This window comes from Micromonospora parva, from assembly GCF_040649675.1.
GTDB classification, from domain to species: Bacteria; Actinomycetota; Actinomycetes; order Mycobacteriales; family Micromonosporaceae; genus Micromonospora; species Micromonospora parva.
The window spans coordinates 83,916-543,871 of the sequence record NZ_JBEZFX010000002.1 but is presented as its reverse complement, the minus strand read 5'-3'; the positions used below and the strand labels follow the sequence as shown (position 1 = coordinate 543,871).

Below are 459,956 nucleotides of genomic sequence, written 5' to 3'. Positions count from 1 at the left end.
TCACCCCGTTGCTCTGGGCCCGGGCCGTGGACACCGACGCCGCACCCGGCGCCACCCTGTCGTTCAAGTTCGAGATCTGCGACCGCACCGACGCCGGCGCGGCCACCAACTGCACCAACTCCGGCTACCAGGCGAAGCAGTCCTGGGTGGTGCCTGCCGGCCGGATGGTCTGGGGCAAGAGCTACCTGTGGCGGTCGTACGTCAAGGACAGCGCCAGCGAGGTCACCTCCCCGTACTCGACGATGTTCAGCTCGGTGCCGCAACCGGACCTGCTGTCCCGGATCGCCACCTCACCCAACGCCGAGCAGGGTCGCGAGTTCGACGCGCAGACCGGAAACTTCGTCACCTCGGCGGTGGACGCCACCGTGGTGACGGTCGGGCCGGAGCTGAACCTGGTCCGCACCTACAACAGCCTCGACCCCCGCACGACAGGTGTCTTCGGCGCAGGGTGGTCCAGCCGGTACGACATGACGCTGGTCCCCGACAACGACGGCACCGGCAACGTGGTGGTCCGCTACCCGGACGGCCAGGAGGTGCGGTTCGGCAAGAACCCCGACGGCACGTACGCCCCGCCGCCGGGCCGGGTCGCGAAGCTCACCGTCGACAGCAGCAACTGGAAGCTGGTCGACCGCTCCGGCAGCATCTACCAGTTCTCCCTGCTCAACAAGCTCCAGAAGATCACCGACATCTCCGGACGTTCGGTGAATCTGATCCCCGACCCGATGACCGGCAAGCTCGCCAAGGCGCAGGTCGCCAACAGCCAGAGCAACACCGCCGGCCGGTCGCTGCGCTTCACCTGGAACGGCAACCGCATCGCCACGGTCAGCACCGACGCGGTCAACGGCGCGGCGCTGACCTGGAACTACACCTACACGGGTGACCTGCTGACCAAGGTCTGCGGCCCGGAATCCGCCTGCACCAACTACACCTACGCGCCCGGGTCGCACTACCGCACCGCCGTTCTCGACGCCAAACCCGACTCGTACTACCACCTCGGTGAGGCCGAGGGCACCGGCGCGGCCAGCGACGTGGCGATCAACCTGGGCAAGGACGCCGGCACGTACCGCAACAACGTCACGCTGGGCCAGCCCGGCGTGCTGGAGGGCACCACCGGCACCGCCGCCGGCTTCAACGGCACCTCCGCATACCTGGAGCTGCCCAAGGGCCTGATCAAGAAGAGCCGCGACGTCTCCGTCGAGCTGTGGTTCAAGATCGGCCTGACCCAGACCGGCGGGCCGCTCATCGGCTACCAGGACAAGGCCGTCGGCACCGCCGCCACCAGCGGCGTCCCGCTGCTCTACACCGGCAGCGACGGTCTCCTGCGCGGCCAGTTCGCCAACGGCACGATCGCGCCGTTCACCTCGACCAAGGTCGTCAACGACAACCAGTGGCACCACGTGGTGCTCTCCGCGATGGCCAACACCCAGACCATGTACCTCGACGGGGTCAAGGTTCCCACCCCGGCCGCGCAGACCGGGCAGCCGATCGAGCACTCGCTGTTGACCTTCAACCAGGTCGGCCTCGCCTCGGCGACGACGCCCGGTTCGTGGCCCGGCTGGGGCGGCACCGCCCAGCGTTACTTCGCCGGCACCATCGACGAGGTCGCCGTCTACTCCCACCCGATCGGACCGGACACCGCCAAGGCGCACTTCCAGTACGCCAAGCCGGCCGCCCAGCAGCTGACCCGGGTCACCCTGCCCAGTGGCCGGGTCGCCACCGAGGTCGAGTACGACACGGCCACCGACCGGGTCAAGGAGTACACCGACGACAACGGCGGTACCTGGAAGGTGGGCCAGCCCACTGTCTACGGCGGCGACACCGACCTGCGGCGCAGCGTCCAGGTCCTCGATCCGGCCAACCGCCCCTACCTGTACGAGTACGACGCGCTCGCCGGTCGTCTGCTGCGCTCCGGCACCCCGCTGGGACTGGAGACGCGGGAGGAGGACCGGCCCGGGCAGACCAGCCCGACGCCGAGCCCGCCGCCCACCGAGGTCTGCACCCAGCCCGACCCGAACGACCCCGCCTTCTGCACGGTGATCCCCGGCGACGCCGGTGGGCCGATCTTCGTGCGGCACCCGTTGGACGGCATGGCCATCCGCTCGTTCTCCTACAACGAGGACGGCCAGCAGAGCATGGTCACCAACGAGAACGGCGACACGGTCGAGATGACCTACGACAGCAGGGGCCGTCTCGCCACCCGCAAGAGCTGCCGTACGCCCACGCAGTGCTTCACGAACTACTACACCTACTCGACCACCATCACCGACCAGTTCGACCCTCGGATCGACCTGGTGGTGGCTCAGCGCGACGGCCGCTCCACCGGGCCGACCGACACCAACTTCCTGACCTCCTTCACGTACCACCCCAGCGGACAGCTGCTCACCCAGACCAACCCGGACGGCAGCCTGGTCACCCACGCCTACACCAGCGGCGGCGAGGTCGGCGTCAACGGCATCATCCCGCCCGGGATGCTGGCCAGGAGCATCACCAACGCCCAGACCAAGCCCACCGCCTACGCGTACTACGCCAACGGTGACCTGCACAAGGTGACCGAGCCCTCCGGGCTGGTGACCGAGTACACCTACGACGCGCTCGGCCGACGGATCACCGAGAAGGTCATCTCCGACACCTATCCCGCGGGCGTCACCACCACCTTCACCTACGACGGACACTCACGGGTCGCCACCGTCACCGGGCCGGTCACCACCGACACGGTCACCGGCAAACAGCACCAGAGCCGAACCGTCAACGAGTACGACGCCGACGGCAACCCCACCAAGGTCACCGTCTCCGACCTGCTCGGAGGTGACCCCGAGCGGGTCACCAGCACCGAGTACGACGACGAGGGCCGGCCGGTCCGGGTCGTCGACCCGGAGGGCAACGAGACCAGCTTCGGCTACGACCGGTTCGGCAACAAGACGACAATGACCGACGCCAACGGCAACCGCTACGACTGGGCGTACACCGCCCAGAACAAGGTGGCCGAGGTCCGGCTGCGGGACTGGCGCAGCGACCCGGCCGGTACCCCCGGCACCGGCACCGGCGACTACCTCGTCCTGCACTCCTACTCGTACGACTTCGCCGGGCGGTTGGCCAGCGACACCGACGCCATGGGCCGGCGACTGGAGTACAAGTACTACCGCGACGACCTGCTGGAGAAGATCACTCTCAAGGACTTCCGTAACCCGGACGGCTCCAAGCGGGACTACGTCGTGGAGGAGAACACCTACGACGGGGCCGGCAACGTGACCCGCAAGGTCGGCGCCAACGGCACCCAGATCACCGACCACACGCCGGACAGGGCCGGCAAGGTGGCGAAGACCGTCCAGGACCCCAGCGGGCTGCGCCGCACCGAATCCTTCACCTACGACTTCAACGGCAACGTCAAGCAGGTCGTCCGCACCGGTAACCCGTCGAACCTGAGCTGGTTGGTGCCGGCCACCTCCGAGGTCGTCGACTACACCTACGACGACTCCGGCAACGTGCTCACCGAGAAGGTCACCGCCGGCAGCGAGACCCGGGTGACCAGCTACACGTACGACAAGCGTGGTCTGCGCATTTCGGTGACCGACCCGCGCGGCAACGTCTCCGGCGCCGACAAGGCAAAGTTCACCAGCACCTTCCGCTACGACGAACTCGGCCGCCCGATCGGGCAGAGCGGCCCGACCGTCCTGGCCGAGAGCGACGGGAACCCGGCCGTCCCCACCAGCCCGACCAGCTCGGTCGGCTACAACACCTTCGGCGAGCAGGTCGCGGTCAAGGACCCGCTGGGACGGGTCTCCACCTCCGAGTACGACAAGCTCGGCCGGGTGGTGCGCAGCCTCGCCCCGACGTACCAGGCTCCCGGGGTCTCCCAGACGGTCACCCCGGAACACAAGCGCCGCTACGACGCCGTGGGCAACGTGCTGGAGGAGACCGACCCGGCAGGCACCACCAGCTACACCTACGACCAGCTCAACCGGCTGACCGTCCGGGACGAGCCGGCGAAGACCAACGACGACCGGGCGCTCACCCGTTACACCTACACCCGCACCGGTGAGGTCCTCTCGGTCACCGGCCCGACCGGCGCGCGGGTCGAGTCGACCTACGACGATCTCGACCGGCAGGTGACCCAGACCGTCGTGGAGCGGCGGCCGACCACCCGCAACCTGGTCAGCAAGCTCGCCTACGACGACGCGGGCAACCTGACCTCGTCGTCGTCCCCGACCGGGGCGACCACTGTCAACACCTTCAACGCAGCCGGTGAGATCACCCGCAGCACCGCCCCGACCGGCGAGGCCACGATCTTCGGGTACGACTTCGCCGGCCGCCAGGTCCGCGTCTCCGACGGCCTCGGTCGCACCACCCGGACCGGGTACGACCAGTTCGGCAACCAGACCAGCACCATGAACCTCAAGGCCGACGGCACGGTCCTGCGCACCCAGAGCTACGGCTACGACGAGGCCGGAAACATGACCTCGTCGAAGGACCCCTACAACACCGTCACCACCTACGAGTACGACGCCGCGGACCAGCTCGTCACGCAGGTCGAGCCGACCGACGCGGACCCGATCACCACCACCTTCGGGTACGACGCCGCCGGCAACCGGACCCGCTACACCGACGGCCGCAACAACTCCACCATCTACACCTACAACACGTTGGGCCTGCCGGAGTCGGCGATCGAGCCGTCCACGGCGAGTCACCCGAACGCCGCGGACCGGACCTGGACCGTCGCGTACGACGCCGACGGCAACGCCGTGCGGCTCAGCGCCCCGGGTGGGGTGAGCCGCACGCGGACCTACGACGCGTCCGGTCGACTGACAGTGGAGACCGGTTCCGGGGGTGACACCCCGACCGCGACCCGGACCCTGGACTACGACCAGGGCGGCCGGTTGACCAGCGTCAACGCCCCCGGTGGCAGCAACACGTACGACTGGAACGACAGGGGTGGGCTGCTGTCCACCGCCGGCACGTCCGGCACGGCGAGCTTCGACTACAACGACGACGGCCAGCTGACCACCCGCACCGATCTGACCGGCACCGCCACCTTCGGCTACCTCAAGGGTCGCCTCGACACCCTCACCGACGGGATCACCGGCCAGCAGCAGAAGCTGGACTACGACGCCGCCGGTGACGTCAAGACCGTCGACTACGGCGCCGGCCGCGTCCGCACCTTCGGGTACGACGACTACGGCCGGATCGAAAGCGACGTGCTGCGCAACGGGGGTGGTCAGACGGTGGCCTCGGTCACCTACGGTTTCGACCTGAACGGCCACCTCACCAGCAAGAACACCACCGGCACCGCCGGCGCCGGCAACAACACCTACGACTACGACAAGGCCGGCCGGCTGATCTCCTGGACCAGTCCGGCCGGGACCGTCACGTACGCCTGGGACGCCAGCGGCAACCGGATTCGGGCCGGGTCCAAGACCGCCACCTTCGACGAACGCAACCGGCTGCTCTCCGACGGCGACTACACCTACGCGTACACCCCGAGGGGCACCCTGCGGACCCGGACCAGTTCCGGTCTGGCCGAGCAGTACTCGTTCGACGCCTTCGACCGCCTCACCGCGGCGCAGGGCCAGACCTACAGCTACGACGGGCTGGACCGGCTGACGTCCCGTACCGGCAACTCCTTCATCTACGCCGGCCTGGGCGACGAGGTGGTTCACGACGGCGTCGAGTACTACGGTCGCGGGCCGAACGACGAGCTGCTCGCCACCGCCCAGGGCGCCGACAAGCGCCTGTCGCTGACCGACGCCCACGGTGACGTGGTGGCGGCGATCAACCCGGCCGACACCCAACTGTCAACGCTGAACGACTCCACCGCGTACGACCCGTTCGGCAAGAAGGTGACCAGTGTCGGCAGCACCGGCCGGTTGGGCTTCCAGGGGGACTGGACCGACCCCGACACCGGGCAGGTCGACATGGGCGCCCGCTGGTACCAGCCCGGCACCGGAACGTTCACCTCGCGGGACAGCGTCAACTACACCACCGGCGACTCGATCCTGGCCAACCGCTACACCTACGGGGCTGGCGCCCCGCTGGACTTCGACGACCCGGACGGGCACTGGCCGCGCTGGGTGAAGCGTGCCGCGAGCGCGGTAGCGAACGTCACCTCCAATGTGGTCAAGACGGCGTACAACGTCGGCGCCTCCATCTACAACGGCGCCAGGAGCCTCGTCTCTTACACCGTCAACCTGGCCGTGTCCGGCCTCAAGGCAGTCGGCCGGGTCATCTCCAGCACCGCGAAGTGGCTCGGCGAAAAGACGATGAACGCCGTCCGCTACGTCGGCAAGCAGATCCAGTCTGGAGCCAAGCAGCTCGCCCGCGCTGCCGACTGGGCAAAACAGCAGAAGCAACTCGTTGCGCAACGCATCTACCAAGCCAAGGTCGCGGTGACAGCCGCCGCGAAGTCGGCCATCAAGAACGCGGTCAAGTTCACCAAGTTGCCGGTGATCCAGGCCCTGACAAAGCCCATCATCGCGCTCGGCAAGGTGGTGTCCACCGGTTTCAAGGTGGCGGCGAGCGTCGTCGCGGTCACCACAATGGCCATCAAGGACCCGCAAAAATACAGCCAGAACCTCTGGCTGGAAGCCGCACAGAGGTTGACGCCGCTCGTCGAGGGCGCCGAGAAGATCTGGGACAAGGCGACCCAGTTCGTCGACGAGCACGCCGCCGAGATCGCCGGCTTCGCCGTCGGTGCCGTCGTCGGTCTGGGCTGCGGCGCGGCGATCGGCTGGACCGGTGTCGGGGCGGTGGCCTGCGGGGCACTCGCCGGGGCGGTCGGCTCGGCGGTCACCGGCTACATGGACGGTAAGCGCGGGTCAGATCTTGCCGGCGCCACCGCCATGGGCGGTCTCACCGGCGCTCTCGGTGGTGCGCTCGGCTCCATCGGTGGCCAGGCGCTGGGCGCGGGTATCCGTGGGCTGAGCGGTGGGCTCCGGTCGGCCGGCAGCAAGGCGCTCAACGCGGGCGTGGGCGAGGCCCGCAGCATTGGTCGAGGTCTGCTCGGTAAGTGCGCCAGCAACAGCTTCACCGGCGAAACGCGGGTGCTGATGGCGGACGGCAACTCCAAGCGCATCGACCAGGTGCGGGTCGGCGAGAAGGTGCTCGCCACCGATCCCACGACCGGACGTACCGAGGAGCGCGCGGTTACGGCACTCATTCTCGGAGCGGGTACCAAGGACCTCGTCGAGGTCACTGTCGACACAGACGGCAAGAAGGGTGACCGGACGGAGAAGCTAACCGCCACGGCCAGCCACCCGTTCTGGGTCGCTGTTCAGAACCGATGGGTCGAGGCGAAGGACCTTGCGAGCGGTTATGTCTTCGAGACAGCTGACCACCGGCCAGCGTCTGTGGTTGCCACTCGCAAGTGGACCGACCAGCGTCAGGTATACAACCTCACGGTCGATGTCATCCACACGTACTATGTGGTAGCTGCGGATGCTTCAATCCTTGTTCACAACTGCGGCGAAGACTTCATTGAGAGCGCAGCGGGTGATCGTCTCTATGGGCCATTCCATCGACTGTGGTCTCCTACGCAGGGGGACGAGGTGGCTGCTCAGATGGTGGATAGTGGTGAACTTTGGGGCAGGGTCGCGCGAATTTCGTTCCAGGATCGGCCGATGGTTCAGGCTTATCGGGGGGCCTTGCCGGACGGTAAGCGGGGGGTCGAGTTCTACACGCCGGTCCAGCCACTGTCTCCGCGTAACTCACCCCCCGGTGAGGCTCGGTGGCCCGTCGGGCTGCCGGGCGTGAGGCACGAAGATGTTTATGCGAAGATAAAGATTATCGTCACACGAAACACCCAAGGATAAGTGATGGAAGAAGATCGGTTCGGTACATCTGTCGAATTGGACGACGGGGTCGTGGTCGTTCGACTTGATCTAGAGACGGCCGAGTGGCTTTGGGACGCACTTTATGCGCTCGGTGAACACGTCGCTGCTGGTGCGAAGTTCGAGACAATGCCAGCTGATATGGCGGAGAGATTAGGCTCCCTGATGGGAAAACTGTCGAATATTGTGCATTCGAGAGGCGGTGATTCGTAACAGCTTGTTTCTGGCGTTCGAAGGCGTTGACTGAATGCTATTATCGACGGACCCGATTTCTTGTTGGAGCCGAGACCAATTCTGTTTAGGTAAACGTGACTTCTTTAGATCCGTTGCCGCTGATCACGGTTGAAGGCGTAGTCGAACACCGGCCGAATTGCGATCTGGGATTAGAGTATGGGTGGGGATGAGAGTTTTGGTCCAGCAAATCCGAGTATGGCTGCTTCCCAAGAAGATAGTTGCGGCGTTACTGAGTGCGACATTGTTCGTCGGACTGATCGCTGGTGCGCCAACGGGCGTCAGCGCCGACGCCGCCGGTAGGGGTGGTGACTTCGTACCGATCGACAGCGTGCCCCTTCTGGACACCCGGGACGGCACCGGCGGCACGACCGGTGTGCGGGGCGCCAAGTCGGTCACCACGTTCAACGCCGTCGGCATCGCCGGTATCCCGACCAGCGGGGTCGGCGCGTTGATGGTCGACGTGACGGCGATCTACCCGACCGCCAACACGTTCCTGACCATCTACCCGGACCTGACGGAACCGAAGGCGTCGGCCATGAACGCCTCGATCGGCGAGGTCATGACCAACTCGGCGGTGGTCAAGCCTGGTACGAACGGCAAGCTCGCGGTGCGCAACGCGGGCGGCAACGTCCACATCAGAGTGGATGTGGTGGGTTACTTCACGACCGCCACCGGCAGCGTCGGATCCGGCTTCGTGCCGGTGGACCACACCCGGGTGGTCGACACCCGAACCGGGCAGGGGATCACCGCCGGCACGATGCCCACCCGTGGGACGCGTACCGCCAACATCTACGGCGGTGGGCTGGTGCCCAGTTCCGCTACGGCGGTCATGCTGGACGTCGTGGTGATCGGTGCGACCGGCAACGGCTGGATGACCGTCGGGTCGAGCACGGCCGCGGAGACCGGCATCGACTACGCCAAGGGCGCCACCTCGATGGGGATGGTCGTCAAACTGAACCCCGGTGCCGGCTCCGTGACGCTGGAGAACCGCGGTTCGGCCGTGCATGTTGCCATCACCGTCCAGGGCTACTGGACCGGCAGCTCCACCACCGGCGCCGGCCTGCGCACGGTTCCGGCGGTCACCCTGTACGACAGCCGTTTCCCCAGCGGCGCCCAGCCGGTGCCCGCCAACGGCACCGTCGATGTCGCGGTCGCCGGCACCAACGGCCTGCCGACCCGTGGCATCGCCGCCGCCGTCCTCAATGTCCATGCGGTCGCCCCGACTGTCGACGGGTTCTTCACCGTCACGCCGCTGGGCAGCACCGCGAACACCGTCTCGACGACGAATTTCCCCGCCGCGCACGTCGCCCGGTCCAGCATCGTGGTGACCAAACTGGGCACCGAGGGGAAGGTACGGATCAAGAACGCCAGCAGTGGGACCGTGCACCTCGTGGTCGACCTGCAGGGCTGGTTCGCCGACCCGCTTCCGTTCCTGCCCACCGAGTCCTTCTCCCGCTCGACGGCTTTGCAGGGGCAGCCGAGCGACGGCAGCGCGCTCGGGGTCATCGTCTACGCGCACACCGACAACACCGGTCAGGTGCGGGTCGTGCACCAGCAGAACCCGGACGACTTCACCAGCGTCCAGCACATCCCCCAGTTCGGTGCGGAGGCGTTCACCGGGCAGCCCGCGTTGAACGTGCAGAGTGGCAACAAGCAGGTGCAGATCAGCGCCCTGCACACCACCGGCACCGTGTGGACCGGTGCCCAGACGGCGGCGAACGCGGCGACCTGGGCGACGACCGGGAACCTCGGCGGCACCATGGTCGGCCGGCCCGCCACTGTCACCCTCGCCGACGGCACCAGCGTGATCTTCGCGGTGGACGTCGACGGTCGCCTGTGGCACTACCGCCAGAGCGGGACGGGTGCGTCGTGGAAGAGCCTCGGCGACGTCGACCTCACCGGCGGCGTGACAGTGGTGAATGTCGACACCGGTGTCCGGCTGGTCTCCACCACCATGACCGGCACCATCAAGACCGCTGTCTACTCCACCGACGGCACCCTCAGCGCTTGGGTGGACCTGGGCGGGAACGTGACCGGGGTGCCGGCCGCCTTCCTCAACCAGGGCTACCGCACCGGCGTGGTGGCCCGTGCGGCCGACGGTTCGCTGATCACGAAGAAGCAGGAACTGGGCGGCGCCTGGCCGAGCACCTGGCAGACGGTGGGCACGTTCACCGCGGCCGGGTCCCCGGCCGCGATCCTCGACCCGGCCTTGGGCCGGATCGCTGTTGTCGCCCGCGGGCCCGACAACGAGATGTACCGGGTGTACGAGACCGAGCAGGGCTCCGGCACCTGGGGTGAGTGGCTGCGCCTGTACGAGAACCCGAGCGACCCGACCGCCGCCACCGCCGCCACCGATCCCAGCATCGCGCCGATCCAGAACTCCGGCGGAACTGGCTTCGTGGTGGTGTACCGCAACCGGAACAACACCACCATCGCGCTGGACCGGCGGTTCGCCGCCCCCGGTGGGATGGCGGCAGCGAAGGTGAGCCCGTCCCAGGTCAGCTTCGGCGCGCACCTCATCCCGACGCCGAAGGACTGATCCTCGGCACCACCAGGACCGGGGGCCTCCGTCAACCTGACGGAGGCCCCCGGGTCGCTGGTCACCGGCGCGTCGGCTGCCTTTCTAGACTGAGGCGATGAGCGTTGGCACCGACGGCCGGGGGATGGCCGAACTGGCCGCCCTGCTGGCCGACGGCACCCGCGCCGGGATGTGCCTGGCACTGCTCGACGGGCGGGCGTGGACCGCCGGTGAGCTGGCCCGGCGCGCCGGCGTCGCCCCGTCGACGGCCAGCGACCACCTCACCCGACTGGTCCGCGGTGGGCTGCTCGTCGAGGAACGACAGGGTCGGCACCGCTACCTGCGACTGGCCGGGCCGGCGGTGGCCCAGCTGATCGAGGACCTGGCCGGCCACGCCCCGGCCACCCCCACACCGACCGGGTCGCTGCGCGCGGCGACCGCCAGCGCCTCCCTGGCGTACGCCCGGACCTGTTACGACCACCTCGCCGGGCGGCTGGGCGTGTTGATGTACGACGCGCTGCTCAGCGCGGGCCGGCTCGACCGGTCCAGCGGGCTGGCGCTGACGCCCGACGGCTGGGCCTGGGTGAGCGGGTTGGGCGTACCCGTGGACGTGCTGCGCGCCGCCCGCCGCCCGGTGGTCCGCGACTGCCTGGACTGGACCGAACGCCGCCCGCACCTGGCCGGCGCGCTCGGCGCGGCGCTCTGCCGCCGCTTCACCGACCTGGGTTGGATCAGCCGGGGCGCAGGCCGCGCCGTCCGCCTCACGCCCACCGGCCGCCCTGGCCTGGCCGCGGCTCTGGCGGTCCCCGACCACACCCTCGACCCGCCGGTAGCCCCGCCGCCCAGGAGCGGCCGCGCCTGACGATTGTGCGCGCCTGACGGGGGCGGGATCGTTCGGTGCGGGGCGAAAGGTTCGCGCCCTACGGTCGGGCGGTGACAGACACCTGGCCCGTCATCGCGCCCGCCCCGGGAACCCCGGCGTGTGGGCCACCCTCGTTCGCACCGGAGCGCGGCTGGTGGGTGACCCGGCACGCCGACGTGCGGGCCGCACTCACCGACCCGGCGTTGCGGGTGCCGCCCGTCGACACCGGCCCGTTCGGCACCCTCGCCTGGCTGCGCGCCACGGTCAGCCGGTTCAGCGCGCCGCGACAGCACGCCGACCGTCGGGCCGTCGCGGTGGCGGCGCTGGTCCCGCTGGACCCGGACGAGCTGCGACACGATGCGGCCCGGCTGACCGTGGCCGTTCTCGACCGGGCCGGCGACCGGGTCGACGTGATCCGGGAACTGGCCCGGCCGGTGCCGCTGCGGGCGTTGGCCGCTCGCCTCGGTTTCGCGGATCCGGCAGCCGCCGGGACGGCGGTCGCGGTCGTCGCGGCCGCGTACCACCCGGGGGTGGACCCGGCGTCGACCGCGCGGGCCGACCGGGCGGTGGCGGCGCTGCTGGCGCTCGCGCCAGCGGGACCCCCGGTGGTACGGGCGAACCTGATCGGCCTGCTGGTCCAGGCGTGCGACGCCACCGCCGGCCTGATCGGCGCCGCCGCCCATCACCTGTTGCCCCCGGCCGCCCCGGAAACGCCCGCCACAGCACTGACCGCCGACCTGCTGGCCGAGGTGCTGCGCCTCGACCCGCCGGTGCGCGCCACCCGACGGGTCACCGTCGACGCGGTACGGCTGGGCGGGCAGGATCTGCCGGCGGGCACTCCGGTGCTGCTGCGTTTCGACGCGGCCAACCGCGACCCGCGGGCGTTCACCGACCCCGCGAGGTTCCAGCCCGGTCGTTCCGGTGCCGGACTGTTGACGTTCGGGACGGGGGAGCGGGGTTGCCCCGGCGACCGGCACGCCCTGGCGCTGGCCAGCGGGGTGCTCGACGTGCTGCGGGAACGCGGCCGGCGTAGTCCGACCCCGGTGCGTCACGAGCCGCACCCGACAGTGCGGGTGCCGACAGATCTGGAGGTGAGCGTCCGATGATCGACAGTCGTGCCGCGTTCCACGCCCTGCACCGCGCCGGCCGCCCACTGCTGCTGCCCAACGCGTGGGACCACGCCTCGGCGGCGGCGCTCGCCGCGCGAGGCCACCCGGCCATCGGCACCACCAGCCTCGGGGTCGCCGCGACCACCGGCCGTCCCGACGGCGCGGCGGCCACCGCGGGAGAGACCCTCGCCCTGGCCCGCCGCCTGGCCGGGTTGCCGGTGCTGCTCAGCGTGGACGTGGAGGGCGGGTTCAGTGACGACCCGACGGAGGTCGCCGCGTACGTGGCGGACCTGGCCGGGCTCGGCGTGGTCGGGATCAACCTGGAGGACGGCCGCCCGGACGGCACGCTTGCCGACCCCGAGTGCGTCGCCGACAAAATCGCGGCGGTGAAGGCGGCGGTGCCGGACCTGTTCGTCAACGCCCGCACCGACACGTGGTGGCTTGCGGTGGCCGACCCGCTGCCGCAGGCCCTCGCCCGAGCCCGCGCCTACCGGGCGGCCGGCGCGGACGGGATCTTCGTGCCGGGCACCGTCGACGACGCGACGCTGCGGGTCCTCACCGAGCGGGTCGACGCTCCCGTGAACGCGCTGTACCAGCCCGGCGGCCCGGGGCTGACCGAGCTGGGCAGGGCCGGGGTGGCCCGGGTCAGCACCGGCTCGCTGCTGTTCCGGGCAGCACTGGGCGCCGCGCTCGACGCCGCCGACGCCGTCCGCCTCGGCAGGCCCACCACCTCGTCGGGCCTGCCGTCGTACGCCGAGGTGCAAGCCCTGGTGCCGCCCGCCGCCGACTGACGGCGCCCGCCGCCGACTGACGGCGCCCGCCGCCGACTGACGGCGCCCGCCGCCGACTGACGGCGACTGACGGCGGCGGCCGGCGTCTGGCGGTGGCGGCCGGTGGCCGGTGGCAAGCGACGGCGGACGGCGGCGTCTAACGGCCCGCCGGTGTCCGCCGGCTGCGCCGGCCCGCGCGGGCAGTGGCCCGATCAACCGGCGCCGGTGGGGTGAGGCTGCGTTCCGGCGCCTTTGGAGCTGAATCGTTGACGACATCACAGGCCGGCTGCCGACCCAACCACCCTCTGCCCGCCCCTGCCCCGCGCCCCCGACCCTGCGTCCCCGCCCTGCGTCCCTGCCCTGCCCGCCGCCCACCCTGTTGATCAAGAGGTTTGCGTCACCGGAACGGCTTCGGATGACGCAAACCTCTTGATCACGTCACGGTGGCGGTCGGTGGGCGGGTGTGGGGGAGTGGGGCATGCCGGGGGCGAAGGGGGCGGTTGGGGGTCGGGGCGGTCGTGATTCGTTGGCGACATCAGCTCCAAAGGGGTCAGCAGCATGGGTTGCCCCCGGCGAGGGCGGGTGGGTGGTGTGTGGTCCGTTCGGGGGCGAATAGGAGGAATGTTCGGTCGGTTCCGGTGCTGATGATTACGGTGTGTTTCAGGGCGAACCACCCAGTGCCGTGACCGGAGAAAGGGACCCCGTCATGCGAGTGCCCAGCCGTAGTCCGGGACAGCAGCCCGGTTCGCCTCCGTCGCCCACCGCCCCGGCCCGCCGTCGACCCTCCGGCACGGCCCCCCGCCGCCTTCCCGCCGCCGCGCCCGACCTGGCCGCTTACCGGGCCGCCGTCGCCGAGCTGCTGGTCGAGGTCGGCGCCCTGGCGGACGCGGCGAGCACCCGGGCCCGGCAGGTGCTCATCGACGAGCGGCTGCGGGAGCCGGCGCTCGCCGCGGTCCTCGATGGCACCCCGCAGGGGCTGATCGGCGCGCGCGAGACCCTGCTGCTGGAGATGGCCCGCTATCAGCCGAACGACCGCACCTCGGCCGGTGACCTCAGCGCCCTGGTCCGGATCTACCTGCTCTCCCGCATCGACGTGCTGTGGTGGCAGGACGCGCCGACCTTCGTCACCGACGACCAGGTCAACGGCAGCGCCGAACTGGTCGACCTGGAGTGGCTGCGCCGCCGTGACCTGCTGCGCTTCCGCTACCAGGAACAGCCCGCCACGATGCTGGGCCGGGCTGCGCGCGGGCTGCGGCGCCGACTGCTACCCGACGCCACCCCGCACACCGCGGGGCTGCTGTTCCGCCGCGCCCGCCGCGAGGTGGTGGCGCTGCTCAACGACATCGCCCGGGAGTTCGCCGCCGTCGCGCCGCCGGCCACCCCGCCGCTCTGGGTGACCAGCCTGGTCCGCAGCGCCGAGCACCAGTACCGGTTGCGCCGCCTGGGCTACGCGGCGATGTTGCCCAGCGGGCACTGCCTCGGCTACTCGGTCGACGTCGAGCTCGCCTGGTTCGAGCGTTTCGGCGCGCGGGACACCCTGGCGCAGCTGCTGCTGAGCCGACAGGAGGCCGGTGAGCTGAACGTGATCGACGAGGGGCAGGCCTGGCACCTGTGTCTCGCGCCCACCGCCCGGCGTCGGCTACGCCGGGCGTACGAGGCCGAGATGGGGGTCTGAGCCGGTGTGCGGCATCGCGTTGAGCATTGGCCCCGAAGCCGACCCGGCGACCTTCCGGCGGATGCTCGCCGCCCTGGCCCCACGCGGTGAGGTCACCGAGACCCGGTCGGAGAACGGTCTGCTCGCCGGCACCCGTCGACTGCGGGTCGTCGACCGGGACCGGGCGGTGCAACCGTGGACCTCGACCGACGAACGATGGCTGCTCTGCTTCAACGGCGAGATCTTCAACTACCGGGAGTTACGGGCGCAGCTGACCCGCCTGGGGCAGGCCTTCCGCACCGAAAGCGACACCGAGGTGCTGCTCGCCGCGTTCCAGCAGTGGGGCGAGGCGGCGGTGACCCGGCTGCGCGGCGAGTACGCCTTCGCGGTCGTCGAACGGGCCACCGGTCGGGCGTACCTGGCCCGCGACCCGCTCGGCGTCAAGCCGCTGTACTGGTCCCGTCGGCCCGGCTGCCTGCACATCGCCTCCGAGGTCAAGGCGCTCGTCGGGCACGGCGCCCCGATCGCCGAGGTGCCGCCCGGGCACCACGGCTGGGCCGAGGCGGACGGGCACGTGCGCCTGAGCCCGTACGTCGACCTGCTCACCATCGGCGACGGCCTGCCGATCATCGACGACCCGGACGAGGCCGCGCTGCTGGTCCGCGCTGCGCTGAGCGACGCCATCCGGATGCGGGTGGAGACCGACCTGACCGTCGGGGTGGTGCTCTCCGGTGGCCTGGACAGCTCGTTGACCCTGCGGCAGGTGCGGGACATCCACCCGGACTGTGTCGCGGTGACCGTCGGCGTGGCGGACAGCCCCGACGTGGCGTACGCCCGGCGGCTCGCCGCCGACCTCGACGTGCCGCACGTGGTGGTCGAGCTGCGCCCGCGCGACATCCGGCTCGCCGACGTCCGCGAGGCCATCCGGATCTCCGAACTGACCGAGTACGGCGACATCATCAACGCGGTCGTCTCGGTGCCGATCTTCCGGCGGCTGCGCGACCTGGGCATCAAGGTGGTGTTGACCGGTGACGGCTCCGACGAGCTGTTCGGCGGGTACCCGATGTACCACCAGGTCGCCCCGGCGGCGGCCCGCAGGCTGTTCCTGCACCGCATCCGCAACCTGTGCCGCACCGAGTTGCAGCGGGTCGACCGGGCCGCCATGGGACACGGCGTGGAGGCACGGGTGCCGTTCCTCGACCTCAGCGTGGTGGAGCTGGCGATGCGGTTGCCGGTGGATCTGAAGCTGCGCCACGGCCAGGAGAAGTGGATCGTCCGGCGGGCGTTCGGCGACGTGCTGCCCGACTACATCCTCCGCCGTCCGAAGAACCCGATGTCGTACTCGTCCGGGTTGCACGAGCGGGTCCGGCTGTACAAGCCGCTCTTCGCCCGGCTGCACCGCTCGTTCGGCTACGACCTGCAGGAGCCGGTCCGGCGGGACTTCGACACCGTGCTGAGCCGCTGCGGCAACGACCTGGACCGGGCCATCGCCGACGGTCTCAGCCGACCCGACTACACGGTCCTGGAGCACGCCCGCGACCTGGTCGGCGCGGCCAAGTGGAACGCCGCGCCGATGGTCCGCCGGCTGGTCGGCCCGCGCCCGGCCCGCCCCTGACGGTCGCCCCGCACGCCACGCTTGACTCTGACACGGTGTCAGGGACGAGTGTGAGGGGGCCATGTTCACCATCGGAGACTTCGCCAGATTCGGCCGGGTGTCGGTGCGGATGCTGCGCCACTACGACAGCATCGGCCTGTTGCGCCCGGCCAGCGTCGACCCGCACAGCGGTTACCGCTTCTACCGGGCCGACCAGCTGCGTCGGCTCAACCGGGTGATCGCCCTCAAGGAGCTGGGCCTCACCCTGGAACAGGTGCGCGCGATCGTCGACGACGCCGTCGACGTGGCCGAGCTGCGGGGCATGCTGCGGCTGCGCCGGAGCCAGCTGGCGGAGCAGTTGGCCGCCGACACGGCCCGGTTGGCGGCCGTGGAGGCGAGGCTCCGAATGATCGAGTCGGAGGGTCGGATGACCACCCAGGACGTCGTACTCAAGGAGATCGCACCGGTCCGCGTCGCGGAGCTGACCGCCGTCGCGGCCAGTTACCAGGGCGAGGACATCGGACCGGTGATCCAACCGCTCTACCCCGAGCTGTTCCGGCGGTTGTCGGCGGCCGGCGTCAACCCGAGCGGGCCCGCCGTCGCCTGGTACGAGCCCGCCGACGCGGGCGGCGACGCCGTCGTCGTGCACGCCGGGGTGCTCGTCGACGCCGAGCCGGCCGCGGCTCCCGACGTCACGGTGCGCGACCTGCCGGCGCTGCACAGCGCGGCGACCATCATCCACCACGGTGCGATGGCCGACGTCGAGCCGAGCATGCAGGCGCTCGCCCGGTGGATCGAGGAGAACGGTTACCGCACCGACGGTTTCGCCCGGGAGGTCTACCTGGACTACTGCGCGGACACCCCGGAGAAGGGCGTCACCGAGCTTCAGCTCGCCGTGTACCGCGACTGAGCCGGCCGCCGCGCACCGGATCGCCCCGCCGACCGGGCGCTCAGCTCACCAGCAGCAGCGCGCCGACCGCGCCGAGCGTGCCGGTGACCGCGAGCAGCGTGCTGGTCAGCACGAACCGGGTCACCGGCACCGTGACCCGGGCCGCCCGGCACCGCTCGAACCACAGCAGGGTCGCCAGCGACGCCCAGGGTGCGGCCAGCGGGCCGACGTTGGTGCCGATCAGCAGGGCCAGCAGCCGGGTCGCGTCGCCGCCCGGCAGCACCGACTCGCCGGCCAGGTAGGCCGGCAGGTTGTTCAGCGCGTTGGCGAGCAGCGCTCCGGTGCCGCCGGCGCGCAGCGCGCCGAGCGCACCACCGTCGGCCCCGAGCAGGGTGCCCACCAGGTCGTCCAGCCCGTGCCGGCCGAGGGTCTGCACCACCAGGAACAGGCCGGTGACGAAGAGCAGGAGGCGCACCGGCACCAGCCCCGGACGCAGCGTGGCGGGGGAGCGGACGACGAACCCGACCAGCACCAGCGCCAGCGCGACGGTGGAGGCGAGACCGATCTCCACGCCGGCGAGGATCCCGCCGATGAAGAGCAGACAACCGGCGAGGGCGGTGCGGTGCAGCACCGGGTCCGCCGGCACGTGCGCGGCCGGCGGGACGAAGCGCCCCCCGGTCGGTTGGTCCCGCCGCCACCAGGTGAACCAGAGCAGCGCCATCGTGACCGCCACCGCCACCAGCTGAGGCAGCGCCATGCGGGTCGCGTACGTCAGGGGCGCCAGCCCGACCCGGTCGGCGGCCAGCAGGTTGGTCAGGTTGGACACCGGCAACAGCAGACTGGCGGTGTTCGCCAGCCAGACCGTGGTGACCGCGAGCGGGCCGGCGGGCACGCGCAGGGTGCGCGCCAGCGCGAGCAGGACCGGGGTGAGCAGCACGGCGGTGGTGTCGAGGTTGAGCACGAGGGTGGTCAGTGTCGCCAGGCCGCCGCAGAGCAGGAACAGCGCCGCCCACCTCCCCCGGGAGGCGATGGCCAGTCGGCTGGCCAGCACGTCGAACACACCGGCCACGGCGGTCAGCTCGGCGAGCACGATGACGGTGCCGAGGAAGAGCAGCAGCGGCAGGATCCGGTGCAGCGTGGCGGTGGTCTCCGCGCGGGGCAGCAGCCCGCTCAGCGCGCAGGTCGCGCCGACCACGGCGAGGACGACCGCCACCAGGTCCAGCGGGTGGGGTCGCCAGCGGGTGGTCGGCTCGGGTGTGGCGGGCGGTGCGAGGGCGGCAAGCTTCACGTCTGACCACGTTGACACGGTGGCGGGTCTGCCGCCCGCGCTGGAACTGTCAGGGTGACCAGGCCCACCAGCGCGTGACCGGCGACCGGAGCAGCGCGGTCGACCAGTCGCGGCGCTGCGGCGCGGGGAACCCGACAGACCGGCCCGGGACGGGAGACAACCGACGATCGGCCCCACCGCATCCGATAGGTAAGCGTGACCGGCGAATTCCGCCCGAACAGGGCCGGGCCCGGCCCCCGGAGATCGGGGGCCGGGCCCGGCTGCGGGCTCGGTGCCTACCAGCCCAGGTAGCTGGGCTGGGTCTGCACGTTGAGCTCCTGGTAGCGGGTCAGCTTGGCCGTCCAGGTGCGCCAGTCGTTCAGCTCCAGGACGTCCAGGCCCTTCACCATGTCGTTGGAGTAGATGTGGCCGTTGTAGTAGTACGCGGACCAGGTGCCACCGCCGACAGGCCGGTCTGCCGAGAGCGGGCCGCGCTCCCAGAAGGCGATCTCCTTCGGGTTGGCCGAGTCGGTGAAGTCCCAGACCGAGATGCCGCCCTGGTACCACGCCTGGACCATGATGTCCTTACCGAGCACCGGGATCAGCGAGCCGTTGTGCGCCACGCAGTTCTCGGTGTCGGCGTTCGCCCGGGGGATCTTGTAGTAGCTGCGGAAGGTCATCTTCCGGGCGTTGCCGCGGCCGCTGATGTCGTAGATGGCGTCCGCGCCCCGGTTCGGGCCGACAGCCTCGTTGCAGGTCGCCGCGCCGCCGCCACCCAGCTCGTCGGTGAAGATCACCTTGGTGCCGGCGTTGTTGAAGGTGGCCGAGTGCCAGAACGCGAAGTTGACCTCGTCCCGCACCCGGTTGATGACCCGGGGCGCTTCCCGGTTCTTGATGTCGAGCAGGATGCCGTCACCCATGCACGCGCCGGCGGCCAGGTCCTTGGCCGGGTAGACGGTGATGTCGTGGCAGCCGGTGGTCGCCGAGCCGGTCTCACTGCCCGGGAAACCGCCGTCCGGGAAGAGGTTCGGGGCCGCGATCACCGCGGCGTCCGTCGGCTTCTTCAGCGGCACCTTGATGATGGAGATGGAGTCGTGCGGGGGCTGGCAGTCCGGGAACTCGGCCCGCGGGCTGTACGACGAGACGTACAGGTAGACCGTCTTGTTGTTCTTGCCCGGCACCAGGGTGTGGGTGTGTGAGCCGCAGGCCGTTTCGACGGACTTGATGTAGCGCGGGTTGGCCTTGTCCTTGATGTCGAAGACCTTGATGCCCTCCCACGAGCCCTTCACGTCCGCCCCCTGCGCGGTGCTGTTGCAGGAGTCGTCGCTGCGGGACGAGTCGGTGGAGAGGAAGAGCAGGTCACCGTGGACGGAGATGTCGTTCTGCGACCCCGGGCAGAGCACCCGGGCCTTGACCGTCGGGGCGCTGGGCCGCGAGATGTCGTAGATGACGAAGCCGTTGTAGTTGCCGGCGAACGCGTACTTGCCCTGGAAGGCGATGTCGCTGTTGGTCGCGTCCAGTGGGGCGACCTTGGGCACGTTGGCGATCTGGCGCAGGTTGGGGCTGCTCACGATCTCGTCGACGCCGGGGATCGTGTTGGTGAGCGCGGGGGCTGGGGCCGCCTGCGGCACCGTCTGGGCGTTGCTCGCCGGGGCGACGAGAGCGCTGGCGACGAGGAGGCCGGTCGTGGCGAGCGCCACGATGCGCAGTTGTCGTAACCGTGGCTTGTGGAGTCTGATCATCGGCGGGGCCCTTCGCAAGGGGGAGACGATGGCTGACACGTTACCGCTCGACGAAGAACGTCGATGTGAGCTGGATCACATGAAAGTGGGTTCTTCAATGGATAGCATCGCGGTGACCTCGACTGCAGGGAGTGGCCCATGACCAACCGGCGCGCACGCACCCTGGCGATCGTCACACTCGCTGTCGCGTTGCCGCTGGTGGCGTTCATGATGATCCGCCTCGACGGCGACACCGGCACGCGGGCCGCGCAGCCGGTCTCCGCGCCCGCCCCCGCAACCGCGTCGCCGACGGTCAGCCCGGTCCCCACCGACCTGACCGTCATCGCGCCTGGCCGCCCGGGCGAGACGGCGGCCACCCGGCCGGCGCACGAGGTCCGCGACGTCGGCCCCGCCCCGCACAACTCGCTGGACGTCTGGTTCGTCCGGATGATGATCCCGCACCACGCGCAGGCCCTGGCGATGGCGGAGCTCGCCCCCGACCGGGCCGCCGACCCCGACGTGCGGGCCATCGCCGAGCGCATCCGGGCCAGCCAGGGCCCGGAGATGGGCATGATGCGCGGCTGGTTGCAGACCCGCGGCCTCCCCGCGGAGGTCCAGGGGCACGACCACGGCACCATGCGCGGCATGCAGTCACCCGAGGCGATGGCGCAGCTCGCCGCGACCCGTGGCCATGACTTCGACAAGCTCTTCGTCCAGATGATGACCGAGCACCACCAGGGCGCCATCGAGATGGCCACCAACCTGCTCACCGTCGGCTCCGACCTGACGCTCAACGAGTTCGCCAACGCCGTCGCCACCGAGCAGACCGTCGAGATCGACCGCATGCGCGAGATCCTCGGCTCCTGAGCCCGGGCGCGCGGGGCGCGAGGGGCCCGGGCGCGCGGGGGGCGAGGGCCGCCCGTCCCGGCACGTACGCTGGGTGACCGTGAGACGCACAGTGCTCGGCCGCCCGCTGCGCGGCGTCGCCTTCGACGTGGCCGTCGCCGCCCTGGTGGTGCTCGTCTCGCTGGCCGCGGCGGTGAACCAGCCGGGAGGTTGGGCGGCCACGGCGGTCGGCGTGGGCATGGCGGTGGCGCTGCTGTTCCGCCGCACCCACCCGGGCGTGGTGACGGTGGCCGTCGCGGCGCTCGCCCTCATCCAGGTGGTCGCCCGGTGGGGTCCGCTCATCTACGACGTGGCCGTCCTGATCGCGCTCTACAGCGTGGTGAAGTACGGGCGGCGGCTACGCGACGGCGTGCTGGCCGGCGCGGTCGCGGCCGTCGGGGTGCTGCTGGCCGCCGCACAGACCCCCAACGTCATCCAGTGGTGGGTGACCGCGCTGTGGTACGCGCTGGTCACCGGAGCGGTGTGGTTGGTAGCGCTGAACGTGCGGACCCGCCGGCTCTACGTGCTCAGCCTGGAGGAGCGGGCCGCGACCCTGGAACGCGAACGGGAGGCCGAGTCCCGGGCGGCGGTCGCCGAGGAGCGCACCCGGATCGCCCGTGAGCTGCACGACGTGGTCGCACACAGCATGGCCGTGATGATCGTCCAGGCGGACGGCGCCCGGTTCATGCTCGACAGCGACCCCGCCCAGGCGCGTACCGCGGTGAAGGTGGTGGCGGACACCGGCCGGCAGGCCCTCGAGGAGATGCGCCGGCTCGTCGGGGTCCTGCGCGACGCCGGCCCGACCGGCGGGGAGGCCGACGCGGCCGGGCTGGCGGTGGCGGCCGACCCGGAGCACCGGCGTCTCGCCCTGGCGGAGCTGCCCGACCTGCTGGCCCGGTTCGTCGACGCCGGCCTGCACGTCCGCAGCACCGCCACCGGTACGCCACCGACCCTGCCGCCGGGCCTGGAGCTGACCGTCTACCGGGTGGTGCAGGAGGCGCTGACCAACGCGCTCAAGCACGCCGGGGTCGGCGCCGGCGTCGAGGTCGTCCTGTCGTACACCGTCGAAGCCGTCGTGGTCCGGGTGGTCGACGACGGTCGCGGCCGTCCGCTGGTCAGCCCGGCGCCGCCCGGCGGTCACGGCCTGCTCGGCATGCGGGAGCGGGTGACGGTGTACGACGGCAGCCTCACCGCCGGCCCCCGACCGACCGGGGGCTGGCAGGTCGAGGTTCGGCTGCCGCTACCGTCGGAGCCGGCAACGGAGGTGATCGCGGCATGACGGTCCGGGTAGTGATCGTGGACGACCAGGCGCTGGTCCGCGCCGGGTTCCGGATGGTGCTGGACTCCCAGCCCGACCTTGAGGTCGTCGGGGAGGCGATCGACGGCGCGGACGCCCTGCGGGTGCTCGCCCGCACCGAGGCCGACGTCGTCGTGATGGACATCCGGATGCCCACCATGGACGGGGTGGAGGCGACCCGGCGACTCTGCGCCGAGCGGCCCGCGGACGGGCCCCGGGTGCTGGTGCTGACCACCTTCGACACCGAGGCGGACGCGTTCGCCGCCCTACAGGCCGGGGCGAGTGGATTCCTGCTCAAGAACGTTCCGCCGGAGGAGCTGCTGGCGGCCATCCGGGTGGTGGCCCAGGGCGACTCGGTGGTGGCTCCGTCGATCACCCGGCGTCTGCTGGACCGGTTCGCCGGGCAGCTCGGCGCCGCCCCGAGCGGCGACCCTCGGCTCGCCCAGCTCACCGAACGCGAACGGGAGGTGCTGCTGCTGGTCGCCCAGGGGCTGTCCAACGCGGAGATCGCCGCCCGGGTGCACGTCGCCGAGGCGACGGTGAAGACCCACGTCGGGCGGATCCTGGCCAAGCTCCAGCTGCGCGACCGGGTCCAGGCGGTGGTCCTGGCGTACGAGAGTGGGCTGGTCACGCCCGGCGGATGACACCGCGTACGACCTGGGTCGTGGCGGACGGCGGGCGCACCGCGACCCCTGGCGCAGGCAGGTCGAGCGCGCAGGTGGAGATCGATCCAGCGGTGCCGGCCATAGCGTCGGAGGGGTCCGATCCGCCACCCGCACCGGGAGCCCCGCATGATCCGCCTGACCCTGCGCTCGTTGCGTGCCGAGGCGCTGCGCATGCTGCTCTCGGCGCTCGCCGTCGTGCTCGGCGTCGCGTTCGTCGCCGGCACGATGATCTTCGTCGACGGGATGCGGACCGGCGCGTACGAGCGGGCCGGCACCTTCGACCGCCACACCGACCTGGGTGTCTACTCGACCGGCCGGAAGGTGTTGCCCCCGACCCTGGTCGATCGGGTGCGGGCGGTCGACGGGGTGGCCGCCGCAGCCGGTGAGCTGACCAACACCGCCGGGATCGTCGGCGCCGACGGTCGGCCGGTGCTCGGCTTCACCATGCTCGTCGCCGTCCCCACCGAGGACGCGCTGCGCTCGTACGACGTGGTGGCCGGCCGGTTGCCCGACCGGGCCGGTGAGGTGGTGCTCGACGCGCCCACGGCGACCGAGCAGGGCTTCGGGCTCGGCGCGACGGTCCGGATCGGTGCCACCGGCGGGGCGGCCCGCCCGTACACGCTGGTCGGCACCGTCGACGTGGCCGGCACCTCCCGCGACGTCGGCGGTCCGTTCGTCGGCCTGGTCGGGCCGGACGCGCTGGCCCTCACCGGCGAGCGGGGCTACGGCCGCGTCATGGTGGCGGCCCGCCCGGGCGCCGACGTCGCGGCGCTGACCGAGCGGGTACGCGCCGTGGTCGGCGCCGAAGCCACTGTGAAGAGTCGCCAGCAGATCCTCGACGAGGCGGTGCAGGAGGCGGTCCGCAACGTGGACCAGTTCCGCATGCTGCTGTTGATCTTCGTGGGGGTCGCGATCGTGGTGGCCGGCTTCGTGATCGCCAACACCTTTGCGATCGTTCTGGCACAGCGCACCCGGCGCACCGCGCTGCTGCGCCTGATCGGCGCCACCCGGGGGCAGGTCTTCCGGTCCACAGTGCTGGAGTCGGCAGTGCTGGGGTTGGTCGCCTCCGCGCTCGGAGTGCTGATCGGGGTGGCCCTCGCCGGTGCGATGCGGCTCCTGCTGTCCCGACTGGACGTACCGGTCACCGGCGGCCTGACCGTGACCGGTTCGACGGTGCTGACCGGCCTGCTGCTGGGCACCGGCCTCACCGTGTGCGCCGCCCTGCTCCCGGCCTGGCGGGGAACGCGGATCGCCCCGGTGGCCGCGCTCACCGACGCCGCGGTGCAGCCCAGCCGGGGTGCCGGTCGGCTCCGGCTGACCGCCGGCGCGGTGGTGCTCGCCGTCGGGGTCGCCGCGCTGGCCGGTGCCGCCAGCGCCGGGCAGCTGCTGCTGGTGGCGGCCGGCGGGGTGCTCAGCTTCTTCGGGATCGTGCTGTTCGGGCCGGTGCTCGTCCCGGCGCTGGCCCGGGTGTTCGGCTGGCCGGTACGACGGGTGCTCGGCACCGCCGGTGAGCTGGCGGTCGCCAACACGGTGCGCAATCCACGGCGGGTCGCCGCGACAGCCACGGCACTGGTGATCGGGATCGGACTGGTCTCGGCGTTCATGGTGGGCGCGCGCAGCACCAAGGACGGCATCGAACGCAGCGTCGACGCTCAGATCGGCACCGACTTCGTGGTCAGCGGAATCGGACAGGACCTGCCGGCCGCGCTCGTCGGTGAGCTCACCGCCCGCCCCGAGTTGGGGGTCGTGCACGAACAGCGCAGCGTCGTCGTCGACGACGTCGAGATCCGCGCGGCCCACCCGGCGCTGGTCTCTCGGACGCTGAGCGGGGTGCTGGCCGGCGACGCCGACCGTGTCGGTCCGGGGCAGGTGCTGGTGCACAGCGAGTTGGCGCGCTCCCGTGGTTGGCAGGTCGGTTCGCCGGTGACCGTCGCGGGCCGGTCGTTGCGGGTGGCCGCCGTGGTCACCGACGACACCCCCGGCGGTGCGGTGCCGGCGGGTCACGTCATCGACCTGTCCGACCAGGACTTCGCCGCGCTCTTCCCCGCCCAGCGGGGCTACCTGGCCGAGATCGACCCCGCCGCCGGGGTGAGCGCCGATCGGGCTCGTGCGGCGATCACGGCCGTGCTCGGCCGGTACCCGACGGTGAACCTGATGGACCAGGGCGCGTACAAGAAGATGCTCACCGGCACTGTGGACATGCTGCTCGCCTTCGTCACCGCGCTGCTCGGCCTGGCCGTGGTGATCGCCCTGGTCGGCGTCGCGAACACGCTGAGCCTGTCGGTGCTCGAACGGACCAGGGAGAACGCCGTGCTGCGGGCGGTCGGGCTCACCCGGGGGCGGATGCGGGCCGTGCTCGCCGTCGAGGCGGTGCTGATGGCGGTGGTCGGCGCGGTGCTCGGTGTCGGGCTCGGCACCGGAGTCAGCGCGTCCACGATGGCCCTGCTGGACCGCCTCGGCGGCGACTTCCACGTGGTGCTGCCGTTCGGTCAGCTCGGGCTGATCGTCGGCGTCGCGGTGCTGGCCGCCCTGCTCGCCTCGGTGCTGCCGGCCCGCCGGGCGCTGTCCCGCCCGGTCGTCGAGGCGCTCGCCGACCAGTGACCGGCCGGGTTGTCGGCAGTGGCACCGGACGGACATCGCCGGCCGGCCCCGCCCTCTTCCCCGGCGGCGGGACCGGCCAGCGGTGCCGGGTCTACAGGCGCTCGACCATCGGGCCGACGCACCGGTTGCGGGTGTCGAAGACGTAGCGGGCGTGCGTGACCACGAGGTCGTAGTCGAAGATGTCATGGTCGGTGACCACCACCACCGCGTCGGCGGCGCGCACCTCCCGCTCGGTGAGCCCGACCATGGTGACCCCGGCGGGGAGCTGGTGCGCCTCCGCGTACGGCTCGACGGCGTGCACCTCGGCGCCGAGGGCCTGCAACCGTCGCGCCACATCGACGGCGGGGGAGTCCCGCATGTCGCCGGTGTTCTTCTTGTAGGCCAGACCGAGCAGCAGCAGCCGGGCGCCTCTGGCGGCCCGACCGTCCCGGTTCAGCCCCGCCATGATCCGCTGCGCGACGTGCTCGGGCATCTCGTGGTTGACGTCGTTGGCCAGCTCGATGAACCGGAACTGCCGCCCGAGGCGGCGCTTGACCTGCCAGGACAGGTAGCACGGGTCGATCGGCAGGCAGTGCCCGCCGACGCCGGGGCCGGGCCGGAACGGCAGGAAACCGAACGGCTTGGTCGAGGCCGCGTCGATCGCCTCCCAGACGTCGATGTCGAGGTGGTGCGAGAGCATGGTCAGCTCGTTGATCAGCGCGATGTTGACCTGGCGGAAGGTGTTCTCGATCAGCTTGGTCAGCTCGGCGACGCGGGTGGAGTCCACCGGCACGGTGCGTTCCACGAGGCGCCGGTAGAACTCGTCCACCCGGGCCAGCGACGCCCGGTCCACACCGGAGACCACCTTCGGGGTGTTCTCCAGGCGCCAGGTCGGGTTGCCCGGGTCGATCCGCTCCGGGCTGTAGCCCAGGTGGAAGTCGCCGGGGCTGGTCAGCCCGCTGGCCGACTCCAGCAGCGGGCGCAGCAGCTCCTCGGTGGTGCCGGGGTACGTGGTCGATTCCAGGATCACCGTGCAGCCCGGGCGTACGTACGGGCCGATGCCGATGCCGGCCTGCTCGACGAAGCTCAGGTCGGGGGTGCCGTCGCGCAGCGGGGTCGGCACCGTGATGACGCAGATGTCGAACCCGTCGGCGTCGGTGTACTCGGTGCTGGGGTGGTAGCGACCGCTGCCCAACGCCCGGCCCAGCCGGTCGGCCGGGATGTCCTCGACGAACGACTCGCCGGAGGCGAGGCGCTTGACCCGGTCGGCGTCGACGTCCAGCCCGACCACGTCGAGCCCCGCCTCGACGGCCCGCATGGCCAGTGGCAGTCCCACATACCCCTGACCGATGACGACCAGCTTTTCAGCGCTCACCCAGGCTCCCGCAGCAGATGGTGTAAATGGCCTGCTGAGAGCCTAGAGGCGTCTTCGGTGACGTAAGTCCGTTTTGGGGATATGGGTGCCGGTGGGACTGTGGGGACGTCGACGGCGCGTGGCTCAACCGCCGGCCGGCACCTCCGGATCGGCCGGCGCGCTCGTGGTCGTGGGCGGCGTGGTCGGCGGCGTCGGATCGGTCGGTGGCAGGCTGGTCGGTGGTGCGCTGGTCGGTGGTGCGCTGGTGACGACCGCCGTCGGCGTCGGCGAAGTGGCGGTCTGGCTCGGCTCCAGGCTCGGCGTGGCCGAGACCGAAACCGACGGCGGGTTGTTGGGTGCCCGCGTGCGGTCGGGCCGGCCAGGGTCGACGCTGGTGATCTGTTCGTTGGCCGCGGGCAGGTCCACGGGACCGCTCGGCGCGACCGTCGGCGCGGTGGTCGGCAGATGGACCGCCGGATCCTCGCCCGCGTGGCGCTGCGCGGCCAGTGCCGCGCCGAGCCCGACCAGCGCGACGAGCATGGCCGCGGCCGCACCGACCAGCGGGCCCCGCCGGCGCGCCGCCCGTGACCCGTTCGCCACCGCCGCGCCCACCGGCACGTCGGTGCGGGTGCCCGGCCCGGCGTTGCGCAGCGCGACAGGGGTGGCCATCGCCGTCGGTGGCTCGCCGTCGGTGACCGCCGTCCGAGCGGCCTCGGCCATCGCCGCGCCGCTGGTGAACCGCTCCAGCGGATCCTTGGCCAGGGCCCGCGACACCAGGGCGCGGACCGCCTCCGGGATGTCGTGCGGCAGCTCCGGCGGCTCGTCGTCCAGGTGTCGGACGGCGACCTGCAGGGGGTTGTCGCCGGTGAACGGCGGACTGCCGGTGAGGCAGCAGTAGGTGACCGCGCCCAGGGCGTAGATGTCGGTGGCGCCGCTGACCGGCCGCCCGGCCGCCTGCTCGGGAGCCATGTAGAGGGCGGTGCCCGGCACCGCGTTGGTGCTGGTGATGCTGGTGATGTCGGTGGAGCGGGCCACGCCGAAGTCGACCAGGACGACGGTGCCGTCCTCCTGCACCAGCAGATTGCTGGGCTTGACGTCGCGGTGCACGATGCCGCCGCGATGGGCCGCGTTGAGCGCTGCCGCCGCCTGGGCCACGATCGACATCGTCTCGGCCACGTCGAGCCGCCCGGCCGCCTCGATCCGCTTGGACAGGGGCTCACCGGCGACGAACTCCATGACGAGGTAGTCCGCCCGGCCGCCGTCGGGCAGGTCGTCCGCGCCGCAGTCGAAGACCTGCACGATGCCGGGGTGCCGCAGCGCCGCCATGATCCGGGCCTCGGCGCGGAACCGGGCGATGAAGTCCGGGTCGGAGACCAGCGCGGGGAGCAGAACCTTGACCGCGACCTGTCGGCCGAGGATCAGGTCGGAGGCACGCCAAACGTCGCCCATGCCGCCCGTGGCGACACGTTCGTCCAAGCGGTAGCGACCGCTGAGCACGACCTCCGATGACAACACCGCCTTACCGTACCTAGCGCGGCTCGGGCCGGCGCGCCGTGGCAGGGCCGCCGTGCGGCTGGTTCGGGTTGGCTGATTCGCTGTGACCTGTGTGGACGCTCACCCTTGGTGACGCAGCGGATATGCGGTGTCACGAAAAGCGACAAATTCCGTCGTTCAAGCCCTCAGCGGTGGCAAGAAACCGCCTCCGAACGCGGTTCGTGTTCCCTGCTCACCGGCCGTTACCGCGACGCGCCGCCCGGCAGGGCTGAGAATTGTCACTCTTCCGTGACACGACGCCGACTTGTCGCGTCGTGAGCCCCCTCCTAGCGTTAGCCCCGGCTCGGGCCCTCCCGGCTACCTCGGCGGGCAGCGCGCCGATCGACCCCCCTGGCGTCGGCCCCAAACACGCCGCCCCGACAATCGTGGTCGCGGGCACAACGAGAGCGGCGGAGGGCGGTGCGGGCGTGGTGCTGAACGGGCGGACGACTCGTACCCCGTGCCGTGCCCCGGTGCCGTTGGTCGGGCGGGGCCGCCCCGGGCGATACGTGGGCCGCGGATGACCGACGATCTGTCGGAGGTGGTGAGCGCCGCGCAGGCCGGAGACGAAGAGGCGTTCCGCTTCCTCTACCGCAGCCTCCAGCCCGGGCTGCTGCGGTACCTGACCGCCATCGTCGGGGCCGACGCCGAGGACGTCGCCTCCGAGACGTGGCTGCAGGTCTCCCGTGACCTGCCCGGCTTCACCGGGGGTGAGTTCCGGGCCTGGACGGTCACCATCGCCCGTAACCGCGCCATGGATCATCTCCGCCGGATGCGCCGCCGCCCCTCGCTCCCGGTCCCGGTGCAGGCGCTCGTCGATCTGGCCAGCGACGCGGACACCGCCGAGCGAGCCAGCGAGACGATCGGTACCGAGACCGCGCTCGCGCTGATCGCCACCCTGCCGCCCCGGGAGGCCGAAGCGGTCCTGTTGCGGGCCGTGATCGGCCTGGACGCGGGATCCGCCGGCCGGGTGCTGGGCCGCCGCGCCGGTGCCGTACGCACCGCCGCTCACCGGGGTCTACGACGGCTGGCGGTGCTGTTGGAGCGGCAGAGCCCGACCGGGTCGCCGGTCGCGAGCGAGGGGACGCAGCCGCGTGCGGGCAGCGGCCCCGCCCGGCGGGCACCGCAGGCCGAACCGGCGGACGGCTGACGTGAGGGGACTCCCGATGAACCCGTTCCGGCGGGCCGACCACGCCGACGCCGAGCGGCTGCTCGACGCGGCCCGCGCCCGGCTGGACACCGCGCCGGCCCAGCGTCACGCCGCCACGCCCGCGGACGCGACCGCGCCGGAGGCGTACGCCACCGGCCCGAACGTGCCCCCGGCCGAGCCGGTGGCCGCGTTGCTCGCCGCTGCTGCCGGGCCGGTCCGTGCGGGCGAGCTGGCCGGGGAGGAGGCCGCGCTGGCCGCGTTCCGGGCCGCCCGGGCCAACCCGGCCTCAGTCGCGCCGCAGCCGACCCGTCGTCGTCGGATCCGGACCGGCGTGGTGGCCTGGATCGGCGCGGTGGCCGCCACCGCAACCGCGGGGGCCGCCTTCGCCGCGGTCACCCGGGACCGGGCACCGGACCCCGTCGCGCCGGCCCCGTCGGGCTCGTCACCGTCGCCGCAGCCGGGCACGTCCCGGTCGGACGAGTCCGGTCGGTCGGTGGCCCCGGGTGTCCCGTCGCCGGGCACGTCGTCGTCCGTCACCGCCACGCCATCGGCCAGTCCCGCCCTCACCAACCAGCTGCCCGGACTGTGCCGTGCGTGGCGGGCCAAGAAGCCCGACCAGCGGGAGAGGGCACTGCGCTCGCCGGCCTTCCACCCGTTGGTGACCGCCGCGGGCGGCCCCGCCGACGTCGAGGCGTACTGCCAGCGCCTGGTGCCGGAGACGAAGCCGTCCGAGTCGGCGAAGGTCACCCCGTCCGAGTCGGCGAAGAGCAAGCCGTCCCCGGCGGCGAAAGCCCCACCGTCACCACCGCGGCCAGGCCATCCCACCGACGGCTGAACGGTAGGCGGCCGAGACGGTTTGGTTCCGCCCTGCGCCGGAAATTCGTCTGTTAGACAGAGATTGGCGGCACGCACACCCACCGACGGTGTCGGTGGGTGGGTTTACGGTGGCGCGAAGTGCCGAAACCGGCACACGGAGAGGGGGTCCGACCCGTGGTGACGTCACCCGACCTGGACCGCAGCATCATCCTGCGCGATTCCGCAGCCGCGGTCCGACACCTCGTCCGGATCTGTTTCAAGACCGGGCCGCCCACCCACACCGGCGTCGAACTGGAATGGACCGTGCACGACGCCGCCGATCCCGCCCGCCCCGTCGACGCGACGCGGCTGCGGACGGCGTTGGGGCGGCACACCCCCACCGCGCTGGATGCCGGCAGCCCGGCCGAGCCGCTGCGAAACGGCGGCACCGTCACCCTGGAGCCGGGTGGCCAGTTGGAGATCTCCACCCCGCCCCGCCCCTCGGTCGCCGCGCTGATCAGCGCCACCGAGGCCGATATCGCCCAGGTCACCGACCTGCTGGCCGCCGCCGGGCTGATCCTGGGCCGCAGCGGCATCGATCCCCACCGACGGCCCCGCCCGGTGGTGGAAACCCCCCGCTACCGCGCGATGCGCGACACCTTCGACCGTCGTGGCCCGGCCGGCCGCACGATGATGTACAGCACCGCCGGCCTGCAGGTCTGCCTCGACGCCGGTGAGGCGGACCAGGTCGGTGACCGCTGGGCAGCGGCCCACGCGGTCGGGCCGCCACTGCTCGCGGCGTTCGCCTCCGCCGCCCGACACGCCGGGCGTCGCACCGGTTGGGCCTCCGCCCGGATGGCCGCCTGGCTGGCCATCGACCCGGCCCGGACCCGCCCGGTCTGGTCACCCGCCGGCGCCGCTGACGATCCGATCGACGCCTGGGTCAGCTATGTGCTCGCCGCACCGCTGCTGTGCCTGCGTCGGCGTGACGCCGACTGGGCCGCGCCGCCCGGCGTGACGTTCGCCGACTGGCTCGACGGCGCGTTGCCGCAGTCGCCCACCACCGATGACCTCGACTACCACGTCAGCACGCTCTTCCCGCCGGTGCGGCCGCGCGGCTACCTGGAGTTGCGCTACCTGGACGCCCAGCCCGACCGGGACTGGCGGCTGCCGTTGGCGGTGCTGACCGCCCTGTTCGACGACCCGGGCACCGTGCGCGAGGCGTCCGCGATCGCCATGCCGGTGGCGCACCGCTGGTCGGCGGCCGCCCGGCACGGTCTGGCCGACCCGGCGCTGGCCGCCGTCGCGGCGGCCCTGCTCGACCTGGCCCTGACCGCCCTACCCCGACTGGAGCTGCCGGCCAGCACCCACGACGAGATCCAACAAGGGGTACGCCGACGGCTGGCTGCCGCAGAGAGGAGAGACCAGTGAGCGCGAGGAGTGAGCCGGGGTTGCGAGCCTCGCAGTCGCGAACGGAGGGCGGCTCGGTGAGCGCGAGGAGTGAGCCGGGGTTGCGAGCCTCGCAGTCGCGAACGGAGGGCGGTGTTCACGGGGAGCGGTTGCGCGACCGCATCGCGGCGGAGTTGGCGCGGGCGCGTGCCCGTACCACCTTGTTGACCGAGGTGGTCGACGAGCGCGACCTGATGCACCAGCACTCACCGCTGATGTCACCGCTGGTCTGGGACCTGGCCCACGTGGGCAACCAGGAGGAGCTCTGGTTGGTCCGGGACGTCGGGGGCCGGGAGCCGGTCCGGTGTGACATCGACGAGTTGTACGACGCGTTCAAGCAGCCACGTCGGGACCGCCCCGCGTTGCCCCTGTTGCCGCCCGCGGAGGCGCGCGCCTATCTGGCCACCGTTCGGGACAAGGTGCACGACCTGCTCGACGCGGTGGCCTTCACCGAGCGGCCGCTGGTCGCCGACGGGTTCGCGTTCGGCATGATCGTGCAGCACGAGCAGCAGCACGACGAGACCATGCTCGCCACCCACCAGCTGCGTTCGGGGCCGGCGGTGCTGCACGCTCCGCCGCCGCCGGAGCCGTCGGCGCGGGTCGGCGGGGAGGTGCTGGTGCCGGCGGGTGAGTTCATCATGGGCACCGACACTGATCCGTGGGCGTTGGACAACGAGCGCCCGGCGCACCGGGTGGACCTCCCGGCGTACGCCATCGACGCCGCGCCGGTGACCAACGGCCAGTACGCGGCCTTCATCGCCGACGGCGGCTACACCGAGCGGCGTTGGTGGAGCCCGGCGGGTTGGGAGCATCGGGTTCGCGAGCAGCTCAGCGCGCCGATGCACTGGCGCCGCGACGGCGACGACTGGTCGTACCGGCGCTTTGGTCGGTGGGATCGGGTTCGCGCCGACGAGCCGGTGGTGCATGTGTGCTGGTACGAGGCGCAGGCGTACGCGGCGTGGGCCGGCAAGCGGTTGCCGACCGAGGCGGAGTGGGAGAAGGCCGCCCGGTGGGATCCGGCGACCGGGCGGTCCCGTCGTTACCCCTGGGGGGACGACGACCCGACCCAGGTGCACGCCAACCTCGACCAGCGTCATCTGTGGCCGGCGCCGGTGGGCGCGTACCCGGCGGGTGCGTCGCCGTTGGGTGTGCACCAACTCATCGGCGATGTCTGGGAGTGGACCTCGACGACGTTCGACGGGCACCCGGGGTTCGCCGCGTTTCCGTACCGCGAGTACTCGGAGGTCTTCTTCGGCGGCGACTACCGGGTGCTGCGCGGTGGCTCGTTCGGCACCGACCGCTCTGCCTGTCGGGGCACCTTCCGTAACTGGGACTATCCGATCCGCCGGCAGATCTTCAGCGGTTTCCGCTGCGCCCGGGACGTGCGACCGGACGAGTCGTACCGGTGAGTGGCCGCACGACCGGTGGCCCGGCGGCGGGCCGTGGGCGCTGATGTGCCGCCACCTGGCCTACCTGGGGCCGCCGGTGACCCTCGCCGAACTGTTGTTCGAGCCGCCGTACTCGTTGGTGCGGCAGTCCTGGGCGCCGCGCGACATGCGCGGCGGCGGCACGATCAATGCCGACGGGTTCGGTGTCGGCTGGTATCCGGGTGAGGGTGAGCCGGTGCGGTACCGGCGGGCGCAGCCGATCTGGAGCGACCCGACCATCGCGCAGTTGGCCGCGGTGACGCGCAGCGGCGCGGTGCTGGCGGCGGTGCGCTCGGCCACGGTGGGGATGGCGGTGCTCGACGGCGCGGCGGCGCCGTTCGCCGAGGGGCGCTGGCTGTTCAGCCACAACGGTGTGGTCCGCGGCTGGCCGGACGCCGTGGTGCCGCTCGCCACCGGTCTGCCGGTGCGTGACCTGCTCACCCTGGACGCGGCCACCGACTCGGCGCTGCTCTGGGCGTTGGTGCGGCATCGGTTGCGCGCCGGCGTCGACCCGGTGGAGGCGGTCGGGCGGACGGTGACCGACGTCGCCGCCGCCGCTGCCGGGTCGCGGCTCAACCTGCTGCTCACCGACGGGCACCGGGTGGTGGCCAGCGTGGCGGGGCACGCGTTGTCGGTCCGCGAGTCGCCGGGTTCGGTGCTGCTCGCCTCGGAGCCGCATGACGACGATCCCGGGTGGCGGCCGGTGCCGGAGGGGCACCTCGTCGTCGCCACCGCGGGCGAGGTGCGGGTACGTCCACTGCCGGCTGCGGTGCGCCGCGCCGGGCACACACGCAACGGTTGATCGAGCAGAGGAGCGAACCGATGACAGCCGAACCCCTGGAGATCTACCTCGAAGAGGGTGACCTGGAGCGGGGCCTGCGTGACGACGTTCGGGCCGGGCTGAGCGCCGGGAGGAAGTGGCTGCCGCCGAAGTGGTTCTACGACGCGCGGGGGAGCGAGCTGTTCGAGGAGATCACCCGACTTCCGGAGTACTACCCGACCCGGGCCGAGCGGGCGGTGCTGGCCGCGCACGCTGCCGACATCGCGGCGCTGACCGGGGCGAAGACGCTCATCGAGTTGGGTTCCGGTTCGTCGGAGAAGACCCGGCTGCTGTTGGACGCGTTCACCCGCCAGGGTGGGCTGGGCACGTTCGTTCCGCTGGACGTGTCGGTCAGTGCCCTGCGCGGGTCCACCGCCGAGATCGCCGCCGACTATCCCCGCCTGCGGGTCCGGGGCATCGTCGGGGACTTCACCCGGCAACTGGACCGGCTGCCCACCGGCGGTCGGCGGTTGGTGGTGTTCCTCGGCGGCACCATCGGCAACCTGTTGCCCGCCGAGCGGGCCGAGTTCCTCACGGCGATGCGCGCGGCGCTGGAGGTCGGCGACTGGCTGTTGCTCGGTACGGACCTGGTGAAGGACCCGTCGGTGATCGTGCCGGCGTACGACGACGCCGCCGGGGTCACCGCCGAGTTCAACCGCAACGTGCTGCACGTGATCAACCGCGAGTTGGGCGCCGACTTCGACCCGGGCGCGTTCGAGCACGTCGCGGTCTGGGATTCCGACAATGAGTGGATCGAGATGCGGTTGCGGGCGACCCGGCCGATGAACGTGCGGGTGCTGGGGCTGACCGTCGACTTCGCGGCGGGGGAGGAGCTGCGGACCGAGGTCTCGGCGAAGTTCCGCCGGGAGGGGATCGCCGCCGAGTTGACCGCGGCCGGCTTCGGCACGGCGGAGTTCTGGACCGACCCGGACGCGCTCTTCGGCGTCACGCTGGCGCGGGCGCGGTGAGCCTGTTCACCCGACCCGGTCGGGCCGGAGGGTGATCCGCTAGGCTGACCACGCGAAGGGGAGTAGCCCCCAATGTCGTGGTCGACATACTGGTGCGTTCCGCATCCGGCCACGCGGCCCCGGTTCTCCCGGGGCGGGCGAGACCTTCGACTCAGGCTGTTGCAGCCGGGTCGAGGGCGCCCCTGTACCTCCTCCCGGCGTGAACGGGAAGGACGTCATGGAGGGATTCTTCGCCGCGCTGGTCGTCAGCTTCGGCGTCATCTTCGTCGCCGAGCTGGGGGACAAGTCCCAGCTGATGGCGCTGACCTTCGCCACGCGGTTCAAACCGATCCCGGTGCTGATCGGCATCACGGTGGCGACAGCTGTGGTGCACCTGGCGTCGGTCGCCATCGGCGCGGGTCTCGGGGCGGTGCTGCCCACCGAGTGGATCTCCCTGGTGGCCGGCGTGGCGTTCCTCGGGTTCGGTGCGTGGACGCTACGCGGGGACAAGCTCACCGAGGAGGAGAAGCGCAAGGCCGAGAAGACCAACAAGACCGCGCTGGTGGCGGTGTCGGTGGCGTTCTTCCTCGCCGAGCTGGGCGACAAGACGATGCTGGCCACGATCACGCTCGCCACCAAGTACGGCTGGTTCGGTGTCTGGCTCGGCTCGACGATCGGCATGGTGGCCGCGGACGCGCTGGCCATCCTGGTCGGCCGGATGCTCGGTCGGCGGCTGCCGGAGAAGACCATCAAGTACGGCGCCGCGATCCTCTTCGCCATCTCCGGTCTCTGGCTGATCCTGGAGGCGGTGAACGAGCTGACCTGAGCGCCGACTAGCTGCCCCGTGGGCGGGTAACGGCCCGGGGTGGACCCGGCCGAGTTGTTGCGCCAGGGCGACCAGGTGCTGGTTGCGGTGGTGGAGGTGGCCGGCGCGCTGGTGATCTTCGTTGGCGCGGTGTGGGCGGCGGTGCGGTTCGTGGTCGAGGGGCTGCGACACCGCACCGCCGCCCGCTTCACGCCGATCCGACTCTCGCTGGGTCGGTTTCTGACCCTCGGCCTGGAGTTCCAGCTGGCGGCCGACGTGCTGCGCACGGCGGTGTCCCCGTCGTTCGCGCAGATCGGCCAACTGGCCGCGATCGCGACGATCCGAACGGCGTTGAACTACTTCCTGGGCCGGGAGATCCGCCAGGAGCAGCGTCAGGTGGCTGAGGGCGAGCAGCGGCGGTGACGGGCGTCCTGGTCACAGCGGTCACCGCGCTGGCGCTGGTCGCTGGCGTGGTCACCGCGCTCAGCGCCCGCGCGCTGCGCAGCGGCGTGCGCGTCCTGCTGGACCTGCTCACCGCGGCCGGCCTGCTGCGGCTCGCCGGTGATCCGGGTTGGAACGGGCTGGCCGGCGCGGTGGCGATCATCGCCCTGCGTCAGCTGCTCGGGGCGGCGCTGAGCAGGCCAGCACCGTGGTCCGGCCGACAATCCCCGGCCCGCTGCGCCGACGACGATCACCACCTACCGTTGGCGTCGACAGGTGAAATCGGTAAATCGGGAGGATGACCAGATGGGTCGGCACGACGAACCGAACGAGTACGGCTTCGCCGGCGGTGCCACCGCTCCGGAGCCGCAGCCCGGCGGGAAGCCCGACGAGCAGGACCGCGCCGAGGCGGTGGCGGTGCCGGGCGACGACCTCACCGGGCCGACCGCCGAAGCGTTGGCCGAGGAGACCGAGGACCTGCCCCCCGCCGACCGTCGCCACTGAGCGCCGGCCCCGGGCCGCCGGCGCGGCGACGAGCCCATGCTCGTCAGGCCGCGCCGTGCGCACCCCGGGGCGGGCGGTTCAGTGGGCGTCGGGGTGCTGGTAGACGTCGGGTACGCCATCCCCGTCGGCGTCCATCCGCTCGCGTTGCGCCACCCTCCGGTACGTCGCGTTGCGGCGGCTGAGCACCGTGGCGGCCAGCCCGGCGGAGATCACCGAGCCGAGCAGTACGGCGACCTTGACCCGATCGTCGGCGGTGCTGCCCGCCCCGAAGGCCAGGTCGCCGATGAGCAGCGAGACGGTGAACCCGACGCCGGCCAGCAGGGCGATCCCGAGCAGGTCGGTCCAGGTGATGTCCTCGTCGAGTTCGGCGCGGGTGAACCGCGCCAGCAGGTACGTCGACCCGAAGATGCCGATGCTCTTGCCGAACACCAGCCCGGCGACGATGGCGATCACGATCGGGTCGCGCAACAGGGCACCCAGGTCGGTGCCGCGCACTGTGACCCCGGCGGCGAACAGGGCGAAGATCGGCACCGCGAGGCCGGCCGACACCGGCCGCCAGCGATGCTCCAGGCGCGCGGCGAGGCCACCCTGGTCCGCTCCCGCGTCGGCGGTGGCCGGCTGGCCGCCGCCGCGCGGTCGGCGGGCGAGCACCGGGACGGTGAAGCCGAGCAGGACGCCGGCCACCGTGGCGTGCACGCCCGAGGCGTGCATCAGGGTCCAGGCGGCGACCGCGAGGGGGATCAGTGCCCACCACCAGGTACGCCCCCGCTGCACCAGCACCGCGAAGAGCGCGATCGGCGCCAACGCGGCGAGCAGCGCGAGAGGTTGGAAGTCGGCGGTGTAGAAGATCGCGATGATGGTGATCGCGAACAGGTCGTCGACCACCGCGAGGGTGAGCAGGAATGCGCGCAGGCCCTGCGGCAGATGTGAGCTGACCACGGCGAGCACGGCGAGCGCGAAAGCGATGTCGGTGGCGGTCGGAATGGCCCATCCGCGCAGGCCGTCGCCGCCCGCGCTCAGCACCACCGCCACGTAGATCAGCGCCGGCAGCAGCATTCCGCCGAGTGCGGCCGCCACCGGCAGCGCGGCCCGGCGCGGGTCGCGCAGTTCCCCGGCGACGAACTCCCGTTTGAGTTCCAGGCCCACCACGAAGAAGAAGATGGCCAGCAGGCCGTCCGCCGCCCAGGTGGCCACGTCCAGGTCGAGGTGCCAGGGGGCGCCCGGCCAGGGCACGGCATGGCTGAGCCGGGTGTACGAGTCGGACCACGGGGAGTTGGCCCAGATCAGCGCGAGCACGGCGCCGGCCAGCAGCAGCGCGCCACCGACGGTTTCGGTGCGGAGCACGTCGGCCAGGTGCCGGGCCTCCGGCCAGGACGACCGGGAGAACAGCCGGGTCTTCGGCGGGCGCGGCCCCGATGGCGGGGTGTGGGAGGTCATCTGCGGGCTCACCTAGGGGAGTCGGGACGGCAAAAATCCACTCGCCGACCAGGCTTCCCGGCACACCGTTGTCAACCCTATCCGGCGCCTCGGGCGGGGCGACGGCCGGGCCGATCGGCTGCCGTCCGATCGGCCGGCGACTTTTCCCGGTTGTCGCCGCTGCCGAATGGGTGTTTGTCGGGTTGGTCAAGCGGGCGCGCATCACGTCACCGGAAAATGCATAACTCCGGACATAAGCCGTATGAGCCGCTTTAATGGTTTCACGAGTTTAGAGACGACCTTGGGGGTTTTCGTGAAGTTCTTTGGCGTAACCGGACCGACACGGAGGCGCTCCTGATGGACCTGCTCCGCCAATTGCGCCATGTGCGTCGGCACTGGTGGGTCGCACTGGTCACAGTCATGGTGGCCCTCGGCGTCTCGGCGTTCGTGACCGTACGGGCCCAACCCCGGTACGTCGCCTCGGTGACCTTCTTCGTCACCACCCCCAACTCGGGCGTCACCGACGCCTACCAGGGCGGGCTCTTCCTGCAACAGCGCGTCAAGTCGTACGCCGACCTGCTCAGCAGCGACCGGCTGGCGCAGAGCGTGGTGGCCGAAACTCCGGTCGGCCTCACCGCCGACGAGGTGCAGCGCCGGGTGAGCACCTCCACCGAGACCGGCACCGTCCTGCTGCGGGCATCGGTCACCGACACCGACCAGACCCGCGCGTTGCGGGTGACGGAGAGCCTCGCCAGCAAGTTCGTCGAACTCGTCCAGAAGGTCGAGACGACGCCGGAGGGCAAGGCACCCATCAAGATCGAGGTGGTGAGTGGCCCGCGGGTCAGCGCCAACCCCGTCTCGCCGCAACCGGTGCGCAACCTCACCCTCGGTGGTCTGATCGGCCTGATCCTCGGCATCGGCCTGGCGATCCTGCGCGGCGTCGCCGACGTCCGACTGCGCGACGCCGCCGGACTGCAACGCGCCACCGGCAGCCCGCTGCTCGGTGAGATCCCGTTCGAGGCCAACGCCCGCAGCGCCCCGCTCATCGTGGGCGACGCCGCGACCTCGGCGCGGGCCGAGGCGGTCCGCAAGCTGCGCACCAACTTGCGTTTCGTGGACGTCCACGAGCCGGCCCGGGTCATCGCGGTGACCAGCGCCCTGCAGGGCGAGGGCAAGACCACGCTCTCCTGCAACCTGGCCATCGCGCTGGCCGAGGCGGGCTGGCGGGTGCTGCTGGTCGACGCGGATCTGCGCCGACCGAAGGTCGACGACTACCTGGGCCTCGACGCCGGCGTCGGCCTCACCGACGTGCTGGTGGGCGACGTGAAGGTGGGCGACGTCGTGCAGCGCTGGGGAGACAAGTCGCTGTTGGTGCTGCCCAGCGGGTCCGCCCCGCCGAATCCGAGCGAGCTGCTCGGCTCGAAGGCCATGTCGGACCTGCTGCTGGCGCTGCGCGAGTCGGCGGACATCGTGATCATCGACACCGCGCCGCTGCTCGCCGTGACCGACGGCGTGGTGGTGGCCGTGCAGGCCGATGGCGCGCTGTTGGTGACCCAGCAGGGCCGTACCTCACGCACCCAGGTCGCCGCGGCGGCCCGGTCACTGCACTCGGTTTCGGTCCGGCTGCTCGGCTGTGTGCTGAACATGGCCAAGGTGGCCAAGGCTGAGGCTTACCAGTACGAGGCCTACCGGGTGGTCGCCTCGGCGACCGGAGCCTCGGTGCCGGCCGACCGGGCCGCGTCCGGCCGGCACAGCGAGACCATCACCGGGGTCAACGGCGTCGCCGACCACACCCAGGAACTCACCCGGCTGCCCCGATGAGCGCGGCGAGGGGTCGCAGCGACCGTTCGATCTCCTCGGCGCAGAGTCGGAAGTCGGCGGCGGTGCCGCCGATCGGGTCCCGAAGGTCGTCCGCGTCCGGGGCGGCCGGTTGCAGCCGGCCCCGGGCCTGGGCGGCGGCGGCGATCGCCGCCCGCAGCGGGTCGTCGGCCGACCCGGCGGGCGGCTCGGCCGCGGCGGCCAGCCGTCCGAACTGGCGCAGCGTGAACGTCCGGTGCAGCGCTCCCGGCGCCAACGCGGTGCAGACCGAGCGTTGGCGCCGGGTCGCGGTCAGCACGAGCGTCGCGTCGACCAGGTACTCGGGGCGCAGCACCCGGGTCCGGAACGCCGCCGGGTCCGCGCCGCTCTCGGTCGCGACCTCCATGGCGTACGGGTGCATGGCCAACCCGTCGATCGCGTCGGTGCCGGCGCTGGCCACCTCGACGGGTCGGTCGGTCAGCAGCCGACGGGCCAGGTACTCGGCCATTGGCGACCGGCACAGGTTGGCGTGGCAGACGAACAACACGCGATCAGGCATCGGTGCCCCTCTCATCGGTGCGGACGCGGGCGCGCACACCGCGAGGGCGGTGCGTCGACGCCGGTGGCCGCGCAAGGAGGGGTTGTCGGCATCGTACGCGGGCCGCACGCCCACCGGCTGTGCTGCCGCGCCGGCCGACGTCGATCCGCCGCGGACGGGGGTGAACCGGTGAAGATCGGCATCCTGTCGTACCACTTTCCGCCCGAGCCGGCGTTCATCCCTGGGAGCCTCGCCGAGGAGTTGGCCGCGCGGGGGCACGAGGTACGGGTCCTGACCGGCTTTCCGGACTACCCCGGCGGGCACGTCTATCCGGGCTGGCGGCAGCGGTGGTACCACGAGACGCACAGCCAACGGCTCAGTGTCCGACGGGTGCCCCGCTACCCCGGGGGCGCCGCGTCGGTCGGGGGCCGGATGGCCAGCTACCTCTCCTTCGCCGGCAGCGCGGGCCTGGTCGCCCGCCGGTTCCTCGGCGATATCGACGCGCTCTACGTCTTCCAGCTGCCGGCGACGACGTTCGCCGCCGCCGGGGTGCTCCGGTTGCTGGGCCGGGTGCCGGCGGTGCTGCACGTGCAGGACGTCTGGGCTCGCGACGGCGTCGACGAGCGGGGCGAGGGGCGCTGGGCGGCGCGGCTGGGCGCCACGATGACCCGGCTCTACCGGACCGCGGCGCGCATCGCGGTCGCCGCGCCGTCGATGCGGGACCTGGTGGTCGCCGCCGGCGCCGACCCGGACCGGGTCCGGATGGTGCTGAACTGGACCGACGAGCGGATCTTCCATCCGGCGACGCCCGGCGCGGCGGCCCGCCAACTGGTCCGCCGCGACGGTCGGTGCGTGGTGATGCACGCCGGGACCATCGGGGCGCGGCAGGGGTTGGAAACGGCGGTCCGGGCGGCTGCGGCGCTGGACCGGACGATGGATCTGGTCCTGGTCGGTTCGGGTGCGCAGGAGCGGCGGGTGCGGGGGCTCGCCGCCGAGCTGGGCGCGGAGAACGTGCGCTTCCTGGAGCGGCGCTCGCCGGTCGACATGCCCGAGCTGTACGCCGCCGCCGACTACCAGCTGGTCATGTTGCGTGACCTTCCGGAGCTGCGCGGCACCGTGCCCGGCAAGCTCCAGGCCGCGCTCTCCTGTGCCGCGCCGGTGATCGCGTCGGCCGGTGGGGACACCGCCGAGCTGGTCGAGCGGGCGCGGGCCGGGTTGTCCTGCCCGCCGGAGGACTGGGCGGCGCTGGCCGACCGGTTCTGGTTGGCCGCCACCATTCCGCCGCCGACCCGTACCGAGATGGGTCGTCGAGGGCGGGCCGCGTACCTGCGGGAGATGGCGCTGCCCGCCGGCGTGGACCAGATCGAACGGCTGTTGCACGAGGCGGCCGGGCGGGTCGCGCCCAGCCAGCCGGTACGTGCGAAGAAGACTCATTAAAAGGGCAACAACCGTGATAAGGGTACGAAATTCCCTAAGGCGTGCTAAGAACGTCAGGGAATCGACCTTCTGTCCGGTTCCGTGAACAGGAGTGTGGTGTGACGGTGAGCGATCGACCGACCCGGCGACGGAGCCGGTCCCGGCGTCGTCGGCGTGCCCGACTGCGCCGGGCCCTTCTCGGCGTCCTGGTAGTCGGCTCGCTGCTGCTGGCGACCGGCGGATGGATCGGCTTCCGCGGTTGGCAGGCGCGCGCCCACCTGCTCAACGCCGCCGGGCTGGCCCGGGAGCTGAGCGCCCAGGTGGTCGGTGGGGACAGTGCCCGGGCGCTGCGGACCCTCGCCGCGCTCCAGGAGCAGGCCGGTGCGGCCCGCGCCGCGACCACCGACCCGAGCTGGCAACTCGGCCGCCGTACGCCGATCGCCGGCGACGACCTCGACGCCGTCCGCCGGATCGCCATCGCCATCGACGACCTGGCCCGGCAGGCGTTCCCGACCCTGCTCCGCACGGACCTGACCAGCCTGGTGCCGACCGGCGGCCGGCTGGACCTGGCCCGGCTCACCACCGTTTCCGCCGAGCTGACCCGGGTGAACGAGTCGGTGCAGCGGACCCGCCGGGATCTGGCCGCGGTGCCCGCCGACCGGCTGGTCAGCCAGATTCGGCAGGCGCTGACCGACCTGCGTGACGAGATCGGCCGGCTGGCCAGCCTCACCACGGCCGCCGACCAGGGAGCCCGTCTGTTGCCGCCGCTGCTCGGCGCGAACGGCCCTCGTCGCTACCTGCTCGTCTCGCAGAACCTCGCCGAACTCCGCGCGACCGGCGGCATGTTCGGCGCGTACGCGATGATCGAGGCCGAGAACGGCGCAGTGAAGATGGGCAAGCAGGGCAGCAGCGCCTCGCTCGGTCGGTTCGTCCCGGCGTTGAAGGTGCCCACCGAAACCCGCGCCCTCTGGACCGACCTGCCCGGCATCTACCCCGCCGACGTCAACCTGTCTCCGCACTTCCCGACCGCCGCCACGCTGTACCGCGAGATGTTCCGCCGCAAGACCGGCACCACAGTCGACGGCGTGCTCGCCGTCGACCCGGTGGTGCTGTCCTATCTGCTCAAGGCGACCGGCCCGGTACTCGTGCCCGGTGGTGTGCCGCTCGCCAGCGAGAAGGTCGTGCAGACGCTGCTCAACGACAGCTACCAGCGGCTGGACCTGAAACAGCAGGACGAGTTCTTCGCGGCGTCGGCGGCAGCGGTCTTCGACGCCTTCTTCAAGAAGAATGTCAACCCGAAGGTGTTGTTGTCCGCATTTGACCGTGCTATCACGGAACGCCGGATATTGTTCTGGAGTGCCCGACCTGAGGAGCAGCGGACATTCGGCGACAGCCGGATGGCCGGAACGCTCCCGGAGCAGGACACCGTGCCAACTGTCGGCGTGTTCCTCAACGACGGCAGCGGCGCGAAGCTCGGCTACTACCTGCGGCCGACGGCGAACCTGACGGTCGGCGAATGCCGGCCCGACGGCCGCCGCGAGCTCCGGCTGCGGGTGACCCTCCGCTCGACGGCGCCGAAGTCCGGACTCACCGAGTCGGTCCTCGGCCTCGGCCTGGCAGGCGATCCGTACACCGCACGCACGTTGGTGTCGATCTTCAGCCCGGCCGGTGGAGCGGTGCTCGAGGCCCGGCTCGACGGGGTCGAGACGGCACTTGGCAGCGGCACCGAACGCCGCCGCCAGGTGGCGACGGCCAGCGTGGACGTCGGCCCCGGTGCCGAACGGGCGCTGGAGGTCACCGTGCTGACCGCCAAGACCGGCGTCGGGCAGGCCGAGCTGTGGCTGACCCCCACCGCCAGCCCCTGGACCACCCAAGTTCATTCCGCACCAAGCTGTGACCAGTAGGAGGGAACCAATCATGCGGCTATCCCGCATCATCATGGCGCTCACGGTCGGCCTGGCCGTGGTGGCCGTGCCGACGGCAGCGGGGGCGGCACAGCCGCAGCCGACGCCCAGCGCGACCACTGACCCGCCCCAGCCGCCGCCGTACCCGCCGGCAGCCGCTTCGCTGACCGTCAACCGGCCGACGATCTTCCTCGGCGAGACGGTGTTGTTGACCGGCACCGGCTTCGGCCCGAACGAGACGGTCGACATCTCCGTGACGGTGACCCCGCTGGCCGCACCGGCCGGCGGTCAGGCTCCGGCTCGCCGGAGCGACGGCAGCACCGTGGCCATGACCCCGGTGGCGTACCAGGCGAGCGCGCCCCTGAACTTCACGGCGTTCACCAACGCCCAGGGTCGCTTCACCAAGAGCTACAAGCCGTCGGTGACCGGTCTGCTGACCTTCACCGCCACCGGTCGGGAGTCCGGCCGGACCGCCAGCACCGAGCTGCGGGTGTTGCACAAGAAGCAGCCGCTGCCCGTCACGGGTGACAGCCTCGGCACACCCATGAAGCTCGGCGGCGGCCTGGTCGGCGCCGGAGCGGTCATGCTCCTGCTGACCCTGGCCTGGCGTCGCCGCCAGCGCTTCGGTGGTGCGGCGCACTGATCAACCCCACCGGGCTGCGCCCGGATCGCACGGAAGCTGGCGCCCGTCGGAACACTCCGACGGGCGCCAGCCCGTCCAGAAAGACCCGCCACCTGGTACGGCTCCCGACCTCCGCGTTGTCCGGCGCGACTCCCGACCTCGGCCTCGTCTGGTGCGGGTCGTGCCCTCGGCCGGGTCTAGTGCGGGTCGTGCCCTCGGCCGGGTCTGGTGCGGGTCGTGATCTCGGCCTGGTCTGGTGCGGGTCGTGACTTCGGCCTGGTCTGGTGCGGGTCGTGAACTCTGCGCCGCCAGGTACGGCTCCCGGCGAGACGGGAGGCTGTCCGCCGGGGAGGCGCGGATGATGGCGTTCTGCCCCAAGGGGCGGCGTGTCCGCTTTGCACCAGGCCGACCGTGCCGCCCGGCTCGCCGGGCGGGTCGTTCCCGATGGTCACCGCCGCCGACGTTGATGCCGTCGTCCGATGCGTGATCGACTCGGGTTTCATGAAGTCGGGGTGTCCCGACGTCCCGGATGCCCCGGTTTCCGTGAACCCGAGTGGATCACGGGCGTGCGGGCCGGTTCGGCGCCGCGGGGGCCGTTGTCGTGTGGGTGGTGTGTCGGGTTGTGAGGTGTTTGTGGTGGTGGTCGGGGGCACCCGCGGGCGGGAATCGTGGCCGGGCCGGGGTCGTTACACACCCTGACGATCGCAGCAGCACCTCCCGCCGCCCGGTCTTCGCGGGCGCGGGATCCGAGGTCCGGCAGGGTGGAATGCCCGCCGCCACCCGGTCGTTATGGTCCCCACGATCGACCGCAGGCACCGCCGTGATGGGGGTGCCGACAGGTTGGGCCAGCCCGGAATGACCCCGGCCCCCCGGTCGTTATGGTCCCCACGATCGACCGCAGGCACCGCTGTGATGGGGGTGTCGGCAGGTTGGGCCACCGGGGAATGACCCCGGCCGCCCGGTCGTTGTGATCCCCACGATCGACCGCAGGCACCGCCTCCCCGTGGGTGACGGGATGGGCCACCCCGGAATGACCCCGGCCCCCCGGTCGTTACACCTGGACCCCGGCGCCACGAGCCCCGCGCCCGTGAAGTCGCCGACCGACGCCCCTAAAGGCGTCACCCCCCAAACTTTCCCCGTTTGTTTGTGCAACGCCGGACGAGGTGCTCACACCCCGCCGCCGTTCCCCCCTTTGGCGGTTCGGGTGTTCCTACCCCCGAAGGAGCTACCCCCATGAACACGATCTTCCGTAAGAGCATGCTGTCCGTTGCTGGTCTCGCGTTCGCCGGTGGTGTCTTCGCCGGCCCGATCGCCGCCCACGCCAACCCGGCCGTGGACACCAAGCCCACCGCCGTGGCGGTGCAGGCGGCGAAGCCGCAGGGCGAGCAGTCGCACATCACCCTCAACGACGAGCAGACGGCCAACGTCAAGGCGATCATCGCGGCCACGAAGAAGGCCGGCCTGCCCGAGCGCGGCGCGGTCATCTCCATCGCGACGAGCCTGCAGGAGTCCAAGCTGGAAAACCTCGGCCACCTCGGCGACGCCAACGATCACGACTCGCTGGGCCTGTTCCAGCAGCGCCCGTCCAGTGGTTGGGGTACCCCGGAGCAGATCACCGACCCCGAGTACTCCACGACCGCGTTCCTCAAGGGCCTCAAGCAGGTCGACGGGTGGCAGGACATGCCACTGACCGACGCCGCGCAGACGGTGCAGGTCTCGGCATACCCGGACGCCTACGCCCAGTGGGAGCAGCAGGCCACCGACCTCGTCGCCCAGCACTGGAACAGCTGACCACCAGCACACCCGCACCACCGAACAGCAACACCACCACCGCACCACCGCACCACCGCACGACTCTGACCGCTGGCCGGCACCCGCAACCCGGGGTGCCGGCCAGCGGCGTACCCCGGTCAGTTCTTGTGGTTGTGGTTGCGCCAGATGTCGATCAGCGCGGCGATCAGCGCGAGCACGATGATGCCGGTAGCCAGCATGAGGGACTGTTCGAAGGCGGTGGTCCAGTCGCCGCGGCTGTCGGCCAACGACGAGAAGAACAGTGAGCCGACGGCGGCGATGCCGGCCGCCGCGCCGATCCGCTGACCGGTCTGGAGCATGCCCGCGCCGCTGCCCGCCTGACCTACCGGCACTTCGGAGAGGGTGATCGTCTGGTTGGGGGCGATCACGAGTCCGCTGCCGATGCCGGCGACGAGCAGCGGGCCGGCGGTGACCCACGGTGCCGGGGCGTGCGGCGCGAGGTGCAGCGCGATGACCGTCGCGGCCAGCCCGACCACCACGGTGAGCAGGCCGATGGCGACCAGTGGTCGGCCGAAGCGGTTGACGATGCGGCCACCGAGTACGGCGGCGGCGGCCGAACCCAGGGCGAAGGGGGTGATGGCCAGGCCGGCGACGAGGGCGCTGTAGCCGAGACCCATCTGCAGGAACAGGGTGAAGATGAAGAAGATCGCGGTGAACCCGCCGAAGTAGACGAGCGCCAGGATCGAGCCCAGGGTGTAGGCCTGGAGGTTGAACAGTCGAAGGTCGAACAGGGGTTGGTTGCGGCGCGCGTACCGTCGCTCCCAGAGCCCGAAGGCGACCAGCACCGCCAGGCCGGCCGGGATGAGCGCCCACTTCCAGGGGGTGCGCCACTGCTGTTCCTGCACCAGTGGCAGCAGGACCAGCACCACGCCGATGCCGAGCAGCAGGACGCCGACGGGGTCGAGTCGACGCCAGCCGGGTTGACCGGTGGGCCGACCGGGCAGCAACCGCCAGCCGAGGATCACCGCGAGAACACCGACGGGCACGTTGACGAAGAAGACCCAGCGCCAGCCGTGCTCCTCGCCGCCGACGGCGATGAGCAACCCGCCGAGTAGCGGCCCGACGGCGGTGGAGATGCCGATGGTGGCGCCGAGCAGCCCGAACGGGCGGGCGCGTTCGGGCCCCCGGAACAGCTGCTGGATCAGCCCGATGACCTGCGGGTTGACGACGCCGGCCGCGGCGCCCTGCAGCAGTCGGGTGATGACCAGCCAGGTGGGGGAGGTGGCGAGGCCGGCGAGCGCGCTGGTGATGGTGAACAGCGCGATGCCGAAGACGAACGCGTTGCGCCGCCCGCGGGCGTCGCCGAAGCGGCCGGCGGGCACCAGCGCCAGGCCGAAGGTGAGCGCGTACCCGGAGAGAACCCACTGCAGGTCGCTCGGTGAGGCGTGCAACGCCCGGTCGATGGACGGCACCGCGACGTTGACGATGCTCACGTCGAGCAGGGTCATGAACGCGGCGACGAGTCCGACGCCGACGGCCTGCCAGCGTCGTCGGTTCTCGGCCGGGGTGACCGGCTGCGGCGGCTGCGCCGCGTTCATCGTGCCCCCCGTCGGCCCTTGGTCACGCATGGTTGACCGCTACCCGGGTCGGCGGGGGGCGAACCGTGCCGGCTGGTTCCGTGGGTCACGCCATCTGGCGGGCGCAGAACCGGGGGCCGAAGTCGAGGCCGGCCATCGGTGAGTCCTCGCGGTGCAGCAGGCCCTTCTCGGTGAGCAGGTGCAGGGGGCTGCTCACCTGTTCCTCGGTGAGTCCGGATTCCTCGGCGATCAGGTCCGGGTAGGGCACCTGCCCGCGTGCCTCAAGGGTGGTGACCGCCTGGTACACCCGTTGCTCGGCCTCCGACAGTGGCACCTGCTGCATGGTTCCTCCTTCGCTCGGCCGCCACTGCGGTGGCGGTTGCCGTGCGCCGGTTACCCCCTCGGTGACCGAAGATGCGCACCCGATCGGGCGGTCGCGACGGCGGGCGGGTCGGCCGGTCGCGCGTCGGTGGTGCCCTAGGCTGCTTCCGTGATCGTTTGGGACCTCGTCGTTGTCGGCGCTGGCCCCGCCGGGCTGTCCGCGGCGCACGCCGCCGCCCGTGCGGGCGTTTCCACACTTGTTGTCGAGCGGGCCGCGCACCCGCGGTACAAGACCTGCGGTGGTGGTCTGATCGGCACCTCGCTGGCGGCTGTCGAGGGTCGGATCGAGGTGCCCGCGCACGACCGGGTGGACCGGGTGACGTTCACCCGCGACGGCGGTCGGGAGTTCACTCGCCGCAACGACAGTCCGGTGGTGACGATGGTGCGCCGCGAGGAGTTCGACGACCGGCTGCGGGCCGCAGCGGTCGCCGCCGGGGCCGAGATGCGGGAGCGGGTCGCGGTCCGCGCTATCGAGCAGGACCCTGATGGGGTACGCCTGCGGCTGGCCGACGGTACGACGATCGCGGCTCGTGCCGTGATCGGGGCGGACGGCTCGTCGGGGGTGACCGGCCGGCATGTCGGGGTTCGGTACCGGCAGGTGGATCTGGGTCTGGAGGTGGAGCTTCCGGTGCCGCCCGTCGAGCAGGAGCGGTGGCGGGGTCGGCTGCTGCTGGACTGGGGTGCCATGCCGGGCTCGTACGCCTGGGTCTTTCCCAAGGGTGACCGGCTGACCGTCGGTGTGATCGCCGGTCGCGGCGCGGGGGAGGGGACCCGTGACTACCTGCGGCGGTTCGTCGACCGGTTGGGCCTGACCGGGTTGCCGGCGGAGCACGACTCCGGTCACCTGACCCGGTGCCGTGCGGAGGATTCACCGTTGCGCAACGGCCGGGTGCTGGTCGTGGGGGACGCGGCGGGGCTGTTGGAGCCGTGGAGCCGGGAGGGCATCAGCTTCGCGTTGCGGTCCGGTGCGTTGGCCGGGGCGGCGGTCGCGGGCGGTGATCTGGCGGGGTACGAGCGGGCGGTGGCCGAGCGTCTGCTGCCGGAGATGCGGGCGGGGTTCCGGCTGCTCGACGTGTTCACCCGTCGCCCGGATGTGTTCCACGCCCTGTTGGCGACCCCGCCGGGCTGGCGGATGTTCGTGCAGTTCTGCCAGGGGCGGGCGAGCTTCGACGAGATGCTGCGCCGCCGCCCCATCCGGGCAGCCCTCGCGGTGCTGGATCGGTTACCCGCCCCCCGCCGGGCACCCGCTATTCACCCAGGATCCTAGGATGCCCTACGCGACGTGCGCCCCGCCACTGGTGTCCAACGGGCTGGGCGTCGGACAATCGCAGGGGAGTCAGGAGGTGCCGATGACCGAGCAGCCGTTCACCGACGACGAGTACGCGTTCCTGCGCCACGTACGGTTCGGGCAGTTGCCGCTCGCCGCCCGCCCCGATCAGCGGGTCGAGCTGACCGAAACCGAGTCACGAAGCGATCGGCCCGACGTGTGGGACGACCCGGTCCACTGGGACCTGCGCCACGCCGGCTGACAACGCACGACGGGCCGCGGGTGTCGCCACCCACGGCCCGTCGATGCTGCGCTGAGGTCAGAAGACCGGCACGCCCTCGCGTACCAGCCGCCAGTTGGGCTGGAAGAAGTCGGCCGGGTCGATCGTCCCCTTGGCCTGCGCCCAGTCGATGAGCAGCTGGCGGATCTCCTGCTGCGCGTTGTAGACCTGGGTCTTCACGATGCCGGGGAAGTTGCCGCCGCCGCTGCGCCGGTAGTTGTTCACCGCCACCACGAACTGGGCGTTGTCGGCCACCGGCGTGTCGGTGCCGGCCAGCACCAGGCGGGTGATGCGCTGCCCGACCGGCTTGGAGATGTCGATGTCGTAGTCGACGCCGGAGAAGACGTCGTAGTTGTAGTCCGGCACGGCCGGGTCACTGATCTGCTCCGGGTCGACCGGCGCGCCCGGCGCCAGGGTGCGGAAGTACTTCGCCGAGTACTCCAGGTACGCGCGCACCTCGGCCCCGCTGAGCACCACCGCCTCGAGGGTGTTGTCGTACACGTACAGGCCGGCCACGTCGCGAATCTTGACGTCGCCGGCGGGGAAGACGGCCGTGCGGCTGAACGGCGCCGCGATCGACAGCACCGGCAGGTCCGCGTACGCGGTGCCGGCCAGCGCCGCGCCGACCACCTCGGTCTGCACGTGGTTGATGAAGTCCAGGATGGGCGTGTCCTTGTACCGCGACTCGGCCGCCGACAGCTCCACCGTCGACTGCGCGACCACCTGGTTGACGTACGCGATGGTCTTCTGGTGTTGGGCCCGCACGGCGGCGAGCACCTTCGGGTCCTCGACCACCGTGTTGGTGTTCAGCATGGTGGCGGCCTTCTTGGTGATCGTCCACCGACCACGCTCGCGGGCCAGGGTGAAGTCCATGCGGGTGAGCCGCTGGCCCCACTTCGACGGCTCGGAGAGCAGCACCTGCGCGCCGGTTTGCTCGTTGGTGACGAACCGCTCGACCACCTCGTTGTGCGCGTGGCCGAAGAGGATCGCGTCGATTCCCGGCACCTGCTGGGCGATCAGCGCCACCGGGTTCTCGTTCGGCAGCTCCGGGCCGTAGCTGGAGGTGCCGCTGTCACCGCCGTGCGCGGAGATCAGCACCAGGTCCGCGCCGCGGGCCCGCATGATCGGCACCCACTTCGCGGCGGTCGCGATCATGTCGTCGAAGCGCAGCTTGCCCTCGACGTTGCCCTTGTCCCAGATGGCCACGCCGGGGTTGGTCAGCCCCAGGATGCCGACGCGCAGGGTCGGCGCGGCGAAACCGAGGGAGACCTTCTTGATGACGTACGGCAGGAAGGCCGGCTTGCCGGTCTTCGCGTTGACGGCGTTCGCGGCGAGCGCGGGGAAGCCGAGCTGGCGGATCCACAGGTCCAGCAGCGGCAGACCGTAGTTGAACTCGTGGTTGCCCAGGGTCACCGCGTCGTAGTCGATGACGTTCATCGCCCGGGCCATCGGGTGCTTCTCCCCGGTGGCGGTGATCGGCTCCTGCTTGGCGTAGTACGTCGCGAGGGGCGTGCCCTGAATCGTGTCGCCGGCGTCGAGCACGAGCGTCGCCTTGCCGCGCCGCTCCCGACGGATCTGGTTGATCAGGGTCGCCAGCTTCGCAACACCGATGTCGTTCTGCTTGCTGTCGTCGTACTCGGCGTCGCGGTAGTAATCCCAGTTGTAGACGTTGCCGTGCGTGTCCGACGTGCCCAGGAGGGTGAGGTCCCAGGTGCGCGGCCGGGCCGGGCCGGCCGCCTGCGCGGGCGCGGCGGCGATCAGCGGGGTGGTCGCCGCCGCCGCCGCGGCGACGAGCACCTGGCGGCGCGACGGGCCGGATCCAGAGGTCATGACGTGCCTTTCCATGGGGGTGGACGCGCCTCGTGAGCGCCTTGCGCACCATAACCAGCAGCTGACACTCCCGCCACGCCAGCCCCGGCAGCTGCAACGGTTTCCGCAGGCCGACCCGGGGTAGGGCGGTCGGGGACGAGATTTCGCGGGAGAGCCCCCGCCTCCCACGCGACGCGAGGAGACATCGGTGAGCGAGGACCAGCACACCCAGCAGGACCCGACCAGCCAGTACGGCCAGCAGTCCGGCCAACCCGCACAGCAGCAGTCGGCGCCGGGCGCGACCGCGGAGATGACCCCCAAGCCGGACCACGGGGAGGAGTCGTACCGGGGCAGCGGCAAACTCGACGGCAAGCGGGCACTGATCACCGGCGGTGACTCCGGGATCGGCCGGGCGGTCGCGATCGCCTTCGCCCGGGAGGGCGCGGACGTCCTCATCTCCTACCTTGGCGAGGAGGAGGACGCCGACGCCCGGGAGACCGTCCGGCTGATCGAGGCCGCCGGGCGCCGAGGCATCGCGGTACGTGGCGACATCACCGACGAGGCGCACTGCCAGGAACTGGTCGACCGGGCGGTGCGGGACCTGGGTGGCCTCGACATCCTGGTCAACAACGCGGCGTACCAGATGTCGCAGGACAAGGGCATCCTCGGGATCAGCACCGAGCAGTTCGACCGGGTGTTCAAGACCAACCTGTACGCGATGTTCTGGCTCTGCAAGGCCGCCATCCCGCACCTGGCCGAAGGGGCGGCGATCATCAACACGTCGTCGATCCAGGCGTTCGACCCGTCGCCGCAGTTGCTGGACTACGCCACCACGAAGGCGGGGATCGCCAACTTCACCAAGGCCCTCGCCGCCGACCTGGCCGAGCAGGGCATCCGGGTCAACGCTGTCGCTCCCGGTCCGGTGTGGACGCCGCTGATCCCGGCCACCATGCCGAAGGAGAAGGTGGAACAGTTCGGCACCGACACCCCCGAGGGACGCCCCGGGCAGCCGGCCGAGCTGGCACCCGCGTACGTCTTCTTCGCCTCGCAGGAGTCGAGCTACGTCACCGGCGAGATCCTGGGCGTCACCGGCGGTCGACCGACCAAGTGATGACCCACCCGGGTGGGCGTCGTGCGGGCGCCCACCCGGCGCTGTGGTGTGCCGGGGCCACCGGCCGTGCTGGCTCAGTGCCCCGCACGCTCCCGCGAACCGGCTCATCGGGCGTGGTCGGGTGGTGCGCACCGGTGGTGCGGTGCGGTCGGGCGTGGGGTTAACGCGGCCAGCTGGCGAAGCGTTGTCGGATCTCGGCGACGTCGGCGGCGCCCAGGCCGTACCGGCCGAAGCGCTGGTCGGAGAGCCGGTCCAGGTAGCGGCCGGCGGCGCGGACGTCGTCCGGGTCCAGCGCGGGATCGACCTGACGGGCCAGCACCAACAGCTCGGTAACGTCATAGTGGTCGAGAGCCGCGGCCACGTCGATGAAGTCGCGAACCTCCCGCCGGTTGACCAACGCCGCGATCTTGTTCGCCACCAGGTCACGGACGTCCATCACCGGGCCGAGGTCCATCACCACCGGGCTCTGCTGGCGGTCCAACCGGGCCAGGCTGAGCCGGATCTGCCGTCCGTCGCGGCTCACCACGAAGTCCTTCATGTCCTGCTCGTACCCGTCGAACAGCTCGGCCAGCTCACTGTCCGGGTCGGCGTCAGTGACGAGGAACCCGGCCCGCTCCAGAGCCACGCGCACCCCGGCGGACGCCGCCGCCGCGGCACCCTCCACGTCCGCGAAGAGGTCGACGTCCTCCGTCGGTCGGGCGACCAGACCGTGCGCCGCCCACGCCACCCCACCACCCAGCACGAACCGGTACGGCCCGGCGGCGGACAGCGCCACCCGGGCCACCTCCCGGTAGAACTCGTGCAGATGCGGTTCGGTCACGCCGTACGCAGGCCGCGGTGCCGGCTCTCCCACGCCTGGCGTACGCCCCGAGGCAGGTTGAGCAGTCGCCACACCCGGCGCAACGTCCGCCCGTTGATCAGAGAACGCAGATCCTCGGCGCGGGTGGTCTCGCGAAGCACGTTCTCGTACATCCAGAGCAACTGGTCGGGGTCGCCGAGGTCGAAGGTGCGCTCGGCGTTCCACATCAGCCGCACCGGCAGTTCCACCACACCCCGAGTGGGACCGGCCAGCTCGGCGAGCGTCCGCGCCACCACAGCGGGACGACCCGGGCGGGCCAGAAACGCCACGCCGGTCGCGGTGGGGGAGACGGCCTGCATGGTGTCAGGGTAACGCCCACCCGGGCCGGTGTCGCTCAGGCTGATCCCATCGCGCTATCGCAGACGAACCCACCCGACCTTGTTAGCCGCGATGTTTGTCCGGTTATGCGCCAGTCGAGGTCGTCAGACGATGCGTGATCGACTCGGGTTTCATGAAGTCGGGGTGTCCTGGCGTCCCGGATGCTGCGGTTTCCGTGAACCCGAGTGGATCACGGGCGTGCGGGCGGTTCGGTGCCGTGGGGCCGTTGTCGTGTGGGTGGTGTGTCGGGTTGTGGGTGTTTGTGGGTGGTGGCCGGGGGCACGCGTAGGCGGGAATCGTGGCCGGGCCGGGGTCGTTACACACCCTGACGATCGCAGCAGGACCTCCCGCCGCCCGGTCTTCACGGGTGCGGGATCCGGGGTCCGGCAGGGTGGAATGCCCGCCGGCACCCGGTCGTTATGGTCCCCACGATCGACCGCAGGCACCGCTGTGATGGGGGTGTCGGCAGGTTGGGCCACCGGGGAATGACCCCGGCCCCCCGGTCGTTGTGATCCCCACGATCGACCGCAGGCATCGCCTCCCCGTGGGTGCCGACGGGTTGGGCCACCCCCGGAATGACCCCGGCCCCCCGGTCGTTACACCTGGACCCCGGCGCCACGAGCCCCCGCGCCCGTGAAGTCGCCGACCCCTGAGACTTTTCCCGTTTGTTTGTGCAGCGCCGGACGAGGTGCTCACACCCCGCCGCCGTTCCCCCCTTTGGCGGTTCGGGTGTTCCTACCCCCGAAGGAGCTACCCCCATGAACACGATCTTCCGTAAGAGCATGCTGTCCGTTGCTGGTCTCGCGTTCGCCGGTGGTGTGTTCGCCGGCCCGATCGCCGCCCACGCCAACCCGGCCGTGGACGCCAAGCCCACCGCCGCAGCGGTGGCCGTGCAGGCGGCGAAGCCGCAGGGCGACCAGTCGCACATCACCCTCAACGACGAGCAGAGCGCCAACGTCAAGGCGATCATCGCCGCGACGAAGAAGGCCGGCCTGCCCGAGCGCGCCGCGGTCATCTCCATCGCGACGAGCCTGCAGGAGTCCAAGCTGGAAAACCTGGGCCACCTCGGCGACAAGAACGACCACGACTCGCTGGGCCTGTTCCAGCAGCGCCCGAGCTCGGGTTGGGGTACGCCGGAGCAGATCACCGACCCCGAGTACTCCACGACCGCGTTCCTCAAGGGCCTCAAGCAGGTCGACGGGTGGCAGGACATGCCCCTGACCCAGGCCGCGCAGACCGTGCAGGTCTCGGCCTACCCGGACGCCTACGCCCAGTGGGAGCAGCAGGCCACCGACCTCGTCGCCCAGCACTGGAACAGCTGACCACCAGCACACCCGCACCACCGCACGGTAGAACCGTGAGAACACCGACCGCTGGCCGGCACCCGCAACCCGGGGTGCCGGCCAGCGGCGTATCTGTCACGTGATGGTGCGCGCCGGCGTCGTCGCGTCATTCGTTGGCGAGATCTTGGACAGTTTCCGTTCTCACGTAACGGAAACTGTCCAAGATCTCGCGATTCCGGGTCCTGGTTGAGCGTCGCGGTGGGGCGTCGCGGTGAGGTGGCTCCGTCGTGGGGTGGGTCGGGCACCGCGCTGGCCGACCCGTCGCGGGCGGGGCAGTGTCGTGCCGCGACGTGCGGCGACGCCACGGCGGCCCGTGCGGGAACGACGGTGGTTCGTGCGGCAACCGACCGCGGTCCGTGCGGCAACCGACGGCGGACCGCGCGCCAACCCGGGACGACCCGCGCGGGAACGACGACCACCCGCGCGGCAACCATGACCGCCCGCGAGGCAACCCGCGGCGGTCCGCGCGGCAACCGACGGTGGTTCGTGCAGGCAACCGACGGTGGTCTGCGCGCCAACCCACGGCGGTCCGGGCGCCAACCCCACGGCGCCCGCCCGGAAACGACGGCGGCCCACCCGGGAAGCCGGCGCGTCCGTGCGCCAACCCCGGCGGCGCGGAGACCGATGGGCGGCCTGCGCGGGGAACAAGGTGGGGGTGCGGCTGGTTGAGGACAGTGTCGGTGTGACTCAGTGTCCCCGGGCCTCACCTAATATCGCCTTCGCGGAATACCGTTCGGCTGGAGCCGCGTCGTGCCACTCGCCGAGAGGCGACCTGCACACCGACACCCAGCGCCGCCCCCGGCCCAACGGCCGGGGGCGGCGCTGTCGGTATCCCCGGTTCGCGAACCTGTCTCGGTTGACCTATGTTCAGAGGGTCGCTCGCGTGGGAGGGGGTGTCGGGGTTGGGCCTGCGGACCTTTATCGAGGGTTGGCCGGTGTACCGGCAGCTTACCGGCACGGACCCGCTGGGTCGGGGCGCGGCGGCGAAGTCCGACGGGTCCCGCGCGCTCACCGCCCGCACCGACACCGCCGATTCGGTCGCCCGTTCCGTCTGCCCGTACTGCGCCGTCGGGTGTGGTCAGCGGGTGTTCGTCAAGGACGGGCAGGTCAGTCAGATCGAGGGTGATCCGGACAGTCCGATCTCGCGGGGTCGGCTCTGCCCGAAGGGTTCGGCCAGTAAGAGCCTGGTGACCAGCCCGCTGCGGCAGACCACGGTGCGCTACCGCCGCCCGTACTCGACGCAGTGGGAGGATCTGGACCTCGACACGGCGCTCGACATGATCGCCGATCGGATCCTCGCCGCCCGGGAGCAGACCTGGGAGGACGTCGACACGCAGGGCCGGCCGCTCAACCGGACACTGGGCATCTCCAGCCTGGGCGGGGCGACGCTCGACAACGAGGAGAACTACCTGATCAAGAAGTTGTTCACCGCGATGGGGGCGCTTCAGATCGAGAATCAGGCCCGTATTTGACACTCCGCCACCGTCCCCGGTCTGGGGGCCAGCTTCGGTCGTGGCGGTGCGACGGATTTTCAGCAGGACATCGCCAACGCTGACGTGATCGTCATTCAGGGTTCGAACATGGCTGAGGCGCACCCGGTGGGTTTCCAGTGGGTGATGGAGGCCAAGCGCCGTGGGGCGAAGGTCTTCCACGTCGACCCACGGTTCACCCGGACGAGCGCGGTAGCGGACGCGTACCTGCCGATCCGGGCGGGCACGGACATCGCGTTGCTCGGTGGGGTGGTGCGTTACATCCTGGACAACGAGTTGGACTTCCGGGAGTACGTGCTGGCGTACACCAACGCGGCGACGATCGTCAGCGAGGAGTTCAGCGATACCGAGGACGGCGACGGTTTCTTCTCCGGTTTCGACCCGGAGACCGGCACGTACGTGCAGGACAGTTGGCAGTACGAGGGCCACGAGGACTCGTCGGGCAGTGGGCACACCGCCCAGGAGCGGGACAGCGCCGCAGGGTTGACGCACGAGTCGCACGGCGCGCAGGTGGGTGGGCAGACGCGGCGCGACGAGACGTTGCAGCATCCGCGCTGCGTTTACCAGATCCTGAAGCGACACTTCTCCCGCTACACGCCGGAGATGGTGGAGCGGGTCTGCGGTATTTCCCAGGCGCAGTTCCTGGAGTTGGCGCGGGCGTGGACGCAGAACTCCGGGCGGGACCGCACCGGCATGCTCATCTACTCGGTGGGCTGGACGCAGCACAGCGTGGGCGTGCAGTACATCCGCACCGGCGCGATCATCCAGCTCCTGCTGGGCAACATGGGTCGCCCGGGCGGCGGGGTGATGGCGCTTCGTGGGCACGCGAGCATCCAGGGCTCCACCGACATCCCGACACTGTTCAACCTGCTGCCCGGTTACCTGCCGATGCCGCACCACGCCGAGCACCCGAGCTTCGACGAGTGGGTGGACAGCATCCGCCACCCGGGGCAGAAGGGGTTCTGGGGTAACGCGCGGTCGTTCGCCGCGAGCCTGCTCAAGGCGTACTGGGGGGACGCGGCGACGCCGGAGAACGACTTCTGTTACGGCTATCTGCCGCGGATGACCGGTGATCACGGCACCTACCAGCAGGTGCTGAACATGATCGACGGGAAGATCAAGGGGTACTTCCTGCTCGGGCAGAACCCGGCCGTCGGGTCGGCGCACGGTCGGGCGCAGCGCCTCGGCATGGCCAACCTCGACTGGCTGGTGGTCCGGGACCTGTTCATGATCGAGAGCGCGACGTTCTGGCAGAACGGCCCCGAGGTCGCCACCGGGGAGATCGTGCCGCAGGAGTGCCGCACCGAGGTGTTCTTCCTGCCCGCGGCGTCGCATGTGGAGAAGGAGGGCACGTTCACCCAGACGCAGCGGTTGTTGCAGTGGCGGGAGAAGGCCGTCGAGCCGCCGGGCGACGCCCGCTCCGAGCTGTGGTTCTTCTATCACCTGGGCCGCAAACTGCGCGAGAAGCTGGCCGGGTCGCCGTTGCCGCGCGACCGGGCGCTGCTCGACCTGACCTGGGACTATCCCACGCACGGTCCGCACGCGGAGCCGAGCGCCGAGGCGGTGCTGCGCGAGATCAACGGGTACCACGTGGCGACCGGCGCGCCGTTGTCCAGCTTCGCGGAGGCCCGCGCCGACGGTTCCACAGCCGTCGGCTGCTGGATCTACACCGGGGTGTACGCCGACGGCGTCAACCAGGCCGCCCGCCGCAAGTCCCGGCACGAGCAGGACTGGGTGGCCGCCGAGTGGGGTTGGGCCTGGCCGGCGAACCGGCGCATCCTCTACAACCGGGCCTCGGCCGACCCGGACGGCAACCCGTGGAGTGAGCGCAAACGCTACGTGTGGTGGGACGCGGACAAGGGCGAGTGGACCGGTTACGACGTGCCGGACTTCGAGAAGACCAAACCACCGTCGTACCGGCCGCCTCCCGGTGCGTCGGGGACGGAGGGCATCGCCGGCGACGATCCGTTCGTCATGCAGGGCGACGGCAAGGGCTGGCTGTACGCGCCCAGCGGCGTCCTGGACGGCCCGCTGCCGACGCACTACGAGCCGGTGGAGTCGCCGGTGCGTAACCCGCTCTACGGTCAGCAGGCGAACCCGACCCGCAAGATGTACGCGCATCCGGTGAACTCGGTGAACCCGAGCCCGCCGCAGGAGCACAGTCAGGTGTTCCCGTACGTGTTCACTGTCAGCCGGCTCACCGAGCACCACACCGCCGGTGCGATGAGCCGGACCGTGTCACCGTTGGCCGAGTTGCAACCGGAGATGTTCGTCGAGGTGTCCCCGGAACTGGCCGGCGAGGTCGGGTTGGCGCATCTGGGCTGGGCGCACCTGGTCAGTGGTCGCGCGGTGATCGAGGCGAAGGTGCTGGTGACCGACCGGCTGACTCCGCTGCGGGTGGACGGTCGGGTCATCCACCAGGTGTGGTTGCCGTACCACTTCGGTTTTGAGGGTTTGGTGACCGGCGACTCGGCCAACGACCTGTTCGGGATCAGCCTGGATCCGAACGTGCTGATTCAGGAGAGCAAGGTGGGCACCTGCGACGTGCGGCCGGGCCGGCGTCCCACCGGGCCGGCGTTGCTCGACCTGGTGGCCGACTACCAGCGGCGTGCCGGGATCAACCCGGGCCAGCACGCCCCGGCCGTGACCACTGACGATGAGGGGAAGGAGCACGGTGCTTCCTGACCCGAACAGCCTGTACGGGCCGCTGGACCCGGCACCGGACGCGGGCTACGAGGACGCGCCGCCGCGGATGGGGTTCTTCACCGATACCAGCGTCTGTATCGGTTGCAAGGCGTGTGAGGTGGCCTGCAAGGAGTGGAACGGTGTGCCGGAGAGTGGCCTGGATCTGCTGGGTATGTCGTACGACAACACCGGCGCTCTGACCGCGAACTCGTGGCGCCACGTCGCGTTCATCGAGCAACCCCGGCCGGCCGGGCATCGCGCGCCGCCGTTCGTGGGAACGCCGACCGAGGGTTCGGCCAGCGCGGCGTCGGCGGTCGTGGCGGCCCGCACCGGTGGGCGCACCGGCACTGACCCGGGCGTGCCGACCGGTGCGCCGTCGGCGGCCGCCGGGATGGCCGCGGGCGGGCCGGTGGACGTGCTGGGTGCCCCGATGGGCGCCGGCCCGGCCGATCCGATCGCCGGGAGCGGGGGTGGCGCCGGTCCGCAGTTCCTCGGGATGCCGGGTGCGCAGCCGCCGGGGCGGGGCACGGGCGCGGAGGGTCGGACGGATTTCCGGTGGTTGATGATGTCGGATGTCTGTAAGCACTGCACGCATGCGGCCTGTCTGGATGTGTGTCCGACGGGTTCGTTGTTCCGGACGGAGTTCGGGACGGTGGTGGTGCAGGAGGACATCTGCAACGGCTGCGGTTACTGCATCTCCGCCTGCCCGTACGGGGTGATTGACCAGCGTAAGGACGACGGTCGGGCGTGGAAGTGCACGTTGTGCTACGACCGGTTGGGTGTGGGAATGACGCCGGCGTGTGCGCAGGCGTGTCCGACCGAGTCGATCCAGTACGGGCCCCTCGACGAGTTGCGCGAACGCGCCGCCGCCCGGGTGGCGACGCTGCACGAGCGGGGGGTGCCCGAGGCGCGACTGTACGGGCACGACCCGAACGACGGCGTGGGTGGTGACGGGGCGTTCTTCCTGCTGCTGGACGAGCCTGAGGTGTACGGGCTGCCACCGGACCCGGTGGTGACCACCCGCGACCTACCGGCCATGTGGAAACGCGCCGGCCTCGCCGCGCTCGCCATGGCGGCGGCGACCGTCGCCGCGTTCGTCGGAGGTTCTTCATGACGCCACCGGGCCCGGTCGGCGACCGGTTCCGCCGCTTCCGGGAGCGGCTCGCCGACGAGCACAGCAACCAACCCTCGGTGAGCGCCCCCGGGGGCGACCTGACGGTCCGGCGAGACGCCAACCGTCGGCGCGGCGGGCGGCGCGGTGGCGGCGAGGAACTGCGGGTGCCGGAGGCCGAGTTCACCTCCTACTACGGTCGGCCCGTCCTGAAGCCGCCGGTCTGGAAGTGGGACATCGCCGCGTACCTGTTCACCGGCGGGTTGGCCGCCGGCTCATCGTTGCTCGCCGCGGGCGGGCAGCTCACCAGGCGGCCCGCGTTGCGGCGCGCCGGCCGGGTCACCGCGTTGGCCGCCGTCAGCGCCAGCGCCGTCTTCCTGGTCAGGGATCTGGGCCGGCCGGCGCGGTTCCACCACATGCTGCGGGTGGCCAAGCCGACCTCGCCGATGTCGATGGGCACCTGGATCCTCACCGCGTACGGGCCGGCGGCGGGCGTCGCCGCGATCGCCGAGGCGGCCGGTGTGCTGCCCCGGCACGGTCTGCTCGGGCTGGCCGGTCGGGTGCTGCCGCCGGTCGGGCACGCCGCCGGGCTGCTCGCCGCCGGCACCGCGCCCGCGCTGGCCACGTACACCGGGGTGTTGCTGGCCGACACGGCGGTGCCGTCGTGGCATGAGGCGTACCCCGAGCTGCCGGTGATCTTCGCGGGCAGCGCGTTGGCCAGCGGCGCCGGCGTGGGTCTGCTCGCCGCGCCGCCGGCCCAGGCCGGGCCGGCCCGCCGGATGGCGGTGGCCGGCGCGGCCCTGGAGCTGTACGGCGCGCACCGGGTGGAGACCCGTCTCGGCCTGCTCAGCGAGCCCTACCGGTTGGGCCGGCCGGGTCGGTTGCTACGCGCCGGCCGGCTGCTGACCGCCGGTGGGGTGGCCGGCGCGCTGCTGGGCCAGCGCAGCCGGGTGGTCGGTGCGCTCTCCGGGACCGCGCTGCTGGCCGCGTCGGTGCTGACCCGGTTCGGGATCTTCTACGGCGGCGTCGCCTCGGCCCGTGACCCCCGGTACACGGTGGTTCCGCAACGCGAACGGGTCGAAGCGCGGCGAAGCGGCATGGATCTTCCATCTGATCGGGCGGCCCCGCCCGCGGTGTGATCGAATGTCCGGTGGAGGCGTTCAGGCGGCTGGTGCCCCTCCCGGTCTTCAAAACCGGAGTGGTCCGGGACCCGGGCCAGGCGGGTTCGATTCCCGTCCGTCTCCGCCACACCGCTTGCAGGAGATGACGTGATGGGCGACGGCCCGGTGGACCCGCGACGCCGGGTGCCCCGTACGGACACGCTGCTGGCCGACCCGGTGCTGGCCGCCGCCACGGTGACCCTCGGCCGGGAGCAGGTCAAGGCGATCGTCTCCCGCGCGCAGGACCGCGCCCGTCGCGGCGAGCTCCACCCCGACGAGGTACGCGACGCCGCGGTCGTCGCGTTGCCCACTCCCGGCCCCCGGGTGGTGCTCAACGCCACCGGCGTCGTGCTGCACACCAACCTGGGCCGGGCCCCGTTGTCGCCCGCCGCCGTCGCCGCGGTGGTGGCCGCCGCCGGGCACACCGACGTCGAGTTGGACCTGGCCACCGGCCGGAGGGCCCGTCGCGGCCGGGGCGCGCTCGACGCGCTGGCCGCCGCCGTGCCCGACGCCGGCGCCGTGCACGTGGTCAACAACGGCGCCGCCGCGCTGGTGCTGGCCGCCACCGCGTTGGCCGCCGGCCGGGAGATCGTCGTCAGCCGGGGTGAGCTGGTCGAGATCGGCGACGGTTTCCGCCTGCCTGACCTGCTGGAGAGCACCGGTGCGCGGCTGCGCGAGGTGGGCACCACCAACCGCACCACGGTCGCCGACTACGCCGCCGCCCTCGGCCCGCAGACCGGCTTCGTGCTCAAGGTGCACCCGTCGAACTTCCGGGTCACCGGCTTCACCTCCGCCGTCGGGGTGCGGCAACTGGCCACACTCGGGGTGCCGGTGGTCGCCGACATCGGCTCCGGGCTGCTCGGCGCGGACCCGCTGCTGCCCGACGAACCGGACGCGGCCAGCACCCTGCGCGCGGGCGCCGCACTGGTCACCGCCAGCGGCGACAAGCTGCTCGGTGGGCCGCAGGCGGGGCTGCTGCTGGGTGACGCCGAGCTGATCGACCGGCTGCGTCGCCACCCGCTGGCCCGGGCGCTGCGGGTGGACAAGCTCACCCTGGCCGCGCTGACCGCCACCCTGCACCAACCGGGCACCCCGACCCGGGCGGCGCTGCACGCCGACCCGGGTGTGCTGCGCGAACGGGTGGAGCGGCTGCGCGACCGCCTCGGCGCGGACGGCCGCAAGGCGGAGGTGGTGCCGGCCGTCGCGGTGGTCGGCGGGGGCGGCGCCCCCGGGGTGGAGCTGGACTCGTGGGCGTTGAGCCTGCCCGAGCGGTACGCGGCGCCGCTGCGCACCGGAGAGCCGCCGGTCCTCGGCCGGGTGGTACGCGGCCGGCTCCTGCTCGACCTGCGCTGTGTGCCCGCCGACGCCGACGAGGCCGTCCGCCAGGCCGTGCTGCGCGTACCCGGGAACGACTGACAGTGTTCGTCGTCGCGACCGCCGGGCACGTCGACCACGGCAAATCGACCCTCGTGCGGGCGTTGACCGGGATGGAACCCGACCGGTGGGCGGAGGAACGCCGCCGGGGGATGACCATCGACCTGGGTTTCGCCTGGACGACACTGCCGTCCGGCGGCACCGTCGCGTTCGTCGACGTACCCGGGCACGAACGGTTCGTGCCGAACATGCTCGCCGGGGTCGGCCCGGTCCCGGCGGCGCTGATCGTGGTGGCCGCCGACGAGGGGTGGATGCCGCAGTCCGCCGAGCACCTGGCCGCCCTCGACGCGCTCGGTGTCGCGTACGGCCTGCTGGCGGTGACCCGCGCGGACCTGGCCGACCCGGGGCCGGCGATGGCCCGCGCGCGCGCCGAGATCGCCGCGACCAGCCTCGGCGCGGTGCCGGCGGTGGCGGTCAGTGGCCTGACCGGTGCGGGCCTGCCGGAGTTGCGGGCCGCCCTGGACCGGCTCGCCGCCGACCTGCCGGCGCCGGTGCTGGACGATCCGGTCCGGCTCTGGGTGGACCGCAGCTTCACCGTGCGGGGCAGCGGCACCGTCGTCACCGGCACCCTCGGCGCCGGTCGACTGCGGGTGGGCGACGAACTGGAGCTGGCCGGCGCCGACGAACCGGTCCGGGTCCGTGGCCTGCACTCGCTGGGCGAGCCCCGACCGGAGACGGCGGCGGTCGCCCGGGTCGCGGTCAACCTGCGCGGTACGCCCCGCGACCGGCTCGGTCGGGGCGACGCGCTGCTCACCCCGGGCCGGTTTCACCACACCGACCTGGTCGACGTCCGGCTCGCCGGCGACCCGGCCGCCGACCTGCCGGCCACCCTCACCCTGCATGTCGGGTCGGCGGCGGTGCCGGTACGGGTGCGCCCGCTCGGCCCGGACACCGTCCGGCTGCGGCTGGCCCGACCGTTGCCGTTGCTGGTGGGCGACCGGGCGCTGCTGCGGGACCCGGGTCGCCACCACGTCAGCGGCGGGGTGTGGGTGTTGGACGTGGCACCCCCACCGTTGGCTCGACGCGGCGCGGCGGCCGCCCGCGCCCAGGTCCTCGCCGAGCTGGACGGTCGACCCGACCTGGCGGGGGAGCTGCGCCGCCGCCGGCTGGTCCGGGCCGGCGCGTTGGTCCGGATGGGCGTGCCGGTGCCCACCGTGTCGGATCGGGACCGGCCGGAGTTCGCCCAGCCGGTGGCCGGTGACTGGTTGGCCGACCCCGCGTACTGGCGGGTGCTCGCCGAGCGGCTGACCGAGGAGGTCGCCCGCCACGCGCGCGAGCACCCGTTGGAGCCCGGGATGCCGGTGGACGCGTTGCGGCAGCGTCTCGCCCTGCCCGACCGGGCGCTGGTCGAGGCGCTGGTCCGGCCGCCGCTGCGGATCCACTCCGGCCGGGTCGGGGCGTCGAGCACCGACGCGCTGCCCGAACCGGTGGCCCGGGCCGTGCAGCGGGTCCGCGCCGAGTACGGCGACCGGCCGTTCCGCGCCCCCGAAGCCGATCGCCTCGTCGACCTCGGTCTGGGTCCCCGGGAGATCGGTGCCGCGGTGCGCGCCGGTGCCCTACTGCGGTTGGCCGACAACGTGGTGTTGCTGCCCGACGTGCTCGACGACGCGGTGCGGGTGCTGGCCGGGCTGCCGCAGCCGTTCACCCTCTCCGCGGCGCGGCAGGCGTTGGACACCACCCGCCGGGTGGCGGTGCCCCTGCTGGAGTTGCTGGACCGGCGGGGCGCGACCCGCCGGCTGCCCGACGACGCCCGGATCGTCGTCACCTGAGCGCCGCGCCGACCACCGTCAGTCGAGGTCGGACATGTCCAGCACGAAGCGGTAGCGGACGTCGTTTCGCCGCAGGCGGTCGAGTGCCGTGCCCACCTGCGCCGACGGGAGGATCTCGATGTCGGCGGCGACGCCGTTGTCGGCGCAGAACTGGAGCATCTCAGCCGTCGAGCGGCGGCCTCCGCTCCCGGCGGAGCTGAGCCTCTTGCGGCCGATGAGCAGGTCGGTGGTCTCGACGGTCACCGGTCCCAGGTATCCGAGCAGGCTGAGGGTGCCGTCCATCGCCACCAGCCGCAGGTACGGCGCGAGGTCGTGCGGTGCGGAGATGGTGTCGATGACGAGGTCGAAGGTGTCGCGGGCGGCAGCCATCTGCTGGGGATCGGTGGAGTCGACGAGGTCGTGTGCGCCGAGCCGACGGGCGTCGTCCCGCTTGTCCAGGGTGCGGCTGATCACGGTCGTGGTGGCGCCGAGTGCCACGGCCATCTTGACCGCGAGGTGGCCCAGGCCGCCGAGCCCGGCCACGGCGACGCGGGTGCCTGGGCCGACGTTGTGGGAGCGCAGGGGTTCCCACACGGTGACGCCGGCGCACAGCAGCGGGGCGGCTGCGGCCAGGTGGAGGCCGGCGGGGAGTGGGTAGGCGAAGGTGTCCCGCACGACGTATTCGCGGGAGAAGCCACCCAGCGTCGTCGACCCGTCCTGCCGGTCCGTGCCGCCGTAGGTCAGGGTCGGGAAGGAGTGGCAGAAGTTCTCCTGTCCGGCCGCGCACATCGCGCAGGCGCCGCAGGAGTCGACGATGTTGCCCACCGCGACGCTCTGGCCGATCGAGAAGCGGGTCACCTCGGGGCCGGTGTCAATCACCACGCCGGTGAATTCGTGCCCCGGCACCAGTGCGGCGTCGGCGTGCTGGTCGTGGTCGCGCAGGGCGTGCAGGTCGCTGTGGCAGACCCCGCAGTAGTCGACGCGCACCGCGATGTCGTCCGGACGTAGGTCACGGCGCTCGATCGGGCTACGCCACAGTTCCGTCGGGCCGGTTGCTCGCCATCCGGTGGTCCTTCGCATGATCGACTCTTTTCTAAACAGACTGTTCGGTCTGTTGGAGCTTAGGTCGGGCCGCGAGCCGAAGCAAACCAACTGTTCTGTTTTGCTACTGTGGGGCCATGCCGGAGCAGCCCCTGACCTCGCGAGGTGCCGCGACCTACCAGCGCATCCTGGACGCCGCCACCGAGGAGTTCGCCCAACACGGCATCGCCGGGGCCCGCGTCGACCGCATCGTGACGGCGGCCCGCACCAACAAGGCGCAGCTCTACGCCTACTTCGGGGACAAGGAACGACTCTTCGACGCGATCTTCCTCAGCTCGCTGGAACGCATCACCAACGTCGTGCCCATCGACGCCGACGATCTCGCGGACTGGGCCGTCCGCCTCTACGACGAATACCTGCGCCGCCCCGACCTCATCCGGCTCGCGACCTGGACGCGGCTGGAACGCCGGCCCGCAGGACACCTCGTCGAGACCCACCAGCACTACGACGATCGCAAGCTCACGGCGATCGCCGAGGCCCAGGCCGCCGGCCGGATCCGCGGTGGTGACCCGTTCGACATCATGGCCCTGGTCATCGCGATGTCGATGGCCTGGTCGCCGGTGAGCAACGTCTACGCCGCCAGCGGCCAGGAACCCGACGACGTGCACTCCCGCCGTCGTGCTCTGCTTCGCGACTGCGTCCGGCGAGCCATCGTGCCGACGGACCAGGATCACCCCGACCGCTGAGCGCCGCGACCGATCCGGTGCTGACCCGGTTGCGCCGAGATGCGACGGTGGGCTGATGGTCGAGGTGTCCCCGTCCCGGTCGTGCGGTCGTCGGTGGCGCGTCGTCTCGGTGGCGCTGCGTTGGGCGCTGCCGGTGCTGTGGGTGCTGTGGGCCGCTCTGGCGTGGTGGGTCGAGCCCCGCGAGTCGACCGAAGCCCAACTCGACCGGGATCTCGCGGCTGGCCGGGTGGTGACCTATCAGCGGGCGAACGGCTGGGACGACGACGACCCCTACTGGGGCAGCCGACCTGATCTGCGGCCCGCCGAGCAGGGTTGGATGATCACGTGGACGGTGCCCAGCGGTCAGACCCGGTACGCCTCGGTCCAACCGCCCGACCTCCAGCCGTACTCGGCGGGGCCGGACCGGCCAGCGCGGACCGGGCTGGATGCGCGGCTCGCCGCCGTCGCCGATCCGTGGCACGCCGTCGGGGACGTGGCGTCCCGGATTGCGACCACGGCGGGTCTGCTCGCCGGTGTGCTGACTCTGCTGTGGCTGGGCCGGCTGATCGTCGGCGCGCCGCCGCTGGCCGGCACGAGGTGGTTCTGGTTCTGGGTGGGGCTCCTGCCGTTCGGGGTGGGTGTGCTGGCGTGGACCTACCGGGAGGTGTGGAGACCACCGTCGGCGCCGGTGCCCGGCCGGGGCTCGGGGTGGCGTGGCTTCGGCTGGTTGATCCTCGCCGGAGTCGGGATCAGCCTGCTGGTGTCCGTCGCCCGGATCGTGTTCGGAACGACGGTGGTGCCGGGCTGAGCCGGCGGTGCTGGCCAACCGACCCCGAGGTCGGCGGTGGTCACCTACGGTGACGCCATGGACCCTTCGGCGGTCTGGCGGGACCGGCAGCACCGGTGGCGGATCGAGGCGTACCGCGCTCCGGACCTGCGCTTCGCCATCTACGCCACCAGCGGCCCCACCGAGTCGGTGCCGCTGTGGCTGTTCGGGATGTCGGCGCTGGCCCGGTGGCTGATGACCCACGCCATCTCGCTGGACGACCTGGAGGTCGACTGAGCCGGGCGCGGTCGCAAACCGGGCCCGCGCCGCGGCCCGCTGCGGTTGAGTGACCTCAGGCGGCGGACGGGGGTACGCGATGGGCGGTCAGCTCGGGCAGTTGGCGTTGGTGGCCGTGCTGGTGCTCGTCAACGCCGCGCTCTCCGGCAGTGAGATGGCGTTGGTGACCCTGCGCGAGGGGCAGTTGCGGCGGCTGGGTCGGCGCAGCCGGGCCGGGGACCGGTTGGTGCGGTTGTCCCACGACCCCAACCGCTACCTGGCCACGATTCAGCTCGGGATCACCCTGGCCGGGTTCCTCGCGTCGGCGGCGGCCGCGGTGTCGTTGGCCGGTCCGCTGGTCGGCCCGTTGGGTTTCCTCGGAGGGGCGGCCCGTCCCGCCGCGGTGCTGCTGGTGACCGTGGCGTTGACGTTCGTCACGCTGGTGCTGGGCGAGTTGGCGCCGAAGCGGCTGGCCATGCAGCGGGCCGAGCGGTGGGCGTTGCTGAGTGCCGGTCCGTTGGACCTGCTCGCCCGGGTGTCCCGGCCGGCGGTGTGGTTGCTCAGCCGGGCCACCGACGCGGTCGTGCGACTCGCCGGTGGCGATCCGAGGGCCAATCGGGAGGAGATGACCGAGGAGGAGCTGCGGGAGATGCTGGCCAGCCAGCGCGGCCTGTCGGCCCAGCAGCGGGAGATCCTGACCGGCGCGTTCGACATCGCCGGCCGGACGCTGCGCGAGATCCTGGTGGCACGGCGGGAGGTCACCACGCTGCCGGCGAGCCTGGCCGCCGACGAGGGGGTCCGACGGCTGGCCGCCGCCGGGCGGTCCCGCGCACCCGTCACCGGTCCCGGCGGCCTCGACGAGGTGCTCGGGGTGGTGCACATCCGTGACCTGGTGCGGGCCGGCACCGCGCCGGTGGGCGAGCGGGTCCGCGCGCCACTGCTGCTGCCGGTGACCCTGCCGGTCGCCGACGCGATGCGTCAGCTGCGGCAGGAACATCAGCAACTGGCCCTGGTCGTCGACGAGCACGGGGGCATCGACGGCATGGTCACCATGGAGGACCTGCTGGCCGAGGTGGTCGGCGAGTTGTACGACGAGACCGACCGTGACGTGCGGGGGGTGGTCCGGGAACCGGACGGGTCTCTGCTGGTGCCCGGTGACTTTCCGCTGCACGACCTGCCGGATCTGGGGGTGCGGCTGAGCTTCCCGTTGTCCCGGGACTACACGACCGTCGCCGGTCTGGTGCTGGCCCGGCTGCGGCACCTGCCGGACTCCCCGGGTGAGACGGTGCGGCTGCCCGGGCTGACCCTGCAGGTGGTGGAGGTCGCCGACCGGGCGGTACGCCGGGTGCGGCTCTGCGGGTTCGTCACCGAGCGCTGAGCATCACTCAGAAGAATGACATAACGTCTAAAAAGGTACGCAGGTAAGGGTGGTCCCCATACGGTGCCAGACGTGAAGGACCGAGGTTTGCGGACGTTCGTCACGGTGCTGGCCGGTCTCGCGGTGATCTACTTCGGCAGCGCCGGGCGCAGTCCGGAGGAGGGCCGGGGCATCTCCGGCGGGGTGGTGGTCCTGGCGTTGCTCGCCGCGTTGCTGGTGTGGCACCTGACCCGCCCGGGGGACAAGACGGTCAAGTGAGCGCCTCACCGGGCGGCGACGCGGGTGACCTCACCGGCGGACTCCTCACCCAGCGCCACCCGCACCAACGCTGAGGCGAGCCTCCCGAAGTCCGGTTCGGCGACGAGACCGGCGAGCCGGTCCGGGGACCCCGGCAGACCCAGCCGCTTCGCCCCGGCCAGGGCCCGACGGTCGGCGTACGGGCGCACGTCCGACCAGACCGACTGTGCCTCGCGCAGGTAGATGTCCGCCCCGGTGGGGCCGATGCCGGGGAACTCGGTGAGTCGCCGACGCAGCCCGGCGGGATCACCCTGGGCTTCCCGGTGCAGCCGTCGCAGGTCACCGTGCCAGCGGTCCAGGCACAGCCGGGCGCCGGTGCCGAGCATGGTGGCGGTCCGCTCGTCGTAGCGGCGGTAGTGGCCCCGCCCCAGCGCGTCGACGCGCTCCTGCCAACTGGCCGCCTCCATCGCCTGTGGGGTGCGGTAACCGGCGGCGAACAGCTCCCGGACGGCGTCCACCGCCACACACGCCCGGATCCGGGTGCTCAGCAGCGTGGTCAGCACCAACAGCTGGTAGAGCGGGCCGGGCCGGTCGGCGAGCCGGATGCCGGCCTCCTCGGCGTACGTGCGGCCACGCCGGTCGAGCAGGACCCGCACCACCCGTCGGTCATCGCCCATCTTGGCGGGTTACCCAGTTGCGGACGGGCTAGCCGTCGCACCGGTGCCCGCAGCCGGAATGCCACCGGGGCGGGCGGGTATGCCGGCGGTGGAGGCGGTCGATGCCGCCTGCCGTACCCGGAAGGGAGACACCCGTGGTCAATCCCCAGCAGGAAGAGCTCCGGCGCAATGCCAAGGGAGCCACCAGCCAGGACAGCAAGGGGCCCAAGCCGACCGGGCACCCGCTCAACCGTGGTTCGTCGCGCGGGGACGCCGGTCGACCGGTGCCCAAGGGGCAGGTGTCGCCGTACGGCCCGGCCGGTGAGCCGGTGGCCGAGGACGACAGCGACACCCGCTGACCCGGTCAGCGACCGCGACCTGGCGGCCGCCGCAACCTGTTCCAGGTGGCGGCGGCCGCCAGCCCGTACGCGAGGTGCGGAATGATGTCGGAGATCCAGTCGGAGCGCCGCCAGGTGCGCGGGTCGCTGATCCCGAGCACCGTGATCGACCCGTCGGTCATGGTCATGACGCCGGCGCCGAGCAGCCCGGTGGCCACCGGCAACGGCTGACGCCGACCACCGGCGTAGAACGCGAACCCGACGCCTGCGGCGACCCCCAGGGCGTAACCGATGAGCGGCCCGAGGCCCGAGCGGCGGTTGGCCGCCCGGGCCCCGTTGCCCAGGTCCACGTGCGCGATCCCGGCCAGCCGGTCGACGGTCTCCTGCGGGACGTCGCTCTCGGGCCGTCCCCGCAGTGCCATGTCGAGGTAGCTGACCACGTTCAGCGCGGTGCTGCCGACGGCGCCCGCGATGGCGCCGTCGGCCACGTCGACCCTGCTCACTTCGGGTCGCCCGGTTCGCGCTCGCTCTTCGGGCCGTACGCGCGGTCACCGCGTACCACGCCGCGTTGGCCGCGATCCTCCTGCAGGATCCGGTTGGCGACCTGGTTGGCCTTGCCGTCGGGCACTCGGCGTCCGGAGTCGTCGATCGCGTTGCGCAACCGTGCCCGCTGCTTGTCGTACGCGTTACTACCCGGCCGTGGTCCTGGCATCTGTGCCTCCTTCGTCGGTCTGGGCACCTGGTGCTGCCCACCGTCCGCTGGGCGTACCGCGGCCGTCTACCCGCCTGGCGGCGGACGAACCCCGGCGGGCTAGTGGGGGGCGCGGACCACCATGACCGGGCACTGCGCGTGGTGGAGCATCGACTGGCTCACCGACCCCAGCAGCAACCCGGTCACCTCGCCGCGCCCGCGCCCGCCGACCACCGCCAGTTGGGCGGAGCGGGACGCCTCGGCGAGCACGGTGCCGGGTCGACCACGTGTCGCCTGGCACGTCAACCGCAGACCCCGATGGTCCTCGGTGAGGCCGGTCAGCCACCCGGCGAGCATCCGCTCCTGCTCGCGGTGCAGCTTCGCCTCGTCGTACACCAGGGGTTGCATGTCGCCCGGTCCGCTGCTGCCGGGGTGCCGGTAGGCGTGCACCGCCACCAGCGGCACGCCGAGCGACACGGCCGTGTCGGCGGCCACGTCCGCCGCCCGCCGGGAGGCGTCCGAACCGTCGACAGCTACCAGCACCGGCTGGTCGGGTCGTTGCGTGCCGCGGGCGACCAGCACCGGGCAGTCGGCGTACGCGGCGACCTGCACCGCGACCGAGCCGAGCACCAGCGCGGAGAACCCACCGAGCCCGCGGTCGCCGAGCACGATGAGCGCGGCGGTGGGGGACTCGCCCACCAGCACCGCGGCGGCCTCCCCATCGATGATCTCGCCGGAGATCGACAGGCCGGGCACGGTGGCCTCGGCCTCGTTCACCGCGGCCTCGACGAGTTCCTCGGCCCGGTGGCGCAGTCCACCGCCGGGTGGCGCGTCCGGGGCGGGGGAGACCGGTACGTGCAGCAGCGGCCAGATGAAGCCGTGCACGACCCGCAGTGGTCGGTGCTGCCGTGCCGCCTCGGTGGCGGCGAGGCGGACGGCACGCAGCGCCGACTCCGAGCCGTCGACGCCGACCACCACCGCCGCATTGTTCGCCGAGTTCACCGCCCACCTCCGCCCGCGGCCAGTATCGCGGGCCCGGACGCCTTCGCGCCGCGATACCGCTGAGCGCTCCCCGGTCGGTACGCTGACGAGGACCGGCCGGGGAGGGAGCGTCGCCGATGGGTGAACCAGACCAGCCGAGCACCGCTCGCATGATCGACTTCTGGCTCGGCGGGCAGCATCACTTCCCGGTGGACGTGGCCGCCGCTCACGCGTTCGAGCGGGCGTACGGGCCGTGCGCGCCGGTGTTCCGGGAGCTGCGGGCGTTCCTGGGCCGGGCGGTGCGGGCGATGGCCGGCCAGGGCGTGGACGGTTTCCTGGTGTTCGGCGCCGGGGTGCCGACGATGGGTAACGTGCACGAGGTCGCCACCGACGCGACGGTGCTCTACACCGACGTCGATCCGGTCACCATCCGGTTGGGACAGAGCATCCTCGCCGGCAGCGACCGGGCCGGCTACGGCTTCGGCGACGCGACGGACATCGGCACCATCGATCCGGCGCAGCTGCACCGCTTCGTGCCGGGGTGGGGTCGGCGGCCGGTCGGGGTGGTCTTCCTCGGCCTGGCGGCGTTCCTCGACGACGCCACGCTGACCCGCACCCTCGACGAGTTGTACGCTGCCGCGGCGCCGGGCAGCCTGCTGGCGGTGGACTTCGACACCGAGGAGCTCGCGGGCCACCCGGAGGCGCTGGCCATGATGGGCCCGCAGTTTCGGATGCGCCCGCCGGCGGCGTTCGCGCCCCTGCTCGGTCGGTGGGCGCCGACGGCGGACGGGATCGTCCCGGTCGCCCAGTGGCGGGCGGCGGGCCCGCCGGCCCGGGTGCCCGACGCGTTCCACGGTGTGCTCGCGACCCGCGCGACTGACTGACCGCGCCGATCCGCCGTCCGAGGGCGTCCGTATGATGCTTGCCCTATAGCAAGCTTCTGGGGAGGACGACGATGGTAGACGCGCCGGACGTGGTGTCGCGCGCGTTGCGCGAGGCCCCGCCCGACCAGTTGGCCGAGGCGGCGGACCGGGCGATCCGGTCGGCGATGGGCGCGCTGCGCACCGACGTCTTCGTCGCCGACTACCGGATCAGCGGCCTCTGGCCGGTGCTGGACCCGGACCTGCCGGCGGCCGGGTTCCTGGAATGCCACACCGTCGCGCAGCGCTGTTTCAGCAGCCAGCAGCCGGTCCGCGACGGCGAGGGCCCGTGCCGGCTCTACCTGCCGTTGACGGTGTGGGGGGAGCGGCTGGGCGTGCTGCTGATCGAGCTGCCGGCCGTGCCGAATCCGGCGGTGACCGGTCAGGCCACGGACATCGCCGACGCCCTGGCGGTGGCGATGCGCGCGGCGGACCGGGAGACCGACCGTTACCGGCGGGCCCGTCGGCGGGAGCGACTGACGATGGCCGCCGAGATGCAGTGGGATCTGCTGCCCGGTCGCGGTGTCGCGCACCACGCGTTCGATCTGGCCGGTCAGCTCGAACCGGCGTACACGGTGGGCGGTGACCACTTCGACTGGTCGCTGGACGGCGACCGTCTCACCGTGACGGTGCTCAACGGTGAGGGCACCGGGCTCGCCGCGTCCCTGTTGACCGCCGTCACGGTCAACGCGATGCGCAACGCGCGGCGCTCCGGTGGCGGCCTGGTGGAACAGGCCGAGCTGGCCTCGGACACGGTCTTCTACCAGCACCGGGGTGCGCGGTACGTGGCCACCCTGCTGCTCGAGGTGGACACTCGCTGCGGCCGGGTGCGGGCGGTCGACGCGGGTTCGCCCCATCTGCTGCGGATGCGCGGGTCCACGGTCGAGCCGATGAAGCTGGATCAGCAGCTGCCGCTGGGCATGTTCGCCGAGACGCGCTACGAGCTTCAGGAGGTGCAACTCGCGCCGGGCGACCGTCTCTTCGTGGTCAGCGACGGGGTGTGGGCCGCCGAACCGCCGGGGCAGGAGCCGTACGGGCAGCGGATGATGGCGCGTTCGTTGCGCGCCACTCGGCTGCAGCCGCCGGCCGAGGCGGTTGGTACGGTGATGCGCGAACTGCACGCCTATCACGCGGATTCCGACCTGCGCGACGACGCCGTCGTGGTCTGTCTGGACTGGCATGGTCCACGCGAACAGGGCACGGGGTGAGAGTCGCGGCCGCGTTGTCGGGCGGGCACCAGCGCGACGACGGCAGGGGACATCAGGTGGAGCGACCTGCGGATCTCGCCGCGGCGATCGACGCGGCTGCCGGAACGCTGATCGCTGTGCTGGACTCGGCTGCGGCGCGGCATCAGGTGCCGCCCACCCAGCTGCGGGTGCTCACGCTGATCTGCGGTCGACCGGAGACCAACGTCAACGGGTTGGCGGAGTTGCTGGACGTGGTGCCGTCATCGGCGAGCCGCCTGTGCGACCGGCTGGAAGCGACCGGCCTGTTGCGCCGGGTGGCCGATCCGCGCGACCGGCGGGAGGTGCGGTTGGTGCCGACCGCCGCCGCGCTGACCCTGCTGCGGGAGTTGGCCGAGCGGCGCCAGCGTGCGGTGCAGGCGGTGTTGGACCGGATGCCGACGCGGATGCAGCACGAGCTGTTGTTGGCGCTGGTCGGGTTCGCGCGGGCGGCGAACTCGGTGCCCGAGCAGCAGAGCGACTCCGCGGTGCAGACGGCCTGAGCGTCGCCCCGTTCTTCACTAGTATCCTAGGACGCTTTAGGCGTGGTGATCCACGCCATAGTGCGGCACAGCCGCACCGACAGCCCGGCGGCGGCACCCGGCCGGCGAGAGGAGGCCCGATATAGTGGCAGCGCATCTACCCGGCCCGCGATCTCGATGACCGCGGGCCGCAGCAGAGGAACGGGCCCCACGCGGGGCCATCGGGGAGAGCCGGCGGTGGTCGGCCCGACAGCACGGACGACCCTCAGCCGCGCCCGGCGTCGGCGGGGGCCCGCGTGCCGTGGAGGAGGATCGGTGTCGCGTCGGCCGGCTCGGGCAGAGCACCCGCGGGACACCGGTGACGAGGCTCCCGGCAACCAGGTGCTCACAGTGCCCAACCTGATCAGCTTCGGGCGGCTGCTGGGCGTGCCGCTGTTCCTCTACCTCTTCCTGGTGGCGCGGGCCGACGTGGCCGCGGTCGTCGTCCTGGCCATCGGCGGCACCACCGACTGGGTCGACGGCTGGATCGCCCGCCGGCTGCGTCAGGTGAGCCGCCTGGGCGAACTGCTCGACCCACTCGCCGACCGCCTCTACATCCTCGCCACCCTGGTCGCGTTCACCGCGCGGGAGGTGGTGCCGTGGCAGTTCACCGCGGCGCTGCTGGCCCGTGAGGTGCTCCTGCTCGGTTCGCTGGCGGTGCTGCGTCGCCACGGGTACGGGCCGCCGCCGGTGCACTACGTCGGCAAGACCGCCACGTTCCTGCTGCTCGCGGCGTTCCCGGTGCTGCTGTTGGCCACCGCGGCGACCGACGTGGCGACCGCGGCGAGCGCCATCGGTTGGGCGCTGGCCTGGTGGGGTCTGGTGCTCTACTGGGTGGCCGGCGGGATGTACGTCGTGCAGGCGGCCCGGCTGGTGCGCGCGGTGCGCGGCCCGGGAGCGGCGGCGTGAGCGCGCCGCGGCTGGGCAAACCCGGCCAGGACCGGGTGTACGCGCCGGATTTCCTCACCGAACTGTTTCGCAACCCGTTGGACCCGGGGTACGCGGACGCGGCCGCCGCCCGTCGGAGCTCGGCGCAGTCCGCTGCGGCGCGAGGATGGCGGGCCTGGCCGGCGCGGTCGGTGAGCCTGGTCGTGGTGGTGATGCTCGGTTTCCTGTTCGCGGTCGCGTACCGGCAGACGATGGCGGACGAGCCGGGGCGGAGCCAGGCCCGTTCGGGTCTGGTGACGCAGATCAAGGAACGGGAGAGCCAGACCGACCGGTTGTCCACGCGGGCGGATCAGCTGCGCGAGGAGGTCAGTCGGCAGCGGGACGCGGCGTTGAGCGGGTCGGCCGCCGCCCGGTTGCGCAACCTGGAGGCGAGCACCGGGCTGGGTCGGGTGCGCGGTGATGGTGTGGTGGTGCGGTTGGCGGACGCGCCGGACAAGGCGGACGCGGTGACCGGTGCGGGTGCCGGGCCGCCGCGGGTGCTCTACAGCGACCTGCAGGGGGTGGCGAACGCGTTGTGGAGTGCCGGCGCGGAGGCGATCGCCATCAACGGGCAGCGGTTGACGTCGACGTCGACGATCCGGTCGGCGGGTGAGGCCATGCTGGTGGATTTCCGGCCGGTGACCGGGCCGTACGAGGTGTCGGCGATCGGGCCGGATTCGATGCGGCGCAAGTTCGAGGACAGTCGGAACGCGGCGCTGATGCGGAAGGTGGCGCAGGGGACCGGGTTGTCGTTCGGTGTTCGGGAGTCGGATGACCTCACCCTGCCGGCGGCTCCGGAGCCGCAGCTACGCTACGCCAAGCCGTCGGTCAGTCCGAGCCCTTCCGCGTCGGGTGTCCGGTCCGGCAGTCCCGGGTCGTCCGGTCCGGCGACGACTGTTAGCCCCTCCGGAGGTGGCCGATGATCGCGGTGCTGGCGTTGCTCGCCGGTGTGGTGCTGGGCGTGTGGCTTGATCCCACGGTGCCGGCGGCGTTGCAGCCGTACCTGCCGATCGCGGTGGTGGCCGCGTTGGACGCGGTGTTCGGTGGGGTGCGGGCCCGGTTGGACCGCATCTTCGACGACAAGCAGTTCGTGGTGTCGTTCATTTCGAACGTGCTGGTCGCTGGTCTGATCGTGTATCTGGGTGACCAGCTGGGTGTGGGCGGGCAGTTGTCCACCGGTGTGGTGGTTGTGCTGGGTGTGCGTATCTTCGGCAACGTGGCGGCGATCCGCCGGCACCTGTTCCGGGCGTAGGTTGGGTTGCGATGAGTGACGAGCAGACCGACACGGGGACCGGGTGGCCGCAGCCGGCGGGCCCGGCGCGCCCGGGTGGGCCGGCGGGTGAGCCTGATCCGCGGCCTGACGCGCCGGATCCGGACGAGCTGAGCCCGTTGGCGCCGCAGGGGCCCGCGCGGCCGTCGGACGATGAGCCGGTGGCGGAGCCGGGTGTGGAGCCGGTCGACGACGGTGCGACGGTGGACCTGAACGCGGTGTCGCGGTCGGGGGAGCCGGTCGTGGGTTCCGACGCGTCGGTGGAGCCGGCGGAGCCGGTGGTGGCTGGTCGGTCCCGGTGGAGTACGGCCGGTGTGATGATCGCCGCGTTGCTGGCGTTGTTGGGGTTCACGTTGGTGGTGCAGTTGAAGACGACCTCGACGGACCCGACGTTGGGGGCCACGCGGCAGGAGGACCTGGTTCGGATCCTGTCGGATCTGGATGCGCGGGAGAACCGCCTGCAGCAGGACATCCGTGCCCTGGAGGACAGTCAGCGTCAGTTGCGCTCGGGTGAGCAGGGTCGTCAGGCGGCGTTGGACGAGGCGACCCGGCGGGCGGACGAGTTGGGCATCCTGGCGGGGACGTTGCCGGCGGTGGGCCCGGGGTTGACGGTGCAGTTCGACTCCGGGGTGAAGCCGATCTCGGCGAACCGGGTGTTGGACGCGGTCCAGGAGCTGCGGGGTGCGGGTGCCGAGGCGATGCAGATTTCCGGTGGGGATCGGGCGACGGTTCGGATCATCGCGTCGACGTACTTCCTCGATGGGGACAACGGGTCGTTGATGGTGGAGGGGCGTCGGTTGACGGGGCCGTACACGATCACGGTGATCGGTGATCCGGCGACGATGCGTACGGCGTTGAACATTCCTGGTGGGGTGGTGGCGTCGGTTCGGGGTGACGGCGGTAACGTGACGTTTGGGGAGCGTGAGGTTGCCGAGGTTTCGGCGCTGCACGTGCCGATCAAGTTGGAACACGCCCGTCCGGTCTCCTGACCGGCGCGGCCGCCCCGGACCCGGGTGGTCCGGGGCACCGATGGATGAAGGACGCGTCTGGTGATTCCCGAGGATCTGCGATACACCGCCGAGCATGAGTGGGTGGCGGGTGACGGCACGGCTTCGGTCCGGGTCGGCATCACCCACTTCGCGCAGGACGCGCTCGGTGACATCGTGTACGTGCAGTTGCCCGAGGCGGGTGCGGTGGTCGCGGCCGGTGACTCGTTGGGTGAGATCGAGTCGACCAAGAGTGTGTCGGAGATCTACGCGCCGGTGGCCGGTACGGTGGCGGCGCGCAACGACGCGTTGGCTGACACTCCTGAGCTGATCAACACTGATCCGTACGGTGAGGGTTGGTTGGTGGAGATCACGCCGGATGATCCGACGGCGACGGATGGGTTGCTGACGGCGGCCGCGTATCAGAAGATCACCGAAGGCTGAGTGTGCGTGATCCGGTGCGTGCGATGTCTGCGCGCGTCCGGTTGCCCTGCATTTCGGCGCTGGCTAGGCTCGCCCAGTCGACCGAGAACCCAATAGTTGAGCGTTGTGGAATTGCCTTCCCGGGCACGGGGAGCCAGCCGCCGGGTGTGCATGTGCCCGGCGGCCAGACCCGCCATTACCCGACGCCGACCGAACAGATCCGTGAGGTGGTCCCATGACGCGGCCAGACGACGAGTTCCCCCCACTCGACGTCACTTCGACGCTCAATCTCGGTTCGCTCGACGAAGTGCTGGAGGGGCCGGACACCGATGTGGTGCCGAGCCGGATGTCCGGTTCGTTGCCGCCGGGTATGGCGCTGCTGGTGGTTCGTCGAGGCCCGAATGCGGGTGCCCGGTTCCTGTTGGACCACGATGTGACGACCAGTGGCCGGCACCCGGACAGTGACATCTTCCTGGATGACGTGACGGTGTCGCGTCGGCATGCGGAGTTCCACCGTGACGGTGGGACGTTCACGGTGCGCGACGTGGGCAGCCTGAATGGCACGTACGTCAATCGTGAGCGGGTTGAGGCGGCCACGTTGAGCAACGGTGACGAGGTCCAGATCGGTAAGTTCCGGGTGGTGTTCATCGCCGGTCCGCGCCCGGAGGAGGAGGCCGGCCGGGGGTGAACGAGCCTGCGGCCTCCACGTCACCCGGGGCGGCTCGGTCTCAGCCGCTGATGAGCATCGGTGAGGTGCTTGGGCAGTTGCGGGTGGATTTTCCGGATACCACGATTTCGAAGCTGCGGTTTCTTGAGGCTGAGGGTTTGGTCGAGCCGCAGCGGACGGCGGCGGGTTACCGGAAGTACAGCTGGGACGATGTGGCGCGGTTGCGGTTCGTGTTGACCGCGCAGCGGGACAGGTACCTGCCGTTGCGGGTGATCCGGGAGCAGTTGGCCCAGTGGGATTCGTCCGGTGAGCAGCCGGAGCGGTCGCGGCCGGCGTTGGTGGCGGTTGGTCCCGATGGTGCGGTGCCGGGTCGTGAGGTGTCGGAGCCGGCCGAGTCGTCGCAGGTGCGGCTCGGCCGGTCGGATCTGGTGGCGCGCAGTGGGATCGACGAGTCGACGCTGGCGGACTTGGAGCGGCTCGGTGTGCTGGTGTCGGATCCACCGGGTTGGTATGACGCGGATGCCCTGATCATCGCTTCGGCGGTGGCGGGGTTGGCGTCGTACGGGTTGGAGCCGCGGCATCTGCGGGGTTATCGGACGGCGGCGGACCGGGAGGTCGGTTTGTTCGCGCAGTTGGTGGCGCCGTTGGCGCGGCAGAGTGATCCGGCGGCGCGGGCGCGGGCGGCGGAGACGGCGCGGGAGTTGGTGGCGTTGTCGGAGCAGTTGCACGCGGCGTTGGTGCGGGTGGGTCTGCGGTCGACGTTGGGTCGGTGAGGGTGCCCGGCGGGTGGCGGCTGAGCGGAAAGATCTCTTCGGGGAAGCGTGCCGTAGGCTTGCCGGGGTAACCCCTTTTCGGCGCGGGCGTGGTGCTGTAGCGCATGGGACGGCCGTGTTGCGGTCCGTGTACCGTGCAGGGAAGGGCGCGGTGCGTAGGTTGACGACGACACGGAGGCGGCGGTGCGCGAGCTGAGCGTGGTCGGAGTTCGGGTGGAGCTGCCCAGCAACCAACCGATCGTCCTGCTCAGGGAGGTCGAGGGGGACCGCTATCTGCCGATCTGGATCGGCGCGGTCGAGGCGACGGCTATCGCTTATGAGCAGCAGGGGGTCAAGCCGGCCCGGCCGTTGACCCATGATCTTCTGCGGGATGTGTTGGCGGCGTTGAAGGCGCCCTTGCAGGCGGTGGAGATCACCGAGCTGAAGGAGAACGTCTTCTACGCGGATCTGTTGATCGGCGATGGGGTGCGGGTGTCGGCGCGGCCGAGCGATTCGATCGCGTTGGCGTTGCGTGTCGGTGCGCCGATTCGTTGTGCGGAGCAGGTCCTCAGCGAGGCGGGGATCGTTATCCCTGATGAGCAGGAGGACGAGGTGGAGAAGTTCCGCGAGTTCCTGGAGCAGGTGCGTCCGGAGGATTTCGCGGGCTGAGGTGTGCCCGGGCTCGGTTGGTGATCTTTCTCGGTGGCTGCGCGGCGTGTCGCGTCGGTTCCTCCGTGGTAACCCCTGACGGTGGCGATAGGGTTTCCATGTCGAGGGGTGCGCGTCCCGGAAACGATGCGTCGCCACACTGACGGGGAGGTTGTCCGGATGCACGAGCCGCGGGATTCCGATCCGGGTGCAGAGTTCGACGAGCCGGGTGCCTCGTCGCCAGGTGTGGCGGCTGAGGGTGACGGTTCGGTTGGCTACCGGGGTGTGACGGCGTGTCACGCGGTGGGCATCAGTTACCGGCAGTTGGACTACTGGGCGCGGACGACGCTCGTGGTGCCGAGCGTTCGGGATGCTTCGGGCTCGGGGACGCAGCGGTTGTACTCGTTCCGGGACCTGGTGGTGTTGAAGGTCGTGAAGCGGTTGTTGGATGCGGGGGTGTCCCTGCAGAACATCCGTAAGGCGATCGAGGCGTTGCGGTCGCGTGGTGTGGAGGATCTGGCGGGGATCACGCTGATCTCTGATGGGACGACGGTGTACGAGTGCCGGTCTCCGGAGGAGGTGGTTGACCTGTTGCAGGGTGGCCAGGGGGTCTTCGGCATCGCGATCGGTGGGGCTTTCAAGGAGATCCAGGGGTCGTTGTCGCATCTGCCGGCGGAGCCGGCGACGAGCGGCCCGGTGGAGCCGGCGGCGGTGTCCGGGGCGGATCCGGTGGGTGACGAGCTGGCGGCGCGGCGGGCGCGGCGGCGGGCCGGCTGACTCGTTCGGCTTCCAATTTTTTCCGGTTGGGTTTTCTCGCGACCGTCGGTGACGGTGGCCGGGGGTGATCGACCACGCCGGTCCCTTGTGGATACGTTTGGTGTGGCGTTGGTGGCCGATTGTGGAGATACCGATCGGTAGTGATGACGCAACGTGTCGGTCGTATTGTCGGGAATCCGATAAGGGGGCGCTGACCGGAGGCGTTTGACACGCTATGGTCCCTCACGGTTCTGCACCCTTCATCCCCGGAAGGAACGACCGTGACGGTTACGGAAGAGACGGCTCCCGCTTCGCACTACGACCGCATTGGCGGTGCCAGTTCGGTCAAGGCGGCGGTTGAGCTGTTCTACGACAAGGTGCTCGCGGACCCGGAGTTGGCGGGTTACTTCACTGATGTGGAGATGGCGGGTCAGCGGCGGCACCTGGCGTTGATGTTGACCGTGGTGCTGGGTGGCCCGAACGAGTACACGGGTCGTGGGTTGGCTGAGGCGCACCAGCCGTTGAACATCACTGTGGAGCACTACGCGAAGGTGGGCGAGCACCTGACGGCGACGCTGACCGAGTTGGGGGTGCCGGCGGACATCCTCGCTGACGTGCAGACAGTGCTGGGGCAGGTGCAGGGCCAGGTGGTGGCTGCCGGAAACAGGTCGGGCGTCTGAGCGTGGACGCGGCTCGCCTCAAGCAGAGCTGGTCGGTGGTCGCCGGTCACGGCGACCAGGTGCCGCTCTATTTCTATTCGACGTTGTTCCTCGCTCATCCTGAGACGCGGCAGATGTTCCCCACGAACATGGCCGGTCAGCGGGATCGCCTGGTGACCGCGTTGGGCCACATCGTGTCCAACGTGGACCAGGTGGATCGGCTGGTGGGTTTCCTGCAGGATCTCGGCGCGGATCACCGCAAGTTCGCGGTGCGCGCGGAGCACTATCCGGCGGTCGGTGAGGCGCTGGTGGCGACGTTGCAGCATTTCCTCGCCGAGCAGTGGACCGAGGAGTTGGCAGCGGACTGGACGGCCGCGTACGGGTTGGTCGCCCAGGTGATGATGGAGGCCGCGCAGGCCGCTGAGGCGGTCAATCCGCCGTGGTGGGTGGCGGAGATCGTGGCGCATGAGCGGCGGGCGTTCGACGTGGCGGTGTTGACGGTGCGCCCGCAGTACCTGTTGCCGTTCACCCCGGGGCAGTCGATCGGGGTGTCGCACCCGTCGGTGCGGTCGTGGCGGTACTACTCGCCGGCGAACGCCCCGCGGGCGGACGGCACCCTGGAGTTGCATGTGCGGGCCGCGCCGGGGGGCGCGGTGTCGTCGCGGCTGGTGTACGGGTCGGCGGTGGGGGATCGGATCCACCTGGCGGCGCCGGTGGGGGACCGGCTGGGGTTGTGGTCGGCGGGCTCCAGTGACCTGTTGCTGCTGGTGGCGGGTACGGGCTGGGCGCCGGTGAAGGCGTTGGTGGAGCAGGTCGCCGCGGAGGGTTCCCGCCGCCGAGTTGATCTGTACGTGGGGGCCCGGTCGCGTAGCGAGTTCTACGACAGCGACGCGATCGACAAGTTGGCGTCGTCGTATCCGTGGTTGACGGTGACGTACGTGGTGGGTACCGACGTGCACCGGCCGGGGGAGTTCGTGCAGGCGGTGGATCGGGCGCTGGCCGACGGTGACTGGCGTTCCCGGCACGTGTTCGTGTGTGGGTCGGACGAGATGGTGTCGCACGCGGTGCAAACGTTGGCGCAGGCGGGTTACCACGCGGGTCAGGTGCACCACGAGGGCCTGGGTGCGCAGTGGTACGGCCCGGCGTGGCGGACGGCTGCGGGTGACACTTCGGAAGGTGGGCACAGGTGAGCGCGAGGAGTGAGCTTGCGAGCCCCGCAGTCGCGAACGAAAGGGCGGGTGCGGTGAGCGCGAGGAGTGAGCTTGCGAGCCCCGCAGTCGTGAACGGAGGTCTGCACAGGTGAGCGCGACGCCGATCAGCCGGTATGACGGGGTGCAGGTTTCCGGTGGTGTGCAGGTGCGGATGACCGCCGATCGGGTTCGGCGGTGGGAGTTCGGTGCCGCGTCGTTCGCCCGGCGGGGTTATGACAATGCTGACGTGGACCGGTTCCGGGTGCAGGTCGCTGACGAGTTGGATCTGTTGGCGACGCAGATCGCGACGTTGCGGGCGGAGAACGAGCGGCTGAACGACCGGGTGGAGTTGCACCGGCACGGGGTGATTCCGAGTACGGGGGCGGCGGCGAAGGTTCCGGCGGCGCGGGAGGTGAATCTGCTGTCGGCGGCGCAGCGGGAGGCGGAGCAGATCATCGCGCAGGCGCATGACTATGCGCGTCGGGTCGCCGAGTACGCCCGGGTGCAGTACGAGAGTTACCTGCAGGCGGCGGAGGCGGAGGCGAAGCAGGAGGCGGAGCGGGCGGTGGCGGAGTACCGCAGCGCGGCCGGGCCGAGCTTCGACGACACGGTGGCGACCCGGGAGGCGTTGCGGATTTTCGGCGAGATGATGGTGTCGCACATGCAGGCGGCGGCGCGGCATCTTGATGACGGCAGTGAGCAGTTGGCGCGCACGATGGATCGGATCGCGGCGGAGACGCCGGGGGCGCCGTTCGTGGGTGGTGTGGTGGGGCAGTCGGCGTTGCCGCGGCACCAGCAGCGCTGATCGTGGAGCGTGCTCGGCGCGTTGGCGGCGGTGGCATAGTCGGAGGGGTCAGGCGGGGCTGATCGGTGGCCGCGCCCGTGAGAGAGGCTCCTTCGTGTCTGTATCACCGTCTCCGACCGGCGGGTCGGTGGACCCGCTGGCCGCGTTGGAGGCTTCGGCGTGGGCTCTGGCGGCCGCGGTCGGCACCATGAGTGACGCCCTGTCGGCCCCGCTCGCCGAGGTCGTGGCGGCGTCGCCGCACCGCAGCGCGGTGCTGGAGGCCGCTGGTCTGCTGGCCTGGGATGGTGGGGTGCCGGTTGCGCACCCGTCGTTGGTGCCCGCCGATGGGCCGACGGGGAGCAGCGCGGTGCAGGCCCGGTTGAGTTCGCTGCGGCAGGCCGTCGCCGCGGCGGCGCAGGAGCCTTCCGGGCCGCGCGGGGCGGGTTGGGCGGAGTTGGACGACGAGGTGTTGCTGCACCAGGGTCGGGCGTCGGGGGCGACCGGCCGGGCGTTGGCGACCCGGGTGGTGCCCGAGTTGCCGGGGTTGGCGGAGCGCTTGGGCTCGGCGGACGGCCGGGTGCTGGACGTGGGCACCGGGGTGGCGGGGTTGGCGGTCGCGCTGGCTCGCGCGTTGCCTCGGGCGTCGGTGGTGGGTATCGACGTGCTGCAGCGGGCGTTGGACCTGGCCCGGGGTGAGTTGGCCGAGGCAGGCGAGGTCGCGGATCGGATCAGTCTGCGCCGTCAGGACGTGGCGGAGGTGACGGAGCCGGGCGGGTACGACCTGGTGTGGTTGCCGGCGCCGTTCCTGCCCGAGCAGACGTTGACGGTGGCGTTGCCCCGGCTGGTGCAGGCGTTGCGGCCTGGTGGTTGGCTGGTGGCGGGCACCAACCCGCCGGCGGGGGATCCGTTGCGGGCGGCCGTCGACCGGTGGAACGCGGTCCGCAACGGTGGTAACGCGTTCGACGCGGACCGGATGGCGCAGGTGCTGGCGGCGACGGGCTTGGCCGATGTTCGCCGTTTCCCGACCGTCCCCGGCGGGCCGGTGCTGGTCGCCGCGCACCGCCCGGGCGGCTGACGCCGACCGGCTGCGGGGCTGGCGGTCAGCTGAGCGGTTGTTCGGGGTGCGAGGCGGCCGCGCCGGGCACCGGTCTTCCGCGTGCCCCCGCCGCGAGGGCGAAACCCGCTGTCGGTTGCCGGGGCGGGGTGGTACAAAGCCGCGGTGGAAGAGACTCTGAAGTTCGCCGATCTGTTGCGGTTGATGGACGAACGGTCGACTGCTTTCCGGGCGGCGGTCGCCGCGGCGCCCAGCCTCGACGTGCGGGTGCCGACGTGTCCTGAGTGGACGGTGTTCGACCTGGTGCGACACCTGGGCGAGGGACGCCGCCGGTGGGCCGCCATCGTGGCCGCGGGGCCCGCCGACGCCCCACCGGACATCGCCGCGCCGGCGCCGCCCCGCGTGCGCGAGGCCCTGCTGGCCTGGTTCGCCGCGTCGACGGCGCAGTTGCTGTCGGCGTTGCGGGAGGCCGGCCCGGATCGTGGTTGCTGGACGTGGTGGGGTGATTCGCAGTCGCCGCAGACCGCCGGCGCTGTTGCCCGCCACCAGCTTCAGCAGGTCGCCGTGCACACCTATGACGCCCAGGTCGCTGTGGGCGCACCGGAGCCGTTGCCGGACGAGGTGGCCCTCGACGGTGTCGACGACTTCCTGACCACCTGCGTCGCGACGACGATCGCGTGGCCGCACGAGCCCGCTGTCATCGACTACCACGCCGCCGAGGGCCGTTCCTGGCGGCTGTGGTTCTCCGCCGACGGCGCACGGACCGCCCGGCTCTCGGCGCCCGTCACCGCCGAGGACCCGGGGGTGGCGTATGTTTCCGCCCGGGGTACGGCCAATGAGCTGGTCATGTTCTTCTACGGCCGCATTCAGATGGACCTGCTGCAGCTCGAGGGCGACCGCCGCGTCCTGGACCAGCTGATCGCCTGGGAGCCGCAGGAGTAGGACGCGGCGCGGGCCGGCGTAGTCGGTCAGGTGGCGGCGGCGCGGACGGCGTCGGCGATCGAGGTGGGCCCGTCGACGAGTTCCAGTGTCGCGCCGGCGGTGCGTGGTTCGTCGAGCAGCGCGGCGAGGACGTGGGCGACGTCGGTGCGGCTGATCGCGCCACCCCCGGCGTGTGGGGTGAGGGTGACCCGTCCGGTGGGTGGGTCGTCGGTGAGCCGGCCGGGTCGCAGCACCGTCCAGGCCAGGTCGCGGCCGCGCAGGTCGTCCTCGGCGGCGCGTTTGGCGCGCAGGTACGCCGCCCACACGTCGTCGGTGCCGGGGGCGGGTGGCTTGTCCACGCCCATGGAGGAGACGAGCAGGTAGCGGTGGACGCCGGCGCGGGTGGCGGCGTCGGCGAGCAGCGCGGCGGCGGCCCGGTCGACGGTGTCCTTACGGGCGGCGCCGCTGCCGGGCCCGGCACCGGCGGCGAAGATCACCGCGTCGGCGCCGTCGAGGTGCGCGGCGAGCTGCGTGATGTCGGTGTGTTCCAGGTCGTTGACCACGGGGGTGGCGCCGGCGGCGCGCAGTGTCGCGGCCTGCTCGGGGTTGCGGATGAGGCCGACGGCGGTGTCGCCGCGCCCGACGAGGTGACGTTGCAGCAGCAGGGCGATCTTGCCGTGGCCTCCGGCGATGACGACGCGCATGCGCCCAACCTACCGGCCGCATCGGCTTGACCTTGACCTTCGGGTAACCCTGAGCCTGGTCGTGCCGGTCGCCGTGACCGGCACGAGGAGGATGTTCACGTGGGGCTGATGACCATCGGGGCGTTCGCTCGGGCGGCGAGGCTGACGCCGAAGGCGTTGCGCCTGTACGACCAGGTGGGGTTGCTGGTTCCGGCGGCGGTGGATCCGGAGTCCGGCTACCGGTTCTACGACCCGGCTCAGCTGCCGGTGGCGCGGCTGGTCGCCCAGTTGCGTCGGCTCGGGATGCCGCTGGCGACGATCCGGGTGGTGTGTGCCCTGGAGCCCGCGGCGGCCGCTGAGGCGATCAGCGCGTACTGGCGGCGGGTCAGCGCCGACACCGCGGCTCGCGCCCGGCTCGCCACCCTCCTCGTGGATCACCTTTCTGAAGGGGGTACCACGATGTCCGACCCGAATGGCACGGTTGCCGTACGCTGCGCGGCCGGTTGTGACACCGGCCTGGTGCGCGACAGCAACGAGGACGTCGCGTACGCCGGCGGACGGTTGCTGGCCGTGGCCGACGGTATGCGGGGGACGGGCGGTGCGGCTGCCAGCGCGGCCGCCGTCGACGCCCTGAAGCCGTTGGAGTTCGCCGACCTGCCGTCCGCCGAGGTGTTGACGGTGCTGGCCGGGGCGGTCGCCGACGCCGACCGCGCTGTGCGCGGGTTGGCGTCCGACGCCGACCAGCCGGTCACCACGCTGACCGGGCTGCTGCTGCGCGGTTCCCGGCTGGCGTTGGTGCACGTCGGCGACACCCGGGCCTACCTGTTGCGTGACGGTGAGCTGTCGCTGCTCACGCAGGACCACACCTGGGTGCAGGCCCAGGTGGATCAGGGCCGGCTCGACCGGGAGCAGGCCGCGTCGCATCCGCAGCGGGCGGTGCTGGTGCGCGCCCTCGGTGGCGGTCGGCAGGTCGAGGCTGATCTCGCGGTGCGCACCGTGCAGGCCGGTGACCGGTACCTGCTGTGCTCCGACGGGTTGTCGGCGGTCGTCGACCGGGCCGAGCTGCGTTCGGCGTTGACCGGGGCCGGCGATCCGGATGCCACGGTGCGTGCGCTGACGGCGCTGGCGCGGGCCGAGGGGGCACCGGACAACATCGCCTGCGTGGTGGCCGACATCGTGGCGGTGTAGACGTCCCGGTGCCCGCGCCGGGTGGGGTTGCCCACCCGGCGCGGGGTTCGCCGGTGGCGCACGGGTTGAGGCAGCATGGAGAGGTGACGGAGAGCCTCGACGTGTTGACCTCGCTGGTGGCCGGCGGTGGGGTGGTGGTCCTCAGCGGCGCCGGCCTGTCCACCGAGTCGGGGATCCCGGACTACCGGGGGCCCAGCGGGGTGGCGCGGCGGCACACCCCGATGACCTTCCAGGCGTTCACCGGGGATCCGCTCGCCCGGCGGCGCTACTGGGCGCGTAGCCACCTGGGGTGGCGGTTGATCGCGGGCGCGGCGCCCAACGCCGGGCATCGGGCGGTGGCGCAGCTGCAACGCGCCGGTCTGGTCGACACCGTGATCACCCAGAACGTCGACGGTCTGCACGGTGCGGCCGGCAGCCCGTCGGTGATCGAGTTGCATGGTCGGCTCGACGAGGTGACCTGCCTGGACTGCGGCAACCTGACCTCGCGGGAGGAACTGGACCGGCGGCTGCGGGAGGCCAACCCGGATTTCGTGGCCCGCGTCGCCGGGGTCAACCCGGACGGTGATGTTGATCTCCCCGATGAGCAGGTGGCGGCGTTCCGGCCGGTGGACTGCGGGATCTGCGGCACCGGGATGGTGAAGCCGGACGTGGTGTTCTTCGGTGAGACGGTGCCGCCGCAGCGGGTGGCGCGGTGTTTCGCGGCCGTGGAGCAGGCCCGTTCGTTGCTGGTTCTCGGGTCGTCGTTGACGGTGATGTCGGGGCGCCGTTTCGTGATTCGGGCGGTGAAACGGGGCATCCCGGTCGCGATCGTCAACCAGGGGCCCACGCGAGGTGACGACCACGCCACCGTGTGCGTCGACGCGCCGCTGGGTGTGGTGTTGCCGCAGTTGGCCGCGCGGGTCGCCGCTGGAGTGCCGCTCAAGGTGTGATCGTGGGTCACTGGGCGCGGTGCCCGGCCCGGGGGTAGGACATCTGCGGGAAACACCGGCGCTGGTAGCGTTGACCACGCCGGTAACACCCACGTGGGAGAGACCGCCCGACAGCACGCAGGGCGGCGCCGAAGGGGCAAATCCTCCCCGGAACCTCTCAGGCAAAAGGACCTCGTGGGCAGGCACTGTGGAGTGCCCCTGTGGGTGCGACAGAGGGGGAGGCCGACACGTCGACCTCGCCCCGGGAGTGCCCCTATGACCGTAGAGCAGTTCGCCACCCGTCACATCGGTCCCGGCCCCGACGACGAGCGTCGGATGTTGGAGGTCGTCGGGCACGACTCGATCGACGAGCTGATGGACGCCGCGATCCCCGAGGTGATCCGCTGGCACGGCACCCTCGACCTGCCCGACCCGGCCACCGAGGCCGAGACGATCGCCGAGTTGCGGGCCCTCGCGGCGCGCAACACCGTCGCCGTCTCCATGATCGGGTTGGGGTATCACGGCACGCACACCCCGGCGGTGATCCGCCGCAACGTCCTCGAGGACCCGGCCTGGTACACGGCGTACACCCCGTACCAGCCGGAGATCAGTCAGGGCCGCCTGGAGGCGCTGCTGAACTTCCAGACCATGGTCACCGACCTGACCGGGCTGGCCACCGCGAACGCCTCCATGCTCGACGAGGGCACCGCGGCGGCGGAGGCGATGACCCTCGCCCGCCGCGCGTCCAAGACCAAGAGCCCGGTGTACGTGGTCGACGCCGACGCGTTGCCGCAGACCATCGCGGTGATCACCAGTCGGGCCGAGCCGCTCGGCATCGAGGTGCGGGTCCTCGACGTCGAGCGCGACGAGTTGCCGGCGGAGTTCTTCGGCCTGCACCTGCAGTACCCGGGGGCGTCCGGTGCGGTCCGCGACCACCAGGGTCTGGTCGAGGCGGCGCACGCCGTCGGCGCCCTGGTCACCGTCGCGGCGGACCTGCTGGCGTTGACGCTGCTGCGGGCGCCGGGGCAGATCGGCGCGGACATCGCCGCCGGCACCACCCAGCGCTTCGGCGTACCCATGGGCTTCGGTGGGCCGCACGCCGGTTACCTGGCGGTGCGCTCGGGCCTGGAGCGGATGCTGCCCGGACGTCTGGTCGGGGTGTCGCGCGACGCGGACGGCAACCCGGCGTACCGGTTGGCGTTGCAGACCCGTGAGCAGCACATCCGGCGGGAGAAGGCGACCAGCAACATCTGCACCGCGCAGGTGCTGCTCGCGGTGATGGCCGGCATGTACGCCGTCTACCACGGCCCGGACGGGCTGCGGGACATCGCGACGCGTACCCATCGGATGGCGGCGCGGCTCGCGGCCGGGTTGCGCGCCGGCGGCGTGGAGGTCGCGGACGTCGCGTTCTTCGACACCGTCACCGCCCGGGTGCCGGGCCGGGCCGCCGAGGTCGTCGCGGCGGCCGCCGAGCGGGGGGTGAACCTGCGGCTGGTCGACGCCGACCAGGTGGGGATGTCCTGCGACGAGACGACCACCGACGCGCACCTTCAGGCGGTGTGGGCGGCGTTCGGGGTGGCCGCGTTCGACGGGGCCGTCGACACGGCAGTCCCGGCCGGCCTGACGCGCACCACCGACTTCCTCACCCACCCGGTGTTCCGCAGCCACCACTCGGAGACGGCGATGCTGCGCTACCTGCGACGGCTGTCGGACTTCGACTACGCCCTGGACCGGGGCATGATCCCGCTCGGCTCGTGCACGATGAAGCTGAACGCGACCACCGAGATGGAGCCGATCAGCTGGGCGGAGTTCGCGCACATCCACCCGTTCGCGCCGGACGCGCAGACCGCCGGGTACCGGGAGATGATCGGTCAGTTGGAGTCGTGGCTGGCCGAGGTGACCGGCTACGACGCGGTCAGTGTGCAGCCCAACGCCGGTTCGCAGGGTGAGCTGGCCGGGTTGCTGGCGATCCGCTCGTACCACGCGTCGCGGGGGGAGACCCACCGCGACGTGTGCCTGATCCCCTCGTCGGCGCACGGCACGAACGCCGCGTCGGCGGTGATGGCCGGCATGCGGGTCGTCGTGGTGGCCTGCGACGACAACGGCAACGTCGACCTGGTCGACCTGGACGCGAAGATCGACAAGCACCGCGACGCGCTCGCCGCGATCATGGTGACGTACCCGTCGACGCACGGCGTGTACGAGACCGGCATCGCGTCGCTGTGCGCGAAGGTCCACGACGCCGGCGGGCAGGTGTACGTCGACGGGGCGAACCTCAACGCCCTGGTCGGTTTCGCCAAGCCCGGCACGTTCGGCGCGGACGTGTCGCACCTGAACCTGCACAAGACGTTCTGCATCCCGCACGGCGGCGGTGGCCCCGGCGTGGGCCCGGTGGCGGTCCGCGCGCACCTGGCGCCGTTCCTGCCCGGTGACCCGCTCGGCGCGCACGCCGACGCCACCCCGGCGATCTCGGCGGCGAAGTACGGGTCGGCGGGCATCCTGCCGATCCCGTGGGCGTACCTGCGGATGATGGGCGCCGAGGGGCTGACCCGGGCCACCGGTGTGGCGGTCCTCGCGGCGAACTACGTGGCGGCGCGGCTGCGCGGACACTTCCCGGTGCTGTACGCCGGCAACAAGGGCCTGGTGGCGCACGAGTGCATCCTCGACCTGCGGCCGTTGACGAAGGCGACCGGGGTGAGCGTCGACGACGTGGCGAAGCGGTTGATCGACTACGGTTTCCACGCGCCCACGATGTCGTTCCCGGTGGCGGGGACGCTGATGGTGGAGCCGACCGAGAGCGAGGACCTGGCCGAGCTGGACCGGTTCTGCGACGCGATGATCGCGATCCGCGCGGAGATCGAGCAGGTGGCGTCGGGGCAGTGGCCGGCGGGGGACAACCCCCTGGCGAACGCGCCGCACACCGCGGCGATGGTCAGCGGTGACGAGTGGTCGCACGCGTACCCGCGGTCGGTGGGCGCGTACCCGGCCGGGGTGGACCGGGCCGGGAAGTACTGGCCGCCGGTGCGGCGCATCGACGGCGCGTACGGCGACCGGAACCTGGTCTGCTCGTGCCCGTCGCCGGAGGCGTTCGAAGACTGACAGCGCCCGCGGGCGCTCAAGGTTTGACAGCGCCGCCGGGCGTCGAAGGGCCGATGACGGCGCGCCGGGGCGGGCGGGTACGGCCTGCCCCGGCAGTCGCTGCGACCTGGGCGGGGACGTCCCTAACCGGGGGACTAGCCTGGGTCGACGGCGGCTATTCGGTGACGCTGAGTGGTCGGTCAGGCCACGAGGGCGTGGCGGGCGGGGCCGCGGTGCGGTGCGATGCTGCTGCCGTCGGGGAGCAGCTCGCCGGTGTCGTCGAAGACGATGACACCGTTGCAGAGCAGGCTCCAGCCCTGCTCACGGAAGCAGGCGAGGACCCGCGCGGCTTCCCGGTCGGTGGCTTCAGCGGAAGGGCAGGTCGGTTGGTGCTGGCACATCGGGTTCTCCGGACTGTGGGGGCACTGTGTCATGGTTCACATGACCAGTGACGCACAGTACCAAGCGAAAGTGTCCAGCATCGACCAGGTGTCCGCCTGGTGCGCGGGAAATCCACTGAACGGATGAGGAAGGTTGGACCGTACGGCGTGGAAACGCTCCCATACGTGTGCGACGCGGACCTCGGTCCGGCGACGTACGTCGATGTGCCGGCCGCGCCGGCCGGATGCCGGGGCGCGCTCACCGAACGCGCCCGCCTGCACTGGTCCCGCGCCGACGGCGGCGACCCGGCGGCCCTGGCCGAGGAGTTCCTCGCCGCGCACGGCCTGCCCCTGCACGACCTGGCCCGACCCGTCACCGGCCGCCACGGCGACGGGGTCTGCGGCGCGGCGTTGTACCTGTCCGCCGCCGCCGGGGCGCTGCTGACCGGCGCGCCCACCGGGGCGCCCGAACCCGCGCCGACCCTGCCCGACCTCGTTGTCGTCGTCTACCAGCACGGCCGCGTCCGGATCACGCCGCCCGGCCCGCCGAGGCGGTGGTGGCTCGGCGAGTGGACCGAGAGTTGGACCCCCCGCGAGCACGCCGCCGCCGTCGACGCGGTCCGCGCCGCCATCGGCCGTGGCGACGTCTACCAGAGCAACATCGTCGGCCACGCCGCCGCCCCCTACACCGGCGACCCGCTGCCCGCCCTGCGCCGCCTCGGCGCGCTCCCCGGCGCCCGCTACGGCGGTGTGCTCACCGGCGACGGCTGGGCCATCGGCTGCGCCTCCCCGGAAACCCTCGTCGAGGTCACCGACGGGCAGGTGATCACCCGACCGATCAAGGGCACCCGCCCGGCCACCGCCGCCGGGCGCGCCGAACTGCTCGCCAGCGCCAAGGAACGCGCCGAACACATCATGATCGTCGACCTGGAGCGCAACGACCTGGCGCGCATCGCCCGTACCGGCAGCGTCACCGTCGACGACCTGTTCGCCGTCCGCCGCTGGTGCGACCTGTGGCAGGCCGAATCGACCGTCCGCGCCACCGTCGCCGACGGCCTCGGCCTGGCCGACCTGCTGCGCGCCACCTGCCCCGGCGGCTCGGTCACCGGCGCGCCGAAACTCGCCGCCCTGACCCAGATCAGCGCCCTCGAACCCGTCGGCCGCGGCGCCAGCATGGGCGCGCTCGGCTGGGTCGCGCCCGGTCGTGTCGACCTGGGTCTGACCATCCGCACCGCCGCCGCCGACGGCCAACGGCTGCACACCTGGGCCGGCGGCGGCATCACCTGGGACAGCGACCCGTACGCCGAGGTCGCCGAGGCCGCCGCGAAGACCACCCCGATCCGCGCCACCCTGGCCGGGCGCTGACGGCGCGCCCGGACGGCGATACGCTGACCCGCATGACCATGCGGCCCATCCGGATCATCGGCGACCCTGTCCTGCGCACCGGATGTGAACCGGTCACCACCTTCGACGCGGAGCTGCGTGCCCTCGTCACCGACCTGATGGACACCCTGCTCGGCGCCCCCGGCCGCGCCGGCGTCGCGGCACCACAGATCGGCGTCAGCGCCCAGGTGTTCGTCTACGACGCCGACGGGCACCGTGGCCACCTCATCAACCCGACCCTGGAGCTGTCCGACGAGCTCCAGGACGACGAGGAGGGCTGCCTGTCCATCCCCGGCCTGTACTTCCCGACCGTGCGGGCCATGCACGCCACCGCCCACGGTGTCGACCAGCACGGCGAGCCGTTGACCATCGCCGGCAGCGGGTTCCTGGCCCGCGCCCTGCAACACGAAACCGACCACCTGGGCGGGCGGCTCTACGTCGACACCCTGCGCGGCGACACCCGACGCCGGGCGCTGCGCGAGATCCGCGCCGGGCGGTTCGACTCACCCAGCCGGCGCGGCTAGGCCACCCACTGGTCGTGGCCCGGCCGGCTAGGCCGGTGGCCGTGGCCCAGCCGCTAGGCCACCCACTGGTCGTGGCCCAGCTTCGCGATCAACGCGGCCACCACCACCACCAGCACCACCCGCACGAACCCGGAGCCGCGGCGCAACGCCATGCGCGCCCCGAGCACCGCGCCGGCGATGTTGCACACCGCCATGCCCGCGCCCAGCAGCCACCACACGTGCCCGGTCACCGCGAACACCACGAGCGCGCCCAGGTTCGTGCCCGCGTTGACGACCTTCGCCATCGCCGAGCCGTGCACGAAATCCGAGCCCAGCAGGGCGGTGAACGCCAACACCAGGAACGTGCCGGTGCCCGGGCCGATCAACCCGTCGTACAGGGCGATGCCCACCCCGGCCACCGCGATCGCCGCCGCCACCCTCGCCGGGGTGCGCCGGTGCGGCGCCGGTAGCACCCCCAGCCGGGGTCGCAGCAGCACGAACGCCGCCACCGCCACCAACACGACCAACACCACCGGCCGGTACGCCGCCGCCGGCACCGCCCCGGCGAGCACGGCGCCCACGCCGGAGCTGAGCACCGCCAACCCCGCCGCCGGTCCCACCACCCGCCAGTCGAGCGTGGTCCGCCGGGCGTACGTCGTCGCTGCCGTGGCCGTACCGAAGATCGCGGCCAACTTGTTCGTGCCCAGCGCGGTGGCCACCGGCAACCCCGGGGCGGCCACCAGCAACGCCGGCAGCAGCAACAACCCGCCGCCGCCGACCACGGCATCGACCCACCCGGCCAGCGCCGCGGCGGCCAGCAGGGTACTCAGCGATACGGCGTCCACGGGCGGCAATTCTTCCCACAGGGGACGGCCAGACCGGGCCTGACGTGGTCAGACTCACGTCAACGACCTCGCGTACGGCGCAGAAACACCCCCAACGCCCCGACCGCCACGAACACCAGCACCGAACACAGCAACACCTTCACCACCCGGCAACCATGCCACGGGCACGTAAGGTGCAGGAGTGCGCCTGGCCACCTTCAACGTGCTGCACGGACGGTCCCTCACCGACGGGCTCGTCGACTCCGACCGACTCGCCGCCGCCATCGGCGCCCTCGACGCCGACGTGCTCGCCCTGCAGGAGGTCGACCGCGACCAGCACCGCAGCGGCAACCTCGACCTCACCGCCATCGCCGCCCGCGCCCTCGACGCACCCCACCACCGCTTCGCCGCCGCCGTCGTCGGCACCCCCGGCGAACAGTTCCGCCCGCTGCGCCACGACGACGACGGGCACGGCGAACCCTGCTACGGCATCGGCCTGATCAGCCGACATCCCGTGCGCAGCTGGCAGGTCACCCGGCTCAAACCGGCGCCGGTGCGCTCACCGGTCTACGTGCCCGGCCCCCGCGGCGGCCTCATCCTCCTGCACGACGAACCGCGCGTGGTCCTCGCCGCCGTCCTGGACACCCCCCACGGCGCCCTCACCGTCGCCGCGACCCACCTGTCGTTCGTGCCCGGCTGGAACGCCCGCCAACTGCGCCAGACCGTGCGCGCCCTGCGCGCGCTACCGGCCCCCCGCGTCCTGCTCGGCGACCTCAACCTGCCCGCCGGGGCGGCCCGGCTCATCTCCGGCTGGCACCCCCTGGGCCGACGTCCCACCTACCCCTCCGGGCAGCCCCGGGTCCAACTCGACCACATCCTCGCCGACCGGCACGCCCTCGACCAGCTGCCGCCGGTACGCGCGGTCACCACCCCGCTGTCCACCATCTCCGACCACCGGCCGCTCCTGGTCGACCTGGGCTGACCCCACGGCTGTCACCCGTCGTCATCCCCGCCGGGTCGTCACACCGCCGCTGACGTAGCCGGCGACGGCGCGTCCGAGATGGTCGATCGCGTCGCGGGTGCCGACGGCGACCAGGGTGTCGCCGTAGCGCAGGTCCCGCCGGGCGTCGGGCCTGAGGACGGGGTGGCCGTCGCGCAGGACCGCCACCACGACGGCGTCGGTGCGCAGACTGCCCAGCGGGCGACCGTCGTAGTCGCTGCCGGCGGGAACCGGCACCCGGGCCACCGTGACGGCGTCCACGTCCGCGCCGCCGTCGGGCACCAGGTCGATGACCGCTGTCGCCGCGAGCAGGTTGGCCAGGTGGTGGGCCGCCACCGGCGACAGCGTCGCCGCGGCACGGACGTCGGTCGGGTCGTCGCGGTCGTACAGGGCGATGTCACGGGCGCCGTTGGGGTGGCAGATCACGCCGAGTCGGGTGCCATCGCCGGTGACGAACGAGTACGAGACGCCGACGCCGGGGAGGGCGATTCGTTCGATTTCCATGACGGACTCCTCCTTGATGGTTCCGCACGCCGGTCGGGGTCGCCGTACTCGCCGTGCCAGTGGGCCAGCCGCCCGGCGCGGCTGACCGCCCGCAGTCGGCGTTCGGTGGCCTCACGCACCGTCGGGGTGGTGAGGACGAGCAGATCGTCGCCGGTGCGCAGCCGGGTGTCCGTCGCGGGAACGAACGCGACGCCGTCGCGCACCACCAGCGGGGCCACCGCGGGCGTGGGCAGCCGCAGCTCGTCCAGGTACGTGCCGTGCAGTTTCGAACCCGCGGTGATGGTGACGTTGATGAGGTCGGCGTCGATGTTGTCCAGCGGGGCGATCTCGACCTGCAGGTCCGGGCCGACGCGGTGGGGGGCCAGCCCGAGGCGTTGCGCGAGCCACGGCAGCGACGGCGCCTGGATCGCGGTGAACACCACGACGAGCACGAAGACGATGTTGAACACGACCATGGCACCGGGGGTGCCGGCCACCACCGGCACCGTGGCCAGCACGATCGGCACGGCGCCGCGCAGCCCCGCCCAGGACAGGAACACCTGCTCGCGCAGCGGGATGCGGAACGGCAACAGGGTCAGCAGCACCGAGACGGGCCGGGCGATGAGCAGCAGGGCGGCGCCGACCACCAGCGCCGGCACGATCGCCGCCGGCAGGTCGGCCGGCGACACCAGCAGACCCAGCATGACGAACAGGCCGATCTGCGCGATCCAGCCGAGCCCTTCGGCCAGCGACTCGGTGGCGCGCCGGTGCGGCAGGCCGGCGTTGCCGAGCACCAGACCCGCCAGGTACGCGGCGATGAAGCCGCTGGCCTGCAGCAGGCCGGAGCCGGCGAACGCGAGCACCCCGCACGCGAACGTGGCGATCGGGTACAGCCCCGAGGTGGGCAGGGTGAGCCGGCGCAGCAGCCACACCGCCGCCATCCCCACCCCGACGCCGGCGAGCGCGCCGACCACCAGTTGGTAGCTCATCTGGGCGAGCATCCCGCCCGGGGACAGCGTGCTCAGACTCGTCGCGCTGAACGCCAGCACCAGGATGAACGTGGGCGCGTCGTTGAGCCCCGACTCCGCCTCCAGCAGGTTGCTCAGCCGACGGGGCAGCGGCACGGCGCGCAGCACCGAGAAGACGGCGGCCGCGTCGGTGGACGAGACGATCGCGCCGAGCAGCAGCGACAGCTGCCATCCCAGGCCGAGCAGGTAGTGCGCCGCCGCGGCGGTGACGGCGACGCTGATGAACACCGCAAGGGTGGCGAGCGCGGTCGCCGGGCGCAACACCCGCCGCACGTCGCTGACCCGGGTGGTCAGGCCGCCCTCGACGAGGATCACCGCGAGGGCGGCCAACCCGAGCGCCTGCGCCAACGCGGCGTCGTCGAACGGCAGCCCGAGCCCACCCTCGCCGAGCAGCAGCCCGACACCCAGGTACGCCAGCAGCACCGGCATCCCGGCCTTCGCGGCGATCTTCGCGGCGCCCACGCTGACCAGCGCCACCAGCGTCCCGGCTGCCAGCAGCAGATACAGCGACGGCAGCGTCACGGAGCGCCGCCCAGGACGAAGTAGCGCAGCCACACGTACACGCCGGCGAGCACGACGGTGACGACGGTCAGCAGCAGACCGTCGCGGGTGAACCGCCAGAACGAGATCGGCTCCCCGGCTCGCTGCGCCAGACCGACCATCACCACGTTGGAGGCGGCGGCGACCACTGTGGCGTTGCTGCCGAGCCCCGCGCCGAGCGCGAGCGACCACCACAGCATGCCGGCCTGTTCCATGCCGCCGTTCGCCGCGACGAGCTGCTCGATGATCGGGCTGATGGCGGTCACCGACGGGATGTTGTCCACCAACGCCGACATGAGCGCCCCGCCGCCGATCAGGGTCAACGACGCGCCGAGCAGGTTGTCGCCGACCGCGTCGGTGGCGAAGGTGCCGACCACCTGGATCACGCCGGTGTCGACCAGGGCCCCGACCATGATGAACAGGCCGGCGAAGAACGCCAGGGTGGGCCACTCCACGTCCCGGACGACGCTGCCCGGCTCCAGCCGTGACACCCCCAGCAGAACGACACCGCCGGTCAGCGCGATCACCGCCGGTTCCAGATGCAGGACGGTGTGCAGACCGAACCCGGCGAGGACGAAGGCGAGAACGATGCCGCTGTACAGCAGCAGGCGCGGTTCGCGGATCGCGTCGCGTTCCCGCATCGCCAGCACCGGCCCGACCCGCTCCGGGTGGTACGTCAACGCCGACCGGAAGATCACCCGGCAGAACAGCAACAGAACACCCAGCAGCACGATGACCAACGGCGTCAGGTGCACCAGGAACGCGTTGAACGACAGCCCGGCCCGCGCCGCGATGATGATGTTCGGCGGATCACCGATCAGCGTCGCCGTGCCGCCGATGTTCGCCGCGAACACCTCCGCCAGCAGGAACGGCACCACCGGCACACCCAGCTGCCGACACACGGAGATGGTCACCGGCGCAACGAGCAGGACCGTGGTGACATTGTCCAGCAGCGCCGACGCGGCAGCCGTGATCAACACCAGGATGACCATGAGCCGGTACGGTCGCCCACGGGCCCGCTTCGCCGCCCAGATCGCCAGATACTCGAACACGCCGGTACGACCGAGCACCGACACGATGATCATCATGCCGATGAGCAGAAAAATGACCCGCCAGTCGATGCCCGTGTCGGTGGAGAAGAACGCCTCCTGCGTACCGGTCAACCCGACCGCGAGCATCAACACCGCACCGCCCACCGACGCGGCCACCCGATCCACCCGGTCCGTCGCGATCAACGCGTACACGACAGTGAACACCGCCACCGCCAACCAGCCCGCCGTGGTCATCCACCGCCCCCCTCCCCACGGACCCCGAAGGCCCGCCCGCCGTCTGTCCCTTTACCGTTGCCAACCGGGGGCACTGCTGACATCGGGGCCAACACTCATTCCAGGGCGGTCAGCAGGGGACAACATGGGAGCCAGCCCCCATGGACACCCACTCGACGCCCACGAGATCCTGAGGTACCGGAGCGTCGACCCACCCGGGGGCAGCCGCGCCCGCGACGATGGAAGGGCGGAGACGACAGGGGGAGGTTCGACACGGTGTCGCTGTTCTGGCGGATCTTCCTGATCAACGCCGCCGTCCTCACCGCGGCGACCGTCCTTGTCCTGCTGGGCCCCGTGACGGTGTCGACCCCGTTCGTCCTCACCGAGGCACTCATCCTCAGCGGCGGCCTGGTCGTCATGCTCGTCGCGAACGCGCTGCTGCTGCGCGTCGGCCTGGCACCACTGCAACGCCTCACCCGGGCGATGACCACCATCGACCTGCTGCGCCCCGGCCCCCGCCCCGCGGTCACCGGACACGCCGGCATCGCCGCCCTGATCAGCACGTTCAACGCCATGCTCGACCGACTCGAAGCCGACCGCGCCGCCAGCAACGCCCGCGCGCTGTCCGCCCAGGAGAACGAGCGGCGGCGCATCGCCCAGGAACTGCACGACGAGATCGGCCAGACCCTCACCGCCGTCCTGCTGCAGATCAGCCGCGTCGCCGACAACGCCCCACCCGAGCTACGACCCGAACTGCACCAGGTGCAGGAAACCACCCGCGACAGCCTCGACGAGATCCGCCGCATCGCCCGCCGCCTGCGACCCGGCGTCCTGGAAGAACTCGGACTGATCGCCGCCCTGCGCTCCCTGTTCGCGGAGATCTCCCACCACAGCGGCCTGCAGATCCGCCGAGACTTCGCACCCGATCTACCCGTACTCACCGAGGAAGTCGAATTGGTGCTCTACCGCGTGGCCCAGGAAGGCCTCACCAACGTCGCCCGGCACGCCAACGCCAGCCGCGTCGACATCACCCTCATCCCACACGGCGACGGCGTGCGGCTACGCATCCGCGACGACGGACGCGGCATCGCCGGCCAACCGGAAGGCGCCGGCATCCGCGGCATGCGCGAACGGGCGCTGCTCGTCGGCGCCCACCTCAGCATCGGCCCCGGCCCCGCCGGCGGCACCGAGGTCACCCTCGACGTACCCGACCCAGCAGGCCTGGCATGAGCGCGCCCATCCGCATCCTGCTCGCCGACGACCACGCACTGGTACGCCGCGGCGTACGCCTCATCCTCGACGGCGAACCCGACCTGACCGTCGTCGCCGAGGCCAGCGACGGCGCCGAAGCCCTCGAACAAGCCCGACTGCACCAACCGGACCTGGCCATCCTCGACATCGCCATGCCCCGGCTCACCGGCCTGCAAGCCACCCGTGAACTCGTCAGACAGCAACCGGGCCTGCGGGTACTGATCCTGACCATGTACGACAACGAACAGTTCTTCTTCGAAGGCCTCCGAGCCGGCGCCAACGGATACGTCCTCAAATCCGTCGCCGACCGCGACCTCGTCGAGGCGTGCCGGGCCGCCATGCGCGACGAACCGTTCCTCTACCCCGGCGCCGTCACCGCCCTGATCCGCAACTACCTCGACCGCGTCCGCAACGGCGAACCCGTACCCGAACGCGCCATCACCGGCCGCGAGGAGGAGATCCTCAAACTCGTCGCCGAAGGGCACTCCTCGAAGGAGATCGCCGAACTGCTGTTCATCAGCATCAAGACCGTCGAGCGGCACCGCAGCAACCTGCTGCAGAAACTGGGCCTCCGCGACCGGCTCGACCTCACCCGATACGCCATCCGCGCGGGCCTCATCGAACCCTGACCACCACCGACACCCGCCAGCGGCGGCCACCGGGGGAGCGGCCCGCCCAGCCGCAAGATTCCCTCAAGATCATTGCATAGACGATCTCCGACGACCATGCTGATCGAATCGCGCCACGATCAACTAGTCGGAGGCCACATGCGACACCAGCGACCCCTAGCGATCGCCGTAGCCACACTCCTCACCCTCACCCTCACCACCGCACCCACCCCCGCCAACGCCCAGAGCGCGGCAGCACCCAACCAGGTCACCAACCTCACCATCCGCCAAGCCGACGGGTACGCCACCCTCGCCTGGCAACCCGTCGACGGGGCAACCGACTACCAGATCGAACGCACCGCCGTCGACGCCACCGGCACCCCCACCGGCGCACCCACCATCGTCGGCATCTGGCGCCCCAACCGCCAGATCAACCAACAGGCACCCACCTTCGCCGACGCCGGATTCAACCCCGGCGACACCTTCCAGTGGCGGGTACGCGCCCGCGCCGGCACCACCGAACAGCCCTACTCCGACCCGGTCGTCGCCACCACCACCGCACCCTGGGGCAACCCCGACACCCCCGGCGAGCAACTGCGCACCCAGTGGGAAACCGCCCACGCCGCCCAGTACACCAGCGACACCGACGAGTACGCCTACACCGCCGCCATCGACGCCCTCAGCGACCGCGTCCGCGTCGTCGAACTCGGCCGCACCGTCCAGAACCGACCGATCAACATGCTGGTCATCGGTTACCCCACCCCCGCGACCACCCCAGAGGCCGTCGCCGCCACCGCACCCGTGGCCATCAACTGCAACGTGCACGGCAACGAACCGGGCGACCGCGAAGCCTGCCTCATCATGGCCCGGCAACTCGCCTTCAGCACCGACCCCCGCATCACCGACCTGCTCAGCCACACCACCGTCCTGATCGTCCCCACCATCAACGGCGACGGCCGCGCCAACAACACCCGCGGCAACTCCACCGGCCAGGACCTCAACCGCGACTACTCACTGATCCGCCAGCCGGAAACCGCCGCGTACATCAAGATGGTCCGCGACTACCGACCCGTCGCCGGCTACGACGGCCACGAGTTCGGCAACTCCCGCGCCGGCGACCTGCCGATGCTGCCACCCCGACACCAGAACGTCGCCCAACCCATCTTCGACCAGTCCCAGGACATGATCGAAGGCCACATGTACACCAAGGGCGCCGAAGCCGGCTGGTGGGCCTGCCCCTACGGCTGCGAAGGCGGCGGCAACGTCGGCCTCAGCGAGGAAACCATCCTGCGCAACACCCTCGGCCTCAAGAACGTCGCCAACTCCCTGCTGGAACTGCGCAGCTCCGGCGGACAGACCCGCCCCGACGAGGGCAACACCGCCAACAACCGACGCCGCAAGACCTACTCGGCCCTGTGGACCTTCCACCAGTTCCTGGACTACCACCGCGTCGACCGCAACGACATCCTCACCTCCCGCGCCGAGTCCATCGAAATCCAGGCCGCCAACACCGGCCGCCTCGTCTTCCGCGGCTCCCGACCCATCCCCGCCCACCCCGCCCCGCACCCCGGCGACAGCCCGCCGCCGCTCGACGCCCCCCGCGCCGACCTCATCCTCGACAACGCCCCCTGCGCCTACAAGCTCACCGACGAGCAGTACAACGGCGCACGCACCGACGGACCAGGCGGCGTCGGCACCACCGTCGCCCAGCGCATCGCCGCACACGGCTGGCAGGTCATCAAGACCAACGACGGCTACTACGTCCCCCTCAACCAGCCCGAACGCGGCCTCATCCCGCTGCTGCTCGACACCCAGGGCGTCGAGAAGCTGACCGACGGCGAACGCGTCTACCCCACCCTCACCGGCCGACGCAACGGACCACTGACCGTCACCGGCTTCACCTGCGCCGCCGACGCCACCATCAACGGCCCCGTCACCGTCCAGCCCGGCGCGGCACTCGTCGCGACCGCAACGACAATCAGCGGACCCGTCAGCGCCAACCGCGCCGCCGGCGTCGTCCTCGCCGACAGCACCGTCAACGGCCCGCTGCAGATCACCACCACCAACGCGATCTCCATCATCGACGTCACCATCGCCGGCCCGGCCAGCCTCACCGGCAACACCACCGGCACCACCGCGGCACTGCTCGCCGGCAACACCATCCGCGGCCCGCTCAACTGCACCGCGAACAGCACCGCCCCGACCAACCTCGGCGTCGCCAACACCGTGCACGGCCCTCGCACCAACCAGTGCGCGGCACTGTGACCATCAGCTAGCCGAGCCGGCGTGCCGGCGGTGCGAGGCCACCACGCCCCGCACCGCCGGCACACCCCACCCCCCCAACCCCGACCCGTGGAGCCCGCCGTGTCGAACCCGTCCCGCGCTCTGCACCTGGTTGCCGTGGCCCTGCTGCTGACCCCGGTCGCCTGCACCACCACAACGGACCCGAAGCCACCGCGCGACACCACCAGCGCCACCCAGGTCACCGGGCCGCTCTGCGCCGCCCTGCCCACCGGCACCGATCCCGGCAACCCGAGCTTCCTCGCCGACCAACCCGTCGACCAGGCACTGCGGTGGATCCCCACCCTCACCACGTTCGAAGCGGCCCTGCGCACCAGCGGCGCCCTCACCGACCTGCCCACCGGCACCGACGTCACCATCCTCGCCCCCTCCGACGACGCCTTCGCCGCCACGTTCTCCGAGGACAACTGGGACGACCTGATGACCCGCCACACCGACCAGCTACGCACCCTGCTCAAGGCACACCTGATCACCGGAACCCACACCATCGACGACCTGGTGACCGCCGGCACCACCACCACCCTCGACGGCACCACCGTCACCGTCACCCGCACCGGACCCACCGCCCGCCTCGCCGACCGGGCCGACGCCGTGTGCGCCGACTACCGGGCCACCAACGCCCGCATCCACATCATCAACGCGGTCCTCGGCGCACTGCCCAAAACCGCCGGCGACACCGACGAGCGGGCCCACTGACCGCGCTCACCGCTCCTCCCGCACCGGCACCAGCGCGGCCAACGCCCGGTTGGTGCGGTTGGCCCGCACCGCGTCGCGCTGCTGAACGGCCGTCACCTCGATGTACGTCTGCGACGACGCCAACGACGCGTGCCCCAGCAACCGCATGATCTCCGCCGCGCTCGCCCCGTCCTCGGCCAACCGGGTCGCGAAGGTGTGCCGCAACGCGTGCAACCGCGCTCCCCGCGGCACCCGGTCACCGACGCCCGCCCGCCGAAAACACGACTCCACCAGATACTGCAGCCCACCCCGGCGCAGCGGCTCACCACGCCGATCCACCAGCAACGCCGAGTCCGGCCGCACCGACCGCGAACCGAAGCGCCGCACCCGACTGTCCAGGTAGTCCCGCAGCACCCGGTCCAGGTCCGCCTCGATCGGCACCACCCGGGGCCGCCCACCCTTGCCGAGCACCTCGATGCGCCGCTCACCAGGCCGACCCGCCAGCGAGCCGACCCGCAACGCCAGCAGCTCCGACAGGCGCAGTCCCGCGCACAGCGCCACCGCCAGCACCGCCACGTCCCGCTCCGGCCACGGGTCACGCTGCCGGCCGTCGTCGCGGGCGACCGCCGCGAGCAGCACCTCGGGGGTGTCCGCGCCGCGCAGCGGCTTCGGCTGGGGGAGGAGCGCCCGGGGCCGTCCGACCGCCGGCATCGGGTTGCCCGCTACCACCCCGTCGGCGACCAGGAAGGTGAAGAAACTGTTCCAGGTGGACCAGGCCCGGTGCACCGACGCGGGCGCCCGGGGAGCGGCGAAGCGGGCGAAGGCCGCCCGCATGACGCGGGGGGAGAGGTCGGTGATCAACAGCTCGTCGAGGGGGAGGGGAGTGGCGTCACCGTCGGCGACCAGGGCGGCCACCGCGTACAGGTCCCGACGGTAGGCAGCCAGGGTGTGGGGGGAGGGCTTGCCGGTGGCGCGAGCGGTCAGGAACTCCTCGATCAGCACTCCGAGCGATTCGTCCTTTTTGTCATGCATAAGGGATATTATGCAGCATTTTCGCGTTCCCGGGAAGTGGCGGCGGACGACCGCCGGGCGAGGGGGAGCCGACCGACCCAGGGCAGGTGCCGACGCTGTAGAACCCTCGACAGCAGCCGACCGGCGTTACCCACCGCCGGCCGCTGCGGGCGAAACCGAGTGAAGTCGATCGAGGAGCCCGTATCCTGCGCGGCATGACGTCGCCCGTCACCACCTGCCCGCGCTGTGGTCGGCCCGGTACGGCCACCGCCGACCGGGAGCCGGGCGGCCCGACGGATCTGATCTGCCCCGAAGGGCACCAGTGGCGGGCCGCCGGACGACCCGGGTGGGCTCGCTACGCGTCGCCGGGCCTCATCAGGCAGCCCGGCGCGGACGCATCGACCGTGACGCCACTCAAAGAGGTCGACAAGGACGGGCGCCGCTGGCGGATCGGCACCGCCGGCGACGTCGCCTGGTTCGCCGGGCAGACCACGCAGGGCCTCTCGATCACCGCCGCGATCCCGCCGGTGTTCGACGCGTACGCCACGTTCCATCCGCCCGACGGCGTCGGTTTCGCCGCCCACGAACGTGCCGTGGTGGACGAGTTGGTCGCGTGCACCCCGGACCAACCCTGGTGGCTGGGCTACCTCGACACCGGCGCCCACGACGTCGTCTTCCCGCGCGCCCCGAGGGTGTCGCTCTACTCGGACTATCCGTACGTGCTGGTCGAAGCCGGACCTGAACAGGCACTGACCTGGAGGGTCGGTCACATGCGCGGCGATGGCCCGCTGCCGGATCTGTTTTTTCCGGCGGATCGCTCCTGGCTCGTCTCCGCGCTGTGGGACGACACCTGGACCGACTTCGGCGCCAGCGCCGCTGTGGTTGCCCGCCTGCAGCGCAATCCGCTGGTCGCCGCCCGCCCCGTCAGCCTGGACGAGGACGCGTGCCCGCCCGGACTGACCCGCGAGTGACCACTGCCGAGGGGACCGTCAGATAACGGTACTTTACATAATGTGCATTATCGAATCGCGGTGGGAACGGCTGGACAGGGGACAGCCATGAATCCCCGCACGACGTAGCGTCATCAGTGGTCGCTGTCTCGTGAACTGTTGGCACGCGCACCAGTCAGACCTCACAGCAGACCAGGAGGAGACGCGGCGTGGGGATGGTCGAGACGGCGTTGCTGCGCCTGGCTGGCTCGGTGGTGACACCGGCGGTGAAACGGTGGCTGGGACGCCGCCGGGAACACCGGGAACGTGAGACGCCGCTCATCGAGCTGATCGGCTCCGGGATCACCGATGACCTCGGCCTGCGCCGGGCGGGCCGGCGGTTGGACGACATCGTCGACACCGTCTACGAACGCCTGCAGCCACTGGTTCGCCGCCGGGAGCCGGCGCTGCCCGACAACGAGATCGCCGCCGCCCTGAACGCGGTGGTCGACACGCTGCGCGACGCGGACCTGTCCGACGCCGCGGTGTTCGCCGACGACGTCGACCCCGCGCTGATGGCCACCCGACTGCGCCGGCAACTGCCCGACGTTCCCGCGCGGGCGGGTCTGAGCGAGGCGGCAGTACACCTGTACGGACGGGTCCTCGACGAGTGCTGCACCTGCCTGACCCAGTTGGTGGTGCAACTCCCCCCGTTCCAGGGTCGCGCCACCGTGCAGACCCTGGAACGGCTGTCCGCGGTGGCCGACAGCCTGACCCAGGTCCTGGCCCGGCTGCCGGTGACCAGTCTGGACGCCCCGACCGGGACCAGTCATGACGCCCAGTTCCGGACCCGGTACCTGGCCCACCTGCTCACCGTGCTGGATCATCTGGAGCTGTTCGGCGTCGACGTGCACCGCTACCGGTTGCGTACCCCGCTGAGCATCGCGTACATCAGCCTGGCCGTCACCGGCGGCACCACCCGTGGCCTGCGCCGCAGTGGGTTCCGCTGGGGCCCCGGCCTGCTGCGCTCCGACGGCGGTGGTGGTGACAGCGCTTCGGTACGGGCCGAGCAGGCCCTTGGCGACGCGGCGCGGGTCCTGCTGCGTGGTGACGCCGGCTCCGGCAAGACCACTCTGATGCAGTGGATCGCGGTCACCGCGGCCCGGCACGGGTTCACCGGAGAACTCGACACCTGGAACGGGCGTACCCCGTTCCTGATCCGGCTGCGGGACCACGTCGCCCAGCCGTTGCCTCCCCCGGAACGGTTCCTCGACCTGATCGCCGCCACGATCGCCGGGCTGATGCCTCCCGGCTGGGTGCACCGCCAACTCGGCACCGGGGCGATCCTGTTGGTCGACGGCGTCGACGAGGTGCCCGAGGGCCAACGGCGGACGGTCCGTGACTGGCTGCACGGCCTGCTGTCCGCCTACCCGGACCTGCGGGTCGTGGTCACCTCCCGGCCGGCTGCCGCGTCGGCCCGGTGGCTGGACACCGAGGGGTTCACCTCGGTGTTTTTGGAGCGGATGGGGCCGGCCGACGTCAAGGCGCTGATCCGGCACTGGCACGAGGCCGTCCGGCGCGCCGCCGACCTGCCCTGCGAACCCCATCTGCTGCCCGGCTACGAACAGCGGCTGCTCGCCCAGCTCGACGGCAGCGCCCACCTGCAGAACCTCGCCGGCAGCCCGCTGCTCTGCGCGATGCTGTGCGCGCTGAACCTGGACCGGGACAGCAACCTGCCCCGCAACCGGATGGACATCTACCAGGCTGCCATCGACATGCTGCTGCACCGCCGCGACTCCCAACGCGGAGTTCCCACCGCGCTGCCGGAACTGACCAGCCGCGACCAGGCGCAGCTGTTGCAGGAGGTCGCCTGGTGGATGACCCAGAACAGCCGCACCGAGCTCACCCGCGCCGAGGCGACGCAGCGCTTCGCGCATCGGTTGGCCGGGATCCGGCACATCACCGCCCCCGTCGCCGCCGTGCTCGAGCACATGATCCAACGCAGTGGGGTCCTGCGTGAGCCGGTGCCCGACCGCATCGACTTCGTCCATCGCACCTTTCAGGAATACCTGGCTGCCCGGGAGGCCGCCGACCAGGGGCACACCGGTGCCCTGCTTGAGCACGCCCATCTCGACACCTGGCGCGAAACCATCATTCTGGCCGCCGGTCACGCCAACGCGCCGGTCCGCAGGCAGCTCCTCGCCGGTCTGCTCACGCTCGCCGCCGAGCGACCGAAGCAGGCCCGAAGGTTGCGGCTGCTCGCCGCGGCGTGCCTGGAAACCGCGCCAGCGGTCGAGCCGGAAGTCCTCACCCGGATCCGTTCCCACCTGCGTGAGCTGCTGCCCCGGTCCGTCGCCGAGGCCCGGTCCCTGGCGGCCGTGGGAGAACCGCTGCTCGCCGAGCTGCCGGCGGATCTCAGCACGTTGAGTGAGGCCCAGGCCGCCGCCACGGTCAGGGCTGTGGCGCTGGTCAACGGTCCCGATGCGCTCGCCACCCTCGCCCGCTACGGCACCGACCCGCGACCTCGCGTCCAGCAGCAGCTCATCACGGCGTGGGAGTACTTCGACCCCGCCGACTACGCCGACCGGGTCCTCGCTGACGCCCCTCTTGAGGGTGGCGAGGTGACGATCCGCAGCGCAGCCCTGCTCCCCGCGCTGCCCCGGCTGCGCCACCTCACCAAGACGGTCATCCGCAGCGACGAGAAGGTGGACCTGGCCCAGCTGTCTGCTGTGCCGCACCTGACCGAAGTTCACCTGACCGCGAGAGGGATCGTTGGCGACCTTGGGCAGCTAGCCAGGCACCTCGAGCTGGAGGTCATATGGTTGCGCGCCGATCAGCAACTGTTGAACCTCTCCTCGCTGCGAAAATTGCGCAAACTCGCCTACCTGTCCTTGTGGGGCCTCGCACCTCACCAGGACCTCACCGCCCTCACCTGTTTGAGGCAGCTGGAATGGCTCACTGTGAATGGCGTGGAGCTCAGCGCAGGTCATCTCGCTGAGCTCCACACGCTGAGATATCTGAATTTCAGTCCAGCCTCGCTGTGGGATCCGGCGATGCTCGATCCTCTGCAGAAGCTGACGCAGTTGGCGATCTACAGCGATGTGGGGCCTGTTGGTGGAGTTCGTGAGCTGGCGGTGAAACTCCGGCAGCTGAAAGTTACGTATCTAGCGCTGAGCGCTTGCGCGTGGCTGTCTGACCTGGCCCCGCTGGCCGCAATCGACACCCTGACCGAGCTGGTGATTGACGGGACGCCCGTCACCGATCTGAGCCCCTTGGCCGGGCTGCCTCACCTGGGCTGGCTGAGCATCGGCAACAGCGAACACGTGTTCGACCTCGCTCCGCTCGTCGGTCTGCCAGCGCTCAAGAACCTCTGGATCGGGGACTCGGCGCCCGGACTCGATCTGACACCGCTACACGGAAAACGCCTGACCGTGCATCTCGCGCGACGCGTCACGCTCGCCGATACCGCGCCCCCGGACGGGGTGCGCATCAAACGCGTCGGTTGAGTGTTCCGAGGCTGAGCGAACCCCGTGGCCTCGTGGGCGGGGTCCGCTCCCCCACTGACGCGTCTCAGTCTCGGGTGCGGTGCAGCCAGTCCTGGGTGAGCGATCGCAGCAGGGCGGGTTGTTCGTACGGCAGGTAGTGCCCGGCCGCGTCGATCACGGTGTAGGTGCCGCGCGGGTAGTGGCGCATGGCGCGGAACTGGTCGGCGTAGCCGACGATTCCGTCCTGTCGGCCGGTGATCACGCTGACCGGGCCGTCGAAGACGACGTCGGCGTCCTCGTCGGGTAGCGCGTAGCCGGGCCCGGTCTGGAGTTTCTCTTGGAAGGCCGGGTCGCCGGGGCCGCCGGAGTTCAGTGCCGCCAGCACCGTCGCGACGACGGCCGGGGTGCGGTGGCCCAGTGCGGCGTCGAGGTGTTCGTGCAGGGCGGCGGGGGCGTCGTCGAGCCAGCCGGTGGGTGCGTCGAGTGGTGGGTCGGCGGGCAGGGTCCGGGTGTGGCGGGCGATGGTGACGCCGGGGCAGACGAGGAGCAGGCCGCGGACGAGGTCGGGTCGTTGGCGGGCGATGCCGGCGGCCAGGTACGCGCCGTAGGAGCTGCCGGCGAGCAGGGTTGGCGCGTCGAGGTGCTGGTCGAGCCAGGCGCAGACGGTGTCCAGCGTCGCCTGGGAGGTGGGTGGGCAGTGTGCGGGGGTGTCTCCGTGGCCGGGCAGGTCCAGGTAGATCTCGCGGAGGCCCGCGCCGGCGAGGGCGGGGCTGAGGGCGGCGGCCGTGGCGGCGCGGCTCATGCTGAACATCGGTAGGCACACCACCGCTGGTCCAGTGTCTGCTGATTGGTCGAACGCCAGGTTCATGGCGGGGTCCTTGTTGGAGTCGGCGGTGGTTGGCTGCTTCACCGTCTCATGGGCGGTGGCCGGCCCGCGCGCCGTCGAGGTCGAGGGGCCGGCTCTGGACCCCGGTGTTGCGTTGGGCACTGGCCGAAACGGCCGGTGCCCACCAACAGCGGCGCGGTACGGCTCAGCGCCAGGGCACCTGTGGGGACGGGTAGAAGTCGACCTGTTGCAGTCGCCAGCGGGGTGCCTGCTCCCCCAGCCGGGTTCGGAACGATTCCCAGTCGTGGCTGGCGGAGGTGGACCAGCCGAGTTCGGCGATCGCGGGTAGGCGGGGGAAGGCCATGTATTCGATGTCGTCGAGGGTGCGCAGGGTTTCGGACCACAGGGGTGCCTCGACGCCGAGGATGGCGTTCTCGCCGACGCCGGTGACCCGGGTGGCGGGGTCCCAGCCGTACGCGTCGGACACCTCGATCAGGCCGGCCCAGCGGAGGCCGAGGCGGGTGTTGGCGTCGTACTTCATGTCCAGGTAGGCCTTGTTGGCCGGGGACATGATGATTTTGTTGCCGCGGGCGGCGGCCGCGGCGAGGCTGGCGTTGGTGGTGCCGGTGCCCCAGAACTGGGCGACAGCGTCGGTGGGCGGGTCGGCCTGGGTGATCTCGTTCCATCCGGAGGCGCGTTTGCCGTACTTGGCGACCAGGGGCAGGACCCGGTTCATGAAGGTGCGGTAGTCCTCGTCGGTGGTCGCGTGGGCTTCGTCGCCGCCAATGTGCAGGAACGGTCCGGGGGTGATGGCGGCGACCTCGCGGATGACGTCCTCGACGAATCGGTAGGTGAGTTCGTCGTTGATGCACAGGGAGCTGTAGCCGACCGCCATGTCGGTGCGCGGGGGCGGCGCGACGCCGTCGCAGTTGAGTTCGGGGTATGTCGACTGGGCGGCGTTGGTGTGCCCGGGCATGTCGATCTCGGGGATGATCGTGATGTGTCGCGCGGCGGCGTAGGCGACGACGGCCTGGTAGTCGGCCTTGGTGAGGTATCCGGGGCCGACGCCGTCGACTCCGGTGCCGGGTCCGCCGCCGACGGTGGTGAGGCGGGGCCAGGAGTCGATCTGGATGCGCCAGCCCTGGTCGTCGGTCAGGTGCAGGTGCAGGTAGTTGATTTTGTACTGGCTGAGCAGGTCCACGTAGGCGGTGATGTCGTCCACTGTGTGGAAGTGCCGGGCGAGGTCGAGCATCGCACCCCGGTAGGCGAAGCGTGGGTAGTCGATGATTCGTCCGCCGGGGACTGTCCAGGTGATGCGCTGCCGGTCGGGTGCCTCGATCTGGGCGGGGAGCAGTTGGCGCAGTGTCTGGGTGCCGGCGAACAGGCCGGCGGAGGTGTTGGCGCGGATGGTGACGCCGCGGCGGGTGACGTCGAGTTGGTAGCCCTGCTGGCCGATGCGGTCGTCGGTGCCCTCGATGAGCAGGGCGATCTCGGGTAGCGGGGTGGAGCGTACGGGCAGGACGGGCAGGGGGTGGCCGGTGGCGGGGCGCAGGGTGATGGCGAGTTGGTGGCCGATCTGCCGGGCGGCGGTGGAGCCGGGGGTGGTGCGGATGACGGTCAGCGGGGTGATCCGGAAGGCGTTGTGCGCGTCGGGTCGGGTTTCGACGGGTGCGGGGATGACGTCGCTGAGCTGCCGGGCTGGTGTGGTGGGTGCCGCGGCGGGGGCGGGTGTGGCGGGCAGGGTGAGTGGGAGCGCGAGTGCGGCTATGGCCAGCAGCCGTGTGGTGTGTCGGCGACGCACGGTACCTCCAGGCCTCGTCATGATCGACCTCTGTCGATTAGAATCGCAGGCTACCGGCGCCCTGCCTGTACTGTAAACCTTCCTTAAGGTAAGGGCGTGTCGAGACAGCGTTGTCGCCGACCTCACGTGTGCCGCTCGCGGGGGAATTCCCGCGGCGGGTCGTGCCGTTGTCCGTTCGGAAGATCAGAAGCACATGATCGAATGGAAGTGCCATGCACATGCGCTCAGACGCGGTAGTGCTGTTCGGCGTCACGGGAGATCTCGTCTCGAAGAAGCTGTTCCCGGCGCTGTACGAGTTGACCCGGCGCGACCGCCTCGACGTCCCGGTGATCGGCGTGGCCCGCTCCCCCTGGGATGATCAGCAACTGGTCACCATGGCGCGCAAGTCGGTCACCGAGGCCAACGACGAGATCGACGACGAGACCTTCGACCGGCTCGCGGACAACCTCTCGATGATCTCCGGCAACTACGCCGACCCGGCGACGTACGAGCGGCTGGCGGAGCGGCTGCGCGACGCCGAGCGGCCGGTCTTCTACCTGGCGATCCCTCCGGCGGTGTTCGGCTCCGTCGTCGAGGGCCTGGCGGCCGTGGGTCTGGCCGACCGGGGTCGGGTGATCGTGGAGAAGCCGTTCGGGCGTGACCTGGAGTCCTCCCGCGAGCTGGATCGCACGCTGGGCGCGGCCTTCGCGCCGGAGCGGGTGTTCCGTATCGACCACTACCTCGGCAAGGAAGCCGTCGAGGGGCTCTACGCCTTCCGGTTCGCCAACCGGCTGTTCGAGCCGTTGTGGAACAACGAGCACATCGACAACATCCAGGTCACCCTCGCCGAGGGTTTCGGCACGCAGGGTCGGGCCGGCTTCTATGACACGGTGGGCGCGACCCGGGACGTGCTGCAGAACCACATCCTGCAGGTCGTCGCGCTCATCGCGATGGAGGCGCCGGCCAGCGAGGACACCGTGGCGTTCCGGGAGGCGGAGGCCGCGGTGCTGCGGCAGATCGCGCCGCTGTCGCCGCAGTCCACCGTCCGGGGGCAGTACGCCGGCTACCGCGACGAGCCGGGCGTGGCCGGGGATTCCAACACCGAGACGTTCGTGGCGACCCGGTTGACCGTCGACTCGCCCCGCTGGGCGGGTGTGCCCTTCTACCTGCGTACCGGCAAGTCCCTGCCGGGGACGGCGACGGAGGTCGTGGTCGAGTTCAAGCAGCCGCAGCGCTCGCTGATTCCGGCCGAGCGGGGCACGGCGACCGCGGCGAACCTGCTGCGCTTCCGGCTGGGGCGCGGTGACGGCATCACCATGTCGATCCAGGCGAAGAGCCCGGGCGCCGAGGTGGCGAGCCGACCGGTGGACCTGTCCGTCGACTTCGGCGCCGCTCTTGGTCGTCGCCAGGAGGCGTACGAGCGGCTGCTCGACGACGCCATGGACGGGCAGCACCTGCGCTTCGCGCGGGCCGAGACGATCGAGCAGGAGTGGCGCATCGTCGAGCCGATCCTGGATCTGCCGACGCCCGCGCGGTCGTACGAGAAGGGCAGCTGGGGTCCGGCGGACGCCGACGCGCTGGCTGGCGGCTGGCATGTCCCGGACCTGCGCTAGCTGCCGACGCCGCGGCGCGCGGGTGGCTGACTGACCGCTCAGCTCAGCGGAGCGACCGTCCGGCGACGGTGAGGTTTGCCGCTCACGAGTGCGCTGGGCACGTTGGGGGCGACGTTTCTCGTCCTCACCGAGAGGAAGCAGCGCATGCTTTCCGCACTCGATCGTCGGCACACCGTCGCGCCGCCCGGCTACAGCCGCTGGCTCATCCCCCCGGCGGCGTTGGCCATCCACCTCTGCATCGGTCAGGTCTACGCCACCAGCGTCTACAAGAACTCCCTGATCGCCCACTTCGACACCAGCCAGACGGCGATCGGGGTGATCTTCAGCATCGCGATCGTGATGCTCGGGTTGTCCGCGGCCGTCGCCGGGACCTGGGTGGAGGCGAACGGGCCGCGCAAGGCCATGTTCGTCTCGGCCTGTTTCTGGGCGGCGGGTTTCCTGGTGGGTTCGCTGGGCATCGCCACGAAGCAGCTGTGGTTGCTGTATCTGGGCTACGGGTTGCTCGGCGGCATCGGCCTGGGCATCGGCTACATCTCCCCCGTCTCCACCCTGATCAAGTGGTTCCCGGACCGGCCGGGCCTGGCCACCGGGCTGGCGATCATGGGGTTCGGTGGTGGGGCGATGGTCGCCTCTCCCCTGTCCCGGCAACTGCTGTCCTTCTACGACGCCGGCTACGACCCGGCCAACGCCGGGTCGACGGCCTCGGGCAGCGCCCTGGTGTGGCTGTTCGTCACGCTCGGCCTGGGCTACTTCGTGATCATGATGTTCGGGGTGGCGAACGTGCGGGTGCCGGCGCAGGACTGGCGTCCGGCCGGTTTCGACCCGGCGAGCGTGGCGGCGAAGCCGCTGGTCACCACGGCGAACGTGTCGGCGGCGAACGCGGTGAAGACCCGCTCGTTCTGGCTGCTGTGGGTGGTGCTGTTCTGCAACGTGACAGCCGGCATCGGCATCCTGGAACAGGCCAGCCCGATGATCCAGGACTTCTTCCGCGACAACGGCACCTCCGCGGTGACCGTCGCGGCGGCCGGCGGGTTCGTGGGCCTGCTGTCGCTGTTCAACATGGCCGGCCGGTTCGTGTGGTCGTCCACCTCGGACGTCATCGGCCGCAAACCCATCTACCTGGTGTACCTGGGTGTCGGCATGGTGCTGTACGCGCTGCTGGCGCTCGTCGGGCAGACCTCGACGGCGCTGTTCGTGCTGTTGGCGTGCGTGATCCTGTCGTTCTACGGCGGTGGGTTCGCGACGGTGCCGGCGTACCTGCGTGACCTGTTCGGCACCTTCCAGGTCGGCGCGATCCACGGGCGGCTGCTGACCGCCTGGTCGGCGGCGGGCATCGCGGGTCCGCTGATCGTCAACGGGTTCCTCGACGCGCAGGGCGAGCCGGGCTCGCTGACGGCCGCGGCGTACCGGCCGGCGCTGTTCACGATGGTCGGGGTGCTGGCGGTGGGCTTCGCGGCGAACCTGCTGGTCCGGCCGGTGCCGCAGCGCTACCACGAACCACCGGCGGATCAGCGCGCCGACGAGACGGCGCACCGGGACGAGGACACGACGAGGCAGAGGAGTGGTACGCGATGAGTGAGGACAGCCGTCCCGGGCAGCAGGCCCGGTTGTGGATCTCCTGGTTGGTGGTGGCGGCGCTGCTCGGTTACGGGGTCGCGCAGACCGTCATCACCGCGGCGAAGCTGTTCACCCACTGAGGTGCGTGCGGGGTGCCGTGCGACGGCACCCCGCAGCGCGGTCAGAGGCCGCCGGAGACGCGCAGCACGGTCCCGGTGGCGTACGAGGCGTCCGGGCCGAGCAGCCAGGCGATGGCGGCGGCGATCTCGTCGGGTTCGCCGGCGCGGCCCAGTGGGATACGGCCGACGGCCGAGTCGGCGCGGTCGGGCACCCCGGAGTCGGCGTGGATGTCGGTGCGCACGATGCCGGGGGCGACGGCGTTGACCCGGATGCCCCTGGGGGCGAGTTCCTTGGCCAGGCCGACGGTGAGGGTGTCGGTGGCGGCCTTCACGGCGGCGTAGTGCACGTACTCCCCCGGGCTGCCGAGGGTCGCCGCCGCCGAGGAGACGTTGACGATCGCCCCACCGTCGGTGAGCCGCCGGGCGGCCTGCTGGGCGCAGAGGACGTAGCCGACGAGGTTGACGTCGACGACCCGGCGCAGGTCCTCGACGCGCAGCTCGGTGAAGGGCCCGATGAGGCTGGTGACGCCGGCGTTGTTGACCAGGCCGGTGAGCGGGCCCAGCTCGGCGGCCGCGTCGAACAGGGCGCGTACCTGCTCGGGGTCGGTGGTGTCGGCCCGTACCGCGATGGCCTGTGCGCCGGCGGCCCGCAGGTCGGCCAGGACGGCGTCGGCGGCGTTGTGGTCGTGGCGGTAGCACAGGGCGATGTGGTGACCGGCGTGGGCGAGACGGCGGGCGGTGGCCGCGCCGATGCCCCGGCCGCCGCCGGTGATGACGGTGACGGGTGCCACGGTGCCTCCAGGGATGTCGGTGGGATGGGCCGACGCTACCGTGACCGGCGCGGGTCGGTCGTCGAGAGGAGAGTCACACGCAGCGGGCGCCGGTCCCCGCGCCGACGTCGGCGGCGCCGGCCGGGCGGGCCCAGGCCGATGAGATGGCGGCGCTCTGGGGGTGATCGCTTACGCTCACCGCGCGGTCGATCGGGCAGCGGTCGATCCGACGATGGAGGTGCGCGGTGGCGGGTGTGGGTGTCGGCGACGTGGTGCAGGATTTCGAGCTGCCGGATGAGACGGGCACGCCGCGGCGACTGTCGGAGTTCCTGGCGACCGGGCCGGTGGTGCTGTTCTTCTACCCGGGCGCGATGACCCGCGGGTGCACTGCGGAGAGCTGCCACTTCCGCGACCTCGCGGCGGAGTTCACGGCGGTGGGCGCGTCGCGGGTGGGCATCAGCCGGGACCCGGTGGCGAAGCAGGCCGAGTTCTCGACGCTGCACGGGTTCGACTATCCGCTGCTCTCGGATGCGGACGGGACGGTGGCGCAGCAGTTCGGGGTGAAGCGGCGGCTGCCGTTGGGGGCGTTGAGCACGAAGCGGATGACGTTCGTGATCGGCACCGACCGGCGGGTCATCGAGGTGATCCACAGTGAGGTGAGCATGAACGACCACGCGGACCGGGCGCTGCGGGCGCTGGGCGGCTGAGCGGGCGTGAGCCCCGTGCGGCGGGTGTCGCAGCCGGCTGATATCAAGACAGCAATCAAACAGGTGTACGGAAGAGGGTTGTGATGGATGCCGGCCAGGGTTTGTCCACTAGCGAGGTGCAGAGCATCCGGGAGGCGTTGGCGGCCGGGCGTAAGCCACGGGTGGTGTTCACCGCGGCGGCGGGGCAGATCGCCGGTCAGGTCGGCCAGGTGACCGAGCTGACCGACCCGGAGGTGTCCGACGAGTTCGTGGTGGTGCGCTTCGGCCGCGACGAGTTGCCGTTCTCCCCCGCCGACCTGGCCGTGGCGCCCAAGGGGTCCGGCCGTCGGGTGGAGCCGAAGCCGGAGCCCGAGCCGGAGACGCCGCCCGCGGTGGCCGCGCCGGAGTTCGTGTTGGACACGCCGCGGGTGCCCGCGCAGCGACAGGAGGAGCCGAAGGTGGAGCAGACGGAGAAGCCGCCGGCGCGGCGGGCGGTCAAGGCCGTCAAGCCGAAGGGCCCCGCGGGTCTCACCGTGACCCTGGCGTACGCCGACGGTGAGTGGACCGTCGCGGCGCAGCAGGGCAGCAAGGCCCTCGCGAAGCCGTACGTGGTGAAGCCGGCCGAGGCGTTGAAGATGGTGGCCCTGGTCGACGTGCCGGGGGTGCAGGAGGCGGTGGAGCAGATCCTCGGCACCGAGCGGGCCGAGGCGGAGCAGCAGGCCGAGAAGCTGCGCGCCGAGTTGGCCGAGATCGAGGCCCGGCTGGCGGAGCTGCGCGAGGCCCGCTGAGGCGGGTCAGTGCCGGCTGTGGTGCCGCAGCAGCCGGGTGAGCAGTCGGGTCAGCTGTTCGCGCTCGTCGGTGGACAGTGGGGCGAGCAGGTCGGCCTGCACGCGCTCGACTGTCGCGCCCATCCGGCGCGCCTCGTCGGCGCCGGCGTCGGTGACGCTGATGACGTTGCGGCGGCGATCGGCCGGGTCGGGGGCGCGCACCACGAGCCCTCGGCCGGCCAGGTCGTTGATGGTGGCGACCACGTCGCTGCGGTCGATGCCGCAGCGGCGGCCGAGGTCGGCCTGGCTCGCGGGCCCGTCCTCGGTCAGGGTGGCGAGCAGCCGGTAGTGGTAGCCGCGCAGGTCGTGCGCGGCGAAGCCCTCGCTGAGCAGCCGGGCGGCGTGGCTGGCGGTCTGGTTGAGCAGCCAGCTCGGGGTGGTGCTGAGCCCGGCGGGTGACTGCGGGGCCGCGTGATCCATGGGGCGCAGCCTACCAGGAATCGTTGGCGCGACCCACGATCGAGTGTTACGTTGGCTGCACCAACGTTGGCTTGGCCAACGTATTGAAGGAGGCGTCATGTCCACCGTCCCCACCCTCAACGGCCAGGTCATCGGCCAGGCACACTACGCCACCCGCGCCCTGCTCGAACGGACCGTCGCTCCCCTCGGCGTCGAGTTCCACCAGCTGCTCGCCCTCAATGTCCTCGCCAACGGCCCGGTCGAGCAGGCCCAGCTCACCCAACGGATCACCAGCACCCTCAAGGTCGACGAGCGGGAGGTGCGGCGGGTGCTCACCACCCTCGTCGACGCGGACCTCGCCCAGAGCGACCCGGACGACGCGACCCGGCTACGGCTCACCGACGCCGGTCGCGCCGTGCAGGCCCGCATCGCCGACGCCGTCGCGGGCATCAGCGCCCGCCTGTACGCGGACATCGCACCCGCCGACGCCAGCGCCGCCGCCCAGGTGCTCACAGTGGTCACCCAGCGCGCGAACGCCGAACTGGCAGCGATCCCGACCTGACCGGGAACGAGTCCACCACCGTCGACCAGTGGGTAGCGCAGCGACCAGGGGGGCGTGCCCGTTCCGGTGACCGGCCCCCGCGCGGGGGCCGGCGCGTCAGCGTGAAACGCCGGCCAGCGACCCACGCGTCAGCGTGACGCCGGCCAGCGACCCGCCTGCCGGGCCCGGTCGGTCAGAAGTAGTCGAGCAGCTGCGCCGGGCCGCCCACCCCCAGCAGGTCCAGGGCGGCCGGGTCGGCGTCAGCGGCGCTGTGCAGCAGCCCGGCCTGCGCCACCGACCGGGCGTGCGCCGCCCCGGCGTACAACAGCGCGAAACCGCGCACGTCCAAGCGCAGGTCCGCCTCGGCGTCGACGCGGGTCAGCTCGGCGGCGCCGTCGGCGACAGCCAATCGCCAGGTGCCGGTGTTCCACTCGGCGAGCGGGTCGATGAGGTGGAAGTCGACAACGCCCCGGGCGTGAACGGGCCACCCCCGCGCGCCCACCGCGCGGGCCACCTCCACCGGTCGGTGCATCCACAGATCCCGCTCGTGCTCGCGGGCCGACTCCAGCGGCAGCTGAACGCTGACCGCGTCCCCGTCGAGCGGGCACAGCCGCACCGTCGGCGCGACGCTGGCCCAACTGCCGAGGACCCCGACGAGTTCCCGGGCCGCCTCGGCGGTGGTGGCCAGCGCCTCGTCGACGGTGAGCACCGAGTCGGCTCCGTAGCCCCGGCCCCGCTGCCAGGTGGCGTAACCGACCAGCTCGCCGTCGGCCTCGACGAGGGTCAGCCCGTCGCCGGGCAGGCCCCCGTCGGCGGCGAAGAAGTCGTACAGCGTCCCCCGGCGCGTGAGCATGCCGTTGCGGTGCCGGGCGACCTGCTCGTAGAGGTCGGCGACGGCGGCCAGGTCGGCGGGTGTGCCGGCCCGCACGCTCAGGTGCGCGGCGGGCCGGTGCCGGGGCAGCGCGGCGGTGGCCAGGTTGAGCGTGCGCAGCACCCCGGCTGCCTCCCACCCGCAGGCCCGGTACGGGGCGGCCACGGTCGGGTACAGGGCGCTGACCGCAGCTCCCCGCTCGCGGGCGCCGCGCAGCAGAGTGGTGAGCAGCGCTCGGGCCACACCCCGGCCCCGGGCCTCGGGCGCGACCGCCACCCCGGCCACGTCGGCCGCCGGCACCGCCCGGCCCGACCACCACTGGTCGTGGTGCAGGTCGACGGCCTTACCGACGAGCCGACCGGCGTCGTCGAACGCGCCGTAGCGGGTCAGGCCGGGCACGTCGACGCTCGTGCTGGCGGGGCGCTGCGGGTCGGAGCCGAACGCGAACCGACCCAACTCCCAGGCGGCGTCGAGGTCATCGGTGGTGAGTTCACGTACGTGCACAGTCGCGGGCATCGGGACAACCTAACCGGACGGCTCCGCAGCCACCGCTGATTTACCGCCGCCATGATCACCCCGGCCCGCGATCTTGCACTTCCTGTCCCGGCGAAGGGGCTATGTCCCGCATATCGTCCACCGAAAGTGCAAGATCGGCGCGGGCCCGTGCGCGGGCCCGCCGGACCGGTCAGTGCTGCGGGATGTTGGCCACGCCGATGCGCTTGCGGAACACCCAGTACGTCCAGCCCTGGTAGGCCAGCACCACCGGGGTGAAGATCACCGCCACCCAGGTCATGATCTTCAGGGTGTACGGGGTGGAGGCGGCGTTGGTGGCCGTCAGCGTGCCGGCCGCGTCCAGGGTGGAGGGCAGCACGTTCGGGAACAACGCCGCGAACAGGGTCGCCACAGCCAGGCCGATCGCCACGGCGGTGCCGGTGAACGCCCAGCCCTCCCGGCGTACCTTGGCGGCGGCCAGGCCACCGAGCAGGGCGAGGGCCGCGCCGACGGCGAGCACGACGGCGGCCGCGCTGGAGCGGATGGTCAACGTCCAGGTGAGGAAGCCGACCGCGAGCACGGCGGCGCCGACGCCCAGGCGCACGGCGAGCGCGCCGGCGCGCTCGCGGATGTCGCCGGTGGTCTTCAGGGCGAGGAACACCGCGCCGTGGGTGAGGAACAACGCGAGGGTGGTCGCGCCGCCCAGCAGGGCGTACGGGTTGAGCAGGTCCAGCAGGCCGCCGACGTACTCGTGGTCGGCGTCCAGTGGCACACCGCGCAGGATGTTGGCGAAGGCGACGCCCCACAGGATCGCCGGCAACAGTGACCCGACGACGATCGCGGTGTCCCAGCGGCGCTTCCAGGACGCCTCGGGGCGCTTGTGCCGGTACTCGAAGGCGACGCCCCGGGCGATCAGGGCCAGCAGGATCAGCAGCAGCGGCAGGTAGAAGCCGGAGAAGAGGGTGGCGTACCACTCGGGGAACGCGGCGAACATGGCGCCACCGGCGGTGATCAGCCAGACCTCGTTGCCGTCCCAGACCGGGCCGATGGTGTTGATCAGGACGCGGCGTTCCCGGTCGTCGCGGCCGAGCACGGGCAGCAGCATGCCGACGCCGAAGTCGAAGCCCTCCAGGATGAAGTACCCGGTGAAGAGGACGGCGATGAGGAGAAACCAGATGGTGGTGAGGTCCACGGCGGGCTCCGGTGATCAGTAGGCGAAGGCGAGCGGGCGCTCGGCGTCGTCGTGGGTGTCGTCGATGGGGTGCTCTTCGCTGACGTCGGGCACACCCGCCTTGGCGTAGCGCAGCAGCAGCTTGACCTCGATCACCGCGAGGGTGGCGTAGATCAGCGTGAACGCGGTGAACGAGGTGAGCACCTCGGTCAGCGAGACGCTGCGGGAGACGCCGTTGCGGGTGAGCATCTCGCCGAAGACGATCCACGGCTGGCGGCCCATCTCGGTGAAGATCCAGCCGAAGGAGTTGGCCAGCAACGGCAGCACCGGCATGGCCAGCCCGGCGCGCAGCAGCCACTTGCTGCTCGGGGTGCGGCCCTTGCGCTGGCTCCAGAGGACCAGCAGGGCGATCGCGCCGGCCGCCATCCCGAAGGCGATCATGAAGCGGAAGCTCCAGTAGGTGACCGGGATGATCGGGGTGTAGCTGCCCGCGCCGTACTGCGTGGCGTACTGGGCCTGCAGGTCGTTGATGCCGTGCACGGTGCCGTTGGGGTCGCCGGTGCCCAGGTACGACAGCAGGTACGGGATCTTGAGGGCGAACACCTCACGGCTGCCGTCGAGGCTGCCGATGGTGAGCACGGAGAACGAGGCGGGGCTCTCGGTGGTGTAGAGGCCCTCGGCGGCGGCCATCTTCATCGGCTGCACATCCGTCATGATCTTGCCCTGGATGTCGCCGGTGAACAGCACGGCGGCGGAGGCGACCAGGACCACCCAGGAGCCGAACTTGGTGGCGAAGCGGTACGCGCCGGTGTCGGCCGAGTCGCGGTTGCGGATCACGTGGTAGAGGCCGACCGCGACGACCAGCGACCCGGCGACCAGGAACGAGCCGGCCAGGGTGTGCGGGAAGGTGATCAGGGCGACCTTGTTGGTCAGCACGGCCACGAAGTCGGTCAGCTCGGCGCGCCCGCTGTCGGGGTTGATCCGGTAGCCGACCGGGTTCTGCATGAACGAGTTCGCCGCGAGGATGAAGTACGCGGACAGGTTGGTGCCGATCGCGGCGGCCCAGATGCTGGCCAGGTGGGCCCGCTTGGGCAGCCGGTCCCACCCGAAGATCCACAGGCCGATGAAGGTGGACTCGAGGAAGAATGCGACGAGCGCCTCGATGGCCAGCGGTGCGCCGAAGATGTCGCCGACGAAGCGGGAGTAGTCGCTCCAGTTCATGCCGAACTGGAACTCCTGCACGATGCCGGTGACCACGCCCATGGCAAAGTTGATCAGGAACAGCTTGCCGTAGAACTTGGTGAGCTTGAGGTAGCGCTCGTTGCCGGTGCGGTGCCACATCGTCTGCAGGATGGCCACCAGCACGGACAGGCCGATGGTCAGTGGCACGAAGAGAAAGTGGTAGACGGTGGTGACACCGAACTGCCAGCGGGCAACGTCCAACGCGTCCACCTGAAAACCCCCAGCCATCCGTACTACGAGACGTAGTAAATACTACTGCTCGTCGTAGAGAAAAGAGCAGGGCCAGGCGGCCCGAAACGGCCCGGGACCAATGACCCTGATCACCCGGGCAACCCGCCGACCCGCCCTCGCGGCCCGGCCACCGCGTGCGACGATGTCGCGCTGATGAACACCTCCACCTGGCAGCCGCCGCTGACCTGGCGCGCCGCCCTGCTGCTGGCCCGGGGCCTGGTCGGCCTGCTCGCCCGCCTCGAGGTCACCGGCGACGTCCCGGCGCACCTGCGTCGCGGCCCGCTGGTGCTGGCCGCCAACCACATCAGCCCGTTCGACCCGTTGGTCATGGCCGCCGCCTGCCAGACCCGCGGCATCGCCCCGCGGATCATGGCGACCGCCGGACTGTTCCGCGTCCCGCTCTTCGGCGCCGCCATGCGCCACGCCGGGCATATCCGGGTCGACCGGGGCACCAGCGCCGTGCACCGGGCCCTCGACGACGCCGCCACGGCCGTGGCCCGCGGCTCGGTGATCCTCATCTACCCCGAAGGGCGCATCGGCCTGGACCCGGGCCTGTGGCCCGAACGCGGCAAGACCGGCGCCGCCCGACTCGCCCTGGCCTGCGGCGCCCCCGTCATCCCGGTCGCCCAGTGGGGCTCGCACGAGGTGCTGCCCTACCAGGCGCCCCGGGGGATGCTGCGGGGCATCGCCCGCTCCCTGCGCCGTCGACCGGTGATCAGGGTGCACTTCGGCACCCCCGTCGACCTGGGCGAGACAACGGCAACCAACCCCGGCGCGGCCCGCCGGGCCACCGACCGGATCATCGACGCGCTCACCGACACCCTCGCCCCGCTGCGCCCCGACGAGCCGGACCTGCCCCGCCACGTGGACCCGGGCCGCCCCGTCGACCCCAGTCGCGCCCACCGCCGCCACTGACCCGGTCGGCCTCCTGCCGCGATCTTGCACTTACTGTCCCCGCATAAGGGGCATTCACCGTGTTTTGGCAGCATGAACTACAAGATCAGCGCCGTGAGCACGCGTCGAGATCGCCTGGTCCCCTGCTCGGGGGGCGCGGCTGCCCCGGCGGGGGGATGAGGCCACGTCGACCGGTGGTGATGCTGAGACACATCAGCAGGCCATCGATCAAGGAGGTCATGTTCATGTCTGGTGCGCACGTGGCGGCGTCGGGCGCGGTGGTGGTCGCGGCGGGGCCTTCGGCGGCCCGGGGAGCCGGCGCCAGACACCGGGCCGGGTCATGAGCGGGCTGCGGCTCTGGTGGGGGCACTGGCCGAGATGGACCGGTTACGCGGCCGCGGGCCTCTCCCTGATCTACGGCGGACTGGGTCTGTACTGGACGGCCGGGGGTGACGGGTTCCCGTTCGCGCCGGTCGACCCGGCGCGCGCGTCGGCGTCGATCCTGGAGGGCAGCCGCGTCGAGGTCGTCGCCCCGATCATCGCCGCGCTCGGGCTGGTCGTCGCGGGGGTGATGACCCGCCGCGCCCGACCCGGCCGCCGATCGGCGGCGGCGCTGGTGGTCTTCGGATGGGCGATGGCGATCGGGTTGACGGTGATAGTCCCCGACTACACCCTGATCGTCCTGGTGGCGTTCGCGCCGCTGCTGCTGGTCTTCGCCTTCACCGGAATACCCGGCGACCAGGGCGGTATCGGCGAGATCCTGTACTGGCACCGGACGAACCTGATCATCGTGTTCGTCGGCGGTCTGCTCTGGGCCGCCGCCACCCTGGCCTACCGGCGGCGGGCCCGGGGTGCCTGCGCGTACTGCGGCCGCCGCCACGAGGATGGCGGCGGGCCGTCACGGCAGACGCTGCTGCGCTGGGGTAGGTGGGCCGTCGCGGTCGCCTGCCTCGCCCCGCTGCCCTACGAGATCACCAGGATCGCCTGGTACCTCGGTCACCCGCTCGGCGTCACCCCGGACTTCCTGCGGATGATGCAGGACACGCCGGGAATGCTCGAGGTCGGGCTGGGCTGCGCGATCGCCTCCGCGCTGGGTGGTGTGCTCACCCACGGTCTGGTAGCCGGCTGGGGAGAGACCTACCCCCGCTGGATCTGGTTCAGAGCCGGCAGGCGCGTCCCGCCCGCTCTCGCCATCGTCCCGGCGTCGATTGTCGCCGTGACGATCATCCCGGCCGGCCTGATGTTCCTCTGGACGAGCGAAGCCCGGGGCACCTGGGCCATGTACGTCCCGAGCCTCTTCTGGACGGTCTGGGGGGTCGCGCTCGGCGTCGCCACGATCGCCTACCACCTGCGTCGGCGCGGTGCCTGCCGACACTGCGGTCACGGCCCCCGACCCGGCCCGGAACCGCGGAACCCGGTCGACCAACGCCAGGTGCGCGACGAGCCCGTCAGCGCACCGGGATCACGGGCGTGATCTTCGCCGGCAGGCCACCCACGCGCCACCGGCGGCGGGCATACTGCGTCGCGTGTTGACCCGATTCGGCTACCTCGACGCACCCGCGCCGCTGGCGTTCGCCCACCGTGGCGGCGCCGCCGAGGGCGACGAGAACACCACCGAGGCGTTCGCCCGGGCCATCGGGCTGGGTTACCGGTATGTGGAGACCGACGTGCACGCCACCGCCGACGGCGTGGCGGTGATCTTCCACGACCCGACGCTACGGCGGGTCACCGGCGAGCCGGGGCGCATCGCCGAGATGAGCTGGGCGGACCTCGCCTCGGTACGGGTCGGCGGCGCCGCCGTCGTACCCCGGCTCGACGAGGTGTTGGCCGCCTGGCCGCAGGTCCGCTTCAACATCGACGTGAAGGCCGACGGCGGCGTCGAGCCGACGGTGGCGACGGTGTCCCGGGCCGGCGCCGGGGACCGGGTGCTGCTCGCCTCGTTCAGCGACGCCCGGTTGACCCGGCTGCGGGCGCTCACCCAGGGGCGGGTCGCCACCAGCCTGGGCATGCGCGGCGTCGCCCGGCTGCGGCTGGCCTCCCTGCACGGGCGGCCGTTGCGGCTGCCGCCGTCGGTGGTCGCCGCGCAGGTGCCGCCGCGCTACGGGCGGGTGCCGGTGGTGGACCGCCGGTTCCTCGACTACTGCCACCGCATCGGCCTGCAGGTGCACGTCTGGACGATCGACGAACCAGCCCAGATGCACGAGTTACTGGATCGTGGCGTGGATGGCATCATGACCGATCACGTCGGCGTGCTGCGCGACGTCTACCGCAGCCGCGGCCACTGGGCCGCCTGAGCGTCGAAGGACCACCGATGGCCGAGACCGTGACCCCCACGGTGGACGACACTCCGCTCCCGGCGAGTACTCGCCGGGAGCGGCGCGGCTGGTACATCTACGACTGGGCCAACTCCGCGTTCCAGACCACCGTCATCACGGTGTTCCTGGGACCGTTCATCACCACCGTCGCCGAGCTGGCCGCCGGTTGCGAGTTGGGCGCGGACACCTGCGACGGGTACGTGTACCCGCTGGGCATCCGGGTGGCGGCCGGGTCCTACTACCCGTACCTGATCTCGCTGTCGGTCTTTCTCACCGTGTTCGTGCTGCCGGTGATCGGGGCGATCGCCGACCGGTCGGCGCACAAGAAGCGGCTGCTCGGCGGCGCCGCGTTCACCGGCGCCGGCGCCACCGTCGCGATGATCTTCGTGACCGGCGACCGTTACCTGCTTGGCGGGGCGCTCTTCCTGGTCGCGAACATCTCCTTCGGCGCGGCCCTGGTGGTCTACAACTCGTTCCTGCCGCAGCTCGGCGGCCCGGACGAACGCGACGGCATCTCCAGCCGGGGTTGGGCGCTGGGTTACCTGGGCGGTGGTCTGCTGCTGGCGTTCAACCTGGTGGCGGTCACCCTTTTCAGCGAGGACGACAACCCGCAGCGCACCCTGGACCTGGCCCGCTGGTCGATCGTCTCCGCCGGGGTGTGGTGGGCGGTGTTCACCCTCGTGCCGCTGCGCTGGCTGCGGGAACGCCCCGGCGCGGCGGCGGCGCTGGCCCGGCAGGGCAACGTGCTCACCGACGGGTTCCGGCAGCTGGGCCGCACCCTGCGGGAGATCAAGGCGTACCCGTTGACGCTGTTCTTCCTGCTGGCGTTTCTGGTCTACAACGACGGCATCCAGACCGTCATCACCCTGGCCAGCCAGTACGGCACCGAGGAGTTGCGCCTGGAGCAGAGCACCCTGATCATCACGATCCTGCTGGTGCAGTTCCTCGCCTTCGGCGGCGCGTTGAGCCTCGGCGCGTTGGCCCGGCGCATCGGCGCCTGGAAGACGGTGCTGCTCAGCCTGATCCTCTGGATCGGTGTGATCATCGGCGCGTTCCGGCTGCCGGCCGAGGCGCCGGTGCCGTTCATGATCCTCGGCGCGGCCATCGGCCTGGTGCTCGGCGGCAGCCAGGCGCTGAGCCGGTCGCTGTTCAGCCAGCTCATCCCGGCCGGTAAGGAAGGCGAGTACTACGGCTTCTACGAGATCAGCGACAAGGGCACCAGTTGGCTCGGCCCGCTCGCCTTCGGGCTGGTGTTCCAGCTCACCGCCTCGTACCGGGTGGGCCTGGTCTCACTGCTGATCTTCTTCGTGGTCGGTTTCCTGCTCCTGGCCGCCGTGCCGATCCGCCGTGCCATCGTGGCCGTGGGCAACACCCCACCCCGGGTGCTCTGAGCACGCGTCCCGGACCAGGCAGATCAGGGGCGGTCGATCGGCTAGGCTGCCCGACCGTGACTGACGACGCCGCCACCGTCCCGACCTGCCTGGCCCACCCGTTCCCCGGGCAGCCGCACGCCCCGGCCGGGTGTGCGGCCGCGCGTGGGCTCGACGGGCGTCCGGTGCACGCGGCGGCGTTGAAGTTCTTCTGGGGGCCGATGGACTGCGGCAAGTCCACGATGGCGTTGCAGATGAACTACAACCACGCCCGGCAGGGCCGGCGCGGACTGGTCACCACCCGCATCGACCGGTCGCTGGGACCGCAGGTCACCACCCGTATCGGCCTGGCCCACGAGGCCATCGAGGTCACCGACGACCTGGACCTGCGGGCCCTGGTGCGCGGCCGGTGGGCCGACGGGGTACGCGTCGACTACCTGATCTGCGACGAGGCGTGCTTCTACACCGTCGAGCACGTCGAGCAGATGGCCGAACTGGTGGACAGCTACGACGTCGACGTCTTCGCGTTCGGCCTGGCCACCGACTTCCGGTCCTGCCTGTTCCCCGCCGCGCAACGCCTGTTCGAGCTGGCCGACGAGGTGGCCCGCATCCAGGTCGAGGTGCTCTGCTGGTGCGGCCGCGAAGGGCTGCTCAACGCCCGGGTCGTCGACGGGCAGGTCGTCCGCGAGGGCGCCCAGGTCGTCATCGGCGACACCGTCGACACCGCCGAGGTGCGCTACCAGGTGCTCTGCCGCCGCCACTACCGCAGCGGCGACCTCGGTCCCCGAGACTGAACCACCGGCCGGCTCAGAACGCGGTCACCGCGCGAGCGCCAGGGAACGGCGCCGGTCGGTCAGGATCACCGCCACCGTCACCACCAACGCCGCCGCGGCGCACCCCGCGACCGGCGCACCCAGCGCCACACCCACCGGCATCAACGCCAACAGCACCACCACCGCCGTGACCCGGCTGATCGGCAGGGCCCGCCACAGCAGCGCCTTGTAGGCGGCGTGCCCGGCCAGGAACAGGGCCGGTCCGCCGAGGGTGAGCAGCACGTCGACCGTGGCAGCCGGGGCGCCGGGTTCCCGCAGCAACCGCTCGTCGGCCGCCGACGCCACGACGACACCGGCGACGATCACCGGGTGCAGAAAGTTGAACGCGACCCGGCTCAACGCGCCGGTGCGCTCTCCGGCGTGGGCGATGACCTCCGTGGCGGCCGGCGCCGAGCGGGCGAAGTACACCCACCACAGCGCCACCGAACCGCCGAACGCCAACAGGAACGCCCCGGACGTCACCAGGTTCACGTGTGACGTGAGGGTGCTGCCGGTGACCAGGATCGACTCCCCCAGCGCGATCAGGACGAACGCCGCACACCGTTCGGCCAGGTGCCCACCCTCCACCATCCACCGCTCGGGTCGGCTGCGTCCCCGCTTCGGCAGCGGGTAGCCGAGCGAGAGGCCGACCACCTCGATCACGATCACCGCCGCCCACACCGCGTCCCGGGCGGCCCCGCCGACCAGACCACCGAGGACCACGAGCACCGACGTCCCGGTGATCCACGGCAACGACTGCTGAAATCCGGCCACCAACCACGGACTGCCCTGCACCGCCCACAACGCGAACAGTGTGCGGCCCACCTGCATGACCACGTAGACCAGCGCGAAGAGTGGACCGGTCGAGCCGAACGCGTCCGGGATCGCCGCCGACAACAGCAGGCTGCCCAGCGCCATTCCGATCAGCATCGTCCGCACCGGCCCCTGGTCCGGTTGCAACCAGTTGGTCAGCCAGGTGGTGTAGACCCAGACGAACCACACCAGCGCCAGCAACAGGCCGGTACGGGCGGCGCCCCGCCAGTCCAGGTGCGCGAGCAGGTAGTGCGACAGCTGGGTGATGGTGAAGATGAAGACGAGGTCGAAGAAGAGTTCCGTGGAGGTGGTCGGCTGCACCCCCTCACGTGGTCGCAGCAGTTGCGGGCGTACCGGGGTGGCGACCGGGGGCTCAGAACGGGTCACCGCACACCCGCCAGCCGCCGTCCTCGCGGACCACCGGCAGGCGACGTTCCTCGCTGAGCCCACCGTCGCGGGTCACCTTCACGGTCACCGTGCCCTGCGGTCGCCCGCTGCGGGTGGCGACCGACACGTCGGTGATCTCGTAGTCGGTGACCATCGGTGGAGTCCGCACCCAGCTGGTGAAACCGATCGCGCTCCACCGGCTGCGGGCGTCCGCGCAGAGCCGCTCGTACGCCCGGTCGCTGTCGCCCAGGGTCACCTCGTTGAGGAAGCCGTCGGCGGTCTCCCGGATCGGGCCGGCGGCCTGCCGGACGGTCTGCAGGTTCCAGGCGCCCAGCCCGGCCACCCCCACACAGCACAACGCCACGCCGAACCCGGCGAACGCCAACCCGGTGCGCATCGGGCGGTGACGCCGGGCCGGTCGACTCCACTGTTGGCCGGCACCCACGACTACCGACCGTAGAGAACACGGTCGCACCGGGGTACGACAAGCCGAAAAATCGGGTCCGGGGCTCACCCTGTTCGCGGCGGCCCCGCATCGTCTACCGTCGGCGCACACCCCCGAGCAGTGCCAGGAGCCGATCGATGAGCCGCTTCGTGCAGCCGGTACCACCCCCCGTCGACCCGTACGCCGGCGATGGCCTGCTGCGCTCCTGGCTGGAGCGTCACCTCGGCCCGGGCGGGCACGCCGCCGCGAAGGGCCGCCTCGCGGACCTGGCCGCCGACGTCACCGGGCCGCTGCGCGCGGCGCACGCCGACGCCGAGGCGCACCCGCCGACGCTGGTCCGCTACGACCCGTGGGGCGCCCGCGTCGACCGCATCGACACCTCCGCCGGCTGGCAGGAGCAGCGCGCCGCCGCCGCCCGCCACGCCGTGGTCGCGCTGCCCTACCTGCCGGACGCCCGGGGCACCTGGGGTGCCGCCGCGCGGGTCGTGCAACACGCCCTGCTGCACCTGTACGGGCCGGAGTCGGCGACGTTCTCGTGCCCGGTGGCGATGGCCGACGGGGCGGCGGCGCTGCTCAGCATGCCCGACGTCGACGCCACGGTCCGTGCCGCGTGGCTGCCCCGGCTGATCTCGACGGACCCGGCGACGGCGATCACCAGCGGGCAGTGGATGACCGAGTCGCAGGGCGGCTCCGACCTGGGCCGCTCCAGCACGCTCGGTCGACCGGCGGCGGACGGTTCGTGGCGGCTGACCGGGGAGAAGTGGTTCTGCTCCGCTGCCGACGCGGCGATGGCGGTGGCGCTGGCCCGACCGGAGGGCGCCGGGCGGGGCAGCCGGGTGCTCGCCCCGTTCCTCGTTCCCCGGTACGCGGTCGACTCCCCGTTGGCCGACGGCGCGGCACCGGGCGCACCCGCACCGGGCGTCACGGTGCACCGGCTCAAGGACAAGCTCGGCACCCGGGCGCTGCCCACCGCCGAGATCGGTCTGCGCGACGCGTACGCCCTCCCGCTGGGTGACCCGGCGGTGCCCGGTCTGGTCCGGGCGATGACCCTGGTCGTGGTGACCCGGGTGCACAACGCGGCGGCGGCGGCCGGCGGGATGCGACGTGGCCTCGACTACGCCCGCGCGTACGCCGAGGTGCGGCACGTCGCCGGCGGCCCGCTGGTGTCCTCGCCGCTGCACCGGGCCACGCTGGGCACCCTCGCGGTCGACGCCGCGGGCGCGTTCGCCCTGGCCGGGCACGCCTTCGCCCTGCTGGGGCGGGTGGAGGTCGGCGCCGACCCGGAGGCCGCGGCGGAGCTGCGCATCGTGGCGCCGTTGGCGAAGCTGGCCACCGGCCGGCTCGCCGTCAGCTCCGCCAGCGAGTACGTGGAGAGCTTCGGCGGGGCCGGTTACGTGGAGGACACCGGGGTGCCCCGGCTGCTGCGCGACGCCCAGGTGCTGCCGATCTGGGAGGGCACCACCAACGTGCTGGCCCTGGACGTGCTGCGCGCGCTGACCCGGGAGGACGCCGGGGTGCCACTGCTGAGCCGGCTCGCCGCCGCCGTCGACCTGGCGCGGCCGTTGTCGCCGGTGCTGGCCGACACGCTGGCGACCGCCGCCGCGCAGCTGACGGAAACCATCAGCGCGGTGACCGTCGACCCGGGTGCGTCGGCGGTGCTCGCGGGCGCCCGTGGTCTGGCGTTGCGCCTGGCGTACGCGCTGACCACCGCGTTGCTCGTCGAGCACGCCGCGTGGGGGGACGAGCAGGCGGAGCTGGCAGCCCGGTTGTGGGCGCGCCGCTGGCTGCGCCACGAGGAGATCGCCGAGGACGCCCACCACCACCTGGACCTGCTCTGCTGATCGGCCGGCGCGAGCGGACGGGTGGGCCCGCATGTCGGTGCTGATCGAGCTGGGCGACGACCGGGGCGCGCCGCTGGACGAGCGCCGGCCGCCGCCGCAGGTGTCGCGCCGGTGGCGGGTGGCGGCGCTGGTGGCGATCTGTGCCCTGCTGGGCGGTGCCGCCCCGGTCGGGCGCCTGTCGCCGCAGGTCGGGCCGGTGGTGCCCGCCGGGGCGACAGTGCTGGGCGCGGGACCGCTGCTGCTGGTCGTCGGCCCCGACCAGAGCCCGCCGACGCTGAGCGCCTACGACTCGGCCGCGCCGGGCGGCCCGCCGCGGTGGCGGGTCACCGTGCCACCCGCCGCCGGGTGGTCCGCCGAGGTCGTCGGTGACCTGCTGCTGCTGGTGGAACGGGATCAGACGCGCGGGGCGCGGGTGACCACCGCGCGGTCGATGCGTACCGGACAGCCTGTGTGGCGGCGACCCGAGCGGGTGTACGCGGCCGGGGACGCGGCGGTCGCGGTGAGCGAGGTACGCAGCGCCTCCGATCCGGGGCGGCGGGTCGAGGGCACGGTGCACGGCGTCGACCCGGCCACCGGTGCGACCCGGTGGTCGGTTCCGCTGCCCTCCACGGCGGTGCTGCGGGCGCTGCCCGGGCGGGTGCTGCTGGTGCAGGACAACGGGTTGGTCCGGTTTCTCGACGCCCGCGACGGTGTCGAGCGCGGGCGGGGCCAGCTTCCGCCGGCCGACTACGGCCCGGACAACCCCCAGGTCGTCGGCGCGCACCTGGTGCTGCGCCACCCGGTCGCCGGCGCGGTGGCGCTGACCGGGTACGACCTACCGGGGCTGGCGCCGCGCTGGCGGGTGCCGGTGCCGTCGGGTGAGTTGACCCTGCGGCCCTGCCAGGGCCTGATCTGCGGGCAGGACGAGCAGGGCCGCTGGGCGATCGACGCGGGCACCGGGGCGCGGGTGTGGTCGTGGCCGGACGGCGCGCGCTGGCGCACGGTGGCAGGCCCCCGGGTGCCGGCGGAGCCGCTGGTGGTGCTGGGGTTGGCGGCGGACGGCAGGCGTGCGCTGGTGGCGACCGTGGGACGCGACGGTCATCGGGTGTCGGTGGTGCTTCCGGAGGGTCTGACCGACTGTCGACGGGTGGGCGCCGGGCTGATCTGCCGTGACAGCACCGCCCGGGTGACGTTCTGGCCGCTCGAGGCCCTCTGATGGGCGGTGGGTGTCGCAGGCCCGGAGTTTGTCGGACCCCGTCGGCATACTGCCGGCGTGACAGTTTCTGCCGACCTCGCGATGGTCAACCTCGACAGTTCCGATCCTGCCGGCCATGCCGCGTTCTACCACCAGGCGCTGGGCTGGGAGGTCACCCACAGCCAACCGGAGTACGCGATGATCAGCTCCGGTGGCGTCTCCATCGGCTTCGGTCTGGTCGAGGGTTACCGACCGCCCTCCTGGCCGGATCCGACCGGCGACAAGCGCTACCACCTGGATCTCTACGTCGACGACCTGGCGGCGGCGGAGGAGAAGTTCGTGGCGGCGGGCGCGTCCAAGCCGGATTTCCAGCCCGGCGGCGACAAGTGGGTCGTGCTCCTCGACCCGATCGGTCAGCCGTTCTGCATCTGCCCCCGCCCGCAGGGCTGACGCCGCACAGCCTGCTCAGCCGCGCCAACGTCTCCTGACTCATGCGTGTCTGACACGATCGTCTGGTGGAACGAAACACCGCTCTGCGTGACTTCCTTCGCTCACGACGGGCGCAGGTAAGCCCGGCGCAAGCCGGTTTGATCGACGGCTCGGGACGCCGGGTGCCCGGGCTGCGGCGCGAAGAGGTGGCGGCCCTGGCCGGTGTGAGCGTCGACTACTACATGCGCCTGGAACAGGGCCGTAACGTCTCGCCGTCCGATTCAGTTCTCGATTCTCTGGCCACGGCGTTGCGCCTTTCGCCGGCGCAACGGGCACAGCTGTATCTGCTGGTTCGGGGCCGTTCGAAACACGAGGCAGACCGTGTTCCGGACGATCATCCGAATATCACCGGGCTTCTGCGCGCCGTCGCTGTTCCGGCGATTGTGGTGGGGCGCGGTAGCGAGGTGATCGGCGCGAACGCACTGCATCGAGAACTGACGACGGACTTCGACACGTTCCCCCGTGAGCGCCGCTACTACGCGTACTGGCTGTTCGCCGATGCGGGTGCTCGTGAGGTGATGGTGACGTGGGAGCACTCCGCCCGCGAGACCGTCGGTGTCCTCCGGGCCGCCGTCACCCGGTTCCCGGAGGACCGCCGTCTCCACCGCCTGGTCGAGAATCTGAACGCGGGGAGTCCCGAGTTCCGCGAGCTATGGGACGAGCACGACGTCGCGACCCCGGCGCCCGGTGTCAAGGTGTACCGTCATCCGCTGATCGGCTTGCTGGCGCTGCGGCAGGTGGCCGCGCAACTGGCCGACGACGTCTGGCTCTACCTTTACTGGGCCGATCCGGGTACCGACGCCGAGGCGGCCCTGCAGCGGCTGCGAGACGTGGTCGCCGATGCGCTCAGCCGGCCATCGGCACCGCATCGGTGATCTCGATGATGGTGCCGATGTTGTCCCGGATGAAGGCGAAACGCTGACCGCTCTTCTCGACCGTCATGGGGCCGGCGAACAGAGCCACACCGCGCCGGTCGAGTTCGGCGATGGCCGCGTCCAGGTCGGGAACCCGGAGGCAGATGTGGTGCAGACGCTCGACGTCGTGGCTGGCCGGCAGGCTTTCGGCGGCCGGGGCCGGGTTCGCGGCGGCGCCAGCCGAGATGATCTCGATCTTGGTGTTGTCGGTGCCGATGAAGGTGAACACCGATTCGCCGACTTCGAATTGCTGGATCACCAAGAAGTCGAGGTGGTCGCGATACCACGCGATGGTCTGGTCGAGGTGCGCTGCAGAGGTAGTGATGCCGACGTGGTCGAACTGGAATCCGAAGGTCATGTCACAAGTACAGCAACGTGCGATGCTGCCGAAAAGCGGCCGGTTTCACCCTAGGTCTGCCGGTCCTAGGGCCGACGCGGCGGGCGCTGCTCAGCCGCGGCGGCGCGACCGGGCGGCCCACACCGCGTAGGCCGGGTCGCGGTCGAGGTTGTGCCGGTCCCGGTCGTAGCGGCGGGTGGTGCGCGGGTCGGCGTGCCCCATGGCGTCCTGCACGTCCTCCAACGGCACGCCCTCGGAGCGGGCGGTGGTGGCGAACGCGTGTCGCAGCGAGTGTGGCGACAGCTTCGCCCAGGCCGGGATGCCGGCGGCGCGGGCGAGCCGACGGACCATCCGGAACACGGAGTGCCGGTCCAGCCGGGCACCGCTGGCGGTGACCAGCAGTGGACCGGTCAGCTGTGCCACCGGCACGCCGGTGGCGGCGGCCCGCTGGGCCAGGTAGGCGTCCAGGGCGTGCCCGGCGCTGGGCGTGAGGGCGCGGCGGCGTTGTTTGCCGCCCTTGCCGACGAAGCGCACGCTGCGGTGGCCGCGTTCGGTGCCGAGGTCGGTCAGGTCCAGTGAGATCAGCTCCCCGACCCGCAGACCCAGATCGGCCAGCAGCGCGAGCGCTGCCCGGTTGCGGACGGCTGTCGCGCCGGTGTCGGCGTCGGCGGCGTTGAGGAGGGCGTCCACCTCCTCGGGGGTGAGCCCGACGGTGGCGGAGTGGTCCCGGTCGACGCGGGGGCGGTCGGCGCCGGCGACCGGGTTGGCCGGCACCGCGCCGAGTTTGGCGAGGAAGTCGTACCAACTGGACAGCGCCGAGAGCCGGCGTGCGACGGTCGCCGGGGTCAGTGGGCGGCCGCTGCGGGCGCCGACGCTGTTCTCCAGGGCGCGGGCGTATTCGTTGACGTGCAGGAACGTGGCCCGCAGCGGGTCGAGGTCACGCTCGGCGCACCAACGCAGCCAGCCGGTGACGTCACGTCGGTAGGCGTCGCGGGTGTGTTCGGACAGCCGCCGGTTTCGCAGCCACGCCTCGGTGACCTCGATCGGTCCGCTCGGCAGCGCCGGTGGTGTGGACGGACGGGCGAGCACCGGAGCGTCGGAGAACACCATGTGAAAAAGACTCTCAGCCTCGGGTGGGATCGGCGCGCAGGCGCGCCGGTCCCACCCGTCACCGTGGCGGATCAGGCGTTGATCTCCCGGCGGGCGTTGCCGTTGGCCTGGATGGTCACCCGGCGGGGCTTGGCGCGCTCGGCGACCGGGATGCGCAGTGTCAGCACCCCGTTCTCGTAGCCGGCCTCCAGCTTGTCGGTGTCCAGGGTGTCGCCGAGGAACAGTTGCCGGGTGAAGGTGCCCATCGGGCGTTCGGCGGCGACCAGTTCGACGCCGTCACCGGCCGGTCGGCGACGCTCGGCGCGGACGGTGAGCACGTTGCGTTCGACGGTGCAGTCGATGCTGTCCGGGTCGACGCCAGGCAGGTCGAACGCCGCGTAGAAGTGGTCGCCGTCGCGGTAGGCGTCAAGGTGCATCATCGCGGGGCGGGCCGCCGTACCGAAGAACTGCTCGGCGAGCCGGTCGATCTCGCGGAACGGGTCGGTACGCATCAACATGGTCATGCCTCCTCGGTTCTCCTGGCCGAAGGTGATGAGTTGAGTCGGGGTGACTCAACTTCCTCTTCTTATTTAGCGCGTCCGGATGCGAGCGTCAACTGCTCAGGACAGCCGTTTTTCAAACCAGTGATCGGCGTAGGGCCCCTGCGAGTACGCCGGGATCTCCGCGTAGCCGTGCCGGGCGTACAGGGCGCGGGCCTCAACCAGATCGTGGCGGGTGTCGAGCCGAATCCGGTCCGCCCCGGCCGCGCGGGCCCGTTCCTCGACGGCGGCCAGCAGCGCGGCGCCCCCGCCGGCGCCGCGATGGTCGGGCCGGACGAACACCCGGGTCAGCTCGGCCCAGCCCCGCTGCCACCGCAGCCCGGCGCAGCCGGCCAGCTGGTCGCCGTGGCGGGCGAGCAGGAGCAGTCCGCTCGGCGCGGTCAGGTCGTCGCTGGGCATTTCGGCCAGGGCCGCGTCGACCTCGCCGGGCAGGGCCGGTCGACGGTGGTAGCGAACCACCATCTCGGTCATGTACTCGCGCAGCAGCAGCGCGGCGTCAGGTCGATCAGGTCGGGCGGCGGTGGTCGTCCACGTTGGTCGGGCGGTAGTGGTCACCTGTTGATCATCATCGCCCGGTCAACGGGATTATCCGGACGATCAGAGCCGCTGGTAGATGCCGTGCTCGCGGGTGAGCAGCTGTTCGTCGATCAGGTAGCGGCGCAGTGTCACGTGATCGGACCCGCCCGCGGCGCACCACGGTTTGAGGGCGTCGTCGACGGCCCGCTCCGGATAGCGGGTGCCCGGCTCGAACGACCGCTCGGCGATGTGTGTGAGCAGGACCCGCCGCCGGCTCGGCTGCGCCGGCAGGCTCACCAGGACGCCCGCGCGGAGAAAGGTCCGCAGCACCGGGTCGGCGGCGGGTTCGGCGGCGTCGGGTGACCGGTTGTCGCGTACCACCGCCCGTAGCGACGCCTCGTCGACAGCGAGCGCGCCGTCGGCACCGGCGACCAGGCCCGCGTCGGTGAGCCGGCGAACCCCGGTGAGCACCACCCGCGCCGGCAGGTCGACCCGCTGTGCGACAGCGGTCGCGCTGGTCGCACCCAGCACGATCGCCGCGAAGATCCGTCGCCGTGCGTCGTCGGCCAGGGCGCCAGCCAGGGCATGCGCAGTCATGCCGGTCACCCTCGCATCAGCGGTACGCGGGCCGCCAGGCGATTTTCCGGCCCGCTCAGTCGGTCTCCGGCGCGCTCGGCGGCTGCTCGGCGACCAGGAGCACCCGACGCAGCAGGTCGGAGAGGTGTCGGCGCTCGGTCGCGGTGAGCGCGCCGAGCAGGCGGTGCTCCTCCGCGCCCTGGACCTGCATCGCCCCCTGCCACGCCGCCCGGCCTGCCTCGGTGAGCTCCACGTCGACCCGCCGTCGGTCCACCGTGGACGGCATTCGGCGCACGAAGCCCCGCCGCAGCAGGGTGTCCACCCGCGCGGTGATCGAGGCGGGGGCCATCGCGAGGTCCGCGGCGAGATCCGAGGGCGCTGCCCGTCCACCACGACCGGCCAGGGCGTGCAGGGTGTCGTACTCGTGGGCCGGCAGGTCGAGGTCGACCAGGACCCGCTCCTTGACCGCCCGCAGGTGCCGGGTCAGGCGGATCATCCTGGTCACCGCCCCCTCGACGTCCGCGTCGAGGTCGGGCACCACGGGCCGCCAGCGCTCGATGTGCTGGTCGACGGTGTCCGGGGTGGTGGTCACCGCGCCAGCTTACCTCAGCGACAAAATATTCATTGCCGAAATATTCGATGTCGAACTATGCTCCGGGTCATGGCTCACCCCCTGCGCAACCACTCCTTCCGGCTGCTGTTCCTGGGTCGCAGCATCTCCGCCATCGGCGACGCGGTGGTGCCCGCCGCGCTGGCGCTGGCCGTGCTGCGCGCCACCGGCTCCACCGGCGCGCTGGCCGTCGTCCTCGCCGCCGCCGTTGTCCCCCGGCTGCTCCTGCTGCCGTTCGGTGGTGTCGTGGCCGACCGGTTCGACGCCCGCCGGGTCGCCCTGCTGGCCGACCTGGTCCGCTGCGCTGCCCAGATCGCGGTTGGCGTCGAGCTGCTCGGCGGCGACCCGTCGCTGAGCACCGTCGTGGTGGCGTCGGCGCTGGGCGGCGTCGCCTCGGCCTTCGCCATTCCGACAGCGTCTCCGCTGGTCGCCGGCACCATCGAACCGACCGATCGGCAGCGGGCCAACGCCCTGATGGGGATCACCGCCAACACCAGTCGCCTCGCCGGGCCGGCGCTGGCCGGCGCGCTGATCTGGGCCGCCGGGCCCGGCTGGGCATTCATCCTCGACGGTGCGTCGTTCGCGCTCAGCGCCGCGCTGCTCGCGCTGGTGCGGGTCCGCCACGTGCCGGTGCCCCGCCGTTCCGTCCTCGCCGACCTGCGGCACGGCTTCGGCGAGGTACGCGCCCGCGACTGGTTCTGGACCAGCCTGCTCGGGCACGGCGTGTGGAACGGCGCTGCCGCCGTGCTGATGACCCTCGGCCCGGCCGTCGCCATCGACCGACTCGGCGGCGAGGCGACCTGGGTGCTGCTGTTGCAGGCCGGCGCGATCGGCATGCTCACCGGGTCGCTGCTGGCCGGGCGGGTACGGCTGCACCGGCCGGTGCTGCTGGCCAACCTCGGCCTGGCCTGCTACGCCGCGCCGCTGTTCCTGCTCGCCGTCGCCGCGCCCGCCCCCGTGGTGATCGCCGCCTACGCGGTGGCGCTGACCGCCCTCGGTTACCTCAACCCGGTGTGGGAGACCGTCGTGCAGCACCACTTCCCGCCGGACGTGCTGGCCCGGGTCACCTCGTACGACTGGCTGGTGTCGCTGGGCGCCATGCCGCTGGGCTACGCGCTGGCGCCGTTGGCCGCCGACGCGTTCGGCGCACCCGTCCCGCTGGCCGTCGCCGGCCTGCTGGTCCTCGCCTCCTGCGCGGGCACCGCGCTCGTCCCCGGCGTACGCCGCCTCACCTGGCCGGCGACCCCGAAACCGCAACCGGCCGAGCCCACCGGCGTACGCTAGCGAGGTCAGCCGGCGTGGCGGGCCTGCGCGACGAAGCGCCGCCACGACTCGGGGCGGAACGCCAGCGTCGCGCCGTCGCGGTCCTTCGTGTCCCGAACGAGCACCACACCCGGCAGGTTGTCGGCCACCTCGACGCAGTTGCCGCCGTTGCCGCCGCTCCTCGTGCTCTTCCGCCACCGCGCGCCGGTCATGTCCATGCTGCTGCCGCTTCTCTGAGGAGTGTCAGGGAACGCCCGCGCGGCAGTGCCTCGCCGCGGATCCGCTCCCACCGTCGCTCCAGATTAACAAGGTCCGATGGCTGGTCCAGGATCTGCGCCTGGGCCGCGCTGTCGACGTGGGCGACCCGGGAACCGTCCGGCATGTCCGCGATGGTGAACGGCCCGTCGAGCCCGGGATAGCTGGGCGCGTCCGCCGGGACGATGTGCAACTGCACGGTGCCCGCCTCGGCGTGCCCGAGCAGGCACGCGAGTTGCGCGGCCATCAGGGCGCGGTCGTCGCCCACACGTCGTCGGAGCACCCCCTCGTCCAGCACGGCCACCAGCAGAGGCCCGTCCTCTCCCGGGGCGAGGATCGCCTGGCGGGCGATGCGCGCCTCGGTGAACTCGTCGACCGCCTCCGCCGCCAGCATCCCGCCGGCCAGGGTCGCCCGCGCGTACGCCTCGGTCTGCAACAGCCCGGGCACCCACGCCAGTTGGAACGACCGCAGCGTCACCGCCTCACGTTCCAGGTCGACCCACGGCCGGAACCACACCGGCTCACGACGCCGGCCGGCGTCCGGCACACGTACGACGGTTGGCTCTGGCTCGACGCCTACCAACTGGACCCGAAGGGCGAGGCGGTGGCCCGGCGTGAACTGTTCGTGCTGCGCGCCGGCGTACGGCGGCAAGCACCCGGCGAGGCGCGGCGGCCCGCCCCCGCGCGGCGTCGGACCGCTGCGCGGGCCGTCTGATGCCCCAGCGCCGCAAGCACCTGCCGTCGCGGCCGTCGTGGCGCTGCCCGACCTGACCCCGCGTTTCGTCGGCTGGGTCGAGGCCCGTTAGGCCAGTCGTGCGTGCAGGTGCATGTCGTGCCAGCCGTCGGCGTGGCGCACCGACCCTCGGGCCACGCCCTCGACGGTGAACCCGGCCCGGGTGGCTACCCGGCAGGACGCCGCGTTGGCGGTGGAATGCTCCAACCCGAGCCGGTGAAACCCGCCCCGGGTGAAGGCCCATCGGGTCATGGCGAGCAGCGCCTCGGTGGCGAGCCCTCGACCGCGCGCGGCGGGCATCAGCCAGTACGACACCTGCGCCGACGCCTCGGTCAGCAGCACGTCGCGCAACCCCACCTGACCGACGGGCCGGTCGTCGGCGTCGACGAGCGCCCAACTGGCGGCGCTCTCGTCGCGCCAACGGCCGGCCCACTGCGCTGTCCACGACCGTGCCTCGTCGTCGCTGTCGAGACGACGCACGTGCCATCGCTGGATCACCGGACAGTCGAAGGCAGCCCGCACGGCCGGGGCGTCGTCGTCACGCCACGGCCGCAACGCCACCCCGGGGCGTACCGGAAGGTGGGGTTGCTCCTGGGCGGCGAGGCTGCCGGCGGGCAGCGCGGGTACGACGAGCAGCGGCATCCGCCCATTATCGAGCCGGCGGCCGCACGCTCCCGGCCGGGCCACCGACGAGCGCGGCGACCACGTCGAGGGGCCGGCGCGGCTGAAGGGACAACCCGGTCAGGGGTTGATCAGTTTCCAGTCGCCTTCGGAGATGACGTCGACATTGCCATCGACCACCGTGATGGCGGTGTTGTCGTCGATGGCGTAGGTCGGGACCGGGATTCCGGACGCCCACTTCTGGATGGAGGACAGCTCGGTGTCCTCCATCTCCGGATGATTGAGGTGGGGGTACAGGGTGAAGTCCACCAGCCCCAGCGCCCGGTCGGCGTCCTGCGCCCTGTCGCTGCCGTCAGGGACGAACGCGAGGTCGAACTCGGCGTCGCAGTTGTACGGGGTGACCGCGATGCTCCCGGCACTGACCCCCACATAGACCGTGTCAGTCAGCGACGGCAGCAGGTCCGCCAGGCCCGACTGGCGCAGCCAGTAGGTCAGGTACAGCACGTCGCCGCCCCAGACGAGGAGAGCGTCGGTCTCCCGGACCGCCGGGACCCAGTTCTCTTCTCGAATGGTCGGCAGCGCGGTGAGCTCCAGCAACCCCAGGGATTTCCAACCGAGCTGGCACAGCGGAATGTCGGCCCGACCGTGAATCGCCTTCCACGCCCTCTCAGCCCCGCCGGGGAATGGATAGACAGCGGTGGGAATGAACAGGGCCGTGGACTCGGCGATCGGCTTGCCCAACAGGTCGACGAGCGCGTCGGAGATGCTCGGGTTGCTGATGCCTCCCGACGTGAGAAGGAACTTCAACACATCCGCTCTCCTAAATCCATCGGATGACCGCGATCATGTTGCCCATGAGGGCCAGCGCCCCGGCTCGCCAACCCGAGCGACATCGCTGGATCATCCACCGGCGACCGTCCAACGTCAACGGCCTCCGCCCACCGCGCAGTTCGACTGGATCACCGCCGACTCAATTGATCGAGGGAAACCGCGAACAGCGGCATCAGCCCATCACTCTCCGGTCGGGCCGCCGGCGAGTTCGGCGACCACATCGAGGTGGCCGAGGTGACGGGCGTACTCCTGCACCAGGTGGAACAGCACCCGCTCCAGCGACGCCGGGTCCGCGCCGTCCCACCGCGGGCCCGGCGCACCGATCTCGGCCAGGTCGTGTGCCGTCACCACGGCCGTGGTGTGCGCGCCCTGCGCCCGCAGCGCCGCCACCAGATCCGCGCGGGTCTCGTCGGGGGCGACGTACCAACGGTCGTCGCGGCGGTCGCCCCACGGCTCGGCGACATCCCGACCCTGGAAGCCCCACTCGATCCAGCGCCGCTCCACGTGGCGCAGGTGGGTGAGCAGCTCCAGCGGGGTCCACCCGGACGGCAGCCGGCTGCGCCGCAGCTCCGGCTCAGCCAGCGCCGACACCCTGGCCACCATGGACTCGCGGAAGTAGTCCAGGTAGCGCAGGAAGACCTCGGCGCGGCTGCCGGCCGGGGCGGTGGGCTCGGGAAACGACGTCACGATCCGGCCGGCAGGTCGCGGGCGCGCTGGCGCACGCCTGCGGCGCCGTACGGGTAGTCGCCCACCGGTGGGGCGCTCACCTCGTCCAGCAGCCGCATCTGCTCGGCGTCGAGGACCAGGTCGGCGGCGGTCAGGTTGTCGTCGAGCTGCGCGGTGGTGCGCGCGCCGAGGATCACCGAGGTGACCGCCGGTCGGGCCGCCAGCCAGGCCAGCGACACCGCCGACATGGAAACCCCCAGGTCCCCGGCGATCTGACGGACCGCGTCGAGCACCCGCCAGGTGCGCTCCTCGGCGTTGCGACCCGCGTACGCCTCGACGCCGCGCTGCGGGTTCTCGCCGAGCCGCGTCGCGCCGGTGGGCGTGTTGTCGCGCTGGTACTTGCCGGTCAGCCAACCGCCACCCAGCGGTGACCACGGCAGGATGCCGATGCCCTCGTTCTCACAGACCGGCACCAACTCGAACTCGATCTCCCGGGCCAGCAGGTTGTACTGCGGTTGCAGGGTCACGATCGGGGTGAGGTTGAGGTGCTGGGTGAGCAGGGCGGCCTTCTGCAGCTGCCAGCCGGTGAAGTTGCTGACCCCCGCATAGCGGATCTTGCCAGCGCGCACCGCGTCGTCGAAGAACCGCAGCGTCTCCGGCAGCGGGGTCAGCGGGTCCCAGGCGTGCGCCTGGTACAGGTCGACGGCGTCGACGCCGAGGCGCCGCAGGCTGGCGTCCAGGGCGCGGGTGAGGTGCACCCGGGACAGGCCGGCGTCGTTCGTCCCCGGGCCCATCGGGAACCGCCCCTTGGTGGCGATCACCAGGCGGTCGCGCACGTCGGGTCGGCTGCGCAGCCAGCGCCCGATGATGTCCTCCGAGACACCGGTGGAGTAGACGTCGGCGGTGTCGATGAAGGTGCCGCCGGCCTCGACGAACCGGTCCAGTTGGGCGAAGCTGCCGGCCTCGTCGGTCTCCGCGCCGAAGGTCATCGTGCCCAGGCACAGTGTCGACACCACGGTGCCGGTGCTGCCCAGAGTGCGGTAGCGCATATCGTCCTTTCGGTCCGAGTGACAAAGCCGATCTTCGCACCCGGTTGGGCCACCTGCACATGGAGGCCGCCGGGCCCCGGCACGGGCACCCACGCGGGCACCTCGCCGGTCATCATGAGCGGGTGAGTGAGCCCGCGATCGGCATCGACCGGCCTCACCGGTCGGCCCAGTCACCACCACCGCCGGAGCGTCAGCCGGAGCCCGGCGCGCGCACCCGCGGCCCGTGGCTGGTGGCCGCCGCCACCAGCGTGACGCTGCTGCTGCTCGCCGGCCGCTACGGCTATCACCGTGACGAGCTGTACTTCCTGCTCGCCGGTCGACACCTCGACTGGGGCTACGTCGATCAGGGTCCGCTGGTCCCGGCGCTGGCCCGGCTGCTCGACACGATCGCGCCGGGCAACCTGGTGGTGCTGCGGACCCCGTCCGCGCTGCTGGCCGGCGGTGCGGTGCTGCTGGTCGCCGCGATCGCCCGGGAGCTGGGCGCGGGTCGGGGGGCGCAGCTCGTCGCGGCGGTGCTCGCCGCGCTGTCCGGCATCGTGCTCGCCAGTGGTCACCTGCTCAGCACCACCACCGTCGACCTGCTGGTCTGGTTGCTCGCGGCGTGGTGTGCGGTGCGGTTGCTGCGTACCGGTGACAGCCGTTGGGCGCTGGGCATCGGGCTGGCGCTCGGTGTGGGCATGCTCAGCAAGCTGCTGCCGGCGCTGCTGGCGGTGGGCCTGATCGTCGGGGTGCTCATCGCCGGGCCGCGTCGGCTGCTGCGCGACAGGTGGGTGCTCGCCGCCGCCGGGGTCACCGTGCTGTTGGCCGCGCCGAACCTGATCTGGCAGGCGTCGCACGGCTTTCCGCAGCTCGGCGTGGCAGCGTCCATCTCCGGCGGTGACAGCTCCTACAGTGGTCGGCTCGACGCGTTCACCCTCCAGTTCGTCATCATCAGCCCGTACGCGGTACCGATCTGGATCGCCGGCCTGGTCGCGCTGCTGCGCCGGCCGGCGTGGCGGGCCTACCGGGCGGTGGGCTGGGCGTGGTTGGTGGTGGTGGGCATCGTGCTGGTCGCCGGCGGCAAGGGCTACTACGACGCGCCGCTGTTGCTGGTTCTGACCGCCGCCGGTGCGGTGGTCACGGTCGCCTGGGCGTCGCGCGGGTCGCTCTGGTGGCGTCGAGGGCTCCTCGCGCTGGGTGTGGTGCCGTTCCTGCTGCCCAACGTCGTGCTGCTGCTGCCGGTGCTGCCGGCCGACCGGTTGCCCGGTTTCGTGGTCGACGTCAACTACGACGCCGGTGAGACGATCGGCTGGCCCGCGTTCGCCGACTCCCTGGCCGCCGTCCACAACGGACTGCCGCCCGAGGAGCGTTCGCGGGCGGTCATCCTCACCGCCAACTACGGGGAGGCCGGTGCGGTGGCCCGGTACGGTCCGGCCCGTGCCCTCCCCCGCGCGTACTCCGGGCACAACAGCATGGTCGACTTCGGGCGGCCGCCCGCCGACGCGGACGTGGTCATCGCCGTCGGCTGGGAGCGCCCCGACCAGCTGAGCACCTGGTTCGAGCAGTGCATCCTCGCCGGGCGGGTGGATCAGCGGGTCGAGGTGGACAACGACGAGAACGGCGGCCCGATCCACGTGTGCCGGGGGCTGCGGCGTCCGTGGGCGCAGATCTGGGACACCGAGGTACGCCACACCGGGTGAGCGCGGTCAGCCCGGGTCGGCCGGAGCCGCTGGTCAGCAGGGTTCAGCCGGAGCTGCTGGTCAGCCAGGCCTGGATGCCGACCAGGGCCTCGGGGCCGGAGGTGGCGTCGACGTCGCGGGCGAGGTCGGCGATGGTGACCGCGGCGAGCGCCTGCCGCCACGCGTCCTCGGCCGCCCACATCGCCCGGGCGACGGGGCACGGCGTGGTGCAGGCGTCGGCGGGGGTCGCGAAGGGGCCGCGCTGGCGGATCTCGGTGCAGACGAAGCTCGGGCCGGGACCGTCGACGGCCCGGACCACGTCGAGCACAGTGACGCTCTCCGGTGCGCGGGTCAGCACGTAGCCACCCGACTTGCCCTGCACGGAGTGGATCAGGCCGGCGCGGGCCAGCGCCTGGAGCTGCTTGGCGAGGTAACTGCTGGAGACGTCGTGCAGTTCCGCCAGCTTGGCCGCCGGAACGGGCGTGTGGCTGGCGGTGAGCACCACGCAGCAGTGCAGCGCCCACTCGACCCCGCCGGACATCTTCATGACGTCACCCTAGTCACCCCGTTACTCGGACCTCGTGTGTCCGAGTATAGTTCCCGGACAGAAGAAGTCCGAGTATCGGCGAGGTTTCCGTAGCCGGACACCGGACCACACACGTCACTGGAAGGTGCATGGGCATGAAGATCGCCGTACTGGGCGGGACCGGTCTCATCGGGTCACAGGTCGTCAAGATCCTGCAGGCCGCAGGGCACGAGGCGGTGCCGCTGTCGCCGTCCACCGGGGTGGACCTGCTCACCGGGCAGGGCCTGTCCGACGGGCTCGCCGGCGCCGAGGTCGTCGTCAACCTGACGAACTCACCGACCTTCGACGAGGCCTCACCCGCCTTCTTCCGCACGACCATGGACAACCTGCTGGCCGCCGCCGCCCGCGCGGGCGTGGGGCACGCGGTGATCCTCTCCATCGTCGGCGTCGACCAGGTGCCCGACCTGGACTACTACCGCGCCAAGACCCTCCAGGAGGACATCCTCACGGCCGGTCCGATTCCGTACTCCATCGTCCGCGCCACGCAGTTCTTCGAGTTCGTCGACGCGATCCTGTCCTGGACGGCCGACGACACCACCGTCCGCCTACCCAGCACCCCGGTGCAGCCGATGGCCGCCGCCGACGTGGCCCAGGCCGTCGCCGAGGTCAGCATGGGCGCGCCGTTGCAGGGCATCCGCAACGTCGCCGGGCCCGACGTCTTCGCCCTCGACGAGCTGGGGCGGATCACCCTCGCCGCCCGCGACGACCAGCGCACCGTGACCACCGACGACAGCGCCGGCATGTTCGCCGCCGCGCCCGGCGACGTCCTGATCGCCAAGGGCGACGCCGTCATCGCGCCCACCGCCTACCGGGAGTGGCTCGCGCGCCGGGCCTGAGGTTGTCAGCCCGATCCGCACGTCGCCGTGGCAGCCGGTCACGACGGCGACGTGCGGGTCCCGGCGCGCCACTCGTGCGCCAGGATCGCGAAGACGAGCTGGTCGGCCCACTCCCCCTTGAACAGGTAACTCTCGACGTGGCGGGCCTCCTGGCGCATGCCGAGTCGCGTCATCATCCGGGCCGACGCGGCGTTGCGGCCGTGGCACCTGCCGTAGACCCGGTGCAGCCCGAACTCGTCGAACCCCCAGGCCAGCACCGCGGCGGCGGCCTCCGTCGCCAACCCGCGACCGCCGTGATCGGGGTGAAAGACGAACCCGATCTCGGCGGTACGGTCCACCTGGCTGCGCCACACCAACTCCACGATCCCGATCACCCCGGCGTCGGTGACCGCGGCCACCGTCAGGCAGTCACCCTCCGCGCGCCAGGCGTCCTCACCCGCCATGGCCAACACCGACGCCCGGGACTCTTCACGGGTACGCGGCTCCGCCCCGAGCATCCACCGCACCACGTCGGGCCGGCGCTGATACGCGTACACGTCGTCGAGGTCGTCGATCGTGACCGGGCGCAGCGTGAGGCGGGTGGTGCGGATCGGGTACGTCGGCTGGAACATCACGCGATCGTAGAGATCCGCTCGGCGTGCTCGGGTGCCGGTCGATCGGTGTCCGGGCGTCGGGGCAGCAGCAGCGGGCTCGCGAGGATCACCAGCCCGGCGACCGTGATCGCCGTGCGCGCGCTGGTGGCCTCGGCGAGTAGCCCACCGAGCGCGCTGAGGGTGGCGATGGCCGCACTGCTGCCGATCGACCAGGCAGAGAGGGTGCGGACAACGCGCTCCTTCGGAGTCTGTTGAAGGCGGTAGGTGGCGAGCACCGGGTTGTACAGACTCATGCAGATGATGATCGCGAACTCGACGGCGATCACCGTGGCGAGACCGGCCACGCCCGGCTGCACGACGGCGAGGCCGATCAGCCAGATCGCGCGCAGCGCTCCCACGGTGCGGATGATCCGGTGTTGGCCGTAGCGCGCCACCACCCGACGGGCCAGGCGTGACCCGATGAGTCCGCCCACACAGGGCACGGCGAACGCGAGACCGTACTGCCAGGGCGGAAAGCCCAACTCGCCGAGCAGCAGCACGGCCAGCAACGGCTCCGTGGCCATGATCAGTCCACTGACGAGCAACTGGTTGAGGTAGAGCGCCCGCAGGCCGCTGTGGGTGAGCAGATGCCGCCAGCCGTCGAGCAGCTCGCCGGCCCGGACCCGGGCCGCTCCGGTGCGCCGAGGGTGATCCTCGTGGCCGCGAATGGCGGTGATGCCCAGCGCCGAGAGCAGGTAGCTGAGCGCGTCGGCCACGATGGTGACCACCGGCCCGAACAGGCCGACCGCCGCGCCGCCCAGCGGTGGTCCGAGCGCGATCGCGCTCCACGTCGTCGACTCGAACCGCGCGTTCGCCACCAGCAGGTCGTCCGGCCGCACCAGGGCCTTGAGGAACGCGCCGCTGGCCGCGTTGAAGGCGATCTTGGCGGTGGCGACCACGGCCGAGACGACCAGCAACTGCCCGAAGCTGAGCCGGCCCAACGCGTACGCGACGGGGATGGTCAGCAGCACCGCGAACCGGGCCAGGTCCATCCCGATCATCAGCGGCCGCTTGCGGTGGAACTCCACCCACGGCCCCAGCGGCAACGCGATCAGCGCGCCCACCGCCGGCCCCAGCGCGGCCAACACCGACACCTGAGCCGGGCTGGCCCCCAACACCAGCACGGCGATCAACGGCAACGCCCCGAAACCCAGCCCCGACCCGTAGGCGCTGACCGCGTACGACGCCCACAACCACCCGAACCGCCGACCCAGGGATCGCCTCGCGGACAAGCCCGCACCTCCCGCTCCCGACAACTCGTCGTTGACCGCCGCGATCAAAGCAAGGCCACTGACCGTGGATCAAACAACCGGACGGGCGGCGCGGCACAACCAGAGGTTGTGTCAGTAGGGTTCGTCGGGTGAACCTCGACGCCGTCCGCACCTTCGTCGCCGCCGTGGACGCCGGCCAGTTCCAGGACGCCGCCGCCGCGCTGTCGATCACCCAGCAGGCCGTCTCCAAGCGCATCGCCGCACTGGAGAAGGACCTCGGCGTACGGCTGTTCACCCGCACGCCTCGCGGCATCGCCCTCACCGTCGACGGTCAGACCTTCCTGCCGCACGCCCGTGAACTGCTGCGGGCCGAGGCACGCGCCGACGCCTCCGTACGCCCCGGCCGGCGGGCACTGCGCGTCGACGTGCACAGCCGGCGGACCGCACCGGCGGTGCTGCTTCAGGATTTCCACCGCGCGCATCCGCGTATCGAGCTGGACGTGGTCACCCTCGACGCCGACGTGCACGCTGCGATGGCCGCCGTCGAGGCGGGGACTGTCGACGCCACCTTCCACGCCGTCACCGTCGCCGCGCGCCACCTGCCCGCAGCGATCAGTGCCACCCGCGTGATCGACGAGCACCACGACCTGCTCGTGGGGCCACGCCACGCGCTCGCCAACGCCCGTACCGTCACGCCCGCGCAACTCGCCGAACACCGCATCTGGATGCCCGGCATGGCCCCCGGCACCGAATGGTCCGCCTACTACGACGAGCTCGCCGCCGCGTTCGGCCTCACCATCGACCTGGTCGGGCCGGTCTTCGGCAACGAGGCGCTGCTGGCCGAGATCGCCGACTCCGCGCAACTGGCGACCCTCGCCGGCGAACGCACCCGGTACCTGTGGCCGGACAGCTACGACCTGCGCCGGATACCGGTACGCGACCCGGCGCCGGTCTACCCCATGTCACTCATCTGGCGCGACGACAACCCGCACCCCGCGCTGCGCGCACTGCGTGAGCACCTCGACTCCCGCCGGGTCCCGGCCCCCGACGCCGAGGTCTGGCTACCTCCCTGGGGTTGAGACGACGCCGGGACAACTGGGTACGGTGGCCCCGTGCTCTCGGCCGTGAAGGGTTTGTCCCGCTACCACACCGAGGAGTCGCTGCGCGCGTACCTGCTCCAGCGCTCGCACCGCACCGAGAGCGGCTGCCTCATCGTCCACGGCTACGGGCCGCGACGCGGGGTGCACCAGAAGGTCGCCGGCCGCGCGTGGGCGCACATCGCCGCGTACGCGGTGCTCGTCGGTGACTACGACCCCGGCCTCGACGTCGACCAGGCCTGTGGGGCCGCCGACTGCATCGAACCAACCCACCTACGTCAGGTCAGCCGCTCGGAAACCTGCCGAACCCGGTCACAGTCAGCGCAGTGCCGCAACGGCCACGACCGTGAGCTCGATGACGCGACGGGTCGCTACCGGCGGGTCTGTCGGGCCTGCAACCGGGAGGCGCAGCGTCGGTGGCGTGAACGCGAGGCCGCCGAGGTGGCGCAGGCGCGCGCCTCGTACGGCCGCACGTAGCGCGCCCGACGCGCAGAGCTGAACGAAGCCGGCCGTACGGCGGATGCGACCCGGCCGCAAACCCATCCTTAGGCAGATGTCCCGGGCGGCTCGGTGTGACAGTTTTGCCCCGTGACGACAGTTGATCGTGAAGTACAGCGCCGCCACCGGGTCCTGACGGTGGTGGCCGGTGGGGTTCTTCTCGGCGTGGTGGACCTGTTGCTGCAGCTCGGTCTGCCGTACCCCTGGGCGAACCTGGCCAATTCCAGCGCCGTCTGGGCGGTCGGCGCGTTCGCCATCGGATGGTGGCTCCGCGCCGACTGGCGGCGGTCCGCGTTCGCCGGGATCGTGCTGCTGGTCGTCGCCGTGGAGGCGTACTACGTCGCGGCGGTCGTCCTGTTGGACGACAGCGCGCAGAACCTGTGGTCGCCGACGACGTTGATGTGGCTGTTCTTCGGAGTCCTCGCCGGCGCACTCTTCGGGGTGGCAGGTGGGCTGAGCCGCCACGGGCAACCGTGGGTTCGAACGATCGCCGTGGCCATGCCCGGTGCGGTCCTGCTCGCCGAGGCGGCCATGCTGTTCCACCGCAGCGCACAACCCGGCCACGACTCGCACTACCGCACCGACAGCCTGCAGACCGCGGTGATCGAAGCGGTGCTCGGCGCCGCACTGATCCTGGTGGTCGCTCGGACCAACCGGGTACGTCTGCAGGCGCTCGCCGCGGCAACGGCACTCGCGGTGCTCGGCTTCGCCGCGTACACCATTGCCGGCTTCGGCAGCTGATCAGTGCCGCATCAGCCCCGTTCTGCCAATGGGCTCCCCGTGCCCCGTTGGCGGTGTGTGGCGATGCAGGTCAAGCCCGATGTCGACGACCACGGAACGCTCCAGGGTGGCGACCTGTTCCAGCGGCACCCATTGCGCCAGGTCGGTCGTGCCGCCCGTCTCGGATCGCAGCTCACCGCCCGCGATCCGAGCCCGGTAGAAGACAGCCAGCGTGTGCAGGTCGACAATCCCGCCGTCGTAGCTCTCGACGGTCCGGGTCCGCGAGTTCACACCGAGCAGCAGCTCGACCTGCGCCTCGTACCCCGTCTCCTCGGCCACCTCCCGCACGACGGCGTCGAACGGATCCTCGGCGTGCTCGACCCCTCCACCAGGTAGCGTCCAGTGCCGCCGCGCCCGGTCTGGTGAGACCCAGCGGGCGAGCAGCAGACGATCGTCTCGCAAACACACCGCGTACGCGGCGACCCTGAGCCGTTGTGCGATCACAGTGACAGGATCTCGCAGTTCGCGGGCCAAGCGCTGCCCCCACGACACCATCCTGATGCATTACGCACAAGAACTGTCATTATGATGCACGTACGATATGCCCGTTTTGTGGCGGTGATTTATTGGATTACTGTTACCGGTAAACCGTTAATTGCCATAACGGGGTGGACGACGTCGCGTGTGGAGGGGCCCCGAAGGCGCGAGGGAGACGGGCACCTCCCGTCTCCCTCGATTCGAAGTCCTGGCCCAGCCCTATCTGCTCGATCAGGCCGCGGCGCGGTCGGCGAGTGGGCGGCGACGCAGTGCGGTGTCGGTCAGCGAACGCGGGGGCATGGGAGCGTTCGGGTTGTACAGGTTGGTCCCGGGCGGCACGATCTCGTCGATTCGGTCGAGGGCCGCGTCGTCCAGGGTCAGCGCGGCGCCCTTGAGGAGATCCTCCAGCTGCGGCATGGTCCGCGGTCCGATGATCGCCGAGGTGACGGCCGGGTGGGCCACTGTGAACGCAATGGCGAGCTGCGGGAGGGTGCAGCCGATGCTCTCCGCGAGGTCGACGAGCTGCTCGACGACGTCGAGCTTGGCGGCGTTTTCCGCGAGCGTGGGATCGAATCGTTCCGGCCGGATTGTGGGACGCCCGGTGGACAGGTCGATGGGCTGGTTCTTGCGGTACTTGCCGGTGAGGAACCCGAAGGCCAGTGGGCTCCAGACAAGCACGCCCATTCCGTAGCGCCGGCAGACGGGCAGGACCGAGGCCTCGATCCCGCGGGCCAGGATCGAGTACGGCGGCTGCTCGGTGCGGAAGCGTCCGAGGCCACGACGCTCGGAGACGTGATGCGCCTCGACGATCTCCTCGGATGGGAACGTCGAGCAGCCGAAAGCACGGATTTTCCCCTGGCGCACGAGGTCGCTGAGCACCGAGAGCGTCTCCTCGACGTCCGTCGAGTCGTCGGGGCGGTGGACCTGGTAGAGGTCGATCCAGTCGGTGTTCAGGCGCCTGAGGCTGTCCTCAACCGCCCTGAGGATCCAACGCCGCGAGTTGCCACTGCGATTGCGGCCCTCGCCCATCTGGAAGTGCACCTTGGTGGCCAGGACAACGTCATCACGGCGCCCCCGCAGCGCCTTGCCGACGATCTCCTCGGACTCTCCCTGCCCGTACATGTCAGCGGTATCGACAAAGTTGATCCCCTGATCCACTGCGGCATGGATCATACGAACGCAATCGTCATGGTCGGAGTTGCAGCCATCCTGGAACATCATGGTCCCGAGGCAGTAGGCACTGACGTGAATGCCAGTTCCACCGAGGGTGCGATAGCGCATGGTGATGCTCCCTTGATTCAGCCGTGATCGCGGAGCGACAGAAGTGTCGACCGCACGGGAACCCTAGGATCTAGAGTTGACTCTAGGTCAAGCCGCTAGCCTGAACGGCATGGCTGAGGTCACCACAAATCTGAGCATCGGGCAGGTCGCCGAACGCACCGGCTTGAGCGTCCACGCGCTGCGCTTTTACGAGCACGAGGGCCTCTTCGTCAACCCTGTGCAACGTGGACCTGGCGGGCGTCGCGTCTACAGCCAGGATGACGTGGACTGGCTCACCGTCTGCATCATCTTGCGCGCCTCCGGCATGCCCCTGCCCGCGCTACGCCGATACGCCGACCTCGTCCGGCAGGGAGCCGGCAACGAGGAAGAACGACTCACGCTCATGCGCGAGCACCAAGCCCACGTCACCACCCAGATCGGCAAACTCGCCGAGTGCCTGGACCTGATCAGGTTCAAGGTCGGGGTGTACGAGGACCTCCTCGACCCGGACAGCGGTGGCGACCGCCAATGCCACGCGGCATCTCCTTCGGCGAACGACGAAGACGCCAACAACATCGGGCTCATCAATGGCCCGCGAGGACCAATGACGCCGGACCCGGCGCTGAGCCCGTAGTGGTCGTGCCATGGATAAGCTCCAGCGCTTACGGTCAGGTCGTCACTGTCAGCTCTTGCGAAAGCGAGAACCCATGTCAGCGTCCCACCCCCCGTCGCCGGTGATCACGCATTTCGCGGCCCGCGCCGGCGACCACAACGACCGGGCCATGCAGGCGTCGGGAATGATCGCGGCCGAACTCGCCGCCCGGCTGGGTTCAGCGCCGGTTGTCATCGGGTCACCCGAACCCGCGCTGTGTACCAACTGGGAAGAAGAGTTGGCCGCGGCTCGGCCGGCACTGCGCGCCATGGCAGAGCATTTCGACACGTTGTTGCGCGACGGCGCCTTTCCGGTCACGGCGCTGAGCCGCTGCGCGGTCGCTCTGGCGACGCTTCCCGTCGTCGCCAGGTATCGCCCGGACGCGGTGGTCGTCTGGTTCGACGCACACGCGGACCTCAACACTCCCCAGAGCAGCACGACCGGCTACCTCGGCGGCCTCGCCTTCAGCGGCCCCCTCGGTATGTGGGACTCCGGCCTGGGACAGGGGCTGAAGCCAGAGAACGCGATCCTTTGCGGGGCACGTGACATCGACCCGGGCGAGCAGCCCCTGATCGATGATGGCGTGATCACGCTGGTCGGGCCAGGACCGGACCTGGCGAAGAGGCTGCGGGCCGCGATCGCCGGCCGTCCGGTCTATGTGCACCTCGACTGCGACGTCCTCGAACCCGGCATCGTGCCCACCGACTACCTCGTTCCCGGCGGCCTCACACTCAGCGAACTCAGATCCGCCGCGCTCGCCATCGGCGATTCCGACCTCGTCGGCTTGGAGATCGGCGAGTTCGAGGCCGGGGAAGACGCCGATGGCCTACCAGTCCACCCCGGTCCGCTCCTGGACGCTCTTCAGCCGCTACTCGACACGGCGGTGGGCCCGCATGCTGTTCCGTAAGGGGCATCCCTGTCCGGAGCAACCCGGGGTCACGAAGGCGACCCGTCGACAGGGGTGCGCCCGGCCGGCGGCTGGAGCCAGCGATCAAACCAGGCGCGCGTGCGGCGCAGGAGGTCGATTTGGTGGTGGCGTTCCCGGATCGCGTGGCCCTCTCTCGGGTACGTCACGAACTCGTGCTCGACGTCGAAGTGGCGCAACGCCCGGTGCAGATACACGGCCTGCCCGAGGGGGACGTTGGTGTCCTCGGCGCCGTGCACGATGAGCACCGGAGTGCGGATCTGACTGGCGAAGGAGATCGGGCTGACCGCGTCGTGCGGGTGTGGTCCGATGCCGGACCAGCCGGTGCTGCCACCCAGCGCCGCCTCGAACTGGCCGTTGTCGCCGGTCGCGGCGAGCATGCCCCAGTCGACGATGCCGGCGCCGACGAGCGCGGCGCGGAAACGGTCGGTCTGGCCGATGGCCCAGGCGGACATGAAGCCGCCGTGGCTCCAGCCGGCGATGCCCAGCCGGTCGGGGTCGGCGACGCCCTCGGCGATCAGTAGGTCGATGCCGGTCAGGATGTCGGTCCACTCCTGCTGACCGACCCGGCCGGCGACGCTGGCGGCGAACTCGTGACCATGGCCCTGGCCGCCGCGCGGGTTGGGCAGGAACACCGCGTAGCCGGCGGCTGCCAGCCACTGCGCGCTGGGGAACCAGAACAGCTGGCAACGATCGGCGTAGCGATCGTACGGGCCGCCGTGCACGATCGTGACCAGCGGGAACGGGCCTTCGGACGCGTTTCTTCCGACCGGGAGGACGAGCAGGCCGTCCAGGTCGAGGCCGTCGACGGCGCGGTAGGCCAGCGGCTGTTGGGTGCCGAAGGTGATGCCGTCGAGTTCCGGACGGGTGTGGGTGATGCGTCGCAGCGGCCCCGTTGGCGCTCCGATGTGCACGTTCGGCGGTTCGTAGCGGGCGCCGGTGCGTACCGCGATCGTGTCGCCGGTGGGGGTGGCGGTGAGGTTGTCGAGACGTCCGGGGTGATGCGACAGGGTGGTGAGGTCGGTGTGATCGAGCCTGGCCACTGTGGTGTTCAGGCCGTCGGCGAACACCGCCAGCGGGGCGGTGTCGGTCTGGCAGAGTTCGGTGGGGCACATCGAGAGGCCAGCGGTGCGGTTGCGGAGGACGCGGCTCTCCACTGCCAGGTCGAACACGGCGGTGCCGGCTTGCAGAAGCGGTGGGGTGAGCGCGACGTAACCGAGGTGCCAACCGTCATCACCCGGCCACCATGCCAGCGACCGTGCGTCGACCGCGACCGGTCCGAGGTTCTCCGCCGTTTCGCTGGTGGGGTCGAACAGGTGCAGCTGGTTGGTGCGTGGCCCGTGGTCGTTGTCGGCGCTGGCCCAGGTCAGCACGGCGAGTGGGCCGCCGTCGGGACGTTGCCGCACCTCCACGACGTGCCGGTCAGCGAACACCTGCGGGCTGACCACCTGGCCGGTACGCAGGTCGAGCAGGCGCAACTGGGTACGCGGCTCGCGCTCGCCGACCACGATGGCGTCGTCGCGGTCCCGGGCCCGGCGCGCGTCCCGCTCGGTGGGTTCGTCCTCGGCGAGCAGCGCGACCAGGTCGGGATCGCTGAGCGGCAGGTGGTCGATGACGCCGCCGCTCCAGCTGGTGCACGTGGTCACCGTGCCGTCGGCGAGGGTGAGGCGGTGCAGTTGCGGGGTCCCACGCTCGGTGCGGTCGGACAGGAAGAACAGCGTCTGGGAGTCCGCCGACCAGCGTGGCCGGGACTCGGTTGCGGTGTCGGCGGTCGCCCGGCGCGACGCGACACCATCGGTGTCGACGAGCCAGAGCTCGGTGTCGAGGTGGTCACCGGCCCGGCTGATGGGAGCGAGAACGTAGCCGAGCAGTCGCCCGTTCGGGGCGAGTGCCGGGGTCTGCGGCTCACGACCATCGACGACGAGGTCGGCGGTCAGCCCTGTCATTCGATCAGTCTGCCAGCACCGGCGTGGCACCACGAACCGGTGCGCCGCTGACACGTCCGCGCCGGACTCTTCCACGGCGACGTCGAGGCACCGGGATAGCATGCTCACATCCCGCTGGTGACGGGTGCGAGGAGGAAGCCGGTGGCCTGGTGCCGATACAGCGTCGGGCCGTCAGCTCATCTCCGGCCGCCGGGCCACCTCGATGGTGGAGCAGCGTGACCACGTGTTCTCCGTGGAGGAACGCGACCTGATCCGGGAGCGGTTGTTGCGCCTCGCCGCGCAAGATCCCGCCGTGGTCGCCGCGGCGATCACCGGCTCGCATGCCAGCGGCGATGAGGATCGCTGGTCGGATGTCGATCTGGCCTTCGCGGTCAGCGACCCGCTCGACGTCGTCATGTGTCGGTGGACGCAACTCATGTACCGGGACTTCGCCGCTGTCCATCACTGGGACCTCCCTTCCGGGTCGATGCTCTACCGGGTGTTCCTGCTTCCCCACTGCCTGGAGGTCGACCTCGCCTTCGGCCCGGAAGCCGACTTCGGGCCGCGAGGTCCGAGTTGGCGTCTCATCTTCGGGCAAGCCGCACCGTCCCAGCCGGTTCCGGCGAGCGGTTACGACACAATCGCCGGCCTGGCGTGGCACCACGCCCTGCACGCGCGGATCAGCATCGAGCGAGGCCGATACTGGCAGGCGGAGCACTGGATCAGCGCGATGCGCACCCAGACGATCTCACTCGCTTCCCAGCGCCTGGGTCATGCCACCAGCTACGCCAAAGGCGCCCACCTCCTGCCCACCACCATCACCGGACCCCTCGAAACGACTCTGGTCCGTTCCCTGGACGAGGTCGAGTTACGTCGCGCGCTGTCGGCCGCCGTAGCCGTCCTGAGCACAGAACTCACTCGCACGGACGCGGCCCTGGCCGACCGACTGCGCCCGATTCTCGGCGAACTCGCCGCCAGCTCATGACGATCAACGCGATTGCGGTGATCGGGGCGTAGCAGGAGCATCGTCTCGTGGAGGAGATGATGACCGGCGGCAACATGGGCGGCGCGATACGCGTCGGCGACACCGTTCGGCGTGCTGCCGCCGAATGGAACCCGACCGTGCAGCGCCTGCTGGGGCACCTTCGTGACCGCGGCCTCACCTGGGTGCCGCACCCGTTGGGCACCGACGAGTACGGGCGTGACACCGTCTCGTACCTGCCGGGTGTCGTGCCTCAGTACCCGCTGCCGGCCTGGGTCTGGAGTCGGGAGGTCCTCATCGACGCCGGCGCCCACCTCGCCCACCTTCACCAGGCCAGTCTGGGCTTCGATGTCTCCGGTGCCGTCTGGCAGTCCGCGGTACGACAGCCGGCCGAGGTCATCTGTCACAACGACTTCGCGCCGTACAACATGGTCTTCACCGATGGCCGACTGAGCGGGTGTCATCGACTGGGACACGGCCTCGCCAGGCCCCCGGTTGTGGGACGTGGCGTACCTCGCCTACCGGCTGGTGCCGTTGGCGGACCCGAGCAACGGCGACGCCATTGACAGTGACCTGGGCGAGCGGGCCCGACGCCTGCGGCTGCTCGCCGCCTCCTACGGCTCGCAGCTGGCGCCCGCAGACGTCCTCCCCGTCGCCGTTGCGCGACTGCACGATCTCGCCGCCTTCACCGAGGCCCGCGCCGACCAGGGTCAGGAGACGGTTCGCAGTCACGTCGAGCTCTACCGCCGCGACGCGGCGTGGATCACGAGGCACGCCGATGAGCTGTGCCAGGAATCCGGCTGAACCACTGGCCAGTGTGACGCCGATTCCGGTGGGTGTCGTGGCGACGTCCTGGCAGACCGGGACGTCGCCACGGCTCGGCACCTGTTGGTGCGGCGGGATCAGTGGACGGGCCGGCCGAACCAGCGGGTGAGGTGGTGGTCCAGATCCCGCTGGTCGTCGCCGATCCAGGCGACGTGGCCGTCGGGGCGGAGCAGGACGCCGGGAGCGTCCAGTGCCGCGGTGGAATCCGCGAGGTGGTCGACCCGGTCGGACCAGCCGCCGACGGTCAGGCGTTCGGTGCGGTCCAGCAGCAGGCCACGGCCGCGGTGCAGCAGGCCGTAGAGGTGCCCGTGCTTCACGTCGATGTCGGGCAGCCGGCGACCGAGCAGGTCGGGGCCGTCGCCGAAGTCGTAGCGGATGCCGATGGCGGTGATCTTTGTGAGCAGGTGCAGGTTCACCTCGTCGAAGTCCATCAGCTCGATGAGCAGCCGGCGCACAGCCTGTGCGCCCGGTTCGGTGGACAGCAACTGCGTCTGGGCCCGGGTGTTGTCCAGCACGTCCTCGGCGACCGGACGCCGTTCGGCCTGGTAGGTGTCGAGCAGGGCCTCCGGCGCCCAGCCGCGGACCTGTGCGGCCAGTTTCCAGCCGAGGTTGACGGCGTCCTGAACGCCGAGGTTGAGGCCCTGCCCGCCGATGGGGGGATGGATGTGCGCCGCGTCGCCGGCCAGCAGCACCCGTCCGACCCGATAACTGTCGGCCAACCGCATGGCGTCGCCGAAGCGGGACAGCCAGCGCGGGGAGTGAACGCCGAAGTCGGTCCCGGCTACGGCGCGCAACTGGCGCTTGAAATCGTCGAGGGTGGGCGGTTCGGCGCGGTCACTGACGCCGGCGGCGGGGACCAGGACGCTGTAGACGCCGACGCCTGCTGGCCGGAGCCAGAACCGTTGATGGGTCTCGCGGATCTCGGCCACCCTGACGGCGATCTCCTCCGGCGGGATCCCTACTGCCATCTCGCCCATCAGGCTCTCGGTCCGTGCCGGCTCGCCGGGAAAGCCGACGCCGAGCAGTTTGCGAACTGTGCTGCGCCCGCCGTCGCAGCCGACGAGGAATCGCGAGCGCAGCCGTTCCCCGTCGGCCAGCTCAACGGTCACCCAGTCGTCGTCCTGCTCGACAGCGGTGACCGCCCGACCGCGCCGGACCTGCGCGCCCAGTTCGACGGCGTGCCCTTCGAGCAGACGTTCGATGACCGGCTGCGGAATGCCCAGCAGGTAGGCGTACCGGGGATCCAGGCCCGTGGGCGCGGGCTTGGGGATGGCGGCGAAGTAGGCGCTGGCCGGACGCTGCCGCCCGTGCGGGAGGATGCGTTCCAGCAGCCCGCGCATCGCCATCAGCTCCAGGCTGCGGATGTGCAGGCCGACGATGCGGACGGCCGACGGCGGCTCGGTCTCCTTCTCCACCACGAGTACCCGGACGTCGTGCAGCCGCAGCTCGGCGGCGAGCATCGCACCTGTCGGTCCGCACCCTGCGATGATCACGTCGTACGTGCGGGGGGCGTAATCGGTGCTGCGGGTCGGAGATGACGGGCGGCCGCCGACGACGGAGTCGGGCTCGACGGGGGCGGTCGACGGGTTTTCGGCGGTGAAATGCGCAGGGTGCACAGGTGTTGCCTCTCGGGAGTGCCGTGTTGGCGGGGCGCTCCCGGCGACACCTATGTCAGTCGCCCGACCGTGACGGCAAGGGGGAGCACCCACATCGCTTGAACGTTCATGGGTCTCACCTCCTCGGGTGGTGTCGCGGTCAGCGGCACGCTATCTCCCCCGGCCAGGTCGCGTCGAGCTCTTTCCGCCGCCGGGGTGATCACGACGTCGGGTGGGTCAGCGATCGGTGGAGCCACTCGGCCATCAGTGCGCGTTCGGCGTCGGTGAGCCCCGGCAGGTGGGGCAGCACCGTCGCGAAGGTCACCGCGACCGTGTTCGTGGTCGTGTCGGGTGTCGCCGGGGTTGTCGACAGGATGCTGGTGAGCACGGCGTCGAGCATGGCCTCGCTCAGGCCGGGGTCGCGCTGCTCGGGGGGCGTTCCGAGTAGCGCGAGGATGGTTCCGTGGCCCGCTGAGTGGATCATCATGAGTGCGCGTTGTTCGTCGACCCGCAGCAGACCGGCTGCGGCGAGTCGCCGGACGCGACGACGGAGCACGTCGAGGCCCGCGACGGTCGCCGGTGAGGGTGCGCCGCTCCCCCGGGCGGCCATCAGGGCGTACAGCTCGGGGTTTGTCAGGCCGAACTCCACGTGCGTGCGCCACCCGGTGCGCAGCTCCGCGACCGGGTCACCCGTCGCGGCGTGCGTGGCGACCGATTTGCCGCTGACGTAGCTGGCCATGACGTGCTCGGCGACGGCGTCGATGAGCCCGTCCTTGTCACCGAACAGGCGGTAGATGGTCGGCGCCTGCACACCTGCGGCCTGGGCGACGGCGCGCGTCGTCACCGCGTTAGCGCCCTTCTCGCGCAGCAGTTCGGTTGCTGCCGCGACGATGCCCGCGCGGACGTCGTCGCGGGATGCCATGTCCTGCGTCGTCACCATGAATCAATGCTAACAGCGACTTGTTAACCACGGATTATCGGTGCTAACGTCCCGGTCGTAACGCCGATATCAAGGGAGTGTGCAACATGTTCGTCGTCACCGGTGCCACTGGTCAGCTCGGGTCCCAGATCGTCGACCGGCTGCTCGACCGGTTACCAGCCGAGGCGGTGGGCGTGAGCGTGCGCGACGTCGACCGGGCCGTGGGCCTCGCCGAGCGGGGTGTGCGGGTGCGCGCCGGCGACTTCACCGACCCGGCCACGCTGGAGCACGCCTTCGAGGGCGCCGACCAGGTCCTCGTCGTGTCCGCCGCCATCCGTGGGGCCGCTGCGGTCGCCGCGAACCGCGCCGCCATCGACGCCGCCCGCGCCGCGGGAGCCAAACGAATCCTCTACACCAGCCACCAGGCCGCCTCCCGGGACTCGCTGTTCGCCCCCCAGCCCACCCACGCCGCGACCGAGGAGCACCTGGCCGGGCTGGGGGTTCCCTTCACCGCGCTGCGCAACGGGTTCTACGCGAGCACGCTCAGCCTCTGCATCGGGGCGGCGTTGGAGACCGGTCAACTCGTGGCGCCGGCGGACGGCCCGGTGTCCTGGACCGCGCACGCCGACCTGGCCGAAGCCGCGGCCATCGCCCTGGCCGAGGAGGGCCTGCTCGACGGCATCACGCCGGCGCTGACCGCTGGGCAGGCGCTCGACCTCGAGGCGGTGGCCGCCATCCTGAGCGACATCACGGGCCGCACCGTCACCCGGGTGGTCGTCACCGACGACCAGTGGCGCTCGGCCGCCATCGCAGGTGGCATGCCCCCGGCGGCCGCCGACTTCACCCTCGGCATGTACCGCGCGGCGCGTCGCGGCGAGTTCGCCGTCACCGATCCGACGCTGGAGACCCTCATCGGTCGCCGTCCGACATCCGCTCGCGCAGCACTGGAGGCCATCGTCGCCCAGCGTTGACGGGCCGGGTCGGCGGAGGTTGACCCTCGACGTGGTTGAGGCTCGACCATCGGCGACATGACCGAGCAACCGACCGCCGATCCGACCATGACCCGCATCATCGAGGCCGTGCACCTCGGCCATGGTGGCGCGCCCGCCGAGGCCCGTGCGCTGCTCACGGCGCTGTGGGACGACATCGGCCCGACCGGGGACGCCCTGCACCGCTGCACCCTGGCGCATCACCTCGCCGACCTGCAGGACAGCATCGAGGCGGAGCTGAGCTGGGACGAACGTGCCCTGGCCGCGGTGTCCGAGCTGACCGACGAACGCGCCCAGCGATACCTGTCCGCACTGCAGGTTCAGGCGTTCCTGCCGTCGCTGCACCTCAACCTGGCCGACTGTCACCGGCGGCTGGGTAACGTCGCTGCGGCTCGGGAGCACCTCGCCCGAGCCCGCGAACACCTGGTACGCCTACCGGACGACCCGTACGGCGAGAGCATCCGCGTCGCCGTCCGTGACTTCGTCGAGGACGATCCGACCGACCACCGGCGACAGGGACCGGTCACCGGTCCTGGTGCGCGACGGTCGTCCGGTAGGCCTGCGGTGAACGTCCGTAGCGGGCCCGGAAGAGGCGACTGAAGTGGGCCTTGTCCCGGAATCCCCAACGGGCGGCGATGGCGTGGATCGGCTGCCGCACCAGCGGGTTGGCGAGGTCACGCCGGCACTGCTCCAGGCGTTTGGCGCGGATGAGTTCGGCGACTGTCGTCGAGTCCCCCTCGAACAGGCGGTGCAGCGATCGCAGCGAGATGTGGTGGACGGCGGCGACGCTGCGGGGGCTGAGCTCGTCGTTGTCCAGGTGGCGGTCGATGAAATCGACGACGCGGGCCCGCAACGTGGTTTGCCGGGCCTCCGGCGACAGGGTGTCCTCAATGTCGAGGTACTGGGCGAACGCGGCGGCGAGCAGGTCCAGCGCCACGCTGCCCAGCACCTCGGCCTGGGCCGGCTGGTACTGCTCCGGGTGTGCGGCGATGCTGCGCAGGTGGTGGACCAACAGCCCGCCGACGCCGACGTGCGACGGCAGCGGCGTGGCCAGCAGCCGGCGGATCCGGTCCGGCGCCACTGGTAGCGACAGGTGCGGTATCTGCACGGTGATCGTGTGGGCGAGGCCGGAGCCGTCAGCGCTGTGCCGGGCGACGTGCGGCCGCGCGGTGTCCAGGAGCGTGAAGTGGTTTCCGGCTTCCAACGGGGACTCGGTGCGGTCCTGGATCAGCGTGCTGCGGCCGGTGAGTGGGAGCGCGAGCTGGTACACGTCCCCCTCGGTTCTGCGGACCAGTTTCGCGGGCCGGACCGAGTCCAGCGACGGGTACCGCAGCGAGGCCATCCGAACGCGGCCCAGATCGATGGCCTGGGCGTAGGCCACGAAGTTGTCCAGGTGACCGCTGCTGATGTGCGCAGGCGCCATCTCCTGAGCGATCAGTGCGTACCAGAACTCGAACCGGTCCGCCGGCGGTAACACCGTCGTGTCCACCACCAGGTTGGGCAACACTCTGCTCGCCTCCCCCGCATGCGAGGATGGATTCTTGCATGCTTCGATCCGTGGTGCCCATGACGGGATTCCCACACGTGGTGCGTCCCAGGGGGTTGCTGAGTGTCAGTGGTGACCGGTGCCGACCTGCACGAGGCGGCCGAGGAGATGACCCGGGTGCTGGAGCCACACCGCGAACGCGACTGGTCGGTGCCGGCCGGCTCGCTGAGCTGGAGCTGCTGGACCACCGCGGCGCACGTCGCGCACGACCTCATCGGGTACGCGGGCCAGGTCGCCGGCCGCCCGGATGATGGCTATCTGCCGTACGACCTGCGGGTCTCCCCCGACGCGAGCCCGACGCAGGTGCTCACCGTGGTGCGAGCCTGCGCCGGTCTGCTCGCCACCGCCGTCGACGCCGCGGGCCGGGACACGCGGGCCTGGCATTGGGGCCCGTGCGACCCGGCCGGTTTCGCCGCCATGGGCGTGGCCGAGACCGTGCTGCACACCCACGACATCACCCTCGGCCTCGGTGTGCCGTGGCAGCCACCGCAGCGACTGAGCGCGCTGGTGCTGCGGCGACTCTTCCCGGACGCCCCGGCCGGTGCGGCACCCGAGGTGCTGCTGTGGATGACCGGCCGGGGTGAGTTGCCCGGCCGGACCCGGCGCACCTCCTGGGTCTGGCGGGCCAGGGTGGACTGACGGCTAGGCGTGCAGGGCGTGCCGGTGACCGTCGAGCGGGAAGGGCGGCCGGGCCGGCAGCACCTCCTGGAACACGAAGCCGCACTTCTGCGCCACCCGGCAGGACGCCACGTTGTCCACCTGGTGCAGCAGGTCGAGACGCGTCACCTCGGGGAACCGGTCGAACGCCCAGCGACTCAGCGCGGTCACCGCGCGGGGCGCGACCCCACGACCGCGTGCCCACGACGCCGTCCAGTAGCCCACCTCCGGCGCCGGGCGCTGCGGGGTGACCCCCTTGAGCACCACGTTGCCGACCAGCCGCGCGCCGTCGCCCTGCTCTTCGACGACGGCGAAGGTGTACCGGCGGCCGTCGGCCCGGTCGCGCAGGGTGCCCTCCAACCACCGCCGGGCCTCGGCGGCGTTGGTCACCGGATGACTGGTCCAGTGCCGCAGGACCGGGTCCCGGTACGCGTCCACCAGGTCATCGAGGTCGTCGGCGCACCACTGACGCAGGGTGACACCCGGCGTCGAGGGTGGGCCGGGTGCCGGTGATGATCCGATGAGCATCGGCACATTCTGCCGTGTCCGTGGCCGTGGGGTCAGCCCCGACGGCGGCGCCACCGCTGCCACCAGCCCCGGCGCGACGGTCTCACGGCGGTCACCGCTTCGGTGACGGTGACGGTGACCTCGGGGCGGGCCCGTTCGGCGCGCCAACGGCGGATGACGTCCTCGGTGTTGACCGGGCGCACCGCGATCCGGGGCCCGTCGTCGGGGAAGCGCAGCCACGCCACGATCTGCACGTTCAGCTGCCCGACGAAGTCCCGGACGGACTGCTCGGTGGGCAGGTCACGGACCTCGTCGGGGACCTGCTCGATACGGCGGCGCAGTTGCAGCGACGTGGGCAGCAGCAGGTCACTGGGGAGTGCCTCGCGCTCCAGGAAGCTCTTGATCCACCAGGCCTCGTCGTACGGCGCCCCCCGACCGGGGATCGGCTTGCCCGTGCCGGGCAGGTCGTCGAACTCGCCGCGCTGAATGGCATCCTGGATCTTCGCCTCGACGGACGCTTCCCACGCCTCGGTCACCCTGCGGCACCTCCCCTGGCCACCGTAACGCGCCGCTTCCGGTTGGCGGCACGCGTGTGCCACTGATCAGCGCCCCCGTGACGGTGGGCATTCCCGCCGTGGCCGCGGGGCGCCGGCAAACGCGAGTGGATCACCCCGGATCGCAGGCCACGGCTCGCCAGGTGGCTCTGGGTCGGGATGTTCGTCCCGATTACGGTCAGTGTGGGGTCTACCGAACGGGGGAATCGTCGTGGTCGGTGCGGGCGCACTGCTGGGTATCGCGCTGGTGGCGTTGGGGCTGGTGCTCACCCCCGGCCCGAACATGGTCTACCTGGTGTCCCGCTCGGTGGCGCAGGGCCGCCGGGCCGGGCTGGTCTCGCTGCTCGGGGTGGCCGCCGGATTCGGCGTCTACCTGGCGGCGGCGGTCGCCGGCCTGGCCACCGTCTTCGTCCTGGTGCCGACGCTGTACGCGGTGGTGAAGCTCGCCGGCGCCGGCTACCTGCTCTGGCTGGCCTGGCGGACGCTGCGTCCGGGCGGCGGGTCACCGTTCGCCCCCGCACCGCTGCCACCGGACCCGCCCCGGCGGCTGTTCACCATGGGCCTGGTCACCAACCTGCTCAACCCGAAGATCGCCATCCTGTACGTGTCGCTGCTGCCCCAGTTCATCGACCCGACCCGGGGGCACCTCGCCACGCAGAGCCTGCTGCTCGGTCTGACCCAGATCGCCGTGGCGTTGAGCGTGAACGCGCTGATCGTGCTCAGCGCCGGCGCCCTCGCGGGGTTCTTCGCCCGCCGGCCGGTGTGGCTACGGGTGCAGCGCTGGGTGACCGGCACCGCCCTGGCCGCGCTGGCGATCCGCATCGCCGCGGACCGCTCGCGCGCGGCCGTGGCCACGCCCTGACCCGGCCGCCCACCGCCCCGGTCGGGTGGCCGTCCTGCGCCGCTCGCCCGGACGGCGCGCCGATGAGGTTTCCGCGTCGCGCTCGTCTGTACGGGTGAGATCGACTGACGAGAGGCGGACACGATGCGAAAATTGATCTTCGGTATGAACGTGTCAGTGGACGGTTATGTCGCCGCGCCGGGCGACGACCTCGGCTGGAGCGCGCCGAACGACGAGCTGTTTCAGTGGTGGCTCGACCGGGAGCGGGCGATTGCGCTGTTCCTGTACGGGCGAAAGCTGTGGGAGACCATGAGTTCCTACTGGCCGACCGGCGACCAGCAGCCGGGGGCCACCCCGGACCAGGTCGAGTTCGCGCGGAACTGGCGGGACACGCCGAAGGTGGTGTTCTCCTCGACGATCGACAAGGTCGACTGGAACACCCGGCTGGTCACCGGTGACGCGGTCGCCGAGATCACCCGGCTCAAGGCCGAGGACGGCGGGCCGATGAGGGTGGGTGGCGTAACCCTCGCCGGCGCGGTGATGCGGGCCGGGTTGGTCGACGAGTACGAGATCGTGACCCACCCGGTGCTGCTGGGCGGCGGCAAGCCGTTCTTCACCGCACTGGACAGCTGGATGAACCTGAACCTGGTGGAGACGCGGACGTTCCCGGGCGGCGTGGCGCTGGCCCGGTACGAGACGAGGCGATAGACGGCCACCTGCCCGGCCCGTGGCTGGACTTGTCGACGGTGGGGACCTGTGTGATCACAGTGTCGGTGCCAGGTCCAGCCACGGCTTGTCGGTGGCGTCGAAGCCGGTGAGCTCGGCGATCTTCCCGTCGACGATGTGCAGGACGGCGATGGCGAACAGCCGGTACTGCGAGTCGTCGGGGGCGCGGAGGTAGAGCGCGGCGGCAGGCATGCGGTTGACCGTCGTGGTGACACCGCGCCAGTCGTCGTGGCCGCGCTGGAAGAGCCCACCGGAGACCCAGCCGTCCACCGCGTCCCCGGCCGTCGTGGTCACGGTGCCCGGGTCGGGCAGCATCGCGAAGCGCAGGTCGTCGCGCAGCAGGGACATCAGCCCGTCGAGGTCGTTGCGCTCATGCGCGCGGATGTACGACCTCACCGCGCCGCGCTCGTCGCTCGACAGCTCGTGGGTGGCGGGGCTGCGCCAGTCGAGGCGGCGGTCGGGCAGCTGCTCGCGCATCGTCACGCGGGCCCGCTGCAGGGCGCTGGTCACCGATGCGACGGTCAGCTCCAGGGCGTCGGCGGCCGTCGACGCCGGCCAGCCGAGGACGTCGCGCAGGATGAACACCGCCCGCTGGCGCGGTGGTAGGTGCTGCACGGCGACGATGAACGCCAGCTCGATCGTCTCCCGCGCCACCACCGATTCCTGCGGGTCCTCGGGGAGCATCTGGTCGGGGTACGGCTGCAGGTACATCACCTCGGAGTCGGCGTCCGGCAGCGCGGACGCCACGGGTGTGCGGTTGGTGGGCTTCTTCAGGAAGTCGAGGCAGGCGTTCGTCGCGATCCGGTACAGCCAGGTCCGCAGGGCCGCGTGGCCCCTGAAGGACTCCCGCTTGTGCCACGCGCGCAGGAACGTCTCCTGCGTCATGTCCTGGGCGTCCTCGTAGTTCGCGAGCATCCGGTAGCAGTGCACCTGCAGCTCACGCCGGTGGCGCTCGGTCAGGAGCGCGAACCGCGCGGCATCTCCCGCGCGGACCGCCGCGAGAAGATCGGTCTCGTCGGCGTCCAACCGGGTGGCGTCGGTCATGTCAGCATCCTTCCAGCGGTGCGAGTGGCCAACAGAGCTGACGACCTGGTGGATCATTTCTGATCGCGCCGGCACTGTCACGCGCGAACCGCTGCCCGCCTCGGCTACCTGTCGCCGGTTTCCGGCGTCCTCCGTGCGGCCCCGCGGTGCCGGTCGACCATCCCGGCGGCCAGCGGCGCGGCGTCCAGGTCACCGGCGGCGAGCCGGGCGGCGAGGGTACGACGCACCAGCCGGTCGGCCAGCGCGGGCGCGTGCCGGCCGACGGCCATCTCCAGCCGGCCACGGGCGGTGGTCGCCACGTCCCGGGGCGCCCGCCGGGCGGTGGCGGTCCGCAGGATCGCCGCGACCACCCCTTCGACGGGCTCGGGGCGGGACACCCCCCGCAGGGACAGCCCGGCCTCGGCGGTGCTGTCGTGAATCGGTGAGGCGACCATGCTCGGGTAGACGACGCTCACCCCGACGTGGGTGCCCACCTCGTGGCGCAGCGCGTCGGCGTAGGCGACCAGTGCCCGTTTGCTCACCCCGTACGCGGCGGCGAGCGGCAGCGGCAGCACCGCCATCCGGCTGGCCACGAAGATCACCCGTCCGCGGGTGGTGAGCAGTGCGGGCAGCGCGGCGGCGGTGGTGCGCCAGGCAGCCAGCAGGTTGACCTCCAGTTGCCGGCGGACCACCTCGTCGGGGGGCAACTCGGCCGGCGCGGGACCACCGACCCCGGCGTTGTTGATCAGCAGGTCGAGCCCGCCGAGCCGGTCGACGGCGGCCCGCACCGCCGCCGGTACGGCGTCCGGGTCGGTCAGGTCGCAGCCGAGCACCGGCACGTCGTCGTCGGGGCGGGCGTGCAGGTCGAGCCCCACCACCCGGGCGTCGGCCGCGCTCAGCGCCGCGCCGAGGTGGCGGCCGAACGTTCCGCTCGCCCCGGTGACCAGCACCCGCCGGCCGGCCAGCGACCGGCCGCTCACCGGGGTGCCCGCACCGAGGACGGCGCGCCGGAGCGGGCGCGGCGGGCCCCGGCGGTCAGCTCCCGGGCCAGCTCGGCCAGGTAGACATCGAAGTCCACCCGCATCGCCGGGCGGCGCTGACCCCACCGGGCGGTAGCGGCCCGTAGTTCGGCCCGGCACACCGCGCGCTGCCGGTCCGGGTCCGGCAGCGCGTACCGGCCGGCGAGGTGCGCCGCGATCAGCTTGGCCTGCGCCTCGACCAGCGGGAACGCGGAACCGGTGGACTGCATCAACCCGACGAAGCTCAGTCCGGGGGCGTCGGGGTGGAACACGTGCCGGTACAACGGCAGGGTGTCGGCGCCGCCGGCGAGCAGCGCCGGGTCGAGGAACGGCACGTCTACCCGGTAGCCGGTGCACCAGATGATCAGGTCGACGGTGTCGCTGCGGCCGTCGGTGAACTCCACCCGGTCGCCGTCGAGGGCGGCGACGCCGGGGCGGGCCTCGACGTCGCCGTGGGTCAGCCGCGACAGCAACCCGTCGGAGAGCGTCGGGTGGTCCTGGAGGAAGCCGTGCGTCGGCGCGGGCAGCCCGTAGCGGGCCGGATTGCCGACGGTGGCGCTCAGCATCGTCTGGCTGACGCGTTGACGTAGCCGCCACGGCAGTCGGCGGGCCAACGCCCCGTTGAGGGTGTCCGAGGGGCGACCCAGCAGGTACTTCGGCACCACCCAGACGCCCCGGCGCAGCGACAGCAGGGTGCGGGCCGCCGCGTACGACGCGTCCACGGCGATGTCCATCGCGGAGTTCCCGCCGCCGACGACCAGGACCCGCCTGCCGGCCAGCTGCTCCGGGCCCCGGTAGTCGTGGCTGTGCATCTGCTCGGCGGTGCAGGCGCCGGGGTAGCCGGGATCCGGCAGCCGGGGCACCCGGTTGTGCCCGTTGGCGACGACAACGGCGTCGACGGTGACCTCGACCGGGCCGGTCGGGCCGGTGGCGGCCACCGTCCAGGTGCCGGTGGGGTTGCGGGTGACTCGCTCGACGGTGTGCCGAAGCCGGATGGTGTCGGCCAGCCCGAAACGCGCGGCGTAGTCGGCGAGGTATCCGGCGACGCGCCGGTGGTCGGGGTAGTCCGGCCAGTCGGTGGGCATCGGGTGGTCGGCGAACTGGGTACGACCGCGGCTGGTGTTGAGGTGCAGCGTGCGGTACGCGGGTGAGTCGGGTGCCCCGTACACCCAGAGGCCGCCGACCTGCTCGGCGGCCTCGAAGCCGACCGTCGGCACGTCGGCGTCACGTAGTGCCTTGACCGCGGCGAGCCCGGCGGCACCGGCGCCGATCACCGCCACCCGCTGTGCTGCGCCCATCGTCCCGCCCCCAATAAATCCAACGTCCGATGGATAATCGTCGGGCGACGGCGGCCCGTCAAGGGGCCGGTGGTCCGTACAGCCCGTCGAGCATCCGGTGCACGAACGTCCGGAACTCGCGCCGTTCCCGGGCGCCGGGCGCGCCAGCGGCCAACGCCACTACGTGCCCGTGGGTGGCCCACACCAGGCTCCGCACGGTGATGTGGGGAGTCGGCTCATCCAGGGCGCCCGCCGCCGCGGCGGCGGTGAGCAGCTGCCCGACCAGCCGGTACAACGGCTCGGAGTAACGCTTGTCGAGCTCGCCGTGCCGCTGTGGCTCCAACCAGCGCCGCAGCCACAGCGCGGTCGTCTCGGGGCGGTCCTCCAGGAAGTCGACGAAGACGTCGACCAGTTCGTGCAGGGCCCGCCGCGCCGCGTCCGGACCGGCGTCGACAGCCGCGCGGGCCTGCTCGGCGGCCGCGGTCAGCACCTCCTGCTCGGCGGCGAACACCCGGGCGAAGCACGCGTCGTAGAGGGCCGCCTTCGTACCCGTGTGGTGCGCGACGGTGGCGACGTCGACCCCGGCGGCGGCGGCGACCTCCCGCAACCCGACGGCGTCGAAACCCCGCTCGGCGAAGAGCGCCGTCGCCGCGGTGAGCACCACCTCGCGGGTCGGCCGGGTCTCGTCGCGGCGGGGCCGACCCGGGCGGCGGCGGGGCATGGTCATGACGCCATTCTGCCCCTAGAATCCAGCAACCGTTGGATTGCGGAGAGGATGCGGCGATGACCGGGCTGGACCGGCGGCCGGCGGCCGCCACCGACGCGACACTGCCCCGCGGCCCACTGGCGGGCTTCGCCGCCGGCTCCCTCGGCATGGGTGTCTGGGTGACGGTGCCCGGCCTGCTGCTGCTGTACTTCCTCACCGACGTGCTGGCCGTCGGCCCGTGGCTGGCCGGCCTGACGCTGCTGCTGCCGAAGATCGCCGACGTGCTGCTGCACCCGTGGGTGGGGCACCGCGCCGACGTGGAACAGACCCGCCGCGGCGACCGGCGTCGCCTGCTGCTGCTCGGCTGCGCCCTGCCGGTCGCGTTCGCCGCGCTCTTCGCCGTGCCCGGCGGCCTGACCGGAGCACCGGCCGCCGCGTGGGTGGCGGTGTTCTTCATCGCCGGCAACCTGCTCTTCGCCGCCTACCAGGTCCCCTACCTGGCCACCCCCGCCGACCTGCGGATCGGCTACCACGAACGCACCCGGCTGATGGCCTTCCGGATGGTCGTGCTGACCCTGGGCATCCTGGTCTCCGGGCTGCTGGCCCCCCTGCTCACCGGCGGCGACGCCGCGACCCGGGGCGGCTACCAACGCATGGGCGTGATCCTCGCGGTGGGGATGCTGGTGGCCATGCTGGTCGGTGTCGCCGGCATCGCCCGGCTGCGCGGCTCCGCGGCGGATCGGACCCCGGCCGGGCACGGCGGGTGGCGGGCGCTGCGCGTCGCGCTGCGCGATGCGCAGTTCCGGTGGCTGGTCGCCGCGTACCTGGCGATGTCCACCACCACCCACCTGGTGCTCGCCGGCGTGCCCTACTACGCCGAGTACGAGCTGCGCGCGCCCGGCCTGACCACGGTGCTGGTGGCCGCGTTCGTGGCGCCGGCGCTGCTGGTCACCCCGCTCTGGCTGGTGGTGGCGCGACGCGTCGGCAAGCAGCGGGCGCTGCTCGGCGCGCAGGGCGCGTTCGCCGTCGGCTCGCTGGTGCTGGCGGTGGGCCGACCGGCCGGCCTGCCGGTGCTGATCGCCGCGGTGGCGGTGCTCGGGGTGGCGTTCGCCGGCATGCAACTGTTGCCGTTCTCGATGCTGCCCGACGTGATCCGCGCCGCCAGCTCCGACACCGGCGGCACCGGGGCCGGCACCTACACCGGGGTGTGGACGGCAACCGAGGCCACCGGCGCGGCGCTGGGCCCGTACGCGTACGCGTTGTGCCTGGCCGTGGGTGGTTTCGTGGCCTCGACGGCCGGTGAGTCACCGGTGCAGCCGGACGCCGCGCTCGCGGCGGTCCGCTACGGCTTCGGGTTGCTGCCGGCGGTGGCCATGCTCGCGGCGCTGCTGCTGCAACGCCGCTACACCCTGGACGCGACGGCCCGGACGACGACCTGACCGGCCGGCACTAGACTTCGCCCTCGATGGACGCCCAGCCCGCCACCACCGAGACCCGTCCCTGCGCCCACTGTGGAGCGCCGGTGCCGCAGCGCGTCGGCGCGGGCCGACCGTTTCGCTACTGCCGCGACAACGACGGCGCCTGCCAGCGCGCCTCCCGCAACAGCCGGATGCGGCACCGCAACGCCCCCGGCCTGCCGGGGCAGGTGGCCCGCACCTGGGAGGCGGTGGACCGGCTCGACCAGATCGTCGAGACGTTGACCGAGTCGCTGCACGCCGAGTTGTCCCCGGTGGGTGTGCAGCGGCAGCTCGCCCAGGCCCGCGCGGAGGCCGCCACCGAGATCGCGGCGGCGCAGGCCGAACGTGACGAGGCCCGCGACGACGCCGAGGCCGCGGCGGCCGACGCGACGCGCGCCCGCGAGCAGGCCCGCGACGCCCGCGCCGACGCCGACGCCGCCCGTCAGCGCGCCGAGCTGGCGCACCGGCAGGCCACCGCCGCCGACGAACGGGCACAACACGCCGAGGACGCCCGGGACCAGGCGCGCCACGCGGCCAGCGCCGCCGAGGCGCTGCGTGTGCAGGCCGAACGCGACCGCGACCAGGCCCGCGCGGAGGTGCGGGACCTGCGCGCGCAACGCGACGCCGAGCGGCAGCGGGTCGCCGATCTCGTCGTGGAACGCGACGCGGTGCGCGCCGAGGCTGAGCGGGCCACCCGGGCCGCCGCCGACGCGACCGAGCGGGCCGGGCGGTGGCAGGCCGAGGTGCAGGACGTCCGGCGTCAGATCGAGCAGTCCCGCGCCGACGCGGCGCGTACCCGGGCGGAGGCCGCCGACGCGGCCCGGGCGCGTGAGCAGGCCGACCGGGCCCGCGACCGCGCCGAGGTCGCCGCCCGGCAGGCCGACGAGGCCCGGCAGGAGGCCGCGGAGCTGGCCGCGCGCCTGCGCGCGGAGCTGACCGCCGTGGCCGCCCACCGCGACACGCTCACCGCCGAGCTGAGCGTGGCCCGGCAGGCCGCGGCGACCGCCGAGGGACACCGCACCGCCCTGACGGTACGGCTCGACGCCGCCGAGGCCGACCGGGATCTTGCCCAGCGGCGGGTGGCGCAGCTCGGCGACCAGGTCAGCGACCTGGCGTTGGCGTTGGCCCGTCTCGGCGCCGGCACTCCCGGCGACACGACTTGAGCATCGTGGCGCAACCTTCGGTAAGCTTGCGCGGTTAACCTCCCCGGTGGCCGCGCACACGCACCCTTGTCGCGACTCGCCTGGGGATCACCTCACCGGGTGACCGTCCCGGCCGGCTACCCTTGGTCCCGGCCCACCCGTGGACGCCTCACGCCCTCGGGCGGGAATGGCGCGGCGGGGACGCACCGTTACACCCAGAAGACCAGCACCACGAACGAGGGGAAGTCGATCATGGGCGAGCGTATGCTGCGCGGAAGCCGCCTTGGCGCGGTGAGCTATGAATCCGACCGCAACACGGAGCTCGCGCCGCGTCAGACCCGCGAGTACCTCTGCGCCAAGGGCCACCAGTTCGAGGTGCCGTTCGCCGTCGACGCCGAGGTCCCGACGACCTGGGAATGCAAGTTCGACGGCAGCGTCGCCCGACTCGTCGACGGCAGCGAGCCGGAGCAGAAGAAGGCCAAGCCGCCGCGTACCCACTGGGACATGCTTCTGGAGCGGCGCTCGATCGCCGAGCTGGAGGACATCCTGGAGGAGCGCCTGCAGGAGGTTCGGACCCGCCGCGGCCGCGCCTGAGCCGCACGACACACAACGGCGACGCCCCCGGGGAAACCCCGGGGGCGTCGCCGTGTCTGATGGGCGGTGTCAGTGCCGACCGGGCTCGACGATCTCACCCTCGATGGCCCGACCGCCGTCGACCACCACCGGCTGTTCCGGTTGCGGGGTCGGTTGCGGCGCACCCTGGCGCACCCGCACCGTGCGCGGCCCGAACAGGTCACCGGCGACCATCGACGACACCCGCCGCTCGGTGGCGCGGCGCACCCCGGCGCGGGCCAGCCGACGCACCGGCGGCACCAGCAGCAACACCCCGACCAGCCCGCTGACCAGGCCGGGCACCGCCAGCAACAACGCGCCCGCCAACCCCACCAGGCCGTCGGTCACCTGCCCGCCGGGGGGCTGCCCGGCCGCCGCTGCGGAACGGAACCCCCGCCAGGCGCGCATCCCCTCGCGGCGCAGCAGCACCAGACCCAGCAGGGACGCGGCGAACACCAGCAACACCGCCGCGCCGAACCCCAGCGCCCGTCCCACGCCGACGAACACCGCCAGCTCCAGCACCACCGCCAGCAACAGGGCCAACGGTACGAACCTCAGTCCTCGGCGCATCTCACCTCATCGCCATTCCTACGGACACCACGGACGTGGTCCGCTCATCCAGCATGACACGACCGCGCTCACGGCCACCGGGCCTGACCGGTGGCGGTGCCGTGCAGGCCGCGGCGTACCGACTGGCGTCGGTCCCGCACCCCCCAGGCGGTGATCCGCCACAGCGCCTCCGCCACGATCTTCGGGCTCATCTTGCTGTCGCCGCGTTCCCGCTCGGCGAACGTGATCGGCACCTCCACGATCCGCACCCCGGCCCGGTGCGCCAGCCGCGACAGCTCCACCTGGAACGAGTAGCCCTGCGAGGTCACCGACTCCAGGTCGATCGCGTCCAACGCGCTGGTCCGGTACACCCGGTAGCCACCGGTGGCGTCCGAGACGGGCATGCCCAGCGCCAGCCGCGCGTACAGGTTGCCGCAGCGCGACAGCAGCAGCCGCCGCAGCGGCCAGTTGAGCACCCGCGCGCCGCTGGTCCACCGGGAGCCGATCACCACGTCCGCGTCGCGGGCGGCGTCCAGCAACGCCGGCAGGTCCTCCGGGGCGTGCGAGCCGTCGGCGTCCATCTCCACGACCGCCTGGTAGCCGCGCTCGCGCGCCCACCCGAACCCGGCCAGGTACGCCGCGCCGAGGCCCTGCTTGCCCTGGCGGTGCAGCACCTGCACGTGCGCGTCACCGTCGGCGAGGGCGTCGGCGATCGCGCCGGTGCCGTCGGGGCTGTTGTCGTCGGCGATGAGGACCTGCACCGCCGGGGCGGCGCGCCGGACCCGGCCCACGATCGCGGCGATGTTGTCGGCCTCGTTGTAGGTGGGGATCACCACCAGCACCCGGCCCACCCCGGGCACCTCGTCCGGGCGTCGGATCGTATCGGTCGCCTGGATCACGGTTCCTCCGCTCCCGCCGGCGTACCGGCTGTTGCTATCCGGGCATGACCCGCCGTCGGCGCAGCACCGCCGCGCCGACCAGGGCCGCCGCGGCCAGCGCGGCGAGCGTCACCTCCGGCCACCAACCGAGGCGGGTGGCGAGGGTGCGTCCGTCGTCGAGGCGCACCTGCCGCACCACGACCTCCCGGGTGTTGAACCCGGTGGCATCGCTTACCCGCCCGTCGGGTGCGACGAACCCGGACACACCGACAGTGGAGGCCATCAACGCCGGCCGGCCGTGCTCCACCGCCCGCAACCGCACCATGGCCAGCTGCTGGCGGGCCTCCGCCACGTTGAACGTGGCGTTGTTGGTCTGCACCACCAGCAGTTGCGCGCCGCCGGTGACGGTGTCCCGGACCACCTCGTCGTAGGCGACCTCGAAGCAGATCACGTCACCGAGCACGGCGGGGCCGGCGCGTACCACGCCCGGGGTGCTTCCGGGCACGAAGTCGTTGCGGATCAGGTCGACCTGCTTGCTGACCATCCGGGCCACGTCGCGCAGCGGCACGTACTCGGCGAACGGCACCGGGTGGCGTTTGGTGTACAGCTGCTCCATGTCGGCGCCGGTGCCGGGGCGCCACAGGATGCCGGCGTTGCGGACCTGCCCGACGTCGGGGCCCAGTAGCACCGCGCCGACCAGGATCGGCGCGCCGATGGTGTCGGCGGCCTGGGAGATCCGGGCACCGGCGGTGGGGTTGCGCAGCGGGTCGATGTCGCTGGAGTTCTCCGGCCACACCACCACGTCGGGGTGCGGCTGCTGCCCGGCGGCGACCTGCCCGGCAAGCTCGATGGTGGCGTCGACGTGGTTGTTGAGCACCGCCTGCCGTTGGGCGTTGAAGTCCAGGCCCAGCCGCGGCACGTTGCCCTGCACGATCGCCACGGTGACGGTGGCGCCGGACCCGGCGGAGGCGACCGGCACGAGCAGGGCACCGGCGGTCAGCGCGACGGCCACGACCGCGGGGACGACGACCGGCGTCCACCGCCGCGCCGAACCGCCGCCGGACGGCGCGGTGGTGGTGGGGTTGGTGTCGGCGGGGCCGTCGAGCTGGTGGCTGTCGGTGTCCGCGGTGTCCGCGGTGTCGGCCGTGTGGGTGCTCGGGCCGGTGCCGTTGGGGGTGGTGCGGCGAAGGGTGCTGACGGTGCGCCAGCCGGCGGTGACCAGCAGACCGCCGACGAGGGCGACGGCGAAGGTGACCACCGGCGCGCCGCCCAGCGCGGCCAGGCGCAGCAGCGGCGACTCGTCCTGGCTGAACGCGAGCCGCCCCCAGGGGAACCCGCCGAACGGGGTGCGGTCGCGCAGCGCCTCCTGGCCCACCCAGAGCAGCCCGGTCAGCGCCGGCCACGCCCAGCGGCCCCGGTCGGCCAGCGGCGACACCCAGGCGGTAGCGGCGCCCAGCAGCGCCAGGTAGCCGGCCTGCAGCAGCGACAGCAGCACCCACGGCAGGTAACCGGTGTGCAGGTTCGTCCAGGCCAGCAGCGGGGCGAACAACGCCACCCCGGTCAGGAAGCCCAGGCCGGCGCCGGCGCGCAACCGCCGCCGGTGCGCGGCGGCGGCCAGCAACGCCACCCCGACGGGCGCGAGCGGCCACACCCCGTACGGGGGGAATGCCACCAGCAGGGCCAGCCCGGCGGCCACGGCCAGGGGCACAGCGACCCGCAGCGGCAGCGGCCGACCCGCGACGACCGGCGCGCCGGTCACCCGGGGGGTGCGGGTTTCATCCTGGTCCAGCATCGTCACCGCAGCTTCACCTCGATCACCCGGCGAAGGCTACCCGCCTGATGGTCCCGCCGGCCGGGACCCCCGCTCGCCGATCTTGCGCTTTCCGTGCCGACACAAGGGGCATTCCCGCCCACGTCGACGACCGAAACCGCAAGATCGCCGGGAGTGGGAGTGGGAGTGGCGTGAGGGTGGGGGGATGAAATCGGGGCGCGGCTGACGCCGCGCCCCGATGCTCCCAGGCCCTTCCCGGCCGGTGTGGCGAGGATGGGGCACGACGACCTTCGGACCGACCGGACGTGGACTGGCTGCCCCCGCCGGGCCGTTGTCTACTGGCCGTGCACCTCACCCTGCCCGTACACCGGTAACCGCGGCCGGTTCGCGCCGCCCCGCCGACCCCCGCCCGCTGGACCTGGCCGCCGCGACGATGACGCTGAAACATGTCGCTCGGCCAGCGGACGAAGGGACGAAGCGAACAACAGCCGCTTCCCGTGGTAGGACTCAAAGACGGTACGTGCCGACCCCCGTCGGTTGTCAACCCGCACCCGGCCTGTCGTGTGTTGCGACACGGCGTGTCGGTCGGCGAGTCTCACTGCGTACGCAGATGGTGACGCAGCAGCGCCCTCGCGGCCGCCGGGTGTTCCTCGGCGAGCAGCCCTCCGGCGGCCAGCACGTAGTCCGCGTCGACGACCGCCGCGGCGGCTCTCGGCAGCGCCCACCCGCCGGCGTGATCGGCCAGGACCGCCGACAGCACCTGCCCGGACATGTCCGCCGGGGCGTGCCGCAACACCCCACCGGAGCCCACCAGCAGCCGCACGTCGCGTAGGTCCCGCCCGGCCCGCTCACCGGTGGCCGCGCCCCGGGCGTGCCGGCGCAGCGCCACCGTCGCGGCGAGGGTGGCGATGCGCCGGTCCACGGCCCGCTCGACGTCGTCGACGGCCAGTAACGCCGGGTCGCCCGCCCGACGCGCCGCGGCGGCCGCCAGGTCGTCGGACTCGTCCCCGGCGAGCAGCCGCTCCTCGACGGCGGCGCGCACCACCCCGGGGGCGCTCCACCGCATCCCCAGATCGCCCTCCACGGTGCGGGCCCGCCACAGACTGCCGGCGACCTCCCGGCCCGGCCCGGTGGCCCGCTCGTCGGGCGTGAGCACCGAGTACACGTCGGTGGTGGCCCCACCCACGTCGACGACGGCGAGATCACCACCGAGGGTGTCGGCGAGCACCTCCACACCGGTGAGCACCGTGTCGGGGGTGGCCGCCCGCACCAGCCGCGCGAACCGGGTGCCCCTGGACAGTCGTTTACCACCGATGACGTGACGCAGGAACACCGCGCGGATCGCCGAGCGCGCCGACGCTGGGGCGAGCACCCCGATGCGCGGCAGGACGTTGTCGGCGGCGGTGACCGGCACCCCGGCGTCGCCCAGCAACCCGGTCAGCTGCTCGCGCACGTCGGCGTTGCCCGCGTACACCACCGGCCGGCGCCACCGGGCCCGGGCCAGCCGGGTCGCGTTGTGGGTGATCGTGTCGGCGTCACCGCCGTCGGTGCCGCCGACGAGCAGCACCACATCGGGTCGGGCCGCCCGCACCGCCGTCAGGTCGGCCGCGCCGAGCCGACCCGCCGCGACGTGCACCACGTGCGCGCCCGCGGACAACCCGACCCGCCGCCCGGCCTGCGCGGTGACCAACGGCTCATAGCCGATCACGGCCAGCCGCAACCCACCCCCGGCCGACGAACACACGTACCACGGCACGTCACCCACCCGCAGCCCGGCGGTGGCCGCCGCGACCGCGGCGTCCAGGCCGTGCAGCACGTCGGTGCCGACAGTGGTCGGCGCCGACGCCGCACCGGCGAGGACACCGGCGGCCAGGTCCACCACCGCCACCTTCGTGTACGTGGAACCGACGTCGGCGCAGACCGCCAGTGTCGCGGGCTCTCCCGGTCCGCGACCGCGGGGCTCGCGACCCTGGCTCATTCCTCGCGACCGACTGCGGCGGGGACGACCACGGTGCCGGTCGCGGTGACCGCCACGATCGGCGGGTCGAGGACCTCCGCGGCGGACGCGGAACGGTCCGGGCGACCCCGGCACACCACCGCGCAGCTCAACTCCAGGGTGCGGCTGCGGGTGCCCACCCGCGACACCTGCGCGGTCACCTGCACCACGTCCCCGGCGTGGATGGGCGCGTGGAAGCGCACGTCGGCGTACCCGGCGAACAGCCCCTCGTCACCGTCGGTGCGGATGCACACCTCGGTGGCGACGTCACCGAACAACCCGAGCGCGTACGCCCCGTCGACCAGGTTCCCGCCGTAGTGGGCGTGCGAGTACGGCACATACCGCCGGTGCGTCACCGTCAACCCGAGCCGTGCGTCGGTCATGCCATCGCCTTCCGTTGCGTGATCAGAGCGTGCACCAGGTAGCTGGCCACCTCGCCGGGCGTGGTGCCCCGACCGAAGATCCGGTCCACGCCCAACTCGTCGGTCATCGTCTCGTCGAAGCGGGGACCACCGACGATCAGCAGCGGCCGCCGCCCCGCCGGCATCGCCTCCCGGAACGCCGCCGACATCTCCCGGGTGTTGTGCAGGTGCGCGTCGCGTTGGGTGACCACCTGCGACACCAACACCGCGTCGGCCTTCTCCGCCCGGGCGGTCTCCACCAACTCCGGCACGCTGACCTGCGCACCCATGTTGGTGACCTTCAACTCCCGGTAGTACTCCAGGCCCTTCTCCCCCGCGATGCCCTTGACGTTGAGGATCGCGTCGATGCCCACCGTGTGCGCGTCGGTGCCGATGCACGCCCCGACCACCGACAGCTTGCGCCGCAACCGCTGCTTGATCACCGTGTTGACGTCCTTCGCCGACAGCAACGCGAAGTCACGCTCCACCACCTGCACGGCGTCGAGGTCGACCAGGTGGTTCACCCGCCCGTAGACGACGAAGAAGGTGAACCCGTCACCCATCGGTTTGGCGTGCACCACCATCGCCGGGTCGATGCCCATCTTGTTGGCCAACTGCACCGCCGCGCCCTCGGCGCGCTTGTCATGCGCCACCGGCAAGGTGAACGACACCTGCACCATCCCGTCACCGGTGGTGTCCCCGTACGGGCGCACGATCTGCTTGCTCACGCCGCCGCCTCCAGGATGTCGGTGGCCGGGTTGCAGTAGTCGGCCTCGTGCGCGGCGACCCCGTCGAGGCCCTTGCCCCGGTCCGCGGGCCGCTTCATGATCCCGAAGGTGCCCTCGGCGATCGCCGTCAGCAACGTCTGCTCCCCGATGCGTTCCAACAGGTCCAGCGCCTCACCGAGGACCTGGTTGGCGCGGCGGCGGATGAACCCGCCCGGCGCCGGCACGAAGTCCTCGTGCAGCCCACCGGCCGCGCCCAGCACGTAGCGCACGTTCTGCAGGGCGATGTCCCGATCCGACAACCACGGTGTCACCACCGCCTCGGTCATCATCCCCACCAGCAGGATCCCCTGACCGGTCAGCGCACCGGCCAGGTTGAAGAACCCGTCGAGCAGGTTGCCCCGGAACACGTCACCGGTCATGTGTTTCGTCGGCGGCATCCACTTCAGCGGCGCGTCCGGGAACAACTCCCGGGCCAGCAGGGCGTGCGCCAACTCCAGCCGGAACGACTCCGGCACCTCCGGGTTGATCTCGAACGCGTGGCCCAGACCCAACTGCCAGTCCGCCAACCCCGCCTCGTGCGCGAAGAACTCGTTGAGCAGCTGCGACACCGTCACCGTGTGCGCCTCGTCGACGGCGTCGGCGGTGGTCAGGTAGTTGTCCTCACCGGTGTTGATGATGATCCCGGCGCGGGCGTGGACCTGCCGGGAGAACCGCTGGTCGACGAACGTACGCACCGGGTTGATGTCGCGGAACAGGATCCCGTACATCGAATCGTTCAACATCATGTCGAGGCGTTCCAACCCGGCCAGGGTCGCCATCTCCGGCATGCACAACCCCGACGCGTAGTTGGTCAACCGCACGTAGCGGCCCAACTCCTTCGACGACTCGTCCAACGCCGCGCGCATCAACCGGAAGTTCTCCTGCGTGGCGTACGTGCCGGCGAAACCCTCCCGGGTCGCGCCCTCGGGCACGTAGTCCAGCAGGGACTGCCCGGTGGAGCGGATCACCGCGATCACGTCCGCGCCGGCCCGCGCCGCCGCCTGCGCCTGCGGGATGTCCTCGTAGATGTCGCCGGTCGCCACGATCAGGTAGATCCACGGCCGCTGCTTCGGGTCCCCGTGCCGCTTGATGAGCCGGTCCCGTTCGGCGCGCCGCCGGTCGATGCGCCGGATGCCCGCGCCGACCGCCCTGCGCGCCGCCGACCGGGCCGCCGTCGCGGCCCGCCCGGTCGGCTGGGTGAACCGCACCGACCCGGCCGCGGCCTTCTGCGCCAGCAACGTCACATCGGTGCCGCCCTCACGGGCCAGGGCGTCGAACACCGGCACCGCGACCCCGTGACCCAACCCGACGTCCGCGGCGACCGCGTCGACGAGCCGGTTCACCCACGGGATGCCGTCCGGGTCGGCGCCGCTCACGCCGGCCAACCGCAGCACCGCCCGCTCCACCGACACGGTGGTGTGGCTGCGGGCCAGGTCCACCACCGGCTGCCCGGCCCGACGCGCCAACTCCCGCGCCCGCGCCACCAACACCGGATCAAGATCAAGCTTGCCGGTCACGCCACACCGCTCATCTGCTCGCTCACGACGACCCTTCCTCGTAGATGACCTCACCGCGCAGCACCAGACGCCGACACACCGGCAGCGGCGTCGGGTCGTCCGGACCCCACTGCTCCGGGTCCTCGGCCAGCAACACCGGCAGACCCCGCTGCACCCCCGCCGGTGTCGACCACACCGCGAACGTCGCCGGCGCACCCAACGCCAGAACCCCCTCGACGTCCAGGTGCACCGCCCGCCACCCACCCCGGGTGTGCGCCGCGAACGCCGAGCGCACCCCCATCCGCTGCGCCGGGTTGTGGTGCGCCGCCGCCGCCCGCACCGACCCCCACGGGTCCAGCGGCGTCACCGGCGAATCCGACCCGAACGCCAACGCCACCCCCACCGAGTGCATCGCACCCATCGGGTTCGACTCCAACGACCGGTCCAACCCCAACCGCGCCTCGTACATCCGACCCGCGCCACCCCACAACCGGTCGAACGCCGGCTGCATGCTCGCCACCACCCCGTACTCCACGAACCGCGCGATCAACCGCTTGTTCATGATCTCCGCGTGCTCGATGCGGTGCCGGGCCGCCCGCAACCGCTCCACCCCCACCGTCCGCGCCGCCGCCGCGAACCCGTCCAGGACCGTGCCGATCGCCGCGTCACCGATGGCGTGGAACCCTCCCTGCAGGCCGTGCGCCGCACAGTCCAGCAGGTGATCGCGGACCTGCTCGGCGCTCAGGTACCCGTGCCCGCACCCGTCACCGTCGCCGTACGGCTGCGACACGTGCGCCGTCCGCGACCCCAACGCCCCGTCGGCGAACAGGTCCCCACCGGCGCCCACCGCACCCAACTCCCGGGCCCGCGCCGCGCCACCCAGCTCACCCCAGTACCCGTACACCTCCGGCAACCCCGCCCCGGAGATGCCCAGCAGACCGGTGAAGTCCTCCTCGTCGGAGATCTCCGGACCACCGCACTCGTGCACCGCCGCGATGCCCAACGACGCCGCGTGCGCCAACGCCACCCGCTGCGCCGCGACCCGCTGCGCCCGACTCACCGACCCCTGCGCGGCCGCCCGCACCACATGGTGCGCGTCGCGCCGCAACCACCCCGACGCGTCGTACCCGGCCTCGGTCGCCGCCTGCGGACACGCCGACAGCATCGCCGAGGACACCAACGCCGAATGGATCGACGCCTGCGACAGGTACACCCGCCGGCCACCGGCCGCCCGGTCCAACACCGCCGCGTCCGGCAACGTCGGATCCGACCAACCCGACTCGTCCCAGCCGTGCCCCAGCACCACCGCGTCCGCCGGCAGACCCGCCGCGAACCCGGCCACCGCGTCGAGCAGCTGCCCGGCCGAGCGCACCCGCGACAACTCCAGCCCGGACAACGCCAACCCGGTGTCGGTGGCGTGCACGTGCGCGTCCACGAACGCCGGCGTCACCAGCGCCCCACCCAGGTCCACCACCCGGTCGGCCGACGGCGCGTCACCATCGGTGCCCAACCAGGCGATCCGCCCACCGGACACCAGCAGCGCGGTCGCACTCGGGTCGGCGGGGCAGTGCAGCACGCCGCCGCGATACAACGTCGAGGGGTTCGTCATGACCTCAGTCTGCCGCGACCCGCGCCGCGAACAGCTGACGCACCCCCGGCTCGGCCCGCAACAACCCCAACGCCAGCTCCGCGTGCCCCGGCACGTACCCGTTGCCGACCAACATCGTCACGTCCGCCGCCAACCCCTCCGCACCCAACGCCGCAGCGGAGAAGCTCGTCGCCATCGAGAAGAAAATCACCGTGCCGCCGTCCGCGGTGGCCAACACCGCCCCGTGCTCACACCCCGGCACGTCCACGCAGACCACCGTCACGTCCGCCGGGGCACCCAGCGCGGTGGTCACCGCCGTGGACAACCCCACCGGGTCGCGGGCGTCTGCCAACGCCACCACCGACGCCAGACCGGCGGCCGTCAGCGCGTCGCGCTCCGCCGCCACCGGCACCACCCCGACGGTACGGGCGGCGCCCGCGCGCCGCGCCGCAGCCAGCGACAGCGACCCGCTCTTGCCCGCTCCACCGATCACCGCGACCCGCACCGGCGACGGGTCACCGGCGCGCCGGCGGTCCTCGACGTAGCGCGACACCACCCGGGCGGTCAGCGCGGGCGCCCCGCACACGTCCAGCACGGCCAGGGACAACTGCGGGTCCTCGTCCTCGGGCAGCACCGCGGCGATGGACCGCGCGAACAGGATCGCCCACCCGTCGCACGGCACCTGCTCGCTGCGCCCGTCCCAACGGGCCAACCCGTCGGTGATCACCAACGGCGTCAACGTCAACGACACCAGGGTGGCGACCCGCTGGCCCGCCCTGAGCCCCAACGGGGAGCGCCGACCGGCCTCCTCGACAGTGCCGATCAACATCCCACCCGACCCGGTCACCGGGTTCTGCATCTTCCCCCGGGTCGCGATGATCTCCAGCACCTCGGCGCGGACCGCGTCACCGTCACCGCCGTGCTTCTCCGACAACTGCCGGAAGCTCGCCGCGTCCAGGTTGAGCCGCTGCACCCGGATCCGCACCTCGTTCGGCGCGATCACCGCCGACGTGTCCAGCCGCCAAGCCGCCTGCGGCAGCACCCCCGCCGGTTGCACGACGCGGTGCAGTCCCACCGGTGACGTCACACCGACCTCCCCCTGTCCAGCCGCCCGAAGCCCCGGTCAAGGCTCGCGTAACGGGAAAACTTACGGCAGACTAGTTTCTGTACCGAATATTTTCCAGTAGCCTTCGGGCTTCGATGATCAGCCGCACCACCGAGGAGGGGCCGTGACCCACACCATCCCGCACCCCCGTCACGCCCCGGTCGCCGCACCGACCGCCGGGCAGCCCTACGAATACCACCGCCGCCCCCTGGTCGAACCGGACTGGACCCGCTTCCCCGGCTGGCGCCACATCACCCGCGACCAGTGGGAATCCGCCCAGTGGCAGCGCGTCAACTGCGTCAAGAACATCAAGCAGCTCCGCACCGTCTTCGGCGACCTGATCGACGAGACCTTCTACGCCGACCTCGAGGCCGACCAGAAGGCCCTGGCCACCATGTCCATGCTGGTGCCACCCCAGATGATCAACACGATGGTGCCGTTCGCGACCCCCACCACCGAGGCACTGCTCGCCGACCCCATCCGCCGCTACATGATCCCGGTCGCCTCCGACCGCCGCACCGACTGGCCCTCACACCCCTACGCCAGCCGCGACAGCCTCCACGAACACGACATGTGGGTCGCCGAAGGGCTCACCCACCGCTACCCCACCAAGGTCCTCGCCGAGCTGCTCTCCACCTGCCCCCAGTACTGCGGGCACTGCACCCGGATGGACCTCGTCGGCAACTCCACCCCCGCCGTCGACAAACTCAAGCTCACCCTCAAGCCCGTCGACCGCTACGACGCCCACATCGCCTACCTCAAGGCTCACCCCGGCGTCCGCGACGTGGTCGTCTCCGGCGGCGACGTGGCCAACGTCCCCTGGCGCAACCTCGAGTCGTACCTCATGCGCCTGCTGGAACTGGAGACGGTCCGCGACATCCGGCTCGCCACCAAAGCCCTCATGGGCCTCCCCCAGCACTGGCTGCAACCCGACGTCGTCGAAGGCCTGGAGCGCGTCGCCCGCACCGCCGCCCGCCGCGGCGTCAACCTCGCCATCCACACCCACGTCAACCACGCCCAGTCGCTCACCCCACTGGTCGCCAAGGCCGCCCAGACCGCCCTCGACGTCGGCGTCCGCGACGTCCGCAACCAGGGCGTCCTCATGCGCGGCGTCAACGCCACCACCCCGGAACTGCTCGACCTCTGCTTCGCCCTGCAAGGCGAAGCCGGGATCCTGCCGTACTACTTCTACATGTGCGACATGATCCCCAACGCCGAACACTGGCGGGTCCCGGTCTGGCACGCCCAGCAGCTCCAGCACGACATCATGGGCTACCTCCCCGGCTACGCCACCCCCCGGATCGTCTGCGACGTCCCGTTCGTCGGCAAGCGCTGGGTGCACATGCTCACCGACTACGACCGCGAGCGCGGCATCTCCTACTGGACCAAGAACTACCGCACCTCCATCGAGTCCGCCGACCTGGAGGCGCTCAACAAGCGCTACGCCTACTACGACCCGATCGACACCCTCCCCGAGGGCGGCCAGCAGTGGTGGAACGACCACCGCGACGACTGACCCACCAACGGCGACACCCCCGAGCAGACTGCCCGGGGGTGTCGCCGTTCCCGTCACCGGCAGCCCAGGGCCTCGACGTACCCTGTCGGCGACGTCCCCGCCGCGACCTCGTCGGCGTACCTCCAGAACACCTCCGGCCAGTCACCGGCCTGATCCATGTCCCGCAGCACCCGCCAGCCGTGACTCCCCCGCAGCGCCTCAGCGGCCTGCCGTGCCGCCTCCTCATCCCCGCCCGCTGTCGCCCGCCGCCACTGCTCAATCCACCCGCAACCCACCCGGGACGTCACCCCCACGCTGAACTGGTACGAGTCGCTGACCCCGATCTCCTCCAGCGCGGCCATATCGAACCCCGGCGGCAACGGCACGTCGGCGAGCACCTTCGCCGCCCGCTCCCGCACCGGCACGACCATCTCCGCCGGAAGCACCGCCAACCACGTCCGCGCATCCACCCGAACGATGGCCGCGAGAACCCGGTCCAGGTCCTTCCGCGACCAGTTCTCGGAGGACTTGATCTCCACGACCAGGTCGTCGCGGGGACGCAACAGCACCGTGAAATCACCGCTGAGGCTCTGGAACACATCAGCCGGCCAACCGTCCACCCGCACCGACCTTCCCGGCCCCGTCTCGCGCTGATTGGCATACCGGTCCGCGTACACGGACGCCGGATACCAGTTCATCTCCAGTTCCCGCGCACCCCGGCGAAACCTGACAGTGCCATAGTCCTGGGAGAACTCGGACAGCGCCGCCACCGTCCAACCGGTCTGGTCGACCAGTAACCGCGGGCTCCTCTCCGCCGCCTCCACCGCCGACGGCGGAAAAACGGCCCCGGCTCGCGCACCCGCGCTGACGAGCGGCGAGACCGCGTCGTCCTCGCCCTGCCCCCGCAACACCATGGACGCCGGCACGATGCTCACGAGCACGGCCGCCGCCGTCATGACGCCCGCGAAGCGACGCACCCACAACCGCCGCGGCGCCGACCCGACGGTACGCCGAACCAACGACTCGGACACGATGTCCTCCAGAAGGGTCTGCTTCACCCCACCGAGGTCCCCCAACATCCCGAGCCCACCCGGGTCGGCATCCCGAACCAGCTGGTCGACACGCTCCTCCGTGCTCATCAGTCCTCCTTGCGGGTGGATGCGGTCAGTACGTCGAGTACATGTCCGGGCGGCCCCGGATCGTCGCCGACCAACGCCCGCAACCTCACCCGCGCCCGCGACAACCGGGTCCGGACCGCCGCGGCGGACACGCCCAGCACCGCGGCCACCTCATGCGGCTGCAGCCCCTCCCACACCGTCAGCATCAGCACCTCCCGGTCCATCTCGGCCAGACCCGACAGGGCCGCCCGAACGGCAAGCCGCTCCGGCACCTCACTGCCCGGATCGGTCACCGACGCGGCAATCTGCTGGCGTAACCGCTCACCGAGGCGCTGCCGGCGAACACCCCCACGGTGATGATTCGCCAGCACCCGCCGCGCGACCCCGTACAGCCACAGCCGGGCCGCACCGGCAACCGGAATGTCCTGCCGGCGACGCCACGCCACCAGGAAGGTCTCCGCGACCACGTCCGCCGCGTCCTCCGGATGCGCGACCCGCCGCAACGCGTACGCCAACAGCGACTCGAAATCCTCGGCGTACGCCCGCCGGAATCGGTCCTCGTCCTGCTCTGTCCCGGGGCTCACACCCACTCCATGTCCGGTGCGCCCCCAACCGTGACAGTCCACAGGCACTCCCCAGGAGAATCACCAACCCGCGAATGCCGTGCACCGCCTGCGGCTAGCGTCCACCACCATGGGACACCCGAGGACAGCGCCCGAAACGGGCACGGCCGACGGGGTCACGCTCGACGAAGTCTTTTTCGACGTCGTGTTCGTGCTCACCGTCACCCAACTTGCCAGCGCCCTCGAAACCCACAGCAACTGGGCTGGATTCGGAAGCAGCGCCCTGATCTTCGGCCTGCTCTGGTACCTCTACACCGGCTACGCCTGGCTCAACAACCACCTGCCACCCCGACGGAACGCCACCAGGCTGATGCTCTTCACCGGCATGGCCGGCTTCCTGCTCACCGCCGTCGCACTACCCGACGCCCTCACCCGCACCGGCGCTCTCTTCGCCGTCGGCTACCTCGTCGTCGTCGCCGTCCACCTCATCCTGTTCCTTCACTCCGACGCCCGCAGCGGCGCACTCCGACTCGCTCCCTACAACATCGCCGCCGCGCTCCTCGTCCTGGCCGCCGCCGCGTTCACCGGCCCCGCCGTGCCCGCACTCTGGGCCGCCGCCGTCTTCACCCAGTCCGTCCTGCCCTACCTGCTCCCCCGCCTCTCCTGGACCGGCGCTCCCGCAGCCTTCCACCTGCGACCGGCGCACTTCGTCGAGCGACACGGCCTGCTCGTCATCGTCGCCCTCGGCGAATCCGTCGTCGCCATCGGCATGGGCGTACCGACCGAAGATCTCACCGCCGGAAAGGCCGCCGCGATCGTGCTCGCCCTCGCCCTACCCGTCGCCCTGTGGTGGACGTACTTCACCGACACGCGACCCGCCGAAGCTGCCCTCGCCGCCGCCGCACCGGCCACTCGCACCCGGCTGGCAGCCCGCGCCTACGTCCTCCCCCACTTCCTGTTGCTGATCGGGGTCATCGCCACCGTCAGTGGCCTGCACGCCGCCGTCGCCCATCCCGATGAGCCAGCTACCCCCGGTGCCGCCCTCGCCCTCAGTGGTGGCGTCGCGCTCTACCTGATCGGCATCACCGCCACCCGCCGCGCCCTGCGACTCCCCCTCCCCCTCAGCCGACCCACCACCGCGCTAGCGGCGCTGGCAACCACCGCCGTCGGCCCTGCCCTGGCCGCCCCCGCCCAACTCGTCGCCGTCACCGGCGTCGTGGTGCTCATGCTCGTGACCGACACCCTGCGCGCCTAAATCGACGTCAGCGCACCGGTCAGGCCTCACCCAGTACCTCGGACAACGGCGCCGGCACCAGCCCTCGCTTGCGCAACCCGGCCAGGATGTGCGGCAACGCCTCGTCGGTCATCGCCGCGTTCGCCTCGGTCACATGCATGATCACCACGGATCCGGGGCGGACATGGTCCAGCACCGCGCGCACCAACGGCTTCCACGCGGTCGCGAACGGATCACCGCTGACCACGTCCCCGTCGACAACCGTCACACCCAACGGCGCCAACGCCTCCAACGCCGCCGCGTCGTGGCAGAGCCCTGGAAAGCGGAAGTAGCGGGTCTGCCGACCCCCGTACGGCTTGATCACCTCGAAGGTCTTCGCCACGTCCCGGGCCAGTTCGTCGACCGGCAGTGCGGGCAGGTCGTAGCAGTCAGTGGTGAACGCCGCGTGCCCGTAGGTGTGGTTGGCCAGTTCGAAGCGCGGGTTGTCGGCGATCCGCCGGGTCACGTCCGGATAGCGCCGCACCCACTTTCCGGTGAGGAAGAACGTCGCCGGCACCTGCTCCCGTTCCAGCAGGTCGAGGATGTGCAGGTTGGCGTACGACTTCACCCGACCGGCCCGCAGACTGGCAAGCATGGCGTCGGTCATGTCCGCGTCGAAGGTCAACGCGACCTTGTTACCGGTCCGCGGCCCGTTGTTCACCACCGGCGCCCTGGTGCCGGTCGGCGTCGCGCCCGGCACCGAGGCAACCGCCGACGGCGACGGGACACCGGCCGACGGAACAGCCGGGTCGGCACCTGCGGACGGCCCCACCGAAGAGGCAGCGACCGACGGCGCGGATGGGTTCGACGACGCGGACGAGCCGACGAAGACCGGCTGGCCCGAGGGAGGCACCCGGGACGCTTCACACCCGGCACCGCCAAGAATGGCCGCCACGACCAGTACGCCAGTTAACGGGCGAAGCCCAGATCGGATCACGCCGCAGATCATCGCAAACGCGAAAGCCGTTCACTGCCCCCTGCGGTTTCGTCGTGAACGCCCACAGCACGACGGGTCCCCGGGCGCATCGCCGCCCGGGGACCCGCGAACCGCTCAGGTCACTTCGTGAACGAGTCCTTCACGTTGCGACCCGCGTCCTTGACGTTCTGACCGGCCTGCTTGGCGCGCGCGTCGCTCTGCTGGTTGGCGCCCTCGCCACGCATCCGCTCGTTGTCGGTCATATCGCCGACGCGCTCCCTCGCGGCGCCGGCCATCTGCTCAACCTTGTTCTTTGCCTTCTCGGTGAAGCTCATCGCGCCTCCTCGGTCTGGCGGTTGTCCTGGCTCGTGTGCCCGGTCTCCGGGTGCTGAAACCGGTGGTGCCGGTCGGCACACCCCGTAAGGCGTCCTAGGAAGATAGGTTGTGGTGGGGTCGACTGTCGGGGCAGTCCCACGATGGTTAACTGGCCGCATGGGAGAGCTCCTGCTGATCCGGCACGGCGAGACCACCTGGAGCGCCAGCCACCGGCACACCTCGTACACCGACCTGGAGCTGACCCCCGACGGCGAGCGACAGGCCCGCACGCTGGCCGCGTTCCTGGCCGCCCGGCGCTTCGTCACCGTGCTGGCCAGCCCCCGCTCCCGGGCGCTGCGCACCGCGCAGCTGGCCGGGCTCACCGTCGACAGCGTCGACGAGGACCTCAGCGAGTGGAACTACGGCGAGTACGAGGGCCGCACCACCGTCGACATCCACGACGACGATCCGCACTGGAACATCTGGACCGACGGCTGCCCCGGCGGGGAGTCCCCCGCGCAGGTGGGCCAACGCCTCGACCGGGTGCTGGCCCGCGTCACCCCGCTGCTCGACCGGGGCACCGTCGCGCTGGTCGGGCACGCGCACAGCCTGCGGGTGCTCGGCGCCCGCTGGATCGGCATGCCACCGTCCGCCGGTGGGCGGCTACGCCTGGACACCGCCACGGTCAGCGCGCTCGGCCACGAACACGGCCGGCAGGTCATCCTGCGGTGGAACCAGCCGGCTCCTCCGGCGCCCGGGACCGCGACCGACTCGGTGCCGCAGCGTTGATCTTCGGCGGCCGGTTCTCGTACGGCGTGGACAACACCACGGTCGTGCGGGTGGTGACGTTCGCCGAGGTGCGGATCTCCTGCAGCACCCGCTCCAGGTCGGTGGGGCTGGCCACCCGCACCAGCAGCAGGTAGAAGTCCTCCCCCGCCACCGAGTAGCACGAATCGATCTCCGGCAGGTGGGCCAGCCGCTCCGGGGCGTCGTCCGGCTGCGACGGATCGAACGGCCGGATCGCCACGAACGCGGTCAGCGGCAGATCCAACGCCTCGAACGACACCCGGGCGGCGTACCCCTTGATCACTCCGCGCTGCTCCAGCCGGCGGACCCGCTGGTGCACCGCGGACACCGACAGCCCCACCCGCTCGGCCAGGTCGGTGTACGACAGACGGCCGTCGGCGGTCAGCGCGGCGACAATAGCGCGGTCGATCTCCTCCACGGCGTGCAACCTACCGGGAAAATCGTCGCACGGCGACGCGGTACCCGGGTGGCGGACCGCGACAGGCCGTGACGCACCCACCGCGACCGCGCCACTGGGCGCCGCCGTCAGCCCTTCGCGAGGGCCCGGGAGATCACCATCCGCTGGATCTGGTTGGTGCCCTCCACGATCTGCAACACCTTCGCCTCGCGCATGTACCGCTCCACCGGGTGGTCGGCCACGTACCCCGCGCCGCCGAGCACCTGCACCGCGTCGGTGGTCACCCGCATCGCCATGTCGGTGGCGAAGAGCTTCGCCTTGGCCGCCTCGATCGCGTACGGGCGGCCGGCGTCGCGCAGCCGGGCCGCCGCCAGGGTCAGCGCGCGGGCGGCGGAGATCTGGGTGGCCGCGTCGGCGAGGAGGAACCCCAGCCCCTGGAAGTCGATGATGGAGCGCCCGAACTGCTGCCGCTCCCGGGCGTAGGAGACCGCGTAGTCCAGGGCGGCCTGGGCCAGTCCGACCGCGCACGCCGCGATGCCCAGCCGACCGGAGTCCAGCGCGGACATCGCGATGGTGAAGCCCATCCCCTCGCCGCCGATCAGCCGGTCCGCCGGCACCCGGGCCTCGTCGAAGGCGATCTGCGCCACCGGAGAGGCGCGCAGCCCCATCGTCCGCTCCGCCGCCTGCGGGGTGATGCCCGCCGTGCCCGCGTCGACGACCAGGCAGGAGATCCCCTTCGGGCCGGGCCCGCCGGTGCGGCAGAAGACGTTGTAGAAGTCGGCCGTCCGGGCGTGGGTGATCCACGCCTTGGTGCCGGAGACCAGGTACGCGTCCCCGTCGCGCTCGGCCCGGGTGCTCAGCGCCGCCGCGTCCGAGCCACCCTGCGGCTCGGAGAGGCAGTACGCGCCCAGCAACTCGCCACCGAGCATGTCCGGCAGCAGCTTGCGCTGCTCGTCGCTGCCGAACGCCGCCACCGGATAGCAGGACAGGGTGTGCACGCTGACCGCCTCGGCGACCGCGAGCCAACGGCTGGCCAGGATCTCCAACACCTGCAGGTACACCTCGTACGGCTGCGCCGCGCCGCCGTACTCCTCCGGGTACGGCAGGCCGAGCAGCCCGGCGCGGCCCAGCGTCCGCAGCACCTCGCGGGGGAACTCGGCGCGTTCCTCGAAGGCCGCGGCCTTCGGCGCGAGCTCGCGGTCGGCGAGCTCGGTGGCGAGACCCAGCAGGTCGTGGGCCTCGTCGGTGGGCAGGATCCGGTCGACAGTCATAGCGCGATGAGCTCCGTGGGGGTGGTGTTGAGCCGTTGCACGCCGTCCGTTGTGCAGACGACGATGTCCTCGATACGGGCGCCGTGCCGGCCCGCCAGATAGATGCCCGGTTCGATGGAGAACGCCATCCCGGCCTCCAAGGGCCGGTCGTTGCCGTCCACCAGGTACGGCTCCTCGTGCCCGTCGAGCCCGATGCCGTGGCCGGTGCGGTGCAGGAAGGCGGGCCCGTAGCCGGCGGCGGCGATCGGCTCCCGGGCCGCCGCGTCGGCCGCCGCGCCGGTGATTCCGGGTCGCACCGCCTCGACAGCGGCGCGCTGGGCGTCGCGCAGCACCGCGTAGTAGTCCAGGAAGTCGGCCGGCGCCGGCCCACCCACCAGATAGGTGCGGGTGCAGTCCGAGCGGTAGCCCGACGGCATCGTGCCGCCGATGTCGACCACCACCGGCTCGCCGGCGCCGATCGGCCGGTCGGAGGTGCCGTGGTGCGGGCTGGCCCCGTTCGGCCCGGCCGCCACGATGACGAAGTCGACGCTGACGTGCCCGGCGGCGCGGATCGCCGCGGCGATGTCGGTGCCGACCTCGGCCTCGGTGCGCCCGGGGCGCAGCCACTCGCCCATCCGCAGGTGCACCTCGTCGATCGCCGCGCCGGCCTCGGCGAGCGCCGCGATCTCCGCCGGGGACTTGCGGATCCGCAGCTCACGCAGCACCTCCCCGGCGAGGCGTTGCGCGGCGTCGGGCAGCGCCGCGCGCAGGCCGAGGACCTGCTCGGCCCACATCCGGTCGGCGAGCCCGACCGCCGCGACCGGGCCGTCGAGGGCGGCCACGACCAGGGGGTACGGGTCGCTGCCGTCGACGTGGTCGACGATGCGCACCCCGGTGTTCGGGGCCGCCTCCGCCGCGGGGCGTTCCAGCCTCGGCACGATCAGGGTCGGCTCGCCCTCGGCGGGCAGTACCAGGCAGGTCAGCCGCTCCCCCGCGTGGGCGTCGTACCCGGTCAGGTACCGCAGGTCGGAACCGGGGGTGAGCAGCAGGGCGTCCAGACCGGCGGCGGCCGTGGCGCGCTGCGCGGCGATCAGCCGATCGGGCGGATACAGCTCGTCGATTCCCACCCCGTCAGCTTAACGGTCGTTTGGGCAAACTCCCTATCGGCACCGCTCGGCCGGAAATCCATCGATGTTGATTGACTCGGACAGTTAACACTCTTTAAGATTTGGCTGCCTCGAGGCCCACCCGTACCTGCGTCCCGCACTCCCCGCCCGCGTCACCCCGCGCGGGCGGGTGTCGTCCCCCGCCCACGGGAAGGCCCCCGATGTCCTCACCACTACGCCGCGCCCTCGCCGCCGGCCTCCTCGCGCTGGCCACGGCCGGTGCCACCCTCACCGTCACCTCCACCGCCGCGCAGGCCGTGGTGCTGCCGAACAACTTCAAGAGCGTCGGCTACATGCCCTCCTGGGCCGGCAACGTCAACACCATCCAGTACAACAAGCTCACCCACATCAACTACGCGTTCGTGCTGCCCAACAACGACGGCAGCCTGCGCGCGGTGGAAAACCCGAGCAAACTCTCCTCGCTGGTCTCCCAGGCACACGCCAACAACGTCAAGGTGTCCATCGCGGTCGGCGGCTGGAACGACGGCAACGACTCGGCCTTCGAGGCCCTCGCGGCCAACTCCGGCAGCCGGACCACCTTCGTCAACAACCTGGTCAACTTCGTCAACCAGTACAACCTCGACGGCGTCGACATGGACTGGGAATACCCCGACCCGGGCGCCTCGGCGAACAACTACACGGCGCTCATGACGCAGCTCGGCACCGCCATGCACAGTCGCGGCAAGCTGCTCACCGCCGCCGTGGTCTCCGAGGGTTACTCCGTCGACGGCGTGCAGCCGGCCGTGTTCAACCAGGTCGACTGGCTCAACATCATGGCGTACGACGGCGGCAGCCCGCACTCGAACTACGACTGGTCGATCAACAGCGTCAACCTGTGGAAGGCCCGCGGCCTGCCGGCCAGCAAGGCCGTCCTCGGCATCCCGTTCTACAGCCGTCCCGGCTACTACACCTACTCGGCGCTGGTCGCGCTGGACCCGGCGAACGCCAACCGGGACTGCACCACCGCCGGCGGGGCCCAGCAGTGCTACAACGGTGTCCCGACGGTCAAGCGCAAGACGCAGTGGGCCCTCGCAAACGCCGGCGGCGTGATGAACTGGGAGCTGTCGCAGGACACCACCGGCTCGACCTCACTGGTCAGCGCCATGTACGACACGATCATGGGCGGCACCACCCCGCCGCCGACCGGTCGTACCGGCCGGATCACCGGGATCGGCGGCAAGTGCGTCGACGTGGCCTCGGCCAGCACCGCCAACGGCGCCGCCATCCAGCTCTGGACCTGCAACGGCACCAACGCGCAGACCTGGACCGTGGCCAGCGACAGCACGCTGCGCGCCCTCGGCAAGTGCGCCGACATCGCCAGCGGCTCCACCGCCAACGGCGCGAAGGTCCAACTCTGGGACTGCAACGGTAGCGGCGCGCAGGTCTGGCAGGCGCAGTCCAACGGGACGCTGCGCAACCCGCAGTCGAACAAGTGCCTCGACGCCACCGACAACAGCTCCGCCGACGGCACCCGGCTGCAGATCTGGGACTGCTTCGCCGGCGCCAACCAACGCTGGACGCTCCCGGCCTGACGCCACGCCCGCAGGCTGTTGCCCCGGGGCTCCCGATCGACGCCACCGCGTCAGTCGGGGGCCCCGGCGAGCTCACGGACCACTGTCAGCATCTCCTGCACCGAGCCGGCCGGGTCGGTGACCGGGAACTGCACCGCCCGCACCACCGCCGTCGGGTCGACCAGCAACGTCAGTCGCTTGAACCGGTTCACCCCGCCCGCCCGGAACACCGGCAGCAGCAGCCCCGCCGCCAGCCGACCATCCTCATCGGACAGCAGGGGAAACGGCAGCTCGGCGTACGCGGCGAAGGCGGCGAGCTGGTCGGGCCGCTGGGTGCTGACGCCGTACACCCGGACACCGGCGGCCTGGAAGTCCGGGTGACGCCTGGCGTAGGTGGTCGACTCCAGCGTGCACCCCCGGGCACCGGGAATCTCCGCCCAGCCGAGCGGGTAGCCGTGCGTCCCCGGCGCGTACGCCCCCGGGAACAGGTAGAGGACGCTCCACGCGTCCGTCGCGGCCAGCGCGACCGGCTGCCCGTCGGCGGCAGGCAGGACGATCTCGGGCAGCCGCCGGCCGACCAGATCATGTGCCCGGCGCGCCTCGGCCGAGCCGGCGTCGGCGGTAGCGGTCAGATCACCGTCACCCATGAGATACCTCGTCCCCCAGTCCTGCATGGCGATCAGCACCGGCAACAGGCCCTCGCCCCGCGCGGTGAGCAGATAGTCGTAGCGGGGCGGGTGGTCCGAATACGGTCTGCGTTCCAGCACACCGTGCTCGACCAGCGCGGCGAGGCGTTCGGTCAGCGCCCGCCGGCTGACGCCCAACTCCCGTTGGAGCCCGTCGAAGCGGGTCGTGCCACCGGCGACGTCGCGAACGATGAGGAAGGTCCACCAGTCCCCCAGCACGCCCAGCGCCTGCGCGATGCCGCAGTCCGCATCGGCAAGATCCTCCCGCCGCACCGTCCACCTCCATTGGTTCCGCCTCGACTATAGTCCGTTCCGGATTGGAACGGACTGGGCGGCGACGGCCGGGTGCCGGCACGCCCCCGCGCGTCGGTTTCCCTCATCGAACGCCACCGCGACCCCTAGCCTGGAAGCGGGGAGCCGCCCGGACTCCCCGACCGGGAGGACCGACATGGCAGCGAACCAGGCGAGCCAGGCCGCGACACGCCGCCGCCGCCAACTCTGGGCCGGCGTCCTCGCCCTCGTCGGCCTGGTCCTGCTGATCATCGGCCTCACCGTCGCCGACGGCGTCGCCGCCTGGGTCGAGGTGGTGGTCGCGATCCTGCTGCTGGTGACCAGCTACATCGTGCAGCACCTGGCCCGCCGCGAGACCGTCTACCAGCCCGACGAGCGCCGCTGACCCCACCGACGGCCGGGCGTACCCCCGATCGTCAGAGGGTTGTGCCAGGCTGTCCGGCGTGGCACACCGACCCCCGATCCTGCTGATCGACGCAGCCAGCCTCTACTTCCGGGCCTACTTCGGCATTCCGGAGTCCGCCGCCAAGGCCGAGGACGGCACCCCGGTCAACGCGGTACGCGGCTTCCTCGACATGCTCGCCACCCTGATCCGGGTGCGCGGCGCCGACCGGATGGTCTGCGCCCTGGACCACGACTGGCGCCCGGCGTGGCGCGTCGACCTGCTGCCGTCGTACAAGGCGCACCGGGTCGCCCCGCAGGGCGGCGAGATCGTTCCGGACACCCTCTCCCCGCAGGTCCCGATGATCCTGGAGGTCCTCGCCGCGGTGGGCATCACCGCGGTCGGCGCCACCGGCTACGAGGCCGACGACGTGCTCGGCACCCTCTCGGTGACCCAACCCGGCCCGGTCGAGGTGGTCTCCGGAGACCGGGACCTGTTCCAGCTCGTCGACGACGCCCGAGAGGTCCGGCTGCTCTACGTCGGGCGCGGCGTGGCCAAACTCGACGACTGCGACGACGCCGCGGTGCGGGCCCGCTACGGCGTACCGGCCGACCGGTACGCCGACTTCGCCGCGCTGCGCGGCGACCCGAGCGACGGGCTGCCCGGAGTGGCCGGCGTCGGCGAGAAGACCGCCGCCCGACTGATCGAGCGCTACGGCAGCATCGCCGGCATCCTGGCCGCGCTCGACGACTCCGACTCGTCCTTCGCGCCCGGCCTGCGCGCCAAGCTGGTCGCGGCACGCGACTACCTGGGCGTCGCGCCGACAGTGGTCCGGGTCGCACTGGACGTGCCACTGCCGCAACTGCCCACCGCACTGCCGACCGCGCCGGCCGACCCGGACCGGCTGCTCGAACTCGCCCAACGATGGAACCTGGCCGGCTCGGCCCGCCGCCTGGTCGACGCCCTCGCCGCCCCCCGCGGCGGCGAGAAGCCGTCGACATCCCCGCAGGCGGGCTAGCCGCCCGACACAACCCGGTCGGGGGACGGGCGGGCGAACGCGCGCCAGTGCCCTCACCCGCTCGTTACCGTCCGTTGAGGCGGACCCACAGGTCCATCGAGTCGAGCGGTTCCGCAGGAGAATCCCGTGCACCTCCCCGCGCCGGAACCCGGGTCACCACGGGCCAGCGGTCCACCGGTGCGCGACCCGGAGGGCCCGCGCCGGGTCACCCTCCTCGAACTCTTCTTCGACCTGGTGTACGTGGTCGCGCTCGCGCTCATCTCGCGGGGACTGGTCGACCAGCTCGACTGGCACCGCGCCGCCGAGGCGCTGATCATGTTGGCCGCCGTCTGGTGGACCTGGGCGATCACCACGCTCGTCACCGACATGTACAACCCCGAACGCACCGCGATCAAGCTACTGATCAGCGCCGTGATGTTCGGCGCGCTGCTGATGACCACGGCGATCCCGGAGGCGTTCAACAATCGAGGGATCGTCTTCGCCGGCACGTACGTGGCGATCCACCTGGGGCGTGGACTGTTCCTGATGCCAGCGGTACGCCGCGAACCACAGACCCAACGGCGGGCGGCCCGCATCTTCCTGTGGTTCGTGGTGTCGGCGATCCCGTGGCTCATCGGCGCATTCGTCAGCGAGGACGCCCGGATCGCCTGCTGGGCCACCGCGCTCGCCATCGACTACCTCGGCTTCCGGCTCGCGTACCCGGTGCCGGGGCTGGGAGTGGTCCCGGAGCAGCAACGCAACGTCACCGCGGAACATCTCTCCGAGCGCTACCAGCAGTTCTTCATCATCGCGCTCGGCGACGCCATCCTGACCATCGGCACCATGTCCAGCATGGAGCACACCGAGGCCGAGAACATCGGCGCGTTCGCTGTGGCGTTCCTGACCACGCTGCTGCTCTGGCGGATCTACGTGCACAAGTCCGGCGAACTGCTGCCGACCGCCATCCAGACGGCCCGCTCCCCCAGCAAGTTCCTGTTCAGCGCGCCGTACACCCATCTGTTGATGATCGCCGGGGTGGTCACCACGGCATCCGGCTTCCACCTGGTGCTGCACGACCCGACCGGGCGGACGCCGCCGGCCTGGCTCGCGGTGATCCTCGGCGGCCCGGCGCTCTTCCTGGCCGGCCGGGCCTGTTTCGAGTACGAGGTGTTCAGCCGGGTGTCCTGGTCCCGGCCCGGTGGGGTGCTGGCGCTGCTGACCATCGCGCCCGCCCTGCTGTACCTGCCGCCGGCCTGCGCGTCCCTCGGCGGGCTGCTGGTGCTGGCCGGCGTGGCCTACGCGGACTTCCGGCGCAGTCACGGCAAGCCACCGGAGGCCCCGTCACCGCCGCACTGAAGCCGGCCGGGCCGCGGGCATCGCCGGCAACGGCTCAGACCAGCGCCCCGGCGTACCCCCGGACCTGCAACCGTTGCCGGGCGGTGCCCGCCAGGCGCACCTGCAGGCCCAGCGGCGCGGCGGCGCGGCGGACGTCGTCCAGGTGCAGCGACCCGTGCCGGTCCACCGTGAGCACCGGCGGTTCTTCGAGGTCACCCTCCGGCGCGTGGAACGAGAGCAGGGTGACCGAGGTGGTGAGGTAACCCGGGTACGCGGCGCGGGCGGCGGCCTCGTCCCGGTGCACAAGCACCACCAGATCGTCGAGGTGGGCGAAGTCGGCGGCCAGGGCGCCCGCCTTCCAGTGCGCCGGTTCCTCAGCCGCGCCGGTCAGGTGCCGCGACCGGTTCGCCGAGGTGATGTAGAGGTGATCCGTGCCGGTCTCGGCGAGCGCCCGCTCGAAGAGGGCGTTGGACGGGCAGGTCAGCCCCGGTGCGATCACCTGGGTGGTCCGCATCCCCTGGTCGACCTGGGTGAGGTGGTCGGGGAGCCGGTCGGCGGCCGGCCCGCGGAAGCCGAACGGTCCGGCCCCGTAGAGGGCGTCCATCAGCGCGCGCACCCGACCGACCGGCAGCCGGGGCGAGATCCGCGTCCAGTCGAACATCCCCGGGATCCGGCCGATCGCTGTGGTGATGCTGCCGACCTGGTGGGCCGGTCGACCCTTGGCCAGGTTGACCCGGCGCACGGTGGCCGCGTCCGGGCGGGCGACGATGACGTAGAAGTTGGCGAACGCCGCCGCGACGATCGCGCCGCCGGCGAGCGCGCGGGCCGCGACCGCGACGTCCTCGGGGCGGTCGATGTACAGGGGCGGTGTCGGGGCGTCCATGAGTCCTCCTCGGCGGGGCCGTGAGGCAGTTCTACGTCCACTCAGCCCGATCACGGCGAGGTCGGTCGTCGATCCGATAGCCGACAGGCGCTACCCGGTGCGGGCGGCGGATGCCCGGGCGGTACGCATCGGCGGACGGCATCGGCCGGACGGAGGATCCGCCGCAGGCGGCCTTAGCACGCAACAGTTAGCGGCGCGACCCGATTGGGTACAACCGCTGCACCTCAGATCCACCACATACCTCAGGAGGCAGCGATGCGCGGCACCTCGATTCTCGGAGTCATCGTCGTGATCTGGTTGGTGATCGGCGCCATCGCCGCTGGCCAGCGCGGCTACTACAGCGGTGACGACACCAACTGCGCCGAGGCCGGCACCATCCTGGTCACGATCGTGGCCGGGCCGCTGAACTACATCGGCGCCAACCCGAAGGTCGACTGCAAGCTGCCCGAGCCTTCCAAGTAGGCAACAGACGTAGACCGGCCCGTGCCCCCCGGCGGTGGGGCGCGGGCCGGTGCAGTTTTCGGCGAGGTCGCTCCGGAGCACTAGCCCGCCTCCTCCCCCGGCCGTCGAACGGTCGACCGATCGCGTCCCCAGGCGGCCAGCGGCTCGAGGGCGTCGTTGAGGCGCGTGCCGTCCTCGGTCAACGAGTACTCGACGCGGGGCGGCACCTCGTCGTAGGAGACGCGGCGTACGATGCCGTCCGCCTCCATCTCCCGTAGGTGAGAGGCCAGCACCTTCTCCGTGATCCCCGGAAGCAGTCGACGCAGCTCGCCGAAGCGACGCAGGGGGTGCTCGTGGAGCGCCCAGAGGATCAGCACCTTCCACTTGCCGCCGATCACCTCCATCGCGGTGTCGATACCGCAGGCGTGTCCGTCCGCGGTGCCCGGCCGGTTCACCGTCGCCATACCCACCCCTCCGACGTGCTCGCTCACCCCCGGGTAACCACGCACCTCGACGTGCGTACTTGATCACCTGGGGGCTGGTGACCAGCCTAATCCGCATGGAACCGAACACTGTGGAGAAGCCCTCCGTCACGATGCTGGGACTCGGCGCGATGGGTACCGCGCTTGCCCGAGCCTGGCTTGTCGCCGGCTACCCGCTCACCGTCTGGAACCGCACCCCGACCCGCGCCGCAGCGCTCGTGCCCGAAGGGGCAAGGGTCGCGGGCAGCGCCGCACAGGCGGTCGCGGCGAGCACCCTGGTCGTCGTCTGCCTGTTGGACGACAGCTCGGTCGACCAGGTGCTGGCCGGCGTGGACCTGATCGGCCGGGATCTGGTCAACCTGACCACCAGCACCCCTGCCCAGGCCCGCGCCCGCGCGGCGTGGGCCCGCCGACGCGGCGCGCGGTACCTGGACGGTGGAATCATGGCTGTCCCACCGATGGTCGGCGTCCCGGAGGCCGGCGGCTACGTCTTCTACAGCGGCTCACGAGCGCTGTTCGAACGGCACCGGGAGACGCTGGGCGTTCCGGTCGGCACCACCTACGTCGGTGAGGACGCGGGCTTCGCGGCCCTGCACGACGTGGCTCTCCTCAGCGCCATGTACGGGATGTTCGCCGGGGCCGCGCACGCATTCGCCCTGATCCGCCGGGAGGACATCGACCCGTCGGCGCTCGCCGTACTGCTCGCCGACTGGCTCGTCGCGATGGTCCCGGCGGTTCACCAGACCGCCGACCAGCTGCGCAGCGGGGACTACACCAAGGGAGTCGTCTCCCCTCTCGCCATGCAGGTGGCGGGCACGCCGACCTTTCTGAGCACCGCCGAGCAGCAGGGCGTCAGCCCCGAACTGCTCAGCCCCTACTTCGACCTGATGCGCCGCCGCCTGGCGAAGGGCGGTGGCGAGGAGGACCTGACGGGCGTCATCGATCTGCTGGTGCGGTGACGGTGTCCGGTGGCTGGAGGCGGTCCTTGGGACCTGCCGTCGTCCACCGCACACCGCCTACGGCATCCTAGGAGGCTGGTTTGCGGCCTGTGGCGTTTGTCCGCGCCGGGGCCGGGAACCGCCGATGCCTCAGTCAGCGAACGGATCGGGAGTGCGGGCATGCAGATCGGCTACAAGTTGGCCTCGGAGGGGTACGGCCCGCAGGAGATCATCCGCCAGGCCGTCCTGGCCGAGCGGGCCGGCTTCGACTTCGTCGAGATGAGCGACCACTTCCACCCCTGGCTGGACGCACAGGGGCACTCGTCCTTCACCTGGAGCGTGCTCGGCGCCATCGCGGCCAGAACCAGCACCCTGCGTCTGGCCACCGGTGTCACCTGCCCGACCGTCCGCTACCACCCGGCGATCATCGCCCAGGCCGCGGCGACCATGGCACTGATCTCCGACGGCCGGTTCACCCTGGGCGTGGGCGCAGGCGAGCGGCTCAACGAGCACGTGGTCGGGCAGGGCTTCCCCAGCGTGCGGGGCCGACACGAGCGACTACGCGAGGCGCTGGAGATCATCCGGCTGCTCTGGCAGGGCGGCTACCAGTCGTACGAGGGACGGCACCTGCACCTGGAGGACGCCCGGGTCTTCGACCTGCCGGACACCCTGCCCGTGATCGCGGTGGCGGCCAGCGGTGAGGCGTCGGCGCGGCTCGCCGCCGAGTTGGGCGACGGCCTGTTCGCCACCGACGCGGACGCGTCGATCGTCGAGCACTACCGACGCGCGCAGGGTGCCGGCCCGCGCTACGCCGAGGTGCCAGTGGCCTGGGCCACCGACGAGCAGCAGGCGGTGCAGGCGGTGTTGCAGACGAGCCGGTGGATGGTGACCGGCTGGAAGGTGATGAGCGAGCTGCCGAACCCGGTCAACTTCGACGCGGCGAGCGCGTACGTCGAGGAGAAGCACATCCGGCAGCTCTTCGCCGTCGGCCCGGACCCGGAACCGCACGTCGCCAAGGTCCGGTCGTACGTCGACGCCGGCTTCGACCACATCGTGCTGCAGAACGCCGGCCCCGACCCGGACGGCTTCCTCGACTTCTTCGCCGGCGATCTCGCCGGCCGGCTACGTGCGATGGGGTGACGCCCGCGGGCGGCGGGGGTGATGTCGGCGGGCGGCGTTTGACCGGGGCGGGCACGGGCGAGCCGCCCCGACCGATCACCGGGGCGGCTCGTCCGCGTTCTCGGGATGAGGTGCGCGAGTCGACGTTCAGCGGAAGCAGTGCGCGATCGGCACCTGGGAGCCCTCGCAGTTGGTCGGCTCGTTCTCGACGACCACGCTCTCATCGTCGATCTTGACCTGGGCGTGCATGCCGAAGACGCCACCGGGCTTCAGCGTCGACGCGTTGTGGGTGACCTTGCTGGTGTAGATCGCCACCGAGCCCGCGTTGGCGTAGATGCCGCCACCCTGGGACGCCGCGCCGACCGCCTCGTTGCGGACCACGTCGCTGCCCCGCACCAGCAGATTCGCCTTCTCGGCGTAGATGCCGGCACCCAGGCCGTGGGTGGTGTTGCCCTCGACCACGCTGTCGTCGAGCGGCGTCAGGCCCTTCACCGTCGAGATGCCGCCGCCGTTGACAGTGGACGTGTTGCCCCGGATGGTCATCGTGCGCATCACCAGCACCGCGTCGGAGTTGGCGGCGCCGCCGCCGACCTGGGCGGTGTTGTTGAGCAGCTCGGTGTCGGAGACCTTCGTGCGGGCCGAGAAGCTGGCCAGCCCGCCCCCCTGGGCGGCGCTGTTCTGGGTGAAGGAGACGCTCTCCACGTCGGCGGCACCCCGGTAGTTGCCGAGCCCGCCGCCGTAGCCGTTGGCGCTGTTGCGGTGGAACTCGGAACGCTTCAGCGTCAGGACACCACCGTTGAGCAGGCCCCCGCCCTTGCCCGCGGCGCCCGATGCGCTGTTGCCGACGAACGTGGAGTCGGTGACCACCATGTTGCCGTCGTTGAAGATGCCGCCACCGCCGCCCTCGGGCGACAGCGAGGTGCTCTGCGAGACGGTGACCCGTTCCACCACGGCGGTGGCGCCGTGCACCACGTGCACACTGCCACCCTCGATGGCCGAGCGGCCGTTGTGCAGTTCCATGTCCCGCAGGGTCAGCTCGCCGCCGTCGCGGACGGTGAAGAAGCGGAACGGGGCGGCCTGGGCGTCGCGGGCGATCGTGGCGCCGGCGCCGTCGATCGTGATGGCCTGGTAGATCACCGGCAGTCCGGCGGTGTCGTCGGCCGGGTTGTGCGGCGGCGCCTCGGCGTCACCGGGGGTCTCCGCCGCGTCGGCCGCCTCCCGGGCGTCGCGGATTCCGCCGTCGTACTGGTCGGTCTCGTGGAACGCCTCGGTGAGGGTGTAGCGGCACTTGGGCGCGAGCCGGAGTTCGCCGCCGCCCTCGGCGTTGGCGGTCACCAGCGCCGCGACCAGCTTCGCGGCGTCGCAGGGCACCGACACGACCCCCCGCTTGCCGGTGCCCGGGGTGCTCGGACGGTCCTGTTCCGGGCCGTCCTGGTCCTGCTGCGTCGCCCGCCGGTCGCCGTCGCGGCGGTCGTCGTCAGCCGCCGGGGTCAGTCGGGCCAGACCTGGGAGGGTGAGGGCGCGGTCGGCGGCGGCAGCCGCTCCGGCCACGCCCACGACCAGGCTCCCCGCCAGTAAACCGCCGGCTAAGAACCATCGGGACCGCCGTCTGGGTCGACTCGCGCGGTCTCCCTCTCGGTACGTGGACATCAACGGTGCCTACCTTCCTGCCTACCTGACGTGACCGCGCCGATCCGGGCGCGGAGGGCTCGACATGCTCGCCGACCACCAAACGTCACGATAGGTCCGCAATACGGACAGGAAGGTGTGAACGTGAATAGTGCCCTCTTTCATCTTCAATACCGGCAAACCGGCATCGACGTCACCCGCCGACGTGGATGCCGGGCCGGCGCAGCGGGTCCCGTTCGGTGCGTCGGATGATCTCCCGCACCACCGGCGGGGTGTCCCCCCGACCCAGGATGAGGTAGCGCGCCAGGTGCGCGATCGGGCTCCCCTCCGACCACTCGAAGTGCGCGTGCGGCCGGACCCCGGTGGCGTCCCGCAGGGCCAGCAGGATCGCGGCGATCGCGTTGGGCGCGGCCGGACTGTTGGCCCGCAACACCCGGAAGCCGCCCACCTCGATCCCGTGGACGCGCAGCACCTGGCTGAAGTCCGACGGATCCACCACATCGATCTCCAGGAACAGCACGTCCGCGGCGCCGGGCACCGGGTTCATCCCGCGTTGCGCCCGCTCCTTGATCGTGTACTCCTTCACCGAACCCTTCTGCCGCTTGTTCGCGATCAGGTGCAGCTGCCCGTCGTGCGCCAGCGACTCGGTGATGAACCGACGGGCCGGTTCGTCGAACTCGATGCGCTCGGCCCGCAGCTCGGTGGTCCGGGTGACCCGGGAGACCAATGAGACCGCGATGATGCCGAGAATGAACAGCGCGGAGATCGTGATCCCGTCCGGCTGTTCGATGACGTTCTCCAGCAGCGCGTACAGCAGCACCAGGGTCAGCACGGTGAAGCCGATCGCCGACGCGCGCCGGTGGCGACGGGCCGCGGAGATCGTCACCGCCACCGCCCCGGAGACCATCATCGCCAGGATCCCGGTGGCGTACGCGCCGGCCTGGGCGTTGACGTCGGCGCGGAAGGCGATCGTGATGGCGACGCTGACGACGGTGTAGACGATCACCACGGGACGCACCGCCCGCGCCCACTCCGGCGCCATCCCGTACGACGGCAGGTAGCGCGGCACGATGTTGATCAAGCCGGCCATGGCCGACGCGCCGGCGAACCAGAGGATGAGCACACTGCTCACGTCGTAGACACTGCCGAACACCTCACCCAGGTAGGTGTGCGCCAGGAAGGCCAGCGCCCGCCCGTTCGCGGCGCCGCCCGGCGCGAACTCCTGCTTCGGGATGAGCGCCGTGGTCACGAAGGTCGTCGAGATCAGGTACACCGACATGATCAACGCGGCGGTGGTGAGCAGTCGGCGCGTGTTGCGGATCCGGGCGGCGAGCCGGGCCTGCTGGTCCGGACCATCCGCCGCGACCAGGGGCATCATGCTGACCCCGGTCTCGAAACCGGAGAGCCCCAGCACCAGCAGCGGGAACGCCAGCACCGCGGTGAGCAGCACGTGGCCCGGTCCCCCGCCGGTCGTGGTGATCGCGGCCGTCCAGTCCGACACGATGCCCGGGTCGGCGGCGATCCGGGCCACCGCGACCACGACGATCACCGCGTTGAGCACCAGGAAGACCGCGACCAGCGGGATGGCCACCACCACCGCCTCGCGGAATCCGAGCAGGAACACCCCGCCGAGGATCAGCAGCAGCACCACGGTGACCACGACCGGCACCAGGGACCCGTGCACCGTGTCCGGCAGGTACGGGTTCTCCAACAGGTGCACTGTGGCGTCGGCCGAGGAGAGGGTGATCGTGATGATCCAGGAGGTGGCCACGAAGCCGAGCAGCACCAGGACGAAGATCTTGCCCCGCCAGAACGGCAACAACCGCTCCAGCATCGCCACCGAACCCTGACCGTGCGGGCTCTCCTGGGCCACCCGCCGGTACATCGGCAGCATGCCGAAGAGAGTGAGCGCGACGATCAACAGGGTCGCCAACGGGGAGAGCGCACCGGCCGCCACCGCCGCGATGCCCGGCAGGTACGACAACGTGGAGAAGTAGTCCACGCCGGTCAGGCACATCACCTGCCACCAGGCGTGCCGACGGCTCTGCCCTTCGATCGCCTCGGGGCCGGGCGGCTGCACCTGGTGCTGGAAGAGCCACCGGCGCAACGGGCTGGTCGGCGACAGTGAGCGGGCCGGGGTGGCCACGCGTTCGGGCACCACGACACCCTGCCGGCCGCCCCGGTGCGGGCGGGCCGGATCGCGGGCCGCCCGCAGTGCCGGGTCCGGCCCGGTCGGCGTATGCCGGCGTCCGTTCCAGCGTCGTGGTTTAGCCCGGTGCTCGTCACCCATCGCCAGTCCCACCCTCACAGGTCCTGATCCGACGGTAGGCGCTGCCCCGGCGCCCGGTCGGCGGAACCGGCCACCTGTTCGGCCTGCTCAGGACAGGTCCGCGACGGCGAGCAGCCGGGCCAGCGCGGGTGGGTCGGTGACGGTCACCGTGGCCGCCGGGTGCCGCAGCCGCCCGCCGGGCAGCAACGCCGGCACCGGTACGCCGAAGCGCAGACAGATCCCGCCAGCCGTACTGCTGCCGAAGGTCGCACCGCCGTCGGCCAGCGACAGGTGCGGGCCGATCGCCCGCCACCAGCGGTACGGCCCGCTCAGCTCGACGGCGACGACGTTGTCCCGGGCGGTCCGCAGCCGCCACGGCCCGTACCGGATCATCAGATCCCGTTCGCTGACGGCGACCCAGGCCGTCGCCGGACGGACCCCCAGCAGGGCCAGCATCGGCCGGAACGCCGCATCGAAGCGGAACGGAAATCGCGTCGCGACGCCGGTCATCGGGCGCCGGGCCGCGCGGTGGGTCGCGACACCGGGCCGCCCGGCCGCAGCGGGCCGGGCCGCGCGGGCCGGGGGCGGGCGGCGGGCCGACGCCGGGCCAGGACAATCATGGCGCGGGCGTACCCGATCCGAGCCCGCCGACACCCCCGGATCCGCACGCCGTCGACGCGCCCCCACCCGGCGGTCCCCCACCGCCGGCCGACACCCCCCGGGCCGGCCGACGGTGGCAGACGGTCGGCACCCCCCGGGCCGACCGGCTGTCCCCGCTCGTGACCGACCCGATCTCGGGTGGCCACGCGGGGTGGAACTGGTGGGACGCGCTCCCGCGCTCCGCCGCCCCCCACGGGGCGGAGCGCGGGAGCCCCCCGTCCCGGCTACTGCAGGAACGCCCCGAGGGGCGAGAGCAGCAACCGGCCGAGCGCCGCGGCGTTGTCGTCCAACCGCGTGCGCTCACACTCGCGGGCCTGCGGGTCGTGCCGGCACCGCCAGATCTTCTGCGCGTTGCGCCAGGCGACATCGCGCGTGTACTCGACCAGTTCCCCCTGGTACCAGTCGTCGATGTCACCGTTGAGCATGTCGATGAGCAGCTGCCACCGCTCCAGGTAGCCACGGCGCAGGCCGGGGATCTTGTCCGCGAAGATGTTGTTGATCTCGAGGTAGTCGTGGTGCTGGTCGCTGCCGTCGACCGGCTCCGACTCCAGGTGGTCGAACGTGGTCACCAGGGCGAACGGCAGGTCGAAGTTGATGTGCGCGTTCACCCCGGCCGCCGCCGAGGGCAGCGGGCGGGCGTCCGGCCCCCGCATCCGCTCGAACAGGCACGACCACGCCTTCGGGGTGCCGGGGCTGGAGTCGGTCCACAGCCGCATCGCGTCGAAGTAGCGGGCGGCGAACTCGACGTCGAGCCGGGAGAGGAAGACCGGGTCGATGAAGCGGTCGTCGTACAGCCCGTCCAACACGCTGCTGGTGATCGTCAGGTAGAGCTTGTTGAAGTCGGCCAGCGGGCAACTGGCCTCCAACGGTGGCAGCCGGACCAGCATGTCCTGCAGCTTGGTCAAATGATCGACCACGGCCGGCACGTCCGCGGGGTGGTCGGCGAGCAGGTCGACGATGTCCCGGTGCACGGGCCCCCAGACCGGTTCGATCATTTCTCCTCCATTGTGGTCGGCGGCATCCCCCGTGCCGTCGTCGACGCGGCTCAGCCTCTCAGCCGACACCGGCCCGCCGGATCAGTAGAACGACGTATCCCGGCGCGCACACGCGCGCCGGGATACGTCGTGGTGGTAAGTCAGCCCCGTTGGTTGCGCAGCTGGATCGCGCTGGCCTGCACCCGGGTCCGGACCTGGAGCTTGTCGAAGATGTGCGACACGTGCACACCGATGGTCCGCTCGCTGATGAACAGCCGCTGCCCGATCTCCTTGTTGGTCAACCCCTCCGCGACCAGGGCGAGCACCTCCCGCTCCCGTGCGGTGAGCGCCGTCAGCTCGTCGTCGGACGCCTCCGCCGGTGCGCTGCGCGTACCGGTGCCGGTGTCGCGCTCGTCCAGCGACACCCGGGCCCGCCCGGCCAACTCGCGGATCTCCGAGGTCAACGGCACCGCACCCAACCCCTGCGCCACCCGGTACGCCTCCCGCAGGAGCTTGCCGGCGGTGGCCAGCCGGCTGCGGCGGGCCAGCAGCGCCTCGGCCTGCCGCAGCCGCGAGTAGGCCGCCGGATAGGGGTGGTTGCGTCGATCCCACTCGGCGGCCGACACCGCCCACAGCTCCGGGTCGCTGCCGTCGAGGCGGCTCACCTCGGCGGCGCACAACGCCAGGAAGCCCTCCACCACCGAGCGCACCGGCCGGGCGGCGCCGGCGCTCTTGCGGGCCATCCGGTCGGCCACGTCGCGCAGGCGGCGCACCGCCGTCGGGTCCACCTCCACGGTGCGGCTGGCGTGCGCCTCCGCCTCGGCGCGCAGGCCGTGCCAGACCAACGCGGAGAGGATCATCACGTCGTCGGAACGGCTCTCGGTGAGGCCGCGCTGCACGGCCTGCCGCGCCACGTCGTGCCGGCCCTCCCACATGGCCAGCCCGGAGCGCAGGGTGAGCAGCGGAATGACGTGCCGCGCCCCGCCGCCGGCGAGCAGGGTCGCCACCGCGTCGAGGTCCCGACCGGCAGCCTCGATGTCGCCGTAGCCCACCGAGAGCCGGCACCGGGCCAGCAGCAGCTCCACCGCGTCCGCACCGGACGGTCGGTGTCGCAGCGCTACGGCCACCACCTTCTCCGCCTCGGCCCACTGGCCCACCCGGAACAGCCCGTTGATGGCGATGGCCAGCAGCCGGGTGCCCCAGGTGCGGCCCAGCCCCAGCTCGGCCACCCGTTCGGCACCCCGACGGGCCACCACCACACCCTCTTCGAGGATGTTCAGCGGCCCGGTCAACAGCTCCGCCAGGTGCAGGTACGCGCAGGCCACATCCTCCGGCTGACCGGCGCGCTCGGCGGTGTCAAGGGCGTCACGCATGACCGCCAGGCCGGCGTCCGGGTCTTCCAGGAAGGCGTCGCTGAAGCCCAGCGCCGAACTGGCCAGCACCACCTCGGTCGTCGAGCCCGCCACGTTCTCGGCCAACGCCAGCGCCTCGCGGGCCCGCTCGCCGGCGTCGGCGTACCGGCCGAGGTGCAGCAGCAGCTCGGCCAGCCGGGCGGCGGCGGTGGCCCGGTCCCGGGGGGAGCAGTCTTCGGCCTTCAGCGCCCGCTGGTACTCCTCCTCGGCCAACGCGGAGCGACCGGCGGCGGCCAGGTAACGGGCACGGCGGATGTGCAGCGCGCAGCTCGGCTCGCCACCGCGCAGCGCGACCAGCTCCTCCAGCAGGGCCAACGCGCGGGCGTGCTCCCCACAGTGGTGGGCCGCCTCGGCGGCGTTCTCCAGCAACTCGACCCGGTCCACCGTCGACGGGCCCGGCTCGGCGGCCAACTGCAACGCCGCGGACCAGTGCCGGTGCGCCTCGGCGTAACCGTGCAGCCGTTCGGCCTCCTGCGCGGCGGCCACCGCCGCCGGCAGGGCGCGTGCCGGTTCGCCGGCCAGTCGCCAGTGGTGCGCCAGCCGGGCCTGGTGCAGCTCGCCCGGCGCCGTGGTCAGCGCCTCGGCGTAGCGGCGGTGCAGCCCGGAGCGCTCGGCTGGCAGCAGCTCGTGGGCCAACACCTCGGCGACGAGGCGGTGCCGCAGCCGGTAGCCGTCGTCGGCGCCGACCAGCAGCCGGTGCGCGACAGCGGCGCGAGCCGCGGCGATCAGCTCGTCCTCCGGCATCCGCAGCACCTCGGCCAGCAGCCAGTGCTGCACCGGCTCGACACCGGCGGCCACCGCGTGCACCACGGCGTGCGCGTGCTGGGGCAACGCGTCGACGCGGTCGAGGAAGATCTCCCGCAGTGTCTCGGACAGGCCGTCGCGGCCGTCGCGCAGGTCGCGGGCCAGTTCCTCGATGACGAACGGGTTGCCGCCGCTGCGCTGCCACACCTGCTCGGCCGCGTCGGCGCTCAGCGCCCGGCCGACCACCGCAGCGGCGAGCGTCTCGGTGTCGGCCCGACCCAGCGGCGCCAGGTCGAGCACCCGCACCGTACGCAGCCGACGCAGCTCGGTGAGCACCCGACGCAGCGGGTGCGCGCCCTGCAACGACTCGGCCCGGACCGCGGCCAACACCGACAGCTGAAGATCACCCAGGCCGGCGAGCAGGTAGAGCAGAAGCTGACGGGTGCTGCGGTCGACCCACTGCAGGTCGTCCAGGATCAGCACCAACGGCCGACCCTCGGCGATCAGGTGCAGGCCGCGGGAGACCCGCTCCAGCAACGCGCCCGCGCCGTCCGGGCCGGCGGTCTCGTCGGCGAACATCTGCAGCAGCCCCCGCACCGCCGAGGAGGTGCGGGCGGGCGAGGCGGACACTTCGGTGTCGAACCGGCGCAGCGCCTGCAACAGCGGGTGCAGCGGTGAGGCGTCGCCGATGTCCAGGCAGCTGCCGGTGAGCACCACGGCACCCCGCTCCCGCAGGCGGTCGCCGATCTCACCCAACAGCCGGGTCTTTCCCACACCGCTCTCGCCGGTCAGGAAGACCGCCGCGGTCTGCCCGTGCGCGCCGTCACCGAGCAACGCGGACCGAACCGTCTGCACCAGCTCGGCCCGGCCCACGAGCGGTGCGGTGTCCACATCGCTGGCCATGCCACGCAGCCTAATCACAGGGCCCCGCACCGTTCTACGGCTGCCTGCCGCTTGTGGTACTCCTCGCGTCGACTTTGCGACTAAAGGTTGCAGGTGGCCGACATACGTCGTTCTGCAGATCCCCCGTCGGCCCAGGAGTGCCAATCTCCGGAGGTGATCAGGCAACCGCGGGGAGAAAGGCCGGTGCGACACCCATGACCACCAGCATCATCGTCGACATGCAACGGACCGTCACCCCGCTCTGGCCGGTACCGCAGGAGAGGCGCGTCGTCACCGTCCTCTTCGCGGACATCGTCGGCTCCACGGCCCTGGTGGGCCGCCTCGACCCGGAGGACGTCCGGGCGTTGCAGCAGGCCTACTTCGACACCGTCGCCGGTGTGCTGCACCGCTGGCAGGGGGTGGTGGAGAAGTACATCGGCGACGCCGTGATGGCCCTCTTCGGCGCGCGGCACTCCGACGGCTTCGACGCCTACCGAGCGGTGCGCGCCGGCCTGGAGATCCAGGCCGCGCTGGACCGCCGGCCCATGGTCGACGACATCCGGCTGCGCGTCCGCGTCGGGGTGGCCACCGGCGAGGTCGTGGTCGACCTCGGCGACGTCGTCACCGGCGGGCACGGCGTGGCCAGCGGCGCGGTGATCACCGCCGCCGCCCGCCTGCAGGAGTACGCCGCACCCGGCGGCGTCGCGCTCTGCGCGGCCACCGCCCGCGCCACCGCCGGCCTGATCACCCAGCGTCAGCTGACGCCGGTGCCGGTGGCCGGTCGGGTGCCGCCGGTGCCGCTGTGGCACGCCGTCGGCCCGGTCCGCCCCGGCGCCGACCGGCACGACGGTCCGCTGATCGGCCGACGCCGCGAACTGGCCACCATCCGCGACCAGTTGGGCGGGGCCATCCGGGACCGGGCGCCACGCTGGATCTCCCTGGTCGGCCCCACCGGCAGTGGCCGCAGCCGGCTGCTGCACGAACTGACCCGCGGCCTGACCACGGTGGACGGTACGCCCGTCCGCTGGTGCGTGGCGGCCTGCCAGCCGTACCCCGATCAGGTGTTGGCACCGGTCGCGCACCTGCTCCGAAACCTCGCCGGGATCCGGCACAGCGACGGCCCGGCGGCGGTCCACGACCGGCTGGTCACCGCCCTGACGCCGCTGTTCCCGCCGACCAGGGTGGCCACCGCCGTCCCGGCGCTGCAGCGCCTGCTGAGCACCCCGGACGGCTCGGCCGCCGCCCTCGCCGGCGCGGCGATCTGCCGGGAGGTCCTGCTGCGCCTGGCCGCCGACCGGCCGCTGATCGTGGCCGTCGACGACCTGGACCGGGCCGCGCCGGCGGTGAGCCGGTTCCTGCACGCGTTGTTCCGCGCGGCGACCGAGCGCGCGCTGCCGCTGGCAGTGCTCACCGTGCACCAGCCGCAGTGGGCCGACACCCGGCCCGGTCCGGCCCGACGGGTGACGATCGGCCCGCTGGCCACCGTGCAGTCCGGCCGGCTGCTACGCCACCTGCTCAGCCGGGCCGGGCAGCCGGTGGCCCTGGTCGACCGGCTGCTGCCGCTGGTGGGCGGCCGCCCCGGGCACGCGACGGCGTACGTGACGTCGCTGGTGGACGGCGCCGACCCGGCGGCACTTGCGCTGCCCGAGGCGGTCCGCCGGGCAGTCGGCGCGGAAGTGGACCACCTCGACGGTGAGCGGCGGGCGGTGCTGATGGCCGCCGGCACCCTCGGTGGCCTCATCCACGGCGCGGCAGTGGACCGGGCACTCGGCTGGACGCCCGGCCGGTCCGCACCCGCGCTGCGCGGTCTGGTCGCCGCCGGGCTGCTGCGTCCGCACCGCGTCGACGGGTACGCGTTCGCCGCGCCCGCGCTGCGCCAGGTCGCCGCCGAGCGGTTGCCCCGCGCCCTGCGCGCCGTCTTCGCCAGCCGAACCGCCGACACGCCGCGCCTCGACACCGTCCACGCGCACACCGCCGACCCTGCCGAGGCGGTCGGCACCGGTGCCGTCGACGCCGCGACCGCGCAGGTCGTGCGTCTCGACGCGGTCCGCTCCCGGGCCGGCCTCGACACCACACTGACCCCGGTGTCGCGACCGGGTGCCACCGGCCCGGTGCGGCACCGACCCGTTCGCACCCCGACGATGGCCACCGCGCCGGCCGCGCCGAATCGGCAGACCCACCGTTCGCCGGGTTCCGGTCGGCTGCGGGTCGTCGGGTCGGCCGGTGACGGGCCGCCGACCCCGGCCGCCTCGACGGCCGCGTCCCGACGCAACGCGGCCGGGCACTGGCCCCCGGAGGTCGCCCGATCCCGGGCGGCGATCAGCGCCAGGCCCGCCGTACCGGGCTCCGCCCGACGGGGTGCGCTCGTCGGCGTCGGGGAGACACCCCCGTTACGCGGCACGCCCGGTACGCCGTCGCCGCGCTGGTCGGACGCTCTGGCCGCCTGCGCCTGAGGTGGCATCGAGAGCGAGGCGCCCCCACCTGGGGTGAGCTGGCTTGCCACCGTCCGACGGGAGCGGGTGAGCCGGTCACCCGGCGTGACTAGGATTGGTCCCGTCATGCTGCTACGGGTGCTCGGGCCGCTTGAGGTCGAGGTCGACACAGGCGGGCCGGTCGACCTCGGCGGCCCCCGGCAACGCGCCGTGCTCGCGCTGCTGCTCGCGGCCCGGGGCGAGGTCGTCTCCGTCGGTCAGCTGATCGAGGATCTGTGGCGGGGTGACGCGCCACCACGGGCGATCGCCTCCCTGCAGGCGTACATCTCGCACCTGCGCCGCCTGGTGGAACCGGCCCGCGAACGCCGGGCGCCGGCCCGGGTCCTGGTCACCGCGGCACCGGGTTACGCGCTGCGGCTGCCCGCCGACGCCGTCGACGCCGGCCGGTTCGAGACCCTGCTCGCCGAGGCGCGCGCGGTCGGCCCCACCGACCCGAGCCGGGCACGTCACCTGCTGCGCGACGGCCTCGACCTGTGGCGCGGTCGGGCGTACGCCGAGTTCGCCGGGGAGCCGTGGGCGCAGCCGGAGGTGTTGCGGCTGGAGGAGCTGCGCCTCGGCGCCCGGGAGTTGCTGCTCGACGTGACGGTGCGCTGCGGCGACGCGGCCGAGGCGGTGCCGGAGGCGGAGTTGCTGACCCGGCAGGCGCCGCTGCGGGAGGAGAGCTGGCGGTTGCTGGCCCTGGCGTTGTGGCGTACCGGCCGGCAGGGCGACGCGCTCGCCGCGCTGCGCCGGGCGCGGGCGACCCTGGCCGACCAGCTCGGTCTGGACCCGGGCCCGGCGTTGGTCGAGGTGGAGTCCGCGATCCTCGGCCAGCGCCTCGACCTGCTGCCACCGGCGACGCCGGCAGCGGTACGCGCCGGGCGACAGGTGCCGGAGGAGGTCTTCGTCGGCCGGGAGGTCGAGCGGGAAGCCCTGCGGCGGGCCGCCGCCGACACGGTGGCGAGCGGGCCGCGTGTCGCAGTGCTCAGCGGTGAGGCCGGGGCCGGCAAGACCAGCCTGCTCACCCGGTTCCGGCAGGAGCTCACCGACCACGGCTGGCTGGTCACCGTCGGCCGTTGCCCCGAGGTCGACGGCGCCCCGCCGGCCTGGGCCTGGGTCGAGGCGCTGCGGCAACTCGCCGAGCAGGCACCCCCGGGCGACCTCGCACCCGCGCTCGCCCCGCTGCTCGGCGGCGGCGACGGTGAGCCCGGTGGCGACGTCACCGCCGGCCGGTTCCGGCTGCACCGCGCGGTGGGCACCTGGTTGGACGCCGCCGCGACCCGCAGACCGGTCGCCGTGATCCTCGACGACCTGCACGCCGCCGACGCGGAGACCCTGCTGCTGTTGCAGAGCGTCACCGAGATGACCACCGGCGCTGTCCTGTTCGTCGCGGCGCTGCGGCCCGCGGACAACGCCGACCGCCTCGCCGAGACGATGGCCGTGCTGGCTCGCCGGTCACCCCACCGCATCCCGCTGGGCGGCCTCAGCACGTCCGAGGTCGAACAGCTGCTCGGCGCGCTGGCCCGGACCACCGTCGACCCGGACACGGTCGCCGCGTTGGCCGAGCGGACCGGCGGCAACCCGTTCTACGTCCGGGAGTCGGCGCGGCTGCTCGCGGCCGAGGGCACGCTCGTCGCCACCTCCGACGTGCCCGAGGGCGTACGCGACGTGCTGCGCCGACGGCTCTCCCGGCTGCCGGCGACGGCCGTGTCGGTGCTGCGCCTCACCGCCGCCGTCGGGCGGGAGGCTGACGTGCCGACGCTCGTCGACGCCGCCGGCACCGACGAGGCCACTGTGCTACGGGCGCTGGAGGCCGGGCTGGCCGCCGGACTGCTCACCGAACCGGCGCCCGGGCGGGTGCGGTTCGTGCACGGCCTCGTCTGCGACACCATCTACACCGACCTGCCGCAGCTGCGCCGCACCCGCCTGCACGCCCGGATCGCCGCCGCCACCCGCCGGCTGCGGCCCGACGACTACCCGGCCCTCGCCCACCAGTACGCCCGCGCCGCGTCGGCCGACACCGCGCCGCTCGCCGTCGACTACGCCATCCGGGCCGCCGAACTGGCCGAGCGACGGTACGCGTACGACGCCGCGATCGAGCTGCTCAGCAACGCCGTCGAGGCCGCCGCCACGGTCACCGGGGACCGCGACGCGCTGCGGGTCGACCTGCTCGGCCGGCTGTTGCGCGCCTACGCGCGCGCCGGTGCGGTGGCCGCCGCCCGGCAGACCCGCGCCCGGGCGTTCGACGTCGCCGCGCAGTCCGGCCGCGACGATCTGCTCGTCGCGGCGTTCACCGCGTGGACCGTGCCCACCCCATGGCTGACCCACGAGTACGGCGTGGTGGACCACCGCGTCGTCGAGGTGCTCACCCGGCTGCTGCGCGCCGACGACCTGGGCCCGGTTGCCCGCTGCCGACTGCTGGAGGCGCTCGCCACGGAGTTGGACGGCGAATCCGACCCGCGCGGCGTGGCGGCCGGGCGGGAGGCGTTGGCCCTCGGGCGGCGCCTCGACGACCCCGAGCTGCGGGCCCTCGGGCTGGCCGCGCGGATGCGCACCATGAGCTACGAGCGGGAAGCGCCGGCCCGTCGGGAGCTGGCCGTGGAGCTGCGCGACCTCGCCGACGAGCATGGGCTGGTGACCTACCGCTCGGTCGCCGAGCAGGTGCTGGGCCACTGCGCCGCCGCCCTCAACGAGCCGGACGAGCTGCGCCTCAGCGTCGCCCGGCAGGGATGGCTGGCCGAGACGTACCAGCTGAACGAGGCGCAGACCATCAACCTGTGCTCGTTGGGCACCCTCGCGCACGTCGCCGGTGACTTCGTCGCCGCGCAACGGCACTACGACGAGGTCGCCGCGCAGATGCGGCGGCAGGGTTCGCTGCACGCCGAGTCCTTCCACTACTTCTCCACCGGGACCCTGCTGATCAGCCAGGGACGGTTCGGTGAGCACCTGGCGGCGACCCGGCGGATCCGGGAGTCGCTGGGTCCGATCGTGGACGACCTGCTGGCGCTGGCGTTGATCGGGAGCGGACGCCTGGCCGAGGCGCGGGCCATGCCGATCGGGCGGCACACGTACCGCCCGGACTACTTCGAGTCGGCGTTGCTCACCGTCCGCGGGATGGTCATCGTGGCGCTGGGTCGACGGGACCTGGCCCAGCCGGTGATCGACGCGCTGCTCCCGGTCAGCGACCAACTGGCCGGTTTCTCCACCACCGCGGCCGTGGTGCGGCCGGTCGCGTTGACGCTCGGGGAGCTGTGCCGGCTGCTGGGCCGCACCGAGGAGGCGACCCGGCACTTCACCCTCGCCGCGCGGGTGGCCCGCCGGTGGGAGTCGCCGCACTGGCTGGCCGAGGCGACGGCGGCGTTGGCCGGCTGACCGGCACGGTTGGTGGATTCCAAGCCGGTTACAAGTGACACCGAGCATGATCAACAGATCTGTGCCAGTTGATCCCTCGGAAAGGTCACCGTGAACCAGAACCACCGCGAAGCCATGGCCGACGTGCGCGACATGTACATGGCGCACTCCGCGCTCCGTCGCGAATTCAGCCTGCTGCCGCAGCTCGTCCGGGACGTCACACCGGGCGACACCAGGCGCGCGGAGGTCGTCGGCGCCCACGCCGAGATGCTCTGCCACATCCTGCACCTGCACCACGAGGGCGAGGACCTGCTGCTGTGGCCGCTGCTGCTGGAGCGCGGCGGCGCGCAGGCGACGGCGATCGTCCCCACCATGGAGGCGCAGCACCACGCCATCGAGGACGCCCACGCGGCGGTGGTGGCCCTCCTCCCCCAGTGGCGTCGTACCGGACGCGACGGCGAGCAGCTCGCCGACGCCCTGGAACAGCTCCGCAGCGCGCTGATCGAGCACATGGCTCTGGAGGAGAAGGAGATCCTGCCCCTGGCGGAACGGCACGTCACCGCCCGGGAGTGGATGCGGCTCGGCGAGCACGGGATGAGCAAGTCCTCGAAGAAGCAGCTGCCGTTGGCCTTCGGCCTGGCCATGTACGAGGGCGACCCGGCAGTGGTCAAGGCGGTGCTCGCGCACGCCCCGCTGCCGGCCCGGTTGCTCATGCCGATCATCGCGCCCCGGCTGTTCGCCAACCACGCCCGGCGGGTGCACGGCACCGCCACTCCCCCACGCATCGGCGCCACCGCCAACTGAGCGGGGTCGGCGGCTCAGCCGACCGGCCAGGGCGACGAGGTCACGCCCCCGGGCCTGGTGATCAGCAAGCGGCCAGGAAGGCCAGCACGCGCGGCCAGGCCGCCGCGCTGGCGTCCGGGGAATATTCAGCCACCTCCGGATCGGTGAACAGGTGGCCCACCCCGGGATAGCGGAACACCGTCAGGTCGGCGCCGGCGCCGGTCATGGCCCGCTGCCACTCGTCGACCTCGTCCGGGACGTCGTACGGGTCGGGGTCGGCGAGGTGCAGCTGCACCGGCAACCCGGGTCGGACCGCGTCCGGGGCCCCACCGGTGCCGTGCATCAGGAGCAGACCGGCGGCGTCGGGGCGCTCGGCCAGCAGCGCCCCGGCCACCCCGGCGCCCATCGAGAAGCCGGCGAGCACGGTCTGCGGTGGCAGGTCACGCAGCGCGGCCCGGGCCCGGTCCAGCACCACCTCCTGGCCGATCTTGTCGAGCAGCGCGAAGCCCTCCTCGACGGTGTCGGCGGCCGGGACGCCGTACAGGTCGGGGGTGCTGACCTGGTGCCCGGCGGCGCGCAACCGGTCGGCGGCGGCGCGCACGGCGGGGCGCAGCCCGTACACGGAGTGAAACAGCACGACGTGTCGCATCCGGTCATCCTGCCGCAGCCGGGCGACAGTCCGGGGTGGCCACGCCCAGCGGGCGTCAGACCAGTGCCGTCAGCCGCGCGACCAGGTCGGTCGGTGCCGGCATCCCGGCGATCTCGCGGCTGACCTGTGCGGCGGCGGTACGCAGGCGCTCGTCGGTGAGCAGCTGGGTCAGCGCCCGCGCGGTGATGTCGCGCGGGCGCAGCGCCAGACCGGCGCCCCGGCGGGCCACCAGCTCGGCGTTGTGCCGCCGGTCCCCCGGACCCGTGGTGGCCAGTTGGGGCAGGCCGGCGGCGAGGGCACCGAGGACGCTGCCCGCCCCACCGTGGTGCACCAACGCCGTGCTCGCCGGCAACGCCTCGTCGAGGGGAATCCAGTCGACCACCCGGACGTTGCCGGGCACCGAGCGGGCCGACCGTTCGTCGGGACGGACCAGCACGATCTCCGCGTCCACCTCGGCGGCGGCGGCCACCACGGCGGGCATCGGCCCCCGGTCGCCGGGGCCGGTCAGGGTGCTGCGGGTGACCAGGATCCGCTGGCGGTCACCCGGCTCGCGCAGCCAGTCCGGCAGCTCGCCACCGCCCACGTAGGACGAGTAGCGCATCGGCCAGCCGCCCTGCGTGGCAACGCTGGGCGGGGCCACGGCCAGGGCGGCGGCCGGCGCGGGCAGCTCGGTGAGGCCGTGGCGGCGCAGCGCACCGCCGAGTCGGGCGACGGTGGCGCGGACCAGATCCCGGCCATCGAAGAGGGCGTTCTCCTGGCGTACGGCCGGCACGTCGAGGCGCGCGGCGGCGACCGCACCGGCGACCGCGAACGGCTCGTACACCACCAGATGCGGCCGCCAGTCGGTGGCCAGCGCGACCACCGGGTCGGTGAGCTGGTCGTTGAGCGCGCCGAACAGCAGGCCGGCGCCCCGGGTGCCGGCGGTGCCGGCCATCTCCGCGCGGGCGATCAGCGGATGGCGGGGGAAGACCCGCAGCGCGATCCGCCCGAAGTCGAAGCCCGGCGCGATGTCGTGCACCGACAGACCGGCCTCGGCGGCGGCCAGGCCCCCACCGCCGGTGGCCACCAGCACGTCGTGGCCGGCGTCGCGCAGCGCGACCGCGAGCGGCACCAGTGGGAAGACGTGCCCGACGAGCGGGGCGGAGACCACCAGCACACGCATGCGCAGGATCCTATGTCGGGTTCGACGTCGAGGTGGGCCGCCGGTCGACGATGCGGCGCATCTTGCCCATCGACCGTTCCACAGTGTCCGGGGCGAGCACCTCGACCGCCACGCTCACGCCGAGGGTGTTCTTCACCAGCTGCACCAGCGTGCCGCCGGCCCGGTCGGCGGCATCCACGGCGACGCCGGCGCGCCGCTCCACCCGCACCGTGAGGGCGTCCAGCCGGCCGTGCCGGTCGAGGACGCACTGGAAGTGCGGCGACAACTGCGGAATCCGCAGGATCAGCTCCTCGATCTGGGTGGGGAAGATGTTCACCCCCCGCAGGATCATCATGTCGTCGGTCCGGCCGGTGATCTTCTCGATCCGGCGCATCGGCCGGGCGGTGCCGGGCAGCAGCCGGGTCAGGTCGCGGGTGCGGTAGCGCACGACCGGCATCGCCTCCTTGCTCAGCGAGGTCAACACCAGCTCACCGCGCTCGCCGTCGGGCAGCACGGCCCCGGTGACCGGGTCGATGATCTCCGGGTAGAAGTGGTCCTCCCAGAGGTGCAGCCCGTCCTTGGTCTCGACGCACTCGGTCGCCACACCGGGACCCATCACCTCGGAGAGCCCGTAGATGTCGACGGCGTGGATGTCCAGCTGCTGCTCGATCTCCCGGCGCATGTCCTCGGTCCACGGCTCGGCCCCGAAGATGCCCACCCGCAGCGAGGTGGACCGCAGGTCGATGCCCTGGCGGCGCATCTCGTCCACGATGGCCAGCAGGTAGCTGGGCGTGACCATGATGACCTCGGGTTCGAAGTCGCGGATCAGCATGACCTGACGCTCGGTCATGCCACCGGAGACCGGGATGACGGTGCAGCCCAACTCTTCAGCCCCGTAGTGCGCGCCCAGACCGCCGGTGAAGAGCCCGTAGCCGTACGCGACGTGCACCCGGTCACCCGGACGGCCGCCGGAGGCGCGGATCGAGCGGGCCATCAGGCGCGCCCAGATGCGCAGGTCGTCGCGGGTGTAGCCGACCACCGTCGGGCGGCCGGTGGTGCCGGAGGAGGCGTGCAGGCGGGCGACCCGCTCCCGGGGTACGGCGAACATGCCGAACGGGTAGTTCTCCCGCAGCTCGGCCTTGCCGGTGAACGGGAAGCGGGCCAGGTCGTCGAGATCCCGGCAGTCGTCGGGGTGCACCCCGACCGCGTCGAACGCCCGCCGGTAGTGCGGCACGTTGTCGTACGCGTGCCGCAGCGACCAGCGCAGTCGGTCGCGTTGCAGGGCGCGCAGCTCGTCGATGCCGGCGCGCTCGATCGGCTCCAGCTCCTCCGGACGAGGGGTGCGGTCCTGCATCGGCTGCCTCCTTGGCGCGGTCCCGGTGGGGCTGCGGGTACCGTACGCCCGCCGTCGCGCCGGCCGGCGGGGCGGTCAGCGGGCGGCGGGCAGCCGGTGCAGGGCGTCGACCAGTGGTGCCAGCTCGGGGGTGGCCTCCGCCTGGGCGAGCGCCTCGGTGAGCACCCGGTCGTGGGTCGGTCGGGTCTGGGCGAGCAGCTCGGAGCCGGCCGGGGTCAGCTCGGTGTAGATGCCGCGCCGGTCGTCGGCGCAGAGGATCCGGGTGAGCAGCCCCCGCTGTTCGAGGCGGGTGACCAGCCGGGTGGTGGCGCTGCCGGAGAGCGCGGCGGCGCGGGCGAGCTGGCTCATCCGCATGTGCCAGCCGTCCTGGCGGGACAGCGCGTCGAGCACTGTGTATTCGACGACGGAGAGGTCGTGGCCGGCCTGTAGGGCGCGTTCCAGGGACGTCTCGATCAGCCCGTGCAGGGCGGCGAGGGTGCGCCAACCCTGGGCGCGGATCTCGACCGCGTCGTCCGCGATGCCCATGGCTGCCTCCTCGGTGTGATCTGAACGGATGCCAGGCTACCACGCTTGCGCCGATATAAAGCGCGTGCAAGTATCTCGTTGCTGGCGCGTGTAGTTGCACACGCCTTATATCTGCCCCCTCTCGACGGGAAGACCATGTCCGTACGCCACAAGTCCCTGCCGCCCGGCCTGATCGCGCTGGCCATCGGCGCCTTCGGCATCGGGCTCACCGAGTTCGTCATCATGGGGCTGTTGCCCGAGGTGGCCGCCGACTTCGCGGTCACCGAACCGGTGGCCGGCTGGTTGATCTCCGGCTACGCGCTCAGCGTGGCCGTCGGCGGGGTCGCCCTCACCGCGGCGGTCACCCGACTGCCGCGCAAACCGGTCCTGCTCGGCCTGATGGTGCTCTTCATCATCGGCAACCTGCTCTCCGCGATCGCCGGCGACTACGCCGTGATGATGGCCGGCCGGATCGTCGCCGCGCTCTGCCACGGCGCGTTCTTCGGCATCGGCGCGGTGGTCGCCGCCGGCCTGGTCGCACCCGCGCGCCGGGCGGGTGCCATCGCCATGATGTTCGCCGGCCTGACCATCGCCAACGTGCTCGGCGTGCCCTTCGGCACCTTCCTCGGGCAGCACTTCGGCTGGCGGTCGACGTTCTGGGCGATCACCGCCATCGGCGTGGTCGCCCTGGTCGGGCTGGCAGCGCTCATCCCGGCGGGCGACACCGCCGACGCCGACCGGCCGGCCGGCGGGCTGCGCGGCGAGTTGCGCGCCTTCACCCACGCCCAGGTCTGGCTCTCCCTGGTGATCACCGTCCTGGGCTTCGGTGGGATGTTCGGCGCGTTCACCTACATCGCCTACACGCTCACCGAGGTCAGCGGCTTCGCCTCCAGCACGGTGCCGTGGCTGCTGGTGCTCTTCGGAGCCGGGCTCTTCGCGGGCAACCTGCTCGGCGGCCGGGCGGCGGACCGGTCCCTGTCGCGCACCCTGGTCACCGTCCTGGCGGTGCTCACCGTGGTGCTCGTCGGCTTCGCGCTGACCGCCACCAACCCGGTGCTGACCATCGTCGCGCTGGTGCTGATGGGCGGGTTCGGCTTCGCCACCGTGCCGCCGCTGCAAATGCGGATCATGCGGTACGCCCAGCAGGCGCCAACCCTGGCCTCCGGGGCGAACATCGCCGCGTTCAACCTCGGCAACGCGCTGGGCGCCTGGATCGGCGGTGTGACCATCGCCGCCGGGCTCGGCTACACCTCGCCGATCTGGGCCGGTGCCGCGCTCACTCTGGCCGGCTTGGGCGTCCTGCTCGGAGCGCTGCGGTTGGCCCGTCGCGACCAGTCGGCCCGGGCCGACGAGGGCCTGGTGGACGCCGCGTTCTGACGGCGCGGGACGAGGACGCCGGGCCGGACGGAAGCGCCGGGCCCGGCGCCGCTCTGATCATCGCCTCGCCATCTTCTCGCAGTTGCAAAAGATGTGCAACAAGGTCTGGACAACGCACTCGTGGCGTAATTAGCCTGATCGCTATGACTCCTTACATCGAGGATCCCTGGGCCTGGCAGGAAAGCTGGGACCGCCAGCAGGAGGCCTACCTCCCGGACCGGGAACACCGGTTCGCCGCGATGCTCGACACCGTCGACGCGGTCATCGACGGCCGGGCACCGCGCGTGCTCGACCTGGCCGGCGGCACCGGCACCATCTCGCTGCGGACCCTCGCCCGCTTCCCCACCGCGCAGACGACCCTCGTCGACCTCGACCCGGCGCTGCTCGCCATCGCCAGCGCCTCGCTGGCCGACCGGGCCACCATCATCACGGCCGACCTCGGCATCCCCGAATGGCGCTCCGCGCTCCCCCACCGCGAGTACGACGCCGTCCTCACCGCCACCGCCCTGCACTGGCTGCCGGCCGACCGGATCGGGCAGCTCTACGCCGAGGTGCGCGACGTGCTGCGCCCGGGCGGCGTCTTCGTCAACGCCGACCACATGCCGGACGACACCCTGCCGGAGCTGACCAAGCGGCTGATGGACCGGGCCCGTGACCGGCGCAACGCCCGGTACGCCGCCGGCTCGATGCTGTCCTGGTCGGACTGGTGGGAGCGGGCCGGCGCCGATCCGGCGCTCGCCCCGCTGGTCGCCCGGCGTCACGCGATCTACCCGACCGGGCACAGCCCCGAGTGGAACCCACCGGTCTCCTGGCACCTCGCCGCGCTCACCGCCGCCGGTTTCCGCGAGGTCGGCACGCTCTGGCGCGGCGGCCCGGACGCCGCGGTGGCGGCAGTGCGCTGACACCACCCTCCGCCGGCAGCGCGGCAAGCCGACGGCAGTGCTGACGCCGCTGACGCCGGCACTACGCTGAGGAGCCGTGCCAGAGCCGTTCGAGCCGCGTACCGACCCCGACGTCGATCTGCGCGTCCCCGCCGACCGCCGCGAGCTGACCGCGCGCCCCGCGACGATTCTCGCGGTGATCGCGGCCGGCGGCGTGCTCGGCGCGCTGGCCCGGGCCGGTCTGCAACACGCCGTTCCGCACCCGCCGACCGGCTTCCCGTGGGCCACGTTCACCATCAACACGTCCGGTTGCCTGCTGATCGGCGTGCTGATGGCGGTGCTCGGGCACCTCGACGGTGGGCACCCGCTGGCGCGCCCGTTCCTCGGGGTCGGGGTGCTCGGCGGGTTCACCACCTTCTCCACGTACGCGGTCGACGTCCAGCAGGCGATCGTCGCGGGCGCACCGGGCACCGCGCTGGCGTATCTCGCCGCGACGGTGCTCGGGGCGCTCGTCGCGGTCGGGCTGGGCGATGCGGTCACCGCCGGGCTGCTGCGCCGGGCGGCCCGATGACCGTCCTGCTCATCGCCCTGGGCGCGGCCATCGGCGCGCCGCTGCGCTACCTCGCCGACCGGGCCGTGCAGTCCCGACACGCCTCGGTGTTCCCCTGGGGCACATTGCTGGTCAACGTGGCAGGGTCGCTGCTGCTCGGCGCCTTGGCCGGATGGCCGGCCGGCCCGGCGGTCAGCGCGTTGCTCAGCACCGGCTTCTGCGGCGCGCTGACCACCTACTCCACCTTCAGCTACGAGACACTGCGGCTGACCAGGGGCGGGCACCGGCTGCTCGCCCTGGCCAACGTGCTGGGCAGCGTGGCCGCCGGACTCGCCGCGGCCACCGCCGGGTACGCGGTCGCCCGCGCCCTGACCGGCTGACCCCGCCAGCCCGATCGCCTCGCCATCAACGCCTCGACCAGGCGTCGACCCGCAACACACCGAGGGTATATACGCGAGGTATACCCTCGGTGTAGTCTTCCGGCATGAGCGTGCCACTGACTCTTCTCGGCCTCCTCGAACGGGAGCCCAGCCACGGTTACGACCTGAAGCGCGACTACGACGCCTTCTTCGGCCGAGGCAAGCCGTTGCCGTTCGGCCAGGTCTACTCCACCCTCAGCCGACTGGCCCGCGACGGCAAGGTGGTGATCAGCGACGTCGCCCCCGGCTCCGGCCCGGACCGCAAGCGCTACATCATCACCGACGTCGGGGCGACCGAGGTCGAGCAGTGGCTGACCCAGCCGGTCGACCCGGAGCCGCACCTACAGACGGTGCTCTTCGCCAAGGTCGTGCTCGCGCTGATGCTCGACCGACCGGCCGCCGAATACCTCGACACCCAGCGCAGCGCGCACCTGCACCGGATGCGGGAGCTGACCGAGATCAAGCGCGCCGGCAGCCTGGTCGACGCGCTGCTCGCCGACCACGGCCTCTACCACCTGGAGGCGGACCTCCGGTGGATCGAGATGACCGGCGCCCGACTGGACGCCCTGCGGAAGGAGGTGCGGCGGTGAGCGTCGTGATCGAAGCGCGTGACGTCGAATTCTCCTTCGGTCAGACCCCCGCCCTGCGCGGCGCCAGCCTCGCCGTGGACGCGGGCGAGATCGTCGCCGTCATGGGCCCCAGCGGCTCGGGCAAGTCCACCCTGCTGCACTGCCTGGCCGGCATCCTGGTGCCCGACTCCGGCGAGATCCTCTTCGACGGGGCCAAGGTCCACGCCATGGCCGAGACCGAGCGCAGCAGCCTGCGCCGGGACCGGTTCGGGTTCGTGTTCCAGTTCGGCCAGCTCGTCCCCGAGCTGACGGCGGCCGAGAACGTCGCCCTTCCGATGCTGCTCAGCGGCGTACGCCGGACCGAGGCGCTGCGCAGGGCGTACACCTGGTTCGAGCGCCTCGGCCTCGACGGCATGCAACAGCGCCGATCGGGTGAGTTGTCCGGTGGGCAGGCGCAGCGCGTAGCCCTGGCCCGGGGCCTGGTCGCCGAGCCGCAGGTGCTCTTCGCCGACGAGCCGACCGGCGCGCTCGACTCGCTCACCGGTGAGCAGGTGATGGACCTGCTGGTCGGCGCCGCCCGCGAGCAGGGCACCACTGTCATCCTGGTCACCCACGAGGCGAGGATCGCCGCGTACGCCGACCGCGAGGTCATGGTCCGCGACGGGCGCGTGAACGCGCCGGACCGGATCGCCTCATGATCCGCTTCGGGCTCCGCCTCGCCGTGGCCGGCGGCCGTGAGGCGCTCACCCGCCTGATCGTCATCGCCGCCGCCGTCGCGGTCGGCAGCGGTCTGCTGCTGACCACACTCGCCGGGGTCAACGCCGTCGACGCCCAGCTCACCCGGTACGCCTCGGTGTATCCCAGCGCCTCGACCGGCGGCGACGCCGACCCGCTGTGGTGGTCGACCCGAAACGACTACTTCCACGGCGAGCAGATCATCCGGATCGACGTGGCCGCCACCGGCTCGAACGCGCCCACCCCGGCCGGCGTCCCGACCACTCCCGGTCCCGGCGAGTTCTACGCCTCGCCCGCGCTGCGGGAACTGCTGGCCGCGCACCCGGCCGACCAGTTGAGCGACCGTTACCCGGGCCGTGACGTCGGCACCGTCGCCCCCGCCGGGCTGACCTCACCGAACACCCTGCTCGCCATCGTCGGCGGCACCCCGGACAGCGTCGGCAAGCTGCCCGACGCCAGGCAGGTCAGCGACGTCGGTGACAAACCAGCGCTTCCCGAGACCGCGGTGAACCTCATCCTGGGCGTGATCGCCGGCGGGCTGCTGTTCCCGGTACTGATCTTCATCGGCACCGCCACCCGGCTCAGCGCCGCCCGCCGGGAGCAGCGTTTCGCCGCGATGCGCCTGGTCGGCGCGACGCCCCGGCAGATCTCGACGGTCGCCGCGGTGGAGGCGGCCGCCGCCGCCGTCGCCGGCACCGCCGTCGGCTTCGGCCTGTTCTACGCCTTCCGCGACCCGCTCGCGGGCATCCCGTTCACCGGCATGCCGTTCTTCCCCAGTGACATGTCACTGGGCGTGCTGGACGTCCTGCTGGTGGCGCTCGGCGTCCCGGCCGGCGCGGCGCTGGCCGCCCAGGTCTCGCTGCGTCGGGTACGGATCTCGCCGCTGGGCGTCACCCGCCGGGTCACCCCCCGTGCGCCGCGCGCGTACCGACTGATCCCGATGGTGCTCGGCGTCGCCGTGCTGTTCTTCGCCATCAGCTTCCGGCCCGCCACGTCCGACGGCCAGGCGGCGGTCTTCCTGCCCGGGCTGCTGCTCATCATGCTCGGCCTGATCTTCGCCGGCCCCTGGCTGACGATGGTCGGTGCCCGGGTGATGGCCCGGTACGCCAGCCGCCCCGCCACCCTCATCGCCGCGCGGCGTCTCGCCGACAACCCGAAGGCAGGCTTCCGGGCGATCAGCGGCATCATGCTCGCGCTCTTCGTGACGAGCGTGGCCGTCGGCGTGATCACCACGATCATCGACAACCGCGGTCCGGCCCCGATCGGCTCGACCGACGCGGGCACGGTGACCACCGTCTTCGACGAGAAGGTGCCGTCGGTGCCCGACCCGCTCTTCGCCGAGCTGCGGGCGATCAGCGGCGTACGGTCCGCGACCGCCGTCCGGGAAGACCCGGACATCACGAACGGCGGCGAGGGCGGGTTGATCGCGTGCACCGACCTCCCGAGCGCGTACGGCCGGTGCGCCGACGGCGCGAGCGTCATCGAGGTGCCGATCGGTCTCAGCCGCTGGCGGGAGTCGGCCTCGCCCGCGACGGTCTGGCCCGCCGCGTCGTTCACCCTCGACGAGCTCCAGCGGCTACCGGTCGGGTCGATGGTCGTCGGCACCGACGGTTCCGCCGCCGCCGTCGAGCGCGTCCGCACCGTGCTGGAGGTCGCCTTCCCGAGCTTCTGGGTGGGGCCGAACGTGCCCGGCGACTTCGAGTCGGACTTCGCCGACACGCTGCGCGGCTGGGAACAACTGGCCAACGTCATCATCATCGCCAGCCTCGCGCTCGGCGGGTGCAGCCTCGCGGTCAGCGTCATCGGCGGCCTCACCGAACGCCGACGCCCGTTCAGCCTGCTGCGGCTCAGCGGAGCGCCGGTACGGGTGCTGCGTCGGGTGGTCGCGTTGGAGAGCGCCGTACCGATGCTCGCCGTCGCCGCGGTCGCCATCGGCATGGGTCTGCTCGCCGCCCACCTGTTCCTGCGGGCGCAGATGGGTTACACGCTCGTCGCGCCGCAGCCGGGCTTCTACGTGATCGTCGTCGTCGGGTTGGCGGCCTGCCTCGCCGTCATCGCGTCCACCCTGCCGCTGCTGGAACGGATCACCGGTCCGGAGACCGCCCGCAGCGAGTGACCGTCAGACCGTGGGCCCGGTGGTCGACAGCGCGACCACCGGGCCGACGACGAAGACGGCGGGCGGACGGATGCCCTCCCGGGCGGCCGACGCGCCGATCTCGTCCAGCCGGGCGGACACCGACCGCTGCTCGGGCAGCCCGGCGTCCTGTACCGCGAGCACCGGCGTCTCCGGGGCGCGACCGTGCTCGATCAGCGCCGACGCGATCTTGGCGATGGTGTCGACTGCCATCAGCAACACGACGGTGCCCCGGGCGCGGGCCAGCGCCGCCCAGTCGACCAGCGAGTTGGGGTGCCCGGGCGGCAGGTGTCCGGACACGACGGTGACGTCGTGCGCCACGCCCCGGTGGGTGACCGGCACGCCGGCCAGGGCCGGTGCGGCGAGCGCGCTGCTCACCCCGGGAACCACAGTCACCGGCACACCGGCGGCCGTGCAGGCCTGCACCTCCTCGTGGCCGCGCCCGAAGACGTACGGGTCACCACCCTTGAGCCGGACCACCCGGCGGCCAGCCCGGGCGTGCGACACCAGGGCCTCGTTGATCGCCTCCTGGGCCATCGACGGGCCGCGCGGCACCTTGGCGGCGTCGACCACCAGCACGTCGGGGCGCAGCCCGGCGAGCAGCCCCTGCGGGGCCAACCGGTCGACCACCACCACGTCCGCGGCGTCGAGCAGCGCCTTGCCGCGTACCGTGATCAGGTCGTCGGGTCCGGGCCCGCCGCCGACCACCGCCACCGACCCGTGGTCGTGGTGGTGGTCGTGCCCATGGTGGTCGTGCCCGTGGTGATGGTGGTGGCCGACCGGGTCGTCGGGGTGGTCGTGCGGGCGTTGCGGGCGACCCACCTTGTCGGCGAAGCCGGGCATCAGCACCCGGTACGCGCAGGTGTCGCAGTTCATCCGGATGTCGCCGCCCAGCGCCTCGGCGTAGCGTTCCCGCACCAGGTCGGCGAGGGTGTCGCAGTCGCCGATCACCTCGGCCACCCGCACGTCGAGGTCGCTGTGGGCGGCGGCGAACTCGGTCGACTGGGCGACGATGCGGTCGGGAAGCACCCCGGCGAACAGGAAGTACGGCGCGACGACGATCCGCCGCGCGCCGAGACGGCGCAGCCGCTCCAGCACGGCCGGCACCGACGGCTGGGCAAGGGAGATGAACCCGGGCTCCACGCCCGCGTAGCCGCGCCCCTCCCAGAGCAGCCGGGCGACCTTGGCGACCTCGGCGTTGGCGTCCGGGTCGGTCGACCCCCGCCCGATCAACGCCACCCACGTGCCGGCCCGATCGGCACCCGTCAGCTCGGTGCCGGCCCGGTCGGCACCCGCCAGCGCGGCGTCGATGCGTTCTTCGAGGGCGTCGTGCAGCAGCGGGTGGGGGCCGAGCGGACGGCCGTAGCGGTAGCTGAGCCCCGGGTGACGCTGCTGTTCCCGGGCCATCGCGGCGGGGATGTCGCCCTTGCCGTGGCCGGCGCCGGTGAGCACCAGCGGCAGCGCCACGAGCGCCCGGTGCCCGCGCGCGACCAGCGCGCCGACCGCGTCGGTCAGCGGTGGGCGGGACAGCTCGATGAAGCCGCCCTCGACGTCGCCGAGGTCACCGCGACGACGGACCCGCTCGACGAGAGCGGCGAACTGGTCGACCCCGGCCGCGCTGCGCGTACCGTGCCCGACGATGACCAATCCGGTCATGACTTCTCCTCGACGTAGAGCAGGGCGTTGAGGGCGGCGGCGGCGACCGCCGAGCCGCCCTTCTCGCCCACGTTGGACACGGCGGGCAGGCCGCTGGCCCGCAGCGCCGCCTTCGATTCGGCGGCGCCCACGAAGCCGACCGGCAGGCCGACGACCAGCGCCGGTGCGGCGTGCAGTGTGAGCAGTTCGACGAGCGCGGTGGGCGCGCAGCCGACCACCCAGACCGCGCCGGGCCCGACCCGGTCCAGGGCGATCCGCACGGCCGCCGCCGATCGGGTGATGCCGGCCGAGCGGCCCAGGTCGGCCGCGGCCGGCTCGGCGACCGGGCAGACCAGTTCCAGGCCGGTGCGGGTGATGCCGGCGGCGACCATCGCCACGTCCGTCACCACGGGTACGCCCGCGCGCAGCGCGGCCAGCCCGGACCGCAGGGCGGTCTCGTCGCAAACGAGGTCGTCGACGTAGGCGAGGTCGGCGCTGGCGTGCACCACCCGTTCGGTCACCGCGCGGCTCAGCGGCGGCAGGTGCGACAGGTCGACGCGCTCGCGCAGGATGCGGTACGACTCGACCTCGATGGGGTGCACCACCCGGCTCATCGGGCTCCTTCCGACGGCTCGACGACGCGGATCGCGTCGACGGGGCAGATCTCCAGGCACTCCAGGCAGCCGGTGCACCGGTCGGCGCGGACGGTGAGGCCACCGGCGATTGGTGTGATGGCGTGCGTGGGGCAGGTGCGCAGGCAGGCGCCGCAGCCCTGGCAGGCGTCGATGGTCACGAGCGCCACCGGTACCCCCGGGGGGTGACCATCCGGCCGGCGACCAGCCGTGTGTCGCTGTTGCCGACGACCACCACGCTGTACATGTCGACGATCGCCGGGTCGAGCGTGGCCACCGTGGCGAGGTGGACCTGTTCGCCGGGGCGGCTGGCGTTGCGCACCACCCCCACCGGGGTGTCCGGTGGCCGGTGCCCGGCGAGGATGCCGAGCGCCTTGCCGAGCTGCCAGTCGCGGGCCCGGCTGCGCGGGTTGTAGAAGATGGTCACGAAGTCACCCTCGGCGACGGCGGTCACCCGTCGTTCGATGACGTCCCACGGGGTGTGCAGGTCGGACAGGCTCAGGTAGGCGTGGTCGTGCCCGAGCGGCGCACCGAGCAGCGCCCCGGCCGCGAGGGCGGCGGTGACGCCGGGCACCCCCACCACGTCGATGCGCTCGTCGGCGTACTCCAGGGCGGGGCTGGCCATCGCGTACACCCCGGCGTCGCCGGAGCCGATCAGCGCGACCGCCCGGCCGGCGGCGGCCTCGGCGACGGCGGCGCGGGCCCGCGCCTCCTCCGCGCCCAGCCCGCTGGCGAGCACCCGGGTGCCGGGGCGCAGCACGTCGCGGACCTGGTCGAGATACTGGTCGAGGCCGACCACCACGGCGGCGCGACGCAGTTCGGTGACCGCGCGGGGGGTGCGCAGGTCGGCGGCGCCGGGCCCGAGGCCGACGACGGCGAGCCGGCCGCGTGGCGCGTGCCGGGCCACCGCCACGGTGGCCATCGCCGTCGCGGTCTTGCTCACCAGCAGCGTCGCGTCGCCGGCCCGGCCATCCGAGCCGAGCAGAGCCGCGGCCTCCGCCACGCTCGGCGTGCCGACCGCGGCCCGGACCACCTCGCTGGGGTGCGGCACGTCGACCGCCGCGAGGCGCGTCGCCGGCCAGGTCACCAGGGGTACGCCGAGTGTGTCGGCGGTGCTGCGGATGCCCGCCTCGTCGGCCTTGATGTCGGCGCTGGCCAGGCAGCGCAGGCTCGCCGGATCGAGGCCGGCCTCGGCCAGCACCCGGTGCAGCAGCTCCGCCACCTCGACGGTCGGTACGCCCCGACTCGCGCCCACCCCGGCGACCAGCGACGGCGGGCGCAGCACGGCGGTCCGCCCGTCGGTCGGCACCACCCGGTCGGTGACCAGCAGCCGGTACCCGTCGTCCGGTGTGTCCTCATCGCTGGCGCGCACGTTCGGGGGCAGGGCGGGCAACGGCCAGCCGGCGTCGGCGACCAGTAGGACCGGTTCACCGTCCAGGATGGCCCGGGACACCGCGGCCACCGCGCCGTGGACCGGCCAGCCGAGGGTGTCCAGCCCGGGCAACCCGACCGCGTCGGTGGCGGTGGTGATCACCGCTCGGGCGTCCAGCAGGGCGGCGACCTGCTCGGCGAGGGCGTTGCCGCCACCGGCGTGCCCGCCCAGCAGTGCCACCGCGTGCCGGGCCGCCTCGTCGACGACCACCACCGCCGGGTCGGTGCGCTTGTCGTCGAGCAGCGGCGCGACGATCCGTACGACCGCCCCGGTGGCCAGGAACGCGACCACCGCGTCACAACCGGCCCAGGCGGCGCGCAACGCCTCGGCCACGGTGTCCCGCTCGACCAGCCGGGCGTGCGGCCACGCGGCGGCCAGGGTGTCGGCGTGCCGGCGGCCGGCGGCGGTGGCCGCCACCAGGCCGATCCGGGCGGGCGGGTTCTGGTCGGTCACTGGCGCTCCCCGGTGAGGACGACCACCGGGTTGGTGGCCGCGAGACGGATCGACCCGCCGGGCAGGTCGGCGAGGCGGGCGGCGGAGAGCTGGCTGCCCTCGACCGCGTAGCCGGCGGCGCGCAGCAGACCGACTGCCGGCGCGACGCGGTCCAACGCGGCCAGGGTGAGCACGATCCGTGCGGGTCGGCGGGCCAGCACGGCGGTCAGGACGTCGACGCCGCCGCCACCGACGAAGACCGCATCCGGTTCGGGTAGCCCGTCCAGCGCCGCCGGGGCGCGCCCCACGACGATCCGGACGTCGACGGCGTGCGTGGCCGCGTTGTCCCGGATCGTCGCGGCGGACGTCGGATCCTGTTCGACGGCGAGCACTGCCGCGCCGAGCAGCGCGCACTCGATGCCGACCGAGCCGCTGCCCGCGCCGATGTCCCAGACGAGGCGGCCCAGTCGGGGGCGCAGCCGGGCGACGACCAGGGCCCGCACCTCCGACTTGGTGATCATGGAGTCGCGGTGGGCGTACCGGCTTTCCGGCAGCGCCCACCCGCCGGCCGGCGCGGCGGCCGGCTGGTTGTCGACCCGCATCCCGCCGACCGTGCCCGGATCGGCGTCGGCGGACCCGGCATCAGTGGGCCTGGACCCGGCGTCGGTAGACCCGGACCCGGCGAATCCGGCGCCAGTGGGCCCGGACCCGGCAGGTCCGGTGTCGGCGAGGCTGAGTAGGACGTGCGGGTCGGCCCAGGTCTCGGCGGTGGCCTGCTCGGGGGTCACCGCGCGGATCCGTTCGGCGGCGGTGCCCAGGTGCTCGGCGACCAGCAGGCGACGGGACCAGCCGATCAGGCCGGCACCCAGCTCGGCCGCCCCGGCGCCGGGCGCGGTGAGCACCGCGACCAGTGGCAGCGCCCGGCAGGCGTTCACTGCGGTTCGGAGGTCACGCCCGTGCGCGGTGACCACTGCCGCGCCGTCCCAGGGCAGCCCGGCGCGGGCGAACGCGGCGGCCACACTGGACACCGCCGGCACCACCCGCAGCGGCAGCCCGGCCGCGCGCAGCCGCCGGACGATGCCGAACAGGCCGGGGTCGCCGCTGGCCAGCACCACGGCCGGCACCCCGGCGTCGACGGCCTCGGCGAGGCGGCGCAGGGCGGGGGCGAGCGGCCCGAGGGTGGCGGTGTCCGCGTCGGCCGGTACGGGCACGGCAGCCAGGTGCCGGGCGGCCCCGACCACCAGCCCGGCAGCGGCCAGCACCGGCGCGAGAGCGGGGTGCGGCGGTGCGCCGGCCGCGTCCAGGCCGACCACGGTCACCGGTTCCGCCCGGGTCACCGGCTCAGCCCGCGTCATCCGGACCACCGGCCGGACGAGGCGACGACGTGCGCTCCGGCAAAGTCGACCATCGCCACGTCCACTGTGACCGTCGGCCCGGCGAAGCGCCGCAACACCGCCTGGACCCGCTGGCAGAGCAGGTCGCCGGCCGGGGCGAGCAGCCCGGCGGCCTCCCACAGCTCGTACGCGTGCCGCCCGGTGTTCGCCTCGGTCACGGCGGCCACGAGCGACGGATCGCCGCCGGCCTCGGCCGTCACCGCGCCGAGCAGCGACAGATCCACCTTGGAGCGGGTGTAGTGGGTCATCAGGATGCCCGCCGCGAGTTTGGCGAGCTTGCCGGCCATACCGACGAACACCACCCCGGTCATGCCGTCCTCGACGGCGGCGGTGACCGCCGCGCCGGTGAAGTCGCCGACCTCGACGAAGCACACCTCGGGCAGGTCCGGCAGCAGCGCGCGGGCGGCCCGCTCGGTACGCCCACCGGTGCAGAGCACCACTGCGCGCTCGCCCTGGGCGGCCATCACGTGCACTGCCTGCACCACGCTGGCCCGCCACGACGCGGTGGAGAAGGGACGAACGATCCCGGTGGTGCCGAGAATCGAGATCCCGCCGAGGATGCCGAGGCGGCGGTTGGTGGTCTTGCGGGCCATGATCTCGCCGCGAGGCACGCTGATCACCACCCGGACGCCGACCTCGCTGAGGCCGACCACCTCGGCCACCGCCTCGCCGATCATCCGGCGGGGGGTGTCGTTGATCGCCGGGCCGCCGACAGCGAGCCCGAGGCCGGGCTTGGTCACCGTACCGACGCCGGCGCCGCCGGCCAGCCGCAGGCCGGGTACGTCGGTCCAGTTCACTGTGGCGGTCAGCTCGGCGCCGTGGGTGACGTCCGGGTCGTCCCCGGCGTCCTTGACCACCACCGCCTCGGCGCGCACCGGTGGGGTGCCGGTCACCTCGCAGCGTTCGACAGGAAAGCGCACCCGGCGCCCGGCGGGCAGCCCGATCTCCACCTCCTGTTGTGTCTCGCCGGTGACCAGCGCGGTGACCGCTGCCTTGGCCGCTGCCGTCGCGCACGCCCCGGTGGTCCAGCCGGTGCGCAGCGCGGTGGGCCGGACCTTCGCGGTACGCGGCAGGTCCGGCTCGCGCAGCGGCGGCTCGGCGTACGTCATGGGGTTTCTGTTTCTCCGGCGCGGGCGCGGCGCAGCTCGGCGCGGGCGGCCGGCTCGGCCCGGCGGAAGGTGTGGAAGTGCCCGGGGTGGTAGAGGTGCGAGCGGGTGCCCTCGGCGGCGAGCGCCGGCCCGACCAGGAACAGGGTGTGCTTCCACAGCTTGTGCTGCTTGACGGTCGCCTCCAGGGTGCCGACAGTGCAGCGGACCACCAGCTCGTCGGGCCAGGTCGCCTGGTACGCCACGACGGCCGGGGTGTCCGGCGGGTAGCCGCCGGCCAGCAGCTCGGCCTGCACCTGCCCGGAGCGGGCGGCGGAGAGGAACAGGGCCATGGTGGTGCCGTGCCGGGCGAAGTCGCGGACCCGCTCGCCGGGCGGCATCGGGGTCTTGCCGCCTTCGAGGCGGGTGAGGATCACCGACTGGGCCACCTCGGGCACTGTCAGTTCCCGTCCGACGATCGCCGCGACGGCGGTGAACGAGGACACCCCGGGCACGATCTCGACGGCCAGGCCGAGCGCCCGGCACAGGTCCAGCTGCTCCTGCACCGCGCCCCACAGCGCCGGGTCTCCGGAGTGGATCCGGGCCACCGTCAGCCCCTGTTCGGCGGCGCGCCGGTAGAGCGGCAGCACACCCTCGATGGGCAACTGCGACGAGTCGACGATCTCCGCGTCGGGGCGGGCGTGCGCCAGCACGTCGGCGTGCACCAGGCTGGCCGCCCAGATCACGATGTCCGCCTCGGCGATCACCCGGGCGGCCCGCAGGGTCAGCAGGTCCGCCGCACCGGGGCCGGCACCGACGAACCACACCTTCGCGTCGCTGGTCACAGCTTTCCTCCTCGGTGCTCACGGCGGGCCGGAACCAGCAGCGTCGACAGGTACGGCAGGTCGTCCCCGGTGTCGTCGACCGGCCCGACGCGTTCACCGGGCAGCCCCAGGCTGCGGCCGAGCACCGCGTCGGCGAGGCGGCCCTGCCGGCGCAGTTCGGCGAGCAGCTCCGGGTGCCGCCGCCAGCCCTTGTAGGCGACCACGGTGCCCGGCCCGGCGAGGGCGTCGGCGAAGAGCGCCAGGCCCGCGGTGGCCGGCAGCAGGGTGAGCGGTTCGCGTCCCTCGCAGAGCGGGGTGCCGCTGCGCGCCGCCAGCTCCTGCATGGCGGTGACACCGGGCACTGTCGCCACCCGCACCGCCGGGCGCAGCGCGCGGACGCTCTGGGCCAGGTACCCGAAGGTGGAGTAGACGTTGGGGTCGCCGATGGTGGCGAACGCCAGCGACCGTGCGCCCGCGTCGATCGCCTCGGCCACCACCCGGGCCGCCTCGTCCCACGCCTGCGCCCGGCGCACGGTCACCCCACCCCGGTCGTCCAGCGCGAACGGCAGCCGACGCAACCGGTCCGCGGCGACGTGCTGCCGCACTGTCGCCTCGGCCCGCCCGGCCTGCGCGCCCGGCGGCGTCGGAGCGGCGGTCGCGCCGGGTTCGGCCCGGTCCGCCATCACGGGTACGAAGACCAGGTCGGCCTCGCCCAGCAGCCGCACCGCCTTGACGGTGAGCAGCTCCGGGTCGCCGGGGCCGACACCGACCCCGGTGAGCGTGGCGGTCATCGGGCCGCCTCGACCAGTCGGCGGGCCGCGCCGGGGTGACCGGCCCAGTGGGTGTGCAGGTAGGACGCGTGCACCCGGCCGGAGACGAAACCGTGCTCGGCGTCGTTCCACCGCCACGCCGGTGCGTCGCCGTGCCCCGGGTCGGTGGTGGTGCGGTGGAACTCGTGGCCGCGTACCTGCTCACCGGCGCGGGCCACCGGGGAGTCGGTGCTCGCCACTGCCTCCCGGTAGCCGAGGGTGAGCCGGTCGGTCATCCGGGCGGTCAGGTCCAGCCGACCGCACATCGGTACGCCGTCCAGGGACCGCCCGAGGTAGAGCAGCCCGGCGCACTCGGCCACGATCGGCCCGTCGAAGTCGGCCAGCTCGGCGCGCAGCGCGGTGTTGTCGGCAAGCGCCTGGGCGTACGCCTCGGGGAAGCCGCCGCCGATCACCACCGCGCGGGTGCCGGTGGGCAGCGCCGGGTCGCGCAACGGGTCGACGGTGACGACGTCCGCGCCCGCCGCGGCGAGCAGTTCGGCGGTCTCCGCGTACGAGAAGGTGAAGGCCGGACCACCGGCGAGCGCGACGCGTGGTCGCTCGACGCCGGCCGGCCCGCCGACGGCGGCGACCGGGTCCCACGCCGGGGCGGTCAGCGGCGGGGCGGTGCGGGCCAGGGCGAGCACGGCATCGACGTCCACTGTGGCCTCGACTAGTTCGGCAAGGGCGGTGACGATGGCGAGCGACTCGGGGGCCCGCTCGGCGACCGGCACCAACCCGAGGTGCCGGGCCGGCGCGGCCACCTCGGCGGCGCGGGTGACCGCCCCGAGCACCGGTACGCCCACCTCGGCCAGGGCGTCGCGCAGCAGCGTCTCGTGCCGGGGTGAGCCGACCCGGTTGAGGATCACCCCGCCGATCCGAACCGCCGGGTCGAACGCGGCCATGCCGAGGGTGAGCGCGGCGGCCGAACGGCCCTGCGCGGTGGTGTCCAGCACCAGCAGCACCGGTGCCTCGATCAGCCGGGCGACGTGCGCGGTGGAGGCGAAGTCACGCCGGCCCACCGCGCCGTCGTGCAGGCCCATGACGCCCTCGACCACGGCGACGTCGGCGGGCGTGGGGACGCTCGCGCCGTGTCGCAGCAGGGGGGTGATCAGGTCGGGCCCGACCAGGAACGGGTCGAGGTTGCGGCCGGCTCGTCCGGCGGCGAGGGCGTGGTAGCCGGGGTCGATGTAGTCGGGGCCGACCTTGTGCGGGCTGACGGCGAGTCCCCGTCGGCGGAGCGCGGCGAGCAGCCCGGTGGCCACCGTCGTCTTGCCGTGGCCACTGGCCGGGGCGGCGACCACCACCCGGGGCAGCGCCCACTGCCCGCTCACCATTCGATGCCCTTCTGGCCCTTCTGGCCGGCGTCCATCGGGTGCTTGACCTTGGTCAGCTCGGCGACCAGGTCGGCGGCGGCCACCAGGCGCGGGTCGGCGTCCCGACCGGTGATCACGACGTGCTGGAAGCCGGGCCGGTCGGCCAGCGTGGCGACCACCTCGTCGACGTCCACCCAGCCCCACATCATCGGATAGGTGAACTCGTCCAGCACGTACAGCCCGTACCGTTCGGCGGCCAGGTCGCGCTGGATCTGCCGCCAGCCCTCCAGGGCGTCGGCGGCGTGGTCGGCGTCGCCGCCGCGCTGGATCCAGGACCAGCCCTCGCCCATCTTGTGCCAGGCCACCGGCGCGCCCTGGCCGGTGCGCTCGTGCACCTCGCCGAGGGTCCGGAAGGCGCTCTCCTCCCCCACCCGCCACTTGGCGCTCTTGACGAACTGGAACACCCCGACCGGCAGGCCGGCCGTCCAGGCCCGCAACGCCAGCCCGAAGGCCGCCGTCGACTTCCCCTTCATCTGCCCGGTGTGGACCATCAACAGCGGCCGGTGCCGCCGCTGCCGGGTCGTCAACCCGTCAGCGGGCACCACGCTCGGTTGTCCCTGCGGCATCAGGCCGTCCCCCATCCCTCGTCCAGGTGTCCCGCGATCTTGCGGTTTCTGTTGTTCATATGCGTGCTTGGTCCGTTATGCCGCGACAGAAAGTGCACGATCGCGGGGGTGGGGGTGGGTCAGGGATTCCAGGGGGGTTCTTGGGGCATTCAGCTGGGTGGCCAGGCGGGCGGCCAGGTGGAGGCGGACCGGGCCGGACTCGCAGTCGACGACCACGCAGGCAGCGTTGGTGGCGGCCAGGATCTGCGCCGCCGCTGCTGCCCGGTCCAGTGGGCGGGTGCCGGCGGTGGCCCGACCATCGGTGACGATGAGGACCAGCGGGCGGCGCTTCGGATCGCGCAGGCGCTCCACCCGCAGCAGGTCCGCGGCGGCGAGCAACCCCTCGGCCAGCGGTGTCCGCCCACCGGTGGGCAACTCGGCCAGCCGGGTCGAGGCGGCCAACACCGACGAGGTCGCCGGCAGCAGGGTCCGGGCGCCGGCACCCCGGAACGCGATCACCGCGACCTTGTCCCTGCGCTGGTACGCGTCGGTGAGCAGGGCGAGCACCGCGTCCTTCACAGTGCTCATCCGCTGCCGGGCACCCATCGACCCGCTCGCGTCCACCACGAAGAGCACCAGATTGCCCTCGCGTCCCTCCCGAACCGCCTCACGCAGGTCGTCGCGGCGCAGTCGCAGCGGACCGGTGAGCCGGCCCCGGGCCGCCTGGTGCGGCGCGGCGGCCCGGATGGTGGCCGGCAGGTGCAACGCGCCGACCCGGCCCGCCGGCACCCGCGCGCCGGTGGTGCGGCCCCGCCCGGTGCGGGCCCGCGACCGCCGGCCCGGCACCCCGTCACCCAGGCCGGGCGCGGTCAGCGTCCGCGCCCGCAGCCCACCCCGGGGCACGGCCACCAGCTGCGACTCCCCGCCCCGGGTCGGGTCCTCGGCACCGGCCGACGCTCCCCGGCCACCGGGCGTCCCCGCGTTCCGACCGGCGCCGTTCGGGTGCTGCGGCCAGCGGTCGTCGCCCCGGTCACCCGGCTGACGCTGCGGCCAGCCGTCGGTACCGTCCGGGCCGTCGGTGCGCCCGTCCGGGCCCGCGCCGTCATGTGCCGTCGAATACCCGGCCGACCCGGGTTCGCCCTGCTCGACCCCGTCACCGCCGGCGTCGCCGCCCTGGGCTCCGCCGCCAGCCGGGCTACTTCCGTTCGGGCCGCCGTCACCGGCCGGGCCACCACCGTTGGGGCCACCGCCGTTGGGGCCACCGTCGTCGGGGCCGTCGGAGCCGTCGTCGTCCGGGTCGTCGGGGTGGGCGTCCTGGGCGCGCTGCAACGCCTCGTCGAGGCGCTTCTCGTCCAGGCCGGGGGTGTCGAACGGGTCGCGGCGGCGGCGGTGCGGCAGGGCCAGCCGGGCGGCCACCCGGACGTCGTCCATGGTGACCCGGTCCCGGCCGTGCCAGGCGGCGTGGGCGAGGGCGGTGCGGGCGGTCACGATGTCGGCGCGCATCCCGTCCACGTCGAACGCCGCGCACACCTCGGCGATCTGCCGCAACGCGGCGTCCGGCAGTCGTACCCCGGGCAGCCGGCGGCGGGCGGCGGCGACCTGGGCGGCGACCTGGGCGTCCGCGTCCGCCCAACCGGCGGCGAAGCCGACCGGGTCGGCGTCGGCGGCGAGCCGGCGGCGGACCACCTCGACCCGGATCTCCGGGTCCCGGCTGGCGTTCACCTCCACGGTGAGCCCGAACCGGTCGAGCAACTGCGGGCGCAGCTCGCCCTCCTCCGGGTTCATCGTGCCGACCAGCAGGAACCGGGCCGCGTGGCTGACCGAGACGCCCTCCCGCTCCACGTGGCTGCGGCCCATCGCCGCCGCGTCGAGCAGCAGGTCGACCAGGTGGTCGTGCAGCAGGTTGACCTCGTCGACGTAGAGCACTCCCCGGTGCGCGGCGGCGAGCAGACCCGGCTCGAACGCGCGGACCCCCTCGCCGATCGCCTTCTCCAGGTCCAGCGCGCCGACCACCCGGTCCTCGGCGGCGCCCACCGGCAGCTCGACCAGGCGGGCCGGGCGGGTCTCGGCGGCGGCGGCCGGATGCGGGCCGTCCGGGCACGCCGGGTCGGGCCCGGCCGGGTCACAACCGAACCGGCAACCGGCCACCTGGCGCACCGGGGGGAGCAGCGCGGCGAGGGCCCGCACGGCGGTGGACTTCGCGGTGCCCTTCTCGCCCCGGACCAGGACCCCGCCGATCGCCGGGGAGACCGCGTTGAGCAGCAACGCCAGTCGCATGTCGGCCATGCCGAGCACCGCGCTGAAGGGATAAGTCGCCACGGCGCCTCCTTTCGTTCGCGACTGCGGGGCTCGCAAAACCGGCTCACTCCTCGCGCTCACGCCCGGTCCTCCAGGTCGCCCTCGCTGGCCAGGTACGTGTCGCGCAGCCGGTCGAGGGTGGCCGGCTCCGGTGCGGCCCACAGCCCCCGGTCGGCGGCCTCCAACAGCCGCTCGGTGATGCCGCGCAGCGCCCACGGGTTGGACCGCTCCAGGAACTCCCGGGTGGTGTCGTCGAAGAGGTACGCGGCGGCGAGGTGCTCGTACATCCAGTCGTCGACGACACCGGCGGTGGCGTCGTAGCCGAACAGGTAGTCCACTGTGGCCGCCAGCTCGAACGCGCCCTTGTAGCCGTGCCGGCGCATCGCGGCGATCCACTTCGGGTTGACCACCCGGGCCCGGAACACCCGCCGGGTCTCCTCGCCCAACGTGCGGGTGCGCACGTCGTGCGGCATCGCCGAGTCACCCACGTACGCCGCCGGTGACGTGCCGGTGAGGTGGCGGACCATCGCCACCATCCCGCCGTGGTACTGGAAGTAGTCGTCGGAGTCGACGATGTCGTGCTCGCGGGTGTCCTGGTTCTTCACCGCCACCGCGATCCGGGCGAACGAGCGTTCCATGTCGGCGCGCGCCTCCCGCCCGTCCAGGCCCCGGCCGTACGCGTAGCCGCCCCACACCGCGTACACCTCGGCCAGGTCGGCGTCGCTGCGCCAGGTGCGGGCGTCGATCAGGGGCAGCAGCCCCGCCCCGTACGCGCCGGGCTTGGAGCCGAAGATCCGGGCGGTGGCCCGCCGCTCGTCGCCGTGCTCGGCGAGGTCGGCGGCGACGTGCGCGCGCAGGTAGTTCTCCTCGTCCGGCTCGTCCAGGGCGGCGACCCGCCGGACGGCGTCGTCGAGCAGCGCCACGACGTGCGGGAACGCGTCGCGGAAGAAACCGGAGATGCGCACCGTGACGTCGACGCGCGGCCGGTCCAGCTCGGCGGTCGGCACCACCTCGATGCCGGTGACCCGCCGGGACCTGTCGTCCCAGACCGGCCGGCAGCCCAGCAACGCGAGCACCTCGGCGATGTCGTCACCCTGGGTCCGCATGGCGCTGGTGCCCCACACTGTCAACCCCACCGATCGGGGGTACCCGCCGGTGTCGGCGAGGTGCCGGGCCAGCAGCGAGTCGGCGAGGGCCACCCCGACGTCCCAGGCGTTGCGGCTGGGGATGGCCTTCGGGTCGACGGAGTAGAAGTTGCGGCCGGTGGGCAGCACGTTGACCAGGCCCCGGGTGGGTGAGCCGGACGGGCCGGGCGGCACGAACCTCCCGTCGAGCGCGCCGAGGGTGTGGGTCAGCTCGTCGGTGGTCCGGTCCAGGCGGGGCACCAGCTCGGTGGCGGCGAAGCGCAGCACCGCGGCGGCGTCCGGGATCGGTTGCCCAGTCACCTCCGCCACCACGGCGTCGACGGCGTCCACTGCCCAGCCCTGGGTCTCCATGCCGACGACCAGCCGCCGCGCGAGCGCTTCGATGAGGTCGATCGCGTCGGCGGCGGTGCCGGCCGGCCCGTCCACCACGTCGGTGAGCGCCGTGGGCAGCGCCAGTCGCTGTCCCGGCGTCGCGAGCAGTTCCTGCTCGTCGAGCCCGAACGCGACGGCGAGGGCCTGCCGCAGGCCGGGCAGTGCGCGGGCGCCGCCCCAGATCTGCGGGGCGCGCAGCACCGCCAGGACCAGGTTGACCCGTGCCTCGCCGGTGGGCGCGTCGGCGAGGATGTGCAGCCCGTCGCGGATCTGCACGTCCTTGACCTCGCAGAGGTACCCGTCGAGGTGCAGCACGAAGTCGTCGAAGTCGTCCGGGTCGGGCATCGCCTCGGCGTGCAGGTCGTGGTGCAGCTCGGCGGCGCGCACCAGGTCCCAGATCTGGGCCCGCACGGTGGGCACCTTGGCCGGGTCGAGGGCCTGCACGGTGGCGTACTCGTCGAGCAGTTGCTCCAGTTTGGCCAGGTCGCCGTAGGTCTCGGCGCGGGCCATCGGCGGGACCAGGTGGTCGACGACCACGGCGTGCGCCCGCCGCTTGGCCTGGGTGCCCTCACCGGGGTCGTTGACGATGAACGGGTACACCAGCGGCAGGTCGCCGAGGACCGCGTCGGGCGCGCAGTCGGCGGCCAGGCCGAGGCCCTTGCCGGGCAGCCACTCCAGGGTGCCGTGCTTGCCCAGGTGCACCACGGCGTCCGCGCCGAAGCCGCCGTCCGCGACCGGCGCGGTCAACCAGCGGTACGCGGCCAGGTAGTGGTGACTCGGCGGCAGGTCCGGGTCGTGGTATATCGCGATCGGGTTCTCCCCGAAGCCGCGCGGCGGCTGGATCAGCAGCACCACGTTGCCGAAGCGCAGCCCGGCGAGCACGATGTCGTCGCCGTCGGTGTACAGCTCGCCGGGCGGCTCACCCCAGTGTTCCCTGATCCGCTCCCGCAGCTCGGCCGGGACCTGGTCGAACCAACGCCGGTAGGTCTGCCCCGGTATCCGGGCCTCGGCGCCGGCCAACTGCTCGGGGGTGAGCCACTCCACGTCGTGGCCACCGGCGGCGATCAGCGCGTGGATCAGCGCGTCGCCGTCGGTGGGCACCGGGCCGTCGCCCAGGTGGTAGCCGGCGTCCGCGAGCGCGGCGAACAACCGCACCGCCGACGCCGGGGTGTCCAGGCCGACCGCGTTGCCGACCCGGGAGTGCTTCGTCGGGTACGAGCTGAGCACCACGGCGACGCGCTTGTCGGCGGCCGGCACGTACCGCAGCCGGGCGTGGCGCACCGCGATCCCGGCGACCCGGGCGGCCCGCTCGGGATCGGCGGCGTAGACCGAGAGCCCGTCGGCGTCGACCTGCTTGAACGAGAACGGCACGGTGACGATCCGGCCGTCGAACTCGGGGATGGCCACCTGCATGGCGGCGTCCAACGGGGACAGCCCGGCGTCGCTGTCGGCCCACTGCGCCCGGGTGCTGGTGAGACAGAGCGCCTGGATGATCGGCACGTCCAGGGCGGCCAGGACGCCGACGTCCCAGGCGTCCTCGTCGCCGCCGCCGGAGGCGTCGGCGGCGACCGCACCGCCAGCCGCGAGCACGGTGACCAGCAGCGCGTCACAGCGGGCGAAGAGCCCGAGCGGGCCGGCGTCGGCGGTCAGCCCGCGCAGGGAGCCGCAGAAGATCGGCAGCGGGTTGCCGCCGGCCGCCCGGACCGCCTCGACCAGCACGTCGATGAAGCCGGTGTTGCCGGCCAACGCGTGTGCCCGGTAGAAGACGATCCCCACTGTGGGCCGGTACGGGTCGGCCAGGTGCGCGCCGTGCACCCCGTACGCCGGGGTGCGCGCGGGCGGGGCGAACCCCTCACCGGTGAGCAGCACCGTGTCGGAAAGGAACCGCGCCAACTGCCCCAGGTTGTCCGGGCCGCCCTCGACCAGGTACGCCAGCGCCTGGGTCGCGACACCGGACGGCACGGTGGAGCTGGCCATCAGCTCCGCGTCGGGTGTCGCCTCGCCGCCGAGCACCACCGTCGGCACGCCGGTCGCGAGCACCGCGGCGAGGCCGTCCGGCCACGCCTGCCGACCGCCGAGCAGGCGTACGACGACGAGGGCGACCCCGTCGAGCAGGGCGGGCACCTCGTCGACGGTGACCCGCGCGGGGTTGGCCAACCGGTAGTCGGCGCCGCTGGCGCGGGCGGCCAGCAGGTCGGTGTCGGCGGTGGAGAGCAGCAGGATGCGCACGGCAGGCTCCGGGAAGTAACGTCGACGCGCTCGCCGATGCGAGCTGGCGACGTGGGATGGGCGCGGGGTTCAGCAGGCACCGCGACCCGGGCGGCTCACCGGCGCGGGGCCGACGGCGACGGGTGGCGCGGTGGGGAACTCAGCGGTGAACGGCGCGGGAGCGTGCGGATGCCGGCGCGTCAGTGCGGCCGGGGCGGGGCGCGGCGGGGCGTCCGCCGCTCGGTTCGCGACGGTGATCGTCGGTCACAGAGACGCCATGCGTCATCGGGTCCTCCTCGGGTGTCCACGCCCTGGGGTACGTCCCGACGGCCGAAGTATCCTGGCTTCCGGATCGACGCTCTCCCCCGGCCTTCCAACCGCAGACACACGGCCGTGACTCACGAGGGGGGATCGCTCCCCGGTGACAGTGGCGGGACCGCGTCGGATTCGCACCGACTTCCTTCACTGCCGTCAGGCTGCGAATGCTGCCACACCCCCGCGCCGCCGGTCAACGCCAGTCCAGCCCCACCAGCCGGACACCACCGATCGAGCCTCGCCGATCGGCGTGAATGCGGCTCCGCGCCTCGCGACGCCCCAGATCGATGCGCGACGCCCTTTGCTCTGCTGCCCTATGTGCACCAGGCACGGGGCGTCGCCGGTGCGTACAGGGCAGCAGAGCAAAGGACCGCCGAACCCATCCTGGCCTGCGCCGATCGTCCGGCAGGACGGTGCCCGACGGCGTGCTGACCTAGGATCGGCACCGCCACAGCGGCGAACCGCGATCAATGTCGGAGATCGATCACCATGGCCGTCCCACAGTTCCACCACCTGGCCGGCCGTGTCTGGGTCTGTCCAGGCGACCCCGACCCCGAGGCGGTCCAGGCCGGCGTCGCCGTCGTGGCCGACGAGCGCGGCAGTGTGATGATCGACGCCGGGCAGAGCCCCACGCACGCCCGCGCGATCCAGGCCGCGCTCGCCGCAGCCGGGCTGCCACGGCCCCGCTGGCTGGTCTACACCCACCACCACTGGGACCACGTCTGGGGCGCTTGCGCCTGGCCCGGCGTGGAGATCGTCGGACACGAGACGGCGGTGCCGCTGCTACGCGCTGAGGCTGCCCGGCCCTGGAGTCACCACTATCTGGACGAGCGGGTACGCGCCGACCCCCGCCTCGGCCCGAGCTTCCGGGCGCGAGCCCGTGCGATGGATTCCTGGGCGGACTTCACCATCCTGCCGCCAACCCGGACCTTCACCGATGTCGACGAGTTGTCGGTGGGCGTCGGGTTACGGCACGTCGGCGGCGGCCACGCCCCAGATTCGACGGTCGTGCTGGTGCCGGACTCGGGCGTCATGCTGCTCGGCGACTGCTTCTACCCGCCGCCGGCACACCTGCGCCGACCCGACGACGGCCCCGACCTGGACCTGGTCCGCCGACTGCTCTGGGACGACTACCTGTGGTACGTCTCCAGCCACGCCGAGCCGATGACGGCTGAGCAGGCCCGGTCAGCCGTCGAGGCCGCCTGACCTCAGCGGGCGTGACGTTCCGGGTGGGCCCGACTCCACGCCCGCATCCGCTCCGGGTAGCCGGTGCGCGCCGCCTCGTACAACGGCACCGCGTGCTTGCGGGCGATGGCCCCGGCCGCGCGGGGCGTTCCGGTACGACGACGGATCCACTCGCCGTCGTGGGCGATCGCCACGACCGTGGTGTCCGTGGCGGTCGTCTCCGGCTCCAGGTAGAACTCCACCCCGCGCCGGCTGGCGACGAACGCCTCCAGCGCCGCGAGGTCGTCGCGGGTCGCCTCCCGGTCCAGCTTCGTCGGGGTCGTCTCGGCACCCCGTGACCGGCGACTGAACCAGCTCATGCCCCGCCCCTCTCCTCGACGCCCCTCCAGTGCAGCACCGATTCCTGGCAATAGGCTGCACGCCCGGTGGGAGAGAGCTGATCCGGGTCGGAAATCCCTGTGGAACCCGCGGCGGGTGGGCGGTGTCATGTGGGTGATGCGAACGGAGGCTGCCCTGGACGACGAGGCGCTCGTCACCCGTGCTCGCGCCGGTGACCTGGAGGCGTACGACCTCCTGGTCACCCGGCACACCGCGTCCGCGTACCGGACGGCGGTGCTGCTCGGTGCCGGCTCGGACTCCGAGGACGTCATCCAGGAGGCGTTCGTGAAGGCGTACCGGAAGCTGTCCCGTTACCGGGGCGAGGCGTCCTTCCGGTCGTGGCTGCTGGCGATCGTCGCCAACGAGACCCGCAACCTGCACCGCTCCCGGGGCCGGCGCGACGGGCTCGTGCTGCGGGCGGCGGCAGCGGACCCCACGTCCGAGGTCGCCGAGGACGACGCTGTCGGCGCGGTCCTCGCCGGGGAGCGCCGGGCGTCGCTGGTGCGGGCCCTACGGCAACTGCCGGTACGCGACCGCGAGGTGATCGTCTGCCGGTTCTTCCTCGATCTCAGCGAGGAGGAGACGGTGGCGACGCTGGGCTGGCCCCGGGGCACTGTGAAGTCGCGCACCTCCAGGGCGCTGGCGAAGCTTCGCACCCTGCTCGACCGGGAGGAGGTCCGACATGGGTGACCTCGAACGGGAACTGCGGGACCTGTCCACCTGGCTGGACACACCCGATCCGCCCGACGTGAGCGCCCGCGTCCGCGTACGACTCAGCACGCCCGCGCCCCGGCGGCGCCGGTGGCGTTCGCTCGCCGCGGTGGCGCTCGTCACCCTGCTGGTGGCGGTGTTGCCGCCGACCCGGGCCGCCATCGCCGACGTTGTCACCGGGCTGCTGCGCTTCGCCGGTGTCAGCATCGCCACCGCGCCCGCACCGACACCGCCCGGTGCCACCGCGTCGCCGTTACCCGGGCAGCGGGTCGTCGCCCTGGACGAGGCGCAGCGGGCGGTACGGTTTCCGATCCGCCTGCCGGCGAAGCTGGGCCCACCCGAGCGGGTGCTGGTCGCCGATCCGGACGCCACCGGCAGGTACCGGGTGGCGACGCTGCTCTACGACGGGGGCGCGCTGCGCGTCGACGCGTTCGACGGTCACCTCGACCTGGCCTTCCACAAGGAGGTCACGCCGCCGGGCGCGAACTGGGTCCAGGTCAACGGCGACTTCGCCGTGTGGGTCGACGGCCCACACGTGCTGTCCTACGTGGACCGGGCGGGTGGGATCCGCCGGGAGACCGCCCGGCTGGCCGCCTCGACCCTGATCTGGCAGGACAACGAGGTGAGCTACCGGCTGGAGGGCCACCTCACCAGGGCCGAGGCGATCGAGATCGCCCGCTCGCTGCGCTGAGGGAACCGGGCCGGCCCGGGCGGTGTCCTGAAGACACGACGATTCGCCGTCGCCCGGTCTGTTCCAGCCCGAGGTGGCGGCCGGTGTACCGGAGGAGCACTGATGGGTTCACGGGGCAGGTTGACGCTGGTGTCATCGGTGGTCCTGTTGGCGGGGTGCACGGCCACGACCAGCGGCGGGTCGGCCGCACCGGCTGCCACGACCGCCGCCACGGCGAGCGCCACCACGGCCACCACCGCCGCCACCACGGCGAGCGCCGCGACGGGCTGCGGCTCGCGGGTCGAGACCGGGCCGCTGCCGGACTGGGCGGACGCCGGATTCAGCGGGGACGCGCGGGTTCCGCACGTCTTCGGCGCGAAGGGGGACATCGTGGCGGTGCTGTTCGCCCATCCGCTGCGGCAGGTCCGCGACGACGGGTCGAACAACAAGATCCTCTGGGTGGCCCGCGCCGTCACGACCTCGCCAGACCCGGTCGCACCGGCAACCCTGGTGATCACCGCGAGGTTGGACGGCACCGACACGCAGGTGATCCGGGAGGTCCCCGGCGGTCCCGGTCCGTCGATCATCGACCTGCCGCGGGCCGGTTGCTGGCGCCTCGACCTGAGCTGGTCCGGGCACACCGACACGATGGACCTGACCTACGCGCGGTGAGCGGCACCCGGGCCGCCTAGGCTGCTGGCGTGCGGGACGACGAGCGGGTGGCGGCGGCCCGCAACAACGCCGAGTGGTGCGACATCGTCTGCGGCAGCCACGGGCTGCCCGGCCGTACCGACGCCGACGCCTGGTCGGTCCCGCGCCGGTCGCCACAGTGGTACCCGGACGCGGTCACCCTGCGCCCGGGCGTCGACGCCGAGGCCCTGCTGGCGCGGTTGGACGCGGGGCCCGGCGCGACGGTGAAGGACAGCTTCGCCGATCTCGACCTGTCCGGATACGGCTTCCGGGTGCTCTTCGACGCGCAGTGGATCCAGCGGCAACCGGCCGCCCCGCCGGCCGACGCGCCCCTCGACCGGGTCAGCACCCCCGACGACCTGGCGTCCTGGGCGGAGGTACACGGCGGTGGGGCCCTGTTCCGCCCCGCGCTCCTGGCCGACCCGCGGGTGCTGGTGCTCGCCCGCCACGACGATCGGGGCGAGCTCACCGGTGGAGCGGTGCTCAGCGGGGACGGCCCGTACGGCGTCTCCAACCTGTTCACCCGCACCGGCACCGCCCACGACGTCTGGCGCGCGGTGTGCGCCACAGTGCCCGACGCGCCGCTGGTCGGCTACGAAACCACCCAGGACCTGTCACCGGCGCTTCGCGCGGGCTTCACCACCACCGGCCCGCTGCGCGTCTGGTCGCACGGCTAGCACTCCGGCCACGAGCCCCGCGCACGGACAGCTATGCTGGCGGCATCGGCACCGATCCGGCCATCACCGGGGAGCCTCCGGAAGAACGGGCAGCCTGGCCGCCTCAGTAGAACCGGACGCAGCGGCACGTCACGTCGCAGAATTGAGCGGCGCCCGCACCATCGGGGCGCAAGCGGGGTGGTACCGCGGAGTCCTGGCCATACGCCCGGCGCTTCGTCCCCGCGTGGGCAGTGAGCTGATGCCCGCGTGAGCGGATGTGGAGTGTAGGGAGAGCGTCGGTGCCGGACGGTCCGTCGAAGTCGCCATTCGTGCCACTACCCACCAAGATCGACTTCGCGGTGCTGGACCGCGCGGTCATCGAGTGGTGGCAGGCCAACTCGGTGTTCACCCGGAGTCTGGAGCAGACGGCCGACGGCACCCCGTGGGTGTTCTACGAGGGACCGCCGACCGCCAACGGCACGCCGGGCACCCACCACATCGAGGCGCGGGTCTTCAAGGACCTCTTTCCCCGGTACCGGACGATGCGCGGCTTCTCGGTGCCGCGCCGCGCCGGCTGGGACTGTCACGGCCTACCGGTCGAGCTGGCGGTCGAGAAGGAACTGGGGCTCGGCGGCAAGCCCGACATCGAGAAGATGGGCATCGCGGAGTTCAACGCCCGCTGCCGCACCTCGGTGCTTCGTCACGTCGACGAGTTCGTCCAGCTCAGTGAGCGGATGGGTTACTGGATCGACCTGGAGCACCCGTACCAGACGATGTCACCGGAGTACGTGGACAGCGTCTGGTGGTCACTGAAGCAGATCCACGACGGTGGGCGCCTGGTGGAGGATTTCCGGGTCGCCCCGTACTGCACCCGCGACGGCACGACGCTCTCCGACCACGAGGTGGCGCAGGGGTACGAGACAGTCGTCGACCCTTCCGTGTACGTGCGGTTCCCGGTGCGCGGGGAGGTGGCCGGGCACAACGGCGTCGACCTGCTGATCTGGACCACCACCCCGTGGACCCTGGTGTCCAACACCGCCGTCGCCGTCCATCCCGGCGTGACGTACGCGGTGGCCCGCACCGGGCAGGGCACCTTCGTCGTCGCCGAACCGCTGGCCCAGCGGGTCCTCGGCGACGATGCGGAGATCCTGGCGACCGTCGCGGGGTCGGCCCTGGAGGGGTTGCGGTACGAGCGGCCGTTCGACCTGGTGGACATCCCGGACGCGCACCGGGTGGTCCTCGCGGAGTACGTCACGACCGAGGACGGCACCGGCCTGGTGCACCAGGCGCCGGCCTTCGGCGCCGACGACCTCGCCGTCTGCCGCGCGTACGGGTTGCCGCTGGTCAACCCGGTCGCGCCGAACGGGCGGTTCAACGACGACATCGAGCTGGTCGGCGGGGTGTTCTTCAAGGATGCCGACGCGTTGCTCATCGACCGGCTCCGCACCTCGGGTCGGCTGTTCCGGCACGAGCCGTTCGAGCACCCCTACCCGCACTGCTGGCGGTGCCACACCCCGCTGATGTACTACGCGCAGCCGTCCTGGTACATCCGGACCACCGAGGTACGCGACGAGCTGACCCGGGAGAACGAGAAGACCAACTGGTTCCCGGAGCACATCAAACACGGCCGGTACGGCGACTGGCTGAAGAACAACATCGACTGGGCGGTGTCCCGCTCCCGGTACTGGGGCACCCCGCTGCCGCTGTGGCGCTGCCCCGACAACCACGTGACAGCTGTCGGTTCCCGTGCGGAGCTCGGCGAGCTGGCCGGCGCCGACCTGTCCGAGTTGGACCCGCACCGCCCGTACGTCGACGAGATCACCATCGCGTGCCCGGACTGCGGCCGGACCGCCACCCGCGTCCCCGAGGTGATCGACGCCTGGTACGACTCCGGCGCGATGCCGTTCGCGTCGTTGGGCTACCCGCACGTGCCCGGCAGCAAGGAGCTCTTCGAACGCAGCTACCCGGCCCAGTACATCTGTGAGGCGATCGACCAGACGCGGGGCTGGTTCTACACGCTGATGGCGGTGGGCACGCTGGTCTTCGACCGGTCCCCGTACGAGAACGTCGTCTGCCTCGGGCACATCCTGGCCGAGGACGGCCGCAAGATGAGCAAACACCTGGGCAACATCCTGCTGCCGATCCCGTTGATGGACACCCACGGTGCGGACGCGGTGCGCTGGTTCATGGCCTGCTCCGGCTCACCGTGGTCGCCGCGCCGGGTCGGGCCCGGCCCGCTCGACGAGATCGTCCGCAAGGTGTTGATGACCTACTGGAACACCGCGGCCTTCTTCTCCCTCTACGCGGCGAACTCGACGTGGGCGCCGCACCTGGCGCAGCCGGTCGCCCAGCGGCCGGTGCTGGACCGGTGGATCGTCGGCGAGGTCCACGCCCTCGCGGCCGCCGTGGACGAACGACTGCAGAACTACGACACGGCGCGCGCCGGCCGACTGCTCGCCGACTTCATCGACGACCTGTCCAACTGGTACGTGCGGCGGTCGCGACAGCGCTTCTGGGAGGGCGACCCCGACGCGCTCACCACCCTGTACGAGTGCCTCGACATCCTCACCCGGCTCCTCGCGCCGTTCATTCCGTTCGTCACGGAGGAGGTGTGGCAGCAGGTCGTCCGGCGGGGGTCGGCGTCAGCCCCGGAGTCGGTGCACCTGGCGACCTGGCCCACCCCCGACCCCACACTGATCAGCACGGAGTTGTCGGCCCAGGTGGCCACGGCACGGGCGTTGGCGGAGGCGGGCCGCTCCGCGCGTAAGGCGAGCGGTCTGCGGATCCGGCAGCCGTTGAGCCGGGCGCTGGTGGGGCTGCCGGCCGGCACGGTTCTCCCGCAGGCGTTGCTGGACGACATCGGCGACGAGTTGAACGTCAAGGTCCTCGAACCGCTCGATCCGCAGAGCGGTGTCATCGACGTGCAGGTCAAGGCGAACTTCCGGACCCTGGGACGCCGGTTCGGCAACCGCACCCAGCACGTCGCGAAGGCCATCGCCGGGGTGCCACCCCGGGAGTTGGTCGACGGCGTCCGGGCGAACGGGACGTACCCGCTGTCGGTCGACGGCGCACCGGTCGAGGTGGGCCCGGACGACATCCTGATCACGGAGGTGCCGCGCACCGGTTGGGTGGTGGAGACCCAGCGCGGCGCGACCATCGCGCTGGACACCGAGATCACCCCCGAACTGGCGGCCGAGGGCGTCGCCCGCGACGTCGTCCGCATCGTCCAGCAGGCCCGCCGCGACGCCGACTTCGCGGTGTCCGACCGGGTCACCGTGTCGATCGCCGCGCCCCCGGAGGTGGCGGCGGCGATCTCCACGCATCAGGTGCTCATCGCGCACGAGACCCTCGCGCTCAGGCTGACAGTGGTGGACGCGTTGTCGGAGGGTTTCTCCGGCACCGTGGGCAACGGCTACGAGATCGTCGTCCACGTCGTGCAGGCCTGAGCGGTGGCCGGGTGGCCGGTCAACCGAGCCGGGTCAGGTCCTCCGGGGTCAGGTGCAGGGCACCGGCCGCCACGTTCTGCGCCAGGTGCTCCGGGTTCGCGGTGCCGGGGATGGCCAGCACGTGGGGGCCCTGGTGCAGGGTCCAGGCGAGGCGTACCTGCTGCGGGGTGACGCCGTGGACGCGGGCGACCGCCTCGACGGCCTCGCCCTGCGCGGCGCTCGCGCCCGCCTCCCGCCCGGTGCCGGCGAGCGCGAAGAACGGCACGTAGGCGATACCCCGCTCACCGCAGAGCCGGACGAACGGGTCCTGCTCCCGGTAGGCGTCCACACCGTAGTTGTTCTGCACACAGACCACCGGCGCGATGCCCGCCACCTCGTCCAGCTGCTCCGGCCGGACGTTGGAGAGCCCGAGGTGCCGGATCAGCCCGGCGGCCCGCAGCTCGGCGAGCGCGCCGAACCGGTCGGCCAGCGGCACCGGGCCCGGCCCCCGGCCGAGGCGCAGGTTCACCACGTCCAGCTGGTCGCGGCCGAGGCGGCGAAGGTTCTCCTCGACCTGATCGCGCAACTGCGCCGGGGTGAACGCCTCGGTGAAGCCCGCCTCCGGGTCGTACCCGAAACCGACCTTGGTGGCGATCACCAGCTCGTCCGGGTACGGGGCGAGCGCCGCGCGGATCAGCTCGGTGGCGTAGCGGGCCGGGCCGGTGCCGACCCGCAGGGTGCCGCCGGGTGAGACGTAGAAGGCGGCCGTGTCGATGTGGTTGACGCCCAACTCCACGGCCCGGCGCAGCAGGGCGACGGCCCGGTCCGGGTCGGGGTTCGCGGTGATCCGCATGGAGCCGAAGCCCATCCGGCGTACGGTGCGGTCGCCCAGGGTCCAGCTGCCCGCCGCGGCGGCGGTGATCTTGTCGGTTGGCATCGGGCGACGATAACCAGCTCGGGTGCGCGGCGCAGTCGGCCACGCACCCGATACCGCCAGGCGGCGCGGTGGGTTAGTTTTTATCTACCGACGGAGCCGTTCCAGCCGGGTGCGGCGGGCGCAGCACCGGCACCAGCAGCAGGGTCGGCAGCAGCAGCAGAGGCACCACCAGCAGCGCGCGCAGGGTGCCGACCTGGTCGCCGACCAGCCCCAGCAACGGCGGGCCGCCGAGGAACGCGGTGTAGCCGATCACCGCGACCACGCTCACCCGCACCGCCGCGTGCGACTCGTCGTCGGCCGCCGCGCTCATCCCGACCGGGAAGCCCAGCGACGCACCGAGACCCCACAGCGCGACGCCGACGACGGCCACCGGCCCGGAACCCGCCAGCACGGCCAGGCCCGCGCCGAGCACGGCGAGGCCGATGGTGCCGCTGATCACCGGTACCCGACCCCAGCGGTCCAGGGCGATGGTGCCGGCGGTACGCCCGATGGTCATGCCCACCACGAAGACCGCGAAGACGGCCGCGCCGGCGGCCTCGCTCAGGTCCCGTCCGTCGATGAACGCCACCGCCAACCAGTCGTTGGCGGCACCCTCGGTGAACGCGGCCACCAGCACGAACAGCCCGATCAGCAGGGTGCGCGGCTCCCGCCAGGCGGCGAGTTGCGCCCGGCGGCGGGCCGCCGGGGTGGCGTCCGCCGGGTCGCCGGTGTGGTCGCTGCCCACCGGCAGGTACGTCCGGGCGGCGAGCGCGGTGCCGGCCAGCACGACCACCGCCACCGCGACGAGGTGCGCGCCGACTGACACGTCGAAGCGGGCCGCCCCGGCACCGAGCGCCGCGCCGGCAACCGAACCGAGGCTCCACCCGGCGTGGAAACGGGGCATGATCGTCCGGCCGAGCCGCCGCTCCACCGCCGCGCCCTCGATGTTCATCGCCACGTCGCAGGCGCCGGAGCCGTAACCGAGGGCAACCAACCCCAGTGCGACGAGGGCGAACGATCCGGTCATCGTGGCGCCCAGCCCCGCCACGCTCAGGCCGACGGCGACCATGACGGTGGCCATCGTCACGGTGCGGGCCGCGCCGAAGCGCTGGGCGAGCAGGCCGGAGGTGGGCATGGCGAGCAGCGCGCCGACGCTCATCGCCAGCAGCAGCAGCCCGAGTCGGCCGGCGGAGAGGTCCAACGCCTCACGGACGGCCGGAACGCGGGAGAACCAGCTGCCCACGGCCAGTCCGTTGAGGGTGAAGGTGACAGCGACACCGTTGCGGGCGAGCCGCACCGTCCGCAGGTTCGGCGAGGCGGTGTCCGGGGCCAGGGGTCGACTGGTGGGGGCGCTCACGAGGGTGGGTCCTCTTTCTCGGGGTGATCTCCTGGCACGATCGCACACCTGAGAGCGCTACCACCACAACCCGGGACCGCCCCTTACCGCAGCTGGTGGGGCCGGGGCATGATGGGCGCAGGCGCTGGTCCGACCGGACGGGCCGCCGCGGGAGGCGACGATGACGACAGCGGCACAGCGACCGGCCACTCTTGAGGACGTGGCCCGGGTCGCCGGGGTGTCCCGGTCCACGGCCTCGCGGGTGATCGCCGGCACGGGGTTCGCGTCACCGGCCGCCCGGGAACAGGTCACCGCGGCCGTCGACCAGCTCGGTTACGTGCCCAACCCGGCCGCCCGGGCGTTGGTCCGCGGCGGCGGCGTCCGCCTGGTGGTGGCCGTTCTGGGGACCAGCGCCGCGGTGCTGGACGACCCGTACGTGCACCAGGTGGTCGGCTCGGCCGCCCGGGTGTGCACGCCCGCTGGTGTCGGGGTGGCGCTGCACTGGCTGCCGTTCGGCGACCCCCGCACCCTCGACCAGATCGGCCGGGATCGCAGCGTGTGCGGGGTGATCCTGGTCAACACCACCGAGGACCTGCTGGCGGCGGTTCCCCAGTCGCTACGCGGTCGGGTGGTCTCGATCGGCATCGGCTCGGCCACCGTGCCGTCGTTCGACGTCGACAACGCCGCCGGCTCCGAAGCGGTGCTGCGCCACCTGTACGCCGCGGGTCGCCGCCGTATCGCCATGGTGACCGGCCCCCGATGGCTGCCCTGCGCGCAACGCCCGGTGCAGACGTACCGCCGGTTGATGGCCGAGGCGGGCCTGCCGGAGCGGATCCTGCCCGGGGACTTCCGGGCGGCGCGCGGCCGGACGGCGGCCGGCGAGGCGCTGCACCGCTGGCCGGACATCGACGCGGTCTACGCGATCAGCGACGACACCGCGCTCGGCGTGATCGCGGGCCTGCGGGACGCCGGTGTGCGGGTGCCGGGCGACGTCGCGGTGGCCGGCTTCGACGACATTCCGTTGGCCGGGATGACCGCCCCGGCGCTGACTACGGCGAGTCACCCGGTGGGGCGGATCGCCGTCGCCGCGGCCACCGCTGTGCTGGACGGACGCCCGGCGGCCCCGGTGACCCTCTTCCCGTCGGCCCTGGTGGCGCGGGCCAGCGCCTGAGTCGACGCCCGGCGGTTAACCCCGCACGGGCCGGGTAACCGGGGCGGACCTTACGTCCACCCCGAGGAGCGCCGACCCGTGTCCGACTCCGCGCCGTCGCACTGGGACCCGGCGCCGAGCCCGCGCGACGGCCGGTTGACCGCCCGCCACCACCCACCGGCGGCGCCGGGGCGCACCGGGCTGGTGCCGATGACCGGCCGCGACGGGGACCGGCTGGCAGTGGGGTACGTCCCGGAGCCGGCGGGCGACGGTTCGGCGTACCGGTTGGTGCTGCTCCTGCACGGTGCCGGCGGCTCGGCGCGACAGGGCCTGGACCTGCTGTTGCCGGTCGCGGACGCGCAGCACCTGCTGCTGGTCGCCCCGGACTCGTCGGCGGCCAGTTGGGACCTGATCGCCGGCGGATTCGGGGCGGACGTGCGGCGCATCGACGCGCTGTTGGCGACCGTCTTCGACGGCTACCCGATCGCCGACGTGACAGTCGGCGGCTTCTCCGACGGCGCCTCGTACGCGCTGTCGTTGGGCCTGGCGAACGGGGATCTGATCGACGCGGTGGTGGCGTTCTCCCCCGGTTTCGCCGCGCCGCCGGTCACGCACGGCCGGCCACGGGTCTTCATCTCGCACGGCGTCGACGACCGGGTGCTGCCCATCGACGTGTGCAGCCGCCGCCTCGTCCCCCACCTGCGCGACCTCGGTTACGACGTGACCTACGAGGAGTTTTCCGGCGGCCACGACATCCCCGTGCCGGTCCGCGACTCGGCCATCAGCTGGCTCACCGGCCATCCCCCACGGGTCGTGGCCCGGCCCTGACCGGGGGCGGGCGTCAGACCGGGGGAAGGCCGAGGGCGTCGTCGACGCGGGCGAGGACGGCGGCGTCGTCGCGCGGGTTGACGCCGCGCAGCAGGTCGATGGCCGTGGCCCGGACCTGACCGATGATCATCGCCAGGGGAAGGGTCTGGGTGGAGCCGAAGAGCTGCCCTGCGGTGTGCACCGCGGCCAACGCCGACTCGTCGGCCCGGGTGGCGTGCCGGTCGGCGGTCTCTTCCTGCCCGTCCAGGTCGGCGGCGAGGGCGGCACCGGCCTGCCGGACCGCTTCGGCCAGGGACCGCAGGGCGGCGCCCAGCTCGGCCGGGGCCGCCGTCTGCATCCGGCTGAGGGTCACCCCCGCACGGGCCAGCACCCGGACGTTGCGGACCGCGTAGTCGATCTGCCGGATGGACTCGTCCACCGAGCGCAGCCGACCGAGGTGCTGACGTCGGCGGACGTTGAGCCGCAGCGCCTCACCGGCGGCCAGCACTCCGTCGCGCAGCCCGTCCACCCGGGCGTCCATCCCCCGCGCCTGCCGCAGCGCGGCGACCGCCGCCGGCTCGTCGCGGTCGTCCAGCGCGTCGGCGATCCCGTCCAGCAACCCGGCCAGCTCGTCGAAGGTCCGCCGCACCTCGGCGACCAGCGGGGCGAGCGGGTGCCGGGCGTCGACCAGCAGGCTGGCCGCGAGCGCGACGACGCCGCCGACCAGCGCGTCGACGAAACGGAACGGCACCAACGACCCGTCCGGCGGCGCGACCACCACCAGGTAGAGCGCGGAGACCGCCGCCTGCACCAGGGTCACGCCGGTAGCGCCGAAGGCCACCGCGAGCAGGACGGTGAGCAGGATGACGGTGAACACCGTCCAGGTGCTACCCGGGCCGAGCGCCTGCACCACCAGGTCGGCGACGAGCACCCCGGCGGCGACCCCGAGGACGACCTCGACGGCGCGGTGGATGCGCTGCCCCCGGGCCTGACCGAGAACGATCAGCGCGGCGGCCGGCGCGAAGAAGGGCTGCGGGTGCCCGAGCAACCGGGTGGCCAGCAGCCAGGCCACTGTCGCCGCGACCGTCGCCTCCAGCACCGGCCGCCAGCCACGCCGCAGCCGCCCAGCAGCCGTCCGCAGCCCGCTGATCCGCACCATCGCCCACCTCTCCTGCCCGCGCCAGTCGGTCTGCCGCGCCCCGCCCCCGCCCTGCCAACCAGGTCACCACACCACCGACCAGTCACCGCACCGCCAGCCCATCTGAGTGCGCCACGACACCGCCGGCCCACCCGCATACGTCGTTCGCAGCCCTTTGGAGCTGATGCCGTCAACGAATCAGGCGCCCTCCCGTGCACGGTTCACGCTGGCGGCCCTGACCGTGTCGAGTCCGAGGCCGTAGACGAATCAACCGCGATGTCGCGAACGGATCAAACTCGCGGCAGTAGTCGGATCGAGCTGGATATCGCAAACGGGCCCGACTCGATGTCGAAACCGGCCTGGCCCGATGCCGCAACCCGGTCTACCTCGATGGTGCAAGCTGAGCTGGCCCGATGTCGCAAACCGGCCTGGCTCGATGGTGCAAGCTGAGCCGGCCCGATGTCGGAAGCTGACCTGGTCCGAGTCGCAAGACGATCCGGATCGATATCGCGAGCGGATCTGGCTCGATGTCGTAAACGATTCAGCTCCAAAGGGGCCCACCCACGGCACCACGTCGACGGCCCACGGTATTCCGAGATGACCGTCTCCCATCACCCGTCGGGCCTGCTCATCGGGACTGCCGCCGCGCCCCGCCCGGTGCCAGCGCGCCCACGTTCTCGACGGACCCGCCAGGCCCGCCCACCGGCAGGTCCGCCCACCAGGCAGTCCCACCCACCAGGCAGTCCCACCCACCGGGCAGTCCCACCCACCAGGCAGGCCCACCCACCAGGCCCGCTTCGGCGCTCGACTGCCGGCAGGCCGGTCGGGTCAGGTCCCGGTGAGGGCGCGCAGCAGTGTCCGGACGGCGGCGCTCAGGTCGGCGCGGCTGGCCGCGCTACCCGGCGGCGGGGCGGTGAGCGCGCCCGCGCCGGCCAGCCGATCGAAGAGCAGCCCGTCCACGAACGCCACGAACTGGTCGCCCTGCCGGTCGGGGTCGGTCGCCCCGGCCCGGGTCAGCAGGTCCCGGGCCTGCACCCGCAGGCCGGTGCCGTGCTGCAGGATGCTGCGCAGCTCAGGCCGGTGCACCGCCTCCAGCAGGCAGGCGTAGCGGGCCAGGCTTCGACTGCGCCCGGTGCTCAACCAGCGGTCGAGCACCTCGGCGACTCCGGCGGCGAGCGCGTCGAGGTCGCCACTGTCGAGCCGGGGAGCCGGTGTCGGGGGCGGCGGGTCGGTCGGCAGGTCGTACGCGGCCAGGTCGGCCCGGTCCCGTTCGGCGAGCCGTCCCACCACGGCCTCGATCAGCGCCTGGCGGGTCCGCAGGTACGCGGAGGTGGTGCCCGGCGGCACGCCGGCGCGGCCGTCGACCGCCCGGTGGGTGAGGGCTCGCATGCCGCCGTCGGCGATCAGTTCGATGGCGGCGTCGGTCAGCGTCGCGACCCGGTTCGCCCGCGCCGTCATGGCGGTCCCCCTCTCCCGTGTTCCGCAGGTAGTATCCTCCTTCTACAGGTGTAGAAGGAGGATCGGCATGAGCGACGCGCACGCGGTGGTGGTGGGTGGCGGCATCGGCGGGTTGAGCGCGGCGCTCGCCCTGCACCGGCAGGGATGGCGGGTCACCGTGCTGGAGCGCGCCCCCGAGCTGCGCGAGGTCGGCGCCGGCCTGAGCCTGATGGCCAACGCGGTGCGCGCGCTGGACGCCCTCGGTCTCGGCCCGACAGTGCGCCGAGGTGGGCACGGCGAGGCACCCGGCGGCATCCGTAACCGGCACGGCCGGTGGCTGTCCCGGGTGGACGCCACGGAGATGGTCCGGCAGCTGGGCACCACCGCGCTCGGCGTGCACCGGGCCACGCTGCACCGCACCCTGCGCGAGGCGCTGCCCGCGTCGTCCCTGCACACCTCGGCCACCGTGGAGCACGTCGAGTCCGACCCGGAACGGGCGTCGGTGCGTTACCGGACCCCGAACGGCTCGCGCACCCTCACCGCCGATCTGGTGGTCGGCGCCGACGGCCTGCGCAGCCGGGTCCGCGCCCAGCTCTGGCCGCAACACCCCGGCCCGGTGTACGCCGGATCGACGGCGTGGCGGGCGGCCATCGCGTTTGCGGACCCGGTCCCGGCCGCCATCACCTGGGGGCCGGGGGCCGAGTTCGGCATGGTGCCGATCGGCGACGGTCAGCTCTACTGGTACGCCGCACTGAACGCCCCGCCGGGCGGCCACGCCCCCGACGAACTCGCGGCCCTGCGGGAGCGCTTCGGCGACTGGCACGACCCCATTCCGGCGCTGCTCGCGGCCACCCCGCCCGGCGTCGTGCTGCGCAACGACATCCACCACCTGGCCGCGCCGCTGCCGTCGTACGTGCGGGGGCGGGTGGCGCTGCTCGGCGACGCCGCCCACGCGATGACACCCAACCTCGGCCAGGGGGCCGGACAGGCCATCGAGGACGCGGTGGTGCTCGGCGCGGTCTGCGCCAACGGCCCCGAGGGGCTGCCGGCCGCCCTGGGCGCGTACGACGAGCAGCGCCGACCGCGCAGTCAGGCCGTCGCCCGGGCCTCCGTCACCGCCGGCCGGTTCGGACAGCAACTATGCCATCCGATCGCCGTCGCGGTGCGCGACACCGCGTTGCGGCTCACCCCGGGGCGGGTCGCGCTGCGCAGCATGGCCCGGTACGCGGACTGGCGACCGCCGGCTGGCTGAGCCGGCCGCAGGATCCACCGGCCAGACGCCCGCGACAATTCCCATCCGATCAGCGCACAGCCGACGATGGACCGTCGTCGCCCCAAAACTCCAGAATAGTCATTCGGGTCGTCGTCCGGGTTAATCAAAGACGACAGCGCGTCGGTACAATCGGCGACTTCGTTGTGACCGATCGCTGACTGCTGATGATGAAAGCGATCACACACACTGAGCCCATGAACAGGAGAGTCAACCGCGGCAGAGCACTCCGCGTCGCGGTGTGCCTCCTCCTTCTCGCCGCGCTGAGCGGCTGCATGCAACTCAACATGGGGTTGACGGTCAACGCCGACGACACTGTCGACGGCCAGCTCCTGCTGACGGCCCAGAAGTCCCTGCTGAGCGGGCGCAACAAGAACCTCCCGGTCGCCTTCGCGGAGTTGCGGCAGAACATCCCCGCCCTGCCCGCCGGCGAGGAGACCCTTTACCAGGACGACACTTTTTACGGATCCCAGATCAGTTACCGCAAGGCGCCGCTCGCCGGTTTCGACACCGAGAGCGTGAAACTGGTCAGGGACGGCGATCTGTACCGCTTCACGCTGCCGCTCGATCCGAAGAAATATGGCGGAAAGGTCGCGGAGCAGAATCCGCAGAACCAACAGGCGTTCCTCAAGCTCATGTCGTTCGAGATCTCGGTGACATTTCCCGGCCGGGTGATCGACAGCAATGGCACCGTCAACGGCCGGTCGGTCAGTTGGAAGGTCGACCCCAACCAGGAGAAGCCGACCGAACTGCGGGCCGTGGCCGAGGCCCCGCCCCGCCCGTCCACGTCACCGGCCGCCGCCGGCGGTGACGACGACGGCGGATTCCCCTGGCTGCTGGTCGTCGGCGGTGTCCTCCTCCTGCTGGTGATCACCGCGGTGGGCGTACTCCTGGTGCGCCGCCGCCTACCCGCGACGCCGGCCGCGCCCGGTCCGACCCCGCCGCCGGGCCCGCACGCCGGCGCCCCGAGGCCCGGCTGATCCATCTGGTGGCCGGCCCCGGCCGGCCACGCCCGGCCCCGGCCGCCCCCGAACCGACGGCGACCGGCCCCGGTGCTCCCGCTGCGGGCGCACCGAACCTCACCACCACCACATCCCGGTCGCACCATCGCAGAAAAGGGGGATCGTCATGAACGATCTCTTCACCTGGGCAGCTCTGGGGACGATCGCCGGCGCGAGCGCCGCCACCCTGCTGGCCACCAACGTCATCGGCGGGCTGATCGGCCCGAGCGGCGACAAGCTCCGCAAGTGGATCGCCATCGCCATCGCGCTGCTGCTGTCCTACGTGACGGCGGCGTTCGCCGACGACGCCGGCGGCGAGAAGTGGGTCATCGCCTTCTTCAACGCGCTGGTCATCTTCTCCGCCGCGCTCGGCGTCAACCAGTTCCCACCCGGCAACCGGCAGGCGACGCCGACGCAGGTCGCCGGCGGTCGCGAGCCCCGAGTCTTCCGTTCCTGGGTCTGAGAGGGGTGTCGTCATGGTCTTCGGAATCCTCAGCGCCGTCATCCAGGTCGGCTTCGGGGCCCTGCTCGGCTTCCTCGCCGGTGGCCCGATCGGGCTGCTGATCGGCGCCGTCGTGGGCCTGGTCGTCGGCGCGGTCTTCGGCTGGTCGGTGGCCTCCGCCGGGGTGTACGCCTCGGATGCCCGCGGCATCTTCCTCTTCGTCGTCGACCACACCTGGAGTCTGCTCAACACTGTCGTCGGCGCCATCTACCTGACCGTGCACCTGATCTTCGGGCACTCCCTGGACCGGCCCACCTCGCTGGGCAGTGGACGGGTCAGCGTGGTGGAGGGGGTCTCCCCCCGGTACGCCACCACCATCGGCACGGTCTGCGCCGGCTCCAGCTCCGGCATCCAGCGGCACGAGGACGTGCACATCTTCCAGGGCCGCCTGCTCGGGCCGCTCTACATCCCCCTGGTGCTGGCCAACTACGTCCTGTTCACCATCGCGCCGGTGTGGCTGCTCTACCACGATCACACCAACGCACCGATCAACCGCTTCACCCGGTACTTCGAGATCGGCGTCTACCCGCACGTCTGGAACGAGGCCATCGCGTACCGGATCCAGGGGACGCCACCGCGATGAGCACCCACGGGCGCGGGCCGATCGAGACCGCCACCGCCGAGCTGGTCGCCTGGGTGACCAGCGCGGCGGGGGAACCCGTCCCGGTCGGCCCGCCCCGCGCGTGCGACGACGCCGACGGGCTCACCCTCTGGCCCCTCGACCTGCGCCCGGCCCGGCAGACCCGCTCCAGCGGCGCGGTCCGCGAACCGTACCGGTTCATGGTCCGCCACCTGCTCTGCGTGACCGGGCCCGCCGGGTTGCCCCGGCTGGATCGGGTGCTCACCGCCGCGACCAGCGACGGCAGGTACCCGGTGGTGCTGGAGGCCGGCGACGCGCCACTGTGGACGGCGTTCGGTGCGGCGCCCCGACCGGCGCTGCTGATCGACGTGGCGGCGCAGGTGGACCACCCGACCCCGGCCGCGCCGCCGGTACGGCAACCGCTGCGGTTGCGGCAACTCGACGTGCGCAGCCTCCGTGGGCGGGTCGTCGGCCCGGAGCACCAACCACTGGCCGCGATGCGGGTCGAGCTGCCCGGCACCGGGTCCGTCACCCGCACCGACCCACAGGGCCGGTTCCTGATCGCCGGTGTGCCGCACGACCCCGAGCACCCGGGCCCGGTCCGGCTGCGGCTGACCGGACGCGGGCTCGTCCTCACCGCCGACGTCGACGCGGGCGAGGACGACATCGTCATCGTCTGCGCGCCACCGACCCACTGACACCCACCCGCTAAGGAGGGCCGATGCCCAGTTACTTCTCCCCCGGCATCTACGTCGAGGAGGTCCCCAGCGGCGCCCGACCGATCGGGCCGGTGAGCACCAGCATCGCCGCCTTCGTCGGCGTCGCCCCGGACCGCTCCGCCCACCTGGGCAGGGCGGTGCCGGTCAACAACTGGACGGAGTTCCTGCGGCTCTTCGCCGGCGGCGAGCGGGTGGAGAGCACTCCCCTGGCCCGGGCGGTCTTCGGGTTCCTGGACAACGGGGGCGCCCGCTGCTGGGTCGTCAACGTCGGCGAGGGCGGCGCGATCACCGGCACCGGGCAGCGGCGCGGCGGCCTGCAACTGTTGGAAGCCGTCGACGAGATCTCCATCATCGCCGCACCCGGCTTCCACGACGTGGTGTCCCACGAGGCGCTGCTCAGCATGGCCGAACGCACCCGCACCATGGTCGCGATCTGCGACCCGGCGCCGGACATCGACGACATCTCCGCGTTGACCCGGGTCGCCACGCCGTCCGCCGGCAAACCCGCCAAGCCCGCCGACGGTGCGGCCGCCGGCCCTGGCGGCGGCTCCGACCAGCCGGGCGGCTCCGGCGGCCACGAGGGGGCCGCGTACCGGCCGCGACAGTCCGAGTTCGGCGCGTTCTACTACCCCTGGTTGCGGGTCCGCGACCCGATCAGCGGCGAGTTGGAACTCACCCCGCCGAGCGGGCACCTGGCCGGCATCTGGGCCCGCACCGACGCCCTGCGCGGTGTGCACAAGGCCCCCGCCAACGAACCAGTGCGCGGCGCCGTCGACCTGGGCTACCTGGTCACCCGACCCGAGCACGACGTGCTCAACCCCAAGGGCGTCAACGTGATCCGGTACTTCGCCGGTGAGGGCATCCGCGTCTGGGGCGCCCGTACGCTCGCCGCCGAGGCCAGCGAGTGGCGCTACCTCAACGTGCGGCGACTCAGCATCGCCATCGAGCAGGCCATCGCCAACGGCACCCGGTGGATGGTGTTCGAGCCCAACGACTTCACCCTCTGGCGCTCGATCCGCCGCGACATCGGGGCGTTCCTCACCCGGGTGTGGCGTGACGGCGCGCTGCTCGGGCGCAGCCCCGAGGAGGCGTTCTTCGTCAAGTGCGACGAGGAGACCAACCCGCCGGACGTCCGTGACGCCGGCATGGTGATCGCCCACATCGGCATCGCTGTCGTCAAGCCCGCCGAATTCGTGGTGTTCAAGCTGAGCCAGTGGGCCGGCGGCACCGAGACCGAGACGATCGGAGGCTGACATGCCCACCACCGCGACCCCGCAACCCGGCGCGCCGGTCGACCCGTACCGGGCGTACAACTTCCGCCTGCTCATCAACGGTGTCACCAACGGCCACTTCACCGAGATGACCGGGTTGGAGGTGAACATTCCCGGGCAGCCGTACCGGGAGCACGGCCTGGGTCGGATGCGGATGGTGCCCGGTCAGGCCGAGTACGAGCCGGTGACGCTGCACTTCGGCCTCACCGCCTCCCGCGAGCTGTGGGACTGGGTGAACGCCACCGCCCAGGGCACCCTCAACCGGCGCAACGTCTCAGTGGTGCTGCTCGACTCGGTGGGCACCGCCGAGGTGCTGCGCTGGAACCTGATCGACGCGTGGCCGACCCGGTGGCGCGGCGCGCACCTCAACACCCTCAGCCACGAGATCGCCATCGCCTCGCTGACCCTGCGGTACGAGGGCCTGGAGCTGGAGACCGGCGGTGCCACCGCGCCGACGCCCGCGTAGCTGGCTGGCCGGCCGACTGCGTTCGGCGGCAGGGGCGGTGCAGCGCCTCGCCGGGCGGGTCGAGCCGGACGGGCACCTGCCGTCGCCGTCGCCGCTGTCGGAGCCGCCCGTGGCGACGCCGCGCCGTTTCGGGGAGCCACCGCGGCACTGGCTGGACCTGGTCGCCGCCCACGCGCCCGGCCTGCTGCACGACCTGGACCTCGACCCGTCCCCGGCCGACGCCGAGGCCGGGGATGGGCAGCCGGGCGGATCGACGGGCCGGGTCGACTCCGTCGCCCCGGGCCCCGGCGCGTTCAGCCGGTTCCCCAGGCCCGGCCGGGCCGGCGGGTCCGGCAGTCGCGACGGCGAGGTCGAAGCGGGCGGACCCGCCAGCGCGGGCGGCGGGACGGGCCCGCGGGGTCGCGGTCCGCGCGGGGACACCGGGCCGAACAGGTCACCTGCCGAGCACCGCAGCGGCAGGTCGGTCCGCCCGTCACCGGGCGGTGACCAGCCCGACGGTACGAGTGCCGGCGCCGCTGGTACGTCGGCCGACGCCGACGGTACGAGGGCCGGTGCCGCTGCTACGTGGGCCGGTGCCGCCGGCCGGTCCGGGGGCGGGGCGTCGCCGTCCCGTTCGGACACGACATCGCCGCCGACCGGCGCGACCTGGCCCGACGTGTGGGCCGAACCGACCGGGTCGCACGCGTGGGCCGAACCGACCGGGCCGGACCGGTCGGCCGAACCGACCTGGCCGGTGGGGCCGGGCGCGGCGGTGCCCCCGGTACGACCGGCGAACCGGGACACCAGCACCGCCGTCGACGCCACGGCCCTCGACCCGAGCGGGCTGCCCCGGTCGGCCCCGCAGCCCGTCCGCTCCATGGTTTTCCGGGCGCAGAGTCCACCGGGCAGCCGCCCCCACCGACCGGAGCCCGAACCCACCCCCACCACCGCACGCCCGCCCCGGGGCGCACCCTGGCCCGGCGCGGTCGACCACGGTCCCGGGCGTTCCGCCGGTCCCCCCGCCGCCACCCGGAGCACCGGTGGCCACGACGGGTCCCCCGGCGACTCGGACGGTCCGCCCCGGCCCGGAACGGACCAGCGCGGCCGGCGTGCCGGCGCACCGAGCGCGGCCCGGTCGGCGCGCGCGGACTCAACGACGTGGTCCGGGCGTCCGGCCTGGCCGGACCTGGGCGGGACCGACGCATCCGGGACCGGCCGCACCGCGACGGATGGCCGGGACACGCCCACCACCGGGCGCGGGGACGTGACGCGCGTCGGCGACGGTGACCGCCGGCTGGACCTGCCCGGCGAACGGGCTCGGTCCGGGCGACGGGCCGCCCTGCCCGACCCCGGGTGGGACACCGTCGGCGGCGGACGGGCGACGGGCATTGCGACGCCGGTCGGGTCGGGGAGGGGCGACGACCCGTGGCCGGCGCTGCCCGACGACAGCGCACTGTGGTCGGTCGCCGGGCCGGCGCTGGACACCGCCCAGCTGAGCCGACTGGACCGGGAACAGGCGGGTGACTGATGGAACGCGTCGCCTTTCTCATCGACTCCACGGGTGTCCGCGTGGACTGCCTGCTCAACCCGGAGACCGTGCAGGTGACCCGGCTCGCCGGGGTCCGCCAGCGGGGTGCCGGCGGCGGGCAGCTCACCGGGTCCGGCCTGGCCGACGACCCGCTGGTCTTCACCGGCGGGGGTCGCACCGAGCTGGTGCTCGATCTGCTCTTCGACGTCGACTTCGTGGAGGCGCAACTGCGTCCGGCCGACGTGCGGGTGCTCACCCGTCCGTTGTGGATGCTGGCGGAGAACTCCACCGCCGACCACGGTTGGCTGCGGCCGCCGCTGGTCCGGTTGGTCTGGGGCAAGACCTGGAACGTGCCCGGTGTGATCATCGCGGTGGCGGAACGCTTCGACGCGTTCACCGGCACCGGGTCACCGCGACGGTCCTGGCTGCGGCTGAAGCTGGTCCGCGCCGCCGAGACGGCCGACCAGTCCGAGGCCGGCTTCGCCGAGGAGTTGGCCGCCGCGAGCACCCCGACCGCCGCGCCGGGCAGCGCGGTGATCGCCGCCGGTGACGGCGCGGCCGAGCCGGGTCGCTCCGGCGTACGGTTCGACCTGCTGGCCAACGACGCGCTCGGCTCGCCGCTGCGCTGGCGGCTGCTGGCCGAACACAACCGGATCACCGACCCCCTCGCCGTGCCGGCCGGCACCACCCTCGCCGTCCCACCAGCCGGCCCGCCGGGCGGTGGGCCGACACTGGCGGGTGCGGTGACCGGAGTCGCGCGGACGGTGGCCGGCGCGGTCGGCGCCGGCGCGTCGTTCGTGGGCGCCTCCATCGCCACCGCGCCCGCCGCCTGGGGCCCGACGGCGGGATCGTCGACCGGGCCCACCCCGACCAGCGCACACCCGAGCCCCGGGGGTGCGTCGTGACCAGCGTCGCGCCCCGGGCGTTGACCGTCCGGCTCGACGGCGTCGAGCTGGTCGGCGCCGCTCGTCAGCGGATCCGGTCACTGCGGGTGGCGGCCCGCCTCGACCAGCCCACCCAGGCCGAGCTGGTGCTCGCCACCACCGCCGGGGTCGGCGCGTTCGACCCGGCGGTACGCCCCGGCACGGCGCTCGACGTACGGCTCGCCGACCACGCGGACGCCCTGTTCACCGGTGAGGTCACCGGCGTGGAGGTGGAGTACGCGGCCGACGGGGCGGCGGTGCTGCGGTTGCGGGCGTACGACCCGCTGCACCGCTTGCGCAAACGGCAGGGGTTGCGGGTGTTCACCTCGGTGACCGCCGTCGAGCTGGCCCGGGAGCTGTGCGACGCGGTGGGGCTGACGGTGACCGCCGAGGATGACGGCCCCCGGTTGGAGCGGCTGCTCCAGCACCGGCACAGCGATCTGGAGTTGCTGCGCGAGGTGGCCGGCCGGGCCGGCCTGCACCTGGCCGCCGACGGTGACGGGGTCCGGCTGGTCACCCTCGCCGGTTACGGGGAACCGGTCGTGTTGACGCTCGGCGCGGGGGTGCACACCCTGCGACTGTCCACCAACACCGATCAGGCCAGTGGTGCCAGCGCCGCGCTGGGTTGGCATCCGCAGCGGGCCGAGGTGATCAGCCAGCAGGTCGACGAGGCCCGTTGCGGCAGGCCCGCCGACGACCGCCCGGATCCGGCCGACGTGGGTGCCGGCGGGGTTCGCACCGCAGTGGACCAGCCCGGCCGCAGCGACGACGAGTTGGCGGCGTTGGCCCAGGCCCGCCTGGACACCCGGGCGGCGACGCTGGTCACCGCCGAGGGGGTGGCCGAGGGCGATCCGGCGCTGCGTCCGGGCCGCCGCGTCGACCTGGGTGGGGTGCCGGACCCGGTCGCCGGGGCGTACGTGCTGACCGAGGTGGTGCACACGGTGGACGGCAACGGGCACCTGACCCGGTTCTCCACGGTGCCGCCGGCCATCCCGGCGGGCCCGGCCGGCGGCGCGGTGGTCACCCTCGGCACGGTCACCGACGTCGCCGACCCGGACGGGTTGGGCCGGGTCCGGTTGACCCTGCCGGCGTACGGGGACCTGGACGCCGGCTGGCTCGCCGTGCTCTGTCCCGGTGCCGGGCCGGGCAAGGGCCTCGTGGCGCTTCCCGACCCGGACGACACCGTGCTGGTGGTGCTGCCCGGCGGGGAGCCGGCCTCGGGCATCGTGCTCGGTTCGCTGTTCGGCGCGGTCGAGCCGTACGACGCGGGCATCGACGACGGGAAGGCCCGCCGTTGGACGATGCGCACCGCCGGCGGGCAGTCGATAGTCGTCGACGACGTGCGGCGCAGCCTGCGGCTGGCCACCGAGGGCGGCAGCTTCCTGGAGTTGACCCCCGACCTGGCCACCCTGCACGCGGCGTCCGACCTGGTGATCTCCGCACCCGGTCGGGCCATGGTGGTGCGCGCCCGCAGCGTGGACTTCCTGCACGCCGAGTCGACCGAGGACCCGAGCACCGCGGCGGAGCAGGCCCGAACGCTTGCCCACGCCCATCAGCAAGGAGGCGGATGATGCGGTGGATCCACCGGGACTCCGTGATCACCTGCGATCACGACGGCCGGGTCGAGAACCGACCCTCGCGGCAGTGGGTGACAGTCACCGGCGTGCCCGTGCTCGTCGACGACGACCCGGAGGGACGAAAGATCGTCGCCTGCCCGAACTACGGCCCGACCATCAAGCCGTGCACGCAGACGTTGACGGTCCGGGTCGGCTACAGCGTCTGGGTGCGCGTGGACGGGCACCGGGTGGTGCTGTCGCACCTGGAGGGTTTCACCAACGGCACACCGCCGGGGCTGGTCACGCACACCGTGCGCGACCCGGCTCAGGGGTTCCTGGGGGCGGACCGATGAGGGCGTTCCGCTTCGTCGGCGCCGGCTTCGACGCCGGCCGTACCGGCGGGTTGGCGCTGACCGCGGCCGGCGGCCTGGCGATGACCGACGGCGACGAGAGCGTACGGCAGGCGTTGTTCCTGCTCCTGTCGACCACACCGGGTGAGCGGCTGATGCGACCCGGGTACGGCTCCCGGCTGCACCGACTGGTCTTCGCGCCCAACGACGACACCACCGCCGGTCTGGCCATCCACTATGTCCGGCAGGCCATCGCCCGGTGGGAGCCCCGGGTCGAGGTGATCGACACCGACGCCGGGCCGGACCCGGACGACGCGTGGCGGTTGGTGATCCGGTTGGACTACCGGGTGCGGGCCAGCCTGACACCGGGGCAACTGGTCTTCTCCGTCGACCTGCTTCCGGCCGACGAACCCACCCAGGGAGGAGCGTCATGACGCTGCCCGTGCCGCACCTGGACGATCGCGGCTTCCTCGACCTGGTCACCGAGGCCCGGGAACGGATCCGGCAGTCCTGCCCGGCGTGGACCGACCTGTCGGCGCACGACCCCGGGATGGCGCTGGTGGAGACATTCGCGCACCTCACCGAGGTGATGATCTACCGGTTGAACCAGTTGCCGGAGAAGGCGTACGTCTCGTTCCTGAACCTGCTCGGGGTCACCCGGCACGCGCCGACCGCCGCCTGGGCGGACGTCCGGTTCACCCGCACCGGCACCGACCGCGCGGCGGTGCGGATCCCGGCCGGTCTGCGGGTCGCGGCGGCCCGCGGCGCGGACCCCCGGCCGGTCGTGTTCGTCACCACCGAGCCGACGGTGCTGCCGGCCGACGAGACGTCGGTGACGGTCCGGATGCACCACTGCGAACCGGTCGAGGCGGAACTGCTCGGTGTGGGCACCGGTCAGCCGGGGCAGGTGCTGCGCGCGGCGCACGCGCCGCTGACGCACACCGCCGAGGCGCTGGACCTGCTGCTCGGGGTGGAGGTGCCGGCCGGCACGGTCGAACTGGGCGCGGCGGCCCGCGAGCACGACGGTCGCACGTTCGAGATCTGGCAGCCGGTGGAGAGCTTCGCCGGGCTCGGCCCGCACGCCAAGGCGTACCTGGTCGACCGCTGTTCGGGCACCGTCACCTTCGCCCCGGCCCTCGACCTGCGACCCGCCGCCGGGGCGACCACGGTGGCCGAGCCCGCGCCGACGTCGGTCACCGTCGCGGTCGTGCCGCCGGCCGGGCGGCAGGTCCGGCTCTGGTACCGCGCCGGTGGCGGGCCCACCGGCAACGTGGCGGCGGGCACGCTGAGCACCCTGCGCGACCCACTGCCCGGGGTACGCGTCGACAACCCCGCCCCGGCAGCCGGCGGCCGGGAGATGGAGGCGCTGGAATCGGTGCTGCTGCGCGGCCCGTACGAGTTCTTCGCCCAGCAGCGGGCGGTCACCGCCCGCGACTTCGAGGTCCTCGCGACCAGCTCCGGGGCGGTGGCGCGGGCACGGGCGTTCACCCGTGCGGCGGTGTACAGCTTCGCCCGGCCGGGCGAGGTCGAGGTGGTGCTGGTGCCGTACGTGCCGGAGGCGGCCCGTCCGGGCGGTCGACTGCCGGTGGCGGTGCTGCGGGAGCACGAGGTGCCCGAGGCGCGCCACCGGGTCGAGGCGGACCTGGAGGAACGCCGGATGGTCGGCATCCGCTCCCGGGCCACCTGGGCGCGGTTCAAGGCGGTGTCGGTACGCGCCCGGGTGGTGGTCCGCCGTGAGGAGGACGTGGACGCGGTCCGTCGCCGCATCCACGACCGGTTGCACCAGACGTTGAGCCCGCTGCCGACCGCGCTCAACCCGACCGGCTGGCCGTTCGGTGAGCCGTTGCGGGCGTCCAACGTGTACCGGCTGCTGGAGCACGCCGAGCCGGGGGTCCGCTACGTCGAGTCGGTGCGGTTCGTTGTCGACGAGGCGCCCGACGCCGACGTGCGGGCCCTCGCCGTCGACCAGTACCAGCCGCGCACCTGGTACGCCGGGCGCGGGGCGGTGCTGTTCCGCTCCAGCAACGGCGGCGCGGGGTGGGAACCGGCCGGTCGTTTCGACGACGAGACGGTGCTGCGGGTGGCGCCCGCGCCCGCGCCGGTGCGGCCGGGCATCGTCGCCCGCCCCGGTTCGGTGGCAGTGGTGACGCTGCGGGCCTCGGGCGGCTCCCGGGTGCACCTGAGCGCCGACCTGGGCGAGACGTGGTCGCTGCTCACCGACCTGGACTCGCGGATCTCCGACGTCTCGTGGCTGGACCGCGACGGCGCGGGCGCGCTGCTGGTGGCGACCGACACCGGCCTGTACGAGGTGTCGCTGCTGCCCGGCGCGGTGCCGTTGCAGATCCTGGTCGACCCGTCCGACGCCGACCGGGGCTTCTACGCGGTCCGCACGTTCGTCTCCGAGCGGGGCGCGCCGGGTGTGGCGGTGGCCGCCCAGGCCGGCTTCGGGGTGTACCTGTCGACCAGCGGCGGCCGACCCGGCAGCTTCACCCACGTCGGACTGGCCAACGTGGACAACCGGGTGCTCGCCGTGCAGTACGACGGCCCGGCCACCCTGCTGTGGAGCGGCGCCGGCGAGCCGGACCCGAAGAAACCCGGCCAGGGTTGCCACCGCACCCGGCTGTTCGAGTCCGACGTGAAGTGGCAGTCGATGCAGGCCGGGTGGATCGGCGGCACCTGCCGGGACCTCGCGTTCGCCGGCCAGCAGGCGGTGGCGGCCACCCAGAGCGGCGGGGTGCTGCGGTTGGACACCCTAGCCGCCCAACCGCAGTGGCAGGCGGTGTCGGTCAACTCCGGGTTGCCGTTGCGGGACCGGACCCGGTTCGTGCCGGTCGACGCCATCGCGATCAGCGGCCCGACATCCGGCAGCACGGGCGCGCCGGGCGTGGCGGGTGCGGCGGGTGCGGCGGCCGGCGGCACCGGCGCGGCGGAGCGGCTGATCCTGGCCGGCGGGGAACGCGGCGTGCACCGCAGCGCCGACGCCGTCACCTGGACGCCCAGCGCCAACCAGGCCACCGCCGACGTGGTGACCGTCCCGGATACCTGGCTGCTCTGCTCCGGCGAGCACGACATCGAGGTGGTGCGCCAGGATGCGACGCTCGGCGATTGAACGGTTGCTGCCCGCCGCCTACCAGCGGGCCTGCGTGCCGGGCAGCGTGCTCTGGGCGCTGCTGGACGTGATGGAGGGGTTGCACGCCCCGGACGAGGCGATCCTCGCCGAGGTGGACGCGCTGTTCGACCCGTACCGGGCGCCGGACGGGCTGGTCGTGCGGTTGACCCGCTGGGTGGCGATGGACCACGTGGTCGCCTCGCCCCGCCCGGACGCCCCGCTGCCGCTGCCGGTGGGGCGGCTGCGGGACCTGGTGGCCAACGCCGCCCTGCTGGCCCGCTGGCGCGGCACCCCGTACGGGCTGCGCCGGGCCCTGGAGCTGGCCACCGGGACGTCGGGCTTCGTCATCGAGGAGCCCGCCGAGCGGCCCTTTCACGTCGTGGTGCGGGTGCCGGTGGCCGCCGCCGGCCAGCTCGCCGTGATCACCCGCATCGTCGAGACGGAGAAACCCGCCTCGGCCACCGTCGAGATCGTCCTGGAAGAGGAGTCGTCATGACCACCGAGTGGGCGGTCGTCGCCGCCGCCGAACAGTTCACAGTCGACCCGCGCAACTGCGGCGAGCTGACCTTCACCGTCTTCAACCCGGGCACCGCGCCGGACACGGTGGTGTTCGACGTGGCGCCCGGTGACGGCTCCCAGCGGTCGTGGTTCACCGTCGCCGAGCCGCAGCGGGTGGTACCCGGCCAGGGCTCGGTGTCGTTCCTGGTCAAGCTCGCCGTGCCGGCCGGCACCGCGCCCCGGCGCTACGACATGACCGGGTTCGCGTACTCGGCGAACACCGCGCCGGAGGAGAGTTCCCGCTCCAGCGGCCGGGTCACGTACGAGGTGCGGGCGGTCGCGCCGCCACGGCGTACCCCATGGTTGTGGATCGCCGCCGCGGCGGCGCTGGTGCTGGTGGTGGTCGCCGTGGGGGTGGTGTTGCTGACCCGCGACGGCGAGCCGCCCCCCGGCGAGCCGCGAGTGGTCACCGTCGAGGCGGAGAGCCTGGTCCCGGGCGCGGTGGTGGACTCCCCGGCGAAGAGCGGGGCGAAGGTGGAGGCGCAACCCAACTGCTGCGGGGTGACCTGGTCCGGTGACACGCAGTTGTTCTTCCAGGGGTTGGCCATCGGTGACCGGGTCACCGTGACGGTGCAGATCCCGGCCGACGGCACCTGGCGGTTCGCCGCGGTACGCACCACCTCCCTCGACTACGCCAACACCGTGTTCACGATCGACGGCACCCAGGTCGGCGGCACGTTCCTCGGCTTCACGCCGACGGTGCGCAGGACGGAGCTGCTGGACGTCGGGACGGTGCGGCTCAGCAAAGGCCCGCACCAGGTCACGCTGCTGGTGGTGGGCAAGACGCAGGGCACGAACCGCTACTTCGCGGGGGTCGACGAGATCCGGTTCACCGAAATCGTGGCGCGGGCCGTGGCGCGATGAGCGGTCGGCAGAAGGCGCTGCTGGGGTTGCTCGCCGTCCTGCTGGTGGCGCTGTTCGTGGTCGCGGTCGGGGCGGGTCGCGGCGACCGGGGTGATCCGGCGGCCCGACACGGGTTGGTCGACCGGTTGGCCGCGCTGGGCGGCGAGCGTGCGGCGGTGGACCCGGCGACGGTCGGCGCCGACTGCTTCGAGGAGCCCGGTCGGCTGGTCTTCTCCGGCACCTGCGTGCTGCGGGTCGCCGACCCGGGCGGGCTACGCACGCTGGTGCTGCGCAGCGCGGCGCCGTTCACTGTCGTCGCCCCGGCACCCGGGGACGCCGACCTCACCATCCGCGACGAGGTGGAACCGGCGGCGGACGGCACCGGCGCGGTGGCGAAGATCGCCGTCGACCAGGCCACCGAGGTGGGCCTGGTCTGCCCCGGCCTGGGCGGCTGCACTGTCGTCGTGGCCACATCCTGACCCGGGCTGAGAGGAAGGTGTCGCCGTGGGTGACCTGCGCAAGCCGTTCCTGCTGATGGCCATGCTCGCCATCGTCCTGGCGATCGGGGTGGAGGTGGGGGCGGGGCTGCTGCTCGGCGGTGCCGACGCCGGTGCGGCCCTCGCGGACAGCGCCGGGGCGCTGGACGTGGAGATCGACGACGTGTCCGGGGTCAGCGAGCCGTCCGGGCGGGGTACCGGTTACCTCGCGCTGATCGATGCGGTGGCGGTCTGGAGCACCGGGCTGTTCTGCCTGGGCCTGCTGCTGCCCGAACGGGTCCAGGGTCGGGTGCAGGGCGTCGCCAGCCTGATCTTCTCGATCATCCTGATCATCGTCGGGCTGGTCGCGCTGGTGATCGCGTTCGTGGAGCTGTCCATCATGGTGTCGCTCTTCCTGGCCGTCCCCTTCGGCACCCTGGCGTACCTGGCGTTGTGGGGGTTCTTCCCGGTCGGCGAGGCGGCGGTGCTGCTCGGGCTGGTGCTGCTGCTGAAGCTGGTGTGGGCCGGGATGCTGGTGCTGGCCCAGCCGCGCTTCCTGCAGAACAAGGGCCTCGTCCTGCTGATCCTCACCACAGTGCTGTGCACTGTCGTGTTGGAGTTCCTGCACAGCCTGGTGCCGGTGATCCTGGTCAGCATCGTCGACGACGTGGCGGCGTTGGTCTTCGCCATCGTCGCGATCATCTGGGGGCTGGTGCTGCTGATCGGCTCCATCCCCGCGATCGTCAAGGCCGTCCGGGTCACCGCCGCCCTCCCCACCCGATCAATGTGAGCGGACCAGGGCCGCCACACCGTCGCGATCGAGGGTTCCGTCGGTCACCCACACCTGGTACCGGCCGTGCCGGCTCCCGCCGGCCGGCACCACCGCCGGGCGGTCGAACGCGAACGCCACGCAGACCCCCGGATACATCGCGGTCCGCACGAACCACCTGTCGCCGTGGCCGAGGCCCGCGAAGACCAGTGTGTACGCCCCGTCGCCCGGCCCGGACCCGGTCAGCGCCAGCCACGGCGCCGCACTGCCGTTGACCGCCTGCTCCCCGGCCGCGTCGGCGGTGAACACCGCTGGTTCACCGTCGGCGACGGCCCGCCAGAAGAACCCGCCGTAGCCGGCCCCGCCGGGGCGACCGTTGGTGGCCGGGCTGCCCAGGCGCACCGCCCGGTCGTCCGGGGCGACGAGGACGGACTCCACATCGAGCCGCCAGGCGTGCGGCGCGACCACCGACGCGGTGAGCCACCTCCGTTCGGTCAGCAGCACCGCGCCGGCCCGGTCGCGCCACTGGAGGTCGTGCGTGTACCGGCCCGGGGAGTGCTCCACCTCGCCGGTGTGCGCGATGACGCCGTGGTCGTCCCGCCAGGTGTAGCCGACGTCGCGGACGTAGGTGCGCCCGCCCCAGAGGTTGCTGCCGTTGACGTCCTGCACCGCGAGGGACGCGCCGAGGTGCCACACGTGGTCGTCGGGGAGCGCGTCGGTGACCACCGTTCCGCCGAGGGTACGCACCGGGTGCAGATACGGTCGGGGCCCGTGCCGGGGGTTCAGCGCCGGGTCGAGCACGTACTCGGCCACCTCGGTGGCTCCGACGGTCAGCCGCACCGACTCCCCCACCCCGGTCATCGCAGTCCCCCACGCCCGACGCCGGCGACCGGCACCGGCTCGGCGGGGCTCGGCTGACCGACGGCCGGGACCGGTCGGCGGGCGGCGACGGCGTGCAGGGCGGCCACGGTGTAGCCGGCGAGGATCGGCACCGCGACCGGGGTGACCAGGACGGCGAGCAGCCCGGCCAGCGCGACGACCCCGGTGAGCGCGGCCCAGCGGGTGGGCGCGTCGAGGCAGGCGCGGGCGGCGCGGCGGGCCGAGGCCCGCCACCGCCCGCCCCCGTTGCCGCCCACCTCGACGACGACCAGCCCGGCGTACCCGGCCAGGCCGGCCGCGATCAGCGCGGTCACCAGCAGCGCCGCCGCGCCGCCCGGCACCCGGCCGGTGGCCAGTGCCGCCAGGTCGGCGGCGAGCAGCGCGGCGCCGCCGAGCCCGAGCAGGCTGACCGGCACACCGGGCAGTACCGCGCGGCCGAACCGGCGCACCGTCGTACGCGCCGACGGCCAACTGCCGGTCCGCGTCCAGTCGTGCACCGCCGCGCTGGCCGTGCCCGCCGCCGATGCGGCGGTGAGCACTGGTGCCGCCGCGAGGGTGAGCAGGATGCCCAGCAGCGCGAGATCGGCGGCGTCGCGGGCGACGTCGCGCCAGTCCCGCCGCCCGGCGGTGTCGTCGGGTTCGGCGGGTTCGGCCCGCGATGTCGGTTCAGCCCTTGATGCCACTGGTGTTGATCCCCTCGACGAGCATCCGTTGGAACGCGACGAAGAACAGGAAGACCGGCAGCAGCGACAGCACCGACATGGCGAACATCGGACCGACAGCGCTCTGGCTTGTCGAGTCGATGAACAGGGTCAACGCGACCGGGACCGTGTAGTCCTCCAGTTGGGACAGGAAGACCAACTGGCGGAAGAAGTCGTTCCAGGTCCAGATGAACGAGAAGATCGCCGTGGTGACCAACGCGGGGCGGCTCAGCGGCAGGATGATGTGCCGGAAGATGCCGAACGGCCCGGCACCGTCGATGCGGGCCGCCTCGTCCAGTTCCCGGGGCACGCCACGCATGAACTGCACCATGAGGAAGACGAAGAACGCCTCGGTGGCCAGGAACTGCGGGATGAGCAGCGGCAGGTACGGCCAGTCGCCGCCGACCAGCCCGAGGGTGCGGAACAGGATGTACTGCGGCACGATCAGCACGTGCTGGGGCAGCAGCAGCGTGCCGATCATGACGGCGAACCACATGCCGCGCAGCCGGAACCGCAGCCGGGCGAAGGCGTACGCGGCCAGCAGGCAGGACAGCCCGTTGCCGACGACGGTGAGCAGGCTGACCATCGCGCTGTTGAGGAAGAACCGGCCGAAGCTGACGTCGAAGTTGGACCAGCCGGCGGTGTAGTTGCCCGGGCTGAACCGCTCGGGCAGCAGCCCGACGTTGTTGACGATCTCCTCCTGGGACTTCAGCGAGGTGCCCACCATCCAGATCAGCGGGTAGAGCACCACGGCGACGATCGCCAGCAGGATCAGCAGTCGCAGCACGGGGCGTCCGCCGGCTCGTCGGCGGGCGTTCGGCGCTGCTGCGGTCGTCGGGGTCACCGCCACCATCACCGGTCCTCCCCGTCGGAGTAGTGCACCCAGAACCGTCCGGTGCTGAAGAAGACCGCGGTGATGACCGCGATGGCGATCAGGAAGACCCAGGCCATCGCCGAGGCGTAGCCCATGTTGAGGTCGGTGAAGCCGGTGATGTACAGGTTCAGCGTGTACATCAGGGTGGAGTCGACCGGGCCGCCGGTGCCGTTGCTGAGCACGAACGCGGCGGTGAAGCCCTGGAAGCCGTTGATGGTCTCCAGCACCAGGTTGAAGAAGATGACCGGGGAGAGCATCGGCAGGGTGACGTCGCGGAACTGGCGGAGCCGGCCGGCCCCGTCGACCGAGGCGGCCTCGTACAGCTCGGTGGGCACCTGCTTGAGCCCGGCCAGGAAGATCACCATCGGTGCGCCGAACTGCCAGATGGCCAGCACCATCAGCGTTTCGAGGGCCCAGTCGGGGTCGTTGACCCACGGCTTGCCCGTGATGCCGAAGAGGCTCAACAGCGAGTTGAACGCGCCGTCGCGGTTGAACATGTTGACCCAGACGATGGCCAGCGCCACGCTGCCGCCGAGCAGGGACGGCAGGTAGAACAACCCCCGGAACAGCCCGACGCCGCGCCAGGCGCGGTTGAGCAGCAGCGCCACGCCGAGCGCCGCGGCCAGCTTCAGCGGTACGGCGATCAGCGCGAAGGTCAGCGTCACCCGCACCGCGTGCCAGTACGACGGGTCGGCGGTGAACATCCGCTCGTAGTTGGCCAGCCCCACCCACTCCACCTCGGAGAAGGGGGTGAGGATGTCGTAGTTGGTGAAGCTCAGGTAGAGCGACAGCAGCATGGGGATCGCCGTGACACCCATCAGACCGATGAGCCACGGCGACAGGAAGACGTACCCCGCCAGACCTTCGCTGTGCCGGAAGCGCCCGGGCCCACGCCTCTGCGGGTGGGCCCGGGCGGATCCGGGGCCGCGTCGGGTCGGGTCGGGCGCCGTGGTCAACGCCACGAACGGCTCCTCTCCTCGCCTCGGGGGCGGTCAGGCGATGGCGGACTTGCACGCCTCGACGAACTGGGCGGCGGCTTCGGCGGGGGTGGCCCGGCCGTACTGCGCGTTCTCGGCGGCCTTGATCAACTCGGACTTCACCTTGCTGTGGCCCTTGATCGGCACCTGCGGGGACTCGCCGAACTTCTGGGTCAGCTCCGCCTCGACGGCGATGGACTGCTTCATGGCCGGATCGGTGGTGTCGTCGCTGACCACCCGGCGCAGGTCCAGGTTCGACGGCAGGCCACGGTCGGTGCCGAGCAGCTTGACCGCCGCCACGTCGTTGTTCAGGAAGTTGATCACATCGATCGCGACGTCCTTGTTCTTGCTGCCCTTGAACACCGACCAGTACATCGACGCCCGGGCCCACTGGGCGCTGGGGTCACCGGGGTAGGCGATCACGCCCAGCTCGTCCTTGGTGTTCTTCTTCAAATCCGGCATCTGGTTGGCCCAGACCCAGGAGGTCGCCGCCTTGCCGGTGACCACCAACTGCTTGGTGACGTCGCTGGCGTTGCCCTCGTGGATGACGTCGGCGGTCGGGGTGGCCTTGCGGTCCCGGGCGCCCTTCCACAGGTCGAACCACTTGGTCACGTCCTCGGCGGTGAAGCCCAGCTCTTTGCCCTTGTAGAGGTCCTTGCCCTGCTGGCGCAGCCAGACCCAGAACGCCTTGTAGTCGGCGCTCGGGTCCTGGGTGCCGGGCACCTTCGTCTTGGCGGTGACCTGCTCGGCCCAGGCGATGTGCTGCTCCCAGCTCATCCCGGTGGTCGGCTCGGGCAGGTTGTGCTTGGTCAGCAGCGTCTTGTTGTAGACCAGTCCCTGGGTGTTCTCCCCGGCGGCCAGGCCGGCGAGCTTGCCGTCGACCACGCCGTACTGCCAGAGGCTTTCGGGGAACTTGGAGGTGTCCAGCTTGCCGGACTCCTGGTACGGGGTCAGGTCGAGCGTGGTGTTGCGGGCCGCGTACTCGGCGAGGTAGTTGTCGTCGATCTGGAACAGGTCCGGTGGGTTGCCACCGGCGGTGAGCGTGGCCAGCTTGTCGAAGTAGCCCTGGTTGGCCTGCCAGGTCTTCTCGAAGGTCACGTTGGGGTGCTTCTGGGTGTAGAGGGCCAGCGCGTCCTCGGTCAGCTTGGCCCGGGCGTCGCCGCCCCACCAGAAGATGGACAGTTTGACCGGCGCGTTCGGGTCGGCGGCGCCGCCGTCGTCTCCGCAGGCGGCGGCGCCGAACATCAGCGGTGCGGCGACCGTCACGGCGAGCAGGCCACGCAGGAGTCGCCGCCGGGGCAGCGGGGTACGGTGGGCGCGCCCGACGGGCGTGCCAGTGGTGGGGGGCGTTGCGGGGTGCATGTGCGCTCACTCCTCGGCATTAGGAGGCGACGGCGTCACCGGTGGCCGTGGTCGGGGTGCCCGGGCCCGCAGGGCAATGCGGGTCCGGGCCACGCGGCGCGGCCAGGGGACGTGCCGGCCGGGCGTACGGGCCCGGGCCGGTCGAGTCGCGGATGACCAGGTCGGTCTGGAGCATTACCTGTGCGGTGGTACGACGGACGCCGAGCGCCGTGCCGGCACCGGACCCCCGCGCACCGCGCGGTGATTCGATGTCCTGTTGCAGCAGCATGTCGACGGCCGTCCGGCCGGCGGCCCCGGTGGGTGTGGCCACCGTCGTCAGCTTGGGTCGGGTGAGCCGGCTCAGGGTGATGTCGTCGACCCCGACGACGCTCACCTCCTGCGGCACCCGGACCCCGAGCGCGTCCAGCCCTTCGATCAGGCCGATCGCCATCAGGTCGTTGTAGGCGAGCACCGCCGACACGCCGCTGCGTCGCACCTGCTCGGCGATGGCCGAGCCGCCGACCTCGGTGGGCGCGTTGGGGCCGAGCACGGTCAGCTCGGCGCCACCGGCTCGGGCGGCCGCGCTGGCGGCACGGCGCATCTCCCGGTTGGTCCATGAGCTGCGCGGGCCACCGAGCAGCGCGATGCTGCGGTGCCCCAGGCCGACCAGGTGCTCGATCGCCGAGCGGGCACCCTGACCGACGTCCATCAGCACGCAGGGCAGGCCGGTCACCTGGCGGTTCACCACGACCAGTGGCACCTCGCGGCTGAGCTGTTCGATCAGGCTGTTGCTCATCCGGGGGCTGCACAGCAGCACCCCGTCGACCTGCTTGGCCAGCGCGTGGACCAGCTCTTCCTCGGCGGTCGGGTCCTCGTTGGTGTCGGCCACGAAGACGTGGTAGTCGCGGTGCCGGGCCTGACTCTCCGCCGCCTTGATCAGCGGTGGGAAGAACGGGTTCGCGATGTCCGCGATGATCAGCCCGATGTTGTGCGTCCGCCCGGTGATCAGTGCTCGGGCGGCCCGGTTCGGCCGGTAGCCCAGATCCTCCGCGCACGCCAGCACCCGGACCCGCGTCTCCGGGTTGACCAGGTGTGGCGCCGAGAAGGTGCGGGACACGGTGGAGATGTGCACACCCGACGCCCGGGCGACGTCCCGGATGGTGACTGGCACGGCGGCCCCTTCGTCCGATGTGGTGGCGGTCACGGGTGTGGCCCATTAATGCAAACGGTTGCGCCAGTGTCAACGGTCAATGATTACGGCTTTGTTGCACCCACGCTCCCCTTGGTGAGCTGCCGCCGCACAAAACCTGACATATAACGCCGATCCCGTCGCCGTCGTTGACGCCAACGGATCGATCGTGATTACTTCATTGCAAACCTTTGCAGCACCACGGGAGGCGCACCGCATGTCACCGAGAGCCGCCGGACGGGTCCGGTACGCCGTGGTGGGCACCGGCGCGCGGGCGGAGATGTTCGTCCGGGCGCTGGTGCTCGACCACGCCGACACCACCGAGCTGGTCGCCTTCGCCGACACCAACCAGGCCCGGATGGACGCGCACAACCGCTGGCTGACCGAGCTGGGCCACCGCCCGGTGCCCACGTACCCGGCCGCCGACTTCGCGGCGATGCTGGACAAGGAGCGCCTCGACGTCGTTCTGGTCACCAGCGTGGACGTCACCCACGACGAGTACGTGGTGGCCGCGCTGCGCGCCGGCCGGGACGTCGTCACCGAGAAGCCGATGACAGTGGACGCGGCACGCTGCCGGCGCATCCTGGACACGGTGAGCGAGACCGGCGGCCGGGTGACCGTCGCGTTCAACTACCGCTACAACCCGCTGCACGAACAGGTCCGCCGGCTGCTCGCCGAGGGCGCGGTCGGCGAGATCGGCTCGGTGCACTTCGAGTGGCTGCTGGACGTCCGCCACGGTGCCGACTACTTCCGCCGCTGGCACCGCGACAAGGCCACCTCCGGTGGGCTGATGGTGCACAAGGCCAGCCACCACTTCGACCTGGTCAACTGGTGGCTGGCCGCCACCCCCGTCGAGGTGTACGCGGCCGGCCGGCTCTTCTTCTACGGCGAGGAGGGCCGCCGGCACGGCTACGCCCGCGACTACGACCGGGCGCACGGCTCCCCCGCCGCCGCCGACGACCCGTTCGCGCTGCGCCTGGACGCGCACCCCCGGCTGCGCGAGCTGTACCTCGACGCCGAGGCCGAGGACGGCTACCAGCGCGACCGCAACGTCTTCGCGCCCGGGGTGAGCATCGAGGACGACATGGCGGTGCTGGCCCGCTACTCCACCGGCGCCACCATGACCTACCACCTCACCGCGTACGCGCCCTGGGAGGGCTACCGGGTGATGGTCAACGGCAGCCGGGGCCGGCTGGAGCTGGACGTGGCCGAGAACGACTTCGTCGACCGGGGCACCGCCGGCGCGGTCAAGGGCGCGGCCCTGCACGGTGCCGAGGCGCCGCCCGAGGGCGGGGGTGCGACGCTGACGGTGCGCCCGTTCTGGGCCCCGCCCCGGCAGATCCCGGTGGAGGGCCGCAGTCGGCACGGGCACGGTGGCGCGGACGCCCGGATGACCGGGGTGCTCCTCGGCGGTCAACCCGACCCGCTGCGCCGCGCCGCGACCGCCGACGACGGCGCGTTGGCCCTGCTGACCGGGCTGGCCGCGAACCGGTCCTTCGAGACCGGTCAACCCGTCCGGGTCGCCGACCTGCTCACCCCCCGCTGACACCGCAGACGAGGAGCCACACCCCGTGCCCACGTTCGACCACACCGATCTGCTCCTGCCGCCCGAGCCGGGCCAACGGGCGCTGGCCCGGGAGCTGTACGCCCTGGCGGCGGAACAACCCATCATCTCGCCGCACGGGCACGTCGACCCGGCCCTGCTGGCCGAGGACCGTCCCTTCCCGGACCCGGCGCGACTGCTCATCGTGCCCGACCACTACCTGACCCGGATGCTGCTCAGTCAGGGCGTACCCCCGGCGGAGCTGGGGGTGCCCACCCGCGACGGCAGCCCGGTGGAGGCCGACGGCCGGGTCATCTGGCGACGCTTCGCCGCGCACTGGCACCTGTTCCGGGGCACCCCGTCGCGACTCTGGCTGGAGCAGACCTTCCGCACCGTGTTCGGGGTGCACACCGTGTTCGGCCCGGCCACCGCCGACGCCGTCTACGACGAGATCGCGGCCCGGCTCGCCGAGCCGGACTTCCGGCCCCGGGCGCTGTTCGAGCGGTTCGGCATCGAGGTCCTGGCCACCACCGAGTCGCCGCTGGACGACCTCGCCGCGCACGCCAAGCTCGCCGCCGACGGGTGGGGCGGGCCGGGCGGCCGGGTGGTCACCACGTTCCGCCCCGACGACGTGGTGGACATGGAGTTCGAGGGCTGGTCGACGAACGTGGACCGGCTCGGCGACCGGGCCGGCGAGGACACCGGCACGTACGCCGGCTACCTGGCCGCGCTGCGGGCCCGGCGCGCCGCGTTCATCGCCGCCGGCGCGACCTCCTCGGACCACGGCCACCCCACCGCGCGCACCCTGGACCTCACCCCGGCCGAGGCCGAGCGGCTCTACGACCGGGGTCGGCGCGGCGAGGCCGACGCCGCCGACGCGGAGGCGTTCCGGGCGCACATGCTCGTGGAGTTCGCCCGGATGTCACTCGACGACGGCCTGGTCATGCAGCTGCACCCCGGCGCGGTGCGCAACCACAACCGGTGGTTGCACGCCCGGCACGGGCGTGACGTCGGCGGCGACATCCCGCAGGCCACCGAGTACGTGCACGCGCTCGCCCCGCTGCTGCAGCGCTACGGCAACGACCCTCGGCTGCGGGTGGTCCTCTACACCCTCGACGAGGACACCTTCACCCGCGAGCTGGCGCCCCTCGCGGGCGGGTACGCCGCGCTGCTGCTCGGCGCGCCCTGGTGGTTCCTGGACTCCCCCGAGGTGCTGCGCCGGTTCCGGGAGACGGTCACCGAGACCGCCGGGTTCTACAACACCGCCGGCTTCGTCGACGACACCCGGGCGTTCTGCTCCATCCCGGTCCGCCACGACGTGGCCCGTCGGGTCGACGCCGGCTTCCTGGCCCGCCTCGTCGCCGAGCACCGGCTGCCGATGGACGAGGCCGCCGAGACCATCGTCGACCTGGCGTACCGGCTGCCCAGGCGGGTCTTCAACTTTGGAGGCGTTGACCAGTGACCACCACCATCACCTCCGTCGAGGTGCACGACGTGCGGTTCCCGACCGCCGCCCGGGGCGACGGCTCCGACGCGATCAACCGGGGTGACTACTCGGCGACGTACGTCGAGCTGGGCACCGGCGCCGGCCCGACCGGCGCCGGGTTCACCTTCACCAACGGCCGGGGCAACGAGATCACCTGCGCGGCGGTACGGGCGCTGGCCCACCACGTGCGGGGGCGCACGATCGAGGAGATCACCGCCGAGCCGGTGGCGTTCTGGCGCTCGCTCAGCGCCGACGTGCAGCTGCGCTGGCTGGGCCCGGAGAAGGGCGTCATCCACATGGCGACCGGTGCGCTGGTCAACGCGGTGTGGGACCTGCGGGCCACGCTGGCCGGCAAGCCGATGTGGCGTTTCCTCGCCGAGCTGCCCACCGACGAGCTCGTGGCCAGCGTCGACTTCAAGCACATCAGCGACGCGCTCACCCCCGACGACGCGGCCGCCATCCTGGACAAGGGACGCGACGGGCTGACCGACCGGTTGGCCACCCTTGAGCAGAGTGGGTTCCCTTCGTACACCACCTCGGTCGGGTGGCTCGGCTACCCCGACCACAAGGTGCGGGCGCTGACCCGGCAGGCGTACGCCGACGGCTGGCGGGCGATGAAGATGAAGGTCGGCGGCCCGCTCGCCGACGACCTGCGGCGGGCCCGGATCATCCGCGAGGAGATCGGCCCGGACGCGCTGTTGATGATGGACGCCAACCAGGTCTGGGACGTCGACGAGGCGATCACCGCGATGGCGGCGCTGGCCGAGGTCGACCCGTACTGGATCGAGGAGCCCACCCACGCCGACGACATCCTCGGGCACGCCCGGATCGCCCGCGCGGTGCACGAGCTGACCGGCGGGCGCTGCCGGGTCGCCACCGGTGAGGTGGCCGCCAACCGGGTGATCTTCAAGCAGTTGCTCCAGGCCGAGGCGATCGGCGTGATGCAGGTCGACGCCTGCCGGGTCGGTGGCGTCAACGAGGTCCTGGCCGAGCTGCTGCTGGCGGCGAAGTTCGGCGTTCCGGTCTGCCCGCACGCCGGCGGGGTGGGCCTCTGCGAGTACGTCCAGCACCTGGCGATCTTCGACTACCTGCGGGTGGGCACGGGGCTGGACGGCCGGATGATCGAGTACGTCGACCACCTGCACGAACACTTCGTCGACCCGGTGCGGACCCGCGACGGGCGCTACCTGCTGCCCGAGCGGCCCGGTTACAGCGCCACCATGAAGCCCACGTCGATCGCCGAGTTCCGCTTCCCGGACGGTCCGGCATGGCGGTGACCGTCGGCGCCTCCCGGCTCGGCCTGGGTGCGCTGCGCCGACTGCCCGCCGAGGCCCGACCCCTGATCCGGCCGGGCACCGTGCCGACCGGCGTCGTGCACCTGGGGCTCGGCGCGTTCCACCGGGCGCACCAGGCCGTCTTCACCGAGGCGGCGGTCGGCGCGGCCGGCGGCGACTGGGGCATCGTGGCCGTCGCCCCCCGCAGCACCGCGCTGGTCGAGGCGCTCGCCGCGCAGGACAACCTGTTCAGCGTCAGCACCCTCTCCGCCGCCGGCAGCACCACCCAGGTGGTGGGCGCGCTGAGCGGCGTGCGGCACGCGCCCAGCGACCCGGACGCGGTGGTGGCGCTGATCGCCGACCCGGCGGTACGCGTGGTGACCCTGACCGTCACCGAGAAGGCGTACCAGCTCGATCCGGTGACCGGCCAGCTGTCCCCGGACTCGGCGCTCGCCGCGGACCTGGCCGGCGGCGGCCCCCCGCGCACGGTTCCGGGTCTGCTGCTGCGCGGGCTGGCCGCCCGGGCGGCCGCGGACGCCGGGCCGGTGGCAGTGGTGAGCTGCGACAATCTGCCGGCCAACGGTCGACGGCTGCGCGGCATGCTCGACCAGGCGGTCGGCCGGGCGGCCGGGGTGCCGGCCGGGCTGGTCGAGTGGGTGGCCGGCAACGTCACCTGCCCGGGCACCATGGTGGACCGGATCGTGCCGGCCAGCACCCCGGGCACGATCGAGGCGGCCCGCCGGGCGCTCGGCGTGACCGACCTGGCCGCGGTGGCCGCCGAACCGTACGCGCAGTGGGTGATCGAGGACGACTTCCCGGGTGGGCGGCCCGGTTGGGAGTTCGCCGGGGCGGTGCTCACCGACGACGCCGGCCCGTGGGAGCGGCTGAAGCTGCGCACCCTCAACGGTGTGCACTCGGCCATCGCGTACCTCGGGGCGTTGGCCGGCCGGGAGACGATCGCCGACGCGCTGGAGATCCCGCACCTGCGCGACGTGCTGCGCCGGCTGATCGCCGAGGACGTGGCGGCCAGCTTCACCCCGCCGGACGGGGTCCGGGTGGTCGACTACGGCGAGCAGGCCCTGGCCCGGTTCGGCAACCCGGCGATCCACCACCGCACCCTGCAGGTGGCGATCGACGGCTCGCAGAAGCTGCCGCAGCGCGTCCTGCACACCATCGCGGACCTGCGCGCGACCGGGCGGTCCGCGCGCTGGGGCGCGCTGGTCGTGGCGTCCTGGTTGCGCTTCGCGCAGGGGTACGCCGACGACGGCCGGCCGTTGCCGTTGCAGGACCCCCTGGCCGGGCCGATCCGGGCCGCGCTGGACGACGGGGTGCAGACCCCGGCCGGCGCTGTCGACGCGGTCTTCGCGTTGCGCGAGGTCATCCCGGCGGAGGTGGCCGAGGACGAGGACGTGCGCGCCGACGTGATCGCCTGGCTGACCGCGTTGCAACGGCACGGCGTCGAGGCCACCCTGGCCGGTGCCCGGTGACCGGGTCGACACCGGCCGGCCGGCGGTGAGCGGGGCGACGCCGCCCCGGGTGGCGGTGATCGGGGCGAACGGGCACGGTCGGTGGCACCGGCGGGTGATCGCGCCCCTGCACGACGCCGGTCGGCTGCGGTTGGTCGCCCTGGTCGACGTACGACCGGTGGAGGACGACCCGGCCGCCCCGGTGCCGCCCGGGGTGGCGGTGTTCACCGACCACCGGGCGATGCTCGCCGCCACCCGGCCGGAGGTGGTGGTGATCTGCACGCCGCCGCACACCCACCTGACGATCGCCCGCGACGCCCTGGCCACCGGTGCGGACCTGCTGCTGGAGAAGCCTCCGGTGCTGTCGCTGGCCGAGCACGAGGAGTTGGCCTGGGCGCTCGCCGCCGCCGGCCGGGTGGCCCAGGTCGGCTTCCAGGCGCTCGGCTCGGCGGCGCTCACCGCGTTGACCGACGCACTGGCCGCCGGCCGGTTGGGCACTGTCACCGGCATCTCCACCATCGCCGCCTGGCAACGGCCGGACGCCTACTACGCCCGCTCCCCCTGGGCCGGTCGTCGGAGTCTGGACGGCCGGCCGGTGCTGGACGGCGCGCTCGCCAACCCGCTCGCGCACGCGGTGATGCAGTGCCTGGCCATCGCCGAGGCGCTCGCCGGGGCGACGCCCTGGCCGGTCGCGATCGAGGTGGAACGCTACCGGGTCCGGCCGATCGAGGTGGAGGACACCGCCGTGCTGCGGGTCCGGTTCCGTGCCGGGCCACCGGTGCTGGTGGCGGTGACCCTGGCCGCGGAGGAGTTCGTGGCGGGCGAGGTGGTGGTGACCGGGACGACCGGGCAGGCGGTGCTGGAGTACCCGACCGACCGGTTGCGCCTGCCCGGGGACGTGGTGACCCGCCGGGTGCCGGGGCGGTTGGGGCTGCTGGAGAACCTGCTCGCCCATCGGGTCGATCCGGTGGGCGTGCCACTGATCGCGCCGCTGGCCCGTACCGCGCCGTTCACCGCGCTGCTGGACGCGCTGCGGCCGGCGCCGGAGCCCCGGCTGCTCGACGGCGATCTCGTGACCACCCACGGCGAGGGCGGGCAGCGGGTGCGTCACCTGCGGGGCGTCGTCGACGTGTTGCGCCAGTCGGCTGAGCGGGGGGCGCTGCCGAGCGAGTTGGCGGTGCCGTGGGCGTCCGCCGCGTACCGCGCCGAGCTGGCGGGATAGATCTCCACCACAACGAACGGAGAGAGCCGATGCGCAGAATCCTCGGCGGCGCCACCGTGATCGCCGTCCTCCTCGGTGCCGCCCCGGCCGCCGCCGTGGCGAGCCCGGACGTTCCGTCCGCCGACCGGCTCTCCTGGACGGCCCGGCACCTCGGCCGGCAGGCGCTGCCCGCGCGGGACGGCTGGGCGGCCGACGGACCGGGCACCACCGGCGGCTCGGCGGCCACCCCCGAGCGGAGCCGGGTGGTCCACAACCGGGCCGAACTCGTCGCCGCGTTGGGTGGCGACAACGCCAGCAACGCCGCCGACGCCACTCCGAAGCTGATCTACGTCGACGGCACCATCGACGGCTTCGAAGGGCCGGACGGCACCGCGCTGGACTGCGCCGACCTGGCCGACCCGGGGTACCGGTTGGACGCCTACCTGGCCGCGTACGACCCGGCGGTGTGGGGTCGGGTGGCGCCGAGTGGGCCGCTGGAGGAGGCGCGGGTGCGTTCGGTGGCCAACCAGACCCGGCAGACCCAGATCAACGTCGGCCCGAACACCACCATCGTCGGGCTGCGCGGCGCACGGCTGACCGGGCTCACCCTCATGATCGACCGGGCGTCGAACGTGATCGTCCGTAACCTCACCCTCGTCGACGCCCGGGACTGCTTCCCGGCATGGTCACCGACCGACGGCGAGGCCGGCAACTGGAACAGCCAGTACGACCAGATCTCGGTACGCCGCAGCGAGAACGTCTGGGTCGACCACAACACCTTCACCGACGGCGACAACCCGGACAGCGCCCAGCCGGTGTACTTCGGTCGGCCCTACCAGGTGCATGACGGGTCGCTGGACGTCACTCACACCGCCAGCCTGGTCACCGCCTCCTGGAACCGCTTCTCCGGTCGGGACAAGCTGCTGTTGATCGGATCGTCCAACACCGTGGGCCCGGACGTGGGCCGGCTGCGGGTCACCCTGCACCACAACCTCTTCGACGGTGTCGTGCAACGGCTGCCCCGGGTCCGTTTCGGGCAGGTCGACGTCTACAACAACCACTACCGGCTCGGTGGGGACGACTTTCAGTACGCGCTCGGCGTGGGTGTCCAGTCGGCGATCTACGCGCAGAACAACTTCTTCACACTGGACGCGCCGGTCGACCCGGCCGACCTGCTCTACGACTGGGGTGGCACCGCGGTGACCGAGCGGGGTTCCTGGGTGCGCCAGGGCGGTGGCGTGGCGCGACCGGTCGACCTGCTGGCGGCGTACAACGCGACCCATGACCCCGACCTCGCCGCGGACGCGGGCTGGACGCCCACCCTGCGCCGCGACCCCGTCCTGCCCGCACCGCTGGTCCCCGTCCTGGTGGGCCCGCTCGCCGGCGCCGACCGGCTGCCCATCTGAGCGGCTCGGCGCGCGGGCGACTCGCGGTCGGGTCGGCGACTTAGGGGCTCATCGATGCGGAGAAGATCGGCTATAAGTGACGCATGGAATTCCCGCCGCACCTGGGCAGCATGCCGATGCACGCGATCACCGAGATCCACGGCGAACCTGGCCTGCTGGAACGTTTCCGGTTGGAGGTCCAGCAGTTCGACGACGCTGCCCGGACGCGGCTGACCGCCGCGCTCGACCTCGCCGCCGACCTGCACCGCGACGATCGACGCGTCCGCGAGCCGTACCTCAACCACCTGCTGCGGGTGGCGATCCGGTTGATGCACCACTACCAGGTGCGGGACGTGGACGTGATCGTCGCCGGCCTGCTGCACGACGCTGTCGAGGACCATCCGGCGGAGCTGGCCGACGGTGACCCGGGGGCCGACCCGACCGGGGCCGCGCTGGCCGCGCTCGCCGCGCGGTTCGGGCCACGGGTGGCCACCCTGGTCGCCGCGGTCACCAATCCGGTGTACGACCCCGAGCGGGACCGCAACGCGCAGTACCGGGAGCACCTGGCGGTCAGCCTGGAGCGCGAGCCCTGGGCCCGGGTGATCAAGGTATCGGACTTCACCGACAACGGGGTTGGCGTGATCCACACGGTGGGGCCGAAGGTGATCTCGTCGGCCCGGAAGTACCGTCCGCTGGTGCCGCTCTTCCGGGACCTGATCGGCCGACCCGACACCCCGTTGTCGCTGGCGGTGAAGCGGCACATCTTCGGCCAGCTCGACCTGGCCGAGGAGCGGTTCAGCGCCATCCTGGACCAGCCCGCGCCGAACTGACCCGTCCCCTGATCACCCGACCGGGTTCCGTGACAAGTTCTCAGGTCTACCGGGAAGCCTCGGGCATTACGGTTGGTTTGCGCCAGATGAGCGGTATATCCCCTCGTGGTTCATCTTTCGGGCGCGCCACCAATCGAGAGGATTTGGATCATGCGCGACCTTTCCCGTCGGGATCTGCTCAGAGCCACAGCCGTCGGCGCCGGAGCGGTCGCTATCCCGAGCGTGATCGCTGGCAGCTCGGCGAACGCGGCCGATGGTCCCGGGTGGCCCGCGGACACGAAGTACCCACCGGCGCAGCTGACCGGCCGTGTCGTCCGACCGCAGAGCCCCGACTACGCGCAGGCCAGCCTCGGCTGGGACGAGCTGTTCGTGCACTATCCGCTGGTCATCGTCTTCGCGCAGGAGACCCAGGACGTGGTCAACGCGCTCACCTGGGCGCGGCAGCACGACGTCGCGCTGCGGGTACGCAGTGGCCGGCACAACCTGGAAGGCTGGTCGAACGTCGACAACGGCATCGTGATCGACGTCAGTGAGCTGAAGGACGTCCACATCGACACCGCCAGCCGCACGGCGAAGCTCGGCGCGGGGCTCAACCAGTCGGAGGCGGTGACCGCCCTCGGGGAGCACGACCTCGCCGCGACGACCGGCACGGAGGGGACCGTGGGCCTCTCCGGGGCCACCCTCGGCGGCGGCTTCGGCTTCCTCACCCGCTACCTCGGGATGGCCTGCGACAACCTGATCGGCGCGGAGATCGTCGTGGCGGCGGGCGCCGACGGGGCGAAGGTGCTCGAGGTGGACCCGTGGAATTACCCGGACCTGCTCTGGGCGCTGCGCGGCGCGGGCAACGGCAACTTCGGGATCGTCACCTCGCTGACCTATCAGGTCGCTCCGCTGACCAGCGTCGCCTACCTGCAGGTGACCTGGCCCGGTCTCGGCGACCTGCACGAGGTCTTCGACGCCTGGCAACGCCTCGCACCGTTCACCGACCCCCGGCTCGGCAGCCAGGTCGAGGTCCACCCGGATGAGATCCTGCTGTTCGCGGTGCTCGCGGAGGGCTCCGAGGCAGAGGCCAGGAAGCTGCTGGCGCCGATCCTGTCGATCGGCAACCCCACTGTCACCGTGCAGACCGGCGGCTGGGGCGACGTCTACGCCGGCTTCCAGATCCCCAACGAGGACGAGCCGGCGAAGTGGAAGTTCTTCTCCCAGTTCACCCGGGAACCGTTCCCGGAGAAGGCGGTCAGCATCGTCCAGGCGTTCATGGAGAAGGCGCCCTCGCCCGACAGCAACTTCTTCACCCAGGCCTTCGGGCGCGGGGCGCAGCGGCAGGAGCCGTTCGGCGGCGCGGCCTTCCCGCACCGCGACGCGCTCTTCTACTCCGAGCCCGGCGTCGGCTGGGGCACCCGAGGCGAACCCGACAGCGACGACGCCGTCACCCCGATCGCGCAGACCTGGATCGCCGAGTTCAGCCAGGCGCTGCGCCCCTATGTGGACGGCGCCTACGTCAACGTGCCGAACATCGGCATGGCCGAGTGGGAGAAGGCCTACTGGGGGCGCAACTTCCCCCGACTGCGCAAGATCAAGGCGAAGTACGACCCGCACAACGTCTTCCAGTACGAGCAGAGCATCCCGCCCGCGACGCACTGACCGGCCTCATCGCGCCCCGCTCGGCTCACCTCACCTCATGCGCGTCCTTTGCTCTGCACCCATGGGCGCACCCACTACGGACGGTGACTGTCGCCTCCGTGGGTGCAGAGCAAAGGACAAAGGAGAAGTGTCCGGGGGCGACGCCCAACTTCCGGCCGAGGTCGGCGCGGAACAGCTCGAACCGGCGTACCGCCTCGTTGATGTTCCGTTCGGCCAGGTGCACGGCGGTCAACGCCACCTGAACCGCTTCGCCGTACCGGCCCTGCGTGGTGAGCCGCTCGGCGAGCGCCCCCAGCGCTTAGCCCAGGTTTGCCCTCCAGCACGGGCGGCGGCGCGGGGCGGTGTCGCTGACGCGCGACATACCTCAGAGTCATATTTATACCTCTGGGTCATATCGCTCAGCCGACCATGCGCCTCCAGACGCCGTCACCCACGGTGAGACGCCGTCGACTCTGCGAATGACAGCCGGCCCACCGCGAGGCGGGAGAGTCGGCGGGAGGTGCGATCAGAAGGGCAAGACCTCGCCGAGGACGACGCGCAGCGGGTGGGGCGCGGTGGTGGCGAGGTCGCCGAGCACGGTGAGCAGCAGGGCGTACTGCTCGGCCGGCTCGTCGACGAGCAACTGACCGGCGTCGCTGACTACCAGGGTAAGCGGTCCGGCGTCCAGCCGATCCCGGAGCGCGTCGGCGAGGGCGTCCCAGGTGTGTCCGAGGTGGGTCGGCAGGGCCAGCGCGTCGGCCAGCGCGGCGAAGAGCGCGGGCCGGGTCCGGGTGGCCGCACCGCGCAGCACCACGGCGTCCGGCACCTCCTGCGCGCCGGCACGGGACACCGTCAACCAGTCCGGCCATCGCCTGTCGTCATGGTCGGCCATCACGTGCCTCCTGGTCCTGGCGGGCACCGAAACCGCGTGGTCGGCCGGCCGCGAAGACACGACCGGCCGACGCCCGGGCCGGTCAGAGCCGGTAGAAGTCGGTGTAGTGGTTGGGCGAGAACCAGGTGACCCCGGTGCTGCGGTTCACCACGATCCGGTACGCGTCCCGGGCGGCGCCCTGGGTTCGCGGGTAGACGTCGTACTCGTAGTAGGTGGCGTTGGTGGGCAGTTGACCCTCGTAGTTGTAGAACTGGCCACCGGCGAAATTGGACTTCCCGCCGCTCCAGGAGTACCAGCCACGGCTGGTCGGGAACCCCTTGGCGGACCAGCCCGAGCGGGCGGTGCGGGCGTCCGCGCAGCGGCTCATGGTGCAGGAGCTGTAGACCGCCGCCGACGCCGGGTCGGTCAACCGGGGGGCGACCACGGACGGGCCGACCAGCGCGGCGGCGACCATGGCGAGGAGCAGGGCGACGCTGGTGGTACGCCGGCGGATCGCGCCGAGCGTGGCCAGCGGGGACACGAGGGTGGACACAGGCTGCCTCCAGACCATCCAATCCATCGATCCGCGTGATTGTCGGACCAGGACCAGTCTCACCGTTGCCGATCGACGGCGACAGCCCTTGCCGCCCCAACGTCGCCACAATGCTCGGTGAACCCCGGACGACCCTCTCCCCTCCGGAGGCCCGGCCCCCGTCGTACCCCCGGGCCCGAATGGGTGTGACCGCTTCGCCGCGGCGTCACGTCGGCGTGGCGGCGACCAGATCGGTTACCCGTTGTTAGCGTGGGATGCGAATCCGTGACCAGGGAGGGGTGGTATGTCCGACGCCCCCGACGGCAGGCCGAGACCGGCGGAGCCGCGGCGGCACTGGGCAATCCGCGGCCTCACCGCCACCCGCGACACGAGCGTCCGCAGTTGGCGGTGGTGGGCGCGAAACTGGGATCGACTGGTGGCGGCCCTCCAGGACGAGGAGCCGGTCGGGTTGGCCGCGCCCGCGACGCCGTCCGGCCCGCTCATCGAGCAGCGCACCGCGCCCCGGCAGATCGTGGTGCCCGCCCAGGGTTACGTGTACTCCTTCCACATCCGTGCGACGTTCGCCTGGTCGTCGACGGTCAGCCTGCGCGCCGAGGTGCTGACCTGGTACGCCGACTACTTCATGCCGCAGGCGATCCAGCGCCTCACCCGGCTCGCCGCCGACGCCGCCCGGGAGCTGGCCCCCCACCGCGCGGCGGAGCTGGAGATGCACCTGCAACAGACGCTCGCCGCGCAGGGACCCTGGCGCTACCAGCGGGGCGACCTTGAGGTCAGCTGCGCGCCGGACGTCGCCGTCCGGCTCGACGAGCACATCAGGCGAGCCGTTCAGCCACAGATCGACCGGCTGGTCACCCTCGAATGCCGCCTCGAAGAGCACCTGCGGCAGGCGCGGTACGCCGAAGAACTCAGCCGCCAGTGGGTGGCGATCCTGGACGACCACCTGGCGGTGGCCGGCGGCGACCCGGACCTGGCCACCGCGCGCCAGCACATGCTCAGCAGACAGCGCGACGCCGTGCGGTGGATCGACGAACTGCTGGCCCAGCGCCGCCGCCCGCAGCAGGGTCAGTTCGCGTCGCCGACCGTCGCACCCCGACCGAGTGGCCTCGACACCGGTGGTGACCTGCCGGGTTGAGGCAGCCCGGCGAGCAGGCTCGTTACCTCGGCTCCCGCATCCAGGTCTTCGGGTCGGTCACGAAGATGCCCTTGCCCTGATGCCTCCGGATCACCCGCAACGCTTCCAGACGGACGTAGACCATTTGGATTGTTGATGAACTGACGTCGAAGCGATCAGACATGTCAGCGATCGAGGGCAGCTTGTCCCCCGGCTTGACCTTCCCGCTGCGCAGGTCCCCGATGATCTCGTCCGAGATCCGGATGTAGTCCGGTGTCTGTGGCATGGCACTCCTTGCGTGGCACGCCAATTTGATCACGACACGCACCAGCGAGACAACTATGCGTTGCGACCGACAACTTAGGCATATATGGTTATGCAAGAGCTGCTCCTCGCGTGGCAACGAGTTCGGCTCATCCCCTGGTCGGGGCGGGTGCGTGTGCCCGTCCCGACCCACCGGACTGCTCTGCTGTCGTACCGCCGAATGGGGCTGCGGCGGCGGAGCGGGCGGGTCGCCCGCGGCCCCCGCGCGGACGGCCCGCCCTTCCCGACCCACCGCACGGACCTTCCGCGCTCCCGCCTGCCCTCAGAGAGGACCGCCGTGGCTCAGGTGTATCGAGGTGGCCAGCCCTACCCCGCCGGCTACCCAGGCCGGTTGACGCCGCACGAGGTGCGGACCCGCGAGTTCGCCGCACGCCGGCGCGGCGTCGACCCCGATGAGGTACGCGAGTTCCAGGCCCGGCTGGCCGACGAGCTGGCCATGCTCAACGAGACGGTACGGCTGCTGAGCCAGGAGAACGACCGGATCAAGCGGGCGCTGCGCGACTGGCAGACCATGCACGCGCGGGAGTGCCCGCCGGCCCAGGAGCAGGGCCGCAACTCCGGCCACTGGTGACCACGCACCCCTGCCCCGGCGACCTGCTCGTCATCGACGGCCGAGCATCGGTGCAGTTCGCCGGGGATCGCGCGCTGACCTTCCGCGTCGTCTCGGTCTGCGACCAGCCGACGTACGAGGGTTGGGTCTGGTTGACCGGCTACGTCCTCAACCGCCGAGGTAACGCGACAGCCAGACGCGAGGTCTTCGTCCAACTCGCCGGCCTTCGCCGCGCTCCGGCACCCGCTGCGTCAACTCCGGGCAGGGTGCGTCTCGCTGGGCCTACCCGCCGAAGCTCAGCGCCTGCCGCAGATCCGCGTCCAGGCTCTCCTGGTACTGCGGATCGGGCTCGGCCCCGGCAGCACTGAGGACGGTGCTGAAGAAGCATCTGGCGCCAACGGTGAGGATCACGCGGAAGATGTCCGTGTCATCGAGACCGTGAGCGCGCAGGTCCTCAACGTCGGCCTCGGTGACGGAGTTCGCATCCGCCGCGACCTTGCCGGCGAAGTTGACGACGGCGACCTCCTGCGCGGAGAGACCGGCGCTGCCGTGGTCCGACGCGATGGCGGCGACAGTCGGCGCGTCGAAGAACTTGTCGCGCAGAAACTTCCCATGTGCCAGACCGCAGTAGGAGGACCTGAGGGCCCGGGCCGCGGCGAGGGTCGCCAACTCATAGCGGCGCAGCTCCATCCCGTCCTTCACCGCGCCGTTGAGCTGCTGCCACGCCAGGTACACCGCCGGGTTGTGGGCGAACAACCTGGTGTAGTTGGGCAGGTAGCCCATCGCCTTTGTGTCGGTGTCGAACATCCGCTCGGTGTCCGGGGACCGCTCTGCCTGCCGTAGGAAACTCATCCGGCTCCTCCCTGTTCGGACCCGGACGGTACGCCGTTGCGGCTGCGGACGCTGTCGGGAAAACGGCCGTGCGCAGAGGGTCGAACGCTGCCCGCGCTGAGCGCGGTCTCCAACGTCGGCTTCGGGGCATTCCCGTCCGACCTTCTATCACGGCCTACCCGCTGGCGGTGCTGCCTGCCGACCGTTTCCGTTCATCTCGGAAGCCTCAGGAGTCGCGGTCGCCTCGTCCCGGAGGATGTCGTCGAGAAGCTTGATGATTTCTGCGGCCTCGTGCTCTTCCAAGGGCTGCCCGACACGGCCGCTACGGCGCAGGGCTTCCTCCAGTAGGGCCGCCAGACGCTCGACGTTTGACCGTTCCTCCTTGAGGACGAATTGGTCGAGGACGTTGGCAAGCTCCTGGTCGGTGAGGCGGAGGGCCGCGGGCGCCAGTGGGCTCAGGCGTAGCCGATCGATCAGAGCGACCCAGCGTTGAGTCAGCTGGTCGGTCAGTTGGATCCGCCGAATCCGCAGCTCGTGTTCGCTCTCTTCCCGGAGCCGCTGCAGGTGGACGTGCCGGAGTTCTGCCTTCACGTCCTCGTCGAGCTTCACCCGCACCTCTGGCCTGCAGTGCAATACGACACCCTGACGCTCGTAACGTCGACGACCGCGAGAAAGCTCACGGTTGAGCTGAATCTCCAGGGCGCCTGCCTGGTGAGGATGGAAATGTCGAGCGAGGTCCGCCGCCTTGTGTTCGACGTCGCGACGGGCGAGGTCCGCGAACTGCAGTGACCACGCGCCGAGCTGATCCTCCCTCAAACCTTCCGAGTACCAGGTGAGAGCCACGTGTATTTCGAACGAGAAAACATGACCCCGAGCTGGCACGATGACCGGCCTGGGGTGGCGGCGGCGTTGGGTGAGGTCGGGTGCCGGCGGTCGGTCCCAATAGCTGAACGCCGCTCGAAAATGGGTCAGCAGGCGGCGAACGGGGCCGGCGCCCTGGGGAGGTTCAGATTGGGGAGGAATCTGGTTATCGGCGGTCACAGTGGCTCCTGGATCAGGCGAGGGAAGTGGATGTCGTTGGAGCCTTGGAGAGCCAGTAGTTCAGCCGGGAGCGGATCGCGGGTTCAGCGGCAAGCCTCATCGCGAGCGCTCGGACCGGCTCCCTGAGTCGTGCGTCGCTGGCACCACTGCGTAACCAAGCCGCGAGGCGCCGCCACGCGGCGACGGAGCATCCGGGATCGAGGAGTACGACTCGCCACAGCGTGGCCACTCGATCGACCATGGATGGCTGGGCCTCCAGGAGAGCCACGAGCTGATCAACTCGCTCGGTGAGTGGCTCCTCCAGCCAGTTCAGGAAGGCGAGGGTGGCACCAGCGCGGAGAGTCACGCCGTCGCTTTCGAGCCACCAGGAAAGGACGTTGATCGTCCATGCGCTGCCATACTTTCGAGACAGATTATCGATCGCGTCCGTGACGGTCCAGATGGACGACGCGTTGGCATTTGCTGCCACGGCAGTGAGGGCGCGTGCGGTCTGGAAGGGGTGCCGTGGCGTGTAGCCCATCCCCCACACCATCGCTGCGGTGTCTCGTTCGAACGCCGACCTGGAGTGGGCGAGCCATTCGAGCTTCTTACCCACGTCTGCCCTGACCTGAGAGCTCACCGTCAAGCCAATCGGCACCGCACCGTCGAGGTTTGCGGCGGAAGCCATGGCAGCTGCGGCTGCCTTCCGCCTCCCGCGCCTTCGATCCCTCGCCCATCGCCGAATCACCTCCTCGTAGACCTGCTCAAAGTCATGAGTGGCAAAGATCGCGGCGGCGACGGCGGCGCAGTTGCTGAACCCTGGGGCGGGATGGGCGGCGAGTTCGTCGATCCATTCGATGAGGGCCGGACGGGTGTTGTCGAAATCGTTCCAGGCAACGTCGAGGATCGCCCTCACCATCTCGGGCTTTATATGGGCCACTCTCGCCTTCGTATGCGGAGACTCTCCCTCCGTGGCTCTGTCGTGCCAGTCAGCTCCGAGTTCCTGACCCAGCAGGGCCGGCATGTCGTTGAGCAGTGCGGGTCGGCCGATGGCCGGCTCATTGAAGAGTCGATCGAGTTTTCCGAGCAGCAGACCAGCACCCTCTGAAACCCGCGCCATGGATTGTCCAGCGAACACAGCGTAGGCAATCCGCAGCGCTCGTCTATGTTGTGCGGGTCTGTTCTGAAAAACCGGTTCTTTGTCGTCGGGCAGCAAGAGGATCTGCCGCGCCTTATCGCGGTACCGCTTGTTCTCAGATGGCAGCAGCGCAACGAAACCATGAGCGTCTGCCGGGAGTTCACGCGCGATCGTTTCCGCGTGCAGGACGCACTCACCCGGTCTCGTCAGCAAATCAATTAACCTGCTCACCTCTGGCGTGATCATCTGGACCGTGTACGCTCTCCCGCAACTGCGATCACAATCGATGCAGTTGCCAACGCATTTCTCTCTGAGGTAATACAAGAGATGCTGACGGAAGACCTCTACGCGCGAGACTGATGAGTGGTGGAACACCTCCGCCCGATGGAGGGACGCCTCGGACTCCTCCGTGTCACGAATTATGACCCCGCTACATTCGTTCTCGTGAAACGCCGCCTCGATAGATCGGACGGCGCTCCGGACCTGCCGACCGCCAACCTTGATGATGTAACCAACACCCTTCTCCAGAAAATCGGGCTGCTCACGGATCAATCGGACGTCGTCCAATCCGGGAGGCATCACGATCTCCATGACCTCGTCGGATCCAATATGCTCTGCGAGAGCGACGCATGCGACCGTCGAACGACCGCTGCCCACTGGTCCAGCAAGTCCCACTACCGGGTAACGACGCAACCGATCCTGCAACTCACCGAAGTGGGCTGGGCGCACGAAGGTGTGACGCCTCGCGGTCAGGTCGCTGATTCGGTCGGCGAAGAACCTCGGCTTCGAGTTGCCCTGCCCTAGATTCAGATTTCCGATGACCGTCGCCCGATCGCCGAACGCACTGGGACCAGCGTTGCTCAAGTCCTCGATCCGGAACCCACTGCCCCTGCGTGACGTGAAGGAGCGAAGGGTGGGATTGGCGCGAATGAAATCGTCGGGCGAGTCGCGATCATCATTACGCTCGTCGGATACATCTGTCGGGCCTTCCGAATCGCGATGGCCTCTATCGCCCGAGGTCGCCTCGCGCTGCGTACCCTGCTCTGGAACAGCTCGCGACTCCGCTGAATCTGGGCTCTGCGGCGCAGCCGGCGCAGCCGAATCGGCGGCTGGCTCGACCGCCGGCGCACCCGCCTGCACCGCCCCTGTTGCGGACTCCGGGCTCACTGTCGCCCCTGCCGATGAGCTTGTGCATCCCCCGTGCCCCACGCTCGGCCATGGTCACCGAAGACGCTCGGACCGTGGTTGACTACCGAGCCGAAGGCGAATCGGCTGCCACTCGTCGGCTCGGCCCCGGCTCGCTCGGTTCCGCCCAGGTCAGGCCGAGGGGCTGGTGTCGAGGCGTCGACAGATGCGATTGGCGCCGCGTTGACGTTCTCATCGGGAATGAAGATCCAGGCCTCATCGCCGAACGACTTGACGCGAACGCTGACCCGACCGTAACGCTCCTTCCGTATCCCGCTGTACGACTGGCTCACCACGTCCTGATAGATCGTTGAAGACACAATCATCGCTACCGCCGCCTCGGGGAACGAGGCTAACGCCTCCTTCAGCGCGGGCGCCTCCACCAGGCGAGCCGCAGTCACCACTGCTGATCCGGCGTAACCGTTCTCGGTCCTCGTCACAAGTCCCTGATGGAACGCGACCCGCATCCGCACCTGCGCATGCGCGCCGGCATCGCGATTGTGGTCGCGGAGGATCCGGTCGATGGCGGGTACGAGGTCGGCAACAAGCCGAGGCTCGGGCGTCCCGAGGGGAAAGAGCGCGAGTTCCCCATCCCCGGATGATTGGATCTCCCAGCCGTCCCGGTCCAGGCCGCACTGCTCGGCCGCCCTTCGCATGAGCGGGCGGAAGTTCATCTGGGCGTTGATCTGGCCGGCGTCGTCGTGCCGGCTGTAGCTCTCCATGTCGACGAACATGATCAATCTGCGGTCTGGCTGCAGCGTTGCCATTTTGCCTCCGCACGCTCGGCGCTCCTGGTCATGTCACTTATAGCGATGGCCAGCCGTGGGAAACCCGTCGAAGTACGGGTTGTCAGGAAGTAGCTGAGCATGTGTCGGATACGCGAGATCCCATATTCCTACGGACGTCGACGGCACCCCGTTGCCTTCACTGGATGCATGACCACCTCATCGCGCCATGTGAAACACCGCCGGTCCGACATGGAGGTAGATCGGGCACTCGCCGCGACCCGACTACACCAGGACGCCATCCGACACGCCGATGCCAAGATCTCTCGGCTGTTCGCCTTCCACGGCTCGGTGGTGGCGCTCATTGTCAGCAAGGCGCCCGCGGTCTCCCACCTCATGGATTCCCCCGTCCTGTCCATCGTCGTCTCCGGGGTCGGCTCGCTCTTCGTGATCACTCTCCTGATCGCGGCGCGACACCTCGCCATCGGTTTCCGACCACAGACGTCCGGCCCCCGCTCGCCCAACAGGTTCGGGTTCCCAGCGCAGCCGACCGCCCGCATCGAGCCGCCACGCCTCGACGCGGGTCGGGAGGCCATCGAAGCATGGTCTCTGGCAACAGTTCTCGCGAACATCGCACTCAGGAAGCACCGGCGGGTGCAGGCGGCTGTGCCATGGAGCGTGGTGGCGAGTTGCGCCGCCGCAGTTTGGCTGGCCATTGCCCTGATGAGCGATTGAAAGAGGCAGTGCGGGCCTTCTCCCAGGATCCGCAATCAGAAATACTTGCATCCGTTGACTGCCCGTGCCTCATCCGACATGAGCAGGGTTGCCCGCCGACGAACGGGGTGCTGAGGTGCGACGCGACTACGAGCAGCCGCCGACTAGCCTTCGCTGGCCTCCTGGCACGCTGCTCGCGTGTCTCAGCCCGAAGACAAGAGCCAGCCTTCTCACGTTGGGAACAACCGTCTCGGTTAAAGCCGGGGACCACATCTTGCGGGAGGGAACCACCGGTAATCACTTGGTACTGCTCAGGGAAGCCGTAACAAAGGTAACCGTCAACATGGCAGATGGCCGTCAAACGCTCTTGGCGATCCGGGTCTCCGGTGACCTGGTCGGCGAAATCTCCGCGCTCAATGACACCCCACGGACGGCGACGGTCACGACGTGCGGTGCGGGATTGGTCACCGTCATCTACAAGCGAGAGTGGTATCCATTTCTACACGACCAGCCGGAGGCGGCGCTTGCCCTGGCGAGGACCACCGCGGCGCGCTTCCGGTGGGCGAACCGCCGCCGAGTCGACTTCACCGCCTACCCGGCAAAGATCCGCCTGGCACGCGTTCTGGCCGAGCTCTCGACGGCGCACGGTGAGCCCATCAGCGACGGACGCACCGTCGGTGTGGCGCTGACTCAGCCGGAGTTGGCGTCACTCTGCGGTGCTGCGGAGCCTACGGTCGAGAAGGCCCTCCGCGAACTGCGGCACGCGGGAGTCATTCGGACCGGCTACCGGCAGATCGTCGTTCACGATCTGGCGCAGCTGCAACGTGTCGGCCACCTGGGAGACAGCGGTCCACACTGGTCTGCAGGTGCCAACTGACCCCCGTGCGGCTCACCGACACCGGCCAACCCGAGCTGCCGAGCGGTCGATCATCCGGTCCAGCCGAACCGCCACCTCACCCTGCCGACTGGGGCGCGCCTCCCTCGTGCTCGCCGGTTGAGGCCGCCAGGGCGACGTTCACATCCGCTACAGGCTGTTGACGGCCTGGGAGACGCGCAGCACGGCGTCGGCGACGGCGGTCACCGTTCCGGCGCCTGCCAGCAGGGCCGGTAGCAGGCCGCGGATGCCCTCCACGTTGGGGCGGGGCTCGGCGGCGTACGCCGCAGCCGTGCTCGCCAACTGGGTCAGCCGTTCGGCCTCACGAACCTCCGTCCGGTGCTTCGCGATCTCGTCGACCAGGGCAGCGACGAGCCCGGAAAGGTCCGAGCCTCGACTGAAATCGTTGCTCCGGTTGTGCACCTGCGCGTGGTCACCGAAGACGTTCGCCTCACCGTTGATGTCGCCGCTGAAGTTGAACTGACTCACTGACTCGTCCTTCCGGGTCGCCCGCTGACCGGGTCTGCGGGACACCAACCGATCAGTCCGTCTGGTCGTCGCGATCGACATTCGTCACGCGTCCGTGGCTTCCGAAGATGTTGCCCCGGCCGGACACCTCTCCGATGTTGGTGATGTTGTTGATGATCCGCTGCTTTCCGGCGGCTATCTCGGACGTGTCGATGCCCTTGTCCGTCAGGAACGCGACCAGACAGTCGATCACTCCGCGCTGCATCCGCAACAGACAGTCGCGCACATCGGCGACTTCGAAATAGCTCTCGATGCTCGTGCTGGCCGCGAGTTCCCGGGCGCTGAACGGCGCCCCGTAGTCGTAGCGCCGCCCTTCCTGGAGCGCCTCGTAGTGATGCTGCGCCCGTTCCTCGTGCGCCTCGGCTAGGTCGATGCCCCGGTCCGCGCGCAGGAACAGCTGGGCGAGGTAGGTGCGCCACGCCGCGAGGGCGAGGGCCGAGGTGGTCGAGCGCCCGTGCAGCGGGCTCAGATCCTCCCCGAACAGGCCGTAGAAACCGGTGGCGGGCGCGGAGTCGCGACGGACGGGCGGCAGCACGAAGGCGGCGAACTCGCAGGACAGAATGCCCTGGTCGAGGGTGTAGCGGGCGAAGAGGGTGACGACGATCTGGCCACCGACGAGACTCTTCGCCAGACATACGTACGTCCTGGCCTGCTCCCCCGGCGCGTCGCTGCCCAGATCAACCCAGGACGTTTCCAGTCGGGACGGCGGGCGTACCTCGTCAGGGTGGAACAACCCCTCACAATCCGGCAGCACGTCCCCCCGCACGTAGATCCGCTTGGTGACCTCGATGTCGCTGAGCCCGAGCCGTGACCGGGCGAGCCGGATCAGATCGTCGTGCAGGTCGCGGATGGAGAAGGTCGCGGGTGGTCGCGTGCCGTCTTGATTCTTTTCTCGACCGCGGCTGACGTCGATGGGTGGCAGGGCCCAGCGGCCGATCTCGGTGCCGCTGCCGACGAACGGGTTGTCCGCGGCAACCTCGAAGACGATCATGTTGGCGTCCTGCAGGGCGGCGAGCTCGTCCTCCAGCTCGGACTCGACCTCTGGCGCCTGGGCGGCCAGCGCCTCCTCCTCCGCCATGGCGCCGATCGCCGCCGCGCGGGTCTCCTGGAGGCTGAGGAAGGTGGTGCGCCAGCCGACCCCGCACGCCACCGCGATGAGCGGCAGCGTGAGCAGCGCCGTCACCGGCCCGTCACGCCAGAGGAGCAGGATGCCCAGCCCGACCAGACCGAGTAGCGCGTAACGCGTCATCGCGACCGCGTCGTACAGCCTCCGCCAATGGGTGTCGGCCGCCTGGGCGTGGCGCACCAGCGCAACCGCGTCCACCCCGAAAGAGGGACACCATGCCTTCGGGTTGTCGAGGCTGTACAGCAGCAACACCTGTGCCGCCAGCGGCGGACGCAGATGCATGGCGCAGCACATCTGCCGGCTGGCCAGGTCCTTCGGCACCGAGGGCAGCGTCGACCCTCCGCCGCTACGGCCGCTCAGTGGGTCGGCAACGTCTTTCGCACTGACACTTCTGGGAATTGACGGTGCCATGTCGAGACAGTAATTCCCGCCCTGTCAATTCGCTGTCCTCGATCTTTCAGTACCGGACCGCAGCGGGGGAATCCCCGTCCAGGCCCACATCTGCAACGCGTGCCGGTCGATGAGGTCGATGTTGAGCTGTCGGGCCATCTGGATGCCGTCGCCGGCGGTGAAGAAACTGTTTGTCACGAGCAGGCAGATCTCGCCACCGTGGATCACCCGGCAGGTGCCGGCGAACCGCTGGATCGCGGCGCTGCCCACCCGGTTGGTGACGCTCTGCCGCTTGCACTGCACCACGACCCGTCGGCCGTCGGGGGCTGCCGCGGTGACGTCGGCTCCCCGGTCGGCGGAGCCGCCGCACACCCGCACGTCGCGGAACCCGGAGGCGACCAGGAGCCGGGCGAACCACTGCTCGAACTCGGGGCCGCTCATCGTGTCGGTCACCGCTATCAACCGGTCCCGTTGGGCCTGGTCGGCCCGCTCGCGGGCCCGCTGCGTCGACACCATGACAACCACCGCGACCGCCGTCGCGACGACGACGCTCACCAGCAGCGCGGTCCAGTATGGATGGCGGCGCACGACGTCGACGACCGCGCGCAGGAGCACGAAGGCGATGACGGCACCCAGCGCCAGCAGCCAGCCGTTGGCCGAGCCGCCGCCACCGGCCACGCGGCGGACCGTCGACCTGTGCCGAACACTGCCGGCGCGCCGCCGTCGGTAGTGCGCCCGAACTCGCGCGCCGCCCTTCCTGGTGTGTGACCTGACGTACGGCACGAGGCACCTCCCCGGTCGAGGAAGCCCCAGTGTGGCGGCCGCGTGCGACACAACCGCTGTCGCTGCACCACTGACGGCGTCGGCGCGCTCGATGGTGGGATGAGCGCAAGCAGGCTCGGCCCGCCAGGACACCCCGCCCGCAGAGGACCCCGTCAGGTCCGGCGGGTCGCCAGGATGGCGAGGGTTTCCCGGCGCACCTCGTCGACCTCGTGCACGAGGCGGCGGTGGGCGAAGCGGACCACCAGGATTCCGATCGCCGCCAGGAGGGCATCGCGGCGCAGGTCGATCTCCCGCTGGCGTGGGTTGCCGTGGATGGTCGCCCCGTCGAGTTCGATGTTGACCCGTTCCCGCTCGGCGAACATGTCGAGGTACACCGTGCGCCGCCCGACACGGACCGGCACCTGCCGGTGAAACGCCGGCATTCCGGACCCGGTGAAGACGTGCTCGTGCCCCCAGATTTCCAACGGGCTGCGGCAGCCGTCGGCAAGCCTCGTCAGCAGATGCCGGAACGCCGCCCGATCGATCAGCTTGGGCACCCGCTCCAGTGCTGCCGACAACCGCTCGGGTGTGGTCAGCCGGTCGTTGACCGCTCGGATCACCGGCGTCCGCCGGTCGGCGGGCGGCAACGTCGGCCAGGAGTCGACGAGCGACTGTTCGAGGCGGGTGACCCTCAGCCCTCGCCGGACGACCACCTGCGGCGGCTCGATGGTGAGGCTCCGGCGTCGGTGGACGATCACTCCAGGCCGACTGCGCAGACCGCTGCTCGCTGGTGCGCTCAGGTGCACGAGGTCACCGACCGCCTGCGGGTGCAACCCCCACACGGCGAGCGCACTGAGATGACTGAGCGCGCCGTTTCCGCCAGCCCAGGCGAGAGCAGCCCGCAGACTCAGGGCACTGTCGAGTCGACTCAGGACCGGGACACCGGGTCGCCCACCGACGAGGTGCGCCGCCACGAACACCTCGGGCAGCACCCGGACCAATTCGCCGTTGCGACAAGCCTGCCGAACCGTCCACGACGGCACCACCTGCCCGGCCGCCCCGAACGTCACCAGCCCCGCGCCACGTTCGACGAGTTCCCGAAGCACCAGGTTCACGCACAGAACCGTGAAGCCCCACCCAGCCCTCCGCAACCACACCAGCAGGCCCTCTGTGGACAGCCGCCACCCTGTGCACAACGCCCCACCACGGCCCAGGTGTGCTACGTCAGGTGATCGGTGGCAGTTGAGGAGGGCTGGCGTCGGCGTGTCGAGTCGCTGAGCCGCCAACGATCACGAAACGCCGGCTCAGGACGGGACGTCGCGGTGGCGGAAGGCGGCCACGCCGACGGCGAGCAGGGCCACGGCCACCGCCGCCAGCACCACCAGGGGAAGCGCCGCCGGGTGAACGGCGGGCACGGCCGGCACATGGGTGTACGGCGAGACGTTGAGCGCGGCCTGCGGCAGCTCCAACACCGCGCCGAGCTGCCCGAGGAGCAGGAAGACCAGCAGCGCCATCCAGGACAGCACCACCGACCAGCGGGGCAGCAGCCCGAAGAGCGCGGTCACCACCCCGGCGACCACGAGCAGGGCGGGCAGGCGCAGCAGCGCGGCGCCGCCCAGCTCGACGGCCTGCCCGAGCGGGTCGCCGATGACGATGCCGTAGCCGAGGCCGGTGGTCACGCCGGCGAGCAGCAGCAGGGCCACCGCGCCGAGCGTCGCGGCGAGCACCTGGGTGCCGAGCCAGCGGGTGCGGCTGACCGCCGTCGCGAGGGCGGCCTCCAACACCCCGTCGGCCTCGTCGCCGCGGACCCGGAGCAGGGCCTGCACGACGTACGCGCCGATGGTCAGCGCGAAGAGGCCGAGCATCGCGGTCAGGTACGCCTTGATCAGGTCGTCCCCGCCGCCCATCGCGTTTATCGCTTCGGCGGCGGCCGGGTTCGCGTCGATCATGTCGTTGAACTCATCGGCGGCGACACCCATGGGCAGGCCGAGCGCGGCCACCCCGACGGCCCAGCCGAGCAGCGTGCCGCGCTGCGTCCGCCAGGCCAGCCCGGTGGGGCTGAGCAGCAGTGGCGCGCCGGTCGCCGGGCCGCGTCGGGGGGCGATCAGCCCGGCGCCCTGGTCGCGTCGCTCGGCGAGGGCGTACGCCAGCGCCACCCCGGCGAGCAGCAGCGCGACGGGCAGGGCGAGCACCCACCAGCGTTCGCCGTCGAAGGCGCGGACCTGGTTGCCCCAGCCGAGCGGGGAGATCCACGACGGCCAGGCGCTGCGGACCCGGGTGCCGTCGGCGCTCTGCTCGCCGAGCACGTCGCCGGCGGCGCGCAGCACGAAGGAGAGCCCGACGGTGGCGGCGGCGAGCGCGTTGGCGCCGCGCGCGGTGACGGAGAGTTGGGCGGTGACGGCGGCGATCGCGGTGAAGGCGACCCCGACGCCGCCGATCGCTGCCGCTGCCGCGACGGAACCGGCGAGCGGCAGACCGGCACCGACCAGCGCGACCGCGAGCAGCGCGGCGGCCAGTGCGTTAGCGGCGACGATGACGAGCAGCGCGGCGGTCAGCGGCGCGTACCGGCCGACGACGTTGGCGCCGAGCAGTTCGGCGCGGCCGGTCTCCTCGTTCTGGCGGGTGTGCCGGGTCACCGCGAAGGTGCTCAGCAGCGCGACGATCAGGGCCAGCGTCACGTACGTCTCGGCGACCACCACCGCACCGAGGTCGGTGCCGTGGATGGGGCCGTTGAAGGCGCGGGCGACCAGGCTGGACGCCGACGTGGTGGCGTAGCCCAGCCGGGCGTCCTGGTCCGGGTAGATGCCGGCGACGCTGCCGGCGAGGGCGTAGCCGAGCAGGGGCGTGCCGAGGATCCAGATGGCCAGGCGGATCCGGTCGCGACGCAGGACGAGCCGGGCCAGCCGGGTCGTGCCGGTGAGGGCGCTCACCGGGCACCCGCCTGCGGTACGTCGGCCTGCGTGTCGGCGTGCGAGCCCTCGCCGGCCGGAGCAGCACCCGCGGCAGGACCGTGGGCCGGCCCAGCACCCGTGCCAGGAGCACCAGCCGACCCGGCACGGTCGGCGGGACCATCGGCCGACGCCGCAGCCGCGGCGGAGGCGTCGCCGTAGTGGCGCAGGAAGAGCTGTTCCAGGGTGGGTGGCGTGCTGGTCAGCGCGCGGACGCCGAAGCCGATGAGGTGCCCGAGCAGTTCGTCGAGGTGGGCGGGCTCCACTTCCAGGTGGGTGCGGCCGTCGACCTCGTGCACGTCGTGCACGCCGGGGAGCGCGTCCAGGCCGGTGACCGGGCGGGCGGTCTCGACGGTCACCGCCGTGCGGGTGAGGTGGCGCAGCTCGGTGAGGGTGCCGGATTCGACGGTGCGGCCCTCGCGGATGATGCTGACCCGGTCGCAGAGCGCCTCGACCTCGGCGAGCACGTGACTGGAGAGCAGCACTGTGGCGCCGGCCTGCTTGACCCGCCGGACCTCGTCCTGGAACACCGCCTCCATCAGGGGGTCGAGACCGGAGGTCGGTTCGTCGAGCACGTACAGCTCCACCGGGGAGGAGAAGGCGGCGACGATGGCGACCTTCTGCCGGTTGCCCTTGGAGTAGGTGCGGCAGCGGCGGGTCGGGTCCAGGTCGAAGCGGTGCAGCAACTCGTCGCGGCGGCGCCGGTCGAGGCCGCCGCGCAGCTGACCGAGCAGGTCGATGGCTTCCCCGCCGGTGAGGTTGGGCCAGAGGTTGACGTCTCCCGGCACGTACGCCAGCCGGCGGTGCAGGCGGACCGCGTCGCGCCACGGGTCGGCGCCGAGCACCTGGGCGTCGCCGGAGTCGCGGCGGAGCAGCCCGAGCAGGATGCGAATGGTGGTGGACTTTCCCGAGCCGTTGGGGCCGAGGAAGCCGTGCACCTCCCCCCGCTCGACGTGCAGGTCCAGCCCGTCGAGCGCCCGGATGGCGCCGAACGTCTTGACCAGGTTGCCGATGGAGATGACGGGCATGGCCCCTCCTGCTGTTGGCTGCTTCGTCGACCACCCTCACTGTACTGACCGTTGGTCAGTGGAATCAACGGTGATCGTGCCCACCGGTCAGGACGTCGCTAGGCTGGCCGGCATGACCGCCGATCCCGCGGACGACACCCGCACCCGGATCCTGCGCGCCGCGCTCGACCTGTTCGCCGAACACGGCTACCAGCGCACCTCGCTGCGTCAGATCGGCGAGCGGCTGCGGCTGACCAAGACCGCGATCCTGTACCACTTTCCGGCCAAGGAGCATCTGCTCGCCGCCCTGATCGAGCCGCTGCTGGCCGACCTGGAGAGGCTGCTCGACGCCGCCCAGGGACAGCCGACCGACCAGGCCCGGTGGACGGTGCTGGAGGGCTGGGTGGACGTCATGCTCGCCCACCGCCGGCCACTCGGCATGCTCTTCCACGACATCGCGCTGGTCGGCCGGGGCGACACGTACCACCGGCTGATGGTGATCGCGATGCGGGCCAACGACCTCATCGCGGGGCCGGACGCCGGGCGTCGGGAGCGGGTCCGGGCGGTGCAGGCGGTGGCAGCCTGCAGCGATCCGATCGTCTTCTTCACCGACGTGTCTGACGAGGTGCTGCGCGCCGACATGCTCGACGGCGTACGCCGCCTGCTGACCACAGCGGCCGCGGACGCCGCTTATCCGCCGGACGCCGACGCGGCGGGCGTAGCCGTGCGCCCTGCGGACCCGGCGGCCGCGGCTCTGGCCCCCGCGAGCCGGCCGGACGCGGCGCCGGGCGGCGGGACGGCTGCCCGTCGGCGGCGGCCGGGACGACCTCCGGCGCTGGGTCGGGAGCAGGTCGAGGCGGCCCGGCGGATGCACGAGGCGGGCACCCATTCGGTGGACGCCATCGCCACCGCGCTGGGTGTCTCGCGGGCCACCGTCTACCGGCACCTGACCGCGCCATAACGAGACAGTTCTAAGAACGTTTTGAGATTGTTGTGAGCCGGGGGCTGGCCGGCAGGTGTCAGGCCGCCAGGGTGGCGTAGCGGCCGTTGCGGTCCAGCAGGCTGTCGTGGGTGCCGGCCTCGACGATCCGGCCGTGGTCGAGCACCGCGATCTGGTCGGCGTCGCGGATCGTGGAGAGCCGGTGCGCGATGGTGATCGTGGTGCGGCCCTGGGCGAGCACGTCGAACGCCCGCTGCACGGCGCGTTCGGTCTCGGTGTCCAACGCGCTGGTGGCCTCGTCGAGGACCAGGATGCGCGGGTCACGCAGCAGCGTCCGGGCGATGGCCAGGCGCTGCTTCTCGCCGCCGGAGAACCGGTGCCCGCGCGAGCCGACCATGGTGTCGTACCCGTCGGGCAACCCGGCGATCAGGTCGTGGATCTGGGCGGCGCGGGCGGCGTCCTCGATTTCGGCGTCGGTGACGTCCGGCCGGGCGTAGCGCAGGTTCTCCCGCACTGTGGTGTGCAGCAGGTACGTCTCCTGGCTGACCACGCCGACGATCGCGGCCAGATCGGCCAGGCGCAGGTCGCGTAGGTCGACGCCGTCGACGGTGATCCGGCCGGCGGTCGGGTCGTGCAGCCGGCTGACCAGCCCGGCGAGGGTGCTCTTGCCGGAGCCGGTCTCGCCGACCAGGGCGAGGCTGGTGCCGGCGGGCACGTCCAGGGTGATCCCGGCGAGGGCGGCGGTGTCGCTGGCCGGGTAGCCGAAGGTGACGTCTTCCAGGCGCAGGTGACCGCGCACCCGGGCGGGGTCGAGGCGGACCGGATCGGCGGGGTCGGCCACGTCGACCGGCAGGTCCAGGTATTCGAAGATCCGGGCGAACAGCGCCAGCGACGCGGTGAGCGAGACGCCCACGTTGAGCAGGCCCATCAGCGGGCGGAACAGGCCGCCCTGCAGGGCCGTGAAGGCGACCAGGGTGCCGATGCTCAGCGTCCCGGCGGTGCCGGGCAGTCCGGCGGCGAGGTAGATGACCGCCGGTACGGCGGCGAAGATGATGCTCATCGAGGCCATCCGCCAGCGGCCGGCCAGCTCACTGCGCAGCTCCAGGTCGACCAGTCGCTCCGAGGAGGCGGTGAAACGGTCGATCAGCGCGGGGCCGGTGCCGAGGGTCTTGGCGAGCTGTACGCCGCTGATCGACAGGCCCTCCTCGACGGTGACGTTGAGGTCGGCGAGTTCGCGTTGCCGCTGGGCGGTGATCTCGCGACGCATCCGGGCGACCCGACGGGTCAGCCAGATGGCCGGCGGCAGCACCACGAGCGAGACCAGGGAGAGCTGCCAGGAGAGCGCGACCATGGCGACGGCGGTGGCGACCACCGTGGTGAGGTTGGCCGCGACGGCGGTGGCGGTGGAGGTGACCACCGACTGCATGCCGCCGATGTCGTTGGTGATGCGGGACTGCACCTCGCCGGTGCGGGTGCGGGTGAAGAAGCCCAGCGACTGGCGCTGAAGGTGGCTGAAGACGTCGGTGCGCAGCCGGTGCATGACCCGCTGGCCGACCTGGGTGGAGATCCAGGTCTGTACGACGCCGAGCGCGGAGGTCACCGCCGCGACGGCGACCATGCCGAGGACCAGCCAGACCAGCAGCGTCACGTCGCCCTGCGGCAGGGCCCGGTCGATCACGGCACGCAGCAGGAACGGGCTGGCCATCGCGATGATCGAGGAGGCCACGATGATCGCGGTGACGGCGGCCAGGGCGGGCCGGTGGGGGGTGAACAGGCGACCGATGCGGCGCAGGGAGACCTGACTGGCCTGCGTCTTCTCTTCGGCGCTGACGGTGCGGTGGCCGCGGTCGCGGCCCATCGGGGTGGGTTCCAAGGGGGTGCTGCCTTTCGTCGACGATATTGCTGAGGTTACCTCATCATGAGGTAGCAACCACATCTCCTGCTACCGTATTCCGGTGACCGAGCACACCGCCGACAGCGCCGACGACGAGAGCCTGGCGGAGACGTTCTGGGCGGTGGCGTCCCGGCTGCGCCGGCAGGCCCGGGACTCGCTGGCACCCTGGGACATCACCCCCAGCCAGTCCCGGGCGCTGCGCGTGCTGACCCGGCACGGCGAGGTGCGACCCGGCACCCTCGCCGAGCATCTGCGCATCGCGCCGCGCTCGGCGACCGAGGTCGTCGACGACCTGCAGACCCGCGGCCTGGTCGAGCGTCGGCCCGACCCGGCCGACCGGCGGGCGACCCTGGTCGCGCTCACCGAGGAGGGCGACCGGGTCAGCACCGCCATCCGGGCCGCCCGCCGGGCCGAGGCGGACCGCTTCTTCGGCCACCTCGACGACACCGACCGAGACGAGCTGGCCCGCATCCTGCGCACTCTGCTCGACTGAGCCGCCCGCGCGGGATCACCTGCGGGTTTGTCGGCCCGATGCGCGGGTAGCCAGCGGCCCGTTCCCACCGGGCCCCGCCACCACCAGTCGGGGAGACCTGACAGGAGGGGCCATGTCTGCCCTGGACCAGCACCGCAACGCCTGATGTGCGGGATCAGCGGGGAGGCACGGTTCGACGGCCGCTCTCCCGACGCGGCGGCGGTCAGCCGGATGTCCGAGGCGATGCGCTCACGCGGCCCGGACGACGAGGGCCTGTTCGCCGACGGCTGGGTGACCCTCGGGCACCGCCGGCTGACCATCATCGACCTGTCCGACGCCGGTGGGCAGCCGATGGTCCGCGACGATCTGGGCCTGGCGCTGGTCTTCAACGGCTGCATCTACAACTACCCGCAGCTGCGCGAGGAGTTGCAGAACGCCGGGTACGCCTTTCACTCCACCAGCGACACCGAGGTGATCCTGGTGGCGTACGCACACTGGGGTGAACGTTTCGTCGACCACCTGGTCGGCATGTTCGCGATCGGGCTGGTCGACCGGGCCCGGCGGCGGTTGATCCTGGCCCGCGACCGGCTCGGCATCAAACCGCTCTACCTCGCCGAGACACCGGGGCGGCTCCGGTTCGCCTCCACCCTGCCCGCGCTGCTGGCCGCCGGCGACGTGGACACCGGCATCGACCCGGTGGCGCTGCACCACTACCTCTCCTGGCACTCCATCGTGCCCGCCCCACGCACCGTGCTGCGCGGCGTACGCAAGCTGCCGCCGGCCACAGTGCGGGTGATCGAGGCGGACGGACGCAGCCGTGAGGAGGTCTACTGGCGGCCCGACTACGTGCGGGAACCCGCCGACGCGGGGATGGACGCCGCCGACTGGCGGACCGCGATCGGCGACGCGCTGCGCGCGGCCGTACGCCGACGACTGGTCGCCGACGTGCCGGTGGGGGTCCTGCTCTCCGGCGGACTGGACTCCAGCCTCATCGTGGCGCTGCTCGCCGAGGCCGGCCAGCGACACCTGCGCACGTTCAGCATCGGCTTCGACAGCCACGGCGGCGAGTCCGGCGACGAGTTCCACTACTCGGACCTGGTGGCCCGCGCGTTCGACACCGACCACCACCGGATCCGACTCGCCGACGGCGACCTGGTGCCCGCCGTCCGACGGGCCGTGCTGGCGATGACCGAGCCGATGGGCAGCCACGACGTGGTCGCCTTCCACCTGCTCTCCGAACAGGTCGCGCAACACGTGAAGGTGGCCCAGTCGGGGCAGGGGGCCGACGAGGTGTTCGCCGGCTACGGCTACCACCAGCCACTGGTCGACGCGCCCCGGCACGGGGCCGCCGAGACGTTCGCCGCCGCGTTCTTCGACCGCGACCACGACGAGCTGCGCCGCATCGTCGACCCGGCGTACGCGCTGGAGCAGGACGCCAGCCGGGACCTGCTCACCGGCCACCTCGGCGCGCCCGGGGCGCAGACCGCGCTGGACGCCGTGCTGCGCCTGGACACCCACCTGATGCTCCCCGACGACCCGGTCAAGCGGGTGGACAGCATGAGCATGGCGTGGGGCCTGGAGGTGCGTACGCCCTTTCTCGACCAGGATCTGGTCACCCTGGCCGCGCACTGCCCACCGGAGCACAAGGTCGCCCAGGGCGGCAAGGGCGTGCTCAAGGAGGTGGCCCGGGAGGTGCTGCCCGCCGAGGTGATCGACCGGCCCAAGGGCTACTTTCCGGTGCCGGCGCTGCGCAACGTGGACGGCCCGGTGCGCGAGATGGTCGCCGAGGCGTTGCAGGCGCCGGTCGCCCGCGAGCGGGGACTGTTCCGCCCGGAGTACGTGGCGCACCTGCTCGCCGAGCCGGACCGGGCGCAGGCGGCGGCCGGGAGCAACAAACTGTGGCAGCTCGGTCTGCTGGAGCTGTGGCTGCAGACGCACGACATCAGCTGAACCGTCGTCCGCCGCCATCGGCGGGCGGTCAGCTGGCGGCGGTGCGGGTGATCAGGTCGTCGAGGACCAGGCGCAGGTCCCCGTCGCGCTCCAGCACCTGCCGCTGCCGGGTCGCGCCGGTGCCGTCCCGGCGGAGCCGGGCGAGTTGCGCCACCACGTACCCCAGGTCGCCGTGGCGCAGCAGGGCCGGGGCGATCACCGCCATCAGTTCGTCGACGAGCGCCCAGGCCGGGCGGGTACCGCCGGCCCGCAGGTCGATCAGCTCGCCGTCGAGGCCGTCGTGGGCGGCCCGCCAGTGCGCCGCGGCGACCAGGCAGTCCCGGACGTTCGGGGCGTCGACCCCGGCGCGGACGTCGTCGGCGAGGGTGGCCACCAGGGACCGGACCAGCGCGGCGACCAGCACCGCGTCGTCCACCGCGGTGCAGACGTCGCCGACCCGCACCTCCACGGTGGGGTACGCCGACGACGGCCGGGCGTACCAGTAGACCATCGCCGCGTCGAGCATGATGCCGGCGGCGATCAGCTCGCCGACGGTGCGGTCGTAGTCGGCGACGGAGTCGAAGTACGGCGTCGGGCCGATGCTGGGCCACCGCTCCAACTGCATGGAGCGCCAACTGGCGTGCCCGGTGTCGTACCCGTCGTGCAGCGGGGAGTTGGTGGTGATCGCCTGCACCACCGGCAGCCACACCCGCAGGTGGTTGCAGACCTGCACGGCCAGTTCCCGGTCGGGCAGCCCGACGTGCACGTGGCAGCCGCACACCGCCGGGTCGTGCGCCACCGGCCCGTACCGGCGGGACATCGCGTGGTAGCGCGGTTCGTCGGGCACGGTCCGGTGCGGTTCGGCCACCGGGGTGGCGCCGACCGCCACCAGTCGGGCCCCGGCGGCCGTGGCGGCCTCGGCGGCGGAGCGGCGCAGCGCCACCAGGTGCGCGCGCAGCTCGGTGAGGTCGGCGCAGACCGGGGTGACCATCTCCACCATGCTGTGCCGGAACTCCTGGCGGCTCTGGTCGCGGGCGGTGCCGCTCAGCGCGGCGAGCACCCGGTCGGCGACCGGCAGGTTCCGGCCGCTGTCCGGGTCGAGCAGCAGGTACTCCTCCTCCACGCCGAGCGTGAGGATGGACAGGTCGGGCACGGTGTCGACGGCGGTCGGACGGTAGGCCATGACCCCTCCCCATACCCTGCTGCGGCCGGCCGGTGCGTCGGGGTTCCCGACCACCTCTGCGGCAAACGCCCCGTCAGGGCGTCGCCAGGGCCGTCGCGCGGGCGGTGAGAAAGGCCCGTTCCGCCGCGTTGTCCGTCAGGGCGACGGCTGTCCGGTACGCCTCGACGGCCTCCCCGCCCCGGCCGAGGCGAGCCAGCAGGTCGGCGCGGACCACGTGGTAGACGTGGAAGCCGAGAAGATCGAGGCGGTCCACCTCGGCCAGCGCCACCGCCGCACCGGCCACCTCGGCGAGCGCGACGGCCCGGTTCAGCGCCACCACCGGGCTGGGGGCGATCGCCGTCAGCTGGTCGTACAGCGCAAGGATCTGCGCCCAGTCGGTGTCGGCGGCGCGCCCCGCGGCGCTGTGCACGGCGGCGATCGCGGCCTGGATCTGGTACGGCCCGGGGCGGTCGCGGCGCAGGCAGCGGCGGACCAGCGCCTGCCCCTCGGCGATCAGCCCGGCGTCCCACCGGCCCCGGTCCTGGCGGGGCAGCGGCACCAGGTCGCCGGTGGCGGTGGTCCGCGCGCCACGGCGGGACTCGGTGAGCAGCATCAGGGCGAGCAGGCCGATCGCCTCCGGCTCGTCGGGCATCAGCGCGACCAGCAACCGGGCCAGCCGGATCGCCTCGGCGCACAGCTCGCCGCGGACCAGGTCCGGGCCGGCGCTGGCCGTGTACCCCTCGTTGAAGATCAGGTAGAGCACCGCGAGGACGCCGTGCAGCCGGTCGGGCAGGTCGGCGTCGCGGGGCACCCGGTACGGGATCCCCGCGTTGCGGATCTTCGACTTGGCGCGGACCAGCCGCTGCGCCATGGTCGGCTCCGGCACGAGGAAGGCGCGGGCGATCTCGGCGGTGCTCAGGCCGCCGAGCAGTCGCAGGGTGAGCGCGACCCGAGCGTTCGGGGCGAGCGCCGGATGGCAGCAGGTGAAGATCAGCCGGAGCTGGTCGTCGCGCACAGGTCCCTCCTCGACGGGTGGGTCGGCGGCGAACAGCAGGGCCGCCTCGGCGTGCCGGTGCGCCCGGGACGCCTCCCGACGCCGCCGGTCGATGGCCCGGTTGCGGGCGGTGGTGATGATCCAACCGGCCGGGCTGGGTGGTGGGCCGCTCCGCGGCCACCGCCGCACCGCGATGACGAAGGCCTCCTGGACGGCCTCCTCGGCGAGGTCGATGTCGCCGAGGAGGCGGACCAGGACGGCGACCGCGCGGCCGTACTCCGCGCGGAACACCGCCTCCACGTCGGACACGGTCAGTCGCCGGCCCCGCCCTGGAAGGGGCGCACCTCGACCGGCAGGGTGGTCGCCAGCGCGTAGCGGCGGCCCCAGTCCAGCGCGGCGTCCAGGTCCGGCACGTCGATGATGGTGATGCCGCCCAGGTACTCCTTGCCCTCCACGAACGGTCCGTCGGTGACCAGCACCTCGCCGCCCTCGCGGGCGCGCAGCACGGTGGCGGTCTCCGGGCCGTGCAGGCCCTGCCCGAACACCCACGACCCGGTGGACGCCAACTCGTCGCGGAAACCGGCGAGCTGACGCATCACCCCGGCCAGGAACTCCGGGTCCGGTGGCAGCTCGCCCTGGGGCTGGTGAAGGCTGAGCAGGTACAGCGTCATCGTTCCTCCTCGCGGTGGACGGCCGGCCGCTCGCCGACCTCTCATCCTCCATACGATCGGCCGCCGTTCCAATCGACAGGTCGGCAGAAGATTCTCGGCGCCCGACCCGAACCCGGCGGTGATGCGCCCTTTGCTCTGCACCTGCGGAGGCGACGGGGGCGCAGGCCAGGTGTCGCATCGGTGGGTGCAGAGCAAAGGACGAAGGACAGGGGTCGCGTCCGCCGGTGCCGGGACCGGAGCCGACAGTCATAGCGACGACAGTTGTGGGTAGACCCCGGCGTGGCTGACGCCTTGCGGGTGGTCGTGGTCGGCGCCGGTTTCTCCGGGCTCGCCGCCGCGCTGGCACTCACCCGTGCCGGCGCCCAGGTGCGACTGCTGGAGGCCCGCGACCGGGTCGGCGGTCGGGTGTTGACCCGCTGGCTGCCCGACGTCACCCAACTCGACCTGGGCGCGCAGTGGATCGGCCCGACGCAGGATCGGATGTACGCGCTGGTCGCCGAGCACGGGCTGACCACGTTCGCGTCGGCGGCGTTCGGCGCGCCCACTGTGCTCTGGGCCGGCGAGCGTCGAGCCGAGCCGCCGGCGCAGGCTGCCCGGGTTCTCGGCCTGCTCGACGAGTACGCCGCCCGGCTGGACCCGGCCGCGCCCTGGCAGGCGCCGGAGGCCGGGCAGTGGGACCGGACGGTCCTCGGCGGCTGGCTGCGTGCCACCGCCGGGGACGACGACACCGCCGACTACCTGGGGCGGGTGCTCGCCGGCGGGCTGCTGGCCACCGGCGCGGACGAGGTGTCGTTGTTGCACCTGCTGTTCTACCTGCGCAGCGGCGGCGGGACCGGACCGCTGCTGGGGATGGCGGGCGGCGCGCAGCAGGACCGGATCGTGGGCGGGCCGCCGGCGCTGGCCGAACGGATGGCCGCCGCCCTGCCGCCGGGGGTGCTGACGTTGGCCACCCCGGTGCGGGCCGTCCAACAGAGCGTCGACGGGGTGACGGCGTGGACCGACACCGGGCGCGTGAACGGTGACTTCCTGGTGGTGGCGCTGCCCCCGACGCTGGCGGGCCGGATCTGGTACGCCCCGCCGCTGCCCGCGCAGCGCGACGGGTTGACCCAGCGGATGCCGATGGGTTCGGCGCTGAAGGTGCACGCCGTCTACCCGGAGCCGTTCTGGCGCGCCGACGGGTTCTCCGGGGTGTCCACCAGCACCACCGGTCCGCTCACCGAGACGGTCGACAACTCCACGCCGACCTCGCCGCTCGGGGTGTTGACCGGGTTCAGCTACGCCTCGGACGCCGCGGTGTTGCGCGAGATGTCTCCCGAGCAGCGGCGCCGTTGCCTGTTGGACGCGTTCGCCGCGGTGCTCGGACCACGCGCCGGGGACCCCGTCGACCTCGTCGAGTACGACTGGACGACCCAGGAGTGGACGCGGGGCTGCTTCTGCGGCGCGCTCACCCCCGGCGCCTGGAGCGCGTACGGCCCACGGCTGCGGGCGCCGGTGGGCCGGGTGCACTGGGCGGGTACCGAGACGGCGACCCGGTGGACCGGCTACCTGGAGGGCGCGGTGCGCGCCGGTGAGCGGGCGGCCGCCGAGGTGCTGGCCGGCTGAGCGGCGGACGCGACCGTGGCCGGCCCGGTCTCGGCGGGACCGGGCCGGCCTCGGCCCACGGTGCGACCCGGCCGACCCGTCCGTCAGACGTTCGGGTCGGCGCGGGACGCCCGGGTCAGGGGTAGGTGGTCAGGTACACCGTCTGGTTGGCCGCGTTCGCGGTGCCACCGGCGTTGTTGATCACCCGGTTGATGGTGCCGACGCCACCGAGCGAGACGGTGACCATGTTCGTGAAGCGCACGTTCGGGTTGGTGGGCACCTCGAAGGACCGTTCCTCGACCACCGCGGGGTTGACGTTGAAGTAGCTGTAGCTGCCCAGTCCGAACGCCTGGTGACTGGTCACCGAGTCGGCGACCTTGTACGCGGCGTAGCCCCGGGTCGACCCGTTCATCCAGGCCGCCTGGTTCGGAACGTCGTAGGGCAGCTCGTTCTGGTAGAAGTACGTCCGCCCGCCGTTGCCGTTCCAGATGGTCTGGTACTTCTGGTAGTGCTCGACGAAGAGGCCGTACATGGTGACGTTGTCGCCGTTGACGGTGAGCCCGGTGTCGGCGGTGTTCAGCGTCCACCCGGTCGGTACGCCGCTGGCGGCGTGGTCGGCCCGCCACAGCCACATGTGGTCGCCGATCACGTTGTCGCTGTTGACGGTCAGGGTGTTGGTGGCCTTGCCGACGTGCGGCCCGCCGATGCGGAAGAACACGTCGTGCAGCGAGGTCGGGTTGGTGGCGTGGCTCGCGGACGAACCGGCCGGCCCGACCTCCATCAGCACCGGGGAGTTCGTCGTGCCGGCCTCGAACATGATGCCGGCGACCTTCACGCCGTCCACATCGGCCACCCGCATCCCCACCGCGCCGTTGTCGGCCTGGATGGTGGCCAGACCGAGGCCGAGGATCACCGTGTCGGCCCGGTTGACCTGGATCGGCTCGGTGACGTGGTGCACGCCCGGGGTGAAGAGCAGGTGCCGCCCCTGGGCGAGGGCCGCGTTGATGGTGGCGGCGCTGGTGCCCGGCTGGACCACGTAGAACTGCGACAGCGAGATGGACGAGCCGGCCGGGGTCTTGTTGTACCAGCTGGTGCCGGTGGAGTTGGTGCGCAGCGCCGGTACGAAGACCCGGTACTCACCGCTGCCGTCGACGTACAGGAACGGCTTCTCCCGGACCTGGGGGGTCTGCGGGATGACGGTGTGCGACGGGTTGGGGAAGCTCGGCGCGGGGGCGCCGACGACGCCCTGGAAGACCATGTTCCACACCGAGCCGGTCCAGCCGTTGCCGAACTCGCTGTTGCGGGAGTACCACTGCTGCTGCGAGCCGGAGACGACCAGGCCGTCGATGCGGGTGTCGGCCAGCAGGCCGCCGCTGGACCAGCCGTCACCGCCGTTCCAGAGCTGGATCTGGTTCTGCGCGCCACGAAGGTGCATCCGCCGGTACGGCGCGGCCTGGGACACCGCCCAGCGCTCCACCGTCTGCCCGGCGGGCAGGGTGACCGACAAGTTCTCGGCGGCCCGCCAGAAGTTCTGGGTGGCGTTGCCGCCCATCCAGAACGCCTCGGTGCGGACGTGGCCGTTGAGGTTGACGTCGTCGGGGCTCATGCCGAGGCCGGCGACCTGGGTGAAGAAGCCGAGGTTGACGTCGGCGGTGTAGGTGCCGGGCTTGAACAGCACGGCGTAGCGCTGCGGGCCGAACTGGTTGGTCTCCTGCTGGGTGAAGAGGGTGTTCAGTCGACTCTGGATGGTCGACGTCGGTGTGCTCGGGTCGAAGACGAAGGTGTTCGGGCCGAGGTTGGGGTTGTACGGGTCGGTCGTGCCGACCGGCGGCTCGCTGGTGCCCCCGCCGGTGGTGTTCACCGCCAGCTCCCACAGCGAGTAGCCGTAGGCGGTGCCCCGGGCGGTGCCGTACATCCGCAGGTAGCGGCCGCTGCCGGCGACGGTGAGGGACTGCGTCCCGCCGGTGGCCGTGGTGGTGGAGTAGATGGTGGTCCAGGTGGTCCCGTCGGTCGAGGTCTGGAGCTGGAAGGCCCGGGCGTACGCGGCCTCCCAGGTGAGCACCACCCGGCAGATGGTGCGGGTGCTGCCGAGGTCGACGCGCAGCCACTGCGGGTCGCTGGCGGCGCTGGCCCAGCGGGTGCCCGGGTTGCCGTCGACCGCCGCGGACGCGGCGAGGCCGGCGTCCTGGGTGGACGAGGCGGTGGCCGGGCTGCCCTGTGCGACGTTGGTGCTGCCGCAGGTGGGGGTGCTGCCGCCGCTCTCGCCGTACACCTGGAACTCCCAGAGCGAGTAGCCGTAGCCGGTGCCCCGGGCGGTGCCGTTCATCCGCACGTAGCGGCCGGCGCCGGTGACGGTGAGGTTCTGGGTGCCGCCGGTGCCGGTGGTGGTGGAGTAGATCGTCGTCCAGGTGGCCCCGTCGTCGGAGGTCTGGAGTTGGAAGGCCCGGCCGTAGGCGCCCTCCCAGAGCAGGTTGACCTGGCTGATGGTGGCGCGAGCGCCCAGGTCGACCTGGAGCCACTGCGGGTCGCTGAACGCGCTGGCCCAGCGGGTGGCGGTGTTGCCGTCGACGGCGGCGGAGGCCGGGGTGCCGGCGTTCTCGGTGGACGAGGCGGTGGCGGGGCGGCCCTGGGACAGCAGGGTGGGCGCGGCCTGCGCGGGGGCGCTGGCCACGGCCGGGGTGAGCGCCGCGACCAGGGCCACGGTGAGCCCGACGAGCAGGTGTCGGACGACCCGGGGACGCGGGCGTACGGATGTAGCACGAGATGTCATGACATCGCCTGTCGCTAGGGGGTTACGGGTTGCCACGCGGAGGGGATCGGGCGCGCCCGTAGCGCCGTGGATGGTGTCGCCGCCGACGCGACACCGAGGGAGGAGAGCGCTCTCGTAGGAGTGTTGCGGCGAGATTGCGACGGCGTCAAGACATCGATCTATAACTTCGTTATTTATCCCGAGGATTCTTTTTGGGTAATTTGCTGGCCGCCCGCGCGGTCGCCCCCGCTCAGCGGCGGACGCCACCCTCGGTGAGGAAGCGGGCGATCGGGAGGGTGGCCGCACCCAGCGCCACCGCGTCCACCCCGAGCCGGCACAGCTCGATCGACGCCTGCTCGTACGGCTGGCGCAGCGCCTGCCGACCGGCGGCCTCCCGCACGGCTGGCAGCAGGTCACCGAGGGCCATCGCCGCCCAGCCGCCGAGCACCACGCGCTCCGGGTTGAACAGGTTGATCAGGTTGGCCACGCCCGCGCCCAGGTAACCGGCGGTGTCATCGAGGACCCGTCGGGCGGTGGCCGAGGTCTGCGCGGCGGCGACCAGCGCGGCGAGCTGGGACTCCTCGTCCTCGCCCGGAACGGCGCGACCCCGACGCGCCTCTCGGTAGCGGTCGATGATCGCCTCCGCACCGACGTACGCCTCCAGGCAGCCGCGCGCGCCGCACCGGCAGGCCCGGCCGCCGTACACCAGGGTGGTGTGCCCCCACTCCCCCGCGCTGCTGGACGCCCCCCGGTAGGTGACGCCGTTGGTCACCACCGACGCTCCCACCCCGGAGCCGACAAGCGCGAAGACGGCGTGCCGGGCGCCCCGACCGGCACCGAACCACATCTCGGCCTGACCGAGGGTCTTCGCGCCGTTGTCGATGTGCAGCGGCACGTCGGTGCCGGCGCCGATCAGGCGCTCCAGCGGCACCCGGTCCCAGCCGAGGGCCTGGGCGTGCACCACGGCCTCGACGCCCTGCTCGACGACGCCGGAGACGCCGATCCCGACGCCGAGCACGTCGCCGGGGGCGACCCCGGCCTGGCCGGTCAGCGCGTCGATGCCGGCCAGCACGTGCCCGGCCACCAGGTCGGGCTCGGTGCGGGCCGGGTCGAGCGGGTACTCGACGCTGGCCAGCAGGGTCATCGCGAAGTCGAACAGCTCCATCCGGACCCGCGTCTCGCCGACGTCCACGCCGACCACGAAGGCGAAGCGGGGCTCGATCCGCAGCAGCATGCTGGGCCGGCCGCCGTCGGACTCGGCGGCCCCGGCCTCGGCGACGAGCCCTTCGTCGATCATGTCGGCCACCACGTTGCTGACCGCGGGCTGGCTCAGCCCGGTGCTGCGCACCAGGTCCTGCCGGGTGAGCGGGCCGTCCAGGAAGAGCTTGGTCAGCAGGGCGGACCGGTTGCGCAGCCGCACGCTGCGGTTGGTGGCACGCGCCAGCTCCACTCGTCACCTCGTTCCCGTCGGCCGTTCGAGGCGACTGTAACCGCCTCGTGCTTGACGACCCACCGGCCAGCAACTTTAATGACGACATAAATTAAGCCGTGATGTAACTCCCGGGAAACGCCGACGGACCCCGACGGCGCACCCCCGAAACCCTGCCCGCAGCCGGCCCCCGCCGCCCGACCCCTATCGGCGACGAAGGCCAGCGGACCCCCACCACGCACCGGAAGGGCTGACCCGTGTCGAGACGACACCTCGGGATATTCACCGCCGCCGTACTGGCCGCCGCCTCGCTGACCGCCTGCGGTGGCTCCGGCGACGACTCCGCCGCATCGCCCAAGACGCTCACCTACTGGGCCAGCAACCAGGGCGCCAGCCTGGAGGCCGACAAGACCATCCTCCAGCCCGAGCTGGACAAGTTCGAGAAGCAGACCGGCATCAAGGTCACCGTCGAGGTGGTCCCCTGGTCGGACCTGCTCAACCGGCTGCTCGCGGCCGCCGCCTCCGGCAAGGGCCCGGACGTGGTCAACATCGGCAACACCTGGTCGGCGTCGTTGCAGGCCACCGGCGCGCTCGTCGAGTTCGACGACGCCACCCTGCAGGCCGTCGGCGGCAAGGACCGGATCGTGCCCGCCGCGCTCGCCGCCGCCGGCGCGCCCGGCAAGCCGCCGGCCGCCGTGCCGCTCTACAGCATGGCGTACAGCCTGTACTACAACAAGAAGTCGTTCGCCGACGCCGGCATCACCGCGCCGCCGACCACCTGGGAGCAGCTCGCCGAGTACGGCAAGAAGCTCAGCACCGGCGGCAAGTGGGGCCTGGCCATCGAAGGGGCCAACCCGTCGGAGAACGCGCACCACGCCTTCACCTTCAGCCAGCAGTACGGCGGCGAGTGGTTCGACTCGGCCGGCAAGCCGACCTTCGACACCCCGCAGAACGTCTCGGCGATCAAGCGGTACATCGACTTCATGGCCGCTGACAAGATCACCAACCCGAGCAACGCCGAGTACGCGCAGAACCAGTCGGTCTCCGACTTCGCCAACGGCAAGGCCGCCATGCTGCTGTGGCAGTCCGCCGGGTCGAACCTGAAGACGCAGAACATGCCCGCCGACGCGTACGGGGTGGCCCCGGTTCCGTTCCTGGCCAACCCTCCGGCCGGCGGCAAGAAGGTCAACAGCATGGTCGCCGGGATCAACATGGCGGTCTTCAAGCACACCAAGAACAAGGACGGCGCGCTGAGCTTCGTGAAGTTCATGACCAGCGACGAGGAGCAGACGATCCTCAACAAGACGTACGGCTCGCTGCCGGCGGTGAAGACCGCCGCCTCCGACCCGGCGTTCAGCGCCACCGAGCAGAAGACCATCCAGGAGACGCTGGTCACCACTGCGGCCCCGCTGCCGCAGGTGCCTGACGAGAGCACCTTCGAGACCCTGGTCGGCACCGCGATGAAGGAGCTGTTCGCCGACGCGGCCAGCGGCAAGCCGGTCACCGAGGAGTCGGTGAAGGCGAAGCTGACCGACGCGCAGCAGAAGATGCGCTGACCCAGGCGGCACCGGTGGCCGTGGTCGGGCGCTGAGCCCGGCCACGGCCACCGCCTCCGAGAGGACCCCGATGGCAACCAGCACCACCGCGCCGGACGCCGACCGGCGCGAACCCCGGGCCGGGTCGCCGGCCCGGGAGCCGGCCCGCCGGCCCCGCGGCCCGCGCCGCTCGCTCCTGCCGTACCTGCTGCTCGCACCGGCCGTCGTGCTGGAACTCGCCATCCACGTGATCCCGATGGTGGTCGGGGTCTGGATGAGCCTGCTGGAGCTGACCCAGTTCCACATCCGCGACTGGTCCACCGCGCCCTTCATCGGGCTGGAGAACTACCGGGCGACGCTCGACCTGAACAGCGCCGCCGGCAAGGAACTGCTGCACTCGTTCTGGGTCACCCTGGCCTACAGCCTGCTCTCGGTCGGGTTCGCCTGGCTGCTCGGCATCTCCGCGGCGGTCGTCCTGCAACGGCCGTTCCGGGGCCGGGCGATCCTGCGGGCGCTGTTCCTCACCCCGTACGCGCTGCCGGTCTACGCCGCCGTGATCACCTGGAGTTTCCTGCTGCAACGCGACACCGGCCTGGTCAACCACGTCCTCGTGGACCAGCTCGGGCTGATGAACGACCGGCCGTTCTGGCTGATCGGCGACAACAGCTTCGCCTCGCTGCTGGTGGTGTCGGTCTGGCGCAACTGGCCGTTCGCGTTCCTGTGCCTGATGGCCGGGCTGCAGAACGTGCCGGGCGAGCTGTACGAGGCCGCCGCGATCGACGGCGCGGGCTTCTGGCGGCGGCTGCGCTCGGTCACCCTGCCGATGCTGCGGCCGGTCAACCTGGTGCTGCTGCTGGTGCTGTTCCTGTGGACGTTCAACGACTTCAACACCCCGTTCGTGCTCTTCGGCGGCTCCGCGCCGGAGCAGGCCGACCTCATCTCCATCCACATCTACCGCAGCTCCTTCAAGACCTGGGACTTCGGCTCCGGGTCGGCGATGTCGGTGGCGCTGCTGCTGTTCCTGCTGGTCGTCTCGGCCGCGTACCTGCTGATCACCAACCGTCGGAGGGACGACCATGCGTGAGACCGCCGGTGAGCGCTGGGGCCGGCGCATCGTGCTGACCCTGCTCGCCCTCTTCGTCGTCATCCCGCTGTACGTGATGGTCACCTCGGCGGCGAAGCCGTTGCAGGACGTGCAGAACGGCTTCACCTGGTGGCCCAGCCGGCCCACCCTGCAACCGTTCATCGACATGTGGAGCACCGTGCCGCTGGCCCGGTACCTGGTGAACAGCCTGGTGGTGTCGAGCATCGCGGCGGTCTGCTCGGTGGCGGTGGCCATCTTCGCCGCGTTCGCGGTCAGCCGGTACCGCTTCCGGGGCCGGGGGGTGTTCTCGGTGACGGTGCTGTCCACCCAGATGTTCCCCGGCATCCTGTTCCTGCTGCCGCTGTTCCTCATCTACGTCAACCTGGGCAACGCCACCGGCATCGAGCTGTACGCCAGCCGTACCGGCCTGGTCATCACGTACCTGACCTTCTCGCTGCCGTTCTCGATCTGGATGCTGGTCGGCTACTTCGACTCGATCCCCCGGGGTCTGGACGAGGCGGCGCAGGTCGACGGCGCCGGCCCGCTGCGCACCCTGTTCCAGGTCATCCTGCCGGCCGCCGTGCCCGGCGTCGTCGCGGTCACCGTGTACGCGTTCATGACCGCGTGGGGTGAGGTGCTCTTCGCCTCGGTGATGACCGACGAGGGCAGCCGCACCCTGGCCGTCGGCCTGCAGGGCTACTCCACCCAGTTCAACGTCTACTGGAACCAGATCATGGCCGCCTCGCTGGTGGTCAGCATCCCGGTCGTCGTCGGGTTCCTGGCCCTGCAGCGGTACTTCGTCGCCGGCCTCACCGCCGGCGCGGTCAAGTGAACCACCCAACCCCAGAGGAGAACCGACCCGTGCCCGACCTGTCCAAGCTGCCACCCGACTTCCTCTGGGGTGTCGCCACGGCGGCGTACCAGATCGAGGGGGCCGTCGACGTCGACGGCCGGGCACCGTCCATCTGGGACACCTTCTCGGCGACTCCCGGCAACGTCGACAACGGCGACACCGGCGCGGTGGCGTGCGACCACTACCACCGGTGGCCGGAGGACCTGGCGCTGCTGCGCCGCCTCGGCGTGGACGCGTACCGTTTCTCGGTGGCCTGGCCCCGGGTCATGCCCGACGGTGTCGGGCGGGTCAACGCCGCCGGGCTGGACTTCTACGACCGGCTCGTCGACACGCTGCTCGCCGACGGGGTTCGGCCGTTCGTCACCCTCTACCACTGGGACCTGCCGCAGGTGATGCAGGACCGGGGCGGTTGGCCCGAGCGCGCCACCGCCGAGGCGTTCGCCGACTACGCGGCGGTGGTGGCCGGCCGCCTCGGTGACCGGGTCGCCGACTGGTGCACCGTCAACGAGCCGCTCTGCGTGTGCTGGATCGGGCACCTGGAGGGCAACATGGCCCCCGGCGAGCGGGACCTGACCCGCGCGGTGCACGCCTCGCACCACGTGCTGCTCGGGCACGGCCTGGCCACCCAGGCGATTCGGGCCAACGCGGCCCGGCCGGCGTCGGTGGGTCTGGTGCTCAACCTCAGCCCGATCGAGGCGGCGACCGACCGGCCCGAGGACGTCGCGGCGGCCCGCCGGGCCGATGGGCACGTCAACAGGTGGTGGCTGGACCCGATCCACGGGCGGGGCTACCCCGCCGACATGATCACCACCTACGGCGTCGAGCCGCCGGTACGCGGCGACGACCTGGCGACGATCGCCACGCCGACGGACTTTCTCGGGGTGAACTACTACTTCCGGCAGCTGGTGGTCGACGACCCGACGGGCGCGGCGCCGTACGCCCGGCAGGTGCCGGTGCCCGGCTCGGTGGAGACCGCGATGGGTTGGGAGATGTACCCGGCGGGGCTGGAGCGGCTGCTCGTCGACGTGCACGAGGAGTACCGGCCGGGCCGGATCATCGTCACCGAGAGCGGCTCGGCGTGGCCGGACGAGGTCACCCCGGACGGCACGGTGGAGGACAAGGAGCGCACCGACCACCTGGAGCAGCACCTCGCCGCGTGCGCGTCGGCGGTGGCCCGGGGGGTTCCCCTGGACGGCTACTTCGTCTGGTCGCTGCTGGACAACTTCGAGTGGGCGTACGGCTACGACAAGCGCTTCGGGCTGGTGCACGTCGACTACGCCACCCAGCGCCGGACGGTGAAGGCGAGCGGTCTGCGCTACGCCGAGCTGATCCGTGCCCACCAGCGGCTCGCCCGGACGACCGGCAGCGCGGCACCGGTGGCCTGACCGTCGGCGGTACGGGAACGGCCGCTCGGGTGTCGATCCCGGGCGGCCGTTGCCGTACCGATCGGCCGAAACCGCCGCGAGCCGCGTTGCCCAGTGGCTAGCCTGCGGCAATGTCCGCAGCACCCGACGAGGTCGAGCAGCCCGGTCCCCGGGGGCGGGTCTCCCCGACCGACCGGATGACGGCGTTCAGCGACGGTGTCTTCGCCATCGTCATCACGCTGCTGGTCATCGAGTTGCGGGTGCCGGAATACCACGAGGGCGAGCTGCTCACCGGTCTGCTCGACGAGGGCGCCTCCTACCTGGCCTTCGTGGTGTCCTTCGTCTACATCGGGGTGCTCTGGCTCAACCACCACGCGCTGCTGCGGCTGATCCGTGGCACCACCCTCGCGCTGAGCTGGATCAACCTCGCCGTGCTGTTCGGCGCGGTGATCATTCCCTTCCCCACGGCGGTGCTGGCGTCGGCGTTCACCCACGGCGACACCGACGACCAACGCGCTGCCGTCGCCCTGTACGCCCTGGCCGCAGCCCTGATGTCGGCCCCCTGGCTGGTGTTCTTCGGCTATCTGCACCGGCACCCGGCGCTGCTGGACCGTCAGGTCACCCCCGGGTACGTGCGGACGCAGCGGCTGCGGCCGATCACCGGCCTGATCCTGTACGGGCTCAGCGGTCTGCTCGGCTGGTTCGTCAGTCCGGTGCTGGGCCTGATCGGCGTCATCGCCATGATCGCCTATCACGCGGTCACCAGCGAGGGGCTGCCCCGCTGGCTCACCCGTCGCTGACCGGCCGAAGCGGTCCCCGGTGTCAGGCCGGCCCCCGGTGCCGGCCGCCGCGTCAGTCGGCGCAGGTCGGCCGCCGCGTCAGTCGGCGCAGGTCGGCCGGGGTGTCCACGTCGACCGGGGAGCCAACGTCGTCGCAGGGCACCTCGACCACCAGGTCCGGTCGGTCGCGCAGCAGGTCGCGGGCGCCCCGGTCGCCGACGGCGTACCCGCTCAGCAGCGGCCAGGCCCGCCGGGCCAGCAGGATCGGGTGCCCGGGGCGGCCGGCGTAGGTGGCGACCGCGACGACCGCGCCGTCGACGTACGCCGCGCGCACCCGGCGCACCGCGACCGGGCTGAGCAGCGGCTGGTCGACGAGGACCACGACGGTGGCCGGCACGTCGGCCGGCAGCGAGGCAAGGCCCCGCAGCAGTGACGAGCCCAGCCCGTCGGCCCAGCGGTCGTGCCGGACCGGCACCGCGCCGGGCAGGTCGGGCACCCCGTCGGCGCCCGCGCCGAGCACCACGTGCACGGGTGCGCAGCCGCCGTCGGCGAGCAGTCGGACCGCGCGCCGCACCAGCGTTTCGCCGCCCAGTTCGACGAGCGCCTTCGGCCCGCCGTAGCGCCGGCCGGCGCCGGCGGCCAGCAGCAGTCCCGCGGTCACCGCCGTCACCTCCCGTACGAACGGCTTTGCGTTATTCGCCCTGAGATATACCGACAAAGCTAGTCTGGGCCGGTGCGGGGCGGAGCGGAGAACACGACGACGATCGACGAGCGGCACTCGTCCCGGGTGACGGTCGAGGTCAACGGCGTGTCCCGCGGGGTCACCCTGGACAACCGCACCACACTGCTCGACACGCTGCGCGAGCACCTCGACCTGACCGGGGCGAAGAAGGGCTGCGACCACGGCCAGTGCGGCTCCTGCACCGTGCTGCTGGACGGCCGCCGGGTGAAGAGCTGCCTGATCTTCGCGGTCACCGTGGACGGCCGGTCGGTGGTGACCGTCGAAGGGCTGGCCGGGCCGGACGAGCTGTCCCCGTTGCAGGCCGCCTTCATCGCGCACGACGCGTTCCAGTGCGGCTACTGCACCCCCGGGCAGCTCTGCTCCGCCCGCGGCATGCTCGACGAGGTCTCCCGAGGTTGGCCCAGCGCCGTCACCGGCGACCTGAGCACGCCCGCCGCGTTGACCGACGCGGAGATCCGCGAGCGGATGGCCGGCAACCTGTGCCGCTGCGCGGCGTACCCGCACATCGTCGCGGCCGTGCGTGAGGCGGCGTCGTCGTCGTGAGGGCCTTCCGTTACCACCGGCCGGCCGACGTGGCCGAGGCGGTCGCCGTGCTGGCGGCCGAACCGCAGGCCGCCTACCTGGGCGGCGGCACCAACCTGGTGGACCTGATGAAGCTCGGGGTGCAACGCCCCGACGTGCTGGTGGACGTGACCCGGCTGCCGCTGGACACCGTCGAGGAGCTGCCCGACGGCGGGCTGCGGATCGGCGCGACCGTCCGCAACAGCGACCTGGCGGCCCACCCGGTGGTGCGCCGCGACTACCCGGTGCTGGCCCGTGCCCTGCTCGCCGCCGCCTCCGGGCAGCTGCGCAACATGGCCACCACCGGCGGCAACCTGTTGCAGCGCACCCGCTGCGTCTACTTCCAGGACACCGGCAAGGCGTGCAACAAGCGGGAGCCGGGCAGCGGTTGCGCCGCCCTGCACGGGCAGAACCGCGACCTGGCGGTGCTGGACTGGTCCGAGCAGTGCGTGGCCACCCACCCGTCGGACCTGGCCGTCGCGCTGGCCGCCCTCGACACGGTGGTGGAGGTGCACGAGTCCGATGGCGCCCGCGACATTCCGATCGCCGACCTCTACCGCTCCCCCGGCACCCACCCGGAGCGGGAGACCACCCTCGCCCGAGGCGCGCTGATCACCGCCGTCCGGGTCCCGCCGCTGCCGGCCGCGCGCCGCTCGACGTACCTCAAGGTGCGCGACCGGGCCTCGTTCGCCTTCGCCGCCGGGTCGGTGGCCGCGGTGCTGGACCTCGACGGGGACGTGGTCCGCGACGTGCGGCTGGCGTACGGGGCAGTCGCGCACCGGCCGTGGCGCGCGTACCGGGCCGAGGAGGAGCTGCGCGGCCGCCCGTTCAGCCCGGAGCTGGCGGCACGCGCGGCGGACGCGGAGCTGGCCGAGGCGCGCCCGCTGCGGCACAACGGCTTCAAGCTGCCGCTGACCCGGGCCATCACCGTGCGGGCGCTCACCGAGTTGGCGTCGTCGTGAGCACCGTCGGCCAGGCGTACCCCCGGCTGGAGGGCCGCGAGAAGGTCACCGGGACGGCCCGGTACGCGGTGGAGTACCCGGTGGACGGGGTCACCTACGGCTGGGCGGTGCCGTCGACGGTGGTGCGGGGCCGGATCACCCGGGTCGACACCACCCCGGCGTTGGCGTCGCCCGGCGTGCTGGCCGTGCTGCACCACGGCAACGCGCCCCGGATCGCGCCCGGCCAGCAGCCGGAGCTGTGGCTGTTGCAGGAACCGCTGGTGCACTACCGGGGGGAGTACGTCGCGGTGGTGGTGGCCACCAGCCTGGAGGCGGCCCGCGAGGGTGCCCGGCTGGTCCGCATCGACTACGACGCCGGCCCGCACAGCACTGTCCTCACCGACGACCACCCGGGCCTGTACAAGCCGGACCACGTCAATCCCAGTTATCCGACGGACACCGCCGAGGGTGACTTCGACGCCGGGTACGCGGCCGCCCCGGTGCGGGTGGACGCCACGTACCGGACTCCGGCGTACCACAACAACCCGATGGAGCCGCACGCCACAACGGCGCAGTGGCGCGACGGGCGGCTGCTGGTGCACGACTCCAACCAGGGCGCGTCGCAGGTCCAGGCCACACTGGCCGAGCTGTTCGAGCTGCCCCCGGAGTCGGTCCGGGTCGTCGCGCAGCACGTCGGCGGCGGCTTCGGCAGCAAGGGGTACGCCAAGGCCGCGGTGGTGCTCGCCGCCCTCGCCGCCCGACACGTGGACCGCCCGGTGAAGCTGGCGCTGACCCGCCAGCAAATGTTCGGGCCGATCGGTTACCGCACCCCCACCATCCAGCGGGTCCGCCTCGCCGCCGACACCGACGGTCGACTCACCGCCATCTGCCACGACGCGATCAGCCAGACCTCCACCATCCACGAGTTCGCCGAGCAGACCGCCGTCTACACCCGCAGCATGTACGCCGCGCCGCACCGCCGCACCACGCACCGGCTGGCCCGCCTCGACGTGCCCACGCCGTTCTGGATGCGCGCCCCGGGCGAGTGCCCAGGCGCGTACGCCCTGGAGTCGGCGATGGACGAGCTGGCCGTGGCCGTCGGCATCGACCCGGTCGAGCTGCGCGTCCGCAACGACACCGACATCGACCCCGACCAGGGGCAGCCGTTCACCAGCCGCAACCTGGTGGCCTGCCTGCGCGACGGGGCACAACGCTTCGGTTGGGCCGGCCGTGATCCGTCTCCCCGGGCCCGGCGCGACGGGCGTTGGTTGATCGGCACGGGGGTGGCCGGGTCGAGCTACCCGGCCCGGGCCCGGCCGTGCGCGGCGACGGCCACCGCCCGGCCCGACGGGAGCTTCCTGGTGCGGGTCAACGCCACCGACATCGGCACCGGCGCGCGGACGGCGATCTGGCAGGTGGCCGCCGACGCGCTCGGGGTGCCGCCGGAGCGGGTGGAGATCCGCATCGGCGACAGCGCCCTGCCGAACGCCCCGGTGGCCGGGGGGTCGATGGGGACCTCCAGCTGGAGCTGGGCGGTGATCCGGGCCGCTGAGGCGCTGCGCGAGAAGCTGCGCGACGGCGGGCCGCCGACCGACGAGGTGACCGCCGAGGCGGACACCGCCGAGGAGGTGGGCGGTCAGCCGACGCGGCCCCGGTACGCGTACGGGGCGCAGTTCGTCGAGGTGCGGGTCGACGCGGACACCGGCGAGGTGCGGCTGAACCGGATGCTCGGCGTGTTCGCGGCAGGGCGGGTGGTGAACCCGACGACGGCGCGCAGCCAGCTCATCGGCGGCATGACGATGGGGCTGTCGATGGCGCTGCACGAGGAGGGCCTGCTCGACGAGCGGTACGGCGACTGGGTCAACCACGACCTGGCCACCTACCACATCACCGGTTGCGCGGATGTGGAGTCCATCGAGGCGTACTGGTTGGACGAGCGGGACGACGAGCTGAACCCGGCCGGGGTGAAGGGCATCGGCGAGATCGGCATCGTCGGTGCGGCGGCGGCGGCGGCCAACGCGGTGCACCACGCGACCGGCGTGCGGATCCGGGAGCTGCCGATCCGGCTGGACAAACTCGTCGGAGTATCGGGCTTGGCTTAAATAAGTCGTCAGTGATACAACTGTCGTCGTGCACGCCTTCGACGTGCTGGGCGATCCGGTCCGGCGCCGCATCCTGGAGCTGCTCGCCGACGGCGAGCAGCCCGCCGGCGCGGTCAGCGCGGTCATCCGCGAGGAGTTCGGCATCTCCCAGCCCGCCGTGTCCCAGCACCTCAAGGTGTTACGCGACAACGGCTTCGCCACGGTGCGGGCGCAGGGCACCCGGCGGCTCTACGCGGTCGACCCGCGCCCACTGCGCGAGGTCGACGGTTGGCTGGAGCACTTCCGCCGGTTCTGGACCCCACCCCTGGCAGCACTCGCCACCGAGCTGGCCCGAGGCCGACGCGAGCGTCGCCTTCGTGGGCCCGCCGACCCATCCGACGAGAGGAACACCTGATGTTCGACGCCACCGAGCAGATCAACGCCGTCCAACGCACCGTCGGCAGCCGCACCCTGGAAGCCGGCGAGGCGCGGGTCACCACCATCAGTCAGACCTACCAGGCGACGGCCGAGGACCTGTGGGACGCCTGCACCAGCGCCGAGCGCATCCCGCGCTGGTTCCTGCCGATCTCCGGCGACCTGCGGCTGGGCGGCACGTACCAGCTTGAGGGCAACGCGAACGGCACCGTCGAAAGCTGCGAGCCGCCGCACCGCTTCACCGCCACCTGGGAGATGGGCGGCGAGGTGAGCTGGATCGAGGTACGGATCACCCCGGTTGACGGGGATCGGGCCCGGCTCGACCTGGACCACATCGCGCACGTCGACCAGGACCGGTGGGCCCAGTTCGGCCCGGGCGCGGTCGGTGTCGGCTGGGACCTGGGGCTGCTCGGCCTCGCCTCGCACCTGGCTGGCGACGGCAGCGGAATCACCCCCGAGCAGGGCGCCGAGTGGACCGCCTCCGCCCAGGGGCGACGGGCCATGGAGCTGAGCAGCCAACTGTGGTGCGAGGCGAGCATCGCCGCCGGCACCGACGCCGACGAGGCGAAGGCCGCCGCCGAACGCACCACCGCCTTCTACACCGGCACCCCGGCCGCCTGAGCCCGGCGGCGCGGCGGTTGGGGCGGGGATCGGAGTAACGTGCTGCGGCATGACCGGCACGCCGTACTCGCACTGCTCCTTCTGCGGCGCCGCCTACCCGGCGGCCGCCGGCTGGCCACGGGTCTGCGCGGTCTGCGGCGAGACCGTCTGGCGCAACCCGCTGCCGGTGGCGGTCGCGGTGCTGCCGGTCCGCACGGCCGAGGGCCTGGGTGTGGTGGTGGTCCGCCGGGACATCGAGCCGGCCCGAGGCCTGCTCGCGCTGCCCGGCGGCTTCATCGAGTACGGCGAGGAGTGGTCCGACGCACTCGTCCGGGAGCTGCGGGAGGAGACCGGCCTGATCGCGGCGGCCGAGGACGCCCGCCTGTTCGCGGTGCACGGCGCGCCGGCGGGAGGCACCATGATGATCTTCGGAGTGCTGCCCGAACGGGCCGCCGAGGACCTGCCCCCGTCGGCACCGACCGACGAGGCCACCGAGTGGCTGGTGCTCACCGACCCCGTCGAGCTGGCGTTCTCCACCCACACTCGCGTCCTAGCCGAGTTCCTGACACCCACCTCCTGACGGCACCGACGGCACCGACCGCAGCGGGTGGCCTGACGACTCTGACCATGCCTTTGCCGCCACCAGGCAGCAGGGGACAAGGGTTTGGTCGATCCGCCAGGACCATGCGGGTGCCGCCGCGCCGCTAGGCTACGGCCTCGACGTCGTATGGCTGGTAAGGGGAGACGACATGTCGCAGGACCAAGCTGAGCAGCCGGTGGGAGGTTCGGCCGCCAAACTGGACACGACAGTGCCGCACTCGGCACGGGTGTGGAACTACTGGCTCGGCGGTAAGGACAACTTCGCCCCGGATCGCGAGGTCGGCCAACAGGTACAGTCGGTCTTCCCGGAAATCGTCGAGGCCGCACGGTATTCGCGCGCGTTTCTCGGACGAGCGGTGACCTATCTCGCCGCAGAGGCGGGGATCCGCCAGTTCCTCGACATCGGTACCGGCCTACCCACAGCCGATAACACCCACGAGGTCGCCCAACGGATCACGCCACAGGCGCGCGTCGTCTACGTTGACAACGACCCGATGGTTCTCGCGCACGCCCGGGTGTTGCTGACCAGCAGCCAGGAGGGCGCCACCCAGTATGTCGACGCCGATCTGCACGACGTGGACACGATCGTCCACGATGCCCGCGAGACACTGGACTTCGGTGAGCCGATCGCGCTGATGATGCTGGGCGTTATGGGTCACGTCGAGAAGCCGGCCGAGGCGCGGGCCATCGTCAACGCTTTGGTCTCGTCCCTACCGTCGGGGAGCTTTCTGGCGATGTCCGACGGTACGGCTACCAGCGAGCGGGCCATCGAGTCGCATCGGCAGTACAACGAAAGCGGTGCTCTGCCGTACCACCTGCGCGAGGTCGCGGACTTCACGGCGTTCTTCGACGGTCTCGACCTCGTCCGGCCTGGTGTCGTGCCGCTGGGGCACTGGCGGACCGACAGCAGGCCCGCGTCCGCGGTGGATGGCTACTGCGGGGTCGCCCGCGCGCGCTGACGCGGGGACTGCCCGGCCGTCGACCCCGGTCAGGTAACCGCTGGCCTACAGGTTGAACAGCTCGCGGTAGAGGCCACCGGCGGTCTAGGTAGTCGGCGCGTCGCGGTGCTCGTCCGGCGGCCCCTCGGCGATCGGCAGCAGGACCCGGAAGGTGGTTCGTCCCGGCTCGGTCTCCACCCGGATGTCGCCGTGGTGCTTGTGCACCACGATCCGGTACGAGATGTCCAGCCCCAGACCGGTGCCCGCCCCCACCGGCTTCGTGGTGAAGAACGGCTCGAAGATGCGCGGACGCACCTCCGGCGGGATGCCCGGCCCGGTGTCGGTGATCTCCACCGCCAGCAGCTCACCAACCCGTCCGGTGCGGACGGTCAGCACCCCCTTCTCCCCCATCGCGCCCAACGCGTTGTCGATCAAATTGGTCCACACCTGGTTCAGCTCGGCCGCGTACGCCGGAACCGGTGGGAGGCTGCGGTCGTACTCGCGGACCAGCTTGACCTCGGCGGGGATCTTGCCCTTGAACATCACCAACGTGGCGTCGAGCAGGTCGTGCACGTCCACCACCCGGTGCGGCGCGCGGTCCAGCTGGGAGTACTGCTTGGCGGCGCCCACCAGCCCGGAGATCCGGGTTACCGCGTCGCCGATCTCGCGCATCAGCAGCTCGGTGTCGACCGTGTAGGTGAGCCAGCGCACCGCCGCCTCCAGGTCCGCCGCCCCGACCGCGGCCTTCACCTGCGCCAACCACTGCGCGTCGAGCCCACCGCCGACCAGGATCGGCGCCAGGTCCCACGCCCCGTCGACCCCGTGCTCCTCCAACCAGTCGGTGAGGGCGTCCTCGGCGTCCGCGGTCGCCATCGGGGTCAACTTCGGCGCGGTGGCCACCCGGGCGACCGCCTCCTCCTGCAACGCGACCAGACCGTGCAGGGCACTGCCGTCGAGCCGCCCATCGGCGATCATGGCGAGCTTGTGCCGCATCCCGGCGACCCGGTCCCGCAGCACCGACGTGGCCCGCACCGCCGCCGCGGCCGGGTTGTTCAGCTCGTGGGTCAGCCCCGCCGACAGCGAGCCGAGGGCCAGCAGCCGCTCCCGCTCGCCGACGATGGCCTGACTGTCCCGCATCCCGAAGAACAGCCCCTCCAGCAGGTGCATGGGCATCGGGAACCAGGACCGCAGGGCCTCCGCGAAGTCCTCCGCCGGCAGCACGAAGAAGTCCGCGTCGGTCACCGCCCGCAGACTGTTGCGGTAGATCTGGTCGACCTGGTCGCCCAGGTACGCCTGGACGGCCCCGCCGTACACCCCGCGCTGTTCGGTCCGGCTGACCTCGACGTCGTCGCCGCGCACCTGACGACTCAACGCCACCGCGCCGCGCAGCAGCACGAAGAAGCAGGTGGCGGGTTCACCCTCGCCGTACACGAGGGTGCCGCCGGCGCGCTGCTCCACCCGGCCGCGCTCGGCCAGCCAGGCGAGCTGCCCGTCGTCGAGCGACTCGAACAGGAACAGGGTGCGCAACTGGGCCGGTGTCAGCCCGTCAGAGTCGGTGCTCACTGGATCTCCTTGGTTCGCGGCTGCGGGGCTCGCAACACCGGCTCACTCCTCGCGCTCACCGGGACTCCTTCGCTCGCGACGGGGCTCGCACGACCAACCACTCCTCGCGCTCATTGGGCTTCCAGGTAGCGGTGCACGAGCGACACCGCCATCGCGCCCTCGCCGACGGCCGAGGCGACCCGCTTGACCGACTCGGCCCGCACGTCGCCGGCGGCGAACACCCCCGGCACGCTGGTCTCCAGGTGGTACGGGTCGCGCGACAGCGACCAGCCGGGCGGTCGCCGGCCCCCGGCGAGCAGATCCGGGCCGGTCACGATGAACCCGCGCCCGTCGCGGACCAGCACCCCGTCCAGCCAGTCGGTGCGCGGCTCCGCGCCGATGAAGATGAACAGCCAGGAGGTGTCGACCGAGCGGGCCTCCCCGGTGCGGGTGTCGCAGAGGGTGAGCCGTTGCAGGTGGTCCTCCCCCGCCGCGCCGACCACGGCGGTGTGCGGATGCACAGTGATCTTGTCGATCCGTTCCAGCTGGTCGATCAGGTATCGCGACATCGAGGCGGTCAGGTCCGCACCCCGGATGAGCAGGTGCACCCTGGCCGCGTACCGGGAGAAGTGGACCGCCGCCTGACCGGCGGAGTTGGCCCCGCCGACGATGTAGACGTCCTGCTCGACGCAGCTCGGCGCCTCGGTGGCAGCGGCGCCGTAGAACACCCCCCGCCCGGTGAAGTCGGCCAGCCCCGGGGCGTCGAGCACCCGGTACGACACGCCGGTGGCCAACACCACTGTGTGCGCGGCGATCTCGGTGCCGTCGCCGAAGCGCAGCAGCCGGGCACCGCCGGCCTCGCTGAGACCGACCACCTCCCGGGCGCTGAGCAGCTCGGCACCGAACTTGACCGCCTGGCGCCGGGCCCGGTCGGTCAACTGCGCGCCGGACACGCCGTCCGGGAAACCCAGGTAGTTCTCGATCCGACTGCTCTGCCCGGCCTGACCGCCGGTCGCCCGTCGCTCCACGAGCACGGTACGCAGCCCCTCCGAGGCGCCGTACACCGCGGAGCCGAGCCCGGCGGGGCCACCGCCGATCACCACCAGGTCGTAGAAGTCACACGCCGGCACCACCGTCAACCCGGCCAGGGCGGCCAGCTCGGCCTCACTCGGGGCGACCAGCGCCTTGCCCTCGGGCGTCACCACCAGCGGCACGTCCGCCTCGGTGGCCCCGGCCGCGTCGAGCAACCGGACACCCTCCGGGTCGTCGGACAACAGCCACCGGTACGGCACCAGGTTGCGGGCCAGGAAGTCGCGGACCTTGAACGACGGCGCGGACCAGCGGTGCCCGACGACCCGGATCTCGGCGCTGGCCGCGTCCGGGGTGGCCGCCCACGCCTCCAACAGCCCGTCGACCACCGGGTACAGCTTCTCCTCCGGCGGGTGCCAGGGCTTGAGCAGGTAGTGGTCCAGGTCGACCACGTTGATGGCCTCGATCGCGGCGTCGGTGTCCGCGTACGCGGTGAGCAGCACCCGCCGGGCGGCCGGGAAGATGTCCATGGCCGCCTCGAGGAACTCGACGCCGGTCATCTCCGGCATCCGGTGGTCGGCCAGCAGCAGCGCCACCTGTTCGCCGCGCAGCTTGACCTCGCGCAGGGCGTCCAGCGCCTCCGGCCCCGAGGAGGCCCGCAGCACCCGATAGCGGTCGCCGTAGCGGCGCCGGATGTCGCGGGCCACCGCCCGGGACACCACGGGGTCGTCGTCGACGGTCAGGATCACCGGGTTCGCCATGGCGCCATGAAATCACCTGCACCCTGTCGACCGCACCACCGCCGGGGTCGGACCCATGGTTGATCGCGTTCGCGATGGGTAAGCCGGGGAGCCGCGTGGGTGCCCGGAGATCGACGACCCGCCCGGTTGCCGCGCACATCTCGGGGGGCCCATGGCGCACGCGACACCGACCCGACCGACGACGTCGGGCGCGATCGTGGAGCTGCGGGTGCACGGCGTCTCCGGCGCGGGAGCGGACCAGGTGTTGAACCGGCCCCACGTGCACCAGGTCGCCGGGGACCGCAGCGGAGGGTTCTTCCGACCGCGTCCCGGCTATCCGGACTCCACCGGAACCGACGGGGTGACGCTGGAGGCGTACCGCTGGAGTGACCTGCCGTCCGGCACGGCGGTGCGGACGTTGTCGCTGGTCTTCCTGCTGCCGTTCATGCTCTGCAACGTGGCGCTGTGGATGCGCCCGGCGGACACCGTCTCGACGCGCGGCTTCATGGCGCTGTGCCGGGTGCTCGCGCTCACCCTCACCGCGCTCTACGTGCTCTCCATCGTCGGGGTGGCGTTGGACCTGATCGCCTGGCGCTGCATGGACACCCCGTCGTGCCTGGCCGGCCGGAGCTGGCTGTCCTGGCTCGGCGGACGCCCGCCCGGGCTGCGCCTGGGCGTGCTGGCGCTCGTGCCGGTCGCCGCCATCGGGATCGTCTGGTGGTTGGGCGCCCGCCCGAGCCACTCGTTCGACGCGTTCCGGACGCCGACGACGCCGGCGTCGAAGCACCGGTTGAGCGCCGTCGGCCAGTGGGACGGTGAGCCGCTGGTGGGTCGGCTGCGCTCGGTGCACGTCGCTGCGGCGTTCGCGACGCTGAGCGGCAGCCTGCTGGCCGCGCGGGCCAGTCAGCACTCCTCGTGGGTGATGGTGATCCTGCTGGCGGCCACCGGGGCGGTGCTGTTGGCCTGCCTGGTCCTGGTCACCGTGGTGGCGAGCATCGACCGCACCGACCCGTCGCCCCGGGTGGACGGCGTCTGCCGCGGGCTGCGCACGATCGCCTGCGGCCTGACGATGCTGGTGATCGTGCACATCGTCATCAGTCCGGCGCCCTGGCCGCAGGGCGGTTCGCTGCCCGGTTACGACGCGATCGTGGCCTGGCTGTTCGTCAGCCAGACCGTGCTGGTGGTCGTGCTCGGCACGTTGGTGATCTGGCGTCGGGGCGACGGGCAGCACCGGTCGCCGCTGCGCGCGTTGGGAGCGCCGGTCTTCATGACGATCTCGGCCGGGCTGGCCGTGGCGTTCTCCGCCGAGCTGGTCTACCGGGTGGCGGACCTGCTCGATCGCAACGGGACGACCGCCGACGGCCTGGAGACCAGCCCTCCGCTGGCGTACAAGTGGGCGATCTTCGGGTTTTTCCTGGCCGTGGTGACGGCTCTGCTGGTGGCCGGTCTGGTCACCAGGATGACCCGGCGTGAGCGGATGCGGGCCGCGCGGGCGATCGTGGCCGCCGACTTCCCGCACGCGCCGCCGCAGGCGGCGGACCGGCTGCGACGGGTCGAGCAGGCGGTCGCCCGGGCACGTTTCACCGAGAACCTGGAACCGCTCTCCGTGGTGTACGCCTGCCTGGCGGCGCTCGGCCTGGCCACCAGCGTGCTCGGCCTGCTCCAGCTCCGACCGGGCAAGGTGGCGCAGCGCTACGTGGGAGTGCCGGAGGGCATGGTCAACTTCCTGATCGGGTCGGGTAGCTACGTCATCGCCGCGATCCTGCTCGGTCTCGTGGTGGGCGGCATCTTCGCGTACCGGACGGCGCAGTTTCGCCGGTACGTGGGCGTGCTGTGGGATCTGGGCACCTTCTGGCCCCGGGCGGCGCACCCGTTCGCGCCGCCCTGTTACGCCGAGCGGGCCGTGCCGGAGTTGGCGAAACGGATCACCTACCTGGTGGAGCAGGGGCACTGTGTGCTGCTGGCCGGGCACAGCCACGGCTCGGTGCTGCTCGCCGCCACGGTGCTGCAACTGCCCACCCGGATCACCGACCGGGTCGCCCTGCTGACCTACGGGTCGCCACTGGGCCGGCTGTACTCCCGGCTGTTCCCGGCGTACGCCGACGAGCCGGCGCTGTGCGAGATCGGCGAACGGGTCGGCTGGCGCTGGATCAACCTGTGGCGCGACACCGACCCGATCGGCGGCTGGATCTTCGCCGCCCACCGTCCCGGAAAGGCCGAGACGCTGACCGGGCCGGCGGCGACGGTGGATCGGCGGTTGACCGACCCGCAGGACGTGGTGCCACCGCCCAGCGACAGTGTTCCCCCGCCGATCCTGGGGCACTGGCCGTGTGAGTCGCAGGAGGCGTTCGCCGAGGCGGTACGGGAGCTGACCCGGCGGTTGCGCCGCGAACACCGGACGACCGGCTGACCCGGCGACCGGATATCGTCGCGGGGTGAGCCCGTCCACACCGCCCGCACGCCGGTTGATCGCCTCCAACAAGAAGGCCCGGCACGAGTACACGGTGCTGCGCACGTACGAGGCGGGCATCGTGCTGGTCGGCACCGAGGTGAAGTCGCTGCGCGAGGGGCGGGCCTCGCTGGTGGACGCGTTCGCCCACGAGCGCGACGGCGAGATCGTGCTGTACGGCCTGCACATCGCCGAGTACGCCTACGGGACGTGGACCAACCATGCCCCGCGCCGCAACCGCAAGCTGTTGCTGCACCGGGCCGAGATCGACCGGATCCTGGACAAGGTCCGCGAGGGCGGGGTGACCATGGTCCCGCTGTCGATGTACTTCGAGAACGGTTTCGCCAAGGTCGAGTTGGCCCTGGCCAAGGGTAAGCGCTCCTACGACAAGCGGCAGACCCTCGCTGAGCGCGACGCCAACCGGGAGATCGCCCGCGAGCTGGGCCGGCACCTCAAGGGCCACCCCCGCCGTCCCTGATCTCGGATCGTCAGTCCCGGGCACTGCCCCTCTCACCGGTCGCGCGCGTCTTCCGCGCGGGTCGCGGCGCGGCGCGCCCGGACATCGTTGACGTCGCTCGACGAACGTGGTCTGCTCAGCTGACGCCGTTAATGAAAACGGTAATCGTTAGCTGATGCGGAGGAGAATCATGTCGCTCACCGTCCCACCCGCCCTGCTCGACGCCGCCGAACGCGGCCCCGTCGACGACGAGGCGTTCATCGCCTGCGTCCGCGACTCACTGCCCTACGCGTGGGCCACCGTCAGCCGGGTCGTCGCCGAGCTGGAGGCCGGCGACGACGACCTGGCCGACAACGTCGTCCCGCCACCCACCGACGCCGACCGGGGGCAGCTGCTGCGGGCGCTGGCCAGCGACGCGATCCGCGCCGGCCTGGAACGGCACTTCGGCGTACGCCTGGCGTTCCAGAACTGCCACCGCGTCGCCGCCTTCCGCCCGTCCGCCGTCGACGGGGAGCGCTACCGCCGCTTCGTGTCGACCCGTGGCCAACTGCTCAACCAGTCGCCGCAGCTGCGCAACTGCTGAGGGCGCCGGGTGGACCCGCCGGAGTCGCCGGCGGGTCCACCCGGGCGCTAACGGCCGATCGTGTCCAGCTCGGCGAGGTCGTCATTGGAGAGGGAGAGCGCCGCGCCCGCGATGTTCTCGCGCAGGTGCGCCGCGGACGAGGTGCCCGGGATCAGCAGGATGTTCGGCGACCGTCGCAGCAGCCAGGCCAGCGCCACCGACATCGGCGCCGCTTCCAGCCGGGCGGCCACCGTCGACAGCACCGACGACTGCAGGGGGCTGAAGCCGCCGAGAGGGAAGAACGGCACGTAGGCGACGCCCTGCCCGGCGAGCGCGTCGATCAGCTCGTCGTCGCGGCGGTGCGCGAGGTTGTACATGTTCTGCACGCACACGATCGGTGCGATCGCCTGCGCCTCGGCCACCTGCTCCGGCGTCGCGTTGCTCACCCCGAGGTGCCGGATCAGGCCCTGCCGTTGCAGGTCGGCGAGGGTCTCGAACGCCTCGGCGAGAGAGCCGGGCAGCGGGCCCGCGGCGTCGCCCAGCCGGAGGTTGACGAGGTCGAGCACGTCGAGACCGAGGGTCTCCAGGTTCTCGTGCACGGACCGGCGCAGGCTCTGCGGGTCACGGGCCGGTGGCCAGCCGCCCTGCGGGTCACGGTTTGCACCGACCTTGGTCACGATGTGCAGCGAATCGGGGTACGGGTGCAGCGCCTCCCGGATCAGCTGGTTGGTGACGGTCGGACCGTAGGCCGCCGAGGTGTCGATGTGGGTGATGCCGAGCTCGACTGCCGTACGCAGGACGGCGAGTGCGCCGTCGCGGTCGGCCGGCGGTCCCATCACTCCGGGGCCGGCCAGTTGCATGGCGCCGTAGCCGAACCGGGTGACCGTCAGGCCTCCCAACGTCCAGGTGCCGCCGGGAAGGGAGGTGGTGAGCATGTTCGTACCTCTGGCTCTCGTGTCGCGCCGAGCGGTGCCGACGCATCGTCTACCTGCTCCACCCTCGGGGTGTAGCTTCACTTTCGGAAGTAGGCACCTGAAGGTGCGTAACGCCCCGGCGGCTGAGGAGCGGCTCGATGACAACGACCACGGCGGCGCAGAAGAGGGCTCAGGCCAAGGTGGAATATGACGCCTTCCTGGCGCAGTGTCCGAGTCGAAAGCTGCTCGACCGCATCGCTGACAAGTGGGTCACCCTGGTGCTGGCGGCGCTGAACAGCGACGGCTCGCACCGCTTCGGCCTCGACTGCGCGGGCGAGCCCCGCCCGATGCGCTACTCGGAGCTGTCGCGCATGCTGGCCGGGGTCAGTCAGAAGATGCTCACCCAGACACTGCGCTCCCTGGAACGCGACGGTCTGATCACCCGCACCGTGGTGCCGACAGTGCCCGTCACCGTCACCTACGAGCTGACCGACCTCGGCATCTCCCTGCACCACCTGATGCGTGGCGTGAAGGGTTGGGCCGAAGCGCACATGGACGACGTGCTCGCCAACCGCGCGACGTACGACAACCGCGACGCCTGAGCCGCGCGCCCCCCGAGGCAAACCCGGGCCGCGCGGGAGACACGCAGCCACGGCCGCAAAAACCCCAAGAGGTACGCAGACACGGCTCGTTTCGGTCTTTCGCACTCGCAGATGCGGCAGCTATGGTGAGCCGGTGACGATGTTCCGGATCGGTGAGGCGGCCGACCTGCTCGGCGTCAGCAGCGACACGATCCGCCGCTGGGTCGATGCCGGGCGGCTGACGGCCGGGCGCGACGAGCACGGCCACCGGGTGATCGACGGCGTCGGCCTGGCGGCGTTCGCCCGCGCCCAGGCCGCCGACCCGGACGCGGGCGCCGAGTTCTCCTCGGCCCGCAACCGGCTGCGCGGCATCGTCGTCGACGTCCGCAAGGACACGGTGATGGCCCAGGTCGACATCCAGGCTGGCCCGTTCCGGGTCGTGTCGCTGATGAGCCGGGAGGCGGTCGACGAGCTCGATCTGCGGGTCGGGTCGGTGGCCGTCGCGGTGATCAAGTCGACAACGGTGGTGGTGGAACGGGCCGCACCAGCGTTGAGCAGGGGAAGGCCGGGCGGATGAGCGCGCGGACGACGCGTACGGCGATGGCCGTGGTCATGGCGCTGGCGGTCACCGGCTGCGGCTCGGGCGACGACCGGGCCTCCGGCGCTGCCGCGGACGGCCGGGGCACCGGGGCGGTGACGGTGTTCGCGGCCGCCTCGCTGACCGAGTCGTTCCGCCGGATCGGCAGGGAGTTCGAGGCCGCCAATCCCGGCAGCGCCGTGACCCTCAACGTCGCGGGCAGCTCCGCCCTGGCCAACCAGATCAACCAGGGCGCGCCGGCGGACGTGTTCGCCTCCGCCGCCCCGGCGAACATGGCCACGGTCACCGAGGCGGGCAACGTCGACGGCACACCGACCGTTTTCGCCCGCAACCAGTTGGTCATCGCGGTGCCCCGGGACAACCCGAAAGGCGTGACCGGGCTGGCCGACCTGAGCCGGCCCGGCGTGAAGGTGGCGCTCTGCGCCAACCAGGTGCCCTGTGGCGCGGCGGCCCGCACCGCCCTGGACGCGGCCGGTGTCGCGCTGACACCTGTCACCCTGGAGCAGGACGTCAAGGGCGCGCTCGCCAAGGTGAAGCTCGGCGAGGTCGACGCCGCCCTGGTCTACCGCAGCGACGCGCGAGCGGCGAGCGCCGACGTGACCGGTGTGGAGTTCCCCGAGTCGGCGCGGGCTGTCAACGACTACCCGATCGTCGCGCTGAAGGACGCGCCCAATCCGGCCGGCGCTCGGGCTTTCGTCGCGTACGTCCGCTCGGCGCCGGCGCAGGCGGTCCTCGCCGAGGCCGGGTTCCAGGCTCCGTGAGGCAGGTCCGCGACGACATCGCAGGCGAGCGTGACGAGGCGGCACGCGAGCGCCGGGCCACACCGCGACGGCGGGGGCGGGTGCCGGCGGCGCTGCTGATCCCCGCCGGGCTGGGGCTGCTCTTCCTCGTCCTGCCGCTGGTCGGGCTGGTGATCCGGGCGCCGTGGACCACACTGCCGCAGCGGCTCACCGAGCCGGGCGCGTTGACCGCGCTGCGGCTGTCGGTGCAGACCGCGACGCTGGCCACCGCGCTCTGCCTGCTGCTCGGGGTGCCGCTCGCCTGGCTGCTGGCCCGGGTCGAGTTCCCCGGCCGCCGGCTGGTGCGGGCGCTGGTCACCGTGCCGCTGGTGCTGCCGCCGGTGGTCGGTGGGGTGGCGCTGCTGCTGGTCTTCGGCCGGCGCGGGCTGCTCGGCGGTTGGCTCGACACCACGTTCGGCATCACCCTGCCGTTCACCACCACTGGTGTCGTGCTGGCCGAGGCGTTCGTGGCCATGCCGTTCCTCGTGATCGCCGTGGAGGGTGCGCTGCGCGCCGCCGACCACCGCTACGAGGAGGCCGCCGCGACGTTGGGGGCCAGCCGGTGGACCGCCTTCACCCACGTCACGCTGCCGTTGGTGGCGCCCGGGCTGGCCGCCGGGGCGGTGCTCTGCTGGGCGCGGGCGCTCGGCGAGTTCGGGGCCACCATCACCTTCGCCGGCAACTATCCCGGCCGCACCCAGACCATGCCGCTCGCCGTCTACCTGGCGTTGGAGACCGACCTGGAGTCCGCGATCGTGCTCAGCCTGGTGCTGCTCGTCGTGTCGGTGGGCATCCTGGTCGCGTTGCGCGACCGCTGGATGAGCACCGCATGAGCGATGCCCTGCTGGACGCCCGGGTCGTCGTCGACCGGGGTGTCTTCCGACTCGACGTGCCGCTGCGGGTCGCACCCGGCGAGGTGGTCGCGTTGCTCGGCCCGAACGGGGCCGGCAAGACGACCGCGCTGCGTGCGCTGGCCGGGCTGCATCCGCTCACCGCCGGTCACATCACCCTCGACGGCGTCGACCTGGACCGCCCGGCCACCGGGGGCTGGGTGCCCACCGAGCGCCGGCCGATCGGCGTGGTCTTCCAGGACTACCTGCTCTTTCCGCACCTGAGCGCTGTGGACAACGTGGCCTTCGGGCCGCGCCGGCACGGTGTCGAGCGGCGGGCCGCCCGCGCCACGGCCCGGGAGTGGCTGACCCGGGTGGGGCTCGACGCGCAGGCACGGCACCGGCCCCGGCAGCTCTCCGGAGGCCAGGCGCAGCGGGTGGCGCTGGCCCGCGCGCTCGCCGTGGCACCGTCGCTGCTGTTGCTGGACGAGCCGCTGGCCGCGCTGGACGCCCGCACCCGGTTGGACACCCGCGCGGAGCTGCACCGGCACCTGTCGGCGCACGCGGGCGCGACGGTGCTGGTCACCCACGACCCGCTGGACGCGCTGGCGCTGGCCGACCGACTGGTCATCGTCGAGGGTGGCCGGGTCGTGCAGGAGGGCGACGGGCCGAGCGTGACCGCCCGGCCGCGCACCGACTACGTCGCCCGGCTGGTCGGGCTGAACCTGTACCGGGGCCGCGCCGACGGGCACGGGGTGCGGGTTTCACCGGAGCTGACCCTCACTGTCGCCGACCGGTTGGACGGCGAGGCGTTCGTGGCGTTCCGGCCGGCCGCGGTGGCGCTGCACCCGGCCCGGCCGGAGGGCAGCGCGCGCAACACCTGGGCGGGGACGGTGGTCGGCGTGCAACGCCACGGTGACAACGTACGGGTGCAACTGGACGGGCCGATCGGGGTGGCCGCCGACGTCACCCCGGCCGCCGCCGCCCACCTGCGGCTGATCCCGGGCCAGCGGGTGTGGGCGGCGGTCAAGGCGACCGAGACGCACGCTTACCCGGCCACCGGCTGACCGGGGCGCGCGGCTCGCACCGGCGCGGACGTTGCCCACCCGTGCGGGAGCGCGTCAGCCGGCTGTCGCGCGGGTGGGCGTCAGCCGGCGAGCAGGTCGTGGTGTGCGGCGCGCAGCCGGGCCAGCGCCGGATCGCTGCCCGGGACGATCCGGCGATCCAGCTCGGACCACACCTCGGCCAGCGCCGCGCGGACCGCGCTCAGCTCGGCGGCGTGCCGCTGGCTGCTGCGTCGGTGCTGCTCGTCGAGGCGCCGAGCCCATCCGGCGGTGACCGTGGCGAGACGGTCGGCGTCGGCGCGGGCCTGCGCGCCGCTGCGGGCGGCCACGGCGGGGACGATCGCGGCGACCGGGCGGGGGTCGCCGTCGCGGGTGACGACGGTGACCGCGTCGGTCAGCTCGGCCAGCGCGACGAGCTGGCTGAACCGGGTGCGCGCCTCACGCAGCGGCACGGAACGCGGCGGGTCGGGACGAGGGGTGAGCGCGGGGACGGCCATGGATGCATGGTGTCGCCCGGGTACGACAGAAATGCGTCGTCAGTAGACAGTGGCCGGCGTCCCGCTCGATCCGGCCAACCACTCGTCGGCCAGCACGGACCAGACTTCGAGGTCGATCCGGCCGTTCGGGCCGGGGGCGACCTGGCGGAGCGTGCCGTCCAGGCGCAGGCCGAGCCGACCGGCGAGGGCCTTGCTGCGGGTGTTGTCGGCGTTGGTGCGCCACTCCACCCGCTGGATGCCGCGCTCGCGCACCGCCCAGTCGACGATCCGGCGGACCGCCGGTGCGACCATGCCCTTTCCCTCGGCTGCCGGCTCCACCCAGCAGCCGACCTCGCAGACACCTCGGGTCACGTCGAACGACACGAGCAGGACCCCGCCGACCAGGGTGCCGCGCCACCACAGCCCCCAGATGCCGCCGCTGTCGCTGGCCCAGCGGTCGGCGTAGCGCTGCAGGACCGCGCGGGCCGACGCAAGGTCGGTGGCCACGAAGGTCGGCGACACCCACGGTTGGATGTGCTCCCGGGCCCGGTCGAGGTTGGCGAGGAACTCCTCGGCCCGCCACGGCTCCAGCGGGCGCAGCTCGACGTCCTCGGTCAGCGGCACTGCGAACACCGGGCCTCCACTCAGTTCGCTCCGAACATCGGTGACAGGTTCGCACAGGCAGTTCCGGCGAGGCGCGGCCGCCCTCGCGCTCACAGTGGCAGATGGGTGCGCAGGGCGGCGAACTGGGCCACTGTCAGGTAGGAGGGGTTGGCGGCCTGCGGCTGCCGGAACACCTCCAGGTCGGCGAGTCGGTCGTCGGCGCGCAGCACCGTGCGGGGCACCCGGTCCCCGGCGGCGAGGATGGGCAGGTCCAGCGGCACTGACCACTGCTGCCCCGCAGCGCTCGGCGTGGCCGCTCCGGTGACCCGTCCGACGCCCCACACCCCGTACGGCAGTCGGGCCCGGCTGCCGCTGGCCCAGAAGATCACCGGGTGCCCGGCGCGCATCAGCCGCGCCCGATAACCGGGGCGGACGCACCAACTCGTCACCAGTGGCTCGGCGGCGAACCGGGCGGTGAGGTCGACCAGGTCGGCGTTGCCCTTGATCAGCCAGGCGCCCAGGTCGTCGAGGCGCACCAGTGACTCGGTCATCCGCTCATCCTGCCCGGCCGGCGGCCACCCCAATCAGATGATCATGTGGGTCCAGTAGCTGAGCCACAGCACGAACAGCACGCCCTGCACCACGGCGAGCGTCGCGGTCAGCCACACGTCGACGCTGGCGTGCCGGGCCCAGCGGGCCAGCACCAGCGCCACCGGGAAGATCGCGAGCAGGTAGCGCAGCAGGCTCTTGTACACCGGCGGCCCCATCGACAGCGGCACCAGCACCATCAGGACGCCGTACACCAGGTAGGCCAGTTCCCGGCGGCGGAACCCGGCGACCAGCACGCCCAGGACGGCCACGGCGAACCACACCCGGGCGGCGTCGCGTGGCTCCCCGGTCAACCCGTTCAGCAGCACCGGCACCGGGTTCTGCACCTCGATCCCCCACCCGGTCTGTTGCGCGTGCTGGTAGGCGAACCAGTCCCCACCCCGCCACCGGCAGTACGCCATGAAGGTGAACCACCCGGCGGGCAGCAGCAACAACGGCCACCCGATCCGCAGGTAGCCGAGCAGGGCGCGCGGGCCCAGCCGCCAGTCGTGCTGGCGCAGCAGCACCAGAGCCAGCGGCAGCACCACGAGCAGGCCGACGGAGCGGCTCATCGCCAGGAAGTAGCCGACCACCCCGACCAGCAGCCACCGCCTCCGCTCGGCGTAGTAGAAGGCGGCCAACGCGAGGCAGACGAAGAGCGACTCGGTCAATGCGGCCTGGAACAGGAACGCCGTCGGCAGCAGCACCAGGTACCGGGTGAACCGGCGGGCCGCGCGCGCGTCGCCGAGCAGCAGCTCGGCCAGCCGGTAGCCGTACCAGAGCGCCAGCAGGAACGCGACGTTGCTGATCAGCAGCAGGGCCAGGGCGTTGTCGCCGCCGAGCAGCGCGCCGATCGGCCGGGCCAGGAACGGGTACAGCAGGGGGAAGCCGAAGTCTCGCCACGGCTCGGTCAGGGGCAGGGTGCTCAGCCGCAGGTAGAGCAGCGAGTCCCAGGCGAACCAGAAGGAGATCCACCGGTGTCCGGAGATCTCCCGCTGTTGCGCCCACATCAACGCCTCGTCCGACGGCGGGGCGCCGGGCACGCCGTCCCATGCGTGCAGGGCCAGGAGCCCGAGCACTGTGAGCAGCAGCTTCGCGCCCAGGAACAGGGCAATGACGTACGGCCAGGGCGCCGGCACCCGACGGGCCAGGCGCGCCGCGCCGCGGCCGGCCACGACCGCCCGGGCGGCCAGCGCCGTCGTGCCAGTGCGCCACCGGTCCATCCGCCCCGCTCCCCCGCTCCCCGGCCGCGTGGGGAGTCGCTCTCCTCGTGGTACGCCGCCGCGCGCCCCGCCGAAGCGAGGACTAGCCGCCATCAAGTGTGACATTCTGCGCAGAACGGGTAGACGCCGCGCCTCAACCATGGCGGTGAGCAGGGGGAGCGCGTCAGCATGAGCGAGCACATCGGCACGGTGGTCATCGGCGCGGGGCCGGCCGGGCTCACCGCGGCGTACGAGCTGCTCCGGCACGGCCGATCGGTCCAGGTGTTCGAGGCCGACGAGGTGGTCGGCGGGATCAGCCGGACCGTCGAGCGCGACGGGTGGCGGTTCGACATCGGCGGGCACCGGTTCTTCACGAAGGTGCCCCGGGTCGAGGCGTTCTGGCACGAGATCCTGCCGGACGAGGACTTCCTGACCCGGCCCCGGATGAGCCGCATCTTCTACCGGGGAGCCCTGTTCAACTACCCGTTGAGCGCCATGAACGCCCTGCGCAACCTGGGCCTGCCGGAGGCCGCCCGCTGCCTCGGCTCGTACGCGCGCGCCCGGCTGCGACCACCACGCGACCAGTCGCACTTCGAGGGCTGGGTGTCGGCCCGGTTCGGCTGGCGGCTGTACTCGATCTTCTTCAAGACGTACACGGAGAAGGTGTGGGGTATGCCGGCGCACCGGTTGCAGGCCGACTGGGCGGCGCAACGGATCAAGAACCTGTCGCTGGCCACGGCGATCCGCAACGCGCTGCTGCCCCGGCGTCGGCGCACCGACGTGACGAGCCTGATCGAGCAGTTCCAGTACCCGAAGTACGGGCCGGGGATGATGTGGGAACGCTGCGCCGAGCGGGTCCGCGAGCGGGGCGGGCAGTTGTCCACCGGCAGCTGGGTCACCGCCGTGCACCGCGACCCGGCCCGCCGACGGGCGATCAGCGTGACCGTCAATGGCACGGGCGGTCAGCGCACCGAGGCGGCCGACCACGTGATCTCGTCCATGCCGATCTCGGAGCTGGTGGCCGCGCTGCACCCGCCGGCCCCGCCGGAGGTCCGGGCCTGCGCGGCCGACCTGCGCTACCGCGACTTCCTGACGGTCGCCCTGGTCGTGCCGGCGGAGTTCTCGTTTCCGGACAACTGGATCTACGTGCACGACCCGGAGGTGCGGGTGGGCCGGATCCAGAACTTCGGCTCCTGGTCGCCGTACCTGGTGAAGGACGGCCGCACCTGCCTGGGCCTGGAGTACTTCGTGTTCGAGGACGACGAGATGTGGCGTACCCCGGATGCCGATCTGGTGGCCCTGGCCACCGCGGAGCTGGAGCGGTTGGGGTTGGTCCGACCCGGTGTGGTGGAGGCCGGCTACGTCGTGCGGATGCCCAAGGCCTACCCGGTGTACGACGAGCGCTACCAGCACAACGTGGAGGTGATCCGGGCCTGGCTGGCCGAGGCGGTGCCGAACGTGCATCCGGTGGGCCGCAACGGCATGCACCGCTACAACAACCAGGACCACTCGATGCTGACCGCGATGCTCACCGTCGAGAACATCGCCACCGGGAGTACGCACGACATCTGGTCGGTCAACGTGGAGCAGGACTATCACGAGGAATCCGCTGGCGGCGACAACCGGCGGGGCACGGGGCGGGACGCGCCGGTGGTGCCCAGTCGGGTCATCGCGGCCTCGATCAGCGCGCCGGGCGGGTCGGACGAGCGGTCCTCCGCCCCGGCTCCCCCCGCGTGAAGCCGCGCAGGCCTCACGAAACGAGCCGATGCTCAGTCGGCAGTGCCATCGCGGCGGTGGGTCACCTGCGGGGTTCGCCGGTGATGCCGTCCAGGACGGTGGTCAGGTTGTGATGGAAGGTCTCCTCGGCATTGAGGTGCGCGCCGTCGATGACGAGCCGGGCCACTGTGGGGTACCTGCCGGTCGTCAACATGCGGGTGAGGTAGGGGCCGAGGCGGGCCTGAAAGGCGGCGAGGTCGGTGCCGGTGGACCGGGTGGTGCGGCGCTCGGTGACCTCTCTGCGGACCGCTCCCACCAGGAAGGCGTTGAGGGCGCCCACGGCTCGCTGGAGGTCGTCGATGTCACGCACGGCAGGGGCCTTGCTGAGCGCCGCAGCGGTCGCCTCGCCCACGGCGAGCGCGTGCGGCCCCAGGTGCGGCCGCCCGCCGAGCAGGTCGGCGAACCACTCGTGCGCGAGGGCGGCGTCACGGGTCGCGTGGGCGATGGCCAGCAGCGTGGCGCGCCACTGCGCGTGCTGGGCCACCTCGGCGATCCGGGCATAGACGACGTCGACCATGAGGTCGAGGAGTTCGGATTTGTTGGTCACATAGTCGTAGAGCCGCATCGGGCCCACACCGAGCTCTTTGGCGATCTTGCGCAACGACAGCCCGTCGAGGCCGCCCGCGTCGGCGAGCCGGATCGCCGCAGCGGCGATCTTGTCCCGGCTCAACGGCACCGGCGCCGCCCTCGGTTGAGGTTCGGGCCGCTCCCACACTGACAACGGCTCACTACCGTACGGCGTATCCACAAATACAGTGTACGGTAGCGCCATGAGAACGCGAATCGCGATCGCCGGTGGTGGCCTCGGCGGGTTGACGCTGGCCCGGATCCTGCACCGGCACGGCATCGACGCGGTGGTGTACGACCGCGAGGCGAGCCGGTCCGCGCGCCCCCAGGGCGGCGCCCTCGACCTGCATCCGGAGTCCGGGCAGCTGGCACTGGCCGAGGCGGGTCTCGCCGACCGGTTCCAGTCGGAGGCGCGGCCCGAGGGCGAGGAACATCGCATCCTCGACCCGACCGGGCGCACCCTGGTGCACCACGTGCCGCAACCCGGCTCATTCTCCGGGCGACCCGAAATCGACCGCAGCGCCCTGCGTGATCTCCTGCTCGACTCCCTGCCCAGCGGCACGGTTCGTTGGGGGCACCGGCTCGTCGCGGCGACCGCATGCCCCGACGGGGGCTGGGATCTGACGTTCCACGACGGCCACCGGGCCAGCTGCGACATCCTCATCGGCGCGGACGGCGCGCGCTCGGTCGTCCGCCCGCTGCTGACCGACGTCGCGCTGTCCTATGTGGCGACCCTGGTGGAGCTCAGCGTCGAGGACGCCGACCGGCGCCGTCCCGACCTCGCCGAGTTGGTCGGCCCCGGGAACCTGTGGTGCGTCGGCGCGAACCAGATCCTGGCCGCCCAACGTCTCGGCGACGGCAGCCTCCGGGTCGGGATCTCGCTGCGCGCGCCGGAGCAGCCCCTCGACACCTACCGCAGCAAGCGTGCCCTGCTGGACCTGTTCGCTGGCTGGGCCCCCCGCCTCACCGCACTCATCGCGGCCGCCGACAGCCCGCCGACGCCACGCCTGATCGAGGCGATGCCCCTCGGTACGCGCTGGGCCAACCGGCCGGACGTCACCCTCATCGGCGACGCCGCGCACCTCATGCCGCCGGTCGGCGAGGGCGCGAACCAGGCCATGCTCGACGCGGCGGAACTCGCCGGCCGACTCGCCGCCGATCCGGCCGACCCGAACGCGGCGATCCGTGGCTACGAAGAGTCGATGTTCACCAGGATCCACCCGATCGCCGAGATGTCCGCACGGGTCCAGGCCATGATGCTGTCCCCTACCGCGGCGGACGACATCGTGCGCTTCTTCACCCGGCCGGCGGAACCGGCACGCGCGGACTGACACCAGGCCGTCGCACCGGAGAGCGGCGGTTCACCCCGCCGGTGCCACGAAGACGAGGTCGGAGATGACCACCGGAGGAACCTCGGCCACCGCCTCGACGACCATCCGCCAAGTCCCCACCGGCGGCAGAAGATAGCCGTCGTAACGGCAGTGCCCGTCGGGGCGCAACATGGTCACGGCGACCGGTTCGCCGCGGTCCGGGCACTCGAGTCGGGCGTGCAGGAGCAGGTCCGGCCGATCGGCGGTCACCACCACCGGCAGCGGCGTGTCCGCCACCGCCACCTCGGGCACGTCCAGGCCGAGTTCCACCGGCGGCGCCAGGATCTCCCCCAGGTCGACGGGATCGATCTTGTCGAGGATCACGTCGAGCACCCGACGCGACGCGGTCAGCGGGCCGTGTCGTTCGGCGAAGCAGGTTGCCTCCTCGGTGGTGGCCCACTCCGGTGGCACGGCACTGAACAGCGGCACCGTCCCGTCGCCCAGATAGTCCCGACCCTGGTAGGCCTTCCCGTACGACAGGCCGTCCCGGTCGACGGTCACGCTCTGCCAGGTGGGCTGGCGTTTGCCGGCGACCGCGTGAACTGTGTACTCGGGGCGGCCGTTCACCCGCACCGCCGCGGCGATCTCGTCGTGGAAGGCCAGTCCGGACGCCACCGCGTCCGGCGGCAGCCCCGGCAGGGCGGCGGCCCGCACGTTCGTCGGTCCTCCGCCCACGTCCAGGCAACGGTACGTCGGCAGCAGCTCGTACAGTGACGGGAAGGTCCGCGTGACGTCGATCAGCAGCGTGTCCCAGCCGAGCGAACGCAGTGGCCGGAAGGCATCGCCGGTCAACGCCCGCACCGCGTTCACCGAGCCGCGGTAGGGCGTGCCCAGTGTGACCAGTCGGCGGGTCAGCTCCCGGCCACCCAGCACCTCGATGAGGTACCGGGCGACGAGCCCGCCCATCGAGTGACAGACGAAGACGACTTTGGCGCTCGGGCCGCCGGCGCCGCGCCGCCACTCGTCCAACCAGGACCGTACGTGCTCGTTCAGAAGCCTCGCGGTGTGCCGGTTCGACCGCCGCCAGTCGTAGCTGAACACCCGCAGAGCCGGGCCGAAGGCATCGGTGAGCTGTCGCAGCAGGCGGTCGTACCCGGGGCCGCCATAGAACCCGGGCCACAGGTGGAGGCCGCGAACCGGACCCGCCGGCCGCAGCCCGTCCGTCCCCGGCGCACCCTCGGCAAGGCGCAGCAGTTCGACGGTACGGGCGAACGCCGCAGCGCCTCGGGCGACCGTGGGCCAGGACAGATTCCAGACGTCGCCCCGCCCGGGCAGCGTCAACACGCTCCCCGTCACCCCGGGCACCATGACGACCAGGTCACGGGTGGGCATGCGGCTCCTCCGCTCGGATGGTTCGGATGGTTCAGTTCCCTCGGGGCCAGGGCATCCAGGTGCGGCGTCGCCGACCCTCTGACTCTTCCGGCGGGGTCGGCGTCGCCGCCATGGAGGAGGGCTCCGGTTCCGGGGCGAAGACCGGCCCATCCGCCGGGACGCGCTGCCGGCGGCCGCCCGTCGCCCCGCTCTGCTCGGGCGGTACCGGAAGTCGCCGCAGCTCCACCATGTGAACCCCGTCGTCGCCGCCGCTGGCCAGGAGCGTCCGACCGTCACGTTCAATGATCGTCAGTGCGCGTACGGCCGCCGTCTGGCTGGTCAGTTGGGCCAGACGCTGGCCGGTCCGGCAGTCCCAGAGCAGCACCGTGCGGTCGTCGCCGCCCGAAGCCAGCACCGTGCGCCCGTCGATCTCACCGATGGCGAGCGCGTTCACCGCCTCCCCGTGCCCCCGCAGGGTGTGGATCTTTTCGCCCCGCTCGACGTCCCAGAGCACGACGTTGTTGTCCTGCCCGCCGGTGGCGAGCACTGATCGGCCGGAAAGGTTACCGGCCGCGAGCGCCCGCACGTAGCCCTTGTGCCCGGCCAGCAGCTGCACCTCTTCGCCACCGAGATCCCGCAGCTCGACGGTGTCGGAGAAGCCGACCGTCGCCACGACCCTCCGGTCCCCGTGGACGGCGACGGCGAGGGCGTTGACCCGACCGCCCGCCGTCTGCACCGTCCACCTCTCGTGCGTCGCCGGAGACCACAGCACAAGCTGCCCCAGGTCGCCCGTGTAGGCGACCAGAACGCCCTCCCCCAGGTCGCAGAACGCCACCGCCATGACGGACAGCACGGCGTTCCCACGGGTGGCGTCCAACAGGTCGCCGGTGGCGGCGTCGCACAGTCGCACGGACTGGCCGGCGGCGACGGCGACGACCGGCCGGCCACCCAGCTCGGTGACCGCCAGGGCGTTCACCGCGCCGACCCCGACGATGGGCTGGCGGACCCGTCCGGTCATCGCATCCCAGACCAGCACCCGCCCGTCACGGCCGCCGGTCACCAGCACGTGCTCGGACCCGATCCGGGTGAACACCGCGCTGGTGGTGAACCTGCCGTCGTCCCGGGTGGCGCCGCCGGTCGACGTCACTGTCTCCCAGAGCCGCAAGGTGCGGTCGGCACCGCCGGTGGCCAGCACCGCCGGCCCTCGACCCGTGTTGAACCCCAGGGCGAGGATCGACTCCCGGTCGCCGGGCGGATCGTCGCGCGGCTCCTGCTCATCGCCGGGACCCTCCGGCCCTTCGAGCGCCAGCATCCGGCGGCCGTCGCCGGCCCAGTCGGATTCGGCGTGGTACACCGACGGCGGATGCCGCAGCGTGCGCAGCGCGGAGCCACTCACCGGGTCCCACAGGCGGACACCGCCGTCGTCTCCGGCGGTGGCCAGCACCGTCCGGCCGTCGATCTCACCGAAGGCGAGCGCGTTGACCGCTCCGGTGTGACCGGTGCAGCTGACGTGGGACTCGCCGGTCCCCGCGTCCCACAGCGTCACCGTGCCGAACGCACCGCCGGTGGCCAGCAGGAGCCGACCGCCGATGGTGGCCGCCGCCAACGCGTAGATCCAACCGGTGGTCCCCAACGTCCGCAGCAGGACCCACCCCTCGGGGTCCCAGAGGCGTACCCGGCCGTCGTCGCCGCCGGTGACGATGAGGAAGCGGCCGTCCCGGCCCTGGGCCGTCACGATCGCCCGCACCGTCGTGAGATGGTCCGGCAGGGTGGCGTGCAGGTTCAGGGCCGGCAGCCCCCAGATCCGCACGCTGCCCGCCTCGTCGCCGCCGACGAGCAACGCCCGCCCGTCCGGCAGGGTGACCGCCGCCAGCGCGTGCACCCAACCGCCTGCGTGGCTCACCGACGCCTCCTGCGCGCCGGTGGTGAGGTCCCACAGCCGCACCGTGCCGTCGGCGCCACCGGTGGCGACGAAGTTCCGCCCGTCGACGGCGACGATCTCGACGGCGAGCACCGGAGCGCGGTGCCCCCGCAGCGTCGCCCGGTGGTTGCCTGTCGTGTCCCAGACGCGGACGGTGCCGTCCCCACTGGCCGTGGCGATGACCACGTCGCGCGACACCTCACGGATCGCCACCGCGGTCACCGCGCTGGTGTGCCCGGCCAGGCGTCGGTGGAAGGCGCTGCGCTCGCCCCGGCCCCACAGGCCCCGCCAGGGGACTTCGTCGACCGGGTGCAACAGCGGCAGGGCTTCCGGCTCGTGCGCGAGGGCCACCGACTGCAACGCGGCGGCGCGCTGCGCGGTGGACATGTCCGGGAAATCGGCGGCGGTGCGCCAGTAGAGCCGGACCAACGGCCGATCGCGGTGGTCGACACCGGCCAGGACCCGCCACAGCCGGGTCGGCTCGGCGTAGAGCAGGAAGGCGCTGTCGTCGACGAGTTCCGGCAGGCTGTCACCGGCAGCGGCGTGCGTCGCCAGGTGCCGCAGGACGTACGGATTGGCGTCCGGCCAGCGACGGACGCCATCGATCGTCGTCAGGCCGACCAGAGCCCTGGTGATGAGCGCCTGCACCCGCCGGGTCTGGGTGCCCCGTCGGAGGTAGTCGTTGTACGACTGGTGGTACAGCCGGTAGACGGCCTGGCCGTCCTCACTCGACTCCACCAGGTGCGCGCCGGCGTTGGCCATCAACCAGTGCAGGTCGGCCTCGGTGTACCGACCGCCGTCGGTGACGGCGTTGGCGAGGGTGAGCCACACGTCCCGGCGCGGCAGCCCGGCGCCCTCCGCCCACGCCAGCGGGGTGAGCAGGTCACGGACCCTGCGCTCGTGGTCGCCGAAGCGGGCGAGGTCTTCGGCGAAGGCATCGACCACGCTGCCGCTGAGCAGGCTGCGCATCTGCGGCGATCCCAGGTCCGCTACCTGCGGCATCCGGGCGAGTCGTCGGGTGAGGAGGCGGGCGAAGAGGAACACGCCGTTGCTGTGGGCGGCGATCTCCTCCGCCGCGCGCCGGGCCTCGCCGTCGCGTCCCACGTAGGGAGAGCCTGCGGTGTGGGTCAGCCGCCGGAACGAGTAGCTGGCGATGTCCGCGTCCTGGTCGGCGTCGCGGTCCAGCCAGATCACCTGGTCGTCGCTCACCCCCAGGGCACGCAGCAACGGCCGGTGCCCCTGCTCGGCGCTCACCGGGTCGCCCGAGCGGTCCGGCCGGGTAGCCACGAGGACCTTGATGCCGGGCAGCTCGGCAAGCGGTCGCAGCAGTTCCGAGGCGATCAGGCGGATGTCGCGGTGCTGTGCCTCGTCCAGCGCGTCCAGCAGGATCGTCGCCCGGTGACGGCGAACCTCGCTGACCCGGTGCACGAACTCGCTCGCGGTCTGCCAACCACGGCTGGGCGCGGTGATGTTCAGGGCCTCGGACAGTTCGTTGACACAGTCCAGGATGGCCTTGTTCTTGGCGTGCACTCCCGCGTGGATCGACCCGGCTGTCGGGATGGTGTCCACCGGGACCCCGCTGAGGCCACCGTGGATCTCCACCTCCTGCCGGTAGTCCGGGACCGACAGGATCGCCAGCCGACCGAGCACTGCCGATTTGCCGCACCCCGGGGACCCGGTGACGGCGAGCATGCCCGGCCGGTCGTCGTTGAGCCAGGCCACGATCCGTCGCAGTACGGTGTGCCGACCGGTGAAATACCACCCCTGGTCGTCTCCGGCATCGATGCCCCGGAACTTGAGCATGAAGTGCTCGACGACGTCCGCCGGCAGCAACGCGTTTCGCTGGCGCTGCTCGTCGACGTTGACGTCTGGCAGCCAGCCGCGGTGCCGTGGGTTACGGAAGAACCGGCCCACCATGCCCGCCATGTCATGGTCGGGGGTCTGCAGGATCCGGCCGGCATCAATGCTCGCGAGCTTCACCCGCAGCGCCTGAGCCAGCTCGTTCGGGGTGATGTGCCGGTCCCGGTCGGTCCACGGCAGGTACGACGGATCCGGTGGCGGGCCGTCCCTGAGCACCTCGGCGAGCGCCCGGGAGAAGACGAGTTCCTTCGCCACCTCGAACCGGCTCGCGGAACTGATCACCGCGATGTTGGGCCGGCCGCCACCGGCCGCGACGCGACGCTCCGCCTGCCGTCGGAACCCGTCGACGATCTCGTCCGCGGCACCACCGGCACCGCACGCGTCGACCAGGACGACGATCTCGGCGACGTCCTTTGTGGCGAGCAGCTCACCGAGCCGCCGCGCCGACATCGCGGTCTCCTGCGCCGGCTCCGGGCCGGTGGTGTCCCGGCAGCACAGAAAAAACTCGCCGCCGTGCACGGCCTTGCCGTGACCGGCCCAGTAGACCACCAGCCGGCGCGGGTTCGGGGACCACTCGCGGATGGCTTCCTTCACGCTGGCGGCGAGCCCGTCGCGGGGAAGGTCGCTGGCCGCGCGAATGAAACCGGTGCGAGCCAGGACGGCCGCCGCCGCTTCCACCTCCGGACGAATCCGACGCAGCGGCGGAAGCGCGTCGTACCTGTCCATGATGACCGTCACCAGCTCACCCCAGGGCCGTTCCGGCCCGTCGCCGCGCATGTCGGTCAACCGGTACTCCTCATCGCCGCATCTCGCAGGAAGCAGCGTAGTGCAAAGGTCACCAGCCGCAACGGCGCGGGAAACCGCTTACCAGAGCGCTATTGACGGTTGTCACTGGCTGTCAGTACCGTGATGCGGGCAGCGAGAAAGCGCTTTCCGACCCCTCACCGTCCAACAGGGAGCGCCCCCATGCCCCGACACCTCCGCGCGTTCTGCCTGATCCTGCTCGCCGTCGCCGCCGTGGTGAGCACCACCACCGCCCTGCCCGCCGAGGCCGCCCCGCGCTTCCGGGTGCTGGTCTTCTCCAAGATCACCAACTTCTACCACGACTCGATCCCGGCCGGCATCGCCGCGATCCAGCAGCTGGGCGCCGCCCACAACTTCGAGGTCGTCGCCACCACCGACGCGGCGGCGTTCACCGACGCCAACCTCGCCACCTTCGACGCTCTCGTGTTCAACAACACCAACTCGCTGCCCACCTCGGGCGACCTGCTCAACGCCAGCCAGCGGGCGGCGTTGCAGACGTTCATCCGCAACGGCGGCGGCTGGGCCGGCCTGCACGCCGCCTCGGCCAGCGAACGCGACTGGCAGTGGTACGAAGGCCTGGTCGGCACGATCTTCGACTACCACCCCGACTTCTCCGCCACCGGTGGCACGTTCCCCGGCCGGGTCAAGGTGCTCGACCGGGCGCACCCCTCCACCCGCAACCTGCCGGAGCTCTGGGAGCAGAGCGAGGAGTGGTACAACTGGCGGACCAACCCGACCGGCAAGGTGCACACCCTCGCGCAGATCAAGGTGCGCGACGGGATCAACGGCCTGGACGAGGGCGTCGACCACGCGTACTCCTGGTGTCAGCGCTACGACGGCGGCCGGTCCTGGTTCACCGCCGGCGGGCACGCCAGCTCCCAGTTCAGCAGCGCCACCTTCCTCGAGCACCTGCGCTACGGCATCGAGTGGGCGGCCGGCGCGGTCGCCGGTGACTGCTCGGCCACCAAGACCGGCAACTTCGAACGGGTGGGCCTGGTCACCGAGAACCTGGCCGACCCGTTCGAGTTGGCCGTCGGCCCGGACCGCAAGGTCTACTACATCCAGCGCACCGGGGCGCTGAAGGTGGTCAACCAGGACACGCTCCAGGTCACCACGCTGCTGGACTTCGCGTACACCTCGGCGATGACCGACCAGTCCGACGGGCTGCTCGGCATGACCCTGGACCGCAACTTCGCCAGCAACGGCTGGATCTACCTGCTCTGGTCGGACAAGACCCTCAAACAGCTCAACCTGTCCCGGTTCACCGTCGCCAACAACAGCGTCGCGCTCTCCTCGGAGCAACGCCTGCTGGCCGTCCCCACCTACCGGGGCGAGGGCCGGGCCAACTCGCACATGGGCGGGTCGCTGGCAATGGACGGCGCCGGCCGGCTCTACGCGGCGATCGGTGACAACACCGACCCGTTCGCCTCCAGCGGCTACACCCCGATCGACGAACGCGCCGGCCGCGCCGCCTGGGACGCCCAGGGCACCGCCGGCAACACCAACGACCTGCGCGGCAAGATCCTGCGGATCACCCCACAATCCGACGGTACGTACACAGTGCCCAGCGGCAACCTCTTCCCGGCCGGCACCGCGAGGACCCGGCCGGAGATCTACGCGATGGGCATGCGCAACCCGTTCCGGATCACCATCGAGCCGCAGACCAATGCGGTGCTGGTGGCCGACTACGGCCCGGACGCCCGCGCCGCCGACCCCAACCGTGGCCCGGAGGGGACTGTCGAGTTCAACCGGATCACCAGCGCCGGCAACTTCGGTTGGCCGTACTGCGTGGGCAACAACATCCCGTTCAACGACTACAACTTCGCCACCAACACCTCCGGGGCGAAGTTCAACTGCGCCGCGCCGGTGAACAACTCGCCCAACAACACCGGTCTGACCACCCTGCCGGCGGCCCGGTCCGCGCTGGTCTGGTACGCGTACTCCGCCTCGACCCAGTTCCCCGAGCTGGGCACCGGCGGTGGCGGGCCGATGAGCGGCCCGGTCTACGACTACGACCCGGCCAACCCCCGCACCACGAAGTTCCCGGAGTACTTCGAGGGCAAGTGGATCACCTATGAGCTGACCCGCAGGTGGTTCAAGACGCTGTCGATCCACAAGACGGCGCAGACGTTCAGCAACGCCCGCTTCGCGCCGACCGCCGTGGGTGACCTCCAGTCGATCAACGGGATCTTCGACACCATGAGCTGGATCCAGCCCTTCGAGGCGGAGTTCGGCCCGGACGGTTCGCTCTACGTCATCGACTTCGGCGAGGGCACCGGCAGCGGACGCGGCGGCAGCAACGCCGGAGCCGGCATCTACCGGATCGACTACGTCGCCAACGGGCGGCCACCGACCGCGAAGATCGCCGCCACCCCGGACAGCGGGCGCGCGCCACTGTCGGTCAGCTTCTCCTCGGCCGGCACGACGGCGGGTGACGGAACGGCGCTCAGCTACGCCTGGGACTTCACCAACGACGGCAGCACCGACTCGACGGCCGCCAACCCGAGCTTCACCTACTCCACCGCCGGCAAATACACCGCCCGGCTGACCGTGCGCAACAGCGGCAACGGGTTGACCGCCACCGCCGTCACCGAGGTGGTCGTCGGCAACACCCGACCGACGGTCACCATCACCGTCCCCGACGGCGGCTTCTTCGACTTCGGCGACAAGATCCCGTACACGGTGACGGTCACCGACCCGGAGGACGCCACCATCGACTGCGCCAAGGTGACGGTGCAGACGCAGCTCGGCCACGACCAGCACGCCCACCCGCTGGACGTCTACACCGGCTGCTCGGGGCTGCTCGCCACCGAGGCCGACGCCGGTGACGGCCACGGGCCGGGGCAGAACCTCTACACCCTGATCACCGCGCAGTACACCGACGGCGGCGCGGCCGGTGGCGTACCGGCGCTGACCGGCTCCACCCGGGTCCAGTTGCAGCCGAAGAGCAAGGAGGCGGAGCACTTCAGCGCCCAGTCCGGCGTCACCGTCAACGACCGGGCCACCGCCCGCGCCGGGAAGCGGCTCGGCGAGGTCGACCACAACGACTGGGTGGCGTTCGGGCCGGCGGACCTGCGCAACATCGGGTCGGTGACGCTCGGGGTGACCAACGGCGGGCTCGGCGGCACCATCGAGCTGCGCACCGGCTCACCCACCGGCACGCTGATCGGCAGTGCCACCATCGGCTCGACCGGTGGATGGGACAACCTGGTCTCCCCCACCGTCACGCTGACCAACAAGCCCACCGGCACCACCACCCTGTACGCCAGGTTCGTCAACGCCGCCCAGACCGGTGGCACCCCGGACCTGCTCGCCCTGGACTGGCTACGGTTCAACGGCGCCGGGGTCAAGCAGGAGCCGGGCGGGACGCTGTCACTGGCGGCGAACCCGGCCAGCGGCACCGGAACGCTGAACACCACGCTGACGGCCACCGCGACGGCACCGTCCGGGCAGAGCATCACCGACTACGCGTGGGACTTCGGTGACAACAGCGCCGTCACGCACGGGGCGACGCTGCGCTCGATCGCCCACACCTACCCCCGCAGGGGCACCTTCACCGCTCGGGTGACCACCACCTACAGCAGTGGGGAAACGCGCTCGATCAACCTGACCATCACGGTCAGCTGACCGTCACGCGGTGGTGGGCGGGGTCGATCTCCGCCCACCACCGGTGGCAGCTCGCCGGCAACACCGAGTTGCCCGCACTCGCCGAGCAGCGCGGGCGCACCGACCGGGCGGTCGCACGACGGTGTTACTCACCGAACGGTGCGCGCCCAGACGATCTACTCCACCGGCCGCGCCCGGGGCTCAGATGTCCGTGGTCCCGCTGACCGGCCGGCCGGCGGCGTGCGCGGCGCGGCGCGGCGCGGCGCGGCGCGGCGCGGCGCGGCGCGGCGCGGCGCGGCGCGGCGCGGCGCGGCGCGGCGCGGTAGATGGTCCCCCGACTGCACCGGTGACGCCAATCAGCGAGCCGAAAGCGTGGGTGAAGCTGTTTAGGCGAGCCTCGCCGACCGTGCCGGGAGAGGTCGGGGGCACCTGACATGCCTGACTGAGGGAGCCCGCATGAGCAATCGATACGTCGTCATCACCGGTGGGCCGGGTGCCGGAAAGACCACGCTGCTCGACAGCCTGCGGCGAGCTGGATACGCGTGTGTCGAGGAAGCGGGGCGGCAGATCATCCAGGACCAGCTTCGGATCGGCGGTCAGGCCGTGCACGGCGCGGACTCCCGTCTGTACGCCGAGATCACGCTGAGCTGGGAGATTCGTTCCTACCGTCAGGCCAGCCAACACACCGGTCCGGTCTTCTTCGATCGCGGCATTCCGGACCTGGTCGGCTACCACCTGCTGCTCGGCTGGCCGGTGCCGGACCACCTGGCGGCCGCAGCACGCCAGTTCCGCTATCACCGGCGCGTCTTCGTCGCCCCGCCCTGGCCGGAGATATATACCAACGACAGCGAGCGATACCAGGACTTCACCGAGGCGGTGCGCACCCATGACGCCATGGTCACCGCCTACACCCAGCTCGGCTACGAGCTGACTGCCCTGCCGCTGAGCGACGTCAACTCGCGCCGCGCCTTCGTCGAACGACTGACACTCTGATCCGGACGCGGACTGTGGGGCGGTGCGCGACGGCACCGCCCCACAGCTCACAACGGTCTACTCCCAGGAACTCTGCTGGGTGTAGACGAGGTTGCCGGGGACGACGGTGCCGTTGGTGCTCCACTCGGTGTAGGCCCAGAAGTCACCCTCGGGCAGCGGCTTTGTCGGCTTCAGCTTGAACGAGTACGTCAGGCCGCGCTCCACACTGGCGGGAGCCTCCAACGTGGCACCCGCGTACGTGGTGTTGCGCCCGATGATGGCGTGCCCGAGCTGGAAGTCAACGACGGGACTGCCGGGGTACTGCGCGAACACGTACGCCGTGTAGCGCCCCGGCTCGGGCAGGAACTTGTAGGCCTGCTCGGTGCTGGTCCAGTACCTGTCACTGCTGTAGATCAGCTTGTCGCCCTTGTACAGGTACAGGTCGAGGTTCGTGTTCGGGTCGTCGGTGGTGGTCTCGACCACGATGCCGGCGGTGTTCGCCGGCACTGTGAAGTCGACCTTCTTCACACCGGTCGCCTTCGGGTCGAACACGCCGCCGTAGACGCCGGCCGGCATCGAGTACGACGTCCGCCGCATCGGCGTGTAGCCGGTGCTACGGCCGACGAACGGTCCGGTGAAGCCGGGCTGGACCGAGCCGAACGCACCGTTGGTCATCCGACCGAACTCCTCGCCGTCGTCGGCGTACGGCCGGGGGGTGATGCCCCACGGGCGGGCGGCGACCGGGATCCGGGCGCTGTGTGCCTTGCCCTGCCAGGTGATCGAGCCGGTCACGTACCGGTCCCAGGGTGCGCCGCCCCGACGAACGGTGATGGTCACCGTGGCGGACTGACCAGGCGCCAGCGTCACCGACGCCGGCGACACGGTGACCTTCATGCCGGGCAGGCCGGACACCGACGAACGGTAGGTCTCCTTCGTCTTGCCCACGTTGGTCAGGGTGCGGGTGACGGTCACCGGGCGGGTGCCGTCGTACTCACGCAACGAGATGGCCGGCAGGTTGAGTTCCTTGCCGTCGGGCTGGGCCGTCTCGCTGAACGTGACCAGTTCCTTCGCCGTCGGCTGGATGACCAGGCCCGGGTCGGTGGCCTTGGCCAGGTTGATGAACCCGCTGCCCTGCTCCAGCGGGTCGGTGGTGCCGACGGTGTCGGTGGCGGTGGTCCGCAGCGCGGAGGCGACCGCGCCCGGCGACCAGTCCGGGTGGGTGGCGCGCAGGATCGCCGCCGAGCCGGCCACGTACGGCGAGGCCATCGAGGTGCCGGAGTACGCGTCGTAGTTCCGGCCGAAGTTGCCCGCCGGAGAGACCGCCGCGATGATGTCAGACCCCGGTGCGACCAGGTCCGGCTTGAAGACGCCGAAGGTCACCTTGTCCGGGCCGGTGGAGGAGAAGTCCGCCACGCTGGGCAGGCCGGGGACGCTGGAGCCGTCACCGCCGCTGCGCACTGAGGCCTTCGCGTCGGTGGGGTGGCGCATCAGGTAGTTGAAGAGGGTGCCGGCCTGCTTCTCGGTGGGCAGGTAGACCACCGGGAAGTTGAAGATGGAGTTGATCCGGTAGTTGCCGACCGGGTCGAACACCACCATCGCCGCCCCGCCCTTGGCCTTGATCTCGGCGGCGGAGCCGAACATGTCGGACAGCGCGCAGGCGACGACCTTGCCCTTGATCTTGGCGCTGTCGAGGCTGCCGGGCTCGCAGTAGACCGCGCCCAGGTCGGGCGAGCCGGCCTGGTCACCGAAGACCATCGGCAGCGAGTCGCCACCGGGCAGGGCGTCCAGCGAGCCGCCGACGAGCTTCGTGCCGTCGCCCAGCTTGACCGTCGCCTCGTCGAGCTTGGTCACCGCCGCGCCGACAGTGGTCACCCACGGTGCCGCGTTGCTGATCGCCCCGCTCACGATGCCGGTGTTGCCGGCGGACGCGGCCACGAAGACCCCGGCGAGCGTGGCGTTGAGGAACGCGATGCCGATCGGGGTGTTCGCCTCCCAATCGCCGAGTTGGGAGCCGATCGAGAAGTTGATGACCTGCACGCCGTCCGCGACGGCCGCGTCGATGCCGGCGATGATGTCGGCGTCGTAGCCCATGCCACCCCAGAGCACCTTGTAGACGGCGATCTGGGCGTCCGGGGCCACCCCGGAGACGGGGCCGAAGCGGCGACCGTCGATGGTGACGTTCGGCAGCGGCAGGCCGGCCGCGGTGGAGGCGGTGTGCGTGCCGTGCCCGGACACGTCGCGGGGGGACAGGATCTCACCCTCGGGCACCGTGCCGCCGTAGGCGAGCCACGAGTCGGCGAAGTACCGCGCGCCGACGATCTTGCCGTTGCAGTGCTCGGCCACGAAGGCGACACCGGTCTGGCAGGTGCCGCGCCAGTTCGCGGGGGCGGGCATCGTCTTGGCGAACGACGCGCTCTCCGGCCAGATGCCGGTGTCCAGGACACCGATCACCATGCCCGCGCCGGTACCGGGGCCAGGCTTGCCGGGCTTGCCGGGCTTGCCGGGGGTGTCCGGCCTGCCGGCGGTGTCCGCTCCCGCCGACTGGTCCCGCTGTTCAGGGGTGGCGGTGGCCGGGGTGGTCGCGATCGGAGCGGTGGGCGGGGGCGTCGGGGTGCCCAGCGCCCGTGAGGCGGTGACGGCGCGGACGCGCTTGTCCGCCCGCAGCGCGGTCACCTGCTCGGTGGTCAGCTTCGCGGAGAACCCGTTGAAGGCAGTGGTGTACGCGGCGGTGACCTGGACCTTCGCGGCGGCGGCGACGGCGCTGCGCTGCGCGTCGAGGTGGCTGCGGTAGGCCCGCGCCGGCGCGGACGTCACGTCCAGCCGGTCACCCGCCTCCGGGCGGGTTCGCGCCAGCCCGGACGAACCACCGGCGTACGAGGTCAGGGGCTCCTCGGCCAGTTCGACGATGTACCTGCCCGGGCGGCTCTCGTCCGCCGTGGCCTGCTGCTCGGCCGCGTTCCTGCCGCCCGGTCGGCGGTCGGCGCCGTCGGTCAGGATGACCTTCTTGTCGGACCCGGGGGTGAAGTACCCGCCCGCGCCGCCGCCCTTGGTTCCTGCCGGGGCCGCCGACGCCGGTCCCGCGATGCCGGCGGTGCCGGCGATCAGGGCGAAGACCAGCGTCGGTATCGCTAGTCTTCGCACCCTGTCTCTGCTCGTGCCTGTAGCCACGAGGCTCCTTTCGGTTGCTCCCTTGTGGAGCTGTTCATCGAACGCGACCCGCTCATGGGAGCGCTCCCCCACCTAAGCCGCCGATGGTTAATCGATGGTTTGCGCGGTGTTACGGATCGCCGGTGCGTATAAGATCACGTTCTGCCGGCCGCGCCTAGATCACTTTTTCCGGACCCCGCGGGCACAGGGCGTACGCCCCGGTCAGAGTCGGCCCGACGGAGGGGTGACCGTCCAGCAGGTCTCCCAAGAGGCTCCGACGCGGCTCTCCACAATGGTTGAACGGCCGAACCATCTGGTTGTATTGTCGAACCATGCAGGCTGGTGAGCTCGACGCGGCGCAGGAAGCACTGATGCGTTTCGTCCGCAATTTCGGCCTCCATCAGCCGGACCGGACACCCTGCGGGCAGCCCTTGCCGGTGTCGGAGGCGCACGCCATGGTGGAGATTGCTCGGGAGGGGCAGATCCGGCAGGTGGAGTTGGCTCGCCGGCTGCGTCTGGAGAAGAGCACCGTCAGCCGCCTGGTCAGCAACCTGGTCAACCGGGGCTGGGTGCACCGAGAGACGGCCGAGGGTGACGGTCGTGGCGTTCTGCTTCTGCTGACTCCCGCGGGCGCCACGGCCGCCACCCGACAGGCCGATGCCCGTCGGACCCGGCTCACCGCCCTGCTCGATCGCGTGCCCGACGACCAGCGCGCGGCAGTGGTGCGTGCGCTCCAGACCCTCGCGGAGGCCACCGGTGAACCGTTCTGACCGCCCTCGCCCCCATCGGGCTCTCGTCCTGGCGGCCATCGCCGCCGCCACGCTGACCGGCGGTTGCGCCGACGACTCCGCGCCGTCGATACCGACAACGACCACCTCCGATCGGCAGGCTGACGTCGCCGATCGAGGGGCTTCCGTCATGCCGTTCGACCTGGAACGCACCACGCACCGCTTCACGAAGAGCGACACCGGCGGCGTGCAGACCGTGGTCGCCGACGACCCCCAGGACACCACCCAGGTCACCCTGGTCCAACACCACCTGAGCTCCGAGGTCGAGCGGTTCCGGCGCGGTGACTTCAGCGACCCCGCCCGCATCCACGGCGCCGAGATGCCGGGCCTGGCAACGCTTCGGGCACACGGCGGGCGGATCACCATCACGTACGAGGCGGTTCCCGGCGGCGCGCGCGTCACCTACGCCACAGACGACGCGGCGCTTCGCGATGCCCTGCACCACTGGTTCGATGCCCAGGTCAGCGACCACGGCTCGCACGCCACCCGCTAAGCGCCACCAACCGAGTGGCCTCCGCCACCTCGGCGGCGCCAGAGCACCGTGCAGGCCGCGGCGAGGGCCAGCCCGAGCAACGGGGCGGCACCCACGCCGGCGAGCGTGCAGGCCACCGCGAGCAGCGCCGGCGGCACCCAGCACCAGGCGGGCACGGTACGCGGGACCCGACCGCGCCGACGGGCCGCCGCCTCCACGGCCATCGGCACCACCAGCACCGGCAGCGCGGCGGCCAGCACCGTCAACCACTGCAGCACCAGACGGTCGAACCGCGCCACCGCCAGCACACCGCCGAGCACCGCGACGAGCAGCATCGCCGCCCGCACCGGCAGCCGGGGAGCCAGGCCACGCAACGCCAACGAACCGGAGTACGTGGTGGTCAGAGCCGCCGCGAAGACCGCCACCGCGACGAACAGGTTCGCGGACCCGGCCAGACCCGAGCCGGCGGCGAGCAACGCCACCACGTCGGCCGAGCCGGTGCGCAGCCACAGGCCGGCACCGGCGAGCACGCCGAGCAACGCCGGCCCGACCAACAACCCCACGCACCAGGCCAGGTCCCGCCGCCGGGCAAGACCCACGCTGAAGTCCGGCGCGCGCAGCGCGAACACCGCCGCGTACCCGATCAGCGCCGCGGCGTCGACGAGCCCACCGGCGGCCAGCCGGACCGGCGCACCCGGTGGTGGCAGCACCGTCAGGCACCAGCCGACCAGCACCACAGCGCTGAGCGTGGTGAGCACCGCGACCCGGTTGCCGAGCCGGGCCGGCGCCCACGAGACGGCGAGGACCGCCACCTCCAGCAACGCCGGCCCGGCCCAGGCCGGCAGGTGGGTCAGCGCCGCCAGCGACGCCCCGCCGAGGCCGACGTTGAACCCGTTCCACCCGATCATCGACGCCGTCAGCACCGCCGCCAGCAGCAGCCGCGAGGTGTCCCCCAGGTACGCGGGCAGCACCGCCGTCAACGGCGCACCGTCGCCGAGCGGCCGGCGCAGACCGATCCGGCCCTGCCCCCAGAGCAGGGCCGCCATCAGCGCCCCGCCGATCAGCAGCCCGGCCACCGGCACCGCGCCGCCGTGCCGGGCGGCCATCGCCGCGCCGAGCACCAGCGTGGCGGGTGCGGTGCCAATGCCCAGCCAGGCGCCGACCGCCGCCGGCCACCGCCGTTCGGGCAGGTCAGACAACGTGGCGCAGGTACCCGGCGATCGCCGCGTCGAGCACCTGGGCGCCCGGACGCGCCCACACCTCGGCGGAGAAGACCTCCACCTCGATCGGGCCGACGTAACCGGCCGCGTCGACCGCCTCGCGCAGCCGGCGCAGCTCGATGCACCCGTCGCCGGGCAATGCCCGGCCGAGCAGCACCCCCTCCGGCAGCGGGGTCACCCAGTCGCAGACCTGGAACGCGGCGATCCGGTCGGCGGCTCGCGCGACCTGCGCGTACACCGTGTCATCCCACCAGACGTGGTACGCGTCCACGACCACGCCGACCACCGCCGGGTCGAACCGCTCGGCGATGTCCAACGCCTGACCCAGGGTGCTGATGACGCACCGGTCGGCGGCGAACATCGGGTGCAGCGGCTCGATGGCCAGCCGCACCCCGGCGGCCTCGGCGTGCGGGGCCAACTCGCCGATCGCGTCGGCGACCCGACGCCGGGCGCCGTCGATGTCCCGGTTGCCGGCGGGCAACCCACCGGACACCAGCACCAGCTCCGGGGCCCCGAGGACGGCCGCCTCCTCGATGGCCCGCAGGTTCTCCGCGCGCCAGTCGTCAGCCGTGAAGAACCCACCCCGGCACAACGACGTGACGGCGAGACCCGCGTCGCGGACCAGTTTCGCCGAACGGGCCAACCCGTACTCGGCCACCGGCTCCCGCCACAGGCCGATACCCGGCACGCCGGCCGCCACGCACCCGGCCACCACCTCCGGCAACGGCCAACGCTGGGCGGTGGCCTGGTTGAACGAGAAGCGGGTCAGGCTCACTGGGCCACCCCCGCCACGGTGAACAGGGCCCGGGCGCGGGCGGCGGCCAGCTCGGCGTCGGGCAGCAGCCCGGCGGCGTCGGCCAGAGTGAGCAGTGTGGCCAGGTGCGCCGGCGACCGCCCGGACTGCGCGCCACCGACCATGGTGAAGTGGTCCTGGTGCCCGGCCAACCACGCCAGGAACACGATCCCCGTCTTGTAGTGCCAGGTCGGCGCCGCGAACAGGTGCCGGGCCAGCGGCACGGTGGGCGCGAAGATCTCGTCGTACGCCGTCAGGTCCCCCCGGTTCAGGGCGGCCAGCGCGGCGGCGGCGGCCGGCGCGATGGCCGCGAACACCCCGAGCAGCGCGTCGGAGTGGCCCACCTCGTCGCCCCGGATCAGCTCGGGGTAGTGGAAGTCGTCGCCCGTGTAGAGCCGCACCCCGGCCGGCAGGCGACGGCGCAACGCGACCTCCCGGTCGGCGTCCAGCAACGACACCTTGATGCCGTCGACCCGCGACTGGTGCGCCTTGATCAGCTCGACGACCGTGTCGGCGGCCAGGTCCAGATCGGCCGCCCCCCAGTAGCCGGTCAGCGCCGGGTCGAACATCGGACCCAGCCAGTGCAGCACCACCGGCTCGCCGGCGGCGCTCAGCAGCTCGTCGTACACCCGCAGGTAGTCCTCCGGGCCGCGCGCCGCGGCGGCCAGGTGCCTGCTGCACATGAGCACCGGCCGGGCGCCGGCCGCGCGGACGTCGTCGAGTTGTTCGGCGTACGCGGCGGTCACCGCGGCCAGGGTGGCCGGGCCGGCCGGCAGCTGGTCCGTGCCGACACCGGCGACGATCCGGCCGCCCACCGCGCGGGCCTCGGCGGCGCTGCGCCGGATCAGCTCCCGGGTCGCCGGGTAGTCCAGCCCCATCCCCCGCTGGGCGGTGTCCATCGCCTCGGCGACCCCCAGCCCGTACGACCACAGGTGCCGCCGGAAGGCGAGCGTGGTGTCCCAGTCCACCGCCGCCGGGGCGGCCGGCACGTTCTCCGCGCCCGGGTCGGCGACCACGTGCGCGGCGGCGTACGCGACGCGACTGGTCGCCGGCGTCGACGGCCTGGCGAACCCGCCACCCCCGGCCAGCCGGTGACGCCGCCCTCCGGGCAGGACGACCTCGGCGGCGCTCACGCCCGCAGCTCCGGCACCTCGACGCGGACGCCGTCGCGGGCCGCGCGCAGCCCCAGTTCGGCGAGCTGCACGCCGCGCGCGCCGGCCAGGAAGTCCCACCGGAACGGCTCACCCGCCACGACGTGCCGCAGGAACGCCTCCCACTGCACCTTGAAGCCGTTGTCGAACTCCTCGTTGTCGGGCACCTCGGCCCACTGTGCGCGGAAGTCCTCGGTGACCGGCAGGTCCGGATTCCACACCGGCTTCGGGGTGACCGCCCGGTGCTGCACCCGGCAGGTGCGCAGGCCGGCGACAGCGCTGCCCTCGGTCCCGTCGACCTGGAACTCCACAAGCTCGTCGCGGTACACCCGCACCGTCCACGACGAGTTGATCTGCGCGATCACCCCGCCGTCGAGTTCGAAGACGGCGTACGCGGCGTCGTCGGCGGTGGCCGCGTACGTGCTTCCGGCCTCGTCCACCCGCTGGGGCACGTGCGTGGCGATCACGCAGGAGACGGCGTTGACCCTGCCGAACAGCTCCTCCAGCACGTAGTGCCAGTGCGGGAACATGTCCACCACGATGCCGCCGCCGTCCTCGGCCCGGTAGTTCCACGATGGACGCTGCGCCGGCTGCCAGTCGCCCTCGAAGACCCAGTAGCCGAACTCGCCGCGGACCGACAGGATCTGGCCGAAGAAGCCCCCGTCGACGAGCCGCTTGAGCTTGCGCAGCCCCGGCAGGAAGAGCTTGTCCTGCACGACACCGGTGCGTACGCCCGCCGCGTCGGCGGCCCGGGCCAGGTCGAGCGCGGCGGCGGTGTCCTCGGCGAGGGGCTTCTCCGTGTAGATGTGCTTGCCGGCCTCGATGGCCTGCCGGATGGCCTTCTCCCGCTGCTGGGTGACCTGGGCGTCGAAGTAGATCTCGACGTCGTCCCGGGCCAGCGCCGACGTCAGGTCGGTGGTCCAGTCGGTCAGGCCGTGCCGCTCGGCCAGCTCGCGGAGCTTCGTCTCGTTGCGCCCGACCAGGACCGGTTCCGGCCAGATGGTCGTGCCGTCGGTCAGCGTCACGCCGCCGGACTCGCGGATGGCCAGCAGCGACCGGACGAGGTGCTGCCGGTAGCCCATCCGTCCGGTCACGCCGTTGACGATGATGCCGATCGACCTGCGGGTCATGGTGTTCCTTCCGTCGTGCTGGTCGTGCCGATCCGCGTTCAGTGGTTGGCGGCCGCGCTGCCGAGCAACCCACGCAGGTCGGTGGCGAGCCGGTCGAAGCGGGGATCCGACATCACCTGCGCGTAGTCGCGGTGCGCCGGCAGCTCGACCGGGAAGGTGCGGATGATCCGGCCGGGCCGGGGACTCATCACCACGACCCGGGTGCCGAGGAAGACCGCCTCGGCGATGGAGTGGGTGACCAGCACCACTGTGGTCCCGGTCTCCCGCCAGATCCGGTGCAGCTCGGCGTTCATCTGCTCGCGGGTCAACGCGTCCAGGGCGCCGAACGGTTCGTCCATGAGCAGCACCGGCGGGGAGTGCAGCAACGCGCGGCAGAGCGCCACCCGCTGCTGCATGCCGCCGGACAGCTCGTGCGGCAACGCCTTCTCGAAGCCGGTCAGACCGGTCATCTCGATCAGCTCGTCGGCGCGGCGGGCCGCCGTCGTCCGGTCCATGCCGCGCATCTCGGCCTGGAGCAGGATGTTGGCCCGGGCGCCGCGCCACTCCAGCAACGCGGCCTTCTGGAAGACGAAGCCGATCTCCTTCTGCGGCCCGCGCACCGGACGCCGCAGCAACGACACCTCGCCGCTGGTCGGCGTGACCAGTCCCGCGACGATCTTCAGGAGGGTGGACTTGCCACAGCCGGACGGGCCGACGATCGTGACGAACTCGCCCGGCTCGATGTCCAGTGAGACGTTGTCCAGGGCGGTGGTCTGCGACCGCCGGGTGGTGAACCGGACGGTCAGCCCGGACATCCCGATGGCGGTGCCGGTGGCTGCTGGCGCGGGGGTCACCGGGTCACCCCTGCGCCGCGTACGAGGAGTCCCAGTAGGCGCTGGGCGCTCCCGGGTCCTTCAGCTCGGCGTAGCGGGACATCAGTTCGATGGTCTCGGTCCACTGGGCCTCGGTGTTCACCCCGGGCGGGCCGTCCGCGCCGATCAGTGGCAGGTTGAGGGTGAGCTGCTTGGTGAGCACCTCGGGCGCCGGTTCGTTCTCGGCCAGGGCCGCCATCGCGCTCACCGCGCCGGCCGGGTCCCGGGCGGCGTCGGCCCAGGACTTCTGGGTGGCCCGGACGAACTTGCGGGCCAGCTCCGGGTCCTTCTGCAGGGTCTGCGTGTTGGCGACCAGACCGGTGCCGAGCAGGTTCATCCCGTAGTCGGCGAAGAGCAGTACGTCGACCTTCTTGCCGGTCTTGCTCTCGATGGTGGGCGCCTGGTCGTGGAAGAAGCCCATGATGGCGTCGACCTTGCCCTCGGCCAGGGCGGCGATCTTGCCGGCGGCGTCGACGTTGACCACCTTGACGTCGTCCTTCTTGACGCCGTTCTTCTCCAGCCAGGCCGGGAAGGTCGCGTAGAGGGCGTCGCCGGGGGTGCCACCGACGGTCTTGCCCTTGAGGTCGGCCGGGGTCTTGATGTTCTCCTCGGTGAAGAACTCCACCGAGGAGGGTCCCTTCTCCAGGTACGCGCCGAGGCTGCGCACCGGCATCCCGCTGGCCACCGACTTGAGCAGCACCGGGCTGTCCGCCCAACCGAAGTCGGTCTGCTTCTGGGCGACCTGCTTGACCGTGTTGCCCGAGCCGTTGCCGGGCAGGATCTTCAGGTCGATGCCCTCGGCGGAGTAGTAGCCCTTCTGCAGGCCGTAGTAGAAGGGCGCGTGCTCGCCGTAGGGCACCCAGTTGAGGGTGAGGGTGACCTGCTTGCTGCCGTCGGCGTTGGTGCTGCCGGCGGGGTCGTCCCCACCGCAGCCGGTCGCGGTGAGAAGCAGGGCGGCGGTGACCAGGATGGTGGTGGCGGTGCGTTTCATCGGTGCCTCCGTGATGGGGTCGGTCAGGAGGTGGTGAGGGACACGCCGGCGCGACGGCTGGCGTGCCAGGGAATGAGCAGTGCTTCGGCGATCTCGACCAGGACGAACAGGACGATGCCGATGGCGGACATCAGGATCAGGTCGGCGAACAGCAGCGGGGCGTCGAGGTTGCCGTTGGCCAGCAACAGGACGTAGCCGAGCCCTTCGCTGGCGCCGACGAACTCGCCGACCACGGCACCGACCACGGCGAGGGTGACGGCCACCTTCAGGCCGGCCATCAGGTGCGGCAACGCGTTCGGAAAGCGGATCTTGCGGAAGGTACGCCACGGGCCGGCGCCCATGGTGGCGGCGAGGTCGAGCAGTTCCGGGTCGGTGGAGCGCAGCCCGGCCACCCCGGAGATGACCACCGGGAAGAACGCGATCAGCACCGCCAGGATGATCTTCGGGGTGAGGCCGAGGCCGAACCAGACCACCAGCAGCGGCGCGATGGCGATCTTCGGGATGACCTGAGCGAACAGGACGATCGGGTAGAGCGCCTTGTCCAGGGTGCGGGAGTAGGCGATGGCGACGGCCGTGACCAGGCCCAACGCGGCGGCCAGCACGAAGCCGAGCACCGTCTCGTAGAGGGTGACCACTGTGTGCCGGGCCAGCTCGGACCACTGGGTGGTCATCGTCTCCCAGACCTGGCCGGGTGTGGGCACCAGGTAGTTCGGGACGTACTCCCGGGCCGCCACGAACCACCAGGCGACGAAGAAGACCGCGAGCACCAGCGCCGGACGCCAGAGCGAGTCGGCGAAGACCACCGCCCGCCGGCCGAGCGTCGGGCGTGGCGGACGGCCACCACCGGGTGGCGGTGCCACCGCTGTGGACGACGTCGCGCTGTCAGCGGCCTCCGGCGCGGCGAGGCTCTCCGGCCCGGAGGCGGCCGCCCGCGCACCGCCCGTCTGGTCGGCGGCCTGCCGGCCCGCCGTGTCCAAAGAGTTCTCGGTCACGCGGAACCTCCTCGGGGCCCGGCACGGCGCTCGTGAAGCGGGCCGGTCGGCGGATCAGGCAAACGCTTTCCTGGAGCGTAGGCGGCACCCTCACGCCGGGCAAGGCCTTTCCTCGATCTATTCGGTTCGATTGCCGACCCAGCCGGCGCCGATCGCTCCGAGATCGACTCGGCTTGCTGAAAACCGGGCTGTCGACGGCCTTCGGACGCCCCGATTCCAGTGAAACCGAGTGGACCACCCATCGATCCACAGTGGATTTGGGTGTGCCCTGCGGACCGTCAGCCGGCCGCCGGGTAGGTGTCGAGGAGACCACACATGCCCAACCGGCCGCGCTCGACCGGCTCGGCCACCGCGTACACCCCGGCGTCGCCCAGGTGCCCGGCATCCCCCCGCTCCAGGGCGTCGAGCTGCGCGGCGGTGCCGGCGGCGGCACGGCCCGCGCCGTCCTCCCACCGCTGCCGCCACCGCCCCAGCAGCGGCTGGCGCAACGCGACAGCGGCCGCATGGAACGCGGCCAGCGCCGCCGGGCCGCCGGAGCGCAGCGCCTGGAAACCGGCGACCGCCAGATCCCGCCTGCGGTACGCGGCGTGCACATCCGCACCCGGCGCTCCCCCGTCGGGCAACGCCGCCGCCGCGGCGTACGCGGCCGGGTCGGCCAGCACCTCCGGCGGAAAGGTCAGCACCGCGTCGCCGGCCTCCGGCAGGCCGCTGTTCTGCATGAGCACCACGATGCTCAGCCCGTCCCCGTTGACCAGGCGGTGCACGGTGCCCGGCTCGAACCAGACCACCACCCCCGGCCGCAGCGGCGTCTCCCGGAAACCGGCGGTGGTCAGGGTCTGCACCGCGCCCTCGCCGTCGGTCACCACGTACCCCTCGGTGCAGCACAGGTGCACGTGCGGAGTGCCGCCGACCAGGCCGTCGGGGGCCACCGTGTCGTAGACGCGCAGCCGGGACACCCCGATTCCGCCGGGCAGCGGTGCCGCCCGATCAGCGCGGGTGGCGCCACGGGCGGGAGGGTCGTCGGGTCGACGTACCGCGAAGCGATCGGACACGGCAGTGCCTCCCTGCGGGAAAGGGCTTTCTCTGCGGTACGGTGACGCTAGCCGGCACGACGAAACGCCGTCAACAGATCGAGGGGGCGGGCCATGGCGACCCTGTCCGATGTGGCCCGCCGGGCGGGCGTCTCACCCGCCACCGCTTCCCGCGTCATCAACGGCAGCAGCAAACCGGTCACCGACGAGCTTCGCGAGCGGGTGCTCGCCGCCGTCGCCGAGTTGCAGTACGTGCCCAACGCGCACGCCCAACTGCTGGCCCGCTCGCACCGCAGCGCGGTCGGGGTGATCGTGCACGACGTCTCCGACCCGTACTTCGCGGAGATCACCCGAGGGCTGCAACGGGTCGCCACCGACCAGGGCCGGCTGCTGATGATCTGCAACAGCTACCGGGACCCGGACCGCGAGTTGGAGTACGTGGAGCTGCTGCGCGGCCACCAGGTGGCGGCGCTGATCCTGGCCGGCTCGGGCTACCACGACGAGGCGTTCACCCGGCAGCTCAACGAGAAGCTCGCCGCGTACGAGGCCACCGGCGGGCGGGTGGCGGTGATCGGCCGGCACGAGCACTCCGGCGACGCGGTGATGCCGGACAACCGGGCCGGCGGCTACCTGGCCGGGCGGGAGCTGTGCGGCCTGGGGCACCGGGCGATCGGCGTGATCGCCGGCCCGCGCATCCTGACCACCACGACCGACCGGCTGGCCGGTCTGCGGCAGGCGCTCACCGAGCAGGGCCGTGAGCTGCCCGAACGACGCATCCGTTACGCGGAGTTCGACCGCGACGGTGGTGCCGAGGCCACCGCCCGACTGCTCGACGCCGACCCGGAGTTGACCGCGATCGTGGCGCTCAACGACTCGATGGCCATCGGCGCGCTCGCCACCCTGCGCACCACCGGGTTGGCGGTGCCGCAGCAGGTGTCGGTGCTGGGTTTCGACGACATGCCCATCGCCCGGGACGTGACCCCCGCGTTGACCACCGTGCGACTACCCTTGGTCCATATGGGAGTGCGGGCGATGTCCCTGGTGCTCGGCCCCGGGGCCGCGGCGCCCCGGGTCGAGGTGCTCCCCGCCGAGCTGATCCGCCGCGACACCGCCGGCCCCGTCCCCCGTTCCACCCGCGCCACCGCGGGCTCCGCGCCACGGGCCCGGCGGGGGGACACCACGTCGTGACCGCCGTCAGCCCGACCCAACAGTCCCTCACCAGCGCCGATGTGGCATACCTGGTCGGCGCGTCGTTCGGGCCGGGCGCCGGGGTCCGCGACGCTGGTCCGCTGACCGGGGGTGGGTACGCGACGGTCTGGTGGGCGCTGCTCGACGACGGCCGTCGGGTGGTGCTGAAGCTGGCTCCGTCGGCCGAGACGCCGCAGCTGCGCTACGAGCGCGGGCTCTGCGCCGCCGAGGATCGATACTTCCGGCTCGTCGCCGAGCGGGCGCCGCAGGTGCCCGTGCCCGCGGTGCTGTGGCACGGCACCGACCCGGCGTACGGCGAGTGGTTGGTCACCGAGTTGCTGCCCGGCCGGTCGCTGTTCGACCTGGCCGAGGCCGGTGGCGCGGTCGACGACGGCCCGGCGCGCTACGACCTGGGGGTGGCTCTCGCCGCGTTGCACCAGGTGACCGGTGACCGGTTCGGTTACGACGGCGGCCGGGCCGCCGGCGCGACCTGGCGGGCGGCGTTCACGGCGATGCTCGACGAACTGCTGGCCGACGCGGCCGACTGGGACGTCCGACTGCCGGTGACACCGCAGCGCCTGCACGAACTACTGGGGCGGCACGCCGACGTGCTGGACGAGGTGCGCCGCCCGGCGCTGCTGCACTTCGACTGCTGGGACGGCAACGTGTTGGCGGCACCCGACGGTGATGGCCGGTTGCGGCTCTGTGGCCTGGTCGACGGCGAGCGGTTCCTCTACGGCGACCCCCTGCTGGACCTGGTCTCGCCGCGGCTCTTCCAACGCGTCGAGGACGACCCGGAGCACCCGCTGCTGCGCGGTTACCAGGCCGCCGCACCGCGGCCGCTGGTGCTGGACGCGTCGGCCCGCCGCCGGCTCGCCTTCTACCGGTTGCACCTGTACCTGCTGATGACCGTGGAGATGCCCAGCCGTGGGATGACCGCGCAGAGCCATCCCGGGCGGTACGCGCAGCTGGCCGCCCTGCTCGACGAGGAGATCGCCGCCCTCGCCTCGGGCTGACGGCCGTCGCGGGCGGCGTCCGACGCGTGGTCGGACGCCACCCGCCGCCGGTCAGGGCAGGTCGATCGGGCGGAGCACCCGGTCCACGGAGTGCGCGATCTGCCGGTTGCCCTTGTTGACGTCGAAGGTGACGACGCGCGCGTCACGGTCGTTGGTGTCGGCGTCGACCAGCCGCACCTGGCGGAAGAAGTACAGGTAGGTACGGACGTCGACCTCCACCGTGGAGCCGAGCGCGGTGGTCAGGTCCGTGCCGTCGGCCCGGACCGCCGTCTTGCGATCGATGGTGGCGCCCGGCACCACGTGGTAAAGCAGCACCGACTCAACGGTGTCGATGCCGAGCCCGGCGACCGCGGTGAAGGCCGCGCTCTCACTCGGCAGCTTCTTGGCCTGCGTGATCTCGCGGACCAACTGCTGGAAGGCCGCGTCGGTGGGGATGAACGCGGTCAGCGCCGCGGTGCCGTCGGTGAGCACCTTGACCGGCGAGTTCGGCTTGGCTTCCAGCACGGCCAGCACGGCCGCGGTGAGCACGTCGAAGTCCCGCGAGTTGCGGTCGAACCCGCCCTTGTCCTTGGTGAGCACCTGGGCGAGGGACGTGGTGCCGAGCGGCTTGGGCTTGCCGGTGGCCTGAGCCGCCGGCACAGCGACGGCGGTGGTGGCCAGCGCGGTGGCCATGGCGCCCACCGCCATCCGGGCGGCGAGTCGTGCGATCTTCATCAGCGGGCCTTTCGTCGAAGCGACCGGATCCGTGACGTCTCGTCACGATGAATGCTTCGCACCGGGTGTGCCGCCCGGATGCACCAGCGGATAACTGTTTGTCCGGGGCTCGCCCGCGGCTTAACCTCCCCCGGTGCTGATTCGGGAGTTCGTCGACCAGGACTGGTCGCAGGTGTGGCCCATCATCGAGGAGGTGATCCGGGCACAGGAGACCTTCCCCTACGACCCGACGATGACCGCCGACCAGTCGTACGGCATGTGGGTCGAGGCGGCACCGGGCCGGACCGTCGTGGCGGTCGACGGCCAACGGGTGCTCGGCACCGCGAAGATGGGCACCAACCGACCCGGGCCGGGTGCGCACGTCGCCACCGCAAGTTTCATGGTCGCCGCCGAGAACCGGGGCCGGGGCGTGGGCACCGCGCTGTGCCGCGAGGCTCTAACCTGGGCCCGCCAACAGGGGTACGCCGGCATGCAGTTCAACGCCGTGGTGCAGACGAACCGGTCGGCGGTGGAGTTGTACCAGCGCGAGGGCTTCGCGGTGGTCGGCACCGTGCCGGGCGCGTTCCGACACCCCACCCTCGGCCGGGTCGGCCTGCACGTGATGTACCAGGAGTTCTGACCGCGCGGCGCCGTCGGAGCGGTGCTGGTGGTCGGCGCCTTTGGAGCTGATGTCGCAAACGAATCGGCTGCTGGCCGGCTGCCCGAGTCGTCTCCACCGTCGGGTCCGCTCCCCTGGCCGGGCCGCCGCCACCGCCCGGACCATTGCCACCGCCCGGACCATCGCCACCGGTCGGACCACCACCGGCCGCACCGGCGCCATCGCCACCGGTCGGACCACCACCGGCCGCACCGGCGCCATCGCCACCGGCCGGACCGTCTCCACCGGACCACCACCACCGCCCGGACCGTCCCCAACGGCCGCACCGTCGCCACCGGCCGGACCACCACCGGCCGCGCTGGCGCTACCGTGTGAATCGTTTACGGCATCAGCTCCATAGCGTCTCAACCACCAACGGTGCCTCCGGCCGGTGCCGGGTGCAGTCCGGGTTGTCCAGCGACTGCCTCCCCACCGGCGCGACGGATCGGGGTGAAGAGGCCGCCGACCGCTACCAACAGACATCCCGCGCCCGCCGCGAGCGTGACCGCCGGAGCACCGTAGCGGCCAGCGGCCCAGGTCAGCACGACGGCACCGGCCGGGCCGAGGGCGTAGTGGGTGCTCCAGAACGCGGAGGTGACCCGACCGAGCAGATGGTCGGGGGTGATCTCCTGGCGCAGCGACATCGAACAGATCCCGCCGATGCTGAGGCAGCACAGGTACACCGCTGTGAGCGCGGTGACCGCCGGCACGGTCGTGGCGATGCCGACACCCGCCACCGCGAACCCGCAGATCGTGTGCGCGCCGATCCAGGTGGCACCGAAGCCCCGACGGCGACGCAACGGGGCCACCAGCAGCGCACCGGCGACCGTGCCCAGCGCCGCCAGGCCGAGCACCGTGCCGATGGTGCCCTCGGAGCCGCCAAGGTCGTGCGTGACGTGGTAGATCAGCACGTCGACGAAGCCGTAGGTGAGGAAGATGAAGACCGACAACAGGACGGTCAACGCCCGCAGCACGGGCTGTCGCCACAGGAACCGCGCCCCCGCCAGGAACTCGGCCAGCGGGCGCTGCCGGGCCACCGCCTCGTCCACCTGGACCGGGCGCAGTCGGATCAGCCACATTCCGGCCGCCGAGAGCGCGAAGCTCGCCGCGTTGACGGCGATGGCGGTCGGCGGACCGAAGCGGGCCGCCACCACCCCGGCGAGCAGCGGGCCGAGGACCGCCGCCGCCGCGTACGTCGCCTGCAACCGGCCGTTGGCCTCGGTGATCCGGTCGCGGTCGACCAGGTTGCGGACCGCTGTCACCGCGGCGACCTGGAACACCATGCCGGCCGCCTCGCAGATCGGCAGCACCACGAAGAGCAGCCACACCTGCGGGCCGGCGAGCCACGCCAGGGGGACCAGTGCGTAGAGCACCAACCGGGTCAGGTCCGCCGCGATCATCAGGGTGCGACGGTCGTACCGGTCGACCAGCACCCCGCCGAAGATCCCGGCGACGACGGACGCCGCGCCCGCGACGGCGGTGAGCAGGCCCATCTGCGCCACCGACCCGGTCGCCTGGAGCACCAGCAGCGGCACCGCCAGGTAGGCGAACGAGTCGCCGGCCGCCGAGAGCGACTGCGCGATCCAGTACGTGCCGAAGGTCCGGTCCCGCCAGAGCGGAGCCCGACCAGCGGTGGCAGATCGGCTCATCACGCCAAGGGTAGTGAAGGCGGCCGTCCGACACTGCCCGTGGCGGGCGTCACATCGCGGGGATGTCACGGATCAACCAGCGGCACGCATCTCGTGGTCGTCAATCCGATCAGAGAGGCGAAACAATGAGCACATCGCAACGGCAGGTCCCGGCGGGCACGCACCGCGTTCTGATCCTGGGCGCGGGCTACGCGGGCATGGCCGCGGCGACCCAGCTCGCGGCACGGACCAGGCGGGCCGACGTGCAGGTGACGCTGGTGAACGCGCAGGAGCGGTTCACCGAGCGCCTCCGGCTGCACATGACCGCGACCGGGCAGCGGCTCGCCGAGCTGAACATCCCCGAGCTGCTGGCGGAGACGGGTGCGCAGTTCGTGCGCGGCTGGGTGACGGCGGTCGACGCGCACGCGCAGACCGTCCGCATCGACGACAGTCGGGTGCTGCGCTACGACACCCTCATCTACGCGTTGGGCAGCGTGACCGACACGGCGGCGGTGCCGGGCGTCGAGGAGCACGCGTACACCCTGGACAGCCCGAGCGGCGCGACCACCCTGGCGGACCGGCTGACCCGGCTCGGCACCGGCAGGGTCGTCGTCGTCGGCAGCGGGTTGACCGGCGTCGAGGCCGCCGCGGAGATCGCCGAACGGCACCCGGGGCTCGGGGTCACGCTGGTGGGTCGGCAGGATCCCGGGGCGAGCATGAGCCCGAAGGTCCGGGCGTACCTGCGGGCCGCGCTGACCCGCCTGGGCGTCCAGGTCGTCACCGGAACGGCGGTCAGCAGGGTCCGGCCCGACGGGGTCGAGCTGGCCGGCGCGGAGGCCCTGGCGGCCGACGTCGTGCTCTGGACCGGGGGTACCCGGGTGGCGCCCCTGGCGGCCGCCGCCGGGCTGACCGTCGACGATCGCGGTCGCGTCGTCACCGACCCCACGTTGCGGTCGGTGTCGCACCCCGAGGTGTACGCGGTCGGCGACGCGGCCGCGGTCCGGCAGGGCTACGGGGTGCTGCACGGCACCTGTCAGAGCGGGATGCCGACCGGTGTGCACGCGGCGGTGTCGATCGCCCGCACGCTGCGCGGCAGGCAACCGAGGCCGTTCCGGTTCGGTTACTACCACACGCCGGTGAGCCTGGGCCGCAACGATGCGGTCGTGCAGTTCACCCGCCCCGACGACAGCCCTCGCCGCGGGTGTCTGACCGGGCGGCTGGCGGTCTGGTACAAGGAAACCGTGAGCGCCTCACCCTGGCCGACCTACCGCCGCATGTCGCGGCTGCCCTCCTCCGGTGCGTTCTGGCCGCGCGGCGGGCGCTTCACCCGCCTGCGGGACGCCCGGTGACGCGCCCGCCGGACGCCGACGAGCAGGTGTTCCACCGCCATCGCAACCTCCTGTTCTCGGTGGCCTACCGGATCCTCGGCAGCGCGGCCGATGCTGAGGACGCGGTGCAGGACGCCTGGATCAGATGGTCCTCGGCGGACCGCGCCCAGGTCGCCGACCCGAAGGCGTACCTCGCTCGGATCGTGTCGAACCTGGCGGTGCAGCGCCTGCGTTCGGCCCGGCAGCAACGCGAAACCTACGTGGGGCCGTGGTTGCCCGAGCCCGTCCTGACCGATGGGGACGCCGCCGACGCCGTCACCGACGCCGAGTCCGTGTCGATGGCGATGCTGGTGGTGCTGGAGACGCTCAGCCCGCTCGAACGCGCCGTGTTCGTCCTGCGGGAGGTCTTCGACTTCAGCCACGCGGAGATCGCGGCGGCGGTGGAACGCTCCGAGGCCGCGGTCCGCCAGACCGCTCACCGTGCTCGCGAACATGTGCGACGCCAGCGGCCACGCTTCACCGCGGACCGGTCCCAGCAGCGCGGAGTCACCGAGCGGTTCCTCGCCGCCGCGACCGGTGGCGACCTCAACACCCTGCTGGAGCTGCTCTCCCCCGACGTGACGCTGTGGACCGACGGTGGCGGGAAGGTCCGCCAGGCCCTGCGTCCGATCCGGGGCGCGGAGACGGTCGCCGGTTGGTTCGCGGCCATCGGCACCGTCACCTACCAGGGCGTTCAGCCGCACGACATGCGCGCTGTCCTGGTCGAGATCAACGGGGCGCCGGCGCTGGTGTTCAGCGGTGTCGGCCGGGTGGTCGCCACCGTCTGCTTCGACCTCGACGCCGACGGTCGGATCACCACCATCCACACCGTCGCCAACCCTGACAAGCTGCACGCCGTCGCCGACGGCACCACCCATCACCTCGCGACCCGGTGAGCCGACCGCCTCGCCGTCAGCCGGTGCTGGTGAGGTCGGTCGTCGCCGCGAGCTCCGTGACCACGTCCAGGAACCGGTGCAGCGCCGGGGCGGTGTTGCCCGCCAACCACACCATCTCGGTGTGCGCGTACGCGCCGGTCAGCGGGACGAACACCACGCCGGTGCGGCGCAGACTCGCCGCCGAGCAGGCGAGCCGGGTGACGCCGAGTCCGGCGGCGACCAGGCCGAGCAGGCTCTGCACGCCGGCCTCCTCCTGAACGACGGTCGGCTCGAAGCCCGCTTCCCGGAACTGGTCCTGGTAGGCGCGGTGCCAGGGTTCCCAGGAGCTGCGCGGCGTCATGACCCACTGTTCGTTCGCCAGGTCGGCGAGCGTCAACTCGGCCCGCCCGGCGAGCGGGTGGCCCTCGGGCAGCACCGCGCAGACCGGTTCGGTGGTCAGTCTCCTCGACTCCAGGCCGGGAACGAGCGGGGTCCGGGTGAAGGCCACGTCGTACTGCCCGCCGAGGATGCCCTGGACCAGGGGCGCGATGCTGGTGGACTCGGTGGCCAGGTGCAGGTCGGGGAGGTGGTGGCGGACCGCCCGGACCACCGGGGGCAGCAGGTGGTTGGCGACGGTGGTCAGGAAGGCGAGCCGGAGGGTGCCGACCTCACCCCGCAGGGCCCGCCCCACGACGGCGACTGCCTGCTCGGCACGGTCCGTCACGGCGCGCGCCTCGGGAACGAACAGGGCGCCGATGTCGGTCAGGGTGGTGCCACGGCTGTCACGGTCGAACAGCTTCGCCCCGAGGACGCGTTCCAGGGCGGTGATCTGCTGCGACAGCGACTGCTGGGCGATCATCAGGCGGGCGGCGGCCCTGGTGAAACTCAGCTCCTCCGCGAGGACCAGGAAATACCGCAGTTGGCGCAGCTCGGGCGTGGCCACAGGAACAGACTGTAGCCACGTCAGGAAGAGCGTGTTGGCCGTCCGCGCAGACCACCGCGCACGATCGGTGGGCAGGGCTGAACCGCGACACCGTACGCCAGTACGGCGGGCCGGTATCGCCATCCGGGAACACTCCACACAAGGAAGTCGATCATGGCTGAAACACGCGTCACCACACCGTTCAACGCCCGGTCCACCGCCACCGACGTCGTGGCCGGTGTCGACCTGACCGGGCAGCGCGCCATCGTCACCGGCGCCTCCTCGGGCATCGGCGTGGAGACCGCCCGGGCGCTCGCCATGGCCGGCGCCGAGGTGACCCTGGCGGTACGGGACGTGCGGGCCGGAGAACGGGCCGCTCGGGAGATCGGCACCGGGGCCGTGGACCGGCTGGTCCGGGTCGCGTCGTTGGACCTGTCCGACCAACGGTCGGTCGCCGCTTTCATCGCCGCCTGGGACGGGCCCCTGCACATGCTGGTCAACAACGCCGGGGTGTCGGCGACCCCCGAGATGCGGACCGCGGAGGGTTGGGAGTTGCAGTTCGCCACGAACCACCTCGGCCATTTCGCACTCGCCACAGGGCTGCACCGGGCACTCGCCAGCGCCGGTCGGGCCCGCGTGGTGTCACTGAGCTCCATCGCCCACGTTCAGGCCCCGATGGTCTTCGAGGACGTCAACTTCCGGGAACGCCCCTACGACCGTCTCCTCGCCTACGGTGAGTCGAAGACCGCCACCGCGCTGTTCGCTGTCGAGGCGAACCGGCGCTGGGCCGACGACGGCATCGCCGTCAACGCGGCCAACCCGGGCGCCGTCGCCACGAACCTGGGGCGGCACCTCACCGAGGAGGACTACGCGAGCCTTCCGGCGTACGACTTCAAGACCCCGCAGCAGGGCGCGGCGACCTCTGTGCTGCTTGCCGCGGGGCCGCATCTGGCGGGCATCGGCGGCCGGTATTTCGAGGACTGCGAGCAGGCGGTACGCCACAGCCCGGAGACGCCGCTACGAGGCGTGGCCGACCACGCGACCGATCCGGTGGCGGCGGTCCGACTGTGGCAGCTCTCGCTGGACCTGCTCGCCGGCGCACGGCTGGCCTGAATGCCCGGATACGGCCGCGGGATCCCCCGCGGCCGTATCCGGATCAGCGAACGCTCAGCCCTTGCGCAGCGGGGCGAGCGCCGCGCTCCAGGCGACAACCTGGTCGAGGGTGGTGTTCAGCGCGTCCTGCTGGAACGGGCCGGGCTTGAAGACGCTGAAGTTCTCGAAGTCGGTGAAGAGCGACAGCGCGACCTGCGAGCGCACGTCGGCCATCTGCAGCTCGCCGGAGATCAGACGCAGGTGCTCCACGGCGCGCGCGCCGCCGACCGAGCCGTAGCTGACGAAGCCGACGGCCTTGTTGTTCCACTCGGCGTAGAGGAAGTCGATGGCGTTCTTCAGGGCACCCGAGGTCGAGTGGTTGTACTCGGGGGTGACGATGATGAACCCGTCAAACGACGCGATCGTCTCGGCCCACCGCTTGGTGTGCGGCTGGCTGTACTGGCCCATTGAGGGCGGGTACGCCTCGTCGAGGTGCGGCAGCTGGTAGTCGAGCAGGTCGATCAGCTCGTACTCCGCGTCGGAGCGCTGCTTGGCGATCTCGAGCACCCAGCGGGCGACGGCCTCGCCGTTACGCCCCGGGCGGGTGCTGCCGAGGATGATCCCGATCCTGGTCATGTGTGGTGCCTTTCAGAGGTGCGTGCCGGACGACGGGAACGCTAACCGGTGCTTGATTGGTCAAGCAAATATGTTCCCTATGGGCGTGGTCACACGGAGGGTAAGCATTTGCTCAGTCAAACAAGTATGATATGAGGATGCCCGATCCCTCAGCAGCGACTCCGCAACCCCTCAGCCCGGACGAGGAAGCCCTGGTCCGCGCCTTGGGCCAGGTGATGCACGTGCTGCCCCGCGTGATCGACGCCGACATGGTCGGTGACCGGCAGCTACCACTCACCGAGTACACCGCGCTGATGAACCTCTCCGAGACGCCGGAGCGGCGGATGCGGATGAACGAGCTCGCGGCGCTCTGCCACCTCTCGCTCAGCGGCATGACCCGCACGATCATCCGGCTGGAGACGCAGGGGCTGGTCCGGCGGGAACGGTGCGAGGAGGACGCGCGCGGCTGGAACGCCGTCCTCACCGACGCCGGCTTCGCCCGCCTGACGGAGTCCTGGCCCAGCCACCTGGCCGCCGTACGCCGCCGGTTCCTGCAGCACTTCGAAGGCTTCGACCTCACCCAACTGGCCCTCGCGTTCCAGCGCGCCGGCACCGCGGAGCCGACCGACTGAGCCGGCGGCGGCCCGGTCGGTCACCCACCCGGCTCAGCCGGACAGCCGGCCCTGCGCCACCAGCGCCCAGGCCAGCAACCCGAAGGCGCCGGTCGACGCGACGGCCCGGACCACGTTGCCGCGTACCCAGGTGAGCTCGAAACGCGACCGCAGGGCGGCGAGGTCGGTGCCGTCGTCGACGTCGCCGGCGCGGGCCAGCACGGTGTTAAGCGGCACGTTGACCACGGCGGTGACGCCGAGCACCACCAGGTACAGCAGCAGTGCGGCGACGACCCACGGCAACACCGTCCGACGCCCGGCACCGAGCTGCAGCGCTGCCGCCAGCAGCGTGAACAGCAGCGCGCCACCGAAGCACACCGCGAACCATCCGTTGAGGATCGACTCGTTGATCCGCCGCATGGCGAGCACCAACGTCCGGTCGTCGGTACGCGCCAGACCCGGCATGACCGCGTACGCGAAGGCGGCGAACAACCCGGCGGTCAGGCCGGTGGTCACTGTGGCGGCGAACAGGCTGGCGGTGCTCAGGACTCCCATCCGCCTATTGCACCCGCTGACGGCAACAATGATCAACCGCGATTCGCGGTCACCGGGCCGGCGCGTGGGCGGCCAGCGGGTTGGTGAGCGTGCCGACGAACTGGAGTGCCGCCGACGGATCGGCCAGGTTGATCATCTGCTGGTTGTCGCGCAACTGCAGCCGGTTGAGGCAGGACAGCGTGAACTCCGGCGCGAACAGGTCGTAGTGGCGGACCCGCTCGGCCAGGTGTGGCACCCCGTCGAAGTAGTCGGCGGCGCAGGCCGCGACCGTACGCCAGAAGTCGTCCTCGGCGAGCACACCTGCCTCGACCAGGACCGCGTTGAGGTGCCGCAGGAAGCAGTCCACCACGTCGGTGAAGATGCTGAGCAGCTTGGTGTCGTCGGGCACCTCGACGCGGATCCGCTCCACCGCCGCCGGCAGCTCGACGTCGGAACTCATCACCGCGATCTCCTCGGCGATGTCCTTGAAGATCACCCGCTGGACCGTGTCCTGCTCGTCGAGGACCAGGATGACGTTCTCGCCGTGCGGCATGAAGGCCAGGTCGTACGCGTAGAAGCTGTGCAGCAGCGGGGTCAGGTAGGCGTCCAGGTAGCGGCGCAGCCACACCTCGGGTGCCAGGCCGGACCGGGCGATCAGTGCCGCCGCGAGTGCCCGGCCCTCGTCGTCGACGTGCAGCAGCGCGGCCATGGTGGACAGTCGCTCCCCCGGCGCCAGGTCGGGCACCGGGCTCTCCCGCCACAGGGCGGCCAACATCTTGCGGTACGGGGAGGTGCGGTCGGTCGCCGCCTCGTACTGGCGGTGCCGGTAACCCACCGCGGCCCGCTCCCGGATGACGGTCAGCCCGGTGCCGGTCAGCACCTCGTCGCCGGCGATCAGGTCGGCCAGCCAGTCGTTGATCGCCGGGGTGGCCGCCATGTACGCCGCCGACAGCCCCCGCATGAAGCCCATGTTCAGCACCGACAGGGCGGTCTTGACGTAGTGCCGGCCCGGCTCGCTGACGTTGAAGAAGGTGCGGATGGACTGCTGGGCGAGGTACACGTCCGGCCCGGGGCCGAGGTGCACCAGCCGACGCTCGGCAAGCTCACCGGCGAAGGTGACGGCCAGCTTGTTCCACCACTGCCACGGGTGCGCCGGGATCAGGTGGTAGTCGGCGAGGTCCAGCCCGAGATCGGTCATCGTGGCCGCGAACCGGGCCCGGGTCCCGGCGTCCAGCTCGCCCTCGATGAACGTGTCGTAGTCGAGGTCGGCGGCGCTGCTGAACGTCGAGTGGTCCCGGTGCGCGGCCAGCCACTCCAACCGCACCGGAGCGGCGGCCTCCGGCGCGTACCGGTGGTACTCGTCGACGCCGAAGCCGAGCCGACCGTTGTTCGCCACGAAGCAGGGGTGGCCCTCGGTCATCGAGGTCTCGATGGTCTGGAAGTCCGCCTCGGCCAGCTCGGCGGCGCTCGGCGCGGCCTGGGTCAGCTTGTACGCGGTTCCGGCCAGGGTGGAGGTGATCTCCTCCAGGTAGACCGGGAGCACCCGCGCGGAGAGCCCGAGGGTGTCGCGCAGTTCGACGATCAGGTCCACCGCGTCCGGTGCCAGCGACGTGCCGTCGCGGTGCCGGGTGATGCTGTCCGCGTCGATCTGCCAGTGGGACAGGGCGAGTACGCGCGCCGCGAACCGGTAGCTGACAGTGCCGTCGTCGCTGTGGATCTCGTACCACTGCCGGTCGTCGGGGCCGGCCACGGCCTGCGGGGTGAGCAGCCGCTCGTGGGTGAACTCGGCGAGCGCCTTGCGGACCAGCAGCCGGTTGGCCCGGGCCCACCGCTGCGGGGTGAGGTGCCCGACCGGGTCGCCGGAGGCGGGGTACGCGGTGGCGACGGGCGGGTGGCTGGGGGCGGCGGTGGTGGTCACGCCGGGGCTCCTTCGGTTCGGGTGGCGGCGGCGGGGTCGGCGGCGGCACGGTCGGCGGCGGCCTGGAACTGGGCTCGGGTGCAGACGCTGAGCAGCGCGTCCTTCTCCGGCTTGGCGATCGGGCCGACGACGGTGAACCCGACGGCGGCGTTCAGCGCGTGCACGGCCGTGTTGCGCACGTCCGGCTCGACCACCACCCGTCGGGTCGTCGGATCGTCGAAGAGCCATGCCATCACGGTGCCGATCACCGCCCGGGTGAAGCCGTGCACGGGTGTGCCGACCGGCGCGCAGAGGAAGTGCATGCCCACGTCACCGGGCTGGTGGTCGTAGAGGCCGACAAGTTCGACGTGGGCCGGGTCGTAGCGCTCCGCGAGGAAGGCCGGGCTCCCCCGCCACAGCCCGAGGTACGCGTCGTGGTGCGGGTGCCCGGCGATCCGCCGGTACTCCTCGGCCACCTGGGCCTCGTCGGCGTCCTGCATCAGCCAGAACGCCGCCTTCGGGTGGGTCACCCAGCCGTGCAGCAGCGCCGCGTCGGCGTCCGGGTCGAGCGGCCGCAGCGCGAACTCGCCGAGCCGCTCGTCGACGCGGGTGAAGGCGGTGGTCACGACGACACCCCGAACTCCTGGAAGGTGATGCTCTTCTCGATCGGGTAGTGCTCCCGGCCGAGCAGCTCGGAGATGATCCAGGAGTTGCGGTAGGCGCCCATGCCCAGGTCCGGTGAGGTGATGCTGTGCGTGTGGGTGCCCGCGTTCTGCAGGAAGATGCCCCGTCCGCTGTGGTCGATGCTGTAGTTGCGGGCCACGTCGAAGCGGCCGTGCGCGTCCCAGCGGATCCGGTCGCGCACCGGCGCGAGGAACTCCGGCACCCGGTAGTGGTAGCCGGTGGCCAGGACGAGGCCCTCGGTACGCAGCGTGAAGTCGCGCTCCTGCTCCACCTGACGCAACCCCAGCGTGTACCCACCGTCCTGGTGCTCGGCGCTGACCAGCTCGGTGTTGGTGAGCAGGCGGGTGTTCACCGGTCCGTCGACGCTGAGCGCGTAGAGCAGGTCGAAGATGTCGTTGATCAGGTCGGCGTTGATCCCCTTGAACAGGCCCTTCTGCGCGGACTCCAGCCGGTAGCGGGTCGCCTCGGGCAGCGCGTGGAAGTAGTCCACGTAGTCCGGTGAGGTCATCTCCAGCGTCAGCTTGGTGTATTCGAGCGGGAAGAACCGCGGTGAGCGGGTCACCCAGTTGAGCTGGTAGCCGTACCGGTCGATGTCACCGAGCAGGTCGTGGTAGATCTCGGCGGCGCTCTGCCCGCTGCCCACCACGGTGATGCTGCGCTTGGTGCGCAGCGCCGCGCGGTGCTCCAGGTAGTGGGAGTTGTGCACGGCGTCGCCGGGCAGTCCGGCGACGGCCGGCGGCAGGTGCGGCGGGGTGCCGGTGCCGAGCACCAGATGCCGGGCCCGGTATTCGACGGTCTCCCCCGTGCCGGTGGCGGCCCGCACCACGTACCGCTCGTCGGTGCTGTCGTACTCCACTGTGGTCACGGTCTGACCGAAACGCAGGTTCGGCAGTTTCGCCGCCGCCCACCGGCAGTACGCGTCGTACTCGCTGCGCAACGGGTAGAAGCTCTCCCGGATGTAGAACGGGTAGAGCCGGCCGATCTCCTTCAGATAGTTGAGGAAGGAGAAGGGCGACGTCGGGTCGGCGAGGCTGACCAGGTCGGCGATGAACGGGGTCTGCAACCGGGCCGACTCCAGCAGCATGCCGGGGTGCCAGGCGAGGCTCGGCCGGGCCTCCAGAAACACTCCATCGAGTTCGCCGATCGGCGCGGCGAGGCAGGCCAGGCCCAGGTTGTACGGGCCCAACCCGATGGCGACGAAGTCGTGGGTGGACATCGGGGTCTCCAGGCGCGGGTTCGTGGTCACCGGCGTCAGCCGACGGGGCAGGTCAGGTCGGCGGTGACGTGGTCGTGCACGTACCGCCCGGCGTGGGTGGCGATCAGGTCGAGCACGTACCCGACGTCGTCGACAGTGGTTTCCGGGTTGAGCAGTGTGAACTTCAGGAAGTGCCGGCCGTCGACCCGGGTCCCGGCGACCACGGCGAGACCGGACGCGGCGAGGGCCTCCCGGGCGTGCAGGTTCGCGGCGTCGGCCAGGTCCCGGCCGGGGCCGGTGGGCAGGTAGCGGAACACCACGGTGCTCAGCTCGGAGCGCGTCACCACCTCGAAGCGTGGGTCCTCGCTGACCAGTTGCCAGGCGTCGGCGGCCCGGTCGACGACCTCGTCGAAGAGCGTGCCGAGCGCGTCCGGGCCCATCACCCGCAGGGTGAGCCAGAGCTTCAGCGCGTCGAAGCGGCGGGTGGTCTGCAGGCTCTTGTCGACCTGGTTGGGGATGCGCTGCTCCACCATCCGGGCCGGGTTGAGGTAGTCGGCGTGGTAGGTGACGTGCCGCAGCGCCCGCCGGTCGCGGACCAGCAGGGCGCTGGAGCTGACCGGCTGGAAGAACGACTTGTGGAAGTCGACGGTCACCGAATCGGCCCGCTCGATGCCGTCGAGCAGGTGCCGGCGCGTCGGCGAGACGAGCAGACCGCAGCCGTACGCGGCGTCCACGTGCAGCCAGACGCCGGTCGTCGCGCACATCTCGGCTAGCTCGGTGAGCGGGTCGATCGAACCGAAGTCGGTGGTGCCGGCGGTGCCGACGACCGCCATCACCACCAGCCCCGCCTGCCGGCACCGGGCGATCTCCGCGCGGACGGCGGCCGGCCGGATCCGTCGCCGGGCGTCGGTGGGTACCGCGATCACCGCGTCCGGGGCGAGGCCGAGCAGCTTGGCCGACTTCTGCACGCTGAAGTGACCGGCGGCGGAGGTGAGCACGCGCAGCCGGGGAAGCAGCTCGGCGCGTGCCGACGGGCCGACGGCGCCGACGCACGCCTCCTCGCGGGCCAGCAGCAGCGCCTGCAGGTTGGACTGACTGCCGCCGCTGGTGAAGATGCCGTCGGCGTGCGGGCCGAGGCCGATCCGTTCGGCGGTCCAGTCGATCAGCCGGCGCTCGATGAGGGTGGCCCCGGCGCTCTGGTCCCAGGTGTCCAGGGAGGAGTTCACGGCGGTGAGCACCGCCTCGCCGAGCAGCGCCGGGATGGCCACCGGGCAGTTGAGGTGGGCCAGGTAGCGGGGGTGGTGGAACCAGACGGCGTCGCGCAGGTAGACGTTCTCCAGCTCGTCGAGCGCGGCGCCCGCGTCGCCCAGTGGACGGTCCAGGTCGACCCGGTCGACCAGGGGGGCCAGCTCGGTCGGCGTGATTCCGGTGCCGGGACGGTCCACTGTCGCCACCCGGCGGGCGACCCGGTCGACGCCGTCGGCGATTGTCCGGCGGTACTGCTCGACCGAGCCGCCGTGCAGCAGCTGGGCCCGCGCGGTGGTCGATGCCGACGGCGGCGGCGTGGTGGTCTCGACGGGGTACGTCGGCACGGTCACGGAATGTCCTTCCACGTTCTCGACGAGGGCAGCCGGAACCCACCCCAGGCGCGGCGGTGCGCCTCGGGTAGGTGCGGTGTTCGTCAGCTGACCTTCTTCGCGTTCCGGATGGCGGTGGCGAGGTTCTCCAGCAGCGGCGCGGAGCCGGCGTACGAGAAGCGGGGCACCGCGTCCCAGGCGCTCACCTGGTTGGCCTTCACCGCCGGCAGTTGCTGCCAGGTCGGCTTGGCGGTGAGGTCCTTGGCCTGCAGCGCGGTGCTGCGGTTGTCCAGTAGGATCAGGTCGGCGGGGAACTTGCCGGCGCTCTCCCAGCTCAGCGCCTCGAAGTAGTCGCCGGCTTCGAGCTTGGTGGGCACCACGATGTCGACGCCCAGCTCGGCGAAGTACATCAGGTCGGTGCTCACCTTGGGGTTGGAGACGTAGAACAGGTCGGGGCTGCCCGAGCAGGCCATGACCTTGATGCCGGGGTTGGCCTTGACGGCCTGCCGGACCGCCTCGGCGGCGGCGTCGAAGCGGGCCTTCGCGTCGGTGACCTTCTTGGCGGACAGGTCCGCGCCGAGCGATTCGGCAAGTGCCGCGTACCGCTCGATGGGCTTGGTCATCGGCACCCGGGCGGTGGTGACCGCCACGCTGGGCGCCAGCGGGAGGATCTTGTCCTTGCTCTCGTCCGGCACGTACCAGAGCGCGTCCGGGTCGTACATGTGGGTGACCAGCAGTTCGGGGCGCAGCGCCGCGTACTTCTCCAGGCTGAACTCGCCCCACACGTTGCCGAGGATCTCGACGCCCTCGACGTTCAGGTCGCCGGCCTGCGGGTCGGCCGTGCCGTCGGCACGCTTGGTCTCACCGAACACGCCGACGAGCTGCTTGTCGAGACCGAAATCGATCAGTGCCGCCGCCACGCCGGTGAAGGCCACCACGCGGGTCGGGCGGGCCGGCGCATCGACCTTCCTGCCCCGGTCGTCGGTGAACGACCAGGGGCCGCCTCCGTTGCCGGTAGCGGGCTTGGGGGCGTCACCGGTGCCGCAGGCGGCGAGCAGGGTGGCGAGCGTGGCAGCGCCACCGGCGGCCAGGAGACCACGGCGGGAGAGACGGCGGGCGGACAGGGCATCGGGCATGGTGGTGTCTTTCGATCAGGGGTTGGCCGGGCTCGACCAGGGCAGCGGGGTTAGGTTAGCCTAACCTCGGTCATTGTCAACAGCGGTTCGCCGTTTCGCCACCACCCCGGAGCCCACACTGGACGCCACACCCACCGCCACCCGGCCGACACCGTCCGTGTCGACCCGGGGCGCTGTCGCACCCCCGAGCCGGCGTGGTCGCCGAGCGGCCCGCGCCGGCGGACTGGTCGCCGCCGTGGCACTGCTCGCGGTGATCGTGGTGCTCAGCATCGCGGTCGGCGCGAAGGCCATGCCGCTCGCCGACGCCTGGTCCGGGTTGCTGCACCGCGACGCCGCCGAGTACGCGGTGGTGCACCGGATGCGCCTCCCCCGCACCCTGCTCGGGCTGCTGGCCGGTGCCGCCCTCGGTGTGGCGGGCGCGATCATGCAGGCCCTCACCCGCAACCCGCTCGCCGACCCCGGGCTGCTCGGCATCAACGCCGGTGCCTCCGCGGCCGTCGCCACCGCCGCCGCGTTCCTGGGCGTCACCGCCGTCGGCGGGTACGTCTGGTTCGCGCTGCTCGGCGCGGCGACGGTGACCGCGCTCGTCTACGCCGTCGGCGGCGGACGGGGCGCCACCCCGGCCCGGCTGGCGCTGGCCGGGGCGGCGCTCAACGCCACCCTCTACTCCTACGTGAGCGCGGTGATGCTGCTGGACACCGCGTCGCTGGAGCGGCTGCGCTTCTGGACGGTCGGTTCGCTGGCCAGCGCGGACCCGGCGACCGTCACCCGGGTGCTGCCGTTCATCGTGATCGGGCTGCTGGTCGCGCTCGGTGCCGCCCGCCCGCTGAACGCGCTCGCGCTCGGCGACGACGCGGCGCGCGCCCTCGGCGCTCGACCCGCGCTCATCCGCGCCGCCGTGATCGTCGCGGTCACCCTGCTCTGCGGCGCCGCGACCGCCGCGTGCGGCCCCATCGTCTTCGTCGGGCTGCTGGTGCCGCACCTGGTTCGCGCCCTGACCGGCCCGGACCTACGCTGGCTGCTGCCGTACTGCGCGGTGCTCGCGCCCGCGCTGCTGCTCGGCGCCGACGTGCTCGGCCGCGTACTGGGTCGACCGGGAGAACTCCAGGTCGGCATGGTGACCGCCGTGCTGGGCGGTCCGCTCTTCCTGTGGCTGGTCACCCGCCGACGGGTGGCCCAACCATGAGCGTCATCCGTACCCCTGGGGGGTTGTCGGTGCGGTTCCGGCCCCGCGCGTTGGGCGTCGGTGCCGGTGCGGCGTTGCTCGCGGCCGGGTTCGGCCTGGTGGCCCTGGGCAGCGGCGACTACCCGATGGGGCCGGCGGACGTGCTGCGCACGCTGACCGGCGGCGGCACCGTGGCGGAACAGTTCATCGTGTACGACCTGCGCCTGCCCCGGCTGGTCACCGCACTGTTGGTCGGTGCGGCGCTGGCGCTGGCCGGCACGGTGTTCCAGTCCCTGGTCCGCAACCCGCTGGGCAGCCCGGACATCCTGGGCTTCACCCAGGGCGCGTCGACCGGCGCGCTGGTGGTGGTCGTCCTGGGCGGCAGCAGCCTGGCGTTGGCCGGCGCGGCGGTTGCCGGTGGGCTCGGCACCGGCCTGCTGATCTACGCGCTGGCCTGGCGGCGCGGAGTGCACGGCTACCGGCTCATCCTGGTCGGCATCGGGGTGGCCGCGATCCTGACCGGCGTCAACGGCTACCTGCTGACCCGGGCGCCCCTGATGGACGCCGCCCGCGCGGTGCTCTGGCTCACCGGCAGTCTGGACGGGCGGGGCTGGGCCAACGCCGGGCCGCTGCTCGCCGTCCTGGTCGTGCTGGCGCCGCTGGTGCTCGTCGGCTGCGCCCCGGCGCTGCGGATGATGGAGCTGGGCGACGACGCGGCCAGCGCGCTGGGCGTGCCGGTACGCCGACTGCGCCTGGCGCTGCTCGCCGCCGCCGTGCTGCTGGTCTCGTTCGCGGCGGCCGCCGCCGGGCCGGTGTCCTTCGTGGCGCTGGTCGCCCCGCACGTGGCGAAACGGCTGACCCGGGCACCGGGCCCGAACCTGGTCCCGTCGATGACCGTCGGCGCGGCGCTGCTGGCCGGCGCCGACCTGCTGGCCCAACGCGCGTTCGACGGGCACCAACTGCCGGTCGGCGTGGTGACCGGCGTCATCGGCGGCGGTTACCTGGTCTGGCTGCTGGCCGTGGAACGCCGGGCGGGCCGGCTGTGAAGACCCGCGACACCCTCGAAGGAGCACCCATGCGACCCGGCGATTCCCGGCTCGGCGGCACCGCGCTGACCCTCGCCTACGACCAGCGCACCATCGCCGAGAACCTGACCGTGGCGGTGCCCGACAGCTCCTTCACGGTGATCATCGGCCCGAACGCGTGCGGCAAGTCGACGCTGCTTCGCGCACTGTCGCGGATGCTGCGTCCCAGCGCTGGTGCGGTGCTGCTGGACGGCCGCAACATCCACGACCTGCCGGCCCGCACCGTGGCTCGGACGCTCGGTCTGCTGCCGCAGTCGTCGATCGCGCCGGACGGCATCAGCGTCGCCGAGTTGGTCGCCCGGGGCCGTTACCCCCACCAGGGGCTGCTGCGGCAGTGGTCACGCGAGGACGAACGGGTGGTCGAGGAGTCGATGGCCGCGACCGGTGTCGACGACCTCGCCGACCGGGCGGTGGACGAGCTGTCCGGCGGGCAGCGGCAGCGGGTGTGGATCGCCATGGCGCTGGCGCAGCAGACGCCGCTGCTGCTGCTCGACGAGCCGACCACGTACCTCGACATCGCCCACCAGATCGAGATCCTGGACCTCTGCGCCCGGCTGCACGAGGAGCAGGGACGCACCCTGGTCGCGGTGCTGCACGACCTGAACCACGCCGCCCGCTACGCCACCCACCTGATCGCGATGCGCGACGGGCGGGTGGTGGCCGCCGGGGAGCCGTCGTCGGTGGTCACCGCCGACCTGGTGGCGGAGGTGTTCGGTCTGCCCTGTCGGGTCATCGACGACCCGGAGACGGGCACCCCGCTGGTCGTCCCGGCGGCCCGACGCCGGGCCACCACCCTGGCCCCGGAGCCGGCGTGAGCACAGAACGTTTCCGCGACCCGTGGGGGGTGCCGCACCTGCGGGCCGACGACCCGCTCGCCCTGGCGGCGGCGCAGGGTCGGGTGACCGCGTACGACCGGGCCTGGCAGATCGAGGTGGAACGGCACCGGGCCCGGGGCACCAGCGCGGCGTTCCTCGGCCCGGACGCGCTCGGTTGGGACCGGTTCGTCCGGCAGGTCCGGCTCGACGACACCGCCCGCCGCTGCCACGCGGCGCTGGACAAGGCGACCGCCGAGTGGGTGGGCGCCTACGTGGACGGCGTCAACGCCGCTCTCGCCGCCGGGGCTGCCCGGTCGCCGGAGTTCGCCGCCACCGGGCTTCGCCCCGGCCGGTGGGAGCCGTGGACACCGCTCGCGGTGTGGCTGGGCCACCACATCCTGTTCGCCGGGTTCCCGGGCAAGCTCTGGCGCGAGCACGTCGCGCAGCGGCTCGGGCCGGACTGGGTCGACCTGTTCGCCACCGACGGTCCGGCCGTGGCCGGCAGCAACGGGTGGCTGCTCGCCGCCGAGCGCACCGGCACCGGGGCCGCGCTGCTCGCCGGTGACCCGCACCGGTTCCTTGAGGATCCCGGTGTCTACCAGCAGATCCGGTTGGCCTGCCCGGAGTACGACGTCATCGGGCTGGCGGTGCCGGGCGTGCCGGGCATCGCCCACTTCGGGCACACCGGCGAGGTGGCCTGGGCGATCACCAACGCGATGGCCGACTACCAGGACGTGTACGCGGAGCGGCTGCGCCGCGACGGCCTGCGGGTGCAGGCGCTCGGCCCGGACGGCTGGCGACCGGCGCACCGGCACGTCGAGACGATCGAGGTGGCCGGGGCCGACCCGGTCGAGGTCGAGGTGGTGGAGACCGATCGTGGTCCGGTGATCGCCGGTGGGCCCGACGACGAGACGGCGCTCAGCCTGCGCTACCCGCCCCGGGTCCGGGGTGACAGCGGTTTCGCGACGCTGCCGGAGCTGCTGCGCGCCCGCACGGTGGCCGACGTGGATCACGCGCTGCGGCACTGGGTGGAGCCGGTCAACGTGGTGCAGGCGGCGGACACCGCCGGAGGGCTGCTGCACCGGGTCGCCGGGGCGGTGCCGGTACGGCACCCGGAGAACGGCCGGCGGGTGGTCCCCGGGTGGGACGCCGCGCACGCCTGGCAGGGCTGGCACGCGCCGATGCCCCGCGCCGAGGTGGCCGGTCGGGCGGTGATGGCCAACGAGCGCGGGTTGGCGGCCCCGCTCGGGGTGGAGTTCGCCGCACCGCACCGGGCGCACCGCATCACCGAACTGCTCGACGCCCGGGCGACGTGGACGGCCGACGAGATGGCCGCTGTGCACACCGACACGTACCTGGGCGCGGCCGGGCCGCTGCTGGCCGTCCTCGCCGAGTCGACGGGGCTCGGCCCGGCCGCCGCCGCGCTGCGCGACCGGCTGCTGTCCTGGGATCGCCGGATGGCCGCCGACAGCACGGACGCGGCCGCCTACGCCATCCTGCGGGCGGCTGTCGTCCGCCGGCTCGCCGCCCACCCGGCGCTGGCCGCGCTGGCCGAGCCGCCCGCGTACCCCGAGGTGTTCGCGCCCTGGCTGGCGCTGACGCCGCGGGTCGGTTACGCGCTGGAGCATCTGCTCGGCGCGACCCCGCCGCCCGGTGTGGACATCGGCGCGCTGGTGAGCGCGGCGGCCGAGGAGGCCGGCGACGCGGCCGCCGGGCAGGTGCCCTGGGGTGACCTGCACCGGTTGGCGCTGTGGCGGGCGCTGCCCGGCGCGGACGCCGGGCCCGGTCCCCGGCTCGACGGTGACCACGACTGCGTGCTGGCCACCTCCAGCGTGCCCGGGGTCACCCACTGGTGCCTGCGGGGGCCGGCGGCGCGCTTCGTCTGGGACCTGGCCCGCCGCAGCGACAGCCGGTGGGTGGTCCCGCTGGGCGCGTGCGGGGTGCCCGGCGACCCGCACCACGACGACCAGAGCCGCGCCTGGCTGGCCGGGGAGCTGCTACCGGTCGTCACCGACTGGGAGCAGCTGACGCAGGAGCGGGACTGACGGCACCGGCCGCCGCCCGGGGTGCCCGAGGCGCCCCGGCGACGGCCGGCCACAGTGGCGTCAGCGCAGGCCGAACGCCCTGGTGATGCGCTGGCTCACGGTGTTGCCGGCGGCGTCGCGCGCGGTGGTGCGCAGGCTCACGAAGCCGGCCGTCGCCGGTGCGGCCAGCGAGGTACGCCAGCCGTCGCCGTGCCGGGTCAGCCGCTGCTTCTGCCAGCTCGCCCCGTCGTCGTAGGACACCTCCACCGTCACCGCGCCGACAGTGCCGCTGACGTCGGGCAGGTGGGAGGCGACCACGGTCAAGGGTGCCCGCCGCGCCGCCCGGCCGGCGGCGTCGATGTCCACCTGGTAGTCCAGCTGGATCATCGGCAGCACCTCGGCCGACTCCTCCCCCGTCACCGCCGAGGTGAAGCCCCACTCGGTGCGGGTCTGCCGGGAGTACGGGTTGCTCCAGGCGGCCCGGTCGTTCTCCACCACCAGCCGGTACGGCAGCCGCTGAGACGCCAGCCCGGAGACCTGGAGGTACTCGGCGTTGCCCCAGTTCAGCTCCTGGTCACCCTGGTAGAGGGTGGTCCGGTTGACCATGTCGTAGTTGGCGTACGCCTCACCGATGTGACCGCCTCCGTCGCCCCACCCGGGTGCGGGCAGGTAGACGGTGTCCAGGTATCGGACCGGCACGTAGCCGCCACCCATCCGGGGTCGCTGGATCGGCCCGAACCAGGTGACGGCGCTCGGCTTGCCCGCCGGGTAGGTCGTCACCGCCTGCAGGTGCTGACCGGTCTCGCCGGCGATGAACGCGTCGTCGATCCACCGCTGGTCGGCGCTCACCCAGTCGGTCCGCCGGCCCTGCGCCGGGGCCGGCTCCTGGTTGCTCGACGCCCAACCGCGCCAGACGTCGGTGCGGAACTCCAACGCCTTGCCCTGCCGGTAGTTGCGGAACTCCACGTCGACCCGGGCCAACTGCCGCTTCGTGGGCCGGTAGGTGGGGTCGGCCGGCACTGTGCCGGACCAGTGGTGCGCCACGTCGTACAGGTAGGTGGTCTCCGGGTGCGACTCGACGGTGAGCCGCACCGCGCCGCGCCGCAGCGCGGCGATGAGCTGCCCACCCTCGTCCGCGCCGAGCGTGGCCACTGTCACCGGGGCCGGGCTCTCCGGGCTCCACGCGAACTCGTCCCAGGGCTGCAGCCGACCGACACCGTCGTTCACCACGAGCAGCAGCTTCGCCCCGGCCGCCGCGGCGGCCCGCGCCTGGGTGGCGATGTCGACGCTGTCACTGCGGCGCACCACCACGGCCCGGTCCCGCACCGGCCGATTGGCCAGCCCCGCCGCCGACGCGTCGGCGACATAGACCGCGTCCAGCTGACGACGACCGGCCGGCAGCGCCGGGGTGGCCCGCTTCACCAACAGATCGTCGTACGAGCGACCGCCCGCCGAGACGGTCAACGCCGGCTGCTCCAGCCGCCACCGGGCGCCGAACTCGAACTCGCCGTCGGTGACCGGACGGCTCGTCGGCAACGCCCACATGCTGTCGTACGAGTCGTCGGGCAGCACCTGACTCTCGGTGAGACCGTTCTTCGTGGACCGGTGGATGTCCATCCGCAGCGCACTGGCGGTGGCCTCCTGCGGTACCCGGGCCTGCACCTGCCGGGCGGCACGCGCGTCCAGGGTGACGGTGCGGTCGGTGTTCAGGTTGACGTCGGTGAAGCTGAGCATCGCCATGCCCTTGGAGTGCGGCCCGTGCACACCGCGCACGTCCGCGGAGATCCAACCGTTCCAGCTCGCCACCGGCAGCCGCAGCGTCGCAGTGCCGCTCTCGGGCAGGTCCACGGCGGTGAACAGGGTGTCGGCGGTGAGGATGACCTTGCCGACGAGCGGCTTGCCGTCCCGGTCCTTGGCGACCAGCGTCAGGTTCTGCCGCTGGCCCTCCTTGCCGGCCCCGATCAGGGTGCGGCCACGCACCGCACCGGCGCCGTCGGTGGCGACGATCATGCCGCTGACCTGCTTCTCCACCGGCAGCTTGTCGTACGCGGCGGTGACCGTCACGGTGGCGGTGCCGCCGGCCGGCACGGTGACCCGGTCGGCGGAGAGCGCGAACAGACCGGTCGGCGCCGTGGCCGCGTCGAGGGCCAGCTTGAGCGCGACCGGCGTGCCGCCGACATTGGTGTAGGTGACGGTGCGGTCGACGGTCATGCCCGGCTGCTGCGGCCACGCCTGGAAGCCGGAGTACGCGCTCGGGGTGGCGAAGACGGTGGCGTGCGCGGCGGCCACCGCGTCGACCCGACCGGCACCCGCCTGGTACGGGGTGTACCCGGGGGTGGCCTTGACCGTGCTGACCAGCGCTTCCTTGATGCGCTGACCGGTCCAGTCCGGGTGCGCGGCGGCGACCAGCGCGGCCGTGCCGGCCACGTGTGGGGTGGCCATCGACGTGCCGCTCATCAGCGTGTAGTCACCGGAGCCGCCCCGCACCAAATGCGAGCGGGCGGCCAGGATGTCCACGCCGGGGGCGGTGATCTCGGGCTTGAGCCCGCCGTCGCCGGCGCGTGGGCCCTGGCTGGAGAAGTCGGCGAGGTGGTCGGTGGCGTCGACGGCGCCGACGGTGAGCGCCGAGTTCGCGGCACCCGGGCTGCCGATCGTGGCCGGGCCGCTGTTGCCGGCGGCGATCACGAAGAGGGCGCCGGTCTCGGCGCTGAGCCGGTCGACCGCCTGGCTCATCGGGTCGCTGCCGTCGGTGGACTCGCCACCCAGGCTCATGCTGACCACCCGGGCCTTCTGCTCCCGGGCCGCCCACTCCATGCCGGCGATGATCCAGGAATCCTGCCCGCTGCCCTCGCTGTTGAGCACCTTGCCGATGTGCAGCCGGGCACCGGGGGCAACACCCCGCTCGGCGCCACCGGACGCGGCGCCGGTGCCGGCGATCGTCGAGGCGACGTGCGTGCCGTGGCCCTTGTAGTCGAGGATGTCGGGCTCCGACGGCACGAAGCTGCTGGACTCGGCGATCTGGCCGAGGAGGTCCGGGTGTTCGGCGTCCGCCCCCGAGTCGAGCACCGCGACGTCGACACCGGCGGCGGTGTTGCCCTCGGCCCACAGCGTCGGCGCGCCGATCTGCGCGGTGGACTCGGCCAGGTCGGCGTGCACCCGGCCGTCCAACCAGACCTTCGCGATGCCGTTGGCCAGGGTCGGGGCGTCGCCCGTACGTCGGGTCGAGCCGGCGGTGAGCGCGGTCCAGAACCGGTCGGCGGTGGCGCGTTGGCGGGTCAGCGCCGCGCCCTGCACGCTGTCCAACGGTCGGACCAGCTCGGCGCCGTCCAGTGCGGGCCGGGTGCGGTTGCGGGCCGCCGCGTCGGTCATCGTGACGATCAGCGGGAGCGCGTCGGTGTGCGCGTCGTCGTAGCCGTCGGCGATGAGGTCGGTGACGTTGAACAGTTGCCGGTCCAGCAGGCCGCTGGTGACGTAGGACAGCGCGGCGTCCGGGTAGACGTAGGTGTCGCCGTCGCGCACGGTGCGGTGGAAGCTCGGGGTGCTGCCGTCCGGTCGGCGCACTGTCGACACCGTGCTGCCGTCCGCCGCGGTGGTGACAGTGACCGTGTCACCGGTGATCAGGGTGACGGTGGACGCGCGCCCGGCGGCGGCCGGGGGCAGGCCCGCCGGGCGGTCGGGGTGGTTCGGCGGGGCGGCGGCCGCTCCCGCGCCGGGTGGGGTGAACCCGGCCGCCAGGGTGAGGGCGGCGCCAAGGGCGATCAGCCCGGATCGGCGACGCCGGTGAGACAGAGCCACGGTGACCTCTTTGTGTCGAGAAGTGGTACGCACCACAGCATCGACGTAACACCCGCCCCGACCGCACCCCCACACCCCGACGCAGTTACGTCATGGCACAAACCCGCCACCCTGCCCCGCCCCGGCCCCCGCCCCGCCCTCGTGCCGTCGATCTTGCACTTTCTGCGCCGACCAAAGCCCTGAATCAGACCCAATCGACAACCACAAGTGCAAGATCGACGGCGGAGGAAGGGGTGGCGAGGGCGGGGCGGGGGGCGGGGGGACGGGGGGACGGGGGGACGGGGGGACGGAGCGGGGGGGTTAGGGGGTGGTGCGGGTCAGCTTGGCGAGGGCGTCCAGTTGGGTGGTGTCGGAGAGGGCGGAGCCGACGGCCACCACGCGGACGCCCGCGTGCAGGAACGGGCCGGCGTTGCCCGCGTCGAGGCCACCGGTGGCGACGAAACGCAACTGCGGCAACGGACCGGCCATGGCCTTGAACCAGGCCGGCCCGAGGGAGATCGCGGGGAACGCCTTGAGCCAGGTGAGGCCGTGCCGCAGTGCCTGCTGGGCCTCGGTGGGGGTGGCCACACCGGGCAGGTGCGGCAGGCCACGCGCGGCGGCGGCGTCGGCGACCGTGAGGTCCAGGCCGGGCGCGACGGTGAACCGGGCGCCCGCGTCGGCCGCCGCGGCGACCTGGTCGACGTCGAGCACGGTGCCGGCACCGACGATCCGGTCGCGTTCGGCCCCCGCCGCGACGGCGGCCCGCAGCGCCGGCACCGCGTCGGCGGTGGCCACCGGAACCTCCACCACGTCGATGCCGAGGTCCCAGGCCCGCTCGGCGAGCCGAACGGTCTCGGCGACCGGAAGGCCGCGCAGGATCGCCATCACCCGGGCGCCGCCGAAGATGTGGTCGAAGTCCGGTGTGGTCATGGAACACTCCATCCGAGGTCGCGGTGACAGTGTTGCTGCTGGCCGGGGCGCCACCCGGCGGCCCGACTCAGGTCGTCGCCCCCAGGTCGGTCAGGTCGAGCGGCGACCAGGCGTCGGCCGGGGCGTCGATCAGCTTCTCGAACCAGGCCCACGGCGGGACCGGGGCGTTGTCGGCGCTGCTGGTCAACGCCTGCGCCGCCATCAGGTGGCCGAGGCGCAACCGCCGCACGGGGTCGAGGCCGCGCAGCAGCCCGGCCAGGTAGCCGGCGGCGAAGGCGTCGCCGGCACCGACCGGCTCCACCACCGTCACCCGGGGAGCGGGCACGAAGACCGGTTCGGCGTCGCGGACCAGCGCGGTGGCGCCGACCGCGCCGTCCTTGACCACCACCGTCTCCGGAGCGGGCAGCACCTCACGCACGGCCGTCGGGTCGGTGACGCCCCAGAGAGTCTCCGCCTCGTCCTGCCCGACGAAGACGAGGTCGCAGCGGTTGGCGAGGTCACGCAGCACCGGCGCGGCCTGCTCGGCGGACCACAACCGGGCACGGTGGTTGACGTCGAAGCTGACCCGTGCCGCCGGCAACGGCCGGTCGGTCACCGCGTGCTCGACAAGCGCCCGGCAGGACGCGGACAGCGCCGGGGTGATCCCGGACAGGTGCAGCACCCGGGCACCGGCCAGCGCCGGGTCGGCCAGCGTGGCCGGGTCCATCCGGGTGGCCGCCGACCCGGCCCGGTAGTAGTGCACGGCGGTCCCCTGCGGGCCCGGGTCCTTGACGTACAGGCCGGTGGGGGCGGCCGGGTCCACGCACACCTGGTCGACGCGGACACCGGCGGCGGCGACGTGCCGCACGACAGCCCGACCGAAGGGGTCGTCGCCGACCCGGCTCACCCAGGTCGTCAGGTGTCCCAGGCGGGCCAGGTAACCGGCCACGTTGGACTCGGCGCCGCCGACCGAGACGGCGACCCGCTCGGCGTGCTCCAGCGGCTCGCCCGGCGCGGGGCAGAGCACCACCATCGTCTCCCCCACCGCGGCCACCTCCACCGACGGGTAGCCGGCCGGCACACTCGCCTGGTCAGGTCGGGGGTCGGTCGGCATCGGGCACACGTCCTCGCGGCGGGGTGCTGGGCGTCGCCGAGCCTAGGTGTCGCGCGCGGGACGGGCAAGCGGTGTCCCGCGGTCAGGGCAGCGTCAGGCCGTACGTGGCCAGCACCTCCGCGATCGGCTGGTAGTAGGTGGTGCCGCCGGCCGTGCAGTTGCCGGTGCCGCCGGAGAGGATGCCGAGGATGGTGCCGGTGGCGGCCACGTAGAGCGGTCCGCCGCTGTCCCCCGGCTCGGCGCAGATGTTGGTGCGGATCAGGCCGTAGATCACGCCGGTGGCGTAGTTGACGGTCTGGTTGAGACCGGTGACCGTGCCGCAGCGCACCCCGGTGGTGCTGCCGCTGCGGCACACCGCCTGACCGATGTACGCGTTGCCGGGGCCGTTGATGGTCAGCAGGCCGGGGTAGGTGTAGACGGCGCTCGGGTGGGCGATCCGACCGGTGTAGCGGATCAGCCCGTAGTCGTTGGTGGGGTAACTGGTGGCGGTGCGGGTGCCGAGCACGGTGCTCTGGGCGCTGTCGGCGTACCAGGTGGCGGCAGCCGCGGTGCAGTGCCCGGCGGTGATCACGTAGTAGGTGCTGCCGCTGCGTGCGTTCGCGCCGAGCGAGCAGCGCGCGCCGCCGCCGTAGATGCCCTGCCCGCCGGCGATCAGCGGGCGCAGCGTTCCGGGTTCACGGCGCAGCAGCGCGCCGGCCCGATCGGCCACCGTCCGCAGTGCGCGCAGGTCGCGGGGGGTCACGGTGTCGTCGACGGTGAGGGTCATCCGGCCGGTGGCGGGGTCGAGGCCCCAGGCGGTGCCCGCGGTGCGTACCCCGCTCAGCAGGGCCGCCGGGTCGGTGGTGGGCGCGGCGGCCCGGTCGGGGACGGCGGCCTGCGCCGCGCCGGGTGCGAGGAGCAGCAGGATGGTCAGGGCGAGGGCGGCCAGTGGGGAGCGACGCATCCGAACCTCCGAAGAGATCGAGATTGATGGATGCAGTGCAGCATCGCGCGACGCTCGCACCGTGGCAAGCTCCGCCCGCCCTCTTCCCCGACCAGCGGGAATCACCGATCCGGAGGACGGCCCGTGCCAGGGCACCGATAATCCTCGGGAGACGCGGCGGGAGGCCAGGCATGACCACCGAAGGGAATGCGACGCTGGTACGCCGGCTGGACGGGTCGACCCGGGCCACGCTGCTGGAGCTGCTCTTCGACGTGGTCTTCGTGGCCGCCCTCGCCCTGACGTCGAAACTGTTTTCCGAAGAGCTCTCGTGGGCCGGCGGCGCCAAGCTGCTGCTGATGCTGACCGCCGTCTGGTGGACGTGGTCGGTCACCGCGACCACCACCGAGTTCTACGATCCGCAGCAACGCCCGATCCAGGCCATCCTGATGCTTGCGATGGTCGGGTCGGTGGCGATGGCGGCATCGCTGCCGATGGTCACCATCGGGCACCAACTGCTCTTCGTGGCCTCGTACGTCGGCACGCACGTCATTCGCTGCATCATCCTGGTCACCGCCCTGCACCGGCAGCGGCACCAGACGGCCAGGGAGCGGGCCACCCGGTTTCTCTTCTGGTTCACGGTGTCCAGCGTCTTCTGGATCACCGGCGCGCTGTCAGAAACTCCGAACTGGGCGCTCTGGGGGATCGCCATAACGATCGACCTGGTCGCCGGGGCGGCCCGCTACCCCACGCCCCGGCTGGGCAAGGTGCCACTCACCCAGTACGGCCGGACCACCGAGCACCTCGGCGAGCGGTACCAGCAGTTCATCATCCTGGCCCTCGGCGACATCATCCTGGTGCCGACGCTGCAGGTCAGCCGGGGCCATCTCGACCACCTCCGGCTCGCCTCCCTGCTCTGCGCCTTCGCCGTCATGCTGCTGCTCTGGCAGATCTACGTCTTCCGCGCTGGCGAGTTGTTGGTGGCAGCCGGGTCCAAGGGGAGCCGCGCCACCCGGTTGGCCCCGTTCACCCATCTGGTCATGCTGGCCGGCGTGGTCAGCACTGCCGCCACGTTCGACCTGGTCGTCAGCAGGCCGACCGGAACGACGCCGGTGCCGTGGCTCGTGCTGATCATCACCGGCCCAACGCTGTTCGTGGTCGGTCGCGTGCTGTTCACCATGGCGGTGTCGTGGGTCATGCCGTGGCGGCGCGTCGCCTGGCAACTGCTGCCGCTGCTGGTGCTGCCGTGGGCCGGCGGCTGGCCGCCGTTGCTGGTGGCCTCGATCGTGGCGCTCGGGTTGGCCGGTCACATCCTGATTCCCGGAGCGGCACGGGAGACCACACCGGGCCTGTGGACGCGCAAGCCCGACGAATGACGGCGCGCCATCGACCGACGTGCCCACCGGCGCCTCGGCGAGGTCCCGGGCGCGGGCGTCCGCCGTGCCAACCTCCGGGCGTCCCTCGGTGAGCGGCGGGAATCGCCGATCCGGGGACGAGCCGTGTCGACACCGCCGATAATTTTCGGAAGAAACGGCGGGAGGCCCGGCATGACCACCGGAGGCACCGGGGCGCTGGTACGCCGTCCGGACGGGTCGACCCGGGCCACACTGCTGGAGCTGCTCTTCGACGTGGTCTTCGTGGCCTCGCTCGCACTAACCTCGACCCTGCTCGCGGAACGCCACACCTGGTCCACCGCCACGATGGTCCTGCTGATGCTGACCGCGATCTGGTGGACCTGGTCGGTCACCGCCACCACCACCGAGTTCTACGACCCGCAGCAGCGTCCCATCCAGGCCATCCTGATGGTCGCCATGGTCGGGTCGGTGGGGATGGGCGCGTCGCTGCCCAAGATCGCCAGCGGGCACGCGCTGGTCTTCGCCGTCGCGTACGTCGGCACGCACGTGATTCGCGGCTTCATCCTGATCACCAGCCTGCACCAACAGCGGCACCGGTTGGCCGAGATCCGCGCCACCCGGTTCCTGTTCTGGTTCCTGGTGTCCGGCGTCTTCTGGATCGCCGGCGCGCTGTTCGACACGGTGAACTGGACCCTCTGGAGCATCGCCATCGCGATCGACCTGGTCTCCGCGGCGGCCCGCTACCCCACGCCCGGGCTGGGCCGGGTGCCCTTCGACCAGTACGAGCGGACCACCGCTCATCTGGGCGAGCGGTACCAGCAGTTCGTCATCCTGGCCCTCGGCGACATCATCCTGGTGCCCACCCTGCAGGTGAGTCGGGGAGAGTTCACCGGGCTCCGGGTCGCCGCGCTGTTCTGCGCGTTCGCGGTCATGCTGCTGCTCTGGCAGATCTACGTCTTTCGCGCCGGCGAACTGCTGGAGGCCGGGGCGAGGGCTGGCCGCCCGGCACGGGTGGCGCCGTACACCCATCTGGTGATGTTGGCCGGGGTGGTCGGCACGGCGGCCTCGTTCGACCTGGTCGTCGCCCGGCCGACCGGTACGACACCGGTGGGATGGCTGCTACTGATCATGGGCGGTCCGGCCCTGTTCGTGATCGGCCGCGTCCTGTTCACCCTGCTGGTGTCCATGCTCGTGCCGTGGCGGCGAATGCTCTGCCTCATCCTCCCGCTGCTGACGCTGCCGTGGGCCGGCCGCTGGCCACCGCTGCTGGTCACCACGAGCGTCGCGCTCGGGCTGGCGGCGCACATCCTGCTGCCCGGAGCCGCCCGGGAGACCACGCCGGGCCTGCGGGTGCGGCAACCCGACGACTGACCCGGCACGCTCAGCCGACGTGTCGAGCGGCCCACTCGGCGAGGTCGCGGGCGCACGCGTCCACCGACTCCTGCCAGGTCCGGGCCGCGCCCTCCCCCGCCTCGTCGCTGACCTGCTTGACCAGCCGGCACGGCACACCGGCCTGCGCGGCGGCCCAGGCCACCGCGTACCCCTCCATGTCGACCAGGTCGGCGCGCTGCGCCAACCGGTCCCGCTGCTCGTCGTCGGCCACGAAGGTGTCACCGGTGGCCAGCACCGCGCCCTCGGCGGCCAGCGACAGCGGCGCCCCGTACGTCTCGCCGGTGAGCGTGCGCAGCAGCTCGGTGTCCAGGTCGTGCTGGAGGACGGTGGCGATCTCGTGGATGCCGGCCAACCCGGGACGCAACGCCCCGGCCGTACCCAGGTTGAGCAGCAGGGCCGGGCGCGGCCCGGCGGCCAGCACCGCGGCCACCGCGCTGGCGGCGTTCACCTTGCCCATGCCGGTGAGCAGGACCGGCAGCTCGGGCGGCAGGTAGCGGGCCTCCTCCCCGACGGCGAGCACCACCAACGGACGATCGGCGCGGACCGTACCTCGAAGATTCACCGGAGCATCGTACGAGCCGGCCGGTGGGGCGCTGACGTCAGTCGGTGGTGAAGCGGTACAGCACGAAGTCCTTCTCCGCGCCACAGGCGATCAGGTGGGTGTTCCACGAGCAGGACGAGCTGCGTACGTCCTGCAGCTCGCCCAACTCGTCGACCTTCCCGGACTCGGCCCACACGCCGGCCAGCACCCGGTTGGCCACCACCACGCTGGGCGCCTTGGCGAAGACCAGCAGGTTGCCCTCGTCGAGGCGGACCGCCACCCCGCCCCGGTCCCGCAGCACCGGCTTGCCGGCGGCGTCGAAGATGGTGACGCTCGGCTCCGGGGACTCCCGTTGGGCGAGCAGTTGCTCACCCAACGGGACCAGGCCGGTCACGCCCGGCGCCGACCACTGGATCGCACGCTCACCCTCGGTGGCCGCCACCACCTCGGTGCGCGTGGCGTCACTGTTGGGCACCTGCACCAGGCAGGCCCGTCGGGGACCGCAGGCGACCAGCTCCGTCGGGCGGTACTCGTCGTTCCCGGAGCGGTGCAGCACCACCGGTTCGGCGTCGGAACCCAGGTCGTAGGCGAGCAGCTGGTAGCCGCCCTCGTTGGCGGCCACGTACAGGCGGTCCTCGTGGGCGACCACCAGGTCGTCGAGGTCGGCGACGCTGCCCCACTGGCGCAGCACCGCGCCGGATGCCATGTCGAGCAGCCGCACCGACCGGTCCGCGCCCACCTGCACGAGTCGCCGCCCCTTGCCCGTCCACGGGTCGCGGGGCGTGCCGTCGAGGAAGGCCGGTCCGCCCGCCGCCGCGTCGGTGCCCACCGGCCGGACCACGGTACGGCCACCGGCGTACCGGTCGCGGGGGTTGGCTCGGGTCCACTTCGTCGCGCCGTCGGTCAGGCGCAGGCCGACCAGTTCGTCAGCGGCCCGGTCGACCAGCACCGCCGTGTCGTCGGCGACGTAGACGTCGTCGTCGCCACGGAGAACGCGCTGCCAGCGCTGCTCGCCGGTCCGACCGTCGAGGACGGCCATCGGTCGGGGGGTGCTGTCGCCGGGCGCGTCGGCGAGGACCACGACCGCCCCGGGGACGGCGATGACCGCCTCCCAGTCGTCGGCGCGCACGTCGGTCTGCTCGCGCCACACCTCGCGACCGGTGCCCGCGTCGACGGCCACCACCTCCAGCCGGTCGTCGGGCAGCGGGAACGCGAGGTAGGCCCGATCGTCGAGCACCGCCGTCCACATGTCGGTCGGACGTTCGGCGCCGGCCGAGAGCCGGGACAGTTCGCGCAGCGAGGCGAACTCCAGGTCCGGGTAGCGGTCCCGGGTCAGGTAGAGCGTCGCCGCGGTGGCCACCCCGGCCACCGCCAGCACCGCGCCGAGCACCACCCAGCGTGCCCGCCGCCAGCGGGTCCCGCCGCCGCTCGAGGTCGGGGTCGCGCCGGCCAGGCCCGGCCCGGGGGGCGGGCCCACCGGCGGGGTGGATCCCGGCCAGGGCTGCGACGGTGCGACCGGCGCGGGTGCTGCGGCCGGGGCGGGCGGGCTCACCGGAGCTGGCGCGGGTGGGGCCACTGGTGGTCCCGCGTACGCCGGGGCGGGTAGCGGCTTGCGCAGTGGCAGGTCGGTCAGGGCACCCTCGGCCACCGGCAACTCGGGCTGGTCCAGCACCGTCGGCGCGATCCCCAGCTCGGCGTGCAGCATCCGGGCCACCAGCGGGATCCGCGACGACCCGCCCACGATGAACAGCCCGGCGAGCTGGTCGGGGCGCAGACCGGCGGCGGCGATGACCTCCCGGGCCCGCTGCACCGCCCGCCGCAGCAGCGGCGTGGCCACCCGTTCGACGTCCGCCCGGGTCAGCTGGATCGGCTCGGCCACTCCCGGCACCGCGACCGGCGCGACAACGGACCGGGACAGGGTCTCCTTCGCGCCTCGTACCTCGTCCCAGAGCCGGATCTGGTCGCGGCGCTGCGCCGGATCCGCCGGTCGGGTGAGCCGGGCCCACTGCGCGGCGTGCCGCTCACCGACCAGCTCACCGACCCGCCGTACCAGCGCGGCGTCGAGGTCCAGGCCGCCCAGGTCGGGCAGGCCGCCGTCGGCGACCACGCTGAAGCCGGAGTCGCCCCAGGGGTCCGCGCCCTCGTTGCGCAGCACCGCGACGTCGAGCGTCCCGCCACCGAAGTCGAACACCGCGATGGCCCCGCCGACCGGCACCGGACGGTGCAGCACCTGCGTGTAGTAGCGGGCGGCGGCCACCGGCTCCCGCAGCAAACGGGTGCCCGGCGGGGTCGGCCCGGCGAGGGTGTGCTCGGCCGCCTGCGGCCAACCCGCCCGCAGCAGCGCGTCGGCGAGGACCTGCCGCCGCGTCGCGTCCCAGGCGGCCGGGCAGGTGACCACGGCCGGGGGCAGGAAGCCCACCGCGCCCACCGCGGCCCGCGCGACCGACGCCAGCACCGCGGCGAGCAGCTCGGCCGGCGGGTACGCGTTGTCGCCGAGCCGCACGGTCGGCTCGTCCACCCGACGCTTCGGGTTCGCCTCGAACCGGCCCGGGTCGGTCTGCGCCAACCGGCGGGCGTCCCAGCCGCTGTGCAGGGTGCCGTCCTGGTCGGCGTAGACGGCGGACGGACTGAGTGGTTGACCGTCCATCAGCAGCGGACGGGTCCGCCCGTCCGGCCAGCGCAGCACCGCGACCGTGTTGGACGTACCGAGGTCGACACCGAGTGCGAAACCCTCGTGCTGGCCTGCCATTGCCCGATACCTCCGCCGCGACGAGGGGAACTCGATCCCGCATCGTACGCAGCCCCCGCAGCGGTGCTGATCACTCGGTCAGTCGCAGTCGCAGCCGTCAGGACGGTTGACGTCCGCGGGACGGCGGGAGATCGGCGCGACAGCTTGCACCGCTCAGCGCGGCGGTTGACCTACCGACCGCCGGAGCACGTCGCCGCGCTCGGGCGGCGGCGTCACGTCAAAACTGAACGTTGTCGGCGAGTACGGTGCCGGTCGCCCCGTTGCTGATGCCGCCGGCACCCAGCGAGCGCCATCGTGTGCCGGTGACCGTCATACCCACCCCGCTGTTGATCGCGACCGCATGCTTCGCATTGCCGTAGGCGACGTTGTCGCGGGCGGTGACTCGGTTCGAGCCGACAATGTCGATGGCGCTGTAGGTGTTGGGCGTCTGGTAACCGGCGTCGGAAACCGTGTTGTGCGCGACCTCGGTGATGTCGACGCCGCTCAGGTGGATGCCCTGCTGGAGCGGTCGGTAGATCCGGTTTCCCAGCACGCGCACCAACTCGGCGTTGACCACCTTCACTCCGTAGCTGCCGGCGCCCGTTACGTGGATGTCGTTGTCGGACACTGTGATCCCGGTGACCTGGGAGAGGTTGTTCCGGGAGATCAGGACGCCGCCGTCGGTGGGCTGGGTGATGGTGTTGCCGACGATGGTGACCCCGATGACCAGGGCTGGAGTCACCGTCTCCTGGCTGAAAACTCGCACCCCGCGCTGGGGCCCGTTGAAGGTGTTGCCGTTGACGACGATGTTGGAGCTGGACGGGTCGCCGACGAAGACGCCGTCCTTGCCGCCCTTGGTGCTGTTGCCGGCGATGATGGTCGTGTTACAACCCCAGCAGTCGATGCTGTTGTCGTCGAAGCCGATGACCGTGTTGCCGGCAATCTTGCCGTTGCGGCCGTAGCGGTTCGAGATGCCCTGCGAAATCGCAACGGGCGGACTGACCGCGGTGATGACGTTGGACTGACAGGTATAGAAGTTGATGCCAACCGCGGCCGAATCGCCGCGGAAGATGATGCCCCAGTTGCAATTGAGGACGCGGTTGTCGGTGACAACGCAGAAGTCGGCATCGGCGACGTAGATCGAGCTGCGATAGTTGTTGTCGGCCACCGTGGAGCCGTGCCCGCAGTGGTCGAAGAAGCAGCCGGCGACTGTGACATGGTGCGCGCCCGAAGAGACGGACACGCCGGAGCCGCCGATGTTCGTGAACCGACAGTTGACGATGGAGCTGTACTGAGCGTCACCCTCGATGATCACACCGACGCCACCCGGCTGGCTTGTTCCGTCGAAGTTGAGGCCGTCGAGCGAGTGGCGCGCCCTGCCCAGACGCATCAGGTTGACTGCGGCACCCGCCTTGATGGTGGCACCGTGGCCTCGCAATATCTGCGGCGTGGCCTGGTAGACCGTGAGCGTGTTCGTGATCAGGTAGACGTTGCCCGGGCCGCCGAAGTCCACGGCCCGGCCCTGCGACAGGCACCGCTGCACAGCCGCGGTGTCGTCCGTGACGCCGTCACCAACCGCGCCATAGTCTTTCGGCGACACCACCGAGGTGTCGGAACCCGCCGCCATCGCCGGCTCAGCGGCGGTCAGCGCCGCAGCTCCCGCCAGCACCGGCGTGCCGTAGAGCAGAGCGCGGCGGCTAAGGCTGTTCTTCGTCATGTCGACCGATCCCCCGTAGGTTGTCTTTGCGCGGCTGGGAGCCTACGCGGGACAGGTCCGACGCGGTGCCCCTCGAAATGAGGGCGGCAGGCACCACTGTGGCGCCCGCCGAGCGCGGCCAGGCCGTCGAACAACCGAGGTGATGCCGCCTGGTCAGTGGACGGACCGGACGGCGACGATCTGACCTCCGCTGGTCTCCCCGGTCGGACGGAATCCGAGGGTGAGATAGAACCCCTCCGGGCCGTCCTCCCCCGATTCCCAGGTCGTGTAGATCTGGTCGTGCCCTCGGCTGCGGGCCTCCGCACGAACGGCGTCCACCGCGAAGCGGCCGTACCCCCGGCCCTGTTGCTCGGCGGCGATGTTCAGCCGCCACAGGCCCGAGCGCCGGTCGTCCGGTCGGTCCCACTCGATGTCGAAGAAGCCCATCAGGAAGCCGACGACCTCATCACCCTCCACGATCAGACGTGGCCAGGCGATGTCGGGCTGCGCGTACGCCTCGGCAAGGGACCAGGCGACCGGGGACGAGTACTTCTCCTGGTCGGGTCGCACCTGCAACCGGCAGGCGGCTTCCACGTTGTGTTCAGTGATCTTCACCAGTCCGGGCACGCCCGCCACCCTATCGACCAGGATCCGCGCATCACCGTCGAGACTGCTGTGCCGCGCGCATCAGCCGGAGCTGGCCGATCTCCGCGACGTTCTTCATCAGCTCGGCGTTGACCCAGCCAATCGTGTGCGTGACGGTGTGGTCGGTCCCGTCCGGCCAGGGGAAGGTCGCGGTGCGGTCGAGGTCACGCTCGCTGAGCTGGTCGAGCAGACCCAGCCACTCGGTGCGCAGGTCACGCAGCCAGGTCACAGTCGGCTCGCCCGGGCCCGGCCAGGTGACGGCCGTGCGGTCGGGCGCGGGCACCCCCCGCAGATGGTCCATCGCCACGGTCCACCACCAGCCGACGTGCCAGGTGAGCCAACCGATCGTCGGCACCGGGACCGGGTCGGGTTCGGTGTCGGCCCAGTCCGGAACCCAGGTGCCGTCGACGCCCTGCCGCACCGACCAGCAGTGGGCGGCCGGCTCCCAGAGGGCGTCAGCCGCGTCGAGTCGCTCGAGGTGGTACTCGAACAGCGACCAGGTCAGGTCGAACTGCCAGCGCAGAAGGGCCAGCGGCGAAACGGACATCCGGGGATTCTGTCCGGGCACCGGCACCGCCGTCGACAGAATAACCAATCGACGGCTCGCGGCAGAGCGCGGCGGCACAGCGCGCGGGCCCCGATCAGTCGGCCGGGCAGCGCTCGGAGAGGGCGTAGCGGAGCAGGACCACGTCGCCGATCTGGCGAGCCTCGGCCAGGCGGGCGCGGCGACCCGGGTGCCAGGGGAAGCGACCCTCGCCGACGAACCGGGGCGCACGGCCGTCGCCGACGAAGAACGGGGCGACCACCAGGTGCAGTTCGTCGGCGAGACCGGCGGCGAGGAACTGGGCGTGCACCGTCCCGCCGCCCTCCACCATCAACCGCCGCACACCCCGCGCGGCCAGGTCGCTCAGCAGCCACCCCGGGTCGACGGGCTCACCCGCGTCGACCACTGTGGCCAGTCGGCCGACCCGCTCCTCGGTCTTCTCCAGCGCGCCGGTGGCGCAGTAGACGAGCCGCACCGAATCACCGGCGGTGAAGAAGCGCGCGGTCGGGTCGAGGTCGCCCTGGGCGGTCAGCGTGACCTTGGTGGGCGAGGCCTGTCGACCGGCCGCGACCCGCTCGGCCCGACGGCTCGGGGAGCGCACCAGCAGCCGCGGGTCGTCGCGCCGGACGGTGCCGGCGCCGACCAGGATGGCGTCGCAGCTGGCGCGGACCGCGTCGACGCGGTCCAGGTCCTCGTCGTTGGAGAGCAGTAACCGCTGCTCGGTGGCGTCGTCGATGTACCCGTCGATGGAGGCGGCGCAGCTCAGCAGCACGTACGGCCGCGTCGGCTCCGGCCGGCAACTCATCGGGGCTGCTCAGGAGTGCGACCCGCGAGCGCGTCCGCCGCCTCGATCTCCGCCGCCTTGGCCGCCTTGGCCGCCAGGTACTCGGCGTTGGCCGGCGACAGGAAGACGCTGGTGAGGATCCGTTCGACCACGTCCACGCCCAGCCGGGTCAACTGGTCTTCCTTGTCCGGGTTGCTGCTGAGCAGTCGGACCCGCGGCACGCCCAACGTGGCCAGCATCTGCGCGGCGGCCGTGTAGTCCCGCTCGTCCTCGCCCCGGCCCAGCGCGACGTTGGCCTGGTAGGTGTCCAACCCGGCGTCCTGCAACGCGTACGCGTCCAGTTTGGCGTACAGGCCGATGCCACGGCCCTCCTGCCGCAGGTAGAGCAGGAACCCACCGGTCTCGGCGATCCGCTGCACCGCCTCGCGCAGTTGGGGGCCGCAGTCGCAGCGTTCGCTGCCGAACACGTCGCCGGTCAGGCACTCGCTGTGCGGACGCACCAGCGGCGCCTCTCCCCCGACCGCGAGCCGGTCCAGGGCACCGGCCCAGTCACCGAGGCCGAGGGCCAAATGCTCCCTACCGTCCACCAGGCCCTTGAAGGTGAACACCCGGGCGGTCGTGGAGTAGCCGTCGGGAAACGCCAGCGGCACCGTGACCTGCGTGCGGATCGTGGCAACCGGCAATGCTTCGGGCATGGGACTCCTTCGTCCGGCGCCACCGCCGTCCGGCGACGCGTACCGTCTCACCATCGACTTCAACAGCCGCCGTCGGAGGTGGCTTCCCGGGCGGCGGCCGGAGTTCGACGCCGACGGGCCAGCAGCACGGCGGCACCCGGCAGGCTGGCCACCAGCACCAGTGCACCGTAGACGGTGGCGGTGGCGACACCCTCGGCAGCGCTGAGACCGGCCGCGCCGAACACCCACGCGGCCACCCCCTCCCGTGGCCCGAAGCCGGCCACGTTCAACGGTAGGCCCATGGCGAGCAGGGCGAGCAGCGTCAACGGCAACAGTCGGGACAGCGGGGCGTCGGATCCGGCGGTGCGCGCCGCCACCAGGAAGGTGGCCAGGTGACCGGCGACCATCACCGCCGAGGCGACCAGCACACCGAACCAGGTGCGCCGCGCCAGCAGCCCTGACCGCACGTCCGCCACTGCGGTACGCAGCGCCGTGGCCCAGCGGGACCCGCCGCCGTTGGGTAGGACCCGGGCCGCCAGCACGACGACCAGCCCGCCGGCGACGACGAGCGCGGCGGCGACCGGCAGGTACGGCCGCACCGGGGACGGGAAGGCCGCGAGCACCACCAGCGCGACGCCGACCAGGACCACCTGCCCGGCGGTACGTTCCCAGACCACCGCGCGGATTCCCCGGCTGACGTCACCGGCGTCGCGGCCGTGGCGCACCGCCCGGTGCACGTCGCCGAGCACACCGCCGGGCAGTGTGGCGTTGAGGAACACCGCCCGGTAGCAGTGCGCCACCGCCGTCGCCAGCGGCAGGCGGACACCGAGGCCGCCGGCGACCAGGCTCCACCGCCACGCCGCGCAGACCGTGGTGAGCACCCCGATGACCAGCGCCGCTGCCAACGCCGGCGCGTCGATCAGTCGTACTCCGGCGAGGAACGGGCCACTGCCCACCTGCCACAGCAGGACGGCGAGCAGACCCACCCCGCCGACCACTCGTGCCCAGGCCCAGAACATCCGCGCCGGCCCTCCCCTTGAAGATCGTCCACTTGCCCTAGTCCACGTACCCAGGGCGTGAACGGTTCATCCACCGGCGAGGAGGTCGGTGTGGTCGACAAGCACGGTGAGTCGGCCGGCGGCCGCGTCGGCCAGCCGACGGCGGGCGTACGCCTGGGCGGGGCCGGCCAGGTCGGGGCGCTGCGCGCAGGCGGCCCCGAGCCAACCTCGGAACCACTCGGCGGCCAGGTCGGCCTGCTCCGGGCCGAGCCGCCACGGGCTGGGTCGTTCCCGCACGTCGACGCCGTGCCGGGCGAACGCGGCGACCGTGGCGGCGGCGGCATCCGGGCCGAGCAGCCGCCGGCCATCGACGGTACGCCGCTGGTGGTCGTTGAACGCGGCTTCGACCTCCTCGTCGAGCGGGTCGGTCGGGCTGAGCCGGACCCGCCCGGTCACCGAGATGGCGAACAGCGCGGGCCGGCCGACGCAGGCGGCCACCACCCGTTCGACGTCCTCCGCGGTGAGCATGTCCAGCAGCGCGGACGCGGTGACCAGTGACGCCCCGGCCAGGTCGGCGGCGGTCAGCCGGGTGAGGTCACCGCAGCTCGTCCGCACTGTCACCGGGGCGCCGTCGGCGGCTCGCACCCCGGTCATGCCCTCGGCGGCGCGGGCCAGCAGGTCGGCGTCCCGGTCGTGCAGCACCCAGTGCTGCGGCCCGGGCAGCCGGGCGGCCAGCCAACGACTCATCGAGCCGGTGCCGCTGCCCAGGTCGTGGATCACCATCGGGGCGTTGGCGGTCGGCCGGGCGCGGACGGCGTCCAGCAGGTCCTCGGCGCGCGCCGCCGCGTCGGCCGGCTCCCGCAACCGCAGCCAGTCGGCGAACGGCAGGGTCTCCTCGGCGGTCATTCCGCCACCTCCTTCAGTACGCCGGCCAGCAGCGCGGCGGTCACCGACCAGTCGGTCAGGGTGTCGCGCCGGGCGAGCGCGGCACGCCGTAGCCGGGCGCGCAGCGCGTCGTCGTCCAGCCAGCGGATCAGCGCGGCGGCCAACGCCGCCGGGTCGCCGGGCGGGACCAGCAGTCCCGGTCGGTCACCGTCGGGGGCGTGGCCGAGCGCCTCCGGCAGCCCGCCCACCTCGGTGGTCACCACCGGCAGGCCCCGGGCCAGCGCCTCGGTGACGACCATGCCGTACGTCTCGCCCCGCGACGGCAGCACCAGCAGGTCGGCGGCGGCGTACGCGTCGTCCAACGCCGCGCCGGTCAGCGGGCCGGCCAGCCGCACCCGCTCGGTGAGACCCGCCCCGGTCAGCCGGTCGCGCAGCCGGTGCACGAGGTCCGGTTCCCGGGCCAGCGTCCCGGCGCAGAGCATCGTCCACTCCCGCCCGACCAGCGTGGCCAACGCGTCGACCAGCACGTCGTACCCCTTGTGGTGGGTGACCGCCGCGACGCAGAGCAACCGGTCGCCGGTCGCGGAGCCGGCGGCCGGCGGCGCGGGCCGCACCCCGGGCGGCGCGGCCCGGATCCTCTCGGCGAGCCTCGGGTGCCGGGCCAGCAGGGCGCGGCGGGTCCACTCGCTGGTGGTGACGACGGCCCGGGCGGTGGCCAGCGCGCGGGCCTCCGGCTCGTCGTCGAGCGGCAGGTGCACCAGGACCACCAGACGCAGCCGACGGGCGTGCGGGGCGAGCAGGTCCGGCACGGTCGAGGCGATCAGGCCGTCGAGCAGCACCACGGCGTCGTCGGGCGTGGCGGCGAGCAGCCCGGCCAGCGTCGCCCGGTCGGCCGGCTCGGGGTGCGGCCACGCGCCGGGCACCGGGTGCTCGTGGACCGACCAGCCCCGCTCGCCCAGCCCGGCGCAGATCCGCCGGTCGTAGCTGTTGCCGCCGCTGGGCGTGGCCGGGTCGTCGATGTCACCGGGCAGGACGACGTGCACCGCCCGGCCCGCATCGGTCACAGTGACCGCTCGTAGCTCGCCCAGGCGATGTGCGACTCGTGCAGGGTGACCGTGATGCCGGCCAGGTCGCGCGCTCCCGCTCCCAGCTGACCGGCGTGCACCCGCTCGACCAGTCGGTCCGCGACAGTACGGGCCAGCACCTCCGTGGTGGTGTTCACCCCGGCGAAGGCCGCCTCGTCGTCGAGGTTGCGGTACGTCAGCTCGCTCAGCACGGCCCGCAGCTGCTCGGTGGCCAGGCCGATGTCCACGACGATCCCGTCGGCGTCCAGGTCGGGCCGGCGGAACGTCGCGTCCACCACGAACGTCGCGCCGTGCAGGCGTTGGGCGGGCCCGAAGACCTCGCCTCGGAAACTGTGGGCGATCATCATGTGGTCTCGAACGGTCACGCTGAACACTGTCACTCCCCGTCGTCGTAGGTGATGAGGTGGCAGAGGGCGGGCAGGTCACCCGAGCTGAGTCGGGCGAGCACGTCGGGCAGCTCCGCGAACCGGGACGCGCCGGTGATCAACGCGTCGAAGGCCGGGTCGTCGAGCAGGTCCAGGGCGAGCGCCAGGCGGTCGGCGTAGCTGCGCCGCCCCCGTCGGGCGGGTGCCACCATGCCGACCTGGCTGCTGCGGACGGTGAGTCGACCGGAGTGGAACGCGCCGCCCAGCGACACCTGCACGGGGCGGTCGCCGTACCAGCTCAGCTCGATGACCGTGCCCTCCGGTGCGAGCAGGTCCAGCGACTGTTGCAGGCCGGCGGCGGTGGCGCTGGCGTGCACGACCAGGTCACGGTCAGCGCGGGCGTCGGCCGGGTCGGCGAAGTCGACACCGAGCGCCCCGGCCACGCCGGCCCGGCGCGCGTCGGTGTCGACCAGTTCGACCTGCACGCCGGGGAACCGGGCGAGCAGCGCCGCGACGCAGCAGCCCACCATGCCGGCGCCGATCACGGTGACCCGGTCACCGACCAGCGGCGCGGCGTCCCACAGCGCGTTGACGGCGGTCTCCACGGTGCCGGCGAGCACCGCCCGGGCCGCCGGCACCCCCTCCGGCACGGGCACCACGGCGGTGGCGGGCACGACGTACGCGCTCTGGTGCGGGTGCAGGCAGAAGACCGTCCGCCCGAGCAGGTCCGGCGGGCCCTGTTCGACCACGCCCACGCTGAGGTAGCCGTACTTCACCGGGCCGGGGAAGTCACCCTCCTGAAAGGGCGCGCGCATCGCGGCGTGCTGGTCGGCGGGCACCCGACCGGTGAAGACCAGCGTCTCGGTGCCCCGGCTGACCCCGGAGTAGCGGGCCCGGACCAGCACCTCGTCGGGGCCGGGGGCGGTCAGCGACACCGGCCGGATCTCGGCCGCGCCGGGTTCGCGCACCCAGCAGGCGTACGCCTCGCGGATCACCGTCGCGCACCTCACCTCTTGTTCTGGGCCGAACGGCCAGCCTTCCGTGCCCCGGTCGGGGTCGTCGATCATAAACACGGAGGCGAGGTGTCCACAGTTCGAAGCGCTGCCGTGCGCTGGCGCGGTGTGCGCGTGGTGGCGGCAAACCACTACCAGCGGTTGCGTGCCTCCTCGGCCCAACCGACGAGCCCGTCGAGGCTCACCGTCGTTCCGTCGTCGGTCTTCGCCCAGCCGGAGAAGTGCCCGAAACACTGGTGCGTCTCGTTCGCGACGACACCCAGGTTGGTGCGGGACACCTTCTCGTGGAACGGCTGGAACTCGACAGAGACCCGGTCGCCGCTGATCCGCCAGGGGCGCAGCCAGTCCGCCCGGTCGTAGGTCCAGCGCAGCTCCTCGCCGATCTTGTGCAGGCGACCGTCGACGAAGAGGCCGTTCTCGGTGACCCCGGTGCCGTCGGTCCACCGACCGCCGAGCTGGATCGCTCGTCCCGGCGCCGCGCCGGCGGCCCAGTTCCAGCTGACCGAGTACGGCCATCTGCCGCGACCGTGGTCCAGCACGGCGAACGCGTCCGGCCCACCGATCTCGTACGTCTGGCCGTGCAGTTCCAGCGTGCCGAGCACCGGGCGGCCGACGTCCTTGACCGTGTACTGGAATCGTCTGGTGCTCCACGGCACGACGACCCCGAGTGACTCGTGACCGGCCGGCAACGGCACGTCCACCTCCAGCCGTACGCCACTGGCGCTCGCCGAGATCGCGGTGCCGTCCGGGCGCTGGACGATCCGGATCGCCAGGCCACCGCCGCGGGCGCCCGCCTCGCCCACGCCGCAGTGCGGCGGTAGCACAGCGCCCCGCGCCAGCGGCACCACCACGTCGGCAGTCGTCTCGGTGCCGCTGTCCCGGTCGAGCACGTAGACACTGTGCACACCGGCGTAGTCCAGCGACGAGGCGACCAGCCCGATGATGTGCCGTGGGGTCACGATGCCCCAGTACTCCCATCGTTTGGTCCGGCCCCAGCCGCGCAGGTTCGCGGTGTGCAGGGGACGCCGGGTCCAGCCCACCGCCGCGGGGTTGAGTCGCCCGTCCCGTTGGCACAGGTCGACAGGCGAGAGCAGCTCACGTTCGTGCGTCACGAGCTGCACGATAGCCGCCCCTGCCCCGCCGGCTTGACTGACACATCGATGCGACCTACGGTCATATGACATCGGACATAGGATGTCATAGGATGTGGTGTATGCGGCAGCTTTGGCTGCTCCTGACTCTTTCTCTCCCGTCGTCCTGGTAGCCGCTCCCGCCCACCCCCACCGGTCTGGTGCGGCGGCCCGGCCCCGCCTGCGGCCACGAACCCGCACGAGACCGGCAGGAATCCCCCGTCATCGGCCGCCTTAGCGCCAAGCGGCCCGACGCTGCCGGGCGGCCACGGACATCGGCGTCCTGGCCGTCCGGCATCCCCCCTCAAGGAATAGGACCCCATGAAGCTGTCCGCCCTCGGCCGTATCGCTCTGGCCACAGGCATCACCGTGCTGGCCACCGCCACGCTCCCCGGCACCCCCGCGGCCGCCGCACCGGTGAAGAGGAAGATGCTCCCCGTCCTGGTGGAGTTCAGCGACGCCTCCTTCCAGTTCCCGGACAAGGTGAAGGCGTCCACGCCGGACACCTACTTCGGCGCGAAGAGCGACTCGGCCGCGTCGTACCTGTCGGAGTTGTCGCGTGGGCAGTACAAGCTGGTGCCCGCCGTACCGGAGCAGTTCCTCGGCCCGATCAAGCTGGACCTCAGCGCCGCCGGCTGCCCGCACGGCAAGATCAATCAGATGACCCGTGACGAACTCGCCAAGCGGGGCCTGGTCGCGGGCGAGGACTACGACAGCATCTCGATCGTCTTCCCGGCGCAGAAGACGAACTGCCCCTGGGCCGGCCTCGCCACCCTGCCCGGCCCGACCACCTGGATCAACCTCTACGGCACCGCCAGTGGCATCGACGTCGTCGGCCACGAACTCGGGCACAACCTGGGCTTCGGGCACCAGGGTCGCGTCAAGTGCACCGGCGGCAACCTGGGCGCGTGCAAGTCAGGGGGCGCCAGCCACACGACCATCATGGCCGGTGGTTACCGGCCGGCCGGCTTCTCCGCACCGGAGATGATCCGTGCCGGATGGCTCAACGGCGGGGCGTCCCAGAAGGTCACCAAGTCGGGGGTCTACACGCTGCGCTCCCTGCACGGCAAGGGCAGCGGAGTCCGGGCCCTGGACATCGCCCTGGGCGGCGACCGGCTCGTCATCGAGTACCGCCACGCGGCCGGCAACTTCGACGCGAAGCTCGAGGGCGTGCACGCCTACCGTGTCCCCAAGGGCTCCTACGGTGCCTCGTCACTCATCGACACCACGACGGCGGACAAGACAGCCACCAACAACGCGCCGCCGAACGCGGACGCCATCACCAAGCTGACGGACAAGGCGAGCAAGCTGTCAGTCGCCGTCGTGTCCTCCGGCGGTGGTCAGGCCAAGGTCAAGGTCGCGCTCAACGGCGACTCGCTCGCCTCCATCGACGCGGCCCCCACGAAGTCCCCGTCCCCGTCCCCGAGCGCCACCCCCACCCCCAGTGCGAGCCCGAGCGCGAACACCGCCACGGAGGCCGAGTCCGACGGCTCCGAGCCGGTCACCGAGCTCGGCTCCCGGGAGCTGACCGCCGACGACGACAGCTCGACCACAATGCCGCTCGTCGCCGGTGGCGGTGCCGCCCTGCTGGCGGCCGGCCTGGGATTCCTCCTGCTGAAGCGTCGCCGCGGCAAGCACGCCTGACCGGCCGGTCGGGCCCGGTCGCCCGCTCGCACGGCGGGCGACCGGGAGCGGTCAGACGGTCATTCGAACTCCTCCACGTACTCCTCGGTGGGGCCCAACTCGGGCTGATCGCGCAGCTCCAGGACCGGGCCGAGCCGGTCGGTGTCCAGTACGACGATCGTGTTCTCGCCGGCGCGCAGCAGTGGCGCGGGGCAGTAGAGCGTCACCTGCGGACCGATGTCCCAGTAGCGACCGAGCAGGAATCCGTTGACCCAGACCATGCCGTGCACCGAGCCGGGCAGGGCGAGGAAGGTGTCCGCCGGCTGCTCGACGGGCACCGTCGCGACCGCGAACCCGGCGCCGGTGCTGGCCGGCCCGGCGGTGGTGGCGCGACGCAGGTCGTCAGGTGTCCACTCGGCCAGGGCGATCGGCGAGCTGGCCCAGCCGTGCACGATCCGGCGGTCGACGAGCACTGGTCCGAGCAGGCCCTTGTGCTGACCGACCAGTGGGCCGTAGTTGATCCGGCCGAGGTTCTCCACCAGGATCTCCAGGCGCACGATCGCGCCGGTGCCGCGAATCGGTATCTCCGGATGATCGGCGTCGGCGACACCGATCGGCACGCCGTCGGCGAGGACGATCGCCCGGTCGCGCACGTCGCTGAGGATGATGGTGTGCTCGCCCGTCGGGATCTTCGGGTGGGCGGTGAGCAGCACCATCCCGGCGTCCAGGCCGAGTTGTTCGAAGGTGGCCGGCCGCGGACCGGTCGACTCCGGTGCGGGCACGGCGCGCAGGCCGGCGATCAGGTCGGCGCGGTGGGTCAGCGGCACCCGCGTCGGCGGCAGCACCGGCATCCGCTCGGGCACCCGCAGTTGCCCGGTCACGCCGAGCGCCGCACGCATGGCGTGGAACTTGGCGGTGAGCGTTCCGTCCTCGGCGATGGGCGCGTCGGAGTCGTAGCTGGTGATGGTGGGCTGAAGCCGACCCCGGTCCGCGTTGGCGCCGGCCCACAACCCGAAGTTGGTGCCGCCGTGGGCCATGTAGAGGCTGACGCTTCCGCCCTCGCCGAGGATGGCGTCGAGAGTGCGCACGGCGCTGTCCACCGTGCGGACGTGGTGTCGCTCGCCCCAGTGGTCGAACCAGCCGTTCCAGTACTCGGCGACCACGAACGGTTCGTCGGGCCGGCGCGTGGCGAACAGGGCGCGGGCGGCCTCGGGCTTCGAGCCGAGGGTGGCCGCGGCGAGGGTGCCCGGCACCGTGCCCGCGTCGTGCATCAACTCGGTCGGGCCGTCCGCTGTGAACAGCAGCTCGGTGATGCCGCGCTCGAGCAGGGCTGAGCGAATCCAGTGCAGGTACGCCTCGTCGTCGCCGTAGCTGCCGTACTCGTTCTCGACCTGTACCGCCACCACCGGTCCGCCAGCATGCGTCTGCTGCCGTGCGATACGGGGAATCAGCTCGTCGAACCACCGCTCGACCGGCCGGATGAACGCCGGGTCGGAGCTGCGCAGGACCACGTCACGCGCGGTCAGCCAGGCTGGCAGGCCGCCGTTGGACCACTCCGCGCAGATGTACGGGCCGGGCCGCAGGACGACGTCGAGGCCTTCTTCGCCGGCGAGCGCGATGAACGCCTCGAGGTCACGCCAGCCGTCGAAGCGGGGCGCGCGCTCGGCGTGCGGCTGGTGGAAGTTCCACGGCACGTACGTGTCGAGGGTGTTGAGACCGAGGTCGGCCAGTCGCCGGATCCGGTCGCGCCACAGCTGTGGGTGGACCCGGAAGTAGTGCAGGGCGCCGGAGAGGACGCGGTGGGGGACGCCGTGCCGGTGAAGCTGACTGCCGCTCCAGCCGAGCGCGGGTGATGGCCTGGGCGACGGTGTCAGCGTGCTGCTCGGCCGGGTCGTCTCGATCATGGCAGGAGCCTATGTTACCCGTGCCATTTATAACAATGGCGCTAGGATGCCGCCGTACCGGGTTCTCAGGAGGGCGGGGCGGATGACCGAGGCGACAATGCGCGACAAGCAACCGAGCATGACCGACGTGGCACGTGCCGCTGGCGTGTCGGCACAGACGGTCTCGCGTACGCTGCGCAACTCGCCGAACGTCAACGCGGAAACCCGACGTCGCGTACTCGACGCGGTCGAGCAGCTCAAATACCGGTACAACGGCGCTCCCCGGCTGCTGTCCTCGGGACGAAGCTTCACCCTCGGCCTGGTCCTGCTACAGGCCGGCGGCTACTACTCGCGCTCGGGGGTCACCGCCGGGGTGGAGGCGGCGGCCGGTCAGGCGGGTTACTCGGTGAGCATCGCGACCATCGCCGAGCTGGACACCGCACTGATGGAGAAGTCCCTGCTCAAGCTCTCTGATCAGGGCGTCGACGGCATCATCATCGCGGTCCCGTTGATCTCCGTGACCCAGCGGATGGAGGACATCACCCGGGACATCCCCACCGTCACGGTGGACGGCTCGCGCACGACCGGGGCGCGGGTGCTGGGCATCGACCAGCACGAGGCGGGGCGCGCGGCCACCCAACACCTGCTGGACCTGGGGCACCGCCAGGTGTGGCACGTAGCCGGGCCGGACGAGTGGATCGAGGCGCGGCAGCGTCGGCAGGGCTGGCAGGAGTGCCTGGCCGCTGCCGGGATCGACGCGCCTCCAGCCCTGGAGGGCGACTGGTCGCCCGAGTCGGGCTACCGGCTGGGGCAGATCCTCGCGATGATTCCCGAGGTCACCGCCGTCTTCGTGGCCAGCGACGAGATGGCCTTCGGGCTGATCAAGGCGCTGCGGGAGCGCGGGCGCTCGGTGCCGCAGGACGTCTCGATCGTGAGCGTCGACGACATCGAGCTGGCCGCCTACTGCCACCCGCCGCTCACCACCGTTCGGCAGGACTTCTACCGCTCCGGGGCGGCTGCTGTCGCACTCCTGCTCGACACCGAGTCGGAGGGCGAATCGCTCACGCCAGCCACCCTCATCGTCCGGGAGTCCACCGCGGCGCCGCGGCCACGCTGACCGTCCTGCTGCGGGCAGATCATTCTTGACGGGTCATGTTACGGGTGCCACAGTAACAACGCGCGGCCCGCCCAGCGATCTAGGCGGACCGTGTCTCGTGCTCGCCTCTCACTCCCGCACCGTTGTGCGTACCGCCACGGAGGACCACCCCCATGTTGAGAAAACCCATCGTCCTAGCCGTCGCCGCGGCGACGGCGCTCAGCCTGCTCACAGGTTGTTCCGGAGGCGACGACAACGCCGACGGCAAGAAGAGCCTGAAGGTCGCGGCCTTCGAGGGCGGCTACGGCCGGGACATGTACCTGCAGGTCATCGAGGCCTACAAGGCGAAGCACCCCGATGTGGACGTTCAGCTGCAGCTCTCGAAGACCCTTGAGGACGAGATCAGCCCCAACATGAAGGCCGGCAAGTTCCCGGACGTCGTGGTGCTGCCCCAGGGCCGCAAGGCAGCGCTCGCCGAGACGCTGGTCAAGGACAAGGCACTGGAGGACCTCACCGGAGTCCTGGACATGACGGTGCCTGGTGAACAGGTCACCGTGCGCTCCAAGCTCGCCGACGGGATCGTGGGCAACCTCAGCACCAACCCGTACAACGACGACAAGACCTACCTGATGCCGATGTACTACGCGCCGACCGGGCTGGTCTACAACAAGGGCCTCTTCGCGCAGAAGGGCTGGCAGGTCCCAACCACCTGGGACGACATGTTCAAGCTCGGCGACGCCGCCAAGGCCGAGGGCATCGCGCTGTTCACGTACCCGACCGCGGGCTACCTGGACTCGTTCTTCTTCGCGCTGCTCGCCGACGTCGGCGGTGAGCAGTTCTACAAGGACGTCATGACGTATTCCGAGGGTGTCTGGAAGACCGCCCAGGGGCGCCAGGTCCTGGACATCACCGCCCGGCTGCTGAGCTACGCGGCGAAGACCACCGTGGGGTACGCGAACGAGCAGGACTTCACCAAGAACCAGCAGTCCCTGCTCGACAACAAGACCCTGTTCATGCCGAACGGCACGTGGGTCGTCGGCGAGATGAAGGACGCTCCGCGCGCCCAGGGCTTCGAGTGGGCGATGGCCCCGCTGCCGGCGGTCAACGCCGGTGGTAAGCGCTACCTGACCACGATCGTCGAGTCCGCCTGGGTTCCCAGCGGCGCGCAGAACAAGGACGCCGCGAAGGACTTCGTCGCGTACCTCTACTCCGACGAGGCCGCCGGCATCTTCGCCAAGGCCAACGCGATCCAGCCGATCAAGGGCATCGCCTCGACGCTGCCCGCCGAGATCGCCCCGTTCTACCAGCTCTACGAGGACCCGAGCATCTCCGCCCTGGTGGGTGGCTTCGGAAGCACCGCGCCGGTCGAGGGCGTGAACATCAAGGGCACGCTCTTCGACACCGCGAACAGCATCATCAGCGGCGACAAGACCGTCGACCAGTGGCAGACCGCGCTGAACGACGCCAGCGAGAAGCTGCGGCAAGCGGGCAAGTGACGCCCCGGCGGCAGCCCGGAACAGGGCTGCCGCCGACCCCTCCCCCCGCGAGAACCAAGGACTGGTCACGGTGACGACGACCCTCACTCCACCACCCAGAGGCGCCAGCAAGCGCGCGCCCAGCCGACCCCCGGTGTCAGCGCGTGGCAGCGCCGCACGCGGCCGGCCCGGCGACGGCCGATTCGTCGCCGCCTGCCTGCTTCCGGCACTGGCACTGTTCGCGCTGTTCATGATCTGGCCGACCGTCAGCGTGTTCCGGATGTCGCTCTACAGCTGGAGCGGTTTCTCGGCGCAGATGCGGTTCGTCGGCCTGGACAACTTCACCAAGCTCGTCGACGACGAGCAGTTCCTCCGCGCGTTCCAGAACACCGTCGCGCTGCTCGTGGTCGTGACCGTGGTGACGATGGGGATGGGTCTGTTCCTCGCCGCCGTCATGACCCGGCAGAAGCTGCGCGGCCACACCCTCTACCGGTTCGTGCTCTACATCCCCAACGTGCTCTCGGTCGTGGTCATCGCGGCCATCTTCTCGGCCGTCTACGACCAGGAGAACGGCCTGCTCAACGGCACCCTCCGGCTGCTCTCGCTGGACGGCCTGCAACAGGTCTGGCTGGGCGACCAGAAGCTGGTGCTCTACTCGGTCGCGATAGCGATGCTGTGGCAGTCGCTCGGCTACTACATGGTCATCTACATGTCGAGCATGGCGAGCATCCCGGAGGAGTTGTACGAGGCCTCGGCGCTCGACGGTGCCTCGGCAGGTCGGCAGTTCTTCGCCGTCACGCTGCCGCTGATCTGGCAGAACCTGCGCACCACGCTGACCTTCTTCATCCTCAGCGCGGTCAACCTCAGCTTCGTGCTGGTTCGGGCGATGACCGGCGGCGGCCCGGACGGTGCCTCCGAGGTGCTGCTCAGCTACATGTACAAGCAGGCGTACACGAACTCGGCCTACGGCTACGGAATGGCCATCGGCGTGGTGATCTTCGCTTTCTCGTTCCTCGTGTCGCTCCTGGTGAGCCGCGCGACCCGGCGTGAGCCCCTCCAGTTCTAGAGGACACTCCCATGACCACGATCAACAAATCCGGCCCGCGGCCTGGCCGTGGCCTCACCCACCTGCTCGTCGGTGCGATCACCCTGCTCATCGTGATCCCGGTCGGCTGGGTGCTGGTGGCCTCGCTGAAGCGCAAGAGCGAGTTCTTCGGCAGCCCGTGGACCCTGCCCGAGGGCCTTCACCTGCAGAACTACGTCGACGCGTTCGGCGGCGCGCAGATGGGCCGCTACTTCGCCACGTCGGTACTGGTCACGCTCCTCGGCCTGGTCTTCGTGCTGGCGGTCTCGGTGCCGGCGGCGTACGTCGTCGCCCGGTACGAGTTCCGCGGCAAGGGCATCGTCGAGGTGGCGCTGCTGGCCGGGCTGTTCGTCAACGTCAACTACATCGTGGTGCCGATCTTCCTGATGCTCGTCGACTGGGACCGCGCGCTGGTCGACGTGTTCCCCGACGGGTTCTTCCTCGACAACCCGGCGATGCTCTCGGTGGTCTACGCGGCGACCTCGATCCCATTCACGATCTACCTGCTGACTGCGTACTTCCGGTCGATTCCGGGAGACTTCGAGGAGGCCGCGCTGCTGGACGGGGCATCCCGATTCCGGATCATGACGCGGGTGATGCTGCCGATGGCCCGCCCGGCGGTCACCACGGTGATTCTGTTCAACTTCCTGGCCTACTGGAACGACTTCATCATCGCGCTGACGCTGCTGCCCGGTGAGGGCAAGACGTTGCAGGTCGGCCTGCTCAACCTGATGGCGGCGCAGAAGGCGGCCGCGGACCCGGGGCGGCTCTACGCCGGCATGGTCATCGTCATCGTGCCGGTGCTGCTCCTGTACGCGCTGATCCAGCGCCGACTGATCCAGGGCATGGCCGCCGGCGGCGTCAAGGGCTGAGGCCCGAGAAAGGGATGTCATGAAGGAACCGACGCGTGCCGTACTGCTCATCGTCGCCCGGCTGCTGATCGCGCTCGCCTGTGTCGTCGCCGTGGTGGTCGTCCGACCCACTGTCGGCTGGGGCCACCTCGCGATCATGCTTGTGGCGCTCGCCGTCCTGATCGGTCTTCTCGCGGACTACAACAGAAAGTTCCGGTGAGCCGCGGCGTGCGGCGGGCCCGAGCTCCGCCGGGGGCGTTCGCTCCCGGCATACGAACGAGACAGCGCAAGGAATTGACAGACTCCCCCACCCCGACCACCCCCACGGTTAGGACTCTCGATGCGCCTGTTCAGGTCCTCGTTGGTGGCTTTGACCACGCTAGCCACCGCAGTACTGGTCGCCGCGCCCCCCGCCGCGGCAGCCGCCACGAACTACTACGTCGACTGCTCCGCGAGCACGTCGGGCAGCGGCACCCAGGCCAGCCCCTGGAACAGCTTCACACCGGTGAACGCCAAGACGTTCGCCGCCGGAGATCAGATCCTGATCCGGCGGGGCACGACCTGCGCCAACCAGCAGCTCTTTCCCAAGGGTTCCGGCGCGGCCGGCGCACCGATCATCGTCGACGCGTACGGCAGCGGCGCCAAGCCGGTGCTGGCCGGCAACGGCGCTGTCGTCGACGTCGTGAAGCTCTACAACCAGCAGTACTGGGAGATCCGCAACCTGGACATCTCCAACAAGGGATCGGCGATCGCCACCCGCCGCGGCGTGCACATCATCCGTGAGAACTCCGGCACCGGCACCTACTACCGGGTGACCGGGCTCAGCGTCCACGACATCAACGGCAACCAGACCAAGAAGGACGACGACGCCAGCGCCGGCATCTTCTTCGAGGTCCTCGGCTACACCACGCAGACGAAGTTCGACGACGTGCTGATCAACAACAACACGATCGGCACCGTCGACCGCTACGGCATCCACTTCTGGACCCGCTGGATGGTCCGGCCCGAGCTGGCCAACCCCAACTGCGGTTCCACCTGCGGCAACTGGCTTCCGCAGACCCGGGTCGTCGTGCGCGGCAACACGGTCACCGACATCGGCGGCGACGCCATCGACGTGCACCACACCCAGAGCGCCCTGGTCGAGAACAACCGGGTGGACGGCTTCCGGGTCCGCGAGCCCGCGCAGTGCGCCGCCGGCATCTGGGGCTGGAACATCAACGACGCCCTGTTCCAGTTCAACGAGGTCAGCGGCGGCCGGAGCACCTGTGACGGGCAGGGCTTCGACCTGGACGAGGGCAACATCCGCACCATCTACCAGTACAACTACAGCCACGACAACGAGGGCGGCTTCATCCTGCTCTGCAACGGTGGGGGCTCGACCACCAAAGACAACATCGTGCGCTACAACATCAGCCAGAACGACCGCGGCCAGATCTTCGACCTGGTCTGCGGGAAACTCACCAACACGAAGATCTACAACAATGTCTTCTACGTGGGCGAGGCAGCCCAGATCATCAACAACGGCAACGGCTCGGCCGGCGCCAATGTCGAGTTCTACAACAACATCTTCTACGTGACCTCGACCCAGGCCAGCTACAACGCCGGCGCGCTGCTGTTCGACTCCAACGTGTTCTACGGCCAGCACCCCGCCGGCGAGCCCGCCGACTCGAACAAGATCACTACCGATCCGCTGTTCGTCGCGCCGGGCACCGCCACCTCGATCAGCAACGCCGGTGGCTACCGGCTCCGCGCCGGCTCCCCGGCGCTGGCCAGTGGCCAGGTCATGACCAGCCCGGGCAGCCGCGACTACTTCGGCAGCACCGTCACCCCGGGTTGCCGTCCGGACCGGGGCGCACACCAGCTCAGCACGGTCTGCGTGCCCAGTGCCGGCGTCATCCCGCGTACCGGATGGTCGCTGAAGTACGTGGACAGCCAGGAGACGGCCGCCGAGAACGGGGCCGCGACCAACGCCTTCGACGGTAACCTCAGCACCATCTGGCACACGAAGTACACCGGCGGCAACGCCCCGATGCCCCACGAGATCCAGATCAACCTCGGGGCGAGCTACTCCGTCTCCGGAATCCGCTACCTGCCCCGGCAGGACAGCGGCTCCGGCGCCGCCAACGGGCGCATCGGCCAGTACGAGGTCTACGTCAGCACTGACGGCACCAACTGGGGTACGGCCGTGGCCACCGGCACGTTCGCCAACAACGCCAGCCAGAAGGAGGTCCGGTTCACCGCGAAAACGGGCCAGTATCTGCGACTGCGCGCCCTGAGCGAGGTCAACGGCAACCCGTGGACCACCGCCGCGGAGATCTACGCCCTCAACTGACCGACACATCAGGGAGCCTCCGGCATCGCGCCGGAGGCTCCCTGGCGTACCCATGGTTCACCACCTCGGGGTGCCGCAACCGTCTCGGTCACCGCCAGACCCTGTCCGCGATGTCGTAGACCATCGTGCGGTCGACCTGCTTCGGAAGCGACTGGCCGAGCCGCCACGACCCGGACGTGGCGTGCAGCTCGACGGTCACCGAGCCCCGCGTCGCGGGGCCCAGCTCGCCGACCCAGTGCCGGTTCTCTTCGATCAGCCGCTCCACGGTCTCGACGTCGGGCGCCGTCACCTCCACCACGGTGGTGTCGACAAGCGCCGAGCCGACCAGCAGGACCAGGAGCCGGCCCAGGACCGCCGCAGGCACCGCGGGGTCCGTCGTTTCGACAGACACGTAGCAGTCGTCATGCCCGGAGAACAACAGGCGTGAGCCGGCCAGAGCGGGTAGGACCGGCTCGTCGAACGTGGCCGTTCCAATGGTGACGATCATTTCGTCGACGCGCTCGGCGGAAGGCGTACCCGGCACGTCGACAAAGGTCAGCTCGTAGGGGTACCAACCGGCCAGGAACCGCGGCAGCTGCTCCCGGGGTATCAGCAGGGCCTCTTCGCTGAGGCCGACGACGCCAGCCGCCAGCGCGCGGACCTCATGCACCTCGAAGCTGACGCCCTGTTCGGCAGCGATCCGTGACGGCCGCCACTGCTGATACTCCTCGTCCAGGAAGCTGTTGGTCTCCACGCCGACAACCATGATGGTGTCGTTCCCGGCGAGCATCAGCACATCGGCCAGCTCGGCGGCCTGCGCCGCAGTCGCATTCACCATCCAGGAGCCGCCTGTCTCGCGAACACTGAAGCTCAACGGGAAGGGCGCACCGTCCAGTCCCACGCTGTTCACGGAGAACGCGCCATGAGGTTTGACCTGGACCGTGGCGCCGTCGCGCGTGCCGTCCCCGGCGATCGGATAGCCGATCGCGGCAATGCCGGAACGCAGATCGGCGACGCTGAGCTGCGGATTCAGGGCCCTCGTCACACGGTCGGTGAGCGGCCGATGGGCAACGATGTGCTCGACCGCCGCCCGGTCCACCGTCATCTCGTAGTAGTCGACGGCGAATTCGACGAAGCGGTCGACGATGTCGTCGAGCAGGATGTCGAGCATGCCCGACCCATCCGGGCCGCTGTCGTCGTACAGTCGGTGCAGTGGTGGGAAGGTGATGCCGTCACCGGCGTGCCAGCGGTCGTCCTCCACCAGCCGCCACAGCACGGTGGTCGCCACGAGTCGGCCGTCCTCGTCGCAGAAGGCGGGTTCCGTCAGCTGAGAACGCAGCACCTCCGGGACGCCGTCGACCAGACCGGGCCACAGCTCGTGGTCCGGATGACGGTACGGCGACATCGCCGATTCATGGTCGAAGAGCCGGATGAAGGCGCCGTCGGGGGTGAACACGACGGCCCACTCGTCGCCGCTGCCATTGCTCATCAGCGCCGCCTCGTCCGTGCCCCAGGTCGAGGTGTAGGCGTAGTAGGGGTCCCCGCCGTCGATGATGCGCTCGAGTACGGCCAAGGCCTTGCAGCGCTGGCGCAGCCGGTCGATGTCGGGGAGTTTGGCGGCGACGTCGTAGGCGGTCACCGGGTCACCCTACGGAGGCGGCAGCACCCCGGTGTCGGGGGCAAGGACTCGGGTGAAGAACACCAGGGTGTCGCGGATCAGCGGCTCCAGCGGCACCCCGACGAAACAGTGGTCGGCGCCCCGCACCACCGACAACTCGACCTCGGCACCCGCCGCGGTCAACGCCGCGGCGAGTTCCTCGCTCTGCCCCACCGGTACGACCAGGTCCTCCTCGCCGTGCACCAGCAGCATGGGCGGGGCGTGGCCGGTGACGTAGGCGATCGGACTGGCTGCCCGGCCCAGCTCGGGGTTGCCGGCCAACGGAGCGCCGATCAGCAGCGACTCGGGCGAGTCGGCAGCGTCGTGGTCGATCGTCCCGGCCGGGTGGGCCTGCGACTGAATGGTCAGCAGGTTGGACGGCGCGTACCAGCAGACCGCCGCCTGGACGCGGGTGTCGTCCTGGTCGTCCCCGGTCAGCGCGAGCATCGAGGCGAGATGTCCGCCGGCCGACTCGCCCCAAACCCCGATCCGTTCGCGGTCCACGCCCGCCGTGTCGCCGTGTCGGCGCAGCCAGCGGACCGCCGCCGTGACGTCGTCGAGTTGGGCGGGGAAATGCGCCTCGCCGCTGAGCCGGTACTGCGCGGAGGCGACCGCGAAACCGGCCCGGATGGCGGCGGTGAAGGGATCCACCTCCATGAGCCACTCCGGTGGCTGCTTGGGCGAGCCGAACAGCCACGCGCCACCGTGGATCCACACCAGGACCGGGACCGGTTGGCGGGCCGCCACGGGCACGACCAGGTCCAACGTGAGCGGGCGGAAGCCCGGGACCTCGTTGACGACGATGTCACGGTGCTCGATCCGGTCGCTCCGGGGCCGGGATGCCGCGTCGGTCATCGCGCCATCTTCGCACCGACGGTCCGTGTTGTCGGGGCGTCCCGGTCGCGGCGACGCCCCGACAACACGGAATCCGCGTTGGTCACTGCTGTTTGTCCGGGCTGGCGGGACGGGCGCGGACGTGCAGCCGCTCCCCCTGCGGCCCGAACAGGCTGAGGGCTTCGGCGGTGCCCGGGCCGGGGTTGAAGAAGAGGTGCGGGATGCGGGTGTCGAACTCGGCCACCTCGCCGGGGGTGAGCGTCAGATCACGGTCACCGAGCAGCAGGCGGATCCGGCCGGAGAGCACGTAGAGCCACTCGTACCCCTCGTGGGCCTGCGGGATCCGGCCTCCGGCGGACGGGTCCGGCGGGAAGATCTGCTTGAACGCCTGCACACCGCCCGGCCGGCGGGTCAGCGGCAGGTACGTCACGCCGTGCCGGACGATCGGTTTGGGGCGCACCCGGGGGTCGCCGGTGGCCGGGGCGTCGACGAGTTCGTCCAGCGCCACCTGATAGGCCCTGGCCAGCGGGAGCAGCAGCTCAAGCGTCGGTCGACGGCTCCCGGACTCCAGCCGGGACAGGGTGCTCACCGAGATGCCGGTCAGGTCGGCGAGCTGGGTGAGCGTGGTCCCGCGTTGGTGACGTAGGGCACGCAGCCGGGGGCCGACGGCCGCCAGCGCGGCACTGTCCTCGTTTGCCATAACGGCAAGGATAGTTGCCGCCGGGCTGGCGGCGGCGGATGGTGGTGACAGCCGACAGAACACGAGGGGGACGAACCGGTGGACGAGACATACGACGTGGTGGTGGTGGGCGGCGGCGCTGCCGGGCTCAGCGGCGCCCTGGCGCTGAGCCGGGCCCGACGGTCGGTGCTGGTGATCGACTCCGGTGAGCCGCGGAACGCGCCCGCCGACCGGATACACAACTACCTGGGCCGGGAGGGAACGCCGCCCGGTGAGCTGCTCGCGGTCGGACGGGCCGAGGTGGCCGGGTACGGCGGGCAGTTCCGCACCGGGCGGGTGCGCAGCGCCACCCGGGACGACGACGGGTTCCAGCTCAGCCTCGACGACGGCGAGCCGGTGCGCGCCCGGCGGCTGCTGGTGACCACCGGGCTGACCGACGAACTGCCCGACGTGCCCGGCCTGGCACAGCGGTGGGGTCGCGACGTGCTGCACTGCCCGTACTGCCACGGCTGGGAGGTTCGGGACCGTCGCATCGGCATCCTGGCGACCGGGCCACTGGCCGTGCACCAGGCGGAAATGTGGCGACAGTGGAGCTCCTCCGTGCTGCTCCTGCTGCACGACACCCCGGCACCGGACGCGGAGACCGCCGAACGGCTCGCCGCCCGCAGCATCACGGTGGTGCCGGGCCCGGTCGCCGCGGTGGAGGTGACCGACGACGTGCTGACCGGGGTACGGCTCGCCGACGGTCGTGTGGTGGCGCTCGACGCGATCGTGGTGGCGACGCGACTGACCCCCCGCGCCGACCTGCTGGTGGGGCTGGGCCTGGCCCCCGAAGAGGTGACGATGGGTGAGCATGTCATGGGTGCCCAGATCCCGGCCGACCCCACCGGCGCGACCGCCGTCCCCGGTGTCTGGGTGGCGGGCAACGTGGCCGACCTCCGGGGACAGGTGATCACGTCCGCCGGGGCCGGGTTGACCGCCGCGGCGGCGATCAACGCCGATCTCATCGCCGAGGAGACCCGCGACGCGGTGGCCGCGTACCGGCAGTTGGTGGCCACGACGTTCGAGGAGCCGGCGTGGGAGGAGCGCTACCAGTCCCGGCCCTCGGTGTGGAGTGGGCGGCCGAACCCGCAGTTGGTCGCCGAGGTCACCGACCTGACCCCGGGGCGCGCGCTGGACGTGGGCAGCGGCGAGGGCGCCGACGCGGTGTGGCTGGCCACGCGTGGCTGGCAGGTGACGGCGGTGGACATCTCCAGCACGGCGCTGAGCCGGGCGGCCGCGAACGCCGAGGCCGCCGGCGTCGGTGACCGGATCGAGTTCACCCACGTCGACCTGCGGGACAAGCCGCCCGCCGAGCAGGCGTACGACCTGGTGTCCGCGCAGTTCATGCACCTGCCTCGGCAGCAGCGGCAGGAGTTGTTCGCCCGGTTGGCCGCGGCGGTGGCACCGGGCGGCGTCCTGCTGATCGTCGGCCACCACCCGTCTGACCTGTGGGGGGCGGCGCACCGGATGCACATGCCGGACGCGATGTACACCGCGCAGGAGGTGGCCGCCGATCTGGACCCGATCCACTGGGAGGTGCTGACGGCGGAGGAACGCGCCCGCCTCGCCACCAACCCCGACGGCGAGGACGTCACCCACCACGACGCGGTCCTGGTCGCCCGCCGACGCTGACCCGCACCGGCCCGTCGCCCCGCGTCCGCACGTCGACCTGCGTCGATCATGGACTTTCCCCGGATGACAAAGGTGGTGGAGCAGCACCTTTCCGGCACCACGAGTCCGTGATCGGCGCGGGAACGGGGGAACGCGGGGCGACAACGTGAGAGGGGGTGGGGCAGGACTTCGCATGAGGTCCGCTCGGCGGTAGCGTTGCGCCACACTGACGGCCCGTGGGGCAGGCGACCGCCGACCCTGACGCCCCGATCGTACGGAGGATGGTGCATGTCCATCGGCGCTGAGCCGCACGCAGCACGCGACGATGCGGCCTCCCGGCCGAGCTTCGAGCTCGCCCTGCGCGGATACGACAAACGCCAGGTGGACCGGCACCTGGAGCAGCTCGACGGTCAGATCGCGATGCTGAGCGGGGAGCACGGGCGTTCCGCCGTCCGAGTCCGTGAGTTGACCGCCGAGGTGCAGCGGCTGCGTGCCGAACTGGCCGAGCTTCAGGAGCAGCCCGTGCAGGTGGACCGCGCCTCGTTCCACGACCTCGGCCCGATGGTCGGCGAGATCATGGCCCTCGCCGAGAAGCAGGCCGGGATCATCACCGAGTCGGCCACCGACCGGGCGAACGAACTGCGCAGCGAAGCTGAGCGGATCCTCGCCGACACCCGTGAGCGGTCCGCGCAGGCACGTCAGGACCTGGCCGAGGAACTGGCCGCCCGGCGCGCCGAGCAGGAGCAGGCGTACGAGGAGCGGCGCACCCTGGCCGAGGCCGAGTTGACGGCGATCCGCGAGCACGCCGAACAGTTGCGGGCCGACGGTGAGGCCGCGCACGAGCGCGCCCAGCACGAGGCCAAGCGGATCACCGAGCAGAGCGCGCAGCAGCTCAACCAGACCCGGGTGGCCGCCGACGCGCTGATGAAGTCGGCCCGTACCCAGATCCAGCAGGAACTCCAGTCGGCCCGCGCCAAGAACCAGCAGGAGATGGCCCAGTGGCAGGCCAACGTGGAGCGAGAGGTCAACGAACGGCGCACCGCCGCCGAGCAGGACATCGCCGAACAGCAGGCCGCCGCTGAGCAGGAGCTGGCCGAGCAGCGCAGCGCGACCGAGCAGCAGATCGCCGCGCTGCTGGCCGAGGCGCAGCAGCACGTGACCGAGCTGCGCAACCGCGCCGACGAGCAGGCCGCCAGCCAGCAGCAGCAGCTCGCCGCCCTGCAGAAGGAGCTTGACGAGCGCCGGCAGGAGGCCGCGGAGCTGCACGCCGAGCTGGACACCGGCCGCCAGCAGCTCGCCGAGATCCGCCAGGAGGGCGAGGCGCTGGAGAACGAGCTGTCCCGGATGCAGCAGCGGCTCAGTGAGGTCCGCCGGGACCTCACCGCCGAGAACGCCCGCCTGGACGAGGCCCGCCGGGCCGGGGACTCCGCCGAGCGGCACGCCAAGGAGGTCCGCGCCCGCGTGCAGCGGGAGGCCAAGCGGGTGGCCGACCTCGCCGCCGCCGCGGTCATGGCCGCGGCAGCCGGCGGTACGGAGACCGCGGAGTACCCGATGGTGGGTTCCCGCGCCAGCGCCGATCGACCCGCCCCCGAGCGGACCGGTGTCGAGCAGCTCACCGTCGACCGCGTCGGCGTCGACCGGCACGCCACGGAGCGAGCCCCGGTGGCCGACGCCGACGCCGATCGCGCCACGTCCGACCGCTCCCCTGTCGACAGTGGCCCCGCCGACCAGGCCCCGGCCGAGCAGGTGAACGGCGACCCGGCCGAGCAGGTGAACGGTGAGCACGGTGGCGCGGCGGTGGTGGCGGACGAGTCGGTGGCGCCGGACGCTACTGCTGCCCGTGAGGTGAGTGCCGACGCCGAGCCGATCTTCCCCCGGCACATCGGCACCGACGCGCCGACGCCCGTGCCGTTCCTGGCCTTCGGGCAGCCGGTCAGTGAGAACGGCGCCGCCCGGCGCTGACCTCAGCAGCGGTTGCACCCGGGCCCGGAGCACCTCCGCACGGGCCCGGGTCGACCGCCCGGGGTTGGCAGCCAGGTCCGTTGTCCGTAGTGTGCGGCGGTGACGAGAAGCGAGCGACTCGCCGACCAACTGGACCGGCACTGGCGCAAGAACCTGCGACCGCGGCTGGACGATCTGACGGATGAGGAGTACTTCTGGGAGCCGGTGCCCGGCTGCTGGAGCATCCGCCCACGTGGCACGTCGGCCGCACCGATGTCAGCAGGTTCGGGGGCATGGACGGTGGACCACGCGTCCCCTGACCCGGTACCGGCGCCGGTGACCACCATTGCCTGGCGGTTGGCGCACATCATCGTCTCCTGCCTGGGTTATCGGGTCGGATGGCACTTCGGCGGCCAGGACGTCGACTCGCAGACCTTCGCCTACGCGGGGACCGCTGACGAGGCGCTGCACCAGCTCGACGAGATGTACGGCAGATGGAACGCCGGAGTCCGCGAGCTCTCGGACGCGGACCTGGAGAATCCGCCGCCGGTGGGTACCGAGCGGTTTCCGATGGAGGGCATCGTCCTGCACGTCAACCGGGAGCTGATCCATCACGGCGCCGAGATCTCCCTGCTGCGCGACCTCTACCGCTGGCAGGACACAGGCGTGGCTCACGACGGAGGCTGAGCCGACCGGGCGAGATACCGCCGCAACTCGGCGGCCTCCCCGTCGGTGAGGACGGGGGCGAAGTCGAGGTGCTCACCGGGCGATCTGATCCAGCGGTACGCCGAACAGGCGGGCCGCACCCTGGCGTGCCACCGTGCGCACCTCCCGCAGGCTGCCGGTGGCGCCGGCCAGCACCTCCCCGTCAGGTCCTTCGACCAGCACCGCGTACGACCGATCCGGCTCATGGCGGACCCGGGCACGGAACTGCGGCGGGATGTCAGGCATCCACCGATGATCCCTCACCGGGCTCGCCGCGTGGGTCCTCGGCACCTGGTCAGGGTCCGGGTGGATTCTGCGCGGAACCGGATCGCCGCGCCCAACGGAGCTGGCAGGCTGGGCTGGCCGCCGTGCACCAGCGGTGGCCGCCGGCCTGGCCGGTGACCGAGAGGAGCGCCGGGTGACCGACCAACCGGAGGAGTTCGACCTGCTCGTCGTCGGTGGCGGCAAGGCCGGGAAGACGTTGAGCATGGACGTCGCCCGATCCGGGCAGCGGGTCGCCATGGTCGAGCGCGGCATGATCGGCGGCAGCTGCATCAACGTCGCCTGCATCCCGACCAAGGCGTTGGTGACCAGCGCGCGGGCCGCCCGCCAACTGCGGGACGCGTCGGCGCTCGGCCTCACTGTCGACGGCGGCCGGGTCGACGTGGACCTGTTGCGCGCGCACAAGCAGGACGTGGTCGAGGGGATGGTCGCCGCCAACCGGCAGCAGTTCCTCGACTCCGGCCTGCACCTGGTGATCGGCGAGGCCCGGTTCGTCGGCCCACGGACCGTCCGGGTGGCCCTCGCCGACGGTGGCGAGCGGCTGCTGCGCGGCACCGACGTCGTGATCAACACGGGGACCCGCCCCCATCTGCCGTCGGTGCCCGGGATGGCCGAGGCCGGGGTGCTCACCAGCGACGAGCTGCTGCGCCTGGATCGGCTGCCGGCCCGGCTGGTGGTGCTCGGCGGCGGCACCGTCGGGGTGGAGTTCGCGCAGATGTTCGCGTCGTTCGGCAGCGCGGTGACGCTGGTCGAGGGCGGTCCACGGCTGCTCACCCGGGAGGATCCCGACGTGAGCGACGCGGTGATGCGCGTCTTCCTCGACGACGGCATCGACGTACGGGTGGGTGTGGCGGTAGCGCGCATCGAGCGGGACCCCGACGGCGCGTTGCGGGTGACGCTGGACGACGGCGGCGTGGTGATCGGGGACGACGTGCTGGTGGCGGCCGGCCGGGAACCGGTCACTGACGGGCTCGGCCTGGACGTCGCCGGCGTACGGCTCAGCGAACGGGGCTTCGTGGAGGTCGACGAACACCTGCGCACCAGCGCCGAGCACACCTGGGCGGCCGGAGACGTCGCCGGCAGCCCCCAGTTCACCCACGTCTCGTTGGACGACTACCGGATCATCAGGGCGAACCTCGCGGGAGGCCGGCGCAGCACCGCCGACCGGCTGATCCCGTACACCGTCTTCACCACCCCGGAGCTGGCCCGGGTCGGGCTGACCGAGATCGAGGCGCGCCACGCCGGGTACGACGTCCAGGTCGCCCACCTGCCGGTCGCCGCCATCCCCCGGGCCCGCACCCTGCGTCAGACCCGGGGCATGTGGAAGGCGGTCATCGACACCGGCACCGACCGGATCCTCGGCGCGGCGCTGCTCGGCCCCGAGGCCGGCGAGGTGATCACCTCCGTGCAGCTGGCCATGCTCGCCGCGATGCCGTGGACCGCCCTGCGGGACGCGGTCATCACCCACCCGACCATGACCGAGGGCCTCAACCTGCTGTTCGCCTCGCTGGAGTCCCGCCCGGTCCGCTGAGCGCCGCTCGACCAACCGTGCACCGGCTACCCGGCGATCTCGTCGCGTACCCGTTGCTGGAAGGCGCGGGCCTGCGCCCCGGTGGGCGGCGGCCCGCCGTGCCGCGCGGCGACCGCCTGCCGGATGACCTCGGCCGGGTCCCCCGCGTCGATCAGCCGCTGACCGGCCGCCGTCTTGGCGAGCCAGATGCCGTCGCGGTGGCGCACCAGCGATCGGCAGGCCCCGAGCACGGCGTCCTCGGTGCCGGGTGCGGGTTGGTCGGCGGGCGGTGTGGGTAGGGCGAGCCACCAGGTCAGCGCCTCGACGAGCAGCCGGCGCAGGTCGGCCGGGGCGAGGTCGGCGAAGACCTCCCCCGCTGGCGGCCCGAGCAGCGCGAGTCCGCTCTGGTGCAGGATGCTGCGGTCGAGGCCGTACCAGAACCGGCCGTCGGCGACCGGGCGGTCGGCGGGGTCGAGGGTGCGCCGGAACGGCATGCCGGCCCCGGTGTTCAGTTCGACCTCGAAGCCGGGCTCGGGGGTGCCGGAGGCGGCCACCGCCCGGTCGTAGACCACCAACTCCAGCCCGCGCGCCGGGCAGGGCAGCGCCTCGTGCCGCAGCCGCGCGACCAGCGCCTGCTTGGCGTCGGTGCTGAGCGGCCCGGCGCTGAGCAGCGCCACGTCCACGTCGCTGCGACCGGGCTGGTACGCCCCGAGCCCGACCGAGCCGGCGGCGTACGCCCCAACCAGGTCGGTGCCGAGCACGTCCCGGGCGGTGCTGACCAGGTCGTCGAGGTAGCGCTGAAGATCGGAGTGCACGGGCCATCATGGCGCACGGCTCGGAACCGGGCGGCACTACCCCGCGTAGAGCAGCAGCAGACCGGCGACGGTGTAGGTGACCATGAGTGCCAGCAGGGGCAGTTGGCCGGCCACCGCCCGGGCCCGGGGGAACAGGTACAGCGCGCGGTCGTGGGCGAGCAGGGTGCCGAGCAGGTGCCCGAGGACGATGACGGTGATCTGCAGGGTGGCCACCCCGGAGGGCGTGACCAGCGCGGTGTGCGGCTCCCAGTCGGCGGTGCCGAGCCAGTTGGCACCGGTGCCCAGCGGGTCGGAGAGCAACGCGACGGTGCGCTGGCCCTCCAGGATCAGCAGTGAGTAGTAGTGCGCCACCACGTACCCGACCGCGATCGGCACGATGGAGTGGGCGATCTCGCCCGGCACGGCACGGGCCTCGGCCGGGTCCGCGCGACCGATGCGCGCCGCGGCGCCGGTGGCGGCGAGGTACGCCACCGCGACGGCGGCGATGACGAGGCTCAGGCCGGCGCTGCCGGTGACGGCCGGGTGCAGGCCGTTCTCCTGGCTGAAGCGCAACCAGCCCGGCGCGTTGGAGAGGCTGTCGTACATGGTCGAGCCGAGCAGCACGATCACCACGGCGACCAGCCCGGGGCGGGGACGCAGACCGGCGATCCCGTCGAGCGGGTTGCGCCACACCAGGACGCCGTCGGCGGCCCGGCCGAGCGGGGCGAGCTGACCGATCAGGGTGCTGTACGCCTCGAACGGGTCGGCGTGGTCGAACCAGCCGGCGCCGAACACCACCGCGCCGACCAGCAGGAGCACCGCGTACCCGGCCAGCCAGGCGGTGATGACCGGCAGGGTGGCCCGGTCGGGGGCGACCAGTTCCAGCCAGACGAACCCGAACAGGGTGGCGGCGGCGGGCCACCATCCGACCCCGTCGGGCAGTTCACGCAGCCCACGGTGCGGGTCGCGCCGCGCGGCCAGCGCGACGAGCAGGTGCACGGTGCGCAGCGGGTTGACCGCCCGCCAGACCGGGCCGAGCAGCAGCGACAGCGGTGCCAGCCCGACCCAGAGCAGGACGTAGAGCGTGCCGGCCGTCGGGTTGTCAGCGGTGTCCGGCCCGCCCAGCAGGCCGAGGCAGAACCAGGCCGCGGCGAGCAGGCCGAGCCCGCGCAGCGCCCACCGGACGGCCTGCGCGTCGACGAGTCGAGCGAGCCAGCGCGGCACGGGACGACCGCCGCTGGCGTCCCGGTCGAGCCGGGGTTCGCGCCACAGCACACCCAGTGCCACGAACGTGACGACGAGGGTCAGCGCGGCGGCGACGACGAGCTGCGGCAGCGTGATCGGCAGGTCCTGGCGGCCACCGACACCGTGGGCCAGCAGCGTGGGAGCGGCCGTCATGCCGCTCAGCGGACGACGAGCTGGAAGAGCACCAGCTCGGAGTCGTGCGTCTCCACCTCGAACAGTCCGGTCTGGTCGGCGCGGAACTCGACCGAGCCGGGCGTGCCGGCCGGCAGCCGGGCGCCCAGGTCGTAGCCGTGCACGTGCAACTCGTCGGACACGTCGGAGGTGACAGTGATCCGGACCAGCTCGCCCTTACTGACGGTGACCCGCCCGGTCGGCGGATCGACCCGCCGCTTCGCGATCGTCACGGTGATCTGTCGGTCCACCGCCGGGGTGCTGGCGGCGGCGCTGGGGGTGCCGGTGGGCGTCGGGGCGGGTGCGGTGGGGGTGGCGCCCGACGGGCCGGCGGACGTCGGCGCCGTCGAGGGGGTGCCCACCGAGGGGTCGTCGTCCTGCCCGCAACCGGCGAGGAGCAGGGCGGCGAGGGCGACGGCGGTGACGGTCGCGGCGGTGCGGGCGGCGGGGGTGCGGACGAACACGGGTGGACTCCGAACGACGCGAGGGGGACGGGTGTCGGTTTGATCGTCGGGGAGGAGAACTCTACGTCTTGTTCGGTGCCGGGGAAATGACCATGATGAACGAATGCGATCGAAGCTGGTCACTGTGCGTAAGGTTCTGAGCCGTACCGTGGCGGCGCTGGCGGCGGCCCTGGCGGTGTCGCTGCTGCTGCCGGTCGCCCCGGCGTACGCGCACGGCCAGCTGGCGACCTCCACCCCGCTGACCGGCACCGTGGTACGCGAGCCGCTGACGCAGCTGGCGTTGTACTTCACCGAGAAGCCGGCCTCGAACGCGCACTTCGCCGTCACCGGGCCGGACGGGTCGCGAGTGGACAGTAGCTGGTCGCACGGTGAGCCGAAGCGACTGGACAAGCCGGTCACCGAGTACTTCATGGTCAATGGCGTGTTCGAGCCACGGCTGTACCACACCGGCTTCCCGGCCATGGTGACCGTCGCCCACTGGCCGGCGAAGGGCCGTTACACCGCCAGCTATCTCTCCGTGGCCTCCGACGGTGAGGCGGTGCGGGGCGAGGTGAGCTTCGACTACCAGGGCCCCGGCACGCCTGCCCCGGCCGGTTGGTCGCCGCCCACGGCGGGGCCGGATCCGGCGCTGCTCGCCCAGGCCGAGGGTGAGGGCTCGATCACCCCCGGAGCCACCGGCAGCCCGGTCGCCCCCACCGACGCGGCGGCGGACGACCCGGCCGGCGCCGCCCCGGAGCAACGTGACGGCGGCTTTCCGGCCTGGCTGGTCCCGGCCCTGATCGTCGTGGTGGTCTCGGCGGTGGTGTTGCTGGCGGCCCGCCGTCGACCGGCGGCGCGGGGCGCCTCCCCGGCGGGCCCCCGGCCGGCCGGCCCGGCGGGTCGGGGCGCAGGCGCCCGCAAGGCCGCGGGTCCGACTCGGAAGACCGGTGCCCGGACGGGTGGTCCGGCGCGGCGCGGACGGCGGTAGCCACCGCAGCAACCGGCATTCTTCGCGTACCGCCTCGAACTTTCGCACGGACATAGGAAACTTTTGATGTATCGAGGCGAAGCCATGGACAGTGCAATCGAAACACCTTAATGTCTCGACCCATCAACCCGGTGTTTCCGCACTGTCACTCGTCGGCGTCGAGGACGTTACGGAGCCGGGGCCGACGGTCATCCTCACCGCTGATCCACGCCGGCCGTCGGGCACTCCACTGCCTCCTGGAGGAACGATGGGCACACCCCTGCTACGCCGACTCCACCATCCCGTCCTCGGTGCGCTGGCGCTCGTCCTCGCCGCCGGCCTCTGGGCCGTCCCCGCCACCGCCGCCCCCGCGCAGGAACCGGGCGTCACACTGCGCGTCTTCGACGTGCAGGTGCCGCTGTCCGAGCTGTGCACCCTCAAGCCCGCCCAGACCCCGAACGTGGACAAGCTGATGTCCACCATCAACTGGACCTCGGCGGCCGACTTCGGCTTCGAGGACAACTTCGTCTCGCAGGTGCTCGGCAACATCACCACCACCCAGGCCGGCAGCTACACGTTCCGGCTCAGCAGCGACGACGGATCCAAACTGTCCATCGACAACGCCGTGGTGATCAACCACGACGGGCTGCACGGCGCCACCCCGCCCAAGGAGGGCACCGTCACCCTCACCGCCGGCCTGCACCCGCTGCGCATCGACCACTTCGAGCGCGGCGGTGGACAGCAGATCACCCTGGAGTGGAAGACGCCCGGCTCGTCGGCCTTCGTGGTCGTACCGAACTCGGCGCTGAGCACCGACGCCGGCGTGGTCCGGGTGACCGCGCCCGGCCGCAAGGAGTGCGAAGGGGTCTTCGACTCCCCCGGCGACGGGCTGCCGCTGACCGGCGTGCACCCCGGCTACACGCTGACCAACCTGCGGCCCAGCGGCTTCCAGCCGAAGGTCACCGGGATGGACTGGCTGGCCGACGGCCGGCTCGTCATCAGCACCTGGGGCGGTAGCGACCAGTCCGGCACCTCCCAGGACGGCGAGGTCTGGATCCTCGGCAACACCGGCGGCTCGACCAGCCCCGGCACCGTCACCACCAAGAAGATCGCCGGCGGCCTGAAGGAACCGATGGGGCTCAAGGTCGTCGACGGGGTGGTCTACGTGACCGAGAAGCAGCGGTTGACCCGGCTGGTGAACACCGGCGGCGACGAGGCGGCCGAGCGCCTGGAAACCGTTGCCACCTGGCCCTACGGCGGCAACTTCCACGAGTTCGCCTTCGGCCTGCTCTACGCCGACGGGTTCTTCTACCTGAACCTGTCGGTGTCGATCAACTCCGGCGGCGCCACCACCAACCCGCAACCCGCCACCAACCGGGGCACCACCATCAAGGTCAACAAGGACACCGGCGCGGTCAGTTACGTCGCCGGCGGCCTGCGTACGCCGCACGGCATCGGCTGGGGTCCGGAGGGCGGCCTCTTCGTCACCGACAACCAGGGCGGCTGGCTGCCCTCGTCGAAGCTGGTGCACGTCAAGCAGGGCCGGTTCTTCAACCACTACACGAACCCGGCGGGGCCGTTCGACACCGCCCCGGTCACGCAGCCGGTGCTCTGGATGCCGCAGAACGAGATCGCCAACTCGCCCAGCACGCCGCTCTACCTGACCAGCGGCCGGTACGCCGGCCAGTTCGTGATCGGCGACGTGACCTACGGTGGCCTGCAACGGGCGAACGTGGAGAAGGTCAACGGCGAGTACCAGGGCGCCCTGTTCCGGCTCACCCAGGGCCTGGAGGCGGGTGTCTCCGAGGTCAACATCGGCCCGGACGGCGCGATCTACGTCGGCGGGCTCGGCGCGGGCGGCAACTGGGGCCAGAGCGGCAAACTGTCGTACGGCCTGCAGAAGCTCACCCCGAACAGTTCCACCACGTTCGAGATGCTCGCGATGCGCGCCACCACCACCGGCTTCGAGGTGGAGTACACCCAGCCCGTCTCGGCGGGGACCGCCGCCGAACTGGCCGCGCGCTACAAGATCAAGCAATGGCGGTACGTGGCGACGTCGGCCTACGGCGGGCCGAAGATCGACGAGGAGACGCTGACCGTCACCTCGGCCACCCTCTCCTCGGACGGAAAGAAGGTCACCCTGGTGGTGCCCGGTCGCAAGGCCGGTCGGGTGGTGCACCTGCGCTCGCCGCGCCCGTTCACCTCCACCACCGGCCAGTCACTGTGGAGCACCGAGGCGTGGTACACGCTCAACTCCATCCCGGGCAGTCCGCCACCGCCGAGCGGCGGCACCATCACCGGCGTCGGCGGCAGGTGCCTGGACGTCGACAACTCGGGCACCGCCGACGGTACGAAGATCCAGCTCTGGACCTGCAACAACACCGCCGCGCAGTCGTGGACCCGGGTCGGCGACACCTACCGCGCGCTCGGCAAGTGCCTGGACGTGGACAATGCGGGCACCGCGAACGGCACGAAGATCCAGCTCTGGACCTGCAACGGCACCGGCGCGCAGGTCTGGCAACCGCAGAGCGACGGGTCGATCCGCAACCCGCAGTCCGGGAAGATCATGGAGGCCGCCGGCGGCAACACCGCCGAGGGCACCCAGATCCAGCTCGGCACCTATGCGGGCGGCGCACACCAGAAGTGGGTGGTCAGCAGCGGGGTAACCGGCTGACAGTCGGACGTGGGGGCGTGGCCTGATCGGCGGGTCAGGCCGCGCCCCGGCCCTTTGGCCGCAGGTCACCGGCGAGCAACGCGGACGCCGCCAGCGCCGCGGCCAGCACCCCGGTCACCGCGATGACGAATCCGCGCTCGGCGCCGCGGGGCGCCAACGCGACCCCGACGGCCAGCGCGGCGAGCGCCGCCACCGCCATCATCAGGCGGGCGGCGTCCGCGAGGCGCACCGCCCGGCGGCGGGCCGCGACCATGATGGTCAGCACGCCGAGCGCGCCGGCCGCTCCGATGATCGACCAGGACAGCCCCAGAGCGCGGGTCGGCGCGTCGACAGCTGTCGTCCCGGCGTACGCCAGCAGGCCGAAGGCGACGACCAGCAGACCGCCACGCCGCCGGGCCCGCGCGGCGTCCACACCCTCCGGGGTACGCGTCGCCATCGCCTGACCTCCACGGTTGACCGCTGTCGCACCGGCATCATCCCCCGGTCGGCCCCGCGCGGAGAAGACCCCCGCCCCCGGCATCCTGTGGGAGGCGCTCCGAGGCGTCGGTCAGGGGCCGTGCGGCAGCGGCTGCGCCAGCGCCCGCAGGTCCGCCGGCAACTGGGCCAGCGCGTCCTCGAACTCCCGGTGCCCGACCACCCGGTGCATCGTCTGCAACACCGCGCGGGTGCCCCGCTCGGCGGCCGGGCGGTCGATCCCGGCGCGGTCGGCCACCCGGCGCAGGAACTCGTCGTAGTCGAACGTTTCGGCCGGCTCGGCCGCCTTGACCAGCAGCGGGCTCAGTTCGTCGGCCAGGTGGGGGGCCAACGCGCCCGCCTCCCCGCCGCTGAGCCGCTCGGTGAGGGTCCGCAGGACCGCCTCGGTGAGCGGGCGCGCCTGTTCCGGCGAAACATTCGCGCGTGCCGCAACCTTGTCGACGAACGCCAGCTCGGCCATGTCCCCGCCCTTCGCCTCGGAGACGCGTGGCTACCCGGGCCACGCGGCAGCAAACCCGACGGCCGGCGCGATGGTTCTGCTGGTTGCCCCGCGCGACGCCGTCGGCTTCTCGTACGGTGAGGTCGGACCGGGAACCCGACGGCTGCCCGACGGCGGCCCGTGCCGCAGGAGGAGCAGATGGCCCTCGACCTGCCAGACGTGATCGACCGGTACTTCCGGGCCGTCAACGACCGGGACCTGGACGCCTTCGTCGCCTGCTTCGCCGACACCGCCAGCGTCGCCGACGAGGACCGGCTGTACGACGGGCGGGCCTCGATCCGCTCCTGGCGGCAGAAGACCATGGACGCGTACTCGTACACCGCCGAGCCGGTCCGCCTCACCCCGCAGGCGGGCGATTCGTACCTGGCCCTCACCCGGGTGTCCGGCGACTTCCCCGGCAGCCCGGTCGAGCTGCGGTACCGGTTCACGCTGCGCGACGGGCTGATCGGCGCCCTGGACATCCGTCAGTGACGGCGAACCCGTCCACCGGCCCGACGGCAGCACCGTGCCGCGAAGTCCGCCCCGGCCGCGCGGTGACCGTGTCCGGCCAGCGAGCCCAGCCGGGCGGTCCGGCCCGCAGGTGATCAACCGCCGAACGGACGAGACGGCCAACGGGTCAGTGGATGACATGATGTGAAGAACAGCTGTCGCTACGAGAAGGGTTCCGGCTGCCCGATGGCGCACTTCGAGGCTCGCACGCCGACGACACCCGCGTGGATCGCGGTGCCGCCGGCCGGGCAGCCGCGTCGGGCGGGCTGATGCCGGGAGAGCGACGGGAGGCCGTGGCCGAGCAGAATGTCCCGACCCACGCCACAGACACCATGGCGTACCAGGTCGCGACCGACGTGCGAGCGCTGCGCGCGTTCGTCAGCGCCGGGGCGCTGGCCCGCGGCCTGTCGGCCGAGCGGGTGGAGCTGTTGACGCTGGCGGTCAGCGAGCTGGCCACCAACACGTTGCAGCACACCACCGGCGGCGGCTGGGTCCGGCTCTGGGCGGAGTCGGGTCAGCTGTTCTGCGACGTGGTCGACCACGGGCCGGCGCGGGCGTTCGGGCGGAGCATGCCGGCCGCCGACTCGGTACGCGGTCGCGGGCTGGCCATCGTCGAGCAGATCTGTGACGAGGTGGCGGTGCTCACCGGCCCCGGAGAGACCGTCGTACGGATTCGCCTGAGTCTGTGAACGTCGGCGGCGATCCCCGCCCACGCGGGCCACGACGGCTGTCACAATGCGGACAGCCCGGGCCGACGGTGGCCCCGGGTCAGCCCCGAACAGGAGGACGCCACGATGCCGGACAGCGCACGAGAGGCGGAGCTGCTCGACGCCGAGCGCACCCTGCAGGCCGCCCAGCGAGCCGGCGACGTCGCCGCCCTGGACCAACTGCTGGTCGACCAGCTGATCGCCATCGGCCCGGACGGGCGTGCGCTCACCAAGCAGGACGACCTGACCGCCCACCGGGACCGCCGCTCGGTCGTCGAGGAGTTGGTGGAGGAGGAACTGGACCTGCTCGTCGTCGGTAGAACGGGGGTCACGTTCTTCCTGGGTCGGGTGTCCGGAACCCTCGACGGGGTGCCGTTCGCGGCGCGGCTGCGCTACACCCGGACCTGGGTCCACGACGACCCACACGGCTGGCGGGTCCTGGCCGCGCACATCAGCCCGGTCTGACTCAGCTCGGGTCCTCGTCGTCCTCGTCGTCCTCGTCGAGCAGGCCCTGCTCGTCGAGGAACGCGAACCACCGGTCGTCGGCGGGGGTCAGGTCGGCGTAACCCGGCCCGAGCAGGTAGTAGTCCACGAAGGATTCCACGTCGGGGGCGAGCTCCTCGAACGCGTCGGACATGAACCACTCGGTGCCGGTCGGTGGGAAGTACCAGATCGCTCCGGTGCCACGGTCCATGAAGACCGGTTCGTCGCTGCGGGTGCCGATCACCAGCCAGCCGGCCCGGTTCTGCGGAATGGCCGAGAATTCGGGCGCGTAGTCCAGGTGGTACTGGATCCCGGGCAGGGTCGACGTGGACGCCAGCTCGACCCGACCCGCCCGTATCCCGTCGGTCACCAGCAGGAGATCCCGCAGGTCGGCCGGGAGCCCCGCCGGCACGGCGTCGATGGCCGCCCCCTCGCCGAACTCGGCGTACGCCAGGCTCTCCGGCAGATCGGCCAGGTCGGCCCGCAGCTCCTCGATGAGCTGCCGCAGCTCGGCGTTCACCGCACCACCTCTGTTCGGATGAGGCCTCGTCCGGCAAGGCTCCGGCTGCCCGGAGACCCACGAGCCGATGCGCGGTTTGGTTCTACCACGCATCGGCTCGTCGCGGCGTCACCTCGCCGATTCCGCCTAACCAACGGGAACGGGAACTGCCCACGATCCGGTCCCGGTGTGCTGCCGTCGAGCCCTTTCCTCAGGTCACGACGGCGTCGATCGGGCCGACGCGCAGGGTGCCGTCGTTGAGGGGGGTGCAGCGGATGCCGCCGGTGGTGCGCAGCGCCTTCCACGCCCCCGGGCCGACGGTGACGTCCATCCAGGCGCACGGTCGGGCCGCCCGGTTGACCCGCAGGCTGACCGGGCCGTCGCCGGAGTCCAGCACCAGCACTCTGCCGATCAGCTCGTCGACGGCGATCCCGGTGGTGAGGATGTTGCGCCGCACCTCGGCCAGGCCGATGCCGTCCGGCAGCGATTCCCGGGCGATGACGGTGACGCTGGCGTCGCGGTGTGCCTGCTGACCGAAGTAGCGGTCGCCGACGATGCCGAGGCCGGCCCGGATCCGGACGGCGTCGACCAGCTCGCCGGGTGGGGCGGGTGCCGGACCGTCGGCGGGCCGGCCCAGGAAGCGGTGCACGGGCGAGGCCAGCAACTCGACGATCTCCGGCATGACAGGAAGTCTACGAAGCGCACGGGGTGCCGCGGCGCAGGTCGACGGATGACGAGGCGGGTCGGCTGTTGCCAGGGCACGGCAAACTGTTCTATAACTGTTGCATGAGTTCTATAACAGTACGCGCGACGGTTCCCCCCGGGCGGTACGGAAGCTATGGCGGGCGGTACGTGCCGGAATCCCTGATCCCCGCCTGCGAGGCGGTCGCCGAGGCCTTCTCTGAGGCGTGGGCCGATCCCCGGTTCCGTGGCAGCCTCACCGCGCTGCTGTCGGCGCACGTGGGACGACCGACGCCGCTGACGCCGGCCGTGCGACTGTCGGCCGAACTTGGCGTGACGGTGCTGCTCAAGCGGGAAGACCTGACGCACACCGGATCCCACAAAATCAACAACGTGCTCGGGCAGGCGCTGCTGGCCCGGCGCATGGGGCGTACCCGTCTGATCGCCGAGACCGGAGCGGGCATGCACGGCGTCGCGACGGCGACGGCCGGTGCCCTGCTCGGTCTACCGGTGACGGTGTTCATGGGCGAACGCGACGTGGAACGCCAGGCGCACAACGTCTTCCGGATGCGGCTGCTGGGCGCCGAGGTCGTTACGGTGACCACCGGCAGCCGCACGCTCAAGGACGCCACCAGCGAGGCCATGCGCCACTGGGTGACCGACGCCGACGAGGCGTACTACTGCGTGGGCTCGGTCATCGGTCCGCACCCCTATCCGATGATGGTCCGCGAATTCCAGCGCGTCATCGGTGACGAGGCCCGACAGCAGTGCGCGGCCGAACTGCCCGCTGCCACCCCCGACTACGTGGTCGCCTGCGTCGGCGGCGGCAGCAACGCGGCCGGCACGTTCGCCGGGTTCGTCGAGACGTCGGCGAAGCTCGTCGGGGTCGAAGCCGAAGGCGGCTCCGGCGCGGCGAACGGGGAGGTCGGCGTTCTGCACGGCTTCCGGTCGCTGTTCCTGCAGGACGAGCACGGGCAGATCAGGGAGGCGCACTCGATCGCGGCCGGGCTGGACTACCCGGGCGTCGGCCCCGAGCACGCGTACCTGCGCGATCTGGGGCGCGCCCGGTACGTCACCGCCTCCGACGGGGAGGCGATCGCGGCCGCCGTCCGGCTCGCGCGGGCCGAGGGCGTGCTGCCCGCCATCGAGTCGGCCCACGCGCTCGCCTGGGTCGTTCGCGCCGCCGGCACACCGGAGCTGCCCAGCGGGTCGACAGTGCTCGTCACCCTCTCGGGGCGCGGCGACAAGGACGTGACCACCCTGATCGCGGAGGCGGACCTCGGATGAAGCTGTTGATGCCCTACATCACCGGCGGGATCGTGCCCGGTTGGACGGCCTTCCTGAGCGCCTTCGCGCACGCCGGGGCCGACATGATCGAGGTCGGGCTGCCGTTCTCCGATCCCACTGTGGACGGCCCCACCATCCAGGAAGCCTCGGACGCGGCGCTGGCCCGGGGCACCACGCCCGCCTCGGTCCTGGCGGACCTCGCCGGAACGCGGGTGGGCATCCCCCTGGTCGCCAGCACGTACGCCAACATCGCGCTGCGGCCGGGGTTCGGCGACGCGCTCGCGGCGGCCGGGGTGAGCGGGCTGATCGTGCCCGACCTGCCCCTCGACGAGCTGGCCGGGTTGGACGTGCCGGGCGTCCAGGTGAGTCTGCTCGCCTCACCTGCCACGCCGGACGACCGGCTCGCCGAGATCGGCCGGCGCAGTCAGGGTTTCGTGTACGCCGTGTCGGTCATGGGCACGACCGGCGAACGTGACCGGCTCGCGCCCTCGGCCGTCCTGCTGGCCGCCCGACTCAAGCAGGTCACCGACCTGCCCGTGCTGGTGGGCTTCGGCATCTCGACCCCGCAGCAGGCGGCCGAGGCGGCGGCGGCAGCCGACGGCGTCATCGTCGGCGCGGCCGTCATGCGGCGCATCCTCGACGGCGCGAACCCCGCCGAGGTCGGGGCCTTCGTGGCGTCGCTGCGGGCCGCGCTGTCGCCGGTGGCCCCCGTGCGATGATCGGCGGTGGCCGTCGACGACGGGGGGCGGACAGTCGACGCATCGGGAGGCAGACCAGTGGCACGCTATCGGGCCATCGCCGCCGACCTCGCCGCCAAGATCCGCGACGGCCACTACCGGCCGGGCGACGCGCTGCCCGCGCAACGCGAGCTGAGCGCGGCGTACGGCGTCACGGTGATGACACTGCGGCAGGCCCTGCGCGAACTGAGCGCCGAAGGGCTGATCGTCCAGCGGCCCGGCAAGGGCACCTACGTCGCGCCGTCGCCCGCGGCGTACCAGCTGGGATCCTTGCGGAGCTTCGGCGACGACCTGCGTGAGCAGGGCCACGAGGTCCACACGACGGTGCTCTCCCGCGCGCAGCGCCGGCTGCCCGCACGCGTCGCGGCCCGGCTGCGGGTCCGCGAGGCCGAGACGGGCCTGCGCCTCGAGCGGGTCCGCGCGTTCGCCGGCCGCCGCGCCATTCACCAGATTTCCTGGGTACGCGAGCCGCACGCGAGCCGGTTGCACGACGTGGATTTCACCGGCACGTCGCTGTACGCGGCCCTGGCCGACCTCGGCGTGACGGTGGCCCGGGCCTCGGAGACGATCCGGCCGGAGGTGTTGAGCGTCGACGTGGCCCGGCATCTGGACGAGGCCGAGGGAGCGCCGGTGCTGGTCAGCGACCGGATCACCTACGCGCCCGACGGGACGGCCCTGGTGACGGACCGGGCGACGATGGTGGGCAGCATGATGCAGATCACCGCCGACCGGGCCGCCACCGGGCTGTCCCTGCACTACGGCGCGGTCTAGCCCGCCATTGACCCGGTGCCGGCTGGTGTGCCGGTGACGGTCAGGTCGCGCACTCGGCCCACGTTGTCGAACGACCCGAAGCCGACCCGCCCCGCGCCGAACGTGGTGTCCTTCGCGGTCAACAGCGGGTCCCGGTCTCCGTCGACGTAGACGGCGATCTCGCCGGTGGCCGGCAGGTGCACCACCCGCACCCGGTGCCACCGGGCATCGGTGATCGCCGGGTTCGCGCCCCGGGACCGGCCGTTCCACTGGTGGTCGATGCGTTCCCGGTCGGCGTTGTCCACCTTGAAGATGCCGTTGTGCGGATAGATCGTGTTGTCGGTGGAGAGGTGGGCGTAGTAGAACTCGGTGTCCGAGCGCCAGCCGAAGACGATGATCACGTCCCGGTTGCTGACCTCCACCGGTGTGTCGAGCCGTACCTGAGCGTCCACCCGCACCGACGACCACGCCGGTCCGGCGGTCAGCACGGCGTACTCGAAGGGTCGGCGCGGACCCGGCCGGCTCTCCCCGGCCTCGGCCAGGATGACCTGGTCGCCTGCGAACCGCCACTTCGCCGGCGTCACCGGCGCCCAGTTGGCCGCCCCGGCGGTGCGGCGCAGCGTGACGTCCCCGACGTCGCCGCTGGCGTACCCGGTGGTGCCGGTCACCTTCCAGACCTTCCCGTTGGCCTTCGCGACGACGTAGAGCTCACCGGCGGCGTCGGTGCCGAAGCGCAGGTCGACCCGGTTGGGGTCGCCGGGCGCACCCGGCGCGGACAGGTCGCGCATCCGGACCGGGGTGCCCGCCGGGTCGAAGAGGGCGAGCTGGTGGATGGTGGCCAAACCCCGGCCCCGGCGCATCTCGTTGGCCTCGGTGTAGAACACCCGGCCGTCGACCAGGTCACCGAAGACGTACTTGCCGCGCAGCGCGGGCAGCGTCCGCCCCCGGTAGACGAAACCACCGGCCACCGCGACACCGACGTCGTCGGTGCAGTTCCAGCCGGCGGCGGGGTCGTGGTCGTACGCGGCGACCGGGTAGGTGTAGCCGTAGCTGGCGTCGTCGGCGGGCAGCGGGAGCAGCCGGTCGCAGGGGTTGGTGGCCGTCTTGTCGAAGACGAACGAGCCTTCCCGCTCGCTCCAGCCGAAGTTGTCCCCGGCACGGACCTCGTAGATCGCCTCGACGGCGTGTTCACCGATGTGCCCGAGGTACATCCGACCGGTCGCCCGGTCCCAGCTGAACCGGTGCGGGTCCCGGAAACCCACCGCGTAGAGCTCGCCGAGCGCGCCCGCCCGCCCCACGAACGGGTTCGTCGGTGGGATGCCGTAGCGCCCGTTCGCGGCGTTGGTGCCCCGCGGGTCGATCCGCAGCAGCTTGCCGTGCGGCACCGCCAGGTTCTGCGGGTCGGTGTTGCGCGCGCCCTGCCCGCCGTCGCCGACGGCGAGATACAGCAGGCCGTAGTCGCGGTCGTGGCGCTTGGCGGTGGGGTTGAAGTTGATTTCCTGGATGCCGTGCACCTGGCCGCCGAAGCCGATGCGCAGCACCTCGCGGTGCGTACCGGCGAAGGTGGCGGCGGCCGGGTCGGTCGCCGTCCACTCGGTGATGACGCCGTGGAAGAGCGTGTTGGGCTGGGCGTAGTCCGGTACGGCGGTCGTCGTCGACGCCAACTCGGTGTGGATGGTGTAGAACCGGCCATTCACCCCGAACTCCGGGTGGAACGCGACATACCCGAAGCCCTGGCCGAGCCCACGACCGGAGAAGAACCGCGGCGCGAACGTCGCGGCCACGTCCAGGTAGACGTGCGGCACCCCATTCTCGACGAGGTAGAGGCTGCCGTTGAGGTCGGGCACCGCCCGTCGGCCGGAGCCGTCGGGCACCTCCATGATGGTGTTGATCCGCGCGGTACGCATGAGCCGCGCGTCGGTCGGCGCCGGCGTGGGGTACGACTGCGGGAAGCTGGCGTACTCGCCGAGCACCAGCCCGAGTCGGGACTGGGTCGGCATCTCGGGGATCGGGTCGTAGACCGCGTCGGCGGCCCGTGCGGGCGTGGCGACCAGTGTGGATAGGATCAGCACGAGGGCGGTGAGGCCGGCCCTCACTGTTAGCCGGCGGGTGGTGCCGGCGCGGCGGTGCACTGTGCGCACGCGTGTCTCCTTCTCGGTGGGACGGTGCCGAGGGTGGTCAGCGGGCAAGGTGGCGGTACTGCCTCCGTACGTCGTTCGCGGAGACCACACTGTCGAGGAACATCAGGCCGTCCATCCGGCAGTCGCACGGGTTGCGTTCCACCGTGTCCTGCGGGAAGCTGCCGCCGATCTTGATGCCCCGGGGGTCGGACGCGCTGGTCAGGTGCGGGCCGGGTCCGGACACCAGCCACGGGTCGTCGGTGCGGGTGTAGAAGCCGTCCACCGGTTCACCGTTGCGGTAGAGGGCGAGCGCGCCGGTGTCGAAGTCGAAAGTGGCGGCCAGGTGCACCCACTGCCCCACCGGCAGCAGCTCGCGCCAGTCCTGGGTGGCGGCGAAGGTCTGCGAGTTGCCGCCGTCGAGCCGCCGGCCGAGCGCGACGAGGCGCACCTGCCCGTCGACGTCGATCAGCTCCAGCAGGGCGCGGACGCCGTGACCGTCGGAGTCGCCGGTCAGCACCCCGGCCAGGCCGATGGCGTTGTACCTGTCGTCCGGGTCGGCGGTGGTGGAGTTGGGCAGCGGGCTGTCCATGTTCAGCTTGAACCAGCCCATCACCGTGGTGCCGGCGGTGGCGCTGAAGGCGCGCAGCGTCCGCACCCCGCTGGCCGACCAGGTGCCGGCCTTCCAGTCGTCGTTGCCGGCACCAGTGGGGTCGACCTGGCGGGTCTGCACCGCGTTGCGGCTGCCCCGGTAGGCGTGGTCCGGCACCCGCATCGCCGCGCCGCCGTTGACCAGCTCGATCTCGGTGCCGGAACGGCCCTGGTCGCGTTCCAGGGCCGGGTCGCCGGGCACCGGGTGGTCGAAGTCGTACGCGGCGACCAGATGCGTGCGCAGCGCCGGGTGGACGTCGGGCGAGGTGTGCCGGTCCGCCTGTGCCGGTGGCGTGCCCACACCGGCCAGGACGCCGATCGCCAGCAGGGAGACGGCCGCTCGTCGGGCAGTGGACATGGCTGTCACCTCGTTTCGCGGCAGGGAGGATGCCGGTCACGTAAGCGCTTACGTAAGCGCTTACGTACCCTAGGCTTCGATCAATGCCACTCGCAATAGATCGGGTGACATGAATGTTTCCGGAGGGTTGCGGATGTCCAGGGCCAGCCGGCGGCCGCGCCTCGTGGACGTCGCCGAACACGCAGCTGTCTCGCTGGCGACCGCCTCCCGGGCCCTCGCCGGCCGCGCGGGGGTCAGCGCCGAGGTGGCCGACCGGATCCGCCAGATCGCCCGCGAGCTGGGCTACGTGGCCAACCCGTACGCCCGCACCCTGGCCGGAGGAGCCACCTCCACCGTGGGTCTGATCGTCCACCAGGTCGACGACCCGTACTTCGCCGAGATCGCCGCCGGGGTCATCCAGCTCGCCGCCGAGCAGGGGCTGCTGGTGCAGATCTGCCAGTCCGGCCGCGACCCCGACTACGAGCTGCACCAGCTGCGCCACCTGATCGCCCAACGGGTCGGCATCGTCCTGATCAGCGGTTCCGGCTACGACGACCCACGGATGGAGAGCGCGGCCCGCGCCGAGCTGGCCGCGTTCCAGGACCACGGCGGCCGGGCCGCGGCCATCGGCCGACACGCGCTCGGCGTCGACGCCGTCCTGCCGGACAACGAGGCCGGTGGCCACGCCCTCGCCCAGCACCTGATGGATCTCGGCCACCGACGGATCGCGGTCGCCGCGGGCAGCGCCGGCCTCACCACCGTCGCCGACCGGCTGGCCGGGGTCTCGGCGGCAGTGCGCCAGCGCGGCCGGTCCCCCGTCGACCTCGCCGTCGTGCACAGCGCCTTCACCCGCGACGGTGGGCGCGCCGCCGCCGAGCGGATCCTCAACGAGCATCCGGAGACGACGGCGATCATCGCGCTCAACGACGTGATGGCCATGGGCGTGCTGTCCACACTGCGGTCCCGCCGGGTGCCGGTGCCCGCGCGGATGTCAGTGGTCGGCTTCGACGACGTCTCCGTGGCCGCCGACCTCGCACCCAGCCTCACCACCATCCGGCTGCCGATGACCGAGATGGGCCGCACGGCACTGACCCTCGCGCTCAAGCCCCGCACGACCCGCCCCCGCCGCCGCCCCACCGGGCACCTGCTGGTCGTCCGCGACTCGACCGGGCCCGCACCGACGAGCTGACCGCAATGCCGCACCGCGACGGCCGGACGTCTGGCACGGTCGAGGGGTCCACCCCGTGACCGGATCAGGAGAGTCAATGGCCGAGAACGCCGTACGCCACCGGACCGTCGACGTCGACGGCATCGCGATCTTCTACCGCGAGGCCGGTCCCGTCGACGCGCCGGTCGTGCTGCTGCCGCACGGGTACCCGTCGTCATCGTTCCAGTTCCGCCACCTGCTGCCCGCGCTGGCCGACCGGTGGCACGTCATCGCGCCCGACTACCCGGGCTTCGGTTACAGCGCGCTGCCCGACCCCGACCGGTTCGCGTACACCTTCGACGCCCACGCTCACCTGCTCCAGCGCTTCGTCGACACGCTGGGGCTGACCCGCTACGTGATCTACCTGCAGGACTACGGCAGCCAGTTCGGGCTGCGCCTGGCGATGGCCGCCCCGCAGCGGGTCGCCGGCCTGGTCATCCAGAACGGCGACATCTACCCCGACCAGCACGGGCCCAAGTACGAGCCGCTGAAGCGGTTCTGGCGCGACCCGACCGACGAGGGCCGAGCGGAGTTGGCCACGGCGATCAGCGAGGACGGCTTTCGCGGCGAGTTCCTGGGCGAACTGCCGGACCGGCTGACCGACCGGGTGAGCCCGGACCTGTGGCGGCTCTCCGGCGCGCTGGTCACCGATCCGCGGCGGCGCGACGCCTGGCTGCGACTCCTCGCCGACCAGGGCAGCACCGTCGCCTGGTTCCCGCGCCAGCAGGAGTACCTGCGGACCCACCGGCCGCCCACACTGATCGTGTGGGGGCCGCACGACGGCTACATGCCCGAAGGCGCGGCCCGCGCCTACCTGCGGGACCTGCCCGACGCGGACCTGCACCTGCTCGACGGCGGCCACTGGCTGCTCGAGACGCACCTCGACGAGGTCGTCCGGCTGGTCCGCGACTTCCTCAACCGGCTCCAGCCGTGACAGACGCCCCGCCGATCAGACCGCCAGGGCGGCCCGGACCTCCCGCTCCGCCGTGACACCCCCGTCGCCGTGCGAGGTGACCCGGCCGGACTCCAGCACGTGGTAACGGTCCGCCACCCGCAACGCGAAACCCAGGTGCTGCTCGACGAGGAGCACACTGAACCCGGCCTGCCGGGTCAACTCGACGATCCGCTCCTGGATCTCCGCGACCACCGACGGCTGGATGCCCTCGGTCGGCTCGTCGAGCATCAACAGCCGGGGCCGGGTGATCAGGGCACGGGCGATGGCCAACTGCTGACGCTGACCGCCGGAGAGCAGCCCGGCCCGACGCCGCAGCAGCGGGCGCAGCGCCGGGAACAGATCCAGCACCTCCGCCGTGGCCACCGCCCCGTCGCGCCGGCCGTCGGCGACCAACCGCAGGTTCTCCGCGGCGGTCAGGTGCGGGAAGCACTGCTGGCCCTGCGGGACGTACGCCATCCCCCGCGCCACCCGCTCGTGCGGCCCGGCGCGGGTGACGTCCGCACCGTCCAACTCGACGGTGCCGGCGCTCGGACGCAGCAGGCCGGCCGCGACCCGCAGCAGTGTGCTCTTGCCGGCGCCGTTGTGCCCGAGCACCGCGGCCACCCCGTCGGGCGGGACGGCCAGGTCGACCCCGTGCAGCACCCGAGAACGCCCGTACCCGGCGTGCACCCCGCGCAGCGTCAGCATCATGCCTCCCGGCCGGTGCGGGCCGACCCGGCGTCGACCGGGTGGCCAAGGTAGACCTCCTGCACGCGCGGGTCTGCCTGGACCTGCGCCACGGTGCCCTCGCTGAGCACCCGCCCGGCGTGCAGCACCGTGACGCTGCGCGCGAACCGGCGCAGGAAGTCCATGTCGTGCTCGATCACGACGACAGTGCGGTCCCGGCTCACCGTCTCCAACAGGGCGCCGGTGGCGTCGCGTTCCTCGTGGCTCATGCCGGCGACCGGTTCGTCCAGCAGCAACAGCCGGGCGTCCTGCACCAGCAGCATGCCGATCTCCAGCCACTGCTTCTGGCCGTGCGCGAGGGTCCCGGCGAGATGCCCGGCGCGCTCGGCCAGCCCGATGGTCTCCAGCGCCGCGGCCACCTCGTCGGGGACACCACGGCGACGCCGGGCCAGCGTCGCCCAGCTGCGCCGGGCCCCGGCGGCGATGTCGAGGTTCTGCAACACCGACAGCTCCTCGAAGACCGTCGAGGTCTGGAACGTCCGCCCGATGCCGAGCCGGCTGATCCGGTGCACCGGGCGACCCAGCAGCTCCTCGGCACCGAAGCGGACCGAGCCGGTGGCCCGGACCAGGCCGGTGATCGCATCGACCAGTGTGGTCTTGCCGGCCCCGTTCGGCCCGATCAGGAACCTGATGTCCCCGGCGGGCACCTCCAGGCTGACCCCGTCGACGGCGGTGAAACCGTCGAAGCTGACCCGCACGTCGCGGACGGACAACCCGTCCAACCGTTCCCCGCTCGTGCCGTGCAGGCCGGGCATGCGCTCACGGCCCTCGCTGCGCTCGGTGCGTTCACTCATGCCGTGCCGGTCGGGCATGCGCTCACGGCCCTCGCTGCGCTCGGTGCGTTCACTCATGCCGTGCCGGTCGGGCATGCGCTCACGGCCCTCGCTGCGCTCGGTGCGTTC

Annotated in this window: 418 protein-coding genes, 1 tRNA gene, 1 pseudogene and 2 riboswitches (1 of these 422 only partly in view); of the genes and pseudogenes, 228 read left to right on the top strand and 192 right to left on the bottom strand. The window is 72.0% G+C overall.

Annotated elements, in window-relative coordinates; all coding sequences use genetic code 11:
* The 8 genes from AB0C03_RS07720 to AB0C03_RS07685 all read left to right on the top strand — a co-directional run.
* Positions 1-7,802: the 3' portion of a polymorphic toxin-type HINT domain-containing protein gene (locus AB0C03_RS07720; protein WP_357635334.1), read on the top strand. 2,101 nt of this gene lie to the left of the window's left edge; the window shows 7,802 of its 9,903 coding nt (coding positions 2,102-9,903); its start codon lies off the left edge, out of view; its stop codon occupies positions 7,800-7,802.
* A 580-nt stretch (positions 7,803-8,382) separates the two neighbouring features.
* On the top strand, positions 8,383-10,593 hold the full coding sequence (locus tag AB0C03_RS07715) for a DUF8189 domain-containing protein (protein WP_156058017.1): 2,211 nt from the start codon (positions 8,383-8,385) through the stop codon (positions 10,591-10,593).
* A gap of 97 nt (positions 10,594-10,690) precedes the next feature.
* A complete protein-coding gene (locus AB0C03_RS07710) occupies positions 10,691-11,434 on the top strand; it encodes an ArsR/SmtB family transcription factor (RefSeq protein WP_030337865.1) in 744 nt (247 codons plus the stop codon).
* A 71-nt stretch (positions 11,435-11,505) separates the two neighbouring features.
* Complete coding sequence (locus AB0C03_RS07705; protein WP_357635328.1) at positions 11,506-12,540, top strand: cytochrome P450; 1,035 nt, start codon at positions 11,506-11,508, stop codon at positions 12,538-12,540.
* The gene (locus AB0C03_RS07700; RefSeq protein WP_210865872.1) at positions 12,537-13,334 is read left to right on the top strand and encodes an isocitrate lyase/PEP mutase family protein; all 798 of its coding nucleotides are present in this window, start codon (positions 12,537-12,539) and stop codon (positions 13,332-13,334) included. Before AB0C03_RS07705 ends, AB0C03_RS07700 begins: the two co-directional genes overlap by 4 nt.
* A 685-nt stretch (positions 13,335-14,019) precedes the next feature.
* Positions 14,020-14,988, top strand: a complete 969-nt coding sequence (locus AB0C03_RS07695; protein WP_357635325.1) for a DUF5715 family protein — start codon at positions 14,020-14,022, stop codon at positions 14,986-14,988.
* 4 nt (positions 14,989-14,992) lie between these two features.
* Positions 14,993-16,582 carry an asparagine synthetase B family protein gene (locus AB0C03_RS07690; protein WP_030338063.1) on the top strand — a complete coding sequence of 530 codons (1,590 nt, stop codon included), beginning with the start codon at positions 14,993-14,995 and terminating at the stop codon, positions 16,580-16,582.
* Positions 16,583-16,643: 61 nt separating this feature from the next.
* Positions 16,644-17,471 carry a MerR family transcriptional regulator gene (locus AB0C03_RS07685; RefSeq protein WP_210865870.1) on the top strand — a complete coding sequence of 276 codons (828 nt, stop codon included), beginning with the start codon at positions 16,644-16,646 and terminating at the stop codon, positions 17,469-17,471.
* A gap of 40 nt (positions 17,472-17,511) precedes the next feature.
* Here the strand turns inward: AB0C03_RS07685 and AB0C03_RS07680 are convergent, their stop codons facing one another.
* On the bottom strand, positions 17,512-18,738 hold the full coding sequence (locus AB0C03_RS07680; protein WP_357635320.1) for an ArsB/NhaD family transporter: 1,227 nt from the start codon (positions 18,736-18,738) through the stop codon (positions 17,512-17,514).
* Positions 18,739-19,013: 275 nt separating this feature from the next.
* Positions 19,014-20,459, bottom strand: coding sequence for an LVIVD repeat-containing protein (locus AB0C03_RS07675; protein WP_030338057.1), 1,446 nt, complete (start codon positions 20,457-20,459; stop codon positions 19,014-19,016).
* A 138-nt stretch (positions 20,460-20,597) separates the two neighbouring features.
* Here AB0C03_RS07675 and AB0C03_RS07670 point away from each other — a divergent pair, with 138 nt between their 5' ends.
* From AB0C03_RS07670 to AB0C03_RS07655, 4 genes are all read left to right on the top strand, one after another.
* Positions 20,598-21,305 carry a DUF305 domain-containing protein gene (locus AB0C03_RS07670; protein WP_357635316.1) on the top strand — a complete coding sequence of 236 codons (708 nt, stop codon included), beginning with the start codon at positions 20,598-20,600 and terminating at the stop codon, positions 21,303-21,305.
* 73 nt (positions 21,306-21,378) lie between these two features.
* A complete protein-coding gene (locus tag AB0C03_RS07665; RefSeq protein WP_210865868.1) occupies positions 21,379-22,602 on the top strand; it encodes a sensor histidine kinase in 1,224 nt (407 codons plus the stop codon).
* Positions 22,599-23,264 carry a response regulator gene (locus tag AB0C03_RS07660; RefSeq protein WP_210859290.1) on the top strand — a complete coding sequence of 222 codons (666 nt, stop codon included), beginning with the start codon at positions 22,599-22,601 and terminating at the stop codon, positions 23,262-23,264. The genes AB0C03_RS07665 and AB0C03_RS07660 overlap by 4 nt, the downstream gene beginning before the upstream one ends.
* 147 nt (positions 23,265-23,411) lie before the next feature.
* Positions 23,412-25,886, top strand: a complete 2,475-nt coding sequence (locus tag AB0C03_RS07655) for an ABC transporter permease (protein ID WP_357635312.1) — start codon at positions 23,412-23,414, stop codon at positions 25,884-25,886.
* A gap of 91 nt (positions 25,887-25,977) precedes the next feature.
* Here the strand turns inward: AB0C03_RS07655 and AB0C03_RS07650 are convergent, their stop codons facing one another.
* Positions 25,978-27,240: a nucleotide sugar dehydrogenase gene (locus AB0C03_RS07650; RefSeq protein WP_030338052.1), complete on the bottom strand. Its 1,263-nt coding sequence runs from the start codon at positions 27,238-27,240 to the stop codon at positions 25,978-25,980.
* 123 nt (positions 27,241-27,363) lie between these two features.
* Positions 27,364-28,734, bottom strand: coding sequence for a serine/threonine-protein kinase (locus tag AB0C03_RS07645; protein ID WP_081884236.1), 1,371 nt, complete (start codon positions 28,732-28,734; stop codon positions 27,364-27,366).
* A gap of 538 nt (positions 28,735-29,272) precedes the next feature.
* Here AB0C03_RS07645 and AB0C03_RS07640 point away from each other — a divergent pair.
* The 10 genes from AB0C03_RS07640 to AB0C03_RS07595 all read left to right on the top strand — a co-directional run bounded on the left by AB0C03_RS07640 (position 29,273) and on the right by AB0C03_RS07595 (position 37,090).
* A complete protein-coding gene (locus AB0C03_RS07640) occupies positions 29,273-29,902 on the top strand; it encodes an RNA polymerase sigma factor (RefSeq protein ID WP_030338050.1) in 630 nt (209 codons plus the stop codon).
* 16 nt (positions 29,903-29,918) lie between these two features.
* Complete coding sequence (locus tag AB0C03_RS07635; RefSeq protein ID WP_051708910.1) at positions 29,919-30,737, top strand: hypothetical protein; 819 nt, start codon at positions 29,919-29,921, stop codon at positions 30,735-30,737.
* Positions 30,738-30,892: 155 nt separating this feature from the next.
* Positions 30,893-32,128, top strand: coding sequence for an ergothioneine biosynthesis glutamate--cysteine ligase EgtA (egtA, locus tag AB0C03_RS07630; protein ID WP_030338048.1), 1,236 nt, complete (start codon positions 30,893-30,895; stop codon positions 32,126-32,128).
* 80 nt (positions 32,129-32,208) lie between these two features.
* Entirely contained in the window at positions 32,209-33,555 is a 1,347-nt protein-coding gene (egtB, locus tag AB0C03_RS07625) for an ergothioneine biosynthesis protein EgtB (RefSeq protein ID WP_030338047.1), read from the top strand.
* A 43-nt stretch (positions 33,556-33,598) separates the two neighbouring features.
* Entirely contained in the window at positions 33,599-34,375 is a 777-nt protein-coding gene (gene egtC, locus AB0C03_RS07620) for an ergothioneine biosynthesis protein EgtC (protein ID WP_030338046.1), read from the top strand.
* Between the two features lie 20 nt (positions 34,376-34,395).
* Positions 34,396-35,361, top strand: a complete 966-nt coding sequence (gene egtD, locus AB0C03_RS07615; protein ID WP_030338045.1) for an L-histidine N(alpha)-methyltransferase — start codon at positions 34,396-34,398, stop codon at positions 35,359-35,361.
* 217 nt (positions 35,362-35,578) lie between these two features.
* Positions 35,579-36,166 carry a TMEM165/GDT1 family protein gene (locus AB0C03_RS07610; protein ID WP_030338044.1) on the top strand — a complete coding sequence of 196 codons (588 nt, stop codon included), beginning with the start codon at positions 35,579-35,581 and terminating at the stop codon, positions 36,164-36,166.
* A gap of 39 nt (positions 36,167-36,205) precedes the next feature.
* The gene (locus AB0C03_RS07605; RefSeq protein WP_051708909.1) at positions 36,206-36,568 is read left to right on the top strand and encodes a DUF1622 domain-containing protein; all 363 of its coding nucleotides are present in this window, start codon (positions 36,206-36,208) and stop codon (positions 36,566-36,568) included.
* A complete protein-coding gene (locus AB0C03_RS07600; RefSeq protein ID WP_156058029.1) occupies positions 36,565-36,888 on the top strand; it encodes a hypothetical protein in 324 nt (107 codons plus the stop codon). Before AB0C03_RS07605 ends, AB0C03_RS07600 begins: the two co-directional genes overlap by 4 nt.
* Before the next feature lie 4 nt (positions 36,889-36,892).
* On the top strand, positions 36,893-37,090 hold the full coding sequence (locus tag AB0C03_RS07595; protein WP_030338041.1) for a hypothetical protein: 198 nt from the start codon (positions 36,893-36,895) through the stop codon (positions 37,088-37,090).
* A gap of 78 nt (positions 37,091-37,168) precedes the next feature.
* Here AB0C03_RS07595 and nhaA read toward each other — a convergent pair whose 3' ends face one another.
* Positions 37,169-38,527, bottom strand: a complete 1,359-nt coding sequence (gene nhaA / locus AB0C03_RS07590) for a Na+/H+ antiporter NhaA (RefSeq protein ID WP_030338040.1) — start codon at positions 38,525-38,527, stop codon at positions 37,169-37,171.
* 336 nt (positions 38,528-38,863) lie between these two features.
* Here nhaA and AB0C03_RS07585 point away from each other — a divergent pair, with 336 nt between their 5' ends.
* Complete coding sequence (locus tag AB0C03_RS07585) at positions 38,864-40,327, top strand: tyrosine-protein kinase domain-containing protein (protein ID WP_030338039.1); 1,464 nt, start codon at positions 38,864-38,866, stop codon at positions 40,325-40,327.
* Here the strand turns inward: AB0C03_RS07585 and AB0C03_RS07580 are convergent.
* A complete protein-coding gene (locus tag AB0C03_RS07580; RefSeq protein ID WP_030338038.1) occupies positions 40,308-40,862 on the bottom strand; it encodes an arsenate reductase/protein-tyrosine-phosphatase family protein in 555 nt (184 codons plus the stop codon). The two genes, AB0C03_RS07585 and AB0C03_RS07580, sit on opposite strands and share 20 nt — an antisense overlap.
* A gap of 168 nt (positions 40,863-41,030) precedes the next feature.
* Between AB0C03_RS07580 and AB0C03_RS07575 the strand changes: the two genes are divergently transcribed.
* From AB0C03_RS07575 to AB0C03_RS07560, 4 genes are all read left to right on the top strand, one after another.
* On the top strand, positions 41,031-42,278 hold the full coding sequence (locus AB0C03_RS07575; protein ID WP_357635300.1) for a glycosyltransferase family 4 protein: 1,248 nt from the start codon (positions 41,031-41,033) through the stop codon (positions 42,276-42,278).
* Between the two features lie 104 nt (positions 42,279-42,382).
* Positions 42,383-44,161, top strand: a complete 1,779-nt coding sequence (locus AB0C03_RS07570; RefSeq protein WP_309140851.1) for a DUF4012 domain-containing protein — start codon at positions 42,383-42,385, stop codon at positions 44,159-44,161.
* Between the two features lie 13 nt (positions 44,162-44,174).
* The gene (locus AB0C03_RS07565; RefSeq protein WP_030338035.1) at positions 44,175-44,804 is read left to right on the top strand and encodes a hypothetical protein; all 630 of its coding nucleotides are present in this window, start codon (positions 44,175-44,177) and stop codon (positions 44,802-44,804) included.
* Between the two features lie 1,212 nt (positions 44,805-46,016).
* On the top strand, positions 46,017-46,574 hold the full coding sequence (locus tag AB0C03_RS07560; protein WP_357635294.1) for a hypothetical protein: 558 nt from the start codon (positions 46,017-46,019) through the stop codon (positions 46,572-46,574).
* 119 nt (positions 46,575-46,693) lie between these two features.
* On the opposite strand, the gene AB0C03_RS07555 is transcribed toward AB0C03_RS07560, so the two are convergent.
* Positions 46,694-48,133, bottom strand: coding sequence for an MFS transporter (locus AB0C03_RS07555; protein ID WP_357635292.1), 1,440 nt, complete (start codon positions 48,131-48,133; stop codon positions 46,694-46,696).
* A gap of 85 nt (positions 48,134-48,218) precedes the next feature.
* Entirely contained in the window at positions 48,219-48,455 is a 237-nt protein-coding gene (locus AB0C03_RS07550; protein WP_030338032.1) for a hypothetical protein, read from the bottom strand.
* Positions 48,456-48,602: 147 nt separating this feature from the next.
* On the opposite strand from AB0C03_RS07550, the gene AB0C03_RS07545 reads away from it, so the two are divergent.
* Both AB0C03_RS07545 and AB0C03_RS07540 read left to right on the top strand, forming a co-directional pair.
* Positions 48,603-49,760, top strand: a complete 1,158-nt coding sequence (locus tag AB0C03_RS07545; RefSeq protein WP_357635288.1) for a geranylgeranyl reductase family protein — start codon at positions 48,603-48,605, stop codon at positions 49,758-49,760.
* Between the two features lies 1 nt (position 49,761).
* Positions 49,762-50,022, top strand: a complete 261-nt coding sequence (locus AB0C03_RS07540; RefSeq protein ID WP_245233798.1) for a hypothetical protein — start codon at positions 49,762-49,764, stop codon at positions 50,020-50,022.
* Between the two features lie 57 nt (positions 50,023-50,079).
* Here the strand turns inward: AB0C03_RS07540 and AB0C03_RS07535 are convergent, their stop codons facing one another.
* Positions 50,080-51,870: a bifunctional metallophosphatase/5'-nucleotidase gene (locus tag AB0C03_RS07535; RefSeq protein ID WP_357635284.1), complete on the bottom strand. Its 1,791-nt coding sequence runs from the start codon at positions 51,868-51,870 to the stop codon at positions 50,080-50,082.
* Positions 51,871-52,057: 187 nt separating this feature from the next.
* Here AB0C03_RS07535 and AB0C03_RS07530 point away from each other — a divergent pair, with 187 nt between their 5' ends.
* The gene (locus tag AB0C03_RS07530; RefSeq protein WP_309140766.1) at positions 52,058-52,960 is read left to right on the top strand and encodes an SDR family oxidoreductase; all 903 of its coding nucleotides are present in this window, start codon (positions 52,058-52,060) and stop codon (positions 52,958-52,960) included.
* Between the two features lie 160 nt (positions 52,961-53,120).
* Here the strand turns inward: AB0C03_RS07530 and AB0C03_RS07525 are convergent, their stop codons facing one another.
* Complete coding sequence (locus AB0C03_RS07525) at positions 53,121-53,780, bottom strand: nucleotidyl transferase AbiEii/AbiGii toxin family protein (RefSeq protein WP_357635280.1); 660 nt, start codon at positions 53,778-53,780, stop codon at positions 53,121-53,123.
* Complete coding sequence (locus tag AB0C03_RS07520) at positions 53,777-54,118, bottom strand: hypothetical protein (protein ID WP_030338026.1); 342 nt, start codon at positions 54,116-54,118, stop codon at positions 53,777-53,779. Before AB0C03_RS07520 ends, AB0C03_RS07525 begins: the two co-directional genes overlap by 4 nt.
* Before the next feature lie 777 nt (positions 54,119-54,895).
* Between AB0C03_RS07520 and AB0C03_RS07515 the strand changes: the two genes are divergently transcribed.
* The 7 genes from AB0C03_RS07515 to selB all read left to right on the top strand — a co-directional run bounded on the left by AB0C03_RS07515 (position 54,896) and on the right by selB (position 65,129).
* On the top strand, positions 54,896-55,459 hold the full coding sequence (locus AB0C03_RS07515) for a hypothetical protein (protein ID WP_357635276.1): 564 nt from the start codon (positions 54,896-54,898) through the stop codon (positions 55,457-55,459).
* A 923-nt stretch (positions 55,460-56,382) separates the two neighbouring features.
* Complete coding sequence (gene fdh, locus AB0C03_RS07510; RefSeq protein WP_357635540.1) at positions 56,383-59,655, top strand: formate dehydrogenase; 3,273 nt, start codon at positions 56,383-56,385, stop codon at positions 59,653-59,655.
* Positions 59,645-60,769 carry a 4Fe-4S dicluster domain-containing protein gene (locus AB0C03_RS07505; protein ID WP_357635273.1) on the top strand — a complete coding sequence of 375 codons (1,125 nt, stop codon included), beginning with the start codon at positions 59,645-59,647 and terminating at the stop codon, positions 60,767-60,769. Before fdh ends, AB0C03_RS07505 begins: the two co-directional genes overlap by 11 nt.
* Positions 60,766-61,905, top strand: coding sequence for an NrfD/PsrC family molybdoenzyme membrane anchor subunit (gene nrfD / locus AB0C03_RS07500; RefSeq protein ID WP_357635271.1), 1,140 nt, complete (start codon positions 60,766-60,768; stop codon positions 61,903-61,905). Before AB0C03_RS07505 ends, nrfD begins: the two co-directional genes overlap by 4 nt.
* A 13-nt stretch (positions 61,906-61,918) precedes the next feature.
* A tRNA-Sec gene (locus AB0C03_RS07495) sits at positions 61,919-62,014 on the top strand.
* Positions 62,015-62,037: 23 nt separating this feature from the next.
* Positions 62,038-63,342 (top strand): L-seryl-tRNA(Sec) selenium transferase, encoded by a 1,305-nt coding sequence (selA, locus tag AB0C03_RS07490; protein WP_357635268.1) that lies wholly within the window; start codon positions 62,038-62,040, stop codon positions 63,340-63,342.
* Positions 63,343-63,344: 2 nt separating this feature from the next.
* The gene (gene selB, locus AB0C03_RS07485) at positions 63,345-65,129 is read left to right on the top strand and encodes a selenocysteine-specific translation elongation factor (RefSeq protein WP_357635265.1); all 1,785 of its coding nucleotides are present in this window, start codon (positions 63,345-63,347) and stop codon (positions 65,127-65,129) included.
* Positions 65,130-65,147: 18 nt separating this feature from the next.
* Here selB and AB0C03_RS07480 read toward each other — a convergent pair whose 3' ends face one another.
* Positions 65,148-66,188, bottom strand: a complete 1,041-nt coding sequence (locus AB0C03_RS07480; protein ID WP_357635263.1) for an NAD(P)-dependent alcohol dehydrogenase — start codon at positions 66,186-66,188, stop codon at positions 65,148-65,150.
* 98 nt (positions 66,189-66,286) lie between these two features.
* On the opposite strand from AB0C03_RS07480, the gene AB0C03_RS07475 reads away from it, so the two are divergent.
* The 5 genes from AB0C03_RS07475 (at position 66,287) to AB0C03_RS07455 (ending at position 69,552) form a co-directional block, all read left to right on the top strand.
* A complete protein-coding gene (locus tag AB0C03_RS07475; protein ID WP_030327724.1) occupies positions 66,287-66,895 on the top strand; it encodes a TetR/AcrR family transcriptional regulator in 609 nt (202 codons plus the stop codon).
* Between the two features lie 55 nt (positions 66,896-66,950).
* On the top strand, positions 66,951-67,682 hold the full coding sequence (locus AB0C03_RS07470; protein ID WP_357635259.1) for a hypothetical protein: 732 nt from the start codon (positions 66,951-66,953) through the stop codon (positions 67,680-67,682).
* A 57-nt stretch (positions 67,683-67,739) separates the two neighbouring features.
* The gene (locus AB0C03_RS07465; RefSeq protein ID WP_110566850.1) at positions 67,740-67,937 is read left to right on the top strand and encodes a hypothetical protein; all 198 of its coding nucleotides are present in this window, start codon (positions 67,740-67,742) and stop codon (positions 67,935-67,937) included.
* A 79-nt stretch (positions 67,938-68,016) separates the two neighbouring features.
* Positions 68,017-69,294: a hemolysin family protein gene (locus AB0C03_RS07460; RefSeq protein ID WP_030327721.1), complete on the top strand. Its 1,278-nt coding sequence runs from the start codon at positions 68,017-68,019 to the stop codon at positions 69,292-69,294.
* A 72-nt stretch (positions 69,295-69,366) separates the two neighbouring features.
* The gene (locus AB0C03_RS07455; RefSeq protein WP_036410487.1) at positions 69,367-69,552 is read left to right on the top strand and encodes a hypothetical protein; all 186 of its coding nucleotides are present in this window, start codon (positions 69,367-69,369) and stop codon (positions 69,550-69,552) included.
* Positions 69,553-69,557: 5 nt separating this feature from the next.
* Here the strand turns inward: AB0C03_RS07455 and AB0C03_RS07450 are convergent, their stop codons facing one another.
* Complete coding sequence (locus AB0C03_RS07450; protein ID WP_357635255.1) at positions 69,558-70,208, bottom strand: hypothetical protein; 651 nt, start codon at positions 70,206-70,208, stop codon at positions 69,558-69,560.
* 134 nt (positions 70,209-70,342) lie between these two features.
* Between AB0C03_RS07450 and AB0C03_RS07445 the strand changes: the two genes are divergently transcribed.
* Entirely contained in the window at positions 70,343-70,546 is a 204-nt protein-coding gene (locus tag AB0C03_RS07445; protein ID WP_203121130.1) for a hypothetical protein, read from the top strand.
* A 5-nt stretch (positions 70,547-70,551) separates the two neighbouring features.
* Here AB0C03_RS07445 and AB0C03_RS07440 read toward each other — a convergent pair whose 3' ends face one another.
* The 3 genes from AB0C03_RS07440 to AB0C03_RS07430 form a co-directional block, all read right to left on the bottom strand.
* Positions 70,552-71,028 carry a hypothetical protein gene (locus AB0C03_RS07440; RefSeq protein WP_030327718.1) on the bottom strand — a complete coding sequence of 159 codons (477 nt, stop codon included), beginning with the start codon at positions 71,026-71,028 and terminating at the stop codon, positions 70,552-70,554.
* Positions 71,025-71,237 carry a hypothetical protein gene (locus AB0C03_RS07435; RefSeq protein ID WP_030327717.1) on the bottom strand — a complete coding sequence of 71 codons (213 nt, stop codon included), beginning with the start codon at positions 71,235-71,237 and terminating at the stop codon, positions 71,025-71,027. Before AB0C03_RS07435 ends, AB0C03_RS07440 begins: the two co-directional genes overlap by 4 nt.
* 99 nt (positions 71,238-71,336) lie before the next feature.
* Complete coding sequence (locus AB0C03_RS07430; RefSeq protein ID WP_357635251.1) at positions 71,337-72,218, bottom strand: universal stress protein; 882 nt, start codon at positions 72,216-72,218, stop codon at positions 71,337-71,339.
* A gap of 116 nt (positions 72,219-72,334) precedes the next feature.
* On the opposite strand from AB0C03_RS07430, the gene AB0C03_RS07425 reads away from it, so the two are divergent.
* From AB0C03_RS07425 to AB0C03_RS07345, 17 genes are all read left to right on the top strand, one after another.
* Positions 72,335-73,081, top strand: a complete 747-nt coding sequence (locus tag AB0C03_RS07425; RefSeq protein WP_210865848.1) for an SAM-dependent methyltransferase — start codon at positions 72,335-72,337, stop codon at positions 73,079-73,081.
* A gap of 71 nt (positions 73,082-73,152) precedes the next feature.
* Entirely contained in the window at positions 73,153-74,325 is a 1,173-nt protein-coding gene (locus AB0C03_RS07420; RefSeq protein ID WP_030327714.1) for a PP2C family protein-serine/threonine phosphatase, read from the top strand.
* 56 nt (positions 74,326-74,381) lie between these two features.
* On the top strand, positions 74,382-74,843 hold the full coding sequence (locus tag AB0C03_RS07415) for a MarR family winged helix-turn-helix transcriptional regulator (RefSeq protein ID WP_030327713.1): 462 nt from the start codon (positions 74,382-74,384) through the stop codon (positions 74,841-74,843).
* A 294-nt stretch (positions 74,844-75,137) separates the two neighbouring features.
* Positions 75,138-75,770 carry a cardiolipin synthase ClsA gene (gene clsA, locus AB0C03_RS07410; RefSeq protein ID WP_030327712.1) on the top strand — a complete coding sequence of 211 codons (633 nt, stop codon included), beginning with the start codon at positions 75,138-75,140 and terminating at the stop codon, positions 75,768-75,770.
* Entirely contained in the window at positions 75,767-76,711 is a 945-nt protein-coding gene (locus AB0C03_RS07405; protein ID WP_030327711.1) for a DUF881 domain-containing protein, read from the top strand. The genes clsA and AB0C03_RS07405 overlap by 4 nt, the downstream gene beginning before the upstream one ends.
* The gene (locus AB0C03_RS07400) at positions 76,708-77,040 is read left to right on the top strand and encodes a small basic family protein (RefSeq protein ID WP_030327710.1); all 333 of its coding nucleotides are present in this window, start codon (positions 76,708-76,710) and stop codon (positions 77,038-77,040) included. The genes AB0C03_RS07405 and AB0C03_RS07400 overlap by 4 nt, the downstream gene beginning before the upstream one ends.
* 11 nt (positions 77,041-77,051) lie before the next feature.
* On the top strand, positions 77,052-78,047 hold the full coding sequence (locus tag AB0C03_RS07395; RefSeq protein ID WP_030327709.1) for a DUF881 domain-containing protein: 996 nt from the start codon (positions 77,052-77,054) through the stop codon (positions 78,045-78,047).
* 60 nt (positions 78,048-78,107) lie between these two features.
* The gene (gene gcvH, locus AB0C03_RS07390; protein ID WP_030327708.1) at positions 78,108-78,488 is read left to right on the top strand and encodes a glycine cleavage system protein GcvH; all 381 of its coding nucleotides are present in this window, start codon (positions 78,108-78,110) and stop codon (positions 78,486-78,488) included.
* A gap of 214 nt (positions 78,489-78,702) precedes the next feature.
* Positions 78,703-79,155 carry an oxoglutarate dehydrogenase inhibitor Odhl gene (gene odhI, locus AB0C03_RS07385; RefSeq protein ID WP_007071101.1) on the top strand — a complete coding sequence of 151 codons (453 nt, stop codon included), beginning with the start codon at positions 78,703-78,705 and terminating at the stop codon, positions 79,153-79,155.
* Positions 79,156-79,205: 50 nt separating this feature from the next.
* The gene (gene ftsR / locus AB0C03_RS07380) at positions 79,206-79,907 is read left to right on the top strand and encodes a transcriptional regulator FtsR (protein ID WP_357635242.1); all 702 of its coding nucleotides are present in this window, start codon (positions 79,206-79,208) and stop codon (positions 79,905-79,907) included.
* A 183-nt stretch (positions 79,908-80,090) separates the two neighbouring features.
* Positions 80,091-80,555 carry a bifunctional nuclease family protein gene (locus AB0C03_RS07375; RefSeq protein WP_030327706.1) on the top strand — a complete coding sequence of 155 codons (465 nt, stop codon included), beginning with the start codon at positions 80,091-80,093 and terminating at the stop codon, positions 80,553-80,555.
* Between the two features lie 159 nt (positions 80,556-80,714).
* Complete coding sequence (locus AB0C03_RS07370) at positions 80,715-81,311, top strand: MerR family transcriptional regulator (RefSeq protein ID WP_081883657.1); 597 nt, start codon at positions 80,715-80,717, stop codon at positions 81,309-81,311.
* Positions 81,312-81,571: 260 nt separating this feature from the next.
* Positions 81,572-81,970, top strand: a complete 399-nt coding sequence (locus AB0C03_RS07365; protein ID WP_210858049.1) for a group I truncated hemoglobin — start codon at positions 81,572-81,574, stop codon at positions 81,968-81,970.
* 2 nt (positions 81,971-81,972) lie between these two features.
* Positions 81,973-83,139: a globin domain-containing protein gene (locus AB0C03_RS07360; RefSeq protein WP_030327703.1), complete on the top strand. Its 1,167-nt coding sequence runs from the start codon at positions 81,973-81,975 to the stop codon at positions 83,137-83,139.
* A 109-nt stretch (positions 83,140-83,248) separates the two neighbouring features.
* The gene (locus AB0C03_RS07355; protein WP_030327702.1) at positions 83,249-83,944 is read left to right on the top strand and encodes a DivIVA domain-containing protein; all 696 of its coding nucleotides are present in this window, start codon (positions 83,249-83,251) and stop codon (positions 83,942-83,944) included.
* A 94-nt stretch (positions 83,945-84,038) separates the two neighbouring features.
* Entirely contained in the window at positions 84,039-84,998 is a 960-nt protein-coding gene (locus AB0C03_RS07350; protein WP_357635238.1) for a methyltransferase domain-containing protein, read from the top strand.
* A 144-nt stretch (positions 84,999-85,142) separates the two neighbouring features.
* Positions 85,143-85,919, top strand: coding sequence for a maleylpyruvate isomerase family mycothiol-dependent enzyme (locus AB0C03_RS07345; protein ID WP_357635236.1), 777 nt, complete (start codon positions 85,143-85,145; stop codon positions 85,917-85,919).
* Positions 85,920-85,945: 26 nt separating this feature from the next.
* Here AB0C03_RS07345 and AB0C03_RS07340 read toward each other — a convergent pair whose 3' ends face one another.
* Entirely contained in the window at positions 85,946-86,602 is a 657-nt protein-coding gene (locus AB0C03_RS07340; RefSeq protein WP_210858051.1) for an NAD(P)H-binding protein, read from the bottom strand.
* Between the two features lie 99 nt (positions 86,603-86,701).
* On the opposite strand from AB0C03_RS07340, the gene AB0C03_RS07335 reads away from it, so the two are divergent.
* The 3 genes from AB0C03_RS07335 (at position 86,702) to gcvP (ending at position 91,776) form a co-directional block, all read left to right on the top strand.
* Complete coding sequence (locus AB0C03_RS07335) at positions 86,702-87,769, top strand: MerR family transcriptional regulator (protein ID WP_357635232.1); 1,068 nt, start codon at positions 86,702-86,704, stop codon at positions 87,767-87,769.
* A gap of 83 nt (positions 87,770-87,852) precedes the next feature.
* Positions 87,853-88,698 (top strand): NAD-dependent protein deacetylase, encoded by an 846-nt coding sequence (locus AB0C03_RS07330; protein WP_357635229.1) that lies wholly within the window; start codon positions 87,853-87,855, stop codon positions 88,696-88,698.
* Positions 88,699-88,782: 84 nt separating this feature from the next.
* Positions 88,783-88,881: riboswitch (glycine riboswitch) on the top strand.
* A gap of 72 nt (positions 88,882-88,953) precedes the next feature.
* Positions 88,954-91,776 carry an aminomethyl-transferring glycine dehydrogenase gene (gene gcvP, locus AB0C03_RS07325; protein WP_357635226.1) on the top strand — a complete coding sequence of 941 codons (2,823 nt, stop codon included), beginning with the start codon at positions 88,954-88,956 and terminating at the stop codon, positions 91,774-91,776.
* A 179-nt stretch (positions 91,777-91,955) separates the two neighbouring features.
* Here gcvP and AB0C03_RS07320 read toward each other — a convergent pair whose 3' ends face one another.
* The gene (locus AB0C03_RS07320) at positions 91,956-92,156 is read right to left on the bottom strand and encodes a DUF5999 family protein (RefSeq protein ID WP_030327695.1); all 201 of its coding nucleotides are present in this window, start codon (positions 92,154-92,156) and stop codon (positions 91,956-91,958) included.
* A gap of 123 nt (positions 92,157-92,279) precedes the next feature.
* Between AB0C03_RS07320 and AB0C03_RS07315 the strand changes: the two genes are divergently transcribed.
* Together AB0C03_RS07315 and def are read left to right on the top strand one after the other, a co-directional pair.
* On the top strand, positions 92,280-93,500 hold the full coding sequence (locus AB0C03_RS07315; protein ID WP_400446072.1) for a chorismate-binding protein: 1,221 nt from the start codon (positions 92,280-92,282) through the stop codon (positions 93,498-93,500).
* A gap of 32 nt (positions 93,501-93,532) precedes the next feature.
* Complete coding sequence (gene def, locus AB0C03_RS07310) at positions 93,533-94,042, top strand: peptide deformylase (protein ID WP_030327693.1); 510 nt, start codon at positions 93,533-93,535, stop codon at positions 94,040-94,042.
* Between the two features lie 53 nt (positions 94,043-94,095).
* On the opposite strand, the gene AB0C03_RS07305 is transcribed toward def, so the two are convergent.
* Positions 94,096-94,866: a sulfite exporter TauE/SafE family protein gene (locus tag AB0C03_RS07305; RefSeq protein ID WP_030327692.1), complete on the bottom strand. Its 771-nt coding sequence runs from the start codon at positions 94,864-94,866 to the stop codon at positions 94,096-94,098.
* Between the two features lie 181 nt (positions 94,867-95,047).
* Between AB0C03_RS07305 and AB0C03_RS07300 the strand changes: the two genes are divergently transcribed.
* Positions 95,048-95,827, top strand: coding sequence for an endonuclease/exonuclease/phosphatase family protein (locus AB0C03_RS07300; RefSeq protein ID WP_030327691.1), 780 nt, complete (start codon positions 95,048-95,050; stop codon positions 95,825-95,827).
* Between the two features lie 21 nt (positions 95,828-95,848).
* Here AB0C03_RS07300 and AB0C03_RS07295 read toward each other — a convergent pair whose 3' ends face one another.
* From AB0C03_RS07295 to AB0C03_RS07285, 3 genes are read right to left on the bottom strand one after another with little or no spacing between them, the layout of a single operon-like run.
* Positions 95,849-96,349, bottom strand: coding sequence for a cation:proton antiporter regulatory subunit (locus AB0C03_RS07295; protein WP_357635221.1), 501 nt, complete (start codon positions 96,347-96,349; stop codon positions 95,849-95,851).
* Entirely contained in the window at positions 96,268-97,878 is a 1,611-nt protein-coding gene (locus tag AB0C03_RS07290) for a potassium/proton antiporter (RefSeq protein WP_081883645.1), read from the bottom strand. The genes AB0C03_RS07295 and AB0C03_RS07290 overlap by 82 nt, the downstream gene beginning before the upstream one ends.
* A complete protein-coding gene (locus tag AB0C03_RS07285) occupies positions 97,875-99,182 on the bottom strand; it encodes an ArsB/NhaD family transporter (protein WP_210865840.1) in 1,308 nt (435 codons plus the stop codon). The genes AB0C03_RS07290 and AB0C03_RS07285 overlap by 4 nt, the downstream gene beginning before the upstream one ends.
* 255 nt (positions 99,183-99,437) lie before the next feature.
* Here AB0C03_RS07285 and AB0C03_RS07280 point away from each other — a divergent pair, with 255 nt between their 5' ends.
* The 4 genes from AB0C03_RS07280 to AB0C03_RS07265 all read left to right on the top strand — a co-directional run bounded on the left by AB0C03_RS07280 (position 99,438) and on the right by AB0C03_RS07265 (position 104,017).
* Positions 99,438-100,391 (top strand): HAMP domain-containing sensor histidine kinase, encoded by a 954-nt coding sequence (locus AB0C03_RS07280; protein WP_030327687.1) that lies wholly within the window; start codon positions 99,438-99,440, stop codon positions 100,389-100,391.
* The gene (locus AB0C03_RS07275; RefSeq protein WP_030327686.1) at positions 100,388-101,041 is read left to right on the top strand and encodes a response regulator; all 654 of its coding nucleotides are present in this window, start codon (positions 100,388-100,390) and stop codon (positions 101,039-101,041) included. Before AB0C03_RS07280 ends, AB0C03_RS07275 begins: the two co-directional genes overlap by 4 nt.
* 138 nt (positions 101,042-101,179) lie before the next feature.
* Positions 101,180-103,285 carry a M14 family zinc carboxypeptidase gene (locus AB0C03_RS07270; RefSeq protein WP_357635215.1) on the top strand — a complete coding sequence of 702 codons (2,106 nt, stop codon included), beginning with the start codon at positions 101,180-101,182 and terminating at the stop codon, positions 103,283-103,285.
* Between the two features lie 99 nt (positions 103,286-103,384).
* Positions 103,385-104,017 carry a fasciclin domain-containing protein gene (locus AB0C03_RS07265; protein ID WP_210865839.1) on the top strand — a complete coding sequence of 211 codons (633 nt, stop codon included), beginning with the start codon at positions 103,385-103,387 and terminating at the stop codon, positions 104,015-104,017.
* 6 nt (positions 104,018-104,023) lie between these two features.
* Here the strand turns inward: AB0C03_RS07265 and AB0C03_RS07260 are convergent, their stop codons facing one another.
* A complete protein-coding gene (locus tag AB0C03_RS07260; protein WP_210861650.1) occupies positions 104,024-105,028 on the bottom strand; it encodes a tyrosine-type recombinase/integrase in 1,005 nt (334 codons plus the stop codon).
* Between the two features lie 194 nt (positions 105,029-105,222).
* Here AB0C03_RS07260 and AB0C03_RS07255 point away from each other — a divergent pair, with 194 nt between their 5' ends.
* Together AB0C03_RS07255 and AB0C03_RS07250 are read left to right on the top strand one after the other, a co-directional pair.
* Positions 105,223-105,978 carry a hypothetical protein gene (locus AB0C03_RS07255; protein ID WP_245233480.1) on the top strand — a complete coding sequence of 252 codons (756 nt, stop codon included), beginning with the start codon at positions 105,223-105,225 and terminating at the stop codon, positions 105,976-105,978.
* 194 nt (positions 105,979-106,172) lie between these two features.
* Positions 106,173-109,442 carry an NACHT domain-containing protein gene (locus tag AB0C03_RS07250; protein WP_357635534.1) on the top strand — a complete coding sequence of 1,090 codons (3,270 nt, stop codon included), beginning with the start codon at positions 106,173-106,175 and terminating at the stop codon, positions 109,440-109,442.
* Between the two features lie 64 nt (positions 109,443-109,506).
* Here the strand turns inward: AB0C03_RS07250 and AB0C03_RS07245 are convergent, their stop codons facing one another.
* Both AB0C03_RS07245 and AB0C03_RS07240 read right to left on the bottom strand, forming a co-directional pair.
* Positions 109,507-110,289, bottom strand: coding sequence for an alpha/beta fold hydrolase (locus AB0C03_RS07245; protein WP_357635531.1), 783 nt, complete (start codon positions 110,287-110,289; stop codon positions 109,507-109,509).
* Positions 110,290-110,452: 163 nt separating this feature from the next.
* Positions 110,453-112,048, bottom strand: coding sequence for a beta-N-acetylhexosaminidase (locus AB0C03_RS07240; RefSeq protein WP_357635210.1), 1,596 nt, complete (start codon positions 112,046-112,048; stop codon positions 110,453-110,455).
* Positions 112,049-112,260: 212 nt separating this feature from the next.
* Here AB0C03_RS07240 and zwf point away from each other — a divergent pair, with 212 nt between their 5' ends.
* From zwf to AB0C03_RS07225, 3 genes are all read left to right on the top strand, one after another.
* Positions 112,261-113,640: a glucose-6-phosphate dehydrogenase gene (gene zwf / locus AB0C03_RS07235; RefSeq protein ID WP_357635207.1), complete on the top strand. Its 1,380-nt coding sequence runs from the start codon at positions 112,261-112,263 to the stop codon at positions 113,638-113,640.
* A gap of 144 nt (positions 113,641-113,784) precedes the next feature.
* The gene (locus tag AB0C03_RS07230; RefSeq protein ID WP_357635204.1) at positions 113,785-115,215 is read left to right on the top strand and encodes an OFA family MFS transporter; all 1,431 of its coding nucleotides are present in this window, start codon (positions 113,785-113,787) and stop codon (positions 115,213-115,215) included.
* Positions 115,212-115,337, top strand: a complete 126-nt coding sequence (locus AB0C03_RS07225) for an MFS transporter small subunit (protein ID WP_256443348.1) — start codon at positions 115,212-115,214, stop codon at positions 115,335-115,337. Before AB0C03_RS07230 ends, AB0C03_RS07225 begins: the two co-directional genes overlap by 4 nt.
* Before the next feature lie 41 nt (positions 115,338-115,378).
* Here AB0C03_RS07225 and AB0C03_RS07220 read toward each other — a convergent pair whose 3' ends face one another.
* Positions 115,379-116,107 (bottom strand): SDR family NAD(P)-dependent oxidoreductase, encoded by a 729-nt coding sequence (locus AB0C03_RS07220; protein WP_210865833.1) that lies wholly within the window; start codon positions 116,105-116,107, stop codon positions 115,379-115,381.
* Positions 116,108-116,331: 224 nt separating this feature from the next.
* On the opposite strand from AB0C03_RS07220, the gene AB0C03_RS07215 reads away from it, so the two are divergent.
* The gene (locus AB0C03_RS07215; protein WP_030327675.1) at positions 116,332-116,793 is read left to right on the top strand and encodes a peroxiredoxin; all 462 of its coding nucleotides are present in this window, start codon (positions 116,332-116,334) and stop codon (positions 116,791-116,793) included.
* Positions 116,794-116,876: 83 nt separating this feature from the next.
* Positions 116,877-117,560, top strand: a complete 684-nt coding sequence (locus tag AB0C03_RS07210; protein WP_357635199.1) for a hypothetical protein — start codon at positions 116,877-116,879, stop codon at positions 117,558-117,560.
* Between the two features lie 6 nt (positions 117,561-117,566).
* Here the strand turns inward: AB0C03_RS07210 and AB0C03_RS07205 are convergent, their stop codons facing one another.
* Positions 117,567-118,019, bottom strand: a complete 453-nt coding sequence (locus AB0C03_RS07205) for a MarR family winged helix-turn-helix transcriptional regulator (RefSeq protein WP_357635196.1) — start codon at positions 118,017-118,019, stop codon at positions 117,567-117,569.
* Positions 118,020-118,116: 97 nt separating this feature from the next.
* Between AB0C03_RS07205 and AB0C03_RS07200 the strand changes: the two genes are divergently transcribed.
* Positions 118,117-118,560, top strand: coding sequence for a winged helix DNA-binding protein (locus AB0C03_RS07200; protein ID WP_357635193.1), 444 nt, complete (start codon positions 118,117-118,119; stop codon positions 118,558-118,560).
* Between the two features lie 172 nt (positions 118,561-118,732).
* On the opposite strand, the gene AB0C03_RS07195 is transcribed toward AB0C03_RS07200, so the two are convergent.
* The 3 genes from AB0C03_RS07195 to AB0C03_RS07185 form a co-directional block, all read right to left on the bottom strand.
* Complete coding sequence (locus AB0C03_RS07195) at positions 118,733-119,926, bottom strand: GNAT family N-acetyltransferase (RefSeq protein ID WP_030327671.1); 1,194 nt, start codon at positions 119,924-119,926, stop codon at positions 118,733-118,735.
* Positions 119,927-120,095: 169 nt separating this feature from the next.
* A complete protein-coding gene (cydB, locus tag AB0C03_RS07190; RefSeq protein WP_030327670.1) occupies positions 120,096-121,094 on the bottom strand; it encodes a cytochrome d ubiquinol oxidase subunit II in 999 nt (332 codons plus the stop codon).
* Positions 121,095-121,109: 15 nt separating this feature from the next.
* Positions 121,110-122,525, bottom strand: a complete 1,416-nt coding sequence (locus AB0C03_RS07185; RefSeq protein ID WP_030327669.1) for a cytochrome ubiquinol oxidase subunit I — start codon at positions 122,523-122,525, stop codon at positions 121,110-121,112.
* Positions 122,526-122,699: 174 nt separating this feature from the next.
* Between AB0C03_RS07185 and AB0C03_RS07180 the strand changes: the two genes are divergently transcribed.
* The 5 genes from AB0C03_RS07180 (at position 122,700) to AB0C03_RS07160 (ending at position 127,919) form a co-directional block, all read left to right on the top strand.
* Positions 122,700-123,461: a lysophospholipid acyltransferase family protein gene (locus AB0C03_RS07180; RefSeq protein WP_210865828.1), complete on the top strand. Its 762-nt coding sequence runs from the start codon at positions 122,700-122,702 to the stop codon at positions 123,459-123,461.
* 319 nt (positions 123,462-123,780) lie between these two features.
* The gene (locus AB0C03_RS07175; protein WP_357635187.1) at positions 123,781-124,914 is read left to right on the top strand and encodes an NYN domain-containing protein; all 1,134 of its coding nucleotides are present in this window, start codon (positions 123,781-123,783) and stop codon (positions 124,912-124,914) included.
* A gap of 52 nt (positions 124,915-124,966) precedes the next feature.
* Complete coding sequence (locus tag AB0C03_RS07170; RefSeq protein WP_030327667.1) at positions 124,967-125,734, top strand: glycerophosphodiester phosphodiesterase family protein; 768 nt, start codon at positions 124,967-124,969, stop codon at positions 125,732-125,734.
* A gap of 17 nt (positions 125,735-125,751) precedes the next feature.
* Positions 125,752-127,146: an MFS transporter gene (locus tag AB0C03_RS07165; protein WP_357635183.1), complete on the top strand. Its 1,395-nt coding sequence runs from the start codon at positions 125,752-125,754 to the stop codon at positions 127,144-127,146.
* 56 nt (positions 127,147-127,202) lie between these two features.
* Positions 127,203-127,919 (top strand): thymidine kinase, encoded by a 717-nt coding sequence (locus tag AB0C03_RS07160; protein ID WP_036410478.1) that lies wholly within the window; start codon positions 127,203-127,205, stop codon positions 127,917-127,919.
* Between the two features lie 24 nt (positions 127,920-127,943).
* On the opposite strand, the gene AB0C03_RS07155 is transcribed toward AB0C03_RS07160, so the two are convergent.
* Positions 127,944-129,137 carry a low temperature requirement protein A gene (locus tag AB0C03_RS07155; RefSeq protein ID WP_357635180.1) on the bottom strand — a complete coding sequence of 398 codons (1,194 nt, stop codon included), beginning with the start codon at positions 129,135-129,137 and terminating at the stop codon, positions 127,944-127,946.
* Positions 129,124-129,582, bottom strand: a complete 459-nt coding sequence (locus AB0C03_RS07150; protein ID WP_030327664.1) for an Rv0361 family membrane protein — start codon at positions 129,580-129,582, stop codon at positions 129,124-129,126. The genes AB0C03_RS07155 and AB0C03_RS07150 overlap by 14 nt, the downstream gene beginning before the upstream one ends.
* A gap of 137 nt (positions 129,583-129,719) precedes the next feature.
* Between AB0C03_RS07150 and AB0C03_RS07145 the strand changes: the two genes are divergently transcribed.
* From AB0C03_RS07145 to AB0C03_RS07130, 4 genes are all read left to right on the top strand, one after another.
* Entirely contained in the window at positions 129,720-131,423 is a 1,704-nt protein-coding gene (locus AB0C03_RS07145; protein WP_030327663.1) for an acyl-CoA dehydrogenase family protein, read from the top strand.
* A 31-nt stretch (positions 131,424-131,454) separates the two neighbouring features.
* Positions 131,455-132,618, top strand: a complete 1,164-nt coding sequence (locus AB0C03_RS07140) for an outer membrane protein assembly factor BamB family protein (RefSeq protein ID WP_357635176.1) — start codon at positions 131,455-131,457, stop codon at positions 132,616-132,618.
* Positions 132,619-132,675: 57 nt separating this feature from the next.
* Entirely contained in the window at positions 132,676-133,047 is a 372-nt protein-coding gene (locus AB0C03_RS07135) for a VOC family protein (protein ID WP_036410475.1), read from the top strand.
* Positions 133,048-133,112: 65 nt separating this feature from the next.
* Positions 133,113-133,961 carry a helix-turn-helix domain-containing protein gene (locus tag AB0C03_RS07130; RefSeq protein WP_357635173.1) on the top strand — a complete coding sequence of 283 codons (849 nt, stop codon included), beginning with the start codon at positions 133,113-133,115 and terminating at the stop codon, positions 133,959-133,961.
* Here the strand turns inward: AB0C03_RS07130 and AB0C03_RS07125 are convergent.
* The 6 genes from AB0C03_RS07125 to AB0C03_RS07100 all read right to left on the bottom strand — a co-directional run bounded on the left by AB0C03_RS07125 (position 133,933) and on the right by AB0C03_RS07100 (position 137,670).
* The gene (locus tag AB0C03_RS07125; RefSeq protein ID WP_210862472.1) at positions 133,933-134,358 is read right to left on the bottom strand and encodes a VOC family protein; all 426 of its coding nucleotides are present in this window, start codon (positions 134,356-134,358) and stop codon (positions 133,933-133,935) included. The two genes, AB0C03_RS07130 and AB0C03_RS07125, sit on opposite strands and share 29 nt — an antisense overlap.
* A 90-nt stretch (positions 134,359-134,448) precedes the next feature.
* Entirely contained in the window at positions 134,449-135,447 is a 999-nt protein-coding gene (locus AB0C03_RS07120; protein ID WP_357635170.1) for a tyrosine-type recombinase/integrase, read from the bottom strand.
* Positions 135,448-135,518: 71 nt separating this feature from the next.
* Positions 135,519-135,944 carry an Hsp20/alpha crystallin family protein gene (locus tag AB0C03_RS07115; protein WP_030327658.1) on the bottom strand — a complete coding sequence of 142 codons (426 nt, stop codon included), beginning with the start codon at positions 135,942-135,944 and terminating at the stop codon, positions 135,519-135,521.
* A gap of 102 nt (positions 135,945-136,046) precedes the next feature.
* Positions 136,047-136,541 carry a GNAT family N-acetyltransferase gene (locus AB0C03_RS07110; protein WP_309140890.1) on the bottom strand — a complete coding sequence of 165 codons (495 nt, stop codon included), beginning with the start codon at positions 136,539-136,541 and terminating at the stop codon, positions 136,047-136,049.
* A 42-nt stretch (positions 136,542-136,583) separates the two neighbouring features.
* Entirely contained in the window at positions 136,584-137,099 is a 516-nt protein-coding gene (locus AB0C03_RS07105) for a DUF2087 domain-containing protein (RefSeq protein WP_357635165.1), read from the bottom strand.
* A gap of 55 nt (positions 137,100-137,154) precedes the next feature.
* The gene (locus AB0C03_RS07100) at positions 137,155-137,670 is read right to left on the bottom strand and encodes a MarR family winged helix-turn-helix transcriptional regulator (protein WP_357635162.1); all 516 of its coding nucleotides are present in this window, start codon (positions 137,668-137,670) and stop codon (positions 137,155-137,157) included.
* Positions 137,671-137,739: 69 nt separating this feature from the next.
* Here AB0C03_RS07100 and AB0C03_RS07095 point away from each other — a divergent pair, with 69 nt between their 5' ends.
* Complete coding sequence (locus AB0C03_RS07095) at positions 137,740-138,972, top strand: MFS transporter (RefSeq protein WP_357635160.1); 1,233 nt, start codon at positions 137,740-137,742, stop codon at positions 138,970-138,972.
* Positions 138,973-138,977: 5 nt separating this feature from the next.
* On the opposite strand, the gene AB0C03_RS07090 is transcribed toward AB0C03_RS07095, so the two are convergent.
* Together AB0C03_RS07090 and AB0C03_RS07085 are read right to left on the bottom strand one after the other, a co-directional pair.
* Positions 138,978-139,169, bottom strand: coding sequence for a DUF397 domain-containing protein (locus AB0C03_RS07090; protein ID WP_130401096.1), 192 nt, complete (start codon positions 139,167-139,169; stop codon positions 138,978-138,980).
* Complete coding sequence (locus tag AB0C03_RS07085) at positions 139,160-139,753, bottom strand: DUF5753 domain-containing protein (protein WP_357635158.1); 594 nt, start codon at positions 139,751-139,753, stop codon at positions 139,160-139,162. Before AB0C03_RS07085 ends, AB0C03_RS07090 begins: the two co-directional genes overlap by 10 nt.
* Here AB0C03_RS07085 and AB0C03_RS07080 point away from each other — a divergent pair.
* Positions 139,664-139,921, top strand: a complete 258-nt coding sequence (locus AB0C03_RS07080; protein ID WP_357635155.1) for a hypothetical protein — start codon at positions 139,664-139,666, stop codon at positions 139,919-139,921. The genes AB0C03_RS07085 and AB0C03_RS07080 overlap by 90 nt on opposite strands.
* Positions 139,922-140,008: 87 nt before the next feature.
* Here the strand turns inward: AB0C03_RS07080 and AB0C03_RS07075 are convergent, their stop codons facing one another.
* The 4 genes from AB0C03_RS07075 to AB0C03_RS07060 all read right to left on the bottom strand — a co-directional run bounded on the left by AB0C03_RS07075 (position 140,009) and on the right by AB0C03_RS07060 (position 143,106).
* Entirely contained in the window at positions 140,009-140,581 is a 573-nt protein-coding gene (locus AB0C03_RS07075; RefSeq protein ID WP_357635152.1) for a GNAT family N-acetyltransferase, read from the bottom strand.
* A 99-nt stretch (positions 140,582-140,680) separates the two neighbouring features.
* Complete coding sequence (locus AB0C03_RS07070) at positions 140,681-141,367, bottom strand: Type 1 glutamine amidotransferase-like domain-containing protein (protein ID WP_357635525.1); 687 nt, start codon at positions 141,365-141,367, stop codon at positions 140,681-140,683.
* 204 nt (positions 141,368-141,571) lie between these two features.
* Positions 141,572-142,078, bottom strand: coding sequence for a mycothiol transferase (locus tag AB0C03_RS07065; protein ID WP_357635149.1), 507 nt, complete (start codon positions 142,076-142,078; stop codon positions 141,572-141,574).
* Positions 142,075-143,106 (bottom strand): aldo/keto reductase, encoded by a 1,032-nt coding sequence (locus AB0C03_RS07060; RefSeq protein ID WP_357635146.1) that lies wholly within the window; start codon positions 143,104-143,106, stop codon positions 142,075-142,077. The genes AB0C03_RS07065 and AB0C03_RS07060 overlap by 4 nt, the downstream gene beginning before the upstream one ends.
* A 122-nt stretch (positions 143,107-143,228) precedes the next feature.
* On the opposite strand from AB0C03_RS07060, the gene AB0C03_RS07055 reads away from it, so the two are divergent.
* Positions 143,229-144,785, top strand: a complete 1,557-nt coding sequence (locus tag AB0C03_RS07055) for an ArnT family glycosyltransferase (RefSeq protein ID WP_357635143.1) — start codon at positions 143,229-143,231, stop codon at positions 144,783-144,785.
* 43 nt (positions 144,786-144,828) lie between these two features.
* Here the strand turns inward: AB0C03_RS07055 and AB0C03_RS07050 are convergent, their stop codons facing one another.
* Positions 144,829-145,311 carry an RrF2 family transcriptional regulator gene (locus tag AB0C03_RS07050; RefSeq protein WP_357635141.1) on the bottom strand — a complete coding sequence of 161 codons (483 nt, stop codon included), beginning with the start codon at positions 145,309-145,311 and terminating at the stop codon, positions 144,829-144,831.
* 134 nt (positions 145,312-145,445) lie between these two features.
* On the opposite strand from AB0C03_RS07050, the gene AB0C03_RS07045 reads away from it, so the two are divergent.
* Positions 145,446-146,186 carry an SDR family oxidoreductase gene (locus tag AB0C03_RS07045; RefSeq protein WP_030327640.1) on the top strand — a complete coding sequence of 247 codons (741 nt, stop codon included), beginning with the start codon at positions 145,446-145,448 and terminating at the stop codon, positions 146,184-146,186.
* Positions 146,187-146,224: 38 nt separating this feature from the next.
* Here the strand turns inward: AB0C03_RS07045 and AB0C03_RS07040 are convergent, their stop codons facing one another.
* Together AB0C03_RS07040 and AB0C03_RS07035 are read right to left on the bottom strand one after the other, a co-directional pair.
* Positions 146,225-146,797, bottom strand: a complete 573-nt coding sequence (locus AB0C03_RS07040) for a GNAT family N-acetyltransferase (protein WP_030327639.1) — start codon at positions 146,795-146,797, stop codon at positions 146,225-146,227.
* Entirely contained in the window at positions 146,797-148,050 is a 1,254-nt protein-coding gene (locus AB0C03_RS07035) for an MFS transporter (RefSeq protein WP_357635136.1), read from the bottom strand. Before AB0C03_RS07035 ends, AB0C03_RS07040 begins: the two co-directional genes overlap by 1 nt.
* 128 nt (positions 148,051-148,178) lie before the next feature.
* On the opposite strand from AB0C03_RS07035, the gene AB0C03_RS07030 reads away from it, so the two are divergent.
* The 3 genes from AB0C03_RS07030 to AB0C03_RS07020 all read left to right on the top strand — a co-directional run bounded on the left by AB0C03_RS07030 (position 148,179) and on the right by AB0C03_RS07020 (position 150,365).
* Positions 148,179-149,108 carry a LysR family transcriptional regulator gene (locus AB0C03_RS07030; RefSeq protein WP_357635134.1) on the top strand — a complete coding sequence of 310 codons (930 nt, stop codon included), beginning with the start codon at positions 148,179-148,181 and terminating at the stop codon, positions 149,106-149,108.
* A gap of 33 nt (positions 149,109-149,141) precedes the next feature.
* Positions 149,142-149,603: an HNH endonuclease gene (locus AB0C03_RS07025; protein WP_357635131.1), complete on the top strand. Its 462-nt coding sequence runs from the start codon at positions 149,142-149,144 to the stop codon at positions 149,601-149,603.
* A gap of 111 nt (positions 149,604-149,714) precedes the next feature.
* Positions 149,715-150,365, top strand: a complete 651-nt coding sequence (locus AB0C03_RS07020) for a DUF6518 family protein (protein ID WP_210858635.1) — start codon at positions 149,715-149,717, stop codon at positions 150,363-150,365.
* On the opposite strand, the gene AB0C03_RS07015 is transcribed toward AB0C03_RS07020, so the two are convergent.
* Positions 150,366-150,899 carry an NUDIX domain-containing protein gene (locus AB0C03_RS07015; RefSeq protein ID WP_282102214.1) on the bottom strand — a complete coding sequence of 178 codons (534 nt, stop codon included), beginning with the start codon at positions 150,897-150,899 and terminating at the stop codon, positions 150,366-150,368. It abuts the gene before it with no gap.
* Between the two features lie 213 nt (positions 150,900-151,112).
* Positions 151,113-152,162, bottom strand: coding sequence for an aldo/keto reductase (locus AB0C03_RS07010; protein ID WP_210865812.1), 1,050 nt, complete (start codon positions 152,160-152,162; stop codon positions 151,113-151,115).
* A gap of 109 nt (positions 152,163-152,271) precedes the next feature.
* Between AB0C03_RS07010 and AB0C03_RS07005 the strand changes: the two genes are divergently transcribed.
* Entirely contained in the window at positions 152,272-152,775 is a 504-nt protein-coding gene (locus AB0C03_RS07005; RefSeq protein ID WP_357635126.1) for a MerR family transcriptional regulator, read from the top strand.
* 100 nt (positions 152,776-152,875) lie between these two features.
* Positions 152,876-153,700, top strand: a complete 825-nt coding sequence (locus AB0C03_RS07000; protein WP_357635123.1) for an arginase family protein — start codon at positions 152,876-152,878, stop codon at positions 153,698-153,700.
* Positions 153,701-153,729: 29 nt separating this feature from the next.
* On the opposite strand, the gene AB0C03_RS06995 is transcribed toward AB0C03_RS07000, so the two are convergent.
* Positions 153,730-155,664, bottom strand: coding sequence for a S9 family peptidase (locus AB0C03_RS06995; RefSeq protein ID WP_357635121.1), 1,935 nt, complete (start codon positions 155,662-155,664; stop codon positions 153,730-153,732).
* Between the two features lie 223 nt (positions 155,665-155,887).
* Here AB0C03_RS06995 and AB0C03_RS06990 point away from each other — a divergent pair, with 223 nt between their 5' ends.
* The 3 genes from AB0C03_RS06990 to AB0C03_RS06980 are packed head-to-tail and all read left to right on the top strand — an operon-like array spanning position 155,888 to position 157,429.
* Positions 155,888-156,628 carry a nucleotidyltransferase domain-containing protein gene (locus AB0C03_RS06990; protein ID WP_357635118.1) on the top strand — a complete coding sequence of 247 codons (741 nt, stop codon included), beginning with the start codon at positions 155,888-155,890 and terminating at the stop codon, positions 156,626-156,628.
* A gap of 47 nt (positions 156,629-156,675) precedes the next feature.
* Entirely contained in the window at positions 156,676-157,191 is a 516-nt protein-coding gene (locus AB0C03_RS06985; protein ID WP_357635115.1) for a BUD32 family EKC/KEOPS complex subunit, read from the top strand.
* Entirely contained in the window at positions 157,130-157,429 is a 300-nt protein-coding gene (locus AB0C03_RS06980) for a hypothetical protein (protein WP_357635112.1), read from the top strand. Before AB0C03_RS06985 ends, AB0C03_RS06980 begins: the two co-directional genes overlap by 62 nt.
* 98 nt (positions 157,430-157,527) lie before the next feature.
* On the opposite strand, the gene AB0C03_RS06975 is transcribed toward AB0C03_RS06980, so the two are convergent.
* Positions 157,528-158,910, bottom strand: coding sequence for an FAD-dependent monooxygenase (locus tag AB0C03_RS06975; RefSeq protein ID WP_435823361.1), 1,383 nt, complete (start codon positions 158,908-158,910; stop codon positions 157,528-157,530).
* 355 nt (positions 158,911-159,265) lie between these two features.
* Positions 159,266-159,985 (bottom strand): TetR/AcrR family transcriptional regulator, encoded by a 720-nt coding sequence (locus tag AB0C03_RS06970; RefSeq protein ID WP_030327625.1) that lies wholly within the window; start codon positions 159,983-159,985, stop codon positions 159,266-159,268.
* 86 nt (positions 159,986-160,071) lie between these two features.
* Between AB0C03_RS06970 and AB0C03_RS06965 the strand changes: the two genes are divergently transcribed.
* Positions 160,072-160,935 (top strand): NmrA family NAD(P)-binding protein, encoded by an 864-nt coding sequence (locus tag AB0C03_RS06965; protein ID WP_357635109.1) that lies wholly within the window; start codon positions 160,072-160,074, stop codon positions 160,933-160,935.
* 57 nt (positions 160,936-160,992) lie between these two features.
* Complete coding sequence (locus tag AB0C03_RS06960) at positions 160,993-161,553, top strand: tetratricopeptide repeat protein (protein WP_357635107.1); 561 nt, start codon at positions 160,993-160,995, stop codon at positions 161,551-161,553.
* On the opposite strand, the gene AB0C03_RS06955 is transcribed toward AB0C03_RS06960, so the two are convergent.
* Positions 161,477-162,460 (bottom strand): AraC-like ligand-binding domain-containing protein, encoded by a 984-nt coding sequence (locus AB0C03_RS06955; protein WP_210860573.1) that lies wholly within the window; start codon positions 162,458-162,460, stop codon positions 161,477-161,479. The two genes, AB0C03_RS06960 and AB0C03_RS06955, sit on opposite strands and share 77 nt — an antisense overlap.
* A gap of 102 nt (positions 162,461-162,562) precedes the next feature.
* On the opposite strand from AB0C03_RS06955, the gene AB0C03_RS06950 reads away from it, so the two are divergent.
* Positions 162,563-163,138, top strand: coding sequence for a maleylpyruvate isomerase N-terminal domain-containing protein (locus AB0C03_RS06950; RefSeq protein WP_030327621.1), 576 nt, complete (start codon positions 162,563-162,565; stop codon positions 163,136-163,138).
* 3 nt (positions 163,139-163,141) lie between these two features.
* Here AB0C03_RS06950 and AB0C03_RS06945 read toward each other — a convergent pair whose 3' ends face one another.
* Positions 163,142-163,684, bottom strand: a complete 543-nt coding sequence (locus AB0C03_RS06945; protein WP_357635103.1) for a GNAT family N-acetyltransferase — start codon at positions 163,682-163,684, stop codon at positions 163,142-163,144.
* A 32-nt stretch (positions 163,685-163,716) separates the two neighbouring features.
* Entirely contained in the window at positions 163,717-164,199 is a 483-nt protein-coding gene (locus tag AB0C03_RS06940) for a DnaJ family domain-containing protein (RefSeq protein WP_210860577.1), read from the bottom strand.
* A gap of 229 nt (positions 164,200-164,428) precedes the next feature.
* Between AB0C03_RS06940 and AB0C03_RS06935 the strand changes: the two genes are divergently transcribed.
* The gene (locus AB0C03_RS06935) at positions 164,429-165,079 is read left to right on the top strand and encodes a LysE family translocator (RefSeq protein WP_210860579.1); all 651 of its coding nucleotides are present in this window, start codon (positions 164,429-164,431) and stop codon (positions 165,077-165,079) included.
* Positions 165,080-165,202: 123 nt separating this feature from the next.
* Entirely contained in the window at positions 165,203-165,766 is a 564-nt protein-coding gene (locus AB0C03_RS06930) for a dihydrofolate reductase family protein (protein ID WP_357635099.1), read from the top strand.
* Positions 165,767-165,820: 54 nt separating this feature from the next.
* On the opposite strand, the gene AB0C03_RS06925 is transcribed toward AB0C03_RS06930, so the two are convergent.
* From AB0C03_RS06925 to AB0C03_RS06910, 4 genes are all read right to left on the bottom strand, one after another.
* Complete coding sequence (locus AB0C03_RS06925) at positions 165,821-166,828, bottom strand: RNA polymerase subunit sigma-70 (RefSeq protein WP_357635096.1); 1,008 nt, start codon at positions 166,826-166,828, stop codon at positions 165,821-165,823.
* Positions 166,829-166,932: 104 nt separating this feature from the next.
* A complete protein-coding gene (locus tag AB0C03_RS06920; protein ID WP_357635093.1) occupies positions 166,933-167,787 on the bottom strand; it encodes an SDR family NAD(P)-dependent oxidoreductase in 855 nt (284 codons plus the stop codon).
* Complete coding sequence (locus AB0C03_RS06915) at positions 167,784-169,124, bottom strand: flavin-containing monooxygenase (RefSeq protein WP_030327612.1); 1,341 nt, start codon at positions 169,122-169,124, stop codon at positions 167,784-167,786. The genes AB0C03_RS06920 and AB0C03_RS06915 overlap by 4 nt, the downstream gene beginning before the upstream one ends.
* Positions 169,125-169,182: 58 nt before the next feature.
* Positions 169,183-169,830, bottom strand: a complete 648-nt coding sequence (locus tag AB0C03_RS06910; RefSeq protein ID WP_030327611.1) for a TetR/AcrR family transcriptional regulator — start codon at positions 169,828-169,830, stop codon at positions 169,183-169,185.
* Between the two features lie 56 nt (positions 169,831-169,886).
* Here AB0C03_RS06910 and AB0C03_RS06905 point away from each other — a divergent pair, with 56 nt between their 5' ends.
* The 3 genes from AB0C03_RS06905 (at position 169,887) to AB0C03_RS06895 (ending at position 173,002) form a co-directional block, all read left to right on the top strand.
* Positions 169,887-171,248 carry an MFS transporter gene (locus AB0C03_RS06905; RefSeq protein ID WP_210866121.1) on the top strand — a complete coding sequence of 454 codons (1,362 nt, stop codon included), beginning with the start codon at positions 169,887-169,889 and terminating at the stop codon, positions 171,246-171,248.
* A 26-nt stretch (positions 171,249-171,274) separates the two neighbouring features.
* Positions 171,275-172,429 (top strand): coiled-coil domain-containing protein, encoded by a 1,155-nt coding sequence (locus AB0C03_RS06900; protein WP_030327609.1) that lies wholly within the window; start codon positions 171,275-171,277, stop codon positions 172,427-172,429.
* A gap of 231 nt (positions 172,430-172,660) precedes the next feature.
* Positions 172,661-173,002: an RNA polymerase-binding protein RbpA gene (locus tag AB0C03_RS06895; protein ID WP_030327608.1), complete on the top strand. Its 342-nt coding sequence runs from the start codon at positions 172,661-172,663 to the stop codon at positions 173,000-173,002.
* Between the two features lie 69 nt (positions 173,003-173,071).
* Here AB0C03_RS06895 and AB0C03_RS06890 read toward each other — a convergent pair whose 3' ends face one another.
* From AB0C03_RS06890 to kdd, 9 genes are all read right to left on the bottom strand, one after another.
* Positions 173,072-173,590, bottom strand: coding sequence for an FxsA family protein (locus tag AB0C03_RS06890; RefSeq protein WP_030327607.1), 519 nt, complete (start codon positions 173,588-173,590; stop codon positions 173,072-173,074).
* A gap of 68 nt (positions 173,591-173,658) precedes the next feature.
* Entirely contained in the window at positions 173,659-174,468 is an 810-nt protein-coding gene (locus AB0C03_RS06885) for a polyprenol monophosphomannose synthase (protein ID WP_081883635.1), read from the bottom strand.
* Positions 174,469-174,502: 34 nt separating this feature from the next.
* A complete protein-coding gene (gene lnt / locus AB0C03_RS06880) occupies positions 174,503-176,239 on the bottom strand; it encodes an apolipoprotein N-acyltransferase (protein WP_357635518.1) in 1,737 nt (578 codons plus the stop codon).
* 574 nt (positions 176,240-176,813) lie between these two features.
* Positions 176,814-178,196 carry a glutamate mutase L gene (locus tag AB0C03_RS06875; protein WP_357635087.1) on the bottom strand — a complete coding sequence of 461 codons (1,383 nt, stop codon included), beginning with the start codon at positions 178,194-178,196 and terminating at the stop codon, positions 176,814-176,816.
* Positions 178,193-178,597, bottom strand: a complete 405-nt coding sequence (gene kal / locus AB0C03_RS06870; protein ID WP_030327602.1) for a 3-aminobutyryl-CoA ammonia lyase — start codon at positions 178,595-178,597, stop codon at positions 178,193-178,195. Before kal ends, AB0C03_RS06875 begins: the two co-directional genes overlap by 4 nt.
* Entirely contained in the window at positions 178,594-179,343 is a 750-nt protein-coding gene (gene kamE / locus AB0C03_RS06865; RefSeq protein ID WP_030327600.1) for a lysine 5,6-aminomutase subunit beta, read from the bottom strand. The genes kal and kamE overlap by 4 nt, the downstream gene beginning before the upstream one ends.
* Entirely contained in the window at positions 179,340-180,899 is a 1,560-nt protein-coding gene (gene kamD / locus AB0C03_RS06860; protein ID WP_030327599.1) for a lysine 5,6-aminomutase subunit alpha, read from the bottom strand. The genes kamE and kamD overlap by 4 nt, the downstream gene beginning before the upstream one ends.
* 22 nt (positions 180,900-180,921) lie before the next feature.
* Positions 180,922-182,487: an amidohydrolase gene (locus AB0C03_RS06855; protein WP_357635082.1), complete on the bottom strand. Its 1,566-nt coding sequence runs from the start codon at positions 182,485-182,487 to the stop codon at positions 180,922-180,924.
* Positions 182,488-182,491: 4 nt separating this feature from the next.
* Complete coding sequence (gene kdd / locus AB0C03_RS06850) at positions 182,492-183,553, bottom strand: L-erythro-3,5-diaminohexanoate dehydrogenase (protein WP_494409866.1); 1,062 nt, start codon at positions 183,551-183,553, stop codon at positions 182,492-182,494.
* A gap of 142 nt (positions 183,554-183,695) precedes the next feature.
* Here kdd and AB0C03_RS06845 point away from each other — a divergent pair, with 142 nt between their 5' ends.
* Positions 183,696-185,087 carry a KamA family radical SAM protein gene (locus AB0C03_RS06845; protein ID WP_051708079.1) on the top strand — a complete coding sequence of 464 codons (1,392 nt, stop codon included), beginning with the start codon at positions 183,696-183,698 and terminating at the stop codon, positions 185,085-185,087.
* A 53-nt stretch (positions 185,088-185,140) separates the two neighbouring features.
* Here the strand turns inward: AB0C03_RS06845 and AB0C03_RS06840 are convergent, their stop codons facing one another.
* A complete protein-coding gene (locus AB0C03_RS06840; RefSeq protein ID WP_357635079.1) occupies positions 185,141-186,205 on the bottom strand; it encodes a hypothetical protein in 1,065 nt (354 codons plus the stop codon).
* Positions 186,205-186,768: an RNA polymerase sigma factor gene (locus AB0C03_RS06835; RefSeq protein WP_036410537.1), complete on the bottom strand. Its 564-nt coding sequence runs from the start codon at positions 186,766-186,768 to the stop codon at positions 186,205-186,207. The genes AB0C03_RS06840 and AB0C03_RS06835 overlap by 1 nt, the downstream gene beginning before the upstream one ends.
* A 109-nt stretch (positions 186,769-186,877) precedes the next feature.
* Between AB0C03_RS06835 and AB0C03_RS06830 the strand changes: the two genes are divergently transcribed.
* Positions 186,878-188,002 carry a low temperature requirement protein A gene (locus tag AB0C03_RS06830; protein ID WP_357635074.1) on the top strand — a complete coding sequence of 375 codons (1,125 nt, stop codon included), beginning with the start codon at positions 186,878-186,880 and terminating at the stop codon, positions 188,000-188,002.
* Positions 188,003-188,021: 19 nt separating this feature from the next.
* Here AB0C03_RS06830 and AB0C03_RS06825 read toward each other — a convergent pair whose 3' ends face one another.
* A complete protein-coding gene (locus AB0C03_RS06825) occupies positions 188,022-188,720 on the bottom strand; it encodes a polysaccharide deacetylase family protein (protein WP_245233476.1) in 699 nt (232 codons plus the stop codon).
* A gap of 356 nt (positions 188,721-189,076) precedes the next feature.
* Entirely contained in the window at positions 189,077-189,271 is a 195-nt protein-coding gene (locus tag AB0C03_RS06820) for a CsbD family protein (protein WP_357635070.1), read from the bottom strand.
* A 157-nt stretch (positions 189,272-189,428) separates the two neighbouring features.
* On the opposite strand from AB0C03_RS06820, the gene AB0C03_RS06815 reads away from it, so the two are divergent.
* Positions 189,429-190,040 carry a histidine phosphatase family protein gene (locus tag AB0C03_RS06815; protein ID WP_210866115.1) on the top strand — a complete coding sequence of 204 codons (612 nt, stop codon included), beginning with the start codon at positions 189,429-189,431 and terminating at the stop codon, positions 190,038-190,040.
* Here AB0C03_RS06815 and AB0C03_RS06810 read toward each other — a convergent pair.
* From AB0C03_RS06810 to AB0C03_RS06800, 3 genes are all read right to left on the bottom strand, one after another.
* Positions 189,970-190,476 (bottom strand): Lrp/AsnC family transcriptional regulator, encoded by a 507-nt coding sequence (locus tag AB0C03_RS06810; protein ID WP_357635067.1) that lies wholly within the window; start codon positions 190,474-190,476, stop codon positions 189,970-189,972. The genes AB0C03_RS06815 and AB0C03_RS06810 overlap by 71 nt on opposite strands.
* Positions 190,477-190,583: 107 nt before the next feature.
* A complete protein-coding gene (locus AB0C03_RS06805; RefSeq protein ID WP_357635064.1) occupies positions 190,584-191,726 on the bottom strand; it encodes an acyl-CoA dehydrogenase family protein in 1,143 nt (380 codons plus the stop codon).
* On the bottom strand, positions 191,723-192,832 hold the full coding sequence (locus AB0C03_RS06800) for a M24 family metallopeptidase (protein ID WP_030327584.1): 1,110 nt from the start codon (positions 192,830-192,832) through the stop codon (positions 191,723-191,725). The genes AB0C03_RS06805 and AB0C03_RS06800 overlap by 4 nt, the downstream gene beginning before the upstream one ends.
* 200 nt (positions 192,833-193,032) lie before the next feature.
* Between AB0C03_RS06800 and AB0C03_RS06795 the strand changes: the two genes are divergently transcribed.
* Positions 193,033-194,403, top strand: a complete 1,371-nt coding sequence (locus AB0C03_RS06795; RefSeq protein ID WP_030327583.1) for a glycosyl hydrolase family 18 protein — start codon at positions 193,033-193,035, stop codon at positions 194,401-194,403.
* A gap of 50 nt (positions 194,404-194,453) precedes the next feature.
* On the opposite strand, the gene AB0C03_RS06790 is transcribed toward AB0C03_RS06795, so the two are convergent.
* A complete protein-coding gene (locus AB0C03_RS06790; RefSeq protein ID WP_357635059.1) occupies positions 194,454-195,341 on the bottom strand; it encodes a winged helix-turn-helix transcriptional regulator in 888 nt (295 codons plus the stop codon).
* Between the two features lie 175 nt (positions 195,342-195,516).
* On the opposite strand from AB0C03_RS06790, the gene AB0C03_RS06785 reads away from it, so the two are divergent.
* The 3 genes from AB0C03_RS06785 to AB0C03_RS06775 all read left to right on the top strand — a co-directional run bounded on the left by AB0C03_RS06785 (position 195,517) and on the right by AB0C03_RS06775 (position 198,094).
* Positions 195,517-195,744, top strand: a complete 228-nt coding sequence (locus tag AB0C03_RS06785; protein WP_030327581.1) for a hypothetical protein — start codon at positions 195,517-195,519, stop codon at positions 195,742-195,744.
* A 58-nt stretch (positions 195,745-195,802) separates the two neighbouring features.
* On the top strand, positions 195,803-196,759 hold the full coding sequence (locus AB0C03_RS06780) for a 5'-3' exonuclease (protein WP_210866111.1): 957 nt from the start codon (positions 195,803-195,805) through the stop codon (positions 196,757-196,759).
* 177 nt (positions 196,760-196,936) lie between these two features.
* A complete protein-coding gene (locus tag AB0C03_RS06775; RefSeq protein ID WP_357635054.1) occupies positions 196,937-198,094 on the top strand; it encodes a low temperature requirement protein A in 1,158 nt (385 codons plus the stop codon).
* Positions 198,095-198,128: 34 nt separating this feature from the next.
* Here AB0C03_RS06775 and AB0C03_RS06770 read toward each other — a convergent pair whose 3' ends face one another.
* Positions 198,129-198,956, bottom strand: coding sequence for a hypothetical protein (locus AB0C03_RS06770; protein WP_030327577.1), 828 nt, complete (start codon positions 198,954-198,956; stop codon positions 198,129-198,131).
* 255 nt (positions 198,957-199,211) lie between these two features.
* On the opposite strand from AB0C03_RS06770, the gene AB0C03_RS06765 reads away from it, so the two are divergent.
* Complete coding sequence (locus AB0C03_RS06765) at positions 199,212-199,418, top strand: hypothetical protein (RefSeq protein WP_030327576.1); 207 nt, start codon at positions 199,212-199,214, stop codon at positions 199,416-199,418.
* Positions 199,419-199,498: 80 nt separating this feature from the next.
* On the opposite strand, the gene AB0C03_RS06760 is transcribed toward AB0C03_RS06765, so the two are convergent.
* Entirely contained in the window at positions 199,499-199,861 is a 363-nt protein-coding gene (locus AB0C03_RS06760; RefSeq protein ID WP_210859619.1) for a winged helix-turn-helix transcriptional regulator, read from the bottom strand.
* Between the two features lie 95 nt (positions 199,862-199,956).
* Between AB0C03_RS06760 and AB0C03_RS06755 the strand changes: the two genes are divergently transcribed.
* Positions 199,957-200,838: an NAD(P)-dependent oxidoreductase gene (locus AB0C03_RS06755; RefSeq protein WP_357635050.1), complete on the top strand. Its 882-nt coding sequence runs from the start codon at positions 199,957-199,959 to the stop codon at positions 200,836-200,838.
* A gap of 159 nt (positions 200,839-200,997) precedes the next feature.
* On the top strand, positions 200,998-201,957 hold the full coding sequence (locus tag AB0C03_RS06750; RefSeq protein WP_357635047.1) for a TIGR03557 family F420-dependent LLM class oxidoreductase: 960 nt from the start codon (positions 200,998-201,000) through the stop codon (positions 201,955-201,957).
* A 126-nt stretch (positions 201,958-202,083) separates the two neighbouring features.
* Here the strand turns inward: AB0C03_RS06750 and AB0C03_RS06745 are convergent, their stop codons facing one another.
* From AB0C03_RS06745 to AB0C03_RS06725, 5 genes are all read right to left on the bottom strand, one after another.
* Positions 202,084-203,586 carry a right-handed parallel beta-helix repeat-containing protein gene (locus tag AB0C03_RS06745; RefSeq protein WP_357635044.1) on the bottom strand — a complete coding sequence of 501 codons (1,503 nt, stop codon included), beginning with the start codon at positions 203,584-203,586 and terminating at the stop codon, positions 202,084-202,086.
* A 172-nt stretch (positions 203,587-203,758) separates the two neighbouring features.
* Complete coding sequence (locus AB0C03_RS06740; protein ID WP_167337258.1) at positions 203,759-205,855, bottom strand: APC family permease; 2,097 nt, start codon at positions 205,853-205,855, stop codon at positions 203,759-203,761.
* A gap of 87 nt (positions 205,856-205,942) precedes the next feature.
* Positions 205,943-206,344, bottom strand: coding sequence for a hypothetical protein (locus tag AB0C03_RS06735; RefSeq protein WP_030327569.1), 402 nt, complete (start codon positions 206,342-206,344; stop codon positions 205,943-205,945).
* Positions 206,345-206,718: 374 nt separating this feature from the next.
* On the bottom strand, positions 206,719-207,489 hold the full coding sequence (locus AB0C03_RS06730; protein ID WP_030327568.1) for a DUF5995 family protein: 771 nt from the start codon (positions 207,487-207,489) through the stop codon (positions 206,719-206,721).
* Positions 207,490-207,629: 140 nt separating this feature from the next.
* The gene (locus AB0C03_RS06725; RefSeq protein WP_357635039.1) at positions 207,630-210,527 is read right to left on the bottom strand and encodes a helix-turn-helix transcriptional regulator; all 2,898 of its coding nucleotides are present in this window, start codon (positions 210,525-210,527) and stop codon (positions 207,630-207,632) included.
* A 194-nt stretch (positions 210,528-210,721) separates the two neighbouring features.
* Between AB0C03_RS06725 and AB0C03_RS06720 the strand changes: the two genes are divergently transcribed.
* The 3 genes from AB0C03_RS06720 (at position 210,722) to AB0C03_RS06710 (ending at position 217,132) form a co-directional block, all read left to right on the top strand.
* Complete coding sequence (locus AB0C03_RS06720) at positions 210,722-212,959, top strand: AAA family ATPase (protein ID WP_357635036.1); 2,238 nt, start codon at positions 210,722-210,724, stop codon at positions 212,957-212,959.
* A gap of 105 nt (positions 212,960-213,064) precedes the next feature.
* Complete coding sequence (locus AB0C03_RS06715) at positions 213,065-216,349, top strand: ATP-binding protein (RefSeq protein ID WP_357635033.1); 3,285 nt, start codon at positions 213,065-213,067, stop codon at positions 216,347-216,349.
* A gap of 90 nt (positions 216,350-216,439) precedes the next feature.
* The gene (locus AB0C03_RS06710) at positions 216,440-217,132 is read left to right on the top strand and encodes a hemerythrin domain-containing protein (RefSeq protein WP_030327564.1); all 693 of its coding nucleotides are present in this window, start codon (positions 216,440-216,442) and stop codon (positions 217,130-217,132) included.
* Positions 217,133-217,193: 61 nt separating this feature from the next.
* On the opposite strand, the gene AB0C03_RS06705 is transcribed toward AB0C03_RS06710, so the two are convergent.
* The 4 genes from AB0C03_RS06705 to AB0C03_RS06690 form a co-directional block, all read right to left on the bottom strand.
* Positions 217,194-217,760, bottom strand: a complete 567-nt coding sequence (locus AB0C03_RS06705; protein WP_357635029.1) for a dienelactone hydrolase family protein — start codon at positions 217,758-217,760, stop codon at positions 217,194-217,196.
* A 55-nt stretch (positions 217,761-217,815) separates the two neighbouring features.
* Complete coding sequence (locus tag AB0C03_RS06700) at positions 217,816-218,922, bottom strand: nucleotide disphospho-sugar-binding domain-containing protein (protein ID WP_357635026.1); 1,107 nt, start codon at positions 218,920-218,922, stop codon at positions 217,816-217,818.
* A gap of 10 nt (positions 218,923-218,932) precedes the next feature.
* On the bottom strand, positions 218,933-220,255 hold the full coding sequence (gene paaK / locus AB0C03_RS06695) for a phenylacetate--CoA ligase PaaK (RefSeq protein ID WP_357635023.1): 1,323 nt from the start codon (positions 220,253-220,255) through the stop codon (positions 218,933-218,935).
* 75 nt (positions 220,256-220,330) lie between these two features.
* The gene (locus AB0C03_RS06690; protein ID WP_030327558.1) at positions 220,331-220,780 is read right to left on the bottom strand and encodes a MarR family winged helix-turn-helix transcriptional regulator; all 450 of its coding nucleotides are present in this window, start codon (positions 220,778-220,780) and stop codon (positions 220,331-220,333) included.
* A gap of 135 nt (positions 220,781-220,915) precedes the next feature.
* On the opposite strand from AB0C03_RS06690, the gene AB0C03_RS06685 reads away from it, so the two are divergent.
* The 7 genes from AB0C03_RS06685 to AB0C03_RS06655 all read left to right on the top strand — a co-directional run bounded on the left by AB0C03_RS06685 (position 220,916) and on the right by AB0C03_RS06655 (position 227,406).
* Entirely contained in the window at positions 220,916-222,136 is a 1,221-nt protein-coding gene (locus tag AB0C03_RS06685; protein ID WP_357635020.1) for an MFS transporter, read from the top strand.
* Positions 222,137-222,279: 143 nt separating this feature from the next.
* On the top strand, positions 222,280-223,038 hold the full coding sequence (locus tag AB0C03_RS06680; RefSeq protein ID WP_357635017.1) for a class I SAM-dependent methyltransferase: 759 nt from the start codon (positions 222,280-222,282) through the stop codon (positions 223,036-223,038).
* Positions 223,039-223,114: 76 nt separating this feature from the next.
* Positions 223,115-223,588, top strand: a complete 474-nt coding sequence (locus AB0C03_RS06675; protein ID WP_030327554.1) for a fluoride efflux transporter FluC — start codon at positions 223,115-223,117, stop codon at positions 223,586-223,588.
* On the top strand, positions 223,585-223,947 hold the full coding sequence (crcB, locus tag AB0C03_RS06670; RefSeq protein WP_030327553.1) for a fluoride efflux transporter CrcB: 363 nt from the start codon (positions 223,585-223,587) through the stop codon (positions 223,945-223,947). The genes AB0C03_RS06675 and crcB overlap by 4 nt, the downstream gene beginning before the upstream one ends.
* A 104-nt stretch (positions 223,948-224,051) precedes the next feature.
* The gene (locus AB0C03_RS06665; protein WP_030327552.1) at positions 224,052-224,576 is read left to right on the top strand and encodes a PadR family transcriptional regulator; all 525 of its coding nucleotides are present in this window, start codon (positions 224,052-224,054) and stop codon (positions 224,574-224,576) included.
* Entirely contained in the window at positions 224,573-225,253 is a 681-nt protein-coding gene (locus AB0C03_RS06660) for an ABC transporter ATP-binding protein (RefSeq protein WP_030327550.1), read from the top strand. The genes AB0C03_RS06665 and AB0C03_RS06660 overlap by 4 nt, the downstream gene beginning before the upstream one ends.
* Positions 225,250-227,406, top strand: coding sequence for an FtsX-like permease family protein (locus AB0C03_RS06655; protein ID WP_357635012.1), 2,157 nt, complete (start codon positions 225,250-225,252; stop codon positions 227,404-227,406). Before AB0C03_RS06660 ends, AB0C03_RS06655 begins: the two co-directional genes overlap by 4 nt.
* Positions 227,407-227,409: 3 nt before the next feature.
* Here AB0C03_RS06655 and cobA read toward each other — a convergent pair whose 3' ends face one another.
* The 12 genes from cobA to cobN all read right to left on the bottom strand — a co-directional run bounded on the left by cobA (position 227,410) and on the right by cobN (position 243,629).
* Positions 227,410-229,080, bottom strand: a complete 1,671-nt coding sequence (gene cobA, locus AB0C03_RS06650) for a uroporphyrinogen-III C-methyltransferase (RefSeq protein WP_357635009.1) — start codon at positions 229,078-229,080, stop codon at positions 227,410-227,412.
* Positions 229,077-229,673 (bottom strand): precorrin-8X methylmutase, encoded by a 597-nt coding sequence (locus tag AB0C03_RS06645; RefSeq protein ID WP_210866098.1) that lies wholly within the window; start codon positions 229,671-229,673, stop codon positions 229,077-229,079. Before AB0C03_RS06645 ends, cobA begins: the two co-directional genes overlap by 4 nt.
* Complete coding sequence (locus AB0C03_RS06640; protein ID WP_210866097.1) at positions 229,670-229,861, bottom strand: DUF362 domain-containing protein; 192 nt, start codon at positions 229,859-229,861, stop codon at positions 229,670-229,672. Before AB0C03_RS06640 ends, AB0C03_RS06645 begins: the two co-directional genes overlap by 4 nt.
* Positions 229,849-231,576, bottom strand: a complete 1,728-nt coding sequence (gene cobJ, locus AB0C03_RS06635) for a precorrin-3B C(17)-methyltransferase (RefSeq protein WP_357635005.1) — start codon at positions 231,574-231,576, stop codon at positions 229,849-229,851. The genes AB0C03_RS06640 and cobJ overlap by 13 nt, the downstream gene beginning before the upstream one ends.
* Complete coding sequence (cbiE, locus tag AB0C03_RS06630) at positions 231,573-232,910, bottom strand: precorrin-6y C5,15-methyltransferase (decarboxylating) subunit CbiE (protein WP_357635002.1); 1,338 nt, start codon at positions 232,908-232,910, stop codon at positions 231,573-231,575. Before cbiE ends, cobJ begins: the two co-directional genes overlap by 4 nt.
* Positions 232,907-234,058 (bottom strand): cobalt-precorrin-5B (C(1))-methyltransferase, encoded by a 1,152-nt coding sequence (locus tag AB0C03_RS06625; RefSeq protein ID WP_357635000.1) that lies wholly within the window; start codon positions 234,056-234,058, stop codon positions 232,907-232,909. Before AB0C03_RS06625 ends, cbiE begins: the two co-directional genes overlap by 4 nt.
* Entirely contained in the window at positions 234,055-234,879 is an 825-nt protein-coding gene (gene cobM / locus AB0C03_RS06620; protein ID WP_210866094.1) for a precorrin-4 C(11)-methyltransferase, read from the bottom strand. The genes AB0C03_RS06625 and cobM overlap by 4 nt, the downstream gene beginning before the upstream one ends.
* Complete coding sequence (gene cobI, locus AB0C03_RS06615) at positions 234,876-235,649, bottom strand: precorrin-2 C(20)-methyltransferase (protein ID WP_210866093.1); 774 nt, start codon at positions 235,647-235,649, stop codon at positions 234,876-234,878. Before cobI ends, cobM begins: the two co-directional genes overlap by 4 nt.
* A complete protein-coding gene (locus AB0C03_RS06610) occupies positions 235,646-237,001 on the bottom strand; it encodes a cobyrinic acid a,c-diamide synthase CobB (RefSeq protein ID WP_357634996.1) in 1,356 nt (451 codons plus the stop codon). The genes cobI and AB0C03_RS06610 overlap by 4 nt, the downstream gene beginning before the upstream one ends.
* Positions 236,995-237,606, bottom strand: coding sequence for a cob(I)yrinic acid a,c-diamide adenosyltransferase (gene cobO / locus AB0C03_RS06605; protein ID WP_357634993.1), 612 nt, complete (start codon positions 237,604-237,606; stop codon positions 236,995-236,997). The genes AB0C03_RS06610 and cobO overlap by 7 nt, the downstream gene beginning before the upstream one ends.
* Before the next feature lie 75 nt (positions 237,607-237,681).
* Positions 237,682-239,964 (bottom strand): magnesium chelatase subunit D family protein, encoded by a 2,283-nt coding sequence (locus AB0C03_RS06600; protein ID WP_435823360.1) that lies wholly within the window; start codon positions 239,962-239,964, stop codon positions 237,682-237,684.
* Positions 239,961-243,629 (bottom strand): cobaltochelatase subunit CobN, encoded by a 3,669-nt coding sequence (gene cobN / locus AB0C03_RS06595; protein ID WP_357634990.1) that lies wholly within the window; start codon positions 243,627-243,629, stop codon positions 239,961-239,963. The genes AB0C03_RS06600 and cobN overlap by 4 nt, the downstream gene beginning before the upstream one ends.
* 290 nt (positions 243,630-243,919) lie before the next feature.
* Positions 243,920-244,096: riboswitch (cobalamin riboswitch) on the bottom strand.
* Positions 244,097-244,412: 316 nt separating this feature from the next.
* On the opposite strand from cobN, the gene AB0C03_RS06590 reads away from it, so the two are divergent.
* Complete coding sequence (locus AB0C03_RS06590; protein WP_210866089.1) at positions 244,413-245,129, top strand: MBL fold metallo-hydrolase; 717 nt, start codon at positions 244,413-244,415, stop codon at positions 245,127-245,129.
* Positions 245,130-245,131: 2 nt separating this feature from the next.
* Here AB0C03_RS06590 and AB0C03_RS06585 read toward each other — a convergent pair whose 3' ends face one another.
* Positions 245,132-245,467: a hypothetical protein gene (locus AB0C03_RS06585; RefSeq protein WP_357634986.1), complete on the bottom strand. Its 336-nt coding sequence runs from the start codon at positions 245,465-245,467 to the stop codon at positions 245,132-245,134.
* A 136-nt stretch (positions 245,468-245,603) separates the two neighbouring features.
* On the opposite strand from AB0C03_RS06585, the gene AB0C03_RS06580 reads away from it, so the two are divergent.
* The 5 genes from AB0C03_RS06580 to ileS all read left to right on the top strand — a co-directional run bounded on the left by AB0C03_RS06580 (position 245,604) and on the right by ileS (position 251,659).
* Positions 245,604-246,176, top strand: a complete 573-nt coding sequence (locus AB0C03_RS06580; RefSeq protein WP_210866087.1) for an RNA polymerase sigma factor — start codon at positions 245,604-245,606, stop codon at positions 246,174-246,176.
* Positions 246,169-246,888, top strand: a complete 720-nt coding sequence (locus AB0C03_RS06575; protein ID WP_210866086.1) for a hypothetical protein — start codon at positions 246,169-246,171, stop codon at positions 246,886-246,888. Before AB0C03_RS06580 ends, AB0C03_RS06575 begins: the two co-directional genes overlap by 8 nt.
* Before the next feature lie 102 nt (positions 246,889-246,990).
* Positions 246,991-247,539 carry a hypothetical protein gene (locus AB0C03_RS06570; RefSeq protein WP_030327527.1) on the top strand — a complete coding sequence of 183 codons (549 nt, stop codon included), beginning with the start codon at positions 246,991-246,993 and terminating at the stop codon, positions 247,537-247,539.
* 29 nt (positions 247,540-247,568) lie between these two features.
* Complete coding sequence (locus AB0C03_RS06565; protein WP_030327526.1) at positions 247,569-248,234, top strand: hypothetical protein; 666 nt, start codon at positions 247,569-247,571, stop codon at positions 248,232-248,234.
* Positions 248,235-248,512: 278 nt separating this feature from the next.
* Positions 248,513-251,659: an isoleucine--tRNA ligase gene (gene ileS / locus AB0C03_RS06560; protein ID WP_357634980.1), complete on the top strand. Its 3,147-nt coding sequence runs from the start codon at positions 248,513-248,515 to the stop codon at positions 251,657-251,659.
* A 19-nt stretch (positions 251,660-251,678) separates the two neighbouring features.
* On the opposite strand, the gene AB0C03_RS06555 is transcribed toward ileS, so the two are convergent.
* Positions 251,679-252,575, bottom strand: coding sequence for an aldo/keto reductase (locus AB0C03_RS06555; protein ID WP_030327523.1), 897 nt, complete (start codon positions 252,573-252,575; stop codon positions 251,679-251,681).
* A gap of 73 nt (positions 252,576-252,648) precedes the next feature.
* Positions 252,649-253,911 carry an MFS transporter gene (locus AB0C03_RS06550; RefSeq protein ID WP_081883632.1) on the bottom strand — a complete coding sequence of 421 codons (1,263 nt, stop codon included), beginning with the start codon at positions 253,909-253,911 and terminating at the stop codon, positions 252,649-252,651.
* Between the two features lie 160 nt (positions 253,912-254,071).
* Here AB0C03_RS06550 and AB0C03_RS06545 point away from each other — a divergent pair, with 160 nt between their 5' ends.
* Together AB0C03_RS06545 and AB0C03_RS06540 are read left to right on the top strand one after the other, a co-directional pair.
* Entirely contained in the window at positions 254,072-255,061 is a 990-nt protein-coding gene (locus tag AB0C03_RS06545; protein ID WP_030327521.1) for a LacI family DNA-binding transcriptional regulator, read from the top strand.
* A gap of 78 nt (positions 255,062-255,139) precedes the next feature.
* Positions 255,140-255,868: an alpha/beta hydrolase gene (locus AB0C03_RS06540; RefSeq protein ID WP_357634975.1), complete on the top strand. Its 729-nt coding sequence runs from the start codon at positions 255,140-255,142 to the stop codon at positions 255,866-255,868.
* A gap of 13 nt (positions 255,869-255,881) precedes the next feature.
* Here AB0C03_RS06540 and AB0C03_RS06535 read toward each other — a convergent pair whose 3' ends face one another.
* Both AB0C03_RS06535 and AB0C03_RS06530 read right to left on the bottom strand, forming a co-directional pair.
* Entirely contained in the window at positions 255,882-257,006 is a 1,125-nt protein-coding gene (locus AB0C03_RS06535; RefSeq protein WP_357634972.1) for an FUSC family protein, read from the bottom strand.
* Between the two features lie 807 nt (positions 257,007-257,813).
* Positions 257,814-258,443, bottom strand: a complete 630-nt coding sequence (locus AB0C03_RS06530) for a TetR/AcrR family transcriptional regulator (RefSeq protein WP_030327517.1) — start codon at positions 258,441-258,443, stop codon at positions 257,814-257,816.
* 67 nt (positions 258,444-258,510) lie between these two features.
* Between AB0C03_RS06530 and AB0C03_RS06525 the strand changes: the two genes are divergently transcribed.
* The 17 genes from AB0C03_RS06525 to AB0C03_RS06445 all read left to right on the top strand — a co-directional run bounded on the left by AB0C03_RS06525 (position 258,511) and on the right by AB0C03_RS06445 (position 274,343).
* The gene (locus AB0C03_RS06525) at positions 258,511-259,674 is read left to right on the top strand and encodes an FAD-dependent oxidoreductase (RefSeq protein WP_357634969.1); all 1,164 of its coding nucleotides are present in this window, start codon (positions 258,511-258,513) and stop codon (positions 259,672-259,674) included.
* Between the two features lie 215 nt (positions 259,675-259,889).
* Positions 259,890-260,672, top strand: a complete 783-nt coding sequence (locus AB0C03_RS06520; RefSeq protein WP_210866080.1) for an LppM family (lipo)protein — start codon at positions 259,890-259,892, stop codon at positions 260,670-260,672.
* Between the two features lie 148 nt (positions 260,673-260,820).
* Entirely contained in the window at positions 260,821-261,156 is a 336-nt protein-coding gene (locus tag AB0C03_RS06515) for a hypothetical protein (RefSeq protein WP_210866079.1), read from the top strand.
* A gap of 13 nt (positions 261,157-261,169) precedes the next feature.
* On the top strand, positions 261,170-261,778 hold the full coding sequence (locus AB0C03_RS06510) for a glycine zipper family protein (protein ID WP_210866078.1): 609 nt from the start codon (positions 261,170-261,172) through the stop codon (positions 261,776-261,778).
* Positions 261,775-262,473, top strand: a complete 699-nt coding sequence (locus tag AB0C03_RS06505; RefSeq protein ID WP_210866077.1) for a carboxypeptidase-like regulatory domain-containing protein — start codon at positions 261,775-261,777, stop codon at positions 262,471-262,473. Before AB0C03_RS06510 ends, AB0C03_RS06505 begins: the two co-directional genes overlap by 4 nt.
* Before the next feature lie 23 nt (positions 262,474-262,496).
* Positions 262,497-263,747: a phage tail sheath family protein gene (locus AB0C03_RS06500; RefSeq protein ID WP_210860836.1), complete on the top strand. Its 1,251-nt coding sequence runs from the start codon at positions 262,497-262,499 to the stop codon at positions 263,745-263,747.
* Between the two features lies 1 nt (position 263,748).
* The gene (locus AB0C03_RS06495; protein WP_030327509.1) at positions 263,749-264,231 is read left to right on the top strand and encodes a phage tail protein; all 483 of its coding nucleotides are present in this window, start codon (positions 263,749-263,751) and stop codon (positions 264,229-264,231) included.
* On the top strand, positions 264,206-265,738 hold the full coding sequence (locus AB0C03_RS06490) for a hypothetical protein (protein WP_357634962.1): 1,533 nt from the start codon (positions 264,206-264,208) through the stop codon (positions 265,736-265,738). Before AB0C03_RS06495 ends, AB0C03_RS06490 begins: the two co-directional genes overlap by 26 nt.
* Positions 265,738-266,643 carry a CIS tube protein gene (locus tag AB0C03_RS06485; RefSeq protein ID WP_357634959.1) on the top strand — a complete coding sequence of 302 codons (906 nt, stop codon included), beginning with the start codon at positions 265,738-265,740 and terminating at the stop codon, positions 266,641-266,643. The genes AB0C03_RS06490 and AB0C03_RS06485 overlap by 1 nt, the downstream gene beginning before the upstream one ends.
* Positions 266,640-268,232, top strand: coding sequence for a contractile injection system protein, VgrG/Pvc8 family (locus AB0C03_RS06480; protein WP_357634956.1), 1,593 nt, complete (start codon positions 266,640-266,642; stop codon positions 268,230-268,232). The genes AB0C03_RS06485 and AB0C03_RS06480 overlap by 4 nt, the downstream gene beginning before the upstream one ends.
* A complete protein-coding gene (locus tag AB0C03_RS06475; protein WP_245233472.1) occupies positions 268,229-268,570 on the top strand; it encodes a hypothetical protein in 342 nt (113 codons plus the stop codon). Before AB0C03_RS06480 ends, AB0C03_RS06475 begins: the two co-directional genes overlap by 4 nt.
* The gene (locus AB0C03_RS06470; protein WP_030327502.1) at positions 268,567-269,001 is read left to right on the top strand and encodes a GPW/gp25 family protein; all 435 of its coding nucleotides are present in this window, start codon (positions 268,567-268,569) and stop codon (positions 268,999-269,001) included. Before AB0C03_RS06475 ends, AB0C03_RS06470 begins: the two co-directional genes overlap by 4 nt.
* On the top strand, positions 268,998-271,676 hold the full coding sequence (locus AB0C03_RS06465) for a putative baseplate assembly protein (protein WP_357634952.1): 2,679 nt from the start codon (positions 268,998-269,000) through the stop codon (positions 271,674-271,676). The genes AB0C03_RS06470 and AB0C03_RS06465 overlap by 4 nt, the downstream gene beginning before the upstream one ends.
* Positions 271,657-272,172: a phage tail protein gene (locus AB0C03_RS06460; protein WP_030327500.1), complete on the top strand. Its 516-nt coding sequence runs from the start codon at positions 271,657-271,659 to the stop codon at positions 272,170-272,172. The genes AB0C03_RS06465 and AB0C03_RS06460 overlap by 20 nt, the downstream gene beginning before the upstream one ends.
* A complete protein-coding gene (locus AB0C03_RS06455) occupies positions 272,169-273,098 on the top strand; it encodes a hypothetical protein (protein ID WP_357634949.1) in 930 nt (309 codons plus the stop codon). The genes AB0C03_RS06460 and AB0C03_RS06455 overlap by 4 nt, the downstream gene beginning before the upstream one ends.
* Positions 273,095-273,556, top strand: coding sequence for a hypothetical protein (locus AB0C03_RS06450; RefSeq protein WP_357634946.1), 462 nt, complete (start codon positions 273,095-273,097; stop codon positions 273,554-273,556). The genes AB0C03_RS06455 and AB0C03_RS06450 overlap by 4 nt, the downstream gene beginning before the upstream one ends.
* Positions 273,557-273,581: 25 nt before the next feature.
* On the top strand, positions 273,582-274,343 hold the full coding sequence (locus tag AB0C03_RS06445) for a hypothetical protein (protein WP_030327496.1): 762 nt from the start codon (positions 273,582-273,584) through the stop codon (positions 274,341-274,343).
* Here AB0C03_RS06445 and AB0C03_RS06440 read toward each other — a convergent pair.
* The 6 genes from AB0C03_RS06440 to AB0C03_RS06415 are packed head-to-tail and all read right to left on the bottom strand — an operon-like array spanning position 274,335 to position 280,265.
* Positions 274,335-275,183, bottom strand: a complete 849-nt coding sequence (locus AB0C03_RS06440) for a DUF6807 domain-containing protein (protein ID WP_357634943.1) — start codon at positions 275,181-275,183, stop codon at positions 274,335-274,337. The two genes, AB0C03_RS06445 and AB0C03_RS06440, sit on opposite strands and share 9 nt — an antisense overlap.
* Positions 275,180-275,884, bottom strand: coding sequence for a hypothetical protein (locus AB0C03_RS06435; protein WP_357634940.1), 705 nt, complete (start codon positions 275,882-275,884; stop codon positions 275,180-275,182). The genes AB0C03_RS06440 and AB0C03_RS06435 overlap by 4 nt, the downstream gene beginning before the upstream one ends.
* The gene (locus AB0C03_RS06430; protein ID WP_210866132.1) at positions 275,868-276,755 is read right to left on the bottom strand and encodes a carbohydrate ABC transporter permease; all 888 of its coding nucleotides are present in this window, start codon (positions 276,753-276,755) and stop codon (positions 275,868-275,870) included. Before AB0C03_RS06430 ends, AB0C03_RS06435 begins: the two co-directional genes overlap by 17 nt.
* Positions 276,755-277,738, bottom strand: a complete 984-nt coding sequence (locus tag AB0C03_RS06425) for a carbohydrate ABC transporter permease (RefSeq protein WP_030327490.1) — start codon at positions 277,736-277,738, stop codon at positions 276,755-276,757. The genes AB0C03_RS06430 and AB0C03_RS06425 overlap by 1 nt, the downstream gene beginning before the upstream one ends.
* A 30-nt stretch (positions 277,739-277,768) precedes the next feature.
* Entirely contained in the window at positions 277,769-279,115 is a 1,347-nt protein-coding gene (locus AB0C03_RS06420) for an ABC transporter substrate-binding protein (protein WP_210866069.1), read from the bottom strand.
* Between the two features lie 19 nt (positions 279,116-279,134).
* Complete coding sequence (locus tag AB0C03_RS06415) at positions 279,135-280,265, bottom strand: LacI family DNA-binding transcriptional regulator (protein ID WP_036410513.1); 1,131 nt, start codon at positions 280,263-280,265, stop codon at positions 279,135-279,137.
* A 235-nt stretch (positions 280,266-280,500) separates the two neighbouring features.
* Here AB0C03_RS06415 and AB0C03_RS06410 point away from each other — a divergent pair, with 235 nt between their 5' ends.
* From AB0C03_RS06410 to AB0C03_RS06375, 8 genes are all read left to right on the top strand, one after another.
* Complete coding sequence (locus tag AB0C03_RS06410) at positions 280,501-281,829, top strand: Gfo/Idh/MocA family protein (RefSeq protein WP_357634935.1); 1,329 nt, start codon at positions 280,501-280,503, stop codon at positions 281,827-281,829.
* Between the two features lie 25 nt (positions 281,830-281,854).
* Positions 281,855-283,288 carry a glucuronate isomerase gene (uxaC, locus tag AB0C03_RS06405; protein WP_210861250.1) on the top strand — a complete coding sequence of 478 codons (1,434 nt, stop codon included), beginning with the start codon at positions 281,855-281,857 and terminating at the stop codon, positions 283,286-283,288.
* Positions 283,285-284,589 (top strand): enolase C-terminal domain-like protein, encoded by a 1,305-nt coding sequence (locus AB0C03_RS06400; RefSeq protein WP_357634931.1) that lies wholly within the window; start codon positions 283,285-283,287, stop codon positions 284,587-284,589. The genes uxaC and AB0C03_RS06400 overlap by 4 nt, the downstream gene beginning before the upstream one ends.
* Positions 284,580-286,073 (top strand): mannitol dehydrogenase family protein, encoded by a 1,494-nt coding sequence (locus AB0C03_RS06395; RefSeq protein WP_357634929.1) that lies wholly within the window; start codon positions 284,580-284,582, stop codon positions 286,071-286,073. The genes AB0C03_RS06400 and AB0C03_RS06395 overlap by 10 nt, the downstream gene beginning before the upstream one ends.
* Positions 286,063-287,274, top strand: coding sequence for a Gfo/Idh/MocA family protein (locus AB0C03_RS06390; RefSeq protein WP_357634926.1), 1,212 nt, complete (start codon positions 286,063-286,065; stop codon positions 287,272-287,274). Before AB0C03_RS06395 ends, AB0C03_RS06390 begins: the two co-directional genes overlap by 11 nt.
* 29 nt (positions 287,275-287,303) lie before the next feature.
* Positions 287,304-288,659: a pectate lyase family protein gene (locus AB0C03_RS06385; protein ID WP_210866063.1), complete on the top strand. Its 1,356-nt coding sequence runs from the start codon at positions 287,304-287,306 to the stop codon at positions 288,657-288,659.
* A gap of 83 nt (positions 288,660-288,742) precedes the next feature.
* Positions 288,743-289,468, top strand: coding sequence for an HD domain-containing protein (locus AB0C03_RS06380; RefSeq protein ID WP_030327477.1), 726 nt, complete (start codon positions 288,743-288,745; stop codon positions 289,466-289,468).
* Positions 289,469-289,618: 150 nt separating this feature from the next.
* Positions 289,619-291,112 (top strand): FAD-binding oxidoreductase, encoded by a 1,494-nt coding sequence (locus tag AB0C03_RS06375; protein ID WP_030327476.1) that lies wholly within the window; start codon positions 289,619-289,621, stop codon positions 291,110-291,112.
* Positions 291,113-291,617: 505 nt separating this feature from the next.
* Here AB0C03_RS06375 and AB0C03_RS06370 read toward each other — a convergent pair.
* Positions 291,618-291,983: a barstar family protein gene (locus tag AB0C03_RS06370; protein WP_357634921.1), complete on the bottom strand. Its 366-nt coding sequence runs from the start codon at positions 291,981-291,983 to the stop codon at positions 291,618-291,620.
* A gap of 82 nt (positions 291,984-292,065) precedes the next feature.
* On the bottom strand, positions 292,066-292,515 hold the full coding sequence (locus tag AB0C03_RS06365; protein ID WP_387221647.1) for a ribonuclease domain-containing protein: 450 nt from the start codon (positions 292,513-292,515) through the stop codon (positions 292,066-292,068).
* Positions 292,516-292,798: 283 nt separating this feature from the next.
* Between AB0C03_RS06365 and AB0C03_RS06360 the strand changes: the two genes are divergently transcribed.
* Positions 292,799-293,647: a hypothetical protein gene (locus tag AB0C03_RS06360; protein ID WP_357634918.1), complete on the top strand. Its 849-nt coding sequence runs from the start codon at positions 292,799-292,801 to the stop codon at positions 293,645-293,647.
* Positions 293,648-293,669: 22 nt separating this feature from the next.
* Here the strand turns inward: AB0C03_RS06360 and AB0C03_RS06355 are convergent, their stop codons facing one another.
* Positions 293,670-293,912, bottom strand: a complete 243-nt coding sequence (locus AB0C03_RS06355) for a winged helix-turn-helix domain-containing protein (RefSeq protein WP_030327471.1) — start codon at positions 293,910-293,912, stop codon at positions 293,670-293,672.
* A gap of 315 nt (positions 293,913-294,227) precedes the next feature.
* On the opposite strand from AB0C03_RS06355, the gene AB0C03_RS06350 reads away from it, so the two are divergent.
* Positions 294,228-294,521 carry a DivIVA domain-containing protein gene (locus AB0C03_RS06350; protein ID WP_357634914.1) on the top strand — a complete coding sequence of 98 codons (294 nt, stop codon included), beginning with the start codon at positions 294,228-294,230 and terminating at the stop codon, positions 294,519-294,521.
* Positions 294,522-294,782: 261 nt separating this feature from the next.
* Here AB0C03_RS06350 and AB0C03_RS06345 read toward each other — a convergent pair whose 3' ends face one another.
* The 4 genes from AB0C03_RS06345 to AB0C03_RS06330 form a co-directional block, all read right to left on the bottom strand.
* On the bottom strand, positions 294,783-295,352 hold the full coding sequence (locus AB0C03_RS06345) for a carboxymuconolactone decarboxylase family protein (protein WP_357634912.1): 570 nt from the start codon (positions 295,350-295,352) through the stop codon (positions 294,783-294,785).
* A gap of 147 nt (positions 295,353-295,499) precedes the next feature.
* Positions 295,500-296,372 (bottom strand): hypothetical protein, encoded by an 873-nt coding sequence (locus AB0C03_RS06340; protein ID WP_357634910.1) that lies wholly within the window; start codon positions 296,370-296,372, stop codon positions 295,500-295,502.
* Positions 296,373-296,385: 13 nt separating this feature from the next.
* Positions 296,386-298,080 carry a hypothetical protein gene (locus AB0C03_RS06335; protein WP_357634907.1) on the bottom strand — a complete coding sequence of 565 codons (1,695 nt, stop codon included), beginning with the start codon at positions 298,078-298,080 and terminating at the stop codon, positions 296,386-296,388.
* A gap of 572 nt (positions 298,081-298,652) precedes the next feature.
* Entirely contained in the window at positions 298,653-299,441 is a 789-nt protein-coding gene (locus AB0C03_RS06330) for a nucleotidyl cyclase domain-containing protein (RefSeq protein WP_357634904.1), read from the bottom strand.
* 168 nt (positions 299,442-299,609) lie between these two features.
* On the opposite strand from AB0C03_RS06330, the gene AB0C03_RS06325 reads away from it, so the two are divergent.
* Together AB0C03_RS06325 and AB0C03_RS06320 are read left to right on the top strand one after the other, a co-directional pair.
* Positions 299,610-300,134 carry a Pycsar system effector family protein gene (locus AB0C03_RS06325; RefSeq protein WP_357634901.1) on the top strand — a complete coding sequence of 175 codons (525 nt, stop codon included), beginning with the start codon at positions 299,610-299,612 and terminating at the stop codon, positions 300,132-300,134.
* 214 nt (positions 300,135-300,348) lie between these two features.
* The gene (locus AB0C03_RS06320) at positions 300,349-300,990 is read left to right on the top strand and encodes a Crp/Fnr family transcriptional regulator (RefSeq protein ID WP_247680830.1); all 642 of its coding nucleotides are present in this window, start codon (positions 300,349-300,351) and stop codon (positions 300,988-300,990) included.
* Between the two features lie 147 nt (positions 300,991-301,137).
* Here the strand turns inward: AB0C03_RS06320 and AB0C03_RS06315 are convergent, their stop codons facing one another.
* The 6 genes and pseudogenes from AB0C03_RS06315 to AB0C03_RS06290 all read right to left on the bottom strand — a co-directional run.
* Positions 301,138-301,476, bottom strand: coding sequence for a hypothetical protein (locus tag AB0C03_RS06315; RefSeq protein ID WP_210857908.1), 339 nt, complete (start codon positions 301,474-301,476; stop codon positions 301,138-301,140).
* A 52-nt stretch (positions 301,477-301,528) separates the two neighbouring features.
* Positions 301,529-302,962, bottom strand: a complete 1,434-nt coding sequence (locus AB0C03_RS06310) for an AbeC-like domain-containing protein (protein WP_357634898.1) — start codon at positions 302,960-302,962, stop codon at positions 301,529-301,531.
* A 114-nt stretch (positions 302,963-303,076) separates the two neighbouring features.
* Complete coding sequence (locus AB0C03_RS06305) at positions 303,077-303,709, bottom strand: restriction endonuclease (protein ID WP_357634895.1); 633 nt, start codon at positions 303,707-303,709, stop codon at positions 303,077-303,079.
* Positions 303,710-303,966: 257 nt separating this feature from the next.
* Positions 303,967-304,908: an endonuclease domain-containing protein gene (locus tag AB0C03_RS06300; protein ID WP_357634892.1), complete on the bottom strand. Its 942-nt coding sequence runs from the start codon at positions 304,906-304,908 to the stop codon at positions 303,967-303,969.
* Between the two features lie 189 nt (positions 304,909-305,097).
* Positions 305,098-306,723: an ABC transporter permease gene (locus tag AB0C03_RS06295; RefSeq protein WP_357634890.1), complete on the bottom strand. Its 1,626-nt coding sequence runs from the start codon at positions 306,721-306,723 to the stop codon at positions 305,098-305,100.
* 122 nt (positions 306,724-306,845) lie between these two features.
* Positions 306,846-307,769 (bottom strand): annotated as a pseudogene (locus AB0C03_RS06290) (ABC transporter ATP-binding protein); the annotation flags it as partial.
* 112 nt (positions 307,770-307,881) lie between these two features.
* On the opposite strand from AB0C03_RS06290, the gene AB0C03_RS06285 reads away from it, so the two are divergent.
* Positions 307,882-308,709 carry a TetR family transcriptional regulator gene (locus AB0C03_RS06285; RefSeq protein WP_030327450.1) on the top strand — a complete coding sequence of 276 codons (828 nt, stop codon included), beginning with the start codon at positions 307,882-307,884 and terminating at the stop codon, positions 308,707-308,709.
* Positions 308,710-308,767: 58 nt separating this feature from the next.
* On the opposite strand, the gene AB0C03_RS06280 is transcribed toward AB0C03_RS06285, so the two are convergent.
* The gene (locus tag AB0C03_RS06280) at positions 308,768-310,546 is read right to left on the bottom strand and encodes an ABC transporter ATP-binding protein (RefSeq protein ID WP_357635509.1); all 1,779 of its coding nucleotides are present in this window, start codon (positions 310,544-310,546) and stop codon (positions 308,768-308,770) included.
* Positions 310,547-310,643: 97 nt separating this feature from the next.
* Between AB0C03_RS06280 and AB0C03_RS06275 the strand changes: the two genes are divergently transcribed.
* Together AB0C03_RS06275 and AB0C03_RS06270 are read left to right on the top strand one after the other, a co-directional pair.
* The gene (locus AB0C03_RS06275) at positions 310,644-311,075 is read left to right on the top strand and encodes a MarR family winged helix-turn-helix transcriptional regulator (RefSeq protein ID WP_030327447.1); all 432 of its coding nucleotides are present in this window, start codon (positions 310,644-310,646) and stop codon (positions 311,073-311,075) included.
* Positions 311,076-311,219: 144 nt separating this feature from the next.
* Positions 311,220-313,004: an N-acetylglutaminylglutamine amidotransferase gene (locus AB0C03_RS06270; RefSeq protein ID WP_210866052.1), complete on the top strand. Its 1,785-nt coding sequence runs from the start codon at positions 311,220-311,222 to the stop codon at positions 313,002-313,004.
* A gap of 28 nt (positions 313,005-313,032) precedes the next feature.
* Here AB0C03_RS06270 and AB0C03_RS06265 read toward each other — a convergent pair whose 3' ends face one another.
* From AB0C03_RS06265 to AB0C03_RS06255, 3 genes are all read right to left on the bottom strand, one after another.
* Positions 313,033-314,166 (bottom strand): carboxylate-amine ligase, encoded by a 1,134-nt coding sequence (locus AB0C03_RS06265; protein ID WP_357634885.1) that lies wholly within the window; start codon positions 314,164-314,166, stop codon positions 313,033-313,035.
* Between the two features lie 73 nt (positions 314,167-314,239).
* Positions 314,240-315,448 (bottom strand): RNA polymerase sigma factor, encoded by a 1,209-nt coding sequence (locus AB0C03_RS06260; protein WP_357634882.1) that lies wholly within the window; start codon positions 315,446-315,448, stop codon positions 314,240-314,242.
* Between the two features lie 2 nt (positions 315,449-315,450).
* Positions 315,451-315,810: a YciI family protein gene (locus tag AB0C03_RS06255; protein WP_357634879.1), complete on the bottom strand. Its 360-nt coding sequence runs from the start codon at positions 315,808-315,810 to the stop codon at positions 315,451-315,453.
* A 279-nt stretch (positions 315,811-316,089) separates the two neighbouring features.
* On the opposite strand from AB0C03_RS06255, the gene AB0C03_RS06250 reads away from it, so the two are divergent.
* The gene (locus AB0C03_RS06250) at positions 316,090-317,412 is read left to right on the top strand and encodes a flavin monoamine oxidase family protein (RefSeq protein ID WP_210866048.1); all 1,323 of its coding nucleotides are present in this window, start codon (positions 316,090-316,092) and stop codon (positions 317,410-317,412) included.
* A gap of 115 nt (positions 317,413-317,527) precedes the next feature.
* On the opposite strand, the gene AB0C03_RS06245 is transcribed toward AB0C03_RS06250, so the two are convergent.
* Positions 317,528-320,161 carry a discoidin domain-containing protein gene (locus AB0C03_RS06245; protein ID WP_210866047.1) on the bottom strand — a complete coding sequence of 878 codons (2,634 nt, stop codon included), beginning with the start codon at positions 320,159-320,161 and terminating at the stop codon, positions 317,528-317,530.
* A gap of 229 nt (positions 320,162-320,390) precedes the next feature.
* Positions 320,391-321,590 (bottom strand): ROK family transcriptional regulator, encoded by a 1,200-nt coding sequence (locus AB0C03_RS06240; protein ID WP_210866046.1) that lies wholly within the window; start codon positions 321,588-321,590, stop codon positions 320,391-320,393.
* A 236-nt stretch (positions 321,591-321,826) separates the two neighbouring features.
* Between AB0C03_RS06240 and AB0C03_RS06235 the strand changes: the two genes are divergently transcribed.
* From AB0C03_RS06235 to AB0C03_RS06215, 5 genes are all read left to right on the top strand, one after another.
* Positions 321,827-323,125 carry an ABC transporter substrate-binding protein gene (locus AB0C03_RS06235; protein WP_210866045.1) on the top strand — a complete coding sequence of 433 codons (1,299 nt, stop codon included), beginning with the start codon at positions 321,827-321,829 and terminating at the stop codon, positions 323,123-323,125.
* A 70-nt stretch (positions 323,126-323,195) separates the two neighbouring features.
* A complete protein-coding gene (locus tag AB0C03_RS06230; protein ID WP_357634873.1) occupies positions 323,196-324,188 on the top strand; it encodes a carbohydrate ABC transporter permease in 993 nt (330 codons plus the stop codon).
* Complete coding sequence (locus AB0C03_RS06225; RefSeq protein ID WP_203122170.1) at positions 324,181-325,020, top strand: carbohydrate ABC transporter permease; 840 nt, start codon at positions 324,181-324,183, stop codon at positions 325,018-325,020. The genes AB0C03_RS06230 and AB0C03_RS06225 overlap by 8 nt, the downstream gene beginning before the upstream one ends.
* 29 nt (positions 325,021-325,049) lie before the next feature.
* Complete coding sequence (locus AB0C03_RS06220) at positions 325,050-326,426, top strand: GH1 family beta-glucosidase (RefSeq protein ID WP_210862402.1); 1,377 nt, start codon at positions 325,050-325,052, stop codon at positions 326,424-326,426.
* A gap of 110 nt (positions 326,427-326,536) precedes the next feature.
* Positions 326,537-327,205, top strand: coding sequence for a TMEM175 family protein (locus tag AB0C03_RS06215; RefSeq protein ID WP_210866768.1), 669 nt, complete (start codon positions 326,537-326,539; stop codon positions 327,203-327,205).
* A 52-nt stretch (positions 327,206-327,257) separates the two neighbouring features.
* Here AB0C03_RS06215 and AB0C03_RS06210 read toward each other — a convergent pair whose 3' ends face one another.
* On the bottom strand, positions 327,258-327,845 hold the full coding sequence (locus AB0C03_RS06210; protein ID WP_307857924.1) for a nucleotidyltransferase family protein: 588 nt from the start codon (positions 327,843-327,845) through the stop codon (positions 327,258-327,260).
* 126 nt (positions 327,846-327,971) lie between these two features.
* Between AB0C03_RS06210 and AB0C03_RS06205 the strand changes: the two genes are divergently transcribed.
* From AB0C03_RS06205 to AB0C03_RS06175, 7 genes are all read left to right on the top strand, one after another.
* Positions 327,972-328,469 (top strand): 2Fe-2S iron-sulfur cluster-binding protein, encoded by a 498-nt coding sequence (locus tag AB0C03_RS06205; RefSeq protein ID WP_210866808.1) that lies wholly within the window; start codon positions 327,972-327,974, stop codon positions 328,467-328,469.
* The gene (locus AB0C03_RS06200; protein ID WP_357634867.1) at positions 328,466-329,449 is read left to right on the top strand and encodes an FAD binding domain-containing protein; all 984 of its coding nucleotides are present in this window, start codon (positions 328,466-328,468) and stop codon (positions 329,447-329,449) included. The genes AB0C03_RS06205 and AB0C03_RS06200 overlap by 4 nt, the downstream gene beginning before the upstream one ends.
* A complete protein-coding gene (locus AB0C03_RS06195) occupies positions 329,446-331,530 on the top strand; it encodes a xanthine dehydrogenase family protein molybdopterin-binding subunit (protein ID WP_357634864.1) in 2,085 nt (694 codons plus the stop codon). Before AB0C03_RS06200 ends, AB0C03_RS06195 begins: the two co-directional genes overlap by 4 nt.
* Positions 331,531-331,558: 28 nt before the next feature.
* Positions 331,559-331,924 carry an ArsR/SmtB family transcription factor gene (locus AB0C03_RS06190; protein WP_030327423.1) on the top strand — a complete coding sequence of 122 codons (366 nt, stop codon included), beginning with the start codon at positions 331,559-331,561 and terminating at the stop codon, positions 331,922-331,924.
* Complete coding sequence (locus tag AB0C03_RS06185; RefSeq protein ID WP_210866772.1) at positions 331,924-332,565, top strand: SRPBCC family protein; 642 nt, start codon at positions 331,924-331,926, stop codon at positions 332,563-332,565. The genes AB0C03_RS06190 and AB0C03_RS06185 overlap by 1 nt, the downstream gene beginning before the upstream one ends.
* Positions 332,566-332,614: 49 nt before the next feature.
* Positions 332,615-333,124, top strand: coding sequence for an NUDIX domain-containing protein (locus AB0C03_RS06180; RefSeq protein ID WP_357634860.1), 510 nt, complete (start codon positions 332,615-332,617; stop codon positions 333,122-333,124).
* Between the two features lie 169 nt (positions 333,125-333,293).
* Positions 333,294-334,103: an SAM-dependent methyltransferase gene (locus tag AB0C03_RS06175; RefSeq protein WP_210858465.1), complete on the top strand. Its 810-nt coding sequence runs from the start codon at positions 333,294-333,296 to the stop codon at positions 334,101-334,103.
* An 84-nt stretch (positions 334,104-334,187) separates the two neighbouring features.
* On the opposite strand, the gene AB0C03_RS06170 is transcribed toward AB0C03_RS06175, so the two are convergent.
* Together AB0C03_RS06170 and AB0C03_RS06165 are read right to left on the bottom strand one after the other, a co-directional pair.
* On the bottom strand, positions 334,188-335,645 hold the full coding sequence (locus tag AB0C03_RS06170; RefSeq protein ID WP_357634856.1) for an ATP-binding protein: 1,458 nt from the start codon (positions 335,643-335,645) through the stop codon (positions 334,188-334,190).
* A 110-nt stretch (positions 335,646-335,755) separates the two neighbouring features.
* Entirely contained in the window at positions 335,756-337,414 is a 1,659-nt protein-coding gene (locus AB0C03_RS06165; RefSeq protein ID WP_030327416.1) for an NAD(P)/FAD-dependent oxidoreductase, read from the bottom strand.
* A 151-nt stretch (positions 337,415-337,565) separates the two neighbouring features.
* Here AB0C03_RS06165 and AB0C03_RS06160 point away from each other — a divergent pair, with 151 nt between their 5' ends.
* The 3 genes from AB0C03_RS06160 (at position 337,566) to AB0C03_RS06150 (ending at position 340,882) form a co-directional block, all read left to right on the top strand.
* On the top strand, positions 337,566-339,803 hold the full coding sequence (locus AB0C03_RS06160; protein WP_357634852.1) for a hypothetical protein: 2,238 nt from the start codon (positions 337,566-337,568) through the stop codon (positions 339,801-339,803).
* Positions 339,804-339,828: 25 nt separating this feature from the next.
* A complete protein-coding gene (smpB, locus tag AB0C03_RS06155; protein WP_030327414.1) occupies positions 339,829-340,320 on the top strand; it encodes an SsrA-binding protein SmpB in 492 nt (163 codons plus the stop codon).
* A 169-nt stretch (positions 340,321-340,489) separates the two neighbouring features.
* Positions 340,490-340,882 (top strand): SCO5389 family protein, encoded by a 393-nt coding sequence (locus tag AB0C03_RS06150; protein WP_030327413.1) that lies wholly within the window; start codon positions 340,490-340,492, stop codon positions 340,880-340,882.
* Between the two features lie 47 nt (positions 340,883-340,929).
* Here AB0C03_RS06150 and AB0C03_RS06145 read toward each other — a convergent pair whose 3' ends face one another.
* Positions 340,930-341,796 (bottom strand): aldo/keto reductase family oxidoreductase, encoded by an 867-nt coding sequence (locus tag AB0C03_RS06145; RefSeq protein WP_030327411.1) that lies wholly within the window; start codon positions 341,794-341,796, stop codon positions 340,930-340,932.
* A 137-nt stretch (positions 341,797-341,933) separates the two neighbouring features.
* On the opposite strand from AB0C03_RS06145, the gene AB0C03_RS06140 reads away from it, so the two are divergent.
* From AB0C03_RS06140 to AB0C03_RS06120, 5 genes are all read left to right on the top strand, one after another.
* Positions 341,934-342,377: a winged helix-turn-helix transcriptional regulator gene (locus AB0C03_RS06140; protein WP_210866778.1), complete on the top strand. Its 444-nt coding sequence runs from the start codon at positions 341,934-341,936 to the stop codon at positions 342,375-342,377.
* Between the two features lie 133 nt (positions 342,378-342,510).
* Entirely contained in the window at positions 342,511-342,933 is a 423-nt protein-coding gene (locus AB0C03_RS06135; RefSeq protein ID WP_357634846.1) for a TOBE domain-containing protein, read from the top strand.
* Positions 342,930-343,715, top strand: a complete 786-nt coding sequence (gene modA / locus AB0C03_RS06130) for a molybdate ABC transporter substrate-binding protein (RefSeq protein ID WP_357634843.1) — start codon at positions 342,930-342,932, stop codon at positions 343,713-343,715. The genes AB0C03_RS06135 and modA overlap by 4 nt, the downstream gene beginning before the upstream one ends.
* 17 nt (positions 343,716-343,732) lie before the next feature.
* Positions 343,733-344,566: a molybdate ABC transporter permease subunit gene (gene modB, locus AB0C03_RS06125; protein ID WP_357635505.1), complete on the top strand. Its 834-nt coding sequence runs from the start codon at positions 343,733-343,735 to the stop codon at positions 344,564-344,566.
* Positions 344,563-345,630, top strand: a complete 1,068-nt coding sequence (locus AB0C03_RS06120) for an ABC transporter ATP-binding protein (protein WP_357634840.1) — start codon at positions 344,563-344,565, stop codon at positions 345,628-345,630. Before modB ends, AB0C03_RS06120 begins: the two co-directional genes overlap by 4 nt.
* An 80-nt stretch (positions 345,631-345,710) precedes the next feature.
* On the opposite strand, the gene AB0C03_RS06115 is transcribed toward AB0C03_RS06120, so the two are convergent.
* The 4 genes from AB0C03_RS06115 to AB0C03_RS06100 all read right to left on the bottom strand — a co-directional run bounded on the left by AB0C03_RS06115 (position 345,711) and on the right by AB0C03_RS06100 (position 348,517).
* Entirely contained in the window at positions 345,711-346,124 is a 414-nt protein-coding gene (locus AB0C03_RS06115) for a hypothetical protein (protein WP_030327403.1), read from the bottom strand.
* Between the two features lie 39 nt (positions 346,125-346,163).
* A complete protein-coding gene (locus AB0C03_RS06110) occupies positions 346,164-346,736 on the bottom strand; it encodes a GNAT family N-acetyltransferase (protein ID WP_357634837.1) in 573 nt (190 codons plus the stop codon).
* Positions 346,737-346,816: 80 nt separating this feature from the next.
* The gene (locus AB0C03_RS06105; RefSeq protein ID WP_357634834.1) at positions 346,817-347,257 is read right to left on the bottom strand and encodes an EVE domain-containing protein; all 441 of its coding nucleotides are present in this window, start codon (positions 347,255-347,257) and stop codon (positions 346,817-346,819) included.
* Positions 347,258-347,290: 33 nt separating this feature from the next.
* Positions 347,291-348,517, bottom strand: coding sequence for a hypothetical protein (locus tag AB0C03_RS06100; RefSeq protein WP_357634831.1), 1,227 nt, complete (start codon positions 348,515-348,517; stop codon positions 347,291-347,293).
* 168 nt (positions 348,518-348,685) lie between these two features.
* Between AB0C03_RS06100 and AB0C03_RS06095 the strand changes: the two genes are divergently transcribed.
* The gene (locus tag AB0C03_RS06095) at positions 348,686-350,233 is read left to right on the top strand and encodes an NAD(P)/FAD-dependent oxidoreductase (protein ID WP_030327398.1); all 1,548 of its coding nucleotides are present in this window, start codon (positions 348,686-348,688) and stop codon (positions 350,231-350,233) included.
* A 61-nt stretch (positions 350,234-350,294) separates the two neighbouring features.
* Here AB0C03_RS06095 and AB0C03_RS06090 read toward each other — a convergent pair whose 3' ends face one another.
* A complete protein-coding gene (locus tag AB0C03_RS06090; protein WP_357634827.1) occupies positions 350,295-350,948 on the bottom strand; it encodes a TetR/AcrR family transcriptional regulator C-terminal domain-containing protein in 654 nt (217 codons plus the stop codon).
* A gap of 94 nt (positions 350,949-351,042) precedes the next feature.
* Here AB0C03_RS06090 and AB0C03_RS06085 point away from each other — a divergent pair, with 94 nt between their 5' ends.
* Entirely contained in the window at positions 351,043-352,170 is a 1,128-nt protein-coding gene (locus tag AB0C03_RS06085; protein WP_357634824.1) for an FAD-dependent oxidoreductase, read from the top strand.
* A 30-nt stretch (positions 352,171-352,200) separates the two neighbouring features.
* Here AB0C03_RS06085 and AB0C03_RS06080 read toward each other — a convergent pair whose 3' ends face one another.
* Positions 352,201-353,541 (bottom strand): esterase/lipase family protein, encoded by a 1,341-nt coding sequence (locus AB0C03_RS06080; RefSeq protein WP_357634821.1) that lies wholly within the window; start codon positions 353,539-353,541, stop codon positions 352,201-352,203.
* A 31-nt stretch (positions 353,542-353,572) separates the two neighbouring features.
* The gene (locus AB0C03_RS06075) at positions 353,573-358,078 is read right to left on the bottom strand and encodes a WD40 repeat domain-containing protein (RefSeq protein ID WP_357635502.1); all 4,506 of its coding nucleotides are present in this window, start codon (positions 358,076-358,078) and stop codon (positions 353,573-353,575) included.
* Between the two features lie 189 nt (positions 358,079-358,267).
* Here AB0C03_RS06075 and AB0C03_RS06070 point away from each other — a divergent pair, with 189 nt between their 5' ends.
* Positions 358,268-361,732: a ThuA domain-containing protein gene (locus tag AB0C03_RS06070; protein ID WP_030327391.1), complete on the top strand. Its 3,465-nt coding sequence runs from the start codon at positions 358,268-358,270 to the stop codon at positions 361,730-361,732.
* 435 nt (positions 361,733-362,167) lie between these two features.
* Complete coding sequence (locus AB0C03_RS06065; RefSeq protein ID WP_051708063.1) at positions 362,168-362,704, top strand: AAA family ATPase; 537 nt, start codon at positions 362,168-362,170, stop codon at positions 362,702-362,704.
* 57 nt (positions 362,705-362,761) lie between these two features.
* On the opposite strand, the gene AB0C03_RS06060 is transcribed toward AB0C03_RS06065, so the two are convergent.
* The gene (locus AB0C03_RS06060) at positions 362,762-365,824 is read right to left on the bottom strand and encodes a S8 family serine peptidase (protein ID WP_357634817.1); all 3,063 of its coding nucleotides are present in this window, start codon (positions 365,822-365,824) and stop codon (positions 362,762-362,764) included.
* A 338-nt stretch (positions 365,825-366,162) separates the two neighbouring features.
* Here AB0C03_RS06060 and AB0C03_RS06055 point away from each other — a divergent pair, with 338 nt between their 5' ends.
* Positions 366,163-366,600 carry a MarR family winged helix-turn-helix transcriptional regulator gene (locus AB0C03_RS06055; RefSeq protein WP_036410444.1) on the top strand — a complete coding sequence of 146 codons (438 nt, stop codon included), beginning with the start codon at positions 366,163-366,165 and terminating at the stop codon, positions 366,598-366,600.
* Entirely contained in the window at positions 366,587-367,111 is a 525-nt protein-coding gene (locus AB0C03_RS06050; protein WP_156057195.1) for an aspartate carbamoyltransferase, read from the top strand. The genes AB0C03_RS06055 and AB0C03_RS06050 overlap by 14 nt, the downstream gene beginning before the upstream one ends.
* Here the strand turns inward: AB0C03_RS06050 and AB0C03_RS06045 are convergent.
* The 8 genes from AB0C03_RS06045 to AB0C03_RS06010 form a co-directional block, all read right to left on the bottom strand.
* Positions 367,108-368,289, bottom strand: a complete 1,182-nt coding sequence (locus AB0C03_RS06045; protein ID WP_030327383.1) for a purine-cytosine permease family protein — start codon at positions 368,287-368,289, stop codon at positions 367,108-367,110. The two genes, AB0C03_RS06050 and AB0C03_RS06045, sit on opposite strands and share 4 nt — an antisense overlap.
* Complete coding sequence (locus tag AB0C03_RS06040) at positions 368,282-369,079, bottom strand: sugar phosphate isomerase/epimerase family protein (protein ID WP_051708097.1); 798 nt, start codon at positions 369,077-369,079, stop codon at positions 368,282-368,284. Before AB0C03_RS06040 ends, AB0C03_RS06045 begins: the two co-directional genes overlap by 8 nt.
* Before the next feature lie 2 nt (positions 369,080-369,081).
* The gene (locus AB0C03_RS06035) at positions 369,082-370,236 is read right to left on the bottom strand and encodes a dihydrodipicolinate synthase family protein (RefSeq protein ID WP_357634811.1); all 1,155 of its coding nucleotides are present in this window, start codon (positions 370,234-370,236) and stop codon (positions 369,082-369,084) included.
* Positions 370,233-371,384, bottom strand: a complete 1,152-nt coding sequence (locus tag AB0C03_RS06030) for a Gfo/Idh/MocA family protein (protein WP_357634808.1) — start codon at positions 371,382-371,384, stop codon at positions 370,233-370,235. The genes AB0C03_RS06035 and AB0C03_RS06030 overlap by 4 nt, the downstream gene beginning before the upstream one ends.
* A gap of 38 nt (positions 371,385-371,422) precedes the next feature.
* Positions 371,423-372,178, bottom strand: a complete 756-nt coding sequence (locus AB0C03_RS06025) for an ABC transporter ATP-binding protein (protein WP_051708096.1) — start codon at positions 372,176-372,178, stop codon at positions 371,423-371,425.
* A gap of 43 nt (positions 372,179-372,221) precedes the next feature.
* Positions 372,222-373,226, bottom strand: coding sequence for an ABC transporter substrate-binding protein (locus tag AB0C03_RS06020; protein WP_030327376.1), 1,005 nt, complete (start codon positions 373,224-373,226; stop codon positions 372,222-372,224).
* Positions 373,227-373,249: 23 nt separating this feature from the next.
* Positions 373,250-374,218, bottom strand: a complete 969-nt coding sequence (locus AB0C03_RS06015; protein WP_210857499.1) for an ABC transporter permease — start codon at positions 374,216-374,218, stop codon at positions 373,250-373,252.
* Between the two features lie 278 nt (positions 374,219-374,496).
* Positions 374,497-375,270: a cupin domain-containing protein gene (locus AB0C03_RS06010; protein WP_357634802.1), complete on the bottom strand. Its 774-nt coding sequence runs from the start codon at positions 375,268-375,270 to the stop codon at positions 374,497-374,499.
* Between the two features lie 93 nt (positions 375,271-375,363).
* Between AB0C03_RS06010 and AB0C03_RS06005 the strand changes: the two genes are divergently transcribed.
* Both AB0C03_RS06005 and AB0C03_RS06000 read left to right on the top strand, forming a co-directional pair.
* Entirely contained in the window at positions 375,364-376,437 is a 1,074-nt protein-coding gene (locus AB0C03_RS06005) for a LacI family DNA-binding transcriptional regulator (RefSeq protein WP_030327371.1), read from the top strand.
* The gene (locus tag AB0C03_RS06000; protein WP_210857500.1) at positions 376,434-377,453 is read left to right on the top strand and encodes a phosphotransferase family protein; all 1,020 of its coding nucleotides are present in this window, start codon (positions 376,434-376,436) and stop codon (positions 377,451-377,453) included. Before AB0C03_RS06005 ends, AB0C03_RS06000 begins: the two co-directional genes overlap by 4 nt.
* A 51-nt stretch (positions 377,454-377,504) precedes the next feature.
* On the opposite strand, the gene AB0C03_RS05995 is transcribed toward AB0C03_RS06000, so the two are convergent.
* The gene (locus AB0C03_RS05995; RefSeq protein WP_357634797.1) at positions 377,505-378,167 is read right to left on the bottom strand and encodes a fasciclin domain-containing protein; all 663 of its coding nucleotides are present in this window, start codon (positions 378,165-378,167) and stop codon (positions 377,505-377,507) included.
* A 133-nt stretch (positions 378,168-378,300) separates the two neighbouring features.
* Here AB0C03_RS05995 and AB0C03_RS05990 point away from each other — a divergent pair, with 133 nt between their 5' ends.
* A complete protein-coding gene (locus AB0C03_RS05990; RefSeq protein WP_210862150.1) occupies positions 378,301-378,786 on the top strand; it encodes a GNAT family N-acetyltransferase in 486 nt (161 codons plus the stop codon).
* Positions 378,787-379,169: 383 nt separating this feature from the next.
* Here the strand turns inward: AB0C03_RS05990 and AB0C03_RS05985 are convergent, their stop codons facing one another.
* Entirely contained in the window at positions 379,170-380,453 is a 1,284-nt protein-coding gene (locus tag AB0C03_RS05985; protein ID WP_357634794.1) for an MFS transporter, read from the bottom strand.
* Positions 380,454-380,578: 125 nt separating this feature from the next.
* Here AB0C03_RS05985 and AB0C03_RS05980 point away from each other — a divergent pair, with 125 nt between their 5' ends.
* Positions 380,579-381,781, top strand: coding sequence for an NAD(P)/FAD-dependent oxidoreductase (locus AB0C03_RS05980; protein WP_357634791.1), 1,203 nt, complete (start codon positions 380,579-380,581; stop codon positions 381,779-381,781).
* Positions 381,778-382,695, top strand: coding sequence for an RNA polymerase sigma-70 factor (locus AB0C03_RS05975; protein WP_357634788.1), 918 nt, complete (start codon positions 381,778-381,780; stop codon positions 382,693-382,695). Before AB0C03_RS05980 ends, AB0C03_RS05975 begins: the two co-directional genes overlap by 4 nt.
* A gap of 16 nt (positions 382,696-382,711) precedes the next feature.
* Here the strand turns inward: AB0C03_RS05975 and AB0C03_RS05970 are convergent, their stop codons facing one another.
* Entirely contained in the window at positions 382,712-383,617 is a 906-nt protein-coding gene (locus tag AB0C03_RS05970) for a LysR family transcriptional regulator (RefSeq protein WP_357634785.1), read from the bottom strand.
* Positions 383,618-383,770: 153 nt separating this feature from the next.
* Between AB0C03_RS05970 and AB0C03_RS05965 the strand changes: the two genes are divergently transcribed.
* Complete coding sequence (locus tag AB0C03_RS05965; protein WP_357634780.1) at positions 383,771-384,709, top strand: SDR family NAD(P)-dependent oxidoreductase; 939 nt, start codon at positions 383,771-383,773, stop codon at positions 384,707-384,709.
* A gap of 54 nt (positions 384,710-384,763) precedes the next feature.
* On the opposite strand, the gene AB0C03_RS05960 is transcribed toward AB0C03_RS05965, so the two are convergent.
* Complete coding sequence (locus AB0C03_RS05960; RefSeq protein WP_030327360.1) at positions 384,764-385,324, bottom strand: NADPH-dependent FMN reductase; 561 nt, start codon at positions 385,322-385,324, stop codon at positions 384,764-384,766.
* Between the two features lie 137 nt (positions 385,325-385,461).
* Here AB0C03_RS05960 and AB0C03_RS05955 point away from each other — a divergent pair, with 137 nt between their 5' ends.
* A complete protein-coding gene (locus AB0C03_RS05955; protein WP_030327358.1) occupies positions 385,462-385,935 on the top strand; it encodes a MarR family winged helix-turn-helix transcriptional regulator in 474 nt (157 codons plus the stop codon).
* 33 nt (positions 385,936-385,968) lie between these two features.
* Here the strand turns inward: AB0C03_RS05955 and AB0C03_RS05950 are convergent, their stop codons facing one another.
* The 6 genes from AB0C03_RS05950 to AB0C03_RS05925 form a co-directional block, all read right to left on the bottom strand.
* Positions 385,969-386,469 (bottom strand): anthrone oxygenase family protein, encoded by a 501-nt coding sequence (locus tag AB0C03_RS05950; RefSeq protein WP_357634775.1) that lies wholly within the window; start codon positions 386,467-386,469, stop codon positions 385,969-385,971.
* Positions 386,470-386,518: 49 nt separating this feature from the next.
* Positions 386,519-388,366 (bottom strand): IucA/IucC family protein, encoded by a 1,848-nt coding sequence (locus AB0C03_RS05945; protein ID WP_357634772.1) that lies wholly within the window; start codon positions 388,364-388,366, stop codon positions 386,519-386,521.
* Positions 388,363-388,971, bottom strand: a complete 609-nt coding sequence (locus AB0C03_RS05940; RefSeq protein WP_357634769.1) for a GNAT family N-acetyltransferase — start codon at positions 388,969-388,971, stop codon at positions 388,363-388,365. The genes AB0C03_RS05945 and AB0C03_RS05940 overlap by 4 nt, the downstream gene beginning before the upstream one ends.
* Positions 388,968-390,245 carry a lysine N(6)-hydroxylase/L-ornithine N(5)-oxygenase family protein gene (locus AB0C03_RS05935; RefSeq protein WP_210866812.1) on the bottom strand — a complete coding sequence of 426 codons (1,278 nt, stop codon included), beginning with the start codon at positions 390,243-390,245 and terminating at the stop codon, positions 388,968-388,970. The genes AB0C03_RS05940 and AB0C03_RS05935 overlap by 4 nt, the downstream gene beginning before the upstream one ends.
* Positions 390,246-390,280: 35 nt before the next feature.
* Positions 390,281-391,822 (bottom strand): pyridoxal phosphate-dependent decarboxylase family protein, encoded by a 1,542-nt coding sequence (locus tag AB0C03_RS05930; protein ID WP_051708061.1) that lies wholly within the window; start codon positions 391,820-391,822, stop codon positions 390,281-390,283.
* Positions 391,823-391,905: 83 nt separating this feature from the next.
* A complete protein-coding gene (locus AB0C03_RS05925) occupies positions 391,906-392,937 on the bottom strand; it encodes an ABC transporter substrate-binding protein (protein ID WP_210866803.1) in 1,032 nt (343 codons plus the stop codon).
* Between the two features lie 73 nt (positions 392,938-393,010).
* On the opposite strand from AB0C03_RS05925, the gene AB0C03_RS05920 reads away from it, so the two are divergent.
* From AB0C03_RS05920 to AB0C03_RS05905, 4 genes are read left to right on the top strand one after another with little or no spacing between them, the layout of a single operon-like run.
* Positions 393,011-394,123, top strand: a complete 1,113-nt coding sequence (locus tag AB0C03_RS05920; protein ID WP_400446331.1) for a FecCD family ABC transporter permease — start codon at positions 393,011-393,013, stop codon at positions 394,121-394,123.
* Positions 394,120-395,148 carry a FecCD family ABC transporter permease gene (locus tag AB0C03_RS05915; protein ID WP_030327348.1) on the top strand — a complete coding sequence of 343 codons (1,029 nt, stop codon included), beginning with the start codon at positions 394,120-394,122 and terminating at the stop codon, positions 395,146-395,148. Before AB0C03_RS05920 ends, AB0C03_RS05915 begins: the two co-directional genes overlap by 4 nt.
* 29 nt (positions 395,149-395,177) lie before the next feature.
* Positions 395,178-396,002 carry an ABC transporter ATP-binding protein gene (locus AB0C03_RS05910; protein ID WP_030327346.1) on the top strand — a complete coding sequence of 275 codons (825 nt, stop codon included), beginning with the start codon at positions 395,178-395,180 and terminating at the stop codon, positions 396,000-396,002.
* Positions 395,999-398,047, top strand: coding sequence for a penicillin acylase family protein (locus AB0C03_RS05905; protein ID WP_357634764.1), 2,049 nt, complete (start codon positions 395,999-396,001; stop codon positions 398,045-398,047). Before AB0C03_RS05910 ends, AB0C03_RS05905 begins: the two co-directional genes overlap by 4 nt.
* Positions 398,048-398,107: 60 nt before the next feature.
* On the opposite strand, the gene AB0C03_RS05900 is transcribed toward AB0C03_RS05905, so the two are convergent.
* The 4 genes from AB0C03_RS05900 to AB0C03_RS05885 form a co-directional block, all read right to left on the bottom strand.
* On the bottom strand, positions 398,108-401,821 hold the full coding sequence (locus AB0C03_RS05900; RefSeq protein WP_357634761.1) for a S8 family serine peptidase: 3,714 nt from the start codon (positions 401,819-401,821) through the stop codon (positions 398,108-398,110).
* Between the two features lie 300 nt (positions 401,822-402,121).
* Positions 402,122-402,730, bottom strand: a complete 609-nt coding sequence (locus AB0C03_RS05895; RefSeq protein ID WP_030335564.1) for a bifunctional 4-hydroxy-2-oxoglutarate aldolase/2-dehydro-3-deoxy-phosphogluconate aldolase — start codon at positions 402,728-402,730, stop codon at positions 402,122-402,124.
* 67 nt (positions 402,731-402,797) lie between these two features.
* Entirely contained in the window at positions 402,798-403,823 is a 1,026-nt protein-coding gene (locus AB0C03_RS05890) for a sugar kinase (protein WP_030335563.1), read from the bottom strand.
* An 82-nt stretch (positions 403,824-403,905) separates the two neighbouring features.
* Positions 403,906-404,766 (bottom strand): S1 family peptidase, encoded by an 861-nt coding sequence (locus AB0C03_RS05885; protein ID WP_357634757.1) that lies wholly within the window; start codon positions 404,764-404,766, stop codon positions 403,906-403,908.
* 170 nt (positions 404,767-404,936) lie between these two features.
* On the opposite strand from AB0C03_RS05885, the gene AB0C03_RS05880 reads away from it, so the two are divergent.
* Both AB0C03_RS05880 and AB0C03_RS05875 read left to right on the top strand, forming a co-directional pair.
* Positions 404,937-406,118: a low temperature requirement protein A gene (locus AB0C03_RS05880; RefSeq protein WP_357634755.1), complete on the top strand. Its 1,182-nt coding sequence runs from the start codon at positions 404,937-404,939 to the stop codon at positions 406,116-406,118.
* 171 nt (positions 406,119-406,289) lie between these two features.
* Entirely contained in the window at positions 406,290-407,468 is a 1,179-nt protein-coding gene (locus tag AB0C03_RS05875; RefSeq protein ID WP_051708741.1) for a low temperature requirement protein A, read from the top strand.
* A gap of 10 nt (positions 407,469-407,478) precedes the next feature.
* Here the strand turns inward: AB0C03_RS05875 and AB0C03_RS05870 are convergent, their stop codons facing one another.
* The 13 genes from AB0C03_RS05870 to AB0C03_RS05810 form a co-directional block, all read right to left on the bottom strand.
* Positions 407,479-408,051, bottom strand: a complete 573-nt coding sequence (locus AB0C03_RS05870) for a nucleosidase (protein WP_030335558.1) — start codon at positions 408,049-408,051, stop codon at positions 407,479-407,481.
* Between the two features lie 37 nt (positions 408,052-408,088).
* A complete protein-coding gene (locus AB0C03_RS05865; protein ID WP_357634750.1) occupies positions 408,089-410,779 on the bottom strand; it encodes an Hsp70 family protein in 2,691 nt (896 codons plus the stop codon).
* Between the two features lie 217 nt (positions 410,780-410,996).
* Positions 410,997-412,475, bottom strand: a complete 1,479-nt coding sequence (locus tag AB0C03_RS05860) for a right-handed parallel beta-helix repeat-containing protein (RefSeq protein WP_030335555.1) — start codon at positions 412,473-412,475, stop codon at positions 410,997-410,999.
* A 153-nt stretch (positions 412,476-412,628) separates the two neighbouring features.
* Complete coding sequence (locus AB0C03_RS05855; protein ID WP_210866230.1) at positions 412,629-413,081, bottom strand: GNAT family N-acetyltransferase; 453 nt, start codon at positions 413,079-413,081, stop codon at positions 412,629-412,631.
* 31 nt (positions 413,082-413,112) lie between these two features.
* Entirely contained in the window at positions 413,113-413,646 is a 534-nt protein-coding gene (locus AB0C03_RS05850; protein WP_210861054.1) for a DinB family protein, read from the bottom strand.
* A 94-nt stretch (positions 413,647-413,740) separates the two neighbouring features.
* The gene (locus AB0C03_RS05845) at positions 413,741-414,448 is read right to left on the bottom strand and encodes a RibD family protein (protein ID WP_030335549.1); all 708 of its coding nucleotides are present in this window, start codon (positions 414,446-414,448) and stop codon (positions 413,741-413,743) included.
* Positions 414,445-415,122, bottom strand: coding sequence for a GTP cyclohydrolase II (locus AB0C03_RS05840; protein ID WP_030335546.1), 678 nt, complete (start codon positions 415,120-415,122; stop codon positions 414,445-414,447). Before AB0C03_RS05840 ends, AB0C03_RS05845 begins: the two co-directional genes overlap by 4 nt.
* A 59-nt stretch (positions 415,123-415,181) precedes the next feature.
* The gene (locus tag AB0C03_RS05835; RefSeq protein ID WP_036412151.1) at positions 415,182-416,120 is read right to left on the bottom strand and encodes a lysylphosphatidylglycerol synthase transmembrane domain-containing protein; all 939 of its coding nucleotides are present in this window, start codon (positions 416,118-416,120) and stop codon (positions 415,182-415,184) included.
* A gap of 66 nt (positions 416,121-416,186) precedes the next feature.
* The gene (locus AB0C03_RS05830) at positions 416,187-417,005 is read right to left on the bottom strand and encodes a class I SAM-dependent methyltransferase (protein ID WP_030335542.1); all 819 of its coding nucleotides are present in this window, start codon (positions 417,003-417,005) and stop codon (positions 416,187-416,189) included.
* Complete coding sequence (locus tag AB0C03_RS05825; RefSeq protein ID WP_210866227.1) at positions 417,002-418,048, bottom strand: glycosyltransferase family 4 protein; 1,047 nt, start codon at positions 418,046-418,048, stop codon at positions 417,002-417,004. Before AB0C03_RS05825 ends, AB0C03_RS05830 begins: the two co-directional genes overlap by 4 nt.
* A complete protein-coding gene (locus AB0C03_RS05820) occupies positions 418,045-418,443 on the bottom strand; it encodes a 6-pyruvoyl trahydropterin synthase family protein (protein ID WP_030335538.1) in 399 nt (132 codons plus the stop codon). Before AB0C03_RS05820 ends, AB0C03_RS05825 begins: the two co-directional genes overlap by 4 nt.
* 2 nt (positions 418,444-418,445) lie before the next feature.
* Complete coding sequence (locus tag AB0C03_RS05815; RefSeq protein ID WP_030335536.1) at positions 418,446-419,429, bottom strand: zinc-dependent alcohol dehydrogenase; 984 nt, start codon at positions 419,427-419,429, stop codon at positions 418,446-418,448.
* A 149-nt stretch (positions 419,430-419,578) separates the two neighbouring features.
* On the bottom strand, positions 419,579-420,559 hold the full coding sequence (locus tag AB0C03_RS05810) for a DUF2804 domain-containing protein (protein ID WP_030335534.1): 981 nt from the start codon (positions 420,557-420,559) through the stop codon (positions 419,579-419,581).
* Positions 420,560-420,898: 339 nt separating this feature from the next.
* Between AB0C03_RS05810 and AB0C03_RS05805 the strand changes: the two genes are divergently transcribed.
* Positions 420,899-422,221: an LPXTG cell wall anchor domain-containing protein gene (locus tag AB0C03_RS05805; RefSeq protein WP_030335532.1), complete on the top strand. Its 1,323-nt coding sequence runs from the start codon at positions 420,899-420,901 to the stop codon at positions 422,219-422,221.
* A gap of 59 nt (positions 422,222-422,280) precedes the next feature.
* Here the strand turns inward: AB0C03_RS05805 and AB0C03_RS05800 are convergent, their stop codons facing one another.
* The gene (locus tag AB0C03_RS05800; RefSeq protein ID WP_210866226.1) at positions 422,281-424,104 is read right to left on the bottom strand and encodes a glycoside hydrolase family 35 protein; all 1,824 of its coding nucleotides are present in this window, start codon (positions 424,102-424,104) and stop codon (positions 422,281-422,283) included.
* An 82-nt stretch (positions 424,105-424,186) separates the two neighbouring features.
* Between AB0C03_RS05800 and AB0C03_RS05795 the strand changes: the two genes are divergently transcribed.
* The 6 genes from AB0C03_RS05795 to AB0C03_RS05770 all read left to right on the top strand — a co-directional run bounded on the left by AB0C03_RS05795 (position 424,187) and on the right by AB0C03_RS05770 (position 430,921).
* Positions 424,187-425,200 carry a LacI family DNA-binding transcriptional regulator gene (locus tag AB0C03_RS05795; RefSeq protein ID WP_030335527.1) on the top strand — a complete coding sequence of 338 codons (1,014 nt, stop codon included), beginning with the start codon at positions 424,187-424,189 and terminating at the stop codon, positions 425,198-425,200.
* Between the two features lie 152 nt (positions 425,201-425,352).
* Entirely contained in the window at positions 425,353-426,675 is a 1,323-nt protein-coding gene (locus AB0C03_RS05790; protein ID WP_357634739.1) for a carbohydrate ABC transporter substrate-binding protein, read from the top strand.
* Between the two features lie 70 nt (positions 426,676-426,745).
* Positions 426,746-427,720, top strand: a complete 975-nt coding sequence (locus AB0C03_RS05785) for a carbohydrate ABC transporter permease (RefSeq protein WP_245233718.1) — start codon at positions 426,746-426,748, stop codon at positions 427,718-427,720.
* Positions 427,721-427,731: 11 nt separating this feature from the next.
* Entirely contained in the window at positions 427,732-428,610 is an 879-nt protein-coding gene (locus AB0C03_RS05780; RefSeq protein ID WP_210866224.1) for a carbohydrate ABC transporter permease, read from the top strand.
* Between the two features lie 19 nt (positions 428,611-428,629).
* Complete coding sequence (locus tag AB0C03_RS05775) at positions 428,630-428,809, top strand: DUF6903 family protein (RefSeq protein ID WP_210858151.1); 180 nt, start codon at positions 428,630-428,632, stop codon at positions 428,807-428,809.
* A gap of 120 nt (positions 428,810-428,929) precedes the next feature.
* A complete protein-coding gene (locus AB0C03_RS05770) occupies positions 428,930-430,921 on the top strand; it encodes a discoidin domain-containing protein (protein WP_357634734.1) in 1,992 nt (663 codons plus the stop codon).
* A gap of 88 nt (positions 430,922-431,009) precedes the next feature.
* Here AB0C03_RS05770 and AB0C03_RS05765 read toward each other — a convergent pair whose 3' ends face one another.
* From AB0C03_RS05765 to AB0C03_RS05755, 3 genes are all read right to left on the bottom strand, one after another.
* The gene (locus AB0C03_RS05765; protein ID WP_357634731.1) at positions 431,010-432,539 is read right to left on the bottom strand and encodes a hypothetical protein; all 1,530 of its coding nucleotides are present in this window, start codon (positions 432,537-432,539) and stop codon (positions 431,010-431,012) included.
* Positions 432,540-432,548: 9 nt separating this feature from the next.
* Positions 432,549-433,412, bottom strand: coding sequence for an alpha/beta hydrolase (locus AB0C03_RS05760; RefSeq protein WP_030335515.1), 864 nt, complete (start codon positions 433,410-433,412; stop codon positions 432,549-432,551).
* 82 nt (positions 433,413-433,494) lie between these two features.
* On the bottom strand, positions 433,495-434,091 hold the full coding sequence (locus tag AB0C03_RS05755) for a helix-turn-helix domain-containing protein (protein WP_357634727.1): 597 nt from the start codon (positions 434,089-434,091) through the stop codon (positions 433,495-433,497).
* A 78-nt stretch (positions 434,092-434,169) separates the two neighbouring features.
* Here AB0C03_RS05755 and AB0C03_RS05750 point away from each other — a divergent pair, with 78 nt between their 5' ends.
* From AB0C03_RS05750 to AB0C03_RS05740, 3 genes are all read left to right on the top strand, one after another.
* A complete protein-coding gene (locus AB0C03_RS05750; RefSeq protein WP_357634724.1) occupies positions 434,170-435,744 on the top strand; it encodes an FAD-dependent oxidoreductase in 1,575 nt (524 codons plus the stop codon).
* A gap of 267 nt (positions 435,745-436,011) precedes the next feature.
* Positions 436,012-437,685 (top strand): coiled-coil domain-containing protein, encoded by a 1,674-nt coding sequence (locus tag AB0C03_RS05745; protein ID WP_357634721.1) that lies wholly within the window; start codon positions 436,012-436,014, stop codon positions 437,683-437,685.
* A gap of 99 nt (positions 437,686-437,784) precedes the next feature.
* Positions 437,785-438,351, top strand: a complete 567-nt coding sequence (locus tag AB0C03_RS05740; protein ID WP_210862007.1) for a DinB family protein — start codon at positions 437,785-437,787, stop codon at positions 438,349-438,351.
* Between the two features lie 72 nt (positions 438,352-438,423).
* Here the strand turns inward: AB0C03_RS05740 and AB0C03_RS05735 are convergent, their stop codons facing one another.
* Entirely contained in the window at positions 438,424-438,615 is a 192-nt protein-coding gene (locus AB0C03_RS05735) for a hypothetical protein (RefSeq protein WP_357634717.1), read from the bottom strand.
* Between the two features lie 172 nt (positions 438,616-438,787).
* On the opposite strand from AB0C03_RS05735, the gene AB0C03_RS05730 reads away from it, so the two are divergent.
* Positions 438,788-440,182 (top strand): dihydrolipoyl dehydrogenase family protein, encoded by a 1,395-nt coding sequence (locus tag AB0C03_RS05730; protein ID WP_210866217.1) that lies wholly within the window; start codon positions 438,788-438,790, stop codon positions 440,180-440,182.
* A 26-nt stretch (positions 440,183-440,208) separates the two neighbouring features.
* On the opposite strand, the gene AB0C03_RS05725 is transcribed toward AB0C03_RS05730, so the two are convergent.
* The 3 genes from AB0C03_RS05725 to AB0C03_RS05715 are packed head-to-tail and all read right to left on the bottom strand — an operon-like array spanning position 440,209 to position 442,835.
* Entirely contained in the window at positions 440,209-440,976 is a 768-nt protein-coding gene (locus tag AB0C03_RS05725) for a nucleotidyltransferase domain-containing protein (protein ID WP_210861102.1), read from the bottom strand.
* A gap of 36 nt (positions 440,977-441,012) precedes the next feature.
* Entirely contained in the window at positions 441,013-442,353 is a 1,341-nt protein-coding gene (locus AB0C03_RS05720) for a hypothetical protein (protein ID WP_030335498.1), read from the bottom strand.
* A 5-nt stretch (positions 442,354-442,358) separates the two neighbouring features.
* Positions 442,359-442,835 carry a cupredoxin domain-containing protein gene (locus tag AB0C03_RS05715; protein ID WP_030335497.1) on the bottom strand — a complete coding sequence of 159 codons (477 nt, stop codon included), beginning with the start codon at positions 442,833-442,835 and terminating at the stop codon, positions 442,359-442,361.
* Positions 442,836-442,959: 124 nt separating this feature from the next.
* Here AB0C03_RS05715 and AB0C03_RS05710 point away from each other — a divergent pair, with 124 nt between their 5' ends.
* Positions 442,960-443,802, top strand: coding sequence for a copper resistance CopC family protein (locus tag AB0C03_RS05710; RefSeq protein ID WP_357634712.1), 843 nt, complete (start codon positions 442,960-442,962; stop codon positions 443,800-443,802).
* Between the two features lie 247 nt (positions 443,803-444,049).
* Positions 444,050-446,455, top strand: a complete 2,406-nt coding sequence (locus AB0C03_RS05705) for an RICIN domain-containing protein (RefSeq protein WP_210866213.1) — start codon at positions 444,050-444,052, stop codon at positions 446,453-446,455.
* 34 nt (positions 446,456-446,489) lie between these two features.
* On the opposite strand, the gene AB0C03_RS05700 is transcribed toward AB0C03_RS05705, so the two are convergent.
* Together AB0C03_RS05700 and AB0C03_RS05695 are read right to left on the bottom strand one after the other, a co-directional pair.
* A complete protein-coding gene (locus AB0C03_RS05700; protein ID WP_210862237.1) occupies positions 446,490-446,891 on the bottom strand; it encodes a hypothetical protein in 402 nt (133 codons plus the stop codon).
* Between the two features lie 111 nt (positions 446,892-447,002).
* Complete coding sequence (locus AB0C03_RS05695) at positions 447,003-447,389, bottom strand: DUF2267 domain-containing protein (RefSeq protein WP_030335491.1); 387 nt, start codon at positions 447,387-447,389, stop codon at positions 447,003-447,005.
* Positions 447,390-447,566: 177 nt separating this feature from the next.
* Between AB0C03_RS05695 and AB0C03_RS05690 the strand changes: the two genes are divergently transcribed.
* From AB0C03_RS05690 to AB0C03_RS05680, 3 genes are all read left to right on the top strand, one after another.
* Positions 447,567-447,899 carry a nuclear transport factor 2 family protein gene (locus AB0C03_RS05690; protein ID WP_030335490.1) on the top strand — a complete coding sequence of 111 codons (333 nt, stop codon included), beginning with the start codon at positions 447,567-447,569 and terminating at the stop codon, positions 447,897-447,899.
* 287 nt (positions 447,900-448,186) lie between these two features.
* The gene (locus tag AB0C03_RS05685) at positions 448,187-448,606 is read left to right on the top strand and encodes an ATP-binding protein (protein ID WP_030335489.1); all 420 of its coding nucleotides are present in this window, start codon (positions 448,187-448,189) and stop codon (positions 448,604-448,606) included.
* 105 nt (positions 448,607-448,711) lie between these two features.
* Positions 448,712-449,089, top strand: coding sequence for a nuclear transport factor 2 family protein (locus tag AB0C03_RS05680; protein ID WP_030335487.1), 378 nt, complete (start codon positions 448,712-448,714; stop codon positions 449,087-449,089).
* 1 nt (position 449,090) lies between these two features.
* Here AB0C03_RS05680 and AB0C03_RS05675 read toward each other — a convergent pair whose 3' ends face one another.
* Both AB0C03_RS05675 and AB0C03_RS05670 read right to left on the bottom strand, forming a co-directional pair.
* Complete coding sequence (locus tag AB0C03_RS05675; RefSeq protein ID WP_030335485.1) at positions 449,091-449,627, bottom strand: SUKH-4 family immunity protein; 537 nt, start codon at positions 449,625-449,627, stop codon at positions 449,091-449,093.
* Positions 449,628-449,817: 190 nt separating this feature from the next.
* Positions 449,818-450,288 (bottom strand): hypothetical protein, encoded by a 471-nt coding sequence (locus tag AB0C03_RS05670; RefSeq protein WP_030335483.1) that lies wholly within the window; start codon positions 450,286-450,288, stop codon positions 449,818-449,820.
* Between the two features lie 113 nt (positions 450,289-450,401).
* Here AB0C03_RS05670 and trpB point away from each other — a divergent pair, with 113 nt between their 5' ends.
* From trpB to AB0C03_RS05655, 3 genes are read left to right on the top strand one after another with little or no spacing between them, the layout of a single operon-like run.
* On the top strand, positions 450,402-451,574 hold the full coding sequence (trpB, locus tag AB0C03_RS05665) for a tryptophan synthase subunit beta (protein WP_374224318.1): 1,173 nt from the start codon (positions 450,402-450,404) through the stop codon (positions 451,572-451,574).
* The gene (gene trpA, locus AB0C03_RS05660) at positions 451,571-452,293 is read left to right on the top strand and encodes a tryptophan synthase subunit alpha (protein WP_030335479.1); all 723 of its coding nucleotides are present in this window, start codon (positions 451,571-451,573) and stop codon (positions 452,291-452,293) included. Before trpB ends, trpA begins: the two co-directional genes overlap by 4 nt.
* Before the next feature lie 57 nt (positions 452,294-452,350).
* Positions 452,351-453,082: a GntR family transcriptional regulator gene (locus AB0C03_RS05655; RefSeq protein WP_210861263.1), complete on the top strand. Its 732-nt coding sequence runs from the start codon at positions 452,351-452,353 to the stop codon at positions 453,080-453,082.
* Here the strand turns inward: AB0C03_RS05655 and AB0C03_RS05650 are convergent.
* Positions 453,079-455,202, bottom strand: a complete 2,124-nt coding sequence (locus tag AB0C03_RS05650; RefSeq protein ID WP_357634699.1) for a PQQ-dependent sugar dehydrogenase — start codon at positions 455,200-455,202, stop codon at positions 453,079-453,081. The genes AB0C03_RS05655 and AB0C03_RS05650 overlap by 4 nt on opposite strands.
* Positions 455,203-455,239: 37 nt before the next feature.
* Positions 455,240-456,187 (bottom strand): LamG-like jellyroll fold domain-containing protein, encoded by a 948-nt coding sequence (locus tag AB0C03_RS05645; protein WP_210866207.1) that lies wholly within the window; start codon positions 456,185-456,187, stop codon positions 455,240-455,242.
* A 133-nt stretch (positions 456,188-456,320) separates the two neighbouring features.
* Between AB0C03_RS05645 and AB0C03_RS05640 the strand changes: the two genes are divergently transcribed.
* Together AB0C03_RS05640 and AB0C03_RS05635 are read left to right on the top strand one after the other, a co-directional pair.
* Entirely contained in the window at positions 456,321-457,355 is a 1,035-nt protein-coding gene (locus tag AB0C03_RS05640; RefSeq protein ID WP_030335470.1) for a LacI family DNA-binding transcriptional regulator, read from the top strand.
* Positions 457,356-457,431: 76 nt separating this feature from the next.
* Positions 457,432-458,307 carry an alpha/beta fold hydrolase gene (locus AB0C03_RS05635; RefSeq protein WP_210862974.1) on the top strand — a complete coding sequence of 292 codons (876 nt, stop codon included), beginning with the start codon at positions 457,432-457,434 and terminating at the stop codon, positions 458,305-458,307.
* Positions 458,308-458,322: 15 nt separating this feature from the next.
* Here AB0C03_RS05635 and urtE read toward each other — a convergent pair whose 3' ends face one another.
* Positions 458,323-459,015: an urea ABC transporter ATP-binding subunit UrtE gene (gene urtE / locus AB0C03_RS05630; protein WP_210862972.1), complete on the bottom strand. Its 693-nt coding sequence runs from the start codon at positions 459,013-459,015 to the stop codon at positions 458,323-458,325.
* A partial coding sequence (urtD, locus tag AB0C03_RS05625) for an urea ABC transporter ATP-binding protein UrtD (RefSeq protein ID WP_357634694.1) occupies positions 459,015-459,956 on the bottom strand: 942 nt, incomplete at its 5' end. The genes urtE and urtD, both read right to left, overlap by 1 nt.

Excerpts from the sequence above, each read along its gene's own strand:
- AB0C03_RS06230 (WP_357634873.1), top strand. The coding sequence starts at position 323,196 with ATGGCAACCAGCACCACCGCGCCGGACGCCGACCGGCGCGAACCCCGG.
- AB0C03_RS07655 (WP_357635312.1), top strand. The coding sequence starts at position 23,412 with ATGATCCGCCTGACCCTGCGCTCGTTGCGTGCCGAGGCGCTGCGCATG.
- AB0C03_RS06385 (WP_210866063.1), top strand. The coding sequence starts at position 287,304 with ATGCGCAGAATCCTCGGCGGCGCCACCGTGATCGCCGTCCTCCTCGGT.
- AB0C03_RS05680 (WP_030335487.1), top strand. The coding sequence starts at position 448,712 with ATGCCGGACAGCGCACGAGAGGCGGAGCTGCTCGACGCCGAGCGCACC.
- AB0C03_RS06430 (WP_210866132.1), bottom strand. The coding sequence starts at position 276,755 with ATGGTGGCGGTGACCCCGACGACCGCAGCAGCGCCGAACGCCCGCCGA.
- AB0C03_RS06030 (WP_357634808.1), bottom strand. The coding sequence starts at position 371,384 with ATGACCCGCAGGTCGATCGGCATCATCGTCAACGGCGTGACCGGACGG.
- AB0C03_RS06925 (WP_357635096.1), bottom strand. The coding sequence starts at position 166,828 with ATGACCGACGCCACCCGGTTGGACGCCGACGAGACCGATCTTCTCGCG.
- AB0C03_RS06245 (WP_210866047.1), bottom strand. The coding sequence starts at position 320,161 with ATGACATCTCGTGCTACATCCGTACGCCCGCGTCCCCGGGTCGTCCGA.
- AB0C03_RS05925 (WP_210866803.1), bottom strand. The coding sequence starts at position 392,937 with ATGCCCGATGCCCTGTCCGCCCGCCGTCTCTCCCGCCGTGGTCTCCTG.
- AB0C03_RS06690 (WP_030327558.1), bottom strand. The coding sequence starts at position 220,780 with ATGGGCATCGCGGACGACGCGGTCGAGATCCGCGCCCAGGGTTGGCGC.
- AB0C03_RS07395 (WP_030327709.1), top strand. The coding sequence starts at position 77,052 with ATGAGTGACGAGCAGACCGACACGGGGACCGGGTGGCCGCAGCCGGCG.
- AB0C03_RS06520 (WP_210866080.1), top strand. The coding sequence starts at position 259,890 with ATGAACAGGAGAGTCAACCGCGGCAGAGCACTCCGCGTCGCGGTGTGC.
- AB0C03_RS06410 (WP_357634935.1), top strand. The coding sequence starts at position 280,501 with ATGTCACCGAGAGCCGCCGGACGGGTCCGGTACGCCGTGGTGGGCACC.
- AB0C03_RS06455 (WP_357634949.1), top strand. The coding sequence starts at position 272,169 with ATGACCACCGAGTGGGCGGTCGTCGCCGCCGCCGAACAGTTCACAGTC.
- AB0C03_RS06115 (WP_030327403.1), bottom strand. The coding sequence starts at position 346,124 with ATGGCCGTCCCCGCGCTCACCCCTCGTCCCGACCCGCCGCGTTCCGTG.
- gcvP (WP_357635226.1), top strand. The coding sequence starts at position 88,954 with ATGACCGTAGAGCAGTTCGCCACCCGTCACATCGGTCCCGGCCCCGAC.
- AB0C03_RS06335 (WP_357634907.1), bottom strand. The coding sequence starts at position 298,080 with ATGGAGATCGTGATGCCTCCCGGATTGGACGACGTCCGATTGATCCGT.
- AB0C03_RS07640 (WP_030338050.1), top strand. The coding sequence starts at position 29,273 with ATGACCGACGATCTGTCGGAGGTGGTGAGCGCCGCGCAGGCCGGAGAC.
- AB0C03_RS06930 (WP_357635099.1), top strand. The coding sequence starts at position 165,203 with ATGCGAAAATTGATCTTCGGTATGAACGTGTCAGTGGACGGTTATGTC.
- AB0C03_RS07540 (WP_245233798.1), top strand. The coding sequence starts at position 49,762 with ATGCCCTACGCGACGTGCGCCCCGCCACTGGTGTCCAACGGGCTGGGC.
- nrfD (WP_357635271.1), top strand. The coding sequence starts at position 60,766 with ATGACGCCACCGGGCCCGGTCGGCGACCGGTTCCGCCGCTTCCGGGAG.
- AB0C03_RS06970 (WP_030327625.1), bottom strand. The coding sequence starts at position 159,985 with ATGGTGACGACGCAGGACATGGCATCCCGCGACGACGTCCGCGCGGGC.
- ftsR (WP_357635242.1), top strand. The coding sequence starts at position 79,206 with ATGAGCATCGGTGAGGTGCTTGGGCAGTTGCGGGTGGATTTTCCGGAT.
- AB0C03_RS06215 (WP_210866768.1), top strand. The coding sequence starts at position 326,537 with ATGTCCGCAGCACCCGACGAGGTCGAGCAGCCCGGTCCCCGGGGGCGG.
- cobA (WP_357635009.1), bottom strand. The coding sequence starts at position 229,080 with ATGACCGGATTGGTCATCGTCGGGCACGGTACGCGCAGCGCGGCCGGG.
- AB0C03_RS07105 (WP_357635165.1), bottom strand. The coding sequence starts at position 137,099 with ATGACTGCGCATGCCCTGGCTGGCGCCCTGGCCGACGACGCACGGCGA.
- AB0C03_RS06585 (WP_357634986.1), bottom strand. The coding sequence starts at position 245,467 with ATGAGCTGGTTCAGTCGCCGGTCACGGGGTGCCGAGACGACCCCGACG.
- AB0C03_RS06760 (WP_210859619.1), bottom strand. The coding sequence starts at position 199,861 with ATGGCGACGGTGAACCGGCCGGGCACCGCGGACGGACACGCCTGCGGT.
- urtE (WP_210862972.1), bottom strand. The coding sequence starts at position 459,015 with ATGCTGACGCTGCGCGGGGTGCACGCCGGGTACGGGCGTTCTCGGGTG.
- cbiE (WP_357635002.1), bottom strand. The coding sequence starts at position 232,910 with ATGACGCGGGCTGAGCCGGTGACCCGGGCGGAACCGGTGACCGTGGTC.
- AB0C03_RS07045 (WP_030327640.1), top strand. The coding sequence starts at position 145,446 with ATGAAGATCGCCGTACTGGGCGGGACCGGTCTCATCGGGTCACAGGTC.
- AB0C03_RS07250 (WP_357635534.1), top strand. The coding sequence starts at position 106,173 with ATGGTCGAGACGGCGTTGCTGCGCCTGGCTGGCTCGGTGGTGACACCG.
- AB0C03_RS06380 (WP_030327477.1), top strand. The coding sequence starts at position 288,743 with ATGGAATTCCCGCCGCACCTGGGCAGCATGCCGATGCACGCGATCACC.
- AB0C03_RS07435 (WP_030327717.1), bottom strand. The coding sequence starts at position 71,237 with ATGCCAGGACCACGGCCGGGTAGTAACGCGTACGACAAGCAGCGGGCA.
- AB0C03_RS06065 (WP_051708063.1), top strand. The coding sequence starts at position 362,168 with ATGAGCAATCGATACGTCGTCATCACCGGTGGGCCGGGTGCCGGAAAG.
- AB0C03_RS05745 (WP_357634721.1), top strand. The coding sequence starts at position 436,012 with ATGTCCATCGGCGCTGAGCCGCACGCAGCACGCGACGATGCGGCCTCC.
- AB0C03_RS07400 (WP_030327710.1), top strand. The coding sequence starts at position 76,708 with ATGATCGCGGTGCTGGCGTTGCTCGCCGGTGTGGTGCTGGGCGTGTGG.
- AB0C03_RS06975 (WP_435823361.1), bottom strand. The coding sequence starts at position 158,910 with ATGCTCGCCGCCGAGCTGCGGCTGCACGACGTCCGGGTACTCGTGGTG.
- AB0C03_RS07560 (WP_357635294.1), top strand. The coding sequence starts at position 46,017 with ATGAACACGATCTTCCGTAAGAGCATGCTGTCCGTTGCTGGTCTCGCG.
- AB0C03_RS07060 (WP_357635146.1), bottom strand. The coding sequence starts at position 143,106 with ATGCGCTACCGCACTCTGGGCAGCACCGGCACCGTGGTGTCGACACTG.
- AB0C03_RS07340 (WP_210858051.1), bottom strand. The coding sequence starts at position 86,602 with ATGCGCGTCGTCATCGCCGGAGGCCACGGCAAGATCGCCCTGCTGCTG.
- AB0C03_RS05875 (WP_051708741.1), top strand. The coding sequence starts at position 406,290 with ATGACCACCGGAGGCACCGGGGCGCTGGTACGCCGTCCGGACGGGTCG.
- AB0C03_RS06905 (WP_210866121.1), top strand. The coding sequence starts at position 169,887 with ATGACCGGGCTGGACCGGCGGCCGGCGGCCGCCACCGACGCGACACTG.
- AB0C03_RS06910 (WP_030327611.1), bottom strand. The coding sequence starts at position 169,830 with ATGACCATGCCCCGCCGCCGCCCGGGTCGGCCCCGCCGCGACGAGACC.
- AB0C03_RS06055 (WP_036410444.1), top strand. The coding sequence starts at position 366,163 with ATGCAGGCTGGTGAGCTCGACGCGGCGCAGGAAGCACTGATGCGTTTC.
- AB0C03_RS07685 (WP_210865870.1), top strand. The coding sequence starts at position 16,644 with ATGTTCACCATCGGAGACTTCGCCAGATTCGGCCGGGTGTCGGTGCGG.
- AB0C03_RS06890 (WP_030327607.1), bottom strand. The coding sequence starts at position 173,590 with ATGCGCCGAGGACTGAGGTTCGTACCGTTGGCCCTGTTGCTGGCGGTG.
- AB0C03_RS07015 (WP_282102214.1), bottom strand. The coding sequence starts at position 150,899 with ATGGTGTCGTGGGGGCAGCGCTTGGCCCGCGAACTGCGAGATCCTGTC.
- AB0C03_RS06160 (WP_357634852.1), top strand. The coding sequence starts at position 337,566 with ATGGCGCACGCGACACCGACCCGACCGACGACGTCGGGCGCGATCGTG.
- AB0C03_RS07320 (WP_030327695.1), bottom strand. The coding sequence starts at position 92,156 with ATGTGCCAGCACCAACCGACCTGCCCTTCCGCTGAAGCCACCGACCGG.
- AB0C03_RS07550 (WP_030338032.1), bottom strand. The coding sequence starts at position 48,455 with ATGCAGCAGGTGCCACTGTCGGAGGCCGAGCAACGGGTGTACCAGGCG.
- AB0C03_RS06715 (WP_357635033.1), top strand. The coding sequence starts at position 213,065 with ATGCTGCTACGGGTGCTCGGGCCGCTTGAGGTCGAGGTCGACACAGGC.
- AB0C03_RS07090 (WP_130401096.1), bottom strand. The coding sequence starts at position 139,169 with ATGGACATGACCGGCGCGCGGTGGCGGAAGAGCACGAGGAGCGGCGGC.
- AB0C03_RS06025 (WP_051708096.1), bottom strand. The coding sequence starts at position 372,178 with ATGTCCGGGCTGACCGTCCGGTTCACCACCCGGCGGTCGCAGACCACC.
- AB0C03_RS07475 (WP_030327724.1), top strand. The coding sequence starts at position 66,287 with ATGCCGGAGCAGCCCCTGACCTCGCGAGGTGCCGCGACCTACCAGCGC.
- AB0C03_RS05955 (WP_030327358.1), top strand. The coding sequence starts at position 385,462 with ATGCCCGATCCCTCAGCAGCGACTCCGCAACCCCTCAGCCCGGACGAG.
- AB0C03_RS05770 (WP_357634734.1), top strand. The coding sequence starts at position 428,930 with ATGCGCCTGTTCAGGTCCTCGTTGGTGGCTTTGACCACGCTAGCCACC.
- AB0C03_RS06965 (WP_357635109.1), top strand. The coding sequence starts at position 160,072 with ATGTTCGTCGTCACCGGTGCCACTGGTCAGCTCGGGTCCCAGATCGTC.
- AB0C03_RS06255 (WP_357634879.1), bottom strand. The coding sequence starts at position 315,810 with ATGACGCTGTACCTGCTCAGCCTTCACCAGCCCCAGGGCGAGCTGCCA.
- AB0C03_RS06610 (WP_357634996.1), bottom strand. The coding sequence starts at position 237,001 with ATGGTGAGCGGGCAGTGGGCGCTGCCCCGGGTGGTGGTCGCCGCCCCG.
- AB0C03_RS07205 (WP_357635196.1), bottom strand. The coding sequence starts at position 118,019 with ATGGATCACGCGGCCCCGCAGTCACCCGCCGGGCTCAGCACCACCCCG.
- AB0C03_RS05995 (WP_357634797.1), bottom strand. The coding sequence starts at position 378,167 with ATGAAGATCGCACGACTCGCCGCCCGGATGGCGGTGGGCGCCATGGCC.
- AB0C03_RS05910 (WP_030327346.1), top strand. The coding sequence starts at position 395,178 with ATGCGACCCGGCGATTCCCGGCTCGGCGGCACCGCGCTGACCCTCGCC.
- AB0C03_RS06085 (WP_357634824.1), top strand. The coding sequence starts at position 351,043 with ATGAGAACGCGAATCGCGATCGCCGGTGGTGGCCTCGGCGGGTTGACG.
- AB0C03_RS05790 (WP_357634739.1), top strand. The coding sequence starts at position 425,353 with ATGTTGAGAAAACCCATCGTCCTAGCCGTCGCCGCGGCGACGGCGCTC.
- AB0C03_RS05695 (WP_030335491.1), bottom strand. The coding sequence starts at position 447,389 with ATGGCCGAGCTGGCGTTCGTCGACAAGGTTGCGGCACGCGCGAATGTT.
- AB0C03_RS05685 (WP_030335489.1), top strand. The coding sequence starts at position 448,187 with ATGCCGGGAGAGCGACGGGAGGCCGTGGCCGAGCAGAATGTCCCGACC.
- AB0C03_RS05720 (WP_030335498.1), bottom strand. The coding sequence starts at position 442,353 with ATGACGGCCGCTCCCACGCTGCTGGCCCACGGTGTCGGTGGCCGCCAG.
- AB0C03_RS05840 (WP_030335546.1), bottom strand. The coding sequence starts at position 415,122 with ATGCCCGAAGCATTGCCGGTTGCCACGATCCGCACGCAGGTCACGGTG.
- AB0C03_RS07675 (WP_030338057.1), bottom strand. The coding sequence starts at position 20,459 with ATGATCAGACTCCACAAGCCACGGTTACGACAACTGCGCATCGTGGCG.
- AB0C03_RS06785 (WP_030327581.1), top strand. The coding sequence starts at position 195,517 with ATGGCAGCGAACCAGGCGAGCCAGGCCGCGACACGCCGCCGCCGCCAA.
- AB0C03_RS05780 (WP_210866224.1), top strand. The coding sequence starts at position 427,732 with ATGACCACGATCAACAAATCCGGCCCGCGGCCTGGCCGTGGCCTCACC.
- AB0C03_RS05705 (WP_210866213.1), top strand. The coding sequence starts at position 444,050 with ATGGGCACACCCCTGCTACGCCGACTCCACCATCCCGTCCTCGGTGCG.
- AB0C03_RS05835 (WP_036412151.1), bottom strand. The coding sequence starts at position 416,120 with ATGTTCTGGGCCTGGGCACGAGTGGTCGGCGGGGTGGGTCTGCTCGCC.
- odhI (WP_007071101.1), top strand. The coding sequence starts at position 78,703 with ATGACGCGGCCAGACGACGAGTTCCCCCCACTCGACGTCACTTCGACG.
- AB0C03_RS05700 (WP_210862237.1), bottom strand. The coding sequence starts at position 446,891 with ATGGCGACGCGTACCCCGGAGGGTGTGGACGCCGCGCGGGCCCGGCGG.
- AB0C03_RS05640 (WP_030335470.1), top strand. The coding sequence starts at position 456,321 with ATGTCCAGGGCCAGCCGGCGGCCGCGCCTCGTGGACGTCGCCGAACAC.
- AB0C03_RS05755 (WP_357634727.1), bottom strand. The coding sequence starts at position 434,091 with ATGGCAAACGAGGACAGTGCCGCGCTGGCGGCCGTCGGCCCCCGGCTG.
- egtC (WP_030338046.1), top strand. The coding sequence starts at position 33,599 with ATGTGCCGCCACCTGGCCTACCTGGGGCCGCCGGTGACCCTCGCCGAA.
- AB0C03_RS06105 (WP_357634834.1), bottom strand. The coding sequence starts at position 347,257 with ATGACCGAGTCACTGGTGCGCCTCGACGACCTGGGCGCCTGGCTGATC.
- AB0C03_RS07700 (WP_210865872.1), top strand. The coding sequence starts at position 12,537 with ATGATCGACAGTCGTGCCGCGTTCCACGCCCTGCACCGCGCCGGCCGC.
- AB0C03_RS07635 (WP_051708910.1), top strand. The coding sequence starts at position 29,919 with ATGAACCCGTTCCGGCGGGCCGACCACGCCGACGCCGAGCGGCTGCTC.
- AB0C03_RS05795 (WP_030335527.1), top strand. The coding sequence starts at position 424,187 with ATGACCGAGGCGACAATGCGCGACAAGCAACCGAGCATGACCGACGTG.
- AB0C03_RS06100 (WP_357634831.1), bottom strand. The coding sequence starts at position 348,517 with ATGGACCGGTGGCGCACTGGCACGACGGCGCTGGCCGCCCGGGCGGTC.
- AB0C03_RS05760 (WP_030335515.1), bottom strand. The coding sequence starts at position 433,412 with ATGACCGACGCGGCATCCCGGCCCCGGAGCGACCGGATCGAGCACCGT.
- AB0C03_RS07145 (WP_030327663.1), top strand. The coding sequence starts at position 129,720 with ATGAGCCGCTTCGTGCAGCCGGTACCACCCCCCGTCGACCCGTACGCC.
- AB0C03_RS07120 (WP_357635170.1), bottom strand. The coding sequence starts at position 135,447 with ATGGTGTTCTCCGACGCTCCGGTGCTCGCCCGTCCGTCCACACCACCG.
- AB0C03_RS06185 (WP_210866772.1), top strand. The coding sequence starts at position 331,924 with ATGTTCGACGCCACCGAGCAGATCAACGCCGTCCAACGCACCGTCGGC.
- AB0C03_RS06070 (WP_030327391.1), top strand. The coding sequence starts at position 358,268 with ATGCCCCGACACCTCCGCGCGTTCTGCCTGATCCTGCTCGCCGTCGCC.
- AB0C03_RS05915 (WP_030327348.1), top strand. The coding sequence starts at position 394,120 with ATGAGCGTCATCCGTACCCCTGGGGGGTTGTCGGTGCGGTTCCGGCCC.
- AB0C03_RS06470 (WP_030327502.1), top strand. The coding sequence starts at position 268,567 with ATGAGGGCGTTCCGCTTCGTCGGCGCCGGCTTCGACGCCGGCCGTACC.
- AB0C03_RS06525 (WP_357634969.1), top strand. The coding sequence starts at position 258,511 with ATGAGCGACGCGCACGCGGTGGTGGTGGGTGGCGGCATCGGCGGGTTG.
- AB0C03_RS05645 (WP_210866207.1), bottom strand. The coding sequence starts at position 456,187 with ATGTCCACTGCCCGACGAGCGGCCGTCTCCCTGCTGGCGATCGGCGTC.
- AB0C03_RS07585 (WP_030338039.1), top strand. The coding sequence starts at position 38,864 with ATGGACCTGCTCCGCCAATTGCGCCATGTGCGTCGGCACTGGTGGGTC.
- AB0C03_RS06505 (WP_210866077.1), top strand. The coding sequence starts at position 261,775 with ATGAGCACCCACGGGCGCGGGCCGATCGAGACCGCCACCGCCGAGCTG.
- modA (WP_357634843.1), top strand. The coding sequence starts at position 342,930 with ATGAGCGCGCGGACGACGCGTACGGCGATGGCCGTGGTCATGGCGCTG.
- AB0C03_RS07245 (WP_357635531.1), bottom strand. The coding sequence starts at position 110,289 with ATGAACCTGGCGTTCGACCAATCAGCAGACACTGGACCAGCGGTGGTG.
- AB0C03_RS06440 (WP_357634943.1), bottom strand. The coding sequence starts at position 275,183 with ATGACCGGGGTGGGGGAGTCGGTGCGGCTGACCGTCGGAGCCACCGAG.
- AB0C03_RS06580 (WP_210866087.1), top strand. The coding sequence starts at position 245,604 with ATGCGAACGGAGGCTGCCCTGGACGACGAGGCGCTCGTCACCCGTGCT.
- AB0C03_RS05885 (WP_357634757.1), bottom strand. The coding sequence starts at position 404,766 with ATGCGTCGCTCCCCACTGGCCGCCCTCGCCCTGACCATCCTGCTGCTC.
- AB0C03_RS06575 (WP_210866086.1), top strand. The coding sequence starts at position 246,169 with ATGGGTGACCTCGAACGGGAACTGCGGGACCTGTCCACCTGGCTGGAC.
- AB0C03_RS06685 (WP_357635020.1), top strand. The coding sequence starts at position 220,916 with ATGTCCGTACGCCACAAGTCCCTGCCGCCCGGCCTGATCGCGCTGGCC.
- AB0C03_RS06770 (WP_030327577.1), bottom strand. The coding sequence starts at position 198,956 with ATGGACGCCCCGACACCGCCCCTGTACATCGACCGCCCCGAGGACGTC.
- AB0C03_RS06500 (WP_210860836.1), top strand. The coding sequence starts at position 262,497 with ATGCCCAGTTACTTCTCCCCCGGCATCTACGTCGAGGAGGTCCCCAGC.
- AB0C03_RS07270 (WP_357635215.1), top strand. The coding sequence starts at position 101,180 with ATGCGACACCAGCGACCCCTAGCGATCGCCGTAGCCACACTCCTCACC.
- AB0C03_RS05735 (WP_357634717.1), bottom strand. The coding sequence starts at position 438,615 with ATGCCTGACATCCCGCCGCAGTTCCGTGCCCGGGTCCGCCATGAGCCG.
- def (WP_030327693.1), top strand. The coding sequence starts at position 93,533 with ATGACCATGCGGCCCATCCGGATCATCGGCGACCCTGTCCTGCGCACC.
- AB0C03_RS07200 (WP_357635193.1), top strand. The coding sequence starts at position 118,117 with ATGTCCACCGTCCCCACCCTCAACGGCCAGGTCATCGGCCAGGCACAC.
- AB0C03_RS06485 (WP_357634959.1), top strand. The coding sequence starts at position 265,738 with ATGGAACGCGTCGCCTTTCTCATCGACTCCACGGGTGTCCGCGTGGAC.
- AB0C03_RS06145 (WP_030327411.1), bottom strand. The coding sequence starts at position 341,796 with ATGCTCACCACCTCCCTTCCCGGCGGCACCTGGACGTTGGGAGGCCTG.
- AB0C03_RS07115 (WP_030327658.1), bottom strand. The coding sequence starts at position 135,944 with ATGTTGATGCGTACCGACCCGTTCCGCGAGATCGACCGGCTCGCCGAG.
- AB0C03_RS06740 (WP_167337258.1), bottom strand. The coding sequence starts at position 205,855 with ATGGGTGACGAGCACCGGGCTAAACCACGACGCTGGAACGGACGCCGG.
- AB0C03_RS07295 (WP_357635221.1), bottom strand. The coding sequence starts at position 96,349 with ATGGAAATCGAACGAATCGCCCTCCCCGGCGTCGGCGTCTCGTACTCG.
- AB0C03_RS07420 (WP_030327714.1), top strand. The coding sequence starts at position 73,153 with ATGGTAGACGCGCCGGACGTGGTGTCGCGCGCGTTGCGCGAGGCCCCG.
- AB0C03_RS07140 (WP_357635176.1), top strand. The coding sequence starts at position 131,455 with ATGTCGGTGCTGATCGAGCTGGGCGACGACCGGGGCGCGCCGCTGGAC.
- AB0C03_RS06465 (WP_357634952.1), top strand. The coding sequence starts at position 268,998 with ATGACGCTGCCCGTGCCGCACCTGGACGATCGCGGCTTCCTCGACCTG.
- AB0C03_RS06945 (WP_357635103.1), bottom strand. The coding sequence starts at position 163,684 with ATGCTCATCGGATCATCACCGGCACCCGGCCCACCCTCGACGCCGGGT.
- AB0C03_RS06005 (WP_030327371.1), top strand. The coding sequence starts at position 375,364 with ATGGCGACCCTGTCCGATGTGGCCCGCCGGGCGGGCGTCTCACCCGCC.
- AB0C03_RS06510 (WP_210866078.1), top strand. The coding sequence starts at position 261,170 with ATGGTCTTCGGAATCCTCAGCGCCGTCATCCAGGTCGGCTTCGGGGCC.
- AB0C03_RS05860 (WP_030335555.1), bottom strand. The coding sequence starts at position 412,475 with ATGACGAAGAACAGCCTTAGCCGCCGCGCTCTGCTCTACGGCACGCCG.
- AB0C03_RS07315 (WP_400446072.1), top strand. The coding sequence starts at position 92,280 with ATGAGGAAGGTTGGACCGTACGGCGTGGAAACGCTCCCATACGTGTGC.
- lnt (WP_357635518.1), bottom strand. The coding sequence starts at position 176,239 with ATGCTGGACCAGGATGAAACCCGCACCCCCCGGGTGACCGGCGCGCCG.
- AB0C03_RS07670 (WP_357635316.1), top strand. The coding sequence starts at position 20,598 with ATGACCAACCGGCGCGCACGCACCCTGGCGATCGTCACACTCGCTGTC.
- AB0C03_RS06700 (WP_357635026.1), bottom strand. The coding sequence starts at position 218,922 with ATGCGTGTGCTGGTGGTCTCCGCCCCGCTCGTCGGGCACGTCTTCCCA.
- AB0C03_RS05960 (WP_030327360.1), bottom strand. The coding sequence starts at position 385,324 with ATGACCAGGATCGGGATCATCCTCGGCAGCACCCGCCCGGGGCGTAAC.
- AB0C03_RS05880 (WP_357634755.1), top strand. The coding sequence starts at position 404,937 with ATGACCACCGAAGGGAATGCGACGCTGGTACGCCGGCTGGACGGGTCG.
- egtD (WP_030338045.1), top strand. The coding sequence starts at position 34,396 with ATGACAGCCGAACCCCTGGAGATCTACCTCGAAGAGGGTGACCTGGAG.
- AB0C03_RS07165 (WP_357635183.1), top strand. The coding sequence starts at position 125,752 with ATGGCCGAGACCGTGACCCCCACGGTGGACGACACTCCGCTCCCGGCG.
- AB0C03_RS07520 (WP_030338026.1), bottom strand. The coding sequence starts at position 54,118 with ATGCAGGCCGTCTCCCCCACCGCGACCGGCGTGGCGTTTCTGGCCCGC.
- AB0C03_RS06280 (WP_357635509.1), bottom strand. The coding sequence starts at position 310,546 with ATGGGCCGCGACCGCGGCCACCGCACCGTCAGCGCCGAAGAGAAGACG.
- AB0C03_RS06360 (WP_357634918.1), top strand. The coding sequence starts at position 292,799 with ATGTCCGACGCCCCCGACGGCAGGCCGAGACCGGCGGAGCCGCGGCGG.
- crcB (WP_030327553.1), top strand. The coding sequence starts at position 223,585 with ATGACCGTCCTGCTCATCGCCCTGGGCGCGGCCATCGGCGCGCCGCTG.
- AB0C03_RS07255 (WP_245233480.1), top strand. The coding sequence starts at position 105,223 with ATGACGTCGCCCGTCACCACCTGCCCGCGCTGTGGTCGGCCCGGTACG.
- selA (WP_357635268.1), top strand. The coding sequence starts at position 62,038 with ATGGGCGACGGCCCGGTGGACCCGCGACGCCGGGTGCCCCGTACGGAC.
- AB0C03_RS06225 (WP_203122170.1), top strand. The coding sequence starts at position 324,181 with ATGCGTGAGACCGCCGGTGAGCGCTGGGGCCGGCGCATCGTGCTGACC.
- AB0C03_RS05950 (WP_357634775.1), bottom strand. The coding sequence starts at position 386,469 with ATGGGAGTCCTGAGCACCGCCAGCCTGTTCGCCGCCACAGTGACCACC.
- AB0C03_RS05850 (WP_210861054.1), bottom strand. The coding sequence starts at position 413,646 with ATGTCCGTTTCGCCGCTGGCCCTTCTGCGCTGGCAGTTCGACCTGACC.
- AB0C03_RS07010 (WP_210865812.1), bottom strand. The coding sequence starts at position 152,162 with ATGCGCTATCGCACCCTCGGTGGAACTGGCATTCACGTCAGTGCCTAC.
- AB0C03_RS05690 (WP_030335490.1), top strand. The coding sequence starts at position 447,567 with ATGGCCCTCGACCTGCCAGACGTGATCGACCGGTACTTCCGGGCCGTC.
- AB0C03_RS06075 (WP_357635502.1), bottom strand. The coding sequence starts at position 358,078 with ATGCGCGGCGACGGGCCGGAACGGCCCTGGGGTGAGCTGGTGACGGTC.
- AB0C03_RS07695 (WP_357635325.1), top strand. The coding sequence starts at position 14,020 with ATGCGAGTGCCCAGCCGTAGTCCGGGACAGCAGCCCGGTTCGCCTCCG.
- AB0C03_RS06140 (WP_210866778.1), top strand. The coding sequence starts at position 341,934 with ATGACAACGACCACGGCGGCGCAGAAGAGGGCTCAGGCCAAGGTGGAA.
- AB0C03_RS06680 (WP_357635017.1), top strand. The coding sequence starts at position 222,280 with ATGACTCCTTACATCGAGGATCCCTGGGCCTGGCAGGAAAGCTGGGAC.
- AB0C03_RS06830 (WP_357635074.1), top strand. The coding sequence starts at position 186,878 with ATGGGACACCCGAGGACAGCGCCCGAAACGGGCACGGCCGACGGGGTC.
- AB0C03_RS06530 (WP_030327517.1), bottom strand. The coding sequence starts at position 258,443 with ATGACGGCGCGGGCGAACCGGGTCGCGACGCTGACCGACGCCGCCATC.
- AB0C03_RS07710 (WP_030337865.1), top strand. The coding sequence starts at position 10,691 with ATGAGCGTTGGCACCGACGGCCGGGGGATGGCCGAACTGGCCGCCCTG.
- AB0C03_RS06460 (WP_030327500.1), top strand. The coding sequence starts at position 271,657 with ATGCGACGCTCGGCGATTGAACGGTTGCTGCCCGCCGCCTACCAGCGG.
- AB0C03_RS06545 (WP_030327521.1), top strand. The coding sequence starts at position 254,072 with ATGACGACAGCGGCACAGCGACCGGCCACTCTTGAGGACGTGGCCCGG.
- AB0C03_RS07425 (WP_210865848.1), top strand. The coding sequence starts at position 72,335 with ATGGGTGAACCAGACCAGCCGAGCACCGCTCGCATGATCGACTTCTGG.
- AB0C03_RS06840 (WP_357635079.1), bottom strand. The coding sequence starts at position 186,205 with ATGAGCACGGAGGAGCGTGTCGACCAGCTGGTTCGGGATGCCGACCCG.
- AB0C03_RS07555 (WP_357635292.1), bottom strand. The coding sequence starts at position 48,133 with ATGAACGCGGCGCAGCCGCCGCAGCCGGTCACCCCGGCCGAGAACCGA.
- AB0C03_RS06165 (WP_030327416.1), bottom strand. The coding sequence starts at position 337,414 with ATGGCGAACCCGGTGATCCTGACCGTCGACGACGACCCCGTGGTGTCC.
- AB0C03_RS06755 (WP_357635050.1), top strand. The coding sequence starts at position 199,957 with ATGGAACCGAACACTGTGGAGAAGCCCTCCGTCACGATGCTGGGACTC.
- AB0C03_RS06450 (WP_357634946.1), top strand. The coding sequence starts at position 273,095 with ATGAGCGGTCGGCAGAAGGCGCTGCTGGGGTTGCTCGCCGTCCTGCTG.
- AB0C03_RS06875 (WP_357635087.1), bottom strand. The coding sequence starts at position 178,196 with ATGAGCCAGGGTCGCGAGCCCCGCGGTCGCGGACCGGGAGAGCCCGCG.
- AB0C03_RS07595 (WP_030338041.1), top strand. The coding sequence starts at position 36,893 with ATGGGTCGGCACGACGAACCGAACGAGTACGGCTTCGCCGGCGGTGCC.
- AB0C03_RS06735 (WP_030327569.1), bottom strand. The coding sequence starts at position 206,344 with ATGACCGGCGTCGCGACGCGATTTCCGTTCCGCTTCGATGCGGCGTTC.
- AB0C03_RS07180 (WP_210865828.1), top strand. The coding sequence starts at position 122,700 with ATGAACACCTCCACCTGGCAGCCGCCGCTGACCTGGCGCGCCGCCCTG.
- AB0C03_RS06325 (WP_357634901.1), top strand. The coding sequence starts at position 299,610 with ATGACCACCTCATCGCGCCATGTGAAACACCGCCGGTCCGACATGGAG.
- cobI (WP_210866093.1), bottom strand. The coding sequence starts at position 235,649 with ATGACCGCCACGCTCACCGGGGTCGGTGTCGGCCCCGGCGACCCGGAG.
- paaK (WP_357635023.1), bottom strand. The coding sequence starts at position 220,255 with ATGCAGGACCGCACCCCTCGTCCGGAGGAGCTGGAGCCGATCGAGCGC.
- AB0C03_RS06995 (WP_357635121.1), bottom strand. The coding sequence starts at position 155,664 with ATGACAGGGCTGACCGCCGACCTCGTCGTCGATGGTCGTGAGCCGCAG.
- AB0C03_RS07660 (WP_210859290.1), top strand. The coding sequence starts at position 22,599 with ATGACGGTCCGGGTAGTGATCGTGGACGACCAGGCGCTGGTCCGCGCC.
- AB0C03_RS07515 (WP_357635276.1), top strand. The coding sequence starts at position 54,896 with ATGAACACGATCTTCCGTAAGAGCATGCTGTCCGTTGCTGGTCTCGCG.
- cobO (WP_357634993.1), bottom strand. The coding sequence starts at position 237,606 with ATGCCGCAGGGACAACCGAGCGTGGTGCCCGCTGACGGGTTGACGACC.
- AB0C03_RS06355 (WP_030327471.1), bottom strand. The coding sequence starts at position 293,912 with ATGCCACAGACACCGGACTACATCCGGATCTCGGACGAGATCATCGGG.
- AB0C03_RS07050 (WP_357635141.1), bottom strand. The coding sequence starts at position 145,311 with ATGAAGATGTCCGGCGGGGTCGAGTGGGCGCTGCACTGCTGCGTGGTG.
- AB0C03_RS07095 (WP_357635160.1), top strand. The coding sequence starts at position 137,740 with ATGGCTCACCCCCTGCGCAACCACTCCTTCCGGCTGCTGTTCCTGGGT.
- AB0C03_RS05980 (WP_357634791.1), top strand. The coding sequence starts at position 380,579 with ATGAGCACATCGCAACGGCAGGTCCCGGCGGGCACGCACCGCGTTCTG.
- AB0C03_RS07565 (WP_030338035.1), top strand. The coding sequence starts at position 44,175 with ATGCGGCTATCCCGCATCATCATGGCGCTCACGGTCGGCCTGGCCGTG.
- AB0C03_RS05805 (WP_030335532.1), top strand. The coding sequence starts at position 420,899 with ATGAAGCTGTCCGCCCTCGGCCGTATCGCTCTGGCCACAGGCATCACC.
- AB0C03_RS06625 (WP_357635000.1), bottom strand. The coding sequence starts at position 234,058 with ATGACGTACGCCGAGCCGCCGCTGCGCGAGCCGGACCTGCCGCGTACC.
- AB0C03_RS06395 (WP_357634929.1), top strand. The coding sequence starts at position 284,580 with ATGGCGGTGACCGTCGGCGCCTCCCGGCTCGGCCTGGGTGCGCTGCGC.
- AB0C03_RS06705 (WP_357635029.1), bottom strand. The coding sequence starts at position 217,760 with ATGCGACACGTCGTGCTGTTTCACTCCGTGTACGGGCTGCGCCCCGCC.
- nhaA (WP_030338040.1), bottom strand. The coding sequence starts at position 38,527 with ATGACCTCCCACACCCCGCCATCGGGGCCGCGCCCGCCGAAGACCCGG.
- AB0C03_RS07480 (WP_357635263.1), bottom strand. The coding sequence starts at position 66,188 with ATGCGAAGGACCACCGGATGGCGAGCAACCGGCCCGACGGAACTGTGG.
- AB0C03_RS07195 (WP_030327671.1), bottom strand. The coding sequence starts at position 119,926 with ATGCCCGCGACTGTGCACGTACGTGAACTCACCACCGATGACCTCGAC.
- AB0C03_RS05890 (WP_030335563.1), bottom strand. The coding sequence starts at position 403,823 with ATGCCGACCGACCCCCGACCTGACCAGGCGAGTGTGCCGGCCGGCTAC.
- AB0C03_RS06655 (WP_357635012.1), top strand. The coding sequence starts at position 225,250 with ATGATCCGCTTCGGGCTCCGCCTCGCCGTGGCCGGCGGCCGTGAGGCG.
- zwf (WP_357635207.1), top strand. The coding sequence starts at position 112,261 with ATGCACATGCGCTCAGACGCGGTAGTGCTGTTCGGCGTCACGGGAGAT.
- AB0C03_RS06175 (WP_210858465.1), top strand. The coding sequence starts at position 333,294 with ATGTCGCAGGACCAAGCTGAGCAGCCGGTGGGAGGTTCGGCCGCCAAA.
- AB0C03_RS06120 (WP_357634840.1), top strand. The coding sequence starts at position 344,563 with ATGAGCGATGCCCTGCTGGACGCCCGGGTCGTCGTCGACCGGGGTGTC.
- AB0C03_RS07470 (WP_357635259.1), top strand. The coding sequence starts at position 66,951 with ATGGTCGAGGTGTCCCCGTCCCGGTCGTGCGGTCGTCGGTGGCGCGTC.
- AB0C03_RS06095 (WP_030327398.1), top strand. The coding sequence starts at position 348,686 with ATGAGCGAGCACATCGGCACGGTGGTCATCGGCGCGGGGCCGGCCGGG.
- AB0C03_RS06900 (WP_030327609.1), top strand. The coding sequence starts at position 171,275 with ATGGACGCCCAGCCCGCCACCACCGAGACCCGTCCCTGCGCCCACTGT.
- AB0C03_RS05965 (WP_357634780.1), top strand. The coding sequence starts at position 383,771 with ATGGCTGAAACACGCGTCACCACACCGTTCAACGCCCGGTCCACCGCC.
- AB0C03_RS06750 (WP_357635047.1), top strand. The coding sequence starts at position 200,998 with ATGCAGATCGGCTACAAGTTGGCCTCGGAGGGGTACGGCCCGCAGGAG.
- AB0C03_RS07075 (WP_357635152.1), bottom strand. The coding sequence starts at position 140,581 with ATGCCGCTGCTCGTCGTACCCGCGCTGCCCGCCGGCAGCCTCGCCGCC.
- AB0C03_RS05670 (WP_030335483.1), bottom strand. The coding sequence starts at position 450,288 with ATGCCGGAGATCGTCGAGTTGCTGGCCTCGCCCGTGCACCGCTTCCTG.
- AB0C03_RS06720 (WP_357635036.1), top strand. The coding sequence starts at position 210,722 with ATGACCACCAGCATCATCGTCGACATGCAACGGACCGTCACCCCGCTC.
- AB0C03_RS06180 (WP_357634860.1), top strand. The coding sequence starts at position 332,615 with ATGACCGGCACGCCGTACTCGCACTGCTCCTTCTGCGGCGCCGCCTAC.
- AB0C03_RS06270 (WP_210866052.1), top strand. The coding sequence starts at position 311,220 with ATGTGCGGGATCAGCGGGGAGGCACGGTTCGACGGCCGCTCTCCCGAC.
- AB0C03_RS06375 (WP_030327476.1), top strand. The coding sequence starts at position 289,619 with ATGCGCGACCTTTCCCGTCGGGATCTGCTCAGAGCCACAGCCGTCGGC.
- AB0C03_RS06745 (WP_357635044.1), bottom strand. The coding sequence starts at position 203,586 with ATGTCCACGTACCGAGAGGGAGACCGCGCGAGTCGACCCAGACGGCGG.
- AB0C03_RS07285 (WP_210865840.1), bottom strand. The coding sequence starts at position 99,182 with ATGACCACGGCGGGCTGGTTGGCGGTGGCGGTGTTCACTGTCGTGTAC.
- AB0C03_RS05800 (WP_210866226.1), bottom strand. The coding sequence starts at position 424,104 with ATGATCGAGACGACCCGGCCGAGCAGCACGCTGACACCGTCGCCCAGG.
- AB0C03_RS07125 (WP_210862472.1), bottom strand. The coding sequence starts at position 134,358 with ATGACCTTCGGATTCCAGTTCGACCACGTCGGCATCACTACCTCTGCA.
- AB0C03_RS07460 (WP_030327721.1), top strand. The coding sequence starts at position 68,017 with ATGGGCGGTCAGCTCGGGCAGTTGGCGTTGGTGGCCGTGCTGGTGCTC.
- AB0C03_RS07005 (WP_357635126.1), top strand. The coding sequence starts at position 152,272 with ATGGCTGAGGTCACCACAAATCTGAGCATCGGGCAGGTCGCCGAACGC.
- AB0C03_RS05775 (WP_210858151.1), top strand. The coding sequence starts at position 428,630 with ATGAAGGAACCGACGCGTGCCGTACTGCTCATCGTCGCCCGGCTGCTG.
- AB0C03_RS05935 (WP_210866812.1), bottom strand. The coding sequence starts at position 390,245 with ATGTCCACCCACGACTTCGTCGCCATCGGGTTGGGCCCGTACAACCTG.
- AB0C03_RS07225 (WP_256443348.1), top strand. The coding sequence starts at position 115,212 with ATGAGTGAGGACAGCCGTCCCGGGCAGCAGGCCCGGTTGTGGATCTCC.
- AB0C03_RS06020 (WP_030327376.1), bottom strand. The coding sequence starts at position 373,226 with ATGAAACGCACCGCCACCACCATCCTGGTCACCGCCGCCCTGCTTCTC.
- AB0C03_RS06820 (WP_357635070.1), bottom strand. The coding sequence starts at position 189,271 with ATGAGCTTCACCGAGAAGGCAAAGAACAAGGTTGAGCAGATGGCCGGC.
- AB0C03_RS06265 (WP_357634885.1), bottom strand. The coding sequence starts at position 314,166 with ATGGCCTACCGTCCGACCGCCGTCGACACCGTGCCCGACCTGTCCATC.
- AB0C03_RS07260 (WP_210861650.1), bottom strand. The coding sequence starts at position 105,028 with ATGCATGACAAAAAGGACGAATCGCTCGGAGTGCTGATCGAGGAGTTC.
- AB0C03_RS07465 (WP_110566850.1), top strand. The coding sequence starts at position 67,740 with ATGGACCCTTCGGCGGTCTGGCGGGACCGGCAGCACCGGTGGCGGATC.
- AB0C03_RS06420 (WP_210866069.1), bottom strand. The coding sequence starts at position 279,115 with ATGCACCCCGCAACGCCCCCCACCACTGGCACGCCCGTCGGGCGCGCC.
- AB0C03_RS07230 (WP_357635204.1), top strand. The coding sequence starts at position 113,785 with ATGCTTTCCGCACTCGATCGTCGGCACACCGTCGCGCCGCCCGGCTAC.
- AB0C03_RS07040 (WP_030327639.1), bottom strand. The coding sequence starts at position 146,797 with ATGTTCCAGCCGACGTACCCGATCCGCACCACCCGCCTCACGCTGCGC.
- AB0C03_RS06730 (WP_030327568.1), bottom strand. The coding sequence starts at position 207,489 with ATGATCGAACCGGTCTGGGGGCCCGTGCACCGGGACATCGTCGACCTG.
- AB0C03_RS06370 (WP_357634921.1), bottom strand. The coding sequence starts at position 291,983 with ATGGCCGACCATGACGACAGGCGATGGCCGGACTGGTTGACGGTGTCC.
- AB0C03_RS07580 (WP_030338038.1), bottom strand. The coding sequence starts at position 40,862 with ATGCCTGATCGCGTGTTGTTCGTCTGCCACGCCAACCTGTGCCGGTCG.
- AB0C03_RS06515 (WP_210866079.1), top strand. The coding sequence starts at position 260,821 with ATGAACGATCTCTTCACCTGGGCAGCTCTGGGGACGATCGCCGGCGCG.
- AB0C03_RS06805 (WP_357635064.1), bottom strand. The coding sequence starts at position 191,726 with ATGACTGTCGACCGGATCCTGCCCACCGACGAGGCCCACGACCTGCTG.
- AB0C03_RS05865 (WP_357634750.1), bottom strand. The coding sequence starts at position 410,779 with ATGGCAGGCCAGCACGAGGGTTTCGCACTCGGTGTCGACCTCGGTACG.
- AB0C03_RS06645 (WP_210866098.1), bottom strand. The coding sequence starts at position 229,673 with ATGAGCCGGGTGGTGCACCCCATCGAGGTCGAGTCGTACCGCATCCTG.
- AB0C03_RS06080 (WP_357634821.1), bottom strand. The coding sequence starts at position 353,541 with ATGCCCACCCGTGACCTGGTCGTCATGGTGCCCGGGGTGACGGGGAGC.
- AB0C03_RS05895 (WP_030335564.1), bottom strand. The coding sequence starts at position 402,730 with ATGACCACACCGGACTTCGACCACATCTTCGGCGGCGCCCGGGTGATG.
- AB0C03_RS06815 (WP_210866115.1), top strand. The coding sequence starts at position 189,429 with ATGGGAGAGCTCCTGCTGATCCGGCACGGCGAGACCACCTGGAGCGCC.
- AB0C03_RS06795 (WP_030327583.1), top strand. The coding sequence starts at position 193,033 with ATGTCCTCACCACTACGCCGCGCCCTCGCCGCCGGCCTCCTCGCGCTG.
- AB0C03_RS06345 (WP_357634912.1), bottom strand. The coding sequence starts at position 295,352 with ATGAGTTTCCTACGGCAGGCAGAGCGGTCCCCGGACACCGAGCGGATG.
- AB0C03_RS05985 (WP_357634794.1), bottom strand. The coding sequence starts at position 380,453 with ATGAGCCGATCTGCCACCGCTGGTCGGGCTCCGCTCTGGCGGGACCGG.
- AB0C03_RS06535 (WP_357634972.1), bottom strand. The coding sequence starts at position 257,006 with ATGGTGCGGATCAGCGGGCTGCGGACGGCTGCTGGGCGGCTGCGGCGT.
- AB0C03_RS05635 (WP_210862974.1), top strand. The coding sequence starts at position 457,432 with ATGGCCGAGAACGCCGTACGCCACCGGACCGTCGACGTCGACGGCATC.
- AB0C03_RS06765 (WP_030327576.1), top strand. The coding sequence starts at position 199,212 with ATGCGCGGCACCTCGATTCTCGGAGTCATCGTCGTGATCTGGTTGGTG.
- AB0C03_RS06590 (WP_210866089.1), top strand. The coding sequence starts at position 244,413 with ATGGCCGTCCCACAGTTCCACCACCTGGCCGGCCGTGTCTGGGTCTGT.
- AB0C03_RS06570 (WP_030327527.1), top strand. The coding sequence starts at position 246,991 with ATGGGTTCACGGGGCAGGTTGACGCTGGTGTCATCGGTGGTCCTGTTG.
- AB0C03_RS06555 (WP_030327523.1), bottom strand. The coding sequence starts at position 252,575 with ATGCCAACCGACAAGATCACCGCCGCCGCGGCGGGCAGCTGGACCCTG.
- AB0C03_RS07450 (WP_357635255.1), bottom strand. The coding sequence starts at position 70,208 with ATGGGCGATGACCGACGGGTGGTGCGGGTCCTGCTCGACCGGCGTGGC.
- AB0C03_RS07610 (WP_030338044.1), top strand. The coding sequence starts at position 35,579 with ATGGAGGGATTCTTCGCCGCGCTGGTCGTCAGCTTCGGCGTCATCTTC.
- kal (WP_030327602.1), bottom strand. The coding sequence starts at position 178,597 with ATGACCGACGCACGGCTCGGGTTGACGGTGACGCACCGGCGGTATGTG.
- AB0C03_RS05845 (WP_030335549.1), bottom strand. The coding sequence starts at position 414,448 with ATGAGTTGCCGGCCGGAGCCGACGCGGCCGTACGTGCTGCTGAGCTGC.
- AB0C03_RS06285 (WP_030327450.1), top strand. The coding sequence starts at position 307,882 with ATGACCGCCGATCCCGCGGACGACACCCGCACCCGGATCCTGCGCGCC.
- AB0C03_RS06725 (WP_357635039.1), bottom strand. The coding sequence starts at position 210,527 with ATGGCCAGCGATGTGGACACCGCACCGCTCGTGGGCCGGGCCGAGCTG.
- AB0C03_RS07370 (WP_081883657.1), top strand. The coding sequence starts at position 80,715 with ATGCACGAGCCGCGGGATTCCGATCCGGGTGCAGAGTTCGACGAGCCG.
- AB0C03_RS06330 (WP_357634904.1), bottom strand. The coding sequence starts at position 299,441 with ATGGCAACGCTGCAGCCAGACCGCAGATTGATCATGTTCGTCGACATG.
- AB0C03_RS06855 (WP_357635082.1), bottom strand. The coding sequence starts at position 182,487 with ATGACGAACCCCTCGACGTTGTATCGCGGCGGCGTGCTGCACTGCCCC.
- AB0C03_RS06915 (WP_030327612.1), bottom strand. The coding sequence starts at position 169,124 with ATGGGCGCAGCACAGCGGGTGGCGGTGATCGGCGCCGGTGCCGCCGGG.
- AB0C03_RS06895 (WP_030327608.1), top strand. The coding sequence starts at position 172,661 with ATGGGCGAGCGTATGCTGCGCGGAAGCCGCCTTGGCGCGGTGAGCTAT.
- AB0C03_RS05830 (WP_030335542.1), bottom strand. The coding sequence starts at position 417,005 with ATGACCGCCGAGGAGACCCTGCCGTTCGCCGACTGGCTGCGGTTGCGG.
- AB0C03_RS07175 (WP_357635187.1), top strand. The coding sequence starts at position 123,781 with ATGAGCGGGCTGCGGCTCTGGTGGGGGCACTGGCCGAGATGGACCGGT.
- AB0C03_RS06475 (WP_245233472.1), top strand. The coding sequence starts at position 268,229 with ATGATGCGGTGGATCCACCGGGACTCCGTGATCACCTGCGATCACGAC.
- AB0C03_RS06150 (WP_030327413.1), top strand. The coding sequence starts at position 340,490 with ATGTCGCTCACCGTCCCACCCGCCCTGCTCGACGCCGCCGAACGCGGC.
- AB0C03_RS06960 (WP_357635107.1), top strand. The coding sequence starts at position 160,993 with ATGACCGAGCAACCGACCGCCGATCCGACCATGACCCGCATCATCGAG.
- AB0C03_RS07275 (WP_030327686.1), top strand. The coding sequence starts at position 100,388 with ATGAGCGCGCCCATCCGCATCCTGCTCGCCGACGACCACGCACTGGTA.
- AB0C03_RS07210 (WP_357635199.1), top strand. The coding sequence starts at position 116,877 with ATGGATGCCGGCCAGGGTTTGTCCACTAGCGAGGTGCAGAGCATCCGG.
- AB0C03_RS06665 (WP_030327552.1), top strand. The coding sequence starts at position 224,052 with ATGAGCGTGCCACTGACTCTTCTCGGCCTCCTCGAACGGGAGCCCAGC.
- AB0C03_RS07535 (WP_357635284.1), bottom strand. The coding sequence starts at position 51,870 with ATGACCTCTGGATCCGGCCCGTCGCGCCGCCAGGTGCTCGTCGCCGCG.
- AB0C03_RS06495 (WP_030327509.1), top strand. The coding sequence starts at position 263,749 with ATGCCCACCACCGCGACCCCGCAACCCGGCGCGCCGGTCGACCCGTAC.
- trpA (WP_030335479.1), top strand. The coding sequence starts at position 451,571 with ATGAAGCTGTTGATGCCCTACATCACCGGCGGGATCGTGCCCGGTTGG.